The organism is Streptomyces sp. NPDC021622, from assembly GCF_040640795.1.
Classification (GTDB): Bacteria; Actinomycetota; Actinomycetes; order Streptomycetales; family Streptomycetaceae; genus Streptomyces.
On sequence record NZ_JBFACK010000003.1, the window covers coordinates 115,042 to 572,325 of the forward strand.

Below are 457,284 nucleotides of genomic sequence, written 5' to 3' on the forward strand. Positions count from 1 at the left end.
CCGCCGTGGTCGTCGCTGCCGCCGTCGGCGGCTACTTCGCCTTCGCGGGCGGTGACGACGACAAGGGCAACGGCAAGGGCGGCTCATCGGACGTGGCGGACGGCGGTGGGGTCCAGGACGACGGCCCGCACAAGCTGATAACGCCGGCGACGGTCCTCACCGAGTACAAGAAGAACGACGAGGCCGGCAGCGAAGGCGGCATGACCTCCGGTGACGTCGCGGAAGCCGAGAAGCACGGCGTGAAGAACGCCAAGGACGTCGCGGCCCAGTACCAGTCCGGAGACGAGAGCAACCCGCTGTCGCAGAAGATCCTGCAGTTCAACGGCGTCTACGGCGACATCGCGGACCCCGAGAAGGTCGTCGACGCGATGTTCGGCGAGGCGGACAAGAACGCCAAGGAGGGTGACAGCAGCGGCGAGGGGATGACGCTGGTCGGCACCCCCAAGTCGTACAGCCCCGCCGGGCTCGACGGCGCGGTGATGAAGTGCCAGGAGATGAAGTACAAGCTGGGCGGCGGCTCGGCAGGGACCGGCAGCACCGCAGGCCCGAGCGAGATGTCGATGGCGACCTGCATCTGGGGCGACAACAGCACGCTCGGCATCGTGATCACCACGGACATGGCGAGCGCGATGGCCGGCAAGGCCGCCGACCTCGACGAGGCCGCGGAGAAGACGGCCAAGTTCCGCAAGGAAGTCCGCGTCAAGCTCTGATCGGCACCATCGAATTGCGCGGAGGGGAACCCACGTAATGAGCTACAACCAGCCGGGCCCGTACGGCGGTCAGCAGCCGCAGCAGCCAGGGCCGTACGGCCAGCAGCCGCAGGCCCCGCAGCCCGGCTACGGCTACCCCCAGCAGCCCCAGGCCCCGTACGGGCAGCCGCCCCAGGCTCCGTACGGGCAGCAACCTCAGGCCCCGTACGGGCAATTCCCTCAGGGGCCGCCCGCCGGCGGTGGGGGGAAGAAGACCGGGCTCATCATCGGTGCCGTCGTCGCCATCGCCGCGATAGGCGCCGGCGTGTGGTGGTTCACCATGGGCAAGGACAGCGGGTCCGTCGCCGATGACGGCAAGACGTACAAGCTGACGGCGCCCGCCAGTGTCCTCGGCGGCGAGTACAAGAAGTCCGACTCGTCCGCCGGTGGCGGTGGCGGCGGTATGTCGTCGAGCGACATCGAGGACCTGAAGAAGCAGGGCGTCAGCAACCCCAAGGACGTCTTCGCCGCGTACAACTACGGCGAGGGCGCGACCATGAAGTCCCTCAACTTCTCCGGTGTGTACGGCGAGATCGAAGACCCGGAGAAGGTCGTCGACGCCATGTTCGCCGACATGAAGAAGAAGTCCACCGAGGAGCCCGGGAGCCTGAGCCTCATCGGCAGCCCCGAGGAGTTCACGCCGGACGGCTTCGAGAACGGCATCATGAAGTGTCAGGAAGCCGAGTTCAAGATGGGCGAGGTCGGCCCGGACGACGAGGGCGTGCCCAACAGCTTCAAGACGCCGATCTGCATCTGGGGTGACCACAGCACGGTCGCGTACGCCTCGTACTCCGACGCCGCTGTCACCGCGAGCGGCGGGAACATCGAGCTGAAGAACGTCGCCAGCCTCGTGGCCAACCTGCGGGACGACGTCCGCGTCGAGGTCAAGTAGCCGACGGTACAAGGCTGTTCAACGAGAAGGGGCGTCCGGCGATCGAATCGCCGGACGCCCCTTTCACGTACGCCTGGAAACTACGCGGACTTCTGCTCCCCCGCACCCGGACCCCGCGCGTCGCGCGGCACCAGCGTCGGGTTCACGTTCGAGTGGACGACGTCCGCCGTGATGACGACGCGGGCCACGTCCTTGCGGGACGGGACCTCGTACATCACCGACTGGAGGACCTCCTCCATGATGGCGCGCAGGCCTCGCGCGCCGGTCTGGCGCAGGATCGCCTGGTCGGCGATCGCCTCGAGCGCCTCGCGCTCGAAGTCCAGCTCCACGCCGTCGAGTTCGAAGAGGCGCTGGTACTGCTTCACGAGGGCGTTGCGCGGCTCGACCAGGATCTGGAGGAGCGCTTCGCGGTCCAGGTTGTGGACCGAGGTGATCACGGGGAGGCGGCCGATGAACTCGGGGATCATCCCGAACTTCACCAGGTCCTCCGGCATGATGTCCTCGAACCGGTCCTTCTCCTGAAGCTCCCGCTTGGAGTGGATCGTGGCGCCGAAGCCGATGCCCTTCGCGCCCGCGCGGGATTCAATGATCTTCTCCAGGCCCGCGAAGGCACCGCCCACGATGAACAGGACGTTCGTCGTGTCGATCTGGATGAACTCCTGGTGCGGGTGCTTGCGGCCGCCCTGGGGAGGCACGGAAGCCGTCGTGCCTTCCAGGATCTTCAGGAGGGCCTGCTGGACGCCCTCACCGCTGACATCGCGCGTGATCGACGGGTTCTCGCTCTTGCGAGCCACCTTGTCGATCTCGTCGATGTAGATGATGCCGGTCTCGGCCTTCTTGACGTCGTAGTCAGCGGCCTGGATCAGCTTCAGGAGGATGTTCTCCACGTCCTCGCCGACATAGCCCGCCTCCGTCAGCGCCGTCGCGTCGGCGATGGCGAACGGGACGTTCAGCATGCGCGCGAGCGTCTGCGCGAGGAGGGTCTTGCCGGAGCCGGTCGGACCGAGCAACAGGATGTTGGACTTCGCGAGTTCGATCGCGTCGTCACGTCCCTGCGCCCCGCCGGTCTCGCCGGCCTGGACCCGCTTGTAGTGGTTGTACACCGCTACCGAGAGAGCCTTCTTCGCGGGCTCCTGGCCCACGACGTATCCCTCGAGGAATTCGTAGATCTCGCGAGGCTTGGGGAGTTCCTCCCACCGCACCTCGCTCGTCTCCGCGAGCTCTTCCTCGATGATCTCGTTACAGAGATCGATGCACTCATCGCAGATGTACACACCGGGGCCTGCGATGAGCTTCTTGACCTGCTTCTGACTCTTCCCGCAGAACGAGCACTTGAGCAGATCGCCGCCGTCACCGATGCGTGCCACGAGGTGCTTCCCCTTCGCCTGGGAGACGCCACGTTCAGCGGCTCCTGGTGCCTCATATCCGACGGTACCTTGCCGGGCCCCCCGTTCGGGCCCCCCTTGGCACGGTTCGCTTTGACGTGAACCGATCGCGATCGGTTCGCGAACCATGCCAAGGAGCGGCAGATGCTACAGCTCTGCGTCAGACGACCGAGGCGTTGTTCATCTTCCGGGTGGAGATGATCTGGTCGATCAGGCCGTACGACAGCGCGTCCTCGGCAGTGAGGATCTTGTCGCGCTCGATGTCGTCGCGGATCTTCTCGATCGGCGTCGTGGAGTGCTTGGCCAGCATCTCCTCCAGCTGCGCACGCATCCGGAGGATCTCGTTGGCGGCGATCTCCAGGTCGGAGACCTGACCCCGGCCGGTCTCGCTGTACGGCTGGTGGATCAGGACGCGCGCGTTCGGCAGCGCCATGCGCTTGCCCGGCGTACCGGCCGCGAGGAGCACGGCGGCCGCGGAGGCGGCCTGGCCCATGCAGACCGTCTGCACGTCGGGCTTCACGAACTGCATCGTGTCGTAGATGGCCGTGAGCGCCGTGAAGGAGCCGCCGGGGCTGTTGATGTAGACCGAGATGTCGCGGTCCGGGTCCATCGACTCCAGGCACAGGAGCTGCGCCATGACGTCGTTGGCGGACGCGTCGTCGATCTGCACGCCGAGGAAGATCACGCGCTCCTCGAAGAGCTTCGCGTACGGGTCGTACTCACGCACGCCCTGCGAGGTGCGCTCGACGAAGCGCGGGATGACGTAGCGGGATTCGGCGGTGGGGCCGGTGTACTCGGCCTGAGTGCGCTCGTAGAGGCCGCTGCCGGGGTAGTTCTTCATCTCTGTAGGTCTCCTGAGGAGCGTGGGCTGTGTCGGCTTCGGAAGGCTGAGCGGTGAGGCTCAGGCTCCGGTGCCGCCGCCGCCCGGCATGCTGGCCGCGTTGGGCATGATGTCGTCGATGAGGCCGTACGCCTTGGCCTCTTGCGGGTCGAACCAGCGGTCACGGTCCGAGTCGTGCGTGACCTGCTCGACGGTCTGACCCGTGTGGAACGCGGTGAGCTCGGCCATCTTCTTCTTGGTGAGAAGGAGCCGCTCGGCGTGGATCTTGATGTCCGACGCGGAGCCCGCGAGTCCGGCGGAGGGCTGGTGGATCAGGATCTCGGCGTTCGGCAGCGCGAAGCGCTTGCCGGGCGTGCCGGCGCTGAGCAGGAACTGGCCCATCGAGGCGGCCATGCCCATCGCGATCGTCACCACGTCGTTCTGGATGTACTGCATGGTGTCGTAGATCGCCATGCCGGCCGTGATGGATCCACCAGGGCTGTTGATGTAGAGAAAAATGTCCTTGTCCGGCTCTGCGGCAAGGAGCAGCAGCTGCGCGGTGATCTTGTTGGCGATGTCGTCGTCCACGGCCTGGCCGAGGAAGATGATCCGCTCGCCGAGCAGCCGGTTGTAGACCTGGTCGCCGAGGCCACCACCGATGGAGGGGTCGCCGGCGGCGGAGGGCATCAGATTCGTCACGTATCCACCTGCTCGTCTTACGACGGCGCCGGGCCGTCTCACGTCTTCTTCTGAGGCTAGGGACCCCGCGTGCTCGCCGCTCCGGGGCGGCTTCGGGGACTCCCCTGCCCTCGTATTCATGGACCCTAACGCTCAGCCCCGTCCGGGGAATCCCGCAAAGGTGACTGTTCGCTGTGAGCGCAGGTAGCACCCCGCCGGGGGCGCGCCCCGTCAGGGGCGCGGGGAACTGCGCGCTCAGCCCCCGCAGGGCCGCAGTCGCGTCTGCCGCAGCAGGCTCCATGGCGAGTGCGGCTTGTAGTTGGTTGCTCGCGCAGTTCCCCGCGCCCCTGACGGGGCACGACACGGGCCCCCGGGATGAATCCCGGGGGCCCGTGTCACAAGCGGTTCAGAGCGAGGCTGCTCAGGCCTCGGTCTTCTCCTCGGCGGCGGCGTCGTCGCCGTCGGTCGCCTCGGCGACGACCTCGGCGGCCGTCTCCGTCTCGTCCTCGTCGTCCAGGTCGACGACCTCGCCGTTGGTGTCCTTGACCGTGGCGGCCTCGACGACGACCGCGAGGGCCTTGCCGCGGGCGACCTCGCCGACCAGCATCGGGACCTGGCCGCCCTCGACGACGGCCTGGGCGAACTGGTCGGGGGACATGCCGGAGGACTGCGCGCGACGCATGAGGTGCTCGGTGAGCTCCTCCTGGTTCACGTTCAGCTTCTCCTTGTTGACGAGCTCGTCAAGGACGAACTGCGTCTTGATGCCCTTCTCGGCCTGCTGCTTGGTCTCGGCGTCGAACTCTTCCTCGGTCTTGCCCTGGATCTCCAGGTACTTCGCGAGGTCGAGGCCCATCTGGCCGAGCTGGTGGTTCACCAGGTTGTGCTTGCGGGTCTCGATCTCGTCCGCGAGGAGCTTCTCGGGGACCGGGACCTCGACCAGCTCGAGCAGCTTCTCCAGGACACGCTCCTGGGCCTGCGTCGCCTGGTCGTACTGCTTCATGTTCTCGAGGCGCTTGCGGCTGTCGGCCTTGAGCTCGTCCAGGGTGTCGAACTCCGACGCGAGCTGCGCGAAGTCGTCGTCCAGGGACGGCAGTTCACGGGCGGCGACCTGGGTGACCTTGACGGTGACCTCGGACTCCTTGCCGGCTGCCGAGCCGCCCTTGAGCTCGGAGGTGAAGGTGGCCTCGCCACCGGCCTCCAGGCCCTTCACGGCGTCGTCGATGCCCTCGAGGAGCTCGCCGGAGCCGATCGTGTAGGAGACGCCGGACGCGACGCCGTCCTCCAGGACCTCGCCCTCGACCTTGGCCTCCAGGTCGATCGTCACGACGTCGCCGTCCTCGGCGGCACGCTCGACCGGCGAGGTGGACGCGAAGCGCTCACGGAGCTCCTCGACGGCCTTCTCGACGTCCTCGTCGCTGACCTCGACCGCGTCGACCTCGACCTCGATGCCGGAGTAGTCCGGGATCTCGATCGCGGGACGGATGTCGACCTCAGCGGTGAAGTTGAGGGTCTCGTTGTCCTTCAGCTCGGTGATGTCCACCTCGGGCTGGCCCAGGACGTTGAGCTCGGCCTCGTTGACCGCTTCGGTGTAGAACTTCGGGAGCGCGTCGTTGACGGCCTCCTCGAGAACGGCGCCGCGACCGAACCGCTGGTCGATGACGCGGGCCGGGATCTTGCCCTTGCGGAAGCCCTTCACCGTGACCTGCTGGTTGATCTTCTTGTACGCCGCGTCGAGGCTGTCCTTGAGCTCCTCGAAGGGCACCTCAACAGTGAGCCGAACCCGAGTCGGGTTCAGGGTCTCCACGGCGCTCTTCACGGTTCGGTCTCCTTGGGGCTGACTTCTTGGGATTCTGCCCGGCTCAGAGACACACGGGCACACAGCTTGCATAGTAACGGCAAGCGGGAGCCGACCCACAATGCGATCTTGAGAGGCCCGTCGAGCGGCTGATCAGCGGGGTGGCCTTGATCGACTCGATCGATCGGCCTGGTGGTCGGGGTGGCGGGATTTGAACCCACGGCCTTCCGCTCCCAAAGCGGACGCGCTACCAAGCTGCGCCACACCCCGTCGGTGCGACACGTAGGGTACATGCCCGCAGGCCGTGCGACCCCCGCTTAATCGGGAGTACGTACGGGGTGTGCGGGGAGTGCGTCCGACCCGCTACGATGCTTGCCGTGCCGCGGTCGCTGACCAGCGATTCCCGTGGCGCGATCTGTGCGGGCGTAGCTCAATGGTAGAGCCCTAGTCTTCCAAACTAGCTACGCGGGTTCGATTCCCGTCGCCCGCTCTGTCGACCTCAGGCCCGGCTCCTCGGAACCGGGCCTGAGGCGTTTCCGCGAGGAACGCCGGGCCCGCCGGCTCAGAAGCTGATCGAGTTGATGGTCTCCGCCACTTCATTGAGGAAGCGGTTTATGGAGGGTGCCATTCCGGTTGAGGCGAGGAAGAACCCGAAGAGCACCGCGACGATCGCTGGCCCCGCCTTGATCGATCCCCCGCGGATCAGCACCACAAGGATGATCGCCAACAGCAACACCACTGACAGCGAAATGGCCACACTGATCACACCCTAGGTCGGTCTCTCCCCGGCCCGGGGGGTACGACCCCGCACACCCCCGCCAGAACCATCGTGCCACCAACGCGCCATCCGTATGCGGCCGGTGACACATCGTCGGCCAGCGCCGCACGTGCCGGGCGCGACCCCGGCGGCCGGGGGCGGCCCTGGGGCGTATGAACTGGGCGCCCCCACACGGCAATTCGAGCCCCGCGCACGTCCGCTAATTCGGCTTGATCGTTTCCATCGCCACACAAGTTGTTCGCGGGAAATTCGAATTGTCGCCGGGCCCACACCGCGGGCTTCACAAAGAGCCAATCAATCGGACATTTCACCAGAGTCGCCTGCGGGCGTTATGCGGCGTTTAAGCGGGATGAGTTGTGACGTTCTGGACAGTTGAACGGCCTGCGAGCGGCCCGTAAGGAGGTGAATCACCATGTCGACTTTGGTGATTCCCCGGGTACTCGCACCGTATTAGCCAGGTTCCGTCTGTGATTGAGATGACAGCCGTGTTGAGGGTTTTACGAAAACACTCGGGCGACGCTAGGGTGCCTCAGATGTTCCACGCTGCCACCATCCCCGCAAGCGCAGTGCGGTCCCAGATCGTCTCACCGAGCTCATGGTGGGAGGGCCTGTGACGAACTCCGTTCAACCGCACGGCCGCCACCGGGCGCCGCTCCCCCCGGCCCAAGAGTCGGCGGCCGGAGTGCCTACTCCCCGCGCCCCCCAATTCCCCACGGCCGCGACCCCTTCCCCCGCAGCGGCCGGCAACACCGCCCGACCAGGCAAACCAGGTTCCACGGGCCAACCCGCCAAGCAGCGCGACGCGTTCTTCGACAACGCCAAATATCTGGCGATCGTCCTGGTGGCCATGGCTCATTCCTGGGAGCCGCTGACGGATCACAGCCGCGCCGCCGAGGCGCTGTACATGACCGTCTACACCTTCCACATGCCGGCGTTCATCCTGATCTCCGGCTACTTCTCGCGCAGCTTCGACATGCGGGCCGACCGGCTCAAGCGTCTGGTGACCGGTGTCGCCGTGCCGTACGTCATCTTCGAAGTCGCGTACACCTTCTTCAAGCGCTACGCGGACGACGATCCGACCCAGCCGATCAGCCTCCTCGACCCCTGGTACCTCACGTGGTTCCTGGTCGCGCTCTTCGTCTGGCGTCTGACGACCCCGCTGTGGAAGATCGTGCGCTGGCCGGTGCCGCTCGCCATCGCCATCGCCGTACTCGCCACGATCTCGCCGGACATCGGCGACGATCTCGATCTGCAGCGGGTGCTGCAGTTCATGCCGTTCTTCGTGCTCGGCCTGTTCATGAAGCCCGAGTACTTCCAGCTGGTGCGGCGGCGCGAGGTGCGGCTGCTGTCCATCCCCATCTTCGCGAGCGCGGTCCTCATGGCGTACTGGGCCGCTCCGCGGATGAGTTCGGCGTGGTTCTACCGCCGGGACAGCGCGCAGGAGTTGGGCGCGCCGTGGTGGGCCGGTGTCGTGATGACGCTGGCGCTGTTCGGCTGCTCCGCCGTCCTCACCGCGTGCTTCTTCGCGTGGGTGCCGCGTCGGAAGATGTGGTTCACGGTGCTCGGCGCGGGCACGCTGTACGGCTATCTGCTGCACGGCTTCCTCGCCAAGGGCTCGCGCTTCTGGGGCTGGTTCGAGGACTACGAGTGGATGCACAAGCCGGCCGGTGAGGTCGTCGTGACGCTGGTGGCCGCCGCGGTGGTGACCCTGCTCTGTACGCCTCCGGTGCAGCGGATGTTCCGTTTCGCCATGGAGCCGAAGATGGAGTGGGCGTTCAAGCGGGATGCGGCGGCGTTGGCCCGGGAGCGGGCCAAGGCTTCTTCCGGCGCCGGTTAGCCGCTGGTCATGCGCCCAGCAGGGCGCGCATGTGGGCGTACTTCGCTGTGAGGCGGGTGCGGGTCGGCCCGTCTAGCTTCGCTAGGCGGGCCGGGTTCGCGTTGTGGGCCATGTCGGCCTCCTTCACCAGGCGGGCGCCGGGGGTGGCGAGGATGCGGGTCGCGTAGGCCTCGGGGGTTTCTCCCTTGTGCTTGGTGAGGGCGCGGACGATGTCCTTCGTACGTTGGGTGAGGGGCGCGTCCTGCAGCCACTGGTCGCTGAGCGCGTCGTCTTCCACGGCGTCGTGGAGCCAGGCGGCGGCGATCTGGTCCGGGGTGCCGCCGCGGGCCCGGGTGCCTTCGGCCACCGCCTGCAGGTGCTCGGCGTAGGGCCGGCCCGCCTTGTCCTTCTGGGCGGCGTGGGCCTCTCGGGCTATGGCTTCTACCTCGGGGAGGGTTAGGTGGGGGCGGGGGTTGGGGTTGGCGTTGGGGTTGGGGCTCGGGCTCGGGCTCGGGCTAGCGCTGGGGCTGGGGCTGGGGTTCATGCGGGGATTCTTTCCCCAACCCCGCCCCTTCCCGAAAATTTCCGGCTGCGCCGGCCGCTAGGTGGCCGTAGATCACCGGCTTCGCCGAGTTCGTCCTCAAACGCCGGACGGGCTGAAATGCCTGCTGCCGGGCTGGAAGACCTACCGATGGGGGTGGGCGGGCAACTGCCGGCAATCGGGTGGGCGGGCGGGAAAGATCGCCGCGAAGCGGCGGTACGGCGGCGCGTCGGCGGGATGGGGCCGCTGCGGGGCAATCGGGTGGGTGGGCGGGAGAAATCGCCGCGGAGCGGCGGCGGGATGGGGCCGCTGCGGGGCAATCGGGTGGGTGGGCGGGAGAAATCGCCGCGGAGCGGCGGCGGGGGGCGCTGCCGGGCAAACGGGTGGGTGGGTGGGAAAGGATCAGTCCCGTAGTGCCGCCCTCGCCGGGAGCAGGGTCGAGGCCAGGCCCAGGGTCAGGATCGCCGTCGCGAACCCTGCGTACACCGCCGGTGGGATGTACGGGGACTCGCCCGTCAGGCCGTTGGTCATGGGGATCAGCGTTGCCAGGGCTATCGCCGAGCCGATCACTATGCCCGCACACGCGACCAGGAGTGCCTCCCAGCGGACCATCCGCATCACCTGGCGGCGCGTGGAGCCGATCAGCCGCAGGGTGGCCAGCTCGCGGCGCCGGTCGAGGACCGTCATGGCGAGAGTGTTCACCGCGGCTATCGCCGCGAAGCCGCCGAGTACCGCCGCCATCGTCGTGTTCGCCCAGGCGTTGAGCTCGCGGTCCAGGGACTGGGCGGTGGCGTAGCCGTCGCGGTCGCGGAGCTCGCCGAGGGCGGTCAGGGCCTTCGGGGCCTTGCCCGTGGTCCAGATTTCCGTGTCGAAGGGCGATGTCACGTGGCGCTTCACGTCCGTGGCGGGGAGCGTGACCTGGGAGAGGCCGAGGCCCCTGCCGTACGTCGCCACCACCTTCCGCGAGGCCTCCGTGCCGTCCGGCATACGGAGGTTCAGCCTGTCCCCCGTCTTCACGTGCGCGTTGTCCGCCAGCATCGCGTCGACGGCGACCTCCCCCTTGCCGAGAGTGGACAGGGAGCCGGTTTTCACGTCCAGGTCCTGCACCTTGGTGAGGTCGCGCATCGAGCCCGTCACGCCCTGCGCCGACGCCGACTCCAGCCAGCGGTCGCCGCCGGAGCCCGCCGGGACGAGGACGGACGTCTTGAGCAGGCCCACCGCCGAGGTGACCCCCGGCGCCCGCGCGGCCCGCGACACCGCGTCGGGGGCGAGGCCCGTGCCCGACGCCGTCACGATGTGGTCCGCCGTGATGCCATCGCGCTGCTGGTCATGGGCGACCCGGTCCTCGCTGGTGTGCATGAAGACAAGGGTGGAAGAGAACGCCATCGCGAGGACTATGGGGGTGATCGCCGAGGCCAACCGCCTGGCGTTCGTACGGGAGTTGGCGGCCGCGAGCGACGCGGAGGCGCCCGCGCCGCGCAGCGGGAGGCCGAACAGGGCGGCGCACGCGCGGGCGACCAGCGGGCCGAGCAGGGCCACGGCCAGCATGAACAGCATGACCACGCCGAGCGCCGCGTTCGCCGCGTCCGCGCCGCTCGTCGACGAGGCGACGCCCGCGAGCACGCATCCGCCGACCGCTGCCGCGATCCCCAGCGGCGTACGGATCCAGCCGGGTCGCAGGCGCTCCACGGAGGACTCGCTCAGCGCCTGGCCCGGCTTGATGCGGGAGGGGCGGCGGGCCGCCATGTAGCCGGCGGACAGCGCGGTGAGCAGGACGGCGCCCGCGGCGGAGACGAGCGGGATGAAGGAGATGGACAGGTCGACCGCCTCCGGGATGGCGCCCTTCTCCTGCAGCCGGCCGAACCACCAGCTCGCCAGGGCGATCCCTGGCAGGCAGCCGAGCGCGCCCGCGAGCGGCGCGACCAGGAGGGTCTCCGTGGCGATGGTGCGGCGGATCTGCCGCGGGGTGGTGCCGATCGCCCGCAGCAGCGCGTACTCACGGGCCCGCTGGCCGACGGAGAGCGCCACGGTGCCAGCAGCGGTGAACACGGCGACCATGGTGGCGACGCCGCCGAAGGAGCCGCCGAGTCCGGTCAGGAGTTCCTTGGCGTTGTCGAGCGTGGCGTCCCCGGCGCTGCCGCGGTCGTCGCCCGTGTACACCTTGGCCTTGCCGCCGATGGCGTGCGCCACCTGGGACTTGAGGGCGGCGTCCGTGACGCCCGCCTTCGGCAGTACGGCGATGGCGTCGACGCGGCCGGGGTGCCCTGAGATGCGTACGGCGTCGGAGTCGGCGAACCAGGCCGTGGGGGCGCCCTGTTGAGCGGTCAAGCCGGCCACGCGAAACTCCCGCGGGCCGTCCGCCGTGGTGAGCGTGACGCGGTCCCCCACGGACGCCTTGGCTCCGGAGAGGACCACTTCGCCGCTCCGGGGCGCCTTGCCCGACGTGAGTTTCTCGCCGGTGAACGCGGTGGAGCCCCAGCCGTGCGCCGTGACGTCCGCGCCGCGCGACTGCACCGGGAAGGTCACGTCGGCGACGGCCTTACGCACTCCGGGGGCCGAACCCGCCTTGGCCACAAGGGAGTTGTCGAGCCGCGCACGGTCGGGCACCACCGAGGTCGAGTCGCTGTCGCCCACCTTGAAGTGGGCCATCTGGTCGGCGGCGGCCACCACGGGGGCGCCGGCGTAACGGGCGGGCGGCACCGACGCGCGCAGGCCCGTCTCCAGGAGGATGCCGCACGCGGACACGATCGTCGCGGCCATCATCAGCGCGACGAACGTACCGACGAAGGCGGCGGGCTTGAAACGAACCGCGGCACGCGCGAGCCCGTTCGGCATCAACTGCATGACTGTTCTCCGGAGTTGACGGGCCCCGTAAGGGGCGCGGGGAACTGCGCGACCAGCCACATCCGGCCCGCAGAAAAGACTCAGGCCGCGGCAGCCGCGAACGCTGGGGCCGTCAGGGCCGTCATGCGCCCCGCGATCTCCTGGGCGGAGCCCCGCTCCAGCCGATCCACCATCACGCCCCCGGCGAGAAACAGCACCCGGTCCGCATACGCCGCAGCCGCCGGATCATGCGTGACCATGACGACGGTGGCGCCCATGCCGTCGACCGCCGAGCGGAGCAGGCCGAGGATCTCCGCGGCCGTCGTCGTATCGAGCGCGCCCGTCGGCTCATCGGCGAAAACCACATCCGGAGCGGTGACCAACGCGCGGGCGATCGCGACGCGCTGCTGCTGGCCGCCGGAGAGCTCGCCGGGGCGCCGCTTGTGCTTGTCGCCGCCGAGGCCGACGCGGGCAAGCATGGCGGCGGCCGCGCGGCGGTCGGGGCGGCGTCCTGCCAGGCGCATGGGCAGCACCACGTTCTGCTCGACGGTCAGCGAGGGCAGCAGGTTGAAGGCCTGGAAGACGAAGCCGAGGCGGGCCCGGCGCAGCTCGGTGAGCTTGTTCTCGCTCATGCCGGTGATCTCCGTGCCGCCCAGGCGGACCGTGCCCGCGCTCGGCCTGTCGAGCCCGGCGGCGCACTGCAGGAAGGTCGACTTGCCGGATCCGGAGGGGCCCATGACCGCGGTGAAGCTGCCGCGTTCGAGGGCGAGGTCGATGCCGCCGAGGGCGTGCACGGCAGAGGAGCCGCGGCCGTACCGGCGGCGCACGCCGCGCAGTTCGACGGCCCAGTCGGTGCCGGGCGCCGTGACCGGCATCGGCGGCACCTCGGGAATGCCCTCGCCGGTTCGCTTCTTGCGCCGCAGCCCCATGATTCCGTCCGCCTTCCGTCCGTACGTCCTGATCGCCTGGTCGATACCTCGAACGTACGGATTCGGGGGTGCTGTGGACCATGAGGGCGCCCGGCGGATCGGGGGTGGGGGTAACCCCAGGAAGGGTCGGATGTACGCCCTACACAGTTGCCACCTAAATCGTTTGGTAAGCTAACTATTGACGCGTTCTTGACGCTCTCTTTGCCATTGGTGCGCCGACTCGCACGGCTCGGGGGCGTCGCCGACTACCAGGAGGAACGGGCCCATCGGACACGCAGACACCCTGATAGCCATGGGCGGCGCCTTTCTCGCCGCCGCCGTGCTCGCCCGCGTGGGCGGCCGCATCGGACTCCCCACCATCCCCCTCTTCATCCTGGCCGGGATCCTCCTCGGCCCGCACACCCCCGGCGTGGTCCTGGTCTCCGACCCCCACGACCTGGAGATGCTCTCGGCGCTCGGCCTGGTCCTGCTGCTCTTCTATCTGGGCCTCGAGTTCCACATGGACGACCTCAAGACCGGCGGCCGCAAGATGGCCATCGCCGGCGGGACGTATCTCGCGCTGAACGTCGGCGCGGGCCTGGGCTTCGGATTCGCGCTCGGCTGGGGCACATCCGAAGCGCTGGTCCTCGCCGGAGTACTCGGCATCTCCTCGTCGGCGATCGTCACCAAGGTGCTCGTCGACACCGGGCGGCTCGGGAACCCCGAGACCAAGCCGATCCTCGGCATCATCGTCGTCGAGGACATCTTCCTCGCCCTCTATCTGGCCGCCCTGCAGCCCATCCTGTCCGGCGCCGACAGCCTCTCGGCGGCCGTCATGGACGGCGGCAAGGCCTTCGGCTTCCTGCTGCTCCTCGCGCTCGCGGCCCGCTTCGGCACGAAGGCCGTCGGGCGGCTCATGGACACCAAGGACGACGAGCTGCTCGTCATCTCCTTCCTCGGGGCGGCCGTCTTCGTCGCCGGGGTCTCCGAGTGGTTCGGGGTCGCGGACGCGATCGGCGCGTTCATGGTGGGCCTGATGCTGGGCAGCACCGCGTCGGGCGAGCGCATCCGCAAGCTGGTGCATCCGCTGCGGGACGCGTTCGGGGCGATCTTCTTCTTCGCGTTCGGGCTCTCCATCGATCCGGGCGACCTGCCCGTGGTGGTCTGGCCGGTGCTCGCCGCCGTGGCCCTGACGCTCCTCATGAACGTCCTCGCGGGTCTCGGTGCGGCGCGTGTGTACGGCTTCGGGGCGGGCCCCGCGGCGAACATCTCCACCACGCTCCTCGCCCGCGGCGAGTTCGCCCTGATCCTCGCGACGATGGCCGCCACCGCGGGCCTCGACGAACGCCTCTCCCCCTTCATCGCGGGGTACGTGCTCGTCCTTGCGGTGCTCGGACCGCTGGCAGCGGGCCGGTCGACGTGGCTGGCCAGGATTCTGCCGGGCAACGGCGAACGGCAGGACGCGCCCGAACTGTCAGGCGCCCGCTGACGCCTCGCGGCAGATCAGAAGCAGCGCACGGTCGTCGTTGACGTCCTTGGCGACGGCCTCGATCAGATGCCAGGCGGCGCCGTGGAAGCCACCCGCGACATAGCGGTCGGCTTCCCCGGTGAGGCGGTCGATGCCCTCGCTGATGTCCCGGTCGGACGCCTCGACGATGCCGTCGGTGAACAGCATCAGGACGTCACCGGGGCGCAGGGAGCCCTTCACCGGGTCGAACTGCGCCCCGTCGTAGACCCCGAGGAGCGGGCCGTCGGCGACCTTCTCCTCCCAGCGGCCGTTGCCCGCGCTGAGCTGCAGGCCAGGCGGGTGGCCCGCCGAGAAGAGTTCGTAGTCGCCCGTCTCCAGGTCGAGGACCAGGTGGATCGAGGTCGCGAAGCCCTCGTCCCAGTCCTGGCGCAGGAGATAGCCGTTGGCGGCCGGCAGGAACGCGTGCGGCGGCAGCGAGCCGAGCAGCCCGCCGAAGGCGCCCGACAGGAGCAGGGCGCGCGAGCCCGCGTCCATGCCCTTGCCCGACACGTCGGTGAGGACGGCCTCCAGGGTGCGCCCGCCGTTCGTACGCGCCGCGACGACGAAGTCGCCGGAGAAGGACTGGCCGCCGGCAGGACGCAGCGCCATCTCGCGGTGCCAGCCGCGCGGCAGCTTCGGCAGCTTGCTCTGTACGCGGATACGTTCGCGCAGGTCGAAGAGCATCGTTCCACCGCCGCGCCAGGGCACCCCGACGCGGGTGCGGAACTGCGCGATGAGCAGCCCGAAGAAACCGCAGGCCGCGACGACAAGGACCACACCGGGGGTGACCCGTGACGGCCCTTCCGCGTACGGGCCGAGCTGGACGGACTCCACGATCAGGGCGGCCGCCGACGCCGCGTACAGGCCGAGCAGGCTGGAAGGGCGCAGGAGCAGGCCGCCGGCCACGATGGGCAGGACCAGGGCGGCGGGCGAGCACCAGACGTTGTTGATGATCGTGAAGACGGTGATCACCGGGATGGTGAGCAGCAGTCCCGCCAGGGCGATCCAGTCCGAGCCGTCGCCTCTGAAGTAGTCGACACCGGATTTGCGCAGCCCTATCCGAGCCCGGTGGATCCGCTTCTTCATCCGGGCTGTAAACGTCTCTGCTTCCGCTCGCCTGCCTGCCATTGCTCCCGGACCTTATCTACCGGGCCAGACACTTCGCACGGGAGGTGCCCGTTGTCCCCCGTCAGGGGCACGCCGTCAGTGCGCGTAAATCCTGTCGCTTCGCCCGCTTCCCCCTGGTAGGCATGGCATATGACGACGGAATTGCGGGAGTTGCGGCCTGAGGACTGGGACAAGTACTACGGAACGCTGGAGCTCGCCTTCGGCGGAGTCGCCGAGGCACCCGAGGAGCACGAGCTCTGGAACGCGCTGACCGAGTTCGACCGCTTCTTCGGGACGTGGGACGGCGACAGCTGCGTCGGCACGACGGGAGCGTTCAGTTTCCGCCTGTCCGTGCCGGGCGGCGCCCTGGTGGACGCGGCGGGCGTGACGATGGTGAGCGTCGCTGCGACGCACCGCAGGCGCGGCATCCTGACGTCGATGATGCGCCGCCAGCTGGACGACGTACGCGCGAAGGGTGAGTGCCTGGCGGTGCTCACGGCCTCCGAGCCCGTCATCTACGGCCGGTTCGGGTACGGCGCCGCGACGCAGCAGCTGAAGGCCGAGATCGACACGACGCGGGTCCGGCTCTCGGTGCCGCCCGGCACCGATGACGTACGGCTTCGGTACGCCGAGCCCGCCGACGTCCACGCGGCGTGCGAGGAGCTCTACGCGCGCCGGGTGGGCGAGCGTCCGGGCATGCTGGCCCGGCAGCCCGGCTGGGAGCGGCTCGGTCTGCTCGACCCGGAGAGCGAGCGGCACGGCGCGTCACCGCTGCAGTGCGTGCTCGCCGAGCGGGACGGGGAGCTTGTCGGGTACGCGCGCTTCCGGATCAAGCCCGAAGGCGGCTTCTCCGGCATGGACAGCACAGTGAAGCTGAGCGATCTCGAAGCCCTCGATCCGGCGGCGTACGCGGCGCTGTGGCGGTTCCTCTTCGACATCGACCTGACGTCGAAGGTCACGGCGTACAACCGCCCGACGGACGACGCGGCGCTGCAGCTCGTATCAGACGTGCGGCGCTGCGACATCCGGGTGCGGGACTCCCTGTACGTACGCCTGGTGGAGGTGGGCGCGGCGCTGGAGTCGCGCACCTACCGGGCCCCCGTGAACCTGGTGTTCGACGTCGAGGACGCCTTCTGCCCCTGGAACCAAGGGCGTTGGCGGCTCACCGGCGATGTGAAGGGCGCGACCTGCGAGCGCACCGACGACGACGCCGATCTCGCCCTGTCCGTACGGGAGTTGGGCGCGGCCTATCTCGGCGGTCACTCCCTGATGTCGCTCGCGGCGGCCGGCCGAGTGCGGGAGCTGCGGCCCGGCGCGCTCGCGGAAGCGGCACTGGCCTTCGGGTCGGATGTCGCGCCGTGGCTGCCGCACGGGTTCTAGCCGGGGGCTTCAGAGGGTCTGGGGCATCGGGGTGGTCTTCGGCGTGCGGGTCGCCAGGTAGAGGGCGACCAGCCAGCCGATGATCGAGGCGCCGAGGGCGATGTTGATGACGAGGACCACCCAACGGAGCTCGGCGTCCCGGTTGAAGGCGATGAGGGACGGCAGCAGGTAGACGGCGACGAACAGCACGCCGACCGCGATGGCGATCGGCCCGTCCACCCAGCTGACTTCGAACGTGAACATGGGACCCCCGTTGAACTGGTGTTTCGGTTGAACTGGTGTTTCGGTCGAGTGATGATCTTATGCGAGCCGCCCGTGGGGGTTCAGGACGCCGTCCGCTGGCACTTCGGGCACCAGAACAGATTGCGGGCGGCGAGATCGGCGGTGCGGATCTCGCCGCCACAGATGTGGCAGGGCATGGTGGCCCTGCGGTACACGTACACCTCGCCGCCGTGGTCGTCGACGCGCGGCGGGCGGCCCATCGCCTCCGGCGTGTGCTCGGGCCTGACGGTGTCGATGCGGTTGAGGCGTACGCCCTCGCGCATCAGGTCCACCAGGTCCTGCCAGATCGCCTGCCACTGGGCGGCGGTGATGTCCTTGCCCGGTGTGTACGGGTCGATGCCGTGGCGGAAGAGGACCTCGGCGCGGTAGACGTTGCCGACGCCCGCGATGACCTTCTGGTCCATGAGGAGGGCGGCGATGGTCGTGCGGCTGCGCGAGACGCGGCGGTACGCCCGCTCGGGGTCGTCGGCTTCCCGGAGCGGGTCCGGGCCGAGGCGGTCGTGTATCGCCGCCTTCTCCTCGTCCGTGATGAGGGCGCAGGTGGTCGGACCCCGGAGATCCATGTACGCGTCCTCGGTGGCCAGGCGGAGGCGGACGGTGTCCGTGGGCGGGTTCGCGCGTGCCGTCCCGCCGAAGTTGACCTTGCCGAAGAGGCCGAGGTGGATGTGGACCCAGCCGGTCTCGGCGAAGCCGAGGAAGAGGTGCTTGCCGTGGGCCTCGGCGGTGTCCATCTCCTGCCCGTCGAGCAGGGCGGCGCTGTCGGAGAACTTGCCCTGGGGGCTGGCGACGCGGAGAGGGCCGCGCCCTTCGAAGCGGGCGCGGTGATCCTCCGCGAGCCGGTGGATGGTGTGCCCCTCCGGCACGGGTCCCTCCGGGGGTGGGTGCGGGTGAAATCGCCTTAAGGGCTCGTCCTCAAACGCCGGACGGGCTGAAAGAACTGCGGCCGGGCAGCTCCGGGGCAATCGGGAAGGGGGTCCCCCTGCTCATTAAGAGCTTGGGGGAGGGCGGGAAAAGATCCGCCGCGGAGCGGCGGTCTTGACTGCTAGCCCTGCGGGTGGTGCGCCGGGATGGCGGGCAGCTCGCCCGTCGTCTCGTAAGTCGAGAGCATCTCGATGCGGCGGGTGTGGCGGGCCTCGTCCGAATACGGGGTTGCCAGGAAGATCTCGACGAACTTCGTCGCCTCCTCCTGCGTGTGCATCCGGCCGCCGATCGAGATCACGTTGGCGTTGTTGTGCTCACGACCCAGCGCAGCGGTCTGCTCACTCCAGGCGAGGGCCGCACGGACGCCCTTGACCTTGTTCGCCGCGATCTGCTCCCCGTTGCCGGAGCCGCCGATCACGATGCCGAGGGACTCCGGGTCCGCCGCCGTCTTCTCCGCGGCACGGAGGCAGAAGGGGGGGTAGTCGTCCTGGGCGTCATAGATGTGGGGCCCGCAGTCGACGGGCTCGTGGCCGTGGCTCTTGAGCCATTCGACCAGGTGGTTCTTGAGTTCGTAGCCGGCATGATCCGAGCCGAGGTACACGCGCATGGGTCCGAGTGTGGCACGTCGCGGGGCGGGGGGCCGCGACCGGGCCGGGACCTTGGTCACCAAGGTCTGGGCCATTGGGCCGGAATATCACGATCCGGAGTCAGGACTTCCGTCACAGGCACCCCTGCGTTTGAATGCGTGGGCTCGTGACCCGAGAACTTAAGGATTCGTCCATGACCTCGCAACCCTCCCTTGCGAAGGCAGACCGCAACCCCAACGAACCTGGGGATCCGCAGTCTGGTGACACCGGTGACGGCCTCAAGGCCGGGCTGAAAAATCGCCATCTGTCCATGATCGCCATCGGTGGTGTCATCGGCGCCGGCCTCTTCGTCGGCTCCAGCTCCGGCATCGCCGCCGCAGGGCCCGCCATCCTCGTCTCGTACGCCCTCGTCGGCACGATGGTCGTTCTCGTGATGCGGATGCTCGGAGAGATGGCCGCCGCACGGCCGACCTCCGGCTCCTTCTCCACCTACGCGGACCAGGCGCTCGGCCGCTGGGCCGGCTTCTCCATCGGCTGGCTGTACTGGTTCTTCTGGGTCGTCGTGCTCGCGGTGGAGGCCACCGCCGGTGCCGTCATCCTCAACGGCTGGATACCCGCCGTACCGCAGTGGGGCTGGGCGCTCATCGTGATGGTGGTGCTCACCCTGACGAACCTCGTCTCGGTCGGCTCCTACGGTGAGTTCGAGTTCTGGTTCGCCGGGATCAAGGTCGTCGCCATCGGCGGCTTCGTGGTCATCGGCCTGCTCGCCGTCTTCGGCGTGCTGCCCGGCTCCGACAACCCCGGCGCCGGATTCGCGCACCTCACCGACGCGGGCGGGTTCATGCCCAACGGCGCGGGCGCCATCCTCACGGGTGTGCTCATGGTCGTCTTCTCGTTCATGGGCTCCGAGATCGTCACGCTGGCCGCCGGTGAGTCCGAGGACCCGCAGCGCGCCGTCACCAAGGCCACGAACAGCGTCATCTGGCGTATCGGCGTCTTCTACCTGGGCTCGATCTTCGTCGTCGTCACGCTGCTTCCGTGGGACGACAAGTCGATCGTCGAGCACGGTTCGTACGTCGCCGCGCTCAACTCGATCGGCATCCCGCACGCCGGTCAGGTCATGAACGTCATCGTCCTTACGGCCGTTCTCTCCTGCCTCAACTCCGGGCTCTACACCGCTTCCCGCATGGCCTTCTCGCTCGGCCAGCGCGGTGACGCGCCGAAGTCCTTCGCGCGCACCAACTCCCGCGGTGTGCCGCAGGCCGCGATCCTCGGCTCGGTCGTCTTCGGCTTCGTCGCCGTCTGGTTCAACTACCAGTGGAAGGACACCGTCTTCGACTTCCTGCTGAACTCGTCGGGCGCGGTGGCCCTCTTCGTCTGGCTGATGATCTGCTTCACGCAGCTGCGGATGCGCGGCATCATCCTGCGCGAGCAGCCCGAGAAGCTCGTCGTGAAGATGTGGCTCTTCCCGTATCTGACGTGGGTCACCATCGCGATGATCTCGTTCGTCCTCGTCTACATGCTGACCGACGAGGCGGGCCGCAAGCAGGTGCTGCTCTCGCTGCTCGCCGCGGCGTTCGTGGTGGTCTTCTCGGTCGTACGGGAGAAGGTGCGGCCCCGCGTCGACACCGACGCCGTGACCGACGGCGACGCCGTGACCGACAGCGACACGGTCGACGTCGACGCCTAACCGGAGCCGGAGCCGCCGGACGGTGGCGTGGTCGACGTACCCGCCACCGTCGGTGGCCGTGAGCCCGGTCCGGGCGGTGGATCGCCGCCGCCCGGATCGCGCGCGGTGAAGAACATGACGGCCGCCACGGCGGCCGTGACCAGCAGGACCAGGGCGGTCAGGACGCGCGGATGCCAGTCGGTGCCCGCCGCCTCGGGTGGCCGCTCCTGCGGAGCCATCAGCGCCGCCCGCAGAGCCGCCTCCGTCGCGTCGAGGCCCGGCCGCCCCGCCGGCTCCTTGGCCAGGAGCGCCGCGAGCAGGGGACGTAACCCGCTTGGTTCCGGCGGCAGTTCAGGCTCCTCGTGCAGGACCGCCACGAGCGTCGTCAGCGCCGATTCACGGGCGAAGGGCGAGCTGCCGCGCAGCGCCGCGCAGAGTGTCGCGCCGAGGGACCAGAGGTCGGACGGCGGGCCCTGCGGCGCCCCGGAGACCCGCTCGGGCGCCATGTACTCGGGCGAACCCACCAGCAGGCCCGCCTGCGTCAGACGGCCCGTGTCCTGGATCGCGGCGATGCCGAAATCGGTGAGGACGACCCGGCCACCGGGGCCGATGAGCACGTTCTCCGGCTTGATGTCCCGGTGCAGCACACCCGCCGCGTGCACCCGCCGCAGCGCCGCCACCAGGGCGAGGCCGACGCGCGCCGCCTCGCGCTCGCCCAGCGGCCCCTCGTCGTCGACGTACCGGGCGAGGGACCGGGCGTCGACCAGCTCCATGACGATCCACAGGCGGCCGTCCTCCTCGGCGACGTCATAGACGCGTACGACACCGGGGTGGTCGATCCGCGCGCTGGCCCGCGCCTCGCGCAGCGCGCGCTCCCTGCGTACGCGGGCGTCCTCCGGGCCCAGGCCGCCGTCGCCCACGTCGATCCGCATCTCCTTCACGGCGACAGCGCGGTCGAGCAGCTCGTCGGCCGCGCGCCACACGCGGCCCATGCCGCCGCGGCCGATGACTTCGAGCAGGTGGTAGCGGCCCGCCACCCGACGCTCCGGCATGGGCGTCACCCCCAACTCTCCTTTCATGACAGCACAGTTCACGAAGATCGGAAAAGACCGGAAAACTTGACGGCGGGTGTCAGGTTTTCCGTGGAGGCTCTGTCTCGTCGGACAGCGCTTCTTGGAGGATCACCGTGGACTTCACCGCACAGCGACTCGTGTTCCGGGCCGGGGACGAGGGGTACGAGGAGGAGATCGCCGGCTTCCAGACCGGCTTCACCCAGCGGCCGGAGATCGTGTTCGGGGCGTCGAGCGCCGATGACGTCGTCGCCGCCGTCTCGTATGCCGCCGACGCGGGGCTGCCCGTGGGCGTACAGGCCACCGGGCACGGGCTTCCGGGGGCCGCGGAGGGCGGTGTGCTGATCAGCACCCGGCGGATGGACTCCGTCCGCGTCGACGCCGCCGCGCGCACCGTCACCGTGGGCGCGGGCGTCCGCTGGGGCCAGGTCGTCGAGGCCGCTGCGGAGCACGGGCTCGCCCCGCTGAACGGGTCGGCGCCGAGCGTGGGCGCCGTGTCGTACACGCTGGGCGGCGGACTCGGCGTCCTGGCAAGGGAGTTCGGGTACGCGGCCGACCACGTCCGGTGGCTCGATGTCGTCACGGCGGACGGCGCGCTGCGGCACGTCACCGCGGAGAGCGAGCCCGAGCTGTTCTGGGGGCTGCTCGGCGGGGGCGCGAACCTCGGGGTCGTGACGGCCCTGGAGATCGGATTGGTGCCGGTGGCGCGGGTGTACGGCGGGGCGATCGAGTTCGACGGGCGCGAGGTGGACCCGGCGGCCGTGCTGCGGGCGTACGAGGCGTGGACGCGGACCGTGCCGGACGAGGTGACTTCATCGGTGGCGGCCCTTGTCTACCCGGACCTGCCGCAGCTTCCGCCGCATCTGCGGGGGCGCTATCTCGTGACGGTCCGGGTCGCCTACACCGGCTCCGAGGCGGCGGGCGAGCGTCTGGTGGCACCGCTGCGGGAGATCGGGCCCATGGTGTCGGACTCGCTGCGGGAGATGCCGTACATCGAAAGCCACACGATCCACAGCGACCCGGACTTCCCGCACTCCTACTACGGGGACAGCGTGGTCGTGCGCGAGCTGGACGTCGCGGCGGCGAGCGAGCTGTTCGCGCTGACCGGTCCCGCCGCCGAGAAGATGCACGTCGTCCAGATCAACCAGCTGGGCGGGGCGCTGGCGAAGCCCGCGGGGAACGCTGTGCCCTACCGGGACGCGGGGTGGCTGGTGCGGGTCCTTTCGCCGTTGGACGGCACGGACCTCGATGCGGTGCGGGCCGTGCAGGCGCGGGCCTTCGGACTTTTCGCGGGCGAGGGGCGGCTGCTCAACTTCGCCTTCGCTGCCGGGGATCGGACCGACGGCCTGTACGACCCGGAAACGCGGAAGAGGCTCGCCGAGCTGAAGGTCACGTACGACCCGGCGAACCTCTTCAGGCGGAACTACGGCGTGACCGCTACCGGTTGAGGAACTTCCACGCCGTGGGCAGCGCGCCCATCGCGAGCGCGGCCTTGACCGCGTCGCCGATCAGGAAGGGCGTGAGCCCGGCGGCGACGGCCTGGGTCAGCGACATGCCGGTCGCGGCGGCCAGGTACGGGACGCCGACCGCGTAGATGATCGCCGAGCCGAGCACCATCGTGCCCGCGGTGCGCAGCACGGAACGGTCGCCGCCGCGGCGGGCGAGGGCGCCGACCACGGTGGCGGCGAGCAGCATGCCGAGGACGTAGCCGAGGGACGGCGCCGCGACGCCGGAGCCCGCCTCGGCGAACCACGGCATGCCGGCCATGCCGACGAGGGCGTACACCGCGAGGGAGAGGAAGCCGCGGCGGGCGCCGAGGGCGGTGCCGACGAGGAGCGCGGCGAAGGTCTGTCCCGTCACCGGCACGGGGGAGCCCGGTACGGGCACGGCGATCTGGGCCGCGATGCCGGTGAGGGCGGCGCCGCCGATGACGAAGGCCGCGTCCTTCGCGCGGGACGCGGGGAGCAGGTCCGCGAGGACCTGGCCGGGACGGGAAGAGACGGCGGCGATGCTCATCGGGACTCCGCGGGTTCTGGGACGTTCTGGGACGGGGAGGTGGGACCCCGCGACGCTATCCCAGGCGGGGGCGTCGGATCACCGGCGGTGGGCGACAAGGTGCCGGGTGCCCCGGTGGTGGGCTCTGCACAAAGTGCGGGGTGTACCCCTGCGGGGGGCGTGATGCTTGTCACCTCGGTGGGTGGTGCCAGGGGCCCGTTTTGCGTACGGGGATGCCGCCCAGGGAGACTGTAGGTTCCCGCCAATTTCTTTGTGAGCCCGAGAGCAGCGCTTAGCACCATGCACGACGCACCCCCCGATCAGTCGGCACCCGGCAGTGGGGGTTGTGCCCACCCGTTCCGCCGTGCGGAACGCCTGCCCACAACCAGGGCGACCGACTTGGAATCCGAGCCGCTGGGCGGGGGACTTAAGCAACGGCATCTCGCCATGCTTGGGCTCGGTGGGGTCATCGGGGCCGGGCTTTTCGTCGGGTCCGGGGCCGGGATTGCCGTTGCCGGGCCCGGGATCGTCGTCTCGTATCTGATCGCGGGGGCGCTCGCGATGTGTGTGATGCGGATGCTCGGTGAGATGTCGGCCGCGATGCCCGCGTCGGGGTCCTTCTCCGTGCACGCCGAGCGTGCCCTCGGGCGCTGGGCGGGGTTCAGCGTCGGGTGGCTCTACTGGTTCCTGCTCGTCGTCGTGCTCGCCGTGGAGGCGACCGGGGCCGCGCAGATCGCCAACAGCTGGGCGCCGGGCGTACCGCAGTGGGCCTGGGTCCTCTTCTTCATGCTGGTGTTCACGGGCGCCAACCTCGCCGCCGTGAAGAACTTCGGCGAGTTCGAGTTCTGGTTCGCCGCCCTGAAGGTCTTCGCGATCGTCGCCTTCCTGGTGCTCGGGCTGCTCGCGGTCTTCGGGGTGCTGCCCGACACCGATCCCGTCGGCCTCACCAACCTCACCGGGCACGGCGGGTTTCTGCCCAACGGCTGGGACGGCGTGGTCTCCGGCGTGCTCGCCGTCGTCTTCGCCTTCGGCGGGCTCGAGGTCGTGACGATCGCGGCCGCCGAGTCCGACGACCCGGTGCGCTCCGTCGCCCGCGCCGTGCGCAGCGCCGTCTACCGCATCCTCTTCTTCTACGTCGGTTCGATGCTGGTCATCGTGACGGTGCTGCCCTGGACGGCGGAAAAGGCGGGCGTCAGTCCGTATGTGACGGTCCTCGACTCGATCGGGGTGCCGTCCGCGGGCACGATCATGAACATCGTGGTGTTCGTGGCGCTGCTCTCGGCGCTCAACGCCAACCTCTACGGCTCGTCCCGGATGATCTTCTCGCTCGCCGAGCGGGGCGAGGCTCCGAAGGCGCTGTTGAAGGTGTCGGGCGGCGGCGTCCCGCGGCGTGCGGTGCTCGCGTCCGTCGCCTTCGGCTTCGTATCCGTCGTACTCAATCTGGAGTGGCCGGACTCGGTCTTCCTCTACATGCTCAACTCGGTCGGCGCGGTGCTGCTCTTCGTGTGGGCGCTGATCGCGGTGTCGCAGCTGCGGCTTCGGCGGCGCATCGAGCGCGAGGCGCCGGAGCGGCTCGTGCTGCGCATGTGGGCCTTCCCCTATCTGACGTGGGCGGCGCTCGCGGCGATGGCCGCCGTGCTCGGGCTGATGCTGACGGACGACGGGGCGCGGCCGCAGCTGCTGTGGTCGGCGGGCGCGACGGGGCTCGTCCTTGCGGTGGCCGGGCTGCGGGAGTGGCGCGAGGCACGCATGAGTCGCACGTAAAGTGGATGTGAACATTTCGTGGCCATACCTTCACAACGTGTGAGCGTCGTGTCCGTATAGCGGTCAGGTGTTCCCTGTCAGCGGTACCGGACTTCAGACTGTGGGCCGCTCGCTCCCCCGTCTCAGCTACTGAACAGGGCTCGCCCATGTCTCGGACGTCCACCTCCAAGGACGCAGCAACCGACGCGGCCCCCGAGGCCCCCAAGGTCGATTCGCCGCTGGTCCACGGCCTCAAGCAGCGGCATCTCTCGATGATCGCCCTCGGTGGCGTCATCGGCGCCGGCCTCTTCGTGGGCTCCGGAGCCGGTATCGCCGCGGCCGGGCCGTCGATCGTGCTCGCCTATGCGATATCCGGCGCGCTGGTCATGCTCGTGATGCGCATGCTCGGCGAGATGTCGGCCGCGAACCCGGCCTCCGGTTCCTTCTCGGTCCACGCCGAGCGCGCGATCGGACCCTGGGCGGGCTTCACCGCCGGCTGGGGCTTCTGGTTCCTGCTCTGCGTCGCCGTCGGCCTCGAAGGCATCGGCGCCGCGAAGATCATGGTGGGCTGGTTCCCCGACAGCCCCGAGTGGGCCTGGGTCGCGCTCTTCATGCTGGTGTTCTGCGGCGCCAACCTGACGGCCGTGAAGAACTTCGGCGAGTTCGAGTTCTGGTTCGCCGCCCTGAAGGTCGGCGCGATCGCGCTCTTCCTCGGCATCGGCGTCCTGGCGATCCTCGGCATCCTGCCCGGCTCGGACGCACCCGCCCCCGGCACCGCGAACCTCACCGGTGAGGGCGGGTTCATGCCGAACGGCACGGACGGCCTGATCATCGGCCTCCTCGCATCCGTCTTCGCGTACGGCGGTCTGGAGACCGTCACGATCGCGGCAGCGGAGTCCGAGAACCCTGTCCAGTCCGTCGCCAAGGCCGTGCGCACCGCGATGTGGCGCATCGCCCTCTTCTACGTCGGCTCGATGATGGTCGTCGTCACGCTGCTGCCGTGGGACAACAAGGAGGTCGCGACGAAGGGCCCGTACGTCGCCACGCTCGACCACCTGGGCATCCCCGGCGCCGGCCAGATCATGAACGTCATCGTCCTGATCGCCCTGCTCTCCGCGATGAACGCCAACATCTACGGCGCCTCGCGCATGTCGTACTCGCTGATCCGGCGCGGCCAGGGCCCCAAGGTGCTCGGCCGTGTCCACAGCGGCGTCCCGCGCCTCGCGGTCCTCGCATCCTCGGTCTTCGGCTTCGTCTGCGTCCTGCTCAGCTACTGGCGCCCGGACGACGTCTTCCCCTGGCTGCTCAACATGATCGGCGCGATGATCCTGGTCGTCTGGATCTTCATCGCCGCTTCGCAGCTGATCCTGCGCCGCAGGACGGAGCGCGACGAGCCGGAGAAGCTGGTCGTGAAGATGTGGGCCTACCCGTTCCTGACCTGGGTCGCCCTGGCCGCGATGGCGTACATCTTCTACCTGATGACGGAGCAGCCGGACACCCGCAAGCAGCTCCTGGCCACGGGCGCGCTGACGCTGGTGCTCGCGGCGATCGGGTTCGCGCGGCAGAAGGCGGCGGAGAAGCGGGCGGCGCTGTCGGCCGCCGAGTAACCCTCACCTCTTCCAGAGGGCCCCGAGTCTTTCGGCTCGGGGCCCTCTGGCGTGTTCGGACCTAGGACGAAGGACTGATCGACTCCGACTCAACTCCGCCCCACTCCTGCTGCTAGCCTGCACTTGCACATTGATTGCAATAAGCCTTGCACCACAGCAGAGCACAGCAGAGCAGCAGTCGGAGGGCTCGGACCATGGCCATTTACACGCTTCCTGAACTTCCGTACGACTACGCGGCGCTCGAACCGGTCATCAACCCGCAGATCATCGAGCTGCACCACGACAAGCACCACGCGGCGTACGTGAAGGGCGCGAACGACACCCTCGAGCAACTGGAGGAGGCGCGCGACAAGGAGACGTGGGGCGCCATCAACGGCCTGGAGAAGAACCTGGCCTTCCACCTCTCCGGCCACATCCTGCACAGCATTTACTGGCACAACATGAACGGCCCGAAGGACGGTGGCGGCGGCGAGCCGCTGGCCGTGGACGGCGTCGGCGACCTCGCGGACGCGATCGCCGAGTCCTTCGGCTCCTTCGCCAAGTTCAAGGCCCAGCTGACCAAGGCCTCGGCGACGACGCAGGGTTCGGGCTGGGGCGTGCTCGCCTACGAGCCGCTCAGCAACCGCCTCATCGTCGAGCAGGTCTACGACCACCAGGGCAACGTCGGCCAGGGCTCGACGCCGATCCTGGTCTTCGACGCCTGGGAGCACGCCTTCTACCTGCAGTACAAGAACCAGAAGGTCGACTTCATCGAGGCCATGTGGCAGGTCGTCAACTGGCAGGACGTGGCGAAGCGCTACGAGGCCGCCAAGCAGCGCGTGAACAGCCTGCTGCTGGCCCCGTAACGCCCTGAAACGCCCCGCCTCGTGATCGTCTTCTCAACCTTCGCGCGGGCGGGCGGAAGAAGGACAGGCCCCCGTGAGGACGTGACTCACGGGGGCCTGTCGGTATCCGGGGTTCCGGTGGACCGTGTCGACATGCCGACACCACGGAAGATGTACTGCAGCACCTGCAAGCGGGACGAGCCGCACCACCCGCTGAGCAAAGGCGAGCAGCAGCAGCTCAAGGACGACTCCGGCCTGAAGTACACCGGCGACTACTGGGCCTGCGACGCGCCAGGCTGCGGAACCCTGCGTACAGCCTTCGACAAGTCGCCCTTCTATCTGCCCCGCAAGCTCAAATAGCGGGGCTCAGTCGAAGATCGGACCCTGCGTCCGCGTCCGCTTGATCTCGTAGAAGCCGGGGACCGAGGCCACCATGAGCGTGCCGTCCCAGAGCTTGGCCGCCTCCTCGCCCTTGGGGGCGGGGGTCACCACGGGGCCGAAGAAGGCGATCTGTTCGCCGTCCGCGCCGGGGACGGCGATGACCGGGGTGCCCACGTCCTGGCCGACCTTGTCTATGCCCTCCTTGTGGGAGGCGCGCAGTTCGGTGTCGTACGTGTCCTTCTTGGCGTACGCGATGAGGTCGGCCGGCAGGCCCGCGTCGGCGAGGGCTCCGGCGATGCTCTCGTCGGTCACGCCCTGGCCCTTGTTGTGAATGCGCGTGCCGAGCGCGGTGTACAGCTTCCCGAGCACCTCGTCGCCGTGCAGCTGCTGCGCGGCGATCGCGACGCGGACCGGGCCCCAGGACTTGCCGCCGGGGCGCATGTTCTCGGCGTACTCCTCCGGGATCTCGTCGAGCTTGTCCTCGTTCAGGACGGCGAGGCTCATCACGTGCCAGCGGACCTCGATGTCGCGGACCTTCTCGACCTCGAGGACCCAACGGGACGTCATCCAGGCCCAGGGGCACAACGGGTCGAACCAGAAGTCGACGGGGGTCTTGGTGCCGTTCTCGGACATGTCTCTCCCTAAGGAATCCGTTCGCATCTGGCGGGGGAAACGTCGGTGACGCACCAGGGCATTCCCGGATACCGGGCGCCGACCACACATGCGAGGATCGTGACGTTCGTACGAGACCTGCGTACGAGTCGTGCGATCCACGGCTTCAGACATGCGAGTCACAAGGGAGTGCCGCCCGTGCCCGGTGAGAATCTGTCCCGCGACGAGGCCCAGGAAAGGGCCGCGCTGTTGTCCGTCGACGGGTACGAGGTCTTTCTCGACCTGCGCTCCGCGATCGGCGAGAGCGACCAGGAGCCGCGCACCTTCCGCTCCGTCACCACGATCCGCTTCCGCTCGGCGGAGCCCGGTGCCACGAGCTTCGCCGATCTGATCGCCCCGAGCGTCACGGCCGTTTCCCTCAACGGCAAGGACCTCGACCCCTCCGAGGTCTTCGACGGCTCGCGGATCACCCTGGAGGACCTGGCCGCGGAGAACGAGCTGGTGGTGGACGCCCAGTGCGCCTACAGCCGCACCGGCGAGGGCATGCACCGCTTCGTCGACCCGGAGGACGGCGAGGTCTATCTCTATACGCAGTACGAGCCCGCCGACTCGCGCCGGGTCTTCTCCAACTTCGAGCAGCCCGACCTGAAGGCGCCCTTCCGGTTCGAGGTGCAGGCCCCGGAGGGCTGGACGGCGTGGTCCAACGGCACCGGTGAACTGGCCGACGGCGTATGGAAGTTCGCCGAGACCAAGCCGATCTCGACGTACATCACGGCCGTGGTCGCCGGCCCGTACCACTACGTGACGGACTCCTACAGCCGCACCTTCGACGACGGCACGACCCTGGAGATCCCGCTCGGCGCGCTCTGCCGCAAGGGCCTCGCCAAGCACTTCGACGCCGACGACGTCTTCCTGGTCACGAAGCAGGGCCTCGACTTCTTCCACGACAACTTCGACTACCCCTACCCGTTCGGGAAGTACGACCAGGCCTTCGTGCCGGAGTACAACCTGGGCGCGATGGAGAACCCGGGCTGTGTGACCTTCCGCGAGGAGTTCATCTTCCGCGGCAAGGTGACCCAGGCGTCCTACGAGCGCCGGGCCAATGTGATCCTGCACGAGATGGCGCACATGTGGTTCGGCGACCTCGTCACCATGCGCTGGTGGGACGACCTGTGGCTCAAGGAGTCCTTCGCCGACTTCATGGGTTCCTTCTCCATGGTCGAGGCGACCCGCTTCACCAACGGCTGGATCACCTTCGCCAACAACCGCAAGGCGTGGGCGTACCGCGCGGATCAGCTCCCCTCAACCCACCCGGTCACGGCCGACATCCACGACCTGCAGGCCGCCAAGCTCAACTTCGACGGGATCACGTACGCGAAGGGCGCTTCGGTACTGAAGCAGCTGGTGGCGTACGTCGGGCGTGACGCGTTCCTCGAAGGCGCGCGGCGCTACTTCAAGCGGCACGCGTACGGCAACACCCGCCTCGGCGACCTCCTTTCGGTCCTGGAGGAGACGTCCGGGCGCGACATGGCGTCCTGGTCGCGGTCCTGGCTGCAGACGGCAGGGGTCAACTCCCTGACCCCGCAGGTGATTCTGAACGCGGAGGGCCGGATCACGGAGCTCTCCATTGTCCAGGAGGCGCCCGAGTCCCACCCCGAACTGCGGCCGCACCGCGTGGCGGTGGGCCTGTACCGCCGCACCGTCGAGGGCGAGCTGACGCGGTACGCACGCGCGGAACTTGACGTCGACGGGCCGCGCACGGTCGTCACCGAGCTGGCCGGCGAGGAGGCTCCCGAGCTGGTCCTGGTCAACGACGACGACCTGACGTACTGCAAGATCCGCTTCGACGAGAACTCTCTCGTCACGCTGCGGGAGCACCTCGGCGACATCACCGATCCCCTGGCCCGTGCCCTGTGCTGGTCGGCGCTGTGGAGCCTGACGCGGGACGGGCTCATGCCCGCGCGGGACTTCATCGGGCTCGTGCTGCGGTTCGCGGGGCGCGAGAGCGACATCGGGGTGCTGCAGATGCTGCACGCGTGGGCGGACTCCGCGCTCACGCACTACGCGGCGCCCGCGTGGCGCGAGGAGGGCGGACGTGCGCTCGCCGAGGGTGCGCTGCGGGAGCTGCGGCTCGCGGCGCCGGGCAGCCAGCACCAGTTGACGTGGGCGCGGTTCTTCGCGGCGGTGGCCTCTTCGGACGCCGATCTGCAGTTGCTGCAGGGGCTTCTGGACGGCACGGCGAAGATCGACGGGCTCGATGTCGACCAGGAGCTGCGGTGGGCCTTCCTCGGCCCGCTGGCCGCGCACGGGGTCGCCGACGAGAAGATCCTCGGGGCGGAGCTGGCGCGGGACGACACGGCTTCGGGCAAGCGGCATCAGGTGCGGTGCCTGGCCTCGCGGCCTTCCGCGGCGGTCAAGGCGCAGGCGTGGGCCGCCGTGGTGGAGTCCGACGCGCTGTCCAACGCGCTGGTCGGGGCGACCATCGCGGGGTTCTCCCAGGCCTCCCAGAGGGAGTTGACCGCGCCGTACGCGGAGAAGTACTTCGCTGCGATCGAGCGGGTGTGGGAGGAGCGGTCCATCCAGATCGGGATGGACGTCGTCAAGGGGCTGTTCCCTCATCTGCAGGACCATCAGGGGACGGTGGACGCGGCGGACGCGTGGCTCGCGGCGCATGCGGGTTCCGCTCCTGCGCTGCGGCGGCTTGTCGTCGAGGCTCGGGATGACCTCGCACGGTCCCTGCGGGCGCAGGCTTGCGATTCGGCTGCCGCCGCCGCTTCGTAGGTCGACTTGGGTGGGCGCCTCGTTCATCGGTGCTCGGCAGCGTGGCGTTGTGCCCACCCGTTCCGCCGTGCGGAACGCCTGCCCACAACGGGGGGGCGGGGTGGGGTGGGGCCCCGCCGCGTGGAACGCCTGGCCACAGTGGGGGCGAGTGGGGCGTTGGGATTCGGGGTGCGGAACGTCTGTCCGCGACGCAGGCAGGCGAATCAAGCGACGGCCCGTGGAACGTACCGCGTGCAAACGGGCCTTTTCGGCAGTCGAACGTCTGAACTTTAGTGCGGGGTTGTCCGGTTATGTCGACGGGCGTGTAACAGCGGTTAGGGGGGCGAGTGGGGGCGGGGATAGCCCGGTCATGAACCACAACACCCCGCTCTCCCCCCGCCCCCAGCAGCGCCTCGCCGACGTCCAGCGCCGCGTCATGAGCACCGCCCAGCTGCGCGCCCACGGCATCTCCGCCGCCGACACGGCCGCCCACTGCCGCCCGGAAGGGCCCTGGCAGCAGCTGCTCCCGGGGGTGTGCCTGCTGCACCCGGGGCCACCGACCCCTGAAGAGCGGCTGCACGGCGCCCTGTTGTACGCGGGCCGGCCGCCGGCCAAGGCGGCGAAGACCGTGCCCGCGCAGCCCGGCCCGGGCGAGGCCCACGCCCCGTACGCCGACGCGCTGATCACCGGCCTCGCGGCGCTCGCCCTGCACCGCTTCTCGTCCGCTCCCCCGCTGCTCTCGCTCGACCGCATCGACATCCTGGTGCCCCGCACCCGGCGGCTGCGGTCCACCGGATTCGCGCGCCTGGTGCGAACCCCGGCGCTGCCGACCGCCGTACAGATCACGGGAGTTCCGGTGGCGCCGGTGCCGCGCGCGCTCGCCGACGCGGTGGCGGGGCTCTCCGAGGCCGCCGCGGTGCGCAGGCTGCTCACCGAGGCGGTGCGCGGCGGGCACTGCGAACCGGCGGCCATCGTGCGGGAGCTGAACCAGGCGCGGCTGCTCGCCCGCCCCCATGTGGTGAACGCCGTCGACTCGCTGATCGCCGAGGGGCGGGCGATCGCCGAGGACAGGCTCTACCAGATGGTCGCCGAGCACGGTCTTCCCGATCCGCTGTGGAACGTCGATCTGCGATTGCCCGGCGGCCCGCATCTGGGGGGCGTCGACGCGTACTGGCCCGATCTGGCCGTCGCGGTCGAGCTCGACACCCGGGCGCCGCGCCACGGCTTCCGTCAGGAGGACGACGCCCTGTGGTCCGAGTACGCCCGTAAGCGCGAGCACTTGGAGCGGCTCGGCATCACCGTCGTCCATCTGACGCCCAAGAAGCTGCGGGATTCGCTCGAACAGCAGGCGACCGTCGTACGGACCGCGCTGATGGCCGCGACCGACCGTGACCCCGCGGCGTATGTGGTGGTGCTGCCCAGGTGACGCGGGGCGGCGCTGTCCGATAGGAGGGGAGCGAAAGGGGGGCGGGACCCGGACGGCGGGACCCGCCCCCTTTCACGTACGCACGACAGCGCTACGGCGTTACGGGTCTACTTGCCGCAGAACTCCGCCTCCATGATCGAAGGGCCGTCCCCCGCGGGCCCGTTGAAGTTCAGCGCCAGCGCATGGCCGCCGCCCGCCGTCACACCCGCCATCGACGACGAGCCGTGGATGTCGCCGCCGTGGCCCCAGACGACCTTGCCGCAGGACATCTTGAGGCTCTCCAGGCCGAGTCCGTACCGGCTGGCGGGCCGGTCCTCGCCCCTCGGGACGGTCGTCTTCATCTCGGCGAGCTGCTTCTTCGGCAGCAGCTTGCCGCGCAGGAGTGCGGTGTAGAAGCGGTTCAGGTCGGCCGAGTCGGAGATCATCGAGCCCGCCGCGCCCGCCACGGACGGGTTGAACTCCGTCACGTCGTGGTTCTTGGCGTCCGGGGCGTCGGACAGCTTTGTGTACGCGCGTGAACTGGGCTCCGGCATCGACGCGTCCGTGCCGGGCACGGTGGTGTGGTGCAGGCCGAGCGGTTCGATGATCCGCCGTCGGATCTCGTCCGCGTACGGCGCGCCCGTCACCTTCTCGATGATCATTCCGGCCAGGACGTAGTTGGTGTTGGAGTACTTCCAGCCCTTGCCGGGCTTGAAGTCCGGCTTGTGGCGCATGGCGATGGCGACCTCCTCTTCGGGGGTCCAGGTGTCATAGCGGTGATCGAGGAACTTCTCCGTGAACACCTTCTCCTGGAAGCCTTCGTCCGACGACACGTCGAAGACGCCGCTGGTGTGGTTGAGGAGCCGGCGCACCGTGATCCTGTCGCCGTCGTGGCCGTTGCCCTCGACGACGCCCGGCAGCCACCGCCCGACCTTGTCGTCCAGGTCGAGCTCCCCCTCGGCCTCCAGCTGGAGCAGCACGGTGGCGACGAAGGTCTTGGTGATGCTGCCGACGCGGTAGTGGTCGTGGGCCCCGCGCGGGCTCTGGTCGTGGAGGTTCCCGACGCCGGCGGAGGAGTTCCAGGCCCCGCGCCGGTCCCTGGCCTGGACGGTCACACCGGGGGCGTCCTCGTTGACGGCGGCCTCCATCGCCTTCTGGGTCGCCCGGTGCCGGTCCCCGTGCCCGTGCCCGGGCGCCGAGGCGAGCGCGGGCGCCGCGAACGCACCCGCCGCCAGTGTCGCGGCCACGACCGCCGCCACCCCCGTGATCCCCGTACGCATCGACATCCGCTGTCCCTTCGTCATCGAACGTGGTCGACCCAGGGGACTCGCGGCGCGGGCGCGAAGGTTGACAGAACCGCGCGGGTTGAGCCGGATTTAGCCCTTCCCGAGGATCAGCTCCGTGTTCCGGTCGCCCGGCTCGCCGCCCAGCGTGGGCTTCGCGCCCGGGGCGTTGAAGGAGAGCTCGCGGTAGAGCGCGGCGAGGCCGGTCTGCGAGAGGTCGGCGTAGTCCGTGCGGTGCGGGGCCGACGACTCGATCAGGGTGGTGAACAGGGAGATGGTGCCGTCGTGGTTGTCGGTCAGCTCCACGACACGGGCCAGCTGCGGGAAGTCGATGTGCGAGGCCGTGGAGACCTCCCAGAAGGAGCCCTGCGGGGTCTGGTGCGCGGTGATGTCGTTCTTGTGGCTGTGGCCGTTGACCCAGGCGAGGACGGAGCGGTGGCGGCCGAGCAGGGCGACGATCTCGTCACCGCCGTGCCGGGCCTCGCGCGGGCGGTGCGGGTCCTGGCGGAGGTTCCGCATGGTCTTGCTGGTGTGGTGGCTGAAGACGACGACGTGGGAGCCGCCGCCGTCCTTCTTTTCGATGGCCTTCAACTCCCGCTCCAGCCACTTCAGTTGGGCGGTGCCGATGGAGCCTTCGTAGTGGCCTGCGGGGTCCGTCGTGTCCAGGCTGATGCCGAGTACGTCGTCGCTGATGCGGAACGAGTAGTACTGGGTGCCCGCGTCGAGGTTCTCCTGCGTGTAGCCGTGGCCGACCGGGCCGTGGCCCTTGTACGCCGGGTCCAGGTGCGCATGGACGTACTCGGCGGGGGTGAAGGGCGCCCGGCTCTCGTCCGGGGTGACCGAGCGCATCCGCCGTGACTCGCTCTTCAGGAGCTCCTTGAAGTGGGCGCCCTTGGGGTCGCGCCCCTTCTTGACGGCCTTCCACAGGGCGGCGCCGCGCGACTCGTCCAGGGACATCAACTTCCGCCCGCCGACGGCGAATTCGGTGAAGTACGAGTCTCCGGGGCCCCAGCAGCCGCCGGGCAGCGCGTCGTGGTTGCCGACGGTCGAGTACCAAGGGAGCCCGAGGCCGGGGCTGTTGACCTCGCGGAGGGCGGCGTCGAGGAAGCCGTCGACCCGCGGGAAGCCCAGGGCCGTGTCGGCGTCGCGGAGGTCGCCGTCCGGATGCCAGTAGAGCTTGAGCCCGCTGTCCTGCACGCCTTCGTAGCGGCGCGGGTCACCGGTGTTGGGGGTGATGCGGCCGCCGCTCATCGCCTTGAGGAACCAGTCGAGTTCGGAGCGGGAGTTGTTGTCGGTGTTGTCGCCGGTCGTCACCACGCAGTGCAGCGGCGATCCGGTGGCGGGAGCGCCGCGCAGCGCGTTCACCTGCTCGACGAGCGCGACCGCACCCGCCACCGACAGGGCCTCCTGCGGGCGCCAGGCGCTCGCGGTCTGGGCGCGCAGATACTCGTACCGAAGCGGATGCTGTACGTCGACCAGATGCAGGTCGGTGAACTGGACGAACGCGGCGAGCGCGGTACGCCGCCCCTCGCGCCCCGGCTTGGCGGCGGCCAGGTCACCGCGGACCACCCGCTCCCAGGCGGGCCCGTCACCCAGCCGCCGGTATCCGGAGCCGCCGCGCGGGGCGGCGACAGTGGCCAGGGTGGTGCCGCCCCGGTACGGCATCAGGGGCGCCGCGGGCGCGGGCCGGGAGAGCGCGACGGGGGCGGGGCCGCCCGCGGCGGCATGGCTGCTGCCCGGCCGGAGGGCGTAGCCGATGCCCGCGGAGAGGGAGACCGCTCCGGTGGCCGCGAGGAAGGCCCGGCGGTCCACTGCCGATGCGGCGGAGGCGACGGAGTGGGTAGCGGTCTTGGCGGCGGTGGCGACAGAGCGTATGCGCGGCATGGCGCGGTCTCCCCGATTGCGAACGCGTCGGCAGTGGTCGCGGGGAGTCCGGCGTACTGCACCGACCGAACTTCCCGCTCGTACTGGATCGTTGGCATCCGGGATGACCTGCACGTTAACGAGACCGCAACGGGCAGCGCCGATCACCGTACGTGGATCATCGGGCACCCTGCGCGGCCATCAACCCCTCTCCGGCCGGAGAGGAGGCGGTCACTCCATGTTCACCTTTCGGGGAAGGGAAGGGGAACTGGAGCCTCAGGTCGCCAGGTGGCCGTCGGCGGGACGCTCCCGCCAGAGGCCGAGGCCGATGTCGACGAGCGCGACCCGGTCGAGGTCGGGGACGGCGTCCAGCGGGTGCCATGCCGCGAGGTCGGTCGAGCCGCCGGTCTCGTGGCGCAGCTCGCCGCCGGTGATCCCGGCCTCGTAGATGATGCGCAGGCCGTGGAAGTCGGCGACGGCGCCGAGCCTGCGGGGGTAGCGGCGGCGCAGGGAGTCCATGCCGAGCAGCGTGAGCGGCTCTATGACGTAGCCCGTCTCCTCGTCCGCCTCGCGGATCACCGTGTCGTACGGATCCTCCCCGTGGTCCATGCCGCCGCCGGGCAGCGTCCAGCGTTTGCTGCCGTCTCCCGCCACCCAGCGGGCCAGCAACACCTGCCCGTCGCGTACGCATACGGCGTAGGCCGCCACCCGGAGCTCTTTGTGCACAGGCTGACGCTAGACCTAATAGGGCCCCTATACGGCCCTTCCTTCTACGATCGTCCTATCGCGGGTTCGCCGGTGAGTATTCGGGCGGCGACCACGCATAGGGGCTCGCTCCCAGGGTTTCCGCGGTCCTTTCGACGGTGAAGCGGACCGTGCGGGAACCGTCCGCCGCGTACTCCGTGCGGGCCGTGCCGGAGAGCTGGAGGGTGGTGCCGGTCGCCCAGTCGAGGAAGAGGAGCCCGGCGCGGGGGTCGGCGGCGAGGTTGCCGAGGGTCAGGAACATCGAGTTGCCCGGGTAGTCCCGCCAGACCAGTTCGTAGGGGGACGGCACCTCGACGAATCCCGGGTCGCCGCCCCGGTGGCTGGCGTCGGCGCCGTGCTCGTGGACGGTGGCGAGGAAGAAGGTGTCGGCGGCGGCGATGAACGCGCGCTGGTCGCCGGTGAGTTTCACTCCGTGGCGGGGCGAGGCGGGGCGGCCCGGCGCCTTCCCCTCCAGGAGGTCCCGCTTCTGCAGATACTTGGGGCAGTTCGAGAAGACCTGCTCGGCCTCGATCGCCAGGCCGCGCGGGGTGGGCCGCGCCCTGCCGTTGAGGCGCATACGGCGCCGGGTGCGGGGGTCAAGGGCGATGGTGCCCACAGGAGTGCCTTCGCGGGCGAGGCTCCGGGCAAGCGGATCTCCGGCGTGCACGCCTCCCCGGACCGATATCTGCTGCGGCCCCGTGGCCCGCACGAACCCAGGGGCGCCGGTGAGCAGCGAGGCCCAGACGGCGCCCTCGGTGTCCGCGCCGCCGAGCACCAGCATGGGCTGGAGTTCGAGGAAGGCGGCGGCCACCGGGCGGATGCCCTGGCCTATGGAGCGGCCCACGTGATCGGCGAGGTCGCGTACGCCGACGCGTTCTTGGACGGTGCGGGAGCCGTGGTGGTAGGGCCCTTGGGGTGCGTGCGAGGCCATGGGTTCATCGCGTCCTTCCGGGATTGCGGGCTTACGGCCTACGGGTCTACGGGGCTACGGGGCTACGGGCCTAGAAGAAGCCGCAGGTGGGTGCCGACTCCACGGGTGCGGTGGCCGCCTCGGCGCCGGCCGGGGAGTAGATCTCCAGACGGGTGCCGTCCGGGTCGTGGAAGAAGATGCCGCCGGACGCGGCGCCCTCGCCGTGCGGGACGACGCCGTCGTAGGCGAACTCCACACCGTATGCGCGCAGGGCGCTTTCGTACGTGCGGACCTGCTCGATGGTGTCGACCTCGATCGCCAGGTGGTGCAGGCCGGCGTTTCCGGCGGCGTACGCGGTGTCGGCCTGCTGCCAGAGCGTGAGGACGGGGCGTGTGCCCTCCCCCAGGAAGGCGAACCTGCGGCCCTCCTCCTTGCCCTCGCCGATCACGCCGTAGCCGATGACGTCCCGGTAGAAGGCGAGCGAACGGTCCAGATCGGTGACGTTCAGGCCGATGTGGCCGGTGCGGAGTGCGCTCGGCGTGCTGGTCGCGGTCATGACTCTCCCCTTGTCAGCGGCGGCGGCCCGCCTGACGCGGGCTAACCGTTCACATTCAGGTTAGAGGTTAGACATGGCGAGCGTCAACCGGTCACGTACTCTTTACTGGTTAGCCGCGAAGGGAGCCACCATGTCCGCCGATGCCGCTCGCGATCCTCGCCCTCTCCTCGGCGAGCCGCTCTCCCTCGACCTGCTCAACACCCGGTGGATGCTGGACGGCGTACGCCAGGATCTGCTGACCGATGTCGAGGGCCTCGGCGTCTGGCTCGCCGCCAACGGCATCGCGGACCGCTTCGAGGCGGACGGGCGGACGCTGGAGCATGTCCTGCTGGCCCGCGACGCGATCGCCTCGGTGGTGGACGCGCCGGGCGAGCCCGCGGGGGTCGCCCGCGTGAACAAGATCCTCGGGCACGGGCGCATCCGGGCGACGCTGAGCGAGCAAGGGCCGGGCGAGGAGCCCGAGTTCAAGGATCCGACATGGGGCGCGGCGTGGCTTGCGGCGCGGAACTACCTGGAGCTGCTCGCCACGGCACCCGACCGGATCCGGCGATGCGCCCACGAGGCGTGCGTCCTGCACTTCTTCGATACGTCGCGGAACGGGACCCGGCGGTGGTGCTCGATGGCAATCTGCGGCAACAGGGCGAAGGCGTCGCGCCATTACGCCAAGTCCCGCGAGGGCCAGGGGGACGAGATTTAGCCCGTCCGGCGATTGAGGACGAACTCGCCGGAGGCGGTGACAGGGCGGCGCCCGTAGCCCCGGGGGGCGAATAGTCCGCTATGCCGCCGGTGGCACATGGCGGGATTACGCCATGCCTCGATCCGCCCCGGACAACTCTCCCCAAACAGCAGTCACTTACGTGAAGCTAAGCGGTCATCCGGTACCGAATTCCGGACCCTTTCGACCTTACGTACAGGGATGCTGATGACCCCCGAAGCCACACCCTCCACACCCATATCGCAGGCGAGACGTCCAAGACGGGCGGCCCGTCTCGCGATAGCCGTCGGTCTGACCGCCGCGCTCTCCGCCGCCGGGCCCATACCCATGGCCTTCGCGGCCGACGACGACCCCGGCGCCCCTGCCGCCCCCGCCCCCAAGGACGCCGCCGGCAAGCTCGGTTCGGCCGACGCCGACCTGCTCGCGGAGGCCAAGGCGGACGGTGAGAAGACCGTCACGATGATGGTCGCCACCGCGCCCGGCGCCACCGAGAAGGTCGCCGGCCAGCTCGACGCCGTCAAGGGCGGCTCCGTCGGCCGCACCGACGACAAGCTCGGCTACGTCCGCGCCTCCGTGCCCACCGCGAAGGCCGACGCCGCGATCGAGGCCGCCGGGAAGCTGTCCTCCGTGCACGGCATCGATCTGCGGCACGAGATCGAGCTTGACGATCCGACGCCCGCCGCCGACCACGCCAAGGGCGCGGACGTGGCGGCGCAGGGGATGTACGCCGGGCCGGACAAGAACACCCCGGCGAAGAACCCGTACAACCCCTCCTTCGAGACCGGCGCCGTCGACTTCGTGAAGAAGAACCCGAAGGCGGACGGCCGCGGCACCACCATCGGCATCCTCGACTCCGGCATCGACCTGGGTCACCCCGCGCTGCAGAAGACCACCACGGGCGAGCGGAAGATCACCGACTGGGTGACCGCGACCGACCCGATCGTGGACGCCGACGCGACCTGGCGGCGGATGACCAACCCCGTCACAGGGCCCGTCTTCACCTGGGACGGCCAGACTTGGAAGTCCCCGGCGGGCTCGTTCCAGATCAGCCGGTTCAGCGAGAAGGCCACCACCGGCGGCGACGCCAAGGGCGACCTGAACCGCGACGGCGACACCACCGACACCTGGGGCGTGCTCTACGACCCGGCAGCCGGGACGGTGCACGTCGACCTGAACGACAACAAGGACTTCACCGACGACGACTCGATGAAGCCGTACAAGGACGGCCACCAGGTCGCCTACTTCGGCAAGGACGACCCGGCGACCGACGTCGTCGAGCGCGTCCCGTTCGTCGTCGAGATCCGCAAGGACGTGCCGACCGACCCGTACGGCGGCGACTGGGTCGGCAAGAAGGCCGACTTCGTCAACATCGGCCTCATCGAGTCCGAGCACGGCACGCACGTCGCGGGCATCACCGCGGCCAACGGCCTGTTCGGCGGCAAGATGAACGGCGCCGCGCCCGGCGCCAAGCTGGTCTCGTCCCGCGCCTGCACCTGGACCGGCGGCTGCACCAACGTCGCGCTCACCGAGGGCATGATCGACCTCGTGACGAAGCGCGGCGTCGACATCGTCAACATGTCGATCGGCGGCCTCCCGGCCCTCAACGACGGCAACAACGCGCGCGCCGAGCTCTACAAGCGGCTCATCGACGAGTACGGCGTGCAGCTGGTGATCTCGGCCGGTAACTCGGGCCCCGGCGCCAACACCATCGGCGACCCGAGCCTCGCCGACAAGGTCATCTCCGTCGGCGCGTCCATCTCCAAGGACACCTGGGCCGCCAACTACGGCTCCGTCGTGCGGAAGCCGTACGCGATGATGAACTTCTCCTCGCGCGGCCCGCGTGAGGACGGCGGCTTCGCGCCGATCATCTCCGCGCCGGGCTCGGCCATCAACACCACGCAGACCTGGCTGCCGGGCGCCCCTGTCGCCGAGGCTGGCTACAAACTCCCCGCCGGCTACTCGATGTTGCAGGGTACGTCGATGGCGTCCCCGCAGGCGGCGGGCGCATCCGCGCTGCTCCTCTCCGCCGCCAAGCAGAAGAACATCGCGCTGCCCCCGGCCAAGCTGCGCACCGCGCTCACGTCGACCGCGGACCGCATCCGCGGCGAGCAGGCGTACGCGCAGGGCACCGGCCTGATCGACATCGTGGGCGCCTGGGATGCCATCAAGTCCGGTGCGAGCGCGCACGGTTACACGGTGAAGGCGCCGGTCGACACCGCCCTGGAGCAGGAGCTGAAGAAGCCCGGCACGGGCATCTACGACCGTGAGGGCGGCCTGAAGGTCGGCCAGAAGCGGACGTACGAGGTCACCATCACGCGGACGTCGGGTCCGGACCGCGCCGTGCGCCACGAGCTGGACTTCGAGAACAACCACGGCGGTACGTTCCGGCTGCTCGGCAACGACGAGATCTCGCTGCCGCTGAACAAGCCGGTGACGGTCAAGGTCCAGGCGAAGGCCGGGTCCGCCGGGCTGCACAGCGCGGTCCTCACCGTGGACGACGAGCGCACCAAGGGCGTCGACCAGCAGATCATGTCGACGGCTCTCGTCTCGGCGCCGCTCGCCAAGCCGTCGTACACCTTCTCGGCGTCCGACTCGGTGCAGCGCAACAGCACCAAGTCGTACTTCGTGACGGTGCCCAAGGGCGCCAAGTCCCTCGAGGTGGCCCTCGGCGGCTTGAAGGGCAAGAGCCAGACGCGGTTCATCGCGGTGCACCCGTACGGCGTCCCGGTCGACTCGACCTCGTCGCTCGTCTGCTACCCGAACTACGAGAACCCGGCCAACACCTGCCGTCCCGACCTGCGTTCGTACGCGGACCCGCAGCCGGGCGTCTGGGAGATCGAGATCGAGTCGCGCCGGACGTCGCCGCTGCTCGACAACCCGTACAAGCTGGACGTCGCCGCACTGGGCGTCGCCTTCGACCCCGCCGTGCAGAAGGTCCCGGAGGCCAAGGTCGGCACGCCGGCGCCGGTCTCCTGGAAGGTCACGAACAACTTCGCCGCGGTCGACGGCAAGCTGAAGGGCGGCCCGCTGGGGTCGTCGAAGGCCGCGCGGCCCTCGATCAAGCAGGGCGAGACGCAGACCACGACCGTGGTCGTGCCGGAGGGCGCCGAGCGGCTCGACGTCGCGATCGGCTCGACGTCCGACGTGGCGGCCGACCTCGACCTCTCGGTCCTGAAGGACGGCAAGGTCGTCGGTTCGTCGGCGGACGGCGACTCCGAGGAGTCGGTCAGCCTGCCGAAGCCCGCGGCCGGTACGTACGAGATCGAGGTCGACGGATACTCGATTCCCGCCGGGAGCACCGAGTACGACTACCTGGACGTGTTCTTCTCGGCGGCGCTCGGCGCGGTCACGGTCGACGAGTCGGCGCCGGTGAAGCTGGCCAACGGCGCTTCGGCCGACGTCAAGGCCGAGGTCGTGGCGAAGGCCCCGGCCGCGGACGGCCGTGCGCTGTTCGGCGAGGTGTCGCTCCTGAACGCGGGCGGCACGGTCGCCGGCAACGGCAGCGTGTCGATCGAGAAGGTCACCCCGTAGCGGCCTTTCCTTGAGGCCTCTCCTTTTTGAGGCCTCTCCTGGGGGCCTCTCTTTGAGGCCGCCATTCCCCGATTCCGGCCGGGCTGGATTGCTCCAGCCCGGCCGGCGTCTTGCTCCGCCGGCTACCCGGGAGCACCCCCGGCCACCTCGACCGTCACCTCGTGCACCGCGTTGCGCGCCCCTTCCAACGGCTGCACCCGGCCCGCCCGGTCCGTCGCACGGCAGCGGATGCGGTGCGCGCCCGGCGTCAACTCCCGGACCAGGGCGAAGCGTTGCCAGGTGGGCCCGGCGCCCGGCGCGTCCACCGCCGCGGACTCCCAGGGGCCACCGTCGACCGAGATGCCGACCGCCACGATCTCCGTCGTGCTCCAGGCCCGCCCCGAAAGATCGACGCCGCCGGCCGCGACGCGCGCGCCGTCCCGTGGCGCGAACAGCTTGCTGCTGACGTCCACTTCACGCACCGGGGTCGCCTCCGTGTCACCCGGCAGGACACGGTTGTAGAACCGCGTGGTGAACATGTTGTCCGCCCTGCGGTCGGCCAGCACGATCCGGGTCAGCCACTTCACCGAGTTCGTGCCGAACATCCGGGGCACCACCGCCCTCAGCGGATATCCGTGCTCGGCACGCAGCGGCTCGCCGTTCATCCGGTGGGCGAGGAAGACGTCACGGCGGGCCACGTCCAGGGGCAGGTCCTTCATGTACGTCAGGCCGTCCTCCCCGTGGAAGGACCCCGTGTCCGCGCCCTCGAACCAGACGTGCCGGGCCGCCGCGCGAGGCACCGCCCGGTCGAGCAACACGGCCAGCGGCACCCCCGCCCACTCCACCTGCGCCACCGCCCGCGTCGGCACGTCCGGCGCGAAGGGACTCCCGAAGCACTCGTGGAAGGCGGGGAGCCGCTCGGCCCCGAGCGCAAGCACGGCGGCCATGTCAAGGCGCAGGGGACGCTCGACAAGGCCCTCCACGGTCAGGGCCCAGTCGGCGACGTCGATGTCCGGCACGCCCAGGTGCTTTCTGACGAAGACATCGTCCAGCGGGGTGAAGTCGGGCTCAGGCAGGGGCACTTGGCTCATCATGTAGCAACCATAGGGGCCATTCGGTCCTTACGCGCGGAGGTCGTGCCAGCAGTTTCCGACAGCAGCCGACCCCTAACAGCTGAGGCCCTCCGCCCCGGGCAGCGCCCGCTCGATCCACGCCCGCTCCTTGGCGATGGCCGCATCGCCCGTGGACCAGATGTCCGGCGACACCCCGCCCCGCGGGATGCCGATCAGCGTCCGGTCGCCAGGGCGCAGCCGCGGGTCCACGTCCACGTTCATCACGAACGTGATCCGCTTCTTGCCGCTGTCCGGCTTGTAGTAGCGGGAGACGTCCAGGACGATCCGGTCCTGCTCGGCGCCGGGAATCGCCTCGACCCGGCGCACCGTCCCCTCCACGATGAGCCGCGCGCACGCCACGTACCCCTCGTCCGTGAGGTCCTCGGCAGCCCCGTCGTTCGCCTTGCCGTCGTCCGCCGTGCCGTCCTGCGCCTTGCCGTCCCCCGGCGCCGCTCCCTTCGCCGAGTCGGCGTCACTCTGGGTGATGCCGCCACCACTGTCCACCGCGAGCCAGCCGAGCCCGCCGATCAGTGCGGCGGCCGCCGTGGCGGCGGCCAGGGCGAGCGCCGGCGCGCGGCGGCGCCGCACCCCGGCGGGGCGCACGGCGACCGCGGGCCCCGGTGCCGGTGCCGGCCCCGGAGCGGCGAGCGCGTCACCCGCCGCGGTGAGCCGCTCCCGCAGCAGTGCGACATCCGCGACGGCCGCCGCATGCTCGGCGAGGAACTCGGGATCATCGCGCGCGTCGTCCGGCACGGGGTCGCCCGTGACCGCAAGCATCAACGCCTCGTAGCCCTCGTCGTACGTCCCAGGCACCGTCACACCACCTCGCCCTCGTGCAGCCGCGTCCGCAGCACCCGTACCGCCGAGTGCAGCCTGCTCTTGACCGTGCCCTCCGGGATGCCCAGCTCGTCGGCGATGGCCCGGACCGGCAGATCCGCGTAGAACCGCAGGACCACGACCTGCCGCTGGGCGTCCGGCAGCTCGCCGAGCCCCTGCGTCACGGCGAGGGACAGCGCCCGCGACTCCGCCCCGTCCTCGTCGGTGGTCTCCCGCCACAGCACGGCAAGCCGCTCCCCAAGACGCTCCTGCCTGCGGCGTGCCCGGTGCCAGTCCATGGCGAGGTTCGACGCGACCACCGCCGCCCACGCGGACACGTCACGCGGCGCCTCGCGCCCGTCCGCGGCCCGCTCCAGAAGCTTCAGCCTGACCTGCTGGACGCCGTCGGACAGATCGGCCTGCGGCACCCCGCCGAGCGCGAGCACCGCCCGCACCCGGTCCTCCTGGGCCGCGTCGAGCGGATCCGCCTTCTCGTGCCGCTCGGCGGCCCGTCGCGTTTTCCTCCGCAGCAAGGCACCCCTCCCATCCCCACGTTTCCCCTAGGACGCCGGGACGGCCCGAAACGTTCGCCGACGGCCACCGGGATGTGACATCCGGTACTCGGGGATGTGACATCCCGTACTTCGGACAATGGATTGGACAAGGCGACGGTGGACAGACGCATCATGGAACGCACCCCGAGCGCCAGGTCAGCGGGCCACGCGCATGCACATACGGAGGACATCCCTGTGAAGGTCGGAATCGTCGGAGCCACCGGTCAGGTCGGCACGGTCATGCGCAAGATCCTCGCCGAGCGGAAGTTCCCGCTGGACGAGCTGCGTCTGTTCGCCTCGGCCCGCAGCGCAGGGACCGTCCTGGACGGCGTGGCGGTGGAGGACGCCTCCACGGCCGACTACACGGGCCTGGACATCGTGCTCTTCTCCGCCGGTGGCGCCACCTCCAAGGCCCTCGCCGAGAAGGTCGCATCGCAGGGCGCCGTGGTGATCGACAACTCCTCGGCCTGGCGCCGCGACCCCGACGTACCGCTGGTCGTCTCCGAGGTGAACCCGCACGCGATCGCCGACCGTCCCAAGGGCATCATCGCCAACCCGAACTGCACGACGATGGCCGCGATGCCGGTCCTGAAGCCGCTGCACCAGGAGGCCGGCCTCACCGCGCTGGTCGTGGCGACGTACCAGGCCGTCTCCGGCTCCGGCCTCGCCGGCGTCGATGAGCTCTTCGAGCAGGTCAAGAAGGTCGGCGAGGACGCCCCGAAGCTCACGCACGACGGCTCGGACGCCGAGTTCCCCGAGCCGGACAAGTACGTCGCGCCGATCGCGTACAACGTGCTTCCGCTCGCGGGCTCCATCGTCGACGACGGCCTGAACGAGACCGACGAGGAGCAGAAGCTCCGCCACGAGTCGCGGAAGATCCTGGAGATCCCGGGCCTGAAGGTCTCCGGCACCTGCGTGCGCGTGCCCGTCTTCACGGGGCACTCGCTCCAGGTCAACGCCCGCTTCGAGCGTCCGCTGAGCCCCGAGCGCGCCACCGAGATCCTCGCATCGGCCGAGGGCGTCGTCCTCACCGACGTGCCGACCCCGCTGGTCGCGGCGGGCAAGGACGACGCCTTCGTGGGTCGGATCCGGGGCGACGAGACGGTGGAGAACGGCCTGGCCTTCTTCATCTCCGACGACAACCTCCGCAAGGGCGCGGCGCTGAACGCCGTGCAGATCGCGGAGCTGGTGGCGGCCGAGCTCAAGGGCTGACGACGTCCTGCTTCTCCGTACGGTCCTCCATACGGTCCTCCGTACGCTTTTCCGTACGCCGTCGGGGGCGGGCACCGCTGTGCGGTGACCGCCCCTTTCGCGTGCCCGCGACCGCCACCACGAGCAGCGCGAGCACCGCGAGGCCGCCGCCCAGCCACAACACATCCGTCACCCCGCGGCTGTCCGCGACCAGGCCGCCGGTCAGCGCGCCCAGGGCGATCGCCGCGTTGAACACCCCGGCGAAGAGCGCCGACGCCGCCTCGCGGGCCCCCGGCGCCGCGGCCATCACCCACTGCTGGGTGGAGACCGAGACCCCGCCGTACGTCAGTCCCCAGGCGATGAGCAGCGCCACCGACGCGAGCAGCGAACCGCCCGCGGGCCCCATGAGGAGCACCACGGCGCCGAGCCCGGCGCTGATCGCGAGCAGCGCACGGCGCGGGTCGCGGGCCGCGAAGGCGCCGCCCACGAAGTTCCCCGCGATGCCCGCGACGCCGTACGCGAGAAGCAGCCCGCTGATCAGCCCGGCGCCGAGATCCGGCACCCGCTCCAGGACCGGGCGCACGTAGGTGTACGCGGCGAAGTGTCCTGTCACCAGGAGCAGCACCACCAGGAGCGCGGCCCGCAGCGGCGCCGTCCGCAGCAGCCCCGGGAACGCGCCGAGCCGCACCGCCTCGGACGACGGCAGCTTGGGCAGGACCGCGGCGAGCAGTCCCGCGACGGCGCTGGCGAAGACGCCCATGGCCACGAACGCCCAGCGCCAGCCCGCCAGTTCACCCAGGAACGTACCGGCGGGGACGCCGAGCACGGACGCCACCGCGATCCCGCTGAAGATCACCGTGGTCGCCCGCCCGGCCGCCTCCTCGCGCACGAGGCGTACGCCGATACCGGCCGCGATCGCCCACACGCCCCCGATGCAGACGCCCACCACGACCCGCGCGGCGAGCAGCACGCCGAAGGAGGGCGCGAGCGCGGAGAGCAGATTCGCGGCGGCGAGCAGCGCGGTGAGCGTGCAGAGCACCGTCCGCCGGTCGGCGCTGCGCACGGCGACCGGCAGCAGCAGGGCCGCGAGCGCCGCGACCACGCCGGGCAGCGTGACGGTCAGGCCCGCGGTGCCGTCGGAGACGCCGAGGCCGGAGGAGAGGGAGGTGAGGAGTCCGACGGGCAGCATCTCCGTGGTGACGACGGAGAAGGTGGTGGCGGCGACGGCGAGTACGGAGAGGGGCAGGGCGGTGTTGTTCTTCATGGACTCCAGCCTTCGTGGGGCGCCCGCCGGGAACAACGCCGAAGATCTCATCCTTGAATGAGCGAGGCTCATGGATGAGGCGTGGCTCATGGATGAGGCGAGGCTCATGGATGAGCGGATGAAAGGCGGACCGGGTGAGCGGGCTTGAGATACGGGAGCTCGAGTGCTTCATCGCGCTCGCCGACGAGCTGCACTTCGGCCGCGCGGGCGAGCGGCTGTACGTCTCGCAGAGCCGGGTCAGCCAATTGCTGCGGGATCTGGAGCGGCGGATCGGCGCCCGGCTCGTCGAACGGTCGAGCCGCCGGGTGCGGCTGACCCCGTCGGGTGAGCGTTTCCTTGCCGAACTGCGCCCGGCGTACGAGGCGTTGAGCGCCACGGTGGACTCGGCGCGGGAGGCGGCGCGGGGGGTCTCTGGGCGGCTGCGGATCGGTTTCCAGGGGACGGCGGACGCGCGGTTGATGGAGGCGATCACGGACTTCCAGGAACAGCATCCGGCGTGCGTGACGGAGATCGTGGAGATCCCCTTCGCGGACCCCTTCGGTGCGGTGCGGCACGGCGCGGTGGACACCGCGATCGTGCTCCTTCCGGTGGCGGAACCGGACCTGGTCCTCGGCCCGCTCTTCTCCCGCCAGCCGCAGAACGTCGCCGTGTCGGTACGCCACCCCTTCGCGGGCCGGGAGTTGCTGAGCGCGGCCGAGCTGACGGACACTCCGCTGATCGCGGCGGCGGCTCCGGCGCCGGCGTACTGGCGCGAGGCGCACGCCCCTTCCGCCGCGCCCGCGCCGGAGGTGCGCACCCTCCAGGAAGGGCTGACGCTGGTCGCGGCGGGGCGGGGCGCGATGCTGCTGTGCAGTCCCACGGCGGAGTATCACGGCCGCCGTGACGTCACGTTCGTGCCGGTGGAGGGGCTGCCGGACTCGGTGCTCGGGATGGTGTGGCACCGGGACGCGGAGACGGAGCGGGTGCGGGCGTTCGCACGGGCGGTCGCCGCGTCGAGCGTCAGGGCCGCCGCACCTCGAAGTGGAAGCAGCCGTACTCGACGGCCCTGACGTGTACGAGGGCGACCTCGGGGTCGGCGAAGGCCTCCGCGAAGGCGGTGTCGAAGCCGCCGGTGGTGTCCTCGGGGATCTCGAAGAGGCGGCCGCCGATGATGCGGCCTTCGGCGTTGTAGCGGCGCAGGGTGCGGAGGGCTCCCGGGCGGGCGAAGGGGTAACCCTCCCCGGCGGGTCCCGCGCAGTCCTCCGCGTGGATGAAGACGGGCCCCTGCTCGTCGTAGGCACCGGGGGTGGCGCCGGTGTCCGCGGCCCAGCGCCGCAGCGGCGCGTACGAGACGAGGGCGACGCGCTCGCCGGGGGCGATGGGCCGCAGACAGCAGCGGAGGGGGTCGCCGCCGGTGCTGTCCGTGTAGGGCGCGCAGGGCCGCCCCGCGTCGTCGGTCTCACGGAGCTGTTTGAGGGCGAGGGGGTCGATGGGGCGGGGAGTGTATGAGGTGGTGGCCATGGGTCGAGGGTCGCGCGTGCGGGTGGGTGGGGGCTGGCGGATTTCAGACGTGAACTTTCCCCAACCCCGCCCCTTCCCGGCTGTGACATTTGCGGCTCCGCCGAGTTCGTCCTCAAACGCCGGACGGGCTGGATGGGTGGGCAGCTGCGGGGCAATCGGGTGGGTGGGCGGGAAAAGATCCGCCGCGAAGCGGCGGTTCAGACCACCCCTACCAAGCCCCCCGCATCCGCCGATACCCCTCCCCCAGCTCCGCCAGCTCCCCCTCCGTCAGCACGTCCTCCACCCGCACAAATCCCTCCGGCGCCCGCTCCGCAACCGTCCGGAGGACCGTGTCCGCCGGCATCGCCCGGTTCGCCAGGACCACCGCGTTCGCGGACGCCCACCGCTCGGCCTCGTAGGCCCGCAGTCCCCCCACCCGGTCCGGCCCGGCAAAGGCCAGGCAGCGGGCGAGGACCCGTGCGTCGAGCACCGCCTCGGAGCCCCCGCTCGACCCCACGGGGTACATCGGATGCGCCGCGTCCCCGAGGAGCGTCACGGGACCCTGCCCCCACCACGGCAGCGGATCCCGGTCCACCATCGGGTACTCCAGGATCCGCCCCGTCGAGGCAAGCAGCGCCGGCACGTCGAGATCGCCGATGCGCCACCCGGCGAAGTGCGGAAGCACGTCGGAAAGCCGCCCCGAGCGGTTCCAGTCGACGGGCCCCGCCACCCCGTGGTGGTGGACGGGAAACCGCACCTCGGCCACCCAGTTGAGCAGCGCCCGCCCCCGCGTCTCCGCCTCCCGGGAGATCGGGTAGACGACCAGCTTCACGCTCGCGTTGCTGCCCGCGATGGCCATGGTGCGCCCGCCGAGCACCGGCTCCCACTCGGTGACGCCCCGCCACATCCGGATGCCGTTCCACAGCGGCGGCCCCTCCCCGGGGTGCAGCCGCGCCCGCACCGCCGAGTAGAGCCCGTCGGCGCCGATCAGGGCCCGCGCGGGCACCGCGTACTCCCGCCCGCGCGCCACGTCCCGCAGCGTGACGAGCACCGACCGGGACCCCTCGGTCTCGGCGTACCGCACGAACGCCGTGCCCGTGCGCACGGCGTGCTCGCCGAGCCGGTCGCGCACGGCGTCGAGCAGGAGCATCTGCAGGGCGCCCCGGTGCAGCGAGTACTGCGGCCAGTGGTGGCCGCGCGCGACGCCCCGCGGCTCGCTCCAGATGTGGTTGCCGTGCCGGTCGAAGTGGATCATCTCGGCGGTCGGCACGGCCGTGGCGGCCAGCTCGGCGCCGAGGCCGAGTTCCGTCAACTCCCGTACCGCGTGCGGAAGTAGGTTGATGCCGACGCCGACGGGGCGCAGCGCGTCCGCCGCGTCCACGACCCGCACCTCGATGCCCGCGGCGTGCAGACCGAGGGCGGTGGTCAGTCCGCCGATCCCGGCTCCCGCGACGAGTACGTCGATCATGGCTGCGGCACCGCCCGCCCCGCGCCGCGTAATCGTGGCCGTAATCGTGAACGTGAACGTGCCATGAGCGCTCCCCCCGGGGCGTTCCTCGCCGCGCGGATGCTAGCGGCACGACGGGCGGCGAACAATGCCGCATGTCGGCCACCGGACAATGCCCCGGCACGCTCCCGCGGCCTCGTGGAAGGATGACCGGAAACGCCACAAGTCGTACCTGACGTACCTGAGGAGATGACCGCGTGCCCGGCACCAATCTGACCCGCGAAGAGGCGCAGCAGCGGGCGAAGCTGCTCACCGTTGATTCGTACGAGATCGATCTCGACCTCTCCGGCGCGCAAGAGGGCGGCACCTACCGGTCCGTGACCACGGTGCGCTTCGACTCCGCGGAGGCGAACGCCGAGACCTTCATCGACCTGGTGGCCCCCGCGGTCCACGAGGTGGTCCTGAACGGCCACTCGCTGGACGTCGCGGCGGTCTTCCGTGACGCGCGCATCGCGCTCAAGCACCTCGAGGCCGGGCCGAACGAGCTGAAGGTCGTCGCCGACTGCGACTACACCAACACCGGCGAGGGCCTGCACCGCTTCGTCGACCCGGTCGACCAACAGGCCTATCTCTACACGCAGTTCGAGGTCCCCGACGCGCGCCGCGTCTTCGCGTCGTTCGAACAGCCCGACCTCAAGGCGACGTTCCAGTTCACCGTGAAGGCGCCGACGGGCTGGACGGTGGTCTCCAACTCCCCGACTCCCGAGCCGAGCGGTGACGTCTGGGTCTTCGATCCGACGCCGCGCATGTCGACGTACATCACGGCGCTCATCGTCGGTCCGTATCACTCGGTCCACAGTTCGTACGAGGGTCCTGGCGGCCAGTCGGTTCCGCTCGGCATCTACTGCCGGCCCTCGCTGGCCGAGTTCCTCGACTCGGACGCGATCTTCGAGGTGACGCGGCAGGGCTTCGACTGGTTCCAGGAGAAGTTCGACTACGCGTACCCCTTCGCCAAGTACGACCAGCTCTTCGTGCCGGAGTTCAACGCGGGCGCGATGGAGAACGCGGGCGCGGTGACCATCCGCGACCAGTACGTGTTCCGTTCGAAGGTGACGGACGCGGCGTACGAGACGCGCGCGGAAACCATCCTCCACGAGCTGGCCCACATGTGGTTCGGCGACCTGGTGACGATGGAGTGGTGGAACGACCTGTGGCTGAACGAGTCGTTCGCCACGTACACGTCGATCGCCTGCCAGGCGTACGCGGAGAACTCGCGCTGGCCGCACTCCTGGACGACGTTCGCCAACTCCATGAAGACGTGGGCGTACCGCCAGGACCAGCTGCCCTCCACGCACCCGATCATGGCGGACATCCGCGACCTCGACGACGTCCTGGTCAACTTCGACGGCATCACGTACGCCAAGGGCGCGAGCGTGCTCAAGCAGCTCGTCGCGTACGTCGGCATGGACGAGTTCTTCCGCGGCGTGCAGGCGTACTTCAAGGCGCACGCGTTCGGCAACACGCGCCTTTCCGATCTGCTCGGCGCCCTTGAGGAGACGAGCGGACGCGACCTCAAGACGTGGTCGAAGAAGTGGCTTGAAACGGCGGGCATCAACGTCCTGCGTCCGGTCGTCGACGTCGACACGTCGGGCAAGATCACCTCATTCGCGGTCAAGCAGGAGGCGCCGGCGCTCCCGGCGGGCGCGAAGGGCGAGCCGACACTGCGCCCGCACCGGATCGCGATCGGCCTGTACGACATGGACGACGCATCCGGCAAGCTGCTGCGCACGGACCGCGTGGAACTGGACGTGGACGGCGAACTGACCGCGGTGGACGAGCTGGTGGGCCGCGTGCGCCCGGCCGTGATCCTGCTCAACGACGACGACCTCTCCTACGCGAAGGTCCGCCTGGACGCGGAGTCGCTCGCGTATGTGACGGACCACATCGGTTACTTCGAGGCCTCGCTGCCGCGGGCGCTGTCGTGGGCGTCGGCGTGGGACATGACGCGGGACGCGGAGCTGCCGACGCGGGACTATCTCGCGCTGGTCCTCTCCGGCATCGCGAAGGAGTCGGACATCGGGGTCGTGCAGTCCCTGCACCGTCAGGTGAAGCTGGCGCTCGACCTGTACGCGGCGCCGTCCGGACGCGAGGAGGCGCTGGCCCGCTGGACCGAGGCGACGCTCTCGCACCTGCGCTCGGCGGAGCCGGGCAGCGACCACCAGCTGGCGTGGGCGCGGGCGTTCGCGGCGACGGCGCGTACGGAGCAGCAGCTGACGCTCCTGGAGGAACTCCTCTCCGCCAAGCAGTCGGTCGAGGGCCTGGCCGTCGACACGGAGCTGCGCTGGGCGTTCGTGCACCGGCTCGCGGCGACGGGCCGGCTCGACGAGGCCGGAATCGCGGCGGAGCTGGAGCGCGACAAGACGGCGGCGGGCGAGCGGCACGCGGCGTCGGCGCGGGCTGCGCGGCCGACGGCTGCCGCGAAGGCCGAGGCATGGGCCTCGGTCGTCGAGTCGGACAAGCTCCCGAACGCGATCCAGGAGGCGGTGATCGGCGGCTTCGTCCAGACGGACCAGCGCGAACTTCTGGCCCCCTACACGGAGAAGTTCTTCGCGGCGGTCAAGGACGCGTGGGACTCCCGTTCGCACGAGATGGCACAGCAGATCGCGGTGGGCCTGTACCCGTCGCTCCAGGTCTCCCAGGCGACCCTGGACGCCACGGACGCATGGCTCTCCTCGGCCTCCCCCTCGGCGGCCCTGCGCCGCCTGATCACGGAGTCCCGCGCGGGCGTGGAGCGCGCCCTGCGGGCCCAGTCGGCCGACGCGTAGCCCTCTGACTGGTGTCCCGGCGTCGAGTTGGCGCCGGGGCCGCCCGGTTGTCCTGAGGTTGGCGGTTCCGGGCCGGGAGTCAAGGGCGCTCCTTCGTCGCGTCGGCTGCGCCGATTCCGCTTCGCTCCACCCTTGACACCCACCCCTCCACCGCGAGAAGGAAGACGACCGGGCGGCCACGAAGCGGGGCTCACGGGGACGGATCCTTGGGGCGTCCCGCTTTCCTGCCGGGTGCAGACCAGTTCGTAGCAGCGCAGCCAAGTGGGAGGGGTGGAAGGGCTGCGCGGCCGGCTCGGGGATGGGTCCCGGCTTCGTCAAGCGTCTGCCGCCCGGATCTCCCGGCCCGGCCAGGAGAGAGGGAGCAGGAGAGAGGGAGAGAGAGGGAGAGAGAGGGGGTGGGGGACCTACTTTGGGAAAGTTGCGTTTCGCAGTGCCGCGCGCCCCCCTTGTGTCAGAACACTACTTTTCCAAAGTAGGTCCCCCACCCCCCAGCCTCTGATGCGTGACGGTCACCCCGGAAGATCCGGTCGCCAGACGCTTGACGAGACCAGCACCCATCCCCGGACCGGCCGCGCACCCCTCCACCTCACGGCACGCTGCGACGAACCAGTCCGCACCCGGCAGACAAGCCGGATGACCCATCCCCGCAGTCCCGAGAGCCCCCTTTCGTGGCCGCCCGGTCAATTCGCTTCTTGCGGTGGAGGGTTGGGTGTCAAGGGTGGAGCGCAGCGGAATCGGCGCAGCCGACGCGTAGCGCAGCGGAGCGCCCTTGACTCCCGGCCCGGAACCGCCAACCTCGGGACAACCGGGCGGCCCCGGCGCCAATCAAGCACCGGGTCACCGAAGCCCCCGCTCCGGGACCGCCTCGCGGAGGGCCGTGAGGACTCGGGCGACGGCGGCTCCCGCTGAGGCGCCCCGGCGCACCGCCGCCACCACGTGGCGGCGAGGCCGGTCGGCGGAGAGTTCCCGCATCGTCACGCCGTCACGGCTGGCCGCCGCCATCCTCGGGACCAGCGCCACCCCCATCCCCGCCTCCACCATGGCGAGGATCGCCGTCCAGCCGGACGCGGAGTGCGCCTGTTCCGGCGAGAAGCCCGCCCCCTCGCACGCCGCCCGCGTGATCTCGGACCACGGCCCGCTTCCCCCGAAGATCCACGGCTCGCCCGCGAGATCGGCGAGCCGCAGCCCCTCCGCCGACGCAAGCGGATGATCCCCCGGCAGCGCCACGTCCAACGGGTCGGCAAGCAGCGACTCCCGCGTGAAGCGCGTGTCCGCGTCGGGCGATGCCGGCGCCTGGACCGCGAGGGACAGCGCCACGTCCACCTCCCCCGCCGCGAGGAGCTCGTACGCCTCCGCCGCCTCCGTCTCGCGCACCCGTACGGAGATGCCGGGCGCCGCCGCCCGCAGCGCCCGCACCGCCGGCACGACGAGCGCGGGCACGGCGGTCGAGAACGCCCCGACCCGCACCTCCCCGGCCTCCCCGTGCGCATACGCCGCCAACTCGGCGTCCGCACGCTCCAGTTGCGCGAAGACCGCCTCCGCGTGCCGCAGGACGAGGTGCGCCGCGTCCGTCAGGCGCACCCGGCGGCCGTGCGCCTCGAGCAGCGGCACCCCCAGCTGCTTGGCGAGGTTGGACAGTTGCTGCGACACCGCCGACGGCGTCATCCGCAGCGCCTGCGCCGTCGCGGTCACCGTGCCCCGCTCGCTCAACGTACGCAGGATCTGCAGTTTCTTGATGTCCCACTCGCTCATGGAAGCCAACGTACCCACCGGGCCGCGCCCGTCAGCCCGCAGCATCGCCCCGCACCCCCGCGCGGCGCCGCGTCACTTCGCCCTGCCGGCGGAGCCGAGCACGACCCCGCCCAGGATCAGCCCCATGCACATGACCTGCAGCCACCCCATCGCCTCGCCGAGCACCGCGAAGGACAGCAGGGCCACGCACACCGGCTGGAGGTAGTAGACGACTCCGGCACGGGCCGCGCCGATGATCGAGATCGCCTTGTTCCAGGCGAAGAAGGCGACCGCCGAGGACACCACGCCGACGTAGAGGAGCGGGGAGACCGTGCCGACCGTCGGCTCGAAGCCGCCCTGGATGACATGGCTCGCCACGAACACCGGAAGCAGCATCAGCGCACCCAGCACGAACGCCGCGAAGAGGAACGGCAGTCCGCCGATCTCGGCGGGCTTGCGCTTGAGCAGCGCGCTGTACGAGCCGAACGAGATCGCCCCCGCGATCACCCACAGGTCACCGACCGCGAAGTCCATGGAGAGGGAGCCCCCGGAGACAAGGATCAGCACGCCCGCGCAGGCGATCAGCATGCCCGTCACGCGGCGCGCCCCGAGCCGGGTACCGCCGACGCGTTCGTACACCGCCATCAGGACCGGTGAAGCGGCCATGATCATGCCCATGTTGCCCGCGGTGGTGGTCATCGCCGCCTGGTTCACCAGGGTGTTGTAGACCGTGATGCCCAGGAAGGACGCCAGGAGCAGGAAGCGGAAGTGCCTGCGGAGCAGGGCCCGTTGCCGCCAGGTCTGCCGTGCCGCGAACGGCGCGACGGCCACGATGGCGATGATCCACCGCCAGAACGCGTGCTGGATGGGCGGCACGCTGTCGTGCAGGGCCCGGGAGGTGACGAAGCTGCCCGACCAGACGACCGTGGCGAGCGCCGCGAGGGCGAGGCCGACGCCGATCGGGCGGGCGGCGCGCGGCGCCCGCTCCGGCTCGCTCGTCGTCGCGGTCGACGCGGTGGTGAGGGGGGTCCGGTCCAGGACAGTCACGTTGTATCCCTTGTCTTTCTCCCGGGCGGCCCGGGGGTTGGCTGGTTGCCGGACTACTGTCGCCCCTCCCAACCAGTCATGTCTATCGAAACTTTTCGACTATTTCATTAAGGGATAGCGAATGGTGCTAGTTGGTTCCCCATTCCGCGAGCGCCGCCCCCACAGCCCCCGCGTCCGCTTCCTCCGCCGCCCACGCGACGTACCCGTCGGGGCGGACCAGGACCGTCGTACGCCGGTCGCCGGCCCAGTGCGCCACCACGGTCCGGCCGTGCGAGGCCGGCTCGTGCTCCGCACCCTCCGGGCGGATCAGTACGAACTCGCCCTCGCGCAGCGCCTCGTAGAGCCGCCCCTCCCGGAGCGCGACATCCGGGGCCCTGCGACCCGCGAGGTCATGGGCGTCCTTGGGGGCCGGGTAGGCGTAACCGACGCCCGTGATCTGGCCGAGCACCTTGGCGCGGACCCGCGGGGCGCGGTTGACGAAGGCGGCGACCGCGGCGCGGGCGGCCAGCGTCCACGGGCGCTTGGCCATCGCGAGCCTGACCATGCCGCCGCTGCTGCGCAGGACCATCTTGCCGACGGGGTGCCGCTCGGCCTGGTAGCTGTCCAACAGCCCTTCCGGGGCGCGGCCTTCGACCGCCGCGGCCAGCTTCCAGCTGAGGTTCGCGGCGTCCTGGAGACCGGTGTTCATGCCCTGCCCGCCCGCCGGGCTGTGGACGTGCGCGGCGTCACCGGCGAGGAAGACCCGGCCGACGCGGTAGGCGGGCGCCTGCCGCTCGTCACTGTGGAAGCGGGACATCCAGCGGGCGTCGTACATGCCGTAGTCGCGGCCGAGCGCGCTGCGGGTGATCTCCTTGACCTCGTCGAGGTCGAGCGGCTCGCTGTCGGGGACGTTGCGGGCGCGGTTCCAGCCGATGACGCGGTAGTAGCCGTCCGCGAAGGGCGCGATGAAGGCGAAGGCATCACCGGCGGCGTTCACCGTGAGCATCGAGGCGGGCTTCTCGGCGAGCCTGACGTCGGCGAGGACGAGCGAGCGGATCACGGACCTGCCGGGGAAGGGCAGGCCGACCGCCTCGCGCACCGCACTGTGCAGCCCGTCCGCGCCGACCACATAGGCGGCCCTGCGGGTGCCCGACTCCCCGCCGGGGCCGCGGACTTCGAGGCGCACCCCGTCCGCGTCCTGCGTCAGGCCGGTGACCTCGGTGTCGTACTCGAAGCGCACCCCGGCGTCGTCCGCACGCCGCTTCAGGACCTTCTCCACCTCGTACTGCGGCAGGACGAGGAGGTGACGGAAGCGGGAGGGCAGCTCTTCGAGGTCGAAGGAGAGGTGCCGGAAGATGCGCAGCGCGCCGAGCGCCTCCCCCTTGGCCTCGACCTCGTCGGCGAGCCCCCGGGCGTCGAACTGCTCCAGGGTGCGGGCGTGCAGGACCATGGCGCGCGACAGATTGCTGATCCCGGGTGCGCGCCTCTCGATGACCGTGACCGGTACGCCCGCGACGGCGAGGTCGCCCGCGAGCAGCAGACCGGTGGGGCCGGAACCGACGACGATGACAGTGGTGTCGTTCATGGCTGCCTCCTTATGCCAACGCTTGTTGGTCAACACGTGTTGGTCAACGCTTGTTGGCTAACGTAGAGCCGGCACCCTGGACTGTCAACAGGTGTTGGCCTACGCTTGTTGGCATGACATCGACGCCCCCGGTCGCACGCCGTTCCGACAGCACTCGCGCCGCCATCGTCGCCGCGGCCCGCGAGCGGTTCGCCGCCGACGGGTACGAGCGCGCGACCATCCGCGCCATCGCCAAGGACGCGAAGATCGACCCGTCGATGGTGATGCGCTACTTCGGCAGCAAGGAAGGCCTCTTCGAGGCGGCCATGACCGTCGACCTGCGCCTTCCGGACCTCGCGCACACACCGCGCGAGGACATCGGGCGGGTGCTTGTCACGCACTTCATCGACATCTGGGACGAGGCCGACGTGCTCACCGCGCTGCTCCGCGCCGGGATCACCAACACGGCGGGGGCCGAGCGCACGCAGGCCATCTTCCGGCAGCAGCTCCTGCCGGTGGCCCTGAGCGTCTGCCCCGAACCCGCCGCCGCCCGGACCCGGGCCGGGCTCGTCGCCTCACAGATCCTCGGCATGGCCCTGACCCGGTACGTGCTGCGGTTCCCGCCGACCGTCGAGCTGACCCGCGAGGAGATCGCGGACTGGCTCGGCCCCACGGTTCAGCGCTATCTGACGGCGGAGCAGCCCTGAAAACGCGTAGGGGGCGCTCTTGATCAACGTACGTCGATCAAGAGCGCCCCCTACGGAGAGCTCAGGAAGTACTCAAGAAGTACTCAGTAAGTGAAGTGCGGCGTCAGCCCTGCTTCTCCTGCTTGCGGGTCTTGTCACCGACCATCACGAGGCCCGCGATCACCAGGAACAGCACGATGGGCGCCACGACATAGAGGCCGAGCGTGTCGATCACGCTCAGGCCCGGACCCGGGTCGTCGCCGTCGTCGCGCGTGAGCGCGAGCGCGGGGGACGACATGAGCAGCATCATCAGCGTCGTACCGGAAGCCAGGGCGCCGGCGCGCAGGGCGTTCTTCTTGTCCACGGTGCCAACGTAGCGAACAGCTAAACGGGGCGCGCGCCCGGGGGTGCCGTACGAGTGCGACCGCGGCCCTGGCCGCGGCCGCGGAACACGTCCATGAACGCGTGCAGACGGGGTGACGCGGCCAGTTCCTCCAGGGTGACGGGGCGGCCTTCGGCGTCCGCGATCGGCAGCCGCCAGTTCGGATACTCGCCCAGGGTGCCCGGCAGGTTCTGCGGGCGCCGGTCGCCGACCGCGTCCGGCAGCCAGACGCCCACCATGCGGGCCGGCGTCGCGAGCAGGAAGCGGTGTACGGCGCGGATCTCGTCCTCCTCGTGACCGCCGCCGCCCGGCAGCATGCCGAGCCGGGCCAGGAGTCCGAGCCACTCCCGTACGTCGGCCGCGGCCGCGGCGCCCTCCACCTCCGCCGGGCGGGTCAACAGGCCCAGGCGGTGCCGGAGTTGGACGTGCTCGCCGGTGATGCGGGCCGCGGTGGACGGCAGGTCGTGCGTGGTGGCGGTGGCCAGGCAGTCGGCGCGCCACCGCTCGGGCGGCAGCGGCCGGCCCGTGCCCTCCCAGTCCCGCTCGAACCAGAGCACGGAGGTGCCGAGCACGCCGTGCCCGCGCAGGGTCTCGCGGACGCCGGGCGCCACGGTGCCGAGGTCCTCGCCGATGACGAGGGCGCCCGCGCGGTGCGCCTCCAGGCAGAGGATCGCGAGCATCGCCTCCGCGTCGTAGTGGACGTACGTCCCGTCCGTGGGCGCGCGGCCCTCGGGGACCCACCAGAGGCGGAAGAGCCCCATCACGTGGTCGACGCGCAGTGCGCCCGCGTGCCGGAGCAGTCCGCGCAACAGGGCGCGGTAGGGGGCGTACCCGGACTCGGCGAGGCGGTCGGGGCGCCAGGGCGGCAGGCCCCAGTCCTGGCCGCGCGCGTTGAACGCGTCCGGCGGGGCGCCCACCGACATGCGGGCGGCGAAGTGCCGCTGCTGTGCCCACGCGTCGGCGCCGCCCGGGTGCACGCCGACCGCGAGGTCGTGGACGAGGCCGATGCCCATGCCCGCGTCGCGCGCGGTGCGCTGCGCGGCGGCGAGCTGGGCGTCGGTGAGCCAGGCGAGGCGGCTGTGGAAGTCGACGCGGTCCATCGCGTCGCGGCGGGCGCGGGCGGTCGGGGACGAGACCGGGTCCCGCAGCGGGGCGGGCCAGGCGTGCCAGTCGGGGCCGTGCAGCTCGGCGAGCGCGCACCAGGTGGCGTGGTCCTCGAGCGCCTCGCCGTGCTCGGCGATGAACTCGTTGTACGCGGCTCTCCGGCCGGGGCCGAGCGGGACCCGCGCGATCAGTTCGAGGGCTTCGAGCTTGAGCGCCCAGACCGCGTCACGGTCGATCAACTCGCCCTCGTGGAGGACCGATTCACGCAGGCGTGCGGCGTTGCGGGAGAGCGCGTCGACCCGGTCGCGGGCCTCGCCCCGCAGGTACGCGTACTCGGGGATCTCCTCGATGCGCAGATGTACGGGATCGGGGAAGCGGCGTGACGAGGGGCGGTACGGGGAGGGGTCCGACGGCCCGCCCTGCGGTTTGGGGACCGCGGCGTGCAAGGGATTGACCTGTACGAACCCCGCGCCGACGGCCCGCCCCGACCAGGCCACGAGCTCGGCCAGGTCGCCGAGGTCGCCCATGCCCCAGGAACGGGCGGAGAGCAGTGAGTAGAGCTGGACCAGCAGGCCGTGGGTCCGCTCGGGCGGGGGCGGGAGGCGGTAGGGGGCGACGATGAGATGCGCGCCCGCGCTCTGCCCGCCGGGGACGGTGGCCCGCATCCGGTGCACGCCGTGCGGCAGCGGTCGCGGAGGCTCGGCCGGCGTCTCCCACTCCAGGCGCTCTCCCCGCTCGGTGCGGACCGCCATGCGCGTACCGCCCGGCAGGCCTGCCCAGGGCTCGGCCTGCTCGGGCCCGCCCTGCCACACCACCACCGTCGGCGGCAGCAGCCGTGCCCGCCGCCCGGTCTCGTACGCCGTGAGGGCATCCCGGATCGCCTCGGGTGTGCTCGCGTCCACGTCGAGGGCGGCCAGGGCCGCGACGACGGCGGCGTCCGCGGCCGGGACCGTGCGGTCCGGGGACGGGGAGTAAGAAGTCGCCACGCCGTGACAGGCGGCGAGGCGTGAAAGCCCGGAAGGTTCGCCGGCGGCAGCTCCGGGTGGGGCCATCTAGACCCCCATGTAGTCCAGGCCCGAGGCCGTGCCGGTGGAGGTCGGCTCGCTGGTCAGCGGCGCGGCGTCGGCGAGCGGCGGCTCGCTGGTGAGGGGGGCGGCGTCCGCGAGCGGGGGCTCACTGGTCAGGGGCGGTTCGAGGCAGCCGCAGGAGCAGGAGCCATCGAGTCCCGAGTCGGGGTCCGAGACCTGTTTGGAGAGGGCGGAGAGGAGGAGATTCGCCGAAGCGGCCACGTGGGAGCTCCTTTTCAGGGGGCAGGTCATCGCAGCCCTACCCAGTGCGCGGGTTCGCAGACATATCCGTTGTATGAACGTGCGCGTGCTCACATTCGTTTCCCAAAGGGCACGCTCCCCGCAAGATCTTCCTTTCCGGGGCTCGGCCCGCAGCTGCGGGCCGGAGAAGGGAGAAACCCCCCACAACCCCCACCGCCGTTGACACCCCCGCCACCCGAGTGGTGGGCTCAGTGACACCCTGAGACAACAGACGCACCACACGTGATCATCAGCACAAGGGACAACAAGGAGAGGGCCGTGCAGCTGCGGCGCAGGAAGGGCGCGGCCGCCATCGCCGTCGCCGTCATCGCAGGCGCACTCAGCGGCGCCCCCGGCGCCGTCGCAGCCCCGGGCATCCCCGGACAGCCCGGCGCCCCCGCCACCACCCCGGACGACGACCGGGAGTCCGACGCCCTCCCCCCGGTCTGGCCCCGACCCCAGTCGATGACCGCCGCCGGAGCACCGGTCACCGTCACCGACGAGGTCGTCCTGGTCACGGCGGCGACCGGCGGCCGCGCCCCGGACCCGTACGCCATGGAAGCGCTCCGCACCCTCCTGCGGGACGCGGGCGCCCGCGAGATCACCGAGGTGCAGGACGGGGAGCGGCTCCCCGCCGGCGGCAGCCGTCTGATCGTCCGCGTCGACGGCACCGGCGCCGACCAGGCCCTGCGCGCCCTCCGCGCCCGCGACCGCAGGGACCTCCCGTCCGGCGGCTACCGCCTCGCGGTGGGCCGCGTCGCCGGGCAGGAGACCATCGCCCTCTCCGGAGCCGGCGACGACGGCCTCTTCCACGGCGTGCAGACCCTGAAGCAGCTGCGCTCCGGGAAGACCGTCCCCGGCGTGAACATCCGCGACTGGCCAGGCACCGCGGTGCGCGGCATGACGGAGGGCTTCTACGGCACCCCCTGGACCCGCGAACAGCGCCTGGACCAGCTGGATTTCATGGGCCGCACCAAGCAGAACCGGTACCTCTACGCGCCCGGCGACGACCTCTACCGCCAGGCCCGCTGGCGCGAGCCGTACCCCGCCGACCAGCGCGCCGACTTCCGCGCCCTCGCCGACCGCGCCAAGCGCAATCACGTGACGCTCGCCTGGGCCGTCGCCCCCGGCCAGGCCATGTGCATGTCGTCGGACAAGGACGTCAGGGCCCTCAACCGCAAGATCGACGCGATGTGGGCGCTTGGCGTGCGCGCCTTCCAGCTGCAGTTCCAGGACGTCAGCTACAGCGAATGGCACTGCGACCAGGACGCCGAGACCTTCGGGTCGGGGCCCGAGGCCGCCGCGAAGGCGCAGGCCCGGGTCGCCAACGCCGTTGCCGCGCACCTCGCCGAGCGCCACCCGGACGCGAAGCCGCTCTCCCTCATGCCGACCGAGTACTTCCAGGACGGCTCGACCGCGTACCGCGACGCCGTCGCGGCGGAACTGGACCGTGGCATCGAGGTCGCCTGGACCGGTGTCGGTGTCGTCCCCAAGACCATCACCGGGCGCGAACTGGCGGGCGCCCGCGAGGCGTTCGGCTCGCACCCGCTGGTGACGATGGACAACTACCCGGTCAACGACTTCGCACAGGACCGGATCTTCCTCGGCCCCTACACGGGCCGTGAGCCCGCCGTGGCCACCGGCTCCGCGGCGCTGCTCGGCAACGCGATGGAGCAGCCGTCGGCGTCCCGCATCCCGCTGTTCACCGCCGCCGACTACGCGTGGAACCCCCGCGCCTACCGCCCGCACGAGTCCTGGCTCGCCGCGATCGACGACCTCTCGGGCGGCGACGCGAAGGCGCGGGGCGCCCTGCGCGCCCTCGCGGGCAATGACGCGTCGTCCGTCCTCGGCGCGGACGAGTCGGCGTATCTGCGGCCGCTCATGGACGGCCTCTGGCGCGCCCGTACGACGGCCGACAAGGCCCGCATCGAGAAGTCGGGGCAGGCGCTGCGCGACGCGTTCACCGTCATGAAGGAGGCGCCGCGGCGGCTCGCCGACAGCGATCTGGACGCCGAAGTCGGGCCCTGGATCCAGCAGTTGGCCCGCTATGGCGAGGCCGGCGAGACGGCGGTCGACATGCTGCGCGCACAGTCCAAGGGGGACGGCGCCGCCGCCTGGCGCGCCTCGCGCACCCTGGCCGGACTCCAGAAGGAGCTGAAGGCCGCACAGGTGACGGTCGGCAAGGGCGTCCTCGACCCCTTCCTGGCCCGGGCGCAGAAGGCGTACGGCACCTGGGTGGGGCTCGACAGCGACCAGGCGTCGGACCGCGCGACGGTCCGCGTGCCCCGGGCCCGCCCCCTCGCCGCGGTGACGGCGCTGACCGACCCCGGCACGAAGGGCAGCGTCGAGGCGCACGTCCCCGGTGAGGGCTGGCGTCGCATCGGCGCCCTGTCCGGCAGCGGTTTCACGGAGGCCGAGGCCAAGGACGAGCGCGCCGACGCGGTGCGGGTCACCGTCACCGAGGGCACCGTCCGCCATGTCGTGCCCTGGTACGCCGACGCCCCCGCCGCCAAGTTCTCGCTGGCCCGCACGGAGGCCGACGCGGAGATCGGCGGCGGCCCGCAGCGCGTCACGGCCAGGCTGCTCTCGCTGCGGCCCGGGGACGTGCGGGGCGAGGTCACGGCCAAGGCCCCCAAGGGCATCGAGGTCCGCACCCCGGAGAGGTCCACGCTGCCGCGCGGCACCGAGGTGGACGTCCCGGTGGATGTGACCGTCCCCGCGGGCACGCGCTCGGGAACGTACGAGATTCCCGTCACGTTCGACGGCCAGACCAAGACCGTCTCGATCCGCGCCTTCCCGCGCACCGAAGGCCGCGATCTGGCGCGCGGCGCGAAGGCGTCGTCGTCCGGCGACGAGACGAAGGACTTCCCGGCGTCCGGCGCCAACGACGGCGACCCGAAGACCCGCTGGTCGTCCCCGGCAAACGACAACGCCTGGTGGCAGCTGGAGCTGGCCGAGCCGGTCAGGCTCGGCCAGGTGGTCCTTCGCTGGCAGGACGCGTACGCGGCGGGCTACCGCGTGCAGACGTCGGCCGACGGCAGGACGTGGCGCACGGCGGCGACGGTGAAGGACGGCAAGGGCGGCCGCGAGGCGGTCCGCATGGACGCGCGTGACACCCGCTACATCCGCATACAGGGCGACAAGCGGGCGACGCGCTTCGGTTACTCGCTGTGGTCGGTGGAGGCGTACGCGGTCGCCGACGACTGACGACCGCGTACACACTCGCGTCGTACGCGTTCACGCGTTCACGCGTTCACGTACAACAAAGGCCCGGATCGTTTGCTAGGCAGAAATGCCGTCGATCCGAGCCATCGCGTCGTCCGCGCCGAACGGCTGCAAGTACGGCAGCCAGCGCGGATCCCTATGCCCGGTCCCGATGATGCGCCACGCGAGCCCCGAGGGCGGCGCGGGCTTGTGACGCAGGCGCCATCCCAGCTCCAGGAGGTGCCGGTCGGCCTTGACGTGATTGCAGCGGCGGCAGGAAGCCACCACATTTTCCCAGGCGTGCTGACCGCCACGGCTCTTCGGAATGACGTGGTCGACGCTGGTTGCGACGCCACCGCAGTACATGCACCGACCGCCGTCGCGGGCGAAGAGCGCCCGCCTGGTCAGAGGAACGGGCCCCCTGTAAGGGACCCGGACGAACCGCTTGAGGCGGACCACGCTGGGTGCGGGGACAGTGCGCGTTGCGCTGTGCATGAAGGCGCCGGATTCCTCGAGGCAGAGAGCCTTGTTCTCCAGGACGAGGACGAGCGCGCGGCGGAGCGGTACGACACCCAGTGGCTCGTACGACGCATTGAGGACCAGGACGTGCGGCACGGATGCCTCCTTGTACGCCGGCGGCGCGTGGCTCGCGCCGGGACGATCTGTAGCCAGTCTCCCCTCATGCCTGGTCCAAGCGCCACCATGTCCTGGTAACGGGCTCGGAGTGTTTTCGACCACACCTGTACGTCACCCTCATCTTCCCCAGGTGAACACCGTCTCTCCCTCGAACATGACAACGATCCACACACAATGCCCCGTTAGTGTGGTGTCTCTGCCCGGCGCATCTTCTGGGCAGACCGCTATGCCTGGAGGTACCTGCCGTGCTCTTGTCCGTCCTGTCGGCGGCCGGATCGGACCCGGACGACAAGTCGACGAAGCCCCCGACCCTGGAAGACGCCCAGGAGAGCGCGACGAACGCCGCGAGCTGGGTGGAGCAGAACTGGTCGACCTGGCTCAGCATCGGGCTCCGCATCCTGCTGATCGTCGCCATAGCGGTCGTCCTGCGGGTCCTGATCCGGCGCGCCATCACCAAGCTGATAGACCGCATGAACCGCACGGCGCAGGCCGTCGACGGCACGGCGCTCGGTGGGCTTCTGGTGAACGTGGAGCGCCGCCGCCAGCGTTCGCAGGCGATCGGCTCGGTCCTCCGTTCGGTGGCGTCGTTCGTGATCCTCGGCACGGCGGCGCTGATGATCCTCGGCACGTTCCAGATCAACCTGGCCCCGCTGCTCGCGTCCGCCGGTGTGGCGGGCGTGGCGATCGGCTTCGGTGCGAGGAACTTGGTGACCGACTTCCTCTCCGGCGTTTTCATGATCCTGGAGGACCAGTACGGCGTGGGCGACTCGATCGACGCGGGCGTCGCGTCGGGCGAGGTGATCGAGGTGGGCCTGCGTGTGACGAAGCTGCGCGGCGACAACGGCGAGATCTGGTACGTCCGCAACGGCGAGGTCAAGCGCATCGGCAACCTCAGCCAGGGCTGGTCGACGGCGGGCGTGGACGTGACGGTCCGTCCGGACGAGGACCTGGAGAAGGTGAAGGCCACGCTGACGGAGGTCGGCGAGACCATGGCGAAGGACGAGCCGTGGAACGAGCGGCTGTGGGGGCCGGTGGAGGTTCTGGGCCTGGACAGTGTGCTCCTGGATCAGATGGTGGTGCGCGTCTCCGCCAAGACGATGCCGGGGAAGGCGTTGGGTGTGGAGCGGGAGCTGCGCTGGCGCATCAAGCGGGCGTTCGACGCGGCGGGGATCCGCATCGTGGGCGGACTGCCCCTGCAGGCGGCGGAGGAGACGGCGCCCGATCCCTCGGCGGGAGTTGCGGCCCCTTCCGCGTACGCGTCTTCTACTTCGCCCCAGTCGCTGGCGGCTTCGCCGATTGCGCCGCCGCCGAATCTTTCGAAGTAGCGGGGGCCTTTGGTGGGCCTGTGGCTTTGATGGGTGCCGGGGCCGCCCGGTTGTCCTGAGGTTGGCGGTTCCGGGCCGGGTGTAAAGGGCGCTCCCTTCGGTCGCGTCGGCTGCGCCGATTCCGCTGCGCTTCACCCTTGACACCCAACCCTCCACCGCGAGAAGCGAATTGACCGGGCGGCCACGAAGCGGGGCTCACGGGGACGAGTCCTTGGGGCGTCCGGCTTCGCGGCCGGGTGCGGACTAGTTCGTCGCAGCGTGCCGTGAGGCTGGAGGGGTGCGCGGCCGGTCCGGGGAGCGGTGCCGGTCTCGTCAAGCGTCTGACGACCGGATCTTCCGGGGTGGCCGGGAGAGGGGGGTGGGGAACCTACTTTGGGAAAGTTGCGTTTGCCCATCGCGCGCGCCCCCCTTGTGCACCCAGGTAACGACTTGGTTGCCGCCCTCACCCCCGCTCTTGACGCCCCCGCCACGCCGGAATTACCTTCCTCACACCCAATAGGAAAGTTTCCTAACAGTGTGGCGCCGGTACGGTCCGTACAGGCACGTTCCGTACTGACGCAGGGGCGAGGAGCAGCTCATGGGTGGCCCGACCGAGAGTTCGGCCCGCGGCGCGACCGGCGGCGGGTCCACGCCCGGCACCCCGCGGGTCCTGCGCGCGATGAACGACCGCGCCGCCCTCGATCTGCTGCTCGCGCACGGCCCCCTGTCGCGAACGAAGATCGGGAAGCTCACCGGGCTCTCCAAGCCCACGGCTTCCCAGCTCCTCGCCCGCCTCGAAGCGGCGGGTCTGGTGAAGGCCACCGGGACGACCGAGGGCCGGCCCGGGCCCAACGCCCAGTTGTACGGCGTCAATCCGACCGCCGCCTACGCCGCCGGACTCGACGTCAACCCCGACCGCATCCGCGCCGCCGTCGCCGACGTCACGGGCAAGACCGTCGGCGAGTTCCGGCTCCCGACGCCCGGCCGCCGCGCCGAACCCGTCGTACGCCAGGTGACCGAGGCACTCGACGGTGCGGTGAAGGCCGCCGGGCTCGCCCGTTCCGATGTGCACCGGCTCGTCATCGGCACCCCCGGCGCCTTCGACCCCAACACCGGCCGCCTCCGGTACGCCTCGCACCTGCCCGGCTGGCACTTCGCCACCCTCCTCGACGAGCTCGCGGCCGCGCTGCCGATGCCCGTCGAGTACGAGAACGACGTAAACCTCGCCGCGATCGCCGAGCAGCGGCTCGGCGCGGCGAGAGAGCATGAAGACTTCGTGTTGCTGTGGAATCAGGAAGGGCTCGGCGCCGCCCTTGTGATCGGGGGGCGGCTGCACCGCGGCTGGACCGGCGGCGCGGGCGAGATCGGGTTCCTGCCCGTCCCCGGCGCCCCTCTCGTACGCCAGGTCACCAAGGCCAACAGCGGTGGCTATCAAGAGCTTGCCGGGTCGCAGGTCATCCCGAAGCTCGCGCGCGATCTCGGGATCTCGCCCATCCCCCACGGGCCGTACGCCGATGTCGCCGCCGCCCTCCTCGCGCAGGCCGCCGCCGTCGACGACGGGCCCCACCGGCAGCTCCTGGAGACGTACGCGACCGGCCTCGCCACCGGTCTCGCCTCGCTCATCGCCGTATTCGACCCCGAACTCGTCGTGCTCAGCGGCTCGTTGCACACCGCGGGCGGCGAGCCGCTGCGTCAGCTGATCCAGGCCGAGCTCGACGAGCTGGCCGTCTCACGTCCCCGTCTCGTCGTCGGGGAAGTCGCCGAACACCCCGTGCTGCGCGGCGCGTTGGAGAGCGCGCTGGCCGCCACCCGTGACGAGGTCTTCGACACCTCGCGCTGATCCCCTCCCCGCACCCCCTGACGTAACCCCTCGTCCGAGCCCGTCCTGCCCAGGGAGTACTCCGTCATGCCCGAAAACCGCCGCGCGACCGCCGTCGCGCTCGCCGTGACCGCCTCCATAGCCCTGCTCGCGACCACCGCCTGTACGGGGCAGAGCAGTTCGGGTGCGGACGACGACGCGTCCAAAGAGACGACGATCAACTTCTGGCACGGCTGGAGCGCGCCGTCCGAGGTGAAGGCCGTCCAGGCGAATGTCGACGCCTTCGAGAAGGCGCACCCCAACATTCACGTCAAGGTCGTCGGGAACATGAACGACGACAAGATCAATCAGGCGTTGCGTGCGGGTGGTTCGAAGGCCCCGGACGTCATCTCCTCCTTCACCACAAACAACGTCGGCAAGTTCTGTTCATCGGGTGCTTGGGTCGATCTCGATCCCTTCTTCAAGAAGGATGAGATCGATCCGGAGAAGACATTTCCGAAGACCATGAACGAGTACACGCAGTTCGAGGGCAACCGCTGCGCCGCCCCGCTCCTCGGCGACGCGTACGGCCTCTACTACAACAAGGACGAGTTCAAGAAGGCCGGCATCAAGAGCCCGCCGAAGACCTGGTCCGAATTCACCTCCGTCGCCAAGAAGTTGACCAAGACGAAGGGTGACTCCTACGAGCAGCTCGGGTTCATGCCGAACTATCACGGCTATGAGACCACCACCGAGCACTACTTCGCGCAGTGGTCCCCCACGTACTTCGACAAGGACGGCAAGTCGAACGTCGCCAAGGATCCGGCCTTCGCCGATGGATTCACGTATCAGAAGAAGCTTGTCGATGAACTCGGCGGCTATCAGAAGCTGGAGAAGTACCGGTCAAGTTTTGGTGACGAGTGGGGGGCCAAGCATCCCTTCCACACCGGGCAGGTGGCCATGCAGATGGACGGTGAGTGGCGGCTCGGGATGGCGAAGGAGGCAAAGGTCGGATTCGACATCGGCGTCGCCCCGCTGCCCGTTCCCGACGACCAGAAGGAGACGTACGGCAAGGGCTACGTCATCGGAACCATCGCCGGTATCGCCGCCACCAGCAAGAAGCAGAACGCCTCGTGGGAGCTGGTCAAATACATGACCACGAACACGGACGCCGTCGTGGACTTCGCCAATGCCATCCACAATGTGCCGTCCACGCACGCAGCCCTGAAGTCGCCGAAGCTGAAGTACGACCCGCGCTTCAAGACGTTCCTGGACATCGCCGAGAACCCGGACTCGACGACCACTCCCGCCTCGATCAACGGGGGCCCCTACCTCGTCTCCGTCCAGAACCTCGGCTTCGACTTCGAGAAGGGCAAGCAGAAGGATCTGAAGGCCGGTCTGAAGAAGACCGCCGACGAGATCGACACGGACATCGAGCAGGCGAAGTAGCCGTCGTCCGATGAGTACGTATACGTTGCGCTCGAAGCGGCGGCGTTCGGCGCTGCGGACCGCCGCCTTCATGTCGCCCTGGTTGATCGGCTTCGCGGTCTTCTTCGCCTATCCGCTGATCTCGACCGTCTATTTCTCGTTCATGCAGTACGACGGCTTCAAGCCGCCGACCTGGACGGGGACGGACAACTGGTCCTATGTCTTCGCGGACTACCCGCTCTTCTGGCCCGCGCTGCGCAACACGCTGTGGCTGGTCGTCGTCATGGTGTCCTGCCGGGTCGTCTTCGGCATCGGGATCGGGCTCCTCATCACCAAGATCAAGACCGGTGCGGGAGTCTTCCGGACTCTCTTCTATCTGCCCTATCTCGCGCCGCCGGTCGCCGCCACCATGGCGTTCGCGTTTCTGCTCAACCCCGGTACGGGGCCGGTCAATTCGCTGCTCGGTGATCTCGGCCTTCCCGCCCCGGGCTGGTTCAACGACGCCGCCTGGTCCAAGCCCGCCCTGACGATGCTCGCCCTGTGGGGCATCGGTGACCTCATGGTCATCTTCATGGCCGCGCTGCTCGACGTGCCGAAGGAGCAGTACGAGGCCGCCGAGCTGGACGGCGCGTCCTCGTGGCAGCGGTTCCGCTTCGTGACGCTGCCGAACATCTCGCCGATCGTGATGTTCGCGGTGGTCACGGGCGTGATCCAGACCATGCAGTACTACACGCAGCCCCTGGTCGCGGGGAAGGTCGCGTCCGGCGTGATCGGCGGCTCCGGGCAGCAGTTCGAGCCCGGCTACCCGGACAAGTCGACGCTGACCCTCCCGCAGCTCGTCTACAACCTCGGCTTCCAGCGCTTCGACTACGGCTCCGCCTGTGTGATCGCGCTCGTGCTCTTCGCCCTGGCCATGGCGTTCACCGCGCTTCTGATGCGGCGGCGCGGCGGCCTCATCCAGGCAGGTGACTGACCATCATGGTCCAACTACTCGAACGTACGTCTGAGTTGAGCGGGGGCGTCACCACTCCCGCTGCCCGCACCGCACGCCGCAAGGCGTTCCTGCACTGGATCGCCGTGCACACGCTCGGCGTCACGGTGGCGCTGTTCTTCCTGCTGCCGTTCGTCTTCCTCTTCCTCACCTCGCTGATGAACGACCAGCAGACGCTCACCCGCGATCTGATCCCGGACACCTGGGAGTGGTCGAACTACAGCAAGGTCTTCGACACCCCGGGCTTTCTGACCTGGTGGCGAAACACCTTGCTGTACGCGGGACTTGGCACCCTCCTGACGGTCGTGTCCTCGCTGCCCGTGGCGTACGCGCTCGCCAAGTTCCGCTTCAGGGGCCGCAATCTCTCCCTGATGCTGGTCATCTCGATGATGATGCTGCCGCCGCAGGTGATCATCATCCCGATGTATCTGTTCTGGGCGAAGCAGCTCGATCTGTCCGGCACGCTGTGGCCGCTGATCATCCCGATGGCGTTCGGCGACGCGTTCTCCATCTTCCTGCTGCGGCAGTTCCTGATGACCATCCCGAACGAGTACGTCGACGCCGCGAAGGTCGACGGCTGCGGAGAGTTCAGGACGCTCATCAGGGTCGTGCTCCCGATGGCCAAGCCCGGCGTCGCCGCCGTCGCCCTGTTCCAGTTCTTCTACGCCTGGAACGACTACTTCGGGCCGCAGATCTACGCGTCCGAGAACCCGGGCGCCTGGACCCTTTCGTACGGCCTGGAATCGTTCAAGGGCGCGCACCACACCGACTGGAATCTGACCATGGCCGCGACCCTGCTGGTCATGGCCCCTGTGATCCTCGTGTTCTTCTTCGCACAGAAGGCGTTCGTCGAGGGTGTCACGCTGACCGGAGTGAAGGGCTGACCATGAAACTCGCCGTGGTGGGCGGAGGATCCACCTACACCCCCGAACTCATCGACGGATTCGCCCGGTTGCGGGACACCCTCCCCATCGAGGAGCTGGTGCTCGTCGACCCGGCGGCCGACCGCCTCGACCTCGTCGGCGGCCTGGCCCGGCGGATCTTCGCCAAGCAGGGCCACCCGGGCCGGATCGTCACCACCGCCGACCTGGACGCCGGTGTGGAGGGCGCCGACGCCGTGCTGCTCCAGCTGCGCGTCGGCGGTCAGGCCGCGCGCAACCAGGACGAGACGTGGCCGCTGGAGTGCGGCTGCGTCGGCCAGGAGACGACGGGCGCGGGCGGCCTGGCGAAGGCGCTGCGGACGGTGCCGGTGGTCCTGGACATCGCCGAGCGCGTACGGCGTACGAATCCGAACGCCTGGATAATCGACTTCACCAACCCGGTGGGCATCGTCACGCGAGCCCTTCTCCAGGCCGGGCACAAGGCGGTCGGCCTGTGCAACGTGGCGATCGGCTTCCAGCGGAAGTTCGCGAAGCTCCTCGACGTGACCCCCGGTGACGTCCATCTGGAGCACGTGGGCCTGAACCACCTCACCTGGGAGACGGCGGTGCGCCTCGGCGGCCCCGAGGGCGAGAACGTGCTCCCCAGGCTGCTCGCCCAGCACGGCGACGCGATCGCGGCGGACCTGCGCCTGCCGCGCCAGATCCTCGACCGGCTCGGCGTCGTCCCCTCCTACTACCTGCGCTACTTCTACGCCCACGACGCGGTCGTACGCGAACTGCGCACCAAGCCGTCGCGGGCCTCCGAAGTCGCCGCGATGGAGAGTGAATTGCTGAAGATGTACGGCGACCCGGCCCTCGACGAGAAGCCGGAGCTGCTCGCCAAGCGGGGCGGGGCCTTCTATTCGGAGGCCGCGGTGGACCTGGCGGCGGCGCTGCTCGCCGGCGGCGGCAGCCCTTACCAGGTGGTGAACACCTACAACCGCGGCACGCTGCCGTTCCTGCCGGACGACGCGGTCATCGAGGTGCAGGCGGCGGTCGGCACGAAGGGCGCCAGGCCGCTCGCCGTGCCCGAACTCGACCCGCTGTACGCGGGGTTGACCGCCAACGTCACCGCGTACGAGGACCTGGCCCTGGAGGCGGCGCTGCGGGGCGGCCGCGACCGTGTCTACCGCGCGCTGCTCGCCCATCCGCTGATCGGCCAGTTCGAGTACGCCGAGCAGCTCACCGATCAGCTGATCGCGCACAACCGGGAGCACCTCGCGTGGGCATGAGCGGTTCCGTATCCGGGTCGGTTCTCGCGATCGACGCGGGCAACAGCAAGACCGACGTCGCGTTGGTCGCCGCGGACGGCACGGTCGTCGCGGCGGCGCGCGGCGGCGGGTTCCAGCCGCCGGCGGTGGGCGTCGAGACGGCCGTGGACGTCCTGGAGTCGGCGGTGCGCGAGGTGTTCGCGGCCGCAGGGGCCGCCGGGGCGGCAGGGGCCTTCGGCGCCGACCATGTCTCGGCGTGCCTGGCCAACGCCGATCTCCCGGTGGAGGAGCAGCAGTTGGCGGCTGCGCTGAACGCGCGCGGCTGGGGCGCGAGCGTGACGGTGCGCAACGACACCTTCGCGATCCTGCGGGCGGGGGTCGCCGAGCCGCGCGGGGTCGCCGTGGTGTGCGGGGCGGGCATCAACTGCGTGGGGATGCGCCCGGACGGCCGGACAGCCCGCTTCCCCGCGATCGGGCGGATCTCCGGTGACTGGGGCGGCGGCTGGGGCCTAGCGGAGGAGGCCCTGTGGCACGCGGCCCGCGCGGAGGACGGGCGCGGCGGCCCCACGTCTCTTGCGCGCACTCTTCCGGCGCACTTCGGACTGCCGTCCATGTACGCGTTGATCGAGGCGCTGCATCTGTCCCGGATCGACGAGCTGCGGCGGCATGAACTGACGCCGGTCCTCTTCGCCACGGCGGCGGAGGGGGACGCGGTGGCGCGGGCCATCGTGGACCGGCTGGCGGAGGAGGTGGTGGCGATGGCGAGCGTCGCCCTGACCCGCCTTGACCTCCTGGAGGAGGAGACGCCGGTCCTGCTCGGCGGCAGCGTGCTGGCCGCGGGCCACCCTCAACTGGACGACGCCGTGCGCGCGTTGCTGGCCACACGCGCCCCGAAGGCGGTCCCTCGAGTGGTGTCCGTACGCCCCGTGCTGGGGGCGGCGCTGCTGGGGCTTGACCATGTGGGGGCTTCGGCGGGGGCGTTGGAGCGGGTACGGGGTTACTACGAGGGTTCTTCTTCCCCAACCCCGCCCCTTCCCGAATCCCCCGGCTCCGCCGGCCACGTGGCTCGGTAAATCACCGGCTCCGCCGAGTTCGTCCTCAAACGCCGGACGGGCTGAAAGGGTGGGCGGGCAGCTGCGGGCAATCGGGTGGGTGGGCGGGAAAGGATCCGCCGTGAAGCGGCGGGCTCGAGCGGGGTCTGGGGCGCAGCCCCGGTACAGAGCCACATGCAGGGTCCGGGGCGGAGCCCCGCTTTCAGGAAGGGGCGGGGTTGGGGAAGAAACCCCGGGGGAACGAATCACCGCCCCGGCTCCTCTGCAGGGTGTCCGTCACTCATGACGCACCGCCCACCCCCGCAGGAGGCCCCCATGCCACGCCACCCCGCAGCCACCCTCATCGCCGCCGTCCTCACCGCCGACGCCCTCCTCCACCTCTACTGGGCCACCGGCCAGACCTGGCCTGCGGCAAGCGAGCAGTCACTGTCGTACGCGGTGCTCGGCGCCGACGTCCCCTTCACCCCGCCCGTCCTGATCCCCCTCGCCACCCTCCTGCTCACCGCCTCGGCCCTCGTCCTGGCGGGAAGCCGCCTCGGCACCCTCGCCGTCGCCGCGGGGCTCTCCCTGCGGACGCTCGCAGGCGTGTACTGGCTCTTCGCCAAGGAGACGGACACCGCCTTCTACTGGCTGAACCTGGGCCTCTACACACCGCTCTGCGCCATCCTGTGCGCGGCGGCCATGCGCGTCGCCCGCAGGGAGGAAGCCGTACGTGTCCGATGAGGAGACAGCCCGCCTGGTCCGCGCGGCGCAACGCGGCGACACCCTCGCCATGGCGAGTCTGCTCGACCAACTCACCCCCTACGTAGGCCGCATCTGCGGCCCCATCGCCCTGGAGCAGAGCCCGGACGCCGCCCAGGAGGCCTTGGTCGCCGTGTTCCGCGCCCTGCGCACCCTGAAGGAGCCGGCCGCCCTGCACGGCTGGGTGCGGGCCATCGCCGTACGCGAGGCGGTCCGCCTGGCCAAGCGGGCGGCCCGCGCCGTACCCGCCGACCTCAGCACGCTCCCCGCACGCGGTGACCCCCAACTCGCCGCCGACATACGGGACGTACTGGACCGGCTCTCCCCCGAGCACCGCGCGGTGCTCGTCCTGCGCGACGTGGAGGGCCTGGACGAACGCGCCGCCGCCGAGCTGCTCGGCATCCGCGTCGGCACCGTCAAGTCCCGGTTGCACCGGGCGCGCGACACCTTCCGGAAGGCGTGGACTTCATGACGAACCATCAGCCGGACCGAGGTTGGCCCGCCGCCGACCTGGACAACGTACGCAGCCTGCACGTCCTCGCCGCCGGCATCCGCAACGCCCACGTCACCGAGGGGTACCTCGATGTCCCGTACGACCGGATTCAGGCCCATCTCGCCGACCTGGAAGGCGATTTCGGCCGGATCGTCCCGGACATGCGGCAGCTGCGCGTCCTGCGTGCGGACGGTGAGCACATCGAGGCCCTGGCCCGCAGCCGCTACGGCATGCGCGCCCTGCTGCGCGGCGTGCGCCGCCCCGGCTGGTGCTGGCTGCAGAGCCGGTTCCTGCTGATCGGTGTGGCGGCGGCGCCCGAAGGGGCGGGCACGCGGGTCGCGTTCACGGGCGGCGTACGGATTCCGGGGCGCGCCGCGCTCGTGCCCATCGGGGTGCGGCGCGAGGGACGTGGGAGCCTGGAGCGGCTGAGCACATTGGCAGGGCCGGGAACCGAACTGTTCTGAATCGCGTATTCAAGGGCAGGGGTGGTGCGCGATCTTCGCGTTGTTCAAGGGGCGGTCGTCCGGGCAGGCTGATCCGCACAAGATCCAGTCAAGGCCTGTGCGGATGTCAGTCCCTGCGGCAATACTTGCGGCCGTGCACTTCCTCCCGCGCCGCGCACGGCGGGCGGAGGTGACCGTCCGATGACCGAGGGGGAGGTCGAGGTCAAGGTGACATACCCGCCGAACGGCAGCGCCGCGCCGCCAGGACAGGCAGCGCCGACGATGCCCGCCGTCCCGCCTCAAGCGGGCTCCGCGCAAGCTGTGCCTGCCGCGCAGACGACGGCTCCCGCGCCCCCGCGCAGGCCCGCGTGGGTCGAGGGCCGGGACCGGCTGCGCGCCGCCGCGACGACGGAGCCCGGCAAGCTGCGCATCATCGGCGCCGTGCTCGCGCTGCTCGTCGTGGCGTTCGGCGCGGTCACCACCTGGCAGATGACCAGCCGTTCGGACGCCGCGAACAGCGTGCTCAACCGCAGCCAGCCGCTGAGCGCCGACGCCGCCGCCATCTACCGCTCCCTCGCGGACGCCAACACGGCGGCCTCCAGCGGCTTCCTGGCGGGCGGCCAGGAGCCGGCCGACGTCCGCGACCGGTACAACCGCGACATCAAGAGCGCCTCCGAGAAGCTGGCGACCGCCGCGTCGAACGCGGGCGCCGGCTCATCGGCGGCGACTTCGGTGAGCGAGCTGAACAAGCTGCTCCCGGAGTACACCGGCCTGATCGAGCGCGCCCGCGCGAGCAACCGCCAGGGCCTCCCGCTCGGCGGCGCCTACCTGCGGTACGCGAACGACAAGATGCAGAAGCAGATGCTCCCGGCCGCGGAGAAGCTCTACACCGCGGAGAACCAGCGGCTGAGCGCCGACTACGACGACGCGAAGCCCTACCCCTGGTTCGCCATCGCCCTCGGTCTGCTCGCGCTCGCCGCACTCGTCTGGGCCCAGCGGCGCAACTATCAGCGGACGAACAGGGTGTTCAACCACGGCCTGGTCGCCGCGACGGCCGCATCCGCTGTCGTGCTGCTCTGGCTCGTCGCCGGGCACACCTTCGCGCGGTCGGGGCTCAGCGATTCGTACGACCACGGCGTGAAGTCCCTGAACGTCCTGAACGACGCCCGCATCGACTCGCTCAAGGCCCGCGGCAACGAAAACCTGACGCTGGTCAGCCGGGGCGCCGAGACCGTCGAGGTCGGCACGGGCGACGACGCGGAGATCAAGGACAAGTTCGACGTCGACTACCAGGCGTCGATGAAGCGGCTCGGCAGCGCCGAGACCGGCCTGCTCGGCAAGGCCGTGGCCATCGCCGACGACGACGCGGGCAAGAACCCCGTCAAGGACGCCGCGAAGAACGTGTCGGTCTGGAAGGACCGCCACAAGACCGCGCGGGACATCGACGACGCGGGCAACTACAAGGGCGCGCTCGACAAGATCGTCGGCGACAAGAAGGACGAGCCGACGGGCGAGTGCTTCGACAACGTCGACGACGCGCTCGAGGTCGCGCTCGCGCACGAGCAGCGCGAGTTCAAGCAGGCGGCCGATGACGGCAAGAGCGCGATGGCGGGCCTTCCGGTGGGTGCCGCCGTGCTCGCGGTGCTCGCGGCGGCCGGTGCCGTCCTCGGCATCGGGCGCAGGCTGTCGGAGTACCGGTGAGAGGGGGCGAGCGGACGATGCGTACGCGAGGACTTGCGAGGCTGCGCGGCTGGGGCGGAGCTGCCGCCATGGCGGTGGCCTGTGCCCTCACGGGCTCCCTCGTCCTTGTGCTGCCCGAGGCGGGCGGCGCGGCCGGGGACGGCGACGACGGTGCGGGCCGCGCGGGCCAGGGCTCGTCGGCGGCCGCTCCCGCGCGTGCCGAGGAGTGCGAGAAGCCGGAGGCCAGCCTGTCGCCGGACGACAAGGACGGCCCGACGATCGACGCGATCCGGGCCCGCAAGGTCAAGAAACTGATCATCGGCGTCGACCAGAACAGCTACCGCTGGGGCTATCGCGACCCGAACAAGAAGACGGCGACGCTCGAAGGCTTCGACATCGACCTGGCGCACAAGATCGCCGAGGAGATCCTCGGCGACCGCGACGCCGTCCTGTTCCGCGCCATCCCGACCAACCAGCGTGTCAAGGCGATCCAGAGCGGCCAGGTCGACATGGTCGTACGGACGATGACGATCACCTGCGAGCGCGAGAAGGAAGTGGCGTTCTCCACCGCCTACTTCAAGACCGGCCAGCAGGTCCTCGCCCCCAAGTCCTCGGACATCACCGGGTTCGACGACTCGCTGGACGGCAAGAGGGTCTGCTCCGCGAAGGGTTCCACGGCGCTCACCAAGCTGGAGGAGCTCAAGAAGAAGGGCCTCGATGCCGACATCGGGACTACGGTTCCCAACCAACTCGACTGTCTGGTACGGCTCCAGCTCGGTGAGGTGGACGCCGTCGTGACGGACAGCGCGCTCGCCGCGAGCCAGGCCGCCCAGGACCCGACGGTCGAGCTGAAGGGCGACGCGCCGCTCAACACGGAGTACTACGGCGTGGCGATGAAGAAGCCGGAGAAGGGCGCGGACGACTTGGTGCGGAGGGTCAACCAGATCCTGGTGGACTACCGCAAGAGCGGCTGGCAGAAGTCGTACGACAACTGGCTCAAGCCGGCGCTCGGCGAATCGGCGGGACCGCCCGCACCGACGTACACCGACTGACCCCCAAGTGCACGGCAACGCAGAGCGGAGAGGTGATCGATGAGCGTCGCGGGACCCCCCGGTCCTGTGATGGACCGGGACGAGGTGGACCGTGCGCTGGCGCGGCTCGACGCCGAGCACGAGGCGATCGAGACCTCGCTCCTCGCCCTGCAGGATCACGCGGGCCGCCGCCTCCTGGAGGGTGCGGGCCTGACCGGCACCACCCAGGAGCGCTGGACGGCCACAGAGCGGCAGATCACCCTGCTCTGGGCGTACTTCGACGCGTACGCGGGTGCGCTGCGCACCGCCCGCGACATCCGGGCCCGCAGACGCTGGCCCAACCGTGACGACCTGACGGAGCTCACCGAGCTGCTGCGCGGGGAGAGCGTCACGGTCGCCGGCGGCGCCGCCCCCGCGCCGTCGTCGATCACCGGGCCCGCCAAACTGACCGAACGTTTCACGCTCAGCGACCTGGTCGCCCGGATGAACGACCTGTACGCGCACTCGCTCGACATGGTCGTCGCCGCCGACGCGGTGTGGTCCGCGCTGCCCGCCCGGATCGACCTCCTGGCGGCGGAGCTGCAGCGCACCCGCCAGCTCGCGCACTCCGTGGGCGTACGGCCCGGCGAGCATCCCGCGGGCGACGACCTGGAGCGGATCACCGCCGAGCTGACGCTTCTTCGCGAGCAGGTGGTGACCGATCCGCTGGCCTTCTGGCAGCCCGCGACGGGCAGTTCGGCCCCCGGCGGCGGCCGCCCGCACACCGAGCGGTACGACCGCGAGGCGCGCGCCCTGGAGGACGTACGCCGGGAGATCGACGCGGTGCTCACCGTCCGGCAGGACGCGGAGCTGCGGCTCGGCAGGCTGCGCGACGTGCTCTCCCGCGCGGACCGCACGCTCGCCGAGGCCCGGTCCGCGCGCGGGGAGGTCCTCGCCAAGATCGCCGCCTCCGAAGTGCCCGCCGTGAGCGGCCCGCCGACGGTGCTGCAGGAGCAGCTGGCCATGGCGTCCGACTACCGCAGGCACGCCCAGTGGCACCGGCTCTCCCCGCTCCTGGAATCCCTTGAGCAGAAGGCCGAGGACGAACTGCTGCGCGCCCGCGAGTCGTTGACGGCCGTCACCCAGCCCCTCGCGGTCCGCGCCGAGCTGCGCGGCCGCCTCGACGCCTACAAGGCGAAGGTCGCCCGGCTCGGCCACGCGGAGGACCCGCTGCTCGTCGAGCGGTACGACGCGGCGCGCCGGATGCTGTGGAGCGCGCCCTGTGATCTGCGCGTGGCCGAGCAGGCGGTCCTGCGCTATCAGCAGGCGGCCGCCGAAGTCCTTGCACCGAGGGTCCCGCAACAGGGCGGTCCCACCGACCGGAGGGGGGAAGCATGAGTGAGCAGCGGAAGTGCCAGCGACCCGGATGCACAGGGTCGTACGAGGACGTGGGCGGCGGCGAGCTGTACTGCGACACCTGTGGCCTGGCCCCGGTCGTCTCGCCGACCGGCATGGTGTCGTCGCCCCCGACCGGCATCACGGGCGGCGGCAAGGGCTCCAACAGCAGTAGTTCCAGGTCGAGTTCGCGTGCCTCGTCACGTGCCTCGTCGCGCTCCCAGTCCTCGCGCCGTTCGGTTTCGGGGCGGCTCTCGCGCTCCCTGTCCGGCAGTACGGCGTCGTCGCGTTCGGTCTCGGTGCGCAGCTCGGGATCGGCGGCCGGTTCGTCCGGGCGCAGCAGGCTGGGCGTCGGCCTGGTGCAGGTGCCGGAGGTGCCGCGCCCCGACCCGCGCCAGGCGGTGCAGGAGAACCCCGAGGTGCCCGAGCGGAAGCGGTTCTGCTCGCGCTCGGACTGCGGGGCGCCGGTGGGCCGCGCCCGTGGTGACCGGCCGGGCCGCACGGAGGGGTTCTGCACCAAGTGCGGCCACCCGTACTCGTTCGTGCCGAAGCTGAACCAGGGCGACATCGTGCACGGTCAGTACGAGGTCGTGGGCTGTCTGGCGCACGGCGGCCTCGGCTGGGTCTATCTCGCCATCGACCGCGCGGTCTCCGACCGCTGGGTGGTCCTCAAGGGCCTGCTCGACACGGGCGACCAGGACGCGATGGCCGCCGCGATCTCCGAGCGCCGCTTCCTCGCCGAGATCGAGCACAGCAACATCGTCCGCATCTACAACTTCGTCGAGCACCTCGACCAGCGCACGGGCTCCATGGACGGCTACATCGTCATGGAGTACGTCGGCGGAAAGTCCCTGAAGGAGATCGCCAACGGCCGCCGCACGGCGGACGGGAAGCGCGATCCGCTGCCGGTGGAGCAGGCCTGCGCGTTCGGCATCGAGGCTCTCGAGGCGCTCGGGCATCTGCACAGCCGCAATCTTCTGTACTGCGACTTCAAGGTCGACAACGCGATCCAGACCGAGGACCAGCTCAAGCTGATCGACATGGGCGCGGTCCGCCGGATGGACGACGAGGAATCGGCTATCTACGGCACGGTCGGCTATCAGGGCCCCGAAGTCGCGGAGGCGGGGCCCTCGGTGGCCTCGGACCTCTACACGGTGGCGCGCACCCTCGCGGTACTCACCTTCGACTTCCAGGGCTATACGAACGTGTTCGTCGACTCCCTGCCGGACCCCGACAACATCGAGGTCTTCCGCAAGTACGAGTCCTTCTACCGGCTGTTGGTGCGCGCCACCGACCCCGACCCGGCCCGCAGGTTCGCCTCCGCGCAGGAGATGGCGGAGCAGCTCACGGGCGTCCTGCGGGAGGTCGTCGCGCTGCAGACGGGGCGGCCCAGGCCCGCGCTCTCCACGCTGTTCGGGCCCGAAGTCAAGGTCACGGACACGGAGTTGTTCGCCGAGCTCACCGGGGACGTGTCGAGCCTGGGGGCGCGTGCGCTGCCCACCGGGCGCCGCGAGCTCACCGCCGGCAACGGCGGTCCGCCGCCGGTCCCGTCCGCGCCGCCCGCCCGCATCGTCCGCCACCTCGACGCGCCCGCGACGTCGCTCGCCCTTCCGGTGCCCCGCGTCGACCCGAACGACCCGAACGCCGGCTTCCTCGCCGGGCTCATGGCCTCCGCGCCCGCCGAGCTGATCACCGCGCTGCGTGCGGCGCCCGCCGACTCGGTGGAGCTGCGGCTGCGCGGCCTGCGCGCCCGGCTCTCCATGGGTGAACCGGACTCGGCCGCCCAGGCGTTGGCGGAGCTCGAGGTGCAGCATCCGGACGACTGGCGGGTGGTCTGGTACCGGGGCATCGCCGCACTGACGACCGGTGACCACGAGACGGCGGCGCTGTCCTTCGACGCCGTGTACGACGCGTTCCCCGGCGAGCCCGCGCCCAAGCTGGCCCTGGGCGTCTGCGCGGAGGTCCTTGGCCAGCTGGACAACGCGGCCGAGTACTACCGCCTGGTGTGGACCACCGACCCGAGCTATGTCAGCGCGGCGTTCGGCCTGGCCCGCGTGCAGCTCGCGGCGGGCGACCGGCGGGGCGCCGTGAGCACCCTGGAGTCGGTGCCGGAGGCCTCGATCCACTACACGGCGGCCCGGGTGGCCGCGGTCAGGGCGCGGCTGCGGCAGCGTCTCGCGCAGGACACCGCGCCGCCGCCCGGCGGCGCCCTGCTCGACTTCCTTGACGACCTGACGGCGGCCGCGGGGCAGGTGGAGGCCCTTGCGGGCTTCGGCCTCGACGCGGTGCGCAGGGAGCGTCTGTCGACCGAGGTCCTCGGCACGGCGCTGGACTGGGTACTCTCCGGTAGTCACTCTGGTCACGCCGCGCCGCCAACGGCGTCGTCGGGCTCGCGGACCGTGCTCCTTGGCAGCGACCTGGACGAGCGCGGACTCCGCTTCGGCCTCGAGCGCTCGTACCGAACGCTTGCCCGGCTCGCCCAGGGTGGCGAGGAGAGGATCGAACTGGTGGAACGGGCCAACCGATTCCGCCCCCGGACGTGGGTGTGAAGATGTCGCAGATGCACCAGCAGACTGCCGGGGCCGCCGGTTCCACGTGCCCCGGCTGCGAAGAACCGCTGGAGGCGGGTGACCTCTTCTGCGGCGCCTGCGGGTACGACCTGTCGGCGCAGCCGGTGGGCGCGGCCGACGGCGGCGACCATCCCACGATCGCGATCAACGGCGCGGCGCCAGAAGCACCGCCGGCACCCCGGGCGTCCGACGCCTCGTCCGCGGACTGGCCCGTCGCCCCGGACGTGGACAGCTCCGACATGCCGGTGCCCGCGCACCTGCCGACCGATCTGCCGGGCACGGACTCGGCGGGTGCGGAGCTCTCGGTGGACGCGCAGGTCGCCCGCGCCGAGCGCCCCGCCGAGCCGGACGAGTACCCGCTGCCCGCGCCGGGAGCCCGCCCGGAGCCGGAGCCCGCCGATCCCCGTACGGCGCTGCCGGAGCCGACGCCGCCGGCCGGCACCAAGCTCTGCGTGGCCTGCCGTTCGGGCCGCGTCGACCCGGACGGCTACTGCGAGAACTGCGGGCACGCCCAGCCCCGCGAGCGCGACCACATGGAGCAGGAGCTGGGCGCGGTCGCCGCGGTCAGCGACCGCGGTCTGCGCCACCACCGCAACGAGGACGCGTTCGCGATCTCGTCGGCCGCGCTGCCGGACGGTTCGCCCGCCGTCGTCGCGATCGTCTGCGACGGCGTCTCATCGGCGACCCGCCCCGACGAGGCCTCGCTCGCCGCGTCGCGCGCGGCCAACGAGTCGCTGCTCGACGCGCTGCCGCGCGGCACGCATCCGCAGCAGGCCATGCACGACGCGATCCTCTCGGCGTCCGACGCGGTCAACGCCCTTGCGGCGGAGCCCACTCAGGCCAGGGAGCACGCCCCGCACCAGAACGCGCCCGCGTGCACCCTCGTCGGCTCGATCGTCGCCGGCGGCCTGCTGGTCGTCGGCTGGGTCGGCGACAGCCGTGCCTACTGGGTCCCCGACGACCGCAGCGGCCCGACCGTCCGCCTCACCGAGGACGACTCGTGGGCCGCGCAGATGGTGGCCGCGGGTCTGATGAACGAGGCGGAGGCGTACGCCGACGAGCGCGCGCACGCCATCACGGGCTGGCTCGGCGCCGATGCGTACGAACTGGAGCCGCACACCGCTTCCTTCAAGCCGGACCGTGCGGGTGTAGTGGTGGTGTGCACGGACGGACTGTGGAACTACGCGGAGGGTGTGGAGGAGATGGCACGTGCCGTACCCGCCGATTCCGCCGAACGGCCGCTGCACAGCGCCCAGGTCCTGGTCGGTCACGCACTGGACGGCGGGGGCCACGACAACGTAACAGTGGCCATTCTGCCGTTCCGTGTCATGCCGCAAGGGGCAGGATCGGCCTAGAGGAGGCCCCTGCAACGGGCCTCGGGGCACACGCACTTGTCACCCACCGGCTTGGGGAAGCGGGTGGGACGTCTAGGGGGAGCAGGGATCCATGGCCAACTTCTCGAAGTCGAACGTGCCGCAGTTCTCGGTCGACGTGTATCAGAACGAGTACCTGCCGGAGGGCGGCCGCGAGGTCAACGCGATCGCCACGGTGACCTCGACGGGCGGTGGCACGGTCGGTTCCGCGGTCAGCGCCCCGCACCTGTACTCGGCGGGGCAGACCCCGGACGCGGCCGTGGCGATCATGGTCGACTGTTCAGGGTCGATGGACTATCCGCCGACGAAGATGCGCGGCGCCCGGGACGCCACGTCCGCCGCGATCGACGCCGTACGTGACGGAGTCCACTTCGCGGTGATCGGCGGCACGCATGTCGCCAAGGAGGTCTACCCGGGAGACGGCCGGCTCGCGGTCGCCGACGCGCGGACGCGGGGCGAGGCCAAGCAGGCCCTTCGCAAGCTCAGCGCGGGCGGCGGCACGGCGATCGGCACCTGGCTGCGCCTTGCCGACCGGCTGCTCGCCTCGGCCGACGTATCGATCCGGCACGGAATCCTGCTGACCGACGGCCGCAATGAACACGAGTCACCCGGGGACCTGAAGGCCGCGCTCGACTCCTGCGCGGGCCGCTTCACCTGCGACGCCCGCGGCGTCGGCACGGACTGGGAGGTGAAGGAGGTCACGGGCATCGCCTCCGCGCTGCTCGGCACGGCCGACATCGTCGCCGACCCCTCGGGCCTGTCCGCCGACTTCACGCAGATGATGGAGGCGGCGATGGGCAAGGAGGTCGCCGACGTCAGTCTGCGGCTGTGGACGCCGGTGGGCGTGGAGATCAAGTTCGTCAAGCAAGTGGCGCCCACGGTCGAGGAGTTGACCGACCGCCGCACGGAGGCGGGACCGCGCGCCGGGGACTATCCCACCGGGTCTTGGGGCGACGAGTCCCGCGACTACCACATCTGTGTCGAGGTGCCGAACGCCGAGCTCGGCCAGGAGATGCTCGCGGCCCGCGTCTCGCTGATCGTGCCGCAGCCGGACGGCAGCGCCCAGACGCTGTCGCAGGGCCTGGTGCGGGCGGTGTGGACGGACGACATGGCGGCGTCGACGTCGATCAATCCGCAGGTGGCGCACTACACGGGCCAGGCGGAACTGGCACAAGTGATCCAGCAGGGCCTCGATGCGCGCAAATCGGGAGATGTCGACGGAGCAACGGCCAAACTGGGCCGCGCCGTTCAGCTCGCGAGCGCATCGGGGAACACGGACACCGCCAAGCTGCTTTCGAAGGTGGTCGACGTGGTGGATGCCGTGGCAGGTACTGTTCGATTGAAGGCGAGGGTCGCCGAGGCCGACGAGATGACTCTCGAGACGCGGTCCACGAAGACCGTTCGCGTGAAGAAGTAGCAGCATCAGCTCTTAGCCATCAGCCCCACCAAACAGCACGTACGGCCCTCGGGCCGGAGAAGGAGAGGGGGAAGCGCCGACATGCCGACCTGCCCGAACGGACACCAGTCGGGTTCCGACGACTGGTGCGAGGTCTGCGGTCACCGCATGGCCGGTGCCGTGCCGCCGCCTCCCCCGCCGCCGCCCCCGGGAGCTCCCGGCTACGGCTATCCGCCGCCGGGCCCCGGCCAGGACCCCGGCTTCCCGCAGCCCGGCCCCGGACGCCCGCATCTGGCCGCCGTGCCGGACCAGGGTGGCGAGGCCGAGCTGTGCCCGCAGTGCCGCACGCCCCGCGAGGCGATGGCGCCGTTCTGCGAGGAGTGCCGCTGGAACTTCCTGACGAACACGGCGACCTCGTACACCCCGGCCGCCCCGCACCCGCCGGTGAACCCGGCCCAGCAGTTCCAGCAGCAGGGCCCGCCGGCGCCCCCCGCGGGCGCCCAGCCGGGTCAGGACCCCTTCGGGTACCAGGGCTCGCGGCCCTCGCAGATGAACCGCCCCGCCGAGCCGATCCCGCCGTTCGGCAACGGCGGCAACGGCTCGGGGCAGGTCCCCCCGCCGTACGGCGGCGAGGCGCCCGTACCGCCGCCCTTCAACGGCGGCGACCCCTCGGGTCAGCCCCCGCAGCCGTTCCAGCAGCAGGGTCCGCCCGCGCCGCCCGCGTTCCCGCAGGAGACCGGCACCCCGCCGCCTCCGCCGGGACCCGGTGCTCCCGGCCCGTCGTTCGGCGACGACTGGGTGCTCTCGCCGCCCTCGTCGGCGGCCCCCGGCCCCGGCGCTCCGGCGGCCCCGCAGGCTCCCGAGCAGGGCGACTGGGGCCAGCAGGCTCCCCAGACGCAGGCGCCGCAGCCGCCGCAGGGTTTCCAGTCGGTTCCCGGGCCCGGTGTCGGCACCGTCTCCTGGACGGCGACGATCGGCCCCGACCGCGAGTACTTCATGGCGATGATGCACCGCAGCGGCCCCGAGGCATCGGGCCTGAACCTGCCCGCGTACTCGCCCGAGCAGCAGCGTCCGCTGGTCGGCAACCAGATCACGATCGGCCGCCGCCGCCACTCCACGGGCGACACCCCGGACATCGACCTGTCGGTGCCGCCGGAGGACCCGGGGGTTTCGCACCAGCACGCGGTCCTGGTCCAGCAGCCGGACGGCACCTGGGCGGTCGTCGACCAGAACTCGACCAACGGCACGACGGTCAACAACGGCGAGGAGCCCATCCAGCCGTTCGTCCCCGTGCCGCTCCAGGACGGCGACCAGGTGCATGTGGGCGCCTGGACGACGATCACGATCAGGCACGGCTAGGCACAGGATCAGAGTGGCCAGGCGTACGGCCCTTCGGGATCGTCCAGCCAGGCCCACTCGTGCGGACCGCTCACGCTGACGCCGTACCGCTCGCGCACCGGCCGGCCCTCGCGCTGCCACAGGGCGAGCGCCTCGTAAGGGTCGAGGGTGCCCGCGGTCAGCTCGAGCAAGAAGCGGAACAGCTCGTTCTGCAGGGCCCTGCGGGGCAGCCCGCCCAGCGGCTGCTCCTGCGGGGCCCTTGTGCTGCCGCCCCGCAGTGGCACGAAGTACGCGGGAGTGTGCAGGAAGCGCCCCTCGGCGTGCTCGGCGTCCCGCACCGTCAGCGTGATCAGACCGGTCGCAAGCGGCGCGAGGACGCGGGCGCCCGGCCTGCACTGGGCCAGCCAGGCGCGCGGCACCGAGCTCAGGGTGCAGGTCGCGATGATCCGGTCGTACGGGGCGCGCTCGGGGCAGCCCGCGGCGCCGTCGCCGGTGACCACGGCCGGGTGGTAGCCGGCGGCCGCCAGATGCCGCCGTGCGGACTCGGTGATCTCCGGGTCGAGATCGACGGTGGTGATGTGCTCGTCGCCGAGCCGGTGGGCGAGCAGGGCGGCGTTGTAGCCGGTGCCCGCGCCGATCTCCAGGACGTCGCAGCCGTCCGGCGGCAGCGCGAGCTCCTCCAGCATCTTCGCCATCAGGGAGGGCTGGCTGCTGGACGAGAGCAGCTCTCCGTCGCGTACGCGGGTGGCGAGCGGGGTGTCCGCGTACGCACCGTCCAGCCAGCGCGCCCTGCGCAGGGGGTCGGGGTCCTCGCCCCAGAGGCGTTCATAGCCGCCGCCCTGCGCCGCCACGTAGTAGTACGGCACGAACAGATGGCGCGGGACCTGCGTGAACGCCGTCAGCAGCGCCGGATCCCCGGCACAGGCACCGCTCGCCTCGATCTCGCGCACCAGGGCGACCCTGGCCCGCGCGGCGAGCGGGGTTTCGGCTTCGGATGCCATACAGCAACTGTGCTGCCGTACGGCCCGCGATGCGAGCGGCAGGCACCCTCCGCGATGGTCAGGGCCTAAGTCTTCCGTACTCGGCCGCCCCGTCTGAGAGCATGGACCATGTGAATGAGATCCCGCGCGGCACGCTTCAGGAGCAGACCTTCTACGAACAGGTCGGCGGCGAGGAGACCTTCAGGCGCCTGGTGCACCTCTTCTACCAGGGGGTTTCGGAGGACCCGCTGCTGCGGCCGATGTACCCGGAGGAGGATCTGGGCCCGGCCGAGGAGCGTCTCGCGCTGTTCCTGATGCAGTACTGGGGCGGCCCGCGCACCTACAGCGACAACCGCGGCCACCCCCGGCTGCGCATGCGGCACGCCCCGTTCACCGTCGACCGGGCCGCGCACGACGCCTGGCTGAAGCACATGCGAACCGCCGTCGAGGAGCTGAAGCTCTCCGAGGAGCACGAGCGGACGCTGTGGAACTACCTGACGTACGCGGCGGCGTCCATGGTCAACTCCGAGGGCTGAGCCCCGGCCTGCATCCGGCGGTCTGACTGGATCCGGCCCCCTCTGACCCCTTCCGCAACTGCCTGCCCTCTGGAAACCGGGGATGTACGGCGTAAGGCGCGGTGCGGGCACGAGGGGGGGCGACCGGGTGTGACGGGGTTCATATTTCTGCGCGTGCGCGCACACCGGCTGCTGCTGGCCGCCGCGCTGCTCGCCGTGCTCCTCACCACAGCGGTCCTCGCCACGCTCACCGCGTTCTCCGGCTCGATCGGCGACGCGGCGCTGCGGCACAGTCTCCGCACCCGCTCCGCCGCGCAGGCCCGCTGGCCCGCTGGCCCGTTCGGGGGCCGTACGCGCTGCCGGGCGCGCGGCAGGGCGGCGAGCCCGACCTCACGCACTTCGCGGCGCTCGACCGCTCCAGGATCCGTCTGACGAAGGGGAGTTGGCCCTCCTCGTACGCAAAGGGCGGCCCGGTCGAGGTCGCGCTCCCCGAGGCCGCAGCCGCCCGGCTCAAGCTCGGCCCCGGCTCCCTGCCCGCCGCGGTGCTCGCGCCGCTGCTGGCAGGCCCGCTGACCGGGCTGCTCGCGGGGCACGGCGTACTGGCAGCTGTCCGCGTTGTGGGCAGGCGTTCCGCACGGCGAGTGGGGTCTCCCCTGCTCGAGCGAAGACGAGAGCTTGGGGAAGGGTGGGCAGCAACGCCCCACTGCCGAGCACCGCTCAAGCAAGAGGCCCAGCAACGCCCTACACCGGCGAGACGGAAAGCCCCCCGACACCGGCCCGCCGCACAGCAACAGACCCATAAGACGTACGCAACCGAAGCCACGCCCCGCTGGACAGCAGGTCCAGCGACTCCCCCCGCAAAAAGCCCAAGGCCTGCGCGGCATGCGCGGCCCGCACAGGAAGCCCCGTATCCCCAATGGACCGGGACCAGATCTCCCGCCCCACCTGATCCAGCTCGGCCCGAACCCGCCGCTCCGCCGGCAACTCCTCCACCCGAGCCTTGAATTCAGCGACGGCGGCAGCAACAAGGCCCCGCAGCTCACCCATCCCCGGCAGCCCCGCCTCCGACCGCCAGCCCCCGCGAGGCGGAAGCACCCCGGCCCACGGCGGCCCCGTGACGGCCTCCGGCACACCCGCGGAACCCGCGGGATCCACGGACTCCAGCAGCTCACCCGCGGAGACAGTGACATCCATCGAGGTGTCGAGCCCGTACTCGTACGGCTTGGCAAGCCGCGCCGTACGAATCGCGAGCACCTCGAACGACGGCGGCCGCCCGAACACGGCGAGGGTCTCCCTCGCCGCCTGCAGCCGCACCGCCGCGGCCTTGTCGTAGTGGATCAGCCGCGCCAGAAAGGCGGCGAGGTCCGCCGCCTCCCCGGCATCGGCGAAGTGCAGCTGCGCCGTCATGCGACGAGCGCCTCCGCACCACCGGCGCTGTCGTCCATGTACCCCTCGAGCACCGCACGCTCCTCGGCGGTGATCCGCCGGGGCCGCTGCGCCTCCAGGTTGAACGGGACGACGATCGTCGAGGCCCGCACATACACCTGGTCGGGGTCCTTGACCTCGTACGCGATGGTGAGCGAGGCAGCGCCTATCTTCGTCACCCACGACTCGATGGTCACCGGCGCGTGCCGGTGGACCAACGGCCGTACGTAGTCGATCTCATGACGGGCCACGACGGACCCGCCCGAGAACGACGGGCTGCCGTCCCCCGGTGCGAGCCGGAACATGAAGTCGATCCGCGCCTCTTCCAAGTACCGCAGGAAGACAGCGTTGTTGACGTGCCCGAAGGCATCCATGTCCGACCACCGGAGGGGGCAGCTGTAGATATGCCGACTCATGTCAGTCTCAGCCTCAGTCTCAGCCTCGGGTGAGCTTCTTGTAGGTGGCACGGTGCGGACGCACGGCGTCGGCACCCAGGCGGTCGATCTTGTTCTTCTCGTACGACTCGAAGTTGCCCTCGAACCAGTACCACTTGGAGTCACCCTCGTAAGCGAGGATGTGCGTGGCGACCCTGTCGAGGAACCACCGGTCGTGGGAGATGACCACAGCCGCACCCGGGAACTCCAGGAGCGCGTTCTCGAGCGACGACAGAGTCTCGACGTCGAGGTCGTTCGTCGGCTCGTCGAGGAGGAGCAGGTTGCCGCCCTCCTTGAGGGTCAGCGCCAGGTTGAGACGGTTGCGCTCACCACCGGAGAGCACACCGGCAGGCTTCTGCTGGTCAGGCCCCTTGAACCCGAACGCGCTCACATACGCCCGCGAGGGCATCTCGACCTGCCCGACATTGATGTAGTCGAGCTCGTCGCTCACGACGGCCCAGAGCGTCTTCTTCGGGTCGATGTTGGCGCGGCCCTGGTCGACGTACGAGACCTTGACCGTGTCGCCGACCTTGATGCTGCCGGAGTCCGGCGTCTCCAGGCCCTGGATCATCTTGAACAGCGTGGTCTTGCCCGCACCGTTCGGACCGATGATGCCGACGATGCCGTTGCGAGGCAGCGAGAAGCTCAGATCATCGACGAGCACCTTGTCGCCAAAGGCCTTCGACAGATTCTCGACCTCGACGACAATCGATCCCAGCCGCGGACCCGGCGGAATCTGGATCTCCTCGAAGTCCAGCTTCCGCATCTTGTCCGCCTCGGCGGCCATCTCCTCGTAGCGCGCCAGACGCGCCTTGGACTTGGCCTGACGCCCCTTGGCGTTGGACCGCACCCACTCGAGCTCTTCCTTGAGCCGCTTGGCGCGCTTGGCGTCCTTCTGCCCCTCGACCTTGAGACGGGCGGCCTTCTTCTCCAGGTACGTGGAGTAGTTGCCCTCGTAGGGGTGGGCGCGGCCGCGGTCGAGCTCGAGGATCCACTCGGCGACGTTGTCCAGGAAGTACCGGTCGTGGGTGACCGCGACAACGGCGCCGGCGTACTTGGAGAGGTGCTGCTCCAGCCAGTTCACCGACTCGGCGTCGAGGTGGTTGGTGGGCTCGTCGAGGAGGAGCAGGTCGGGCGCCTCGATGAGGAGCTTGCAGAGCGCGACGCGGCGCTTCTCACCACCGGAGAGGTTGGTGACGGGCCAGTCGCCGGGCGGGCAGCCGAGCGCGTCCATGGCCTGCTCGAGCTGGGCATCGAGATCCCACGCGTTGGCGTGATCGAGATCCTCCTGAAGCTTGCCCATCTCTTCCATGAGCGCGTCGGAGTAGTCGGTGGCCATGAGCTCGGCGACCTCGTTGAAGCGCTTGAGCTTGCCCATGATCTCGGCGGCGCCGTCCTGGACGTTCTCAAGAACGGTCTTCGACTCGTCGAGGTGCGGCTCCTGCATGAGGATGCCGACGCTGTAACCGGGCGAGAGGAAGGCGTCACCGTTGGACGGCTGCTCAAGACCGGCCATGATCTTCAGCACCGTGGACTTACCGGCGCCGTTGGGGCCCACGACACCGATCTTCGCGCCAGGAAGGAAGCTCAAGGTGACGTCATCGAGGATCACCTTGTCGCCGTGCGCCTTGCGCGTCTTGCGCATGGTGTAGATGTACTCAGCCAAGAGAAACCGTCCGGCAATCAGTGAGTGGGCAGATACACCCCATCTTGCCTGACGGCTACCTCCCGGAGGAAACCAGTATGGTCCGGGGCCCGTGACCTGGACGTTCACTGACCGCTTGGGTAGTCGACCTGCCACCGACTGTCATCACCGGTCAGCCGGATCCCTCTACAAGCGCTGCCGCAATGGATACGTTCACCGGGTGGACTGGGCTGCACCTGTGAGTGCACTGATCGGCGGAGGCATCGCCGTCGCTTCCGGCTGGACCGTGGAGCGAGGCCGCTGGAGGCGTGAAGAGCACCGCCACGAGAGAGATCGACGCACAGCTCTCTACGCCGACTACCTCGCCGCTGTCCTCTCTGCTCGCGAGCAGATATGGCATGCGAGCCGGTGGCGTGAACTGCCGAGAGACGAGCGCATCGCCATGGCGCGGGACGCCCTCCGGGATTCCCAGGTCTACCCCATCCAGCATCGGGTCTCCTTGGTAGGGCCACCGGAGATAGAGGAGCTGTCCAACCAGGTCGCCAGTCGCTTGACCGCATACAGGGACGCCGTGATCGAAGCAGCGAACGAGAGTGAAGAAGCGAACGAGAGTGATGTGGCGATCCGACCTGTGTGGGATGCCCTCACCGAGGCGCGCCAGGCACTGAGGACCAGAATGAGAGCCGACCTGGACGCCCTGCGCTAGACCGTCGAGCTGACGGCTATCGGTCGACGCCGGGCCACCTTGGGCAGCCCATGGACGGCCGGGGTGGGCCCGGCCGTCCAGTCCGGGCCGGAGGGTTCCGGCCCGCCCGTTCCCGTCACGCGGCGTCGATGGCTGCCGTGATCTTGCGGGTCATGTCGGTCATGGTGGGGCTGGGGCCGCCCTTGCGGGCCTGGGCGGCCGTTTCGAGGGCGATGGTGATGATGCCGCGGAAGTTGTCGGCCTCTGCCGGGTCCTGCTTCTTGAGGAGGGTCGTGGCTGCCGTCAGGGCGGGCAGGACCGTGTCGGCGAGTTCGGCCACCGACTTGCCGCCGAGGTCGCCGACCTTGGAGTTCTCGGCGAGGACGTAGCCGACGGGGCCCGTCGCTGAGGCCAGGGCTATGGAGCCCTGGGTGGCGATCTTGTGGGGGGAGCCGGCCGCGTCGGCGGCGGCCAGGAGCGAGATGGCTCCGTAGGCGGCGGTGCGGAGGGTGAGCTTGTCCTGGTCGGTCAGGGTGATGGCGGGCATGGTGGTGTGCTCCTTCAATCAATTTTTGGGCGGACCCTGTTGGGGCTTCCCGGCGGGGGCTTGCTTTGTTGATGAGCAAGACTCTGCCGGGGGGTCCTGACACCACGCCCACAGCGCACTGACAGCGGCTGACAGCGGCTGACAGCGGCTGACAGGGGGAATCCGCCGCTGTCAGCAGGCAACGCAAAGGGCGCGCCGCCATGCTTGCGACGCGCCCCAACTGCCCTGCGTTTACTGCTCGTCGGTCGGCGCCTGTGCCGGGTCCTTCTTCTTGCGCAGGAGGAACATCGCCGCGCCGCCCAGCACCACCATGACCACCGCTATCCCGGCGATCATCGGCGTCGCGCTGGAGCCGCCGGTCGCCGCGAGGTCGTTGCCGCCCGTGCTGCCGCCCGCCGACGCGGGGCTCGGGTCGGGGAGGGGCTGGGTCTTGTTGCCGATCGTGCTGCCCTCGGTGCGGCAGTCGAGTACGCCCTTGAAGCGCTTCTCGAAGCCGTTCGGCCCCTTGATCGTGAAGTCGTAGGGCTGGTCCTCCTGCAGCGGGATCGTCACCGTCCGCGACGTACCCGCCTCGATGGTGTGCTTGAAGCCCATGAGGCGGAAGGTGAACGGCTGGTCGCCCTTGTTGCTCGCCGTGATGTCCACGCCGCTCTTGGCGCAGTTCTTCTCCGCCGACAGGGCGGGTATCGCGCCCTTCTTCGCCCAGGACGCGCTCGCCGTCGCGGAGACCGTGGACTCACTGGAGCCCGCCAGGATCTGCGTCTGGCTCCTTGTCTCGGAGGCGAAGGCCCTGCCGACCGGCACCGTGGTCGTCGCCTGGACGGTGAGCGCCGCCGAGCCGTCCGGGGTGTCCTTGGGGACGTCGAAGAACAACTGGCTGCCGTTGGCCGCAGACGTGACGGGCTTGCCGTTCTTGCCGACGATCTTGACGCCGCTGACCGCGGAGTCGGCGGGCGGCGTCACGGACACGGCGTCCGCGTCGGTGCGCACGGTGACCGGACCGAGCCGCTCCCCCGCGCGACCGGAGACCGCGGGCGGGTCGAGCGTCAGGGACGCCTTGGGCTCCGTCGTGGCGCGGGCGCTCTTGTAGAGGTAGTCCGCGAGCTTCTCGGCCTGCGGGTCGACCGCGTCCACGTCGGCGCCGTCCGAGTAGCGCCAGATCGCCACCTGGGTGCCGGCCGCCGCCGACTGCTCGGTGAGCGTCCGCGCGCCGGCCTTTCGCGCGAGCGCGGCGAGGTCGTTCACCTGCGGGTAGGAGTTCTGCAGGATCCAGCGGATGCGGCCCGCGTCCTTGTTGCCGTTCAGCGAAGTGCCGCTCCAGGGGGTCTCCTGGTACTTGGCGTCCTTCTGCGTCGGGTTGTGGATGTCGATGCAGTAGCTCTGCAGGGTGCCGCCGCCGTCCACCGACATCTCGAAGAGTCCGGCGGGGACCTGCTGGCTCGTGCCGCCGTCACGGATGACGGCCTGGTCGTACGTCTGAAGCCCGCCCAGCGTCGCGGTGGCGCCCCCCTGGTGCTGAGGGACCTCGTCCGCCGCGGCCGCACCCGCGCCGGCTATCGCGCCCGCCGCCAGGAGCCCGGTCGCCAAGGTCAGCGCGGCGACGCGGGACGTGCCCCGTCTGCGCGACGGCTCGGTGCACGCGGAGCCCGCAGAGAAAACAGAACGCGCAAAAGACACAGAATTCCCCTCCGGACGGGACCCGTTCACATCGAGGGGGGTGGTCCCGCCAGCCGGTTGAAAGGGGCAGAATCACCTGCCACCTGCGTGGCATCCACTGCCAACTGCCCCGTGAGCTACGTCCGGCATCCTAGATACGCGGCAGACCACGATCCCCAGTAGTGCCATTCGATAACCGATCCGAATCGGAATCGTTATCGCCAACACGCCTGCTGGGCTGGGCTTATCGACAAATCAACGGCACCCATTCGCCGATAAGCCGCACATCGGTCGCCCACCTCGACCCCGGCACTGACGGACCATCACCCCACCGGTTCGGGCTCCGCCTCGCGCGCCGACGCCGGATCCGTGAGCGCCGGGTTCGCCTTGAGCACGCGCCGGAACGCCGCCGTGCCGCGCGAGAGATCGTGGCCGACCGTCGTCGCGTCGATGTCCGCCGACGTCCAGTGCTGACCACCCCGCTCCTCGTCGCGCACCTTCAACCTCCCCTGCACGACGACCGGTTCACCGATCGTCAGGGACGCCTGCACATTCGTCCCGAGCGATCGCCTGGCCCACACCGTGAAGAAGTTGGTGTGCCCGTCGGCCCAGACTTTCTGCACGGCGTCGTAGTGCCGCGAGGTCACCGCGAGCCGGAACCGTGACACCGGTCCGGAGGCCAGTTCCCGGAACACGGGCGTCGTCGCGACATTCCCCACCACCGTCACCAAGGTCTCGTTCATGATCCGAACCCCTCCCTCGTCCACTCCACTCCAGTCCGCCTGCGCGGCTGTGATCTCAGAGTGCACGCGTCGGGAGCAGCCCGCTGAGCCCTGTGGTCTACCGGCCGGTTGTGGATAACTCCCTCACCCGACCGAGGGCCAACCAGGGCCCAGCCGCCCTCCGTTCACCCCACGCCCGCCCCCGTCACCCGCACGTACTGCTCCCGCACCTCCAGGTACCGCAGCAGCTCCGCCGCCACCGGATCGAGCACCCGCGCGCGCCCGCACCCGGCGGCCGCCTCCCGCAGTCTTCGTTCCGCGTCCAGGCCGTAGCGCCGCGCCGGCCCCCGCGCCGCCATCCGGCTCGCCCACTCCACGCCCGGACCACCCACGATGCCCGCCAGCATCAGCAGCACCGGCACCCCCAGATTCGGTGAGGCGACGCCGATGATCTGCGCCACCAGCCAGAGCCCGCCGAGGACTTGGAGCAGCGTCATCGCAGCCTGCGCGAACACCGCGACCGGCCACCAGCCGGGCCGCGGCGGCCGCCCCTTCGGCACCCCGGCCTTCGCGGTCAGCTCGTCCAGCGCCTCCGGCAGCCCCTCCGCCCCGCGCACGGCCGCCTCCCGCACGGCCTGCCCCCAGGGCGTGGGCAGCCCCGACGCCGCCTCGTCGGCCACCATACGTACGGCGTTCTCGACCCGCTGGCGGGCCGTGACCTCCTCGTCCGGCGGGGGGTCCGGCACCGGCCAGCCGACGTACCGAGGCGAGCGGTGCGCCTCGTACCAACGCCAAATGCGCAGCCACGGCGTGCCGCACGCCTTGCCCGCGTTGCGCAGCCAGGCCCGTTCCGCCGCCTGCCCGGCGGCCGCCGCGCCCACCGCGTCCGCGAGCCGGTCGGCGAACTCGTCGCGCGCCTCCTCGCTGAGCCCGATGCGCCGCGTGCCCCGCCCACCGTAAGGACCGGCCGCGTACACCGTCCACAACCGGTCGGCCGCGGCGTCCAGATCGGCCTCGATCCGCCGGGCTGCGGCCCTGCGCTCCTGGGTGAACTGGCCGAGGGACTCGCGCAGTTCACCGATCCCCTCGCCGGTCAGGGCGGACAGCGCGAGCACGGTGGCACCGGGTTCGCCGTGCTCGCCCAGTGCGATGCCGTCCTCGTCGAGCAGCCGCCGCAGATCGTCGAGCACCAGGTCGGCGGCCTCACCCGGCAGCCGGTCCACCTGGTTGAGCACGACGAAGGTGACCTCGGCGTGGCCCGCCATGGGCCGCAGATAGCGCTCGTGCAGCATGGCGTCGGCGTACTTCTCGGGGTCGACGACCCAGATGACCGCGTCGACGAGCCCGAGGATCCGGTCCACGTGCTCGCGGTGCTCGGCGACCGCCGAGTCGTGGTCCGGCAGGTCGATCAGGACGAGCCCCTGCAGCGTCTTCGCGTCGGGCCCCTGGAGCGGACGTCTGCGCAGCCGCCCGGGGATGCCGAGCCGGTCGAGGAGGGGCGCCGCGCCGTCGGTCCAGCTGCAGCCGATGGGCGCCGCGGTGGTCGGTCTGCGCACCCCGGCCTCCGAGATCGTCACCCCGGCAAGGGCGTTGAACAGCGTCGACTTGCCGCTGCCGGTGGCGCCCGCGACGGCGACTACGGTGTGCCGGTCGGAGAGCCTGCGCCGGGCGGCCGCCTCGTCGAGCACCCGGCCCGCCTCGGCGAGGGTGGCGCTGTCGAGGCGGGTGCGGGAGAGCCCGACGAGTTCCCGCAGGGCGTCGAGCCGGGCGCGCAGGGGCCCGTCGTACGCGGTCGACGTGCCGGACGTCTGAGCGGCGGACGATCTGGTTCCGGAAGACCCCGTGTCCGTCGGGACGTACCCCTCGGTGGCGCTGTCCGCCCCCCGTTCGGGGCCGCGGCGGGCGATGAGCCCGTCGTCCCACACGCTTTCGGAGCCGCGGCCCGCGTCCCCCGAGGCCCCCGTCTCCGCGGCCCCTTCGGAACGCTCGTCGTGCTCGTGCTCGTGCTCGCGCTCATGCTCGTGCTCGTGCTCGGTGTGATCCGTGACGGCAGTCACCGCGGTCACCTCTCCTTCTGCAGTACGGACAGCGCGGCGATCAGTTCGGCCTGGGGTTCGGGGTTCACGTCGAGGGCGTCGAGGGGGGCGAGGCGTCGCTCCCGTTCCGCGCCGAGGACGGTGTCGAGGTAGCTGGTCAGCAGGCGCCCGCCCCGGTCCCGCAGCCGGAGCGCGCCTTGGGCGCCGATCCGTTCGGCGAGCGTCTCGCCCGCCGAACGGCCGCGGCGCCCGCCGAGCAGGGCGGTGGCGAGCAGGGCGGCCACCGACTCGGGGTCGGGGACGAGGTTCTTCTCCAGCCTGTCGAGCCCTCGGACCTCGTCCTCGGCGTACTCCTCAAGGACGCGCCGCCAGCGCCGCACCGCCATGCCGATGCGGTCCTCCGCACTCTCGGGGACACGGACGCGGTCCATGAGCCCGGGGGCGCCGGCGGCCGGCTCGCGCCGCCACGCGTCGTCGATCCGCTCGTCGGCAGCGGTCACCGCGCACAGCAGCAGCGCCTCCAGACTCTCGCCGACGGCGTCGAGCAGCTCCCCGGCACCGCAGTCCAGGGGGTAGCTGCGCCAGCACTTCAGGGCGCCTCCGGCGAGCACCGCCCCGTCCTGCAACCGCCCCCGCACGCGCGCGTGCTCGCTCTCGTACGCCTCGTCGACGGCGGAGGTGAGCCGCAGGGCGGCCGCGTACTGCGCGGCGACGGCTCCGGCGAGCTCCGGCAGCCGTACGTCGAGGGACTGGATGACGCCGCGCGCGGTCCGTGCGATCGCATGCAAACGGGCCCTGGGCTCCTGTGACCGGTGGGTGAGCCAGGCGCGCAGGGACGCGACGGCGGTGACCGGAAGCAACCCTCCGCTGCCGGCGGACTCGGGCAGCTCGGGCACGGTGAACAGCGGCACGTCGCCCAGGCCCGCCTTGGTGAGCAGCGCCGCGTACTGCCGCGAGACCTCGGTCACCAGCTGGTGCGGCACCCGGTCGAGGACGGTGACGAGCGTCGCGTCATGCTCCTTGGCGGTACGCAGCAGATGCCAGGGCACCGCGTCGGCGTACCGGGACGCGGTCGTCACCATGACCCAGACATCGGCCGCGGAGATCAGCTCGGCGGCGAGGATGCGGTTCTCGGAGATGAGCGAGTCGATGTCGGGCGCGTCGAGGAGCGCGAGCCCCTTGGGCAGGGTCTCCACGGTCTCGATGCGCAGCGCGCGCTCACCGTCCGCCCCGAGCGGCGCGAGGAGATCGTCGGCGTCGCCGTCGGCCTCCTCCCCTCCGTCGGCGGGTTCCGGCCGGGGCACCCACACGCGCGTGAGGTCGGGCAGTACGCGCATCCCGGCGAACCAGTGATGGTCCTCCGGATGGCATACGAGGACGGGCGTACGGGTGGTCGGCCGCAGCACCCCGGCCTGGCTGACCTGCCGCCCGACCAGAGAGTTCAGGAGCGTCGATTTTCCCGCTCCGGTGGACCCCCCGATCACCGCGAGCAGCGGCGCTTCGGGGGCCCGCAACCGGGGCACCAAGTAGTCGTCGAGCTGCGCGAGTAGCTCGTCGCGGTTGGCACGCGCGCGTGGCGCCCCCGCGAGGGGGAGCGGAAAGCGTGCGGCGGCGACACGCTCGCGCAGGGCGGAGAGTGCGTCGAGCAGTTGAGGCGGTACGTCCAAGGTCACCACATGCGAAGAATGCCCAATTTTGGCAGCTTTCTGAAGCATATGGACGTCCCTGCGCGCCGATCGGACACAGGGGACGGAAGGGGCGACTGGGGCGCAGGCATAACGAGTGCACAACACCCGGGGCGCGAGACGCCAAAAGCGATGCAGGATTCGTACCTGCCTGCGATTATCAGGACCGCTTCACCGAACCTCCACATAGTGCCGCGGAGGCGAAGCACCAGGGACAAGGACCCCGGAGCCCTATCCTTGTCCCCGGCAAGGTCACGGCTCGTCCCACCCGGGCTCCAGGCCACCGGCCACCACCCGGCCCCCGTAGCTCAGTGGATAGAGCAGGCGCCTTCTAAGCGCTTGGCCGCAGGTTCGAGTCCTGCCGGGGGCGCTTTTGCGCGAAGGCGCCCTGACGGTTCTCGATGCCGCCCCCGGGTCAGGCCTCGATGCCCCCCCAGGTCAGCCCACGAAGGACTCGGGGCCGAAGCGGCCCCAGGCCACGAAAGCGGCCAGGGCCACATAGATCAGGTCCACCGCCACCAGCTTGTTCTCGTGGCGGCGGATGCGGACTGTCGCCGCCCCGATCATCAGCAGCACCAGGCCGACAGCCGCCAGCGGGACCAGGATCGGGGCGATGTCCAGTACCGCGGGCAGGATCAGGCCCACTGCGGCCAGGACCTCTACGGCCCCGATGGCCTTGACGCCGCCTTCGCTGAAATCTTCGACCCACCTCGCGCTGGCCCCAGTGGCGGCTATCTTCTCCTTCGGCGTGATCACCTTGAAGCCGCCGCCGAGCAGGTAGGCGACGGCGAGCAGTCCGGTAACGATCCACAGGGCGAGGTTCATGGCTTTGTCCTTGCAGGGTTGTCGGGCCGGTTGTTCGCTGTTGCTCCTCTAAGACAGGGCACCCCGGCAAGCTGTGACGGTGGGGGGTGTGATGTGCGTCTCACTGAGGAGGGTTGGGGGCCGTGCCGGGATCAACGGATGTGATGGATGGGGCGGGCGTGATGGATGGGGCCGACGCGGGTGGCTATCGGGCGTTGATGTTCTCCATCGCCTACGGGATGACCGGGTCGGTGGGCGACGCCGAGGACATCGTGCAGGATGCCTTCCTCGGGCTGACCCGGGCGCATCAGGCAGGTACCGCGATCGCCGCCCCGAAGGCGTACTTGACCACCGCGGTGACGCGGCTCGGGATCAACTACCTGAGTTCGGCGCGGGTGCGGCGCGAGACCTACGTGGGGAACTGGCTGCCCGAGCCGGTCGTCGTGACCGCCGAGCAGCCCGGTCCTGCCGAGCACGCCGAGCTGGCCGACTCGCTGTCCATGGCGTTCCTCGTGCTCCTTGAGACCCTCTCCCCCGTGGAGCGCGCGGTGTTCATGCTGCGCGAGGTGTTCGGGTACGGCTATCCGGACGTGGCGAGCAGCACCGGCAAGTCCGAGGCGAACTGCCGGCAGATATTCGCCCGGGCGAGGAAGCGCATCGCCGCCGGGGCGCCGGATGCCGGCAGCGCGCCGGCCCCGGCGCGGCGGGCGGAGGGTGAGGAGCTCGCCCGTAGGTTCTTCGCGGCCGCCGAGAGCGGTGACCTGGACGCGCTGCTCAGCATGCTCGCGCCTGAAGTGGTGTTCCACGGGGACGGCGGCGGCAAGGCGCGGGCGACCAGGAACCCGGTGACCGAGCCGCGGCGCGTCGGACAGCTGTTCGTCGGCGGGGTCCGCCGGGTCAGGAAGCTCGGCGCCGCCCTCCGGCCGGCCCGGGTCAACGGGCGACCGGGCGCGGTGACGTACGACGCCGAAGGGCTCGTCGCCAGTGTGGTCGAACTCGACATCTCCGACGGCGTGGTCCGGGCGATCCACTCCGTTTCGAACCCCGACAAGATCGGCCATCTCGGGCCGGTGTCCGGGATCGGGCGACTGCCGGTGGAGTAGCCTCTCGCCGGGACTCGCCACGAACTGGGCGTCGTCAGCCCGGCGGTCACCCCTTGACGTACCCGGCCAGCAGGTCCGCCAGTTCCTTCGGCCTGCTGAGCGCGACGCAGTGACCGCCGCCGATCTCGTCGGGCGTGATGCCGAGGCGCGCTCGTGCGAGGTCGCGGAAGAACTCGGGCGGGAAGAAGTGGTCGTCCTTGCAGATGATGAACTTCGTGGGTACGTCCGGCCAGGCCGGGAGCGGCCAGGGCTCGCTGCCCGCCCGGGAGGATTCCCCCCGCTCCCTGCGCATGGACTCCTCGGCCAAGCCGCGCGGAACGTCGTGGTAGAAGCTCTCGAAAGGGTCCTCGATGGCCGCCAGGCCCGCCGTTTCACGGGCCTCGTTGCAGCCTGTCGACTCCCACCAGTCGTCCGGACGTTCGCCCGGCGCCGGGATCATTCCGGCCAGCAGGACCAGCACGCCGGCCCGGAGCCGCTCGGCCACCAGCGGCGCGGTGAAGGCCCCGTAGGAATGCCCGACGACGACCACGGGATTCTGCCTCTCGCCGACGGCCTCACCGACGGTCTCACCGACGGCCTCGACGACCGCATCGGCGTAATCGCCGAGCCCCGCCGACGGCTGGTCCGACGGCAGGTCCGGGGCGACGGTCTCGTGGCCCCGGGCGCGCAGTTCGGCTTCGAGGAGATGCCAGGCCCAGCCGCTGTCGCCGCCGCCGTGGATGAGTACGAAGGTTGCCATTCCCCATGTATAGCTCGGGAGTTGGGCCGTTTCGGCCCGTTCGTCAGGACGCCTCGCCGAAAGCCGCCTGTTGAGTCTTCTGGAGCCAGCCGCGGAACAGCAGGGCCACCGGTGGGGCGGGGACTCCGCCCTTGTCTTCGGGGCCCGCCACCGAGGCCAGCCAGGCCGGCATGAAGCGCAGGGTCCAGCCCGGTGCCGTCTTGCGCATGTGTGTTCCGTACTGCTTCCAGAGGCGGTCGCCCAGGGCCGGGGCCAGGCGGCCAAGCAGTTCCTGCTCCTCGTCCGCCGTGTGGCGGGAGAGGTGATCGCGCACCTCCGCCGTGCGCTTGGCCACTTCCGCCGCCGCCTCGGAGTCCGTGTCCAGGCGTTCGCAGGCACGGTGCCAGGCGTGCAGCACCTCGGACAGTTCCTCGTGCTCGGTGACCATCAGGGCCAGCGCCGACTCGTCCGCGCCGAGTTCGCGCAGGCGGGGCCAGAGGAAGGTGTCCTCGCCCTCGTGGTGGTGCTCGATCACTTGGTAGATCTTGTCGCTGTAGTCCCGCAGGGCCGCGGCGCGCGCGGGGTCCGCCGACCGGGTCAGGCCGTCCGCCGAGCTCGCGATGCGGTCCAGGTCCCGCACCATGGCCCGGTGCGCGAGCACCATGGTCTGGTGCCCCTTGGGCAGGGAGGCGATGGGCTGGTTCGTCATTCGAATCCTCTGGGGGGGGATGGGTGGAGGATGGGGTGGAGGATGGGGTGGAGGATGGGGTGGAGGATGGGGTGAGGGATGGAGTGGGGTGGGCGGAGGAAGCCATCCTGCCTTGGTATCAGGGGACTTGTGGGGAATCGGCAGATCTCGGTGACGGTCGGCGCCGCCCCGCCCGCCGGCGCAGTCCGCCCCTCAGTGCCGCAGCACCTCCCTCAGTGCCGCAGCACCTCCGTCATCGCCGTCGTCAGGCGTTCGACGTCCGCCCTCGTCCCCACGGAGATGCGCAGCTTCCCGGGCAGGCCGAACGCCGTCAGATCCCGGACGAGGATGCGGTGTTCCGTCGCGAGGCGGGCCGCCAGGTCCGGGTGGTCCTCCGGCGTCGTCAGGAAGACGAAGTTGGTGACCGAAGGGACGTACTCCACGCCGAGGGACTCCAGGGACTTGCAGAGCAGGTCGCGGGCCTCGCGGTTGGCTTCGCGTACCCGGTCCACGTATGCGGGGCGTGCCAGGGCGCTCAGGACCGCCCGCTGTGCCGACCGCGTGACGTTGAACGGCAGTGCGGAACCTGTCTCCTTGATGCGGGACACCAGGTCCCGCGGGCCCATCACGACTCCCACGCGCACCGATGCCAGACCCCACGCCTTGGAGAACGTCCGGGTCACCAGGACCCTGCGGCCCGAACGGACCGCGGCCAGGGCGACGTCGTGCTCCGGGCCCGCGAAGTCCATGTACGCCTCGTCCAGGACGAGTACGGCTCCCGTCTCCTCCGCCGTGTCCATGAGGAGCTCGATGTCTGTCGCGGAGAGGGCCGTGCCCGTCGGGTTGAGCGGGTTGCAGACCCAGGCCAGGTCCACGCCGTCGCGCAGTGCCGCGGCGATCCCGTCGGCCGGCACCGCCGCGTCCCGCAGGGGCACGGTGCGCGGTTCGGCGCCCACCGACCTCGCCGAGAGGAGATAGCCGGGGAAGGTCGTTTCGGTGATGGCCACCGAGGAGTCGGGCGAGCGCAGGAACGTCATGGAGGTCAGCAGGACCAGTTCGTCGGTGCCGTTGCCCACCGTGATCATGTCTGCGGGTACGTCGAAGTGGGTCGCCAGTGCCGCCAGCAGCTCGCGGCACTCGCTGTCGGGGTAGCAGTTGAGGTGGTTGTCCGCCTCGCTGTGCACCGCGGCTATGGCGCCGGGCGGCGCGCCGTACGGGTTCTCGTTGAGGTGCAGCCGCAGATGGTCCTCGCGGCCGATGACCTCCGTGTCGGAGAAGTAGTCCGTGGGCAGCAACTGTGCCTGGCTCATGGGTGGTTCATTCCTTCCTTGTCCCGGCAGGCGGTGCGTCAGCCGAGCCGTACGCGGGAGATGATCTTGAGGCTTGAGGTGTCCCGTGTGAGCATCGAGCGGCAGCGGAAACGCTGGATCTTGCCGCTGGGCGTCCTGGGCAGGCAGCCGCGCTCGACGAAGACGCATTCGGACAGCGCGATCCCGGACTTCTCCCTGGCCAGTTCGGCGGCCCGGTCCGCGATCAGCTGGAAGTCGTCGCTCTTGCGGGCCGGTTCGAGGAGGAGGACCAGCTCGGAGGGGCTCCCGCCCGACATGCCCGCTCCCCCACCCGCACCCGCGCCCGCCACGTCCACCAGCGCCGAGCAGCCCTTGCGTACGGGGCCGAGCGCCTCGACCGCCGCCTCGATCTCGCTCGTGTAGACATTGCGGCCGCCGACGGATACGAGGTCGTCGGCCCGGCCCACGAAGTACACCTCTCCGTCGCGGACGAACCCGTGGTCCCCGGTGCGCAGCACTCCGTCACGGAAGCGCTCCGCGGTCCGCTCCGGGTCCGCGTGGTAGCCGGTGGCCAGGCTGGGCGATGTGACCAGGAGCTGCGAGACCTCATCGGGGTGCTCCATGGTCACGCCGACGCCGGGCAGCGGCGCCCCGTTGGAGACCAGGCGGACCGCCCCGGGGTCGTCCTCGGCCAGGTCGACGATCTTGCCCTCGATGAGGGCGGACGCGTCGAAGCCGCGTACGCGGGGTGCGTCGGCCCACCCGGTCGCGCTGACGGCGAGTGTCGCCTCCGCCATGCCGTAGGCGGGCATGAAGGCGGACGGGGTGAGGCCGGACGCGGCGAAGGTGTCGCTCACGCCGGCAAGCACCTCCGCGTCGACGCGCTCCGCGCCCACCACGCAGACCCGCAGGGCGAGTTCGCGGGCCAGGGCCGAGCGTCCCTGTGCCCGGGACGCGAGGTACAGCGCCGTGGTGGTGCCCCCGGTCATGGTCGCCCCGAACTCCGACATGTCCCGGAACCACGAGCGGGGGGCCATGCCGAAGCGCTCCGGCGTCGACATGACGAAGTCGTAGTCGAAGGCCCAGGAGTAGAGCATCAGGCCGAAGACGCCCATGTCGTGCGAGAGCGGCATCCAGGAGGCGATGACCTCGGCGCCGGGCCTGCCCCCCGTCATGTCGAGGATCAGGCCCAGCTGGGCGGCGATGGCGCGCGGAGTGAGCGTGCAGCCCTTCGCCCCGCCGGTGCTGCCCGACGAGTACTGGATGTACGCGACGTCGTCGAGACCCGGCGGGCTCGGCTCGATGCGGCCCGGGCCGTGCAGGGCGGACCAGCTCAGTACGGGCAGGTCGGCGCGGAGTCCCTCGGGGACGAGGGGCTCGAGCTGCGCGTCCACCAGGACCAGCGTCGGGTCGAGGCGCGCGGTGAGGGATTCGAGCAGGCTGCCGTACTCCTCCAGGGTCTGGCCACGGGAGGGGAGGGGGAGTGAGGCGACGGCGCCCCCTGCGAGCCAGACGGCGAGCAATCCCCGTACGCAGTCGGCGGAGTTGGTCAGGACGGTGGCGACGCGGGTGCCCGGGCCCACGCCGGCCGCCCGCAGTGTCGCGGCCATGCCGTGCGCGTCGGCGACGACCTCGCGCCAGGTGGTGCGGGCGTAGCGGTCGCCGTCCCAGTGGTACAGCGCGCCGTGCGTCGATCCGTGGATCAGGGAGTCCCAGAGACCTATGTGAGTGCGTATCCGAGTGTCGGTGTTGCCCATGGCCGTGATCACTCCACATCCACGAGAGAGAGGTCGCCGGTGCCTCCCGGGCGTTCCGCCAGGGGCACGATCTTCTGCTGTCCTGCCAGGAGTTCCTGTTCGCCGACGGTGCTGCCGCTGACCCGGCTGATCCCGGCCTCCCGCATCGTCATCCGCTCGGGGTCGATGCGGATGACCTTCCAGGCGAGGCCGGTCTTCTCCAGGCCCCAGATGAAGACGGCGCTGAGGTCGGCCTCGTACCACTTCATGCCGTGCCGTGCCGAGCGGGGGAAGGCATGGTGATTGTTGTGCCAGGCCTCGCCGAAGGACGGCAGGGCGAGCCAGGCGACGTTGCGGGACTCGTCGGTCGTGGAGAAGCGCCGGCGGCCGAAGTAGTGGCCGATCGAATTGACCGCGTACGTCACGTGGTTGATGAGGAAGATGCGGACGAGCCCGCCCCAGAGCATGCCGGTGAGGAACGCCTCGAAGGAGCCGCCGGACAGGGCGAAGGACAGCAGGCCCGCCAGGACGACGCCCGCCGCGACCACCGCGGCGAAGTGCTCGCTGAGCCAGCGCAGGGGCTTCTCGCGGACCAGGTCGGGGCAGTAGCGCATGGGGTCGGACGCGAGGTTCTCGTCGAAGAGCCAGCCCAGGTGCGCGTGCCACATGCCGGCGATGGCGCCCTTGAAGCCCGGTTCGAAGTCCAGGTGCGGGCTGTGCGGGTCGCCCTCCTTGTCGGCGACCCGGTGGTGCTTGCGGTGGTGGGATGCCCAGATGATCGGCGGGCCCTGCCCGGCGAGGACGCCCGCGGTGGCCAGGGCGACCCGGATCGGCCCGCGCGTCTCGAACGCGCGGTGGGTGAGCAGCCGGTGGTAGCCGACGGATATCCCGAGGCCCGATACGGCGTACATGACCACGAGGACGACCAGATCGGTCCAGCCGAAGACGCTGTTCCACAGCAGGACCATGGCGGCGGGCAGCGCGAGCAGCGGAATGACGGATGCCGCGAGCACGAACCAGCGGTGTTCTTTGCCGTTCATTTCTCCTCTTCCCTGTTTCCCGCGGCGACTTCCTTCTTTCCCGCGGCGACTTCCCTCTTTCCCGCGGCGACTTCCCTTTTCCCCGCGGCGACGGCCCGGTTGAGCCGGTCCATCCGGGTGGCGAGCGTCATCCGTCCTTCGAGCCGGAAGGTCGGCGGCCGCCGCCCGTCGATGTCGCTGAAGCCGTACTCGGCGGCGAGGTCACCGGTGGAGACGATCTGCCCGGAGCGCTCCAACACCTGTGGATCGGCGGCCAGTTCGACGACCGCACGGCCCACGTACTCCGGCGAGTGGACCACCGCGGCGGGCCCGGAGCCGAGTGCCTCCCAGGCGGCCTCGACGCGCTCGGTGCGGACGAAGCCGGGGTGCAGGGAGAGCGCGGCGACGGCGTGCTTGCGCAGGTCGGCGGCGAAGGCCCGGCTGAGCCGGTCGGACGCCGACTTGAAGACGTCGTACGCCGCCTGGCCCAGGTAGATGTCGCCGTCGGTGAATCCGATGCCGACGATCAGCCCCGCGCGCTGCGGAAGCATCAGGCCGGCCAGGACCCGCGTGACGTCGTACTGGGCGCGCAGGGAGCCCTCGCACAGGTCGTAGCGCCACATGGGCTGGTCCCAGAACGGGGCGTCGAAGCGGACCTCGCCAGACCGTTCGTAGCCGCCCCAGGCGTTGTTGACAAGGAGGTCGATGCGTCCGTGGCGGTCCCTGATCAGGTCGGCGAGCGCCTGGTTGTCCGCCGGTGACGTGTGGTCGCAGCGCACCGCGATGCCGGTGCCCGAGCGTGCGGTGACCTCGTCCGCCGTGTCGTCGACGGTGCCGGGCAGGTCTTCGGTGCGGCCTTCGGAGCGGGTGCTGCGGCCGGTGACGTAGACCGTCGCGCCCGCGCTGCCCAGGGCGAGCGCGATGCCGCGGCCCACTCCCCTGCTTGCGCCGGTGACCACCGCGATCTTCCCGTCGAGCCGGGGCGGCTTCCAGTCCTCGTTCACGTCCAGGTTCACTCTGCTGTCCTTTCGGGACTACGGGACTAACCGAGGTGGGTGGATGCGTACTCGAGCGTCCGCCGGTACGCGTCGGTGTCGGCGACGGGGGCGAGGCCGTGGCGTTCGCTCAGCTCGGGCAGCGAAGTCGGCAGCACGCCGCCGCTGCACCGCGTCGTCTCGCTGACGTCGCGCAGGACCGTCAGATACGACTGTGCGAGCGGCGGCAGTTCGCGCAGCCGGTCCGGGTCGATGCCGTCCGGGTCGACGACCGGCGGCGGGGTCAGGGCCCGGCCGAGGTTCGCGGCGTGCTTGGCGCACACCTCGAGCGCCGCGGTCATGTCCATGGCCTGTTCGCCGTACGTGACCCAGAACTCGCCCTGGTCATCACCTAGTTGGACGGCTCCGAGCACCGCCTTGGCGAGCAGGTCCTGCGGTACGACGTCGATGCGGTTGCCTTCGTGCACGGGGATGAAGGGCGCACGCCCGCGGCAGATCCAGTCCGACATCAGCTGCACGATCTGGCCGCGCGATGTCCAGCCGGTCAGCGAGTCGCCGACGAGGTTCGTGGGGCGGAACACGGTGTGCGGGAGACCGCTGTCGCGCAGGAGTTGTTCCGCGCGCAGCTTGGAGCGGACGTAGTTCGCCGTCACGTTGCCCGCGCCGAGCCGGTGCGGGGCGTTCACCGCGAGTGCCGCGACGAACGCCGTGCTCATGAAGTGGACGGTCGCCCCGGCGCGGCGGGCGAAGTCGGCGACCTGCCGGGTGCCTTCTACGTTGACCGGCAGATAGCGGTCGGCCGGCAGGCCCCATTCGGTGAGCCCCGCCGAGTGGATGACGGTGTCCACCTCGCGGGCCAGCGCGGCGTGGCTCTCCTCGTCGAGGCCGAAGCGGTCCCGGGAGATGTCGCCGTGCACCACGGCGTCGGCTCCCTCGGGCACCGCGGCGGACGTGCCCCGGCACAGGGCGATGATCCGGACGGCGCCGCTGCGCGCCTCCCGCAGGACGGCCTGGCCCACCACCCCGGAGGCTCCGGTCAGCAGCACGGTTCGGCGCACGCTCATGCTCTCGACTCCTTCCACTGCAAAAGGCGGGTGGTGGCGCGGGCGCCCGCGTAGAGCAGCGGCTCGGGCGGGTAGGTGCGCTGCCCGCGCCGTGCGTCGTCCACGTACAGGAGCCGGGTCCAGTCGGTGTCCTTGCCGAGCACCAGGTCCCGCAGGACCTTGCCGCCGGTGTGCGTTGCGGCGATGCCGTTGCCGCAGAAGCCGTATCCGTAAAGGATGTTGCCGCCGGGCAGCGAGCCGAAGTGCGGGGCGTAGTCGCGGGTCATGTCGATGACGCCGCCGTAGGCGTAGCGGAAGCCGACGTCGTGCCACATCGGGAAGAACCGGCGGAACTCCCGCAGCAGTTCGCGGTAGACGCGCGGCTCGTACATACGGCGCTCGCCCATGTCGCGGCCGTAGAAGTACAGCGGGGTGCCGCCGGCCCACAGCAGCCGGTTGTCGGCGGTGAACCGGGCGCAGGTGAGCATGGTCTTCGCCTCGACCAGGCCCTCGCGTCCCGCCCAGTCGATGCGGCCCAGCTGGGCGTCGGTGAGCGGATCGCTCACCATCGCGTAGCTCCACACGGGCACGGTCCTGCCGCGGAACTGCCGGAAGGTGAACTGCCGTGCGTTGGCGGCGACCACCACCTTGTCCGCGGTGATCCTGCCGCCGGGGGTGACGACGGTGGGGCGGACGCCGGGTTCGACCCGCAGGGCCGGGGTGCCGTCGTGGATCGTGATGCCCCGCTCCTTGGCGACGCGCGCCAGGCCGCGGGCCAGCTTGAAGGGGTTGACCTGGGCTCCGCCGGTCCGCAGGGCGCCCTGGATCGCGGGTGAGCCGATGACCTCGCGCGCCTGGGCCGCGGTCATGATCTCGGGCTGTGCGCGGCCCGCGATCTCGGCGGCGAGGTCACGGTCCTCGCGCAGCCGCTTGAGCTGACCGGGGTCGGTGGCGACCATCAGGTAGTCGTTGGCCTCGTACTCGGCGTCGATCTTGTTGCGCCGGGTGAAGCGGCCGATCTCCAGGATCGACCTGCCGACGGCCTGCGAGGCCTCGAGGGTGCGCCGGGTGCCGAACTCCTTGACCAGGGCGCGGATGTCCTTGCCGACGGTCGGCGTGACAAAGCCGTCCGCCCGGCCCGAAGCGCCGTGTCCGGAGTGCTCGGCCTCGACGATACGGATGTCGAGCGCGGGCTCGGCCTCCTGGAGGAAGAGCGCCGTCCACAGGCCGGTGTAGCCGCCGCCGATGATGCAGACGTCGCATTCGGCGTCCTGCCGCAACGGCGGTTCGGGCGTGACCTGTTCGGTCTCGTGCCAGTAGACGACGTGCTTCGGGGTGCCGGGCAGCTGCTTTGGAGGGGTGCTCATCTAACGCCCCTTTTCGAGGATGATCCGTGCGAGCCCCAGGTGGCGATTGCTGAAGTGCCTGACGCTCGCGCCCAGATACCGCTCGTAGTTCGCGACGTGCTCCTCGCCCGCGCTGCGCACGGCCTGCTCCCGGTTCTCGGTGAGCCGCCGCAGCCATTCCGCGCACGTACGGCTGTAGTGGTCCGGGTCGTTGCGCAGGGAGACGACGTCGAAGAGCTTCTCGCCGGCCTCGATCACCTCGGAGAGCGCCGGTATCTCGGACTCCGGGAAGATCGTCTCGATGATGAACATCAGCTCACGCACGGTGGCCTTGTCCATCACGGTGTTGTTGCCCTTGATGTTGGTCTGCAGCGCGATCCGGCCGCGGGGCGGCAGCCAGGCGTAGCAGCGCTCGAAGAATTCGCGGTAGGCGGCGACGCGGGCGGCCCTGGAGAGCCCGGTCTTCGCGAAGTGCTCGAACGCGCCGATGGAGATGATCGCGTCGTAGCCGCCGTCCGGCTGGTGGTCGAGCCAGTTCTCCACCCGCAGCTCGGTGTTGGGCAGTCCGGCCGCGCGGATCAGATCGGCCTGGCTGTCGCTGAGGGTGAGACCCACGGCGTGCTCCACGCCGTAGATCTGCACAAGGCGCTTCAGCAGGCTTCCCCAGCCGCAGCCCACATCGAGCACGCGGCGTGCGCCCGCGGCACGCGCCCCTTCGATGAGGTGGTCGAGCTTGCGGGCCTGGGCGCCTTCCAGGGTCTCGCGCTCGCCGCCGGACCCACCGGTGCCGGCGTCGTCCCACAACGCACAGGTGTACGTGAGGGAGTCGTCGAGCCACAGACCGTAGAAGTCGTTCGAGATGTCGTAGTGATGCCTGATGGCCTCGGCGGTGGCCCCTGGATTCATGGCGCTCAGGCCTCGGCGCGGGCGGACCGGGCAGCCGTGACGAGTTCCACCAGGTCCCCGACGGTCTTTACGTTGGCGGCGTCGGCGGAGTCGAGTTCGATGCCCGCGTCGTCCTCGATCGTGTAGACGATGTCGGCGATCTGCAGGCTCGAAAGACCCACGGAGTCGAAGACCGTGTCCGCGTCGAGCGTCAGCGCCGCGGCCTTGCTTCCCAGCTTCTTCTCGATGAGCCGGCACACCGTGTCAACTGTGATCACGGGAATTCCCTTCTCTGGTGGGCTTCCTGGGCCTCGTGACTGAGACACCTCCTCATCCAAGGCACCGGCGGTGCGCGGCGCATGACAGCCCGCCTGGCACGTTCCTGCCACGGCTCCCGACAGGCCCCTCTGGCAGAGACATGTCTCTGGCCCGCCCACTGCGTACGACCGTCAAATGGCGGCACGGCGGCGCTACTTAAGGAGGGGCGACCATGAACGGCACTTACCGCGTGGTCGACTTCATCGTGGACTTCCTGGTCCATCACGAAGTCCGGCACGTCTTCGGGGTCGACGGCGCCAACATCGAGGATCTGTACGACGCGATCAACGACTCGGGCACCGCGGTGCGCGGCGTGGTCGCCAAGCACGAGTTCTCCGCGGCGACCATGGCCGACGGCTACCACCGCTCGTCGCAGCGGATCGCCGCGGTCGCCACCACCTCCGGCGCGGGCGCCATGAACCTGGTGCCCGGCCTTGCCGAGCTGAGGGCCTCGTACGTACCGGCTCTCGTGCTCATCGGGCAGCCGCCGGCCGCGCTCGACGGGCAGGGCTCGTTCCAGGAGACCAGCGGCCGGGCCGCGACGATCGACGCGGTACGTCTCTTCTCCGAGCTCGGCGTCTTCTGCGCCCGGGTCGACGACCCCGCGGCCATCACCGAACTGCTGCCCCGCGCCCTGGCCGCGGCGACCGACGCCGCGGCTCCCGGGCCCGCGGTGCTGCTGCTCCCCAAAGATGTGCAGCAGGCCACGCTGTCCCGCACGGACCTTTCGGCACCGGCCGTTTCAGCGACGTACGAAAAGCCGGCATCGTCAGCCGAACTCGCCCGTGCCGCCGAGCTGTTGCGCTCGGCGGCCGAACGGGACGGGGTCGTGATCGTCGCGGGTGAGGGCGTGGCCCGTGCCGACGCCCGGGACGGCCTGGCGCGGCTCGCCGATGTGCTCGGCGCGCCGGTCGCGGTGGCCCCGGACGCCAGGGACGTGTTCGACGAGACCGGTCCGCTGGGCCTGGGGGTGGTCGGACCGCTGGGCCGCCCTGAGGTCAGGGAGCGGGTGGAGCGGGCATCGGCGGTCGTCCTGGCCGGCACCCGGCTGCCGCAGATGGCGGGGGGCGGTCTTCGGGACCATCTGAAGAGCGTCCCGGCGATCGTCCTCGACGGCCGTGAGCCGTTCCTGCACGAGAGCGGGGAGCTGCTGCGGCTCACCGGGCCGCTGCACGCCGAACTGGCGGCGCTGATCGCGATGTTGGAAGCCGCGGCCGCCGAGGCGCCCGCACTGTCATCAGCGGACACCGGGACCCTGGGGACCGAACCGACCGCGCTCGACGCGCTGTTGGAGTCCCCTGGGGTTCCCCCGACGGGCATCGGAACGGGCCGCGCGCCCGAGCCGTCCGCCGCCGGTGCGACCGACCCCCTGACCATGCAGGACGTCTCACTGACCGTCGCCTCCGTGCTGCCCGAAGGCGCCACCGTGGTGTCCGACGCGGGCAACACCGGGACCTCCGTCCTGAACACCATCGCCACCCCCGCCGGCGGCCGGTACATCCTGGCGCTCGGCATGGGGGGCATGGGGCACAGCTTCGGCGCCGGGATCGGGGCGGCGTTCGCCACCGGGCGGCGCAGCTACGTCCTGGCCGGTGACGGCGCGTTCCTGATGCACGGCATGGAGGTCCACACGGCGGTCGAGCACGATCTGCCGGTCACCTTCGTGATCTACAACAACAACGCCCACGGCGCCTGCTACGTACGCGAACTCCTCTTCTACTCCGGGGAGTACACCTACAACGCCTTCCGTCCCGCACGGATCGCCGAGGGCGTCGCCGCGATGTTCCCCGGCCTCGACGCGGTGAGCGCGTCCGACACCCAAGAGCTGCGCGCGGCCCTGCTGCGCGCCCGTGACACCGGGTCGCCGTCGCTGATCTGCGTCGACGTCCCGCTCTCCGAAATACCGCAGTACCAGCCCTTCCAGGACCGCATCCGGGCCCGCGCGAAGGAACTCAACGCCAACGAAATCGCCAACGAAGACGACAACAAGAACGTCAACGAAGGAGTCGCATCATGACCACGTCCGCCTATGTCCCGCCGCCCGCCATCCCGCCGGCCATCGCGGACGTCCCCGGCCTGCTGCGCTGGGAGACGAACTCCCGCGAGGAGGCCTTCGCGCTCGCCGAGGAGATCACCAAGGAGTCGTACACGTACGACGAGGTGTACGGGGACTACTGCACGGTGCACCAGTACATCGACGCCCCGCCGCGCGCCGTCTACGACTACCTCACCGATGTGCGCAGCCTCAACGAATACACGTACAGCACAAGGGACTTCGCCCCGACGGACACGCCAGGCCTCTACGTCGGCCGGGACACCCTCCTGGACGACGAGACCAAGATCTATCTGCGGATCGACGGCGACCCCAAGGCGCTCACCGTCGACATGCGCGCCGCCTGGGACCAGGGCCAGGAGCTGTGGATGAACTATCTGCACCGCATCGTTCCCGCGGAGCCCGTCCTCGGGAAGTCCGGCACGGTCCTGATCTGGACCAACTGCCGTCACCCGTACTACGACAAGAACCCGAACCCGGAGCTGGCCTCCACCCCGGAGCGCCCGTGGGTGGGCGACCTGTGGGGTCTCTTCTACGCCGGGCACAAGCTGGAGGCGGACAACCTGAAGAAGATCCTGGAGCACCGCTACGGAGGTTCCGCGTGAGGACGGTCAGCCTGCTCGACCTCGCCTCCTATCTGCCCGGAGAGCCGGTGGAGACGGACTACTTCCTGGAGGTCCAGGACGGTACGTCGCACCAGTGGGGCCACCCGATGTTCAAGGCCCCGCGCCACCGGCACCACGTCTCGCGGGACGAGACGCCCGCGGACATGATCGAGAAGGCGGGGCGCACCCTGCTCGACCGCATCGGACCCGACGAGGCCCGCGGCATCGACGTGGTGATCACGAATGTGCTGCTTCCCGAGGTGTTCTTCAGCGGCGCGGGCGCGGAGGTCGCCCACCGGCTCGGGATCAAGGCCGACTGGGTGATCGACGCGCACAACGGAGGCTGCGCGTCGTTCGTCCACATGCTGCGGATCGCCCGGGCCCTGATCGGGTCCGGGCAGGCACGCTCGGCGCTGCTGTGCAATGTGCAGAACTGTGCGGGCACCATCATGACCCAGCCCGACGTGCGCCGGCTCCCGGAGTCGGTCGTGCCGGGCGACGGCTGCGCGGTGGCCTATGTGGCGGCGTCCGAGGAGTCGCCGATCCTCGGCGTCGAGACCCTCAACAACGGCCAGTACACCGCCGATTGCACGCTGACGCTCGACGACGGGCGCAAGTACTGGGAGCCGGGGACGAGCCAGGTGCACACGGGGTTCACCCCCGGCCGGATCGCCGACATCCTGGAGCGCGGCAACCGCCTTGTCCCGGAAGCCGTCGGCAAGGTCTGCGACAGCCTCGGGCTCAAGACCTCCGAGCTGGATCTGCTGATCACCAATCAGCCGAACCGGGTCTTCCTCAAGCAGTGGCAGGAGCGGCTCTCCATCGACGCGGAGCGGCACCTGGACACCTTCGACCGGTTCGGCAACCTCTTCGGTGCCGCCGTGCCGATCACGCTCGACCACGCCGTCCGTGAGGGCCGCGTCAAGGACGGCAGCCTGCTGATGCTGGCGGGCTTCGCGCACGCCGGCGACTTCGCGGGAGCGGCGGCGGTCAGGTGGCGTGCCAAGGGCGCGTCGCTGAACTAGCCGTCCCGTCACCAAAGCCCTCCGCCCCGGCTCTATGAGCCGGGGCGGAGGGCTTTGGTGCGGTCGACGGGTCAATCCCACTGGACGGGCAGCTGCAGCGGACCGTGGAACGAGGCGTTGGGCGGGTACGTGAAGGTGGTCCCCGGGGCGAGCCGGAGACCCGGGAGGCGCCGGGTCAGCTCCTCCAGGATGATCCGCATCTCCAGGCGCGCAAGCGGTGCGCCGAGGCACGCGTGGCTGCCGATGCCGAAGCTCAGGTGCCGCTTGGCGTTGGGGCGGTGGATGTCGAAGCGCTCCGGGTCCGGGAAGACGTCCGCGTCGTGGTTGCCGGATCCGATCATGAGCAGGACCGGGCTCTGTGCGGGGATGTCCACGCCGCCGAGCGTGACGGCGGTGTTCGTGCGCCGGCGCCAGCACAGGACCGATGTCGAGTGGCGCAGGGACTCCTCTACCGCGTTGGGCACGGCCGAGGGGTCGGCGCACAGCGCGGCCCACGCGTCGCGCTGGGTCAGCAGGCACTTCAGGGCGTTGGCGGTGGCGTTGGTGGTGGTCTCGTGCGCGGCGACGAGGCCGCTCATCATCATGTTCTGCAGCTGGTTGTCGCTGATGACGTCCGGGTGTTCGCGCTGCATCTCGATGGCGTGCGGGATCCACCCCGTGCCCTTCTCGCGCCGCAGCAGGTCCACGAGTTCACCGGAGAGGGTCCACCAGCGGCCCACCTGGTCGGCGATCTCCCTCTGGTGCTCGCCGGTGGGGCGCCCCCAGGTGAACAGGCCCATCTTCACGGCGTAGCCGCGGGCCTGTGCCACGTACTCATCGGGGACACCGGCGACCAGCAGACCGACGACCGCCGGGACCTCCCACACCAGGTCCTGGATCAGATCGGCGCGCCCGCGGTCGGCGAACGCGTCGATGTATCCGGTGACCAGGTCCCGGATCCGGCCTTCGAGCGGCTCGATCTCGGGGGCGGCGAGCGGCGGGGCGAGCAGTTTCCGGCGCGGCAGGTGCCGGGGCGGGTCCTCGTTGACCAGGACGGGCCCCGGGGCGAAGCCGTAGCCGTTCAGGACTTCGCGGGCCTCGGCGCCGAGCGGGGTGATCGGATCCAGCGCGTTGGCCGCGGAGAAGCGGCGGCTGTCGTGCAGCGCCGCCTTGATGTCGTGGTAGCGGGTCACCACCCACATGTCCAACAGCGGGGAGTGGAAGACGGGTTGGTGACGGCGGGCCTCGGCGAGCGCGGCCGGCGGGTCCTGCTGGTAGGCGTCGCCGAACGGGTCGAACCGCTCGGCGACGCCCGCCCCCGTCCCTCCTGCCATGCCCGTGACAGGGCAGCGGCCGCCGCTCACAGGACCACGGGCAGCGCGGTGCGGCCCGCCCGGCGTGCGGGCACGGTCGCGGCGACCGGGTCACGCTCGATCGGGGAGTAGTCGTAGCGGTCCAGCGGATCGCGCTTGACGTCCACGATGCGGGAGTTGGCCTCCCGGATGCGTCCGCGTACGTCGTCGCTGACCAGGTGGAGCGCGATGCTGTCGACGAAGGGGGCGCCGCGGTCGGTGGCCCGGATCACCCGGCCGTCGAGTTCCAGGAGTCCGCGGTCGAGGAACGGGGCGAGGTCGGCACGGAAGCGTTCGAGGGGGTCGGCGCCGAAGCGTGCGGCGTAGGCGTCGCGGTCCACTCCGCCGGAGCGCAGCGAGAACATCAGGGTGCGGCGCATCCGCTCCTCCTCCGGAAGGCGCGAGCCGCGCCAGACGGGGAGCTTTCCGCTCTCGACGGATGCCATGTAGCCGTCGAGCGAGCAGTCGTTGTAGTACTGCACCTGGTCGACATATCCAAATCCGGAAACACCGAAGGGCAGCAGGTTGATGTCCTCGATGGAGTCGTACTTGTCCTCCTGCTGCTGGGAATGCGTGTCGGCACGCGCGTAGTAGAAGAGGGGCCCGCGCCGGAATCCGAGACGCTTCATGATCGCCTCGGTGGCGAAGTGCATGAGGAGCCGCCCGCGGGCGTCGGGGAAGATCTCGGGGTTCTTGCGGTAGTGCGCGGAAATGGGGTCGGCCTGCTTGAACATGAGGGGGAAGATGTTGAACTTCTCCACGCCGCATTCCACCAAGGACCGTATGGAGGAGTACCAGTTCTCCATCGTCTGGTAGGGAAGGCCGAAGATCAGGTCCACCGACACGTTCGTCGCGTCGCGGTCGTCCAGCATCTTCAGCAGGCGCTGGACGTCGGCCGCGGTGTGGCCGCGGTTGAGCTTGGCGAGGATGCGGTCGTCCATCGACTGGACGCCGAAGACCCAGCGGTTCACGCCGGCGGCCGCAAGGGCGTCGAGGCGCTCCTCGTAGTCGGGGGCGTCGATGACCGAAGGGTGCAGCTCATAGGTGATCTCGGCGTCCGGCGCGATGTCGATGGTCTCGCGCAGCGAGCCGAAGACCCGGCGGATCTGGTCCGCGGAGAGGTAGGAGGGCGTGCCGCCGCCGAAGTACACGGTGCGCGCGGTCGGGCGTCCGATGTGCCCGCGGGCGATCTCCATCTCCTTGACGAGGGCCTGCAGATAGCGCTCGACGCGGGTCTGCTGCGGCAGGATCTCCTTCGCGAAGTGGCAGAAGGTGCAGCGCTGTTCGCAGAACGGGATGTGGAGGTAGACGCTGCAGTTCCGGCCGACCCCGGAGAGGAAGTCCTCGCCGCGTATCTCTTCCATCGCCTTGAGCGGAGGGTACGTTCCGATGAGGTAGTAGTTCTCGACGGGCTGGAGAATTCCGGCGGTGGAGAGATCGGCCAGATCCAGTTCCCGCAGGGCCGCCTCCGCTTCCGCGGCCACCTCTTGGAATTCCGGGAAGGGTATGTTTTCGTGCATGCCCGCGTGGCTCCTTTCGGGTGTACGCGCAGAACGGATTGCGCGCGGAACGAGGACCTTTGGAAATCTGCCAGCCGGCCGTTACGGGGGATATAGCAGCCGGTCTGGCAATTGCCTGTCAGTCGCCGGAGAGCCCGGACACGTGCGGCCCGCCCTCAGGGGGGGGTGCTCAGCCCGCGAGCAGTTCCGCCGAGAGATGCACCGTCACCGGGCCCACGGCGCCGACAGGCCTGGCCAGTGCCGCCAGGCAGCCGCGGGGCGCCGCGACGTCCCGCACGACCCAGTACGTCCGTTCGTCCGGGGCCCGGTGGGCGACCACCGCGAGTTCACGGTCCGGGCGTACGTCCACACGGGCGAGGTCGGTCCCCAGGCCCAGGCCCCAGGACTTGACCACGGCCTCCTTCCGTACCCAGCAGCGCATCAGCGCCTCCTGGCGTGCCTCGCTGTCCTCTCCGTACGACGCCACATGTGCCTGCTCCGCCTCGGTGAGGCAGCGGCGGAACACGGCTTCGGCCTCATGGCCCTGGCGGCGTTCGATGTCCACACCGACCGGGTCGCCCTTGGAGAGTGCGAGCATCCACCACTCCTCGCAGCGCGACATGCTCACCTCCCAGTCGGCGTCGGGCCGCCGGACGTAGGGCGGGCCGTGCTGGTCGCTGCCGCAGCCGGGGCAGCGCCGGGTCCCCCAGCCGACGTCGCCCGGCTCGACCCCGAGGCTGGCGCCCACGATCCGCCGGAACGCGGCGTGCGCGCCCGCGTACCAGGCGCGGCGGCACGCGTCGGTGAAGCGTTCCATCCGGCGCCGCTCGCCCGGGTCGAGCAGCGCGAGGTCGCCGGGCGTGGCTTCGTCACCTGTCCTGCCGATCCAGATGTGGGCGCCCGAGGGTCCGGGGCCGTCCACGGCGGGGGCGCCTGATGAGGGCATGGCGGCCTACCCCATGGCTCGCGCGACGTGGACCCGGGACGTGCAGTCGAGCTTCTGCATCACCACGCGCAGGTGATTGATCACCGTCCACTCCGATATCTGGAGCCTGCGCGCTATTTGACGGTTGGTCAGCCCTTCCGCGACGAGGAGGGCGATCTGGTGCTGCCGGGCGGTGAGACCGCCCGGCGCGGCTGCCGGTGCGGGGCCGGTGTCCTGCCCTTCCGCGGGGTCGCCGCACTCGGGCCGCGGCGCGAAAAGCCCGGCGATCAGGGCGTCCCGCAGCGATATCTGGTGGGCGCTCAGGCGCAGTTGGTGCAGCTCGGCCGCGTCGAGGGCCTCCCGCAGGCGGCCGCCGACGGCCTCCAGGGCGGCGTCGTCGTCCGGGACGAGGCCATGGCGCCTGCGCAGGGCCTGGGCGTCGGCGAGCACCCGGGCGACGGCATGCCGCTCCTCGGCGGTGGCCGATCCCGCGACGGTGGCCACGGTCTCCAGGACCTCGGCCACCTCGCCGGGCCCGCCCGCGCCGAGCAGAAGCCGCATCGCGTCGCGGCTCGCCTCGTACGCCTGTGGCGCTCGGCCGAGGATCCGGCGGACCCTGGCCAGGGCGGTGAGCAGCGAGGCCTGCACGGCGCTCACGGATTCGGGGACCGCCCAGAGCGACGGCACCGCTTCCGGCACCGTGCGCAGGTCCTCCAGGGCGCGGAGGATGGGCGTTTCGGCGTCCGGGTCGCCCTGTGCGGCGCGGAGCAGGGACTGGGTGCGGCGGGCCGTCGCGGCGCCGTACAGGTCGCCCGCGGCGTCGAGCTCGTCGAGTGCGGACTCCAGGAGGGCGGCTGCGGCGGTCATCTCGCCGCGGCGGCGCAGGAGTTCACCGGTGAGGGCCTTCACCCGCGCCCGGATTCCGGGCAGTTCGGCGGCGGCCGATGCCGCACGCCGGAGCACCGCGTCGGCGCGCCCGGTGTCGCCACGGCCCAGCGCCCAGCGGGCGACGGACAGGAGCGCCTCGGTGACCAGGAAGGGGTCGTCGTCCGCGGCCCACGGCTGGGTGGCGCACTCCTCGATGTCGTCGGCGACGTCCGGGGCGAGCCCGTGCACGAGCAGCGGCTCCTCCAGGTGGACGAGCAGGCCGAGGGCGCGGGTGTGGTCGCCGCGCGAGCGCAGCCGGGCGACGGCCGCGCGCAGGTCGGGGAGGCGCTCGCCGGCCTCCGCAACGAGCTGGGCCCTGCCCTCGCCGGCCCGCAGCCGGGCGGCGGTCGTCGCGGCGAAGTCGAGGCAGCCGCGGATCAGTCCTTCGTACGCCTGCTCGTACTCCCCCGCGTTCCGGGCGAGTTCGGCGCGGTAGTGGGCCCGCGCGATGTGCGGCAGCCGGAACCTGGGTGTGCCGTCGTCGCTGACGACGCTCATCAACAGGCTTTTGTGGACGAGCGATTCGACGCCGCCGACCGCTTCCTGGGGGCCGAGTCCGCCCGCGCACCGCACGGCGGCCATGTCGAAGACCCCCTCGAAGACGGAGAGCCCGCACAGCAGCCTGCGGTCGTCGGCGGTCAGCGTCTCCTCGGCCCAGGACAGGGCGCTCTCGACGCTGCGGTGCCGGGCGGGCGCGTCCCGCAGCCGGTGGGTGCCGCTGTGCCGGCCCTGGCGCAGCCCGTCGAGTATGGCGTCGGGGCTCTGGGTGCCGACGGCCTCCGCGGCGATGGCGATGGACAGCGGGATCCCGTCGAGCTCCGCGCAGATGTCGGCGACGGTGCGCCGGCCGTGAGCGCCGGTGAGACCGGCGAGGTAGTAGGGGCGTACGAGGTCGCTGAAGAGCTGCACGGCCGGGGAGCCCGCTCCGGTGGGCAGGGGCGCCACCGGGACGATCCGCTCGGCCCGGATGTCGAGCGACATCCGGCTGGTGACCAGGACTTTCAGCTGGGGACAGGTGCGCAGCAGCGAGGAGATGCCGAGGGCGATGTGCTCGGCGACGCGGTCGCAGTTGTCCAGGACGAGCAGCAGGTCGCGGTCCCCGATGCAGTCGTGGCCCGGCTCGGTGCCCGCGGCGGCCCACACGCTCGCCTCGTCACGGGCGTCGGCGAGGTCGACGACCACGGTCGCGTCGGCCGGGCGCGCGGCGGCGTTCAGCGCCGTGTGCGCCAGGTGGCTCTTGCCGACGCCGACGGGCCCGGTCAGGGTGATGAGCCGCTCCTCCGGGTCGGCCAAAAGCCGGGCAAGCAGGGCCAGTTCGGCCTCCCTGCCGCGGAGCCTTCCGAAGCAGACGGGGTGCGCCGCGTCGGGCGGTGGTGCGGATGGTCCTGCCGGTTTCGCGCCAGGCAGGGCGACTGCCTCTTCCACTCGTGCTGTCATCTCTTTCCCCCATGTCTTTCGGCGCTCGTACGCGCCGCAACGAAGCCAGGCGTCAGGCTGCCCCAGCGCGCTGCAGTACCGCTGCACTCCCCTCTGAGCCCGGCCGCAGTCCTCCTTGACCGGGGTGTCGCACAGTGCCGTACGGGCGCGCGAGGACGCCCGTACGGCACTGTGGTCGGCTGTCTTGCTCACACCCGCGACGGCTCCTCGGGCACCCGCGGCTCGGCGACGGCCCGCGGCTTCGCCTCGGACTCCGCCGCCTCCATGCGGTCGAGCCGCAGCGCGTGGTGCAGCTTCCGCAGCGGGCCGGGGGCCCACCAGTTGGCCCTGCCGAGCAGCGCCATCAGCGCGGGCACCAGGAGTGCCCGGACGATGGTGGCGTCCGCGAGCACGGCGAAGGCGGTGCCGAGGCCCAGCTCCTGGACGAAGACGAGCCGGGTGAAGGCCAGCGCTCCGACCGCGACGCAGAAGAGCAGCGCGGCCGATGTGACGGTGCGGCCGGTGAGGGCCAGGCCCTCGGCGATCGCGGTCCGGTCGTCGGCTCCCTTGGCGCGGACCTCCTTGATCCGGCCGAGCAGGAACACGTTGTAGTCCGTGGAGAGTCCGAAGGCCAGCGCGAAGACGAGTACGGGCGTGGTGGTCTCGATCCCGCTGTGCGCCGCGTAGCCCAGGTTGCCGTCCTGGAAGACCCACACCAGGAAGCCCAGGGCCGCCGCGGTGGACAGGGTGTTCAGGAGCAGGGCCTTGAACGGCAGGATCAGCGAGCCGGTGAAGGCGAAGAGCAGCAGCAGGGTCACGATCGCGAGCACACCGATGGCCAGCGGCAGCCGGTCGCGGATCCCGTCCTTCTGGGAGAGGAAGTCCGCGGTGACGCCGGTGAAGCGGGCACGTGCGGGCGCGTCCAGCTGTCGTACGCGATCCGCGGTGTCCTTGGCGGCGGTGTCCATGGGCGCTCCGCCGAGCACCGCGTCGATCTCCCAGTGGGCGCTGTCGAGCCTGACGGGTTCGGCGACCGCCTTGACGCCCTCCACGTCCTTGAGCCGGCCGACGTACTCGTCCAGGGCCGCGCCGCCTTCGGCGGTGTCGAGCACGATGCGCATCGGGGCCGTGGTGGGCTTCTCGAAGTCCTTCTCCAGGCTCTCCGCGACCTTGCCCGCGCTGATGCTGGTGGGCAGCGCCGACGCGTCGGAGCCGGTGAAGCGGATGCCGAGGATCGGCGAGGCGATCACCAGGAGGATGGCGACGGCCCCGACGGCGACCACGACGGGCCTGCGCATCACCCCGTCGGCGATCTTGCGCCAGCGGCGTACGGCCGAGTCACCTTCCGTCGCCTTGCGCTGCCAGCGGCGCGGGGCGAGCGCGTTGATGCGCCGGCCGAGCAGGGCGAGCAGCACCGGCAGGCCGAGCAGGGCGAAGACGACGGCGGAGATCGCGGTGATCACGCCCGCGTAGCCCATGGAGCGTACGTACGGCTGTGGGAAGACGAGCAGCGCGGCCAGCGCCGCGGCGACGGTGAGCCCGCTGAACAGCACGGTCCTGCCCGCGGTCGCCATGGTGCGGCGCAGCGCGACGGCGCCTTCCGGGTGCACGTCGAGCTCGTCGCGGTAGCGGGAGACGATCAGCAGACCGAAGTCGACCGCGAGGCCCAGGGCCAGGGCGAAGGCCAGGTTGAGGGCGCCGGTGGAGACGTCGTCGAAGAACATGACGGTCCGCAGTCCCGCCATGGTGAACAGCAGGGTGAAGACGGCGCCGACGACCGGTACAAGGGCGGCGACGCCGCCGCGGAAGATGAAGAACAGCAGCACGAGGATGACCGGCAGCGCGAGCCCCTCGGCCATCGAGAGGTCCTTGGTGGTCACCTCGCCGACCTGGACCATGCTGATCGTGGAGCCGCCGAGGTCGACCCGGCCGCGCAGCGCGGGATCGGCGTCGACGGCGTCCTGGAGCTCCTTCTCCGCGGTCTTCGACTCGGCCTCCGTCATGGGGCGCAGGGCGCCCACGAGCACGGTCGACCGGGAGTCCTTGGAGATCAGCGCGGGGTCGCCCGCGCTCTTGTAGTCGACGACCTGCTTGACCTCGGGGCGGTCGTCGAGCAGTTCGACGGCAGCGGCGACCGCGCGGGGCCGCTCGCCCTCGGGGGCGATCCGGCCGTCCGTCCGCACCACGAGGGCATAGCCCTGCTGCGGGTCGATCCCGGTGGCCTTCTCGATCACTTCGCGGGCGGCGGCGTGCTGCCCGGTGGGGTCGTCGTAGTCGGAGAGGCCATTGGTCAGTTTGCTCTGGACGGCGGAGCCGAGCACCGCCGCGAGTACGGCGGCGAGTACGGCCAGGAGGAGGCCGACCCGGCGCCGGGCATGGAGAACGGAGCCGAGAGCGGAGAACATGGATCGTCACCTTCCGTCGGAGCAAGGAGTGTCGTCGTCCCCGCTTGAGCCGCGGTACGGCGGCGGTCGAGTCGCGGCGCGCGCGAGGGCGGAGGCCGGGGCGGGGGGACGCCCGGCCTCCGCCGGTCCAGGGGGCAGCGGCAGCGGGCCGCGGCAGGCTCCGTTCGCGGGACGTCAGGACAGCTGACGTATCGCGGTGGCGTGGTCGTAGTAGATCGTCTCGTCGAGCAGGACGTCGCCGTCGAAGTGGAAGAAGACCGCGACGGGCAGCGACATCCGCTTGCCCTTGTTGGGGATGCCGCGCCAGTCGGCGACCTGCGTGCCGTTGATCTGCGCCTCCATGACGATCGCGTCGGCCGTGTGGGAGACGGAGAAGACGTCGTGGTCCAGGTCGGGGAACGAGGTGCGCATGTCGGCGAAGTAGCCCTTGATCGCCTCCTCGCCGACGAGGGGCGCCTCCTCGAAGGGGATGATCTTGTAGACGCCGCCCCGCGGGAAGGTGGCGAGGACGCCGTCGATGTCCCAGGCCACCTCGGCGATGGTGTGCTCGATCACGACGGCCTCGCGCTTCTTGCGCAGGTCCTCGTCGGGCAACGGGCGGGACGTGCCGGGCAGTTCGAATCCGCCGTGCTGGTCGTTGCTCATGCCACTGTCCTCCAGATCCGGGCCGGCGATCCGGCCTGCCGCAAGGACGGTAGGGAGCGCGCCTCGCGCCCAACTCAAGGGCGGACACACTTCCGGTCAAGGGGGTTATGCGACAGATGGCGGTCCAGCGCGCCCCTTGCGCCCGTCCGTCGCGGCCCGAGCCCAGCTCGATGTCCCTCTGTTCGACTGACGGGTGCCGCACGCGTGTACGGCGACCGTCAGTCGAGAGGTTCTGTCCATGGAGTTCCGCATCATCGGACCGATAGAGCTGTGGGCCGACGGCGTACGCATCGACATCGGCCCTCCGCGCCAACGCGGCGTCCTGGGCGCCCTGTTGATCGAACCCGAACGCCCGGTACCGCTGGAGTCCCTGGTCAACAGGGTCTGGGGGGACGCTCCGCCGACGGGCGTACGCAATGTCGTGCACACCTACATCACCCGCCTCCGCAGGGCCCTGGCGCAGCAGCAGGGCAGCCGCTCCGAGCCCGTCCGGCTGATCCGGCTGCCCGGCGGCTACCGCGTGGAGACCGACCCCGGGCAGGTGGACCTGGTGCGGTTCCGCAGGCTGCTCGCCGAGGCGCGCCATCCCACGCTCAGCGCGTCGCGCCGCAGCGCGCTGCTCCGGCAGGCGCTCGCCGCCTGGCACGGCGACCCGCTGTCCGATCTGCACAGCGAGTGGGCCACCGGCGTACGGCAGAACCTGCGCCAGCTGCACCACGAGGCACTGGCCCAACTCGCCGACACCGAGATGTACTTGGGCCGCCCCGCGGGGGTCCTGCCGGACCTGCGCACGGCGCTGCTCGCCGACCCGCTGGCGGAACAGCTCGGCGAACGGCTGATGCGCGCGCTGCATCTGGACGGGCGCAGCGTGGGAGCCCTGGAGTACTACCAGGAGCTGCGCCGGCTGATCGCCGAAGAGCTGGGCGCCGATCCCTCCCAGCGCGTCCAGGATCTGTACGAGGCGATCCTGCGGGGCGAGCCGGTGAAGGCACCGCAGACGGCGGGGGGACAGCCGCTGCTCGCCGCATCCGAGGACAGGGGCGGCACGACCCCCCGGATGCTGCCCATGGACATCCCGGACTTCACCGGACGCAGACGCGAACTCGCCCTGTCCCAGCGGCTGCTGAGCGCCGAGTCCACTCCCCTGCCGCACTCCCTGCTCATCGTCGGCGGCGGCGGTACGGGCAAGACCACCCTGGCGCTGCATGTGGCGCACCGCCTCTCGGCGGCCTTCCCCGGCGGGCAGCTCTTCGCCGGGCTGCGGGGCAGCGGCCTGCATCCCGCCGACCCGTTCGCGGTGCTCGGGCGGCTGCTGCGGGCCCTCGGCCTGGAGCGCGAGCGGATTCCAGACGACCTGGACGAGCGGGTCGAGCTCTACCGTTCCCGTCTCGCCGGGCGGCGCGCCCTGGTCATCCTGGACGACGCGGCCGACGACGCCCAGGCGCAGCCGCTGCTGCCCGGCGCACCGGACTGTGCGGTCCTCGTGACCAGCAGACAGCGGCTCGGCCAGCCGCTGGGGGCCACAGTGGTGCCACTGCGGGAGCTGTCCATGGCGGAGGGTGGACAGCTCCTTGAGAAGATCATCGGGGCCGAACGGACCGGGGCCGAACCGGAGTTCGCCAAGGAGCTTGTCCGGCTCTGCGGCAGGCTGCCGCTGGCGATCCGGGCCGCCGCCGCGCGCCTGACGTCCCGCCCGCACTGGACCCTTGCGGGGTTCGTGGAGCGGATGCGGGACGAGTCACGGCGCCTGGACGAGCTGGCCCACGGCTCGCTGGATGTGCGGGCCAGCCTCACCACGTCGTACAACTCGCTGCCCAGCGACACCCGTGAGGTGCTGCGGAGCCTGGCCGAGCTGCCGGTGGCGGAGTTCGACGCCTCGGTGGCCTGCCCGGTCCTCGGCAGGGACTTCGCCGTGGTGGAGGAGGCATGCGAGCAGCTGGTCGAGGCGAACCTGTTGCATGTCGCCGAGGGTGGTTCGGCGGGGGCCCGCACGCGGTACCGCCTTCAGGACCTGCAGCGGATCTATGCCTTGAGCCTGCGGGCGGACCCCGCGGCGCACTAGGGCTCTGCCGGACATGCGGTTCGTCTGCCGCGGGTCGGTGGGGGCTGGTCGCGCAGTTCCCCGCGCCCCTTACGGGGCGCTCACCTGGCCGTCCAGCGTTTCTCAAGAACGGTTCCAGCTTTCCGACCACTCGGGTGTTCGAGAGTCGACGTCGAGAGAAGAACCGACGGAGAGGGACCACGATGGCTCCATCACCTGCGCGCCAGGACGTGCTGCCCGACCTGGCGGAATTGGCCGCGGAGACGGCGGGCGAGACTCCGCCGGTGGCCGCGACCATGGCCTCGCTCACGGAGGAGCTGCACGCCCGCCGTGCCGCCGCCCACTTCGGCAGCGACCCGGACGCGGAACGGCGGCACCTCGCCAAGGGCAAGCTCCTCGCCCGGCAGCGCATCGAACAGCTCCTGGACCCGGGGACGTTCACCGAACTGGGAGTCTTCGCGGAGCACCGCGCGTCCGGCTTCGGCATGGAGGACTCGCACCCGGCGGGCGACGGCGTGGTCACCGGCTGGGGCGAGATCGAGGGCCGCAAGGTCTTCGTCTTCGCCCATGACGCCAGGGTCCGCGGCGGCGCGCTCGGCGCGGCCTTCGCCGGCAAGATCCACCAGCTCCTCGACTTCGCGGACTCCGTGGGAGCCCCGGTCGTCGGCCTCAACGACGGTGGCGGGGCCCGTATCCAGGAGGGCATCGACGCCCTCGCCGGATTCGGCAGGCTCTTCGCCCGCAACGTCCGCTCCTCCGGCGTGGTCCCGCAGATCAGCGTGATCCTGGGCTCCTGCGCGGGCGGCGCGGTCTACTCGCCGGCGCTGACCGACTTCACGTTCATGGTCGAGGGCATGGCCAACATGTTCATCACCGGCCCCGACGTGGTGCAGGCGGTGACCGGCGAGAAGGTCAGCCACGAGGAGCTCGGCGGCAGCCGGACCCACGGCGGGCGCACCGGCGTGGCCAGCTTCGTCTCCCCCGACGAGGAGACCTGCTTCGAGTCGGTACGGGAACTCCTCTCGTACCTCCCCGCGAACAACCATGAACTGCCGCCGTCCACCGAGCCGTTCGACGACCCCGACCGCAGCTGCGAGGAGCTCCTCAAGCTGGTCCCGGTGGACGACCGCACGCCCTACGACATCCGCTCGGTGATCGGCGAGATCGTCGACGACGGCGACTTCCTGGAGATCCAGGAGAGCTGGGCGCCCAACATCGTCTGCGCCCTGGCCCGCCTCGACGGCAACCCCGTCGGCATCGTCGGCAATCAGCCCGCGGTCCTGGCCGGGGTGCTCGACATCGACTCCTCCGAGAAGGCCGCCCGTTTCGTCCGCACCTGCGACGCCTTCGGCATCCCCCTGGTCACCCTGGTGGACGTACCGGGGTTCATGCCGGGCACAGAGCAGGAGCACAACGCGATCATCCGGCGCGGCGCCAAGCTTCTTTACGCGTACTGCGAGGCGACGGTGCCCCGGGTGCAGATCATCATGCGCAAGGCGTTCGGCGGGGCGTACATCGTGATGGACTCCAAGTCGATCGGCGCGGACCTGTCCTTCGCCTGGCCCTCCAACCAGACGGCCGTGATGGGTGCGGACGGCGCCGCCAACATCATCTTCCGCAAGCAGCTCAAGGCGTCACCGGAGCCGGAGGCGTTGCGCGAGACGCTCGTCGCCGACTACACCGATCAGCTCCTCAATCCCTATGTCGCGGCCCGGCGCGGCCATGTCGACGACGTCATCGACCCCGCCGACACCCGCCGCGTGCTCATCAAGTCCCTGGAGATGCTGCGCTCCAAGCGGCCCGTCCAGCCCGTACGCAAGCACGGGAACGAGCCGCTGTGAGCGCCCCGACGACCGGGTTCTCCGTGGTGCGCGGCGCCCCGACGCCCGAGGAACTCGCCGCCGTCCTGACCGTGCTCGCCGCGGTCCGGCGCGCCCAGTGCGCCGCCCAGGAGTCCGACCCGGCACCGCGACGCCCGGACGGCGGCCGCTGGTCGGGACGTACCGCCTGGCACCGCCCGGCCTCCCCGGCCGTGATGGCGTACGCGGCCGGCTGGGAGTCCGTGTCCAGGACCGCACCTCCGAACGGATCGAACGGACCGAACGGACCGAACGGAAAGGAACGCCGATGACCGGCGAGAGCAGCCGGACCGCGCTGACCGGATGCCTGGGCATGTTCCCCGGCCAGGGCTCCCAGCGTCCGGGCATGGCGCAGTACCTCCTTGACGAGTACCCGGTGGCCCGGGAGCTCTTCGACCGGGCCGACGACGTCCTGGGCATCCCGCTCTCCCACATCTGCACGGACGGCGACCGCTCCCAGCTCGCCGCCACCGAGGTCGCGCAGCCCGCGATCACCGCGACCAGCCTCGCCGTCTGGCAGATCCTCCGCGACGCCGGCTACCAGCCGGGAGCGGTCGCCGGGCACAGCCTGGGCGAGTACCCGGCGCTCGTCGCGGCCGGCGTCCTCAGTTACGAATCCGCCCTCGTCCTTGTCCAGTTGCGCGGGCAGCTGATGGCCCAGGCGGCCGCCCAGGTGCCCGGCGCGATGGCCGCGGTCATGGGCATCCCGGCCGACGGCGTCAGCGCGGCCTGCCAGGCGGCCTCGGTCGTCGGGGTCGTCGAGGTCGCCAACTGGAACGAGCCCCTGCAGACGGTGATGTCGGGCGAGACCGAGGCCGTCGACGAGGCGGGACGGGTGGCGCTCGCCGCCGGCGCGGAGCGCGTGGTGCGCCTCGATGTCAGCGCACCCTTCCACTGCTCCCTGATGAACGGCGTACAGGAGGAGTTCACCGCGGAACTCGCGCTGCACGACTTCGCCGATCCGCGGCTTCCGCTGATCAGCTCCGTCACCGGTGACTACGTACACGGCGGCGAGCAGGCGCGCGAGCTCCTGGCGCTGCAGATCACCCGGCCCGTGCGGTGGGTCGAGGTGCTGCGGCGGGCGGCGGAGCACCCCGTGACCGCGTTCACCGAGATCGGTCCGGGCCGGGTCCTCAGCGGGCTCGCCCGGCGCACCCTCACCGAGGCCTCCACCCGCTCCACCGGAGACCCCCGGCGGCTGACAGCCCTGCACTCGGCTCTGCAGCCGGCCTGACCCCCACAGAGAAGCCACACCGCGCAATCCACACCGAGAAATCCACACCTGAAATCCGCGAGCACACGACAAAGGGAAGGCACCACACATGCCGTACAACGGACAGGATCTGAGCATCATCGTGCGCGATGCCGTCGCCGAAGCGCTGGGTCTCGACGTCGAGGAGGTCGTCCCGGAAGCCACCCTGCTGGGCGACCTCGACGCCGAATCGATAGACCTGCTCGACATCCTCTTCCGCATCGAGCGCGCCTCCGACGTGAAGATCAAGGTCGCGGACATCTCCGAGCTGCTCCAGGGCGGCATCCCCGACGAGGAGTTCGCCGACGAGGACGACATCATCAACGAGACCGGCCTGGCCCAGCTGAAGCGGTCCCTGCCGCAGATCGACGTCGAGGAGCTGCGGGGGAAGCTCACCGCCGACGAGGTGCTCACCCTTTTCACCGTGGGCAACCTGACGGATCTGGTGAGCGAGCGTGCCTCCCTCGCCGTCTCCGCTGCCTGAGCAGCGGGCGGGGCGGTCCATGGGCCGCCCCGCCCTGCCGAGGGTCCGGATCGGTACGGACCTTGCCGAGGTGGAGCGCGTCGAGGAACTGATGCTCTCCCAACCCGGCCTCAAAGAAACCGTGTTCACCGCCCGGGAGCTGGCGTACTGCCACCGCCGACGGCGGGCCGGCGAGCATCTGGCGGCCCGCTGGGCCGCCAAGGAAGCCGTGCTCAAGTCGCTCGGCACCGGGATGGGTCCACGGATGGAGTGGACCGACATCGAGATCCTCAACGAGCGCGGCGGTCGGCCCCGGGTGCGGCTCTACGGCGAGGTGGATGCCGTGGCGCAGCAGCTCGGCATCCACCACATCGAGGTCTCGCTCACCCACAACGCCGGGCTCGCCGTCGCACACGCCGTCCTGGTGTGCCACGCGGAACAGACGGAACCGGCGGACCAGGCAGACCAGGCAGAAGGAGAAGAGGAGAGATGACGTTTGAGGGCCGGACCGCCCTGGTCACCGGGGGCTCCCGGGGCATCGGACGGTCCATCGCGATCCGGCTTGCCGCCGAGGGGGCCGCCGTCGCGGTCAACTACCGCGCCCGGGAGGCGGAGGCGGCCGAGGTGGTGGACCAGATCACGGCCGCGGGAGGGCGCGCCGTCGCCGTCCAGGCGGACGTGTCGGACCCCAAGGAGGCCGAGCAGCTCGTCGCCCGGACGCTCGAGGAGCTGGGCGGGCTGCACGTCCTGATCAACAACGCGGGCGTGGCGGGCGACGGTCTCGTCTACGACCAGGACCCCGACGCCTGGTGGCGGGTGCTCAACGTCAACGTGGGCAGCGTCTACCACTGCACCCGTGCGGTGGCCGGGCACTTCATGGCCCAGCGCGACGGCAGCATCGTCAGCCTGTCGTCGATCGCCGGGGTGCGCGGCTGGATGGGCCAGTCCGCGTACGCCGCGTCCAAGGGCGCGGTCAACTCCTTCACCCGGGCCGCATCCGTGGAGTTCGCGCGCTTCGGCGTACGCGTCAACGCGGTGCTCGCCGGGTTCGCGCCCACCGAACTGCTCGGCGGGCTGCTCGACAAGGACAACGGGCGCGGCATCAAACGGCAGGTGCCGCTGCGCGATCTGGCCACCGTGGAGCAGATATCGGCCGCGGTCGCCTTCCTGGCCGGCGAGGAGTCCTCGTACATCACCGGCGAGCTGCTCCACGTAGACGGCGGCTGGTCTGCCCAGCTCGGCCTCGGCCGGGCGTGAGCGCGGGCCCTGCGCCGACCCCTGACTAGGAGAGCGACGATGCGATTCCATTTGATCGACCGGATCAGCGACTGGGAGCCGGATGTCCGGCTGACCGGCCGCAAGGTCACCTCGCCCGACGAGACGTACTGGAAGCAGACGCCCGCGGGCCCCGTGATGCCCGGCAATCTCGTCCTTGAAGCGCTGGCGCAGGCCGGCACCTGGCTGTTCCTGCTCAGCTCCGGCTACCGCAAGCGGGCCGCCCTCGCGACCGTGACCGAGGCCACCTGGCACGGCGACGCGGTGCCCGGCGACGCGCTCGACCTGGAGGTACGGATCCGGTCGACGTCCGACACCGCGGCCGTGCTCGACGGCACCGTGCGGGTCGAAGGGCGCACCGTCCTCGAGGTCGAAGGGCTGATGTGCGCGCTGATCGACGCCGACCGCCTCGAAGACCCGGCGGACACCGAGCGCATGGGCCGCCAGCTCCTCGGACAGGAGGCCCTGCGGTGAAGCGCGTGGTGATCACCGGTGTCGGTGCGGTCACTCCGCTCGGCAACGACGCCCCCACCACCTGGGAGGGCCTTGCGAGCGGACGCAGCGGCGTCGGCGAGCTGACCACCTTCGACGCCACCGGCTTCCCGGTGCGCATCGCGGGCCAGGTCAAGGACTTCCGGCTGAAGGACCGGGTCCCGCGGAAGGTGGGGCTGCGGCATCTGTCGCGGCCGGGCGAGTTCGGGCTCGCGGCCGCGTACGAAGCCCTTGCCGACGCGGGTCTGGAGAAAGGGAGTTACGACGGCGGCGACGTCGGCGTGGCGATGGGCGCCAGCGTGGGCCGGCCCGATCTGCAGTGGATGCTGGACATCGGCGAGCTGCGCCGCACCACGGGCCGCGACGACGCGTTCATCCCCTACGCGCCCGGCGACACCCTCGCCTACAACCAGAACATCCCGGCGGCCGCGATGGCCCGCCTGATGGACGCGACCGGCCCCATGTACGGGATCAGCACGGCCTGTTCGGGCTCCGCCCACGCGATCGGCGAGGCGTTCCGTGCCGTGCAGGAGGGCGACGCGACGCTGATGCTCGCGGGCGGCTACGACTCGCTGACGACCTGGATGGACGTCCTCGGCTTCAGCCTGCTCGGCGCGCTCACCCAGGAGTTCAACGACGACCCGCAGCGGGCGAGCCGCCCCTTCGACGCCGACCGTTCGGGCTTTGTGCTCGGCGAGGGCGCCGTGGTGTTCGCCCTGGAGGAGCTTGAGGCCGCCCGCGACCGCGGCGCGACCATCCTCGCGGAGGTGCTCGGGTACGGATCGACGCTCAACGCCTGGCGGGTGACGGACTCCCCGCCGGACGGCACCGGTGCCATCCAGGCGATGGAGGCGGCGATCAGCGACGCGTCCATTGCGCCGGAGTCGGTCGACTACGTCGTCGCCCACGGCACGAGCACCGAAGGCAACGACCAGTCGGAGACAGTGGCCCTGAAGAAGGTGTTCGGCGACCACGCCGAGCGGCTGATGATCAGTTCGCCCAAGTCGATGGCGGGCCATCTCACCTCCGCGGGCGCGGCGTTGAGCCTGCTCGCAGCGGTCGGCGCGATCCGCAACTCGCTGGTGCCGCCGACGCTCAACCTGGACACGCCGGACCGCCGGCTCGGCCTCGACTACGTACCGAACACCGCGCGCAGCGCCGATGTGTCGCACGCCGTGATCAACGCCTTCGCCTTCGGTGGCACCAACGTCGCCCTGGTCGTGGGGAGTTACGAGGAGCAGCCGTCATGACGCCGACCACCGCGGCCCCGGCCGCCCCCGCCGTGGACCGGTACGTTCCGGCGCCGCCCGCCCATCTGCTCGACATCGACGCGGTGACGGGCGTGCACGCCGCGGCGACCCGGAACATCCCGGGCACCCTGCCGTTCTTCGCCACGCACTTCCCGCGTCAGCCCATCCTGCCCGGCGTGATGCTGCTCGGGACCGCCGAGGAGGTGGCCGCGCTCGCCTGCCCGCCCACCGCCGGCGGCTGGCGGCTGCGGTCGGCCGTGCGGGCGCGCTGGAAGCATCCGGTGCTCCCCGGCGACCAGGTGCGCGTCCGTGCCGAGGTCACGGGCGCGGGCGACGACGCCGTGCAGTTCAAGGTCGCCATCACCGTCAAGGATCAACTCGTCGCTGACGTACGGAAGTTGATCCTCGTCCCGCGCGCGCCGTTCACGGCCGCCGTCCATCCGGAGGAGGACCGATGACCGGCACCGAACGCCAGGTCGTGGTGAGCGGCATCGGGCTGCTCACGGCGCTGGGCGAGGGCCCGGACGCCAACTGGAAGGCGATGGTCGAGGGCCGTTCCGGCGTCGGGCCGATCAGTGCCTACGACCCATCGCCGCTGCAGACCCGCATCGGCGCGGAGATCGGCGGCTTCGACGTGGCGCGCTTCGCGTCCCGCCGCCAGCAGCGCACCCTGAACCGGGGCGACGCACTGGCCCTCGCGGCGGCGCGGCTCGCCCTCGCCGACGCCGGTGTGGACACGTCGGACGGTGAACTGGGCGGCACGACCGGCCTGTTCCTCGGCAGCAACAAGGAGATCGGGCGGCTCGAAGATCTCATCGGCGCGCTGGGGTCCGTACGCAAGGAGGACGGCACCGGGGACATGCGCAAGCTCGGCGAGCACGGGGGAAGCGTCATGGCGCCCCTGTTCTTCGTCGAGGGCCTGCAGCCGGGCGCCGTCTTCCATGTCTCGCAGACCTTCGGCATCCGCGGCCCCAACGCCTTCTTCGCCGGTACGGCCGACTCGGGCGCCGTCGCCATCGGAGCGGCGATGCGCGCGATCCGGCGCGGCGACGCCCAGATGGCCGTCGCCGGCGGCTACGAGGACGCCACCAGCTGGTGGCAGATGTCGAAGCTGGACCGGGTCGGCGTCCTGACCACCCGCAACGACCTCGGCGACACCGCGTTCCGTCCCTACGACCGCAGCCGCAGCGGTGCGGTGCTCGGCGAGGGCGCGGCGCTCCTGGTCCTGGAGGAGAAGGAGTCCGCGCTGCGCCGCGGCGCCCGCATCTACGCCGAGGTGAGCGGCTTCGGCTCCGGTCACGAGGCCGGCACCCCGCCGACCCCGCACCCCGAGGGCCGCGGCCTGGCCCGCGCGGTGCGGCGCGCCCTCGACGACGCCCGCATCAACCCGTCCGAGCTCGGCTATGTGGCATCGCACGGCTCGGCCACCCGCAGCGGGGACGTCAGCGAGACCGCCGCGCTGCACGCCGCTCTGGGCGAGGCGGCGCGTTCCGTACCGATCAGCACCGTGAAGCCCCAGACAGGCCATCTGATCGGCGGTGCGGGGGCGTTGAACGCCACCGTCGCCGCCCTGTCCCTGCACCATGGCGCCGTCCCCGCGACGGTGAACCTCACCGACCTCGACCCCGCGTGCGACCTGGACTTCGTCCACGGCAGCGCCCGCGACCTGGCACCCGCCCACGCGCTGGCGCTCGCCCGTGGCCTGGAGGGCCAGGCAGTGGCGCTCGCCTTCAACCGGCCCGGCCGGTGAGCCGGTGATCCCCGGGCCCGACCCCCGCACTGCCCCAGCACCTCGGAAAGGACAGATACATGAATGACGTTCCTGAAGACGTCGTTCCCGTGATGGTCGTCGGTGTAGGTGCCATCACGTCGCAGGGCGGCACCGCGCAGGCGCTGTGGGAGGGCGTCCGCACCGGACATGTCGCGATCGGGCCCGTGCGCGCACTGCCCATGGACGGCTACCAGACCCGGATCGGCGGTGAGGTGACCGACGTCCCCGAACCCGCCCACCGCTACACACCCGAGCCCGCCGACAGCAAGGACCGCGAGCCGTCGATCGACTTCGCCCTCGTCGCGGCCGCCGAGGCGATGGCCGCGTCCGGCCTCGTGGTCGGCCGGGACGTCCCCGCCGAGCGCTGGGGCGTCGCGTACGGCACCTGCAACGGCGGCTGGCGCAGCGCCGAACTGATCCTGCGCGACGAGGAGTCGGGGCAGACTCCCGACTGGCACCGCTACACGCTCGTACCGCCGCAGGCCGCGGCGGAGACGCTGAGCGCGGCGCACGGCCTGCGCGGCCCGGTGCTCTCGGTGAACACCGCCTGCGCGTCCAGCGCGCACGCCATCGGCCACGCCCTGGAGATCCTGCGGTCCGGGCGTGCGGACGCGATGCTGGTGGGCGGCAGCGACGCGTTCACGGAGACCGCGTTCGCCGGCTTCAGCAGCCTGGAGTCGCTGTCGCCGGAACCGGCGGCGCCCTACTCCAAGGACCGCTCCGGGCTCTCGCTCGGCGAGGGCAGCGGAATGTTCGTCCTGGTGACCGACGAGGTGGCGCGCCGCGCCGGGGTCCCGGTCATCGCCGAGGTGCTCGGCTACGGCCTCTCGGCGGACGGTTACCACGTGACGGCTCCGCACCCCGAGGGCGCGGGCGCGGCCCGTGCCATCCGGCAGGCGCTGACCACATCCGCCCTGGCGCCGGACGACGTGCGGTACATCAACGGGCACGGCACCGGCACCCCCAAGAACGACTCGGCCGAGAGCAACGCGGTCCGTGCCGCCCTGGGCGAGGCCGCCGAGAAGACCGCGCTGAGCAGCACGAAGTCGATGGTCGGCCATCTGCTCGGCGCCGCGGGCGCGGTGGAGGGCATCGTCACGATCATGGCGCTGCGGGACCAGATCGCCCCGCCCACCGCCTCGTTCGGCGAGGTCGACCCGCAGTGCGGGCTCGACGCCGTGCCGGACAGCGGACGGGTGATGGCACTGGACGCGGCCCTTTCCAACAACTTCGCCTTCGCCGGCGCCAATGCCTCGGTCGCCTTCCGGCGTCCGGGCGCCACGGCAGGCACTCCGGTGCTCCCGCTCGCCGACGACGTGGTGGTCACCGGCTTCAGCGCCCTCTCGGCGGCGGGCGAAGGGGTCGAGGCCCTCTGGGAGGCGTTCCGTGCCGGGGCCCGCCCGGGTGCCGTCGAGGACGGACTGCGGGTGGCGCGCGCCGAGTTCGACCGGTCGGCGGCCGGTACGCCCAAGCAGCGGCGCCGGATGGACCGGCTCTCGCAGCTGGCCGTGGCCGCCTGCCGGGCGGCGCTCGATGACGCGGGTCTGAGCGGCGAGGAGGAGCTCGACGCGACGGGTGTGGTCCTCGGCACCGGCGTCGGACCCGTGGCGAGCAACGAGGACTTCACCGTCCCGGTGCTCACCGAAGGCCCCAAGGTCGCCAACCCCGGGATCTTCCCCAACACGGTGTACAACAGCGCGGCCGGGCAGGTGTCGATGGCCCTGGGCACCAGGGGGCCGACGTCCACCCTGACCTCGGCGCACGCCGCGGGCGCCGCGGCGCTCGGCGTCGCGTTCGACCTGCTGCGCAGCGGCCGCGCCGAGCGGATCGTGGTTCCCGCGGTGGAGGTCCTCTCGCCGCGCACCCTTGACGCCTACCGCCGCATCCCGCTGTTCGGCCCGGCGGCCGGACGCCGCTACACCCTCGCGGAGGGCGGCTTCGCGCTCGTCCTGGAGCGGGGGCGTTCGGCGCGCGAGCGCGGTGCCCGGATCCACGCGACCCTCTCCGGTCACGCCACCACGTCCGACGGCCTCGGCATCGGCCGCTGGGACCCGTCCGGTGACGGCGTGGAGCGGGCCATGCGCGGCGCCCTGGAGTCCGCCGGTGTCGACGCCGCCGCACTGTCCGCGGTGTGGGCCAACGCCGCGGGAATCGGCTCGGCCGACCGGCCCGAACTCAGCGCCATCGACCGGGTGTCGGAGGGCTCCGGGCTCCGGGTCGAGACGCCGAAGCGGCAGCTGGGCGAGCCCGTGGGAGCGGGCGCCCATCTGTCGGCGGTGCTCGCCCTGAGCGGGTGGCGCGACGCCCCGGCCGACGGGCCCGTACTGATCAACAGCTCCTCCCTCGGAGGCACGCACACCTCCCTCGTCCTCGCTCCCGCCCCGACCGCTTCCGCCCCGACCCTGGATTCGGAGTCCGCACGATGAGCGACACCCACCTCGTCAAGATCCTCTCCACCGGGGCGTATCTGCCCGGTGATCCGCTGGACAACGCCGCCCTGGAGAAGCTGGGCGGGCCGCTGCCCGACGACGTACTTGCGGGCATCCAGGTCAAGACGCGGCACTGGATGGTCGATCCGGCCACCGGCGAGCATCTGACCACCACGAGCCGGATGGCGGAGAGCGCCGCCCGGCAGGCCCTTGACCGGGCCGGCCTCGAGCCCGGCGACGTCGACCTCCTGGTCGTCTCGACGGCGAGCCCGGAGCATCTGCTGCCGAACGTGGCCACCACGGTGCAGCACTACCTGGGGCTCGAACGCTGCGCGGCCATCGAGGTACGGGCGGGCTGCGCGGGGGCGGTGCAGGCCCTGGACATCGCCCGCAGGCAGCTCGCCGACGGCACCGCGCGCACGGCCCTGGTGATCGGCAGCGAGTCGATCTCCCCGCTGCTCGCGCCGATCTACCTGGGCAAGGACCCGCAGAGCGTACGGATGCGCGACCGGCTCACGCTGTACACGTTCGGCGACGGCGCGGGCGCCGTGCTGCTGCGCGCCGAGCCGACCGGTGAAGCGGCGGGCGTCCAGGGCGAGTTCGCCTTCGTCAACGACTGCATGGGCGGTCTGCGCAAGCCGGGCATGCAGATCATCGGCGGCGGCACTGATGTCGCGCAGGCCGAACAGCACCGCCGCAAGCGGCTGTTGGAGATGAAGATCGACGTGCCCGGCACCTCGACCTTCGGGCCGAAGGTCTTCGTCACGGCCATCCACGACCTGCTGCGGCGCTCCGGCTGGTCGCTCGACGAGGTGGACGCGCTCGTCCTGCCGGAGGGCAACGCGGAGTACTTCTCCAGCGAGTTCGAGGAGGCGGGACTCTCGGCCGCTGACTACGAGACGCTGCAGGGCCGGATCGTGGAGAACCTCACCGAGGTGGGCGCGACCGGGTCCGCGGCCGTGCCGCTCTCGCTGGACGCGGGCTGGGTGTCGGGCCGGATCCGGCCCGGACAGCGCCTGTTCCTGCTCGGCATCGAGGCGAGCCGCTACGTCTACACCGGGCTTTCGGTGACCTGGCACGCACAAGCTCCGCGGGCGGCCTGACGTTGCCCGCGGTCACCGGGGAGCGTCCCCCGCGCCCCGTCGTCTCAGACGTGGGGGACGCTCCTGGCCACGAAGCTGTCCACGAGGGCGGCAAGGCGTTCGTCCGCGAGGCCGGGCCGCAGCCGCTCGCCCCAGGTGAGGCTGGCAAGGCCGTGGCAGGCGCACCACAGGACCTCGGTCTGCAGCTCGGCGTCGCCGTCCCCCACCAGGGGCCGGACCGCCGACATGATCTCCGCGAAGGCGTCGATCATCTGCTGCGGAGTCTCTTCCTGGGCGAACTCGAGACCTACGGAGAGCGTGAACATCGCCTGGTAGAGCATCGGGTTGGCGGCCGCGAAGTCCAGATAGGCGCGGGCGGCGCGGCGCAGGGCCTCCTCGGGGCCCTCGCCCGCGAGACGGGCCTCGCGCAGTCCGGCGGCGAGTTCGCCGAAGCCGTCGAGGGCCACCGCGTGAACGATCGCGTCCTTGTTCTTGAAGTGCTGGTAGAGGACGGGCTGGCTGTACTCGATGTGATCGGCGAGACGCCGGGTGGTCACCGCGTCCCATCCCTCGGCCTCGGCGAGTTCCCGGGCCGTGGTCAGGATCAGCTGCCGGCGTTCCGCCTGTTCACGCAGTCGACGCTCTCTGGGAGTCATGCGATCGACGTTAGCATATATAGCGTCGATAGATTAGTTATCAATGCTAGAGTTCAAGCCATCGATCCACGCCAGACGCTCTGGAGGCGCAGCAATGGAACAGCGGACACTCGGCAAGGCCGGCCTGCGGGTCCCCGCCCAAGGCCTCGGCTGCATGGGCATGACCTTCGGATACGGCACTTCGGACGAGGCGGAGGCGGTCAGGACCGTCCACCGGGCGCTCGACCTCGGCGTGAACCTCCTCGACACCGCGGACATGTACGGCCCGCACACCAACGAGGAGCTGCTCGGCCGCGCCCTGGAGGGACGCCGTGACGAGGTGGTGCTCTCCTCCAAGGTCGGCAACGAGATCGACGTACTGGGCCAGTTGACCGGCCGGCTCAACGGCCGCCCGGAGTACATCCGCAAGGCCGTCGACGCCAGCCTCAGCCGGCTGCGCACCGACCGGCTCGACCTCTACTACCTGCACCGGGTCGACCCCGACGTGCCGGTCGAGGAGAGCTTCGGCGCACTCGGCGAGCTGGTCGATGCGGGCAAGGTACGCCACTTGGGGATCTCCGAGGCCTCCGCCGACACCATCCGCCGGGCGCACGCGGTCCACCCGCTGACCGCGGTCCAGACCGAGTACTCGCTCTTCACCCGCGACGTCGAGGTCAACGGCGTCCTCGCCACGTGCAGGGAGCTCGGCATCGGCTTCGTCTCCTACAGCCCGCTCGGCCGCGGCTTCCTGACCGGCGCGATCCGCAGCGCCGGCGACCTGCCCTCCGGTCCTGACTTCCGGCGGATCGCCCCGCGGTTCGAGGAGGACAACCTGCGCGCGAACCTGACCGTGGTGGACAAGCTCGCCGAGGTGGCGGCCGACGAGCAGGTCTCGGTCACCCGCCTCGCCCTTGCCTGGGTGCTCCACCAGGGCCAGGACATCGTCCCCATCCCCGGCACCCGGCGCGTGAAGAACCTCCAGGAGAACGTCGCCGCGGCGTCCATCCAGCTGTCCGACGACGCCCTGAAGCGGATCGACGCCATCGCCCCGTACGGCATCACGGCCGGCGAACGCTACCCGGCGCCCGCCATGGCACAGCTCAACGGCTGACAAACCCAACGGACTTCGGACTTCGGACTCCGGACTTCAGACGTCAGACTTCGGACTTCTAGGAGCGGAACGTGTCCTCACCCCATATACGCCGCGTCCTCATCGCCGGCGGCGGCATCGGCGGCATCGCCGCCGCCGTGGCCCTGCAGCAGCAGGGCATCGAATCGCTGGTCTTCGAGCGGGCGCCCCAACTGCGGGACGGCGGCGCCGGACTGCACCTGTGGACCAACGGCATGCTCGCCCTCGACCACATGGGCCTCGCCGACCGGGTGCGCGAGATCGCGCCGGCCCAGGAGACCTGCCACTTCGCCACCTCCAGCGGGCGGCTGATCGGCGACTGGCCCGTCGGCCAGTTCACCACCCGCTACGGCCAGCCCACCGTGGCCATCGGACGGTCCGATCTGCACGCCGTCCTGCGCGACAGCCTCGAAACGCCCGTCAGGACCGGCGCCGAGGTCAGCGGCTACACCGAGCACGCGGACGGGGTCACCGTCCGGTTCACCGACGGGACCGAGGAGACCGGCGATCTGCTGATCGGCGCCGACGGCGTGCACTCCGCCGTCCGGCGCGGACTGCTCGGCCCCGAACCGCCCGACTACACCGGCTACATCGCCTGGCGCGGCCACGGCAGCGTGGACCCCGCCGTCGTCGCTCCGGGCACCTTCCGGGCGCTGTTCGGTCCCGGCACCCGCTTCACGTACTACGACATCGCCCCCGGCGTCGTGCACTGGATGAGCGTCGCCAACGGGCCCGCGGGCGGCCGCGATCAGGGCACCCCCGAGCAGACGCTCGCCATGCTCCGCGACCGGCACCGCGGCTGGACGGGCCCCGTCGACGAGGTGCTCGCCGCCACCGACCCCGCTTCGGTGATCCGCAGCGACGTGGTGGACCGCAGCCCCGACCCCGTGTGGGGCCGCGGCCGGGTCACGCTGCTCGGCGACGCCGCGCACGCCATCAGCTTCAACATCGGGCAGGGCGCCTGCCAGGCCATCGAGGACGCCCTCGTCCTCGCGCAGCGGCTCGCCGCGGTGGACTCCGCGTCCGCCGGTCAACTCCAGGCCGCGCTGCGGGCGTACGAGAGCGAGCGCCAGGAGCGTACGGCGCCGATGCAGAAGCTCGCCCGGCGCATCGGACGCATGGGCGCCATGGAGAACCGGATGGGCGTCTGGGCCCGCGACCGGCTCCTTCGGTACGCCTGGCCGCAGGCCTTCCGTGCGGCCGAGCGGGATCACGTCGCGTACGGAACCCGGTGGGCCGCGTCGGTCAGCGCCTGACCGGTTCCAACAGAACGGAACGTCCGAAGAGCACCAGAACACCGGAACAACACCGGAGCACCACGAGAGGAGCGGGACCATCGTGCCCACCCAACTGACCGCGCCCGCACAACCGTCCACAGAGCCGGAGACCCTCCCGTCCGTCGCCCACAACAGGGCCGTCATCCGGCGGGTCTTCGAGGAGTTCGTCAACCGGGGCGACTTCTCCGTCGTGGACGAGGTCTACCGCGAGGACATGATCGACCACGAGCCGATGCCCGGCGCTCCCGAGGGCCGGATCGGCGTGAAGTACACCATCGCCGGACTCCGCGAGGCCTTCCCCGACCTCAAGGTCACCATCGAGGACATGAGCGCCGAGGGCGACTTCGTCGTCATCCACAACACCTGGCGCGGCACGCATCTGGGGACGCTGCTCGGCCTGGAGGCCACCGGCCGCGCCATCGAGTCACGGGGCATCGTGATCTGGCGCTTCCAGGACGGTCTGATCGCCGAGCGCTGGGCGCACGGAGTGGCCTCCAACATGCTCGCCGAACTGGGCATGAAGATGCCCGGCGCCCGCAAGAAGGGGCGTCAGCGGCAGGGCGCGCAGCCGGTCGTGCGCACCGTACCGATCAGGAACGGCAAGCCGTGGGCCTGGCACCGGCTGACCGCGGAGCTCCAGGGGCCGCGGCTGCGGGAGTACGAGGCATCGCGGCGCCGCCTCGGCATCACCCACGAGACGCTGCGCCTTGACCCGCGCCCCGACCGGGACCACGTCATCGTCACCTTCGAGACGGCCGACGCGGACCGCACCGCCAAGCGCTGGGCGTCCTCCGAGGATCCCTTCGACCTGTGGCTGCGCGACCAGGTGCTCGACATCCACGGCGAGGACCCGTGGGCGGCGCCGGGCTCGGCACCGGGCTCATCGCCCGGTCTGACCTGGACGGCTCCGCCGCCGGCCGCGCCGAGGACGTGACCTGAGCGCCGTAGCCGGCCCCTCTGGGGCCTCATCACGCCACCGGGGTGGGCCGTTGCAGTGTCGGTGGGGCCGGATACCGTGCGCGGCATGAAGATCGAATCCCTTCTCGACGACCTCCGTACGCTGCGCGACCGCGGCGCCTTGGGCACCGTGGACGCGCGGGAGGACCTCGGCGGTCCGAGTGCCCTCGGCGGTCTGGGTGACCTTGATGGTCTCCGTGACCTCGGGGATGTGACCGGCGCCGACGGTGACGAGCGGGCCCGGGCCGAGGCCGTCCTCGCGCTGCTCACGGAGCGGGCCGACGACGTGGTGCCCGCGCTGCTGGCCGGCGTCGCCGACGCCAATTCGACCGCCACGCTCCGGCCCGTCATACGGATCCTGGCCCTGATCGGGCCGCCCGCCTTCGACGCCGTGCTCGAGGCCTGGCGGCGCGGCAACGTGAAGGACTGGGCGGCGGGCCGGTTGCTCGGGTCGTTCGACGAGCGGTGCGCCGACCGGTACGCGGAGCTGGCCACCGATTCCGCTCGCGGCGCGTCGGGCAACGGGTTCGCGGGGCTCGTCCGGCTGCGGACGGACTCCGATGCCGGGCTGCGCGCCCTGGTGGAGTGCTACGCGGGCCGCCGCCCCGCCCCGTACGAGGCCGACGACTACGCCCTCCTGACGCACGAGGCGTACCGCACCAGGCTGCGCGCGCTGCGCCGGGACCCGGCCGCCTCGCCGCGGACCCGGCGTGGCGCGATGGCCGCGCTCGTCGCGGGCGGCGGCGCCGACGGGCTCGACGCCCGCGACCGTGCGGCGATCGAGCGCCTGATCCGGGTGAAGATCGCGGGCGAGACGCCGAGCGCACCCTCGCACCAGCTCTCCGGCTGGTGGCTGGCCGTACCGGGAGCCTCGTACGAAGGGCTCTTCGACGCCCTGGACCTGCACCACCGGCGACCCATCACAAGCGCCACGGGCGTCGCGGCGGCGGGCCAGGACGTCCAAGTGCCCGTCCCCGGCGGTGACGGCGCCGTCCAGACCGTGGGCCGCGTCTTCGTCACCCCGGAACTGGACGGCTGGCGCCTCGTCTTCGGCCCGTACGACCTCCTCATCGGGGACGGCTGGGACTACATGGTCGAGACCGTCGAGCGCGTCAGCCGGCACTGCGCCAAGGCGCAGCTCTTCTTCGTCGACGACGCGGGCGGCTCCGACGTGTGGTTCGTTGCCGAGGAGGGCTGCGTGATCCGGCAGTACGCCGCCGAGAGCGGCCCCGAATGGGAGGGCGACCCGCTCCCCTGGGAGACCCTCGCGGTCGACGACCCCGACTTCGACCCGGAGTACGACGACGCCCCGCCCGACGCGGGAACCGCCGGCGCGCGCACCGCCTGCGGCCACCTCTCGGTCGACCCGGACATGGTCGGCTCAGGCACCGAAACCCGCGGCCACGGCTGGCTCGCCCTCACCTCCCCGCACGCCGGCCACGGCGCCTTCCCCGGCATCCTCCCCCTCTGAGTAGCGCCGCACCGCCCTCCGGGCAAGCCGTGTTCGAGCATCATTCGAGTCCCTTTCGGCACGATGCAGAAGTCATCGCCCATAGAGAGGGCCTCACAGATGCAGCGGCGGACTCCCACGGAGGAACTACTCGACCTCGCGGCGGACGTGCTCGCCGACGACCGCCACGCGATTCGGACCGCGGCCAAGGGCGCGCCGTTCATCTCGCTCGGCGGCGGTCTGCCCGAGGCGGTGCGGCTGCTCGCGACGGCCGACGACCAGTTCGGCATGCTGGTGGACCTGGCGGGGCTGCTCGGGCCCGCACCCCTGGAGGAAGTGCTCTCCCTGGCGGTGCCGGCGCCCGCGCCCGCCCGGCGCGGCGGTCCTGGACGCTCCGTGCGCGAGCCGCTGCCTGAGCAGGGCGCACTCCTCGCCACCGAGGAGTTCACCGGCAGCGGGACCGTGCACCAGATGTCCAGCGCGGAGCTGACGGGGCCGCTCGACCGGTCGGCGCTGCGCACCGCGCTGCGGGCGCTCGTCGCCCGGCACGAGGGGCTGCGCACGGTCTTCTCGTGGTCCCCCAAGGGGCCGGTGCGCCGCGTTCCGGTGCACGGCGAGGCGCAGTTGGTGGTGCGGGACGAGGACACGCCCGCACCCGGCCACGACGCGGTCGAGTCCGTGCACGCCGCGATGCGTGCGACCGCCGGCCTGCTCGGCGGCCACACGGACCGGCCGCCCGCCGTATTCACGCTCACCCGGTACTCCGACGAGCACCACGTCCTGACCTTCGTGCACCATCTGGCGGTCGCGGACACCTGGTCGGTCGGTCTGATCTGGCGGGAGCTGTTCGAGGACTACGAACGGGCGGCGGCCGGGAAGCCGGTCCCGCAGAGCCCCGCGCCGAGCCCGGACGCCGCGCTGGAACGCGCCGGCGAACTGGCCGCGTCCGGTGTCGTGCACTCCCTGACGTCCCGCCGCATCGCCCAGCTCGCGGACTTCCCGACCACGGTCGAGCTGCCGGGCACCGACGGCAGGCCCGCGACCTTCGACTTCGTGGGCGACCAACTCCTGTTCCCCGTACCGCCGGAGGTCCGCGAACGCTGCGACCTCGTCGTACGCCGGGCGGGCGTCAGCCGCACCGCGGTGCTGCTCGGCGCGTGGGCCCTGACCGTCGGCCGCCTCGCGGGAACCGACCGGGTCCTGATCGGCACCCGGATCCCCCGGCGCCCGACGAGCGGCCTGATGCGCACGGTGGCTCCCTGCACCCCCACCGTGCCCGTGCGCTGTGAACTCCAGGGCACGGTCGACTACTTCCTGCGGGGCATCGCCTGCGCGTTCAGCGAGGGGATCGAGTTCGCCGACGTACCGCTGAAGTCGCTCTCGCGGGGCCTTGGCGTGACACCCGACCGCAGCCGCACGCCCCTGGTGCAGATCGGCTTCTCCTCGCAGGAGGATCTGCTGCCCGCCCTGACGGGCGTCGCGGGGCTCGGGGTGCGGCTGAGTTCGGGGCACTTCGGCGGCGCGTCGGCCGATGCCGAACTGACCGTGGCGCGCTGGGGAGACGATCCACTGCTCGCCCTCTCGTACGCCACGTCCGTGCTCGGCGGGGACGACGCCGCCGCACTGGCAGAGGCCGTCTCCGGAACACTTCGGGAACTGGTCACACAGCCGGAGGACGCCCCGCTGGACCGGGTGGCCGCGACCGAAGCGGTGCAGTACGCCGGCTGACCACCGGCCCCCAAGACCGACGCCCGCTCCGGCCTTCCCCCGACGGAGCGGGCGTCGACATGTCTGCCCGTGTGGCCCGCGTCAGTCGCGGCCGGCGCCCGCCAGCGCTTCGAGCCGGGCCACCAGACCCTGCGCGCCGGGCAGTTGAGAGATCTCCTGGCTGAGGCGGGACGCCGCGGGCAGTGCGCGGCCGCCGTGTACCAGTTCCGCGATGTGGAAGCGCAGCCGCAGACCGCTGGTCTGGCGGTCCGGCTCGGCGGCGTACAGGCAGCGGCCGACGCCCGCCGACTCCAGCAGCGCACCGGACCGACGCTCCTCGGGGTAGCCCGAGTTGAGGGCCAGCTGCGGGACTCCGTGCAGGGCGGCCGCGTACACCGCGCCCGCGTCTCCCTGGTGCACGACGGCCGCGCAGCCCGGCAGCAGCCGGGACCAGGGCTGGTCGTGGCCGTAGCGGATCAGCACGTCCAGGTCGAGGGCGCTCGCGCCCTCAACGGAGCGGTGGAAGAGGTCCGACTGACGGCCGCCGTAGCCGCCGGGTTCCGGGCTGCCGCCGACGATCAGGACCCGGGGGCGGGAGGACCGGGCGGCCGGCCAGAGCGGGTCGTCGCCGGCAGGTTCGTACGCCTCGCAGCACACGGACCAGGCACCCGGCACACCGTCGGCGCGCAGGGCAGGCGGGCAGGGGTCCACCCACACGTCGGGGGTCAGGTCCGTCCCGGACGGCGGATACGCGGGCCGGTAGGGGAGGTAGCAGACCACCGGAACGCCGGACATGGCCCCGGCGTCCATGCCGCCGAGGCCTGTCGGTTCGCCGACCAGGAGGTCGGGCCGCCAGAGCGTGGCCGTCGCGGTGGGGTCTCCCAGTACGGGGACAAGTCCCGCACGGGCCACCGCGTCACAGCTCTGCGCCCGGCACCACACGCGCACCCGATGCCCGCCGCGCACCAGCGCTCGGGCCAGCGGCAGCATGTGCAGCAGACCGGACGGCGAACGGCCTGCTACGAAAAGGACACGCACCACTCCTCCTTCCAGGTCCTTCCAGGCGCAATCTCCGCCCAGCCCCCTTGTGCTCGTTCCCCCTCGTGCGGCCTACCCGGCGAACAGGTCGAGCACCCGGCCGGTGTCGCCGTCGGTCTGCAGGCTGGGGTCGCCCGAGAGCACCGCGCTCTGCAGCCGCTTGAGCCGGTCCGACGGTTCGATGCCCAACTCCGAGACCAGATTGGTGCGCAGGGTCTGGTAGACGTCAAGCGCGGAGGACGGACGCCCGGCGCGGTAGAAGGCCACCATCGACTGGGCGTGCAGCCCTTCGTTCAGGGGCTGCCGTGCGGTGAGCGCGGTCAGCTCGGTCAGCAGCTCGGTGTGCCGGCCGAGACGGAGCTCGACGTCGATCCGCCGCTCAAGGAGGCCCAGGCGGCTCTCCTCGAGCCGCATCATCTCGATGGAGAGAAGAGGACCGGTGCGTACGTCCACCAGTGCGGGCCCCCGCCACAGGGCGAGCGCCTGGCCGAATTTCCGGGACGCCACCAGGTCGTCGCGTCGCTCCGCGGCCTGCTGACCCTCCGCCATCAGCAGGTCGTACTGGTGCAGATCGATGCTGCCCGGCTCGGCCTGGAGCAGATAGCCGCCGTGCCGGGTCAGCAGCATGTCCTTCGAACCGCCGGGGGACGAACCCGCGAGCGCGGTCTCCATGCAGCGCCTGAGCTGCAGGATGTAGGTCTGCAGGGTGGTGAGCGCACTGCGCGGTGGCTCCGCTGTCCAGATCTCCTCCATGAGCGCGGAGACCGGCAGGACCTGATTGCTGTAAAGAGCCAGCAGCGCGAGGATCTGCCGCGGCTTGCTGGCGGTCGGGAGCATCGAGACACCGTTCAGCTCCGCCTCGAACGACCCCAGGACACGAATCTCCATTCGAACCCTCCAGTCTTTCTGTAGGTATCGGAGCGTCTCACTCGAGTCCCGGCTTGAAACAGTGCTCAAGTACCGGACCGGATGTGGGTTCTTATGGGGGCTGACCATGACGAATTCACACCCGCCGACGCGCACGACGGCTCGTGGGCCCAGGCAGCGGTACCTGGACCCACGAGCCGTCGGAGCGATCAATTCCGGTCAGCCGGCGTAGGTGGAGAGTCCTGCGGCGACCTCCTCGGGCGAGGGCATCGCGGCGATCTCGTCGGCGACGCGGCGCGCCGCCTGCCGGTAGGAGTCGTCTGACAGCAGGGCCTTCACCTTCAACGTGACGGCCTCCGCGGCGAGTTCACCGTGGCCGAGGACCTCGCCCGCGCCGAGCGCGCGGACCGCTTCGGCGTTGGTGGGCTGGTCCGAGCCCTGCGGCAGGAACAGCTGGGGCAGCCCGGCGGCCAGCGCCGCGAGCATGGTGCCGCTGCCGCCGTGCTGGACGACGACCGAGGCGTGGCGCAGCACTTCGGCCTGGGACACCCACGGCACGGCGACCGTGTGGGCGGGCAGCTCGCCGAGCTCCTCGACGCCGACCGTCGGGCCCGTCGCCACCAGGACGCGTACGTCGAGGGGCGCAAGCCCCGCGATCGCGGTGCGCAGCACGGCCGCAGAACCGAGGGCCGTGCCGAGGCTGAGGTAGACCAGCGGGCGGTCGCTGCCGGCCAGGGCGGCGGGCAGCTCGCCCGGCTCGTCGAAGGGCACGGGGCGCTGCGCGATGCGGGGGTATCCGGAGGCGAGGAAGTCGGCGTCCTGCAGCGAGGGCGGGCAGACGTCGACGTACGGGTGGCCGAGCAGCCGCACCTGGTCGTCGGCGACCAGGACGCCCAACTCTGCGGCGGTGACGCGCAGTTCCTCCTGGATCAGCGCCTCCTCGCCCACCGAGACCAGGCGTCCCACGCCGTGCGACAGGGCCGGGATCCCGGCGAGCCTGGCCGCGAACCCGGCGCCCGGGTTCATCACTTCATGGATGACGAGGTCGGGCCGGAAGCTCTCGAAGACGGCGACGAGGTCCGCGGCGATGGAGCGGGGCAGGACCGAGCCGAACGCCTTCACGCCCAGGGCGGTGAGCACCTCGGGGGGCAGCTCGCTCGGGTGTACGTCGCCGCCCTGCGACTCAAGGAAGGCTTGACCGCCGGCTGCTTCGATGAACGCGTCGGGGACGGAACGACCTGCCGTCACCGGCTCCAGGCCCACGGCGCTCAGGATCGGATGGAACTGCTCGCCCGTGGCGAACCGGACCTCGTGTCCGGCCGACCGCGCGGCCAGTGCCAGGGGAAGGAGGGGGTGCACGTGACCGAAGTTGCCGACGCTGGCGAAGAGGATTCTCATACCGGTCGACCATAGGGCTACCGCCGACCGAATGTCTAGTACTGCTAGAAAATCTAGTACCGATAAGCATGGTCGTTAACATGGCAGTTAGCGGCCACGGCGGCCGGACGGACCGATCACTTGGAGTGAATACGGCATGGGAACCGTGGAACTGGCGCGCCTTCAGTTCGCGTTAACGGTCGGCGTGCACTACCTGCTCGTCGCGCTGACGCTCGGGCTCGTGGTCATGGTCGCGATCAGCCACACCCGCTGGGTGCGCACCGGCGACCCGGCACTGAAACAGGCGACGAAGTACTGGGGCACGCTCTACGTCATCAACTACGCGGTCGGCATCGCCGCGGGCATCGCCATGGAGTACCAGCTCAGCGCCAACTGGTCGGGCCTGGAGAACATGGCGGCCAGCGTCTTCGGCGCCCCGCTCGCCGTGGAGACCGTGGTCGCCTTCTTCGTCGAGTCGACCTTCCTCGCCCTGTGGATCTTCGGCTGGCAGCGGCTTCCCGCCAAGGCCCATCTGGCCTGCATCTGGATCGTCGCGGCGGCCGCCTACATGTCGGCGATCTGGGCGCTGCTCGCCAACGGCTTCATGCAGAACCCGGTCGCGTACGAGATGCGGGGCGGCGAGCTCCATCTGGACGACCCGCTGGCCCTGTTCACCAACGCCAACGCCTGGATCGCCGTACTGCACGTCATCGGCGGAGCCATCGGCGTCGGCGGCTTCTTCATGCTCGGCGTCTCGGTGCTCCTGCGCCGCCGCGGCCGGGCCTCCGACGCATTCCTGCGGCACTCGATGCGCATGGGCGCGCACGCCGCGCTCTGGGGGACCGTCCTGGTCGGCGCCAGCGGTGCGCTCCAGATGGAGCGCGTCAAGGTGGAACAGCCCATCAAGCAGGCACTCGTCGACGGCAAGGACGCCGAACTCGCCGATTTCCAGCAGGCCTTGGTGAAGCGCTTCGGCGACGGCGTCGAGCTGCCGTCCGGGCCACTGGTCCAGATCAGCGCCTTCTCGATGATCATCATCGGGCTCGTCCTGCTGGCCGTCGCCATCTGGACGCTGATCTCCCTGCGCGGCGACCGGATGCCGACCGGGCGGGGGCTTCAGCGGACCCTGGTGATCGTCATGGCGCTGCCCTTCGTCGCCAACATCGCGGGCTGGGTGCTGCGCGAGTACGGCAGGCAGCCCTTCGTCATCGACGACATCCTCACCACCGAGCAGGCCCTGACCCCGTCGCTCACCACGACCCAGCTGACCGTCTCCCTGGTGGTGCTCGGCCTGCTCGTCACGGCGCTGCTCGCCCTCGACTGGTGGCTGCTCGGCAAGACGGCGATGCGCGGCCCGCAGCGGGCCGATCTCTGGGAGCAGGCGCCGGAAGAGGCCGGGTACGAGGACGGCGGGTCCGGCGGCGACAGCGGGTCCGACGACGAGAAACGCGACGGCGTACTGATCTAGTGGCAGGACCCGGACCCGGACCCGAAGACTTTTTCACCCAGACAAGGAGCACCTGGCCATGAGTTACCCGACCCTGTGGACGATCGGGTTCATCGCCCTGTTCACCGGCTATCTGATGCTCGCCGGCGCCAATTACGGGGTGGGGTCGACCCTTCTGGTCACCGCCCGCACCGACCGGGAACGCAGGACCGTGCTCGGCGGACTCGGCCCCTTCTTACTCGGCAACGAGGCCTGGCTGCTGGTCTCCGTCGGCATCCTGGTGGGCACACTTCCCGGCCTGAAGACCCAACTCCTGGTCGGCGCAGCCCCGTTCGCGCTGACCGCGCTGAGCGGCGCGCTGGTCCTCACCAGCGCCGTCATGCTGCGCAGCAGGCATCCCGACCTGGCGGTGCGGCGCCGCTGGGACGTGGCGATCTGCGTCGCCGGCATCGCCGCCGCCTTCGGCTGGGGAGGGTTCCTGACCGCCGTTGCCGGCGGACTCGACATCGACGGCGAGGGTCATGTGACCGGCAGCGGGGCCTCGTTGAGCCCTGTGTCGCTGCTCGGCGGGCTCACCGCGGTGGCGCTTTTCGCCGCGCACGGCGCTGCCTTCACCGCCGCCCGCACCACCGGGGAGAGCGCGGCCCGCGCGGCGCGGATCACCGGGCCGCTGGGGGCCGCCGGCGGAGCGCTGGCCGCCGTCACCGTCATCGCGGGCCTGGCGGGCGGGCACTTCGACGGCGACGCGCTGCGCAGGCCCTGGATCGCCGTGTTCCTGATCGCCGCCGCCGGGGTGGCCCTGTTCGCCGCCCACCGCCGGATGTCCGGCGGCAGCCCCTGGCAGTCGTTCGCGGCCACCGCCACGACCGTGGGGCTGCTTCCGGTGGCGGTCTTCGCCGCCAAGTACCCCTATCTGGTGACCCCTTCGGACTCCGGCGGGACCGCGGCCACGGCGGTCCAGGACCTCGCCGCGGACAGCACATCGCTGGCCCTGATCACCTGGACCGCCGGGCCGGTGCTCCTGCTTGTGATCGCCGTGCAGATCCGGATGTGGTGGCTGTTCCGCACCACCGAGGAGCGGGCGGCCGCGCCCGCATTCCACTGAGGCGGGGCGGTCGTGTGAAGGACGGTACGCAGAGGGGCCGGGGCGGCGGGCGCGCTGGGCAGAGGAGCCGGGGCGGCGGGCCGCTCGATCCGGAGCTGGTCCGCGTCCACCCCGGCATCAGGCGGTATCTGGCCGTGTGCACGGTCTCCGCGGCGCTGGCCACGCTCCTGACCGTCGCTCAGGCGCTGCTCCTGGCCCAGCTGCTCGCGGACCTCTTCGCCGTCGGCGCCCGCCGGGCGCTCGCGTCGTTCCCGCTGCCCCTGGCGGCCGGGGTGGTCGTCGGCCGGTGCGCGCTCGCCTGGTGGGAACGCTGGTATCCGGCGACGGTGGCCGCCGAGGTGAAGCGCACCCTGCGGGCCGGCCTCACCGAGGCAGCGGGCCGCGGCCGGATCCGTGGCACCGGGCCGCCCACGGCCGACGTGGTGGCGCTCCTTACCCGGGGCGGCGACGCGCTCGACGGCTATGTCGCCGGCACGGTGTCCGTGCTGCCGCACGCCGTGCTTGCGCCGCCCGCCATCGTGGGCACGCTGCTGTTCCTTGACGTGCCGTCCGGGCTCACCGTCCTTGCCACCCTGCCGTTCGTGCCGCTGCTCCTCGCCCTGGTCGGGATGCACACCAAGGCGCGTACGGAACGGCAGTGGGCCCTGCTCCTTCGGCTCGGCGGGCACTTCCTGCAGGCGGTCTCCGGTCTCGCCACCCTGCGCGTGTTCGGACGGCAGGACGACGCGGCCCGGCGGATCCGCTCGGTCTCCGCCGAGCACCGGGTGGTCACCATGGCCACCCTGCGCCAGGCGTTCCTCTCCTCGTTCGTCCTGGAGACGATGACCACCCTGGCGGTCGCACTGATCGCGGTACCCGTCGGATTCCGCCTCTTGTCCGGCAGCATGGAACTCTCGGCAGGGCTCGCGGTCCTCCTCCTCACCCCGGAGGCGTACCGGCCGCTGCGCACCCTCTCCACCCGCTTCCACGCGAGCCAGGACGGCAAGACCGTGCTGGCGCAGGCCCGCCGGATCCGGGAGGCGTCACCTGCCCCCGCCGAGCCGTCGTCCCCGCGCCTCCCCGGCGCCCCCGACCCGGCCGGCGTTCCGATCGTCCTGGACCGGCTGACGGTGGGCTTCTCCGCGGCGGCCCCGGCGCTCAGCGAGCTCTCCCTGGTGCTCGAACCGGGGCGCTGCCACGCGCTGACCGGCCCGAGCGGCGCGGGCAAGACGACTCTCCTTCGCACCATCGCCGGGTTGCTCCCGCCGCTCGGCGGCCAGATCCGGGTCGGGGGAACCCCCCTGTCCCCTGTGCCGGGCGACGCGTGGACGGCACACCTCGGGGTGGTGCCGCAGCGCCCGCACCTCTTCGCCACGTCGCTCGCCGACAACGTACGGCTCGGCCGCCCGGACGCGACCGACGCCGAGGTGGAGCGGGCGCTGGAGGAGGCGGGCGCAACCGGTTTCGTCCACGCGCTCCCGGAAGGCACGGCAACGAGACTCGGCGACGGCGGCCTCCAACTGTCCGCGGGCGAACGCCAACGCGTAGCGCTCGCACGGGCGTTGCTCCGCCGCCCGGCCCTGCTGCTGCTCGACGAACCGACCGCACGCCTGGACGGCGAGACGGAACACCAGATCCTCGCCGCCCTGCACGCCCTGCCGGACACAACGGCGGTGGTGGTCACCCACCGCCCTCGCGTCATGGAGTACGCCGACACAGTGATCCGCATCGGCGACACCACCCCTGAACCCCTCACCGCCTTGGAAGGACGGTCCGTACGGTGAGCGCCTCCGATCCTGGGTGCGGTCTGGCGGGGCCAGTGCTGCGACCCGACGAACCGTCCACACGCCTCGACGGCAAGACGGAACACCAGATACCCGACGCCCTGCACGCGCTGCCGGACACAACGGCGGTGGTGGTCACCCACCGCCCTCGCGTCATGGAGTACGCAGACACCGTGATCCGCATCGGCGACACCACCCCTGAACCCCTCACCGCCTTGGAAGGACGGTCCGTACGGTGAGCGCCTCCGATCCTGGGTGCGGTCTGGCGGGGCCGGTGCCGCGACACCACGCCACAGCCCCGCCCCGCTTTGGAAGGACGGTTCGTACGGTGACAGCATCCGTTCCCCGCAACGGCCTGGCGGGGCCTCCCGCGCCGCCACTCGACGAACCGAAGAACCGCCCCGACGGCGAGACAGCACACCAGGTCCTCACCGCCACGGAAGGACGGTTCACGCGGTGAAAGCATCCGCTCCCCGCAGCGGCCTCACGGGGCCCGTGCTGCGGCTCGCCCTCGCCGCCGGCGCCACCGCGCTGTGCGAGGCCGCCGCGGTCGCGCTGACCGCCACCGCGGCCTGGCTCATCTGCCGTGCTTCGGAACAACCCCCGCTCGCCACACTCTCGTTGGCGGTGGTGGCGGTGCGCGCCCTCGCCATCGCGCGGGGCGCGCTGCGCTACACCGAGCGGCTCGCCGGGCACGACGCCGCGCTGCGGATCATGGACAGGGTGCGCGGCCGCTTCTTCGACGTCCTGGAGCCGCTGGCCCCCGCCGGGCTTCCCGCGTTCCGCAGGGGCGATCTGCTGACCCGGATGGTCGCGGACGTGGAGGCGGTGCAGGACGCCACGGTGCGGGTGGCGCTTCCGGCGCTCGCCGCGCTCGTGGTCGGCGGCGGCGTCACCGCATGGGCGTCGCTTCAGCTTCCCGAGGCCGGACTCGCCCTGGGTGTCGGCCTGTTCATGGGTGTCATGGTCCTTCCCCTCCTCACGGCCCTGACCCTCGACCGGGTGCGGACCCGGCTCGTGGCCGCCCGCGCGGAGCTCGCCGTGCGCGGCGTGGACGCCATCGAGGGGCGCGAGGACCTCGCGGTGTGCGGGGCGGCCGCGGCAGCCGGGGCCGAGCGGCGGGAGCAGGACTCGGCCCGCGGCGTCGCCCGCCTCGAACGCTCCGCGGCACGCCGCGGGGCCACCGTCACCGCGGCGGGGCTGCTGACCCAGCTGGCGACCACGGCCGCGGTCGCGGTGCTCGCGGCGCGGGCCCAGGCCGAAGGCCGCCTCGGTCCGGTCGCCGCCGCCGTCCTCACCCTGGCCGCGCTCACGGCCCTGGAGACGGCCGTGCCCGTACAGGCGGCCGCCGAGAAGTTCGGCGAACTCGGCAGCGCGTTGCGGCGGTTGAGGGCAGTGCTGCGGGCCAGGCCCGCCGTGCCCGAGCCTGATGATCCGCTGCCGGTGCCGGAAGGCCCCCTCACCCTGGAGTTCACCGGCGTCACCGTGGTCCACCCGGGGGCGGTCAGGCCCGCCCTGAGCGACTTCGGGCTCACGCTCCCCGCCGGGCGCCGGGTCGCCCTGGTCGGACCGAGCGGTTCGGGCAAGAGCACGGCGCTCGCCGTCGCGCTTGGCTTCGTCCCGGCATCGGCCGGACACGTACGCCTCAACGGGGTCCCGGTGGACCGGATCCCCGGACGGGAGCTGCGGCCGCGCCTCGTCTCCGGACTCACCCAGGACCACTACGTCTTCGCCGGCACCGTCCGCGCACATCTGCTCCTCGGCCGCCCGGACGCGGACGATGCGCGGCTGTGGGACGCACTTGAGCGGGCGGGCGCCGCCGCGTGGGTTCGGGCGCTGCCCGCCGGGCTGGACACCGAAGTACGGGACGACGCCGCCCAGTTGGCGGGCGGCCAGCGTCAGCGCCTGGCCCTGGCCGCCGCGCTGCTCGCCGACCCCGCCGTGCTGGTCCTCGACGAACCCACGGAGTCGCTCGACCCGGCGGCCGCGGGCGCCGTGCTCGCCGACGCCCTCGCCGCGGCCGGCCACCGCTCGCTGCTCCTGGTGAGCCACCGCATTCTGGGGCTCGAGGATGCGGACGAGATCGTGGTGCTCCGCGACGGCCGCATCGCGCAACGCGGCACCCACCGCGAACTCCTGCAGCGGCCGGGCTACTACCGCGAGCAGTACGCGGCGGAGTCCGCCGCGGCAAAGCACGGCCCCCGCCCCGCGCACCTCACCGAGACCGCCGCACCGGCACGCTGAGCGCGTATCCCAGCACGGCCGAAGGCCGCGGCCGGGCCCACCACATCGGGGGGACCGACCGCGGCCTTCGCCTGCGAGCGGGAGCCCGCCGGTCAGCCCACGGGGCCACCGCACACCGACCACGAACCCTGCACAGCCGCCCGCCCACCCGAATCGGCGCGGCCGGCCGTAGCGTTCGCCCGCCGACGAGCCCGCCCGTCAGCCCCACGGCAACACCCCACGGTGCGACCCCCACACCGACCACGAACCCTGCAACAGTCGTACGCCACGGCCGCCCCCGCCGCATCGGGTGGGACCGGCCGTGCCCTTCCCCGGCGCACGAGCCCTCAGCCATCCGCCAGAACCACATCGCCCCGGACCCGCACGTCGGGCGGCCCCTCGGCAACACCCCACGGGCGACCGCTCCGTCGCAAAGCCGGCCACGAACCCCGCACAGCCGTACGCCGCGGCCGGTCCCACCCGATTCGGGTGGGACCGGCCGGGGTGCTCCCCTGCGAACGAGCGTCGCTCAACCGTCCGCCAGGACCGCGTCGCCCTGCGTCTTCGCGGCCGGTCCCCCGGCCGCCTGCGGCTGGGGTGTGGCCGCGCCCTTCGGGGTGAACAGCATGGCCACCGCGGCCAGCGCCAGCGCCGCCGATGCCACCCACAGGGCCGGGATCAGTCCGTCCACGAAGTGCTGCCGGGAGGCGTAGCCGCCGTTGGCGCTGAACACGGAGGCGAGGAGTGCCACGCCAAGGGCCGCGCCGACCTCCCGGGTCGCCGCCGTGGCGCCGGAGGCGATGCCGTGTTCCTCGACCCGCACCGTACTCATCGTGAGGTTCATCAGCGGGGCATAGAAGCAGGCCATCCCCGCGCCGCAGAGCATGAACGCGGGGAGCTGGGCGGCGAAGCCGGTGTCCGGTTCCAGGAGCAACGCGAACCAGGCGAGGCCGATCGTCATCAGGATCAGGCCGAGCACCACCACCGGCCTGCCGCCCGTGCGGTCGGAGACGATGCCCGCGAAGGGCGCCACCAGGACGGGCATGGCCGTCCAGGCGAGCATCCGCACCCCCGCCTCCAGCGGCCCGAATCCCTGCACGTTCTGCATGAACTGGGTGACCAGGAAGATCGTGCCGAACATGCCGACGGCCATCAGGATGCCGCCCGCGTTGATCGCGCTGAACGCACGGTTGCGGAACATGCCCATCGGCAGCATCGGCTCCCGCGAGCGCAGCTCCCAGACGACGAAGCCGACGAGCACCGCCGCGCCGCCGACGAGACCGCCGAGCACCAGCGGTGAGGTCCAGCCGGAGGAGTTGCCCTCGACCAGGCCGAGGACGATGCCGAACAGGGCGACGCTCACCAGGACCGTGCCGGTCACGTCGAGCCGCGCCGCAGGACCCCTGCTCTCGGCGAGCTTGCGCAGCGCGAACGGGGCGAAGACCAGACCGACCGGCACATTGACCCAGAAGATCCACTGCCACGACAGGTGCTCGACGATGAGTCCGCCCGCCAACGGGCCACCCGCGATGGAGAGTCCGTTGATCGCGCCGTAGATGCCGAGCATGGCGCCACGCTTCTCGGCCGGCACGGCGGCGGTCAGCAGCGTGAGGGACAGCGGCATGATCAGTGCGGCGCCCGCGCCCTGCACGGCCCGGGCGGCGACGAGTTCATTGATGCCGGGCGCGACGGCCGCGGCGGCCGACGCCCCGGTGAAGAGCAGCAGCCCCACGACGAAGATCTTGCGCCGCCCGAACCGGTCGCCGACGGCGGCACCGAGCATCATCAGGACGGCGAAGGAGAGCGTGTAGGCGTTGACCGTCCACTCCAGGTCCTGGAGGCTGCCGCCCAGCTCCTCCCGGATGGTGGGCAGTGCGGTGACGATCACCAGGTTGTCGAGTCCGGCCATGAAGGAGGCGACGCCGGTGACAAGAACGGCCCACCCGACTGTCCCCTTTGTTCCCTTCCCGGCGGAACGGTCCTCGGGCGGTGCGCTGTCAGGTGTCATCCTGGCTTCCTTTCTGAATCGTTCGCGGAGGTGGCCGGGCCGTTCGCGGGTGCCGCACCGCGCCCGTAGAGGCCGAGGCAGTACTCGTAGGCCGGCAGGATGCCCTTGGCCGCCGCTTCCTCCGCGGTCGGAGCGGCCAGGTCGGTCCCGGACATCACCGGGTCCCCGGTGAGGCCCCAGGGCAGGGCGAGCGCCGGGTCGAGCGCGTGGACGGTGTAGACGGCGTCGGCGACGTACGGCTTCGAGCAGTGGTAGTTCATGACCGTGCCTTCCTCCAGGGCGAGGAAGGAGTGGCCGAGCCCTTCGGAGATGAACAGGCTCGTGGCCGAGTTCTGCTCCAGGTGGAAGGCCTGGTGCCGGCCGAACGTCGGTGAGCCGACGCGGAGATCGACCACGATGTCGATCGCCGAGCCCCGTGCGCAGCTGACGAGCTTCGCCTGGCTCATCGGGCCGACGACGCCGTGGATGCCGCGCAGCACCCCCTTGTGCGACACCGACAGGTTGCTCTGCTCGATGACGAACGGCCTGCCGATCGCCTCCTCCAGGTAGTCCTTGCGGAACGACTCGTGGAAGACACCCCTGTTGTCGGGGAACGCCCTGGGCGTCACCACGTACACGTCGGGAAGGTCCTGTTCGCGGATTTCCAAGCTTCGGGTGGCCATGCGCGCACGCTAGGGAAGGCCGCTCGAGCCCCCCTCGACCCGGGAGCGATCGGCATCGGGCACTGTCGGGGCCGTTGTGAACCCGAGAAGGAGCGAGCCGGTGACTTTGACCTCCGTTGCCCCAGGCGGCAACGTAACGGGCGTCGAAGGACGCTTCGCGCGCTCGGCCAGGACCACTGACAGCCCGGTGACGCCGAACGCGGCGTTCCGGGAGTGGTTCGCGGCCCAGCGCCGCACCAACCGCTACGAGGTGAACCGCATCCCCTTCCGGGAGTTGGTCGGCTGGGAGTTCCAGGAACGGACCGGGAACCTGGTCCACCACAGCGGCCGGTTCTTCGCGGTGGAGGGCCTGCGGGTCCGCACCGGCTGGGACGGCCACGAGTCCGAGTGGACCCAGCCCATCCTCAACCAGCCGGAAGTCGGCGTACTCGGCATCGTCGTCAAGGAGTTCGACGGCGTCCTGCACTTCCTGATGCAGGCGAAGATGGAGCCGGGCAACCTGGACACGGTGCAGCTCTCGCCGACCGTGCAGGCCACCCGCAGCAACTACACGGGCGTGCACCGGGGTTCGCGGGTGCGGTACATCGACTACTTCACCCCGCCGCGCCGCAGCATCGTGCTCTTCGACTCCCTCCAGTCCGAACAGGGCTCCTGGTTCCTGCGCAAGCGCAACCGGAACATGGTGGTCGAGGCGATCGGCGACGTGCCCGCGCACGACGACTTCCGCTGGCTGACCCTCGGGCAGATCAACCGGCTGCTCCTGGAGGACAACGTGATCAACATGGATGCGCGGACCGTGCTCTCCGCCATCCCCTACCTCGGCGGACCCGACCGCGCGCACCTCACAATGGACGGGATCCTGGGCCGGCTGACCGAGATCAAGGCCCGCCGCGACCTGGTGCAGCGCTCCATACCGCTGAACGACGTGACCCAGTGGCACCGCGACGAGAACACCATCCGGCACGAGTCGGGACGGCACTTCACCGTGATCGCCGCCGAGGTGAGCGCCGTGGGACGTGAAGTGACCGCCTGGACCCAGCCGTTGATCGCTCCGGCCGAGCAGGGGGTCTCCGCCTTCCTGTGGCGCGAGATCGACGGCGTACCCCATGTCCTGGCCCACGCGAGGAGCGAGGCGGGCGTCCTGGACGTGGCCGAGCTCGGCCCGACGGTGCAGTGCCAGCCGCAGCGGGTCCTCAGGCTTCCCGACGAGCTGCGGCCGCGCTATCTCGATCTGGTGCTCTCGGCGGACCGGGACCGGGTGCTCTACGACACCGTGCAGTCGGAGGAGGGCGGCCGCTTCCACCACGCGGACAACCGCTATCTGATCGTCAAGGCGCCCGACGGCTTCCCCGTCGACGTGCCCGACGACTACCTGTGGCTGACGGTCCGCCAGCTCGGCGCGCTGTTGCGCCACAGCAACTACGTGAACATAGAGGCGCGCACGCTGCTCACCGGATTGCGCGGGATATGGGCGGCGGACGGTGCGTACGACAGCGGGGAGGGCTGAGATGGCCGCCGTCCAGCGCTACGACACGGATCGCGTCCTGCGCATCGGCGTCCTGGGCTGCGCGGGCATCGCGGAGCGCCGGATGCTGCCCTCGCTCGCGGCCCAGCCGCTGGTGCGGGTCACGGCCGTGGCCAGCCGCAGGGAGGAGCGGGCGCGGTCCTTCGCGCAACGGTTCGGCGGCGTCCCCGTCTTCGACGGTACGGACGCGGACGGTGCGGAGGCGGCGCAGGACCCGGCCGCCGCACCGGCCGCCTACCAACAGCTGCTGGAACGCGACGACGTCGACGCGGTCTACATCCCGCTGCCGCCCGCCCTGCACCACGAGTGGACGCTGCGGGCGCTGCGCGCGGGCAAGCACGTGCTGTGCGAGAAGCCCTTCGCGCAGACCCTGGAGCAGGCGCGGCAGGCCGTGGCGGTGGCGCGGGAGCGCGGTCTGGTGGTGATGGAGAGCTTCATGTTCCTGCACCACTCCCAGCACACGAGCGTACGCAAGCTGGTCGCCGACGGCCGGATCGGTGAACTCCGACTGTTCGAGAGCGAGTTCGGGATCCCGGCAACGCCGGACGCGACCGCTCCCCGGGGCGTGCGGCACGCCAGCACGCTGCCGGAGGTGGCGGTGTACCCGATCCGTGCCGCGCAGTTCTTCCTCGGCTCGCGGCTGAGCGTGCTCGGCGCCATCCGGCGGGCGTCGTGCGACGGTGAGCCGGACTCGTCGGGGGCGGCGCTGCTCGCCTCGGCCGACGGCGTGCCCGCGGAGCTCGCCTACGGCCTTGAGCACGGCTACCGCAGCGGCTACACGCTCTGGGGCAGCGAGGGTTCGCTCCGCCTCGACCGGGCGTTCAGCACTCCGGACGACCATGTCCCGGTGGCCCGCGTCGAACGCGGCGGCACCGTGACGGACGTGCCCCTCGCCCCCGACCGCCAGTTCACCAACATCGCCGGCGTCTTCGCCCGCACGGTGCTCGACGCCCAGGACCCGACCCCGCACGCGGACGACATCCTGCACCACGCGGAACTGCTCGCCGAACTCGACGCTGCGGCGGCGGGCCGCTGATCGGCGGTGGGTGGCGCGGGCATGGGCGGCCGGCATCGGGGGTGTCGCCAACGCCCCACCGGGCCGCGCGCCACACCGCCACGAGGTCGGCCCCATGCTCACGGGGCGGCCGACTTCATGGTCCGCGGCCCAGTGCCCTGGACCCCCGATCGTCCGCGGCGGCCCACCCCCGAGCCGCCGCGGATCCCGGTGCCCGCAAACACCGGGAGGCCCCGGAACTCCGGCCCGGCGAAGCCATCAGCGCTTCACCGGCCGGAGGTCCGGGGCCGTAGCCGTAGCCGTTGCCGGAAACCAAGAACGCTTCGTACGCCAATAGCCCTTCGTACGCCGCAGACGCTCCGTACCCTCAGCCGATCTCCACCACGATCTTGCCCCTGGCGTGCCCCGCCTGGCTCAGTTCATGGGCCAGGGCCGCCTTCTCCAGCGGGAACACCTCCGCGATCGGCACCGTCAGGGCGCCGCTCTCCACCAGCTCCGTCAGCGCGGCGAAGTCCGCGGCGTCGGGGCGGGCGAAGACATAGGAGCCGCCGCGCGCGACGACCGTGTGGTCGACCACGGACACCAGGCGTCCGCCGTCCTTCAGGAGGCCCTTGGACGTGCGCAGCGCCTGCTTGCCCACCGGGTCGACGATCACGTCGACGCCGTCCGGGGCCAGCGCGCGGACCCGCTCGTCGAGCCCCTTGCCGTACACCACCGGATCGGCGCCGAGCTCCCGCAGGAACACGTGGTTCGGCTCGGACGCCGTGCCGATCACCCGCGCGCCGAGCGCCCCGGCGATCTGCACCGCGAGCGAGCCCACGCCGCCGGCCGCCGCGTGCACGAGCACCGTCTCGCCGGGTGCGGTGTGAGCTGCCCGCACCAGCGACTGGTACGCCGCGAGCCCGGCCAGCGGCAGACCCGCGGCCTGCGCCCACGAGAGCCCGGCCGGCTTGCGGGCCAGGCAGCGCACCGGCGCCGCGACCAGCTCGGCGAAGGTGCCGCGGGAGAGCATGTCCTCGCGTACGTAGCCGATGACCTCGTCGCCCGGTGCGTACTCGGTGACCGCGATGCCGGCCTGCTCGACGACGCCGGCCATGTCCCAGCCGGGGACGACCGGGAAGACCGGGTCGATCAGGGTGCCGAGGTAGCCCTCCCTGGCCTTCCAGTCCACCGGGTTGACCGCGGCGGCCTTCACCCGCACCAGAACGGAGTCGGGGCCGAGTCTCGGGTCGGGCAGCTCCCCGTACTCCAGGACGTCGGCCCCTCCGAAGGCGCGGTACGAGACGGCTTTCACTGGGCCATCGCCGCCATGTCCACACCCAGCTGGCGGAAGATGTCCCCCATGTCGAGCTGGTCCCAGTGCTCGGCGAGCAGGCCGTCCTGCACCCGCCAGATGTCGATGGACTGGAAGGTGACCGGCTTTCCGGTCGCCGGTATGCCGAGGAACTCGCCCTGGTGGGTGCCCGAGTAGATGATGCGGGCGGCCACCCGGTCGCCCTCCGCCACCTGGTCCTGGACGTCGGCCGTCATGTCGGGGAAGCCGGTGAACACCGCGGCCCAGAACGCCCGGTTGGGCTCGATGCCGTCGTCGACCACCGGGTTGTGGTCGATGTGGTCGGGGTGGGTGTGGCTCTCCATGGTGCTCACGTCATGGGTGTTGATCATGTCCACGAAGTGCTGCAGGAGTTCACTGTGTTTCTGCGTCAGGTTCTGCGGCAGGTTCTGCGACATCCAGGGCCTCTCTCTCGCGAAAGCCGGACGCGCGGCAGCGGACCGCGCCGCGCCCGACCGAAGATGGCAGCGTCCGGTAGAGCCGCGATGGAGAACGGGCCTCGCCCCGGCGCGGCCCGTCCGGGCCCCCACCGGCGCTTGAGCCGGGGACCCTAGCGTCCGGTCCATGAAGGCTCTCGTACTGTCCGGCGGGGCCGGCACCCGCCTGCGGCCCATCACCCACACCTACGCCAAGCAACTCGTCCCCGTCGCCAACAAACCCGTGCTGTTCTACGGGTTGGAGGCGATCGCGGAGGCGGGCATCACCGAGGTCGGCATCATCGTCGGCGACACCGCCGCCGAGATCGAGGAAGCCGTCGGCGACGGCTCCGAGTTCGGCCTCGACATCACCTACATCCCCCAGTCGGCACCGCTGGGTCTGGCGCACGCCGTCCTGATCGCCCGGGAGTTCCTCGGCGACGAGGACTTCGTGATGTATCTCGGCGACAACTTCATCGTCGGCGGCATCGCGGACCTGGTCGGCTCGTTCCGCGAGAACCGGCCCGACGCGCAGATCCTGCTCACCAAGGTCTCCGATCCGACCGCCTTCGGCGTCGCCGAACTCGACGCGTCGGGCAAGGTGGTGGGTCTGGAGGAGAAGCCCGCGCAGCCGCGCAGCGACCTGGCGCTCGTGGGCGTCTATCTCTTCACTCCCGCCATCCACGAAGCCGTACGCTCCATCGAGCCGTCCTGGCGCGGCGAGCTGGAGATCACCCATGCCATCCAGTGGCTCATCGACAACCGCGGCGGCGTCCGCTCGACGACGATCTCCGGTTACTGGAAGGACACCGGGAACGTCGTCGACATGCTGGAGGTCAACCGCTCCGTACTCGAGGCCGCCGACGGCGGCATCGACGGATCGGTCGACGAGGCCTCCGAGATCGTGGGCAAGGTCAAGGTCGAGGCGGGCGCGAAGATCGCCGGCTCGCGGATCGTGGGGCCTGCCGTGATCGGCGCCGGATCGGTGATCACCGATTCGTACATCGGCCCTTCCACCTCCATCGCGGAGGGCTGCCGGATCACCGACAGCGAGATCGAGTTCTCCATCATGCTCAGCGGCTCGTCGGTCGACGGCGTCCGCAGGATAGAGAGTTCCCTGATCGGCCGGAGCGTGGAAGTGACCCCCGCGTCGCGGGTTCCCGCGGCCCACCGGCTCGTCCTCGGCGACCACAGCAAGGTGCAGATCGCGTCATGACCCCACCACAGACACCGCAGACGCCGCAGACGCCGCAGACGCCGCAGACAGCGGCCAAGGGTCCCACGAAGATCCTGGTCACCGGCGGCGCCGGCTTCATCGGCTCGCACTACGTCCGCACCCTGCTCGGCCCCGAAGGACCGGGCGGCGTACGGATCACCGTCCTCGACAAGCTCACCTACGCGGGCAACCCCGCCAACCTCGACCCGGTGCGCGAGCACCCCGGGTTCTCCTTCGTCCAGGGCGACATCTGCGACGCCGAACTGGTGGACACGCTGGTCGCCGAGCACGAGCAGATCGTGCACTTCGCCGCGGAGTCGCACGTCGACCGCTCGATCCTGGGCGCGACCGAGTTCGTACGGACGAACGTCGCGGGAACCCAGACCCTGCTCGACGCGGCGCTGCGCCACCATGCCGGGGACGAGGGCGTGTTCGTCCACGTCTCGACCGACGAGGTGTACGGCTCGATCGACCACGGCTCCTGGCCCGAGTCCCATCCGCTGGCGCCCAACTCCCCCTACTCCGCGTCCAAGGCGTCCAGCGATCTGCTCGCTCTCTCTTACCACCACACCCACGGCCTCGACGTCCGCGTGACGCGCTGCTCCAACAACTACGGGCACCACCACTTCCCGGAGAAGCTCATCCCGCTGTTCATCACCCGGCTGATGCAGGGACAGGACGTGCCGCTGTACGGCGACGGGCTCAACGTCAGGGACTGGCTGCACATCGACGACCACGTCCAGGGCATCGACCTGGTCCGCACCCGGGGCCGCGCGGGACACGTCTACAACATCGGCGGCGGCACCGAGCTGACCAACAAGGAGCTGGTCTCCCTGCTCCTTGAGGCGTGCGGGGCGGGCTGGGAGTCGGTGACGTACGTCGAGGACCGCAAGGGTCACGACCGGCGCTACTCCGTCGACTGCACCAAGATCACTGAGGAGTTGGGCTACCGGCCCCGCAAGGACTTCGCCACGGGACTCGCCGAGACCGTCGCGTGGTACCGCGAGAACCGCGCCTGGTGGGAACCGCTCCAGCAGCGGGCGGCCCTGTGAGCGGCGGCTGGGTGGTCACCGGAGCGGGCGGGATGCTGGGCCAGGACGTGGTGGCCCGGCTCTCGGCCGCCGGGGTGAAGACGACCGCCCTGGACCGCGGCGCTCTCGACATCCGCGACGGCGCGGCCGTGCGGGACACCGTCGCCGGGCTGCGGCCCTCGGTCCTGGTGAACTGCGCGGCCTGGACCGCGGTCGACGACGCGGAGGCCCAGGAGAACGAAGCGCTGCGGCTCAACGGCGACGGACCCCGCCAACTCGCCCTGGCCTGCCGGGATTCGGGCACCCGGCTGCTCCATGTCTCCACGGACTACGTCTTCGCCGGGGACGCCTCGTCCCCGTATCCGGAGGACGCGGCGCCCGCGCCCCGCACGGCGTACGGCAGGACGAAGCTGGCGGGCGAGCGGGCGGTGCTCGACATCCTGCCTGAGGCCGGTCACGTGGTGCGCACGGCCTGGCTCTACGGCGTCGGCGGGCCGAGTTTCGTGGCGACCATGATTCGTCTGGAGCGTGAGCGGGACACCCTGGAGGTGGTCGACGACCAGCGGGGCCAGCCGACTTGGACGGTGGATCTCGCGGACCGTCTGGTGCGCCTGGGCCGTGCGGCCGTCGAAGGGACGGCGCCGCCCGGCATCTACCACGGCACGAGCGGCGGAGACTGCACCTGGTTCGAGCTGGCCAGGGAGATCTTCCGGCTCCTCGGCGCGGATCCGGAGCGGGTGCGTCCGACCACCAGCGCCGCGTACGTCCGCCCCGCCCCCAGACCCGCCTACAGCGTCCTTGGCCACGGCCGCTGGGCCGGGGCCGGGATCGAGCCAATCCAGGACTGGCGAGCCGCGCTCGCCGGAGCATTTCCCGTATTGCGCGCGGCAGTTACCGGAGGACCATGAAAAGCTCACCCGCGACAAGTGACCCGGCCACTGCCCTATCCCTCGTGGCGGAACAAATATAGGGAGCGCACAGAGGAATCCACTCCGTAGCGCTGAAGAAGGGCAATCAAGCCATGGACAAGATCATCGCATCGGCTGCTCGCGTTCCCGCCACGACTCCGAGTGCCGTCCTGCCGAACCTCGTCGTGGAGCGGCTCGACGCCCACGGTGGCTCATCGGATGCCCCGTTCACCTTCACGAACGCCGCTTTCACGTTCACCAACGCGGCGTTCACCTTCACCAACTCCTCCCAGCAGCACACCATGGGAGCCCAGGGCATAGCCGAGCTGTCACGGGCATGACCGTGGCCGGGGGGCACGAGAGAACCACGACGATCACGGACACGACCGTGCGGGTGGAGTTCAAGAGTCACCTCCACCCCGCGGTCGTCCCCGGCGAAGCGGCCTACTTGGTGTCCCACCTCGGGATCACCGCACTGCACGGCCCGCACGCCGAGATCCTTGTCCCGCTTCTCGACGGCACCAGGACACCGGAGGCCATCGCCCGTGCGGCCCACCCGGCGCTGACCGGCGACGAGGTCTCCTCCGCACTGCGGCTGCTCACCGATGCCGGCCTGCTGCGCTTCCGGCCTTCGGACCGCCGCACCACCCACTCCGAGCGGGTCAGCGAGGCCTACTGGGACGTCGCGGGCCTCGACGGGGCCCACGCCGCCGACGAGGTGGCGCGGGCGACCGTGCGGATCAGCGCACTGGACGCGACGGCGCTGCGGCCCGTGCGGCAGGCGTGCCTGGACACGGGCCTGCACGTCACGGAGGTGGAGAGCGCCGCGGACTTCACCATCGTCCTGGTGGACGACTACCTCGATCCGGCGCTGCGCGAGGTGGACGCCCTCCACCGCGCCGCGCGGCGCCCCTGGATGCCGGCCCGGCTGCGCGGTCCCGAACCATGGATCGGCCCGATCTTCCGCCCGTCGGAAGGACCTTGCTGGAACTGCGTGGCGACGCGGCTGCGCGGCCACCGCACGACGGAGCTGCCGGTCCAGCGCGCCCTCGGGCTTGACCGCCCGCTCACCAGGCCGGACGCCTCGCTGGCCGCGGGGCGGGCGCTGGCCGCGCACACCGCCGTACTGGAGACGGTCAAGTGGCTCGCCGGGGCGCGGCGTCCCGAGCAGAGCTCCATCCTGACGCTCGACACCCTGACGTTCCAGAGCACCTGGCACCCCACGACGCGGCAGCCCCAGTGCGCCGTGTGCGGAAACCCCCAGATCGTCGGCGAGCGGGGCTGGTCCCCTTTCGTGCCGCGGAGCCGCCCCAAGGCGGCCGACGGCACCGGCGGCGGCCATCGGGCGCTCACCGCACAGCAGATGCTGGAGCGGCACGGCTCGCTGATCGGTCCGGTCACCGGAATCGTCAAAGAGGTCCGCCGCGCCGAGGGCACCCCCTCGTTCGCCGAGGCGTACGTGTCCGGTCAGAACCTCGCCATGGAGTCGGGGAGCCTCGCCCAGATGCGGGCCGGGCTGCGCTCGCTCAGCGGTGGCAAGGGTCTTACGGCGACCGAGGCCAAGGTGAGCGCCCTGTGCGAGGCGGTCGAGCGGTACAGCGGGACCCGGCGCGGCGACGAGCCGGTGGTGCGCGACAGCTACCGCTCGCTGGGCCCTCAGGCGCTGCATCCCAACGCCTGCCAGCTGTACCACGACCGGCAGTTCCGGGACCGCGACCGCTGGAACGCCGAGTGCTCGCCGTTCAGTTACGTACCGGAGCGCTTCGACGAGACGTGCCCGGTGGGCTGGACACCGGTGTGGTCCCTCGCGTCGGGAACCCACCGGCTGCTGCCGACCAGCATGCTCTACTTCTCCCCCGACCGGCTCCCCGCCCATGAGCCCACCGCCGACTCCAACGGCAACGCCGCCGGATCCAGCACCGAGGACGCCGTGCTCCAGGGCTTCCTCGAACTGGTGGAGCGCGATGCGGTGGCCCTGTGGTGGTACAACCGCACCCGTCAGCCTGCCGTCGACCTGGACTCCTTCGACGAGCCGTACATCGAACGGCTCCGCTCCGGCTACCGCAGGCTCGGCCGCGAGATCTGGGCGCTCGACCTCACCACGGATCTCGGCATCCCGGCGATCGTCGCCCTTTCCCGGCGCACCGACGGGCCGACCGAGGACATCGTGTTCGGCTTCGGGGCCCACTTCGACCCGGGCGTCGCGCTGCGCAGGGCGCTCACGGAGATGGGCCAGCTGCTGCCGTCGGTCCACGGGACACACGGCGGCCCCGGCGTGTACGGGACCGACCACCCCGGGGCGGTGGCCTGGTGGCGCTCCGCGACGGTCGGGAACCAGCACTACCTGCGGGGCGCCGACGACGTCGCGCCGTGCACACCGCGGTCCTGGGTCTACACCCACCGCACGGATCTGCGCGACGACCTCACCGCCGTCACCGAACTCCTCACCGGGCGCGGCCTCGACCTCCTGGTGCTCGACCAGACCCAGCCGGACATCGAACTCCCGGTGGTCAAGGTGCTGGTCCCCGGCCTTCGGCACTTCTGGGCGCGCTATGCGCCGGGCCGGCTCTTCGACGTCCCCGTCGCGCTGGGAAGGCTCGCGGAACCGACGCCGTACGACGAACTCAACCCCGTCCCGCTCTTCGTCTGAATGCCTCCCCGAATTGCATCTCCCTTTCAACTACCGGTCAGGACCTGACAGTTACGGCATCCGAATTGAATGTGCATATCACCTCTCCTGCTTAGGATGAGCGGCTCAGGGCCACTCCCCCCAGGTTGCTTAGGAGCACTGCGAGGATGCGCGAGACCCGTCTCGACCAGTCCGATCCGTCAAAGATACGAATCAACAGTGGTCCCGCCCCGCAACTGGCACGGACCATCCTGCTGGCGACGCTGACGTGTTACTTGATCATCACGGTGATCAACCTCTTGAGTGCGGACCCGACAGCGGCCACTTTGGTGACGGGCCTTGTCACCATCTCGGCGGCGTTCGCACTGCAGTTGAACCACTCCAGGCGAGGGGCGGACCGCGCTCCCTTACGGCGCAGGCTGCTGACGCTCGGCGCTCAGTCCGTCGTCACCTATCTGCCCCTCGTCTACTTCGGGGTCGCCTGGGGCGGGATGGCGGGATTCTTCGCAGGATCGCTTCTCCTCCTGCTGCCCACCCGGGTGGCCTGGCCGCTCTTCGCGGCGACCGGCCTGAGCCTGCTCGTCCCCGGCATCCTCAACGATCTCTCGGTCGTCGACATCGTCTACATGTGCCAGAGCACACTGCTCTCCGGGCTCGTGGTGTATGGCCTCTCCCGGCTCTCGGCGATCGTGGAGGAGGTGCACGCCGCCCGCGCCGAGATCGCCAGAATGGCCGTGGTCAACGAACGCCTGCGCCTCTCCCAGGACTTGCACGACCTGCTCGGCTACAGCCTCTCCGCCATCGTGCTCAAGAGCGAGCTGATCCACCGTCTCCTGGGCGTCCAGCACGAGCGTACGGAGCAGGAGGTGACCGAAGTCCTCTCCATCTCCCGGCAGGCGCTCGCCGACGTGCGCAGGGTGGCCAGCGGCTACCGGGAGATGTCGCTGCTCACGGAGGTGTCGTCCGCGCAGTCGGTGCTCGTGTCGGCGGAGGTGGACGTCACCGTCGACATCGCCCCCGCCCTCAAGGACGTCAACGCGCTGGCCGGCACCGTCCTTGCGACCGTCCTGCGCGAGGCGGTCACCAATCTGCTGCGGCACAGCAAGGCGAGCCGGTGCGCCATCACCGCCTCGATCGACGACGGGACGGCCCGCCTGACGATCGTCAACGACGGCCTGGTGCGCGACCACCGCCCGCCGGCCCCGCACAGCGGCAACGGTCTGGGCAATCTGGAGCAGCGGCTGTGCGCGATCGGCGGCACGCTGACCATCGACCGGCCGCAGGGCGAACCGGACGACGGGGCTCCAACGGGGCTGTTCCGCCTGATCGCCGAAGCTCCGGTCAAAGCAGTCACCGTTACGGCGGTGACGGCGGAGCCGCAGATGAAGGAAATGGCGAACCCCGAACCGTAACTGTCCAACTACGCGACTGGAGTTGGCTGATATTGTCACCCCGGATTCTCTGGCTGTGCCTGCACAGATCGACATCCTGGGGGGACTGTGCTCCGCGTACTTCTGGCCGAGGACATGCACATGGTGAGAGGCGCGCTGGTGGCCTTACTGAGTCTCGAGAGGGATCTGAATGTCGTGGCAAGCGTGGAACGCGGGGATGAAATCCTGCCCGCGGCGCTCGCGGAGAAGCCGGACGTGGCCATCATCGACATCGATCTTCCGGGGCTCGACGGGCTGAGCGCGGCGTCCCTGCTGCATGAGCGGCTGCCCGACTGCAAGACCCTGATCCTCACCAGCCTGGACCGCCCCGGCACCCTCAGGCGTGCGATGGCCGCCCAGGTCTCCGGGTACCTCCTCAAGGACGCCCCGCCGCAGAAGCTCGCCCAGGCGGTGCGGAAAGTGGCCGGCGGCCAGCGTGTGATCGACTCCGAGCTGGCCCTTGCCGCCTGGGGAGGCGCGGACAGCCCGCTGACGGCCCGCGAGACCGAGGTGCTCCAACTGGCCGCGGGGGGTTACGAGGTCGTCGAGATAGCGACACAGCTGCGGCTCTCGGTCGGCACCGTACGGAACTATCTGACGACGGTCGTGACCAAGCTCAACGCACGCAATCGCGTCGACGCCATCCGCATCGCCCGTGAGGCCGGCTGGCTGCTGTGAGCGGGCCGGAGCACGGCGCTCAGTCCGCGGGATCCCCGTCCGGGACGACCATCCCCGCGACCGCGAGATAGTCCAGGATGGCGTCCGTGACCTCGGCGGGCAGCGGCAGCGCGTCGCTCACCACGGCGGGCGTGACCGGCCAGCCGAGCAGCCCCACCACCCAGATCGGCTCGGGCCGGTGGATGAGCACGTGGTGCGGCGACGAGGCGGTCTGTAACCGCACCGAGGACTCGCCGAAGGCCATGGAGAGGCCGACGGCCGTCCGCAGCGCACGGCCGTCCCGCCGCCCCGCGAGGACCAGTTGGGCACCTTCCGCGACCGGGACCACCGACAGGAGCGGCCCTCTCAGGTCGTCGACGCCGAGGGTGCGGACGATCAGATGGGAGAGCCGCTCGAAGACCGGCAGGAGGACCTCATAGGGGTCCGGGTCCTCAGGACCCGTCGGCGCGGGCCACGCGTTGTCGAGCACGACGGGGCCGAGTTCCATCCGGCTGAGCACGTTGCGGACCAGTGGTGTCGGATCGCCGATCCACTCGGTGCCGGAGTTCCACTTGAGGGACAGGTGCTCGGCGCCGTCACTGGCCGCGACTTCCACGTCCTCCCGGAGCGACCACAGCTGGATGAGCTGACCGGCGAACGGCTCCGCCGACTCCGGAGACTGCGCCATAGAACCTCCTCATGCCATTGGAAGCCACCCTGTTCCAAGGGCCGCCGGCGCGGCAGTCCTGAAATCATGCCGAGCACATGAATCGCTCATACCCGGGGTCGCGACCGCCGCCGGGCACCGGGCGCTCAGCGGTTCACATGGCCGCCGGCAGCCGGCAAGCCTCGCTGCGGCCGGGGGTCGCTGCGGGGCCGCCCTTGGCGACCGTCACGTCCTTCTTCTTCTCGGACAGCATCACGTAGATCGCCACCGAGAGAAGCGCGCAGATCACGGCGCTCGCCCACAGCACCACCTGCCAGGCGCCGGTGAAGCCCTCGCTCACGAAGTCGAAGAAGCTGGGCTGCACCTTCTCCGGCAGCTTCTCCAACGGCCCGGCGAGATCATCGGAGTTGACACAGATGTCGCTGACCACCGCGCTGACCAGCGAGGCCACCGTGAACAGCACCGCACCGACGGCGAACACGCGCCGCCGCCCGAGCAGGTCGGCCAGCGCGCCGCACGCCAGCATGAAGCTCGCGAAGGTCAAGTTGTAGGCGTGCACCACCCATTGCAGGGCATCAAGGGACGCGTCCGTGTCCAGGCCGATGTGTGGCAGGGCCACGCCCGACCCGGTGACCGAGGTCGGCAGGATCAGCAGGGTCAACAGGACGGCGATCAAAGTGACTTGGGGGTTCGATCCCCGGGTTCGCCCACCTGAACGGGAAGACAACTCTTGCGCTCCTTGGTGCGAGTGCGAGTGCTTGTGTGCCGCGGGCGCCGGTCACGCAGGGATGGAGTTGGCGACGCCGCCGTCGACGAGGAGGTCGACTCCGTTGACGTACGACGCGTCGTGCGACGCGAGGAAGGCGACGGCGGACGCGACCTCCTCCGGGGTGCCGATGCGCTTGAGGACCACGCCCTGGCGGCTCGCCTCGCGGGCCTCGTCGGTCGGCACCGACTCACGGAACATGTCGGTGTCGATGTAGCCGGGGCTGACGGCGTTGACCCGGATGCCGCGGTCGGAGAGGTCGCTGGCGAGGGTCTTGGCGAGGTTGGCCGCGGCCGCCTTGCTCGCGGCGTACAGGGAGCCGATGACCAGGCCCTTGTGGTGGGTCCACGAGGCGTTGATCACGATCGAGCTGCCGTCCTTGAGCAGCGGGAGCGCGTGCTTGACGGTGAAGAAGACACCCTTGAAGTTGGCGTCCACCACGCCGTCGAAGTCCTCCTCGGTGAACTCCTCGATCCGCTTGAAGACACCGACACCGGCGTTGGCGAACACCACGTCCAGGTGGCCGAAGCGCTCCCGCACCTCTCCCCTAACGCGGTCGAGGTCGGCCGGCTTGGAGACGTCGGCGGGCACCGCGAGCAGCCGGTCGCCCGCGTCCAGGCGCTCGGCGGCGCGCTTGAGGCGGTCCTCGCTGCGGCCGGTGATGACGACCTCGGCGCCCTCGTCGAGCAGGCGCCGCGCGGTCGCCAGACCCATTCCGGTCGCGCCGCCGGTGATCAGGGCGACCTTGCCGTCGAAACGGGCACCGCAGGACGTGCTCTGCATGGTGAAATCCCCAGCCTTTGAATGGATATGAGCTGGAGCAGCCTCGCCGCTACTGGCGAGACCTGAGTAGAGCCAACCTATGGTGGTGTTATCACCACCACCCACACCACAGCCGTCCGCTCGCCGGCATCGGGGTTTCCGCGCGACGGCGAGGCGCGTCAATTGCCGCCACCCAGCGGCAGGAGGAGAGCCCCCGTCGCCTCAGTCCCCGTAGAGCGCCTCGATCTCGTCCGCGTACGCCGTCGCCACCGCGTGCCGTTTGATCTTCAGGGATGGCGTGAGCAGCCCGTTGTCCTCGGTGAACTCGCCCTCGACGATGACGAACCTGCGGACGGACTCGGCGCGCGAGACCGCCGAGTTGGCGTAGTCCACGGCCTTCTGGACCTCGGCGATCATCTTCGGGTCCCGGCAGAGTTCGGCGAGCGGGGTGTCCTTGGGGCGTTTGCGCACGGAGAGCCAGTGCTCGACGGCCTCCGGGTCCAGCGTGATGACCGCGGCGACGTAGGAGCGGTTGTCGCCGACGACGATGCACTGGCCGACCGGCGCCCGGCTGCGCAGCCGGTCCTCCAGGATCGCCGGGGAGACGTTCTTGCCGCCGGAGGTGACGATGAGGTCCTTCTTGCGCCCGGTGATCGTGAGGTAGCCGTCGTCGTCGAGCGCCCCGAGGTCTCCGGTGGCGAACCACTCGCCTTGCAGCACGGCGTCCGTGGCGGCCGGGTTGTTCCAGTACGAGCCGAAGACGATGCCGCCCTTGATGAGCACCTCCCCGTCGTCCGCGATGCGGATCGCGGTGCCGGGCACCGGCAGGCCCACCGTGCCGGGGCGGGGCTTCAGCGGCGGGGTGATGGTCGCGGCGGCGGTGGTCTCCGTCAGGCCGTACCCCTCGTAGATGACGATCCCGGCGGCGTAGAAGAAGAGGTTGAGGCGGCGGTCGAGGGGGGAGCCGCCGCTGATGGCGTAGCGCAGCCTGCCGCCGACCTCCTTGCGGATGCGCCGGTAGACGAGCAGCTCGTAGAGCGCCCAGCCCAGATAGAGCCCGATCGAGGGTCCGGGCCCGCGCTTGTCCAGGAACTTGTTCAGGTACGCCTCGCCGAACCGCACCGCGATCCCCTCGGCCCGGTCGAAGGACGCGCCGCGCCCGATCTTCTCGGCGGTCGCGCGCCCCGTGTCGTGGATCTTCTCGAAGAGATACGGGACGCCGACGACGAACGTGGGCCTGAATGAACGGAGTTCGGGGCGCAGCTCGTCCGGTTTGATGCTCGGGCAGTGGCCGAGTTCGATGCGGGCGAGCATGCAGGCGATCTGGATGGTGCGGCCCAGGATGTGGGCGAGCGGCAGGAAGAGGAGCGTCGAAGCGACCTGGCCGGTGATCTCCTTGAAGACGGGGTGGAGGAGGTCGACCGTGTTCGCGGCCTCGGCGTGCAGATTGCCGTGGGTGAGGACGCAGCCCTTGGGCTTGCCCGTGGTGCCCGAGGTGTAGCAGATGGTGGCGATGGAGTCCGGGGTGAGCGCGGACCGCCGCTTGGTCACTTCCTCGTCGGACAACTCCCGGCCGCCCTGCACCAGTTGGAGCACGGCCCCGTCGTCGATGCACAGGACGCGCGGCGGTTCGGCGAGGTCCGCGACGGCCGCCTCGGCCGTCGCCACGTTCTCCGGGTTCTCCGCGATCAGGAACCCCGCGCCGGAGTCCCGCACGATCCACTCGATCTGCTCGGCCGCCGATGTCGCGTACACGGGCACACTCTGCCCGCCCGCCGCCCAGATCGCGAAGTCGAGGACGGCCCACTCGTACCGGGTACGGGACATCAGCGCGACACGGCCGCCCGGTTCCAGCCCCGCGGCGATCAACCCCTTGGCGACGGCGGTGACTTCCCGTGCGAAGGCCGCCGCGGTGACCGGCCGCCACTGGTCGCCCTGCTTGCGGCGCAGGACGACGGCGTCGGGCGCCTCGGCGGCGTTGGTGAAGGGGATGTCGGCGGTGCTGCCCGCGGTGGCCGTCGCCGCGAGCGGGGCGACACTCGCCTCGCGCACGACCCCGTGCCCGTCCCGGACGATCTCGACGGTGGTGCGCTCCGCCAGCTCGCTGTGGCGTTGTGCCCTTTTCAGATCCTTGCGTACGCCCATGACGGCTCCCGGCTCCGGCGACCAGCTGACGTGCAGAGGTGATGCGGTGCGTTGCGTACTTACTGGGAGGTCAACTTACTCAAGCGTAGGGAAAGTTCAATGGTGCGGACAGCGAAGAACTCGGCGAAGCACCGGGGGCTCACTCCCGCGCCGGCACCCAGACCTCCCCCTCCAGGACCCGGCCCATCCCGACCCACACCATGTTCATCAGCCGCAGCGTGACCCCCTCCGGGGACTGGTCCGGGTGGCTGCCCATCCAGTCGGTCAGCGAGTCCGCCGCGCCGACCAGCGCATGGGCGACGAAGTCCGCGTCTTCGTGGGAGAGTTGAGCCGGGGGCGAGCCGCCGCCGCTCTCCGTGATGCCGTCCCAGACCAGGCCGGCGACCTGCGCCATCACCGCCCGGCGGGCGTCGGCGACGGCGGCCGCGATCGTCTCGCTCAGCTCCGACGCCTGACGGTGCAGGACGACCCAGCTGTCTCGGTGCTCGGCGACAAAGGCGAAGAACGCCGAAAGGCCCGCGTGCAGCCGCAGTTCGGGCGCCGCGCCTCCGGCCCGCGCGGCCCCCTGGAACGCGGCGACGAGCCGGTCGGCCTCACGGCTCAGGCAGGCGAGGAAGAGGCCTTCCTTGGAGTCGAGGTAGAGATACACCATCGGCTTGGAGATTCCGGCGAGTTCGGCAATCTCGTCCACGGACGCGGCGTGATAGCCACGCTTGGCGAAGACCCGCACCGCCACATCGATGATCTGCTGCTCGCGCTCCTTGCGCGGAACGCGCCGCCGGCGCCCCTCGGAACTCCTGTTCACCGTCACCCTTGCCACCCTCTCAGGTCGGGCCTATCTTACCCAACAGTAAGTTTACTAAAGAGTAAGGAGATGGCCATGGCGGACAACGGCACCGGCGGTATCGGCGGCGCGGAGGGCATCGCCGGTCTGGACTTCGCGAGCGTCACCCCCGAGGAGTTCGCGAAGATCGTGAAGGGCCTGTCCGGCAAGGAGATCACCGAGATCGCCCAGGACGGCGAGCTGCGCGCCCGCGTCCTCGCGGAGGTCTTCGCCCGCATGGAGCGGCAGTTCAAGCCGGACGCGGCGGGCTCGCTCACGGCACTGATCCGCTGGAAGATCACGGGCGTCGACGAGGTCGTGTACGAGACGGAGATCGCGGAGGGCAGCTGCACCGTCCGCGAGGGCCGCTCGGACGCCGAGCCGCGCGTCACGCTCATCATGTCCGACGCCGAGTTCCTCAAGCTGGTCTCCGGCAACGCGAGCCCCGTGACGATGTTCATGATGCGCAAGGTCAAGATCGCCGGCGATGTGGCGCTCGCCGCCGGCCTGACCCGCTACTTCGACATCCCGAAGGCGTGAGGTGACCCTGCGATGCCCTTCTCCTTCGAACTGACCGAAGAACAGCGGGACTTGCGCGACTGGGTGCACGGCTTCGCGGCCGGCGTCGTGCGTCCGGCGGCCGCCGAGTGGGACGAGCGCGAGGAGACGCCCTGGCCCGTCATCCAGGAGGCCGCGAAGATCGGCCTCTACGGCTTCGAGTCCCTGGCCGACCTCTTCGGCGACCCCTCGGGGCTCTCCCTCCAGATCGCCAACGAGGAGCTCTTCTGGGGCGACGCGGGCATCGGCATGGCCCTCTTCGGCACGTCCCTCGCGGTGGCCGGGATCTTCTCCGCGGGCACACCCGACCAGCTGGCCGAGTGGGTGCCGCAGTGCTTCGGCGACGAGGACGACCCCAAGGTCGCGGCGTTCTGCGTCTCGGAGCCCGAAGCGGGCTCGGACGTCTCGGCGATGCGCACGCGCGCGACGTACGACGCAGCACGCGACGAGTGGACCCTGAGCGGCCAGAAGGCGTGGATCACCAACGGCGGCATTGCGAACGTGCACGTCGTGGTCGCGTCCGTCGACCCCGCCCTCGGGTCGCGCGGGCAGGCGGCGTTCATCGTGCCGCCGGGCACGCGGGGTCTCGAAGGCGCCCGGAAGATCAAGAAGCTGGGGCTGCGGGCCTCGCACACGGCGGACGTCTTCCTGGACGACGTACGCGTGCCGGGGCACTGTCTCCTCGGCGGCAAGGAGCGCCTTGACGCGCGGCTCGCCCGGGTCCGTGGGGGTGGCGGCGGCAAGGGCCAGGCGGCGATGGCGACGTTCGAGGTGAGCAGGCCGACGGTGGGCGCGCAGGCGCTGGGCATCGCGCGGGCGGCGTACGAGTACGCGCTCGACTACGCGGGCTCACGGGTCGCCTTCGGCCGCCCCATCATCGAGAACCAGTCCATCGCCTTCGCCCTCGCCGATCTGCGGACCGAGATCGAGGCGGTGCGGCTGCTGATCTGGCAGGCGGCCTGGATGGCACGCAACGACAAGCAGTTCGACGCGGGCCAGGGCTCGATGTCCAAGCTGCGGGCCGGCGAACTGGCCGTCGCGGCGACGGAGAAGGCGGTGCAGGTGCTCGGCGGCGCCGGGTACAGCAGGGAGCATCCGGTGGAGCGGATGTACCGGGACGCGAAGATCTACACGATCTTCGAGGGGACGAGTGAGATCCAGCGGCTCGTGATCGCGAGGGCCATCTCGGGGCGGCAGATTCGCTGAGCCGGTTCCGGACGTCCGGCCGTTGAGACGATACTCGGCCGGAATCTCAGCCCGTCCGGCGTTTGAGGACGAACTCGGCGAAGCCGGTGATCGACGGTAAGAACATGACGCCGACGCACTCCTACGCCCGTGAGCCGGACGCCGCCCTGGGGCTGCTCAACAGCAACCGCGGCGGCCCCCTCACCACCCCGCGACCCCACGTACGCGTGACCCTCTGTCTGCTCCCCGCCCTGCTCATCGCGGTCGCCGGGTTCCGGCGGCGCTGGATGTCCGACGACGGGCACATCTACGTCCGCACGGCCCGTCAGATCCTGGCGGGCAACGGCCCCGTCTTCAACGCGGGCGAACGCGCCGAGTCCTCCACCGGCACCCTCTGGCAGTGGCTGCTCGCGCTCGCGGGGCTGCCCGGCATCGACATCGCGACGGCGGCGATGTACGGCGGGCTGCTGCTGACCGCCGCCGGGTTCGCGTTCGCCTCGCTCGGCGCGATGCGGCTGTACTCGACGGCCCGTTTCCTCCCCCTCGGCTGCCTCGTGCTCCTCGCCCTGCCGCCCGTCTGGGACTTCGCCACCTCGGGCCTGGAGACCGGCCTGGCCACCTGCTGGCTCGCGGGGGCCTGGCTGCTGCTCGTCGCGCAGCCGTATTCGGTCGTCACCAGCGTGGTGCTCGGCCTCGGCCCGCTCGTCAGACCGGACCTTGCGCTGGTCTCCGCCGTGTTCCTCGGCGCGCAGTGGCTGATGGTGCGCCCTTCGCGGTGGGTGGCGCTCGGCGGTCTCGGCGCGGCGGTGGCGCTGCCTCTCGCGTACGAGATCTTCCGGGTCGGCTACTACGGGCAGTTGATGCCGCTGCCGGGCGTGACCAAGGAGGCCTCGCAGAGCCTGTGGGTACGCGGACTGTTCTACCTCATGGACTTCGCCGGGCCCTATCTGCTGTGGATGCCCGCCCTGCTGATCGTGGTCGCGGTCCTCCCGTCGGGCCGCGGGCGGACCGTCCTGCCGCCGCTGGTCCCCGCGTTCGCCCCCGTCGTCGCCGGGCTGCTCTGCTGGGCCTACGTCATCAAGGTGGGCGGCGACTTCATGCACGGCCGGATGTTCCTGCCGGGCCTGCTGCTCATGCTCCTGCCCGTCTTCCTGGTGCCCCTCACACGCGCCTGGGCCATCGCGACGCTCGGCGTCGCCCTGTGGGCCGTGCTCTGCGCGGGCTGGCTGCGCGTTCCGTACGCGGGTCTGATCGGGCCCGGCGGTGTGGCGGACGAGCGCGGTGTGTACGTACGCCAGAACGCCGCCCCGCACCCCCTCCACCACGGCTTCGCGGGCTACGGCGCCAACGCCGACTACGCCCGTCTCGTCCGCGACGCCGCCCGCTCCGGCACCCCCACGCTGCTCCTCGCCAGGACCCCCGTGACGGCCAACTCCCCCACCGTCACCGGCGTCTACAACACCCTCGGCTTCAGCGGCACGGTCGTCCCGCTGAACGGGGCGGCGCTCGACCCGATCGGGCTCGCCTACCCCCTGGCGGCCCACTCGGAGCGAATCCCCGGCCGGGTGGGCCACGACAAGCGGCTGCCCGACACCTGGATCTTCGCCGACCGGGGCGACGGGGAACTGCCCGCCGGCCTCGACCCGGCGGGCGTCGCCGCGGCCCGCCGCGCCCTTGGCTGCGGTCAGCTCGCCGAGCTGCGGGCGGCGACGAGGGACCCGATGACACCCGCCAGGTTCTGGCGCAACATCACCGGCTCCTGGGAACGCACGTCCTTCCGCTTCCCGAACGATCCGGTGCTGGCCGAGAAGAGGCTGTGCGGGGGCTGAGCGGAGGGGCCGCCGCACTCACTCCCACATCTCGCCGCCACCTCCCCCTCCGTGTCCGTCTCCCATGAGGCGGTCGGCCTGGCGGACGGCGCTGACGAGCCCGAGCACGGCCTTGCTGTCCCCACTCGTGGGCAAATCCTCGGCGTGCCGGGCCAGTTCGGAGAGAGCGGGGGCACCGGGAAGGGGCTGCCAGGTGCCGGATTCGGAGGTGTACGCCGGCTCGGGGGCGGCGGTCGTCGTGGAGGCGTCGGGCCGCACGGCGGGGTCGCCCGGCTCGCTCGCCCCCGAGGTCCCGCGCCGCAGCGCGTCCGAGAAGTACGCGGCGACGGCAGCGGTCCGCAGCCCGCCGTCCGCATCCCACAACTCACCGTCCAGATCCCCCGTCTCGATCTGATTCGACTCCTCGTGCGGGGCACGGCTGTCGGGGTCGAGCCAGCGGACGTTGGCGGTCGCCACGTGCCCGCTCGCGCCGGGCTTCATCTGTACGGCGTACAGCGCGGTCACGGTGTGTCCGGGCCCGACCTCGCCGCCGTCCACGCTGTCGTCGCGGAAGTCGTCGTCGGCGACCTTGCGGTTGTCGTACCCGATGAGCTTGAACCGCTCGACCGTCTCGGGATCGAAGGCGACCTGCGCCTTGGCGTCGCGGGCACGCAGCTCGATGTTGGCCGGCAGCTGCTCGCAGAAGACCTTCTCGGCCTCCTCGCTGTCCGATACGTAGGTGGTGTGCCCGTCCCCCTTGTCGGCGAGGCGTTCCATCAGGGCGTCCCCGTAGTCACTGCCGACGCCCACCCCGAAGAGAGTGATGCCATGCTCGCGACGGGCATCGGATATCCGCTCCAGGATGCCGTCGGCGCTGGTCTCACCGGTGTTGGCAAGGGCGTCGGAGAGCAGCACGACACGGTTGGTGGCACCTTCGCGCTGCCCGCGCACGGCGGTGTCGTACCCCGTCCGGATGCCCGCCTCGAGATTGGTGGACTGCGTGGGCTCCATCGCGTCGACGGCCGAGTGCACCTTGCCGCGATGGCCCCCGAGACGGGTCATCGGCAGGACGGTCTCCGCGCTGTCGCTGAAGGTGACGAGCGCGACGGAGTCGTCGTCGCGGAGCTGGTCGGTCATGATGCCGAGCGACTCCTTGACGAGGTCGAGCCGCCCCGGCTCGGCCATGGAACCAGAGACATCGATCACGAAGGTAAGGGCGGCGGGCGGCCGTTCGCCCTGCGACTCCCCGGCGCCGGTCGCGAGCCCCACCCGCATCATCGACCACCCATCCGCGTCAGTACGGGCCCCATCCACATTCACGGAGAACCCGTCGCCCTCGGGCCGGGGATAGTCCTGCCGGAAGCTGTTCACGAACTCCTCCGGCCGCACGGTCGACGGGTCCGGGAGCCTGCCCTCCGCGAGGGTGCGGCGCGCGAAGCCGTAGGAGGCGGTGTCGACATCGAGGGCGAAGGTGGAGAGATAGTCGGGCGGCGGCGCGAAGTCCCGCTCCGCACCGTCCTCCTGCCGCTTGTCGCCGTCCGGCGCGGAGGGCATGGCGGGCGCGGGCATCGGCCCCGTGGCGCCGCCGCTGCCGCGGCTCTTGTCCGCGTGGTCGGAGGCACGCTCGCCCCCGCCGCCGCCACTGCATCCGGTGATCAGCAACCCACCGGCCACGGCAGCGGCAACCAACGCCTGCCGTATCTTCCAGGTCCGCATGGTGGTCCCCCTTGCTTCGTCAGCACTCGTGACTGTGACGCCGGGGGCGGGCGGCGGGATCGCCCGGGGATGTTGCGGAAGCGTCTCGATGTGGCTACGGCGGGATGCTCCCCTAGGTTTACCGGGCCTGTGGCTTTGATTGGCGCCGGGGCCGCCCGGTTGTCCCGAGGTTGGCGGTTCCGGGCCGGGCGTAAAGGGCGCTCCTTCGTCGCGTCGGCTGCGCCGATTCCGCTGCGCTCCACCCTTGACACCCAACCCTCCACCGCGAGAAGCGAATTGACCGGGCGGCCACGAAAGGGGGCTCTCGGGACTGCGGGGATGGGTCATCCGGCTTTCCTGCCGGGTGCGGACCAGTTCGTCGCAGCGTGCCGTGAGGCTGGAGGGGTGCGCGACCGGTCCGGGGATGGATGCCGGTCTCGTCAAGCGTCTACCGACCGGATCTTCCGGGGTGGCCGTCGCTTGCGAGGTGACCATCGCCCGTCTCGGGTGGGGGTGGGGGACCTACTTTGGAAAAGTAGTGTTCTGGCACAAGGGGGGCGCGCGGCACTGCGAAACGCAACTTTGCCGAAGTAGGTTCCCCACACCCCTCTCTCGCCCTCTCTCCCGGTCGGGGCCGGGAGATCCGGTCGGCAGACGCTTGACGAAACCGGCACCCATCCCCGAGCGGACCGCGCACCCCTCCCGCCCCTTCAGCCGGCGGCACGCTGCGACGAACTAGTCCGCACCCGGCAGTGAAGCCGGATGAACCATCCCCGCAGTCCCGAGAGCCCCGCTTCGTGGCCGCCCGGTCGTCTTCCTTCTCGCGGTGGAGGGACGGGTGTCAAGGGTGAAGCGAAGCGCAATCGGCGCAGCCGACGCGCAGCGCAGCGGAGCGCCCTTTACACCCGGCCCGGAACCGCCAACCTCGGGACAACCGGGCGGCCCCGGCAAGAACACCACCACAGGCCCAGCAAAGCCCCCCGGCAGGGAGCCTCAGCTGACCACGTCCTTCCGCGCGAACCCCCGGAACGCCAACGCGAACAACACCACCGCGTACGTCACCGAGACCGCCGCCCCCTGAACCATCCCGCCCCACTCCGGCCGCGGCTGAATCGCGTCCGCCCACGCGAACTGCCAGTGCGCCGGCAGGAAGTCCCGCCAGCTGCCCAACGCCGTCACCGCGTCCAGGACGTTGCCCACGATCGTCAGGCCGACCGCCCCGCCGACCGCGCCCAGCGGCGCGTCCGTCTTCGTCGACAGCCAGAACGCGAGCCCGGCAGTCACCAGTTGGGACACGAAGACGTACGCCACGACGATCACGAGGCGCTGCGCCGCCGTGCCCGCCGGCAGCGTGCCCCCGGTCGGAATCTCCAGCGGGCCCCAGCCGTACGCCGCCGTACCGACCGCGAAGGCGATCAGGGGGAGCAGGATCATGGCCGCCGCGCTCAGGCCCAGTGCCACGGCCAGCTTGGACCAGAGGAGGCGGGCCCGCGGCACGGGGGCCGCGAGCAAATACCGCAGGGACGACCAGCTCGCCTCGGAGGCGATGGTGTCGCCGCAGAACAGCGCGACGGGGATGACGAGCAGGAAGCCCGCCGACACGAACAGACACGTCGCCGCGAAGTTCGCGCCGGACGCGGTGGCCGTGTCCATCAGCGTCACCCGGCCGTTCTCCGCCCCCGGCGACCCCGCGACGGCGAAGGCGATGAGCAGGATGAACGGCAGCAGGCCCATCACCGCGCCCATCACCAGCGTGCGGCGCCGCTTCAGCTGGCGCACCGCCTCGACCCGCAGCGGCAGCGTCCGCCCCGGGCGGTAGCCGGGCGCGGTCTCGACGAGCCTGGGCCCGGCCGTGGGCACGGACTCTTGCTCAGTGATGGCGCTCACGCGGAGTCCCCTCCGATCAGGGTCAAGAAGGCGTCCTCAAGGCGGCGGTGCGGGCCGAGGGCGTCCACGGGCAGCTCCAGGCGCACCAGTTCGGGCAGCAGCCGCGCGGCGCTCGCGCCGTCGGTGCCGTCGAGCCGAACCAGGAGTCCGCCGTCCGCGCGGACCGCCGAAGCCACGCCGGGCAACGCGGCGACCTTGTCGACCAGGGGTTCCGAGATGTCCGCGGCAAGCCCCACGAGCAGGGTGTCGCCGGAACCGACGATCTCGGACACCGGGCCCGCCTGGACGAGACGGCCGCGGTCCATGACCACCAGGTGGGTGCAGGACTGTTCGACCTCCGCCAGGAGATGGCTGGAGACGATGACCGTGCGGCCGCCCTCGGCGTACCGGATCATCACCTCGCGCATCTCGCGGATCTGCGGCGGGTCGAGGCCGTTGGTCGGTTCGTCGAGGATCAGCAGGTCCGGCAGGCCGAGCATCGCCTGGGCGATGGCGAGCCGCTGCCGCATGCCCTGGGAGTAGGTCCGCACCGCGCGGGCAAGGGCATCGCCTAGCCCCGCGATCTCCAGCGCCTCGTCCAAGTGGGCGTCCCCGGCGGGGCGTCCGGTGGCCTTCCAGTACAGCTCCAGGTTCTCCCGGCCGGAGAGGTGCGGGAGGAATCCCGCGCCCTCGACGAAGGCGCCGACCCGGGAGAGGACGGGGGCGCCCGCCCGGATCGCCTGCCCGAAGACGCGGATCTCGCCCGCGTCGGGCCGGATCAGGCCCATCAGCATGCGCAGGGTCGTCGTCTTGCCCGCGCCGTTCGGACCCAGGAGGCCGAGGACCTGGCCCCGCTCCACGCGGAAGGACACGTCACGGACCGCGTACCGGTCCGTCGACTTCGCGTACCGCTTGCTCAAGTCCGTGATCTGCAGCGGGACTTCGGCGAGCTCCGGGTCGGCGGCGGGTGCCGTCGTCCGGCGCCGCGCGGTCAGCAGGAGCCCGAGGGCGACGACCGCTCCGGCGAGCGGCAGCCACCACACCCAGGAGGGCAGCGGCGCGGCCGCCGTCTTCACGCCGGGCGCGGTCGGGACCGACAGGTCGCTCTTGAGGGACACCGTGTACGTGGTGGGCTCCGCCGGAGAGGCGTAGCCCAGGTCCGTCGAGGAGAGGACGAGGCGGAGGCGGTGGCCCTTCTGCAGGTCGTGGTCGACGGCGGGCAGGGTCAGGTCGACGTCCTTGCCGCCCTTGGCGCCCGCGTTCTCCACCCTTACCGGCGCGACCAGTTGCGCGGGCAGCACCGGCTGCTCGTCGCCCGGACCCACGTCGTACACCTTCCCGAAGAGCACCGCGTCGTCGCTCTCGGACTTCACGTGCACCCGCACGGTCGGCGATCCGGTGAGCCGCACGTCGTCCTTGAGCGGCGCCGACTCGAACGCGGCGTACTGCCCGGGGAAGTCGAGGGAGACGCCGACGCCGAGCGAGGACAGCTGGGAGAGGCCGCCGCCGACGCCCGGCAGCGCGGAGATCGCGGGCGGCGCGGCCCCCGCCGGATTCTCGAAGCTCTGCTCGCGCCCGGCGACCGCACGGCGGTCCTCGCTTCCGGCGGCGCCCTGCCCGAACGCGCCCCCGGCCGCGATTGCGGGTGCGCTGCCGGTCAGCGGCACCTTGCGGAGGCCGCTCTCCAGGCCCGGATACCGGTCCGCGCTCGCGCCGCGCAACGTGGCGGCGCCATCGGTGGAGTCGATGCCTCCGGTGCGCGTGACCCGGAACGCCGGTCCCGTGTCCGCGTTCTTGTCGTCCTTCAGATAGCGGTCGAACCACGAACCGATGCGGGCGTTCACCCGCCCCGTCTCGCGGTCCCCGCCGTCATGGCCGCCGGAGATCCAGTCGACGGACACGGGGGCGTGGTTGCCGCGGATCGCCTTGGCCATCGCGTCGGCCTGGCCCAGCGGGAAGAGGGAGTCGGACTGGCCCTGCACGATCAGGGCGGGCACCTTGATGCGGTCGCCGACGGCGGACGGGCTGCGGTCCGCGAGGAGCTCGCGGGCCCGGTCGTCCGGCTTCCCGGAAACGGCGACCCGGTCGTACATCTCGCAGAGCTGCTTCTCGAACCGGTCGCAGCCGCCGCCCGTGCTGATGAAGAGGCCCGCCCAGAGCTTCTTGAATACGCCGTGGGGGAAGAGCGCGTCGCTCAGGTTCCAGTACGTGATCTGGGGCGCGATGGCGTCCACACGCTGGTCGTATCCGGCGGAGAGGAGGGAGACCGCGCCCCCGTACGAGGCACCGGTGACGCCGACGCGCGGGTCGCCGTCCTTGTCCAGCTCCACCTCGGGGCGGTCGGCGAGCCAGTCGATCAGACGGGAGACGTCGGCGACCTCGCCCTTCGGGTCGTTCAGGCCGATCTTGCCGGTGGACCTGCCGAAGCCGCGGGCGGACCAGGTGAGCACCGCGTACCCCTCACGGGCGAGGTCCTCCGCCTGGTCGCGCACGTCTTCCTTGCTGCCGCCGAAGCCGTGGCCGATGAGGACGGCGGGGCGCTTGGCCGATGGATCACCCGCGGTGAAGTACGACGTGTCGATCTCCGCGCCACCCGCGCCCTTCATCTCCATCACGCGGTCCGAGCGGTGAACGGCGGGGGCGTCGTCCGATGCCACCGCCGTCCAGGTGCCCGCGCCCACAAGCACCGCGAGGGCGGCGCCGGCGGCGAGCAGTCCGCGCTTGGGCACTCCACGCTTGGGCAGTCGTAGATCCATGCGTCAACCGTACGGGCGGGCGCCGACATCCGAGGCAGCCGCCGGGGTGAACCCGCTTACCTCCCTGGGGAGTAGGCGCGGGCTCCCATGTACGACGGTTGCGGTACCCGGACCCCGCTCCTCAGACGCCGGACGGGCTGGATTTCCAGCCCGTCCGGCGTCTGAGGACGAACTCGGCGAAGCCGGTGATGAACGCGGCGCACCGCCCGGCGCGCAGCCGCTAGTGGTTGCGCGGGAATCCCAGGTCGACGCCCGCCGGGGCGTCCGACGGGTCCGGCCAGCGCGTGGTGATCACCTTGCCGCGCGTGTAGAAGTGCGTGCCGTCGTTGCCGTAGATGTGGTGGTCGCCGAAGAGGGAGTCCTTCCAGCCACCGAAGGAGTGGTAGCCCACCGGCACGGGGATCGGCACGTTCACGCCGACCATGCCCGCCTCGATCTCCAGCTGGAAGCGGCGCGCGGCGCCCCCGTCACGGGTGAAGATCGCGGTGCCGTTGCCGAACGGCGAGGCGTTCATCAGCGCCACGCCCTCCTCGTATGTGTCCACGCGGAGCACGCAGAGGACCGGGCCGAAGATCTCGTCCTTGTACGCGGCGGCCGTGACCGGCACCCGGTCGAGCAGCGAGAGGCCGATCCAGTGGCCGTCCTCGTGGCCCTCGACGGTGTAGCCCGTGCCGTCGAGCACGACCTCGCAGCCCTCGGCCTTCGCGCCCGTCACGTACGAGGCGACCTTGTCGCGGTGCGCGGCCGTGATGAGCGGGCCCATCTCGGACGTCGGGTCGTTGCCGGGACCGATCTTGATCTTCTCGGCGCGCTCCTTGATCTTCGCGACCAGGGCGTCACCGACGGAGCCGACCGCGACCACGGCCGAGATGGCCATGCAGCGCTCGCCCGCCGAGCCGTACGCCGCGGAGACCGCGGCGTCCGCGGCCGCGTCCAGGTCTGCGTCCGGCAGGACCAGCATGTGGTTCTTGGCACCGCCGAGCGCCTGCACGCGCTTGCCGTTGGCGGACGCGGTGGTGTGGATGTAGCGGGCGATGGGCGTCGAGCCGACGAAGGAGACGGCGGCCACATCCGGGTGCTCCAGGAGCGCGTCCACGGCCACCTTGTCACCGTGTACGACGTTGAAGACGCCGTCCGGCAGACCGGCCTCGCTCAGCAGCTCGGCGATCTTCATCGACGCCGACGGGTCCTTCTCCGACGGCTTCAGGACGAAGGTGTTGCCGCACGCGATGGCCAGCGGGAACATCCACATCGGCACCATGGCCGGGAAGTTGAACGGCGTGATGCCGGCGACGACGCCGAGCGGCTGGCGGATGGACGACACGTCCACGCGCGATGCCACCTCCGTCGACAGCTCGCCCTTCAGCTGCACGGTGATCCCGCACGCCAGGTCGACGATCTCCAGGCCACGGGCGACCTCGCCGAGCGCGTCGGAGTGCACCTTGCCGTGCTCGGCGGTGATCAGCTCGGCGATCGCGTCACGGTTGGCGTCGAGCAGCGCGCGGAAGGCGAAGAGCACCGAGGTGCGCTTGGCCAGGGACGACTTGCCCCACGTCTCGTACGCGGCCTTCGCGGAGGCGACGGCGGCGTCCACCTCGTCCACGGAGGCGAAGGCGACCTGCGTGGTGACGGCGCCGGTCGCCGGGTCGGTCACCGGACCGTACGTACCCGACGCACCCTCGACGGTCTTCCCACCGATCCAGTGATTGACGGTCTTCGTCATGATCAAGCATCCCTACTCTCAGCTGGCGGCGGCACTCGCACAGGTCTCACAGGTCTCACAGATGGCGGCGTCGGGCTGTGACGTGCCGGTCGTACTCTTCTCTGGCCTTGACCGCCGACGGTCGGGTCGCTGTCTCGGCCACGGGCACATCCCACCATGCCTGCGCGGGAGGCGGGCCCGACACTGTGTCTGCCGTTTCCGTCTCGATGTAGACACATGTGGGCCGGTCGGCCGAGCGCGCATCGGCGAGGGCATCGCGCAGGTCACCGACGGTTTTGGCGCGGATCACCCGCATCCCGAGCGAGGCCGCGTTGGCCGCGAGATCAACGGGCAGCGGGGCATCCGTGTACGTCCCGTCCGGCGCCCGGAAGCGGTAGGCGGTGCCGAAGCGCTCGCCGCCCACGGACTCGGAGAGGCCGCCGATGGACGCGTACCCGTGGTTCTGCAGGATCACGATCTTGACCGGAATGTTCTCCTGGACGGCCGTGACGATTTCGGTGGGCATCATGAGATATGTCCCGTCGCCGACCAGCGCCCAGACGTGGTGGTCCGGGGCGGCCATCGCGACGCCGATCGACGCGGGGATCTCGTATCCCATGCAGGAGTAGCCGTACTCGACGTGGTACTGGCGCGGCGAGCGGGCCCGCCACAGCTTGTGCAGATCGCCGGGGAGCGACCCGGCGGCATTGATGATCACGTCCTGCTCCGTGACCAACTCGTCGAGCAGCCCGAGGACTTGGGCCTGTGTGGGCCGTACGTCGGGTTCGTCGGCCGCGTACGCCGCGTCGACGCGCTGCTCCCAGCGCACCTTGTCGTCGGTGTACTCGGCGGCGTAGGCGTCCGTGACGCGGTACCCGTCGAGCGCCCCGGTCAGCGCCCGCAGCCCGGCGCGCGCGTCGGCGATCAGCGGGGTGCCCGCCATCTTGTGACCGTCGAAGGACGTGATGTTGAGGTTGAGGAAGCGGACGTCCGGCGCGGCGAAGAGCGTCCCGGAGGCGGTCGTGAAGTCGCTGTAGCGGGTGCCGACGCCGATCACCAGGTCGGCGGTGCAGGCCAGTTCATCGGCGGTCGCGGTGCCGGTGTGCCCGATGCCGCCGACGTCCGCCGGGTGATCGAAGCGCAGGGACCCCTTGCCGGCCTGCGTGGAGGCGACCGGGATCCCGGTGGCGTCGGCAAGCTCCCGCAGCGCGTCCTCGGCGGCACTGTGGTGCACCCCGCCGCCCGCGACGATCAGCGGGCGCAGGGAGTCCCGTACGAGCCGTGCGGCGGCGGCGAGCTCCTGCGGGTCGGGCGCCTGGCGGCGTACGACCCAGGTCCGTTCCGCGAAGAAATCCGCCGGCCAGTCGTACGCCTCCGCCTGCACGTCCTGCGGCAGGGCGAGCGTGACGGCGCCGGTGGCGGCCGGGTCGGTGAGCACCCGCATCGCGGCGAGCGCGGCCGGGATCAGGGCCTCGGGCCGGGTGATCCGGTCGAAGTACTTCGAAACCGGCCGCAGACAGTCGTTGACCGACACATCGCCCGCGTACGGGACTTCGAGCTGCTGGAGCACCGGGTCGGCGGGCCGGGTGGCGAAGGTGTCGCCGGGCAGCAGCAGGACCGGGAGGTGGTTGACGGTCGCGAGCGCCGCGCCGGTGACGAGGTTGGTCGCACCGGGCCCGATGGAGGTGGTGACGGCGTGCGTGGAAAGGCGGCCGGACTGGCGGGCGTACCCGACGGCGGCGTGCACCATGGCTTGTTCGTTGCGCCCCTGGTGGTAGGGCATCTCATCGGCGTACTCGACGAGCGCCTGGCCGATCCCCGCCACGTTCCCGTGCCCGAAGATGCCCCAGGTGGCGCCGATGAGCCGCTGCCGACGGCCGTCCCGCTCGGTGAACTGCCGGGACAGGAAGCGGACGAGCGCCTGCGCGGTGGTGAGCCTCACCGTGTTCGTCGCGGTCATCGGTATCCCTCCGTGTGATCGGGGTGGAAGCAGATCCGCCACTCCCGCTCGGGCCCCGGTCCCGCCATCACGTTCAGGTAGTACATGGCGTGCCCCGGCTGGGCGATGGAAGGCCCGTGCCAGCCGTCGGGGACGAGCACGGCGTCGCCGGTCCGCACCTCGGCGAGCACGTCGGTGCCGCCGCTCCTGGACGGAAAGACCCGCTGATATCCGAACCCTTCGCTCCCTCCCCGGCCCTCCTCGATCTCGAAGTAGTAGATCTCTTCGAGCTCGGTCTCCAGGCCGGGGCGGTTCTCGTCGTGCTTGTGCGGCGGATACGAGGACCAGTTGCCGCCCGGCGTGATCACCTCGACGGCGATGAGACGGTCGCAGTCGAAGGCGTCGGCGGACGCGAAGTTGCGGACCTCGCGGGCGCAGTTGCCGCTGCCGCGTCGTTCGACGGAGACCTCCGGCGCGGAGCCGTAGCGGGCGGGGAGTCGACGCTCGCACTTCGCTCCTGCCAGGGCGAAGCGGCCTCCCGCGCCGGAGGCGATCTGGATGTGGGCGTCACGGGGCACATAGGCGAAGTCGCTGACTCCGCTGAACACGCCGTCCCGGCCCAGCAGTTCGATGATCTCGCCTTCCGCCTGCACCGTACAGCCGCCGGTCAGCGGGAGCACGATCCATTCACTCTCTCCGGTGGCGAAGGAGTGCGTGGTGCCGGGCTCCAGTTCGATCACCCGTAGCTCGGAATGGCTGAGTCCGGTCCGCTTGTGACCGAGCTCGAGGACGTACGGCCCCTCGGCCGCGCTGCCCTTCGGTACGTACGTCATGTGGCCCTCCTACAGCAGTCCGACGGCGGTGTCGACCGCGCCCGCCACGTCCCCGTCCGCCGGGTACAGCAGCGTGCGCCCCGCGACGAGCCCCTGGACGGTGGGCAGTTGCAGGGCGCCGCGCCACTTCTCGTACGCGGCGTCACTGTCGTCGCCGAGATCACCGCCGAGCAGCACGGCGGGCAGTGTGCTGGTCTCCATGACCCGCTCCATGTCGTCCGGATTCTCGGTGACGGGAACCTTCAGCCAGGTGTACGCCGATGTCCCGGCGAGGCCGGAGGCTATGGCGATGGACGTGGTGACGGCGTCGGCGCTCAGATCGTTGCGCGGCGGTCCGCCGTCCGCCGGGCGGCGGCAGAGGAACGGCTCCACGAAGACGGGCAGCCTGCGGGCGGCCATCGCGTCGACGGCCCGTGCGGCGGCGTCCATGGTGGCGAGCGATCCGGGGTCGTCGTAGTCGACCCGCAGCAACAGCTTCCCCGCGTCGAACCCGAGCCGCTCCAGATCCTCTGCGCGATACCCGGTGAACCGGTCGTCCAGCTCGAACGAGGCCCCGGCGAGTCCACCCCTGTTCATGGACCCCATGACGACCTTCCCGTCGAGGGCGCCGAGCAGCAGGAGATCCTCCAGGATGTCGGCGGTGGCGAGCACGCCGTCCACGCGGGGGCGCGAGAGCGCGAGACAGAGCCGTTCGAGGAGGTCCCCGCGGTTGGCCATGGCAAACGGACGTCCTCCTACGGAGAGGGCGCCGCGTGCGGGGTGATCGGCAGCGATGATCATCAGCCGCCCACTGCCGCCGAGGAGGGGCCGCCGGGTGCGCCGGGAAGCGGCCTCAGCGATGGCTTCTGGGCGGGAGGCCCTGATGCGGGTGAGCCCGGCGATATCAGTCACCGTCGATCACCGGCTTCGCCGAGTTCGTCCTCAAACGCCGGACAGGCTGAAATTTCCCCCGCCGCAACCGCCGCCTCGACCTCGTCAGGGAACGGCATGGCAGATGAGCACTCCAGCCGCGAAGCGACAATCGCCCCCGCCGCATTGGCGTACCGCATGGTCCGCTCAAGCCCCCACCCTCCGAGCAACCCATGGCACAAGGCGCCGCCGAACGCGTCCCCCGCCCCAAGACCGTTCAGGACACTCACAGGCAGGGGCGGCACCTCCGCGGCCTCCCCGGAGCGGCTGACGGCGAGCACACCCTTCGGCCCTTGCTTCACCACGGCCAGCTCAACTCCCGCCGCCAGCAGGGCCCGAGCGGCGGCGTACGGCTCCCGCTCCCCCGTCGCCACCTCGACCTCGTCGAGATTTCCTACGGCGACGGTCGCGTGCCGCAGGGCTTCGGCGTAGAAGGGCCTGGCCTCCTGCGGGTCGCTCCAGAACATCGGCCGCCAGTCCAGGTCGAAGACCGTGACCTCGCGCCGCCCCCTGGCCGCGAGCGCCGCCAGCGTCGCCGAGCGGCTGGGCTCCGCGCTCAGCCCCGTACCCGTCATCCAGAACACCCGCGCGGCGGCGATCGCGCCGAGGTCGAGTTCGCTCTCGTACATCTCGAGGTCGGGCGCCTTCGGCTGCCGGTAGAAGTAGAGCGGGAAGTCGTCGGGCGGGAAGACCTCGCAGAAGGTGACCGGCGTGGGGAGTCCGGCGACCCCCGTCACCCACCGGTCGTCGACCCCGAACTCCCGCAGCGCCCGGTGCAGATAATCCCCGAAGGGGTCCTCGCCCGTACGCGTGAGGAGCGCCACCCGGCGGCCGAGGCGTGCCGCCGCCACCGCGACGTTCGACGCGGAGCCGCCGAGGAACTTGCCGAAGGTGGTGACATCGGCGAGCGGCACCCCGGCCTGCAGGGGATAGAGGTCCACCCCGATCCGCCCCATGGTGATGACGTCAAACGGATCGGCATACGGATCGGCATACGGATCAGTCACCGTCACCCTGCACTCCCTCTCGGCGTCGCCCACCCCTAGGTCTAATCCCGCCCCACGAACCCTGTCAACACATTGTCCTTACATTCGGACGACTCCTTGACACTCTTCTCCGCCGCCCTGAAAGCTGGCTGCCATGACGACGCTGTCACGCATCCGCATCGGCTCGGCGCCCGACTCGTGGGGCGTGTGGTTCCCCGAGGATCCCGGGCAGGTCCCCTGGAGCCGCTTCCTCGACGAGGTGGCGGACTCCGGATACGAGTGGATCGAGCTCGGTCCGTACGGCTATCTGCCCACCGATCCCGCCGAACTGACCGCCGAGACACAGCGGCGCGGCCTGAAGGTCTCCGCGGGGACGGTCTTCACCGGCCTGCACCACGGGCCCTCCGTCTGGGAGAAGACCTGGGAACATGTGGCCGGAATCGCCGCCCTCACCCAGGCGATGGGCGCCCGGCATCTGGTCGTCATCCCCTCCTTCTGGCGCGACGACAAGACCGGCGAGGTCCTGGAGGACCGCACGCTCACGCCGGAGCAGTGGCGCCAGCTCACGCTGCAGACGGAGCGCCTGGCGTACCGGGTGCGCGAGCGGTACGGCCTGCGGGTCGTCGTCCATCCGCACGCGGACACGCACATCGACACCGAGGAGAACGTGACGCGTTTCCTCGACGCGACGGACTCCGACCTCGTCTCGCTCTGCCTGGACACCGGGCACTACGCCTACTGCGGCGGCGACAGCGTCAAGCTGATCGAGACGTACGGCGAGCGCATCGGCTATCTGCACCTCAAGCAGGTCGACCCGGCGGTGCTCGCCGAGGTGCGGGCGCAGGAGATGCCGTTCGGTCCCGCCGTGGCGCGCGGCGTGATGTGCGAGCCGCCGTCGGGGGTGCCCGCCCTGGAGCCGGTGCTCGCGGCGGCGCAGAAACTGGACGTGGACCTGTTCGCCATCGTCGAGCAGGACATGTATCCGTGCCCGCCGGACAAGCCGGGGCCCATCGCCCGCCGCACCCGCTCGTTCCTGCGTTCCTGCGGCGCCTAGGGGGCGGCCCCGATGGCTCCGGGCGCCCGGTACGCGCGCTGCCCGCTGGGCAGTTGGGAGGTGGCGCTCGCCGCCCCGCACCCCCGGCTGCGGCCGGGGGTCATCAGCTACCGGGGGATCCGGCTCGCGCTCGGCAGGCCGCGGCGCAGGCTCGAGGTGCCGATCGGCGCGGTGACGCTGATGCTCGGCTTCGAGCGTCCGGTGCGGATCTCCGCGCTCACGGGCGGCGGCGGTGCGGAGCCGGAGAGCGTTTCGCTGGTCTCCGTGCTCTCCGGGCTCGGCACGACGCCGGTGATCGGCGAGCACGACGGGCATCTCGCGGGCATCGAGGTGCTGCTCACGCCATGGGCCGCGTTCACCCTCTTCGGGACCGCCCTGCACGAGGTGGCCGACCGCAACCTCGACCCGGACACGCTGGGCGTGCGGCCCGGCCCCGGCCGCTGGCGCTCGGTCGCCGAACTCGCCGCGGCGCTGGGCTCCCTGCCCTCCTGGAGCGCCCGTTTCGCCCTCCTGGACGACGCCTTCGCCCGCTGGTCCGCCGCGGGGCCGCCGGCCGGCGCGCGGACGGTGCGGGCGTGGGGCGAGCTGGTGCGCACCGGGGGCGCCGCGCCGGTCGGATACATCGCCGATGAAGTCGGCTGGAGCATACGGCAGTTGGAGAGCCGCTTCCGGGAGCGGATCGGCATCGGACCCAAGGCCGCGGGCCGGGTGCTTCGGCTGCAGCGGGCACGGCGGATGCTCGCGGCGGGGCGCAGCCAGGCGGAGACGGCGGCGGTCTGCGGCTATTACGACCAGTCGCATCTGAGCGGCGAGTTCAAGGCGATGACGGGCTGTACGCCGCGTGAGTTCACAGCGGGGCGGCGCACGCCCCGGCCGCTCGAAGGACCACCGGCGGCCGACCGCCTCGCGGACGAACCGACGAGCCTGGTCCTTCTCTAGGGCTGCGGTTTTTTCCAAGACCGGCGGGACGCGCCGACGGCAGGCTGTTGCCTTCGAGCCACCTGGCGAGGGGGACCCCTTCGGTGCCGGAACGGCACAGGGGTTGCGGGGAAGCCGGTGGACCGGGCCTGGCGCAGCAGGCCCGGTCCACCTCGCTTCGAACCGGCCCCTCGCTTCGAACCGGCCCCTCACTTCGGACCGGCCCGCTCGCGCTCCGTATCCGTGCGCCCGTTACGCGCCACGCAGACGCGCCCCCTTGACGCATCACACGCGTCACAAAGAACCTCCCCCTGTCACACATGTCCCGTATACGCGGGCCTTCCGTCACAGGCAGTCGACAGCCGCCCCCCTGCGCTCACTCCGCGTCGTTCACCGGGCACAAGGCTGAGTGATCGCCAGCGTCGTGCCGCAGCTCCCCCGACGGCTCCCCCCGAGCCGCCCCTGCGGCACCCGCAGGGAGGTGCCACTGATGACCGACCGAAGGCTCTGGTCGTACAAGGACATCGCCGCACACATCCGGGTGCAGCCCGACACCGTGCGCTCCTACCGCAAGCACGGCCTGCTCCCCGAACCCGACCACGTGGAGAGCGGCAAGCCCTACTGGTACGCGGACACGATCCGCGCCTGGGTCGCGGCGCGGCCCGGCAACCGGGGGCGCAAGGACTGACCCTCCGAGCGGGCCACGCACCGCGCCCCCCTCGTTGAGAAGTACCCCCTAGGGGTATAGTGTGGTGAGTGTCGGGAGGCCCCCGGGAACTCCGGGACCCCTCCTGCACATTACGTCGCATACGCACATACGCCGCACCCTCACCGAGGAGAACGACATGAGCGCCCAGACCGAGCTCCAGCAGGCCGAGACCGAGACCGCCGGCTCCTGCTGCTCCCCCAGTGGTTCCTGCCACTCGGGCGGCGCCGCCGAGACGCCGCAGGGCGCCGTGACCACCGTGTACGAGGTGACCGGCATGACCTGTGGCCACTGCGAGGGCGCCGTCGCCGGCGAGATCTCGGAGCTCGCGGGCGTCAGCTCGGTCAAGGCGGTGGCCTCCACGGGCCAGGTGACCGTGGTCTCCGACGCCCCGCTCGACGAGGCCGCGGTGCGCGCCGCGGTCGACGAGGCGGGCTACGAGCTGACCGGCGTCAAGGCCTGACCCACCGCCTGCCGGGTACCCCGGGCCCTGTGGCACCGTCACAGGGCCCGCGGCCACACCACCCAGTAGTCACGAGAGAACCATGAACGAAGTCGAACTCGCCGTCGGCGGTATGACCTGCGCCTCCTGCTCCGCCCGTATCGAGAAGAAGCTGAACCGCATGGAGGGCGTGACCGCCTCGGTCAACCTCGCCACGGAGAAGGCGAAGGTCTCGTACGCCGAAGGGACCGAGGTCGCGCAGCTGGTCGCCACGGTCGAGAAGCTCGGCTACACGGCGAAGGAGATCGTCCCCGAGCCCGCCGAACCCGAGGCCGGGGCCGACGCCGGGGACCATCCCACCACCGCCGACATCACCGAGCCCGACACCCTGCGCCAGCGGCTCATCGTCTCCGCGCTGCTCTCGCTGCCCGTCGTGCTGCTCGCCATGGTCCCTTCGCTGCAGTTCGACAGCTGGCAGTGGCTCTCGCTGACCCTTGCCGCGCCCGTCGTCGTCTGGGGCGGGCTGCCCTTCCACCGGGCGGCGTTCACGAATCTGCGGCACGGCGCCGCCACGATGGACACCCTGGTATCCGTGGGCACGCTCGCCGCCTTCGGCTGGTCGCTGTGGGCGCTGTTCCTCGGCGACGCGGGCATGCCGGGCATGCGGCACCCCTTCGAGTTCACGGTGTCGCGCGCCGACGCCGCCTCGACCATCTATCTCGAAGTCGCCTCGGGCGTCATCACGTTCATCCTGCTCGGCCGCTGGCTGGAGGCCCGCTCCAAGCGGCGGGCGGGCGCGGCGCTGCGGGCGCTGCTCGAACTGGGCGCCAAGGACGCGGCCGTGCTGCGGGACGGCAGGGAGGTGCGGGTTCCGGTCGACCGGCTGGTCGTCGGCGACCGTTTCGCCGTACGCCCCGGGGAGACCGTAGCGACCGACGGCACCGTCGTGGAGGGCGCGTCCGCGGTCGACGTGTCGATGCTGACCGGCGAGTCCGTGCCGGTGGACGTGGCGGTGGGCGACGCGGTGACCGGGGCGACCACGAACGTCTCGGGGCGGCTCGTCGTCGAGGCCACCCGTGTCGGCGCCGACACCCAACTGGCCAGGATGGCGCGGCTCGTCGAGGAAGCGCAGGCCGGCAAGGCCCAGGTGCAGCGGCTCGCCGACCGGATCTCCGGGGTCTTCGTGCCGGTGGTCCTGGTGATCGCGGCCGGCACGCTCGGCGCCTGGCTCGGCCTCACCGGCGACGCGACCGCGGCCTTCACCGCGGCCGTCGCCGTCCTGATCATCGCCTGCCCGTGCGCGCTCGGCCTCGCGACGCCGACGGCCCTGATGGTCGGCACGGGACGCGGCGCGCAGCTCGGCATCCTCATCAAGGGCCCCGAGGTCTTGGAGTCCACGCGGCGCATCGACACGGTCGTCCTGGACAAGACCGGGACGGTGACGACGGGTCGTATGACACTGCGCGAGGTGTACGTCGCCGAAGGCACCGACGAGAAGCAACTGCTGCGGCTCGCGGGCGCCCTGGAGCACGCTTCCGAGCACCCCGTGGCACGGGCGGTGGCCGCGGGCGCGGCCGAGCGCCTGGGGATCGGCACCGATGAGCTGCCGCCCGCCGAGGAGTTCGAGAACGTCGCCGGGCTCGGGGTGCGCGGCAGGGTGGACGGGCACAGGGTGCTCGTCGGCCGGGACGGCCTCGTCGACGAGGTGGCGGTCCCCGACGAACTCGCCCGTGCGCGGGCCGCGGCCGAGACCGAGGGGCACACCGCCGTCCTGGTCGCCTGGGGCGGCACGGCGCGCGGTGTCCTCGGCGTCGCCGACACCGTCAAGGACACCAGCGCCGAAGCGGTGCGCGAACTGCGCGCGCTCGGTCTGACGCCGGTGCTCCTGACGGGCGACAACAGGGCCGTCGCCGAAGCGGTCGCGCAGGCCGTCGGCATCGACCCGGACGCCGTGTACGCCGAGGTCCTGCCCGAGGACAAGGTCGATGTCGTACGACGGCTGCGGGGCGAGGGCAAGGTCGTGGCGATGGTCGGGGACGGGGTCAACGACGCGGCCGCGCTCGCCACCGCCGATCTGGGCCTGGCGATGGGCACCGGCACGGACGCGGCGATCGAGGCGAGCGATCTGACGCTGGTGCGCGGGGACTTGCGCGGCGCGGCCGACGCCATCAGGCTCTCCCGCAGGACCCTCGCCACCATCAAGGGCAATCTCTTCTGGGCCTTCGGCTACAACGTGGCCGCGCTGCCGCTCGCCGCGGCCGGCCTGCTCAACCCGATGATCGCGGGCGCCGCGATGGCGTTCTCATCGGTCTTCGTGGTGAGCAACAGCCTCCGCCTGAGGGCCTTTACGTAGTCTTGGGGCCCCTTACATAGCCTCTTCACACAATGGTCGCAGTATTCTCACCCCTGAGCCCCAATCGGCATATCGGGGCTCTTGCGCCCGTTCGGGACATATGCAAGAGACGCAGATCACAATGATCCGAACGTAACCATTGAGGGGGCTCGCGAGTCTAAGAGTGCGATGCCAGAGACGTCTTGGGGGACGTCTCTAGACATCGGGGACATCTTGGGGGATGTTCCTGGAGTGCGTTGGCCGGGGCACGTGCACCGGGGAGCTTGAGCGGCCCTCCCGGTTGGTACGCGTCCCGGCAGATCGCAGCACGGCGCACCACCGCAGACGCCCGGCCGGATCCCGTGGGGGGAATCCGAACCGGGAAAAAGGAAAGCGCCCCGACCGTCGACCCGTGGGGGGATCGGCGGCGGGGCGCTTTTCGCTAAGACTGGCGCCCCGAAGGGGCGCGGGGAACTGCGCGACCAGCCACAGCCGGTCTGCAGTCGCCCTGAAGGTCAGCGACCCTCGACCGGGACGAAGTCCCGAAGAACTTCACCGGTGTAGATCTGACGCGGGCGACCGATACGGGAGCCCGGCTCCTTGATCATCTCGTGCCACTGGGCGATCCAGCCCGGCAGGCGGCCAAGCGCGAACAGCACGGTGAACATCTCGGTCGGGAAGCCCATGGCCCGGTAGATGAGACCGGTGTAGAAGTCCACGTTCGGGTAGAGCTTGCGCTCGACGAAGTAGTCGTCGGCCAGCGCGTGCTCCTCGAGCTTCAGCGCGATGTCGAGCAGCTCGTCATCCTTGCCGAGGGCCGAGAGGACGTCGTGCGCCGCCGCCTTGATGATCTTCGCCCGGGGGTCGAAGTTCTTGTAGACGCGGTGCCCGAAGCCCATGAGCTTCACGCCGTCTTCCTTGTTCTTCACCTTGCGGATGAAGGTGTCGACGTCGCCGCCGTCCTGCTTGATGCCCTCGAGCATCTCCAGGACGGACTGGTTGGCGCCACCGTGCAGCGGACCCCAGAGGGCCGAGATGCCGGCGGAGATCGAGGCGAACATGTTCGCCTGCGACGAGCCCACCAGACGCACGGTGGAGGTCGAACAGTTCTGCTCGTGGTCCGCGTGCAGGATCAGAAGCTTGTCGAGCGCGGAGACGACGACCGGGTCGAGTTCGTAGTCCGCGGCCGGCACGGAGAACGTCATGCGCAGGAAGTTCTCGACGTAGCCGAGGTTGTTGCTCGGGTAGACGACCGGGTGGCCCACGGACTTCTTGTAGGCGTACGCCGCGATCGTCGGAAGCTTGGCGAGAAGGCGGATCGTCGAGAGGTGACGCTGCTTCTCGTCGAACGGGTTGTGGCTGTCCTGGTAGAACGTCGACAGCGCGCTGACCACGGACGACAGCATCGCCATCGGGTGGGCGTCGCGCGGGAAGCCGTCGTAGAACCGCTTGACGTCCTCGTGCAGCAGCGTGTGCTGCGTGACCTCGTTGCGGAAGGCGGAGAGCTCGTCCACCTTCGGCAGCTCGCCGTTGATCAGCAGGTACGCCACCTCGAGGAAGGTGGAGCGCTCGGCCAGCTGCTCGATCGGATAGCCGCGGTACCGGAGGATGCCCTGTTCGCCGTCGAGGTAGGTGATGGCGGATTTATAGGCGGCGGTGTTGCCATAGCCGCTGTCCAGGGTCACCAGACCGGTCTGGGCGCGGAGCTTCCCGATGTCGAAGCCCTTGTCGCCGACGGTCGAATCGATCACCGGGTAGGTGTACTCGCCATCGCCGTACCGCAGTACTACAGAGTTGTCGCTCACGTCATCCCTCACCGACGTTGTGCCTCTTCTTCGAGGTGCCCTGACTGTCTCTACCATCCCCCATTTGGCCCTGGAGAGTGCACTCGGGGTCGACCATTGGGCCTAATGGCGGCACTCAGTGCCGCCAACCTGCTCATCCTGCCCCGTTCGCCCGGGTTCCGGAAGTGCTCTGTGACCTTTCCTACTCGAATGATCGATCAAAATTTCCGGAGGGCGATCCGGAGGGGGATCCGGAGGGGCTTCGAGAGGTACTTGCCCGGCCGCCCGCGAGCCGAAAATCCAGGGCTGTACAGCGCCTGCCCGCCGAGACCGTGCGTACCGCTTGACCCAGAGCCTTGCGCGATCCGACCAGAACAACCAGCTTCTTGGCGCGCGTCACCGCCGTATAGAGCAAGTTCCGTTGCAGCATCATCCATGCCCCCGTGGTCACGGGGATCACCACCGCCGGATACTCGCTGCCCTGGGAGCGATGGATGGTGACGGCGTACGCGTGCGCGAGCTCGTCCAGCTCATCGAACTCGTACGGAATCTCCTCGTCCTCGTCCGTCAGGACCGTGAGCCGCTGCTCGTCCGTGTCGAGGGCCGTGACCACGCCGACCGTGCCGTTGAAGACGCCGTTCTGCCCCTTCTCGTAGTTGTTGCGGATCTGGGTGACCTTGTCGCCGACGCGGAACACCCGGCCGCCGAACCGCTTCTCCGGTACGTCCGGTCTGCTGGGCGTGATGGCCTGCTGGAGCAGCCCGTTCAGGTTGCCTGCACCCGCCGGGCCGCGGTGCATGGGCGCGAGCACCTGGACGTCGCGGCGCGGGTCGAGGCCGAACTTCGCCGGGATGCGGCGGGCGGCCACGTCCACCGTGAGGCGGCCCGCGTCCTCGGTCTCGTCCTCCACGAAGAGAAAGAAGTCGCTGAGGCCCTGAGTGACGGGCGGAAGGCCGGAGTTGATCCGGTGCGCGTTGGTGACGACCCCGGACTGCTGGGCCTGCCGGAAGATACGGGTCAGCCGGACGGCAGGGACGGGGCTCTCGTCGGCGAGCATGTCCCGAAGCACCTCGCCGGCGCCGACGCTGGGCAGCTGGTCCACATCGCCCACGAAGAGCAGATGGGCACCCGGCGGAACAGCCTTCACCAGCTTGTTGGCGAGCAGCAGGTCCAGCATGGACGCCTCGTCGACCACGACGAGGTCGGCGTCGAGCGGCCGCTCCTTGTCGTACGCGGCGTCTCCCCCCGGCTTCAGTTCGAGGAGCCGGTGCACGGTGGAGGCCTCCGCGCCCGTCAGTTCGGCGAGGCGCTTGGCGGCGCGGCCCGTGGGGGCGGCGAGGACGACCTTCGCCTTCTTGGCGCGGGCCAGCTCCACGATCGACCGGACGGTGAAGGACTTTCCGCAGCCGGGGCCGCCGGTCAGGACGGCGACCTTGCGGGTCAGGGCGAGCCTGACGGCGTCCTGCTGCTCCGGGGCGAGCTCGGCGCCGGTGCGGCCGGCCAGCCAGGACAGGGCCTTGTCCCAGTCCACGTCGCGGAAGCCGGGCATACGGTCTTCCGTCGTCCTGAGGAGGCGCAGGAGCTGGGCGGAGAGGGAGAGTTCGGCGCGGTGGAAGGGGACGAGATAGACGGCGGTGACGTCCTGCTCCCCATCCGGGCCGGGCACTTGCTCCCGTACGACCCCTTCCTCCTCGCCCGCGAGTTCCGCGAGGCAGTCGATGACGAGCCCCGTGTCGACCTGGAGCAGCTTCACCGCGTCGGCGATGAGCCGCTCCTCCGGGAGGTAGCAGTTTCCCTGGTCGGTGGATTGCGACAGTGCGTACTGCAGTCCTGCCTTGACGCGTTCCGGGCTGTCGTGCGGGATGCCGACGGACTGGGCGATGCGGTCGGCGGTGAGGAAACCGATCCCCCAGACGTCGGCTGCCAGCCGGTAGGGCTCGTTCTTGACGACGGAGATGGATGAGTCGCCGTACTTCTTATAGATCCGAACAGCGATGGAGGTGGAAACACCGACCCCCTGGAGAAAGACCATGACCTCCTTGATGGCCTTCTGCTCCTCCCAGGCGGCGGCGATCATCTTGGTCCGCTTGGGGCCGAGGCCGGGCACTTCCACGAGCCGCTTGGGCTCGGTCTCGATGATGTCGAGGGTGTCGGCGCCGAAGTGGGTGGTGATGCGGTCGGCCATGACGGGGCCGATGCCTTTGATGAGGCCGGAGCCGAGGTAACGGCGGATGCCCTGGACGGTGGCGGGCAGCACCGTCGTGTAGTTCTCCACGGTGAACTGCTTGCCGTACTGGGGGTGGGAGCCCCAGCGCCCCTCCATCCGCAGCGATTCCCCCACCTGCGCACCGAGCAGCGAACCGACGACGGTGAGCAGATCGCCGCCGCCGCGGCCGGTGTCCACGCGGGCGACCGTGTACCCGTTCTCCTCGTTGGCGTACGTGATCCGCTCCAGGACACCCTCGACGACCGCGGCACGGGCCGCGGGCACCGATCCCGTCGTCACTCCCACTGAACTCGACATGATCCGACGCTACCGCCGGGGACTGACAGCGCGGGCGCCCTGTGGACAACTCCGGCCTTACAGACCCGTGGGGGCCCGGTCTTCTCCCGACCGGGCCCCCACGGGTCTCCCCTCCCCTGCCGGTCCTCCGCGAATCCCCCCGGATCCCCCCTGCGGAAGCCCTGACGCAAAGTACGACCCGCGTCGGGCGGTAAGGGTTGTACGGCCGGACCCAAGACTTTCCACGCCCCCTGCGCGGCCGCCAGGCGTGTCCCATTCCGCCGTTTTCGCGATTCCTGCGCCACCGCTTCGCGGCGGATCTTTCCCACCCACCCACCCGATCACCCCGGGGCAATCGGGTGGGCGGGTGGGAAAAGCCTGTTCGGCGAGGCAGGGACGCGGGGTGATCGGGTGGGTGGGTGGGTGAGGGCCGGGCGGAGGGGCGGAGTGATTCGTTGCGGGACAGGCCTGTTCGCCGATCGAAGCCACGGGGCGCACCCAGCGGACAAGGCCGGCCGGGGCCGCACGTGTACCCGCGGAAAGGCCGGACGAAGCCGCGGGGCGCGGCCCGTGGTGCAAGGCCCCGGGGCCAGGTCAGGCGTAGGCCACGTACCGCGTGGCCGTTTCCGAGAGGAGTTCTCTGCCCTCCCTGGACCACAGGGTCTCGCTGAAGAGCTCGACCTCGATCGGGCCCGCGTACCCCGCCCGCTCCACGTACCCCCGCCACTCCCGCATGTCGATCGCGCCGTCCCCCAGCTGCCCGCGGCCGTTCAGGACGCCCTCGGGCAATGGCGTCACCCAGTCCGCCAGTTGGAAGGCGTGCAGGCGGCCCGCCGCGCCCGCGCGGGCGATTCCGGCGGGGGCCTCGTCGTCCCACCAGACGTGGTACGTGTCCACGCACACCCCCACCTGCGACGCGGGAAACCGCTCCGCCAGTTCCAGCGCCTGGGCCAGCGTGGACACCACACAGCGGTCGGACGCGAACATCGGGTGGAGTGGCTCGATCGCCAGGCGGACGCCCCGCACCGCCGCATACGGGGCGAGTTCCCCCAGCGCGTCGGCGATGCGTTCGCGTGCCCCTCGCAGGTCCCTCGAGTCCGGCGGCAGGCCGCCGGAGACCAGGACCAGCGTCCGCGTACCCAGCGTCGCCGCCTCGTCGATCGCCGCCTTGTTGTCCTCGATGGCCGCCACGCGCGCGTGCGGGTCGATCGCGGTGAGGAAGCCGCCCCGGCAGAGCGTCGTCACGGACAGGCCCGCGTCACGCATCAGCTTGGCGGTCCGCTCCAGGCCGTGGGCCGCAACCGGTTCGCGCCAGAGGCCGACCCCGGGGATTCCCAACTCCCCGCACGCGGCCACCAGTTCCGGCAACGACAGCTGCTTTACCGTCATCTGGTTGATGGAGAAGCGCGCGAGTTCCTCGCTCACCGCAGGCGTTACTGGCATGGGGCGACTCCGTACACCGTCAGCAGGGATTTCATCCGGGACTCGGCGACCGCCGGGTCCGGGAACAGGCCCAGGCCGTCCGCCAGTTCGTAGGCGCGGGCCAGATGCGGCAGCGAGCGCGCCGACTGCAGGCCGCCCACCATCGTGAAGTGCTCCTGGTGGCCGGCCAGCCATGCCAGGAACACCACTCCCGTCTTGTAGAAGCGGGTGGGCGCCGCGAAGAGGTGGCGGGAGAGTTCGACCGTGGGGTCGAGCTGGGCGCGGAAGGCCAAGGCGTCGCCCGTGTCCAGCGCGCGCACCGCCTGCGCCGCCAGCGGTGCCAGCGGGTCGAAGATGCCGAGCAGGGCGTGGCTGAACCCGTGGTCGTCGCCCGCGATCAGTTCGGGGTAGTTGAAGTCGTCGCCCGTGTAGCAGCGGACGCCGTTCGGGAGGCGGCGGCGCAGCGCGATCTCGCGCCCCGGGTCCAGGAGGGAGATCTTGATGCCGTCGACCTTGTCGGGGTACGCGGCGATGACCTCCAGGAAGGTGTCGGTCGCCGCGTCCAGGTCCTCGCTGCCCCAGTAGCCGCTCAGCGCCGGGTCGAACATCGGGCCGAGCCAGTGCAGGATCACCGGCTCGCTCGCCTGGCGCAGGAGGTGGCCGTACGTCTCGACATAGTCGTCGGGCGACTTCGCGGCCGCGGCCAGCGCCCGCGAGGCCATCAGGATCACCTGTGCGCCGGTCGACTCGACCAGGGCCAGCTGCTCCTCGTACGCGGAACGGACCGTCAACAGGTCTGCGGGATCAGTCAGTTGGTCCGTCCCCGCGCCGCAGGCGATGGCGCCGCCCACCGACTTCGCCTCCGCCGCCGAGCGTCTGATCAGTTCCGCCGCGCCCGTCCAGTCAAGGCCCATGCCGCGCTGTGCGGTGTCCATCGCCTCGGCCACCCCGAGGCCCTGCGCCCACAGGTGGCGGCGGAAGGCCAGGGTGGCGTCCCAGTCGACGGCCGCCGGGGAGTCAGGGGAGACGTCGGCGTACGGGTCCGCCACCACATGGGCCGCCGAGAAGACCGTGCGGGAGGTGAGGGGCGGGCCGCCGGGCGCCAGGGACAGGGGGGCGCCAAAGGGCTCGTACGCGTACGTGGTGCCGTCCGCGCGCGGCAGCAGGAGCGTCACTGGGCGATCTCCGGTACGTCGATGCGGCGGCCCTCCGCGGAGGACTTCAGGCCCAGTTCGGCGAGCTGCACGCCGCGTGCGCCCGCGTGCAGGTCCCAGTGGTAGGGCGCGTCGGCGTACACGTGCTTCAGGAACAGCTCCCACTGCGCCTTGAATCCGTTGTCGTATCCGTCGGGCCCTTGGTTGTCGGGGACCTCCTGCCACTCGTCGCGGAAGGAGTGGGTCACGGGCAGGTCCGGGTTCCAGACCGGCTTGGGTGTCGAACCACGGTGCTGTACGCGGCAGTTGCGCAGGCCCGCGACGGCCGAGCCCTCCGTGCCGTCGACCTGGAACTCGACGAGTTCGTCGCGGTTGACGCGGACCGCCCAGGAGGAGTTGATCTGCGCGATCGCGCCGCCTTCGAGTTCGAAGATGCCGTACGCCGAGTCGTCCGCCGTGGCGTCGTAGGGCTTGCCCCGCTCGTCCCAGCGCTGCGGGATGTGGGTGGCGGTCAGCGCCTGGACGCTGCGCACCCGGCCGAACAGCTCGTGCAGGACGTACTCCCAGTGCGGGAACATGTCGACGACGATGCCGCCGCCGTCCTCGGCGCGGTAGTTCCAGGACGGGCGCTGGGCGCTCTGCCAGTCGCCCTCGAAGACCCAGTAGCCGAACTCACCCCTGATCGACAGGATCCGGCCGAAGAAGCCGCCGTCGATCAGCCGCTTCAGCTTCAGCAGGCCCGGCAGAAAGAGCTTGTCCTGTACGACGCCGTGCTTGATGCCGGCGGCCTTGGCGAGGGCGGCGAGTTCGAGGGCGCCGGACAGGCCCGTGGCGCTCGGCTTCTCCGTGTAGACGTGCTTCCCGGCGGCGATCGCCCGCTTGATGGCGGTCTCGCGCGCCGAGGTGACCTGCGCGTCGAAGTAGATGTCGACGGTGGGGTCGGCGAGGACCGCTTCCAGGTCCGTCGAGACGTTCGCCCCGGCGTCAAGTCCGTGCCGCTCGGCGATCTCCCGCAGTGCGTGCTCTCTGCGTCCCACGAGGACGGGCTCGGGCCACAGCACCGTGCCATCGGCGTCACCCAGGGCGAGTCCGCCCTGCTCACGCAGGGCCAGGAGCGAGCGGACCAGGTGCTGGCGGTAGCCCATGCGTCCCGTCACACCGTTCATGGCGATGCGCACCGTCTTACGAGTCACAGCAGTCCCTCCGTACGCACGTAGGCGCATAGCAAGCGCTTTCTACACAAGGAGAAGCTAGCCTGCCGCACAAGGTTCGGACAAGTGCTCCGGACCAGAGCCGCGACGGAGGACGACGAGATGACCGTGACCCTGGCGGACGTGGCGGCCCGCGCCCAGGTCTCCCCCGCTACCGTCTCCCGCGTGCTGAACGGCAACTATCCGGTGGCCGCGGCCACCCGGGAGCGTGTCCTGCGCGCCGTGGACGACCTCGACTACGTCCTCAACGGACCGGCAAGCTCGCTCGCCGCGGCCACGTCCGACCTGGTCGGCATCCTGGTGAACGACATCGCCGACCCCTTCTTCGGGATCATGGCGGGCGCGGTCCAGTCCGAGATCGGCGGTCCCGGCGGGCGCGCGGGCGGCGAGCGGATGGCGGTGGTCTGCAACACGGGCGGCTCCCCCGAGCGCGAGCTCACCTACCTCACCCTGCTGCAGCGACAGCGCGCCGCCGCGGTCGTGCTGACCGGCGGCGCGCTCGAAGACCCCGACCACGCGGCGGCGGTCTCCGCGAAGCTGGCGCGCCTGGCGGACGCGGGCACCCGGATCGTGCTGTGCGGACGGCCGCCGCTCGGGGACACCGACGCGGTGACCGCCACCCTCACCTTCGACAACCGCAACGGCGGCCGGCGGCTCACCGAGCACCTGCTGACCCTGGGACACGTCAGGATCGGATACGTGGCGGGCCCCATGGAGCGCACCACGACCCGACACCGCCTGGAGGGCCACAGGGAGGCGCTTGCGGCGTCCACCGCGGACCACGGCGACCAGGACGAGCTGACCGTCCACGGCCCCTACACCCGCCGGTCGGGCTACGAGGCCACCCTCGAACTCCTGCGCCGTGCCCCGGACTTGACCGCCATCGTGGCCGCCAACGACACGGTCGCCCTGGGCGCGTCGGCCGCCCTGCGCGACCGCGGACTGCGCATCCCGCAGGACATCTCGGTGGCGGGCTTCGACGACCTGCCCTTCTCGATCGACGCCGTCCCCGCCCTGACGACCGTACGACTGCCGCTGCACGAGGCGGGCGCACGCGCGGGCCGCCTGGCCACGGGCGCGGAGGAGCCGCCACCGGGGGGCGTGGCGACGATCGGGGCGGAGCTGATGGTGCGGGGGTCCACGGCGCCGCCGTGTCGGTGAGGCCTCGATGTCGCTGACCCGCTCTACGTGATCATCGATCCCTGGGGCGGCGTCTGCACCGTCCACCGCCGCCCGACCAGGAATCGGGAGCTACGGAGTCCGCATCCGTATGCGGTGATGCGGCGCCCGGCCCATGGCTCATTCGGCCTCTATGCAGGCAGACGGCACGATCGTGAGACTGATTCCCCCTGCGTCAGCGAGCAACGGAGGAAGACCCATGCCGTACCACGGCGGTTCGCGAGGCGAGGACGTGGCCCGCGACTACTACGAGACCGGCGACGTCGACGCGTTCTACGCCTATGTCTGGGGTGGTGAAGACATCCACACCGGCATCTACACGCAGCCGGGCGAGGCGGTCGCGGACGCCTCTCGCCGCACGGTGGAGCGGGTGGCCGACAAGGTGGCCGACCTCCTCACGCCCGAGGCCGCCGTGCTGGACATGGGGTCCGGTTACGGCGGTCCCGCCCGCCACCTGGCCGCCACCTTCGGCTGCCGGATCACCGCCCTGAACATCAGCGAGACGCAGAACCGACGCCACCGCGCCGTCAACACCGAGCGTGGTCTTGACGGCCTCATCGAGGTGGTCACGGAATCGTTCCAGGACATCCCCTACGAGGACGGCCGCTTCGATGTCGTCTGGTCCCAGGAAGCCTTCTGTCACAGCCCGGACCGCACACGCACCCTGGCTGAGGCCGTGCGTGTCCTCAAGCCCAAAGGAGCCCTGGTCTTCACCGACCTGATGGCCGACGAGGGCACCTCGGCCCGGACGCTGCGCCCCGTCGTGTCCCGGCTGAGGGTTGATGAGTTGGCCACGCCGGATTTCTACCGGCGTTCACTCGGCGGGCTCGGCATGTCGCAGGTCGACTTCGACGATCTCAGCGAGCAGATGGGCAACCACTATGACCGCCTCATCGAGGAGACCCACAAACGCGAACAGGAATTGCGCACCGTCATCAGCCCCGACTACGTCGACACACTGCTGAACAGTCTGTCCCTGTGGGCGGACGCGTCACACCGAGGGCAGCTGCGCTGGGGCATCTTCCACTGCCGCCGCCTCTGAGCCGGACGGCCTGCTGGAGGCATGGCGGTCATGGGCGACGCGGCGTACCGTTGACTCAGTCAAAGGTGACCCGTCCCGATGACCCGGAGTGAACCGCGATGGCCCACGCCTCCGATACGCCCATCCATGAGATCCGTGCCTTCAACCGCTTCTACACGAATCTGATCGGCGCTCTCGACTACAGCCGTCAGCTCTACGTCCCGTACACCCTCACCGAGGCCCGCGTCCTCTACGAGCTGGCCCATGCCTCCCATCTCGACGCGGCCGACCTGCGCTCCGAACTCTCCCTTGACGCCGGGTACTTGAGCCGTCTGCTCGGCAAGCTGGAGAAGGACGGGATCGTCGAGCGCGCGCCCTCTGTACGTGATCCGCGGCGGCAGCGCATCACGCTCACCGCGCGGGGGCGCGAGACCGCAGGGCTCCTCGACGAGCGGTCCACGGAGGCCATCGGCTCGCTGCTCTCGGGCGTCCCGGCCGCCGAGCGGCCCCGCCTCGCCACCGCGATGCGCACCGTGCGGGAGATCCTGAGCAAGGGAGAGGTTGGCGTTGCGGTCTCGCGTCCGTTGCTCCGTGAGCCCGGGCCCGGTGATCTCGGGTGGATCGTGCAGCGCAACGCCGCCCTGTACGCCGCCGAGTTCGGCTGGAACACCGACTACGAAGGCCTGGTCGCGCGGATCGTCGCCGACTTCGCGGAGGATCACGATCCGCACCTGGAGCGGGTATGGATCGCCGAGCTCGACGGGCGGCCCGTGGGCAGTGTGATGTGCGTACGCGACGAGGCGCCGGGTACCGCGCGGCTGCGCCTGCTGCTCGTCGAGCCGGACGCGCGGGGGCGCGGCATCGGGGATCAACTCGTGGGTGCGTGCGTCGAGTTCGCCCGCGGGGTCGGCTATCGCGAGATGACCCTGTGGACCAATGACGTCCTGCGCGCCGCCCGCGCCATCTACCGGCGGCACGGCTTCGTCCTCGTCGAGGAGAAGCCCCACCGCTCGTTCGGTGCCGATCTCATGGGGCAGGACTGGCACCTGCATCTAGGGTCTGCGTCATGAAACTCGCCTTCTCCACCCTCGGCGTGCCCGGACTCCCCCTCGCCGACGTGCTGCGTCTGGCCACCGCCCACGGCTTCCACGGCGTCGAGCTGCGCGCGCATCCCGAAGAGCCGGTCCATCCGGGGATCGGGCTCACCGAACGCGCCGACGCGGCCGCCCGGTTCAAGGACGCCGGCGTGGAGATCGTCACCATCGCCGGGTACGCGCGCGTGGCCGCGCCCGGCGAGGACGGTCCCGTGCTGGACGAGATACGTTCGCTGCTCACCCTCGCCCGCGACCTGGGCGCCCCCTTCATCCGCGTCTTCCCCGGCGGCGGCACCGAGCAGAGCGCCGAGGAGGCCGACGCGACGGCCGCCCGGCGGCTCGGCACCGCGGCCGAGTACGCCGCGGACTTCGGCGTACGCATCCTCCTGGAGACCCACGACTCGCACCGCACGGGAGCCGCGGCGACCCGCGTCCTCGGCGCCGTCGGGCATCGCAACGCGGGCGCCCTGTGGGACCTGATGCACACCTGGCTCGGCGGCGAGTCCCCCGCCGACAGCTACGCGGCGCTCTCCCCGTTCCTCGGCTACGTACAGGTGAAGGACATCGCGTCCGCGCAGGACACGACGCCGCTCGCGCTCGGCGACGGCGTGCTGCCGCTCGCCGAGTGCGTGGACGTGCTACTCAGCGGGGAGCACCGGGACGGGTGGCTGTGCTGGGAGTACGAGAAGCGGTGGTACGAGGCAGCGGCTCCGCTGCCCGAACTACTCGGTCCTGGACGGGAGTTCCTGTCCCGGCTCCTGAACCGCGCGGCCTGACTTCCGCTCCTGAACCGCGCGGCCTGACTTCCGCTCCTGAACCGCGCGGCCTGACCCCGGCGAAGGACGTCAGGGCGACCCCGCACACGAGCAGCGCCGCCGCGCACCACCCGAGTCCGCTCACCGACTCGCCGAGTACCAGCGCGGCCGCTGACATGCCGAACACCGGGACCAGGAGGGAGAAGGGCGCCACGGTGGAGGCCGGGTGGCGGCGCAGCAGGTAGCCCCAGGCGCCGAAGCCGAAGACCGTGGTGATCCAGGCGACGTAGACGATGATCCCGGCGCCCTGCCAGTCGAGGGAGCCGAGGGCTTCGAGGTCCCGCGAAGGGCCCTCGAAGAGGAGGGAGAGGCCGAGCAGCGGCAGTACCGGGACCGTGCTCACCCACACCATGAAGTTGAGGGCGTCGGGCGGGGACGCCTTGCGGGTCAGGACATTGGAGGCGCCCCAGCAGGCCGCCGCCGCGATGAGCAGTGCGAAGGCCGACAGCGTGCCGGAACCGCCCTCGTCGACGGCCGCGACACCGATGCCCGCCAGGGCGACGATCATCCCCAACAGGCGTATGCCGCCCGGCCGTTCGCCGAGCACCGCGAAGGCGAAGACGGCCGTGAACACCGCCTGGATCTGCAGCACGAGGGACGACATGCCGGCCGGCATCCCCGCGTCCATGCCGATGAAGAGCAGACCGAACTTGGCGACCCCGAGGACAAGGCCCACTCCGACGATCCACTTCCAGGCGACCTTGGGCGGGCCCACGAAGAAGACGGCGGGCAGCGCCGCCACCAGGAAGCGCAGGGCGGAGAAGAGCAGCGGCGGGAAGTGGTCGAGCCCCACCTCGATGACGACGAAATTGACGCCCCATACGGCGGCGACGAGAACGGCCAGGCAGACATGTACGGGTCGCATGCGTCGAGGATCACCCGGCATGACCATGTAGGACCAGCGCGGATATCTGCATGATGGGATGAAGCAACGCTACCGAATCATGTCCCGCATGGATGGATGGAGTGGGTCCCTCGTGCTCGATCTCGCCCGGCTGCGCGCCCTGCACGCCGTCTCGGTGCACGGCACCGTCGGCGCCGCGGCCACCGCGCTCGGCTACACCCCGTCCGCCGTCTCCCAGCAGATCGCCAAGCTGGAGCGGGAGACCCGCACCACCCTCCTCGAACGGCGGGGCAGGGGCGTCGCGCTCACCGAGGAGGCACGCCATCTCGCCGCCACCGCACAGCAGTTGATGGCGATCGTGGAGCGCGCGGAGACCGAGCTGGAGGAGCGGCGCGGGCTGCCCGCGGGGCGGCTCACCATCGCCGCGTTCGCATCGGCGGCGCGCGGCCTGCTGCCCGGGGTGCTCGCGGATCTCGCCCTGCGGCATCCCGCGCTCGACGCCCGGATGTCGGAGATCGACCCGCATCTCTCCATCGACCTGGTGGCCAAGGGCGCGGTGGACCTGGCCATCGTGCACGACTGGGACATCGCGCCGCTGCCGACGCCTCCCGGCGTCGAACAGGCCGTCATCGGCGACGACCTCTGCGACCTGGTCGTGCCCGCCGGGCACCGGCTCGCGGGGCGGGCGTCCGTGCGCCGCGAGGAGCTGAAGGACGAGCGGTGGATCACCCAGCCGCCGGGCCTGGTCTGCCACGAGTGGCTCATCCGCACCCTGCGCGACGCGGGCTGCGAGCCGGACATCGCGCACATGGCGGAGGAGAACCCCACCCTGGTGGCGCTGGTCGCCGCGGGGCTCGGCGTCGCGCTGATCCCCCGCCTGGGCCGCGGCCCGGTCCCCGAAGGTGCGGTCACGGTGCGGCTCGATCCGGTGCCGGTGCGGCGGCTCTACGCCCTGTGGCGGGCCGGGGCGTCCCGGCGCCCCGCGATCGCCGAGACGGTCAGGACGCTGCAGGCGCACTGGCCCGAAGCAGCACCCGAAGCAACACCCGAAGCGGCCCGGGAAGCCGTCCCGGAAGCGGCTCACTGAGCCTCAGCTCTCACGGACGTACCACTTTCCGGAAATACTCCCCCGGCCGGGAACCCATGCGAAGGGGGCGGCGTCCAACGGGCGTGCTGCCGGGTGAGTCTCCGCAAGGCGGTGTCGGCATCGCTGCTGGCTGCGAACGCTGACCACCCTCTCCGCCGCCTGCGGCCGGCAGCATGCCGTCACCGGTGCGCCCCCCTCCAACAGCACCGGTGACGGCCCCTCACTCCTCCACAGTGGCCGCCGGATCCCTTGACCGGCAGAAATCTTCGGGATATCCGTGACTCGGGAAAGTTTCCTTCAGCCGGTTCCCCCAGCCCGGCTGCCGCCAGGCCCCGGCCCGGCTCCGGTCCGGCATCCTCCCCGAAGGAGCGCACATGTCGTCCCACCGCAATACCTCCAGACGCACCCTGCTCGCCGCCACCGCCGTCGCCGCGACGGCCCTTGCCGCCCCGTCCGTGCATGCGGCGGGCAGCGGCGACCGCGACCGCGACCGGAGGCTCCGGGAGCGCATCTCCCGCATGAGCCTGGAGGAGAAGGTCGGCCAGCTCTTCGTGATGCATGTGTACGGCCACTCCGCCACCGAGCCCGACCAGGCGGACATCGACGCCAACCTCAAGGAACTGGGCGTACGCACCGCCGCCGAGGCCGTCGCCAAGTACCACCTCGGCGGCATCATCTACTTCGGCTGGGCCCACAACACCCGTGCCCCGCACCAGATCGCCGCCCTCTCGAACGGCATCCAGCGCGCCGCCCTCACCCCGGAGACCCCGGAGCAGTCCCCCACCTCCGGCATCCCGCTGCTCATCTCCACCGACCAGGAGCACGGCGCCGTGGCCCGCGTCGGCATCCCCGCCACGCTGCTGCCCGGCGCGATGGCACTCGGCGCCGCGGGCTCGAACTCCACCGCCCGCAAGGCGGCCCGCATCGCCGGCGCCGAACTGCGCGCGCTCGGCATCCGGCAGAACTACGCCCCGGTCGCGGACGTGAACGTCAACCCGGCCAACCCCGTCATCGGCGTACGCTCCTTCGGCTCGGACCCCGAAGCGGTCGCCGGCCTGGTCGCCGCGCAGGTCAAGGGCTACCAGGGCACGGACATCGCGTCGACGTCCAAGCACTTCCCCGGGCACGGCGACACCAAGGACGACAGCCACTCCAAGCTGCCGTACATCCACCACACCCGTGAGCAGTGGGAGACCCTGGACGCCCCGCCGTTCCGCGCTGCGGTGGCCGCGGGCATCGACTCGATCATGACCGCGCACATCGTGGTCCCCGCCCTCGATCCAGCCGAGGACCCGGCCACCCTCTCCCGCCCCATCCTCACCGGCATCCTGCGCGAGGAACTCGGCTACGACGGGGTCGTGGTGACGGACTCGCTCGGCATGCAGGGCGTCCGCACGAAGTACGGCGACGACCGTGTCCCGGTGCTCGCCCTGAAGGCGGGCGTGGACCAGCTCCTGAACCCGCCGAAGCCGGAGATCGCATGGAACGCGGTGCTCCAGGCGGTCAGGGAAGGCGAGTTGACCCAGGCGCGCCTTGACGAGTCGCTGCTGAGGATCCTGCGCCTGAAGGCGAAACTGGACCTGTTCTCCGACCCGTACGTCACCTCGCGCGGCGTCGACAAGGCGGTCGGCACCCGTGCGCATCTCGCGGCCGCCGACCGGATCGCGGAGGAGACGACGACGCTGCTCCTGAACGGGGGCGGGCTGCTTCCCCTTTCACGCCGTACGCACCAGGAGATCCTGGTGGTGGGCGCCGACCCGGCGTCGCCATCGGGCACCACGGGCCCGCCGACGGCCGTCATGGGGCGGGAGTTGACGGAGCTCGGCTTCACCGCGACGGTCCTTCCGACGGGCACGGCACCCTCGACCACGAAGATCGCGGAGGCGGTCGCGGCGGCCGCGGGTAAGGACGCGGTGGTCGTCGGCACGTACAACGTGGGGGCGGGGAGCGCCCAGATCGCCCTCGTGGAGGCCCTGGTCGCGACCGGCGTCCCGGTCGTCGCCGTGGCGATCCGCAATCCGTACGACGTGGCGCGGCTCGGCTCCGTGGGCGCCTCGCTCGCCGCCTATTGCTGGACGGACGTCGAACTGCGCGCCGCCGTAAGGGTGATCGCGGGTCGCGCCGAGCCGACGGGGCGGCTGCCGGTGCCGGTGCAGCGGGCGGACGATCCGGCGCAGGTGCTGTACCCCGTGGGCTACGGCCTGACGTACTGACCGTACGCCGCACAACCGGCGCACCACCGCCAACTGACCCAAAGCACCCCGTGCACCTGGCGTGCGCCCGCCCCGGCGGGTCACGCTGGGTGCACATATCGGGGGGTTTGCCATGCTGGCCATGCCTGGCTGGAACACGGCACGGCGCGTGGGGGCGAGGTGGGTGCCGGTCCTTGCGGTGCTCGCTGTGCTCGTCGGCGCGGCCGGCTGCCAGAAGTCCGCGGATCCGGGGGCGGGTTCGTCGGGCCGGCTCGACGACGACCGGCCGTCCGCTGCGGTGTCATCCGGATACGGTGCGGTCTTCCTCGCCGTGGACGAGTGCAGTTCGCGGGGGCGCGAGACGTTCACGGAGGTGTCGTGCACGAGTGAACGCGCGGCGGCGCGGGTGACCGCACGCTACGACGGAAAGGTGGCGGAGGGCCCGTCGTGCCCCGCCCGCACCGACTTCGTCCTGCACATCAGCGAGGACAGGCCCGCGGTGGACGAGGACGGGAACGGGGCGGTGCCGCGGGGGTACGCGTGCATGCGGAACCTGGAGGCGCCGCATCCCGGTGACCCCGGGGGCGGGGGCGGCCCCCTCACGGTCGTCGGGGACTGCGTCTACAGCGCGGGACGGGACGAGGTCCGCGAAACGGCCTGCGACGGCTCCGGCACGAAGCCCCCCGAATACCGGGTGACGAACTCGGTCTCGGACCGCTCCCAGTGCCCGCCTGCGACGGAGCTTTACGTGTCGCTGGGGGGCGGGAAGCCGGTGGGGTGTGCGGTGCGGGTGTGAACGTGGCCTCAAACGCCGGCCGGGCTGGAACTGATCAGCCCGTCCGGCGCTTGAGGACGAACTCGCCGAAGGCGGTGATCTACGGCCGCAGCATCTGCTTCCGGTCAGCGTCCTTGCGGTCCAGCTTCGCGTCGTACGGAGCCAGCGGCTTCGCCGTGGCCGAGGACGTCGAGACGCCGGCCCAGGCCTGGATCCGCTCCGTCGCCTTCGCCTTCTCGTCCGCGACGAGGCCCGCCACGTTCGCACCGTGGTTCCCGCCGGGCGCAGTGAAGACGTACGAGTCGTGCTTGCCGCCCGTCGCGGGGTGGAACGGCTCCGCACCCCACGGGTCGTTCTCCCCGTAGACGTACATCATCCGCTGCGAGTTGCGCTTCACCCAGCTGTCCACATCCCGCATCACACCCGGCTGGAACTTCATCGGGATCGAGCGCGGGACGAAGTTCCGCGGCGGCTGGTAGCCGTAGCGGCTCAGGTCGCCGAGCCAGGGCTGGGCGATGTCGGGCGAGCCCAGCTGCGTACCGGCCTGGTAGTAGTACGGCGTGTACGGGGTCAGACCCTGGTCCGTGTAGGAGGACCAGCCGCCCACCTCGTCGACGTAGTCGAAGATCGCCTGGTCGGAGGCGGACTTGGCGTCGGGGACCTTCGCGCACGCGGCCTCCGGCTGGTACTGCCAGAAGCCCCACACCAGGTCGAGGACGACCGCCTCGTACGCCTTGTCGAGGTTCCCGACGGTCTTGAAGGTGTAGCCGCCCGCCTCGGCGAACGCGGCGTACTTCTTCTCCAGCGGCTCACGCCGCACGAGGGCCTCGCGCTGCACGGCCTCGAGCGCGGCCCGGCACTCCTTCGTCCCGACCGTCTCGAAGAACTCGTCGTAGGCCGAGTCCTCCTTGTTCACGACGTCGTTCGGGGCGACGTACGCGACGACGCCGTCCATGTCCTTGGGGTAGAAGCGCTCGTAGTACGTCGCCGTCATGCCGCCCTTCGAACCGCCGGTCGCCACCCACTTCTTGTCGTAGATGGGCTTGAGCGCCTTGAAGATGCGGTGCTGGTCGCTCGCGGCCTGCCAGATGTCGAGCTTGGACCAGTCGGCGGGCTCGGGGCGGGACGGCGTGAAGAAGCGGTACTCCATGGAGACCTGGTTGCCGTCGATGATCCGCGTCGGCTCGCTGCGGCTCGGGTTGGTCGAGACTCCGTAGCCGCTGGTGAAGAAGGCGGTGGGGCGGGCGGTGTCCTTGTGCAGCACCGTCAGGCGCTGCTTGAAGGTGCCCTTGGAGGGGTGCCGGTGGTCAATCGGCTGGGTGTAGTTGAGGACGAAGTAGCGGTAGCCGGTGTACGGCTTCTCCTCGATCAGGCTCATGCCCGGTATCGCGAGGAGCCGGTCCTTTATGTCCGTGGCCGAAGCGTCGGCCGTCGTGTCGTTGGCCCGCGGCTCGGCGGCGGTGGCCGCCCCTGCCGCGCCCACTGTGCCGACGGTGCCTATGAGCACCACTAGCGACAGCAGCCATCTGAGCGCCTTGCGCATGCACTCTCCCCTAAGTTCGCGATTGCGTCCGCCGGAACTTATCGGAGCAACTCGCTCACTACTAGGGGCTCTTGCGTCACACCCGGACGCAGTACGTCACAAAGAGGGCACTCCGCCCGGAACTGCTCTCAGCACAGGATTCAGTACAGGATTCAGCACAGGATCCAGCCGGAGCTGGTGCTCCCCGAGCCCACCGTCCCCTTCACCCACACGCACCTGCGTCCCGCGTGCACCGTCACCGGGCCCGCGTGATGGGTGTACTGCCCCGCGTCCTTGGCGGGGCGGTTGCCGCGGGCCTGGACGCTGACGGACATGGTCTTGCGGGCGCCGGGGCGCTTGGCGATGGTGAGGGCGCAGACGTATCCGCGCTTCTTGTAGATCTCGACCTTGCCGGTGCTGAAGGCGAGGGTGCGCACCTTGTGGCCGGCGCAGCGGGCCGCCGAGACCTGCGCCTGCGCCGTGCCGGCGCCGATGAGCCCGACCAGGACGGACGCCGCAAGGACGGCGGCACCGAGCGCGAGACGCCGCCGTATTCGACCGTTGCCCACCGGGTTCCCCTCCCGCCACTTCCGCATCAGCGTACTGATGTACGGACGCGTCCCGTAGGGGGCGCGGTTGCGCAGCGGTCCCGATTCTTCGCGGCGATCATGCAGCCGAGGGCTCCGCCTCCCCCACGAAGGTGCGCCACAGCCGCGCGTAACGCCCGTCGAGCGCGAGCAGCTCGTCATGGGTGCCGTCCTCGGCGACCCGGCCGTGGTCCATCACGATCACGCGGTCCGCGCGGGCGGCGGTGGTGAGGCGGTGGGCGACGACCAGGGTGGTGCGCCTGCCCGCGATGCGGTCGGTGGCCTGGTTGACCTGCGCCTCGGTGGCGAGGTCGAGGGCGGCGGTCGCCTCGTCGAGGAGCAGGATGTCCGGGTCGACGAGCTCGGCGCGGGCCAGGGCGATCAGCTGGCGCTGTCCCGCGGAGAGGTTGCGGCCGCGCTCGGAGACCTCGTGGAGGTAGCCGCCGTCCAGGGTGGCGATCATGTCGTGGGCGCCGACCGCGCGGGCCGCGGCCTCGACCTCGGCGTCCGTGGCGTCGGGGCGGCCGTAGGCGATCGCGTCGCGCACCGTGCCCGCGAAGAGGTAGGCCTCCTGCGGGACGACACCGAGGCGGTGGCGGTACGAGGTCAGATCGAGGGACCGCAGGTCCGTGCCGTCCACCGTCACGCGGCCGCCGGTCGGGTCGTAGAACCGGGCGACCAGTTTGACCAGGGTCGACTTGCCCGCGCCGGTCTCGCCGACGAAGGCGACGGTCTGGCCGGCCGGGATCCGCAGGCGGACGTCGCTGAGAGCGTCCTCCTCATCCCCGTACGCGAAGTCCACGTCCTCGAAGGCGATCTCGCCGCGCAGGGACAGCACGTCGAGCGGCTCGTCGGCGGCCTTGGTCGAGGTCGGCTCCTGGAGGAGTTCCTGGATGCGGCCGAGCGAGACGGTGGCCTGCTGGTAGCCGTCGAAGACCTGGGAGAGCTGCTGGACGGGTGCGAAGAACAGGTCGATGTAGAGGAGATAGGCGACGAGCGCGCCCGTCGTCAGGGTGCCCGCCTCCACGCGGCCCGCGCCGACCATGAGGACCGCCGCCGCCGCGACCGCCGAGAGCAGCTGCACGAACGGGAAGTAGACGGAGATCAGCCACTGCCCGCGGATACGCGCGCTGCGGTAGTCGGCGCTGGCGTCGGCGAACTTCTTGCCGCCGGAGCGCTCGCGCCGGAAGGCCTGCACGATGCGCAGGCCCGCGACGGACTCCTGGAGGTCGGCGTTGACCACGGACACCCGCTCACGGGCGAGTTCGTACGCCTTGACGCTGGAGCGGCGGAAGAAGAACGTACCGATGATCAGCGGCGGCAGCGTCGCGAAGACGACGAGCGCGAGCTCCACGTCGATGACGACGAGCGCGACCATGATGCCGAAGAAGGTGACGACGGAGACGAAGGCGGTGACCAGACCGGTCTGCAGGAAGGTGGAAAGGGCGTCCACGTCCGTCGTCATCCGGGTCATGATGCGCCCGGTCAACTCCCGCTCGTAGTAGTCGAGTCCGAGCCGCTGGAGCTGGGCGAAGATCTTCAGACGGAGGGAGTAGAGCACCCGCTCGCCCGTCCGTCCGGTCATCCGCGTCTCGCCGATCTGCGCCGTCCACTGCACGACCACGGTGAGCAGCGCGAGCCCGGACGCCGCCCACACCGCGCCGAGCGCGAGCTGCGAGACGCCCTCGTCGATGCCGTGCCGGATAAGGACGGGGAGGAGCAGGCCCATGCCCGCGTCGACGGCGACGAGGAGGAGGGCGAGCAGCAGGGGCTTACCGAACCCCGCGAGGAGGCGGCGCAGTCCGTAGGACTCCTCGGGGGTGACGGCCCGCGCCTCGTCGATGCCGGGGGTGTCGGTCGCCGGGGGCAACGCGTCGACCTGGGCGAGGAGTTCGGGCGTCGCGGGCATCCCGGAGAGCGCGGTGTCCTTCGGCTCGCGGTCGCCGACCCAGAGCTGCGGGGTGATGCCGCGCTCGGCGTCGAACTCGGCGTCGAGCTCCGCGCGCAGGGAGGTGTCCTCGGGGATCTCGACCGGGACCGCGTGGCCGGGCGATACGCCGCCGAGCTCGTCGGGATCGGTCAGCAGACGCCGGTAGAGCGTGGAGTTCTCGGTCAGCTCCTCGTGCGTGCCGATGGCGGCGAGGCGTCCGTCTTCGAGTACGGCGATGCGGTCGGCGAGATTGAGGGTGGACCGGCGGTGGGCGATGAGGAGAGTCGTACGCCCGGCCATGACGCCGCGCAGGGCTTCGTGGATCTCGTGCTCGACCTGCGCGTCCACCGCGGACGTGGCGTCGTCGAGGACGAGAAGGCGGGGGTCGGTGAGGATGGCGCGGGCGAGCGCGATGCGCTGGCGCTGACCGCCGGAGAGGGTGAGCCCGTGCTCGCCGACGGTGGTGTCGTATCCGTCGGGCAGCTCGGATATGAAGCGGTCGGCCTGTGCGGCGCGGGCCGCGGTCTCTATCTCCTCCTGGCCGGCGTCGGGCTTCCCGTACGCGATATTCGCCCGCACGGTGTCGGAGAAGAGGAAGGAGTCCTCGGGCACGAGCCCGATGGCGGCCCGCAGCGAGTCGGCCGTCAGCTCGCGCACGTCGTGCCCGCCGATGAGGACGGCGCCGTGCGTCACGTCGTAGAAGCGGGGAAGCAGCAGCGAGACGGTGGACTTTCCGCTGCCGGACGAGCCGACGACGGCGAGGGTCTCGCCGGGCCTGATCTCGAAGGAGAGCCCGTCGAGGACGGGGCGGCTGTCCTCGTACGCGAAGGACACGTCGTCGAACTCGACGGTCGCCGGAGCGTCGGCGGGCAGCTCCTTCTTGCCGTCCTCCATCGTCGGCTCGGTGTCGATGAGTTCGAGCACGCGCTCGGCGCCGGCCCGTGCCTGCTGCCCGACGGTGAGGACCATGGCGAGCATCCGCACCGGGCCGACGAGCTGGGCGAGATAGCTGGAGAAGGCGACGAACGTACCGAGCGTGATCTGCCCGCGCACCGCGAGCCAGCCGCCGAGGGCCAGCATCGCGACCTGCCCGAGCGCGGGCACGGCCTGCAGGGCGGGGGTGTATTTCGAGTTCAGCCGGATGGTCCTGAGCCGCCCCGCGAAGAGCTTGCGCCCGACCTCCCTGAGCTTCCCGGTCTCCTGCTCCTCCTGACCGAAGCCCTTCACGACGCGTACGCCGGAGACGGAGCCGTCGACGACTCCGGCGACGGCGGCGGCCTGGGCCTGCGCGTACCAGGTCGAGGGGTGCAGTCGGTTGCGGCTGCGCTTGGCGATGAACCACAGGGCGGGGGCGACGGCGAGCGCGACGAGGGTGAGGGGCAGCGACAGCCACGCCATGATCACGAGGGAGATCACGAAGAGCAGGATGTTGCCGATGGTCATCGGCAACATGAAGAGCAGGCCCTGGATCAGCTGAAGGTCGCTCGTCGCCCGCCCGACGACCTGCCCGGTGGACAGCTCGTCCTGCCGCCGGCCGTCGAGCCGGGTGATCGTGTCGTACATCTCGGTACGGAGATCGTGCTGGACGTCGAGGGCCAGGCGGCCACCGTAGTAGCGGCGGATGTAGGTGAGGACGTAGACGACGACGGCGGCGCCGATGAGGGCTCCCGCCCAGGGGAGCATGGACCGGGTCTGGTCCTCGACGACGTCATCGATGATCACCTTGGTGATCAGCGGGACGAGCGCCATGACGGCCATGCCGCCGAGCGAGGCCCCGAGCGCGAGCACGACGTCCTTCGGGTACCGCCACGCGTACCCGGTCAGCCTTCCCCAAGGTCTCGGCTCCGCTCGAGCAGGGGAGACCCCATCCGCCCAGCCGGATTTCCCCTGCTGGACCCCACCCCGTTGCTCCGCCACCAGATGCCTCCCGTCGACCTGACCTGCCGAGAGGCACAACCTGGGGGGACGCGGATTTCATCCCGTTGCAACAAATACGGGCCTCAGGACCTAGGACTCCCTGGGTGCGGACGTTCCCCGGACTAGAAGGGACCGGGGAGGGTCACGGAGATGCGGTTACCGGTGTCGGTGACCACGACATTGCTCCAGACCAGGGTCATCGGCGGGCTGCACTTCGGCTTGAATGTGGCTGTGACCGTCACGGTGAAGTTGGCCTTGCCGTTCTGGACCGGGCTGATCGCTTCGCCGCTGGTGGACTGCTTGTTCGCGGCCGACGGATCGTTGCCGCCGCGGTTGACGCACTGGGCGTCGGCGGTGACGGAGATTCTGACGGTCTGCTGGTTGCCGAGGCCGGCTTCCTTGCCCTTGACGGTCAGGCTGCTGCCGGAGGAGGTCGCCGTGGGCGTGCCGACGAAATGGGCACTGACAGCCCCGGCGGCGGGGGCGAGGAACCCCAGGATGCCGACTGCCACTCCTGCGGGCAGCAGAAGGATGGAACGACTGCGATGTGTCATGAGGTTCACCCCATCGGGGAGCCACGACACAGAATTACCGTGCGTGACTAATGAAGGCCGCGCAGCCGTTTTAAAGCCGCACATACCAATAGAATATGCCGAATTGGGAAGTCATACAAGGAAAGAAGGCCACGCACAGTCACCATCAGGTGATCCGTGCGTGGCCTTCTTCCCGTTGCCCGCGCTCAGAGATGCGTCGGCTCGAACATCCGCAGTAGTGCCGGAAGCACGACGACCGACGGACCGGGGGCCGCCAGTGCCTTCGCCAGGTCGTCCCTCAGCGTCTCCGGAGTCGTACGGATACCCGGCACCCCGAAGGACTCCGCGAGCGCGACGAAGTCGGGCCGCGACAGTTCCGTCGCCGTGGGTTCGCCGAAGGCGTCCGCCATGTACTCGCGCAGGATGCCGTAGCCCCCGTCGTCCACGATCAGCCAGGTGACCGGCAGGTCGTGCTGCTTGGCCGAGGCCAGTTCGGCGATGGAGTACATCGCGCCGCCGTCGCCCGAGACGGCGAGGACCGGCTTCGAGGGGTCCGCGGCGGCCGCGCCGATGGCGGCGGGGAAGCCGTAGCCGAGGCCGCCCGCGCCCTGCGCGGAGTGCATCGTGTTCGGGTGACGGGCGTCGAACGCCGACCAGGCCCAGTACGCCAGGATCGTCATGTCCCAGAAGGACGGTGACGTGTCCGGAAGGGCCGCGCGCACCGACGCGAGGACCTGCTGCTCCAGGGTGAGGTCCTGGGCGGCGATCCGCTCCCGGACCTTGGCGAGGACCGCCGCGACCCGCTCAGGGGCCGAGGGGTCCTCCCGGGGGGCGTCGATCGTCTCCAGGAGCGCGGAGAGCGCGATGCGCGCGTCCGCGTGGATGCCGAGCGCCGGGTGGTTGGACTCCAGCTTCCCCGCGTCCGCCTCGATCTGGATGACCCGGCCGCGCGGCTTGAACGTGTGGTAGTTCGAGGAGAGCTCGCCCAGACCGGAGCCGACCACCAGGAGGACGTCCGCGTCCTCCAGGAAGTCCGTCGTGTACCGGTCCTCCAGCCACGACTGGAGCGAGAGCGGGTGCTCCCAGGGGAACGCGCCCTTGCCGCCGAAGGTCGTGACGACCGGGGCGTTCACCAGCTCGGCGAGCGCGAGCAGCTTGCCGCTCGCGTCCGAACGTACGACTCCGCCGCCCGCGATGACCGCCGGGCGCTCGGCCCGGGACAGCAGGTCGGCCGCCACCGCGGTCAGCTCGGGGCGCGGCACGACCTCGTCCGGGGTCGCGTCCATGGCCGTGACGACGGGCAGCGTCGTCTCCGCGAGCAGCACGTCCTGCGGGATCTCCACCCACACCGGGCCGTGCGGTGCGGTCAGCGCCGACTCCCAGGCCGCGGCGATCGCGGAGGGGATCTGCGAGGCCGTGCGGACCGTGTGGACGGACTTGACCACATCCCTGAACGAGGCCTGCTGGTCGCGCAGTTCGTGCAGATAGCCGTGCCGGCCGCCGCCGAGGCCCGCCACCGGGACCTGGCTGCCGATCGCAAGGACGGGTGACGACCCGGCCGCCGCCTCCTGGAGCGCGGCGAGCGAAGTCAGCGCGCCGGGGCCGGTGGACAGGAGCAGCGGGGCGACCTCGCCGGTGATCCGGCCGTACGCGTCCGCCGCGAAGCCCGTGTTGTTCTCCACGCGCAGTCCGACGTACGAGAGGGACGAGCGGCGCAGGGCGTCGAACATGCCGAGCGCATGCTGTCCGGGGAGGCCGAAGACGGTCGTCGCGCCGAGGCCCTGCAGGGTCTCGACGACGAGGTCGCCGCCGTTGCGCCCGGCGGGCGGGTTGAGGGCGGCCTCAGTCTGACGCGGCGTGGGGCGCAGCACCATGTCGTGGTCGTGGGTCATGCGACGTCTTCTCCTTCTCGCCCGGACTGCGGCCCCGGGCGGGCGCTGCGGCCGCCGGGCCGCGCACGGCGGCCCGGCGTGTCCTGGTGTCCTACAGCCTTGCGGCCGTGGTCACTTCGCGTTCTGGTCCGCACCGGCGGCGCGGCCTGCGGCGATCTGGCTGCTCATGATCGTCGTCAGCTCGTACGCGGTGTGCGAGGCGGCGACGGCCGTGATCTCCGCGTGGTCGTAGGCGGGGGCGACCTCGACGACGTCCGCCGATACGAGGTTGCAGGAGGAGAGCCCCCGCAGGATCTCCAGGAGCTCGCGCGACGTCATGCCGCCCGCCTCCGGGGTGCCGGTGCCGGGCGCGTGCGCCGGGTCGAGGCAGTCGATGTCGATGGAGATGTACAGCGGGCGGTCGCCGATGCGCTGGCGCAGCTGGTCGGCGACCTCGTCGGCGCCGCGGCGGTAGATGTCCGCCGAGGTGACGATGCCGAAGCCCATCTTCTCGTCGTCCGTGAGGTCCTGCTTGCCGTACAGCGGGCCGCGCGTGCCGACGTGGGAGAGCGCCTCGGTGTCGAGGATGCCCTCCTCCACCGCGCGGCGGAACGGCGTGCCGTGCGTGTACTCGGCGCCGAAGTACGTGTCCCAGGTGTCCAGGTGGGCGTCGAAGTGCAGCAGGGCGACCGGGCCGTGCTTCTTGGCGACGGAACGAAGCAGCGGCAGGGCAATGGTGTGGTCGCCGCCAAGGGTCATCATGCGGGCGCCCGAGCCGAGCAGGTCGTCCGCGGCGGCCTCGATGGTCTCGACGGCCTCGTTGATGTTGAACGGGTTGGCGGCGATGTCGCCCGCGTCCGCGACCTGCGCGAGCGCGAAGGGCGAGGCGTCCTGCGCCGGGTTGTACGGACGCAGGAGGCGCGAGGCCTCGCGGATCGCGTTGCCGCCGAAGCGGGCGCCCGGGCGGTACGAGACACCCGAGTCGAAGGGCACGCCGACCACGGCGATGTCGGTCTTGCCGCCGACCTCGTCGAGACGGGGCAGCCGTGCGTACGTCGCCGGGCCCGCGTACCGGGGAATGCGGGAGGAGTCGACGGGGCCGCGGGGGGTCGGGGTCTCGGCGCTGGTCATGGTCGGTTTCCTCCTGCTGATGCGAGTGCTGCGTTATCAAGTGTCGCGCGGCCCACTGACAGTGAGCACCGGCAGTGGGCGGCGCGCTGAGCTAGACGGTGGTCGTTACTGGTTCTGCCGTCTCCTGCGTTCCCCGGCCGGCGAGCCGCTCGCGCCACGCGACGAGCACCGCCGCGTCGGTCGGCTTCGTGGCGAGGGAGACGACGACGTACACGGCAAGGGACGTCAGGAGGCCGTAGTAGATGGGCTCGTTGGCGAGGATTCCGTAGCCCCACATGAGCCCGATGACCGAGAGGCCACCCGCGGCGACGGCCGCGAGGGCGCCGTTCGCGGTGCCGCGCCGCCACAGAAGCCCGCCGAGGATCGGCACGAGGAGGCCGGCGACGAGAAGGTTGTAGGCGACGGTCAGCGCCTGGACGACGTCGTTGAGCGCGATGGCGATGCAGACGACGGCGATGCCCATGATCAGGATGAAGAGGCGGTTGCCCTTCACCTCGTCGTGCGGCTCGTCGTTCGCTGCGTCGGCCTTGACGACGCCCCGCAGCCGCGACCAGATGTCGTTGTTGGCCACGGTCGCGCAGGCGATCAGCGCGCCGGACGAGGTGGACATCACCGCGGCGAGCGCGGCCGCGAGGACCAACCCCCGTACGCCCATGGGCAGTTCGTCCCGCACGATGGTGGCGAAGGCCGCGTCCGCGCTCGGCAGCTTCGGGTACATGACCTTGGCCGCCGTGCCGATGACGGCGCCCGCGATCGCGTAGACCAGGCAGTACGTACCGGCGACGGTGCCTCCGTAGCGGGCGACCTTGTCGCTGCGCGCGGTGAAGACGCGCTGCCAGATGTCCTGCCCGATGAGCATGCCGAACGTATAGATCAGGACGTACGTGAAGATCGTCTCGCCGCCTATGCCCAGCGGGTCGAAGTACTCGGTGGGCAGCTTGGCCTTCATCTCGCTGAAGCCGCCGGCCTTGACGACCGCGATGGGCAGCAGCAGGAGCAGTACACCGATCGTCTTGACCACGAACTGCACCATGTCGGTGAGCGTGATCGACCACATGCCGCCGAGCGTCGAGTACGCGACGACGATGGAGCCGCCGAGGATGATCGCGAGCGTGCGGTTCATGTCGAAGATGACGTCGAAGATCGTGGCGTACGCGATGGTCGACGTGACCGCGAGCATCAGCGTGTACGCCCACATGACGACTCCGGAGATGACGCCCGCGCGGCCGCCGTAGCGCAGGTCGAGCATCTCGGAGACGGTGTAGACCTTCAGGCGGGCGATGCGCGCCGAGAAGAAGACGCTCAGCGCGAGCAGGCCGAGGCCGATGGTGACGACCATCCAGGCGCCGGAGAGCCCGTACTGGTAACCGAGGCCGACGCCGCCGATGGTGGACGCGCCGCCGAGGACGATGGCGGCCATGGTCCCGGAGTACATCCACGGCCCGAGGCGGCGTCCCGCGACCAGGAACTCGCTCTTGGACTTGGCGCGGCGCATGCCCCACCAGCCCATGGCGAGCATCCCGACGAGATAGACGACGATCACTGTGTAGTCGACGGCCATAAAGGGGGCCTCCTTCGCGCACCTCGGTGGCGTGTCGTGCAGATGGGGGTGATGACCGGCCGTGGGGACATCCGCCCGTACCCGCGGCCTGCGGTCGGCACGACCTTAGGTGGCCGGAAAGCAACGCTGAAGTGTACGTTTCATCCACTCCCAGCAACCAAGATGGATGGAACATCCACCGTGCCGGACCCTGCCGCATCACCTGCCTCACCTTCATCCCCTGGCTCACCTGGCTCAGCTGGCTCACCCGGCTCACCTGCCTCTTCCATCGCTCCCCCGACCCCGCCCGTCCCGCTGACCGCCCTCCTGGCCCGGGAGGACCTGGGCCTGCGCCAGATCGCGGGCCCCGACGCCACCGACTCCGGGGCGGCCATCCACTGGGTGCACACCTCGGAGATGGCGGATCCGTATCCGTATCTCCTGGGCGGCGAGATGCTGTTGACGGCGGGCGTGCACATCACGGACCCGGCGGGCGCGGGCGTCTACCTCGACGACTACGTGGCGCGCATCGTGGAGGCGGGCGGCGCTGCGCTCGGCTTCGGAGTGGCGCCGGTGCACGACACGGTGCCGCGCGCCCTGGTGACGGCCTGCGACCGCTATGGGCTGCCCCTACTGGAGGTGCCGCCGCGTACGACGTTCAGCGGGGTCGCCCGCGCGGTGTGGCAGCTCGTGGCGGAGGCCAGGCACGCGGAGCTGCGCCGGGTGACGGAGGCCCAGCAGGGGCTCGCCACGGCGGCGGCACGGCCGGACCCCGTCCCCGCGGTGCTGCGCCAGCTGGCGGCGCGCCTGGGCGGCTGGACGGTCCTGTACGCGCCGGACGGAGCGGTGCTGCACACGGCGGGGACAGCGCCGGAGCCGGGGGCTCGCAACGCGTTGTGCGACCTCGCCGGGGTAGTGCGCCCCGGCGGCAGGACCGGCCCGAGCCCCGCGTCCGCCACCGACTCCGTGGGCGGCACCCAGCTCGCCGCGTACGCGCTCGGCGGCGGTCAGGGCTTCGCGCTCGGTGTCGCCGCCGAGCAGCGCGAACCCGGGGACCACACCATCACCGGCGTCGCGGTCGTCCTCCTCTCCCTCCTCACCGGCAGGCACCAGGGGGCCGCCGAGTCCACGCGCTCGGCGGCGCTCGTGCGGCTGCTGCTCGGGGCGACGGCCGGCGATGTCACACCGCTCCTGGGGGCCGGGCGCTGGACCGTGGTGCACGCGCGCGGGGACGCGGACGCCGATCCGGTGGCCCGTGCCATGGCCGCGTCCGCGCTCGCGGCGGCGCTGGACTGCGGCCTGGTGGACGCGGGCGAGGGCGTCGCCCGGCTGCTGCTCCCCGCCGACCGCGAGATCGCCGAGCAGCCCGGCTGGACGCTCGGGGCGTCCGCACCCGCCGCCACCGGCGACCTGCCCGCCGCCGACGCCCAGGCGGCCCGCGCCCTGCGCCGCGCGGAAGCGACCCGCACGCCGCTGGTCCGGCACCGCGAGGCGGGCATCGCCGCGCTGGTCGCGCCCGCCGAGGCCGACGCCCACGCGCGCGTGCTGCTCGCCCCGCTGGGCGGCAGCCAGGCCCTCACGGAGACCCTGCGCACCTGGCTCTCCCTGCACGGCAGTTGGGACCGCACGGCAACGGCACTGGGGGTGCACCGCAATACGGTGCGGCAACGGGTCGCGCGGTGCGCGGCACTACTGGACGCGGACTTGGACGATCCCGATGTCCGCATGGAGCTGTGGTTCGCGCTGAAGCGAGCCTCTTAAGAGGCGCCGGGGGGCGCCCCGTAAGGGGCGCGGGGCTGTGACATCTGCGGCTCCGCCGCGTGGGCGCGACAAGCCACATGCGGCCCGCAGACGAAAGGCAGATCACACAGCCCAGGCTTCAAGACGCCCCGGCCCCGCGGCCCAAGCAACGGCACAATGGATCCCATGCCGATACCCAGCCGAGCCGCGCTCGTCGACCACCTCGTACGCTCCCGCATCGCGGGCGACGTCGCCACCCCCCGCGAGAACAACCTCAGCCACTACAGGAAGCTCGCGAACGGCGACCGTCACTACTGGCTCGGCCTGGAGCTCGGCGACCGCTGGAGCGACGAGCAGGACGTCCTCGCGGTGATGGCCGAGCGGTGCGGTGTCATCGACGACGCGGAGTACCGGCAGGGGCAGGACACCATCGACCCGGAGCTGACGGTCGACGCCCTGGAGCGGATGGCCGCACGTCTTCGGAAGGCAGCCGCCGGCAAGGAGCGGGTCCTTTTCGCGACCGGCCACCCCGGGGGCCTGCTCGACGTGCACCGCGCGACGGCGGCCGCCCTGCGCACGGCGGGCTGCGAGATCGTCGTCATTCCGGAGGGCCTCACCGCCGACGAGGGCATGGTGTTCCAGTTCGCCGACGTGGCGATGCTGGAGCGTGGCGCGACGCTGTGGCACACGCACTCCCCGGAGCCGATGAACGCGATCCTGGACGGCCTGGAGCGCGAGGGCCGCCCGCAGCCGAACCTGGTCGTCGCCGACCACGGCTGGGCGGGACGGGCGGGCCAGCGCGGCATCGACTCCGTCGGCTACGCGGACTGCAACGACCCGGCGCTGTTCATCGGTGAGGCCGAAGGCACCCTCCAGGTGACGGTCCCTCTGGACGACCACGTCACGAGCCCGCGCTTCTACGACCCGATGACGGCGTACCTCCTGGACGCGGCGGGACTCACTCCGGAGGCCTGAGTCACGGCCACCGGACTCACGGCCACCGGACTCACGGCCACGGGACTCACGGCCACGGGTTGAGGCCCTCCTCGCGCCGCTGCGTGAATCCCGGCGTCGGGTCCAGGTAGACACGGCGTACGGCGGGGAACCGCTCACGCAGCCGCCGCTCGGCCTGCTCACAGGCCCACTCGACCTGCGCGGCCGTGGAGGTGTCGCGGAAGTCGACCTTGGCGGCGACGAGCGCCTCGCGCGGCCCCTGCAGCAGGGTGGTCAGTTCGAGGACGGCCTCGACGTGCTCGGAGGCGAGGAGTTCCTCGCGGATGCGCTGCCGCGTCTCCCTGGGCAGCGGACGTCCGATGAGCAGCTCGGAGTTGGCGTGCCCGAGGACCCAGGCGACGTATACGAGCAGCACGCCGATGCACAGCGACGCGACGCCGTCCCACACGCCGGACCCGGTGAGCTGCCCGCCGAGCAGACCGGCCGCGGCGAGCGCGAGGCCGGTGAGCGCCGCGGAGTCCTCGAGGACCACGGCCTTCACCGCGGTGTCGGGGGTGTGCCGCAGATAGCGCCTGAGCTTCACCCCGAAGCGGTCCGCCTCGCCGCGCGCCTGCTTGAGGCCGGTGCGCAGCGAGTAGCTCTCCAGGACGCAGGCGACGCCGAGCACGATGTACGAGATGAGCGGGTCGCCCGGGTCCTCGCCGTGCGTGAGGGTGTGGATGCCGTCGTAGACGGCGAAGACCCCGCCGCCGACGAAGGTGGCGACCGATGCGAGGAGCGCCCAGACGTAGCGGGCGCCTCCGTAGCCGAGCGGGTGATCCTCGTCCGGGGGCCGCTCGCTGCTCTTGAGGGAGACGAGCAGCATCAGTTCGGTGACGGTGTCGGCCACCGAGTGGGCCGCCTCGGAGAGCATCGCGCTGGATCCGCTGATGATGCCGGCGACGGCCTTGGCGAGCGCGATCCCGAGGTTGGCGACGGCGGCGACGATGACGGTGAAGGCGCTCTCGCCGCCGGACCCGGACGATTGCTCGCTCATGTATCGGACGGTATGTCCGATCGGCGGCGGCCGCGAAACCGGGCCGCCCGATGGGGCCCCTAGCGGGGGACGCGGACCACGCCCTCCTGGATCACCGTCACCGCGAGCTGTCCGTCCTGCGTCCAGATGCGTGCCTGGCCCAGGCCCCGCCCGCCGGACGCCGACGGCGACTCCTGGTCGTACAGGAGCCATTCGTCCGCTCTGAAGGGGCGGTGGAACCACATCGCGTGGTCGAGCGACGCTCCGACGACGTCGCCGACCGCCCAGCCGCCCCGGCCGTGCGCGAGCAGCACCGAGTCGAGCAGCGTCATGTCGGAGACGTACGTGGCGAGGCAGACGTGCAACAAGGGGTGGTCGGCCAGCTTGCCGTTGGTGCGGAACCACACCTGGGAGCGCGGCTCCCGCGGCTGCCCGACCGTGCCCCAGGGCGGCACGTCCGCATAGCGCAGATCGACGGCCGCGCGGGCCTCGACAAGGCGCTCGGCGACATCGGCCGGCAGATGGCGCGGCAGCATCTCGGCGGCGGTCGGCAGCGTCTCCGGGTCCGGCGCCGACGGCATCCCGGTCTGGTGCTCCAGGCCTTCCTCGTACGTCTGGAAGGACGCGGAGAGATGGAAGATCGGCTGCCCGTGCTGGACGGCGACGACCCGCCGTGTGGTGAAGGAGCGGCCGTCGCGGATCCGGTCGACGGTGTAGACGATCGGCGCTCCCGGGTCCCCGGCGCGCAGGAAGTACGCGTGCAGGGAGTGGGCGGGCCGGTCGGCGGGGACGGTGCGTCCGGCGGCGACCAGGGCCTGTGCGGCGACCTGTCCGCCGAAGACGCGGGGCACGAGAGCCGAGCGGCTCATGCCCCGGAAGATGTCCTCCTCGATCTGCTCCAGGTCGAGCAGATCGAGGAGGGACTCAAGTGCCTGGTTCATGAATGCAGTTCTACAGGGCGATCTTTACCGGCCGATGTCCTGCTTCACAGGCCCATGTCCTTGGCGATGATCATCTTCATGACCTCGCTGGTGCCGCCGTAGATGCGGTTGACGCGGTTGTCGGCGTACAGGCGGGCGATCGGGTACTCGTTCATGAAGCCGTAGCCGCCGTGCAGCTGAAGGCACTTGTCGATGACGCGGTGCGCGACCTCGGTGTTGAACAGCTTCGCGGACGCGGCCTCGGCGGCGGTCAGCTCACCGGCGTCCAGGGCCTCCAGGGCGCGGTCGGCGACGGCCTCCGCGGCGTCCACCTCGGCCTGGCAGGCGGCCAGCTCGAACTTGGTGTTCTGGAAGGAGGCGACCGGCTTGCCGAAGACGGTGCGCTCCTGCACGTACTGCTTGGCGAACCGGACGGCGGCCTTGGCCTGCGCGTACGCGCCGTAGGCGATGCCCCAGCGCTCGGAGGGCAGGTTGCTGCCGAGGTAGTAGAAGCCCTTGTTCTCCTCGCCGAGGAGGTCCTCGACGGGGACCTTGACGTCGACGAACGCCAGCTCGGCGGTGTCGGAGGTCTTCAGGCCGAGCTTGTCGAGCTTGCGGCCTATGGAGTAGCCCTCGGACTTGGTGTCGACGGCGAACAGGGAGATGCCGAAGCGGCGGTCGTCCTCGCGCGGCGCGGAGGTGCGGGCGCAGACGATCACGCGGTCGGCGTGCACGCCGCCGGTGATGAAGGTCTTGGAGCCGTTGAGGACGTAGTGCGTGCCGTCCTCGGAGAGCTTGGCGGTGGTCTTCATGCCCGCGACGTCGGAGCCGGTGCCGGGCTCGGTCATCGCGAGGGCCCACATCTCCTCGGCGGAGACGAACTTCTCCAGGTAGCGCTTCTTCTGCTCGTCGGTGGCGAGCATCTTGATGTACGGCAGGGCGAGCAGCACATGCACGCCGGAACCGCCGAAGGTGACGCCCGCGCGGGAGGTCTCCTCGTACTGGATGGCCTCGAACTTGTGCGAGTCCATGCCGGCGCCGCCGAACTCCTCCGGGACGTTGATGCCGAAGAGGCCGAGCTCGGCGAGCTTGTAGTAGAACTCGCGCGGCACCTCACCGGCGGCGAACCACTCGTCGTGGACCGGGACGACCTCGGCCTCGATGAAGGCGCGCAGGGTCTCCCGGAACGCCTCGTGGTCCTCATTGAAAACGGTACGGCGCACGGAAAACTCCCTCTGCTACGACGGCCCCAGCGGCTGCGCGACTGTGGTCCAAGAACGGACTAAGCGCTTGCTCAGAGCAACGTTACCCGCCGGTCACGGGGCCGTCCAGAGAGAGCGTCTGTCGCTCCCGTCACGCCGTGGGCGCCACCGCCGAGGCGAACGCCCCGCGCGCGAGACGGTGCAGCAGCTCCGCCATCGCGGTGCGGCTGGGCAGCGCGTCTCGGCGGCTCAGGTGCGGCGTGGAGTTGAGCAGGCCGAAGACCGCGTGCACGGCGACCCGCGCCGCGTTCTCGGCGAGGTCCGGGTAGACCTTGCGCACGACGTCGACCCAGATCTCCACGTACTGCCGCTGGAGCTGGCGGACCAGCTTGCGGTCGCTGTCCCGCAGGCGGTCGAGCTCGCGGTCGTGCAGGGTGATCAGGGAGCGGTCGTCGAGCGCGAAGTCGATGTGCCCCTCGATGAGCGAGTCGAGGACCCGCTCCGGCGAGCCGTCCGTGCCGGCCACGCACCGCTTGCCGCCCGTCAGGAGCTGGCCGCTGATGCCGACGAGGAGCTCGGCGAGCATCGCGTCCTTGCCCGCGAAGTGCCGGTAGAGGCCGGGCCCGCTGATACCGACGGCGGCTCCTATCTCGTCCACGCCGACACCGTGGAAACCCCGCTCGGCGAAGAGCCGCGCGGCCTCTCTGAGGATCTGCTCGCGGCGGGTGGGGGCATCGGTTCTGGTGGCCATGAAATTAATTCTAGACAGGTCGGTTAGCGCTCGTTAACCTGGAGGAAACGCGTTAACGCTCATTAACCGAGCAAGGGGGCTCGACGGATGCAGCAGGCACCAGTCCTTGGGAGCGCGGCTGATCCCGCGTCCGAGGCATGGCGGACGAACGAGGCGGCGCACACCGCCCTCGTCGAAGGCCTGCGGGCCAAGCTCGCGGCGGCCAGGCTCGGCGGCGGCGAGCGGGCGCGCGCCCGCCATGTCGCGCGCGGCAAGCTGCTGCCCCGCGACCGCGTGGACGCACTGCTCGACCCCGGCTCGCCCTTCCTGGAGCTGGCACCGCTGGCGGCGGACGGTCTGTACGGCGGGGACGCTCCGGCCGCCGGTGTCATCGCAGGGATCGGCCGGGTCTCCAGGCGCACCTGCGTGATCGTCGCCAATGACGCCACCGTCAAGGGCGGGACGTACTACCCGATGACGGTGAAGAAGCACCTGCGGGCCCAGGAGGTGGCCCTGGAGAACCGCCTCCCCTGTCTCTACTTGGTGGATTCGGGCGGCGCCTTCCTGCCCATGCAGGATGACGTCTTCCCGGACCGCGAGCACTTCGGGCGGATCTTCTACAACCAGGCGCGGATGTCCGGCGCGGGCGTCCCGCAGATCGCGGCCGTCCTCGGCTCGTGCACGGCGGGCGGGGCGTATGTCCCCGCGATGAGCGACGAGGCGGTGATCGTCCGCAATCAGGGCACGATCTTCCTCGGCGGCCCGCCCCTGGTGAAGGCCGCGACCGGCGAGGTCGTGACGGCCGAGGAGCTGGGCGGCGGCGAGGTCCACTCCCGCGTCTCCGGAGTGACCGACCACCTCGCGGAGGACGACGCGCACGCGCTGCGGATCGTCCGCACGATCGTCTCCACGCTCCCCGAGCGCGGCGAACTGCCGTGGTCCGTAAGGGCGGTCGAGGAGCCCAAGGTCGACCCCATGGGGCTCTACGGCGCGGTGCCGACGGACTCCCGCACCCCTTATGACATCCGGGAAGTCATCGCGCGCGTGGTCGACGGCTCGCGCTTCGCCGAGTTCAAGGCGGAGTACGGCCAGACGCTGGTGACGGGCTTCGCCCACATCCACGGCCACCCGGTCGGCATCATCGCCAACAACGGCATCCTGTTCTCCGAATCCGCCCAGAAGGGCGCCCACTTCATCGAGCTGTGCGACCAGCGCGGCATCCCGCTGGTCTTCCTGCAGAACATCTCGGGCTTCATGGTCGGCAGGGACTATGAGGCGGGCGGCATCGCGAAGCACGGCGCGAAGATGGTGACCGCCGTGGCCTGCACGCGCGTGCCGAAGCTGACGGTGGTGATCGGCGGTTCGTACGGCGCGGGGAACTACTCGATGTGCGGCCGTGCCTACTCCCCCCGCTTCCTGTGGATGTGGCCGAACGCCAAGATCTCCGTGATGGGCGGCGAGCAGGCAGCGTCGGTCCTCGCGACCGTCAAGCGCGACCAGTTGGAGGGGCGCGGCGAGGAGTGGTCGGCAGCCGACGAGGAGGCCTTCAAGGACCCGGTCCGCGCCCAGTACGAACAGCAGGGGAATGCCTACTACGCGACGGCACGCCTGTGGGACGACGGCGTGATCGACCCCATGGAGACCCGGCAGGTCCTCGGCCTCGCCCTGACCGCCTGCGCCGAGGCCCCGCTGGGCGAGCCCGGCTTCGGCGTCTTCCGGATGTGAGGGGCGGACGATGAGCGGCTTCCACCAGAGGACCACACCGGGAAGAGGGACGATGTTCGACACCGTGCTGGTCGCCAACCGAGGCGAGATCGCGGTCCGCGTCATCCGTACGCTGCGGGCGCTCGGCGTCCGCTCGGTCGCCGTGTTCAGCGACGCGGACGCGGACGCGCGGCATGTGCGCGAGGCGGACACGGCCGTACGGATCGGCCCCGCACCGGCGGCCGAGAGCTATCTGTCCGTGGAGCGCCTCCTTGAGGCCGCGGCCCGGACGGGCGCCCAGGCGGTGCACCCCGGCTATGGATTCCTCGCGGAGAACGCGGAGTTCGCGCGGGCCTGCGCGGCCGCCGGGCTCACCTTCATCGGCCCGCCCGCCGAGGCCATCTCCCTGATGGGCGACAAGATCCGCGCCAAGGAGACGGTCAAGGCGGCCGGCGTCCCGGTCGTGCCCGGCTCTTCCGGCAGCGGCCTGACCGATGCCCAACTGGCCGAAGCGGCACGGGAGATCGGCACCCCTGTCCTGCTCAAGCCCTCCGCGGGCGGCGGCGGCAAGGGCATGCGCCTGGTGCGGGACGCCGCGCTCCTCGCGGACGAGATCGCGGCCGCCCGGCGCGAGGCGCGCGCCTCCTTCGGCGACGACACGCTGCTCGTGGAGCGGTGGATCGACCGCCCCCGGCACATCGAGATCCAGGTCCTCGCGGACGGCCACGGCAATGTGATCCACCTCGGCGAGCGCGAATGCTCCCTGCAGCGCCGCCACCAGAAGATCATCGAGGAGGCGCCGAGCGTCCTCCTGGACGAGGCCACGCGCGCCGCGATGGGCGAGGCGGCGGTCCAGGCGGCCCGCTCCTGCGGGTACGCGGGCGCGGGCACGGTGGAGTTCATCGTGCCGGGCAAGGATCCGTCGTCGTACTACTTCATGGAGATGAACACCCGGCTCCAGGTGGAGCACCCGGTGACCGAGCTGATCACGGGCCTCGACCTGGTGGAGTGGCAGCTGCGGGTGGCGGCCGGGGAGGAACTCCCGTACGCACAGCAGGACATCACCCTCACGGGCCACGCGATCGAGGCCCGCATCTGCGCCGAGGACCCTTCGCGCGGCTTCCTGCCCTCCGGCGGCACGGTCCTCGCGCTGCACGAGCCGCAGGGCGACGGCGTGCGGACCGACTCGGGGCTGAGCGAGGGCACGGAGGTCGGGAGTCTGTACGACCCGATGCTGTCGAAGGTCATCGCGTACGGCCCCGACCGCGCGACGGCGCTGCGGAAGCTGCGGGCCGCGCTCGCCCGGACGGTGACGCTGGGGGTGCCGACGAACGCGGGCTTCCTGCGGCGGCTCCTCGCCCACCCGGCGGTGGTCGCCGGGGACTTGGACACGGGACTCGTCGAGCGGGAAGCGGACGACCTGGTGCCCGATGGAGTGCCCGACGAGGTGTACGAAGCCGCCGCAGCGGTCCGCGCCACCGCCCTGGAACCCACCGGTGACGGCTGGCGCGACCCCTTCTCGGTGCCGGCGGGCTGGCGGCTCGGCGGCACCCCGGCGCCGCTGACGCACTGGCTGCGCGTACCGGGACACGACCCCGTCGCGCACATCGCCGCCGAGGGTCCGCGCACCGTGGAGCCCCGCAGCGTCACGGTCCATCTGGAGGGCCTCACCCACACCTTCCACCGGGCCGGCGACTGGCTGGGCCGGGACGGCGACGCCTGGCACGTCCAGGACCACGACCCCGTGGCGGCGAACCTGAGCGGCGCCGCCCACAGCGGGGCCGACGCCCTCACCGCCCCCATGCCCGGCACGGTCACCGTCGTCAAGGTCTCCACCGGCGATCACGTGACCGCGGGCCAGAGCCTCCTTGTCGTGGAGGCCATGAAGATGGAGCACGTCATCTCCGCCCCGCACGCGGGCACCGTCGCCGAACTGGACGTCACGCCGGGCTCGACCGTCGCCATGGACCAGGTCCTGGCCGTGGTGCTCCCCGACGAGCCGGAGGAGGACAAGAAATGACCACCCCAGCCAAGCCCGGCCTCCCCATGGTCGTCCCCACCCAGGATCTGCCGCCCCGCGTCCGTATCTACGAGGTGGGCGCACGCGACGGCCTGCAGAACGAGAAATCGGTCGTCCCCACGGAGATCAAGGCGGAGTTCATCCACCGCCTCGCGGACGCGGGACTCACGACCGTCGAGGCGACCAGCTTCGTGCACCCCAAGTGGGTGCCCCAACTGGCCGACGCGGAGCAGCTGTTCCCCCTCCTGGGGGACGTGGACGCCAAGCTCCCGGTCCTCGTGCCCAACGGCCGGGGCCTCGACCGGGCCCTGGCCCTCGGCGCCCGCAGTGTCGCCGTCTTCGTCAGCGCCACCGAGTCCTTCGCCAAGGCCAACCTCAATCGCACGATGGACGAGGCGCTGGCGATGTCCGAGCCGGTGGTGGCCCGCGCGCGCGAGCAGAAGGTGCACGTCCGGGGCTATCTCTCCATGTGCTTCGGCGACCCCTGGGAAGGCCCGGTGCCCATCGCCCAGGTCGTCCGCACCGCGAAGGCACTGATCGACATGGGCTGTGAGGAGCTCAGCCTCGGCGACACGATCGGTGTGGCGACGCCGGGCCATGTCCTGGCTCTGCTCTCCGAGCTGAACGAGGAGGGCGTGCCCACCGACCGCATCGGCGTGCACTTCCACGACACGTACGGCCAGGCGCTGTCCAACACCCTGGCCGCCCTGCAGCACGGGGTGCGCACGGTGGACGCGTCGGCCGGCGGCCTCGGCGGCTGCCCGTACGCGAAGAGCGCCACCGGCAATCTCGCCACCGAAGACCTCGTATGGATGCTCGACGGCCTCGGTATCGAGACCGGCGTCGATCTCGGCCGTCTCACCGCCACCAGCGCGTGGATGGCCGGACAACTGGGCCGACCCAGCCCCTCCCGCACCGTCCGTGCCCTGACGGGCGCCTCCCACCAGGAGCAGTGAAGAACGATGGACCACCGTCTGTCCCCCGAGCACGAGGAACTCCGCCGCACCGTCGAGGAGTTCGCGCACGATGTCGTCGCCCCGAAGATCGGCGACCTCTACGAACGCCATGAGTTCCCGTACGAGATCGTCCGCGAGATGGGCCGCATGGGCCTGTTCGGACTCCCCTTCCCCGAGGAGTACGGCGGGATGGGCGGCGACTATCTCGCCCTCGGCATCGCGCTCGAAGAGCTGGCGCGGGTCGACTCCTCCGTGGCGATCACCCTGGAGGCGGGTGTCTCGCTTGGCGCGATGCCGATCCATCTCTTCGGTACGGAGGAGCAGAAGCGCGAGTGGCTGCCCCGGCTCTGTTCCGGTGAACTGCTCGGCGCCTTCGGCCTGACCGAGCCGGACGGCGGCTCGGACGCGGGCGGCACGCGGACCACCGCGGTGCGCGAGGGCGACGAGTGGGTGATCAACGGCTCCAAGTGCTTCATCACCAACTCCGGTACGGACATCACGGGTCTGGTCACGGTCACCGCCGTCACCGGCCGCAAGCCGGACGGCCGCCCGCTGATCTCCGCGATCATCGTGCCGTCCGGGACGCCCGGCTTCACGGTGGCCGCCCCGTACTCGAAGGTGGGGTGGAACGCCTCGGACACCCGCGAGTTGGCCTTCTCCGACGTCCGGGTCCCCGCGGCGAACCTGCTCGGCGAGGAGGGCCGCGGCTACGCCCAGTTCCTGCGGATCCTGGACGAGGGCCGGATCGCGATCTCCGCGCTCGCCACGGGCCTGGCGCAGGGCTGTGTCGACGAGTCCGTGAAGTACGCCAAGGAGCGGCACGCCTTCGGGAAGCCGATCGGGGCGAACCAGGCGATCCAGTTCAAGATCGCCGACATGGAGACGCGGGCGCACATGGCGCGGGTCGGCTGGCGGGACGCGGCGTCGCGCCTTGTGAGCGGGGAGCCGTTCAAGAAGGAGGCGGCGATCGCGAAGCTGTACTCGTCGACGGTCGCCGTCGACAACGCGCGTGAGGCCACGCAGATTCATGGCGGCTACGGCTTCATGAATGAGTACCCGGTGGCCCGAATGTGGCGGGACTCCAAGATCCTGGAGATCGGGGAGGGGACCAGCGAGGTGCAGCGGATGCTGATCGCCCGGGAGTTGGGCTTCACCTCCTAGGACCCGACCGGGACCGGCTGGAACCGAGTAGGACCGGGCCTCCGAGGGCAGGCGCCAGGGGCCACTGGACATCGCGTTAGGTTAGGTTAACCTAAGCGCCAGTTCCGGCCAGTGGCCCGCCGCCGTCCTCACGAAAGCAGAGACCCTTATGTCCCACGCCCACCTCCCTCAGCCCTCCCGTCGCGGCATACTCGCCGCCGGCGGCGCCCTTGGCCTCACGGCCCTGCTGGCAGCCTGCGGCGATGACAAAAAGGGTGGTTCGGACAAGGCGGACGGCTCGGACTCCGGGCCCTGGAGCTTCAAGGACGACCGCGGCACGACCGCCAAGAGCAAGTCCACGCCGAAGAACATCGTCGCCTTCACCGGCGTCGCCGCCGCCCTCTTCGACTACGGCATCGAGGTCAAGGGCGTCTTCGGCCCGACGAAGACCAAGGACGGCAAGCCCGACGTCCAGGCCGGCGACATGGACATCAGCAAGCTGACGATCCTCGGCAACGAGTGGGGCAAGTTCAACATCGAGAAGTACGCGGGCCTCGCCCCCGACCTCCTCGTCTCCACGATGTTCGACGACGCGGGCACCCTCTGGTCCGTCCCCGAGGAGAGCAAGGACAAGATCCTCAAGCTCGCCCCGAGCGCCGGCATCAGCGTCTTCGACCGCAAGATGACCGAGCCCCTGCAGCGCCTGCTCGCGCTCGCCGAGTCGCTGGGCGCCGACGTGAAGGCCGACAAGGTCGTCAAGGCGAAGAAGCGCTTCGAGGCCGCGGCCGAGCGGCTGCGCAAGGTCGCCAAGGCAAACAAGGACATCAAGGTCCTTGTCGGCTCGGCCAGTCAGGACATCTTCTACGTCTCCGGCACGAACCTCTCCGCCGACCTGGAGTACTTCAAGTCCCTCGGCGTGAACTTCGTCGAGCCGTCCGAGAGCGCCAAGAAGGCGAGCGGCGGCTGGTTCGAGAACCTCAGCTGGGAGAACGTCAACAAGCACGCCGCGGACGTGATCATGATGGACAACCGCACCGCCACCATCCAGCCCGCCGACCTGGACAAGCCGACCTGGGCGAAGCTGCCCGCGGTCAAGGCCGGGCAGGTCATCCCGCGCGTCACCGAGCCCATTTACTCGTACGACAAGTGCGCCCCGATCCTCGAGGACCTCGCCGACGCGATCGAGAAGGCCAAGAAGGTCAGCTGAATCTGACGTTCCGCCCCCAAGACTCCACGGACGCCCCCCAACAGAGCTGCCCTCTCCACGCATCACGGAGGGGGCAGCTCCGTTTTTCTGCCTCCAAGTGACTGGAGATACCCCCTGGGTTCAACGAGACAGGAAGTTAGGTTAGGCTTACCTCACTTCCCTAAATCACCTCACCCAGAGGACCGTTCATGCGCTCGCACCTGCTCAACGACACCACCGCGGAGCGTTACCGCAGCTCCGTGACCGAAGGAGTCGAGCGGGTGGCGGCCAGAATCGCCACCACCTCCCGCCCGTTCACCGGGATCTCCGTCGACGCGCTCGCTCCCCGTATCGAGGCCGTCGACCTGGACGAGCCCCTGCACGACACGATCGCCGCCCTGGACGAGCTCGACGAGCTCTACCTGCGCGACGCCGTGTACTTCCACCACCCGCGCTATCTCGCCCACCTCAACTGCCCGGTCGTCATCCCCGCCGTCCTGGGCGAGGCCGTGCTCTCCGCGGTCAACTCCTCGCTCGACACCTGGGACCAGTCCGCGGGCGGCACGCTCATCGAGCGCCGCCTCATCGACTGGACCGCGGAGCGCATCGGGCTCGGCCCGGCCGCCGACGGCGTGTTCACCAGCGGCGGCACCCAGTCCAATCTGCAGGCCCTGCTGCTCGCCCGCGAAGAGGCGGCCAAGGCAGGAAAGCCCATCGACCGCCTGCGCATCTTCGCCTCCGAGGTCGGCCACTTCAGCGTCCAGAAGGCCGCCACGCTGCTCGGCCTCGGCCAGGACGCGGTCGTCTCCATCCCCACCGACCAGAACAAGCGCATGCAGACCGTGGCCCTCGCCCGCGAGCTGGAGCGCTGCCGCCGCGACGACCTCTCCCCCATGGCGGTCGTCGCCACCGCCGGCACCACCGACTTCGGTTCCATCGACCCGCTGCCCGAGATCGCCGGGCTCTGCGAGCAGTACGGGACCTGGCTGCACGTCGACGCGGCGTACGGCTGCGGTCTGCTCGCCTCGCGCAAGAACCGGTATCTGATCGACGGCATCGAGCGCGCCGACTCCGTCACCGTCGACTACCACAAGTCCTTCTTCCAGCCGGTGAGTTCATCCGCCGTCCTGGTGCGGGACGGCGCGACGCTGAGCCACGCGACGTACCACGCCGAATACCTCAACCCGCGCCGCATGGTGCAGGAGCGCATCCCCAACCAGGTGGACAAGTCCCTGCAGACGACGCGCCGCTTCGACGCCCTGAAGCTGTGGATGACGCTGCGCGTGATGGGCGCGGACGCGATCGGCGACCTCTTCGACGAGGTCTGCGCCCTCGCCGAGCACGGCTGGAAGATGCTGGCCGCCGACCCCCGCTACGACGTGGTCGTCGAGCCCCAGCTCTCCACGCTCGTCTTCCGCTACATCCCCGGGTCGATCTGCGACCCGTCGGCCATCGACCGGGCCAATCTGTACGCCCGCAAGGCCCTGTTCGCCTCCGGTGACGCCGTCGTGGCGGGCACCAAGGTGGGCGACCGCCAGTACCTCAAGTTCACCCTGCTCAACCCCGAGACCACGGCCGACGACATCGCGGCCGTCCTCGATCTGATCGCCGGCCACGCCGAGCAGTACCTGGGAGAGACCCTTGACCGCGCTTCCTGAAAACGCGCTTCCTGATCACCGAGAAGCCCTGGACTTCATCGGCATCGGGCTCGGCCCCTTCAACCTCGGCCTCGCCTGTCTGACCGAGCCCGTCGACGAGCTGAACGGCCTGTTCCTGGAGTCCAAGCCGAACTTCGAGTGGCACTCGGGCATGTTCCTGGACGGCGCCCACCTCCAGACGCCGTTCATGTCCGATCTGGTCACCCTCGCGGACCCCACGTCCCCCTACTCCTTCCTCAACTACCTGAAGGAATCGGGGCGGTTGTACTCCTTCTACATCCGCGAGAACTTCTATCCGCTGCGGACCGAGTACAACGACTACTGCCGCTGGGCGGCCGCGAAACTCTCGTCGATCCGTTTCAACACGACGGTGACCGAGGTGACGTACGAGGACGAGAACGATCTGTACGTCGTCCGTACCGAAACCGGCGACACCTTCCGGGCCCGCCACCTCGTCCTCGGCACCGGCACCCCGCCGCACATCCCCGAGCCCTGCCGGGACCTCGGCGGTGACTTCATCCACAACTCCCGCTATCTGCAGGCCAAGCAGGAGCTGCAGCGGAAGAAGTCGATCACGCTCGTCGGCAGCGGCCAGTCCGCCGCCGAGATCTACCAGGACCTCCTGAGCGAGATCGACGTACACGGCTACCAGCTCAACTGGGTCACCCGCTCCCCGCGCTTCTTCCCGCTCGAGTACACGAAGCTGACGCTGGAGATGACGTCTCCGGAGTACGTCGACTACTTCCACGCGCTGCCGGAAGAGACCCGCTACCGCCTCCAGGACCAGCAGAAGACCCTCTTCAAGGGCATCGACGGCGACCTCATCAACGAGATCTTCGACCTGCTCTACCAGAAGAACATCGGCGGCCCGGTCCCCACCCGCCTGCTCTCCAACTCGGCGCTGCACAGCGCCCGTTACGAGAACGGCACCTACACCCTGGGCCTGCGCCAGGAGGAGCAGGGCAAGGACTTCGAGCTGAGCTCGGAGGGCCTGATCCTCGCCACCGGCTATCAGTACGTCATGCCGGACTTCCTTGAGCCGGTGCGCGACCGGATCCGCTGGGACGGCCGAGGCCGCTACGAGGTCGCCCGCAACTACTCCATCGACACCACGGGGCGCGGCATCTTCCTGCAGAACGGCGCCGTGCACGCCCACTCGCTGACCAGCCCCGACCTGGGCATGGGCCCCTACCGCAACGCCTACATCATCGGCGAGCTGCTCGGCTGCGAGTACTACCCCGTCGAGAAGTCCATCGCCTTCCAGGAGTTCGCCGTATGAGCGCCACCACAGGAGAGCTGACCCTCCGCCCCCTCGACCCACTGAAGGACTCCGAGCTCCTGCACGGCTGGGTCACCCACCCCAAGGCCGCGTTCTGGATGATGCAGGACGCCAAGCTCCCGGACGTCGAGCGCGAGTACATGGCGATCGCGGCCGCCGAGCACCACGACGCGTTCCTCGGCCTGCACGACGGTGTCCCCGCGTTCCTGATGGAGCGCTACGACCCCGCGCACGTCGAACTCGTGGGTCTTTACGAGCCCCAAGCCGGCGACGTGGGCATGCACTTCCTCACCGCACCGTCCGACGTCCGGGTGCCCGGCTTCACCCGCGCCGTGATCACCAAGGTGATGGAGACGCTCTTCGCCGACCCCGCGACCCGGCGCGTCGTGGTCGAACCCGACGTACGCAACAAGGCGGTGCACGCCCTCAACGAAGCCGTCGGGTTCACTCCCGCGCACATCATCCAGAAGCCGGAGAAGGAAGCCCTGCTGAGCTTCTGCACCCGCGAGCAGTTCGAAGCAGCAGTAACTGAAAGGGAGTTGGCGATATGACCCTGTCCGACGCCGTGGCGCACCTGACCCCCGAGCGCTGGGAGCAGGCCAACCGCCTCCTCATCCGCAAGGCCATCGCCGAGTTCTCCCACGAGCGGCTTTTCACCCCGGAGCCGCTGGGCGACGACACATTCGTCATCCGCAGCGACGACGCCCTGACCCGCTACCGGTTCAGCGCCCGCCGCCTGCGGCTCGACCACTGGCACATCGACGCCGACTCGATCACCCGCCACCGTGACGGCACCGAACTCCCCCTGGACGCCCTGGAGTTCTTCGTCGAGCTGCGCACCGCGCTCGGCCTGAGCGACGAGATCCTGCCGGTCTACCTGGAGGAGATCTCCTCCACCCTCTCCGGCACCTGCTACAAACTGACCAAGCCCGCGATCCCGGCCGCCGAGCTCTCCCGCTCCGGCTTCCAGGAGATCGAGACGGGCATGACCGAGGGCCACCCCTGCTTCGTCGCGAACAACGGCCGGCTCGGCTTCGGCGTGCACGAGTACCTCTCGTACGCTCCCGAGACCGCGAGCCCCGTGCGTCTGGTGTGGCTGGCGGCGAGCAAAGAGCGGGCGGCGTTCACGGCGGGCGCGGGCCTTGAGTACGAGTCGTTCCTGCGGGCCGAGCTGGGCCAGGAGACCCTGGACCGCTTCGACCGGAAACTCCGCGACCAGGGCCTGGACCCCGACGACTACCTCCTCATCCCGGCCCACCCCTGGCAGTGGTGGAACAAACTGTCGGTGACCTTCGCGGCCGAGGTCGCCCAGCGGCGCCTGGTGTGCCTGGGCGAGGGCGGCGACGAGTATCTGGCCCAGCAGTCGATCCGTACCTTCTTCAACTCCACCGAACCCGCCAAGCACTATGTGAAGACGGCGCTCTCCGTCATCAACATGGGCTTCATGCGCGGCCTTTCGGCGGCGTACATGGAGGCGACCCCGGCGATCAACGACTGGCTCGCGAACCTCATCGACACCGACGAGACGCTGAAGTCCACCGGCCTCACGATCATCCGCGAGCGCGCCGCCGTCGGCTATCGCCACCTGGAGTACGAGGCCGCGACCGACCGCTACTCCCCCTACCGCAAGATGCTCGCCGCCCTGTGGCGCGAGAGCCCCGTGCCGTCGCTCGCCGAGGGCGAGCAACTGGCCACCATGGCCTCGCTGTTGCACACCGACCGGGACGGCGCGTCCTTCGCGGGCGCCCTCATCGAGCGCTCCGGCCTGACCCCGGCCGAGTGGCTGCGCGGCTATCTGCACGCCTATCTGACGCCGCTGCTTCACAGCTTCTACGCGTACGACCTCGTCTTCATGCCGCACGGCGAGAACGTGATCCTGGTCCTGAAGGACGGCGTCGTACAGCGGGCGATCTTCAAGGACATCGCCGAGGAGATCGCGGTCATGGACCCGGACGCGGTGCTTCCGCCGACGGTCGAGCGGCTGCGCGTCGAGGTCCCCGAGGACCAGAAACTCCTGTCGATCTTCACGGACGTCTTCGACTGCTTCTTCCGCTTCCTGTCGGCGAACCTCGTCACGGAGGGCCTTGTCGACGAGGAGGGCTTCTGGGCCGCGGTCGCCGAGTGCGTCACCACCTACCAGGAGGCGACGCCCCAACTGGCCGACAAGTTCAAGCAGTACGACCTGTTCGCCCCCGAGTTCGCCCGGTCCTGCCTGAACCGGCTGCAGCTGCGGGACAACGAGCAGATGGTCGACCTCGCCGACCCGGCGGGCGCGCTGCAGCTGATCGGGACGCTGAAGAACCCGCTCGCGTAAGCGGTCGTCGCTCATAAGCCGAGTGGGGCTCCCGGGACGGTCCCCGGGAGCCCCACTCATATACGTACGCAGATGGCTACTTGGACGGCCAAGGCACCTGAGGCGACTTGTAGTAGTCCATGCCCATCGCGTCCCAGCGCGGCCCCTGTCCGGCGAGCCGCACCTTGTACTTGTCCCAGTCGTGCGTCGACGCGGGCGACCAGCCGAGCTCGGCGATGCCGGGAAGGCGCGGGAACGCCATGTACTCGATGTGCTTCGACTCCCAGATCGTCTCCGACCACAGCGGCGCCTCGACACCCTGGATCGAGTCCGCGGGCGCGCCCGTCAGATACGTGCCCGGGTCCCAGTCGTAGCTGCGCTGCACCTCGACGTAGCCCGCCCAGGCCAGGCCGAGCGGCGTGTCCTTGTTGTACTTCATGTCCATGTAGGCGCGGTCGGCCGGCGAGAGGACCAGCTTGGTGCCGTTCTTCGCCGCGTTCGCGACCTGCTCACGCTCGGCGGCACTGGTCGCGTCGTAACCCCAGTACTGCGCGAGCGCGCCCTTCGCGGGAGTCGCGCCGGTCAGCTGGTGCCAGCCGATCACGGTCTTCCCGTACTTGGCGACCACCGGCTGGACCTTGTTCATGAACGCCACGTAGTCCTCGTGGCTGGTGGAGTGCGCCTCGTCGCCGCCGATGTGGATGTACTTGCCGGGCGTCATGGCGGCGAGCTCGCGGATCACGTCGTCCACGAAGTCGTACGTCACGTCCTTCTTCACGCACAGCGAGCTGAAGCCGACCTCGGTGCCGGTGTAGAGCGGGGGCGCGACGCCGTTGCAGTTCAGTTCGGCGTACGAGGCGAGCGCGGCGTTCGTGTGGCCCGGCATGTCGATCTCGGGGATCACTTCGAGCTGACGCGATGAGGCGTACTCGATGATCTCCTTGTACTGGGCCTTGGTGTAGTAGCCGCCCTTGCCGCCGCCGACCTGTGTGGAGCCGCCGTACTCGGCGAGCTTGGGCCAGGAGTCGATGGCGATGCGCCAGCCCTGGTCGTCGCTCAGGTGCAGATGCAGCTTGTTGACCTTGTAGAGCGACATCTGGTCGATGTAGCGCTTGACCTTGTCCACCGAGAAGAAGTGCCGCGACACGTCGAGCATCGCGCCGCGGTACTCGTAGCGCGGCTTGTCCTCGATGGTGCCGCCGGCGACCAGCCAGGGTCCCGCCTGCTTCGTCTTCTTCTCGGCGGCCGCGGGAAGCTGCTGGCGCACGGTCTGTACGCCGTAGAAGAGCCCGGCGGCCTTGCGGGCCGTGATGGTGACGGAACCGCGCCTGGATTCGAGGCGGTAGCCCTCGTCACCAAGGGACTTGTCCTTGGCGGAGAGCCGCAGGCGGATGCCGTCGCGGCCTTCGTCGTCGGTGACCTTGAGCGCGTAGCCGGTGGAGGGGCGCAGGACGTCCGCCAGATAGCCGCCGATCCGCCGCGCGTCACGCGAGTCGTCGACCCGGATGCGGGTCTTGGAGTTGATCTCGTACGCCGATCCGCCGGGGACGGCCGACGCGGGCGCCGGGATCACCTGGCCGAGCGGGGTCGGGGCGGGGGTCGTGGCTGCCTCCTGACCGGACGGCACGGCGGCCACCGACGAGAGTCCGGCCGCGGCGACGAGCAGCAGCGAGCCGAACAGGCGGGTCGATCTGTGGTGCTCTCTCACAAGCGGGTCCCTTCGACGGGCCATCCCTGTGGTGCATCGCAACCGAACGGTCACCATGGGTACCTTGCGCCCCGTGGCGGGTCAAGGGTGTAGACCACTTCTCCCGCCCGCCGATGGAAGAATCGTCGCATGGCGGAAATCATCCAGCGCGACGGGACCTGGACCTTCGACGGAGAGACGCTGCGCCTTGTGCCGGGACGCGACAAGAACGTGTCGCTGCTCCGCAAGTCGCTGGGGGAACTGGCCGTCCCCTTGGCCGCGTTGGCGGGAATCGCCTTCGAGCACGGCAAGAAGTCGGGCCGGCTGAGGCTGCGCCTGCGGGACGGCGCGGACCCGCTCCTGCTGGCCACCGGCGGCAAGCTCTCGGACTCGGCGGACCCCTATCAGCTGACGGTGGAGCCGGACCGGTACGGGGTCGCGGAGTACGTCGTGGACGAGGTGCGCAACGCACTGCTTCTCGAACAGGTGCCGGCCGCGTCCTGCGAGAGCTATCTGCTGCCGGGGCCTTCCGTGCCGCTGTCGGTCTCCGCGGGTGACGGCACCGCCAGCTTCGACGGTGAGCACATCCGCCTGGAGTGGAACTGGAAGACGGAGGAGGCGAAGTCGGCATCGGGCACGCGCTCGCTGGCGCTCGCCGATGTGGCCGCGGTCGAGTGGCAGCCGGCGGTCGGCCTGGAGAACGGATACCTCCGCTTCACCGTGCGGCACTCCCCCACCAAGGCTCCGCCGAAGTACGACCCGAACTCGGTCGAGCTGTGGGGCTTCAAGAAGGATCCGCTGATGGCGCTGGTCGCCGCGGCCGTGCAGGTGCGTCTGCCGCATCCCTCCGGGCCCGCCCCGGGCGAGGTTCAGGCCGCGCCCGCGTTGGCGGCGGCCGCGCCGGCGACGCCCCCGGAACCGTCCGGAGAGGATCATGACGCGCTGCTGCGGCGGCTCCGCGAGCTGGGGGAGCTTCATCAGTCCGGGATACTCACGGACGACGAGTTCTCCCTCGCCAAGCAGGCCGTCCTGAAGCGGATGTAAGCCGTCTGTAAGCCCTCGGGGCCGGATTTCGCCACGACCCTGCCCGGAATCGGGCAGGATTGTTGCGTCCGGAGGGCTATTCCTCCAGGATCAACGAATGCACGACGACCTGGTGGACCACCTGACCCGCAGCACCCCGCTCCAGCGGGGCGAAGCCCTGCGGGTCATCCAGGACGTGCTCGCCTACTTCGACGAGACGACCGAAGAGTTCGTCCGTCGCCGCCACCGCGAACTGCAAGGTCAGGGCCTGCTGAACGCGGCGATCTTCGAGCAGATCTCGGCGGACCTCGAATACCGCGCGGTCGCGCCGCCCGAGCTCAGCCTCAGACAGCTGCGCCGCATGATCTACGGCTGAGAAGCACCCAACCCTCTACGGCTAGGACACCCTCTATGTGTGGAATCGTCGGTTATATCGGCAAGCGTGACGTGGCCCCCCTTCTCCTCGAAGGCCTGCAGCGCCTGGAGTACCGCGGCTACGACTCCGCCGGCGTCGTCATCACGGGCCCCAAGGCCAGCGGCCTGAAGATGGTCAAGGCCAAGGGCCGCGTCCGCGACCTGGAGGCCAAGGTCCCGGCCCGCTTCAAGGGCACGACCGGCATCGCCCACACCCGCTGGGCCACCCACGGCGCCCCGTCCGACGAGAACGCCCACCCGCACATGTCGGGCGACAACAAGGTCGCCGTCGTCCACAACGGCATCATCGACAACGCCTCCGAACTGCGCGCCAAGCTCACCGCGGACGGCGTCGAGTTCCTCTCCGAGACGGACACCGAGGTCCTCACCCACCTCATCGCCCGCGCCCAGGCGGACAAGCTGGAGGACAAGGTCCGCGAGGCCCTGCGGCACGTCGAGGGCACGTACGGCATCGCCGTCCTGCACGCCGACTTCAACGACCGCATCGTCGTCGCCCGCAACGGCTCGCCCGTCGTCCTCGGCATCGGCGAGAAGGAGATGTTCGTCGCCTCGGACGTCGCCGCCCTCGTCTCGCACACCCGCCAGGTCGTCACCCTCGACGACGGCGAGATGGCCACCATCAAGGCCGACGACTACCGCACCTACACCACCGAGGGCTCGCGCACGACCGCCTCGCCGACCACCGTGGAGTGGGAGGCCGAGTCGTACGACATGGGCGGCCACGACACGTACATGCACAAGGAGATCTTCGAGCAGCCCGACGCGGTCGACCGCGTCCTGCGCGGCCGCATCGACGACCGTTTCTCCACCGTGCACCTCGGCGGCCTGAACCTGGACGCGCACGACGCCCGCAAGGTGCGCCGCGTCAAGATCCTCGGCTGCGGCACCTCGTACCACGCGGGCATGATCGGCGCCCAGATGATCGAGGAGCTGGCCCGCATCCCCGCCGACGCCGAGCCGGCCTCCGAGTTCCGCTACCGCAACGCGGTCGTGGACCCCGACACCCTCTACATCGCCGTCTCCCAGTCCGGTGAGACGTACGACGTGCTCGCCGCCGTCCAGGAGCTGAAGCGCAAGGGCGCCCGCGTCCTGGGCGTCGTGAACGTCGTCGGCTCGGCGATCGCCCGTGAGGCCGACGCGGGCGTGTACGTCCACGCGGGCCCGGAGGTCTGCGTCGTATCGACCAAGTGCTTCACGAACACCACGGTCGCCTTCGCCCTGCTCGCGCTGCACCTGGGCCGCATCCGCGACCTGTCGGTCTCCGACGGCAAGCGGATCATCGAGGGCCTGCGCAAGCTGCCCGGCCAGATCTCGGAGATCCTCAAGCAGGAGGAAGAGATCAAGAAGATCGCGAAGGACTACGCGGACGCCCGCTCGATGCTCTTCATCGGTCGTGTACGCGGCTACCCCGTCGCCCGCGAGGCCTCCCTGAAGCTCAAGGAGGTCTCGTACATCCACGCCGAGGCCTACCCGGCCTCGGAGCTGAAGCACGGCCCGCTCGCCCTCATCGAGCCCGCGCTCCCCACGGTCGCGATCGTCCCGAACGACGACCTCCTAGAGAAGAACCGCGCCGCCCTGGAGGAGATCAAGGCCCGCAGCGGCAAGATCCTCGCGGTCGCGCACCAGGAGCAGGAGAAGGCCGACCAGACGATCATCGTCCCGAAGAACGAGGACGAGCTCGACCCGATCCTGATGGGCATCCCGCTCCAACTCCTCGCCTACCACACGGCGTTGGCGCTCGGCCGCGACATCGACAAGCCGCGCAACCTCGCGAAGTCGGTCACCGTCGAGTAGTCCCGCACCGCAGAAGTGAACGACCCCCCATGCGTGCCACCAAGCGCATGGGGGGTCGTTCTTTCAGGGGCCAGGGGCGCCCATTCCCCCGACCCGCGCCTGCATCAGCCGGTAGCCGTCACTCCACGGCCTGCAGGACGCCCGGGGAGAGCCGTGGGCCAGTGGGCCAGGGCCGCCGTCGCGCCGTACCAGGCGAGCAGGCCACCGACCGCGGCGAACCAGCCGCCCGCCTTCGCGAGTCCCGCGCTGTCGCCGAACCGCGCCACCGCGATCAGCACGAGGGCCACGAAGAGCAGCCCGTACGTCCCCCGCGCGAGCGCCGCGCCACCGGGTGCCCCCAGGGTCAGGCTGAGCGTGACCAGCGCGAAGAGCAGCAGGAAGAGGCCCGCGGCGTTGGCGGAGGCCTTGACCTCCGCCGTGAGGCCCCAGGTGAACCAGAGCGCGCCGAGCGCGGCGAAGGCCGTACCGGTGAACGCGTCGCTGTCACGGAACGCGAACAGGCCGGCGACGAAGAGCGCGACGCCGCCTACGAACGTCGCGAGGACGGCGGCGTCCAGCGCCGTCACCCCGTCGATCACTTCGGTGTGACCGATCCCGAAGGCCAACAGCGTGAGCCCCAGGGCGAGATGGCCGAGAGTCGAGGTGGTACTTCCCGCAGAGACGTCTTTGTCCACGGCGGGCTCCCTTCAGGTGCGGTGTGCAGTTGTTGTGCCACCTGTACGTACCCTTCACAAGGGCACAAACCACCTCTACGCACGAGTAGATTTATCTACAAGGGAGGGAAAGGGGAAGGAAGTTGACGCCCCATCGCTCTCATCTCACCTGGGACGACGAGACGTTACGGAATGACAACGACGGGTCGTTGCGCGCGGCGCGCGAGCCGGCCCGCGACCGAACCGAAGATGCGCCCCACGATGCCGTGCGTCGATCCGACGACGATCGCGTCCGCGGAGTATTCGCGGCCCACCTCTTCGAGTTCGTGACAGATGTCGCCGCCCCGCTCGACGAGGATCCAGGGCACCTCGGCCAGATAGTCCGCACAGGCCAGCTCGAGCCCGAGCACTTCCGTGCGGTGGTCCGGCACATCGACGAAGACCGGCGGCTCACAGCCCGCCCACACCGTGGTGGGCAGCCGGTTGGCGACGTGCACGATGATCAGGCCCGAGCCGGAGCGATGGGCCATCCCGATCGCGTACGAGAGCGCCCGCTCACTGGAGGTCGAGCCGTCGAAACCGACGACGACCCCGTGCCGGAAGGCTGGATCGCAGGAGTGACGTGGTTCTTCCGCCGCCTGGGGGGTCGCTGTCGGATCGGCGACCTGCCGCTTGCGGTCCGCGGGTTCGGAGAATTCGTGACCGGCCATGGGTGTCTCGGCGAAGGAGTCCTCTGTGGGAGGGTCGGCTTTGTTCGGGTCGTACGGCGCAGTATGGAACAAGATGGAACAAGTTCGGGCGGGGACGGGCGGTGAGCTGCGACGAGCACCGGAGCTGTGTCCGGGAATCATCTTCCCAACCCCATACCCCTAAGGGTACGGCGACACTCCTCTCCTGCCCAGAGCCTTCGACAGGCCCTGCGGGAGCCTCACGGCGTTCACCGGAGCATGCATGAGCGGCGCCCGTATGGCAATGGTTGCTGCCTCGTACAGGCGGTTTGGGCACCCGCCCGCGTGGGCTGTCATCGGCCACAAGGTTCACGCCAGTGACCGGCCGCGCGGCCACGCGTTGAACCTCTGAACGCCACCGCCACAGGGAGCACGCCGTGCCACGACCGCCGATCGCGTCCTCACCCGTCGCACAGAGCCGCCGCCGCACGCCCGAGGGGGCGCGCGAGCGCCGACGGGGCGGCGCGCCGGCGCCGCGCACCCAGGAGACGCCGTCCGCTCCGGCGCAGGACTCGGCGAGCGATGTCGTCCGCTGGGCCGCGTTCAGCTGCGTCCTGGTGCCCGTCGTCCTTGTGGGGTACGGGACGTCGCTGGCCGGGGCGGCCGGGTCTGCCATCGGACTCGCCGCCGTGACGGGGGTCTGCCGGGTGCTCCTGCGGCAGTCCGAGCGAGGGGCGGCGCGACTGATCGCCGAGCAGGGATGTGCCCACCGGGGGCGGCACGGGCGGACGGGCGCGGGGGCGCACAGGGGCGGTCGGCATGCTGGTGGGTCCACGCCGGGGGACTGACCGATTCGCGCACACGCGCCCGTAGCTTTTCAGCCAACTTCCGGCGGACGCGCATTCCTTGGCCGAACGGGTACTCAACCCCGGTCCCACCAGGGCTGAAAGGTGTGAAAAAGGCGCTGGCACCCTACGGGGACCGGCCACGGAGCCGAGGCGCACTTCCCTGCAACGCCCGTGAGTGCAACGCTTCGTGATCGAATGCTTCACGCCAAGTTGCCATGTCGACATAGTGCCGGGTCCTTAACTGGTCACCCCGGCACCACGGGACGCAGTAGATTCGATCATGACTGTATTACGGCGGGGGACTGGTGGAGGACCGAGGGGAAACGTGCAGGAGCGACAGGTCCGACAAGAGCGCCGAGAACACAGAACACGCAGAGCGCGCCAAGAACAGGGAGCCGCGACGACCGAGGGGGGCTTAGCGCCATGAGCCACGACTCCACTGCCGTGCAAGAAGCCGCGGCTCGGAAACTCTCCGGGCGGCGCCGCCGGGAGATCGTCGCGGTGCTGCTGTTCAGCGGGGGCCCCATTTTCGAGAGCTCGATACCGCTCTCCGTGTTCGGCATCGACCGGCAGGACGCCGGGGTTCCGCGGTATCGGCTGCTGGTCTGCGCCGGTGAAGAGGGACCGCTGCGCACGACCGGCGGTCTCGAACTCACCGCACCGCATGGCCTGGAAGCGATCGGGCGGGCAGGCACCGTCGTCGTACCGGCCTGGCGGTCGATCACATCGCCGCCGCCGCCGGAGGCGCTCGACGCGCTGCGCCGCGCGCACGAAGAGGGCGCACGCATAGTGGGCCTGTGCACCGGTGCGTTCGTGCTCGCCGCGGCGGGACTGCTCGACGGCCGCCCGGCGACCACGCACTGGATGTACGCGCCGACGCTGGCCAAGCGATATCCGTCCGTCCATGTGGACCCGCGTGAACTCTTCGTCGACGACGGAGACGTACTGACCAGCGCGGGAACCGCGGCCGGCATCGATCTGTGCCTGCACATCGTGCGCACCGACCACGGCAACGAGGCGGCGGGCGCGCTCGCCCGCAGGCTCGTCGTGCCACCGCGCAGGGCCGGCGGTCAGGAGCGTTACCTCGACCGGTCGCTGCCCGAGGAGATCGGTGCGGATCCGCTGGCCGAGGTCGTCGCCTGGGCGCTTGAGCATTTACACGAACAGTTCGACGTGGAGACCCTGGCCGCGCGTGCGTACATGAGCAGGCGGACCTTCGACCGCAGGTTCCGCTCGCTCACCGGGAGCGCTCCCCTGCAGTGGCTGATCACTCAGCGCGTACTGCAGGCACAGCGGCTGCTCGAGACCTCCGACTACTCCGTCGACGAGGTCGCGGGCCGCTGCGGCTTCCGTTCGCCGGTGGCACTGCGGGGTCACTTCCGGCGCCAGCTGGGCTCGTCCCCCGCCGCCTACCGGGCCGCCTACCGCGCCCGCAGGCCGCAGGGCGAGCGATCCCTGGAGGCTGCCGCGGCCGCGGCGAGCGCGCAGGCGGTGCCCGCCGCTGTCGTCGAGAGCGGTCCCGTACCGTCGCAGACACGGCGTACGGCGGCGGCGAGCGCCCTGGGACCGACGGCCTCGCTGTCGGCGGATCCGGGAAAGCCGAGCTCAGATGTGTACGCGCCAGGCCGTCCGCCACTGCCCGGGCAGAGGAGTGCGCCGTAGGGTAAGACGCATGAACGATCGCATGGTGTGGATCGACTGCGAGATGACCGGGCTCTCGCTGACGGATGACGCACTTATTGAGGTGGCCGCACTGGTCACCGACTCGGAACTGAACGTGCTCGGCGAAGGTGTGGACATCGTGATCCGCCCGCCGGACGCGGCGCTGGAGACCATGCCCGAGGTGGTGCGCAAAATGCACACCGCCTCGGGGCTCCTCGACGAACTGGCCGGCGGCACCACGCTGGCCGACGCCGAGGAGCAGGTCCTGGCGTACGTACGTGAGCACGTAAAGGAGCCGCGCAAGGCTCCGCTCTGCGGAAACTCGGTCGGTACCGACCGCGGCTTCCTTCTCCGCGACATGCAGACACTGGAGGAGTTCCTCCACTACCGCATCGTCGACGTCTCCTCGATCAAGGAACTCGCCCGGCGCTGGTACCCCCGGGCGTACTTCAACAGCCCGGACAAGAACGGCAACCACCGGGCACTCGCCGACATCCGCGAGTCCATCGCCGAGCTGCGCTACTACCGCGAGGCGATCTTCGTGCCCCAGCCCGGCCCGGACTCGGACACCGCGAAGACGATCGCGGCCAAGCACGTCCTGCCCGCGGAGTAACCTCCGCGGCAGCCTTGTGTACGGGGTCCGCGCTGCATCTCCCGGGGGGGGCGACCCCCGGACCCCCAGCCATGGGACAGTCGCGCGGAAGCCGACAATGCTCCGGGGACAACCGCACGGGACTCCGTGTTCCGCCCACCTCGAGAGCCCCCCTCGTACGGGGTCCGCAAAACGCGTGCGCGAGCACCCCTTCGGACCCTGTACACTTTTTCTCGGCCGGTCGGAAGAACGACAAAAGACCGGACATGGTGGGTGTAGCTCAGTTGGTAGAGCACCTGGTTGTGGTCCAGGTGGCCGCGGGTTCAAGTCCCGTCACTCACCCTGAATGATCAAGGCCCGACCTGCGAAAGCAGGTCGGGCCTTCTTCATGTCCGGACGCGTGGCCAAACCGTGGCCACACAGGACCCCCGAAATGGCCCTATCGTCCCTTCATGGCGAGCATCAGGAAGCGCGAGAAGAAAGACGGCTCCGCGACCTATCAAGTCCGCTGGATCCAGGGCGGACGCGGGGGGTCATGGGAGGACGAGAAGTTCGGGGACGAAGACAGCGCCGCGGCGTTCCGGAAACTCGTCGAGGCGCACGGTAACCAGTGGCCACACGGCTGGGTGCAGGGCCGCGGGTTCGTCGAGCCGGACGAGGTTGATGGCGACGAGCCGATCCTCCCCTGGGCACACCGCTACGTCGACCGGCTGACGGGAGTCGACGCGCGCACCAAGAGGGACTACCACCGCGACATCGACAACCACTTCGGCGGCATCTCGTACACCGGGGCGGACGGGGTGGAGCAGCGCCTCGGCGGCCTCGTGCACACACTGCGGGACGGCACCGTGCGGCCGGCCACGGTGTGCACCGTGACGCAGGACGATGTGACGGACTGGGTGACCAAGCAGGAGAAGCCCGTCAAGGACCCTGAGGACGGCACGAAGATCCTTCGGCGCAAGGCGAGCCCCAAGAGCATCGCCAACCGGCACGGTCTGCTGTTCTGCATCTTCCAGGCCGCGATCACCTGCGAGCCCTCGTTGCGCACGACGAACCCGTGCGCCGGCACCCGGCTCCCCCGCCAGGACGATGGCACCGAAGAAGAGATGACGTTCCTCGAGCACAACGAGTACGCGCACATCAGTGCCGAGCTGCGCGCCATCGACCCGGCCGCGGCCGACCTCGCCGACTTCCTTGTTGGGACGGGCCTTCGCTGGGGAGAGGCCTCGGCACTTCAGACGCGTGACGTGAACTTCAACCAGTCGACGATCAACGTGCAGCGGGCGTGGAAGCGGCAGGAGGACAACTCGTTCGAGCTTGGCCCGCCGAAGACGAAGAAGGCCCGCCGCGCCCTCGCGTTGACCGTCGACCAGATGGACATGGTGCGTCGGCTGACGACCGGTCGCGGGCCCGAGGACTGGGTGTTCCGAGGCGGGTGGGGCAAGGCGTGGCGGCACTCGAACTTCTACCACCGCAAGTGGGAGCGGGCAGTGAAGGCTGCCGTCGAGAAGGGGCTGACGAAGAAGCCTCGCCTCCACGACCTGCGGCATACCCACGTGGCGTGGCTGATCGCGAAGAACATCCCCCTGCCCGCGATTCAGCTCCGCCTGGGCCACGAGTCCATCACGACGACCGTGGACCGGTACGGGCACCTGGTGCGGGCTCTCGATGGTGAGATCACTGCGGCCGTGGAGGCAGCCATGCCGCCTCCCCCACGGGCGGAGCTGTGCTCCGTCAAGTCCGTCTAGGAAGGCGAGTCCTGGGGCGGCTTGCCGTCCCAGTTCTGCTGCCACATGCCGGTGCTGACGATGTGCTTGAGGTACTGCCGCATTTCGAGACTCGACCATGATTCGTCCACTGCTCCTCATTGACGTTGACGGCCCGCTCAACCCCTGGAACGCCAAGCCTTCTCGCCGCCCCGACGGCTACCAGACCCACCGCCTCCGCCCCACCGGCTGGCGCGAGCACGAGCGCCGCAAGCCGCTGCGCGTGTGGCTCAACCCCAGCCACGGACCCGCGTTGCTCACCCTGCCCTTCGAACTCGTCTGGTGCACCACGTGGGCGCACGAGGCGAACGAGATGATCGCGCCCGCCATCGGTCTCCCCGAACTGCCCGTCATCGAGTGGCCGACGACGCGCAGCGCCCCCGTATCGGACACCCCGACGGCACGTTCTGGAAGACCGAGCACGTCGTCAACTGGGTCCAAGGCAGGCCGTTCACGTGGATCGACGACGACATAGGCGCCCTCGACACCGATTACGTCCGTGCGCACCACGACGGCCCCGCCCTGCTCCATTACGTGAGCCCGCGGGCCGGCCTCCTGGAGCACGACTTCGACGCCCTCGCCGAATGGGCTCACAGCCTCGACGAGGAGCAGCCGTGATTCGCGTCGTCGCGTACGTCGTCCTCGTCGTGGCGACCGCCGGCCTTCCCCTCGCCCACTGGACCCAACTGCCCTGGAGACGCTCGTGACCCGCCTCGCCCGCGCACTGTGCAGCCTCCACGGCGCCGCACTCCTGTGGCTGGCCTACTGCGCCGTGCAGTCCGCCCGCAACGGCGCCACCTGGGCCGTCCTGCTGTTCGCCGCCGCCTCCGCCATGACCGTGATCGCCGTCATCCGCGAGACCGAGCTAGCTGACGAGCAGCGTGCCGCCGCGGTTCGTGCCGAGCGCCTGGCCCGCCTCCGCGCCCACGCCGACGAGCTCAACACCGCGTGCTGCGAACACTGGTGGACCGCCCTCGGCACCGACCACGACCCAACCTGCCCCAACCAACGTCGAAGGCACACCGCCTGAGACACGACGAAGGGGCGCCCTCACAGTCTCCCCAGACCAGGACGCCCCCTAGGTGCTGATCACCGTACCGCCCCAGACACAACAGGAGCAGCGATGACCACCACCGCCACCAACCTCCGCACCATCGCCCTGCACTGGGCAGACCTCCACGAAGCCGTAGGCGCCCCCGCCACCGTCGGCGCCTTCGGGGTCGGCCTCCGCGGATACCTCGCCGCGCTCGACCAACTCGACGCCGAACAGCTCGAGTACGACCGCCACCAGGCCGCACACCTCCGCTCCCTGGAACGCTCCACCGACCAACTCGGCGAACGCCCCGCACCCGTACGCCTCGCCATCCTCGACACCATGCGCGCCGTCGAGGCCGCCCTCGTCGACTGCGCCGACCAGACCGCCGCCGAAGTCCAGCGCTCCCCGATGGCGTACGCCCCGCGGTCGTGGCCGCCGGCCGACCGCGAGCGCCGTGATCAGCTCGCCCGCGCGGACGCGCTCGACGCCCGCCGGTGGCGCTACCGCGGACACCGCACAACCCCGCACGCCGCGCTGTGGCTCCTCGCCCGCGTCGAGCGCGCGACCGGCCCGTTCACGGTGCTCACGGATGGACAGCGGACCCGCATCGGCACCGTCGCGGAGGGCGCGGCCAGGCGAGTGGAGCGGGCCCTCGACATTGCCGCGCAGCGCCGCACTCTGGCCCAACGCCATGACTGCGGCGGCGCAATTGACGTCCACGGCGGCGAAGGACGGACCCCGCTCGCGCGCTGCACGGGGTGCGGGCGGATCTGGACGGAGGCTGGACTCGTAGCGACATCGACATACGCCCCTGATTGATCTTTGACATCACAGGTTGCCTCGATTTCAGGCCTGAGATCAGAAGGTTATGAAGGTGTAGCGCTGAGATTTGAGGAAGATCTGAGGCGGAATTATGGCTTCCACCACAGCTTGCCCCTTCTGTGCATGATGGAGTCGATCTTGACCGCAAGGCCCGGCTAACACCTCTCGCCCCTACAAGGGTTGAGGTGCGAGCAATGCCTGAAAAGCACGTTCAAAGGAGTACGGCGCGTGCAGAACAGCACTCACCGTCGCCAGTTCAGCAGGCTCTCCATAGCTGCTGTATCCGCCACTGCTGGGGCAGCGCTCTTCGCCTCCGCAATTCCGGCCAACGCCGACACCGCCACCCCGCACCGGGCAGGCGCGGCGCAGGCGGCCGCTGTCGTGGAAACCGCCACGGGAACGGCCGACATCGCTGCATCCACAGCAGCCCCGGGTACGCCGGCGAAGGCGATTACCGCTATGGACAGCGCTGCACTCACGGTCACCGCGCCGGACAAGGCGAATGGCGCCATCCACGCCGCTGACGACAGCGGCTCTTCGTTCGGCCTCACCCTGCCAGGCGCCCAGGCCGTGGATGGCGTCAAGGCTGGCGCGGGCACCGTGGTCTACCCCAACGCCGCTGCCGCCACCGACATCGCCGTGCAGCCGACCAAGGACGGCGGCGCCCGCACCCTGGTCACCCTCAAGGACAGCAAGGCCCCTGAGACTCACCGCTTCCGGCTCAACATCCCGGAGGGCGCGGACATCATCGAAGACGGACAGGGCGGCTTCGAGATCACCCGTGAGGTCGGCGAAGGCGTTCACCTCCCCGTCGCCACTATCGACGCCCCGTGGGCCAAGGACGCCAACGGTGAGGCCGTGCCCACCAGTTACAAGCTCGACGGCAACGACATCGTTCAGACCGTAGAGACCAACGACAACACGGCGTTCCCGGTAGTCGCGGACCCCAAGTTCACTTGGGGCATCGTCACCGGCACCGCCTACTTCAAGAAGAGCGAAACGAAGAAGATCGCGAACAATGGCGCGCTCGTGGCGATGGGCGGCTGGGCCCTGCCCCCGGGGCTGAACGGCTACGTGAGCGCGCACGCCGCGGCCATCACCAAGGTGGCGATGAGCGCCAAGAACAACAAGCGCTGCATCAAGATCAAGTTTGCCGCGGGGCTCTTCCTGCCGGGTGAGTATTCTGGCGGCTACTGCAAGTAGAAGCTGGGGTTCTTGATCATGTGGGTTCTGTACAGCGCCTGTATCGCCGTCGTCCTGTCCATCGCGATCCGGCTTATCGCGGGACGGAATTCGGTCGTGCCGCCGTGGCGTGATGTGACCTCGATCGCATCTGGCGTCCTCGTCGGAGCCGCCGTCTACATAGCAGCGACTGCCGCAGCGCATGTTGAGAGCCAGATTGCCGTCAGCTCGGCCCTGTTGTGGTTCACCGCCGCGATCAGCAGTGTCCACGCCATCAGGGAATCACGACGCTCCCACGGCTGAAAGGTCGCCGTACGACTGCCCGCGCCTCGTTGGGTTGGGCGCGGGCAGTCGTACGTATCGGGGCCAGGCATGGAGCCGGACCGTCGAGCAGATTCTCAGCGTCCGGCAGCCCGGCCCGGCGCAGGAACTCGATCACGTCCGCACCCGAGGGCGCGAGGCCGAGGATCTCCCCACGCACCGTCACCCGCCGGCCTCCCGTAGGGGACGGCACTGAACCCAGGGTGGGTGGGGTGCGCAGCGACGAACGCGGCGATGTCGTCGGTCATGCCTTCATCGTGCCGGTGCAGGGCGGCGATGGTGAGGGGTTTCCGGGATCAGGAAACAGGTGGGGCAGACCTGCAGTGCTCGCCAGGGCACCGTGCATCTCCCGCTCCGTTGTGAAGGATTGACGATAGCGGCCCTGCGTTGCCGCAACCGACATGTGGCGCGCGGTGAACGCCGACATCATGAGTGTTATGGGTGAGCTGCAACCGCGTAGTGGGCCGTCGGCAGATAACTCATCTGGCTCCGCAGCGGAAGATCTTCGGCTGCCGTGGAGCACGAAGCTGGGCATCGTGGCGGTCTACATCGGCGTTCTTGCCGCCTCCTACCCATGGGTGATTGGTGGGCCTGCTTGGCTGCGGATCCTGGCGGGTGTGATGATCTCGCTTGGCGTCGGCCTGCTGTACCGCGTCTTGGGTATGGACTGGGTGGTCGCCTCATTTGTAGCGATCGCCGTCTTCTACGTGCTGGCGCGATGCGCTTTGTGGGGCGCTGAGAGCGTGTTGTCTGACTGGCAGGAGCGACGCCTTGGGCCAGATAGTGCGCCTGAGGCTGTTGTTGCCATTGTGAGCCTCGGAACGATGATCGGTTTGCTCGCGAAGGCGATCCTCAGCGGGATAGCCGTATTGGTGCAATCGAAAGGAACGGCCGAAGCCGACAAGATGCGGGCACAGGCTCAATTGCGCTTGGCGGACGCGGAATACCTGCGGGCGCAGAAGGGCCTGCCGCCTGGCAGTTCGACCACGGGCACGGAAGGCGGGCCCGTACCTGCTCCCGCCGAGCCGGAGGGGGCGGGAGCGACCGACGCATAGGCGCCACGCGACGTATTGGATCTTGGTGGAGGGTGAGCCGTACAAATGGGGCCCCGTCGCCATGAGCACGCCTGTCACTGAAGAGGTCGCCTACGAACCCCCACTCCAGGGGGGCAGGCCCGTGCGCCAACGCAAAGTGCGAGCGGCAGGCGCAAAAGTACGGGCCCTCCAACGGCGGGCGCCCGTCGAGTCCGCTGTGCAACGTGTGCTTGGCGAAGGTCGAGGTCGCCCGGAAGTGCGTGGCAGGCACATAGGTCAGCTGAGAGCCCGAGCGGCGTCGCGCAGCGCAGTGTGAGCGTCTCGACTCCGCTCCCGACCCGCGGCAAGAGCACCTTCGATGTCGTCGCCGAACCGCCCGTCACGTACGTCTCCCAGCGGAATGTCACCCAGGTCGATGGCCGACCACGCGACCTCAACCGCGATGGCGGTCAGGTCAGAGTCGGCCGCAGTGAGCGCCATGCGGTCGAAAGCTTGCGTGACGGCCGAACGGGCTCGATACAGCTCGACCCGCGCTTCTCTACCCAGGGGCACGCCGTCACGCAGGTCGGCAACCTGAATCCAGTACTGCTGGCGGTACTCCAGGGCCGCGGCGAGCAGTTGCGCGGTGGCATCCAAGACCCGCTGGCGGTACTCGGCGTCGCGGGCGCGGCGGTCCGTCCAGTGCGCAGTGAGGCTGGCCAGGGCGGCGCCGGCGAGTGTTCCAAGCACGGCGATCAGAGTGGACCACATCGGAACCTCTCCTCTGGGGCAGATTCAGGCCCTGCCGACGGGAATGCGCGGCAGGGCTCTACGAGCTGATCAACCACCGCTACGCCTCCGGGTCCGCCTTCTTCAAGTCCGTGCGCTGCCCCTGCCTCGACTTCCTGTTGGCGAAGTAAGGGCGAGCCGCCCGGTAGTCGACCACGCTCGACCGGCCGACCGGCACGACCGGCGGAAAGTCCGCGTCTTCGCGCGCAAGCTGTGAGATCCGCTGGTGCGTGATCCGCTCGACGATGCCGTCACTGACCAGCCGTCGGGCCAACTCCCGGAACGACACCATGTCTGGCCCTCCTTCTTCGTTGGCCATGGGGCACCATCCTCCCGACTTCATTGCCATACGGCAAGGAAGTCGCTAGCGTCGTACGCGGTAACGGGAAAACCCCTCGGCCCATGTGGCGTGGGAGCGCCGGATCGAGGGGTGGACCTCTCTGACTGCGACGAAAGAGCAGGTCCGCCATGGAGCGTACCCAGCCGCCCGACCCCGCAGTAGCGGTACGTGCCGCCGGAGGGGCCCGGTGAAGACACGCACTGTCCGCCGGACACGACTCGTCCCGCACACCGTGAACGGCATCACCGAGATGGTGCTCGACCGGTACGAAGTCGAGGTGCCCGTGCCGCCCCGCGACTGGGACCGCACCATCCTGAACGCGGTGACCGCTGCGGCCGGCCTCCTCGTCGCCGTCGCTGTCGTCTGGTCCACCGCTTCGATCGGCGATCTCCTCGCCCGCGTCACCGTCGCCCCTGCCGCGTACGCGGCCGCTGTCGCCTTCGACCTCGCGTGGATCCTGTGCATGGCCGTCGAGTGGCTCGCCCGCTACGACCCCGCCCGCGCCGAGCAGCCCCGCAACATGGGGCACGGCGCCCTCGCCGTGGCGATGGTCGCGGTCGGCGCGCACGGCTGGCTCGCCGGACAGGAAGCGATCGGCATCATCGGCGCCGTCGTCTCAGGCATCGTCAAGACGCTGTGGACCATCGTCCTGCGCCACCACGCCAAGCCACTGGACGACAAGACGCAGCAGTGGGTGGACAAGCAGCGTGCGGAGGCCGGCGGAGAGCTCGCCATGGTCGCGATCAACCGTGAACTGACCCGCGCGCGGGGCATGGTGGCCGCCGAGGAGCAGGTGCTCCGGACCGATCCGGACGCCGATCCGCGCGAATCCGGGCAAGACCCGGACAACGGATTCGGCAGCCCAGGGCCCAACTCCACGGGCCCGATGACCGTGAAGGACGCGGTCCGGACCGCCAAGGCCGCCGGGATCACCGATCCGGACAAGGTCCTGAAGTACGTCCACCAGGTCGCCGACGCCAACGCGAAGGCGGAGACCGTCAACCGCTACTTGCGGATGGGGGTCGCGTGCTGATCCTCGGTCTCCTCGTCTTCCCGCTGCTCGCGATCCTCGCCCTGCTCGGCCTCCTCGCCTGTGCCCCCGAACACGCCCTCGGCCGCTACGTCCTGCCCGCAGTGCGCACCGCCGCCGTCCTCACCGTCGCCACGGCGTTCGTCACGGTCGTCTGGAGCCACTGACCCGTGACCTACGTAACCCTCGGCGGTGTCACCGTCGGCATCTGCATCCTCGTCGCCACCCTCGTGCAATGGTGGCCCGGCTCCAAGACCCTCAGGAACGACCCTCTCCGCCAGGCCGGCGGACTCCTGCCGTTCCTCATGGCCTGGACGTACGGCGTTCTGGTCACCCTCGGCGTCGGGGGCCTCATCGGCTGGTTCGCCGACACCACCCTGTGGATCACGAACTGGCTCGGTGACGTGGCGTTGATCTGGGGCGTGGGAGGTCAGTCCGGCCAACGCTCGTCCGGGGCCGGGTACATCCCTCTCACGCAGACTGGCGGCGGCATCGTCCTTATCCTCACCGTCGCCGTGATCGTCGCCGTCAAGAAGTCGAGCCGGTACGGCCGCGGCCTGAAGATGGGTGCCTGGTGCGGCATCTGCCTCGGTACGAGCGCGGGCGTAGCCGGGCTCGCGGCCGTGCCGATTGCGCAGGCCGCGAACTGGCTCGGCGACACGGTGTACGGGGCCGTGGCATGAGCGAGGAGACTCCTGTCGAGGAGACCGAGCCGGATGAGCCGCCAAGCCGGATCGCAGGCGCGTTCGCGGTCCTGGTCCTCGGGGGCGCCGCGGTCCTCGTGGTGCGCCTGGTCGTGACTCGCGTGCCCTACATCGCGTACTTCGTCGCTGGGGTCATCGCGTGCGTCGTGTGGCAGCGGGCCCGCGCGTGGCTCACGAAGCGACGCGGCGGCGATGCCGAGGAGTCCGAGGAGCAGGAGCCGCCGGACGTCGGCGAGGCGCTCCGCGCGCTCGGCAAGGGCGGCAACCACGTGCTGCTGACCGCGCTCCGGAAGGAGCTCGGCGTGGACGACACGAAGGCCGTGCGCGCGCTACTGAAGACGGAGAAGATCCGCGTCCGCTCGGGTGTGCGCACCCCCAAGGGCAACGGTCCGGGCGTGCATCACGAGGACATCCCGCCCGCTCCCCCCGAGTCGAACCAGGCGCACGGTGACGGTTGTTGTTGCAGGTCAGCCAACAACACCAACAACGTCGACGAGGGCCCGTCTCAGAAGGGGTTGCGTGCAGAGCCCATCGGACAGGCCGGGACGCTCGTCCACGACCCGGCCGAGGAGATCCGTCACCACGAGGTGCGCGGCCAGTAGACCCCGGGGCGGCCGATCGCTGCCAGGTATCCCGACCGCCCCGGTTCCCCATCCCGATCACACGAGACAGGAGCACCACCATGCCGCGCTCACTCCGACGGCTCGTCGCCCGTATCGCTCCCACGTACTGCGGACAGTGCGGTTGGTGGGTCGACTGCCCACACCAATGAGTGCCGGCCGCACTGACCGCTATGCGTCGGGTAACGCCCGGTATCGCCCCACCGCGCATGCACCATCGCGGCGGCGCCATCATCGTGAGTCACGAAGCGCTGTAAAGTTGTTCGTGTTGGGATGTGGAAATTACACCTCCCTCCGCACGACAGAAGGGCCCGGCTCCTGCCAGAGCCAGACCCTTCCGCGTAGTTCACGAGCCCGGTCGCCTATCAGCAGACCGGGCTCGCTGCGTATGCAGCCCCGGTCGCGACCGTCTCATGCGTGGGCGCCCTAGCGGACGAACTGCCCCACTGTGGCGATGACCGCCACGAGCACCCCCAACAGTCCGACGCCAACCTGCCACCTCTCGGGGCCGGTCCACTTCCTGTCGGGCTTACTCATGTTCAGCATCGCCCCACCACCTTTCTCCTCTGTTCGCCCCTGACCGTCAGGGGCCGCGCCGAACTTGCAGCCATGTTCGGCGAGTTGCGGGGAGGAGCAGATGACGCAGTAGCAGCTTACTGGGTGACCACAGGAACACCTTCTGTGTTCCGCGCTCAATGCTGCCATGCAGGCCGAACACCAAACCGGGGGCGAAGTCGATAAGTCGCTTCGTGCTCGTGCCGCCCATCTCGGTCAGATTCATGATCACCGGAGTGCCCTCGCGGGAGTGTTCGCCGATGGTACGGGCCTCACTGCGCGCCTGCGGGTGCAACGAGGCGATGCCGCAGGACTCCTGCCCAGACGCAACCTTGGGCATGATCGCCGGTGCGTTCTTCTCCAGGCTCTGGTGTTCAGGTGTGATGGACACCACGGGGGCAATATGCCCCCCCTTGATGACCCTGCCTTCTTCTTCACCCGACAGAATTCACTACACCCGTAGTTGCTTTCCGCGCGATCATGTCGCACACTGAGCCGCAGATCCGGCACGCCCGGAAACAACAGGCCCGCCTCGTGCGGGCCTCTGTCGTTCCAGTCGCCGGAGCTCACCGAGCGTGCCACGATGTCGGCAAGAGCAACTGGGGCCATGCCATGATCAAAGTGAGCGGCAAGGGCGGACAGATCGAGTTCGACGGTGAGTACGTCACCATCACCCGCAAGGGTTTCCTCACCCGCGGGGGCGTAGGCAAGGGCCACAAACGGCTTCACGTCTCGCAGATCGCTGCCGTCCAGTGGAAGCCAGCGGGCCCCCTCGTGAATGGGTTCATCCAGTTCACCGTGCCCGGCGGGATCGAGCGACGCTCACAGTTCGGAAACCAAAGCCTGCGAGCGGCCCAGGATGAAAACTCCGTCATGTTCACGAAGAAACAGCAGCCGGAGTTTGAAGAGCTGCGCGTGGCGCTGGATGAGGCGATCGCAACTCAGCACGGAACACATTCGGTGCCCGCTACGCCTGCCTCAATCGCTGACGAACTCAGCAAGCTGGCGCAGCTTCGAGAGCAAGGCGTCCTGAGCCCCGAGGAGTTCGAGGCGCAGAAGGCGAAACTCCTCGGCCAGTAGCTCACCCCTCACTGCCCGACCACGCCCCCCGTGGTCGGGCTTTCGCATGCTCGGAGGTGTCCATGCCCAACCAGTACGGCAACCCGGTCACCGACGAGGACCGCGAGGCAGTCCGCCGTCTCCACGCACAAGGTCTCGGCCGCAACGCCATCGCCCGCGAGATCGGCCGCGCCACACGCACCGTGAGCGTCCTTGCCGCCGAGCTGCACCTCACCTTCAACACCACGCTGACCGAGGACGCCACCCGCGCCCGCATTGCCCAACTCGCCGAGAAGCGCGTCATCCTCGCCGACGCCCTCACCGACGATGCCCTCCGCCTCACCGCGCAACTCTGGATGCCCTCCGTCGTGTTCAGCTTCGGCGGCAAGGACAACACCTACGCCGAACGCCACGTCGACGAGCCGCCGGCGCACGACAAGAAGGCACTCATGTCCGCCGCGGCCACCGCCGCCGCCCAGTCGCTGCGCCTCGTGCCGCCGATGGATGACTCCGGTGCGGATGACGCCCGCTCGATGCTCGGGAAGCTGTTCCAGGGGCTCGCGGAGGTCGTCAAGGAGGGCGAGGCGGAGCAGCGCGAGGAGGCGGAAGGTGAGTCTCCTTGATGCGCTGCCGCTGTCCCGCAAGCAGATCGTTTCCATCGTCCAGGCCGAGGCGCGCATCAACGTGTGGGAGGGCTCGGTCCGCTCCGGCAAGACCATCGCGTCTCTGCTGCGCTGGCTGATCTACGTAGCGGACGCGCCCCCCTGCGGATCCGCTCCACCGGCACGGTGGCCGAGTGGTACCTCCAGCAGCAGAACAACGGGGCCCGCATCCTGGGCCGCAACGACGACGGCGGTACAGTCGTCTCCCCGTGGACGGCACCCGCGGCATCATCACCCTCGCCGCCGCCCCCTCGACGCTGCGCTTCCAGACGCTCGGCATCGGCGACAAGATCCGCATCACCGACCTGCCGCCGTGGCTGCCGCCCGGACCGGTCGACCGGCCGATCGGAGACTGCGAGGTCCGGGTGCGGATGGCGGTCTCGCAGGTCGCCACGGGCGCCTCCATGGTGCCCGCGGTCCTGCTGCGCTACGCCGACCAGAGCACCTACTACCGGGCGCGGATCCACTTCGCCACCGGCGGCGGCATGTTCGCCTCCATCACCCGCGACACCACCCAGATCGGCGGCACACCCCAACTTCCGTACAGCTACACGGCCGGCGCCCAGTTCGAGCTGCGCGTGAAGCTGACCGGGCAGCTGATCCAGATGCGGGTGTGGCCCACCGGCACGGCCGAGCCGACCGTGTGGCACCACGCGGAGACCATCGTCACCAACCCGATCGCCTCGGGTGCGGTGGGCCTGTCCGCGTCGGCGTTCGCGGGCATGACCAACGTCAACCCCCAGCTGCTCTACGACGAGTTCGCCCTCGTCACCCCGCAGCGCTTCACCCTCGACCGCAGCGTCAACGGCATCGTCAAGGCCCACACCGCGGGCACCGATCTCCGGCTCGCGCAGCCCACGATCGTCGCACTCTGAAGGAGGCAGCATGGCGTACGCCCTGTGGCAGCCCGGCCAGCGCATCACCGCCGCACGGCTCAACGCCATGGCCGGCCTCTGGCAGCCCTACACCCCCGTGTGGTCGGCCGATTCGGGCACGACGACGCTCGGCGACGGCACGCTCCTGGGCCGCTATCAGGTCGTGGGCCCCACGGTGAACATCGCGATGCGCTTCACGTGGGGTGCCACCTCGACGCAGTCCGTCACCGACGCCAACTGGTCGTTCTCCCTGCCGGTTGCTCCGTACACCGCCGACGGCAACACCTGGCAGCCACTGGAAGCCTGGATCTTCGACACCTCCGCCTCGGCACGCTGGCAGGCCTCGGCCTACGTCAACGCCAGCACGCAGACCCTGACCGCGATCGTCGTCAACGGCGACGGCGGGTTCATGGACAGCCAGGAGATGCCCTCACAGACCGCCAGCAGCACGACCACCGTGCAGCCCGGCAATACCGCGTGGGCCGTCGGCGACCGCCTCAACATCTGGGGCTCCTACGAAGCCGCGTCCTAGACGCAGCCGGGCTCCCACGAACGGACGGCTCGGTTACCGCAGACGGCCCATGATCGCTTTATCCGAATGTCGGACTGGTGAGGCCTGGTACCCGGAAGACCCGTTCCCTCACCAGGAGGTACCCCATGCGCATGCGCACGATCTTCGCCACAGCCGCCCTCGCCACGGCCACCGTCATCGGCGGAGCCGGCGCGGCCGCCGCCGATCCCTTCCCCGGCGCCCAGGCCGTTGGCGCCACGCAGTACTCACCCGGCCGCGTCAGCGGCAACGTCCAGGTGCCCATCAACCCGGGTGCCAATGCGTGTGGGAACACAGTCAGCGCTATCGGACTGTTCGAACCTGGATCTGACCGCTTCTGCTTCAACAAGTGAAACGCCCCGCCAGGACACTCCTTCTGTCCTCATAACCAGACCGTTCCGCCTCACCGCCGAACGGCTCCCCGCCCCCGTCGCGTGCCGGATGCGACGGGGTTTCCTCATGTCTGGAGACCCCATGGCCCCACCACTGTCCGCAGGATCGTTCCTCGACGCGCTCCGCGACGAGGGCGTCACCGTCGTCGAGGTCGGCGCCTGGGAACACCGCAACCGCAACCACAAGGGCCCATGGGGACCCGTGCACGGCGTGATGATCCACCACACCGTCACGAAGGGCAGCGCGGCCACGGTGAAGATCTGCCGCGACGGACACGCCTCCCTGCCCGGCCCGCTGTGCCACGGCGTCATCACCAAGGACGGCCGCGTCCACCTCGTCGGATACGGCCGCGCCAACCACGCCGGCCTCGGCGACGACGACGTGCTCCGCGCCGTCATCGCCGAACGCGCGCTGCCTGCGGACAACGAGGCGAACACCGACGGGAACCGGCACTTCTACGGCTACGAGTGCGAGAACCTCGGCGACGGCAAAGGCCCGTGGCCCGCCGCGCAGGTCGAGGCGATCGTGCGGGCCTCGGCCGCGATCTGCCGCCGCCACGGCTGGACGGCCGCGTCCGTGATCCGCCACCTCGACTGGCAACCCGGCAAGGTCGACCCCCGCGGCGTCGACTGGGCCAACATCCACAAGCGCGTCGCCGAGCGGCTCAAGCACCCCGCGAGCTGGTCGCCGGGCGGCACCTCGACGTACACCGTCCGCAAGGGCGACACCCTCCGGTCCATCGCCGCGGCAAAGCTCGGCGACGGCAAGCGCGCGCAGGAGATCGCCAAGCTCAACAGCCTCCGTGACGCCGACGCGATCACGCCCGGCCAGACCCTCAAGCTTCCCAAGAAGTGAGGTAGACCACGATGACTTCCGCCTTCTGGAAGGCCACCACCGAGCGCGTCGTGCGGACCTTCGCACAGTCCCTCGCCGCCGTACTCACCGCGGGCGCAACGGACCTCCTGACCGAGACAGTAAGGACACAGGAGTGACGGCGCCCGGTGACGGCGTCTACATCAGCTCGGCACAGATGTACGGAGAGATGAGATCCCTGCACGACGCCGTGACACGGGTCGACGCCAAGCTCGACGGCCTATCAAGGGCAGGCCGCCTCTATCCAGGACCACGAGACCCGCATCCGGGCCCTGGAGCGGGGCCGGTGGCCGCTGCCGACGATCGCCACCCTCGCGGGCGTGGCCGGCGCAGCGACGGGTGCGGTCTCGCTATTCGCCCGCTGACGCGTGCTCCACCGGGTCCGTCGGCCAAGCGCTGCTCGGACGGTCTGAGCAGACCGCCTCAGGGCACAGGGGGCACCCGTCGACGTCGTGGCGCAGGATTGGGGAGTGCAGCCAATACGCGCCAAGTAGCTGCGCCTCCGGCTGGAGAGTGGCTGTAGCGACTTGATCCATGCATTCCTCAACGAAGCGTGGTGCACAGCGAGTTGAGGCAAACCTCCCCATCACGCGATGGTGGGGCATTCGCCTCAGACGGGTTTGACCTGAACTCCCCACAGTTCACCACCTTCAAGGCAGTAGAGGCCATCTACCGCAAGCAGGAGGAAACTGACAGCAGGAACGGCCGCGACGAGCTCCCTTGGACACGGCCGTTCCGCCTCAACCTTGAAGGTCGACGATGCGGGAGTGCGCCTACCTTCATGGGAGCTCCAGGCCGGTGACATCGTCGGCGATGAACCAGGCGGCCCGATGTCACCGGCTCTCTACGCGCCTGCCCGCGGCACTACCGCTGACACAAGTTGAAACGTGAACACCCCCTCTCGCCTTCGGGTGGGAGGGGGCCTTCGTCATGCCCGAGGCCCTCTTGCGCCCGGCCGCGGGGTAGCTACGGTCGATCGACCACACACCCGGAAAGGGACGCTCATGACGCGACGCCTGTGGAAAGTGGGCACGAACAGCGGTAACAACGGATGCCCCACTCTGTACGAGATCCCTGGCACTGACCAATACGTCGTCCAGGGCAACCGCGTGACGGATTCAGCCGAGCTCGACCAGCTCGATAACCTCACGGTCGACGAGGGCGCCGTCACGGTGCCTCGCGAATTGCTCGCCAACTTCGGCCCCAAGGAGCCCGAGTACGTGCCCCAGTTCATTACCTTCGACGAGTTCGACGGCATGTTCACCAGCTTCAAGCACTCCGCGTGGAGGCTGGAGACCCGCCGCCGGTACGCATCGGACGAGGTCACCGAGACGTACGCGCAGTTTGTGCGCGGCGAGCCCGTCGACTGGGACCTCGACGATCCGTGGTGCGTCGAGCGACGCGAACAGACCGCTCTCGGCAAGCGGTTCGAGCGTGTGCGCGTTCTCGATGAGCCGCCCACGGAGGGGCAGCGGTACCTCCTCGGCAACGCCCGCCGCAACACGGCCGCGGGCGAGCGCATCCATGTCCTCTCGCGCGGCAAGGCTGAGGAACTCCAGCTCCCTGAACTGGACTTCTGGATCTTTGATTCGCGGGTTGTGGCACTGCTTCACTTCGACGCCGCCGACAGCATGACTGGCGTCGAGCTGGTCACCGACCCAGTGGAAGTCGTCCGATACGCGCAGGTCCGCGAGGCCGCTGAGCACCACGCCATGCCGTACGACCAGGTGTAGCCGGTACGTTCGCCATGTGAGTACCGACTACCAGCAAGGACGAGCGACCCTCGGCGCCCGGCTCCGTGAGCTCCGCGCCGGGGTCTCACAACGCGTCCTCGCTGACCGGCTCAACTGGCCACAGTCCAAGGTCAGCAAGCTGGAAGCCGGTCGACAGACTCCGAGCCTTGAAGATCTCGCAGCTTGGGCGCACGCAACCGGGCAGCCCGCCGCAGCTGAGGAACTCGCCGCACGACTACAAGGGCTTGAGTCGCATTCCCGGTCATGGAATCGCCAACTCCGCGCAGGGCACAAGCCAGTCCAGGACGCGCTCACTGTCGAGTACGAACGCTCCACGGTGCTCCGCGCCTGGGAGAGCGCCATGGTCGTAGGCATGCTCCAGACCCCGCAGTATGCCCGCCACATCTTCGCGCGATACACCAAGTTGCACCGCTCTCCAAGAGACCTCGACGCGGCCGTACGCGCCCGCATGCAGCGGCAAGAGCTGCTCTACCAGCCCGGCCGCGTCTTCCACATCGTCATGTGGGAGGCCGCACTCCACGCCGGTGTCGCGCCGTCGCACGTACGCACAGCCCAACTCGATCGTCTGGTCGGGGCCATCGGCCTGGACACCGTAAAGCTGGGCATCGTCCCGCTCGGGGCCGACGTCGACGTGCCACCTGCCAACGGGTTCTGGCTGTACGACGACCGACTAACGATCGTCGAGGACTGGCACGCGGAGCTGTGGCTCGACGACGCCCCGAGCCTGACCTTGTACCGGCGCGTCTGGGACTCTCTCTCACAGTCCGCGGTGTACGGATCCCACGCGCATATGTTGCTTGCCCGAGCGCGGGCGCACCTCGACATGGCGTGAGAATTCCGGAGAATCACACTGCGGACCCCGCGAATATCCGAGAATCAACGACTGCCGTGATTCTCGGGATTCCCTAACGTCCTGGTCATGGCCGCAAGCACTAGGAAAACCGCGGAGCCCGAGCCGGGTGACACCTGGCTCGCGAACTGCGCCCGGCGCCCTCAACTCGCGTACGAGGTCTGGGAGATGGGTGGGCTCGCGCCGATCCATTGCACGCGGTGGCTGGCTGCCGAGACACAGCTCGTGACCGCTCTCCAGGCCGTCCGGCGCCTGCCCACCCGCGAGAGCGGCCCCCTCCTCATGGACTTCGGACTCGACACCGCATGGTGGCTGGTCCCCCTCGATGCCGCCGAGCAGCTGGCGGACGTCCGGCTCATCACCCTGCGCCCTCACGGCTGGCCGCTGCACTGCCCTCCCACGCACCGCGCTGCCGCCGGCCGAGTCTGGCTGGAGGCGCCGGACGGATCCGGACGCGTCATCGATCCCGTATACCTCGCTGCCGTACTCGGCCCCGGCGGCGGCCCTCGACTGCCCGCGGAGGCATTCGGATGAACCAGGTGGCAGAGAGAGCCGCGTTCGATTGGCTGGCGCGCGCACAGACCGCCCCGGAGCAGGCGCACCGTGAGTGGACGGATCAGAAGGTGGCGTTACTTCCGCTCGGCGAGCGGTTCTGCGCCATCCGTCTGCCCACCGCGCTCGTTCACGGGGCGTTCGCGTCCGACGACGTGGAAGCGATGGCCGCGCCTCTGACCGACCTGCTCAACGGCCCACTGATCCGCGACCACTTCGGCCAGTATTACTACTCCTTGATCGAGCCCACGCCCAAGGAGCGGTGGGCGTACAACAACGTGGCCCCGCTCCTGGGGGCGGGCACGTACTTGGGTGTCCCGGCCGCTTCCCGCCGGGAGGCGCCCGGCATCTACTGGGTTGTGCCGCCGCGCTTCGCCGATGATCTGTGCGCGCCCAAGTCCGTCGCCGCACTGATCGCCATCGGCCGCAACCTGTCGGGCGAGGACGAGCAATGAGCACGCAGCCTCTGCCTGCCTCCAAGCGTGCCGTCGAACAGGCCTACGGCCGCTACCTCCAGCACCTCTGGGGCTGCCACCGATGCCGCCGCGAAGCACCCTGCCAGAAGGGAGCCCGGAGGCGCCACATATGGCGAGCAGCACGCCGAGACTCCGCGACCACCCCTGTCGCCGGGCCGGCCGCGGGAAGGAGGGCGGCCGCTCTGATCTGAGCGCGGGAGCGGCCGCCTACCCCCTGTCATCGAGTGGAGACCCATGACCACCTCAGCGGGCCCTATGCCGATGGTTGCCCAGACCGCTCCGTGCCCCGAGCCGTTGCCCGTACCGTGCGGGCCGTGCCTGCGGCAGTTACTCACCGCGGACCTGGCCGACCCACATCACTGCACCCTCGGCACCGCGCTGGGCATCGACGGTGACCGGCTCGTCCTGGTACGCGAGGACGGGTGCCCGTGCCCGTGCCAGGAACAAGAGGAGAGCGACGCACTACGGAACGCACGTGCCGCGGCCCGCGCCACAAGCCCGGAGTGAGCCCGCTCGCACGAGTCGACCATCCTCGTCCGCGTGAGATCAGGTTGTCGTCGTTGAAACCGACCGCGAGGTCTGGTGAGTCTGTGTAGGTGCCTCTGGCACATCCACAAACGGCCCTCTCTGGTCAGCCCTCCAGGCCCCGGAGAGGGACCGCGACGCCCCTGCCCCTACGGGGCGGGGGCGTTGTCGTGCGGCTGCGTACCGCGGTAAGGGGCGTCTGCACTCACCGCGGAGGGGGACTGCCGCTCGACGTCGCGCACGTTTGGCCGTGGCCAAACCGTCCGGTGGATACCGTGATCAGCTGGCATCCAGTGGCATCGAAGTGAGCAGGTACGGGCCGATTTCCGGCATCGTCGCAGGTCACAGTACGGTCAATTATCTGGTTCAAGTCCCGTCACTCACCCTGAATGATCAAGGCCCGATCCGCGAAAGCGGGTCGGGCCTTCTTCATGTCCTGATCTCTGGGAACAGAACGGGAACCCCAACGGCTATCCCTCCGCCGCCTTCGCGTACTCCTGTGCCATGCCTCCCGCGAAGTCGTAGACGACGGCTGGTTCATCGCCCACGACCCATGCGTCGTGTCCGGGCGGGACCACGAAGACATCGCCCGGTCCGACTTCGGCCTCGCCTCCGTCGTCCATGCGGACGTGCATCCGCCCTTCGACGACATAGCCGTTGTGGTGGATCTCGCAGCTCTTGGTCCCCGCGATCGGCGCCACGGACTCGGACCAGCGCCAGCCGGGCTCAAATGTACCCACGGCGAAGTCGAGCCCTGTGAGATGGACGGCTTCGAGGTGGCCGCGGGGGAAATCACGCCGCTCGTCCGGCTTCTCGACCGCCTTGACCTCGATCATGACGAATGCCTCCATTCGGGCCGTGCCCACACTCCCCCTTCATTCCATGGTCTGCCTGTCAACCGGGGGACGCCACTTGGGGGACCGCTGTGGGGCGGTGACGTCTTCACGTGATCATCGTTGTCAGCCCATGAAGAAGATCACTGCGATCGCTGTGCTCAGCATCGCCACCCTGGCCTTTGCCTCCCCCGCCCACGCCGACAGCGGCGACAACTTCGGAAGAGGCTTGAACCCCGCGAACATCTGGAACCTCACCGCCGCCGCCGTCTGCTTGCAGGAGGTGGCCATCGTGCCGGTCCTGGGCGACCACGCCGACAACTGCTTCAACGGCAACGTGATCCACCACGCGGGGAAGGCCCTGGCGCCCCTCCGCTGAGCTCCCCTCCAGCTGCCCCGCACCCGATCAGGTGCGGGGCTTCGTCACTTCGGAGGGGCCGTCTAGTCGCCGTCGCCGCCGGACGACGACCGGCTCGAACTCCCGCTCTTCCCGGCGTGGCTCACCAGCTCGCCCGCGAAGCGCGTCACCGCGGCCACTCCGCGGACCCAGCGGGGCCCGCCGCGCTCCGCCCACACCACACAGACGCATCCACCGACGGCCAGCGCCAGGATTCCGAGCAACACCACATTGACCATGGTCCCCATCCCCGTATTCGTATGCGTACGTATGCGTAAAGGCCTCAGGACGAGGCGCGTGGCACCAGTTCCGTGGGCAGGACGATCTGCGGGCGGTCCAGGCGGCGGGAGGCCGCGGGGCGGCGGTCGGATATCTCCGCGAGGAGTACGTCCGTCATCGTGCGGCCCATCTCCGCGATCGGCTGGCGCACGCTCGTCAGGGGCGGGTCCATATGGCGGGCGATCGCCGAGTCGTCGAAGCCGACCAGGGCCACGTCCTCCGGTATGCGGCGGCCGGCGGTGCGCAGGATCTGGCGGGCGCCCGCCGCCATCACGTCGGAGCCTGCGAAGACCGCGTCCAGGTCCGGCCTGCGGTCCAGCAGCTCGGTCATCGCGCGGCGGCCGCCCTCCTCGGTGAAGTCGGCGGGGGCGATCAGGTCCTCGTCGGGCGGCGTGCCCGCCTCCGTCAGGGCGTCGCGGTAGCCGTCGAGGCGGCGCTGGGCGCCGTACACGTCGAGGCGGCCGGTGATCGTCGCGATAGTGCGGCGACCTCGGGAGAGCAGGTGCTGCACCGCTTCGCGGGCGCCCGCGAAGTTGTCGGAGTCGACCGAGGCGAGCGTCTCGTCGGCGGACCTGCGGCCGCTGATCACGGCCGGGATCTCCAGCTGTTCCAGGAGGTCCGGCAGCGGGTCGTCCGCGTGGACCGAGACGAGGAGTACGCCGTCAACGCGGTGCGCGGCCAAGTACTGGGCCAGGCGTCTGCGCTCCCGGTCGCCGCCCGCGAAGGTCAGCAGGAGCTGCATCTCCGTGTCGGCGAGGGCCGCGCCCACGCCGTGGATGATGTCGGAGAAGTACGGCTCGGCGAAGAAGCGCGACTCCGGCTCGGGGACGACCACCGCGATCGAGTCCGTGCGGTTGGCGGCCAGTGCGCGGGCCGCCGTGTTCGGTACGTAGCCGAGCTCGGCCACCGCCTCCTCGACGGCGACGCGGGTGTGCTCGCTGACCCGTGGCGAGCCGTTGATCACGCGGGACACGGTGCCGCGGCCGACACCGGCACGCGCGGCCACCTCTTCGAGTGTCGGACGTCCCCCGCTGCGGCTCTTGGGCTGACGACTCCCCATCAATGCCTCCCCACCTCGCGCAATCTAACAGCCGGCCATGGTTGCAGGTCGCACACATCTACGACTTCCGCCACGGAAGGACCAACTCCCGCCGTCGGGTGCCTTGACACCCCCGGGCCGAGCCGCGACTCTTCAAGACATCACACATGGGAGCGCTCCCACCGTACCTGGCTCTTACACGACCCGCACGTACCCTGCCCCGATTCACACTCCACGCACCGCAGTTGACCAAGGGCGGCCGGCACGTCGGAGCACGAGGAGGACGCAATGCGCTTTTCACCTCGCACGTCCCGCAAGGCGGTGGTCCTCGCGGCCGTCGCCGCACTGGGCGCCGGGCTGCTTGCCGGCTGCGCCGAGGACAAGGAGGAGCCCGGCGGCTCCTCGGGCGGAGGCGGCGGAGGCGGCGAGGGCAAGACCACGCTGACCGTCGGAGTCTTCGGGGCTTTCGGTCTCGAGGAGGCCGGGCTTTACAAGGAGTACGAGAAACTCCACCCGGATATCAAGATCAAGCAGAACTCCGTGCAGCGCAACGAGAACTACTGGCCCGCGCTGCTCACCCATCTCAGCAGCGGCAGCGGCCTCTCCGACATCCAGGCCGTCGAGGTCGGCAACATCGCCGAGCTGACCGGGACCCACTCCGACAAGCTGATGGACCTCGGCAAGGTCGCCGGAGTGGACGAGAACGACTTCCTGGACTGGAAATGGCAGCAGGGCACCACCGACGACGGCAAGACGATCGGCCTCGGCACCGACGTCGGACCGACCGGTATCTGCTACCGCAAGGACCTCTTCGAGAAGGCCGGCCTTCCCAGCGACCGCGAGGACGTGGCCAAGCTGTGGGCGGGTGACTGGAACAAGTACCTCGACGTCGGCAAGCGGTACCAGAAGAAGGCCCCCAAGGGCACCTCCTTCGTGGACGGGGCGACCGGCGTGATGGCCGCCGTGCACGCCTCCGGCAAGGAGAAGTTCTACGACAAGGACGGCGAGCTGATCTACAAGGACAGCGCCACGGTGAAGGAGGGCTGGGACATCGCCGCCCAGTTCGCCGAGGCGGGCCTCACCAGCAAGCTCCAGCAGTTCCAGCCCAGTTGGGACCAGGCGATCTCCAACGGCGCCTTCGCCACCATCACTTGCCCGCCCTGGATGCTCGGCTACATCAAGGACAAGGCCGGCGACAAGGGCGAGGACAAGTGGGACGTCGCCGCCTCGCCCAGGCCCGGCAACTGGGGCGGCTCCTTCCTCGCCGTACCCGAAGCGGGCAAGAACAAGGAGGAGGCGGCCAAGCTCGCGGCCTGGCTGACCGAGCCCAAGCAGCTCGCCAAGCTCTTCGACGAGCGGGCCAGCTTCCCCAGCGCCGACGCCGCATACGCCCTGCCCGAGGTGAAGGACGCCAAGAACCCCTACTTCGGCAACGCGCCCGTGGGCCAGATCTTCTCCAAGGCCGCCGAGGGCGTGCCGGTCCAGCCCATCGGCCCCAAGGACGGAATCATCTCCCAGTACCTGGCCGACACCGGAATGCTCGGCATCGACCAGAAGGGAACCGCCCCCGACAAGGCCTGGGACAAAGCCGTGAAGACGATCGACAACGCACTGGACCAGTGAGCCGGAATGACCAGTGACGCACACGCCGCCGCGCCCTCCGAGCGGGAGGAGGGCGCGGCCCCCCGCGCACGGGCCGCCGCCCTGACCGATCCCGCCGACGAGCGCCGCAGGGAACGGCAGAGGGAACGCCGCAGCCGCCGCTACCGCTGGGACGTCAAATGGAGTCCCTACGCGCTGATCGCGCCGTTCTTCCTCTTCTTCATCGCCTTCGGGCTCTTTCCGCTGCTCTATACGGGGTGGGCCTCGCTGCACCGCGTGGAGCTGGGGACGCCCACCGACATGGAATGGGTGGGGCTGCGCAACTTCTCGCGCCTCATCGACGACGAGTTCTTCTGGAACGCGCTGCGCAACACCTTCGCCATCGGCCTCATCTCGACCGTGCCGCAGCTGCTCATGGCACTGGGCCTCGCGCACCTCCTCAACTACCGCCTGCGCGGCTCGATGTTCTTCCGCGTCGCGATCCTCACCCCGTACGCCACATCGGTGGCCGCCGCGACGCTGGTCTTCGTCCTGATGTTCAGCCGCACCGACCACGGCATGATCAACTGGGCGCTAGGGCTGGTCGGGGTCGACGCGGTCGACTGGCAGAACGGCGACTGGACCGCCCAGTTGGCGGTCTCCTCCATCGTCATCTGGCGCTGGACGGGCTACAACGCGCTGATCTATCTCGCCGCGATGCAGGCCATCCCGAACGATCTGTACGAGTCGGCCGCGCTGGACGGTGCGAGCCGCTGGCAGCAGTTCCTGCACGTCACGATCCCTTCGCTGCGGCCGACGATCCTGTTCACCTGTGTCGTCTCGACCATCGGGGCGACCCAGCTCTTCGGTGAGCCGCTGCTGTTCAGCCAGGGCGCGAGCCCCACCGGCGGCTCCGACCACCAGTTCCAGACCCTTGGCCTCTATCTCTACGAGCAGGGCTGGTTCAACCAGCACCTGGGCCGTTCGTCGGCCATCGCCTGGACGATGTTCCTGATTCTCGTGCTGATCGGCCTCGTCAACTGGGCCATCAGCCGCCGGATCCGCAAGAGCGCGTGAGGGGATGACGTGACGACCACTCTGTCGAAAAGCGCGAAGAAGCGGGGCGCCGGGCGCCATCTGCACGGCGGGAAGCTGACGTACGCCGTGCTGATCGTCTTCACCATCGGCTCGCTCTTCCCGCTGGTGTGGACCGCGATCGCCGCATCGCGCAACAACACCCGGCTCGCCGAGACTCCCCCTCCCTTCTGGTTCGGCGGCAATCTCTTCAAGAATCTGGAGATCGCCTGGACCGACGCCAATATGGGCACGGCCCTGCTCAACACTCTGGTGGTGGCCGGCACCATCACCGTCGGCACGGTGCTGTTCGCCACCCTCGCGGGCTTCGCCTTCGCCAAGCTCCGCTTCCGGTTCCGCAACACTCTGCTGCTCCTGGTGATCGGCACGATGATGGTGCCGCCCCAGCTCAGCGTCGTCCCCCTCTTCATGGTCGTGGCGGACCTCGGCTGGACCGACCAGCTGCAGTCCGTCATCCTGCCCACCCTGGTCAGCGCCTTCGGCGTGTTCTTCATGCGGCAGTACCTCAAGGAGGCGCTGCCCACCGAACTCCTCGAGGCCGCACGGGTGGACGGGGCGAGCAGTCTGCGGGTGATCTGGCACGTGGTCTTCCCGGCCGCGCGCCCGGCGATGGCGGTCCTGGGCATGCTGACGTTCGTCATGGCCTGGAACGACTTCTTCTGGCCGATCATCGCCCTGACCCAGGAGGGCCAGCCCACCGTGCAGGTCGCCCTGGCCGGCCTGGGCCGCGGGCAGATCCCGGACCAGTCCGTGATCATGGCGGGCGCGCTGCTCGGCACGCTGCCGCTGCTTATCGCCTTCGTGCTGTTCGGCAAGCAGATCGTGGGCGGGATCATGCAGGGCGCGGTAAAGGGCTGACCAGGCCGCCGCCCGCGCCCTCTCCTCGCTTCTCCTTTCAACTCCCCCTTTCCGTACGAACCTTGGGAGCGCTCCTATGGCACGTGAGAACCTGCGCTTTCCGCCCGGCTTCCTGTGGGGCGCCGCGACCGCCGCGTACCAGATCGAGGGGGCCGCGCGGGAGGACGGCCGCACCCCCTCCATCTGGGACACCTTCAGCCATACGCCGGGCAAGGTGCTCGGCGGGGACACCGGGGACGTCGCCGTCGACCACTACCACCGGTGGCGCGACGACGTACGCCTGATGGCGGACCTGGGCCTGACCTCGTACCGCTTCTCGGTCTCCTGGCCGCGGGTGCAGCCCACCGGGCGCGGGCCCGCCGTCCAGCGCGGACTCGACTTCTATCGCGGACTCGTGGACGAACTGCTCGCCCACGGCATCCAGCCGATGGTGACCCTCTACCACTGGGACCTCCCCCAGGAGCTGGAGGACGCCTTCCCCAGCGGATCCGCGGCGGGCGGCGGCTGGCCTGAGCGCGACACCGCGTACCGCTTCGCCGAGTACGCCGGGATCGTGGGCGAGGCGCTCGGTGACCGCGTGGAGATGTGGTCGACGCTCAACGAGCCCTGGTGCAGCGCCTTCCTCGGCTATGGCTCGGGGGTGCACGCCCCGGGCCGCACCGACCCCGTGGCCGCCCTGCGCGCGGCTCACCATCTCAACCTCGCGCACGGTCTCGGCGCCCAGGCGCTGCGCGAGCAGCTGCCGGCCCGCGCCCGCATCGGCGTCAGTCTCAACCCGAGCGCGGTGCGCCCGCTCACCGCGTCGGCCGGCGATCTCGACGCGCGGCGCCGGATCGACGCGCTGGCCAACCGCGTCTTCACCGGGCCCATGCTCCGTGGAACGTACGACGACGATCTGGTCGCCGACACCGCACGCCTCACCGACTGGTCCTTCGTCCAGGACGACGATCTGCGCATCACCCGGCACCCCCTCGACTTTCTCGGCATCAACTACTACTCGCCCGCCGTCGTCTCGGCCGCCACCGGAGAAGACGCCGCCACCGGCCCGCGCAAGGACGGCCACGGGGCAAGCGAGCACTCCCCCTGGCCGGGCGCCGACGAGCATGTCTCCTTCCACCGGGCGCCCGGTGAGCTCACCGCGATGGACTGGCCGGTGGATCCGACCGGCCTCACGGACCTTCTGCTTGAGTACACCGCTCAGGCTCCCGGGGTTCCGCTTTACGTGACGGAAAACGGCGCCGCGTACGACGACAAGCCCGGCGAGGACGGCCAGGTCCACGACCCCGACCGGGTCCGCTATCTGCACTCCCACATCGCGGCCGTGCACCACGCGATCCTCGCCGGCGCGGACGTACGCGGCTACTTCCTCTGGTCGCTGCTCGACAACTTCGAGTGGGCGTACGGCTACAGCAAGCGGTTCGGCGCGGTCCACGTCGACTACGAGACGCAGGCCCGCACCCCGAAGTCGAGCGCCCACTGGTACGCGAAGCTCGCCGCGAGCGGCGAGCTGCCACGGGAGTACGTCGCCGACTGACCGGACGCAAAAGTGCGCCTCGACCGGGTGGGGGGATGCCGGTCGAGGCGCCGTTGGGGGGTGGTTGCTCAGGTGCGGACTCTGTGGACTCTGTGGACTCTGCGGGCTTTCCTCGTTACTTGTTGTACGCGCCGAACGCCTTCGTGAAGGCGAGCGGCTCCTGCTCGATCGATGAACAGGTCGGCTGCGCACCGTTGTTGGCGCCGCCCTCGCACGCCTTGTCGCGGGTCGACGACCACATGGCCAGCCAGCCGATGCCCTTCTCCTCGGCGAACTTCACCAGCTGCGTGGCGTCCTCCACCTTGAAGATCTCGGTGGTGACGTCGTTGACGCCGATCATCGGGGTGACCGCGACCGCCTTCCAGGCCTCGGCGTCGGACAGGCCGAGGGCGCCCTTGATCTGCTTCTGCGTGGCGGTGGCGGCGTCGATGGCGTACTGGCCCATGTCGCCGCTGTAGGACGGCCCGTAGTCCATCGCCATGATGTTGACCGCGGATACCTTCACGCCGTTCTTCTTGGCGTCGGCGACGAGGTCGACGCCCGGCTGGGTCAGCCCCTCGGGCATCACGGGCAGCGTGAACGAGACGTCCAGGCCCTCGTGTTCCTTCTGCAACTGCGCTATGGCCTGTGCGCGGCGGGTGTTGGCGGCGGTGTCGGGCAGGGCGGCGCCCTCGATGTCGAAGTCGACCTTCGTCAGCTTGTACTTGTCGATGACCTTGCCGTACGCCTTGGCCAGCGCGTCGGCGGTGTCGCACTTGAGGCCGAGCTCGGATCCCGCGGCGCCGCCGAAGGAGACGCGTACGTCACCGCCCTTGTCCCGCAGGGCTCCGATCTGCGAGGCGACCTTGTCGTCGTCGAGGCCGGTGGTGCCGCCCCACAGGGGCTCGCAGCCGCCGCCGGAGGTGATGAAGGCGAGGTTGAACTCCTTCACGCCGGTCTTGGTCGCCGTGTCGACGAGGTCGTACGCGGGGGCGAGTGAAGTGTCCACGAACGGGGCGAAGTTCGCCTGGGCGGCGGCCTTGGCGGTGCCCTCGGCCTGGGCGGTGTTCTCAGCGGGGGCCTTGGTCGCCTGGGCCGTTGCGGAGAAGGCGAAGGCTCCGCCGCCGACGAGGGCTGCTGCCGCGAGGCCGCCCATGACCTTGGCCTTGGTGCTTACCGTGCGCCGGTGCGTTGTGCTCATCGCTTGCCTGCCTTGGGGGTGCGGGGGGTGGGTGCGTGCAGCACGTTAACCCCGCGGGGGCGCGGCATTTGGGGCATAGCGGGTGGAGGGCTGGATCTTAGGGTGGGCTTAAGGGAGCGATCGGGGGTGGTTAATTGTTCGCTGTCTAGTGCGGGCCGTGGGTGGATTTCCGCGCTCCGCGCGGGGTTTCCCCAGCCACCCGCCCATTACCCCGAAGCGGGTAGGTGAATTTCCGCGCCCCGTGGGCGGGACCTACCCCGCAGTGGCCCGCCCTCCGCGACGACCGTGGGCGGGACCTACCCCGCAGTGGCCCGCCCTCCGCGACGACCGCGGGCGGGACCTACCCCGCAGTGGCCCGCCTTCGGCGGCGTACCGAACCCCGGTGGCCCCGGCCCCCGGGCACGGGCCTGCGGCCGTCCAGTTGGATCCAGATGCGGACCTCGGTTCCGCCGAGGACGGACCGGCCGATGCGGACGTCGCCGCCCGTCGACTCCGCCAACTGCCGCACGATGTCCAGGCCGAGCCCCGTCGACCCGTCCTCCCCGGAGCCGCCGCCCCGCGTCAGGGCAGCCTGCGGATCGGCGATGCCGCCGCCCGCGTCCGAGACCAGGACGATCACCGCGTCCTCGGCGCTGTGCACGTCCACCGCGAACGCCGCGCCCTCCCGCGTGTGCCGGAAGACATTGCCCAGCAACGCGTCGAGCGCGGCGACCAGTTCGGGGCGCGCCACCGGTATCCACACCGGCAGGTCCACCCCCGCCACCCGCACCTCGCGCCCCTCGTCCTCGGCGAGCGCCGACCAGAAGGCCATCCGCTCCTGGATCACTTCGGAGGCGTCGCAGCCCGCGCCGGGCCCGACCGTGGCGGTCTGCGGCTTCGCGTCCCGCGCCGTGCGGATGATCGTGTCGACCTCGCGCTCCAGCTTCTCCACGGCCATGCGGGTCTGTTCCGCCACCGGACCGTCCCCCAGCGAGGCCGCGTTGAGCCGCAGCACCGTGAGCGGGGTACGCAGGCGGTGCGAGAGGTCGGCCGCCAACTCGCGTTCGTTTGCGAGGAGTTGGACGACCTGGTCGGCCATGGAGTTGAACGCCACCGCCGCCAGGCGCAGTTCGGTCGGGCCCTCCTCCACCACCCTCGCCCCCAGCTTCCCCTCGCCGAGGTCGTGCGCGGCGCCCACCAGGCGCTTGGCGGGCTGGACCATGCGTACGCCGAGCCGGTCCGCGACCGCCACGGACCCGATGACCAGCGCGATGCCGACGCCCGCGAGCACCAGCCACGTCGTGGTGACACCGTTGCTGACCGCGTCCTCGGGCACGAAGATCTCGACGACCGCGATCTTGCCGGAGCTGAGCGCCGTCGGCTGGAGCAGTGCGAAGCCGCCGTCGACCGTCGCCGTCCGCGCCCGGCCCTCCTTGCGCGTGGTCTCCACCGCCGCCGCCTCGGCGCGCCCGTCGCCGATCTCCAGGGCGGGCGTCTTGTCGATCGCCGGTACGTAGACGGCCATCCGCCCCTCGCCGCCCGCCTCGGACGTGGCGACGGCCCGCATCAGTTGATCGCGGTCGGTGGTGATGGAGAGCGTGGGGCCCATGCCGGCCGCGTGCCGCTCCGCGTTCGAGAAGGCCCGGTCCCGCGCCATCTCCTGGATGACGAGCCCGAGCGGTACCGCGAAGGCCACCACGACCATCGTCGTGACGGCCAGGCAGACCTTGACCAGGGCCCATCTCACAGCGGTGGCTCCGTCAGCGGTGGCTCCAGCTTGACGCCGACCCCCCGCAGCGTGTGCAGATAGCGCGGCCGCGCCGCCGTCTCGCCCAACTTCCGCCGCAGCCACGACAGATGGACGTCGATGGTCTGGTCGTCGCCGTAACTCTGCTGCCACACCTCGGCGAGGAGTTCCTTGCGCGGTACGACGACTCCGGGCCGCCCCGCGAGGAAGGCGAGCAGATCGAACTCGCGCCGGGTCAGATCGAGCCGCGCCCCGTCAAGCTCCGCCTGGCGCCGCAGCGGATCGATGGCGAGCCCGCCCACCCGGATCTCCTCCCGGCCGGCCGGCGCCTCGCCCGCCGTCGCGCGCGAGCGGCGAAGGACGGCGGCCATCCGGGCCGACAGGTGCTCGACGGAGAACGGCTTGGTCAGATAGTCGTCGGCGCCGTCGTTCAGGAGCCGTACGATCTCGGTCTCGTCGTCCCGCGCGGTCGCGATGATCACGGGTACGTCGGTGATCCCGCGCAGCATCTTCAATGCCTCGGAACCGTCCAGATCGGGCAGACCGAGGTCAAGAATCACCACGTCAAAGCGGAAATGGGCGACCTCGCGCAGCGCCTCGAGGGCCGTGCCGACGCTGCGCACGGTGTGCGATGCCTCGGTCAGATGCCGGATGAGGGCGGAGCGTACGAACTGGTCATCCTCGACGACGAGCACACTTGCCATGGGCGGCACCGTACGCCATACGGACGACACCGGTCCTCCTGGGACGCCTGTGCGGTGCGTGGTGCAGTATGGCTGGCGATGCGCAGAGGACTCGTACACGCAATGGCTTGGTCGCTCGCCACCGGCGCCGCGGTCACGCTGTCCTGGTGGGGTGTCCACACGGTGATGGCGGGCACGGCGTACGACCCGCCGCGGGCCGTCCCGCTCTCCGCCGACGGCGGCGACGCCGAGCCGCTCTCCTCCTCGACGCACCGCCCCGATCCGACGCCGACCACCGGCGCCACGCACTCCTCGAAGCCCTCAAAGCCGTCGAAGTCGCAGAAACCGTCCAGGTCCCCCGAGAAGGATCCGCCGAAGCCCCCGCCGAGCGGTTCCTCCGCCCCCGCCGCCACGGCGGGCAACGTGAAGAGCTACTCGACCGACGGCGGCCGGGTCGTCTTCGACCTCGGCAAGGACTCGGCGACGCTGGTCTCGGCGACCCCGGCGGCGGGCTGGTCGGTCCAGGTGTGGAAGCAGGACACCTGGATCAGGGTGGAGTTCACGTCGGGCGCCGACCGGGTCTCCGCGTTCTGTACCTGGCACGACCACGCCCCGGCGGTCGAGATCAACAAGTACTGAGGCCTGGCCGGTTCAGCGGAAGACCGACGGCGGCGGCGCGGGCGACGCGACCGCCCCGGCGTCCGTGACGGCGGCCGCTCCCCCGCTGAAATCGGCGAGCGCCCTGCCGTGCTCGACCCGCGCCGGATGCGAGTCCCCCGCGCTGCGCCGGGTCAGCTCGGCGATCGGCAGCGGCTGATCGCGGCCGACGAGCACCGCGTTGCCGAACCGCTTGCCGCGCAGCACGGCGGGGTCGGCGATGAGCGCGAGCTCCGGGAAGACGGCGGCGGCGGTGGAGAGCTGGCCGCGCAGATGCGCGAGCGGCGGCCCGTCGGCGAGGTTGGCCGCGTAGTACCCGCCGGGCTTCAGGACCCTGCGTACGTCGGTGAGGAATTCCGTGCTGGTGAGGTGTGCGGGCGTCCTTGCCCCGCTGAAGACATCGGCGATGACGAGGTCCGCCCAGCCGTCCGCGATCTTGGCGAGGCCTTCGCGGGCGTCGGCGCCGCGCACCCGTACCCGGGCCTGGGGGTCCAACGGCAGTTCGCGGCGGACGAGTTGGATGAGCGCCGTGTCGCGCTCGATGACCTGCTGGGTGGAGCGGGGGCGGGTCGCGGCTATGTAGCGGGCCATGGTGAAGGCGCCGCCCCCGAGGTGCAGGGCGTGGACCGGCTTTCCGGCGGGCGCCACGAGATCGGCCACGTGTCCGAGCCTGCGCTGGTACTCGAAGTCGAGATACGCCGGGTCGTCGAGGTCTACGTGGGACTGCGGGGCACCGTCGACGAGCAGCGTCCAGGCACGCGGCCGGTCCCGGTCCGGCATCAGCTCGGCGAGCCCGCCGTCCACTTCCTCGACAACGGCCTCGGCCGCTTCCCGCCCCCGCCTGTTTCTTGCCATCAGCCCATTATCCGCGCAGAACAGCACCCCTGCCCGCGCTGCCGTGGGCAGGGCCTCAGCGACAGCTGTCCGCGGCCTCGATGGTCCGGGCGGCCTGCCCCAGCGCGGCCCGCAGCACAGCGGGATCAGTCACCGGATCGGCCTCGCCGGACGGCGGAAGCAGCCACCCCGTCCCGGCAACAGGCGGCGCAGGCACCGGCTCCGGCTCGGCGCCGTACACACTCACCCCGTGCCCGAAGGTCTGCGTACAGGCGCTCCCCGGCAGATCCCAGCCGTCCGCGGTCCCCGGCGGCACCAGAAAGCCCAGGGTGTCGCAGCTCCCGTCGTGCAGCACGGGCCCGACCCCGTCGCCCTCGCCCGCGGCCCGGCGCAGGATGTCGACGGCCTCGAGGCCCTGCCGGGCGGGCACCGTCACCAGGTCGCAGCAGTCCGCAGGCCCCGGCGGCGAGGCGGGCGCCGCACTGTGGTCCTGGCTCGGCAGATGGGCAGCCGTCGTCGACGATGCCCGCGAAACAGCGTTCTCCGTGCCGATCTCCAACATGGGGACCCCTCCTCGCAAGGGTGGAAGCCGCGTCGCTCCCTCTCCGCATGGTTCAACGCGAGGCGGCGTCAACGGCTACGGCGGCACGCCGCCGCAAAGGATGGCAGTTCATGGCAGATCGTGGGTGAGATATCCCGTTTGTAGCCAAACTCCGCGTGGCGCCCCGGTCACAGCCGGTACGTTCGTGCTCCGCCGGAACAGGGGCAGCACCGCCAGATCCACGAGATGCGGCACACTCCGGCACGATCCGCACGAGAGGGTCAGGCCATGGCGTCGTCACCGATGACATCGTCAACTCAGTCTCCACGACGGAATCTTCTCTTCCGGCAGCTGCGCGGGCAGCGCTCGCCGGGTGAGTTCGCCGCCGCGGTCCGCCGGGCCGCTCGTGAGATCGGCGAGCGCGTCAGCTGCGACGCCCGTTACATCGGGCGCGTGGAGGCGGGCGAGATCCGCTGCCCCAACTACGCGTACGAGCGGGTGTTCCTGCACATGTTTCCCGGCCGGACGCTGACGGACCTGGGGTTCACCCCCCGCTCGGCGGTGCGCGGGCGGGGGGCGCGCAACGAGTCCGAAGCGCCCGCACCACACACCACGATCCAGCTGTATGAGTCCCCTCCGTCCGGGCCGCCCGGCTCCGAGTCCCACGAGTGCGACCCGTACGAGATCCAGAGTCACGAGGAGAGCGACGTGCTGCGTCGCGCATTCATGAGCGGCACGGCCACCGTGGCCGCCGCCTCTTTGGGCCCCTTCGGGCTCGCCGCCCAGGACCCGGCCGAAGCCGCCGCACAGCGCGGCAGCCGCGTGGGCGAAGCGGAGGTGAGCGCGGTCGAGGAGGCCGTGCGGAAGATCCGGCTGCTCGACGACCGGCACGGCGCCGACGGGCTCTACCGAAGGGCCTCCGCCCCGCTGAAGACGGCCTACGCCCTGCTCGACGCCGGAACCACCCGGCAGTCGACGGCGGACCGGCTGCACACCGGCGCCGGTGAACTGGCCATCTCCGTGGGCTGGTTGGCGCATGACTCGGGGCGCTTCGACGACGCGCGCTCGCACTACGCCGAGGCCCTCGCGACCGCCCGGATGGCCGGCGACCCGGCCCTGGAGGCGCATGCCTTCTGCAATACGGCCTTCCTGGCGCGCGACGCGGGCCGGCCCCGGGAGGCGGTGCGTGCGGCGCAGGCGGCGGCGCGTGCCGCCCGGCACCTCTCGTCGCCCCGGCTGGTCTCGCTGATCGCGCTGCGCGAGGCCGGGGGCTGGGCGGGGCTCGGCGACCGTGCGGGCTGCGAGCGGTCGCTGGCCCGTGCGCACGCGCTCTTCGACCGGGGCCCTTCGGACGCCGACCCGGAGTGGATGAGCTTCTACGGGGAGGCCGAACTCGACGGGCTCGAGGCGCAGTGCTGGTCGGCGCTCGGCGACTGGGAGCGGGCGGCCCGGCACGCCCGGCGCGCTGCGGGCGTGGCATCGGCGCAGACCCCGCAGTTCACCCGGAACATCGCCCTCTACACCGCCGAGCTCGCCGACGACCTGGCCCGGGCCGGCCGCCCCGACGAGGCGGCGACCGCGGGCCTGCGCGTGCTCACGCTCCTGGACGAGGTGCAGTCGTCCCGTATCCAGTCGATGCTCGCGACGACGGCGCGGGTGCTGCTGCCGCACCGGCGGGCTTCGGGGGTCGGCGGCTTCCTGGAGCGGCACGCATCGCTGCCGCGGGCCGTGTAGCCGCGGCCGCTTTCGGCCTTCTGTGCCAGGTGCCCGGTTCTATGTCAGGTGCCCGCTTCTACGCCAGGTGCCCGGTCTCGTTCCACGACTCGATGGCCGGTTCGCCATAGGCCCAGCCGAGGGTCGAGATCGAGGTCGGGTTGAGCCGGATGCGGGCGGCGAAGTCGATGCCGAGGCCAAGCCAGCGTGCGCCGATGGACCGCAGGATGTGTCCGTGCGCGAAGACCAGGACGTCGCGGTCGGCCTCGCGCGCCCAGGCCACCACCTCGTCCGCGCGGGCGGTGATCTGCTCCAGGGTCTCTCCCCTGGGGACGCCGTCGCGCCAGATGAACCAGCCGGGGCGGACCGCCTGGATGTCGGCCGGGGTCATTCCTTCGTAGGAGCCGTAGTCCCACTCCATGAGCGTGTCCCAGGTGGTGGCCCGGTCCCCGAAGCCGGCGATCTCGCAGGTCTCCCGCGCGCGGGAGAGGGGGCTCGTGCGCACCTCGACGTCCGGGAGGCCGTCGTAGGGAGCGCGGTGCAGTCGCTCGCCCAGGAGCTTCGCGCCGCGGCGGCCCTCTTCCAGAAGCGGGACATCCGTCCTGCCGGTGTGCTTTCCGGACAGGGACCACTCGGTCTGTCCGTGCCGGGCCAGCAGGATGCGCGGTGCCATGACGAGCCTTTCCGAGTCGGCGGCCATCGGCCGCCAAAGGACGAATTCTGCGGACAGATGGCTGTCCGTACCCTCCATCATCACCCACGCGCGAGGCCCCGATCACTCGTGCCCACAAGGAGCAACCCGTCCGACGATCTCAGCGTCTAAGTCCACTGGAGGTCGCCTCCGGGGGGTATTCGCGTACGCCGTAAAGTGAGTCGGCCAGTACTGGAGTACGAACGCGGAACGACCACTGGGCGACCGCAAGACAATGGATGGGGGACCGGCCGGATGCCGCAGACCGACGCTCCGGGCATCGGGGGGAGCAGCGGGCAACGGCTTCGCTGGTGGACCGAGTTGCCGTTGATAGCCCTGGTGTACGCCGCGTACTCGGCGGGCCGGCTGCTCGCGCGCGGCGATGTGTCGACCGCCGTCGACCACGGTCTGGCGCTGCTGCGTGCCGAGAAGTTCCTGCACATCAACGCCGAGAGCCCGCTGAACCGTCTCTTCACCGCGAACTCCTGGATAGGCGTCCCGGCCGACTTCTGGTACGCCTCGCTGCACTATCTGGTGACCCCGGCGGTCCTCATATGGCTCTTCCGCAGCCGCGCGGTCCACTACCGCGCGGCACGCGCGTGGCTGATGATCTCCACCCTGATCGGCCTGGTCGGCTTCACCCTCCTTCCGACGTGCCCGCCCCGCCTGTTGGCCGAGGGCCACGGCTTCGTCGACACCATGGCGCAGTACAGCGACTTCGGCTGGTGGGGCGGCGAGGCGAGCGCGCCGCGCGGCCTCGGCGGCATGACCAACCAGTACGCGGCGATGCCGAGCCTGCACGTGGGGTGGGCGCTGTGGTGCGGGGTGCTGCTGTGGCGCCACGGACGCACTCCGCTGACCAGGGCCGTCGCGGTCGCCTACCCGCTGCTCACCACGATCGTCGTGATGGGCACCGCGAACCACTACCTCCTCGACGCGGTCGCGGGGATCGCCGTGATGGGCGTGGGCCTGCTGCTCGTACGGCCGGTGCTCGGGCTCGCGGACCGGGCGCGGGAGCGGTTCGGGCTTGCGCCGGTGGGGGCGTGGCAGCCGTCGGCCGTGGTCACATCGCACTCCGGCTCGGCCGCGGCGGGGGCATCGGGCACGGGGACATCGGGGGTCGGGGCATCGGGAGCGGGGGCGCTCAGTGGCTCGTCCACCGCGCGGCGCGGTGCCTCGCACGCCCCAGAATCCTCAATTGTCAGTGGCGAGTGCCAGACTTCGACAGGTGAGCGAATTCCCCGACCGCGCAAGCGGCCTGCCGAGTCAGGAGCCGAGCCGGGTGCCCAGTCCGCCGACGCGGGGGACAGCACTGCGACAGCGGCTCGCTGAGCTGCGGGGACCTGACGTCCCCGCGAAGCCGCTCGACGCCCGTGCGCTCGCCGCCCTCGCCGCGAATCCGGGATGCCAGAGGCGAGCGCTGCTCGACGGTGCGGGGGTGGACAAGGCGACGCTGGCGCAGTCGCTCGGCTCTCCCGGCTCCTTCGGGCAGTCCCAGTTCGCGTTCATGCGGGGCAATGCCTTCGAGGCGCGGGTCAAGGCGGACGGCGGCGCGGAGCTGCTTCGCCTCGCGCATGCGCGGCTCGGGGGCGGTCCTGAGCCGGTGCCGGGCGAGTCGTCGGTCCCCGACCTCGCCGCGGTGGGCCCCGAGGGACGGGCCGCGCGTACGTCACTTGCCCTGCGCGAGGCGACGTCGGCGGAGGGCTGGACGCTCCTGGACCACCCCATGCTGGCGCTGGACGTCGCGGGGACACCGGCGTTCCTGGAGCCGGACGCGGTGGTGATCCATCCGGACGGCACCTGGACGGTCGTCGAGATCAAGTCCTTCCCGATGATCGACGGTTCGGCGGACGCGTCGAAGGTGGGCGCGGCCGCACGCCAGTCGGCGGTGTACGCACTTGCGCTCGAGCGCGTGGCGGCCCGCATGGAGCCCGCGCCCCGGGTCCGGCATCACGTCCTGCTCGTCTGCCCCAAGGACTTCTCGAACCTCCCCGCGGCGTCGGCCATCGACGTCCGCAAGCAACTCTCGGTGACCAGACGCCAGTTGGCGCGCCTCACCCGTATCGAGGACATCGCGGCAGCGCTGCCGCCGGGCACGACGTTCGACGTCAACGGCCCTGCCGAAGCCCTGACGGCCGCGGTCGAATCCGTCCCCGCGACGTACGCCCCCGAGTGCCTGGCCGCCTGCGAACTGGCCTTCCACTGCCGCGAACGCTCCCGCGAGGAAGGCGCCGTCACGTCCCTGGGCCGGGCGGTTCGCGGGGAGCTGGGCGGCCTGACGACGGTGGAGGGAGTCCTCTCGGCGGCACACGGCGTGACGGGCGATCCGACGGACCCGGCGGTGGCGGCGCTGCGGAGGGCGGCGGCGCTGCGGGCCGAGGCGCTTGCTGGCGTGGGCGCCTTGGCTGGCGGGGGCGCCTTGGGCGGTCCTGCCGGGGGTGGGGAATGCTGACCCCCCTCGCTGCGCGGCCCGCCGACTGCTCTCCCACCCACCCGCCCGTTTACCCGGCAGCGACCGTCGGCGGCCCCCTCACCCTGCCGCGCCTATCCCCTGCCGCAGCCAACCGCTCTCCCATCCACCCGCCCGATTGCCCGGCAGCGGTTGGTTGGCTGCGGGTGGGCAATCCGCCGCGGAGCGGCGAGGGCGGCGGGCGCGGTCCGCAGCTGGAGGAGGCTCCCGTCTCCCTGATCGACGGCCTCAGCCGCCCTCGCCGTCGGTCGGCGGCGAGCGTCCGATGCCGGGTGAACGGGTGGGTGGGCGGGGAGGATCCGCCGCGGAGCGGCGGCGTTGGCCACCGCGGTCCGCAGGCGAAAGAGGAGGCCCCGTGTCACTGATCGACAACCTCGCCCGTCTGGAGGCGGTGACTACCGGGCGCGCACAGCCGCGGGCGACCGTGAGACACCGGCACCTCTCCCAGCGCCCCCTGGTCCTCGTCCCCCTCACCACCGCCGGTGAAGCCGGTGCCCCCCTGGGCGCCCTCGTCGGCACGGAGCGCACCGCGCCCCGCCTCATCGCCGTACCCCAGCCCCGCGACCGCGACCTCCGGTTCACCTTCCTCTCCCAACTCGCGGACACCGTCCTGGAGTACGTCGATTCGTACGCCGAAGAGGTCGAGGCGGCGGAGCGCAGCGAGACGGATCCGGAGACCGGCAAGCGGGTGAAGGTGGAGGTCGAACTCTGCGCGGATGCCCCGCAGTTGATCGTCCCGAGCCGGGCCGGCATCGACTTCGTACGGCTCATCGGCCGTTCGACCCGCTTCCGCCGCACCGCCGAGCAGGACCCGGACGCGCCCTACCCCGCGCCGCCCCGCGTCCCCCTCCTCGGCCGCTGGCTGACGCACTTCGGGGAGCGTGCCCGTGTCCCGGGGTCCTCGCTCCTGACCGCCATGACCGATCTGCTCTCACGCCACTGGGCCACCGGCCAGAGCAGCCTGGAGGACCAGCACCTGGGCGCCCTCCTCGCCTGGATCGAGGCCCCGGACGGCACCTCCGGAGCCGACGCCGCGCTCCGCGCGGAGCTGGCGCGGGACAAGGACGGCCAGCTGCTCTGCCCGCCCGCGGGCCCCGCCACGGACCCCGCGTTCGACAACCGCCTGCTCGCCCCGGCCATCGAGCGCTACGACCGCGCACGCGGCGTCCTCGCCACCGCCGAGGACGGTGTCGAGGCAGACGCCCGACTCGCCGAACTGGCCGCCGCCGAGCGGGAGATCCGCGCCCTGATCGACAGCAGGACCCGTCCCACCTGGGACGCGGTGTGGCGCGGCCTTGACGCGCTGTGCACGCTCCCCGAGGCGCCGCACGCGGCGGACCGCTGGACCCGTGACCGCTGGTCGTTCACCGGCCACCGGGACCGCGTGACCGCGGGCGAACCCCCGCAGCCCCGCGTCGACGACGCGGTCACGGCGGCCAACAAGCTGGCCACCCGCGAGCGCGAACAGGCCAGGCTGGAGGCCCAGGAGGCGCTCGACGACCCCCTGGTGATGGCGGGCCGCCGGCTCGCCGGAGAGGCCTTCACCGGTGAGGTGACGGAGGTGGTCATGGCGTACAGCGAGAGCAAGAACCCGAGGCCGCGCCCCCTGGTCACGATCCGGACGGACGACCACCCGCACCTGGCCGAGCGCGCGAAGGTGTACCGCTCGCTCCAAGGCAAGCCGCAGACCGCCGAGTTCGTCGCGTACGAAGGTGGAGGCGCCGTCATCCTCCGCGTCACCGACAAGATGGGGCGCGGCAAGGAGCCCGACGCGGGCTCGGTGCCGGAGAAGGGCGACCGGATCTGCTGGACGCTCTTCGAGCACGAGCAGCGCGGCGGGCCGAAGCTGCCCGACCCCGAGGAAACCCCCTGGACGCATGGCGGCCCGCCGGGCGACGCCGCCGAGAGCCCCGATCCCGTGACTCCGGAGGACACCCTGTGAGTCCCGTAGCAGCCCCCTTCGACCCCGGCGCGGCAGCGGCCAGGGCCACGGACGCGATCCTGCACGACACGTTGCACGGCGCGCACCGGGGTGTCGTGGTCGACTCACCGCCGGGCGCGGGCAAGTCGACCCTCGTGGTCCGCGCGGCCCGCGAACTGGCCGCCGCGGGGCGCCCGTTGATGGTCATCGCGCAGACGAACGCGCAGGTCGACGACCTGGTCCTGCGGCTCGCCGAGAAGGACCCCGAGCTCCCGGTCGGCCGGCTGCACAGCAGCGATCCGGACGCGTACGACAAGGCACTGGACGATGTGCCGTCCGTGCGGACGTCCACGAAGGCCGCCGATCTTGCCGGGCTCGACGTGGTCATCTCGACCGCGGCGAAGTGGGCGCACGTCGAGGTCGCCAAGCTCGACGGCCCCTGGGGGCACGCCATCGTGGACGAGGCGTACCAAATGCGCTCGGACGCGCTGCTCGCCGTGGCCGGGCTCTTCGAGCGTGCACTGTTCGTGGGCGACCCGGGTCAGCTCGACCCGTTCTCGATCGTCGGCGCCGAGCAGTGGGCGGGCCTCGCGTACGACCCGTCGGCGTCCGCGGTGACGACGCTGCTCGCACACAATCCGGGGCTGCCGCAGCACCGCCTGCCGGTGTCCTGGCGCCTCCCGGCGTCGGCGGCGCCCCTCGTGTCGGCGGCCTTCTACCCGTACACGCCGTTCCGCAGCGGCACGGACCACGGCGAGCGGAGGCTCGACTTCGGGGTGCCGTCGGACGGTTCAGGGCCCGACCGGGTGATCGACGAGGCGGCGGAGTCGGGCTGGGGCCTGCTCGAGCTGCCCGCGCGGAACACGCCGCGTACGGACCCGGAGGCCGTACGGGCGGTGGCCCAGGTCGTCCGCCGCCTCCTGGACCGGGGCGGCGCGGCCACCTCGGAGCGCGGCCCGGACCCCACGCCGCTGACCGCCGACCGCATCGCCGTCGGCACCGCGCACCGCGACCAGGCGGCGGCGGTGCGCGCGGCCCTCGCGGACCTGGGGGTCGCGGACGTCACGGTGGACACGGCGAACCGGCTGCAGGGCCGCGAATTCGACGTGACGGTGGTCCTGCACCCGCTCTCCGGCCGCCCGGACGCCACCGCCTTCCACCTGGAGACGGGCCGCCTCTGCGTCCTGGCATCCCGCCACCGCCACGCCTGCATCGTGATCTGCCGCGCGGGCGTCAGCGAACTCCTGGACGACCACCCGTCGACGGAACCGGTCCAACTGGGCGTGACGGTGAAGTTCCCGGACGGCTGGGAGGCGAACCACGCCGTGCTCGCCCGGCTCGCGGAGCACCGGGTGGCGTGGCGACCGTGACCGGCACTTGGGCGCCCGCCCACCCGGCACCGACACATCCCGCCGCCCACGCCGGACGGAGTCCGGCACGCCGCCGGAGGCGGCCAATGAATACAGCCCGGACGGCTGGGAAGCGAACCACGCAGTCCTGGCCCGCCTGGCGGAGCACCGGGTGGCCTGGCGGCCATGACCAGCGCCCCGAAGGGGCGCGAGGAACTGCGCGACCAGCCACAAAGTACCCGCACACGAATCCGCACAGCCCGCGGAGCGAAAGGCCCTCTTGCGCGGCACGAGACAATGGAAGACGGCCCCATGGCCGGAAACCGTACGAGGAGGAAGAACCATGGCGGAGCCCGAGCGGCCCCGGTCCGAACAGCGTCTGCGACCCGCGCCCCTGCTCTTCGAGCCCACGGAGGCGGCCGCCGACCCGGAGCACTTCTTCGACCTGGAGTCGATGGAGGACCCCCGTGAGCTGCTCGACCGCGCCACCGAGCTGACCCACGCCTTCCGTGCCGCGACGGACCGGTCGATCGAGTTCCAGGCCATCGCGGCCGCCCAGCTCGCCGACCCGCGCCGCTTCGACCGCCTCACGCACGCGGCGATCGCCGAGCGCGCGCAGTGGACCGAGGACTACGCGAAGAAGATGGTCGAGTTCGGCCGGGACCTGCTGCGCGGGACCGGCGCGAGGGACGCCTGATCCGACGCCTCTCCCGCCAACAAGATCACGGGGCATATGCCAAGGGGGCAAGATACTCCCCTCGCCCCCCTCTTGTCCCGATTTCCCATAACTCTCAGAAATGGAACGCCCACTACCGGTAGATGTATCTGCCATGAGCAGCACGCATCTCCACCCGGCCCCCGTCAGCGACGTCACCACCGAGGGAGCTGCCTGGCTCGCCTCTACGGAAACGTATCCGCACAGCACGCTCATCCACTGGCGCGCCCGCCCCACCGCCCCGGCCGTACTCCCCTGCGGCACCGTTTTCGACGTGGTGAGCGTCCCCGCGGTCTTCGGGCGCCGCATGCTCGACCGCTTATGGGACGAGGGCCCCGGCTCGGGCCCGGTCGCCGAGCACCGCGGCCGCATGCTGCTCTTCGCCTCCCCCGGCACCGCCCACCGGCTGCCCTCGCTGCTCGAGTGGGAGGAGTGGGGCCGCGCCGTCCCCTCGGCGCTCTGCCACGGCACGGGCGACGCGGTGACGGTGCCGCCGCTCACCGCAGGACAGTGCGGTACGCCCACCGCGGGACGCCTCGATTCCCGCTGGCTCGTCGCCCCCGACACCCGGCATCCCTGGCTTCCGGGACCCGAGGTGATGCTCTGGGCCTGCGTCCGCGCGGCCCGCGCCACGGCGGGCTCCGCGGTCCGTATATCGATTTTTCCTGGCGGCGATCAGGATGCTAAGGTCTACGACGTCAGCAGGCGCCGCTAGCTCAGTTGGTTAGAGCAGCTGACTCTTAATCAGCGGGTCCGGGGTTCGAGTCCCTGGCGGCGCACAGACGGTGAGAAGCCCCTCGCGGAAGCGAGGGGCTTCTTGCGTGTCGGCGGACCGTGATTCACCGGACCGTGATCACAGGACCGTGATCACCGGGCCATGCTCACCGGGCCGAGATCTTCACCGTCCAGGCCCCCGTGGCCGTCCGCCCCTCGACCTCGATCCGCACGTCGGCGTCCGGCACCGTGAAGCTCTCCCCCACCCCCACCGGCGCGTCCGCGAGCGGCGGATACACCGAGTCGCCCCAGCAGGCCTCCGTGTCCGGGTGGGCGTCGACGACCTCGACCGGGCCGCCGCCGGACGGCGCCTCGTTGCGTACGTGATAGACGAGCACGCCCTCGCTGCAGGTCGCGTGGTCGTTGCCCTCGGCGCCCCGGGCCTCGATCGCGATCGCGCTGTCGCGGCCCGTGCGGACCACCGCCAGCTTGGTGCCGCCGACGCCACCGCGCGCCGGCCTGACCGACAGCGGCTCCAGGGTCAGCCGCCGCTCCCCGCCCGACACGCACACCACCTGCCGCGGGTCCAGCCAGCCGAGCTTCCACTTGTGCCAGCCGAAGAGGTCGGGGGAGAGCCCGAACTGGCTGCCCATGACGTCCCAGTCGCCGACGTACGTGTCCCAGTCGCCCTTGCCGTCGGTCGGCCGGTGGTAGAGATCGGGCAGGTCGAAGACGTGGCCCGTCTCATGGGCCAGGACGTTGCGGTCCGGCGGGTGCCGCTCGAAGACCGTCACGATGCGCTTGATGTCGGAGCCGTCGGCCCGCATCGGACGGTCGAAGTTGACGACCTTCGTCGCGTCCGAGTCGACGCCGGGCGCGTCCGGGTCGGCGACGAGGTAGACGACGTCGTAGCGGGAGAAGTCGACGCCCGGGTCGGCCGCGGCCACCGCGTCGCGCAGATAGGCGCTGCGCCGCGACGCGTTCCAGTCGCGCTCTATGGCGTACGAGGTGGAGTCCTCCGGCATCTCGACCCACTCGCGCCGCGGATGCGGGCGCAGCGCGAACTTGCCGTACGAGGCGCGGTCGAAGAAGTCGCTGGTGGCGGGGAAGTAGTCGGCCGCGAGCTCATCGGGCTCGGTCAGTGGCGGGGAGTCGGGGAAGGAGAGGAAGATCATCACCGCGTGGAGGGTCCGGTCCGGGCGGGGATAGGCGCCGTTCCAGCTGTCGAGGCCCTCCGAGTGGTGGGCCGATGTGCGCTGCAGGGCGCACGGACCCGCCGTGGTCTTGGCGGTGGCGGGCCCCGCGACCAGACCGGTGGCGGCAAGAGCGGTCAGGGACGTGAGGGCGGCGGCCGTGCTGCGCAGCCGGGGTCTCTCCCCTCCACGGGTGAGTCCCCAGGGGGGTAGCTGACGCGGCACGTCGACCTCCGGGTGCGGAATACGGGGCATCCCACCTACCCTGAGGTGCTTTAATCACATTCGCCCTGTTTGCCTGGACCAGCCGGGTGAGGAGTACGTCCGAGCGCTCACGGAACGTCACAAGTTGTCGTCGCGCGAAGGAAGCGACGCAGGGGCGAGCAGAAACGATCTGTCGCCCGGCGCGCCCCGGTACCGGCCCGGCGCTCGCACCGGCTCCGCGCACCCCACGGCCGCCACGCGACGCCATGCTGCGGCTGGAAGCGCCCGCTGGCCTGCCCCTATGATCGGCACTCTTTCCCGCGCGGGCCAGGCCTCGCCGACCCTGCGCGTGCCCGGCCTCGCCGAACAACTGCACTGCGGGAGCAAGCGGTGAACGGAACGTCTAAAGGCCCCCTGTCCACAGCGGTCACAGCAGTCACAGCGCCCGGCCTCGCCCGGGCGCCCCTCACGGAGCGTGGCCGCCGCGAGCCGGCCGATCACCGGGCCGCCTTCGCCGCCGCCCCGCTCGCCCTCGCCGTGGTCGACGCCGAAGGCCTCGTCATGGACGCCAACGACGCGCTCGCCGAACTGCTCGGCGAGTCCCCGGACGAGCTGAGCGGCCGCCTCGCAGCCGATCTGGTGGATCTGGCGTCGGACGCCCGCACCTGGCACGCGTACCGCGAAGTGCTCCGCGGCCGCCAGGCGAAGCTGCGCTGCACCCGGCGCCTGAAGCACCCCGACGGGCACTCCCTGTGGGTGCAGCTCACCGTCTCCCCCATGCCCGGCGGCCGCACGGTGCTGCTCGCCGCCACGGACATCAGCGCGCGCCGCGAGCTCCAGGCGCGGCTCCGCCACCTCCAGATGCACGACCCGGTGACCCGGCTGCCCAACCGCAGCCTGTTCTTCGAGCGGCTCGCCGGGGCGCTGGAAGCGGGTGCGTACGACGACACGGGCACCGGACGGGTCGGCCTGTGCTACCTCGACCTCGACGGGTTCAAGGCGGTCAACGACACCCTCGGCCACCGGGTCGGCGACCGGCTCCTCGCTGCGGTCGCCGAGCGGCTCACGCGGTGCGCCGACGACGCCGGGTACGGCAGGACCGCGGCGCCGCTGGTGGCGCGGCTCGGCGGCGACGAGTTCGCGCTGCTGGTGGAGGACTCCACGGGCACCGACCAGTTGGCGGATCTCGCCGACACGGCGCTCAAGGCGCTCCAGGCCCCATTCGACCTGTCGGGCCAGCGGCTGTCCGTGTCGGCGTCCATCGGCGTCGTGGAGCGGCGGGCCACCGGGACCACGGCCACCTGCCTGATGCAGGCTGCCGACACGACGCTGTACTGGGCGAAGGCCGACGGCAAGGCCCGCTGGACGCTCTTCGACCCCGAGCGCAACGCCCACCGCATGACCCGCCAGGCGCTTGCCAGTTCACTGCGTCCCGCCGTCGACCGGGGCGAGTTCGTCCTGGACTACCAGCCGCTGGTGGGCCTCGACGACGGCCGGCTGCACGGGGTGGAAGCGCTCGTGCGGTGGCAGCATCCGCAGTTCGGACTGCTCACGCCGAATCGGTTCATCGGATTGGCGGAGGAAGACGGTTCGATCGTCCAACTGGGCCGCTGGGTACTGCGTACGGCGTGCCGCCAGGCCCGGCAGTGGCAGCTGGACCACCCGGAGCGGCCGCCGGTCTTCGTGAGCGTCAATGTCGCCGTGCGCCAGGTGTGGGACTCCGACCTGGTCGCCGACGTCGCGGAGATCCTCGCCGAGACGGGGCTCGCCCCCGAACTCGTACAACTGGAGCTCACCGAGTCCGCCGTGATGGGCTCGGCGGGGCGGCCGCTTCAGGCGCTGCAGTCGCTCAGCGACATGGGAGTGCGCATCGCCATCGACGACTTCGGCACGGGGTACTCGAACCTGGCGTATCTGAGCCGGCTCCCGGTGTCCGTCCTGAAGCTGGACGGATCTTTCGTACGGGGTTTCCAGTACGACGCGGAAGCCGGCGAGGCGCACATCAACCCCGCCGACGAGATCATCGTGGAGGCCCTGGTGCAGCTCGCGCACCGGCTCGGGCTCACGGTGACCGCGGAGTGCGTGGAGACCGCGTCCCAGGCCTCGCGGCTGCGGGGGATCGGGTGCGACACGGGTCAGGGGTGGCTGTACTCCCGGCCCGTGGCGCCGGATCGTATCTCCGCGTTGCTCGCCGGGACGTGACGGCTATCCCTTGGGCAGTCCGTACTCGTCCGCGATGAGTTCGTAGCTGCGCAGGCGGAGTTCGCCGCTGTGCGCGTTGGCCGTGATCATCAGCTCGTCGGCGCCGGTGCGCTTGGCGAGGTCGTCGAGGCCGGTGCGGACCTGGTCGGCGGTGCCGTGGATGACGTTGGAGTTCCAGCTCCTGACGAAATCCCGCTCCATCTCCGTGAACTCGTGCGTCTCGGCCTCCTCGGGGGTGGGGACGAGGCCGGGGCGGCCGGTGCGCAGCCGGACCATGTTCAGGGCGGCGGCCATGATCTGGCGGCGGGCCTCCTGCTCGTCGTCCGTGGCGAGGGCGGATACGCCGATGAGGGCGTACGGGGCGTCGAGGACCGCGGAGGGCTTGAACGACTCGCGGTAGAGGTCGAGCGCCGGGACCGTGTTCTGCGCGGAGAAGTGGTGCGCGAAGGCGAAGGGCAGGCCGAGCGCTCCGGCGAGGCGGGCGCTGAAGCCGGAGGAACCGAGCAGCCAGATCGGCGGGCGGTTCGGGGACTGGACGCCGCCGGGCGAGGTGGCCTGAACGGGGCCGGGTACGGCGTGGATGCGGGCGTAGGGATGCCCGTCGGGGAAGTCGTCGTCGAGGAAGCGGGTGAGCTCGGCGAGCTGCTCGGGGAAGTCGTCCGCGCCTTCGTTCAGGCGGTCCGTCCTGCGGAGCGCGGCCGCGGTGGCGCCGTCCGTGCCGGGGGCGCGGCCGAGGCCCAGGTCGACGCGGCCCGGGGCCATCGCCTCCAGGGTGCCGAACTGCTCCGCGATGACCAGGGGGGCGTGGTTGGGGAGCATGACGCCGCCGGAGCCCAGGCGGACGCGGGTCGTGTGGGCCGCCAGATGGGCGAGGATCACCGCGGGCGACGAGGAGGCGACTCCCGGCATGGAGTGGTGCTCGGCCACCCAGTAGCGGTGGTAGCCGCGGGTCTCCGCGAGGCGGGCGATGTCCACGCTGGTCCGCAGCGCCTGGGTGGCCGTGCGGCCGGCGCCCACGGTCACCAGGTCCAGGACGGACAGCGGAACGGGGGCGGTTCCCTGCCGGGTGCCTCGGATGTCGTCGGTCGGGTCCACGGTCACGGTGCCCTGCCTCCTGCTGGGGTGAGTTCTTGCTCCGCAGGGTGCGAACAGGAGGGTGGCTCCGGTTTATTCCTTCGGCTTTCCGTGGGTGGGGCGGAAAGATTTTCCCGCCCACCCACCCGATTGCCCCGCAGGGAGAGCGGGGAGAGCTAGCCCTTCACCTGGACCAGCGGCTCCTTCGTGAACAAGGCCCCCAGCGTGGGCGCGTTCACCCTTCGCGTCGCCAGGCGCAGGGCCTCCCAGACCGTCACCTGGTTGGCCGTCAGGACCGGCTTTCCGATTTCCTTCTCCAGGTCACGGACGTACGCCGCCGTGTGCAGTGCCGTGTCCGGGAGCAGCACCGCCTCCGCATCGGGGTGGTCGCCCGCCAGGGCCATCGCCTTGACCTCCTCCCAGCCCCACGTGCCGACCTCCGCCGCCGTGATGATGCCGCTCCCGCGCGTCGAGACGACCTCGATCTTCGCCGCCTTCAGGAACGCGGCGAAGTGCCCCGCCACGTCCTCCGGATACGTCGCCGCGATCGCGACCCGGGTCGCGCCCACCTCACGTACCGCATGGGCGAAGGCGAACGACGTGCTGGACGCCGGGAGACCCGCCGCCCGGGCGAGCGCGCGGACCTGGTCGTGCGCGCCCTCCCAGCCGAAGACGAAGCTCGCGCTGGTGCACGCCCACACCACCGCCTCCGCGCCGGACAGGCGCAGCTCCTCGACGCCCGCAGCGAGCCGCTTCGGCGAGCCCATCTCCAGGAGCGCGTCGACCCGGTGCGCGTCCTCTCCGATGTCCGTGTGGACGACCTGCAGACGGATGTCACTGCCCAGCATCTGCTCCATGCGGGGGTAGTCGTCCTCAGCCGAGTGACCCGGGTAGAGGAAACCAAGTGCGGTCACTTCCAGCCTCCTTCAAGGCAGCGGTGGTGGTCCTTCGGGCAGCCCCTGGGGCGGGTCGAGCGGCATGGCGTCCGGCACCGCGCCGGGACCGGGGACGGTGCCCGCGCCCGGCCTCGCGCTCGGGGTGATCAGCGCCTGGTAGGGCCCTACCGCATGCGTACCCAGCCGGCGGAGGGCGGACCACATCGTCACCTGGTTCGCGGAGATGACCGGAACCCGCAGCTCGGCCTCCAGCTGCGGGATGACGTCGTACGTGGGGAGGTTGGTGCAGCTGATGAACAGCGCGTCGACGCCGCCCTGCACCGCACGCCGCGCCATGTCGGCCACGTCCCGGTAGGGCACCTTCCAGATGTGCCTGGTCAGGCCCAGATAGGCGCGGCCGATGACGGTCACCCCGGCCTCGGCCAGATAGTCCTCGAGGGACTGGGTGACCGACCAGGTGTAGGGCGTGACGAGGGCGATGCGCCGCGCCCCCAGGTCGTCGAGCGCTTCGAGCAGCGCGCCCGACGTCGTGACGGAGGTGACCGCGCCTTCGCGGGTCATCGCCTCGCACATCGCCCGCTCACCGGCGATGCCGCCGACGAAACTGCCCGACGTACAGGCGTACGCCAGGACTTCCGGCTCGGCGGCGCTCAGCGCGCGGACCGCCTCGCCGAGCGTCTCGTGCTCGCTGACCAGGCGCGCCAGGTCGAGGCTGACCTCGACGGGCACGTACGGAGTGCGTGTCAGATGGAGGGAGACCTCGTCGGGAACCCAGCGCCAGAGTTCCCGGTCGAGGGCGAAGTCGAAAGGGGCGACGACACCTACACCGCGCTGAGGGTGTGGTCCGCCGAGGAAGGAGACGTCCATGAGCAGGCCCCAAGTTCGTGCGTGCGTGCATTGGAGGGACCGGCCGGGGGCCGGGAGATGATGCGGAACCGGCGACGCGCCGGGACGTCGGGACGGGGCAAGATGCGCCGAGAAAGCGCTACAGAGAGTGCTACGACCTCGTACGGAGAGTACTCAGTAATGGGGTGCTTGTGATAGAGCACCTCTGTTGACGAAGGTAGTTTCAGGTGCGAGCGTGGTCAATCCGCGCATCTCAGACGGCCCTGGCCGACACGTATCTCAGGGAAGCGGACTCTCATTGCGAAACGGTTTCTCCCGGATGTCCGATTCGACACCCGATGCGGCGGCTGATGCCGCGGCCGCCACTGTCCTCGTCCTCGACGCCCCCTCCCCCGCCCCGCCGCCCCGCCTCGGCAGCCTCACCGGGCGCGCCCGGATCCTGCACGCGGACGCGGACACCCTCGCGGAGCAACTTCCGCTCGCCGATGTGCTGCTGGTGTGGGACTTCCTCTCGGACGCGGTGCGCGACGCCTGGCCCGGCGAGGGCCCAAGACCCCGCTGGGTGCACACCGCGAGCGCGGGCGTGGACCGCCTCATGTGCCCCGAACTGGCCGCATCCGACACCGTGGTCACCAACGCCAGGGGCGTCTTCGACCAGCCGATCGCCGAGTACGTGGCCGCGCTCGTCCTGGCGATGGCCAAGGACCTGCCGCACACCCTCCGGCTCCAGGGCGAGCGGACCTGGCGGCACCGCGAGTCCCAGCGGGTGGCCCGCACGCGCGCGTGCGTGGTGGGTTCGGGCCCGATCGGGCATGCGATCGTCCGTACGCTGAAGGCGCTGGGGATCATCACGGCGCTGGTGGGCCGCAAGGCGCAGCACGGCGTGCACGGCGCCGAGGAGCTGGACCGGCTCATGGCGCGCGCCGACTGGGTGATCTGCGCGGCGCCGCTGACGGACGCCACGCGCGGCATGTTCGACGGGCGGCGGTTCGGCATGATGCAGCCCTCCGCGCGCTTCATCAACATCGGGCGCGGCGCGCTCGTCGTCGAGGACGATCTCGCGGCGGCCCTGGCGAACCGGTGGATCGCGGGCGCGGCGCTCGACGTCTTCGAGCACGAGCCGCTGCCCGCGGACAGCCCGCTGTGGACGGCACCGGGGCTCATCGTGTCGCCGCACATGAGCGGGGACACGGTGGGCTGGCGCGATGAACTGGGCGCGCAGTTCGTCGAGTTGTACGAGGAGTGGGCGGCCGGGCGGCCCCTGTCGAACGTGGTCGACAAGAAACGTGGGTATGTACCCGGGCATTGATCCACGGCCCCATCCCCTCTGCACCGAGGAGCGTGCATGACCGAGCTCACGGATCTCTCCGCCGGGCAACTCGTCGACGGCTATCGCAAGGGTGAATTCAGTCCGGTCGACGCGACACGGGCCGCGCTGCGCAGGGCCGAGGAGGTGCAGCCCGCCGTGAACGCGTTCGTGCGCATCGACGCCGACGAGGCGATCGCGGCGGCCGACGCAAGTGCGGAGCGGTGGCGGCGGGGCGAGCCGCGGGGTCTGGTCGACGGGGTTCCTGTCTCCGTCAAGGACCTCCTGCTGCAGCGCGGCGGGCCCACGCTGCGGGGCTCCAAGACCGTGCGCATGGAAGGAAGTTGGGACGAGGACGCGCCTTCGGTGGCCCGGCTTCGGGAGCACGGCGCGGTGTTCATCGGCAAGACGACGACGCCCGAGTTCGGCTGGAAGGGCGTCACGGACAGCCCGCGGAACGGGGTCACGCGCAATCCGTACGATCACTCGCGCACCGCCGGCGGATCGAGCGGCGGCAGCGCGGCCGCCGTGGCGTACGGCGCCGCGCCGGTGTCCCTGGGCACGGACGGCGGCGGCTCGGTGCGTATCCCCGGCGCGTTCTGCGGGATCTTCGCGCTGAAGCCGACGTACGGAAGGGTGCCGCTGTATCCCGCTTCGGCGTTCGGCACCCTCGCGCACGTCGGGCCGATGACTCGGGACGCGGCGGACGCGGCGCTCCTGATGGATGTGATCAGCGGCCCCGACTGGCGGGACTGGTCGCAGCTGGGCCCGGTCGCCGGCAGCTTCCGGGCGGGCATCGAAGGCGGCGTACGCGGTCTGCGCATCGCCTACTCGCCCTCGCTCGGCGGCCAGGTGGCGGTGCGGCCGGCGGTCGCGTCGGCGGTGCGGCGCGCGGTGGAGTCGCTGGCCGCGCAGGGTGCGTACGTCGAGGAGACCGACCCCGATTTCTCGGACCCGGTGGAGGCTTTCCACACCCTGTGGTTCAGCGGCGCGGCGCGGGTGACGCAGCATCTGTCGCCCGCACAGCGGGAGTTGCTCGACCCGGGGCTGCGGGAGATCTGTGCGCGGGGCGCGCGCTACAGCGCGCTCGAGTATCTGGCGGCGGTCGACGTACGGATGGAGCTCGGCCGCCGGATGGGCCGTTTCCACTCGACGTACGACCTGCTCGTCACTCCCACGCTGCCGATCACCGCGTTCGAGGCGGGAGCGGAGGTACCGAAGGGTTCCGGCCATCGGCGGTGGACGGGGTGGACGCCGTTCACCTACCCCTTCAACATGACGCAGCAGCCGGCGGCAACGGTGCCCTGCGGGGTGGACGGCGAGGGTCTGCCGGTCGGGGTGCAGATCGTGGCGGCGCGGCATGCGGACGCGCTGGTCCTGCGGGCCGCGCATGCGCTGTACGAGGCGGGCAGCGCGGGAATCGCGCCGCCCGCGGTGAGCTGACCTTCAGGCGCGGCCTTCAGGCGCGGCCTTCAGACCCGGCCTTCAGACCCGGCCTTTCAGGCCCTGCGGAAGTTCAGCGTCTCCCCCTGCGCGCCCCCGCGCCACAGGTCGTTGCAGGCCTCGGCCATCTGGTCGAGGCCTTCGACGACCTGGCCCCAGACGATGCCGGGGACCCAGCCGACGTCGCCGTTGAGGAGCAGGTTGTTGCGCTCGTAGAAGAGGGCGAGGTCGACGACGGTCGCCCCTGCCTTGACGTCGGCGGCCGGTTCGTACCCATAGGCCTGGGTACCCAGCTGCGTACCGTTGAAGGAGAAATAACAGAGGTCTCCGGGGATGGGCGTGACGGTCGGGTTCTCCAGGGGCGGCTCGCGGTCCGCGAAGGCCGGAAAGAGGGCGTAGATCTCATTGCGGGCGTACTTCGCGTGATAGACGTCCTCGCCCAAAGGGAGTGCGTCCCACACCGCCGCGCAGGTGATCGGCGCCCGGTCGTCGAGCAGCTTTGCCGTGCACTGAACTCCCCGCTTGGCGAGGGAGACTTCGATGTATCGGTCTGCCATGTGTCCCATGCTCCTCCCAGGGTCAAGAGGACAACGATTGCATCAGGGGCCGAAATTGGCCCGCATATCTCGTGTCGAGTCGGGTAGCCGCGCGCCCATGGCTCCACCACTTTGGAACGACGCAGAGAGCAATGAGACAGAGGGCGCCCGGACACACGGCACGGGAGCGAGTGCGGTACCCAAGAACGCCGGGGTCCGACGGCGATCGCTGCTGTTCGGAGCGGCTGCGGTCGGCGCGGTGGGCGCGCTCGGCGCCGCGGGCTGCAGCAAGGTGCCCACGGGCGACACGCTGGCGCGCCTGAAGTCCCAGGGCACGGTGCGCCTCGGTATCGCGGGTGAGGCACCTTACGGGTACATCGACGAGGACGGTGCGTTCACGGGGGAGGCGGTGGAACTCGCCAAGTTGATCTTCAAGCGCCTCGGGATCGACAGTGTGCAGCCCGTGGCGACCGAGTTCGGCTCGCTCATCCCGGGCCTGACCACGCAGCAGTTCGATGTCGTCTCGGCGGGGATGTACATCAACAAGGAGCGGTGCCAGCAGGTCATCTTCTCGGACCCCGAGTATCAGATGCTGGACTCGTTCATCGTCCCCAAGGGCAACCCGAAGAAGCTCTTCAACTACCAGGACGCCTTCAAGGCCAAGGCGAAGATGGGCACGGGACCCGCGTACGCGGAGATCGAGTACGGAGTCGCCGCGGGCTACAAGCGGGACGACATCTCCATCTACCCGGACCCGGTCGCCGGCATGAACGCCGTCGAGGCCGGCCGCATCGACTTCTTCGCGGGCACCGCGCTGACCGGCCGTGGCGTGGTCCGCAAGAGCAAGAAGGCAGAGGCCACCGAGGCGTTCGCGCCGATCGTCGACGGCGAGAAGCAGATCGACGGCGGCGGCTTCACCTTCCGGCCCACCGACACGGAACTGCGCGACGCCTTCAACGTGGAGATCCACAAGATGAAGAAGAGCGGCGAGCTCTTCCGCATCCTGAAGCCGTTCGGCTTCACCAAGGACGAGATGACCACGCTGACCGCAGAGGAGCTGTGCAAATGACAGCGGGACTGTGGGAACACTGGGTTCTGCCCGGTATCTGGATCACCATCCAGCTGACGATCTACAGCGCGGCACTCGCGACGGCCGTCGCCTTCGGCGTCGGCATGGCGCGCACCCACCGGCTGCGCACGGTGCGCTTCCTGGCCGGTTTCTACACCGAGGTCTTCCGCGGCACCTCTTCCCTGGTGCTGATGTTCTGGATCTTCTTCGTCCTGCCGCAGCTGATCGGCTGGGCGCTGGTCCCGATGTGGGCGGCCGTGCTCGCGCTCGGACTCTCCTACGGTGCGTACGGCGCCGAGATCGTGCGCGGCTCGCTCAACTCGGTGGCACCGGCCCAGCGCGAGGCGGGGGTCGCGCTGAGCTTCTCCCCGTGGCAGCGGATGCGGCTGATCCTGCTGCCGCAGGCCATCCCGGAGATGATCCCGCCGTTCTCGAACCTGCTTGTCGAGCTGCTCAAGGGCACCGCCCTGGTGTCGCTGCTCGGCATCGGTGACGTGTCCTTCGCCGCGAACCTGGTGCGCCTTGCGACCACCGAGAGCCTGGAGATCTACTCGATCACCCTGGTCATCTACTTCGTGATCGCGTTCGTGCTGACCCGCGGGATGCGCTCTCTGGAGCGCAAGACCAAGGCGGGGATAGGGCAGAAGCCCGAGTCCCGGGGCCTGATGTCCAAGCTCAACTGGCGTCAGGAGATGCAAGTTTCACAGATCCCGAAGGGCGGGGGAACGGGCGCATGAACAACGGTACTGACAAGTGGGACTGGGATGCGGTCGCCGACTTCATGCCGCACTTCTGGGACGGCCTGCTCACCACCCTGCAGATCCTCGCCCTCGGCTCGCTGATCTCCTTCTCGGTCGGCCTGGTGTGGGCGCTCGCGTTCCGCGCGCCCAGCCGCTTCGTGCGCTGGCCGGTCGGCATCATCACCGAGTTCATCCGCAACACTCCGCTGCTCGTGCAGCTGTTCTTCCTGTTCTTCGTGCTGCCGGAGTGGGACATCCAGTTCTCCGCGCTGACGACCGGCATCATCGCGATCGGCCTGCACTACTCGACGTACACCGCGCAGGTCTACCGCGCGGGCATCGAGGCCGTGCCCGCCGGGCAGTGGGAGGCGGCCACCGCGCTGAGCCTGCCCTACCGCCACACGTGGACCGCGGTGATCCTGCCGCAGGCCATCCGCCGCGTGGTCCCAGCGCTCGGCAACTACGTCATCGCGATGCTGAAGGACACCCCGCTGATCGCCAGCATCGGCGTCCTGGAGCTGCTGCAGCGCTCGCGCCTGCAGGCCGCGGAGACCTTCCAGTACACCGAGCCGCTGACCGTCATCGGCATCGCCTTCATCCTCATCGCCTATCCCGCCTCCCTCCTCATCCGAGCCCTGGAGCGTCGTCTTGTCGTCTGAGAACACCACCAACAAGGAATCGGCCAACCCGGCGGTGGACGGCAGCGAGCTGATCCGCTTCGACAAGGTCACCAAGAGGTTCGGTTCGAACACCGTCCTGGACGAGCTCGACTTCTCGGTGGACTCGGGCAAGCACGTCACGCTGATCGGCCCCTCCGGATCCGGCAAGACCACGATCCTGCGGCTGCTCATGACCCTGATGAAGCCCGAGGAGGGCACGATCAAGGTCGGCGGGCGTTATCTCACCCACGAGGAGAAGAACGGCAAGCTCGTCCCGGCGAGCGAGAAGTACGTCCGCGAGGTCCGCAAGAACATCGGGATGGTCTTCCAGCAGTTCAACCTCTTCCCGAACATGAAGGTGCTGCGCAACATCACGGAGGCCCCGGTCACCGTGCTCGGCCTGTCCAAGGACGAGGCCGAGGAGCGGGCGCGCGGGCTCCTGGAGCTGGTCGGGCTCACCGAGCACATCGACAAGTACCCGAACCAGCTCTCCGGCGGCCAGCAGCAGCGCGTGGCCATCGCGCGCGCTCTCGCGATGCGCCCGCAGGTGCTGCTCCTGGACGAGGTCACGTCCGCGCTCGACCCGGAGCTGGTGGCCGGTGTCCTCGACGTCCTCAGGGACATCGCGCACACCACGGACATCACGATGCTCTGCGTGACCCACGAGATGAACTTCGCCCGTGACATTTCGGACCAGGTCCTGATGTTCGACTCGGGCCGGGTCATCGAATCCGGGACGCCGGAGAAGATCTTCACCGAACCCGAGCACGAGCGGACCCGGGAGTTCCTGAGCGCAGTCCTGTGACTCCCCGCCGTAATCGCCCAGGCTATGGCCTTGGGTGGTGACTCTGGCATATGTCAGGGTGGCGCGTTCCTGCTGAGAGGGCCGGAACGCGCCACCAATCTTCCCAACAGCCGCTCCTTATCGGCCTCTTGGCGGCTATCGTGGGACGGAGCCCAGCTGTCCGGAACCGTTCCACGCAGGGGGAAGCCGTGGCGCTGAAGCATGAGCCGACCACGCCGCAGCGCTCGGTGCAGAGCGCACTCCGAGTGCTTGAGATCGTCGCCCGGCGGGGAGCCGGAGTGACCGACACCGAGCTCGCCCGCCAGACCGGCCTTCCCGCACCGCAGCTGACCACCCTGCTGCGGATGCTGCGCCGCGAGGGTTACGTCGAGCAGATCACCGACGGTGCGTACGTCACCGGAGAATCCCTCAACCGCCTCGGCTCGGCCCACCGCCGTGACCAGGCACTGCGCCAGAAGCTCAAGGAGACCCTGGACGGCCTCCGTGACTCGATCGGCGCCGCCGTCTACATCAGCCGGTACGAGGACGGCGAAATCAAGATCACCGACTTCGCGGACGGCCCCGGCACGCCCAAGGTCAACGAGTGGGTGGACTTCCGGTCCTCCGCGCACGCCAGCGCGGTCGGCAAGAGCCTGCTGACCCAGCTCGACCTGAACGGCCGGCGCGATCATCTCTCCCGCCACAAGATGGCCCGCCTCACCTCGCGGACGATCACCAACGAGCGGGTCCTGCTCAACCACCTCGCCGCCCAGCCCGCCACGGTCCCCGTCCTCGACCTCCAGGAGTACGCGGTCGGCACGGTCTGCGCCGCCGTCCCCATCACCGCGGGCTCCGCGGTCGGCTGCCTCGCCCTCTCCCTGCCGGTGGAGCACGCGCACCGGCTGCGGGAGGCCGCGGACACGCTGAATCGCGGGGCGGCGCCGGTGCTGCTCTCGCTTGCGATCTAGGGGCGGCGCCGGAGCCGCCACCGGGGACCGTCCGGCGCGGTCCGGAGCACCCTCCGGGACCAGGTATTATTTTTGAGTCAGCAGGCGCCGCTAGCTCAGTTGGTTAGAGCAGCTGACTCTTAATCAGCGGGTCCGGGGTTCGAGTCCCTGGCGGCGCACAGACGGTGAGAAGCCCCTCGCGGAAGCGGGGGGCTTCTCGCGTATATCCCTCGCATATCCCTCGCACCGGTGAGGACAGCTCCCGGCGGGCGTCGCGATACTGGCACGGCCTCCTGCCCCGAGGAGTCCGTCATGCCGAGCTTCAAGGCTCAGTGGTCCGCTCGTCCGTACGTCGTCGACACCGCGCTCGCCGCCCTCGTGCTCTGCGCCGTCTCGCTGCAGTTCCTCTTCCCCGAGGAGGGCGGCGACGAGCTGACCTGGGGCGGGTTCGCGCTCGGTGCGGGGACCGCGGTGCCGCTGGTGTGGCGGCGGCGCGCCCCCTTCGGCTGCGCCGCCGTGATCGCCTTCTTCACGCCCGCCATGGCGCTCCACCACCGGCCGCCGCCCGACGTCTGCTTCGGCGGAATGGTCGCCCTCTACACCGTGGCCGCCATCGGCTCGCCCTGGAAACGGCGCGTCATGCTCGCCGGCTGGCTGACGGGGGCCGCCGTCACCATGGCCTTCAAAGAGCACGCCGAGCCGTACGAGTACCCCTTCCACCTGCTCACCCTCATCAGTGCGTACGCCCTCGGAGCCTTCGCCCGCGTCCAGCGCGCCTACACCGCCGCGATCGAGGACCGGGCCCGGCGGCTCGAACGGGAGCGGGCCGGCGAGACGGCGCGGGCGGTCACCCAGGAGCGGGCCAGGATCGCGCGCGACATGCACGACATCCTCGCCCATGCGGTGAGCCTGATGGTCGTCCAGGCGGAGGCGGGGCCCGTCGTCGTCCGCAGCGATCCGGCCCGCGCGGAGGGGGCGTTCGACGCGATCGCGGGGGCGGGGCGCGACGCGATGGTGCAGTTGCGGCGCATTCTGGGGGTGCTGCGGGAGCCTTCCGTTCCCGGCGGGCTCGGGCCGCAGCCTACGCTCGCCGCGTTGCCGGAGCTGGCGGTGGTGGTCGAACAGGCGGGCGTGCAGGTCGAGTTGGGGACGAGCGGGGCTCCTCGGCCGTTGCCACCGGACGTCGAGGTGGCCGCGTACCGCATCGTCCAGGAAGCGCTGACCAACTGCGTCAAGCATGCGGCGGCCCAAGAGGTTCGTGTCCAACTGGGGTGGGGGGATGAGGAGTTGGTGATCACGGTCGTCGACGACGGGACAGGAACTGCCGCCGCCGACGGCCGGTCCGGGGCGGGGCACGGGCTCATCGGGATCCATGAACGCGCCGCCGCCTGCGGAGGCACCGCCGAAGCCGGGGACGGACCCGACGGCGGATTCCGTGTCGCCGCGCGGCTGCCCACGGCATCCTTGGGGGATGAGCATCCGGGTGGTGGTCGCCGACGACCAGGAGCTGGTGCGCAGCGGCTTCTCGATGATCCTCGAGGCACAGCCCGACATCGAGGTGGTGGCGGAGGCGGGTGACGGCGCGGAGGCGGTGGCCGCGGTGCGCCAACACGCCCCGGACGTGCTGCTGTTGGACATCCGGATGCCGGGCACCGACGGCATCGAGGCGGCCCGTCAGGTGTGCGCGCGGACCAGCTGCCGGGTCGTCATGCTGACCACCTTCGACCTTGATGAGTATGTGTACGAGGCGCTGTACGCGGGAGCGAGCGGCTTCCTGCTCAAGGATGTCCGCAGGGACGATCTGGTGCACGCGGTGCGGGTGGTGGCCGCGGGGGACTCGCTCCTTGCCCCCTCGGTGACGCGGCGCCTGGTGGCGGACGTGGTCCAGCGGCGGCGGGCCGCGCTCGGCGCCGCGCCCGTGTCGCCGTCCGAACGCCTCGCGGTCCTCACCGCGAGGGAGGAGGAGACGCTGCGGTTGCTGGCCCGTGGGCTCTCCAATGCGGAGATAGCGGCGGCTTTCGTGGTGAGCGAGCACACCGTGAAGACGCACGTCAGCAATGTCCTGTCCAAGCTGGTGCTGCGGGATCGGGTGCAGGCTGTCATTTGCGCGTACGAGGTGGGGCTGGTGGTGCCGGGGGAGGGCTAGCCGCGGCCGTGGCTCGGCACCAGGGCTCCGCCTCGGATCCCGCTCAAAACCGCCGCTTCGCGGCGGATCTTTCCCGCCCACCCACTCGATTGCCCCGCAGCGGCCCGGTCTGCCCACGCGCCGTCGTCGGCTGCGCCGCCGTACCGCCGCTTCGCGGCGAAAGCTTTCCCGCCCGCCCACCCTTTCAGCCCGTCCGGCGTTTGAGGACGAACTCGCCGAAGGCGGTGATCTACGGCCACCTCGCGGAACGCTCCTCCCCCGCCCGACCGACACCTAGCCCCCGCGAGGGACCCCGCAAGACCACCCCCCGCGGCGATCCCCCGCCGCGTCGGCGCCGCGACTCTGAGGGACGGTAACCCGGACCGCCCCAAGGAGAGGCCATGCTCGCCACCCTCGCCCGCACAGCCACCCGCCGCCCCCGCACAGTGATCCTCACCTGGCTGCTCCTCCTCGTCCTGGGCCTCGGCTTCGGGACCCGGGTCTTCGGCGATCTCACGTCGACCGTCGAGGACGTCCCCGGCAGTGAATCCGTCGTGGCGGACGAACTGCTCGGCAGGCTCACCCCGGACGGCGACTCCATCAACGCCGTTCTCTCCGGAGCCGACGTCGAGTCCACGGGGGTCCGCGCGCAGGTCGCGGACGCCGTCACCGACGTACGGAAGCAGCCCGGCATCGCCCGGGTGCCGGACCCCTACGCCGCCCGCGGCCTCGTCGCCGAGGACGGCAGGGCGCTCCTGATCCCCGTCACCCTCAAGGGCGGCCTCGACGACGACGCCGAGGAGGAGGCGGTCGGCGACGCGGCCGACCGGATCCGTGAGATCGGCGCCGCCGATGTCGCCGTCAGCGGCGGCCCGCTGCTCGGCGAGCAACTCGGCGGCCGGGCCCAAGAGGACGTCGCACGGGCCGAGTTGATCACCCTGCCCGCCGTCCTCATCGTCCTGCTGCTGATCTTCGGCGGGCTGCGGGCCGCCGGACTTCCGCTCCTGGTGACCGTCAGCGGCGTCGCCGGCGCCTTCCTGACCCTCTACGGGTTCAGCCAGTTCACCGAGATCTCCGTCTACGCCATCCAGATCGTCACGATGCTCGGGCTCGGACTCGCCGTCGACTACGCCCTGTTGATGGTGATGCGGTTCCGTGAGGAGCGCGGGAAGACCGACGATGTGGCGCGGGCCGTGCACGCGACCGTCGCCCGCGCCGGACGCACCGTCCTGTTCTCCGGGCTCACCGTCGCCATCAGCCTCTCCGGGCTCGTCTGGTTCGCCAGCCCGTTCCTGCGCAGCATGGGTCTCGCCGCCGGCGCGGTGGTCGTCGTCGACATGCTGGCCGCGCTGACCCTGCTGCCCGCGCTGCTCGCCCTGTTCGGCGGCAAGATCGCACGGCAGAAGGGCAAGCCGGCCGCCGGGTCCAGTGCCTTCTTCGCCCGTGTCGCGCTCTTCTCCGCGCGCCGTCCCGTGGCCGTCGGCACCGCCGTGATCGCCGTCCTCGCCGTTCTCGCGCTGCCCGCCTTCGGGATGCGGATCAACATCGGCGACGCGCGGCAGCTGCCGGAGAGCACCGAGGCGCGGCAGTTGTACGACACCGTGCGCGAGCACTATCCGGCGGGGACGGACACCGATCCGGTGCAGGTGCTCATCAGGCCGGGGGCGGAATCCGGCTACGACGGCGCGATCCGGGCCCTGCCCGGCATCGCCGCGGCCGAGAGCGAGCGGCTCCCCGACGGGACCACGCTGCTCGAACTCACCCCTGCCGGCTCCGTCGACGGGCCCACCGCCACCCGCCTCGTGGAGGACATCCGCGACCTGCGCGGCGCCGATCCCGTCGAGGTCACCGGGAACGCCGCGAGCCTCGTCGACTTCCGCTCGATGCTCGCCGAGCGCGCGCCCTGGGCCGTACTCACCGTCCTGACCGGCCTGTTCGCCCTGCTCTTCGCCTTCACCGGGTCACTGCTGATTCCACTTCGTACGCTCCTGACCACCCTGCTCAGCCTGGGCGCGGCGCTCGGCGTCGTGGTGTGGGTGTTCCAGGACGGGCATCTGGCGGGGGTGCTCGGCGGTGAAGGGCTCGGTGCCCTTAGCCTGACCGCGCCGCCGCTGATCATCGCGATCGCGTTCGGACTCGCCATGGACTACGAGCTGTTCATCCTGTCCCGGATGCGGGAGAGCCGCCTGGAGACGGGGGACGACCGCGCCGCCGTCGTCGAAGGGCTGCGCCGCTCGGGGCGCGTCGTCAGCTGTGCGGCGCTGCTGCTCGCGATCGTCTTCGGCGGCTTCATGACCGGCGGGTTCTCACCGATCCTGCAGATCGGCCTCGGTCTGACGCTCGCGGTCCTCATCGACGCCACGGTCGTCCGGATGCTGCTCGTACCGGCGACGATGACGCTGCTCGGGCGCCGCGCCTGGTGGGCGCCGCCGTCGCTGCGGCGCATCCATCGGCGGTACGGGCTCCGCGAGGCGCCGCCCGCCGGCGAGGTGCCGGTCAGGCAAGCACCACCCAGTCCATGACGAGCGCCGCCACCAGGCCGACGGCGAGCAGATAGCTGCCGAGCCGGGTCCTGCCCCGCCTGCTGAGTTCGATCACCAGGCCGCAGAGGACGAGCAGCAGCCCGTACACCCCCACGACCAGGACGGACGAGCGGCTCGCCAGGCGTAGGGCGAGCACCACGGCCGCCGCGGCCATCAGTACCGAGGCCGCGGCGATCCGTATGCGCCGGGCCTGGCTCGGGGTGAGACCTGCCCTCATCTGGTCTGACGTGCTCATGGTTATGGATCGTAATCGACCATGCCGGTGGCCACTGCAAGGATCTGGACAGTGATGCCCTCGGACTACGCCCGCAAGTACGCAAGGACCGCAAGGACCCGGCGATGCGTTCCTTCCCCCGGCGGCAGCCCCAGCTTGCCGAGGATGTTGCCGATGTGCTTGCCCACCGCCGCCTCGCTGACGACGAGTTCGGCGGCGATCGCCCCGTTCGACCTGCCCTCGGCGACCAGGCCGAGCACCTCGCGCTCGCGCGGCGTGAGCTGCTCCAGCGGGTCGCGGCGGCGGCGCAGCAACTGCCGTACGACTTCCGGGTCCACGACCGTTCCGCCGTCCGCGACCCGCTCGACCGCATCGGCGAACTGCTCGACCTGGCCCACGCGGTCCTTGAGCAGATAGCCGACGCCGGTGCCGTCGCCGGTGTCCAAGAGTTCGGCGGCGTACGAACGCTGGACGTACTGGCTGAGCACGAGCACCGGGAGCTTCGGCCGCTCGGCCCGCAGGGCGACGGCGGCGCGCAGGCCCTCGTCCCGGAAGCCGGGGGGCATGCGTACGTCGGTGAGGACGAGGTCCGGGTCGTGCCGCTCGACGGCGGCGCGGAGTTCATCGGCGTCGCCGAGCGCGGCAGGGACCTCGTGGCCGAAGCGGGTGAGCAGTCCGATCAGGCCCTCGCGCAGCAGCACGCTGTCCTCGGCGAGGACGATCTTCAGTCGGCGGCTGCTGGTGCTTGCGCTGGCTGCGGCTGGGCTCGGCACGGGATCTCCATGGACAGTACGGTCGGCCCGCCGGGCGGACTGGTGACCGTCAGTGTGCCATCGAGCACCGCGATGCGGTCCGCAAGGCCGGTCAGGCCGGTGCCGCGGCCGGGGTCCGCGCCGCCCTTGCCTTCATCGCGTACGTCGATGCGGAGGACGCCCAGCTCGTGGCGTGCCCTGATGTGCGCGCGGGGCGCCTCGCTGTGGCGGGCGATGTTGGTGAGGGCCTCGCGGGTGGTGAAGTACCCGGCGGACTCTACGGGTTCGGGGAGGCGGGGCAGCTCCAGGTCGGTGTCCACGGGGATCGGTGAGCGGTCGGCGGCGTCCTCGATGGCTGCGGCGAGGCCGTAGTCGGCGAGGACTTGGGGATGGATGCCGCGGATGAGCTCACGCAGTTCCGTGAGGACGTTCCCGGCCTCGTCGTGGGCCGTGGAGAGCCGGGCCGCCAGGGGGCTGCCGGGGGTGGCGTCGAGCCTGGCGAGGCCGAGGGCCATGGTGAGAGCGACGAGCCGCTGCTGGGCCCCGTCATGCAAGTCCCTTTCAACGCGCCGCCGTTCGGCCTCGAAGGCGTCCACCAGACGGGCCCTTGAACGGGTCACTTCGGCGAGCCTGCTGCTGAGCTCGGCCTCGCGGGGCGCGAGGAGGAGGCGGGCGAGGGCGGCGCGGGCGGCGGCGTAACCGCCGAGGGGGTAGAGGAGCGGGGCGAGCAGGGCGAGGCCGAGCAGGGCGGCGGCGAAGGCGCTCGGGTAGTCGCCGATCAGCCAGAGCTTGGCGGCACGGATCTCGCCGCCGTCCAGGGCGAGTTGGGCGGGGGCCGCGATGAGCAGGGCGGGGACGCCGGCGGTGCAGGCCAGGACGAGCAGGTCAAGGGGCCAGAGCACGAGGGCGAGCAGCGCGGTGTAGGCGAGCTCCCGCCAGGTCGCCTGCTCCTTGAGCCGCAGCGTGAACCAGGCGGGGATGCCGGGGGCTTCGGGGGTGCGGTGGGGAGTGGGCGCGGGGCCGGGATCCACGGGGCGGAGGCGGCGGCGCTCCAGGGCGGCGACGGGGATGCCGGTGAAGGCGAGCAGGGCGAGGAGGGGAAGGCCGATGAGTACGAGGCTGAGCGCGACGCCGGCGAGGGCCGCGGCAAGACCACCGACGAGCACGACCACTCCGAGGACGACACCGCCCCCGAGGTAGCCGAGGGCCCGCCACGGAGCACTGCTCGCCAGGTACCCCCGCCGCCGCAGCGCGGTCCACACGCTCTCCTGGGCCATGGGGGCAGAGTATGGGAGCCCTCCCTGCGGAGGGACGAGGCAGCTATGACTCCGGGTCCCGCACGGGACTTGCTCCCCTGCACCCCGGGTCTGCGACTCCGGTCCCGCACGGGGCTTGCTCCCCTGCACCCCGGGGCTGCGACTCCGGGTCCCCGCGCGGGGGCTTGCTCTCCTTGCCCACCAGACCGCGACTCCGGGTCCCATCGCCCAACCTGCTCTGTCCCGCCGCTTCGCGGCGGATCTTTCCCACCCACCCACCCGATCACCCTGCGGGGCAATCGGGCGGGTGGGCGGGAAAGGCCTGTTCGGTGAGCCGGGGCTGCGGGGCAATCGGGCGGGCGGGCGGGAGAGGCCTGTTCGGTGAGCCGGGGCTGCGGGGCAATCGGGCGGGCGGGTGGGAAAGGTCTGTTCGGTGAGCGGGGGCTGCGGGGTGGTCGGGTGGGTGGGTGGGAGAGGGGTGTTCGGGGCCCGCGGCCGTGCGGGGCCGTTCAGCCGGGCGGCAGCAGGCCCTCGCGTGCGTGGGCGCGGTACTCGGCGAGGAGTGCGGCGACGTCCGAGGGCGCCAGCGGGCGGTAGGCGGCCGAACCCGGGGGGCGCCACCAGACCGGGTCGGGGCAACGGAAGCCCGCCTTCCGCAAAGCGCTCCGTGCAACCTTGTTCGTCGCCGTCACCGGCATCCGCCGGACCACCCGCACAAAACGGGGCGCCATCTTCGTCCCCAGGTCCGGCTGAGAGAGGAGAAACTCGGCAAAGGCGAGGGGATCGAAGTCCGCCCCGGGGCGGGGCGCGACCGCCGCCATCACCTGATCCCCGGCCACCGGATCCGGCACCGCGTACACCGCCACGGCCGCCGCCCCGGCATACCGCGCCAGGATGTTCTCGATCACCGCCGCCGCCAGGTTCTCGCTGTCCACCCGGAGCCGGTCGTCCGTGCGCCCCGCGAAGTAGAGGAAGCCCTCCGCGTCGCGGTAGAAGAGGTCCCCCGTCCAGTACCACCCGCCCCGCAGCCGCGCCGCATCCGCCTCCGCATTGCGCCAGTACCCCTCGAAGGGACTGCGCCCCTTGTTCACCAACTCCCCTATCGCCGCATCCCCGTTGAGCAGCCGCCCGTCCGAGGCGAAGACCGCGGGAGGACACTCCAGAAACGTGCCGGGGTCCACCACCGCGAGCTCGTCCCCCGGCGCCGCCCTGCCGATCGCCGCGGCCGGCGTCCCCGGCGTCCGCTGGATCGCCGCGCCGCCCTCGGACGACCCGTACCCCTCCACGAGCCGCACCCCGAACCGCTCCTCGAACCGCGCCGCGTCCACCGCCCCGGCCTCCGTGCCGAAGCCCATGCGGAGGGGGTTCCGGGCGTCGTCGGCCCGCTCCGGCGTCGCCAGGAGGTACTGGACCGCGCGGCCCACGTAGGTGAAGTACGTCGCCCCGTACGCGCGTACGTCGTCCAGGAACGCCGAGGCCGAGAAGCGCCGCCGCAGCGCAACCCCCGCCCCGGCCGCGAGCGCCGGCGCCCAGTCCGCGATCACCGCGTTGCCGTGGAACATGGGCATGCAGATGTAGTGGACGTCGGACGAATCGACCCCGAAGTGCGTGACCAGCGACTGCCCCGCCGCGGCAAGGCGGCCCTGGCTGCAGATCGCCGCCTTGGGCGCGCCCGTCGAACCCGAGGTGAAGTAGAGGAGCATCCGGGCGGCGGGCGTCGCGGCAGCGGATATCTCCGGGGTCGCGTCGGCGTAGGAGGAGAGGAGTTCGCCGTACGCGTCCGAATCCGTCACCAGGACGCGTACGTCCGGGAGTTGGAGGCCGTCGAGGAGCGGGAGGTGGGAGCGTTCGGTGATCAGGACCCTGCAGTCCGTGTGGACGATGTCACGGGCCAGCTCGGCGCCCCTGCGGGTGGGGTTGATGCCCGCGACCGCCGCGCCCGCGAGCGCCGCCGCGCTCAGCCACAGGGGGTACTCGGGGGTGTTGTCGAGCAGCACGCCGATGTGCGGCTCGACTCCCCTCGGCAGGAGGTCCGCGAGGAGCGCGGCTCTGGCCGCCGCGCCCGCCGCGATCTGATGGTGCGTCAATTTCTCGTGCTCGAAGTGCAGTCCGGGGCGGTGGTCACCCCAGCGCGCCCGCACGAGCTCCGCGACCGTGCTCCCCGTGCTCCCCGTGCTCTTCATGGCCATGGCCGCGCACCATAATTGATGCTCCGTCAGATGAGGAGAGGGTCACGGAAGGTCTGACGCGAACAGGTCGTTCGCCGTCACCATGAAGAAGACACAGAAGGCGAGCATGACGCCGAAGAAGCAGAGCAGGCCTATCGTCCCCGCCGCCATCTTGACGGGGCTCGGCGCGTGCGCCGTCGCCTTCTCGGGGCGGTCGGCCGTGTAGTGCACGGTGACGAAGTCACCCTCGACGGTCGTCGCCGGGCCGTTCTCCTCCTCGAAGCGGACCGCCCGGCCGCCGGATGGCGTGAACTCGTAGACGTGGTGGAGCGTGGTGGTGATGTGGCCGCTGTCGCCGCCGCGGCGGCTCGTCGTCGTGTACGTCCGCAGGCAGCGCGCCTCCGCCGTGAGGCCGCTCGACCAGGCCTGCCCGAGCTCCAGGGAGCGCTTGACCACCTTGACCGCCATGGCGATCACCACCGCCGCGATCAGGGTCGGTACGACGTAGAACATGAACTCCATGGCTGTCCCCCGATAGTTGATGCAAGTCGCACCAGCTGATGGTGCTGTTCCGCGCACGCCGTCCCGGTCATGGACGGCGTGCGCAGAACCTACCCGTGGGGAAAGCCGCAGGTCCTCAAGCCAAGCTCAGAATTTGACGTCCGAGCAGGCATAGAAGGCGTTCGACGTGTCGTGGACCGTCCACACCGCGACGATCACGTGGTGCCCGCTCCTGCCGCCGGGGATCGTCCCAGCGTGCGAGAGCGTGGCGGGCGGCTGCTGTCCGCCGTAGGGGACGTCGAGGAACGGGGTGGTGTCGAGCGCCGCCCGGGTCAGCGGCTTGCTCTCGTCCCAGCCCTGCTTGGTGATGTAGTACTTGAAGTCCGTGGTGCTGTGCCGTGCCGTGAACTGCCAGCGGAAGGTGTAGCTCTGCCCGCCGCTGACGCTGGTCGCGGGCCAGGCGCCGCCGCCCGGCGCGGTCGGCTGGTTGAGCGAGTCGAAGCCGCCGATGCCCGCCGAGCAGATCTTGCCGTCGGCGGGACCCGCCGCCGGGAAGCCCTTGGGGCCCTCGACGCTCTGGGGTTCGTACTGGATGGAACCGCAGCCGCTCACCGTGCCGTTGGCACAGTTGATCTGGCGGCTGGCCGGCAGGTCCGTGTAGCCGTGGCTGCTCGCGCCGCCGGACGAGAGCGCGAGGGCCCCGACCGTGGTGACGCCGAGCAGGGCCGCGTACGTCTTCTTGTTTCGCATGCTGCCGCTCCAGGGGGAAACGTGGGGGGAGTTCCGTGAGCTGTGCGCGCGCTGCGGGGCGAGTTCTGCGGTCTAGACCAAGTCCAGATTATGGCCGGTAGTTGAACATGTCCATACCAAGTGTGGAGAGGGTTCGGTCGCAGCGGTGGCGCGACCTCTCGACCAGGTCGCCGTTCGGGTCGTCGTTCGTCTCCACCCACGCACGGGCCTCGTCGGACGTCCGCCCGCCCGCCAACTGCCGCTCGAGCAGCCTTGGTTGACGCACCTCTCCCGGCGTCTGCACATACCAGCACTCCCCCATGAGCTCCCGGGCCGTACGCCAGCCGGGCAGATCGCAGGCGAGATAGTTCCCCTCGGTGACGACGAGCCGGGCGGCCGGCGGGACACGGTGCCGGGCGGCCACCGGCTCGTGGAGGGTGCGGTCGTAATCGGGTACGTAGATGTCCGCGCCGGTGTCATCGAGGACCCGGCCGAGCAGCTCGACGTATCCCCGGACGTCGAAGCTCGGCTCCGAACCCTTGCGGGAGGTGAGGGAGAGGCGCTCCAACTGGGCGTTCGACAGATGGAATCCGTCGAGCGGCAGATAGGCGGCGCCCTCACCGATCGCCGCCACAAGCGCCCGCGCCAGCGTCGACTTGCCGGCGCCGGGCGGCCCCGCGATCCCCAGGAGGGTGCGGGGCCGGCCTGCGGTCAGCCGCCAGGCGTCCTTGGCGAGGGCGGTCAGTTCGGGCGTGGCGGGGTCAGCGGTCTCCATGCCCCGTATAGAACGCCACCGTCAGGTCCTTGACCAAGGCCTTGCGCTCGTAGTCGTCGAGCTCGACCAGGCCCCGGGTGGTCAGCCGGGTCACCGTGTCCTCGACGGAGTCCACCACCGAGGTGAGCACGGTGTCGCGGTGCCGGGCGTCCAGGGCTTCGACCCGGCGGCGGTGTATGGCCTCCGCGACCTCGGGGGCGTACTCGATCCGGGTCGGCTGGGCCGAGAAGATCTCGATGCCGACCGGCTCGGCCTCCGCGGCGAGCATCCGGGTCAGCGCGTCGCCGACGGCGTCCGCGTCGCGCAGGGTCGGGGTGTCGTCATGGAAGGCGTCGGCGGGCAGCCGGGAGAGCACACGGGCCGTCGCCGCCTCGACGCACTCGCGCAGATACTCCTGGTGGTCGGCGACGCCGAGGGTCGCCCGCGCCGCGTCCTTGACCCGCCACACGACGAGCACGACGACCCGCAGCGCGACCCCGCCCCGGTCCACGGCCGGCATCGGTTCACTGCGCCAGTGCCTCAGGCGTACGTCGACGCGGCGGCGCAGCAGGAGCGGGTTCACCCACATCAGACCGGTGCGGCGGACACTGCCCCGGTAGCGCCCGAAGAGGGTGAGCACCCACGCCTTGCCGACCCGGCCCCTGGCCAGGCCCCCGAACCCGAACAGGGCGAGCGCCCCGGACCCCGCGAGCGATGCCCACTGCGCGAGGCCGATCCCGCTGTACTCCGCGGCCGCCGGCAGCCCCGCCGCCCCGGCCAGCGGCTCGGGCAGCACCCCGGCCCAGCACAGCGCGGCCGCACACCCGGCGGCACCCGCGGCCCCGCCGAGCACGCCGACCCCGCCGGGCAGCACCCGCGCGGGCCGCTCGGCGATGGCGGGGTCGAGGGCGGGCACGGGACGCGCCGCCGCGGGCCGCGGCGCCGGCCGCCGGGCTGTGGCGCGCGGCTGCTCGCCCGTGCCCTGCCGCCGCCGCACGACCGCGGGCGTCAGCGGGACCCCGGGATCGGCCGGGTCGTCCCGGAAGAGCAGATGCAGGGGGATCTCGGTGGTGGCCTCGCTGTGGATGAGCCGCTGCGAGCGGGCGGCGGGGTCCGGCTGCCCGTCGGGGTGGGATGGCTGCGGGGTCTGTGGCTCTGATGCCGCCGTCGCACTCATCCTTGCCTCCACTTCATTCGTACCTCGATCTCATACGTAACCGAGTCACCTTCGTGCCCGCATCTCATCCGAGCCCTCTCACGAGAACAGCCGCCGCCACGTCTCGGGCCCCGGATAGCCGTCCGCCGCGGCGCCCCGCCAGCCCTGGGCGCGCTGGAACGCCTCGACGTTGCGGCGGTCGCTCTCGCTCCAGCGCGGGCCCGGGCCCTTGGCGTAGTGCTTGCCGAAGCCCTTCTTCACCAGCTGTCTGCCGAGCTTCTCGATGGACGGGCTCGACTGGCCGGGGCGGAACACTCCCCTGCCGGGGTACGCGGGGACCTTGCCGTGGGCGCCGCCGGCCCCCGCCCCCGCCGTGGGGATGTCGCGCCCCTTGCCCTTCATCAGGTACGACCACGTCGTCGGCCCCGGCAGTCCGTCCGCGTCCGCGCCGCTCCAGCCCTGCGCCCGCTGGAACGCCTGCGTGGCCCTGCGGTCCGCGTCGCCCCAGCGCGGCCCCGGCCCCGTGCGGTAGAAGCGGCCGCCGCCCCGGCCGACCAGCGCCTTGCCGAGCCGCGTGACGTACTTGTTGTCCGCACCGGGGCCGAACGACCCCGCTCCCGGGTAGCGCGTTGCCGCGCTCGGGCCCGAGTCGCCCGGAACGCCGTCCGTCACGCCCTTGTAGCGGTAGGCCTGATAGCGGCCCGCATTGCTCCAATAGGCATAAGGAGTTGTCCGCTTCCGGGCGTACGGGCGGGCCTGTTCGTACGCCGTGTACCGCGTGCGCGACGCGTTCGTCCAGCCGCCGAAAATCGTCACGTGCGAGCCCTTCTCGGGGTTCGCCGGATTGTGGAAGAGAAGGATGTCCCCGGGCTTCAGCTGGGCCTTCGTAATACGGACCGCGTACGCCGCAAGGCTTCCCGTCCATTCATTGCCGCCGAGATTCCAGGCCATCGAGACAAAGCCCGAGCAGTCCTGCCGGTATCCGTCGGACCAGAAGGCGTTCATGCTGTACGGCACCTTCGCGGCGACCCACTCCCTGGCCCGCTGCAGGATCTCGGCCCGCGTCGTCGCCGGTACCGCCGAGCCCGCCGCCGGGCCCGGAGCGCCCAGTGCGCCCGGCGCTCCGTGCAGCGCGCTGGTGCCGCCCTGCGGGCCAGGACCGTCATCTCCGGGGACGGCGGGACCTGCCGGTGTCCGCGGCACCTCCGGCGCCGCCACCGCCGGCAGCGCCTGTCCGCCGCCGAGCACCGTGCCCGCCGCCGTGGCGAGCACGAGGGCCCGGCGAGCCCCGTGCGCCGCGGGGTGGCCACCAAGACGTACGGGAAGTCCGCGGGCCAGGTCCCTTCGCCGGTGAATGCATCCGGGGCAGTCACAGTCGCCATCGGGCTCGAATTCCTCGAATACCGGAGCACCGTCCATGCGATTCCCCTCACACTCCGGATGAGAATGTCCGCGTCGCATCTGCACGATCGTCAGTTTCTCAACTGTCCGGCGATATCGCATGTTGACGGTCCGAAAGGTGGATCCGCCCCGCATTCACTCCCCCCACCGCCCGCGGACCGGCCCCGAGGAAAGCGCGCTCGAAGCTCAGCCCAATGCCACCCCGAGCACCCGCAAGCTCCCGGATGGTCCGGAGCACCCGTCGGCATCCGGTAGAGTTCTCCAGGTCAGCACGCGCCGCTAGCTCAGTTGGTTAGAGCAGCTGACTCTTAATCAGCGGGTCCGGGGTTCGAGTCCCTGGCGGCGCACAGACTGCGAAAGCCCTCCGTTCACGCGGGGGGCTTTTGTCATGCCACCACTGGCACGGGTGCCGCTACCGTTGCGCCATGGCGCGCGACATCCAGGAGCGGATCAAGAAGCTCATCATCGACCAGCGGCTGCCCTCCGGCGCCTCCCTGCCCACCGAACCGGAGCTGATGGAGCGCCTCGGCGTCAGCCGGAACTCCGTACGGGAGGCGCTCAAGGCTCTCCAGGCGATGGGGATAGTGGAGATCCGTCATGGTTTCGGCACCTATGTCGGACCCATGTCGATGGCACCCATGATCGAGGGCCTCGCCTTCCGCACGGTGGCCGGCCACTATCGGGGCGAGGACAGCCTGCTCCAGCTCCTGGAGCTGAGGGAGGCCGTGGAGACCGGGCTCATCGCGCGCCTCGCGGGCGCCATCCCGGCCGCCGACCTTGCCGAACTGGACGCCCTCGTGGATCAGATGGAGGCCGAGGCGACGGCGCAGGGCACGCGGAACGGCCGGGACGCCACCGTCCACGCCGAGACCGACCGCGCATTTCACGCCACTCTCTACCGGTGTCTGCGCAATCCGCTGCTCGGCGAGGTCCTGGAGGCGTTCTGGGACGCCTTCCATCGGGTGCGCACCGACCTGGTGGACGTGCCGCACGATCCCAAGGTCACCTGCCGCCAGCACCGCGACATCCTCGACGCGGTCCGCTCCGGGGACGCCGTCCGAGCCGAGCGGGCAATACGGGAACACTTCGGTAATATTCGAACGCGATTGAGCTCTCCCGTCTCAGAGGTTTCCCCAAATCGCTCGTATGACCGGTAAACACCTTGTTTCGCTCTTGCGATCATGGCTAGGGGAAGTAGAACCTTGTGCTGGAGCCACTGGCTCTCATGAGGCAGGCGGTACGGGGCAGTTGGGGGGCCTCACCACCTACCGGAAAGAGCCACGGGGCGGGGGTCCCGTTCGATAACGGATGCCTAGGGGGGCATCATGCAACCGGAAGGTTGTCGTCCCCGTCTAAGGGGACGGTGGCCTGCCACTGATGCGTCCGTGAAGGTCGAGGGGGACCAGACCGGGCGGAAGGACCAACGAACACGCGGGTGACCGCGTGCGGGGGGATGACTCATGACGTCGACGCCGACGGGCGCGCGGCCGGACGACCCGTCACAGACGACCCAACTGCGGGTGCCATCGCACCGGACGGGCGGGTTCCGGCGTATCAAAAAGGCGCTGCCGAGATACGACTACGAGCATTACAGCCGTCTCGCGGGGCCGCTCACGCAGCCCGATCCGAACAAGCCGTACAAGGTGCAGTACCGCTCCCTGCTCTCGCAGGAGCCGCACCGGATCCGGGCCGCCCTGATGCTGGGCGCCGCGCCGCTGCTCTCGCTCGTGCTGCTCGCCTGGCTGCTCCAGCCGACGCACTGGACCGAGCGCGACTACGTGGCCAACGACTGGCTGCCCGTGCTCGACATAGTCATGCTCATATCGATCGGCCTGATCGAGTTCTTCCGCTGCATGAACGTGCTGTCGAACGCGCACGCCACGCTCGTCGCCCGTGACCCGATCCCCGTCGTGCCGGAGACCGGCACCAGAGTCGCCTTCCTCACCTCCTTCGTGCCCGGCAAGGAGCCGCTGGAGATGGTGACGAAGACCCTGGAGGCCGCGGTCAAGATCCGGCACCGCGGCCTGATGCACGTCTGGCTCCTCGACGAGGGCGACGACCCCGCGGTGAAGGAGGTCTGCGCCAGGCTCGGCGTGCACCACTTCTCCCGCAAGGGCGTCGCCAAGTGGAACCTGGCGAAGGGCCCGCACCGCGCCAAGACCAAGCACGGCAACTACAACGCCTGGCTGGACGCGCACGGCGACGACTACGACTACTTCGCGTCGGTCGACACCGACCACGTCCCGATGCCGAACTACCTGGAGCGGATGCTCGGCTTCTTCCGCGACGAGAACGTCGGCTTCGTCATCGGCCCGCAGGTCTACGGCAACTACGACAACTTCATCACGAAGGCCGCCGAGTCCCAGCAGTTCCTCTTCCACGCCCTCATCCAGCGTGCGGGCAACGCCTACGGCGCCCCGATGTTCGTCGGTACGAGCAACGCCGTACGCATCAAGGCGCTGAAGCAGATCGGCGGTCTGTACGACTCGATCACCGAGGACATGGCGACGGGCTTCGAGATCCACCGGGCCACGAACCCGAAGACCGGCAAGAAGTGGAAGTCGGTCTACACCCCGGACGTGCTCGCGGTCGGCGAGGGCCCCAACGCCTGGACGGACTTCTTCACGCAGCAGCTGCGGTGGTCGCGCGGTACGTACGAGACCATCCTCAAGCAGTTCTGGAAGGCGCCGTTCTCGCTGCCGCCGGGGCGGCTCTTCAACTACACGATGATGGTCATCTTCTACCCGATGTCCGCCATGAACTGGATCCTGGCCGCGCTCAGTTGCGCGCTGTTCCTGGGCATGGGCGCATCGGGCGTGAACATCGACCCGACGATCTGGCTGATGCTGTACGGCAACGCGTCGGCGCTGCAGATCGGCCTCTACATCTGGAACCGTCGCCACAACGTCTCGCCGCACGAGCCCGAGGGCTCCGGCGGTGTGGCCGGCATGGTCATGTCCGCGCTCTCCGCGCCGGTGTACGCGCGCTCGCTCCTGGACACCGTGCTGCGCCGCAAGAGCAAGTTCGTGGTGACCCCCAAGGGCGATTCGGCCAGCCCGGACACACTGTTCGGCACGTTCCGCATCCACCTGTTCTTCATCCTGGTCTTCGGCGGTTCGATGGCCGCCGCGTTCGTGTACGACCACGCCCACCCGGCAATGATCATCTGGGCCACGTTCGCCCTGCTGATCACGGCCGCGCCGATCTTCGCGTGGCGCTGGGGCATGCGGCAGGAGAAGAAGAAGCGCAAGTCGCGGCATGGGGCAGGACCTTCGGGGCCGCCGTCCGGCGGGGACCCGATGGTGCCGCAGCAGCTCGACGCCACGGCACAGCTGCCGCAGGCGCCGCACGCAGTACAGGCACCACAGACGCCACAGGCACCGCACGCGCCGCAGCAGAAGCCCAGCTGGGCGGCGACCGACCAGACCATGCAGATTTCCCTTGGGGGACGTAAGAAATGAAAGACCGTTCCAGCCGCCGCCGCGCCCGCCGCATCGCGATAGGCGCGGCGGTGGTCATAGCGCTGGCCGGGATGAACGGCCCGTGGCTGTGGCGCGTGGGTTCGGAGAAGTACCACGACTACAAGATCAACAAGCCGGAGTACAAGGCCGACAACGGCCACTGGCAGGTCGTGAACTTCCCCGAGGAGTACCGCCAGAACACCATCCACGCGGCGCTCCTGCACACCGGCAAGATCCTCCTGGTCGCCGGCTCCGGCAACAACCAGAAGAACTTCGACGCCAAGAAGTTCGACACGCGCCTGTGGGACCCGGTCAAGAACACGATCAAGAAGATCAAGACGCCCGTCGACCTCTTCTGCACCGGCCACACCCAGCTGGCCAACGGCAATCTCCTCATAGCCGGCGGCACCCAGCGCTACGAGAAGCTCAAGGGCGACATCACCAAGGCCGGCGGCCTGATGGTGGTGCACAACGAAGACCCGGACAAGCCGATCACGCTGCCGCCCGGCACGAAGTTCACCGGCAAGAAGAACGGCAAGACGTTCGTCTCCAAGGACCCGGTCGTCGTCGAGCGCGCCAAGAAGGTCTTCGACAAGGCGACCGGCAAGTTCCTGCGCAACGAGCCGGGCCTGGGCCGGGTGTACGTCGAGGCGCAGAAGAGCGGCTCGAAGTACGAGACGGGCACGCAGGACAACTACCGCGTGCAGGGCCTCAAGGGCGCCGCGACCCGTAACACGTACGGCATCGCGCAGAAGCTCGCCCTGGACAAGAAGGACTTCCAGGGGATCAAGGACTCCTTCGAGTTCGACCCGGTCGCCGAGAAGTACATCAAGGTCGACCCGATGAACGAGGCGCGCTGGTACCCCACGCTGACCACGCTCTCGGACGGCAAGGTGCTGAGCCTCTCCGGCCTCGACGAGATCGGCCAGCTGGTCCCGGGCAAGAACGAGATCTACGACCCGAAGACCAAGAAGTGGACGTACACCAAGCAGGTCCGCCAGTTCCCGACCTACCCTGCGGTCTTCCAGCTGGAGAGCGGCAGGCTCTTCTACTCGGGGTCGAACGCGGGCTACGGCCCTGACGACGTCGGCCGCAAGCCCGGCACCTGGGACCTGGAGAAGAAGGGCAGCTGGAAGACGATTCCGGGGATGAGCGACCCGGACCTCCTGGAGACCTCCAACACGGTGGAGCTGCCGCCCGCGCAGGACCAGAAGTACATGGTCGTCGGCGGCGGCGGTGTCGGCGAGTCCAAGAAGTCCAGCAAGAAGACCCGCATCGTCGACCTCCTGGACGACAACCCGAAGTTCGTCGACGGGCCCGAGCTGGAGAAGGGCACCCGCTACCCGCAGGCCTCGACGCTGCCCGACGACTCGGTCCTCATATCCGGCGGCTCCGAGGACTACCGCGGCCGCAGCGACTCGAACATCAAGCAGGCGCGGATCTACGACGCCAAGACCGGCAAGATGCGCCGCGTCGCCGACCCGGAGGTCGGCCGCAACTACCACTCGGGCTCGCTCCTGCTGCCCGACGGCCGCGTGATGTTCTTCGGCTCCGACTCGCTCTACGCCGACAAGGCCAACACCAAGCCCGGCACCTTCGAGCAGCGCATCGAGATCTACACGCCGCCGTACCTGTACCACGGCTCGCAGCCGACGCTGAGCGGTGGCCCGGAGGAGATCAGGCGGGGCGGGTCCGGCACGTTCAAGTCGAAGCATGCCTCGTCCATCAAGACGGCCCGCCTTATTCGGCCGAGCGCGTCGACGCACGTGACGGATATCGACCAGACGTCGGTGGCCCTGGACTTGAAGAAGTCCGCGGACGGCGTCACGGTGACGATCCCGAAGGAGCGGAGCCTGGTGGAGTCGGGCTGGTACATGCTCTTCGTCACGGATGATCAGGGCACGCCGAGCAAGGCCCAGTGGGTCCACGTGCCGTAAGCAGCGCCCCGTAGGGGGCGCGGGGAACTGCGCGAGCAACCAGCGAAAAACCGCAGTCGCGTCTGCCAGGTATCTCGGCAGACGCGACTGCGGCTTTTATGTGGCTGGTCGCGCAGTTCCCCGCGCCCCTAACGGGCCGCCTTCGCCAGGCCCAGTGCGTACTCGGGCCACCACTCTCCGGCCTTGGGGCCACCCCGGCACGTGCCGTCCGACTCGCCGGGCCGCTTGACCCACAGGTACGCGTCGACCAGCGGGTCACTCGTCTTGGTGGACGGAGCCTCGCCGAGCGCGCGGCCAGGCGGATTGCACCAGGAGTCCTTGCCCTTGGTGTACGCGCCGTTGCCGTTGCGCGCGGTGTCGATGACGAACGGCTTGTTGCCGATCTTCGCCGACAGCTTCTTGCCGAACTCCGTACTGGCCTCGGTGGTCTGGAAGTTGGAGACGTTCACCGAGAAGCCGTCGGCCTGCTCGACGCCGGACCACTTCAGGGGCTCCCAGAGCGAGTCCGGGTTCTTCCAGCCCGCGTTGCCCGCGTCCAGGTACACCTTGGTGTTCTTCAGGGACTTGAGCTTCTCGATAGCGCCCTTGAGCAGGTCGTAACGCTCCTCGTGGAACTCCTCCGGCGTGCAGTTGTCGACCATGTGGAGCACCGCGTCGGGCTCCAGGATGACCGTGGTCTTGCGGTCGCCGATGCCCTTGGCGACCTGGTCGATGAACTTCCTGTACTCGTTGCCGTCGGCCGCGCCGCCGCCCGAGTACTGACCGCAGTCGCGGTGCGGGATGTTGTAGAGGACCAACAGGGCGTCCCGGTCGGCCTTCTCCGCGGCCTCGGTGAAGCCGCGGGCCTGCTCCTCCGCGTTCTCCGGGACGATCCATTCGGCGACCGGCTGCTCGGCGATCTGCCGGATCAGCTCCGCGTCGTCCTTCTTGCCGTCCTTCTCGTACGAGGCGACCTGCTTGGCCGCGTTGCCGTCCGGGTTGACCCAGTACGGGTCGGTGCCCTTGGGCTGCTGCTTCACCGGCTGTCCCGACGACTCGTTGTCCTTGCCGGAGTCATCGGAGGAGCACCCCGACAGCAGCAGCGCAGCCCCCGCAAGCGCCGCCGCAGCCTTCACCCCCCTGGCCGCGAATCCGTGTCCGCGGCCGGTGCCTTTGTGGTACATCCACTCCCCCTTGGGTGCACTGTCCGATTCTCAATCCTGACATACGCACTCCCTGCCCACGAGGCCCGCCCGTCCGCTGCCGGGAGCTGTTGGAGACCTGTTACAGCGCGGCGCCAGAGGGTAGGCGCAGGCTGCGGGGTGCCCCTCTGGGAGGAGATCATGCGGGACCACACCTCTGAACTACGGCTGGCTGAAGTCCTGGTGGAAGCCTCGGACACACTCGCCGACGACTTCGATCCCGAGCTCTACCTCAGCCGTGTCGCAGGCCACTGCGTCGAGTTGCTCGAAGCGACCGCGGCCGGGGTGCTGGTCGACGGCGACCACCTGCCCGCCCTCGTCGCGAGCGGTCACCCCCGGCCGCTCGCCCTCGACCTGCTCAAGACCCAGCAGGGCGGCGGCCCGTGCGTGGACAGCCTCGGCACGGGGCGGGCCGTGCCGCCCGTCCGGCTCACCACCGCCGAATCGGCACGCCGCTGGCCCGAGTTCACGGCGCAGGCCCGGGCGCACGGCATCGGGGCGACCTACGCGGTTCCGCTGCGGCGGCGCGAGACGACACTGGGCGCGCTCAACCTCTTTGTGGCCGACGCGTCCCACGGTGGTGCCGCGGACGGTGAGTTGCGCCTTGCTCAGGCGATCGCCGACATGGCCGCGGTCGGCCTGCGCAACCACCGCACTTACACGGAGTATCGAACGCTCACCTCCCAGCTCCAATCGGCCCTGACCAGCCGTATTCGAATCGAACAGGCCAAAGGCATACTCGCCGAGCGCTGGCATACCTCAGTGGACGAGGCCTTTGCCGCTTTGCGACGGTACGCACGTCGAGAACGGCTGGTCATAGCGGTGGTCGCCACTTCGGTGATCGAAGGCTCGCTCGACGACGCAGCGCTGCGCGACGGCTGGTCCGAACCTTCCGGGGAAGCGCCCTGACATCCACCGCCACCTGCGATGATCACAGAGGGGAAGCGGATCACAACATGGCGTCAATCGACCTCTAGGCTCCCGGGCTCATCCGTTCTAAAGTCATCTCCAACGGCCCAAGCCCCCGGCCGGACCGAACCGTTCCGCACAGTCGGAACGGCCTCCGAACCTCCCGCGCCGGCGCCGGGTTACTCCCGCAGCTCGTGCGCGCGCGGTCGAGGACCAGCCCGGTCGACGGCTCCGGGGGGAGCGGGCCGCCGACCGGGCCAGGTTGTTCACGTACGCATGATCTGGCTATGACCTGGTGCCGGTGAGGTAGGCGGACACCACCACATTCGCCGAGTACGTCTTGGTCGCCCGGTCGAAGGTGCCGCCACAGGTGATGAGCCTGAGCTCGGCGCGGCCGTCCTCGTGGGGGCCGTACGCCTTCTTCGCGTCGAAGCGGTCGCGGCCGAGCACCTGGACGTCGTCCACGGTGAACTCGGCGACCGAGCCGTCGTCGCGGGTCACCCGGATCTTCTCGCCGGGGTGCATGGCGCTGAGGTCGTAGAAGACCGCGGGGCGCGTCTCGGTGTCGACGTGGCCGACGAACAGGGAGGTGCCCGCCGCACCGGGGCGCGTGCCGCCGCCGTACCAGCCGACCGTGCCCGACTGTTCGAAGGGCGGCGGGTCGATCGCACCGTCCCGGTCGAGGCCGCGGGCCACCACGGGCGCGCGCACGCCGAGCGAGGGCACATCGACGCGCTGCGGTTTCGCGGGGGCCAACGGCTTGTGCGCGTCCGGGAGTTCGACACCGATGGGGCGGCCCACCGCCGCGACGTCGCCGGTCGTGGGGCCCGAGTGGCCGCCGCTTCCGTCCGTGATCCCGCTGCCCCACAGCCAGAGCCCGACGAGCAGCATCGCCCAGGCGAGGCCGGTGAGGAGCCCGCTGGTGCCGGACGGACGTTCACCGCCGGACATGGCGTTCGGCGCCGTCACTCGGAGCGGCGCCGGCGGACGCTGCGGATCGCCACCGCCACGGCCGCGACCCCGGCGAGGACCAGGCCGATCACCGCGTGCAGGGTGCCGGGCCCCTCCTCCTCGGCGGTGACGGCCAGCTGCGCGGCGCCGCCGCCGCCCGCGCGGACCGGCGCCACGGGGGCCTGGTCGTGCTGCCCGACCTGCACGGTGCCGGCGCCCTGGTGGGGGTGGCCGTCGCAGATGACGGTGACGTCGTACGTACCGCCGATATCGTGCTTGATCATGGCCGAGCCGTTGAGGGAGTACTTGTCGCCGTCACGCCCGGTGAGCTTGGCCTCCCCCGTGAAGGCTCCGGAACTGGCGGCCCCCGTCGTCCCCTCACAGCCCGTGACGCTGACCTCCACCCGGCTGCCGGGCTCGGCGCTTGACGGCGTGATCGTGGCGTGCACTTTGCCCTGGTCATGGGCGTAAGCGGGGGCCGCGGCGGCGACGAGGGCGACCGCCACGGCTATGCCACGCAAGGTGAACAAGCCTCTACGCATCGTAAACCTCCTCATAAGAGGTTCACGCGCAGAGCCCCACGTCGCATCTTGATGCGGGGCAAACGGGTGGGCGGGCGGGAAAAATTCGCCGCGAAGCGGCGCTAGATCCGCTCAACAAGATCAGCGATGGAATCGACAACATTAGAGGGCTGAAACGGATGCCGATCAATATCGGCCCGGGACGTAAGTCCCGTAAGAACCAGAAACGTCTCCATCCCCGCTTCCAGTCCGGCAAGGACATCCGTGTCCATGCGGTCACCGATCATCGCGCTGGTCTCCGAGTGCGCACCGATCGCATTCAACCCGGTCCGCATCATCAACGGATTCGGCTTCCCCGCGAAGTACGGGTTCTTCCCCGTCGCCTTGGTGATCAGCGCCGCGACGGCCCCGGTCGCCGGCAGCGGCCCCTCCGTGGAGGGCCCGGTCTCGTCGGGGTTGGTGCAGATGAACCGCGCCCCGCCGTTGATGAGGCGTACGGCCTTGGTCATGGCCTCGAAGGAGTACGTGCGGGTCTCGCCGAGCACCACGTAGTCCGGGTCGTGGTCGGTCAGGACGTACCCGATGTCGTGCAGCGCGGTGGTGAGCCCCGCCTCGCCGATGACGTACGCCGTGCCGCCGGGCCGCTGGTCCTCCAGGAACTTGGCGGTGGCGAGCGCGGAGGTCCAGATGTTCTCGACCGGGACCTCGAGGCCCATCCGGGTCAGCCGGGCCTGGAGGTCGCGCGCGGTGTAGATGGAGTTGTTCGTGAGGACGAGGAAGGGCTTGCCCGACTCCCGGAGCTTCTTGATGAACGCGTCGGCGCCAGGGATCGGAACGCCCTCGTGGATGAGCACGCCGTCCATGTCGGTGAGCCACGATTCGATGGGCTTGCGCTCTGCCATGGGGTGCACTCCTGCGGTGTACGGGTTGGCTGGGGCGCCGGGACAGCTCTGTGCCGACGCCCCCAGCCTAATCAGGAAGCCTTGATCTTGACCCCGTCGATCACCCAGTACCAGTTGTTGCCCCCTGTGTAGCGGAAGCGGACCTGGGCCTTGCTCGCGCCCGCGGGCACATCGAGCCGGACGCTCTCGACGACGGAGGGCGTGTCCGCCGTGTACGTCTTCACCGCGACCGGGGCGCCGCCGTCGTACGAGACCAGGACCTCGCCCTTCTGCGGGGCCTCCTGGCGGTAGTACGTCGTGTACGTGAGCGTGGCGGTGCGGCCGCCCGTCACGTCGTACGCGGGGCTGATCAGCGTCGAGTCGAAGGTGCCCGAGAAGGTCTTGTCGGACCACTCGTCGCCGTCGGCGACCGCGAAGACGTTGCGGGCCCGGATGTTGTTCTCGCGCTGCTGGTCGCGCTCGGTCTTCGTCCAGAATTCATCTGTCGTGAAGGACCAGCCGCGCCACTCGGTGATGCCGCCGGTGCCCATCCTGGAGTTGTCGACGCTCCAGCCGCTCGGCGGCGTGTGCGTGAAGCCGATGACGCCGGAGCCGATGCCGCCTTCGTCGACCGGGCCCGTCAGCTTGGCCCGCAGGGCGTCGAAGTCGTCCGGCGTGGGCTGCTGGATCGGACGGCCGTCCAGGCCCCAGGCCGGGTCGATCGCCACTCCCAGGTGAGCGAGCGCGCTCGCGGCGATGTCCGGCATGCGTACGTCGTGGCGAACCGAACCCGCGGCGACCGTGGAGCCGGTGGCGATCAGGAACGTCTGGCGCTCGGGCCAGCTGGAGCCGCCGTGGCCGCCCGGGTCGGTGTGCCCGTGGTCGGCGGTGATCATGATGAGCCAGTCCTCGTCGCCGTACGTGGCGCGGGACTTGACGGCGTCGAGGATCTGGCCGACCTGGGTGTCGGAACCATGGATCGCGTCGAGGTAGGCCTGGCTGGCGGCGCCGCTGTCGTGGCCCGCGTGGTCGATGTTGTCGAGCTGGACGAAGACGGCGTCGGGGTTGCCGTTCTTGACCTCGGCGACGGCGCGGCTCGTGGTGCCCGCGTCGTACTCGGCGGACGGTGTGGAGACGCGGGCGTCCACCTTCGCGGAGAAGATGATGTCGGTGATCGGGGCCCAGGACGAGACGGCGTACGTCCGCAGCGCGGGCTTCGCGGCCTCGATCCGGGTCATGAAGTCCGGGTACTTGGCGAGCTGGTGGCCGGTGAAGTCGTTGTTCAGCACCTTGTGCTTGTCGGGCCAGACGCCGGTGATGAGTGTCGACCAGCCGGGGCCCGACGAGGTGGGGGCGAGCGGGTTGGCGTAGATGGCGCTGGGGGCGGTGAGGCCGGCCGACATCAGCGCCTTGAGGGCGGGCGCGTCGGCGTCCTTGATGCGGTTGAGCAGGGCGCCGTCCAGGCCTATGACCAGGACCTTCGGGGTTTTGGCCGCCGCGTCGGCGACGGCGGCCAGGGGGCCTGCGGCAGCGGCGAGTGCGGCGGTGGAGACGAGGAACGAGCGGCGGGACATACGGGGCGACACGTGGTCCTCCAGTCGGAAGGGGGCGGGAGCGCAGACCAACGCCCCTGGAGAACCAGGGGCGTTGGGTCCATACCCGTTATCTTTTCGCTACCGAACGGCCGGGAACAGAGGCTCGGCGGTGAACTCTCGTGATTCCAGGTGAACTTGAGGTCAGCTGCCGGTGGCCGACTTCCAGTCCTCCACGTACGTCTGGAGGTTCTCGGAGATGTCCGCCCAGTCCGGCTCGAAGACCTCGACACCCTCGACGATCTTGTCGAGCGCGACCGCGTTGGCGTCGGTGGCCTTGATGTCCTTGCGCGCCGCGAAGCCGCCGCCGATCTCGCTGACCTGCTGCTGCGCCTTCTGGCTGAGGAGGTAGTCGAGGAACTTCTTCGCGTTGGCGCTGTGCGGGGCCTTGCTGACGAGGCCGGCCGCGTAGGGCAGAGCAAAGGTGGTGCGCTTGCCGCCCTCCTTGGCCGGGAACCAGATGCCCAGGTTCGGCATGTCCTTGGACTGCGCGTAGTTCATCTGGACGTCGCCGTTGGCGGCGAGCAGCTCGCCCTTGTCGACCTTCGGCGCGAGCTTGCCGGTGGAGGCGGAAGGACCGACGTTGTTCGTCTGGAGCTTCTTCAGATAGTCCATGGCGGGCTTCTTGCCGCCGAAGTCGTGCATCGCCTTGATGAGCACGGCGGTGCCGTCGCCCGCGACGCCGGGCGTGGAGTACTGGACCTTGTCCTTGTACGAGGAGTCGGTGAGGTCCTCCCAGGTCTTGGGCGCCTTGCCGCCGCCGAGCTCCTTCTTGTTGTAGATGAAGCCGAAGTAGTTGTTCACGACGGAGGTCCACTTGCCGTCGGCGGCCTTGTCGGCGCCGTCGACCTCCTCCGAACCCTTGGGCTTGTAGGCCTGCAACAGGCCCTTCTCGTCTGCCTGCTGGATGAACGGCGGCAGCGTGATGATGACGTCGGCCTGCGTGTTGGACTTCTCGCGGACGGCACGCTGCACCATCTCGCCGGAGCCGCCCTCGACGTAGTTCACCTTGATGCCGGTCTTCTTCTCGAAGTCCTTGAAGACCTGGTCGTACCAGCCGTCGCCGTTCTCGCCCTTGAGGCCGTCGGCGCTGTAGACGGTGACTTCCTTGGCGTCGGACGCGGAGGAGTCCCCGCCGCACGCGGTGAGCGATCCGGCGAGTACGAGGCTGCCGGAGACGGCGGCGAACGTTCTGATGCGCGTGGTGTGACGGGACATGACGTTTCCTACTCCTTGAAGAACCAGAAGAACCTTGAAGAACCTTGCGGGGACGGACAGTTCGGGGACGGACGGTTCAGCGATAGGAGGCGCGGGTGCGGATGCGTGAGACGGCGAAGAGCACGAGCAGCGTCGCCGCCATCAGGACCACCGCGACGGCCGCTCCGGTGAACAGGGAGCCGCGGTCGGTGGCCGCGTAGATCTGCACGGGGAGCGGCATCCAGTCCGGCGGGTAGAGCATCATCGTGGCGCTCAACTCGCCCATGGAGAGCGCGAAGCAGAGCCCGGCGGCCGCGTTCAGGGACGGCAGCAGGAGGGGCAGCTTCACCTTCCACAGGACGTACGAGGGCCGGGCACCGAGCGATGCGGCGGCCTGTTCGTACGCCGGGTCGAGACGCACGATGGCAGCCGCAACCGACTGGTAGGCGAACGCCGTGACAAGAATCGTGTGCGCGAGGATCACGATCCAGCGTGTGCCGTTGAGGATCATCGGCGGCTTGCTGAACGCGACGAGGATCGCGAGACCGACGACGACGGACGGCACGGCGACGGGCAGCACGAAGAGCGTGTCGAGCCCCCTCTTGCCGCCCTTCTTCAGCGAGGCGGCGGCGAGCGCGGCCCATGCCCCGACGGTCAGCGCGAGCAGGCTCGCGCCGACGGCGGTGACCAGGCTGGTGGTGAGCGCCTCGAGGGATTCCCCGCGGGTGGCCGACTCGTAGTGCTCGGCCGTGAAGCCGGACGGGAAGGCCCCCGACCAGTGCGAGGAGAACGACGCGGCGAGGATGACGAGCAGCGGCAACGCGAAGAGCGGCAGAAAGAAGACGAAGAAAAGAACCCAGGTGGCCCATTTCCCCTTGCGGCTATGCACCAACACGACGGCTCACCACCCGGTAGAGGCTGTAAAGGCCCACGGAGATCGCGATGTTGACCACGGCGACGACACAGGCCGCCGGATAGTCGGATTCGAGAATGGCCTTGCTGTAGACGAGCATCGGCAGGGTCGTCACACCCTTCGCCCCGGTGAAGAGGACGATCCCGAACTCGTTCAGACACATGACGAGTACGAGGCTGCCGCCGGCGGCGAGGGCGGGCAGCGCCTCGGGCAGGATGACCCGCCGGACGATACGGGCGGGCTTGGCGCCCAGGCTGGACGCGACCTCGATCTGCGCGGTGTCGATCTGCGAGAACGCGGCGAGCAGCGGGCGCATCACGAAGGGCGTGAAGTAGGTGATCTCGGCGAGGAGAACACCCCAGGGCGTGGTGAGGAACTGAAAGGGCCCGTCCGCAGCCCCTGTCGCATCCGTCCATATCCCGTTGGCCATGCCCTTGGTGCCGTAGATGAACAGCAGGGCGAGGGTGATGAGGAAGGACGGAAAGGAGAGGAAGACGTCGATGAACTTCGCGACGGCCTTTCCTCCCGGGAACGGCACGAAAGCAATAACGAGCGCGAGCGCGAACCCGAGCACCAGACACCCCACGGTCGACCCCACGGCCAGCCACACGGTGGTCCCGAGCGCTTCCCGAAACGCCTCCGATGCGAACACATCGGAGTACGGCTGAAGGGACGTCCCCCCGGTGTCGGGCTGCACGGACTGCTGGACGACGAGGGCGATGGGGTAGAGAAAGAAGACCCCGAGCAAGGCGACGGGGGGAAGGGCCCAGACGAAACGCGGCACCCCACGCCGCTCCCGCTGTCCCGGCTGTGGGCAGGCGTTCCGCAGGGCGGAACGGGTGGGCACAGCCTTCACTGCCGGGCCGCCGGAAACGAGGCGTCCACCAGAGCTACCCATGGGCCACCCCTGCACCGATCAGCACCGCGTCTTCCGGCGCGAAGTGCAGCGTGACCGAGTCACCGATACCAGGCGGGTCCCGAAGCTCCCGGACGTCCGCCTTCACCCGCCGGCCATCCACATCCACGTACAACCGATGAGTCGCCCCCCGCCACTGCACCTCGGCAACACTGCCCGTCAGGGCGTTGGGCCCATCCCCCAGCCCGACCAGATGCGGCCGCACGCACAGCGTGGCAGCCGCCCCCGCCACCGCCTCCCCCGTATCGACCTTCAGCGACGCCCCCGCAAAGGAGACGCCCCCGTCGGCAACCCGCACCGGCAGCAGATTCGCATTCCCCACAAAGGACGCGGTGAACTCGCTCCGCGGCGCCCGGTAAAGCTCCTGCGGAGTCCCGCAGTCCTGCAACCGCGCCCGGTCCATGACGGCAATCCGATCGGCCAGCGTCAAGGCCTCCACCTGGTCATGGGTGACGTACAGAATGGAGACGTCGGGCAACTCCCGGTGCAACCGGGCGAGTTCCGCCAGCATCCCCGACCGCAACTGCGCATCAAGCGCGGAAAGCGGCTCGTCGAGCAACAGCACCCCCGGCCGAATGGCCAACGCCCGCGCGATGGCGACCCGCTGCTGCTGCCCTCCGGACAGCTCGCGCGGAAACCGTTTCGCGTACGCCCCCATGCCCGTCATTTCCAGCGCCTCGGCGACCCGCCCGGGAATCTCGGACTTGGCCACCTTCTGCGCCTTCATGCCGAAGGCGACGTTGTCCGCGACCCGCATGTGCGGGAAGAGCGCGTACTGCTGGACGACCATTCCGATCCCCCGCTGGTGCGGCGGAAGACCGGTGACATCGCGCTCGCCGATGAACACCCGCCCGGAGGCGGGCCGCACGAATCCGGCGACGGCCCGCAGCGCGGTCGTCTTCCCGGAGCCGGAGGGCCCGAGCAGGGCCATGACCTCGCCCGGCTCGACGGTCAGGTCGAGCGCGTCGAGGACGACGTTCTTGCCGTAGGCGACCGAGACGCGCTCGAAGCGAATCCCGCTCCGCGCGGGTGCGGGGGTGCTGTCACTCATGCGTCAACACCCCTGATTATCCCGGGGAGTTCGGTGACGGACCCGAGCACATGAGTGGCCCCGGCGCCCCGCAGCGCGGCAGCGTCGTGCGCCCCGGTGAGCACACCGGCGACCACGCCGGCGCCGGCGCGCACCCCGCTCTTCATGTCGTACGCCGTGTCGCCAGCGACGGCGATCTGCTGGACGCCGTCCACCGCCCCCGTCCGCAGGAACGCGCTCAGGACCATGCCCGGATAAGGCCGCCCGCGACCGCCCGCGTCGGCGGGGCACAGGGTCAGCTCGACCAGGTCCCGCCAGCCGAGCGCGTCGAGGATGGCGTCCTGGGTGACGCGGGCGAAGCCGGTGGTCAGGACGACGGTCCGCCCCTCCCCTTTCAGCTCCTCGATGGCTTCCCTGGCCCCGGCGATCGGCGCGATGTGCCCGCCGTCCACCAGTTCCCCGTACGCCTTCTCGAAGGCCACGTTGGCCCGCTGGGCGAGGGCTTCCGCACCGAACAGGTGCCGGAAGACGGAGATCTTGGACTCGCCCATGGTGGCGCGCACATAGTCGAGCTTCGCGGTGTGGTCGGCCGATCCCGGCTGCACGCCGAGCTCCTGCGCGGCGGCGGCGAAGGCCTGCTCGACCAGGCCGCCGTCGGCGACGGTGGTCCCGGCCATGTCGAGCACGACCAGACCCATGCTCTTCGCGGTCAATTCACTCACCATCCCAGCTCGTCGGCGGTCTTCTCGGCGATCGCGGGCGAGCAGGTCATGCCGCGCCCGCCGGGCCCGGTGACCAGCCACACGCCGTCGCGCACCTGCTGGCGGTGGACGACACGGCTCGTGTCGACGCACTGCGCGTACACCCCGGCCCAGCGCCGCTTGATCTTCGGCAGCGGCCGCCCGAGGAAGCCCTCGACGACCTCGGTGAGGTGGTCGTAGGGGTCTTCGAGGGTGTCGAAGGCGAAGGGGTGCTCGTACTCGTGGGTGTCGCCGATGGTCAGGCCGCCGTCCGCGCGCTGCACCATGAGCAACTGCATCTTGTGCGCGGCGGCGGTCGGGGCCTGCGCCTGCCCGGCGTTGAGCGCGTCGAGGGCGTCCGACTTGTACGCCGGGTAGTAGCGGAAGCTGTCCGCGTCGGCGACGGACGTGGTGAGCGCCTCGCCGAGGGGCTCGGTCTGCATCATCTGCAGGCGCACGCGGCGCACGGGCAGATCCGGCCCCGCCAGCTCGCGCACGAGCCCGCCGAGCCAGGCGCCGGTGGCGAGCACGACGACATCGCCGGTGTGTACGTCACCGTGGTCGTCCCGCACGGCGCTCTCGCCGACGACCTCGCGGACCTCGCGCCCCGGCAGGAAGGTGTAACGCGGGTTCGCCAACAGGGCTTCCCGCAACCGGAGTTGAGCGGTACGCGGCTCCACGGCGGCGTCCCGCTCGCACCACAGGGCGGAGCTGAACTCGCCGCGCAGGGCGGGGTTGAGGTCGCGCGCCTCGTCGGCGGTCAGCAGCTTGTAGCCGCGCTCGGCCGCGTCGGGACGGGCCAGCGCGGCCTGGGCGACCGCGTGCTCGCGTTCGTTGCGTACGAGGGTGAGGGAGCCGTTGGCCCGGAAGCCGAGGCCCGGCACGCGCTCGCCGATGCCCTGCCACAACTCACGTGCCCGCAGCGCCGTTTCGAGCTCCTCGCCGCCGGCGCGGCCGCTCACCCATATCTGCCCGAAGTTGCGCAGCGAGGCTCCTCGGGCCTCGGTCTCTCGCTCGATCTGTACGACCTCGTGGCCGCGTTCCACTGCGTGCCAGGCGTGCATGGTTCCCACCACGCCGGCTCCTACGACGATGACTCTCACGACGGCAACGCTCCTGGGGACGGGTGACCCGCACGGGGATGGACGGCAACGGGACGGTGAACGGCCACCCAAGGTTGGCCTAGACCCGTTACGTTCTCGTTATCGTCGTGGATCGATCGCGGTTCGGGAGAGGGGAGGTTCAGCCGTTGTCGCTGTCGTTGTCGCTCTCGCTGTCGCCGCGGCCGCCCAGGTGGGTGGTGAAGGAGAAGCGGTCGCCCCGGTAGAGCGTGCGCACCCGCTCCAGCGGATGACCGGAGGTGTCCCGTGACACGCGGTGGATCAGCAGCATCGGGAGTGCGGGCGGCGTACCGATGAGCAGCGCCTCGCGAGGTGTGGCAAGCACCGTCTCGATGCGCTCGTCGGCGTCCCCGAAGGAGATGCCGAGCCGGTCGCGCAGATAGGCGTAGAAGGAGGAGTCGGGTTCGAAGTCACGGTCGATGTCGGGGACGCGGGCCACGGACACATACGTGCTCTCGAGCCCGACCCGTTCATCGTCGGCGAGCAGCACCCGCTCCATGTGCCACACGGGCTCCCCCTGCTTCACCCCGATTTCTGCGGCGAGGGGCCCGGGGGCGGGGAAACGGTCGAGTGAGATGAGATTTCGCCCAGGTGTACGCCCCTGCCTGCGCACCCCTTCGGTGTAGCTGGCCAGGGAGAGCGGCTGCTCCAGCTTGGGCCCGGCGACGACGGTGCCCCTCCCCTGCCTGCGCAGCCGCCCTTCGAGCAGCAGCTCACGCAGCGCCTGGCGCACGGTCTCCCGGGCGACTTCGTACCGCACGGCCAGATCCCGCTCGGTCGGCAGCGTCTGCCCGTCCCCCAACTCCTCTATCAGGGCGGCGATCCTGGCCTTGACGGCGTAGTACTTCGGGATGCGCCCGTGCTCGGGGATACCGGAGCGGATGGGCGCGCCGGGAGCCTGATCGAGCAGGTGGGCGGGCGGGTGCGGGGAGTTCGGGTTGTTCACGGAGGGATGTTCGCAGACGTCGGTGAACTGGGGGGTGAACGGCGGGTGCCGCCGGGCCCCGTCAGGGGCGCGGGGTGTCGGTCGGTGCCCCGTCAGGGACGCGGGGCGCCGACCGGCCCCGTAAGGGGCGCGGGGCTGTGACATGTGCGGCTCCGCCGCGTGGGCGCGACCAGCCACGGACGGCCTCATGACGACAAGCAGGCCCCAGTCACCAGGACGGTCGAACCACCCGTCAACGCCTCCTACCGGCGAGGAACCGCCGCGCCCCCACCGTCAAGCCCCAGCCGCAGGCGAACAGCACCGCGGCAACGGCACCGACACGGAGCAGCGTGCCCGGCCCGGTGGCGGCAAGCTCATCCGCGTACGAGAACCCGTCACCGGCGGACGCCTCGCCCTCACGACCACCGCCATCGCCACCCGCGGTGGTGTCGCCGCCGCCCTCGTCCCGACCCCCTTCACCGGCCTCCTCCTCGCTGATGGCGAACGCGTAGTCCCGCGACTCCCCCACCCAGTCACCGTCATCGTCCCGCCGCTGAACAATCGCGGCGGAGGCCACGGCGCGCTCGGAGCGGGCGTCGGACGTGAAGGAGAGCCGCACCTTGACGCTGAGTCGCTTTCCCGCGCCGACCGTGAATCCGGCGAAGCCACCCTTGCCTCCGTCACCGAAGACGCCGACGTTCTCGTCCCGGTCGGTCCGCTCGAACCGCACCGGCCGCCACCGTGCGCCGTCGTGGAACTCCAGCTGAATCTGCCGGGGCCGCAGCTGACGCTCCTGGTCGACGATGACGACTACGGGGTGGATGTTGCCGCAGGCACCGCGCGTGGTGTTGGCCAGTTCAACGGTGAAGCCGCGGAAGCCGCCGCCGGATTCATAGGCGCCGGGGCCACCCCCGATCTGCGTACCGATGGGAAATTCCCCGTGGACGGCGGAGGCGCAGGTGGGCCGCGGAACCTGGCCCTGAGGTCTCCCCGCCGCCTCCACGCCTGCTGCCGCCCCCGCCACCAACGCGGCGGCAGCGGCTGCGGTGACGCCGGATGCGAGATGGCGGCGGAGTCGCATAGGGGCCTTTGCTGAACACGGATCGGGCGGGTGGAAGCCACTGGCCATGGGCCGAAACCCTGCCACGCGGGCCCGTCCGCCCCCGCCCCCGCCACAGCCCCATGCGCCCGAGTGGCGGCGCCAACTCCCCTGATTCAGCGGATCTTAGGTCAAGTCGGATTGGCGCCCCGCAGGGGCGCGGGGCTGTGACATGTGCGGCTCCGCCGCGAAGGGGGTCCCCCCTGTTCGAGCGAAGCCGAGAACTTGGGGGAGCGACCAGCCACGACGCACCGACGGACAAGCACGGACCGAGGACCAGCCCGTCCGGCGCTTGAGGACGAACGCGGCGAAGCCGGTGATCCCCCGGTTCAGCAAAGCCCCCGCTCAAGCAAGGCGCAGCTACCCGCCCCGCCCGAACACCGGCGCAAGCACCAGCTGTGCCGCCCCCTCCGCCACCCCACGCTCCCCGCCCGAAGCCACCGCCACCGGAACCTCCGTATCGCCGCCGCCCCGTCGCACGCGCTCGGTGACGACCTCGCCCACTCCACGTACGAAGGACTCCGCGGCCGCGAAGACGGCCCGCCCGCCCAGCAGCACGCGGTCGATGTCCAGCAGGCCGACCAGGTTCGCGGCGCCGACGCCAAGCACGCGGGCGGCCTCGGCGGTGTCGCCGCGGGCCACCGCCGCGAGGCACAGTGCCTCGATGCAGCCGCGGTCGCCGCAGCCGCAGCGCGGGCCGTCCAGCTGGATCACCTGGTGGCCGAATTCGCCGGCGCCGGTCCGCGCGCCGCGGTAGAGGCCGCCGGAGAGGACGAGCCCCGCGCCGAGTCCCGTACCCAGGTGCAGATACGCGAAGGAATCCGCCACACCGCCGAGGGCCAGGCCGAGCGCGGCCGCGTTCGTGTCCTTGTCGACGACGACCGGCAGCCCCAGCCGCCCGGCGAACGCTTCCCGCAGCGGAAACCCGTCCCACGCGGGGAACCCGGTCACCCGGTGCAGCACGCCGTCCGTGTGGTCAAGGGGCCCCGGCAGCGCGATGCCGACGCCGAGCAGCCGCCCCGGATCCCCTGGGGGGCAGACCAGTTCCCGCACCACACCCACCGCCGCGTCGACCACCGCGTCCGCGCCCGCCCCGAAGTCCAGCGGAGCCCGCCGTTCCGCGACCACCCGTCCCGTCAGGTCCGCGAGCACCGCGGTCAGTTCGTCGCGGTCCAGGTGGAGGCCGACCGCGTGTCCTGCCTCGGGGGCGAGGCGCAGAAGCGTCCGCGGTTTGCCCCCGGTCGACGCGCGGCGGCCCGCCTCCGCCGCGAGTCCCTCCGTACGCAGCCGTGCGGTGATCTTGCTGACGGCCTGCGGGGTGAGCCCCGTGCGCTCGGCGATCTCCAGGCGGCTTATGCCGTCCGCGTCCGCCGTGCGCAGCAGGTCTAGCACGAGGGCGGCGTTGTGCCCGCGCAGCGCAAGGAGGTTCACCCCTGCGCCGCTCCCCCTGCCGCCGCCGACCACCCTCGCACCATCAGTCCTGTTCACACCCCCATTGTCGCCCGCGCTTGCGCTTTGGCAACAGCGTTGCTTAAGTGGAACGCATGACTGGTACAGGCTCCCCTCTGCGCGTGGCCCTCATCGGATACGGCCTCGCGGGCTCCGTCTTCCACGCCCCGCTGATCGCCGCCACCGAGGGCCTGGCCCTCGACACGGTCGTCACGTCGAACCCCGAGCGCCAGGCACAGGCCCGCGCCGAGTTCGGCGACGAGCTGCGGTTCGCCGCGACGGCCGACGAGCTGTGGGACCGCGCGGACGAGCTCGACCTGGTCGTGATCGCGTCCCCGAACAAGACGCACGTCGCGCTCGCGCACGCCGCCCTCAAGGCCGGCCTCCCCGTGGTCGTCGACAAGCCGATCGCCGGCACCGCCGCCGAGGCCCGCGAGCTCGCCGCCCTCGCCGACGACCGCGGACTGCTCCTGTCCGTCTTCCAGAACCGCCGCTGGGACAACGACTTCCGTACGCTCCAGAAGCTCGTGGCCGACGGCGAGCTCGGCGACGTATGGCGCTTCGAGTCCCGCTTCGAGCGCTGGCGTCCGCAGCCCAAGGGCGGCTGGCGCGAGTCCGGTGACCCCGAAGAGATCGGAGGTCTGCTCTACGACCTCGGGTCCCACGTGGTCGACCAGGCCCTGGTCCTCTTCGGCCCGGCGATGTCCGTATACGCCGAGTCCGACATCCGCCGCCCCGGCGCGGCGGCCGACGACGACACGTTCATCGCGATCACGCACGCGAGCGGCGTCCGCTCACATCTGTACGTGAGCGCCACCACCGCCCAACTGGGCCCGCGTTTCCGCGCGTTGGGTTCGAAGGCGGGCTACGTCAAGTACGGCCTCGACCCGCAGGAAACGGCTCTGCGCGAGGGCGGGCGCCCCACGGGCGAGGGCGAGGGCGCGGGCAACTGGGGCGTCGAGCCCGAGTCGCTGTGGGGCCGCGTCGGCTCCGGCGAGTCCCCGCTGACCGGCGGCGGCACCCCGGTCCGGACGCTGCCGGGCGACTACCCCGCGTACTACGCCGCCGTGGCCGCCGCGCTCCGCGGCACCGGCACCAACCCGGTCTCCGCGTACGAGGCGGCCGCGGCCCTCGACGTCCTGGAGGCGGCCCGCCGCTCGGCGCGCGACAGCGTGACGGTGATCGTATGACGACGCCCGCCGCACCGACGGTGGACGAGCTGGAGTCCCAGGAACTCCGCCTGGTCCTCCCCCAGTTCACGTACGAAGACGCCTGGGCGCTCGGCAGCCTCCTGGTCGACCTGGCCCGCGGGCGCGGCGCCCCGGTGGCGATCGACATCACCCGCGGCGGCCAGCAGCTGTTCCACGCGGCCCTGCCGGGTTCGACCCCGGACAACGACGCCTGGATCGCCCGCAAGCGCCGCGTCGTCGAACGCTACGGCTGCTCGTCCCTCCTGGTCGGCACGCGATTCCGCGCCAAGGGCACGACGTTCGAGGAGTCCTCACGCCTGGACCCGGACGCGTACGCGGCACACGGCGGCGCGTTCCCGATCGCGGTGAGGGGCGCGGGGGTCATCGGCACGGTGGTGGTGTCGGGCCTGCCGCAGATCGAGGACCACGCGCTGGTGGTGGAGGCGCTGGAACGGCACCTCACGGGCTGACAGCGCCTTGTTGGCGGATTATTGGCGGGAGTTCCTAAGCTCCTTCGCAGCCGGATCTCACCGGCAACGAAGGAGACCAGTACATGAAGAAGACGCGCATGAGCAGGATCGGAACCGTCACCGCGGTGGCCGCCGCCCTGTTCGCGGGGGCCGTCACCGTCGCACCGTCGGCAGGCGCGGTGGGCAGCGCCGCCTGCGCCAAGAACTTCAAGAACCACTACCGCCACATCGAGTGGTTCAACTACACGCAACCCTCCACCTGGCTGCGCAGCGGCCCCGGCACCACCTACAAGGCCAAGAAGGGCCTCCACTACCAGGACTACTACGTGGCCTACTGCGGTGGCTACAGCTCGCACGGCAAGTGGTGGGACTACGTGAAGATGCCCAACGGCCAGAAGGGCTGGGTCTACCGCGCCGCGTCCGCCAAGGGCCGCGGCTTCTAGCCGAAGGACACCACGGGGGGCCAGGGAGCAGCACGGCGAGAGGCCCGGCGAACAAGCACAGGGAGAGGCCGGGGCGTGACGGCGAACAGCCGTCACGCCCCGGCCTCAACAGCTATGCCCTCAGGCCGACTTCAGCTCCTGCCGCTGCCGCCCCAACCCCTCGATCTCCAGCTCCACGACATCCCCGGCCCGCAGATAAGGCTTGGGCTCGGGCTGCCCCATGGCCACACCCGCCGGCGTACCCGTGTTGATGACATCCCCCGGGTACAGGGTCATGAACTGGCTTACGTAGCACACCACTTCAGCCACGGGGAAGATCTGCTGCGACGTGGAGCCGTCCTGCTTCAGCTCGCCGTTGACCCAGAGCTTCAGGGACAGGTTCTGCGGGTCGGCGACCTCGTCCGCCGTCACGAGCCACGGGCCCAGCGGGTTGAACGTCTCGCAGTTCTTGCCCTTGTCCCAGGTGCCGCCGCGCTCGATCTGGAACTCCCGCTCCGACACGTCGTGCGCCACCGCGTACCCGGCGACATGCGCGAGCGCCTCCTCGTCGGACTCCAGGTAGCGCGCGGTGCGCCCGATGACGACCGCGAGCTCGACCTCCCAGTCGGTCTTGACCGACTTGCGCGGCACCAGGACGGTGTCGTCAGGACCGACGACCGTGTCCGCGGCCTTGAAGAAGACGACGGGCTCGGCGGGCGTCGCGGCCCCGGTCTCGGCCGCGTGATCGTGATAGTTCAGCCCGATGCACACGACCTTGCCGATCCGGCCCACCGGCGGCCCGACCCGCAGCCCCGCCGCGTCGAGCACGGGCAGCTCGCCCGACTCGGCGGCGGCCCGGATCCGGTCGAGCGCGGCGTCGTCGGCAAGCAGCGCGCCGTCGATGTCCGTGACGGTCCCTGACAGATCCCGCAGGGTGCCTTCGGCATCGAGCAGCGCCGGGCGCTCGGACCCCGCCGTACCGACTCGGAGCAGCTTCATGGTCAATCTCCCTTGGTCGAGCGCGCCCAGTACTCCCTGGCTGTCCGCGTGGCCCGGAATGGGGTCTCCCCTGCTCGAACGAAGTTGAGAGCTTGGGGAAGGGTTGCGGCCATCGGAGGTTTGGCCGATCCTCCAAGGTCAGGTGTCCACTCCGCAAGACCCTGTTCACAGGCCGGACCGTTACCCGGCAGTAGCAGCCAGCGCCCCGGCCCCGTACGGCATGTCCCGATAGAGCACGGCCCGCTCGACCGCGCTCCAGGTGGTGCTGGTGACGACGTACAGCGCGGCGGCCAGCGGCACGAAGGCGACGGTGAAGAGCGTCATGAAGGACATGAGGGGCATGACCTTGGTCATCGCGGCCATCGCACCCATACCGGGAATCTGCTGCCCCGCGTCACCACCGGGCGTGGCCGCCGCGCTCGCCGCCATCTGCTTCTTCGTACGCAGGAAATTGAAGGTGGCGACGGCAGCGACGATCGCGAAGAGCCCGAGATAGACGAGCCCCTGCGCCCCGAAGACCCCGCCGTCGCCGAGAGCGTCGGCCCACCGCCCGCCGAGGGGCGCGGCGAAGAGCTTGTGATCGAGCAGCGCGTTGGCCTCGCCGCCGATGCTCGTGCTGGAGAACAGGTGGTAGAGCAGAAAGAACGCCGGGAGCTGGAAGAGGCTGGGCAGACACCCGGAGAGCGGGGAAACCTTCTCCTTGCGGTGCAGCTCAAGGACCGCCTTCTGCAGCTTCTCGGGGTTCTTGGCGTGCTTCTTGCGCAACTCCGCGATCTGCGGCGACAGCTTGGCGCGCGCCTTCTGACCGCGGGCCGAGGCCCGCGACAAGGGGTGGACGAGGAGACGTACACACGCGGTGAAGAGCACGATGGCGGCGGCCATCGCGGAGCCGTGGAAGACCGGCTGGAGCAGATCGGCGATGGAGCCGACCAGGTCGGCGAAGAGGGACATAAAGGCGGACATGGAGGAACCCTCCGGGGGTCTCGTCGTACCGGGGAAGACATACGTTTCCGGCGTGACGGCCCACGTGAGAGGGGCACTGCTGAATGGTGGCTGTGCGCCCTACGCGGCCGTCGGGACGAGACGTCCCGGTGCTCGAGGACGCCTGCGCCCGGAGGCGTCGGGATCGCGCTGGGGCAGGAACGCGGTGCGCTGCTCGCGGTCGCGGATGGCCGTACGCACCCGGGTCGGGGGCACGGCGGGCGCGCAGCGCGCGGCGATCAGGGAGCAGAGGGCGAGCGCGGACCCGGCTGCGGCGGTCGCGGCGAGCGCGACGGCGGCGCTGAGGCTGCCGGCATCGAGGAGTACGACTTCGACGAGAAGGAAGAGCAGCAGCCCGGTGGGCCGAAGGGCGCCCTTCCACTTACGGAGTACGTCCTGCACTACGGGCCCCCTCTCCAGCTACTCACTCGCTCGCTCGCCGATACGACATATCGCGTACAGCCGTTATATCAGGGAGGTCACCTGGGCCGCATCGACTGCAGCTTCCCCCACACGATGAGCCGGTACTTGGAGGTGTACTCCGGGGTGCAGGTGGTGAGGGTGATGTAGTACCCGGGCGAGCTGTACCCGTGGCCGGGCTTGACGCGGCTGTGGGGCACGGGAGCGATGACGCCGCTGTCACCGGCGGAGGTCTGGGCGAGGGTCTTGTCGACGACGTACGTGTAAACGGCCCCCTTGGTCTCGACGACCAGCTCATCCCCACCCCTCAGCCGATCGATCCGCCGGAACGGCTCACCGTGGGTGTTCCGATGCCCCGCGAGGGCGAAGTTCCCGCCTTGGCCGGGCTGGGCGGTGCGCCCGTAATGCCCGACGTACCCCTTGTTGAGTACGCCGCTCTTGCTGACCCCTTCCGCGACGGGGACCCGGATCCCGATCCGGGGAATGCGGAGGACGGCGTAGGCCTGGTCCCAGCGGGGGGCGGGGGCCGGGGCCGGGGCGGCCTGTTGCTGCCGCCGGGGTGAGGGCGCCGGTTCGGGACCGGCAGCGGCGCTCGGCGGGCCCCCGGAGGGATCACTCTCTTCCCCCTCTTCCCCCTCTTCCCCCTCTTCCCCCGTGACGGAATCCCCGGAGTCATCCCCCGAGCCATCCCTCCCCCACTCCTCCTCAAGGGCATGAACTTGGCGCTCGGCGGCTTCCCGGGCCTGCCGGTTGGTCCACCACAGCTGGTGGGCGACGAGAAGAAGGAGTACGACGCCGAGGGTGACGGCGACTTCGGCAACGTTCCACAGCGCGCGGGCGGAGGAGCCCCTCCGCCGCCCCTGCACAACAACAGGAACCCGCTCCCGCACGCGCACCCTCCTCTTCAGGCCGCCCGCACGATAAGGCCAACGCGCCGAACAAGCCATGCCCACGAACCATGCCCCCGAGCCATGCCCCGAGCCATGCCCCCGAGCCGACGCCGATCGCCACGGCAACCCTCCTGCAATCCACCCCCTCGGCAGTACGGTGTCCCGTATGCGCCCCGACACGCCTGCCGACCACATCGCCGAAGCCGAGCGCCTTGAGCGCACGGCCGGCCTGTACCCCGAGGACGCCGAGCAGCTCCTGCTCCAGGCCGCGGCCCACCTGGAGCTGGCCGGCGAACGCGACCGAGCAACGACGCTCTACGACCGTCTCCTGTCCCCGGAGGCCGCCAGTCCGGCCTCGGCCCCGCTCCTCATCCGCGCCCTGAAGGCCTCAAACCTCTGGGAGTACGGCCACGAGGCGGAGGCACGGGCGATCATCGACGGAGTCCGGGCGGCGGCTCCGCGGGACCCGGCCCCGTGGGTGATCGTGGCGGAGTCCCTCGAATCCCACGACGAACTGACCCAGGCGCAGGAGACTTTCACCGAGGCGGTGGAACTGCTCCTGAGGGAGACGGACGTCAACGACCCGTCGTACGAGAAGCGCCCCCTGCTCTTCGGCCGCCACCGCGTACGCCGCCTGCTGGGCGCGGAGCACGACTCCTGGGACGCCCTGGCGGACGAGATCTCGACGTCCCCCGTCCCCCTGGACGAACTCCACGACCCCAAGCGCATCTGGTCCCTGGGCTCACAGGACCCCGCGGAACTGCGCGCGGAAATCTCCCGAATCCAGGCGGAGTTGGGCTCGTACAGGGAGGCGCTGTCCCGCCCGTTCCCGGTGGCGATCCTGCACTGGCCCGCAACGGAACTGGAAGAACTCCTGACGGCGTACCCGTCACTGGAATCGGAATACCCGTCCCACGAGGCGCACTTGTCGACCATAGAGTCGTCACTACGCGAATTGGCCGCTTCCGGCACCCCAAACCTGGGCATCGTGACGGGAACGGTCCCGTCGTACGAGGCGTTCGCGGCATCGGAGGGATCTGATCCGACGGATGTATCGCTGCTGCCGCAGTACGCGACGACGCTGGCGGCACGGGGGCGGGCCGTGGGGTGGCCGCCTCGGGGGGATGAGGGGTGTTGGTGTGGGTCGGGGCGGGTCTACGGCGAGTGCCATGGGGCGACGCAAGCCTAGGGCGATAGGTCGGTCGTAAGTAGGACACTGGGGGCATGCGCGCAGCACCCCCCTCCAGCCCCGACGTCTCGGCCCGGATGAGCCGGCAGAGCAACCGGGACACCACTGCCGAACGGGCAGTACGGAAGCTCCTCCACGCCTCCGGATACCGCTATCGGATCCACTATCCGGTGCCGGGCATGCACAGGCGAAAGATCGACATCGCATTCACACGTGCCAGGGTGGCCGTTCTCATCGACGGCTGCTTCTGGCACGGCTGCCCGGAGCACGCCACCAGCCCCAAGGCGAATGCGGAATGGTGGCGCCATAAACTCGATCGCAACATCGAGCGGGACCAGGAGACGAACGAACAGCTTCGGTCCGAGGGCTGGAAGGTTCTGCGTTTCTGGGAACACGAATCACCGGACGCCGTCATGCGTCGGGTGGCCGCAGCTGTCGACCTGGAAAGGGCAGTCAGGCGGAAACAACGGCAGAAGGGCGGGGGCCGATGAACAAACTACGATTCGTCGACGTGTGCGCGGGGGCGGGCGGGCTGGCCCTGGGGCTGGAACACGCCGGCTTCGAACCCGTACTGCTCCTGGACAAAAAATCAGTGGCTTGCGAAACACTGCGCATGAACCGACCGGCGTGGCAGGTACTGGAAACGGATCTGCTGGAATTCGCCCCTTCGCAGCACCAGGAGACCTACGACGTCGATCTCCTGTCTGCCGGGCTGCCCCGCGTGAAATCCAGCGCGACCGTCGCGCGGACCGAGACCGAGGCCGAGCTGCGCTTGCTGGAGGCGACCGTCTATCTGGCGCACGCCGTCCAGCCCCGGGCGTTGCTCATCGAGAACGTACCGGGGCTGGTGGGCGCACCCGACTTCGAGCCGATACGCGACTTCATCCGCAAGGAACTCGATCATCTCGGCTATCGCTTCCGGTGGTTCGTCCTGAACGCAGCCGACTTCGATGTGCCACAGGACCGGAAGCAAGGGCTTCTCGTCGCGCTGAGGAAGCAGTACTTTGACGCGTTCCGTCCACCGGAGCCGACAGTGCGCGAGCATCGGGCCGTCGGTCGGGCTCTACGCCGGTCCATGGCCATGGGCGGTTGGCGCGACGCCGACCGGTGGGCAGCCCAGGCTCTCAGCGTGGCCCCGACGCTGGTGGGTGGGTCGGACAGACGGGGAGGCGCGGATCTCGGTCCGACCGGGACGAAAAAGGCCTGGGCCCGGATGGGAGTCGATGGCGGCACCGTGGCCGACGACGTTCCTGGACCGGACTTCGCCTGGACTCCTGAGACAGGGCGCCACGGGATGGTCAGGATCACGGCGGACCAGGCCGCGCTCCTGCAGGGCTTCCCGCCCGATTGGAGATTCGCCGGGAAGAAGACGGCCCGTTATCGCCAGATCGGGCACGCCTCACCGCCGCCCGTCGGCAGGGCGCTCGGGCTGGCGATCCAAGCCGCATTGGGGGCACCCACAGCCTCCGTCGCCGGCTACACTTCAACCCCATGAACAGCCCAGAAACACAGGTTCACCATCTCGACGGTGTCCGGATCTTGGACCTCTTCGCAGGTCCTGGCGGCCTTGACGTAGCAGCGCACTTTCTGGGCTTCAAGAGCATCGGGATCGAGTGGGACCGGAACGCGTGCGAGACGCGCTACGCGGCAGGTCTCCCGACGATCCACGCCGATGTGAGCGTCATGCGCGAGACCCGCTTCGACGAGATCCCGAGATCGGTCGACGTACTCGCCGGGGGGCCGCCCTGCCAGTCCTTCTCCGTCGCGGGAAACGGCGCTGGGCGGCGAGCGCTGGACACGGTGAAGGAGTTCATCCACCGCCTGGTGGACGGGGAGGACGAAGCAAGGATCGACAAGGATCTGCATGCCCTCGGTGACTCACGCACCGCCTTGGTCCTGGAGCCGCTCCGCTGGCTCCTCAAGGCGATCGAAACAGAGGGCCGCGACCCGTACAAGGTGATCGTTCTCGAGCAGGTGCCTGCGGTCCTGCCCCTCTGGGAGGTCTACGCGAAGCTTCTGAGCGGCGGCGAAGGGAGACTCAAGGGCGTCAAGTACGAAGCGGATTTCTGGGAGTTGAAGACCGAGCAATTCGGGGTGCCGCAGACGCGCACACGCGCCGTACTCGTCGCTCGGCTCCCGGGGCATGGAGCCGTCGAACCGCTCGAAGCCACTCACCTGCCCTTCGAACTGCATCGAGGCAAGCGCAACGCTGCTCAGGCGGACATGCTCCCGACCGATTCGGCGATTCCCGAGACCAAGCAGCGCTGGATCTCCATGGCGGAGGCCCTCGACGCGGCGAGCAAGCTCCAAGGCTCCCCCGTGGACGTGGCCCGGCTCCGGACGGGAGACAAGATGAAGTTCTTCGTCGTCTCCAACTACGGCTCCGGAGGCGACCCGAAGAACCGCGGCAGGCGCCTGTCCTCCGAGCCGGCCTTCACGGTCACCGGGAAGATCTCTCGGAACAAGGTCTACAAGAGCATCGCGGAGTACGAGGCCGGCCGGTCCGACCGCTTCACCATCCCTGAATCCGGAGTTCTCCAGACTTTCCCGCACAACTTTCCCTGGTCCGGAAAGGACCAAGCACAGCAGGTCGGCAATGCCGTGCCCCCTCGGCTGGGCATGCACGTACTCGGCAGGGCGTTGCGCGGGAACGCCCCCTCCGACAAGGAATTGGCAGCCGCGAGCATTTGGCCGAGCGTGTCCCGGACCACCACGGAGGACCTGCGTCGCCTCGGGTGTGGTGATCAGAGCCAATGTCCTCCGGAATCGCACAAGGTCATTGGCTCTCGTCGGAAGTCCGCCCCCTGACCTGAGCGTCCACGAACAGTTCCTCGAAGTGACCGACCAGGCTCTCGACCGCCTCCTCGGGAGCCCTCTCCTCCTCCGGGCCTTCGGGTAGATGTTCTCTGGGCGACGGTAGGGATGATTCGGCAGCCGAGATCCAGTCGCGTAGCGGCTCCCCGTCACGTTCCACGTCCGGAGCGATGACGTCGTACATAAGGGTCGCCGCGGCAGCGTTGATCGCCGTTGTCAGGGCGTTCACCTCTCGACCGGTGCGCACGGTTCCTCGCTCCATCAGCCTGACGAGAGCCAGAGCGGTGGGACGATGATCGATAACATCCAACCGGAGGGCGGAGTTGAGCATGTCCTGGTTGCCACAGGCCACCACGGCAGTGCGGTAGTCCGAGCCGTCGCGGAAGAGTTCCGCCGCCCACCAGAGCCGGGCGAACGTCTGCTTGCGGTGCGGGCCGACGAACTTGTCGCGAGCCACGCTCCCGTGCGAACCGTCCGCCTTCGGTTCGGAAAGATGCCGCCACACCACGTAGTCCGGCGCCACGCCAAGGGCCAGATACGTCCAGAACCGCTTCTCGGCCGCTTCCCGTCGGGTCAGTCGAAGAGTCTCGTGCAGACGCGGTGCCAGCCAAGCGTCCGCAGCCGTGGGGCGCTCGTCCCGGAACCTGTCCAAAGCGTGGTCGATCAGATCCCGGACACGATGCAGTCGCATGCGCGCGTCGTCACCCGGAAGCGGCTCGGCGACCTTGTTCAGCGCGATGGAGGGGACGTCCTCTCGCCCCTCGAGCAGTCCGGCGGAGATGTACTCGGCGGCCTGCACATCCGAGATCAGAGCAAGCCGTTCCGGCAGATGCTCGGGGCGGGAAGTCACGCGTTGGTCTCCTGGTCGAGTCGTTCAATGTCACGGACTGTGGCGGCCAGCGCTTGGGGAACCGAGGCGCGGCGGCCGGCCGCGTACTGGATCCGCGGCTGAAGATCAGCCCAACTCCCCTCGCCCATACGCCGATTGTGCACATCTCGGAGAGCGTCGTCCTCAGACCGCCCGGGGACGATGTCCGGGAGCATCTCCCGGAGCACTGCACCTCGCCAGTCGGGAGGAAAGAGCGGAGTCCCGTCGTCCTCGATCTCCAGGTCGCCGATAGCGGTGTGAAAGACCGCAGTCCACACATCGGCGCACATCTGGGCGAGCAACATCTCGCCCACCACACCCTCCACCTTCGAACCCCGCCCGCTCACGAGCGGTACGAGGCCCTCGAAATCCGAGTTCAGGCGTACGGTGGGCATCCGCCCCGAGGTGTCCACGATCCAGGGCGCCTCCCGGAAGCTCCGCAGCCACTCCGCGCCTCGGGCGAAACTGACCGTGCTGACCTCGAGTTCACGATCTCTGAGGGGGGCGTCGGCCGTCACATCGATCAACCACTCCTGATCGGTGGAGGCAATGATCCGGCCCGATGTCCCCCCGACTGTTGCCACCACGTGCACAGCGAGGGACGCGCGGTCCAGGTGGTCATCCCGGTCGAGCTCGATCTCTCCACTCCAGTCCCTGCCACCGTCCGCCGAGGGTGCCAGCCTTGCGACAGTGCGCAGGTTGGTGGCCCCCTCCGTCAGAACGGCGACAACCGTGATGTCGGACCAGTGGCCCTTCGTCTCTATCTCACGAACCGGTACGTTCGCCTTCAGGGTGAGCCGTGCGGTCTGCCAGTCGTCGCGTTCGGCCCTGCCGAGTGCCACGACCTGCTCGACAACCGAATAGGCCGTGGTGTCCAGCTGCTCACGGATGTCACCGTGGCCACGAAGCCGCACGGCCGTGACCCGCGCTGTCACCGCGCCGGTCAGTCGGGGGTACGGGTAGACCCTCACGCCAAGCCCCCCTTGCTCTCGTGGAGTTCGACGACGAGACCTGTCAGCGCGGCCCTCACCGGATGCGTGGCCACATCGGTGACACCTCGAAAGACTGCGCGGCGAGTTCCAGGCGCGAAATGCAGTACCCCGTCGGACAGTTCGCAGTTGCTGACAGCGGCCAGCTCCGCCCACTTCACCACCGGGCGAGTACCGGAGCGAACCTCCAGCTTCGCCACAGGACTCATTCGCCAGGGCTCTTCCCCAGGCGTCACCTTGACCTCGGCGGTGATCTGCCACGCACCGGAGGGGTCGATCACGGCCTGCAAATCGTCCAGTTTCGGAGGTGTCGCAGTCCCCCTGACCTTCGAGGTGGGCTTGCCCGAGAGCTTGAGCCGCTTGCTGACCTTGCTCGTTCCGCTGGCCTTCTTCGCTTTGGGCACTGCCACAAGTTCGTGCACGGCCCTGTTGGTCTCCGACGTCAATGCCTGAATCCGTCGATAGGCCGAAGGCGAGTAGCGCATCCTCAACTCCTCGGTCTGAGCCCACTTGTTGTGCTCGGGTGGCTCGGAGAATCGGAGGAAATCCTCAGCCTCGGCTGCGAACGGCGCATCGGCTCCGGCCGCCCGGCCCGCAAGAAGGACCGCCTGGAACGGGTTGGTCCCCACAGGGAGACCGGGCACCCAGCTGGTCTTGACCGTCATGCGATTGCCACGCATCTGAGTCACCCGATTGATCGGCCCGTCGTCATCCGTGGCGTCGGTGACGAGGAGCACTGCCCGGTGCTCACCCGCTGTACCAGCAAGGCCATCCCTCTCCGGAACCTTCAACGGCACTGTTGTGAGGGCAACTTGGCCGGGCTCGGTGAGGCGCTCCACGGTGGTGCCGCTCAGGAAGGCCCGCAGAGCACGCGAGCGCGCGGGTTGATGAACATGTGGCTCGACCCGCTCCTGGGCAATGCATTCCACTCCATTGCGCAGAGTCCGTACCGATGCCTCCAACAGTGGCCGGCGGTCAGTTCCCGCTGTCATCGCGGCCCAGAAGTTGCGCCCGAGCGCCTGGACCAACCTCTGGTGCATGCGCTCCAGGCTGTCCTCGTCGTCGCCAACATCGCCTTCCTGGTCCTGCCCAGTACCGACGAGGCTGGCCACATCATGCGCTCCGACAATCAAGAAGGATGTGCCAGGATCATCCCCCTCGCGGGTCAAATGAAGATTTTCGACCGTCTCTTCATCAGCCCACCAGGAGCGGACCACTTCCCCGTTGGCCGCCTCGGTATCCGGCCGGCCCAGCCAAGCGGGACCGGCGAATCTCCTGCCGTCCACCTCCCGCCAGGGCAGATCGAGACGTCCGATCAGTCGTCGTCGGCTGTGTCCATGATGCGGTTCGGAGAGCGTGGAGTTCATGAGGACCAGTCCCAGTCGGCTGGTCGCCCAGAGCGTGGCCTTTCCGAGGCCGTATGAACCACCGGCCGCCGCATCCGACTTGCGGCTCTCCAGCTGACGCCGCACCACTGCGGCGAATCGACCGTCCTCGTAGTCGTCACCGGTGAGTCCGTTGGCGTTGTAGTCGTCTACACGAAGAAGGACCAGCCGATCCCGCTCCAGCATCTCCCGAAGACCGGCACTGATGACCCGTCCGACCTTCTGGTCCTGCGCGGCGGCCGCCTCATAGTGGGGATGGAGGTCGTGCCAGCGGATCGCGGTGCGGAACCGGGCCAGGGCGTAACCGGTCAGTTCGTGCAGGGTGTAACAGACCTTGACCGGACGGTCGTTCCTCCTGTCGCGTTCGTCGAGGCTGTTCTGGGTCGCCTCACGGGCCAGGACCTCCAGGTCGGCCTCGAAGGCGAACGCCGCCGCGTTGCCGAACTCCCGCCCGCCGTCGTCGTGCCCCGGACGGTGGTACCACACGACCGCAGCCGCCGATTCGTCCTGCTGATCCAGACCGAGCTCGGTCTCCTGCTGGGTTCCCTCCTCGGCTCCAAGGACGTCCTGCACCCTGGCCAAAAGGTCCGGGTGCGGCACAGAACGGTCGCCGAGCCAGGCTTCGACCAACGCCCGCGTCACTCCCAGGCGGTGCGCCAGTTCATTTTCGTCCGTCCCGTTTCCTTGCATCCGCTCGGCCAGCCACCGACCGAACTCCCTCTCCTGCGAGGCCACCGTTCCCTCATTCCCGTCGGAACTGTTCTCTGTCTCCGGTGCGCCGGCACCGCTGTGCGCCAGCGACTCTCCGGCCCCCGGCTCCTCCCACTCCTCCGGGACTCTGCGGAGTTCGGCTCTCTCAGCGGCTTCCCGAGCGATCTCTCGAGCGGCCTTCAGACGGCGGCGTTCCGCGTCGGGATCATCGGGCTCCAATCCCATTTGGATCCTCAGGTCCTTCAGCGCACGCTTCTCTATCTGCCGAATACGTTCGCGCGTTACTCCAAATTCCTTACCAATTTCATCCAACGTCCAAGATGTGCCATCGAAAAATCCATGCCGCAGCCGAAGGATCTTCCTGACCCTGTCCGTGAACACGCAAGCATCGAACAGCTGATAGAGCTCCTCGCGCTCAAATTTGGACCGCAGTTCCTGCTCCGGACCTGACATCGGCCGAACCGCGTCGACGACCATTTCTCCGAGAGTCGCGTTCTCGCCGATGGGTTGCGCGAGCGACAGAACCGCCCGACGCCCCAACCGCCGATAGACCTCAACCTTGGCGGGGCTGAGCCCACACGCCAGAGCAAGATCATCGGTATTGGGAATGCTGCCCTGCTCGAGAAATTCCCGCTCCCTCTTCCGAACCTTCTCCACATTGGTCCAGATATGCACAGGGAGCCGAATTGCCGCCTCTTCGTTGATCACGGCCCGAATGATGCGTTGCCGAATCCACCACGTGGCATAGGTGGAAAACTTGCATCCCACGCCGATGTCGAACTTCTCCACGGCGCGAATGAGTCCGAGCATGCCGTGCTGCGCAAGGTCGTCGTACATGGGATTGCCCTGGTTTCGCCCCAATCCACGCAGGATCTTACGAACGAGCAGTTCATTGTGGAGAACCATTGCGGATAACGCCCTGTGCGCCTCGCTGTCTTGCGCAAGTGTCGCCAGGTACCCATCGGGCAACGACTCCGATGGGCTTCTGTCGCCTCGGAACAAGAGGCAGAGCCCCACTTCCTCCTCGGCGCTCAGTAGGCGACGTTGCGGGTTCGCTCGCCTCCGATCGGAATCGAGCAGCTCCCGAGCGGCACGACGGGCGGCGTCCATGTCGTCGATACGCACCGTCCCGCGCAACGACTCGATGTCCGGGACTTCCTCTTCCTCCTCGGGGGAATCCAGGTCGTCGAGAACCTCGTCGAGGCCGGCCTCGCGGTCGGCAGTCGCGCGCTGCGCGAAGTCCGACTCTTCCTCGCTGTCCTCGTCTTCGACCGCCGCCGCCACCACAGCCTCGTACAACGCCTCGGTCTGCTGCGCGTCGAGGCGCGCGGCCTTCATCACCTGCTCCAGAGCTGTACGGCGGTCGAGTCCTTCGGCCGTGAATCGACGTATGAGTCCGACGAGCCGATCCCAGCCGGCGTCAGCCATCTGCCTGCTGGATCCGCCCCGCTCCGTGGTCATCACTCCCCCGCACCCTCGTTCCGTCGCTGCCCCCTCGTAGTCCATCATTCATCGGGCCGCCGCTGCCAGCACTTCTGGCCAGAGCCCGTGCCTTGAGGATGTGCCACTCGGTAGTTTGAGGGCGTCCTGGCTTAACCATGGGGAGAGTTGATGCGGATCATTCCGAGCGAGATCTCGAGCAGCACCACGAGCCGGGGCGAACGCAGCGTGTTCGCGGCGCTCAAGGCGATTCCCGATGACCAGAGCGTCGCGCTGCACGCGGTCCATCTCCCCCAGCACCACAAGAAGCGTGTCGGCGAGATCGACTTCGTCGTCATCATGCCCGACATGCTGCTCTTCATCGAGGTCAAGGGCGGTCAGGTCCGACAACGCGACGGGAAGTGGTACTACGGCCCGCCCGGTCGCGAGGAGGGCCCCAAGGAGAGCCCCTTCACTCAGGCCAGCGGGGGCATGCACGAACTCGACCGGGAAATCGGCGCCCTGGTCGGGAACTTGAGAGACCACGGCATCCCCAGCGGATACCTCGTGGTCACCACGGACATCGACCTCCAACGCACGACCGAGTTCGAGCCGCAACAGTATCTGGGCACCACCGCGTACGACGGCGGACGCGGTCTGGCACAGGGCATCGAACGAGCGACCCGCTTCTGGCTGGAGCGGAACAAGTGGGCACGCACCCCCGTCTCCGCCGCCCTGCGCAAACGGATACTCGATGCCATCCGTCCGAATTTCGACCTCGTACCCAATCTGCAATCCCGGCTGACGCATCTCGATGTCGCCTTCGAACGTCTCACCAACGAACAGCTCGACAGGCTGGACGAGTTGGAGTCCCACCGCCGCCTCATCTGGACCGGTGGCGCAGGCACCGGCAAGACGTTCCTCGCCGCCGAGGCAGCTCGTCGCAAGTCCGCCACCAGTAGCGTCCTGTTCACCTGCGCGAGTACCACGCTGGCTACCCACATGGACCGGATCCTGTCCGACGACGCGATCACCGTCCTGCCGTTCGACCGTCTCGACGAGGTGGAGGGACGCGCCTTCGACCAACTGATCGTCGACGAGGCGCAGGACTTGATGACCCTCGAGTGTCTCGACACCCTGGAGAAGCTGGTCTCGGGTGGTCTCTCCGAGGGGCGATGGCTCTTCATGCTCGACCAGAACAACCAGGTCCTGACCCCCGACGCCTACGACCCCGACGCCTGGGAGTACCTGCAGCCCCTGGGCTTCCCGTATGGGCCCATGAAGCGCAACTGCCGCAACACTGTGCAGATCGTCAAGCAGGTCCGCTCCTACACGGGAGCCAACCTCGGCGTCGCCTCCGCGGGTGAGGGGGAGCCTGCCCGCTTCACCGACGTGCACGATGCACAGGACGAGGCCACCGCCCTCGATGCCTACGTCAACGAACTTGTGCGGGACGGAGTCTCCCCGAGGGACATCACGCTGCTGTCCGCTTCCGGGGACTGGGGAACGAGCTCGGCTCGTCTGTCACAGCGAGCGTCCAAGATCGAGCGATTTGCCGACGTGGTCGGGACCGATCGGACGAAGCACCGTCTCACCTGGTCCTCCATCGTCGACTTCAAGGGCCACGAGAACCATGTCGTCTGTCTGATCGACCTCGAACCCGAACACCTCGAAGGGCGCCTCGACGCACTCTACGTCGCCTGGACCAGGGCTCGCGCCCAGCTCTGGATCGCCTGTCGTCCCGGCACCCGCCAGAAACTGAGGGACCTGGGTATGGCCGTACTGGCCCGGGAGGGGCACCTCAAGTGAACGACTCCGAATCGCGGCTCTCCGATCACCGCGCCGACTTCGTGGCGTACCTCCGCCGGCAGTTGGTCGGTCCGCCCGCCACCGAGGTCGAGACCCTCGTCGACCCTCCTGACCGGCGCTATCTGATGGGCACGTTGTATCCGCGTGGAGCTTCCTTGTCGGAGCACTCGCAGGAGGACGGCGAGCAGAATTTCAACGAAACAGAGGCTGGAACCGGCGAAGAGGACTGCTTTGCCGACGATCCGGTGGCGGAGGCGAATGCGTGGCTTCCGTCGTCTCTCGGTTTCTCCTTCTTCACCAACGCTCATCAGATCAAGGTGACTTGTGAGGCCTCTCGCTACTTGACGTCCCGTGAAGGCGGACGCCGCAGCTGGCAGAGACAACCGCGACTCTCCACAACGGAGACTGTCACTCCGGAGCAGAAGCTCCCCATCCGTGTCCTGGACGGTCACGGACGCCTCCATGTCCGGTGGCGCCCATTTGGTATCGGGCATCTCGTCACCTGCGTGCTGGCGAACGCCCACGACGAGGAGGAGAGCACCTACAAGGACCGCGATCTGATGCTCTTCCAGGCAGAGTTGGCGGCGACGACACTCGGCGGGACGATCCTCGAGTACCCGAGCACCCGACTCAACAGTCGCGACGAGGAGGAGCAAGAGCTTCGCGTCCAGTACAGGCACATCGTGAACCGGGCCGTGGGGCACGGATGTGCCGTGGAGTGGGACGCCGTATCCGACCACGTAACGACCGTACGAGCGCAGGTCATGCCTCAGCAGGTGGTCGAGCACATCAAACCCGATGGGCCGAAGGATCTGCCGGTACTCAACCTCGCGCACCTGTCCCGTCCCGGGCTCGAAGTGGACGATCTCCGGGCCGAACTGCACTCCTTCGTCCTGGGCTATCGCAAGTGGTTCGACACCCAACGGTCGGAGGCGGATTCCTTGCGGCCGTGGGCCGCAGCGCCCGCCCGACGCATCCTCGACCGTATCGAGGCCGCGCTCGACCGCATGTCGGCCGGGGTGGAGGCACTCACCGCGTCGACCCCGTCGGGAATCAAGGCACGCGAGGCATTTCGCCTGGCCAACCGGGCCATGGCGCTCCAGATGCTCCACAGTCGGCCGGAACTGGCTGGCAGCCGCCGCCGCAGAAACAGCGAGGTCGTCGAACTCACCGAGCCCAGTGACGACTATGCCTGGCACCCGTTCCAACTCGCCTACTTCCTGCTCGTGGTCGAGGGCCTGATGAAGCCCGAACACGAGGACCGCAAGACGGTGGACCTCATCTGGTTTCCCACTGGCGGAGGCAAGACGGAGGCGTATCTCCTCACCGCCTGCTTCGAGATTCTCTGGCGCCGGCTGCGGTTCAAGGCGGCCGGGGGCGGCACGGCCGTTCTGAGCCGATACACGCTGAGTCTGCTCACCACACAGCAGTTCCAGCGCACGGCAACGGCCATCTGCGCCCTGGAGTACATCAGGCGGGGAGACGACGGCCCGCAGCCCCATGATCTGGGGAAGGAGCCGATCTCCATCGGACTCTGGGTGGGCCAGGAGACGACGCCGAACAAGATCTCCGCTGCACAGGACGAGCTCGATTCCCTGAAGCAGATGAACGAACCCGACGACCGCTTTCTGTTGGAACGCTGCCCCTGGTGCGGCACCGAGATCGTTCCGGAACGGCACGGACAGGACCGGGACTTCGGTATCCGGGCAGACGGGGTCACCACCTCGTTCTTCTGTCCGCGCGACACCTGCGACTTCCACAAGTTGCTACCGGTTGCCGTCGTGGACGAACAGATCTACAAAGAACCTCCGACCTTCGTGCTCGGCACCGTGGACAAGTTCGCGCGGCTGGCATGGGAACCAGAGGCGGGGAACCTCTTCGGCCTGGACGGCAAGCGCGCGCCCTCACTGGTGATCCAGGACGAATTGCACCTGCTGGCCGGACCACTGGGAACAACAGTCGGGCTGTACGAATCAGCCATTCTCGAACTGTGCGCCTGGCGCGGCACCACGCCGAAGGTCATCGCGTCGACGGCGACGATCCGCCGCTCGCAGGAGCAGATCCGCAGCCTCTATGGTCGCCCCGCACAGCTCTTCCCTCCGGCGGGGATCGAAGCCGGTCACTCCTACTTCGCCTCGCCCGACAGGGACAAGCCCGGACGCCTGTACGTGGGCGTGATGGCACAGGGACACACTGCCTCGACCTCTACCGTCCACGTGGGTGCCGCAACGTTGCAGGCCCCGAAGGAGATCTGCGACGACGACACTCTCCGCGACGCGTATTGGACCGCGGTCGCCTATCACAACAGCCTGCGAGAACTCGGAAGAACCGTCACGATCGCGAGAGACGACATCCCCGCGCGTCTGGAGCATCTGACGAACGACGACACCCTGCGGCGCGAGTTGAACGACGACTCGGTCGTCGAGCTCACCAGCAATATCCCTCGCGCGGCTCAACCACGGCTCCTTGAACGCCTGGGCAAGAGCTTCAAGGAACGCGGCAGCGTCTCCTTCCTCGCCACGACCAACATGCTCTCCGTGGGCGTCGACGTTCCACGGCTCGGTCTCATGCTGATGAACGGGCAACCCAAGACGACATCGGAGTACATCCAGGCCACCAGCCGCGTCGGCCGTCGTCATGTACCCGGACTGATCGTCACGCTCTTCCGCTCGACCAAACCACGCGACCGGTCCCACTACGAGTCGTTCGGTGTCTATCACCGCTCGCTGTATCGGCACGTCGAACCGACCAGCGTCACGCCGTGGTCCATGCCGTCGCGCAACCGCGCGCTGCACGCGGTGCTCACCATCCTTGTGCGACACGGAATCGGCCTGAGCGCAGAGCGCAAAGCCGGGGACATCGTCGACCACATGACCGAGGTCGCACGAGTCCGCGACCTCGTGATGGATCACGTCCGACAGGCCGATCCGCACGAGGCCGACGACGCGGCCGAACGGTTGGACTCCCTGATCGCAGAGTGGGAACAGGAGGCGAACACCGCGCGTGGCGAAGGACGACCTCTCTTCTACCGATCTCAGGGGCGACCGCACACGTCGCTTCTCACCGACTTCGGAAAGCAAGGCGGAGTGTGGGAGACGGCTCAATCGATGCGCAACGTCGACCGTGAGTGCCTCGTCGCCGTAAGGGGAACGTGACAGCAGTGAAAGACATTCGACGCAAAGTCCGAAGGGCTCAGACCATCGTCCCCTTCGGCGTCGGCGGGATCGTCGACCTCCGAGGGGAATCGTTCGTGGCCGCCGATATCCGGAGTTGGCCGGCCAACGCCGAGGGGGTGGAATCACCACGACTCGCAAGGAAATTGGGAGTCGAGGCCTTCCGTGCGGCCCCGGTCATCCCTTCCGGGAGGAAAGCCTCCTTCGCGTACCGAAAAGGACCCTCGTATGTACGATTTCCCAAGTGGTTGTTCTGCCCTCAGTGCAGGGAAATGGTGCTCTGGCACACGGGTCGTGAAGTGAGGGACAAGCAACCCACGTGCAAGCAGTGCACGGCAAAGTCGCAGCTGGCCCCGATGCGTTTCATCCAGGTATGCAGGGCCGGCCATATGGCCGATATCGACTGGCGCCGATGGGCTCACTCCAAGGGCGAAGGGCATGATCAGCGTCAATGCCAGGTCCACCGACTGCGATTCGTCGCCACTCCCGAATCCTCCGGGCTCGAGGCCCTGCGCGTCGCCTGTGTCGCCTGTCGGGCCGCACGCAGCCTGGAAGGAATCAGCCAGAAGAACATCCTCAAACAGACGGCCCCACGATGCCCGGGAACCCACCCCTGGCAGGACGAGACCGACGAGGCGGATCCCTGCGAGGAAACACCACAGGCAGTACAGCGTGGCGCCTCCAACGTGTACTTCCCGATCACGCATTCGGCGATCGACATCCCTGCGCCCTCGGGCCTGTCCGAGGATGATGAATCGGCCCAGAAGGTCATCATTGATCCACTTTGGCTGGATCTCATCAGCGCGGATGACGGCCCGATCTCCGGTGCCCTCGTAACTCTGATAGCCAACCGATGCGATGTTTCCGAGGAATTTGTGGAAACTATGCGACGCCGCCATGCCTGCCAGGCCGCGTCGACGCCGCCACAGGCTGATTCGGACGATGACCTCAGCATCGCTGAATGGGCTGCCTTTTCTGTCCCGGAATCCGTAGCCGATTCCAAGACCTTCTCCGTGCGCCGGACCCACCTCGGAATCGGAGACGACGATCCTGCATCCATGCAGGAGCTGGCTGCGGGTATCTCTGCGGTCGTCGTAGCGGACCGAGTACGCGAAGTCCGTGCACTCGAAGGCTTCTCGCGGTACGAGCCCAGCTCCGGCGACAGCGAAGAGGACGAGGGCGGGCGCTTCGTGTCGGTCAACACGAAAAACCGTGCCAGGTGGCTGCCCGCCGTGGAAACCTACGGCGAAGGAATCTTCATCGCCGTCGACGAGCGCCGCCTGAGTACCTGGGAGAAGCTTTCGCCGGTACGGGACTGGACACGACGGATCGAGCGCAACCTGGACGCCTCCTTCAAGGTCGACCGGCTGAGAGGCAAATCGGGTCCGGAACTCCTCCCCCGATTCGTGATGCTGCACACTCTGGCCCATCACTTCATCCGCCAACTCTCTTATGACAGCGGATACAACTCTGCCTCGCTACGGGAACGCGTCTACGCCCGGAGCCATTCACCGGGCAGTGAACATCCGTCCCAGGCAGGCGTGTTCATATACACAGCCGCCGGAGACGCAGAGGGCACGTTGGGCGGGCTCGTCCGTCAGGGGCAACCACCGAACCTCGCCGAGACTTTGATCCGACTGCTCGAATCGGCCCAATGGTGCTCGCAGGACCCACTGTGCGCCGACTCGACCGGAAGGTCTCTGGCCAACCTCAACCGCGCCGCCTGCCACGCGTGCACGCTCCTTCCCGAGACATGCTGCGAGATCGACAACTCCCTTTTGGACAGGACACTGTTGATCGGCGACGGTGAGGTCCCGGGATTCTTTCGGGGGGTCGTCCAGGCAGCGCTGGAGGAATCGGCCGCGGCCATCGATCTGCCATGAAGATTCCTTCCCTCCTCGACCTCGAGATCGAGCAGCAGGTAGTCATCGACCTCCCGTTCCATGGAAGTCACGTCATCACGGGAGAAGCCGGCGCCGGCAAGACCGTGATGGCCGTCTATCGCGCGTGGGCGCTGGCAACCGCCGGGCGCGATGTCGCCCTCTTCACACGTTCCAATCTGCTGCATCAGTACCTCGTCCAATTGGCGCCGGACCTGACGGAAGCTCTCAACGTCACCTCGTACCATCGGTGGATCAAAGCTGTCTGGCGCAGGCGCTTCCAGACCGATCCCCCAAAAGTCGACGAGGACGGGTGGATCTACGACTGGACCGAGATGCAGCGGAACTGCATCCTGCAGGAGGTCACGCTGGCCACGCATCTGGTGATCGACGAGGGGCAGAATCTTCCCCTCGGCTTCTACCAGTTGTGCCGCATCCTCGGTGTCGGCGTCACCGTATTCGCGGACGAGCACGAGCGGATCGACGACGAGCAGAGCACTCTGTCCGAGATATGCCGCGCCCTCACCGTGCAGGGCGATCCGCTCGTGCTGCGCGAGAACCGCAGGAACAGTCGAGAGATCGCCATGCTGGCGTACGAGTTCTGCGAGAGGGCCGCGGGTGAGATTCCTCTACCCTCACAGGTCGGCCGCAGACCGACGATCCTGAGGGTGCCCTCCCTGGGGTATCTCCTCACCGGCGTTTCCCAGTACTTCAGCGCTCATCCGGATCGAAGCATCGGAATCATCTGCAGGTCGACCAATTTACTGCGGAACATCCAGAGCGAGCTCACGAACCTGGGGCTTGCGAAGCACACCCAGGCGTACGTGCACAACGATCGATACCGGGACGCCATCGACTTCTCCACGAAACCCATCCGGCTTGTCACCACTGCCAGCATGAAGGGCTTGGAGTTCGACAGCGTCTTCGTTCCGGACCTGGACGCGTACACAGAGGACCCGACCAGCGTGGACGCGCGTCTTCTCCTGTTCGTTCTGTGTACGCGTGCCCGCGAGGATCTCCACTTCGCCCACCGCGGCCCCCAAGAGCCCGCCATCCTGTCGAGCATCCCGGAGTCCCTGTTGGTCCGGCAAGCTGGTTGAGCCAACTAGCAACGTCTCAACGCGCCTCCGTAGCTTCGGCTTCGAAGTGCACCTGCGCGCGCTCCAAGGCCTCGTCCGGGTCACAGCCATGCGCCTGCAACCAATGCAGAAGGTCCGCAATTGCATCGATCGCGACTTTCTCCGCCATGGCGACGCCCAAACCCGAGCGAACCTCACTCCGCGGGTCAGCTCTCTCTCCGTAAAGACCGATCAGAGCCTCGGCACGATCAACGCGCAGTCCGCCTGTGTGCCCGGTCGGCGATCCGAGCCCCGTGGCCAGTTCGTCGGAAGTGCGGGAGAGGTGCGCGGCCGGTCCGGGGATGGGTGCCGGTCTCGTCAAGCGGCCGGCGGCCGGATCTTCCGGGGCGGCGGGAGGCGGAACGCCGGCCGTGGCCCGTCGGCACGGCTGGCGTTGTGGGCTGCTAGTCCCAGTACGTGACCCCGTCGCCGCCCTCGGGGTTCGCCGTCGAGAGCATGAACTCTGCCTTGTTGTTCGAGCCGTCCACGTAGTCGCCGATGTTCTTGAAGGTCAGGCAGCCGCCGTTGCTCCTCTTCGACGAGACCTTGCGGGACTCGGTCTTGTCGTACTCCCACAGGGCATACGTGTACGTGTCCGACGTGGGGTCGACGCATGCCATGAAGCTGCCACCGCCGGAGTGGACGTAGCTCCTGAACCAGAGGTGGAGTTCCACGTCGCGGTTCTTGAACGTGCTGGCGCCCCTGTAGTCCCAGCCCGACGAGGCATGTGCGAAGCCTGAACCGGTTGCTACCAGTGCAGAGGCGAAGAGTGTTACGCCGATCGCCTTGAGCTTCTTCATGTCAGTGCTTACCTGTGTTGCTGGTATTGCTGGTGTTGCGACGGGGGGGCGCGCGGGTGAGCCTGCGCCTTTGCCCGACATATACGAGCGTTTCATGAGAGGTCAACGTCTCCCCAACACGGCCTCAGCCTCAGAGGAGTTGCCTTGTCCCGCACCACCCCACCGCCCCTCCTCGACGTAGAGGCCCTCTTCCCCGCCATCGCGCCCCTCCGTCGCGAGGCCGTGCGGCTGCATCCTCGGCGCGGGCAGCCCGGGCCGGGGGACAGTTCCGTGGGTGGGGCGCTGGCGTGGCCGGCCGCCGAGGCCTGGCCGCACTGTGGGGACTCGCATCCGCGGACACGGTTCGCACCCACCGACGACGGAATTGCGCAGCCCATGGTTCCGGTGCTTCAGCTGTACGCGCGTGACGTTCCCGAACTGCCCTTCCCCGAGGGCACCGACGTACTGCAAGTCCTGTGGTGTCCCTTCGATCACGAGGCCGGGTATGTGCCTCGGCCCGAGATCTTCTGGCGGGACAGCGCGCGGTGTGGGCCGCTCGTCGAGGAGCCGCCGCGGCCCGTCGGTGCACGTGACGACTATCTGCCGGATCCCTGCGTGCTGCACCCCGAGCGTGTCGTCGAGTATCCGAGCTGGGATCTCGATGACGAGGTCGCGGAGGAGCTAGAGGAGGCGTTCGAGGAGATGGAGGATCGTGCCGAGGAGGACGGGAGTCCCTGCGCCTACTGGTCGCATCTCAGCGTTGCTCCCGGCATCAAGGCCGGCGGCTATCCGAGTTGGACCCAGGATCCCTACTGGCCCACCTGTCCAGGTGAGTGCGGGCAGCGTATGCGGCATCTCGTGACCATCAAGAGTGCCGAGTTCGACGGGGCCTCATGGCGGCGGTGGGTGCCTGTCGAGGACAGGTCCGGCGCGGGTGACGACGGGTGGAGCGTGTTTGCGCTTCCCTACGAGGAGCGGAACGCCCTGCAGTGCGCGCCCGGCATCATGCTCGGCGACATGGGTGGCATGTATCTCTTCGTCTGCGGGCACGGCTGTCCCGGCATGCCCTTCCGGTACCACTCCGACTGCGGGCTCTCCCCATGCGCTGCCCTCAGGATGAGGCGCCGTAGCGGGTCGCCATCGCTGCCGCCCGGTTGCGCAAGGCCGTGCGCAGCGACCGCGGCGTCAGGGCCTCCGCATCCGTGCCGAGTTGCCACAGCGCCCACTCGGCGTGACGGGGGTCCTGGAAGGTCACCTCCAGGCGCAGCCACCCCTCTGCGTCGGGGGCGGGTTCTTCCGCGCGGACTGCCAGGGCCATGTCCAGCAGCTCCTCGCGTCGTGTCGGGTTCACGCGTATCAGCACGGTGATGTGGTCGCTGTCGGAGAGGAAGCGCGCGGAGCGTTCCCGCCAGATCCGGTCCAGATCTACGCGGGTCGGTCGCTGTGCCGGTTCGGGGAGTTCCTCGGCGGCCAGCAACCGCGACAGGCGGTACGTACGGTCCGCGCCGGATCTCGTGGCCAGCAAGTAGCCCCGGTCTCGTACGGTGACCAGGCCGATCGGGTCCACCGTGCGCCACTGTGGCGGCCGGCCCGTGGCCGCGTAGTGGATGCGCAGTTTGTGGCCGGCTAGTACAGCGCGCCGGACCTCGACCATGGTGGTGGTGTCGGGTGCCTCCTCGGTGGCCGACCGGCGTGAGAGCAGGTCTGTCTCCGGGTCTACGAGGAATCGCTGGACCGCGTCGCTCGCGGTGGCCCGGTGGCCTTCGGGCAGCGCGTCAACCACTTTCCGCATGGCCGAAGCGAGTGCCGAGCCGAGGCCGAACGTCTGCTCCCCGCGGCCCGATCCGGCGGTCAGCAGGGCGAGGGCCTCGTCGTGATTGAGACCGGTGAGCTCGGTCCGGAAACCGGGCGACAACGCGAAACCGCCGTACCGCCCGCGTTCGGCGTAGACCGGGACGCCGGCCGCGGACAGCGCCTCGATGTCGCGCAGCACGGTGCGGGTGGATACCTCCAGCTCGCGGGCCAGCGTGTCCGCAGTCAGCCGGCCGCGCTGGCGCAGGAGTAACACCAGTGAGACCAACCGGTCGGCGCGCATGCGGGAACTTTAGCGAGATACGTGACCAAGGATGTCGTGATTAGTTGCGAGGCTCGTTGACGCGACAACACGGCGTCGAAGTACGGCGTCGAAATTTGGCGTCGAAATTTGGCGGCTACCGAGCCGATCGACGTGCGTACGTGCGTACGTACGCACTCCTCATGAACCGAAGAAGCGAATGGAGCTGACGTGACAACTGACGTGACAGTGGAGCGAACTGCGGTCAACCCGGTTACCTGGTCTGCGGAGTTGGGGTTCAACCAGGGTGAGGTCGTCTCCGGGCACACCCGGACCCTCTACGTCTCGGGGCAGACCGCGATGAGCGATGACGGCAAACCCCAGCACGACGGGGACATGGCGGCGCAGTTGGCGCTGAGCATCGACAACCTGGAGGCCGTGCTCGCCGAGGCCGGCATGTCTCTCGCCAACCTCGTCCGGCTCAACGTCTACACGACCGACGTCGAGCTGCTCTTCCCGCACTACGGCGTTCTGGCAGGGCGGTTGGGCGCCGCAGGCGTGGCGCCGACCAGCACGATGCTCGGGGTGACCCGACTTGCGGTCCCCGGCCAGATGGTCGAGCTGGAGGGCACCGCCGTCGCGTGATGCCCCCCCCGACGACGACTCCGGGGGCCGGGCCGCCCTAGTCCACCCGCTCATCCCAGTCGATCCGGTGGTCGAACTGCCACGTCCCCCATACCGAACCGGCTCCCACCTTCGTCGCCACCGGAAGCACCGCGTCCCGGAGCGCGCGGGTCAGGGGACCCGCCGGCTTCGGGGACGCCGTGCGGGCCGCGGCCGAGGTGGATGTCGGGGTGGACGTGGCGTGCTTGAGGATGCGGGACACCCGGGGGCGGCGCAGGGACTCGTACGCCCTGAAGGCCTTGGAAGGGGGCAAGTCCCGTAGGCAGCGGGCCAGTTGGACTGCGCTCTCCGAGGCGAGGGATGCGCCTTGGCCCGACGCGGGGGGTGTTGCGTGCGCCGCGTCGCCTATCAGGGTCATGCGGCCTCGGCTCCAGGTGCCGAGCGGGGGCATGTTCTCCGTGGGGCCCGTGATGAGGAGGGCGGGGGCCGGGGTGGAGTCGAGGAGTTCCGTTGCCGCCGTGCGGTCGTCCGTGAACGCCTCCGTCAGGCGGTTCAGCCACGCCGCCGGGCCGACCGAGCGTGCCTCCGCCGTCGTCATGGGTTCGCGGTGGGGCAGGGTCACGGACCATACCGCCGAGCCGTCGTCGAAGATCTGGTACGTCATGTACGCCCGCTTGCCGAGGCATTGGTGCAATACGCCGGAGGTGGAGGGGAGTTCGGTCTCCGTCACCCTCGCGGTGAAGGTAAGTGTCCCGCCGTAGTGGGGAGTTGGGGCCGAGGGGTCGATCAGGGGGCGGACCGTCGAGCGCAGGCCGTCCGCGCCGATCAGGATGTCCGCCCTCGCCAGCGAGCCGTCCGCGAAGCGGGCCGTGACGCCCGCGCCGGTGTCCGTCGCGTCCAGCAGGCGCTTGCCCCGGTGGATGGGGATCTCGCGGCGTGCCGCCTCCTCGTCGATCGCCTCGTGGAGGTCCGCGCGCCAGACGAAGCGGGTCGGCGGGAGGTCGGGGGGCGGGGTCAGGCCGGCGAGGTGCCTGCCTGTCCAGCTGCGCAAGGACGTTGACGTCACCGGGGTGCCGATCTCGCTCACCATGTCCGCCGCGTCGATCGCGGACAGGGCCTGCTGGCCGTTGGGGGCGATCGTCATGCCGGGGCTCGGGCCCACGCGCTTCGTGGCGTCGTACGCCTCGTACACCGTTGCCTCGATGCCCGCCTTGTGCAGCGCCATCGCCGCTACCGGGCCTGCGATGCCGCCCCCGATGACCAGGGCGGTACGGGCGCGGGTGGGGGTTCGCGCGGTCATTTCTGGTATCGGTCCCTCGTCGGGTGCGGTGTACCACCAAACCTATGCGGGACGGGGCCCCTCGCCGCAAGGCCTTCCAGGCGGCGCGTTAGCCTCGGCCGCAGACGTATTGAGGACGTATCGGCCGGAAGCAACGGACAACGGAAGCGAGGCAGGCATGGCGAAGGTACCGGCGGCAGCAGTGGCCGCCACGGGGCTTGTCGGAGGGTTCGCCGTCGCCCGGTGGACCAAGAAGCGGCCGCTCGGTGGCGTCGTGCTCGCCGCCGCGGGCGCCGTCGCCGCGAAGGAGTGGCAGGCCAAGGCGGGCGGCAGGACCGCCGCCGCGCTCAGCACCGCGTACGTCGCCGCCTTCGCGGGGTCGCACCCGCTGGCCAAGAAGGTCGGGGCGTGGCCCGCGGTCTTCGGGGTCGCCGGGGGCGTGGGGCTTGCCAGTTGGGCGCTTGTGGACCGGCGAGGCTGAACTGGGCTGGGGCGGCGACGGGTTCAGGCCTCGCCGCCGCCGCTGAGCGGGCAGGTCACGCTTCGCCGCCCCTGAGCGGGGCTCACGCCTCGCTGTCCCTCAGCGCGCAGATCACGCCCCGCTGCCCCTGAGCGGGCAGGTCACGCCTCGCCACCCCCGAGCCTCGCCACCCCCGAGCAGGCAGTTCACGCCCCGCTGTCCCTCAGCGGGCAGCTCACGCCCCGCTGTCCCTGAACAGGCAGATCACGCCCCGCCGCCCCCGAGCGGACAGCTCACCCCTCGCTGTCCCTGAACAACCGCGCGAAGCCCGCCACCGCCAAGACCCCCGCCCCCATCACCAGCGTGAAGAACGCCCACGCCACCGGCCACACCGCCGCGTCCGGCTCCGGGTGGCTGTCGAAGGACACGTACATCAAGGCCGCCGGCGGTCCGGCCACCAGGAGCAGCGCCAAGACGAGGCGGTCCCGGAAGCCGAAGTAGGCCGCGAGGGCCAGCATCGACACCGCCAGGAAGATCACTCCCGGCGCCGACACCGGTGACGTCTCGTTGATCGCGCCCGGCGTCTCGGGGCGATTGCGCAGGTCCCAGGGGAGACAGACGAGGTACGCCGCGGCCGCAAGCGCCGCCCCCGCGGCGCGGGTCGCCCAGCGCTCCAGCAGGGGGCGCTTCGGCAACTGGCTCAGCAGGTTCAGCCAGTTCAGCCGGCTCAGCCGGTCCAGCCGGTTCGCCGCGCCGTGCGGTATCGCGCGCATCGCGCTCATGTGCATCGACTTTGCCGTCATGCGTACGAGGCTGCCGGGCGGGGCGGCGGGGCCGACAGAGTACGCGTACTCAGATCGCCGGCGGGGCCGGCGGCGACCCGGCCCCCTTACGCGCCCCGCGTTCCCCTGAACGTCATCCGGTACGCGCCCGGCGACACCCCGAGCCCCGCCTGGAAGTGCTGCCTCAGCGACGCCGCCGTGCCGAAGCCCGCGTCCGCCGCGATGCGGTCGACCGTGTGGTCCGTCTCCTCCAGGAGCGCCCTCGCCCGGTCGATCCGGCGCTGGGTCAGCCACTGCATCGGGGTCAGGCCGGTCTCCTCGCGGAAGCGGCGGCTGAAGGTGCGTACGCTCATCGACTCCCGGTCGGCCATCTCTCGGAGCGTCAGCGGCTCGCCAAGGCGCGTCAGGGCCCATCCGCGGGCCCGGCCCGTCGACGCCGTGCGGGGTTCCGCCACCGGGCGGCGGATGTACTGGGCCTGGCCGCCCTCGCGATGTGGGGGTACGACGGTGCGGCGGGCCACGTCCGCCGCCACCGCCGCTCCGTGGTCGCGGCGGATCATGTGCAGGCAGAGGTCGATGCCGGCCGCCTCGCCCGCCGAGGTGAGGACCTCGCCCTCGTCCACGTACAGGACGTCCGGGTCGACCGTCACGGTCGGGAAGGTGCGGGCGAACAGGTCCGTGGAGAGCCAGTGCGTCGTCGCCCTGCGGCCGTCCAGGAGGCCGGCTGCCGCGAGGACGAAGGCGCCGGTGCAGATGGAGGCGATGCGGGCGCGGGCGCCGGCGCCTGTGGCGGACTTGAGCGTTGCGGCGAGGGCCGGTGGCAGGGCGCCCGGCAGGAGCGACTCGTCCTCCTCGTGCGAGGCGGGGACGATGACCGTGTCGGCGGTCGTGATGGCCTCGGGGCCGTGTTCCGCGTAGATGGGGAAGTCGGCGTCCGTGCGGATGCGGCCGGGGGTCAGGGCGCAGGTCAGGGGCTTGTAGAGGGGTTCTCCGGAGGGGGAGCGGGCGTTGCCGAAGAGCTGGTGGATCAGGCCCAGCTCCATGGGGAGTACGCCGTGTCTTACGAGGACTGCGAGCTTGTGGGGGCTGGTGTTGGTGGGCAGCTCGGCGCTCATGGGGTGATCCTCACAGCAACTTCCTTTCCCCAACCCCGCCCCTTCCCGAAAACCCGCTGGCGCGGGGGCCTTGCGCGCCGTCATCACCGGCTTCGCCGAGTTCGTCCTCAAACTCCCCCAAGCTCTTAAAGAGCAGGGGGGACCCCCTCGACGGGCTGGACTTATCGCCGGACGGGCTGGAAAGCCAAGGCAGGGCACGCCTGGCGAAACAGCAGCCCTCACGCCCCCACCCCCCGCGAAACCGTATAGATCACCAACCCCGCCAACGACCCCACCACCGTGCCGTTGATCCGAATGAACTGCAGGTCACGCCCAATATGCGCCTCGATCTTCTTCGACGTGTGCTCCGCGTCCCAGCCCGCCACCGTGTCCGTGATCAGGGACGTGATCTCGTTCTGGTACGTCGTGACGACGTACACCGCCGCGCCCTCGACCCAGCCGTCGACCTTCTCCTGGAGTCGCGCGTCCGTCGACATCCGCGCGCCCAGCGACAGGAGGGCCGCCCGCACCCGCAGGCGCAGCTCGCTGCGTTCGTCCTCCGCCGCGGCCACGATCATCTGGCGTACCGCGGCCCAGGCCGACGCGATCAGGTCCTGTACCTCGCCGCGGCCGAGCACCTCCCGCTTGAGGCGTTCGACGCGTTCGCGGGTGTCGGAGTCGGACTGGAGGTCGGCGGCGAAGTCGGCGAGGAAGCGGTCCACGGCGCCGCGCGCCGGGTGCTCCGGCATGTCCCGCATCTCGGCGAGGAAGCGGAGCAGTTCCTTGTAGACGCGCTCGCCGACCTTCTTGTCGACGAACCGCGGGGTCCAGCCGGGGGCGCCGCCCTGCACGGCGTCCATGACCGACTCGTCGTGCTCCACCAGCCAGTCGTGGGCGCGTACGCAGACCAGGTCCACGACGCGTTTGTGGCCGCCGTCCGCAACCACCTTCTCCAGCATCTTGCCGATGCCCGGCGCGATCTCCTGGGCGTCGGCACGGCGCGTGATGGCCTCGCCGACGACCGCCTGGACGTCGGAGTCGCGCAGGACCGTCAACGCTCCGCGCAGCGCCGTCGCCAGTTCGGCCGTCACCCGGTCGGCGTGCGCGGGCTCGGCAAGCCAGCTGCCGAGGCGGCCGCCGATGCCGACGGCGCGCAGCCGGTCGCGTACGACATCGGACGAGAGGAAGTTCTCGCCCACGAAGTCGCCCAGCGATGCGCCCAGTTGGTCCTTCTTGTTGGGGATGATGGCCGTGTGCGGAATGGGCAGGCCCAGCGGGTGGCGGAAGAGCGCGGTCACGGCGAACCAGTCGGCGAGCGCGCCGACCATGCCCGCCTCTGCGGCCGCGGCGACATAGCCCGCCCAGGCTCCGGCACCCGAGTTCTGCGCCCATTTCGCCAGGACGTAGACGAGTGCGACGAAGACGAGGAGGCCCGTCGCTGTGATCTTCATCCGGCGGACGCCACGCCGCTTCTCCTCGTCGGCGGGGCTGTATATGAAGCCGCCGCCGCGCGCCGGGCCGTCCGCGGCGCGTGAAGGGCGCGGCCCGCGGGCATGCTGCCCAGTGTCCGCTTCAGCCGACGGTGCCGCTTCAGCCGACCGTGCCGCTTCCGACACCTGCGCCGCCTGCCCCACCTGCGCAGCCCGTGCCGCCTCTGCCGCATCCTCCGGATTTGATGGTTCCGTACGATCCACTCAATCCACCTGGCCCGTTCGCGTCGTCCTCATCCGCATTGTCCCCATCTCCGCGCGTCCCTTCCTGGCGAGCGCGTCCCTTCCTGACGACTCCTGGAACGGACGACAAGTTCCCGGCGTCTCATTGGTCGGAGGGGGGCAGTGTCGGCCGCCTCACGGCCCATGACGCATCATGGGGTGATCACATCGGAGCCTCGGGCTCCCCCTGCTCGAGGAGACACAGCCCGCATGACCAAGCGTCACGGTTATGCCCTGCTAGCCGCGGTCCTCGCGGTGATAGTGGTGATTTCTGCCGCCATATACGTCGGTGTGTCGCGCACCGACGACGGTTCGCAGGACACCATCAGCGCGGGTCCGCGCTCTCCGCGCAACTCCGCGGCGCCTGCCTCCGCGGGCACCTGGGTCGGCACCTGGGCGGCGTCACCCGCGGCCGCCGAACCGAACACGCATCAGCGCGGCTTCGCGGGCCGCACGATCCGCAACGTCGTGCACACCAGCGTCGGCGGCGACAGCGCCCGCATCACTCTGTCGAACCTGTACGGCCGGCAGCCGCTGAGCATCACGCACGCCTCGATCGCCGTCGCCGCCGGGTCGAACAACCCGGCCGTGGCGCCGGACACACTGCGCCGCCTGAACTTCAACGGCAACACGTCGGTGGTGATCCCCGCGGGTGAGCAGGTGATGAGCGACGCGGTCCGGCTGCGGGTGCCGCACGACGGTGATCTGCTGGTCACGACGTTCTCGCCGACCCCGTCGGGCCCGGTCACCTTCCACCCGCACGCCCGCCAGGTCAGCTTCGTCGCCGACGGCGACCGTACGGAGGACCCGAACGGCCAGGCGTTCGCCCAGCAGAGCACGTCGTGGCGCTATCTGTCGGCCGTGGACGTCCTGAGCAACGAGTCGGACGGCACCGTCGTCGTCTTCGGCGACTCGCTCACCGACGGCATCTCCTCCACCATGGGCGCCAACGCCCGCTGGACCGACGCGCTCGCCGACCGGCTGCGCGACGAGTCGGGCGCCCCGCGCTACGGCGTCGTGAACGAGGGCATCAGCGGCAACCGCATCCTCTCGGACGGCAACGGCACCCCCGCCGACAACCCGAGCGGCCTCTCCCGCTTCGACCGGGACGTACTGAACCGAACGGGTGTCAAGGCCGTCGTGATCGCGCTCGGCGTCAACGACATCCTGCGCAACCCGCACCAGAACGACCCCGACCGGATCGTCGAGGGCCTGCGCGAGCTCACCCGGCAGGCGCACACCCGCGGCCTGCGGGTCGTCGGGGCCACGCTCATGCCGTTCGGCGGGCACCGGGGGTACGAGACGGAGCTGGAGAACGTGCGGCAGGCCGTGAACAAGGAGATCCGGGAGGGCAAGGTCTTCGACGAGGTCGTCGACTTCGACAAGGCCCTGCGGGATCCGTACGACCCCCGCAAGCTGCGCGGCCAGTACGACTCGGGCGATCACCTGCACCCCAGCGACGCCGGCTACCGCAAGATGGCCGAGACGTTCAACCTGGTGCACCTGAAGGGGTCCGCGGCCGCCGAGCTGTAGGCATGCCAGCCGGGGGTCCATCTGGCCCCCGGCACCCCCGGACGCTCACTCCAGCTCCCGGCCCGGCGCTCATCGCGCCTGCGCCGGTGCTACTCGCCGCCTCCGCCGCCGTAGTCCCCAGGCGACGGGTGCGATGAATCGCCCTTCCGGTGACGCTGCTCGATCCCTTGGCGCTTCCGCTCCGCCCGGTCCGCGTGCATCGCGCGCCACTCGTCGCGGCGCTCCAGGCGCTCACGGCGCCGCCGCTCCTTCATCCGCAGCTTCTCTTCCTTGAGCCGCAGCTTCTCCTGCCTGCGCACCTTGCGGTCCACGCCGACGCCGCCCATCAGGGCGAAGCCCTTGACGACCACACGCGGGGAGTCGGGGGTGCCCACGCCCGTCGCGTTGTCGTCGAAGCCGCCCATGATGCCGAAGCCCTTGACGACGACGTTCATCTCCGGCGGCACGACGACCTGCAGGCCGCCCATGATCGTGTAGCAGCGGATCTCGACGTCGCGCGTCGCGAACCGCGCCTCGCGCAGGTCGATCTCGCCGCCGCCCCACATCGCGAACGCGGTGAACGTCCGCCCGACCGTCCAGCCGCCCTTGCGGGTGAAGCCGCTCCAGAAGGCGAAGCCCCCGGTCGACGTGGCCTCGCCGCCCATCCGCTCGGCCCAGTCGATGGCGTCGGGGTCGTCGCTCACCGGCCGCTTCACCATGGACACCCGGCCGGGGTGCGAGGGGAGATCGCGGGTGATGGGCGCCAACTCACCGTACGTACGCGCTTTGTACGTCGCGTCGAGGCGCTCCTCGAACTCCGTCATGTCGAGGCGGCCCTCGGCCATCGCGTCCCGGAGTTGTTCGGCGACCCGCTCGCGGTCGGCGTCGGAGGCCCGGAGTTCGGGGAGTTCTTCACTCATGCGGAGCAGCCTACGAGACTCATGAAGGACAGCCTACGAAGTCACCTTCTCCGCGTACATCTTGGCGATGACCGCCTCGATGTCGGGCTCCCTGACCGAGAGGTCGGCCATCGGATACTCGGCCGCGATCCGCGCGACAAGCGGAGCCGCCGACTCCGCCGCCGGGAAGGCGAGCCACTGCCGCGGCCCCTCCACCTTCACCACACGCGCCCCGTCGACCTCGATGGGCAAAAGCTCCCGCTCCAGATCCACCACCAGGGTGCGCTCACTCTCCCCCACCTCGTGAAGACCCGCGAGGGCACCGTCGTACATCAGACGCCCGTGGTCGATGACCATCACACGCTTGCAGAGCTGCTCGATGTCGGTCAGGTCGTGCGTGGTCAGCAGGACCGTCGTGCCCGACTCGGCGTTCAAGTCCCGCAGGAACTCCCTGACTTTGGCCTTGCTGATGACGTCCAGGCCGATCGTCGGCTCGTCCAGGTACAGGACCTCAGGATCGTGAAGGAGCGCCGCAGCGATGTCACCGCGCATCCGCTGCCCGAGCGAGAGCTGCCGCACCGGGACGTCCAACAGGGCGTCGAGTTCGAGGAGTTCGACACACCGGCCCAGGTTTTCCTTGTAACGGGCGTCCGGGATCCGGTACATCCGGTGCATCAGACGGTACGAGTCGATCAGCGGCAGGTCCCACCACAGCGTCGTACGCTGCCCGAAGACCACGCCGATGCGCTGGGCCAGGCGGGTCCGCTCCCGGGACGGGTCGATGCCCGCGACGCGCAGCCGACCGCCGCTCGGCGTCAGAATCCCCGTGAGCATCTTGATCGTCGTCGACTTGCCCGCGCCGTTCGGCCCGATGTAGCCGACCATCTCGCCGCGCGGCACGGTGAAGGAGATGCCGTCCACGGCACGCACCTCGTGGTTCGCCCGCCGCAGGAAACCGGTCTTCTTGCGTACGTCGAAGACCTTCTCGACGCCGTCGAGCTCAATGAGGTCTGTTTCCACGGCAGTTCAGCTCCCTGTGCTGCGGTACGAACGAAGGCCCGCGCGCCAGGCGAGACCGGCCAGGGCAAGAGATCCCGCGGCCACCAGCGGCGGCGTGAACGCCACCCACGTCGGCAGGTCCAGCGGATAGGGCCGCCCCAGGACGTACAGCGCGGGCAGCCAGTTCACAAAGGCGAGCGGCAGCACGAAGGTGACGCCCCGCACCAGCTCCTTGGCGAAGACGGTCGGCGGATACTGCAGCAGCGTGGTGCCGCCGTACGTGAAGGCACTCTGCACCTCGGCGGCGTCCTGCGCCACGAACTGGAAGGCCGCACCCGCCACGAACACCGCCGCGAAGATCCCCGCACCGGCCAGCAGCATCATCGGCACCATCAGGACCTTCAGCGCGGTCCAGTCGATGTCCAGCACCACGAGCGCGTACCCGAGGACCAGCGCCCCCTGGGTGACCCGCCCGAGCCGGTGCAGCCCGAAGCGGTCGGCGGCGACCTGCGCTATGACCGGCGCAGGACGCACCAGAAGCGTGTCGAGCGTCCCGTCGCGGACCCGCCTGCCAAGACGGTCCACGGACCCGATCGCGAGATCCGCGAAGCCGAACGCCGTGCACGACGTGCCGTACAGGAAGGCGATCTCGGCGAGCGAGTAGCCGCCGAGCCGGTCCACCTGCGAGAACATCAGCAGGATCGCCACGAAGTCGAACGCGGTCACCGCGAAGTTGCCGAACGCCGTCATCGCGAAGGACATCCGGTACGCCATCAGGGACCGGATCCACATGGCCGAGATCAGCCGGTAGGCCCGCAGCCCGCTGCGCACCTGCGCCAGGTCAGCCACCCTGGACCACCACCCGTCGCGTCGCCACGGCCTGCAGCAGCCGCCCGGCCGTGAGCAGCGCCGCCGCCCAGCCGATCTGGAAGGCGTACGTCGCAAGAAGGTCGACGCCGGTGTGCTTGCCGAGGAACACGTCGGCGGGCACCTGGAGCAGCGCCGACCAGGGCAGTGCGCGGGCGAACTCGCCGAGCGCGCCCGGGAAGACGTTCAGCGGGAGCAGCATCCCCGAGAAGAAGGTGCCCGCGAGCAGCGCCATCTGGGACACGCCCGCGCCGTCCATCAGCCAGAACGCGGAGAGCGCCACCAGGAACCGGATCGCGAAGCTGACCACCATGCCGAGCACGACCGCCACCAGGAACGCAAGCCAGCGCAGGGCGTCCGTGGGCAGCGCAAGGTCGAAGACGAGCGCCCCGACCACCATCGGCACCACCCCGCGCCCGACCAGCTGGAAGAACGCCCGGCCCAAATCGCTCGCCAGCCACCAGGCCTGCAGGTCGGCGGGCCGGTACAGATCGATCGCGATGTCCCCGGTACGGATCCGCTCGATCAGCTCGCCCTCGAAACCGCCGCCCATCAACGCCATCACCGTGAGCATCGCCTGCCCCAGCCACACGAACGTCAGGGCCTGCGACTGGTCGTAGCCGCCGAGCCCCGGCCGTTCATCCCAAAGGGCGATGTAGGTGTACGCGAGGATCAGCCCGAAGACGGTATTCGTGAAGACCCCGGCCAGGGTCGCGATCCGGTAGGTGGCGTACCGCCTGAACCCTCCCCGGGCGACGGCCGCGTACAAGCGGAACCGTCCTGTGCGCACACGCATCCCCTTTAGCGAGAGCCTTGCCCCGTTCCGGGCCAAAGGGTCGGAGCCTAGTGCGGTCGATGGCGCCCGTGCCAGGCAATTTCCACGCCCGGCGCGTGCCTGGCGCGGAACGCGCGAATCGACAGTGTGCAATGGCTCGTACGAGGCGTACGTGACGTACGACGCGAACCGGGAGTTCCACCAGACATGAGCAGCGACGAGCCGCAGCAGCAGGGTGCCCAGGGGCCCAAGGGCTGGGCGCCCCGCGAACCTGTGGACACCCCTGGCGCCTCCGGCACCCCTGAAGGCACGGCGGACGCGCCGGGACCCGAAGGACAGGCAGGACAGGCAGGACAGGCAGGACAGGCAGGCAAGAAGGGCAAGAAGCCCAAGCGCCCCAAGCGCAAGGGCTGGCGGCGGATCTTCCCCACCTGGCGCATGGTCCTCGGCGGCTTCATCCTGATCGTCCTGCTCTGCGTCGGCGGCTTCGTCGCCGGCTACCTCATCGTCGACATCCCCCCGGCCAACGCGGCGGCCACCGCACAGAGCAACGTCTACCTGTACGCCGACGGCACCCAGCTCGCCCGCGACGGCGAGGTCAACCGCGAGAACGTCCCCCTCAGCCAGATCCCCAAGAAGGTCCAGCACGCCGCGCTGGCCGCCGAGGACCGCGACTTCTACAGCGAGTCCGCCATCGACCCCAAGGCGATGATCCGCGCGGCCTGGAACACCGTCACCGGCAAGGGCAAACAGTCCGGCTCCACGATCACCCAGCAGTTCGTCAAGAACTACTACCTGGGCCAGGAGCAGACGGTCACCCGCAAGGTGAAGGAGTTCTTCATCTCGATCAAGCTGGACCGCGAGGTCAGCAAGGACGACATCCTCGCCGGCTACCTCAACACCAGCTACTTCGGACGCAACGCGTACGGCGTACAGGCCGCGGCCCAGGCGTACTTCGGCAAGGACGTCGACGACCTGGACACCGCGCAGGGCGCCTACCTGGCGACGCTCCTCAACTCCCCCAACGCGTACGACGTCGCCACCCACCCCGAGAACAAGCCGCGCGCCGTGGGCCGCTGGAACTACGTCCTCGACGGCATGGTCAAGGAGGGCTGGCTCAGCCCGTCCGACCGGGCGAAGATCAAGTTCCCGACGCCCAAGGAGGCCAAGGGCGCCTCCGGCCTCTCCGGGCAACGCGGCTATCTCGTACAAGCCGTCGAGGACTATCTGACGACCAACAAGATCGTCGACGAGGACACCCTCGCCAGGGGCGGCTACCGCATCACCACCACGCTCCAGAAGGACCGCCAGGACGCCTTCAAGAAGGCCGTCGACGACCAGGTGATGTCCAAGGTCGACAAGGACGCCCGCAAGGTCGACCGGAACGTCCGCGCGGGCGGCGCGTCCATCGACCCCGACACCGGCAAGGTCGTCGCGATGTACGGCGGCATCGACTACACGAAGCAGTACGTCAACAACGCGACCCGCCGCGACTACCAAGTGGGCTCCACCTTCAAGCCGTTCGTCTTCACCTCGGCCGTGGAGAACGGATCGGTCACCCAGGACGGCCGCCTGATCACCCCGAACACGATCTACGACGGCACCAACAGGCGCCCGGTGCAGGGCTGGGACGGCGGGACGTACGCCCCCGAGAACGAGGACAACGTCGACTACGGCAACATCACCGTCCGCGAGGCCACCGACAAGTCCGTCAACTCGGTCTACGCGCAGATGGCCGTCGACGTCGGCTCGGACAAGGTCAAGGACACGGCCGTCGCCCTCGGCGTCCCGGAGTCCACGCCCGACCTGACCGCGTCCCCGTCCATCGCGCTCGGCCCGTCCACCGCCAGCGTCCTGGACATGACGGAGGCGTACGCGACGCTCGCCAACCACGGCAGGCACGGCACGTACACGATGGTCGAGAAGGTCACCAAGGGCGGCCAGGAAGTCGAACTGCCCGAGCAGAACACCGAGCAGGTGGTGAGCCGCGAGGCCGCCGACACCACCACGTCCATCCTGCAGAGCGTCGTCGACGGCGGCACCGGCACGGCCGCACAGGCCGCGGGCCGCCCGGCGGCGGGCAAGACCGGCACCGCCGAGGAGGACAAGGCGGCCTGGTTCGCGGGCTACACCCCGGAGTTGGCCACGGTGGTCGCCGTGATGGGCCAGGACCCGAACACCGGCGCGCACACCCCGCTGTACGGGGCGCTCGGCCAGGCCCGCATCAACGGCGGCGCCTACCCGGCGCAGATCTGGGCGCAGTTCACCAGGGACGCCCTGCAGGGCGAGCCGGTCCAGGACTTCGACCTGCGCCTTGCGGAGGGCGCCGACGTACCGGCGATCCCGGACCCCACGGACATCGGCGAGGACCCGACGCCCGGCGGAGAGACCACCGGCGGGGAGACCCCCGGCCAGGACCAGGGCCAGACGCAGGGGCAGGACCAGGGACAGACGCAAGGCCAGACCCAAGGCCAGGACCAAGGGCAGACCCAGGGCCAGGACCAGGGACAGACCCAGGGCCAGACGGACGGTGGCGCCACCGACGGCGGCGCCACGGACGGCGGGGCGGTCGACGGCGGCCAGACCGACGGCGGCGCGGCCCAGGGCGGCCAGACCGACGGCGGCGCCGCGGACGGCGGCGAGACCGACGGAGGCGCCCTGGGCGGCCTGACGGACGGCTCGACGGCCAGAAGCCGACCCGAGTGACCCCCTGATCCCCTAGTGCCCCGAGGTCGCCTTCAGCCCCACCACAGCGACCAACAACAGAACAACGAAGAAGATCCGGGCGGCGGTCGCCGGCTCACCGAGCACCATCATCCCGACCACCGCCGCACCGGCGGCACCGATGCCGACCCACACGCCGTACGCGGTACCGATGGGCAGCGTCTTGGCGGCGTGCGAAAGCAGCATCATGCTCGCGACGATCCCGAGTCCGGTGAACACGCTCGGCCACAGCCGCGTGAACCCCTCGGTGAACTTCATCCCGATCGACCAGCCCACTTCGAGCAGACCGGCGACGATCAACAGAACCCATGCCACGACGGCACCTCCGGCAACAGGAACGCGGAAACGCGTTCTTCTTTGGGGGTGCGTCGTCTTTGCGGAATCCCGGTACGGCGCGTCTCGTCGGGTAACTCCAAGGTAGCAAAAGACACACAAAAGGGGCTGGTGACGATGGTCACCAGCCCCTTGCCCAAGCTGCCCCAGGCGTCCTACAGATACAGGCCGGTCGAGTCCTCGGACCCCTCGAACCGATCGGCGGCCACGGCATGCAGATCGCGCTCGCGCATCAGCACATACGCCACGCCCCGCACCTCGACCTCGGCCCGGTCCTCGGGGTCGTACAGAACCCGGTCACCCGGCTCCACGGCCCGCACGTTCTGCCCGACGGCGACCACTTCCGCCCAGGCCAGACGCCTGCCGACGGCGGCGGTCGCGGGGATCAGGATGCCGCCGCCCGACTTGCGCTCGCCCTCGGCGGTGTCCTGCCGCACGAGCACACGGTCGTGCAGCATCCGGATGGGCAGCTTGTCGTCGTGGGAACCGCGTCCCTTGCTGTTGGCGCTCACGCCCCGAACCTACCTGCCGTGGGCACGCCCGTACGATCCCGGGTCAACCCTTGCGACGCCGCGAGGACACCGTCAGGACCCCCACGAGCGCCACGGCCACCAGCGCCACCGGCACGATGCGCTCGAGCCGGGGCGCCCCGTCGTCACGGACGAGATGCCCCTTCACATCAGAGACGATCCTGTTCGCCCCCACGTACACCCGCCCGAGGGAGTTGTCCACCTTCGCCGCGACCTTGGCCTTGGCGTCCCCGACGATCGTCTTCGGGTGGACCCGCACCCCGATCTCGTCGAGGGTCTCGGCGAGCGTCTCGCGGCGGCGCTTGATGTCCGCCTCGATCTGCGCCGGGGTCCTGATATCCGACGTGTCCGACACCGCGCTGCCTCCGTGGTCGTGTCCGGCTGTCTGTTCCTGCTGATACGTATCCCCGACAGTCTGTCAGCTCCACCCGCACCGCACCCCACGGCACCCCTATTACGCTCGACTCCATCACCACACGTTGTTACGAGCACCCCGCGCGAGGAGACCGAAGATGAGCGAGCGACTGCAGCCCGGCGACACAGCCCCCGCCTTCACCCTGCCCGACGCCGACGGCAAGGACGTCTCCCTCGCCGCCCACAAGGGCCGCAAGGTCATCGTCTACTTCTACCCGGCCGCGCTGACCCCCGGCTGCACCAAGCAGGCGTGCGACTTCACGGACAACTTGGACGTACTGGCGGCGGCGGGCTACGACGTGATCGGCGTATCCCCCGACAAGCCGGAGAAGCTCGCCAAGTTCCGCGAGAAGGAAAACCTGAAGGTGACGCTGGTGGGCGACCCGTCGAAGTCGGTCCTCGAGGAGTACGGCGCCTTCGGCGAGAAGAAGCTGTACGGCAAGACGGTGACGGGCGTGATCCGCTCGACGATCGTGGTCGACGAGGCGGGCAAGGTGGAACACGCCTTCTACAACGTGAAGGCAACGGGCCACGTAGCCAAGATCATCAGGGACCTGGGCGTCTGAGGCGCCTCCCCCTCCCCTCCGGAACGGCCCGCCCCACTTGCCCGCGCAAGTGAGGCGGGCCGTTCCGCATTCCGGACGTAACAGTCCGACTATCGGTTCGTTAGCCCGTGCGAGGCTGCGAACGCGCGGCCGGATACGGAGGGGAACGATGCCGGTCAGTCCGTACACCAGGGAACGCCTGGTAGTTCGACGCGGCGGTACATCCATGAGCGGATGAAGAAGCTTGGGGTGGATACGTCGCACTTCGAGCGGGAGGGGGCTCGGTGGACGCGGGAAGTGCTTGAGCCTGCGGTGTCGGCGTCCCTGAGCGTGAACGACGTGCTGCGATATCTGGGGATCGAGCTCGTGGGCGGCCATCACACGAACAATCAGCCGCCGCATCAAGGCATACGGCATCGACACGTCACACTTCGCAGCTCCGACGCGCACCGGAGACGCGATGCGTGACATCCGTAGGCGACAAGCACCTTCGGAGATCTTGGTCGGGGGCGCTACCCGCCGCGTGCCCAGCACTCGACTCAAACGAGCCATGGCCGAGCTCGGCGTGGTCGAGCAGTGCGCCATCTGTGGGGTGGAACCCCTGTGGCTAGGACAGCCATTGCCCCTTGAGGTCGATCACCTCGACGGCGACTGGCGCAACAACCGGATCGGGAACCTGCGACTGCTGTGCCCCAACTGCCACTCGACCACGGATACTTACCGCGGTCGCGCAAAGGGGCGGCGGCCGTGACCGAGCCCGTTCGCTACACCCGCGAGTTGCTCGCGAAGGCCGCCGAGAGCTGTTCGACGATCGAGGAGGTCATCGCATTCCTGGGAACACGCCCCTACCGAAATCTGCGCCGCCATCTTTTCAAGCGCTTCGACGACTTCGGGATCGACACCTCACACATGCCGCGTCGCCGTCGAGGCGTCGCGTGCCTCAAGCCCTCCTCCGAACAACTGCAACGGGCGGTAACGGAGAGCTCGTCCATCGCAGGGGCGCTTCGCACCTTGGACCGACCGGTGAGCAGCCGATCACGTTCCCTGTTTTCCCAGTGGGCAGCTGAGGACGGACTGGACGTATCCCATTTTCTCGGTCAGGCCCACCAGCGGGGTCGACGGGGGACAGTGCCTCGGAAGCGACCTGCGGATGTGCTGGTCAAGCATGACGGACAACGTCGCACCAAGACGTCCCACCTGCGCCGGGCACTCCGCGAAGTTGGCGTCCCCGACCAGTGCGACCAGTGCGGCACCCCACCGGAGTGGAACGGGAAGCCCATGACGCTGGAGATCGACCACGTCAACGGCGACTGGAGCGATGACCGGCGCGAGAACCTGCGGCTGTTATGTCCCAACTGCCACGCAATCACCAGCACATGGTGCAGAGGTGGCCGTCGACGTACAAGCAACTTACGCGGCCCAGTAAAGTAGGCGGAGCTGCGGGCCCGTATCCCAGCAGGCTAGAGGATGCCGGTTTAGATCCGGTATGTCGTGGGTTCGAGTCCCACCGGGCCCACCACGAACGAGGGCCCGCCTCGCGCACCCCGCGAGCCGGGCCTTCGTCGTACGTACGTCTCCTCAGCCCAACAACTCCCGAACCACCGGCACCAACGCCCGAAACGCCTTCCCCCGATGGCTGATCGCGTTCTTCTCCTCGGCGGAGAGCTCCGCGCACGTGCGCGTCTCGCCCTCCGGCTGGAGGATCGGGTCGTAGCCGAAGCCGTTCGTGCCGGACGGGGTGTGGCGCAACACCCCCCGCAGCTGGCCCTCCACCACTCGCTCCGTGCCGTCCGGCAGGGCCAGGGCCGCGGCGCAGGCGAAGTGGGCTCCGCGGTGGGTGTCGGTGTCGATGTCGCCGAGTTGGGCCAGCAACAGCTCCAGGTTCGCGCGGTCGTCGCCGTGTTTGCCTGCCCAGCGGGCGGAGAAGATGCCGGGGGCGCCGCCGAGTACGTCGACGCAGAGGCCGGAGTCGTCGGCGACGGCGGGGAGGCCGGTGGCGCGGGCGAGCGCGTGAGCCTTCAGCAGGGCGTTCTCGGCGAAGGTGACGCCGGTTTCCCTGACGTCGGGGATCTCGGGGTAGGCGTCCGCGCCGACGAGGTCGTGAGGCAGACCTGCGTCGGCGAGGATCGACCTGAGTTCCGTGATCTTGCCGGTGTTGCGGGTGGCGAGGATGAGGCGGGTCATGGCCACCAGTATCCGCGCCCGCTTTCCGTTACGGCGTGCAGACCTTGGTCAGTTCGCCGGCCGCGTCCACCACCGGGCCGACGTCCGGTGTCGCGTCGCCGTCCTTGATGGCCTGGCGGACGTTGTCGACAGCCTTGTCGACGTCGTCGACGGCCTTGTTCACGTCGGCGTCGTCGGTCTTGTCGCCGATCTCGTCGAGGTTCTTGCCGATGTCGTCGAGCGCCTTGTCGGCCTTCGTCGGGTCGTTGGCCGCGCCCTCGACGGCCGTCTTCAGGTCGTCGACGCTGTCGGCGATGGAGTCGGCGGTCTGGACGCAGTCGAGCGCCTTGTTGACGGCGTCGCAGCCGACAAGGCCGATGCCTGCCGGCACGGCGATCAGGACGGCGGTGACGGCGGTGGCGATACGTCGGTGGCGCGCGGCCATGGTTCGGTCCCTCCCCAGGGGGTGCGGACGGGCGCACGGCTTGGCCCGTGCGCCCGTACTCGTAAGAACGCCCCTAAGGGGCTTGATGGTTGCTTGCCGGATCGGTGACCCGTGCATTTACTTGATCGCTGCGGGCCCGCGGACGGCCTTGATGACCTTACGGGGTGCAGGCCTTGGTGACCTTGCGGCCCGCGCTCACGACGGGGGTGAGGTCCGGGGTCCTGTCTCCGTCGTCGACCGCTTCCTCGACGTTGTCCACTGCCTTCTTCATCTCGTCGACGGCGTCGCGGATGTCCTGGTCGTCGTTCTTGTCGCGGATTTCGTCGAGGTCCGATGTGATGCTGTCGAAGGATTCGTCGGCCTTCTCCGGGTAGAGGGCCGCCTCCTGGGCGGCCTTGCGCAGGGCGTCGGCGCCGTCGGAGACCGCGTCGGCCGCGCGGGCGCAGTCGACGGCGTCGCCCGGCTCGCAGGCGGCGAGTCCGAGGGCTCCTGGGACGAGCAGCAGGGTCGTGACGGTGGCGACGACGAGACGGCGGTGACGCGCGACCATGGGTGAAGCCCTCCCCGGGACACGGGTGAGCGCGCGGCCTGGCCCGCGCGCCCGTCGTATCCGTGACAACGCCGTCGGGGGTCGGACGGTTGACCGGCCGCCGTCAACCGGCGGCGCGGACAGCGCGATTCAGCCGTTCTGGAGGGTCGCTTCCAGTGCCTGGCGCTGGAGGGCGGCGAGTTCGTCGCAGCCGCCGACGGCGAGGTCGAGGAGCGCGTTGAGCTCCTTGCGGTCGAACGGCTCGGCTTCGGCGGTGCCTTGGACCTCGACGAAGCGGCCGTCGCCGGTGCAGACGACGTTCATGTCGGTGTCGGCCTTGACGTCTTCCTCGTAGCAGAGGTCGAGGAGCGGTACGCCGCCGACGATGCCGACGGAGACGGCGCTGACGGTGTCGGTGAGGGGCTTGCGGCCGTGCTTGATGAGCTTCCTGCCCTGGGCCCAGGCGACGGCGTCGGCGAGGGCGACGTACGCGCCGGTGATGGCGGCGGTGCGGGTGCCGCCGTCGGCCTGGAGGACGTCGCAGTCCAGGACGATGGTGTTCTCGCCGAGTGCCTTGTAGTCGATGACGGCGCGGAGGCTGCGGCCGATGAGCCGGGAGATCTCGTGCGTGCGGCCGCCGATCTTGCCGCGTACGGATTCGCGGTCGCCGCGGGTGTTGGTGGAGCGCGGCAGCATCGAGTATTCGGCGGTGACCCAGCCTTCGCCGCTGCCCTTGCGCCAGCGCGGCACGCCTTCGGTGACGGAGGCGGTGCAGAAGACCTTGGTGTCGCCGAAGGAGATGAGGACGGAGCCCTCGGCGTGCTTGCTCCAGCCGCGCTCGATGGTGATGGGGCGGAGCTGTTCGGGGGTGCGGCCGTCGATGCGGGGCGTTGAGGACATGGGGTTGAGCCTATCCGGACATGGCTGAGGGGCCCTTCCCCGTGGTCGGGTCGTGGTGGGGAAGGGCCCCTCTGCGGTGAGTTCAGTCGCTCACATCATGTCTTCGATGTCCGCGGCGATCGGGTCGGCGTCCGTGCCGATGACGACCTGGATCGCGGTGCCCATCTTGACGACGCCGTGGGCGCCTGCGGCCTTCAGGGCGGCGTCGTCGACCAGGCTCGGGTCGTTGACCTCCGTGCGGAGGCGGGTGATGCAGCCCTCGACCTCTTCGATGTTGTCGATGCCGCCGAGCCCGGCAACGATCTTCTCAGCCTTGCTGGCCATGGTGTTCTCCCTGTTCTTAAGGACGCGGCCTCACCACACCGTAGGTCCGCTTTGTCACGGTAACGCACGGTTGGAGCATCTTCGCGGGCGGATACGGCACTCGTGACCAATGATGACGATCAAGGTGTCGCCCCTCTCGGGATGGCGCCCCCACCCGTTCCGCAACTGGTCTACACCAGTTTTCCACGACCGCCAAACCTGGCTCGCTCCGGGAGGACACCCATGAGCGCGAACGCTGCCGCAGCACCCCGGCCGAGCCCTTGGAGCACCTTCTTCCAGGGGCTCCAGAAGATGGGGCGCAGCCTGCAGTTGCCCATCGCCGTGCTCCCTGCCGCGGGCATCGTCAACCGCCTCGGGCAGCCCGACGTCTTCGGCGAGGACGGCCTCGGCTGGACCGATGTCGCCAAGGTGTTCGCCGGCGCGGGCGGCGCCCTGCTCGACGCCGACCTGGGTCTGCCGCTGCTGTTCTGCATCGGCGTCGCGATCGGCATGGCCAAGAAGGCGGACGGCTCGACGGCGCTCGCGGCGGTGGCCGGCTTCCTCGTCTACCGGGGTGTGCTGCGCCAGTTCCCGGTGGACTGTCCGGGCGGATCGAAGGCGGTGGCGACGGGCTGTCAGGTCACGGACGGGACCGTCACCGCGTTCACCTACCAGAACCCGGGTGTCTTCGGCGGCATCATCATGGGCCTGCTCGCGGCCTTCTTCTGGGTCCGCTTCCACCGCACCCGACTGGTCTCCTGGCTCGGCTTCTTCAACGGCCGCCGGCTCGTCCCGATCATCATGGCGTTCATCGGCATCGTCTTCGCGGTGCTGTGCCTGTGGGTCTGGCCGCCGGTCGGTGACGCCCTGGAGAGCTTCTCCGACTGGCTTGAGGGTCTGGGTGCCTGGGGTTCGGGCATCTTCGGTGTCGCCAACCGCGCCCTGCTCGTGATCGGCCTGCACCAGTTCCTGAACGTCCCGCTGTGGTTCCAGTTCGGCTCGTACACCAAGCCGGACGGCACCACGGTGCACGGTGACATCAACATGTTCCTCAGCGGGGACCCGAGCGCCGGCATCTACCAGACCGGCTTCTTCCCGATCATGATGTTCGCCCTTCCCGCGGCCTGCCTCGCGATGTACCACTGCGCGCGGCCCGAACGGCGCAAGGCGGTCGGCGGCATGATGGTCTCGCTGGCGCTGACCTCGTTCGTCACGGGCATCACCGAGCCGATCGAGTACTCCTTCGTCTTCATCGCGCCCCTCCTGTACGTGGTGCACGCGGTCCTCACCGGCGTCTCGATGGCGGTGACCTGGGGCCTGGGCGTCAAGGACGGCTTCAGCTTCTCCGCGGGCCTCATCGACTACGTGATCAACTGGGGTCTCGCCACCAAGCCATGGATGATCATTCCGATCGGTCTGGGCTTCGCGCTGGTGTACTACGTCATCTTCCGCTTCGCGATCACCAAGTTCGATCTGAAGACCCCGGGCCGCGAGCCGGAGGACGAGGTCGAGGACGTCACCAAGGCCTGACCGCCCACCCTCCACACCCTCCGCGAAGGACCCTCGGATCCACGATCCGGGGGTCTTTTGCCGTTCATTTCGCGTTATGGCCGACCCCACAGAACTCGTGGGTTCCTTACGTCACCTTCACCGTGCTACAACAGGTCTACACCACTTAGTGGTGTAGACCACGCGGCCGTCCCGCCGCGGCCCCCGGAGACGCCGCCGTCCCCCACTTCCTTGTCCCAGGCGGCGCCTTGCCCTCCCCCAGCCTCCGGCCGGGGGTACCCCCTGGAGGAAGTTGTGTCCACGGCCAGTTCCGCTCCCGCGGCCGAGAAGAAGAAGGGCGCCGGCGCGATGGCTGTCATGCAGCGCATCGGCCGCAGCCTGATGCTGCCGGTCGCCGTGCTGCCGGCAGGCGCCCTGCTCGTCCGCCTCGGCAACCCCGACATGCTGGGACGCGAGTCGTTCCCGACCTTCGTCACGAAGATCGCCGGCTTCATGGCCGCGGGCGGCAACGCCATTCTCGACAACATGGCGCTGCTGTTCGCCGTCGGCATCGCGATCGGCTTCGCCAAGAAGTCGGACGGCTCGACCGCGCTCGCCGCCGTCACCGGCTACCTGGTCTTCAAGAACGTGCTCGCCACGTTCACCGACCCTAACCTGGACAAGATCGCCAAGGTCGTCGACGGCAAGATAGTCATGACCGAGGCACCCGTGGACGCCAAGGTCCTCGGCGGCGTCGTGATGGGCATCGTCGTCGCGCTGCTCTACCAGAAGTTCTACCGGACCAAGCTGCCCGACTGGGCCGGCTTCTTCGGCGGCCGCCGCCTCGTCCCGATCCTGTCGGCCTTCGCGGGCCTGCTCCTCGGCATCGTCTTCGGTTACATCTGGCCGGTCCTCGGCACGGGTCTGCACAACTTCGGCGAGTGGCTCGTCGGTTCGGGCGCCGTGGGCGCGGGCATCTTCGGTGTCGCCAACCGCGCGCTGATCCCGGTCGGCATGCACCACCTCCTGAACTCCTTCCCGTGGTTCCAGGCCGGTTCGTACGAGGGCAAGAGCGGCGACATCAACCGCTTCCTGGCCGGTGACCCGACCGCGGGACAGTTCATGACCGGCTTCTTCCCGATCATGATGTTCGCCCTCCCGGCCGCCTGCCTCGCGATCGTCCACTGCGCACGCCCCGAGCGCCGCAAGGTCGTCGGCGGCATGATGTTCTCGCTCGCGCTCACCGCGTTCGTGACCGGTGTGACCGAGCCGATCGAGTTCACGTTCATGTTCATCGCGCCGGTCCTGTACGCGATCCACGCGGTGCTCACCGGTGTCTCCATGGCCCTGACCTGGGCGCTCGGCATGAAGGACGGCTTCGGCTTCTCGGCAGGAGCGGTCGACTTCTTCCTCAACCTCGGCATCGCGAGCAACCCATGGGGCCTGGCCCTTGTCGGCCTCTGCTTCGCCGCGGTCTACTACGTGGTCTTCCGCTTCGCGATCACCAAGTGGAACCTGCCGACGCCGGGCCGCGAGTCCGACGAGGAGCTCGCCGAGCTCCTGAAGGCCGAGTCGAAGTAGCCTCAGCCGCAGTACATGAAGAAGCCCCTCGCCGTTGTCACCGACGGCGAGGGGCTTCTTCGTGTTCTGTGGGCCGCCTAGACCTCGTACGACTAGACCTCGTACGACCTGCCCGGCACCGCGATCTCCGCCGGGCCGCCGTACACCGCACGGGCGTCCGCCAGATTGACCTGCGGGTCCGTCCACGGCGGGATGTGGGTGAGCACGAGCCGCCGTGCGCCGGCCCTGCGGGCGGACTCGCCGGCCTCGCGGCCGTTGAGGTGCAGGTCGGGGATGCTCTCCTTGCCGTGCGTGAAGGCCGCCTCGCAGAGGAACAGATCGGCGTCCGCGGCGAGTTCGTCGAGCGCGTCGCACACACCGGTGTCACCCGAGTACGTGAGTGCCTTGCCGCCGTGCTCGACGCGGATGGCGTACGCCTCCACCGGGTGCCGCATCTTCTCCGTACGGACCGTGAAGGGCCCGATCTCGAAGGTGGCCGGCTTGACCGTGTGGAAGTCGAAGACCTCGCTCATGGAGGAGGCCGACGGCGTGTCCGCGTACGCGGTCGTCAGGCGCTGCTCGGTGCCTTCGGGGCCGTAGACCGGGATGGGGGCGCAGCGGCCGCCGTCGTGCCGGTAGTAGCGCGCCACGAAGTAGGCGCACATGTCGATGCAGTGGTCGGCGTGCAGATGGCTGAGGAAGATCGCGTCGAGGTCGTAGAGACCGACATGGCGCTGCAGCTCGCCCAGGGCGCCATTGCCCATGTCGAGCAGCAGCCGGAAGCCGTCGGCCTCGACGAGGTAGCTCGAGCAGGCCGAGTCCGCGGACGGAAACGACCCCGAGCAGCCGACGACGGTGAGCTTCATGGAGCTGGAACCTCCGGGGGCGAAACGGGGGTTGTGCGAGGGCCTAGCGGGGGCTCGCGAAGAAACCTGCCAGAGGCTCTTCGAGGAGTTCTGCGATCCGTCGAGCGTAAGGCGCAAAAGGGCCGGTCGCTCCTCCGTCGCGGGCCGTTGTGGGGGAACTCACCTGCGCTGTCACCGGTTCGGCTGCCATCTGGGGTCCAGTTGTTCGAGGTCGGGCCCGAGGGCACGTCCAGGGCACAGCACGCCGCGTTCCACCGGACGGCGCAGGGCGGCTCGGCTGCGCTCGCTGTCGCCCATCTGCGGATTTAGCGTCGGAAACCAAAAGCTGTCGCCAACTGTGAATCGAGGGATCCGCACATGGCAGTGCGGGTGGCTGGCAAGTCATCGACGTATGGGAGTCGGAAGACGCGTTCCGGCGCTTCCTGGACGGGACGGTCATCCCGGCGGCGACGGAGCTTGGAGCGCCACCGTTCGACACTGTGGTCGTCGAGCTTCACAACTCCCTGATCCCGACCGCCCCGTAGGTGCCGAGCGCGGGAGCGGGAGCGCGCCGGTACCGTCTGCGGTATGGATACGTCATGGTGGCTCGCCCTTGCCGCTGTGGTGGTGCTCGCCGTGGTCGCCGCGGTGGTGGACGGCCGGGGTCGCGGCAGCCGCGGCCCCCGCGGGCGGACCACCCGGCCGCCGGGCCGGCCGCGCGGGCCTCGGCGCAGGCTGCCCGCGCCGAAGCCGGCGGAGATCTGGTGGGCGAAGGTGCCGTACGAGGACGGGCCCGGGGGCAAGGACCGGCCCTGTCTCGTGCTGTCGGTGCGGGGCGAGAGCGCGGTCGTCGCGAAGATCACCAGCAAGTACCACGACGAGCGGGCCGGGGTGATTCCGCTGCCGCCGGGCTCCGTCGGGGACGCGCACGGCCGGCCCAGCTTCCTGGAGACGGACGAGCTGCGGGACGTACCGGTGTGGGAGTTCCGGAGGCGGGCGGGGATCGTGGACCCGGCGCTCTGGGATCAGGTCCGGCACTTGGCGGGGTAGGACGCACAACGGACGTACAACGGACGTACAACGGCGGACGGGCTGGAAGATCCAGCCCGTCCGCCGTTTGAGGGCAGGTCCCGCGGGGACCTGCCTACGCCCAGAGTTGCCCCTGCAGAGTCTCGATGGCCGCCTCGGTCGTCGGTGCGGTGTAGACGCCCGTCGACAGGTACTTCCAGCCGCCGTCGGCCACGACGAAGACGATGTCGGCGGACTCCCCGGCCGCCACCGCCTTCTTGCCCACGCCGATCGCGGCGTGCAGGGCCGCCCCGGTGGAGACGCCCGCGAAGATGCCCTCCTGCTTGAGCAGCTCCCGCGTGCGCGTCACCGCGTCCGCCGAGCCGACGGAGAAGCGGGACGTCAGGACGGACGCGTCGTACAGCTCGGGGACGAAGCCCTCGTCCAGGTTCCGCAGGCCGTAGACAAGGTCGTCGTAGCGGGGCTCCGCCGCGACGATCTTGATGTCCGGCTTCTGCTCGCGCAGGAAACGGCCGACGCCCATCAGCGTGCCCGTCGTGCCGAGGCCCGCCACGAAGTGGGTGATGGAGGGCAGGTCCGCGAGGATCTCCGGGCCGGTCGTCGCATAGTGCGCGCCCGCGTTGTCCGGGTTCCCGTACTGGTAGAGCATCACCCAGTCCGGGTGCTCCGCCGCCAGCTCCTTGGCGACGCGCACCGCCGTGTTGGAGCCGCCCGCCGCCGGGGAGGAGATGATCTCCGCGCCCCACATGGCGAGGAGGTCACGCCGCTCCTGCGAGGTGTTCTCCGGCATGACGCACACGATGCGGTAGCCCTTGAGCTTGGCCGCCATCGCGAGCGAGATGCCGGTGTTGCCGGACGTCGGCTCCAGGATCGTGCAGCCGGGCGTCAACCGTCCGTCCTTCTCCGCCTGTTCGACCATGTGCAGCGCCGGGCGGTCCTTGATGGAACCGGTCGGGTTCCGGTCCTCCAGCTTCGCCCAGATGCGTACGTCGTCCGTTGGGGACAGGCGCGGCAGACGGACCAGGGGCGTGTTGCCCACGGCCGCCAGCGGGGAGTCGTAGCGAGGCATCCGGGATCAGACCATGCCGCCGGCCACGGCCGGGAGGATCGTGACGTTGTCGCCGTCGGTGAGCTTGGTGGAGATGCCGTCCAGGAAGCGGACGTCCTCGTCGTTCAGGTACACGTTCACGAAGCGGCGCAGCTTGTCGCCTTCGACGATGCGCTCGGCGATGCCCGGGTGCCGCGAGTCGAGGTCGGCGAAGAGCTCGGCGAGGGTGTCCCCACCGCCCTGGACGGCCTTCTCGCCGTCGGTGTAGGTGCGGAGGATGGTCGGGATGCGGACCTCGATGGCCATGGCTGGGGGCTCCTGTCGGGAGAAGTCACGTGGTGGGCGCGCGGCGGCCCGGTCGTGCGGGTGCGTGGTGCTTGATGCGTAATGCGTGGTGCAAGGGCAGGACGCGGTGGTGGCGCCGCGGCTCACGGCCGTACGGCGGCAGCGGTCAGCGCGGACAGATCGCGCTCGAGAGCCTGCACAGATCGACGTGCAGACGCGCAACGAGCAGCATGCCCGGCATCTTGTCGCTCACGTCGTGGGGAACCATGCGGTCATCGTATCGATTCCCGGTCCGGGTTCTGGAATGTGATCTCGCATGGTGGACGGTTTACGTCCATCACGTGGATGGCGGGAGATACGTGACCGTCGGCGCCCCGGTCGCGGGGTGTACCGAGACCTCTGCCGCCACCCCGTACACCTCGGCCAGGAGCTCGCTGGTCAGGACCTCCTTCGGCGGTCCTGACGCGACGAGGCGGCCGGCGTCGAGAACGTACAGACGATCGCAGTAGTACGCCGCGAGATTCAGGTCGTGCAGGGCGAGGAGGTTGGTCGTGCCGAGGGCGCGGACCAGGCCGAGGATCTCCAGCTGGTAGCGGATGTCCAGGTGGTTGGTCGGCTCGTCGAGGATCAGTACGGCGGGCTGCTGCACCAACGCCCTTGCCACCAGGGCGCGTTGGCGCTCGCCGCCGGAGAGCCCGGCGAATGTGCGGTGCGCGAGGGCGGCCGCGCCGACCCGCTCGAGGGCCGCGCGGGCGAGACGCTCGTCCTCGGCCGTGTCCGCCTCCCAGAAGCGTTTGTGCGGGGAGCGGCCCATCGCGACGATCTGCCGGACGGTGAGCTCGAAGCCGCCGTGGCCGTCCTGCGGAACGGTGGCGATGCGGCGGGCGCGGGCCTTGGCCGAGCGCCCCGCCAGGTCGTCGCCGTCCAGGAGGACGCGGCCGCCGGTGGGCGTCAGCGTGCCGTACACACAGCGCAGGAGGGTCGTCTTGCCGCTGCCGTTGGGTCCCACGATGCCGACGGTCTCGCCGTCCGCGGCGTGCAGCGTGACGCCGTCGACGAGGAGACGGCCGCCGGGGGCCCGGTAGGAGAGGTTCTCGGTGCTCAGGGCGGTCATACGGCCGCCTCCCCGCCACGGCTCCTGCGCAGCAGCCACAGGAAGAACGGGCCGCCGGTGAGCGCGGTGAGCACGCCCACCGGGATGTCCTGCGGGGCGGCGACCGTGCGCGCGGCGAGGTCGGCGGCCACCAGGAACACCGCGCCCGCAAGCGCCGCGACCGGAAGGAGCGCGCGGTGCGATGCGCCGACCAGCATCCGGGCGGCGTGCGGCACCATCAGGCCGACGAAGCCGATCGCTCCGCTGTACGCGACGAGTACGCCGGTCAGGAGCGAGGCGAGGACGAAGACGGCGGCACGGAAGCGTGCGGTGTCCAGGCCGAGGACGGTGGCGCCCTCCTCGCCGACGAGGAGCAGGTCCAGGGGGCGGGCCAGGGCGAGCAGGAGCGCCGTGCCGACGATCAGTACGCCGGCGGGCAGGGCCAGCATGCCCCAGCGGGCGCTGCCGAGGCCGCCGAGCGTCCAGTACAGGACCTCCTGCAGGTGGTCCGTGCTGTCCGCGACGACCAGGATCAGGCTGGTCAGGGCGGAGAGGATGTACGAGACGGCCACGCCCGCCAGGATCAGCCGGCCGGTGGCGAAGCCGCCGCCGGCGCTTCTGGCCAGGGTGTAGACGAGGAGCAGGGAGAGGAGTGCCCCCGCGAAGGACGCGGCGGGGATGGTGACTGTGATGGACAGGCCCGCGCCGATGCCGAAGGCGCTGCCGAGGACGATGGCGGCGACCGCGCCGGCCGACGCGCCGGAGGAGACTCCCAGGAGGAAGGGGTCCGCGAGGGGGTTGCGGACCAGGGCCTGGAGGACCGTGCCTATGACGGCGAGGCCCGCGCCGACGGCTGCGCCGAGCAGGACCCTGGGGAGGCGGGCGTCCAGCACGATCGTGCGGAAGGGGGAGGGTTCCGCCCTGCCCGTGAGGATCTCCAGGACGTCGGTCACGGGGATCTTGACCGAGCCGAGGGCGAGGCCTGCGGTTGCCGCTGCGGCGAGGGCCACGAGGAGCCCGGCGATCACGGCTGCGTAGGGCGGCCTTCTTTCCCCGATCCCGCCCCTTCCCGAATGTTCCGGCTTCGCCGGCCGTGTGCTGACCGGAGAGTCACCGGCTTCGCCGAGTTCGTCCTCAAACGCCGGACGGGCTGAGATTTTCACAGCTGCGATGCCAGCTTCCCTACCGCCGCCGGGGCCCTTACCCCCGTCACCACATCCGACAGCGGCAGCACCGCGAACCGCTTGTTCTTGATGGCAGGGACGTCGGCGAGCACCGGGTCCTCCAGGAGGCGGCGCTTCTTCTGGGCGACCGTCGTGCCGCCGTAGTCGAGGATCAGGATCACCTCGGGGCTGCTGTCCACCACCGACTCCCAGGACGCGTCGCCGAAGGACTTGTCCAGGTCGGCGAAGACGTTGCGGCCGCCCGCGCGCTTGATGATGTCGTTCCCGATGCCGCGGCCGCCCGCCGTGAAGGCCGTCTTGTCGCCGCTGTCGTACACGAAGACCGGGAGCGGCTTCCTGTCCTTCAACTGCTTCTCGGTTTCGGCCAGTTGGCGCTCGGCGCCGCTCACCCAGCGGTCCGCCCGTGCCCGTACCCCGAAGGTGGAGCCGACCTCGCGGACCTCCCGGAAGACGTCCTCCATGGTCACCGGGCGCTTCGCGCAGCCCTCCACGTCGAGGCGGGTCCTGATGCCGGACTTCGCGAGCGCCGCGCGGCTGCGGCCCTCGCCCGCGAGGAAGGCGCTGGGGTAACCGCCGTACACGAAGTCGGGGTTGGCGGCGAGCAGCTTCTCGTAGGAGGGGTACTCCTTGGCCAGGACCGGGACGGACGCGTAGGCCTTCTCGTACGACGGAAGGACCTTGTCGTCCAGGAAGGCGGTGCCCGCCATGCGGTCCGCAAGGCCGAGCTCCAGCATCACTTCCGTCGTGTGCTGGTTCATCGTCACGGCGCGCTTCGGGGGCGCATCGTACGTCGTCTTCACGCCGCAGTTGGTGACGGTGTACGGGAACCCGGCGGCCTTCGCCCCCGGCGCGGAATCGGGCTCCGCGGAGCTCGTGCACGCGGCGAGCGGGGCGAGCAGGGCGGCGGCTATGAGTGCGCGCAGGGGGCGGGACATGGCTGGGCTGTGCCTCCTCCAGGGGATTCCGCGTCCCCTGTATCCGTGGGAGAAGGCGGCAGGTCAGTTCCTGACTGCCCCACCCGCGAAGGGTGGGGTCACAGTGGCGGGACCGTGCCGGATTCGCACCGGCTTCCTGGGTCCTGCCGCCTCAAAGGTGAGGCTCAGTATGCCTGGACGACCTTTACCTCTTCCTCGGTGACCTCGCCGTCGACGATCCGGTAGGAGCGGAACTGGAAGTCGCCCGCGCCGTCGGTGTCCGCCGTGGAGACCAGGACGTAGTGCGCGCCGGGCTCGTTCGCGTACGTGATGTCGGTGCGCGAGGGGTACGCCTCGGTCGCCGTGTGCGAGTGGTAGACGATCACCGGCTCCTCGTCGCGGTCGTCCATCTCGCGGTACAGCTTGAGCAGATCGCCCGAGTCGAACTCGTAGAACGTGGGCGAGCGGGCCGCGTTCAGCATCGGGATGAAGCGCTCGGGGCGGCCGGTGCCCGCGGGACCCGCGACCACGCCGCACGCCTCGTCGGGGTGGTCCTGGCGCGCGTGCGCGACGATCTGGTCGTGGAGGGCCTGGGTCAGGGTCAGCATGGGAGCCAGGATAAGCAGAGGGGCCGATCCGTACCGAGGGATGGTACGGATCGGCCCACATGCTGGGATCAGCAGGGATCAGACGGGAGTCAGGACTTGATCGCGTCCTGCGGCTCGGCGTCGCCGCCGCCCGTCGGCTGCGCGTTGCGCTTCTGCATGACCAGGTAGCCGACGCCCAGGATGAGCGCCCACACCGGGGCCGCGTAGAGCGAGATGCGCGCGTCCTTGTCGACGCCCATCATCACGATGACCATGCCGATGAAGAGCAGGGCGAACCAGCTCGTGTACGGCGCGCCCGGAGCCCGGAAGGTGGACTGCGGCAGCTCGCCGCGGTCGGCCTTGCGGCGGTACTTGATCTGGCAGACCAGGATCATGATCCAGGCCCACATGCCGGAGATGGTGGCGAAGGAGACGACGTAGTTGAACGCCTCGCCCGGCCACTGGTAGTTGATCCAGACGCCGACCAGCATCAGGGCCGCGGAGAAGGTGGTGCCGACCAGCGGCAGGCCGTTCTTCGTGAGCTTGGTGAAGAACTTCGGGCCCTGGCCGTTGAGCGCCAGGTCACGCAGCATGCGGCCGGTGGAGTACATGCCGGAGTTGCAGGAGGAGAGCGCGGCCGTCAGGACGACGAAGTTGACGATGGCGGCGCCGACGCCCAGACCCATCTCCTCGAAGGCCTTCACGAACGGCGAGACGCCCGGCTTGAAGGACGTCCACGGCACGACCGAGAGGATCATGATGAGCGCGCCGACGTAGAAGACGGCGATGCGCCACGGCACGGTGTTGATCGCCTTGGGCAGGGTCTTCTCGGGGTCCTTGGACTCGCCCGCGGTGACGCCGACCAGCTCGACGGCGAGGAAGGCGAACATCACGATCTGCAGTGTCATCAGCGTGGAGCCGATGCCGTTGGGGAAGAACCCGCCCTGGTCCCACAGGTGGCTCACGGACGCGGTGTCACCGGCGTCGGAGAAGCCGATGGTGAGGATGCCGGCGCAGATGAGGATCATGCCGATGATCGCGGTGACCTTGACCATCGAGAACCAGAACTCGAGCTCACCGAAGAGCTTCACGGAGATCAGGTTGGCGCCGTACAGGATGACCGTGAAGATCAGCGCGTACGCCCATTGTGGGATGGCGTTGTCTGTCCAGTACTGCATGTACTGGGCCGCGGCCGTGACTTCCGTGATGCCGGTGACGACCCAGAAGAGCCAGTACGTCCAGCCGGTCACGTATCCGAAGAACGGGCCGATGAACTCGCGCGCGTACTCCGAGAAGGAACCGGAGACGGCGCGGTACATGAGCAGCTCGCCCAGGGCCCGCATGATGAAGAAGATGACAAGGCCGGCGATGGCGTACGCCAGGATGAGGCTGGGCCCGGCCTTGTGAATGGCCTTGCCCGCGCCGAGGAACAGGCCGGTGCCGATGGCACCGCCGATCGCGATCATCTGGATCTGTCGGGCCCCGAGCCCGCGCTGATAGCCCTCGCCGGATGAACCGGACGAGCCCTTGGCCTGATCGGCCTCATTGCCGTCGTGATGCTCTTCGACCTGCACTGAGGTCATGGTGACGCCTTTCTCCACGCTGATCCGTGCCCGCAGTCTGCGAATGGCCACGGATCAGGTCCTGATCCCCCCGGATATGGATGGAGTGCTACCGGCGGTCTGCCGGCCCGAGCGCCATCGGTGACATGGGTGGCGTCACCGAGTGGTCGTGAAGATTTATCACGGTCGCAACAGTGATCGGCTCAGCCACGTGTGGCGCAGACCACTGGAAGAAGCGGACAAAATTCCCCCGCGGCGTCATACGGGGGCATTGAAGTGACGCGATCGTTATCCGGATTTGAGGATCCGCTGAGCGAACACCTGTTACAGGTGCCGTCTACATCGACTTTCGGCCCAAGTGAGCCGTTCCACTACACGATCAACGTGCCGACCAGCGTCTCCTGCAGACCGCCCAGCCACAAATAGGCCATCACCATCGGTTTGCGCGGATCCTCGTCCGGCAGCTGGTAGAGGAGGTCCGTGTCCTCCTCGTCAATGACGTCGAGGCGCGCGCCGATCGCGAGCCGGAGGTCGTTGAGGGCGCCGAGCCAGTGCCGGGACTCCTCCGCCGACAGCTTGAGGACGGCGCCGCCGTCGCCGGCCGCCGTCATGGAGTCCAGGCAGCGGATCACCACGAGGGCGTCGTCCCGCTTCTTGGCCCGCAGGTCGTTCTCGGTGAAGCGCCTGAACTCCGCGGAGTACGCCCGCAGTTCGTCGGCATCGGCGGAGCCCTCCTCACTGCCCGGTCCGCCGTACGCGTCGGGAAGCAGCCGCTGGAGCACCGGGTCGGTCGGCGGCTCACTGGGGCCTTCCGCGAACAGCTCGGCGAGCGGGTCGTCGGAGGCGTCCTCTCCCGGTCCGGGGCCGATCAGCTCCAGGAGCTGGACGGCGAGGGAGCGGATGATCGAGATCTCGACCTCGTCGAGCGCGACGGCGGCGCCGCCCCCGGGGATCGCTTCGAATTGTCCTGGCATCAGATGCGTCGCTGCTTCCGGTCCACTGCTGTCGGCCTGCTACTTGCGGTCCTGCTGGAGGGTGGCCCAAAGCCCGTACCCGTGCATGGCCTGGACGTCGCGCTCCATCTCTTCGCGCGTGCCGGTGGAGACCACGGCTCGGCCCTTGTGGTGCACATCCATCATCAGCTTGGTGGCCTTGTGCTTCGAGTACCCGAAGTACGCCTGGAACACGTACGTCACGTAGCTCATCAGGTTGACCGGGTCGTTGTGGACGAGCGTGATCCAGGGGACGTCCGGCTCAGGGACGGCGAACGTCTCTTCGGCCGATTCCGGGCGCGTGATCTCTGCGGGAGCCGTACTCACTTGTCCCATGCTGCCACCCGCAGGGGGCCATCGCACAAATGGACCCGGGAAATCGTCAGAGTGACGAGATGCGGGGTAGCATCCTTCGTATGAACACAGCGGACCTTGGGCTGCCGGTGGATGTTCCGTCGACGGCGCTCTTCACCGATCACTACGAGCTGACGATGCTGCAGGCCGCGCTGAAGGCGGGCACCGCCGACCGGCGCTCCGTCTTCGAGGTCTTCACGCGCAGACTGCCCGAAGGACGGCGCTACGGAGTGGTGGCCGGCACCGGGCGGGTCCTGGACGCCGTGGAGAACTTCCGCTTCGACGCCGACGTCATCGGCTTCCTGCGCGAGCGCCGTGTCGTCGACGAGGAGACCCTGCAGTGGCTCGCCTCGTACCGCTTCCGCGGTGACATCTGGGGCTATCCGGAAGGCGAGGTCTACTTCCCGGGCTCGCCGATCCTGCGCGTCGAGGGCTCCTTCGCGGAGTGCGTCCTCCTGGAGACGGTGATCCTCTCCATCCTCAACCACGACTCGGCGATCGCGGCCGCCGCGTCCCGGATGGCATCGGCCGCCGGGGAGCGCCCGCTGATCGAGATGGGCGCACGGCGCACCCACGAACTGGCGGCCGTCGCCGCATCGCGCGCCGCGTACGTGGGCGGCTTCACCACCACGTCCGACCTGGCGGCGGGCTTCCGCTACGACATCCCCACGGTCGGCACGTCCGCGCACGCCTTCACCCTCCTGCACGACAACGAACGGGACGCCTTCCAGGCCCAGGTCAACTCCCTCGGCCCCGGCACGACGCTCCTGGTCGACACGTACGACGTGACCGAGGCCGTCCGCACGGCCGTCGAGGTCGCCGGGCCCGAGCTCGGCGCCGTACGCATCGACTCCGGCGACCTGCTCCTTGTCGCGCACCGGGTGCGGCAGCAGCTGGACGAGCTCGGCGCGACGAAGACGAAGATCGTCGTGACGTCCGACCTCGACGAGTACGCCATCGCCTCGCTGGCCGCGGCGCCCGTCGACGCGTACGGCGTGGGCACCCAGCTGGTCACCGGGTCCGGGCACCCCACCTGCTCGATGGTCTACAAGCTGGTGGCCCGCGCCCACTCGGCGGACCCTCAAGCTCCGCTGGAGGCGGTGGCGAAGAAGTCCGTGGGCGGGAAGTCGTCCGTCGGCGGCCGCAAGTGGGCCGCCCGGCGGCCCGACGAGCACGGGGTCGCCGAGGCCGAGGTGATCGGCACGGGCCCGGTGCCGGTGGAGCTCGCCGACCACGAACTCCTCGTCGAGCTGATCAAGGGCGGTGAGGTGGTGGCGCGCGAGCCGCTCGACACGGTCCGCGACCGGCACGCCGCGGCACGGGCCCGGCTCCCCCTCTCGGCCACCCAGCTCTCCAAGGGCGAGGCGGTCATTCCCACGGAGTACGCCTGACGCCACGGGACGGCCGGTGGCCGCGCGCCGGGGCAGCCGAACGCCCCCTCCCGCAACGCAACGGAAGTCTCTACGCTCGGTTCATCCGGCCGAGTCCCCCGCACCTACCAGCCAGCCTTGCCGACCGAAGGACACCCGATGCGCCGCGCTCTGATCGTCGTCGATGTGCAGAACGACTTCTGCGAGGGCGGCAGCCTCGCGGTGGCCGGGGGCGCGGACGTGGCCGCCGCCATCACCGAGCTGATCGGCCAGGCCCCGGCGGGCTACCGGCACGTGGTGGCCACCCGGGACCACCACATCGAGCCGGGCGACCACTTCTCCGACCACCCGGACTATGTCCGCTCCTGGCCGCCGCACTGTGTGGCGGGGACCGAGGGGATCGGCTTCCACCCGAACTTCGCGCCGGTGGTCGCTTCGGGGGCGATCGACGCGGTCTTCGACAAGGGGGCCTACTCGGCCGCGTACAGCGGCTTCGAGGGGGTCGACGAGAACGACGTATCCCTCGCGGACTGGCTGCGGGCGCGGCACATCACCGAGGTGGACGTGGTCGGCATCGCCACGGACCACTGCGTACGGGCCACCGCGCTTGACGCCGTGCGGGAAGGATTCAGCACGGTGGTCCTCCTGGACCTGACCGCGGGCGTCGCGGAGGCGACGACGGAGCGGGCCTTGGAGGAGCTGCGGGAGGCGGGCGTGGAACTCACCGGGAAGCCGGTCGTCTAGGCGAGCTCGGGCGCGCCCCGAAGGGGCGCGAGGAACTGCGCGACCAGCCACGACGCACCCGCAGATGACGCACGAACCACTCAAACCCCGGACGACCTGACCCCCGGCCGCTGCCGCATCAGGGCGCGAATCGGATGCCAAAGCTCAGCCGCAGCGTCCGGTGCGGTGCGCCATATGAGGCCGTCGGGATGGTGCAGAACCGCCGTGATCTCATCCGGCGTAGGCGGCTCCGCGTTGCCCCGCAGATACACCGCCCGCAGCCCGAGATTCCGCAGCCGCGTCAGCGCCCTCGCCCGGTTCACCGCGTGGACGATCATCCGGACATTCCCCCCGCACACCGACGGGCTCGGCAGCGTCAGGGCCACCACCACGGTGCCGTTCGGCAGCCTGCTGAAACCTCCTGCGGACATGGTTGGGCACACCCCCGTGAGACATCGCACGAGGCCCCTGGCCGGACCTCGCGTCAATAAGAAATCCTCTGGACGCACCTAAACACGAACGGCCGCCGCCCGCTAGAGGGCGACGGCCGATCATGCTTTGACCTGCGGAAATGCGAATTACTTCACCGAGGGAGCCACCTGGATCGTGATCGACGAGCCATCCTTGGGCTGCTTGACGATCTTGATCTGCGTGTTGGTGTCAGTGACCTTCACGCTTCCCGTGGGGTTCTCCTTGAACCAGTAGGTGCCCTTGCGGTCGTCGAAGACCGGGACGCCCTTCTGGGACTTGATCTTCAGCGCCACGTCCGCGTTGTGGAGCGTGAACGCGTCCGTCCCGTACTTGCTGAACGGCGCGTCGAACGGCTGGATCTTGTTCCGCAGCAACGTGCCGTCCGCCCACTTCAGCGGCTTGGCGTGCGCGTCCACCGGCAGGATCAGACCCTGGCCGGGGTGCTTGCTGACGTTGTTGTCCTTCTGCGAGGTGTCCCACTGCCAGACCATCAGGCCGGTCTGGTACGGGTAGTGCTCGACCCAGTCCGGACGGGACTTGGAGAAGCCGAAGTTGTACGGGCCGACCTTCAGGGTCTTGTCGTACGACACGTACTGGCGGTTCTCCGCGAGGTAGTACTGGTCGTAGTCCTTGGTGAAGGACTCGCCGATGCGCGAAAAGCCCTTGGACGTCCAGCCGTTGTCGTCGCCCTCGGCGCCGTCCTCGAAGAGCTTCGCGCCGTCCGCCGTGACGGCGAGCTTGTCGGCCGCGAAGCCCTTGCCGGCGGTGCCGCCGTCCGTCGCGTACCGGAAACGGAGGTCGATCTTCTTGCCTGCGTACGCGTCGAGCGGGAAGGCGAGCTTCTTGTACGCACCCGAGACACCCGTCAACGCGGGCTTGTCACCGGCGTCGCGCGGGATGGCCTTGCCGTCCGCGGTGCCGTCCACGGGCGTCCAGTTGGCGCCGCCGTCCGTCGACACCTCGGTGTAGAGGTAGTCGTAGTTGGCCTCGATGTCCCACCAACCGTCAAGGGACAGCTCGGCCTTGGACTTGCCGGTCAGGTCGACCGACCGCGTCAGGGTGTTCTTGAGGTCGTCGCCCTGGTCGCTCCACCACTGCTTGGAGCCCTCGGTCGGCTTGACCACCGTGGTGGTGACGGCCTTCTTCGGCAGGTCGACCACGAGGGCCTGCTTGTTCTTGGTGTTGTACTCCGAAACACCCAGCTTGTGCGTCGACTTGGTCGCCGCCTTCGCCTTGGCGTAGTCGAGCCAGCCCAGCTGGAACTTGTCCCAGGCGGTCATGTCGCCCGGCAGGTCGCCGATGGAGTCCTTGCCGGTGCCGAGCCAGGAGCCCGCCGACATCAGCGACCAGAAGCCGACCGAGTTCTCGGCCTTGCCCGTGGTGTCGTACAGGTCGGGCAGACCCAGGTCGTGGCCGTACTCGTGGGCGAAGACGCCGAGGCCGCCGTTCTCCGGCTGCATCGTGTAGTCGCCGACCCAGATGCCCGAGTCGCCGATCTGCGTGCCGCCGGCCTTGTTGTCGGCCGGGCCCGTCTTGCCCGCGTCGTTGCCGTACGCGTACCAGCGGTGCGCCCAGAGGGCGTTGGTGCCCTCGGCGCCGCCGCCGGCCGACTCGTCCTCGCCCGCGTGGACGATCTGGAAGTGGTCGATGTACCCGTCGGGCTCGTTGAAGTTGCCGTCGCCGTCGAAGTCGTAGCGGTCCCACAGGTCGTACTTGGCGAGGTCCGCCTTGATCTGCGCGTCCGTGCGGCCCTGGGCCTTCTGGTCGGCGGTCCAGGCGGTGACGCCGTCCTTCACCGCGTCCCAGACATTGGCGCAGTTGGTGTCGCCGCAGTAATTGGAGCCGTAGCGCGCCTCGTTGTAGTCGACCTTGACCCAGTCGGAGACCTCGCCGTCGACCGAGTAACGGCCGGACGAGGTCTTCTCGTAGTAGGTCTTCAGCGAGTGCTTGGTCTTGCCCTTGGCGTCCTTGCCCTCACCGAAGTAGAGGTCCTGGAAGTGCTTCTGGTTGTAGTCCTTCTGCCAGGCCGTGCTGTTGTCCTTCGCACGGTCCGGCTCGGCTATTTTGTTGTGCGCGGGGCCGGGCTTGCCGCCGTACTTCTTGGCCGGCTTCTCGGGTCCTTCGGGACCGTCGGGGTCGTACATGGTGGTGTCGTCCACCTTGTCCCCGAACTCCACCAGGATCGTGAAGATCTTGTCGGTCCGCTCGCGGCCGAGCTCGACGTACTTCTTGTCGTCGAGCTTCACGACCTGCGAGCCGTCGCGCTTCTGGATCTTCGCGTCGCCCGCGACGACCTGCTCGAGGGCCGACTGGCGCTGCTGGGCCTGCTGCTTGCTGAAGGGGCCTTCGAGGTCGTGGTCGACCTGGGCCTTGGCCCTGCTCGGGTCCTGCCGGTCGATGGCGGGAGCCGCGTCCCCACTGCCTGCCCCGCCGTCCTCGGCCGATGCGGTGGCTGCCGAGAACGTGGCGGCGGCCGCGGCCATCGCCACGGCAGCCGCGGTGGCTCTGAACGTCCGTCTTCTGACTGTCACTTGATGCTGTCCTCCCCCGCGTCCGCGCGGGGGCGGACGAGTCCCGGTCGGAGGAGGTCCGCGCGCGAAACGCGTCACAAGTGACGACATTCGACCGGAGATACAGGAGAAAAGACAGACCTTGACTTGAACAGGCCAAGTGCATTATGCAGTCCCGGAGATCCGCTATCCGGACACGCGCGGGCGGCTGCCGGAACGCGCGTGGGCGTCCGCCGAGAAGGTCAACAGGCGCGTCCGGACGTCCACTTGGTGGACGCCATGAACCCGTGCGCCCCCTGTGCTGCCGCACCGTGGGTTAGGTCACGCTTACCGCCCGTTCCCGTCGGGCATGCAGCGGATTAGAGTCAATCGACGGTGTGCCACAGCGTGCGACGGCACTTCTCAAGTCGCCGTCGCCGGGCACCCTTTGATTCGTGTACAGCACTTCGGATCCACGGTTATACAGCACAACTCATACGGTTCGACACCCCTCCGCATCCGCTGTTTCCGAGGACGGATTACGCCATGCCTCGTCCCATGCCGCTGCCTCGTCCCACACCCGCCCAGCTGACGTACGGAACGGTGACCGTCGTCTTCTCGACGCTCGCCATGCTGCTGCTCTCCCAGACGAGTTCGGGGATCGGGGTGGCGGTCATAGTCTTCGCCGCGCTCGGTCTCGGGTTAATGGTCGCCATGACCGTTCCCCGGCCGAAGCCGGCCGCTCCGGCCGCGCGGGTCGCTTCCGTCGCACGCACCGCCGAGGAGCGCGTGCCGGTTCAGCGGGCCGCCGCCGCGCCTGTGCTCGCCGAGTCCGTACGCGAACCAGCGGGCCCGTGAGGATCACGAGCCCGCTGTTGTCACCGAGGCAGCCGCCGCCGCGTCCCGCTAAGTGGTGCTGACCACCACCGTCTTGGCCGCCTTGTCGTGCAGGCCCTGCTTGTAGGGCTTGTCGAAGAAACTCCAGCCGCCGCAGATGGCCGTCCAGATGCAGGCACAGCAGAACGCGAACGGGATCCAGAGGACGGCCGCGCGGGCGAGCGCGGCCTGCAGGGCGGGCGTCGCCCCGTCGTTGAGGTTCGCCACCCGCATCCCCAGCCACTTCTTGCCGAGGGTCTGGCCCGTCTTGGCGATCAGATAGGTGTCGTACGCGATGTAGAGCACGGCGGCGAGCAGGGACTGGCCGAAGCTCTTGCCGTACTCGACCTTGTCCGGGTCGACGTCGAACTCGTTGGTGTTGAAGAGCCAGGAGAGCAGCCAGACGACCACGCCGACGAGGATCATGTCGATGATGCGGGCGAGGACGCGTTTCCCGCTGTCGGCCAGGGGTGGCATCCCGGCGAGGGGATCCTGCGCGCCGTACCCGCCGCCGCTCCCGTAGGGATCACCGCCGCCTCCTCCGCCGTACGGCGGTGTGGTCGGCGGGGGCTGCTTCCGGAAGGGGTCGTTGTCGTCGTCGGGGGGCGGCGGGTACGGCGGCGGTTCGGTACTCATGGGGCGAGTGGACCCTGAGGGCGCGATGTCCGCATCCGGCGAGCGGCTGTACGGGTTAAGGGGGGCCGCTCAAGACCGCCGCTCCGCGGCGGATCTTTCCCTCCCGCCCACCCGATTGCCCGGCAGCGGCCCCGGTTTACCCACGCGTCGTCGTCGGCTGCGCCGCCGTACCGCCGCTTCGCGGCGAAAGCTTTCCCGCCCACCCACCCGATTGCCCGGCAGTTGCCCGCCCACCCTTTCAGCCCGTCCGGCGATTGAGGACGAACTCGGCGGAGCCGCAAATGTCACAGCCGGGAAGGGGCGGGGTTGGGGAAAGGGAAACGCTAGCCCGCCACGAACGTGCCCGCTGCCTTGTCGTGCCAGCACTGGCGCCACGGGCGGTCGAAGAGGCCCCACAGGACGCCCACGAGTCCGATCACCAGCACGCCCGGCACCGCATACACCAGCCACCGCTTCAACGCCGCCCCGAACGACGGCGCCTCGTGCTCGCCCATGTCCCGCACCTCGAGCCCCAGCACCTTCTTCCCCAGCGTCCGACCCCACTTGGCGGTCGGCAGCGCTTCGTAGAGGACGCCGAAGACGAGCAGGACCGCCAGGACCATGCCCAGGTAGCCCGCGGTGGTGCCGTCCAGGAGCCACACCGTGACCTTCTCGCCGGACATCTTCGCCGCGTCGATCTTGCTGTCGACGTGATCGGCGGCCTTCGTGCCGAGCGGCAGCGCGGCCGCACCGGTGACCACGGCGAGCACGACCGTGTCGATGAGCCGCGCCGCGAACCGCTTGCCCATGCCCGCCGGCCGCGCCGCCGCCTGGGCCTGCGCCGCCGCGAGGAACGGATCGTTGGCGACCGGCTTCCACGGCGCCACCGGCGGCTGCGCCCGGCCGTCGGACTCGGCGAGCTGGTGGACCTGCTGGGCCCACGAGGGCGAACCGCCGCCCGGCCCCGAGGTCACCGGCGACGGCACGCCGCCGTGCGCACCGCCCTGCTGCGGAACGGAAGGCTGCGCGGGCGCCTGGGCAGGGGCCGGTGCGGGCGAGGCCGCGGCCTGCGGAGGAACAGCGGCCTGCGGCGCGCCGCCGGAGGACTTCGGGCGCAGGGCCCTGATCGCCATGGTGCCTTCGGTACCGGCCGAGGGCTGCTCGTTCGCCGCGGCGGGCCGCAACGGCCCACTGGGCCTGCGGAACGTGACGGTGCCGTCGGTCGCCGGCGGCGGCTGCTTGGCGGGCGTACCCGATGCACCCGATGCACCGGACGTACCCGGCTTGATTGCGCGGATCTGCACCGTGCCGGGCCCCTCCTCCCCCGCAGAGGGAGAGGCGGAGGGGGACGGAGAAGGAGAAGGAGAAGAAGGAGAGGGAGATGGGGGCTCCGGCTGGGCCGCCGGGCGTTCGCTCGGTACGCGCGGGTCCCGCGGATCGCCCTGCCCCGCCGCACCCCACGACACCCGCCGGTCCTGCTCGCCGCCGAGTCCCGTCTGCTGCCCCGCGTCCGCCTGCCACGCCGACGCGGGCTCGGGCCTCGCCCCGTGCTGAGCGTCGGCGGCAGCGGAGGCCGCAGCTGAGGTGGCGCCGCCCGTCGCCTCCTGCATCGGCTCCTCGTCGAAGAAGACCGGACCGGTCTCCTCCGCGGCGGGCGCCGCGGGCTCAGCGGGCTCAGCAGGCGGCAGCGATGCCGCGGGAGCCGCCGCCGCACCCGCGCCGGGCGGTGCGGACAGCGTTTCGCCTTCGGACGGGGCGGGACGGCTCGTACCGGGCACCCAGGCCGCGCCGTTCCAGTACCGGACATATCCGGGAATGGACGGATCGGGGTAGTAGCCTTCGCGGGGCCTGTCGTCGCCTGGGGCCGGAGTTGGGGCGCTCATGTCCGTCGTCCCGTATCTGCTCGGGGGTCTTTTTGAGGCTCCACATCTATCAGACCTCCGCCGCCGGCTGTGCGGGTCCTGCTCTTCCGGCCCCCATCGGGGCACAGTTCAGCGGTGCCGAGGACACTCCGCGAACCCTCCGCGCACCTCCGCGAAAAAACTTTCCGGAAGTCGCGTAATGCTCCGGCCACCTCGCGCTCTCTCCTTGCACGGGTCCGCTCCCAGGGCCCCGAACAAGGAAGGAACGCACCGACATGCACACCGTGGTGGAACGCGAGCTTGAGCTCAAACTCGTCCTCTCTCCGGAACGCGCCATCCCCGTCCCGGCCCGCCTCACCTACCGCACCGACGATCCGTACGCCGTCCACATCGCCTTCCACATCGGCTCCGAGCACCCGGTGAACTGGACGTTCGCCCGCGAGCTCCTCGTCGAGGGAGTGTTCAGGCCCTGCGGCCACGGCGACGTCCGGGTCTGGCCGACCAAGGTCGAGGGGCGCAGTGTCGTCCTGATGGCGCTGAGTTCACCCGACGGTGACGCGCTCCTGGAGGCGCCCGCGGCCGCCGTCTCCGCCTGGCTCGAGCGCACGCTGCGGGTGGTCCCTCCGGGCTCTGAGGCCGAGCGGCTCGGCATCGACGACGGCCTCGCCGAGCTGCTCACGCCGACCCCGGCCGACGACCTCTGGCTGCGCGACCCGTGGCCGAGCGACGAGTCCAAGGACGGTGAGTGAGCTCCGCAGCCATGGGGGCGACAGCGGAGCCAGAGCTTTCGAAACCTCAGAAGAGCTTGCCCGGGTTGAGGAGGGACAGCGGATCGAAGGCCGACTTGATGGCACGCTGCATCTCCACGCCCACCGGGCCGACCTCGCGTGCCAGCCACTCCTTCTTCAGGACGCCCACGCCGTGCTCGCCGGTGATCGTGCCGCCGAGTCCCAGGCCGAGGGCCATGATCTCGTCGAAGGACTCGCGGGCGCGGCGGCCCTCGTCGAGGTCTGCCGCGTCGAAGCAGACGGTGGGGTGGGTGTTGCCGTCGCCGGCGTGCGCGCAGACCCCGATCGTGAGGCTGTACTTATCGGCGATGCGGTCGACGCCGGCGAGCATGTCCGCGAGCTTCGAGCGCGGCACGCACACGTCGTCGATCATCGTCGTGCCCTTGACGGCTTCCAGCGCGGTGAGCGACAACCGCCGCGCCTGTAGCAGCAGTTCGGACTCGGCGGCGTCCTCGGCGGGGACCACCTGGGTGGCGCCCGCGGCCTCGCAGAGCGCGCCGACGGCGGCGAGGTCGGCCGCCGGGTCCGGAGTGTCGAAGGCGGCGAGGAGCAGCGCCTCGGTGGTCTCGGGCAGGCCCATGTTGGCCAGCGCGTTCACGGCCCTGATGGTCGTACGGTCCATCAGCTCGAGGAGCGAGGGGACGTGCCCCCCTTCCATGATCTTGCATACGGCGTCGCAGGCGGCATCGGCCGAGCCGAACTCGGCGGCCAGAACCAGCTGTTGGGGCGGCTGCGGCTTCAGGGCGAGGACCGCGCGGACGACGATGCCGAGGCTTCCCTCGGAGCCGACGAAGAGGCGCGTGAGGTCGTAGCCCGCGACGCCCTTGGCCGTACGCCGCCCGGTGCTCATGAGCCGTCCGTCGGCAAGGACGACGTCGAGGCCGAGCACGTACTCCGCCGTCACTCCGTACTTCACACAGCACAGGCCGCCCGAGGCCGTGCCGATGTTCCCGCCGATGGTGCAGGTCTCCCAACTCGACGGGTCCGGCGGGTAGTAGAGCCCGTGTTCGTTGACTGCGCGGGAGAGGTCGGCGTTGACGACGCCCGGTTCGACGACCGCGATGCGGTCGACGGGGCTGATCTCCAGGATGCGGTCCATCTTGACCAGGGACAGCACGATGCAGCCGTCGCTGGCGTTCGCGCCGCCGGACAGGCCCGTGCGGGCGCCCTGCGGGACCACCGGGATGCGGAGCTCGGTCGCCGTGCGCATGACGTGCTGGACCTGCTCGACGGTGCGGGGCAGGACGACGACCGAGGGGGTGCCGGCGTCGCAGAAGCTCGCCATGTCGTTCGCGTACGAGGACGTGATGTCCGGGTCCGTGAGGACGGCGTCGGCGGGGAGGCCCTCGTGAAGGAGTTCGATGAGTGTGCGGCTCATGATCACAGCCTCGCACCCGGGGCCATCGGTGTGAACCCGTGTGCGACGCCGGTCCGCGTGCCGGGATGTGCTCTTCGTATTGACGCACAGTGTGCGTCATGAAGCCTTCGGTGAAGCGCGTACTGATCGCCTCCGTCGCCGGGTGTGCGGTGCTCGGCGGCGTACTCGTGGTGCTGCCCGACGGCGGCGGGAAGGCGGCGCCGCCCGCGCTGGGGCCCGCCGGACGGGCGATGGCCGCGGCGGGTGCCGGGGTGCCGGCCTCGCTGCCGGACCTCGCGGTGCTCATCGGGGAGCGGGAGGCGCATCTGCGGGCGCATCCCGCCGACGACCACTCGTGGGCGGTGCTCGGGGCCGCCTACGTCGAGCGGGGGCGGCGGACCGCGGACACCGCGTACTACCCCAAGGCCGAGCAGGCGTTGCGTACGTCGCTGAAGGCGCGGCCCGCCGGGAACGTGGAGGCGCTGACGGGGCTCGCGGCGCTGGCGAACGCGCGGCACGACTTCCGTGGGGCGCGGAAGTGGGGCGAGAGCGCGGTCAAGGCGTCGCCGAAGCGGTGGACGACGTACCCCGTCCTGATCGACGCGTACAGCGGCCTGGGCAAGGCGAAGGCGGTGGGCAAGGCGCTGGAGACCCTCCAGGAGCTGCGCTCGGGCAGCCCGGTGATGGTGCGGGCCGGGCAGGTGTACCGGGACCGCGGCTGGCGCGAGGACGCGGCGGCGACGCTGGCGGACGCGGCGGCGCTGGCGGAAGGGCCCGCGGAGAAGGCCCTGTGCCTGCACCGGGTGGGCGAGCTGGCGTGGGAGCGGGGTGAGCCGGCGGAGGCCCTGCGCTACTACGAGGCGGCGCTCACCGCGGACCCGGACCACCACCCTTCCCTGGCGGGCAAGGGCCGCGCGCTCGCGGCCCTCGGCCGTACGCCGGAGGCTCTGAACGCGTACCGAAGCGCCCTGACCCGTCAGCCCGCACCTGAATACGCCCTGGCCCTTGGCGAGTTGTACGAGTCGCTCCGCCTGACTCCGGCGGCGCGCGCGCAGTACGAGGTACTGAGGGCCCGGATTGAGCAGGAGGGGGTCAACGGCGTCAACGACGAGCGGATCCTGGGCCTGTTCGAGGCGGACCACGGTGATCCGGAGGAGGCGGTTCGGCGGCTTCGGGCGGAGTTCAAGCGGCATCCGAGCCCGGAGGTGGCGGACGCGCTGGGCTGGGCGCTGCATCGTTCCGGCGATTCCGAACTGGCCCTGAAGTACGCCACGAAGGCAACGGACAAGGGCCCGCGCAGTGCGGCCTTCGCCTACCACCGGGGCGAGATCGAGCGGGAGCTGGGCAGGTACGGCGCGGCTCGCCGCCACATCACCGAGGCCCTCCGCATCAACCCGCACTTCTCCCCACTGCTGACCCCCGCGGCCCAATCGGCCCTGAAATCCCTGGGCGACCCCCCGGAGGGCGGCCCGCCCCAGATGTACGCCCCTGCCCCAAGGCAGGCGGCACCGCCCGCACCGCCCGCACGGGCCACGCCCCAGCCCACCGCCCCATCCCCGAAGCCATCCCGGTCCCCGTCCCCGTCCTCCTCCCGGAAGCCTTCTCCCCTCCAGAGCTGACGCGCGCCGGAGCCGGGGGGCCTTGAGCTGACGCCCGCCTGGCCGACGGGCCTTGAGCTGATGCCCGCCGGGGCCGAGGAGCCTTGAGAGCTGACGCCCGCCTGGCCGACGGGTCCTTCGCCTGCAGGTCCGCACCTACCTGGCCCGCCGCTTCGCGGCGGATTCTTTCCCGCCCACCCACCCGATTCCCCGCAGTGGACGGCGAGGGTGCAGGGGGTGGGTGGGCAGCTACGGGGCAAACGGGCGGGTGGGCGGGAAGTCCCGCGCGAAGCGCCGGATCAGGTAAACGGTCGGCTGGCAGACAAACGGGCCACTGCCACAACGCCGGGCAATCGGGCGGGCGGGTGGGAAATCCCGCGCGAAGCGCCGGGACCACGGGCACGCCGCGAGCCGCCGCCGGCACGGGCAGGAGCAGGCACGCTGCCGGCCGGCAGACACACCCCCGGGCAAGCGGGTGGGCGGGAGATCCCGCCGGGGCCAAGGGGACCCCGCGAGCCACCGCCGGCACGGGCGGGAGCACGCCCGCCCACCGGCCAACGGGAAGCGCGGCGGCGGGCCCGGGCCCCGCTCGCCGCGCCCGGAGGGCGATCCGTACCGCTACAGATTGCCCCGCTTCTCCTGCTCCCGCTCGATCGCCTCGAACAGTGCCTTGAAGTTGCCCTTGCCGAAGCCCATCGAGCCGTGGCGTTCGATCATCTCGAAGAAGACCGTCGGGCGGTCCTGGACCGGCTTGGTGAAGATCTGCAACAAGTAGCCGTCCTCGTCGCGGTCGACGAGAATCTTCAGCTCGCGGAGGGTTTCCACGGGGACGCGGGTCTCGCCCGCCCACTCGCCGAGGGTGTCGTAGTAGGAGTCCGGGGTGTCCAGGAACTTGACGCCCGCCGCGCGCATCGTGCGGACGGACTCCACGATGTCGTTCGTGGCGAGCGCGATGTGCTGGACGCCCGCGCCGCCGTAGAACTCCAGGTACTCGTCGATCTGGGACTTCTTCTTCGCGATGGCGGGCTCATTGATGGGGAACTTCACCTTCAGGGTGCCGTCCGCCACCACCTTCGACATCAGCGCGCTGTACTCCGTCGCGATGTCGTCGCCCACGAACTCCTTCATGTTCGTGAAGCCCATGACCTTGTTGTAGAAGGCGACCCACTCGTTCATCTTGCCGAGCTCGACGTTGCCGACGCAGTGGTCGATCGCCTGGAAGGTCCGCTTGGCCGGCGGCTCGACGATCGGCGAGGCGGGCGAGAAGCCGGGCAGGTAGGGGCCGTCGTAGCCGGTGCGCTCCACCAGCGTGTGGCGGGTCTTGCCGTACGTCGCAATGGCGGCGAGCACCACCGTGCCGTTCTCGTCCTTGAGCTCGTACGGCTCGGTGATCCCGCGCGCCCCGTGCTCGACGGCGTACGCGTACGCCGCCCGCGCGTCCGGCACCTCGATGGCGAGGTCGACGACGCCGTCGCCGTGCTCGGCGACATGGCTCTCCAGGAAGTGGCCCCAGTCCGTCGACGCCTTGATGACGGAGGTGAGGACGAACCGGGCGGCGCCGTTGGTCAGGACGTAGGAGGCGGTCTCGCGGCTGCCCGTCTCCGGGCCGGAGTACGCCACGAGTTTCATGCCGAAGGCCGTCGAGTAGTAGTGGGCCGCCTGCTTGGCGTTGCCCACGGCGAAGACGACCGCGTCCATTCCCTTGACCGGGAAGGGGTCTGCCTCGCGCGCGGTGTTGGGGGTGCCAGAGGTGGCCGACGTGGGCTGGGTGTTCGCGGTAGCTGCCATATCCGCAGGCTCCCGCCGTATCGCAAGGTGCGCAATAGTTCGCGTTTTTGCTGGGCAATCTGACCAGTGACGGGTCAGTATGGCGGGGCTATCTGTACATGATGACCACCACCGCAGGGGAGACAGAGGCGACCATGGCGATCGATCATCTGGACGGCAGGCTCATCGTGCTGCTCGCCCGCGAGCCCCGTATCGGCGTCCTCGAGGCGTCCCGGCGGCTCGGCGTCGCGCGCGGCACCGTACAGGCCCGGATGGACCGCCTTCAGTCGAACGGAGTCATCCGCGGCTTCGGCCCGGACGTCGATCCGGCGGCCCTCGGCTACCCCGTCACGGCCTTCGCCACGCTGGAGATCAAACAGGGTCAGGGGGCAGATGTACGGGCGCATTTGGCGACCGTCGCCGAGGTGCTCGAACTGCACACCATCACCGGTCACGGCGACATGCTCTGCCGTCTCGTCGCCCGGTCGAACGCGGATCTCCAACGTGTGATCGACCGGGTGGTGGGTTTTGATGGCATCGTCCGGGCTTCCACGGCGATCGTCATGGAGAACCCTGTTCCGCTGCGGATCATCCCGCTGGTCGAACAGGCGTCAGGTGATGCCTGACGCGGGTAGGTAGGGATCGAACAGCGAGCGTCGTACGCAGCACGCGGGCGTCGGGAGCCTCCCGGTGCCGTCTGAACCGCGCCTGGGTGAGGTGAGCAGTTCAGTGAACTTCTGGGACTACCTCGGCAACCGCCACCAGCAGTTGCTGACGGACGCGTACCAACACGCGAGCGCGGTATTCCAGTGCATGGTCGTGGCGACCGTCATCGGCGTACTGATCGGCATCGTCACGTACCGCAGCGAGTGGGCGGGCAATCTGGCCACGACCGCCACCTCCGCCCTTCTGACCGTCCCGTCGCTCGCCATGATCGGTCTGCTGATCCCGATCGTCGGGCTCGGTGTCGCGCCCACCGTCATCGCGCTGACCCTGTACGGGCTGCTTCCGATCGTGCGCAACTCCATCGTCGGCCTGCGCGGCGTCGACCCCTCCCTGGTCGATGCCGCGAAGGGCATCGGGATGTCGCGGATCACCCGCCTGGTGCGGGTGGAACTGCCGATCGCCTGGCCGCCGATCCTCACCGGCATCCGGGTGTCGACGCAGATGCTGATGGGCATCGCCGCCATCGCCGCGTACGCGTCGGGCCCCGGCCTCGGCAACGAGATCTTCCGCGGCATCGGCTCGCTGGGCAGCAAGAACGCGCTCAACCAGGTGCTCGCGGGCACGCTCGGGATCATCATCCTGGCCCTGCTCTTCGACGCCGCGTACGTCCTGATCGGCCGGCTGACGATCCCGAGGGGTATCCGTGTCTGAGACCACCGCGACCGCCGAGGACACCGCGGCCCCGGCCGCCACGACCGGCGCGACGATCGATCTTGAGAACCTCACCAAGCGCTATCCGGGCAGCAGCGACCCCGCAGTGGACAGCGTGAGCATGGAGATCAAGGCGGGCGAGATCGTCATCTTCGTCGGCCCGTCGGGCTGCGGTAAGTCGACCACGCTGAAGATGATCAACCGGCTCATCGAGCCGACCAGCGGCCGTATCCGCATCGGCGGCGAGGACGTCACCGACATGGACCCGGTGAAACTGCGCCGCAAGATCGGCTACGCGATCCAGGCGTCCGGGCTCTTTCCGCACATGACGGTGGCTCAGAACATCGCGCTCGTACCGAAGATGATCGGCTGGGGGAAGTCGCGGATCAAGGACCGGATCGAGGAGATGCTCGACCTGGTCGGGCTCGACCCCGTCGAGTTCCACAACCGCTATCCGCGCCAGCTCTCCGGCGGTCAGCAGCAACGCGTGGGGGTGGCAAGGGCGTTGGCGGCCGATCCGCCGGTGCTGCTGATGGACGAGCCGTTCGGCGCGGTCGACCCGATCACCCGCGACCACCTCCAGGACGAGCTGATCCGGCTCCAGCACGAGCTGCACAAGACGATCGTCTTCGTCACCCATGACTTCGACGAGGCGATCAAGCTGGGCGACCGCATCGCGGTGCTTCGGGAGCGCTCGCACATCGCGCAGTTCGACACTCCGGAGGCCATCCTCACCAACCCCGCCGACGACTTCGTGTCGGGTTTCGTCGGCGCGGGCGCGGCTCTGAAGCGGCTCAACCTCACCCGCGTACGCGATGTGGAGATCGCGGACTTCGCGACGGTGACCGTCGACGACCCGCTCCAGGAGATCTTCGACAAGCTGCGGTCCAGCGGCACGAACGAACTGCTGCTGCTCGACAAGCGCCGCCGCCCCTACAAGTGGCTGCGGCGCGGCGACCTGATGCGCGCCAAGGGCTCGCTGGCCCGCGCGGGCACCCTCGTGCACGACACCGTCACCCGTGACGCCACCCTGCGCGACGCGCTCGAAGCGGTGCTCACGGACAACGCGGGGCGGGTCGCGGTCACCGGGCGGCGCGGCGAGTACACCGGTGTGGTGGACATGGAGACCCTGATGAACTCCGTGCACGAAATGCTGGAGGCCGACCGGCTCGACGCCGTGGAGCACCAGCACGAACTGGAGGAACAGCGCGCCCTGTTGACCCACCACGAGCAGGAGGGCGACGGAGGGGCGGCGAAGGCGTGAGCGGCATCCCCGGGAGCAACCCCCGGATCCCCGAGCACAAGCCGTCCCCCGGCAACGGCAACGGCATCGGCAACGGCAACGGCAACGGCGCCGACGACGACCGGCCCGAGGGCGAGCACGACGTCAAGGGTCACCCGTTCCGCGACTCCGGCGAGGGCGAGCCGGAGCCGGGGCCCCCGGCGGACACGGGCAAGGAGCGGCGGATCGGCTGGCTGAAGCTCACCTTCCTGCCCTCGGTGCTCGCGGTGATCCTGCTCCTCACCTGGTGGTGGTTCGAGCAGGCCGAGCTCGACTCGATCGCCACGAACGCCCTGGCGGACGGCAATGTCTGGCTCAGACTCCGCCAGCACATCCAACTGACGGCGATCTCCACCTTCTTCGTGCTGATCATCGCGATCCCGCTGGGCATCCTGCTGACCCGCAAGAAGCTGCGCAAGGCGGCGCCCGTCGCCATGGCCGTCGCCAACGTCGGCCAGGCGACCCCGGCGATCGGTCTCCTGGCCCTGCTCGTGATCTGGATCGGCATCGGCGAGAAGGCGGCCCTGATCGGCATCATCATCTACGCCGTGCTTCCGGTCCTGTCCAACACGATCGCGGGCCTGAACGCCAATGACCCGACCTTGATGGAGGCCGCGCGCGGCATCGGCATGTCGGCGTGGGGGGTCCTCGGCAAGGTCGAACTCCCGCTGGCCGTACCGCTGATCCTCGCGGGTGTGCGCACCGCGCTGGTCCTGAACGTCGGCACGGCGACACTCGCCACGTTCGGCGGTGGCGGCGGTCTCGGCGACCTGATCACCACCGGCATCACCACGCAGCGGATGCCGGTGCTCATGCTCGGCTCGATCCTGACGATCGCGCTCGCGCTCCTTGTGGACTGGCTGGCCTCCCTGGCCGAACTGGTGCTTCGTCCGCGCGGGCTGGAGGCGGGGTCATGAGGGTTACGTTGCGTACGGCGGCGGTCGGCGCCCTTGGCGTGGCCCTGCTCGTGAGCTGCGGGCTCACCAGCGGCAGCCCCATGGTGGACGACGTCAAGCCGGGCACGATCGGCGAGGGGCTTCCCCTGAAGGGCGCCGATCTGACCGTCACCTCCAAGGAGTTCACGGAGCAGCTGATCCTCGGCGCGATCATGGGCATCGCCTTCGAGGCGGCCGGTGCGGATGTCCTCGACCGGACGGGCATCCAGGGCTCGATCGGTGCCCGGGAGGCCGTCAAGAACGGTGACGCGGACGGCATGTACGAGTACACGGGCACCGCTTGGATCACGTACCAGGGCAACTCCGAGCCGATCGACGACCCACAGCAGCAGTGGCAGGCGGTGCGCGACGCGGACCTGAAGAACGGCATCACCTGGCTGGCGCCGTCCACGCTGAACAACACCTACGCCCTGGCCATGAACCAGAAGAACAGGGCCAAGTACAAGACGAAGACCCTGTCCGACGTGGCCGACCTCGCCAAGTCGGACCCGAAGGCGGTCACGCTGTGCGTGGAGAGCGAGTTCGCCTCGCGCGAGGACGGTCTGCCGGGCATGCAGAAGGCGTACGGGATGAGCATCCCGAACTCCAGCATCACCAAGATGGACACCGGGATCATCTACACCCAGGCCGCCAAGGGGACGTGCACGTACGGCGAGGTCTTCACCACCGACGGCCGCATCAAGGCGATGAACCTGACGCCGATGGAGGACGACAGGCACTTCTTCCCCAACTACAACGCGGCTCCGGAGATCAACAGCAAGGCGCTGAAGGAGCACCCCGAGATGGCGGAGGTCCTGGCCCCCATCACGAAGAGGCTGAACAACACGGTGGCGCAGGACCTGAACTCCAAGGTGGATGTGGACGGGCAGGATCCGCATGAGGTGGCCAAGGACTGGCTGATCGAGGAGGGGTTCATCAAGGAGTAGTCCCAACTCCTGGGATCATCAAGGGAGTTGCAAAGACTTCGTTGCAGAGAAACCGTTGCAACGGAGTCTTTGCATGTCTACGCTCACCGATATGACGGAGCACCCCGAGGGCCGGAAGGTCCGTACGCTCGACGCCCGCTCCCTGCGGGGCATCGCGCACCCCTTGCGGATGCGGCTGCTCGGCTCGTTGCGCATCGACGGCCCGGCCACCGCGTCCCAACTCGCCGCCAGATTCGGGGAGTCGAGCGGCGCGACCAGCTATCACCTGCGCCAGCTCGCGGCACACGGCTTCGTCGAGGACGCCCCCGAGCACGGCAAGGGGCGTGAGCGGTGGTGGCGGGCGGCGCACGAAACCACCGTGTTCAACGACAGGCTCGCCCGCGACGCGGACCCGGTGGTGCGCGGGGCGGCGGCGCTCTACATGCAGCACGTCGCGGCCTTTCACGCCGAGGGACTTGCCACCTGGGTCGGCACGAGCCATGAGTGGCCCGAGGAGTGGCAGTCCAGCGCGGACATCAGTGACCACACCCTGCGACTCACCCCGGCGCTGGCGAGCGAGCTGGACGCGAAGGTCCATCAACTGATCGAGAGCTACCGCGAATCGGCCCCCGCCGATGACGACCCGGAGGCCGAACTCGTACGCATCCACACCCACGTCTTCCCGACGCGACGACCCGACTGAGAGGGCTCCGCAAGCGATGCACGCAGACATCCATCTCCTGATGCACCACGCCCGCGCCGCCGAACTCCACAGAGCGGCACCCTTACGGAAGTCCCGACCCCAACTGCGTACTCAACTCGGCTGGCGGATGGTCGAGTTGGGCCTCTGGCTCGTCAACAGCTCGGAACTTTCCCGCCCTTATCAAGGGCCCGCAGGGACTCGATCGTGCCCTCAAGCGTCGTGACCGGAATCAGCTGAAGCCCCTTCGGCTTCTCCGCCTCCGCGTCCGCGCACTCGGCCTTCGGGACCAGGAAGACGGTGGCGCCGTCGCGCCTCGCGGCCTGTGTCTTCATGGAGACACCGCCGACCGGGCCGACCTTGCCGTCGGCGGAGATCGTGCCGGTGCCCGCGATGTCGCGGCCACCGGTGAGGTCGCCGCCGCTGCCGTTGCCGTCGATGAGGTCGATGATGCCGAGGGAGAGGAAGAGGCCCGCGCTGGGGCCGCCGATCTTGCCGAGGTCGACGTCGACCTTCACCTTGTCCGTGCCGTCCACGCCGCTCTCGTCGAGATAGGCGAGCGCGGCCCGCGTGGCGGTGTCCTGCGACTTCTTCATGTCGCCGAGGTTGTGCTTCTCGACTTCCTTCACGTCGTCGCCGGTGGGGTAGACCGAGTCCTTGGGCATCACGGACCGGTCCGTACGGAACCAGCCGTCCACCACGTCGCCGAGGCTGACGTCGGTCTCGGGGCCCGTGGCGACGATCGTCGTCATCCGCAGCTGCCCCTTGGGCTCCCGGGTGGGGGCGCCGGTGATCGTGATGACCCGCTTGCCCTCGCTCTCCCCGAGTACGTTCGCCGTCGACCCCGGCTGGGCCACGGCGAACGGCAGCGGCGCCAGGCCCGCGACGGCGAGCAGGGCGACCACGGGGACGGCGCAGACGCCGAGGGCCTTGGGGCGCGAGAGGCTGGAGAGGGAGAACACGGGATCAATCTAACGTGACGATCCAGGTGCCCAATATTTGAGCCTGTCGAGGGAGTCCCCCTGCTCTTTAAGAGCTTGGGGGAGGCTGAGGACGAACTCGGCGAAGCCGGTGATCGACGGTTCGCCCGCGCGGCCTCAGCGCAAGGCATCCGCCACTTCCCTGGCCGCGTCCACCACCCGCGGCCCCACCCGCTCCGGCACGGAGTCCGCCAGCATGACGACGCCGACGCTCCCCTCTATGCCGGTCACACCCACCAGCGGGGCGGCAGCCCCGCTCGCGCCGGCTTCGAGCTCGCCATGGGTCAGCGCATAGCCCGGATCGGTGCCCGACCCCTGCCGGGCGGCGAGGATGGCCCGCCCCGCGGCCCCGCGGTCGAGGGGGTGCCGGAAGCCCGTCCGGTAGGCCACGTGGTAATCCGTCCAGGTCGGCTCGACCACGGCGACGGCGAGGGCCTCCGTGCCGTCCACCAGCGTCAGGTGCGCGGTGGCACCTATGTCCTCGGCGAGCGAGCGCAACGCGGGCAGCGCGGCCTCCCGCACCAGCGGATGCACCTGGCGGCCCAGCCTGAGCACCCCGAGGCCCACCCTGGCCCGGCCGCCCAGGTCCCTGCGGACCAGCGCGTGCTGCTCCAGGGTGGCGAGCAGCCGGTACACCACGGTGCGGTTCACACCGAGCTTGTTGGACAGCTCGGTGACGGTGAGTCCATGATCGGTATCGGCCAACAACTTGAGGACACGCAGTCCTCGGTCGAGCGTCTGGGAAGTCTCCGCGGTCACGACGCCCACTCCTTAGGTGAGAGTCGACGGCCCCTTTACGCGGCGGTTGCGTCGCCGGTCCCGTGGGCGACGCGCGTCAGAGGCCGCCGGTCGGAACTCCGGCTGCGCTCCGCGGCGGCGCTGCCACGGGGCGTTTACGTTGCGGGGACAGTAGCGAGGCCGTCCCGCTCAGCGGAAGACTCCGTCCAGAATCCGGGCACCGCGATGGGAGCTGCGCCCCTCATTGCCCCATTACGCGGAGCGCGGGCAGTGTGGTGTGCACCACCTCTCCACATGGAACACACCCTTCCGTGGCGGGCCTGCGCAAGGACCTCAGCGAGCTCAGCGCATCCGCGTAGCCCACTCCCCGACCTTCGCGATGCGCTGCCGCAGCTGTCCCGCCGTCGCTTCCGCGCTCGGCGGGCCGCCGCAGGTGCGGCGGAGCTCCGTGTGGATCACGCCGTGCGGCTTGCCGCTCTGATGGACGTACGCGCCGACCATCGTGTTCAGCTGCTTGCGCAGTTCGAGCAGCTCCTTGTGGGAGACCACGGGCCGCCGCTCGGCCGGGAGTTCAAGAAGATCCGCTTCCTCGTCCGGCCGCTTCTTGCTGTGCGCGATCTGCCGGGCCTGCCGCTTCTGGAGCAGCATCTGCACCTGGTCGGGTTCGAGCAGGCCGGGGATGCCGAGATAGTCCTGCTCCTCCTCGCTCCCGGGGTGGGCCTGCATGCCGAATTCGGCGCCGTCGAAAAGCACCCGGTCGAAGACGGCGTCGGACTCGAGCGCCTCGAAGGAGAACTGCTCCTGCTCCCCCGTGTCCTCGTCCTGCTCCTTGTTCGCCTCGTCCATCTCCTTCTCGGACTCGGCGTAGGGGTCCTCTTCCCCCTCCTTCTTCGGCTTGTCGAGCGCATGGTCGCGCTCGACCTCCATCTCGTTGGCGAAGCCGAGCAGGTCGGGGACGGTGGGCAGGAAGACGGACGCCGTCTCGCCGCGCCGCCGTGAGCGCACGAAACGCCCCACGGCCTGCGCGAAGAAGAGCGGAGTGGAGATCGTGGTGGCATACACACCCACCGCGAGACGCGGGACGTCGACGCCTTCGGACACCATCCGGACCGCAACCATCCAGCGGTCGTTCCCGTCGCTGAAGTCGTCGATCCGCTTCGAGGCGCCCGTGTCGTCGGAGAGGACGACCGTCGCCTTCGTCCCGGTGATCTCCCGGATCAGCTTGGCGTAGGACCGCGCGGAGTCCTGGTCGGACGCGATCACGAGCCCGCCCGCGTCCGGGATGGCCTTCCTGACCTCGGTGAGCCGCTGGTCGGCGGCCTTGAGCACGTTCGGCATCCACTCACCGCGCGCGTCGAGGGCCGTCCGCCAGGCCTGCGAGATCGCGTCCTTGGTCATCGGCTCGCCGAGCCGCGCGGCGATTTCGTCTCCCGCCTTCGTCCGCCACCGCATGTTGCCGGAGTAGGAGAGGAAGATGACGGGTCGCACGACCCCGTCGCCGAGGGCACTCCCGTATCCGTACGTGTAATCGGCGGAGGACCGCCGGATGCCGTCGTTCCCTTCCTCGTACGTGACGAAGGGGATCGGGTTGGTGTCGGACCTGAACGGAGTACCGGTCAGCGCCAGGCGCCGCGTGGCGGGCTCGAACGCCTCAAGGCAGGCCTCGCCCCAGGATTTGCTGTCCCCCGCGTGGTGGATCTCGTCGAGGATGACGAGGGTCTTGCGCTGCTCGGCGCGGTTGCGGTGCAGCATGGGCCGCACGCCCACACCCGCGTACGTGACCGCGACGCCGTGGTACTCCTTGCTCAGCGGGCCCGCGCTGTACTCCGGGTCCAGCTTGATGCCGATACGGGCCGCGGCCTCCGCCCACTGCTTCTTCAGGTGCTCGGTCGGCGCGACCACGGTGACCTGCTGCACGACATGGTGGTGAAGCAGCCAGGACGCGAGCGTCAGCGCGAAGGTCGTCTTGCCGGCGCCGGGCGTCGCGACGGCGAGGAAGTCACGCGGCTGCTCCTGCAGATACCGCTCCATCGCACCCTGCTGCCAGGCACGCAGCTTGTTGGCCGTGCCCCACGGGGCCCGGCCGGGGAAGGCGGGAGAGAGGTGGTGGGAGGCGGCGGACGAGGAGGCGGCGGTGGTAGTCACGGTCTCCGTTTTTGACGATCGGGTACGTACGACAACCGGGCCACCTTACCGGTGATGTGTTGACGCGAGGCCGACGACAATGCGGAGTCCGGGCCGGGTGCGACGGGTGTCACATGACCCGCTCAGTCCATACGTTCCTTGAGCCGCGTCCCCACCCACGCCCCCACCAGGGCGACTGCCGCCATCGGCAGGAAGACGGCGACGAAGGCCGCCGGATGGGACCCGCCCGCCTCGCCCACGCCGTGCCCCGCGCCCACCATCCCGCCGCCCAGCGCGGCGAAGGCGGCCCCTCCGGCGGCGAGCAGCAGGGCGTTGGAGAGGCCGTCGGAGATCTGCAGGGCGGCGGAGTTGGCGCCCGCGTCCTGCGGCGCCGAGAGCCTGAGCAGCAGCACGCTGGTCGATGCGATGACCATGCCCATGCCGAAGCAGCCGAAGGCCCAGGCGACGGCGACGATCCACACGGGCACGGCATGGATCAGCACGCTGGGCGCGGCGACGATGGCGGAGGCGACAAGCACCATCCCCACCACCATCAGCTTGCTCCGGTGCGGCTCCATGCGCGGCCGCGACTGTACGTACGACCCGAGCGCCCAGGTGGCGCCGCCCACCGCCAGCGAGAGCCCGGCCATGGTCGGGCTGAGCCCCCGCTCGGTGACCAGCATCAGCGGCACGAAGGACTCGGCGGCGATGAAGGACCCCGCGGCGATGCCGCGCAGCAGCACGACGGAGGGCAGCCCGCGCACAGCCCGATAGGTCCCGCGGGGCAGCAGCCCGAGGACGGCCGGGACGAGTACGGCGGCACCGACCGCCGCAGGGAGCAGCGACAGCCAGCGCAGATCCTGCCCCGCGTACTGCAGGAGCCCGGCCCCCAGCGAGATCCCCAGGGCGAGCCGGATGCGCCGCCGGTCGAAGGCCTCGACGGGGGCGGCGGGGTCGACGGGCCCGGAGGCGGTGCGCCGGATGGCGGGCAGCGCGAGCGCGAGCGGCCCGACAACAAGAACAGGGATCCCGACGAAGACCCAGCGCCACCCCAGGTGCTCGGTGACGGTCCCGGAGACCAGCGGCCCGACGACGGACGGCACGACCCAACTGGCCGCGAACGCAGCGAGGATGGACGCCCGCAGATGCTCCGGATAGGCCCGACTGACAACGACGTACAGCGCAACAATGACAAGCCCGCCCCCGAGCCCCTGCACGGCCCGCCCGAGGATGAACATCCACATGGCCCCGGCGGTCCCGGCGAGCAGCAGCCCCGCGGCGAAGGCGGCGATCCCGCCGGCAAGCGGCCCGAGCGGCCCGCGCCGATCGGCCCACTGCCCGGCAAGCACCATGCCGAAGAGACTGGTGGTGAAGTAGGCGGAGAAGGCGAAGGCATACAGCGACACCCCGTCCAGCTCACGGGCGGCGACCGGCATGGCGGTCCCGACGGCGGTCGCCTCGAAGGCGATGAGCAGAACGACGGAGACGATGCCGAAGCTGAGCGCGCGATAGGGCTTGCGCAGCACTCCTCCACCCTTGGAGCCCTCGGGCGGCGATATCGGTGTCGGTACGTCGGGGGTGACGTCGGTGTCACCGGGTTCCAGGGCGGTCATGCCGGCCAGCGTAAGGGCCGTAGCGACCGGTGACCCCTGTCCGGAGGCGGTGATCCGCTGGTCCGTTGGTCGTACGCCTCCGACTCCCCGCGGATCAGCAAGTGCCGTCGGCGACCTCGGCGCTCACGAGATAGTCCGTGCGCGAGACGTGCATGCAGTAGACGTCCTTGGTGTGGGCGGTGCTGACTTCGTAGCGGTCGTCGGACGCCTCATGCACGCGGAGTCCGATCGCATGGGCCGGCCCCTCACCGGTGGCCTCGATGGCACGTTCTATGCGCCCCGCGTAGCCACTGCCGTAGCCGCTCTCGAGTCCCTCCGGACTGTCGTCGTAAGCGCCGTCGAGCTCGTCGGTGACCGCGTATACGGCATCACGGAGCTCACCCTCGCTCCACCGCGTACTCGCGTAGAAGTAATAGACCCCGCCACCGGCGAGGAGCAGCAGCACCACGATGAGGAACAGCCCCACAGGGCTGTTGGCGTTCAAGACGTACCGGCTCGTGCCCCAGTTGCTGCGGACGAAGACGGGCTCCTGGGCGTCGTTTGGGCTGCTCATGCCAAGAACTTTACGATCCCCCGTTCCCGGATGCGTACGTCATCGAGGCGACCGACGCGCGGGCGGACCGCCACCCGCCGGCCGAACCCCAACCACCCTCCCCAGAGGCCGAGTCGGGCAGAGGGCTGCTCCTGGTCGCGGCACTGTCCGACCGGTGGGGTACGGAACCGGGACCGGCCCCCTGCAAGACAATCTGGGCGGAAATCGGAACCGCCCCGCCCACCCCCCATTCATGAACGCCATATGGCAGTCCCGTTGCAGCCGTGGCTGACCCCTTGAGCGGCACCGACGGCCACGGCTACGTTCGAGGGGTCGAGTCAGCGACTTGGCCGTGTGCCCGAGTGGTTTAGGGACTCGCCTGCAAAGCGAGTTACGTGGGTTCGATTCCCGCCACGGCCTCAAAGAACCGGCCCAAGCCGGAGCGCGTACCGGCGCCTCCGAACGAAGAGGTGACTCCCTTGGAGTCACCTCTTTTTCATTCCCTTTTCCTTGCGCCGGGTTCCCGTGAAGCATCTCTCATTTTCTCCTGGGAACCACACGAACACGTAACTCCAACTACTCGTTCCAGTAACGGAGTTGGGCTGCCCCTCGCATTTCTCCACATATTCCGGAGACAGTTCTGCCACACCGATTGGCACCTCGACTCCAGGGGGAGAATTGCGTATTCACGCGAAGAGAGCGTGCACGGCCGCCATGGCCGCGGCCACCGCCGTTGCCCTCGCCTCGGGCATGACCGGCCCGGCAGCGGCGAAGGCGGATCGCGACCGCGAGCGTGCGGCGACAGCAACGGCAGCACAGGGCGAGGCGCACACGCCCGCCACCGCCAGGCATCGCATCACCCTCATCACCGGCGACCGCGTGAGCGTCGACGCCAAGCGCCGCGTCACCGCGATCGAACCGGCCGAGGGACGCGAGCGCATACCCGTACGGACGCTTCGTACGCCGACGGGCCACACACTGGTGATCCCGGCCGACGCACAGCGTCTGATCACCACTGGCAAGCTCGACCAACGCCTTTTCGACATCACCGAGTTGAGCAAGAAGGACAACCGCAGGGCCCAGCAGAAGGGCCTCAAGCTGATCGTCGACTACAAGGGCGCCGCCGGGTCCCGGTCCGATCTGCGGGCCGCCGGTGACACGACCGTCCGCCGGACCCTGAAGACCCTGAACGCCGACGCCATCACGACCCCGAAGCGGGACGCACCCGACCTGTGGAAGGCCCTCACCGCCGAGCGGGGCGGCTCCACCGCGTCCGGCATCGAGCGGATCTGGCTGGACGGCACCCGCAAGGCGAGCCTCGACAAGAGCGTGCCGCAGATCGGCGCACCCAAGGCGTGGCAGGCCGGCTTAGACGGCAAGGGCGTCAAGATCGCCGTCCTGGACACCGGCGTCGACGCACCCCACCCGGACCTCAAGAACCAGGTCGGCGCCGAGAAGAACTTCACGACCTCGCCCGACACCAAGGACCGCTACGGCCACGGCACGCACGTCGCCTCCATCGCGGCGGGCACGGGCGCCAAGTCCGGCGGCAAGCTCAAGGGCGTGGCACCCGGCGCCACACTCCTGAACGGCAAGGTCCTCGACGACGGCGGCTCCGGTGACGACTCCGGGATCATCGCCGGCATGGAGTGGGCGGCCGACCAGGGCGCCGACATCGTCAACCTCAGCCTCGGCGGCGAGGACGACCCCGATGTCGACCCGCTCGAAGCCACCGTGAACAAGCTCTCCAAGGACAAGGGCATCCTCTTCACGATCGCCGCGGGCAACTACGGGTATCCCGGCAGCGTCGACTCGCCCGCCAGCTCGGACGCGGCCCTCGCCGTCGGCGCGGTCGACGACAACGACAAGCTCGCCGAGTTCTCCAGCCAGGGCCCGCGCGTCGGCGACGGCGCCATCAAGCCCGACGTGACGGCCCCCGGCGTGGACATCACCGCGGCCGCCGCACCCGGCAGCATCATCGAGAAGGAGGTCGGCCAGAAGCCCGAGGGCTACCTGACAATCTCCGGTACGTCGATGGCGACCCCGCACGTGGCAGGGGCGGCCGCCCTGCTGAAGCAGCAGCACCCGGACTGGAAGCACGCCGAACTGAAGGGTGCGCTGACCGCATCCACGAAGGACGGCGGCCACAAGTACACGCCGTACCAGCAGGGTTCGGGACGCATAGCCGTCGACAGGGCCATGAAGCAAACCGTCGTCGCCAAGCCCGTGTCCCTCAACTACGGCACCCAGCAGTGGCCGCACACCGACGACAAGCCGGTCACCAAGAAGGTGACGTACAAGAACACCGGCAGCGAGGCCATCACCCTGGACCTCACCGTGCAGGCCACGAACCCCAAGGGCGATCCGGCCCCGGCGGGCTTCTTCAAGCTGGGCGCGAAGACCGTGAAGGTCCCCGCGGGCGGCACGGCGGCCGTCGACCTGACCGCCGACACGAAGCTCGGCGGCGCGGCCGTCGGGACGTACTCGGCGTACGTCGTGGCGACCGGCGCGGGCCAGACGGTCCGCACGGCGGCCGTGGTCGACCGTGAGATCGAGCGGCACGAAGTGACGATCAAGACGATCGGCCGCGACGGGAAGCCGGCGCCGCACTACGAGCCGCTGCTCACGGCCGTCACCGGAGGCGACAAGAGCCAACACTTCTTCCCGTACGACAAGTCCGGCACGGCCAAGGTGCGGGTGGCGAACGGCAGTTACCTCATGGACTGGTCGGTCTTCGTCGACCCGGACAACACCGCCAAGGGCACAGACTGGCTGGTCCGGCCGAAGCTGACCGTCGACAAGGACATGACGGTGACGCTGGACGCCCGCAAGGCGAAGCCGGTCGACGTCAAACTCGCGGTCCCCGGCGCCAAACAGATCTCCGCCAGCTCCAGCTATAGGTACCAGGACTACAGCGGGATCCCCATGGGCGAATCCGACAAGGGCCTGCGCACCGCGCACCTCGGCCCTGAGGCCCCGGACGGCTTCAACCAGCAGTGGCTCGCGACGTGGACGAAGGGCGCGGACACTCAGTACGACATGTTCTTCGGCGGCGAGGTCAAGAAGCTGGCGACCGGCTACACCAAGCGCCTCGAGCCCGCCGACTTCGCCACGGTGAAGGTCGGCATGGGCGCGTCGTCCCCCGGCCGGAAGGGTTCGGTGTTCCCCTTCGGCCACGTCCCGGGGGCGACCGGCACCGCGCGGATCCTGCCGGAGCAGAAGCTGCCGCGCACCAGGACGCTGCACCTGTCCGCGCTCGACGCGACGAAGTGGCACTTCGAATTCGAGCAGTACGGCGACAAGGACGAGCAAGGCGATCCGATGGTGGAAGGCTTCTGGGCGGCCTTCCCGCCCAAGACCTTCAAGGCGGGCAAGACCTACCGGGAGACCTTCAACACCGGCGTCTTCGGCCCCGCTCTCGGCGCCGGCACGGGCATCTCCCGCAAGGGCGACGAGCTGGGCGCCGACATCCCCCTCATCGCGGACGGCAAGGGCCACCTGGGCTCGTCCGAATACTCGGCAGGGAAGTCGACGCTGTACCGCAACGGCACGAAGATCGCCGAGAACGACGATCCGGTGACCGGCAGCAGGCCCTTCAAGGTCCCCGCGGGTGAGGCGGACTACAGGCTGACGACGTCCATGAAGCGCAGCACGAAGCTGTCGCGGGTGACAACACGCGTGGACGCGAGCTGGACGTTCAGCTCCGCAAGGGCAGAGAACGCACAACTCCCGGCATCCACGGTCCGCTTCACCCCGAAGCTGAGCCTGGCGAGCACGGCCCCGGCAGGCGCGAGGCAGTCGATCCCGCTGAAGGTCCAGGGTCCGGCCGCAGGCCCGGGGAACCTCAAGTCCCTCACGGTGTACGCCTCTTACGACGCCGGCCGGACATGGAAGAAGACCCCGGTCACGGAAGGGAAGATCACCGTCAAGAACCCTGCCGCAGGCAAGTCAATCTCACTCCGCGCAAACCTCACGGACAAGCAGGGCAACAAGTCAACGCTGTCGATCTACGACGCGTACTTCGGCAAGTAGCAAGCAACCAGCCCTAGGCAGGCAGCAGACAGCACGTCAAGCCCGGCGGAGGGCTCCCGGGCGTGACGTGCTGCCGTCAGACGGAACGGACCAATTCCCAAGTATCGGCGGCGAAGTCAAGCCGCATGCCATGCCGCTCGTACAGACCGAGCGCCCCGCTGCTGTTGTCGGTGTCCACGCCGAGGCCGATCCGCTCACGCCCCAACGCGGCGTAGTACCCGAAGGCGTGACGCAGCAGAAAGCTGCCAAGCCCACGCCCCCGGGCCTCGCGCAGAACGCCGAGATGACCGACCCAGGCCATCGACGACCGGTCATTGTGCGTACGCACGACAGCCGCGTCCCCCAGCCCCTCCACATGGGCGATCCAGATCAACGCCCAGTCGACCCGCTCGCCGTCAAGGTCGTCCAGCCACTGTTCATACGTCCGCGCCTGAAAGTCGAAGTGCTCGGCGAAGGACGCCTGGACCAGCGCATGGGCACGGCGCCGGTCGTCCTCGGCCAGGCAGGACCGCAATGTGACACCGGGCGGTGGCGCCACCGGCTGATCGGCCGAGACGGACAGAGGCCGGTCCATCACGTGGTAACGGCGGACCACGCGCCAGCCCCGTCCACGCAGGGCCTGCAGGTCCAGGGTGGGGTTGACGCTGAGGGTCATATGGACCACGGCCTGCTCCGCCCCATTGCCAGCGGCCTGCTCAACGGCCCGCGCCTGCATCAGATCGAGCAGATACAGGGCACTTTGCGGGTGATCAGGCAACGAATAGTGATCGATGTCGACCCGCTCACCACCGGACTCATCCCACATCAGCCCGTACCCGACCAGCCGCTCACCGTCGAACGCCACCCACGAGTCCCGATCCAGATCGGTCTCCGGATGCCTCAAGTCGGCCTGAACATCGACCAGTTCGGTCTCGGCTCGCCCGATTTCCAGCAGATCGATCTCATTGAGCAGCGCGCACACGTTCACCGCATCGTCATACGTGGCCGACCGCACGGTCAGCCCCGGCGGCAGAGCGATGGGGATACTCATGCCCCTCACTCTCCGCCGCCCATCCCCCACCCCGCAACGGACTTTCCCCAGGGTGCGCCTTACGCAACGCGTGCGCCCCCCTTGTGCCAGAGCACGCTGACCCGGCGGTTCATTGGCGCCGGGGCCGCCCGGTTGTCCTGAGGTTGGCGGTTCCGGGCCGGGTGTAAAGGGCGCTCCTTCGTCGCGTCGGCTGCGCCGATTCCGCTTCGCTTCACCCTTGACACCCACCCCTCCACCGCGAGAAGGAAGACGACCGGGCGGCCACGAAGCGGGGCTCACGGGGACCACCCGGCGGGTCATCCGGCTTGTCTGCCGGGTGCGGACTAGTTCGTAGCAGCGCTGCCCGTTGGAGGGGTGGGAGGGGTGCGCGGCCGGTCCGGGGACGGGTCCCGGTCTCGTCAAGCGTCTACCGGCCGATCTTCCGGGGTGGCCGTCGCTTGCGAGGTGACCATCACCCGTCTCGGGTGGGGGTGGGGGACCTACTTTGGAAAAGTAGTGTTCTGGCACAAGGGGGGCGCGCGGCACTGCGAAACGCAACTTTGCCGAAGTAGGTTCCCCACACCCCCCTCTCCCCCGGTCAGGGCCGGGCGATCCGGTCGGCAGACGCTTGACGAAACCGGCACCCATCCCCGAGCGGACCGCGCACCCCTCCCGCCCCTTCAGCCGGCGGCACGCTGCGACGAACTAGTCCGCACCCGGCAGCGAAGCCGGATGACCCATCCCCGCAGTCCCGAGAGCCCCGCTTCGTGGCCGCCCGGTCGTCTTCCTTCTCGCGGTGGAGGGTTGGGTGTCAAGGGTGAAGCGAAGCGGAATCGGCGAAGCCGACGCGACGAAGGAGCGCCCTTGACTCCCGGCCCGGAACCGCCAACCTCAGGACAACCGGGCGGCCCCGGCAAGAACACCACCACCGGCCCAGCAAAGCCCCCGCGGGATGCCCGGCAACAAACCGCCGGGTCACTAAGAGATCCGCGCCTCGTCCAGCCCCGCCAGAACCGCGTCCACGGTCTCGTCCACCGTCAGATCAGAACTGTCCAGCCACAACCCGACCCGCGGGGTCCCACCCCGCAGCCCCGCGTCCAGATCCTCAACCGTCCAGGCCCCGTAACCCGTCTTCCCACGCCCCGCCTCCCGCGCGGCGACCGCATCCGGCCGCGGGGCAAGCACGACAACGTACACAGGACGCGTACGCAACAGCTCCACGTACGCCTTCAACTCCTCGCCCAGAATGACGTCCTGGACGACCGCGACAAAGCCCGCATCCGCGTACGCGTCCGCCGTCGACGCCGACAACCGGTACCGCAACCGGAGTTGAGCCTCCGCCTCGCCCGAGGCGCCAGGCTCGTACTCCTGTCCCCCGGACACGATCATCCGGCGGTACACATCACCCCGCACATGCGCCGCCCGCGGCAACCGCTCAGCCAACGCCTGCGCCACCGTGGACTTACCGGAAGCCATGATCCCGGTAATGACGACGACACCGCCCGCCAAGGAGGAAGACATCACGTAGCCACCGCCGCCTGCGGCCGAATCGGCAGCCGGTTGACGGGACGGCCCGTAGCCGCCCGCACCGCAGAAGCAACCGCCGCCGGCGACGCAACAACCGGCACCGCACTGGCCGCCTTCGCACCGAAGGGAGCGACGACGTCCCGCTCCTCCACCAACTTCACGATGCGAATGTCAGGAATATCCAAGGCAGTCGGCAGCGCATAGCCCGTCAAATCCGGGTGACGAACAAGCCCCCGCGGCGTCCGCAAGTTCTCCGTCAACGCCGCCCCCACCCCCTGCGTAACACCCGCCTCAATACGCGTCTTCAACTGCGCCGGATTCAGAATGCGCCCCACATCCTGAGCCACCGCCAGCTCAACGACCCGCACCGAACCGATCTCTACATCGACATCGACCACCGCACGGATCGCACAGAACGCCATCCCCACAAAGGCATCACCCTGACCGGCAGCATCCAACGGCTCCGTCGGATGCGGCCGGCACTGCGCCGTGGCCCACAACTCCTTGCCGTCCATCGCCTCCGTCACCGTCGTCGACAACACCCCGTCATACGACGTGATCTTGCCGTCGGTGATCTGAAGGAGCTCAGTGGACATACCGAACTTATGGGCAAGAGGCTGCAGCAACTGCGTACGCACCATCTTCGCCGCACGCTCCACCGCACCACCCGAAACCCACGTGTGGCGACCATGGCAACTCGGCCCCGCAGGCGGCTGGTCAGTGTCCACCGGCGCGACCCGCACATCATCGATCCCCAGCGTCTCCTGAACGATCTGACGAGCCAGAGTCGTAAAACCCTGCCCCGTCTCGACCGCCGCACAGATCACCGTGGCGACACCGTCCTGGACCTTCACCGTGGCCGTGGAAACCTCGTCCGCACCCTCGGCGCCCAGGAGTTGAACCATCCCGAGGCCATAGCCGACGCCCCGCCGCACGGCCGCAGGATCCCCCGCACCCTCAGGGCCACCAGGCAGCAGCCACTCGTCCTCGGGCGTGTCCTTCGGCAGCTCGGGAAGCGGGAAGTCCCGTACCGCGGTGAGGAGTTCCGCGACCGGCGCCGGGCACGTCACGGTCTGGCCGGTGGGCAGGATGTCCCCGGTGGCCATCGCGTTGCGCAGCCGCACCTCGGCCGGATCGATGCCCAACTTCTTCGCGATCTTGTCCATCTGGGCTTCGTACGCCGCGCACACCTGCATGGCACCCTCGCCCCGGACATGCCCGGACGGCGGATTGTTCGTACGCACAGCCCAGCCTTCAATAAAGGCGTTCGGCACCACATACGGTCCACACGCAAACGAAACAGCCGCTGCCAACGCATCCGACGACGTGTCCGCGTACGCACCCGCGTCGAGCAGGACCTGCGCCTCCACCTTCACCAACTTGCCCTCGGCGTCCGCGTGATGGCGGTAGCGGAGCAGCGTCGGGTGGCGGTGGGCATGCCCGAGGAAGGACTCCTCGCGCGTCGCGGTCAGCTTCACCGGGCAGCCGGTGGTCAGGGCGAGCAGACCGAGCGGCAGGTGGAAGCTCGCGTCCTCGCGGTCGGCGGTCGCGCCGGGGACACCCGTCACGACGACCTTCACGATGCCGGGGTCGATGCCGTAGCAGGACGCGGCCATGTCGCGGTCGGTGTGCGGGTCGGTGGAGGCGATGTACAGCTCCACTCCCCCGTCGGGGCGCGGCACGGCAAGCCCCGCCTCAGCGCCGATCGGCGCTGGATCCTGACGGCCGATGCGGTACAGACCCTCGACGACGAGCTCGCCCGCAGCCTCCGGGTCGCCGTGCCGCAGCGGGATGTGCCGGATCAAGTTGCCGTCGGGGTGCAGGGGTTCGGCCGCGAAAGCCTTCTCCGGGTCGGTGACCGGCTCGAGCACCTCGTACTCGACGAAGATCGCCGCGGCGGCCATCCGCGCCGTGTCCGGATGATCGGCGGCGACGGCGGCGATGGGCTCGCCGTGGTGGCGTACGACATCGGAGGCGAAGACCGGACGGTCCGGGGTCTTGCGGCCCTGCAGCGCCTCGCCGGGCACGTCCTCGTGCGTGACGACGGACCGCACGCCCGGCATCTCGCGCGCCTGCGACGTGTCGATCGACACGATCCGCGCGTGCGCGTGCGGGGAGCGCAGGACGGCCGCCCAGAGCAGCCCCTCCGCCCACAGGTCGGACGCGTAGGGGAACGTGCCCTCGGTCTTGGCGCGGGACTCGGCGGACGGCAGCGATGCGCCGATGCCGTGCGGCAGGGGTTCCGGGCCGGGCTGCGGCTCCGCTGCGGTCGCGGTGCTCGCGCCCCCCGCGGCTTCGTTGCTCACGCCTGGCCTCCGTCCTGGCCGTATGGTCCCTCGTACGTTCCTGGTCCTTCTCCGGGGCCTTCGTACGCTCCGGGGCCTTCGTACGTTCCGTCGTACGCCGCCGCGTTGACCCCGCCGGCGCCGGGGCCCGCCTGGTGCGGGATGCGCGGGACGTCCGGCGGGTCGTCGGGGCCCGACGGCTCGGCGGCGGCCGCGGACGCCTCGCGCTCGGCCACCACCTCGTGCACGGCGTCGAGCACACCCCGGTAGCCGGAGCAGCGGCAGAGGTTGCCGCACAGGGCGCGGCGGGTCTCCAGGTCGGACGGGGCGGGGTTGCCCTCCAGGAGGTCGTGCAGGGTCATCGCCATGCCCGGTACGCAGAAACCGCACTGGACGGCACCGCAGGCGGCGAGCGCGCGCTGCACGTCGGATGGCTGACCGTCGGCGGCGAGGCCCTCGACGGTGCGCACCTCGCTGCCGGCGGCGGTGGCCGCGGGCACCAGGCAGGAAGCGACGAGGCGCCCGTCCACCTGGACGTTGCAGGCGCCGCACTCGCCCTGCGAGCAGCCGTCCTTGGCGCCCGCGAGGCCGAGGCGCTCGCGCAGCACGTAGAGCAGGGACTCGCCGATCCAGGCGTCGGTGACGGGGCGGTCGGTGCCGTTGACGCGCAGGACGTACGAGCAGAGGGGGTGCTCGTCGCCGAGGTCGGCGGAGGTCGACGGGGGGTCTTCGGGGGCGGCTTCGGCCTCCGCTTCGGCTTCCGCGGCCGGGGCGGCCGGGGCCTCGGGCGACTCCACGGGGGCGTCGTCGGTCACTTCGGCCGCTACGGGCTCGGGCACAGGCTCGGGCTCAGCGACAGGCGCGGGCGCAGGCTGAGGCGCCGGCGCGGGCTCGACCGCGACCTGGGGCTCCACCTCGACCTCGGCGGCGACCTGCGGCTCCGGCTGGGGCTCAGGCTGCGGCTGCGGCTCCGGAGACCACGGCTCACCCGCCCCGGCACCCCCCGTCGCCCACGGAGCGGCCGCCCCGCCCGGCAGCGTCGCGGGCGGCGTACCGCCCCACTGAGCAGCGAGCGAGGACGTCGTGAACTCGCCCGATTCATCCGGAAGATCACCATTGGCGACGGGAATCGACCACTGCCCGGTGACATCGACGGGCGCGGGCGCCGCCGCCTCGGCCTCATGGAAGCTCCACTGCCCGGTGGCCCCATGGTCGTACGCCTGCTCAGGAACGGACGGAGCGGATGAAACGGACGGAGCAGACGGAGCAGACGGAGCGGACGGCTCGGCCGGCACCTCACCGGCAACCGGCCACTGCACGTTCTGCACACCCTGCCCGCCCTGCACACCGGAAGCCGCCCCCGCCCCGGTCACATCAGCCGGCATGACCCAGGTCCCGGTGGCCGCCGGATCCGTCGCGTCGGCGGTCGTCGGCGTGACCGTTATCTGCGGCGGCACATAGCCGTGGCCGGGCGCGGCGAGCGGAGAGCCGTCCAGGAGGCCTTCCGGCAGCTGCACGAAGGCAGTGGCGTCGGAGTCGTACTCGCCCTGCGGGTGCGGCTGCCAGCCCCCGTTGTTGTCCTGGTCGTCACTCACGACAGCGCCCTCCCCAGTGCCCGTCGGGCCAGCGCGGCGACGGTGCGCCGCAGGTGCAGTACGGCGGGCGGATGCGGCTGCGGGGAGCCGTCATCCGCCGGTGGCTGGTCGGGGATGCACGCGGCGGCGACGTACTCGCCGAAGGCCGTCAGCGCCTCCGGCACGATCGCCCGCTCGCCGTCCCAGTCGATCAGCGAGGCGACCCACTGCTCGGCCTCCAGGGGCCGCAGCGGCATCGGTGCGACGGCGCCGACCGCGCAGCGCACCCCGCGCCGCGCGGGGTCGAGCACGAGCGCGACGGACGCGATGGCCCGGCCGGGTCCTGTACGTCCCGTCGCCTTCAGGAAGACCTGCGGCGCGTGCAGCAGCGGAAGGCGTACGAAGCCGATGAGTTCGCCGGGCCGGAGCATGTCCATCCCGGCGAGCAGATGCGAGACGGGCACCTCGCGGCGTGCGCCGCCGGGGCCCGCGATGATCAGTACGGCTTCCAGGGCGGCGAGGACGGGCAGCGTGTCACCGGTCGGGCCCGCGCTTGCGATGTTGCCGCCGAGCGTGCCCGCGTTGCGGATCTGCGGGGGTCCCGCGGCGCGCGCGGCTGCCGCGAGCGCCGGGAACAGGGCCGCGAAGTCGGGCCGCCCCACGCGGGCGTGGGTGAGTCCGGCGCCGAGCAGCGCGTGACCGTCCTGGTACTGCCAGCCGCGGATCTCGCTGATGCGGCCGAGGCCGACGAGCGCGGCGGGACGCAGGAGCCCCGCGTTGACCGAAGCCATGAGATCGGTGCCGCCGGCGACGGGCACGGCGGCGGGCATCGCGGCGAGTGCCTCCACGGCCTCGTCGAGCGTTCCAGGCAGCTTCGCCGTGTGCGCGGTGAGCGCCGCCTGCGGTGCGTGCGTGGTCAAAACCGGCTGCCCCTTCCCGATGCCCGGCGGCTTTCTCGCCGTTCCCACCGTTACGCCTGTTCCGCCGTACGGTACGTGCTCACTGCCCGGACGTGGCAACTCTGGCACATGTTCCCCGGCCCTCGGCGCGGGGGTCCGCTAGGAGACATTCATCCGCAGACCTGGGAGATGTGCCGGTTTCGCACGCCCTCACCGGTCGGGGGGAATTGCCACTCTTCGGTGAACCTTGTACGACTTTCTTCCGGCCGCCCACGGTCCCAGCGCGGGCGGCCCGACACACGCTCTCTGGGGTGCCTCTCACACGTTTGGGGGCGACCCGTCGATCGGGCGTCCGAGCACACCCGGGCGGCGCTGCCACGGCAACGGGCCACCGGGCGGCCGGTAGTCGACGCCGAGGGCATCAAGTCGCATGTAATGAGAGGTCATTCGCCGCTCGAAGTCCGCGAAGTCGCGCTCGGCGGGGTCGGGGAGCGCGCTCCAGGCGACCTCGGCGAAGGCGGCGAGACGCGGGAACACCTGGTAGTCCACGCGTGCGTGGTACTCCATCACTTCCGTCCACACATTGGCCTGCGTACCGAGAACATGCCCGCGCTCGTCCTCGGTGAGCTCCGGTGGCAGCGGCTCGAAGCGATAGACGTCCTCAAGGGTGCGGACGTACCCGATGGGGGCCGGCTCGTCGGCTCCGCCGTGCTGGCGGTGGTCCAAGTACACCTGCTGCTCGGGACACATGACGACGTCGTGCCCGGCCTTGGCCGCCGCGATGCCGCCCCCGTACCCGCGCCAGGACGACACGGTGGCGCCCTCCGCGAGCCCGCCTTCCAGGATCTCGTCCCAGCCGATGAGCCGACGCCCGCGCGCGGACAGCCACTTGTCGAAGTGCCGGATGAACCAGCTCTGAAGCCCGTCCTCGTCACCGACCCCCAACTCCTTGATGCGGGCCTGCGCGGTGGGCGACTGCTTCCACTGGTCCTTGGGGCATTCGTCGCCGCCGACGTGGATGAAGGTGGAGGGGAAGAGTTCGAGCACCTCCTCGAAGACGCCCTCGTAGAAGCGGAGGGTCTCCTCGGTCGGCGCGAGGACGTTGGGGTTGACGCCCCAGGTGTCCCAGACGCCGAGGGAGGAGGTGTCGACGACGTCGGTGTTGCCGAGTTCCGGGTACGCGGCGATCGCGGCCTGCGAATGCCCCGGGATGTCGATCTCGGGTACGACGGCGATGTGCAGGGCATCGGCGTACGCGACGATCTCGCGGATGTCGTCCTGCGTGTAGTGGCCGCCGTGCGGAGTCTCGTTCCACAGCTCGGACGCGCGGTGCCCCCACTTGGAGCGCGGCCGCCAGGACCCGACCTCGCTGAGCTTCGGGTGGCGCTTGATCTCGATGCGCCAGCCCTGGTCGTCGGTGAGGTGGAAGTGGAAGACGTTCAGCTTGTGCGCGGCGAGCAGGTCGAGATAGCGCAGGACGCCGTCCTTGGGCATGAAGTGCCGGGACACGTCGAGCATCATGCCGCGCCAGCGGAAACGCGGGGCGTCCTCGATCACACCCAGGGGCAGGGTCCACTGCCGCCCGGAGCCGATCGGGGCCCGCCGGAACGCCTCGGGGCCGAGCAGCTGGCGCAAGGTCTGCGCTCCCCAGAAGACGCCGGAGGCGGCACCTCCCCGGATCTCCACACCACCCTCGGCGACAGCGAGCCGGTACGCCTCGGGGGCGAGGGCGTCGTCGATGCGCAGCGCGACCGCGCTGCCCTGCACACCGGGGGCGAGCGGAAGCCCTAGTGCGGCGCCGAGGGCCGAGCGCAGCCAGCGCTCGGTGGACTCGGTGCCGGGGGAGGCGTCGAGGAGGGTCGACGCGTCGAGGACGAAGCCTTCGCCGTGCGGGCCGCGGCCCTCGGCGCGTGCGGGCGCCGGGATGAGTTCCTCAAAGGTCATGCGGCGAGACTTCCACGCGATTGCACAACGCAAAAGGGGCGTTGCGGCACACGCAACGCCCCTCCGCACAGCAGGCAGTGGACCAGGTCCGGACGCTACTTCTTGCCGTCCTTGCCGCCCTTGTCCTTGTCGCCACCGGCGCCCATGGACTCGTAGATCTCCTTGCACATGGGGCAGACGGGGTACTTCTTCGGGTCACGGCCCGGCACCCACACCTTGCCGCAGAGCGCCACGACGGGCGTACCGTCGAGCGCGCTCGCCATGATCTTGTCCTTCTGGACGTAGTGCGCGTAGCGCTCGTGGTCGCCGTCACCGTGCGACACCTTCGGCGTCGGCTCTACGAGGGTCCCCGTACCTGCCCCGCGCTCGGGCTCGGGCTCAAGAGTGCTCATGGCATCCAAGGGTACCTACGCCTGCCGGGTCCGGGCATCGGCTGCGCCCGTATCGGGCACGCGCACCGGTCGCGGCGTGCAGCAGCAGCCCCGCCGCCGCCACCGCGGCCGCCGCCCAGGGCAGCCGGTCGGCCGGGAGTCCCGCCGACAGGGCGAGACCGGCCAGAGCGGACCCCACCGCGCTGCCCAGGTACAGCGCGGAGTTGTTGAGGGCCAGGGCCACCGTCCCGCGTTCCGCCCGCAGGGCCAGGAGGCGGTGCTGCTGGGGGACTTGGAGCGCCCAGCCCACCGCGCCCCAGACGACGAGCGCGGGGAAGGCCGCGGCGCCGAGCAGCGGAAGCGTGCCGACGGCGACGACCAGGGCCGCCATCAGACCGCCGACCAGGGCGACCGCCCTTCCCGTACGGTCCACGAGCGGCCCGGCGGCGACGCTGCCGATGACCCCGCCGATGCCCCAGGCCCACAGGTAGGGCGCGACGTCGCCCTCCCCCACGCCGCCCGCAGCGTCGAGGACCGGCGCGAGGTAGGTGTACAGGCCGAGGCTCGCGATCGCCCCGAGGAAGGAGACACCGACGACGGGTACGACACCGCGGTCGGTGAGCGCGGCGAGCCGGGCCCGCACGGGCACCGGCGGGTCGGCGGGCACGGTCGGCAGCCACCCGGCGAGCCCCGTGAGCGCGACCATGCCGAGCACGGTCACGCCCCACATCGTGGCGCGCCACCCGGCGTGTCCGGCGAGCAGCACACCGAGCGGCACCCCGAGCACCGTGCCCGAACTCATCCCGCCCATCACCAGGGCGAGCGCACGGCCACGCCGCTCCCCCGGCACGAGCGCGGCGGCGGCAGCGGTGGACAGCGCGGAGTAGACCCCGGCCCCGACGCCCGCGACGGCACGGGACAGGAGCAGCACCGCGAGCCCCGGCGCGAGGGCGGTCATCGCGTTGCCGAGGGTGAAGACGCCGAGCGCGCCGATGATGAGCACCCGGGGGCGCACGCCCGACGCCATCCCCGCGACGAGCGGCGCGCTCACGGCGTAGGCGAGGGTGAAGACGGTGACCATCTGCCCCGCGAGGGAGACGCTCGTCCCCAGGTCGGCCGCCACCACCGGCAGCAGCCCGGCCATCACATAGGCGTCGAGCCCCAATGTGAAGGCCCCCAGCATCAGCAGCCAGATCTTGCGCACAACACCCCACCCATTCCCTCGTACGAAGCGGCCTGCGAGCCGCGGGAGGGAAACGTAGGCATCGTCGCGACGCCCGCGGAAATGCCCGCGAGCACCGATTTATGCTGGGGAAACATGGATGAGCAGGCACTACGCCCGGACCTGGCCTCGATCGACCTCCGCCACCTCCGCGGCTTCCTCGCGGTGGCCGACGAACTGAACTTCACCCACGCCGCGGCGGCCCTGCGCACCGGCCAGCCCGCCCTCACGCGCACCGTCCGCGCCCTGGAGCAGGCGCTCGGCACCCGCCTGCTCACCCGCACCACGCGCCGCGTGGAACTCACCGAGGCCGGCCAACGCCTGCGCGAGGAGCTCGCCCCGCTCCTGACCCGCCTGGACGCCGTGCTGCGCGCGCCCCTCGCCGAACCGCCCCTGCTCCGGCTCGGCTTCACCTCCGTGCTGCCCGAGGTCTGCGTCGCCCTGAGCTCCGCCTTCAAGGCGGCGACCGGCGCGGGCGTCCGCCTGGTCCGGCGCGACACCCCGCTGGCGGGCCTGGAGTCGGGCGCCTGCGACATCGCGGTCGTACGGGGCGACATCCCGCCCGGCGCGGCCGTCCACACCCGCGCCCTGCTCCACGAGCCGCGCATCGCCGTGGTGGCACGCGGCGCCGCGGAGCTCGCGGGCCGCCGCGTCGTGGACTGGACGGAGCTTGCCGACGTCCCCCTGGTGGTCAACACGGTCACGGGCACCACCCGCCCCGAGCTGTGGCCCGAGGGCCGCCGCCCCCGACTCGCCTGCACCGCCGACAACTTCGACGAGTGGCTGGAGGCGGTGGCGGCAGGTCACGGCGTCGGAGTGGCCCCCGAGCCGGTGGCCCGCCGGCACACCCACCCCGCCCTGCGCCACGTACGCCTGAAGAACGCGCCGCCGGTCGCGGTGCACTTGGCGGTCCCGGCACGGGACGCGCATCCTCTGGCGGCGCGGTTCCTGCTCAACGCGCGGGTCAGCCCAGGAACTTGTACAACGCCGCCCCGATGATGACGAGGATCACGGCCCCTTCCAGCCAGTCGGAGAAGGTGAACCCCTCCGTGAACTTCCCCGACTTCCCGGAGGACTTCGTCCCGTCCTGCTCCTCAGCGCTCAACTTCCACACCCGCTTCGACGACGTCTGACTGTCACGTACGCGTCAGGACGTTATCGGTGCGGCAGACAGTTCCCCGCCGCGGGGCCAGGGGCCAGGGACCAGTGGTCAGTTCAGCGACGGATCGTCCGGATACGTCGCCACCATCGCCAGCTCGCTCCGCTGTCTCCGCAGCACCGACCGCCACAGCCGCTCCGGGTCCGGGGACGAAACGTCCCCCGGCTCCGACTCGACGACGTACCAGGCGCCCTCGACCAGCTCGTCCTCCAGCTGGCCGGGGCCCCAGCCCGCGTAACCGGCGAAGATCCGCAGGGAGCCGAGGGCGGGGGCCAGTAGCTCGGGCGGGGCGTCCAGGTCGACCAGGCCGATCGCGCCGTGCACCCGGCGCCAGGCGATGGGGTCTCCCGCGGTCGAGCGGAGCCGAGAGCTCGGGGAAGGTCCCTCGCCGCCGGGGATCACCGCGATGCCGAGCGCCGAGTCGAGCGAGACCGGGCCGCCCTGGAAGACCACCCCGGGCGAGCCCGCCAGGTCGCCCCAGCCCTCCAAAATGTCCGCGACCTCCACCGGCGTCGGCCGGTTGAGGACCACGCCGAGCGAGCCCTCCTCGTCGTGGTCGAGGAGCAGCACCACCGCGCGGTCGAAGTTCGGGTCCGCCAGGGCAGGCGTGGCCACGAGCAGCCGCCCTGTGAGCGAGGACACCTCGGTCATGAACGACATGATCCCGCATCTTTGCCCCGCGGGGGGAGGCAATGCGCGTACGCGAGTGAATGCAGCTCAGGGCGCAAAGGAGCGCCGCGAGCGCACGCCGGAAACGGTGACCCGGAGTGTCCGGTTCCGAACGGTTCGTGTTGTCACGGACTTCTGACAGGTTTGGCACGCCCTTGGCCTTACGGAAGGGGGGTACACGCCCATTACGCTTGCCCTTTGGTCCACCCGTCCATCTCATCGGAACGCGAGATTCATGACCGTCACCGACGATGTACTGCTTGTCCACGGCGGAACCCCGCTGGAGGGCGAGATCCGTGTCCGCGGCGCGAAGAACCTCGTGCCCAAGGCCATGGTCGCCGCGCTGCTCGGCAGCGCTCCGAGCCGGCTGCGCAATGTCCCAGACATCCGCGACGTACGTGTCGTACGCGGACTCCTGCAGCTGCATGGCGTCACGGTCCGCCCCGGCGAGGAGCCGGGCGAGCTGGTCATGGACCCCTCGCACGTGGAGAGCGCCAACGTCGCGGACATCGACGCCCACGCCGGTTCTTCGCGCATCCCGATCCTCTTCTGCGGCCCGCTCCTGCACCGCCTCGGGCACGCCTTCATCCCCGGCCTCGGCGGCTGCGACATCGGCGGCCGGCCGATCGACTTCCACTTCGAGGTGCTCCGCCAGTTCGGGGCGACCATCGAGAAGCGCGAGGGCGGGCAGTACCTGGAGGCCCCGCAGCGGCTTCGCGGCACCAAGATCCGGCTGCCGTACCCGTCCGTGGGCGCCACCGAGCAGGTCCTCCTGACGGCCGTGCTCGCCGAAGGTGTGACGGAGCTCTCGAACGCCGCCGTCGAGCCCGAGATCGAAGACCTGATCTGCGTCCTGCAGAAAATGGGCGCGATCATCGCCATGGACACCGACCGGACCATAAGGATCACCGGTGTCGACAGCCTGGGCGGCTACAACCACCACGCCCTCTCGGACCGCCTGGAGGCCGCCTCCTGGGCTTCCGCGGCCCTGGCGACCGAAGGCAACATCTACGTCCGCGGCGCCCAGCAGCGCTCGATGATGACGTTCCTGAACACCTACCGGAAGGTGGGCGGTGCCTTCGAGATCGACGACGAGGGCATCCGCTTCTGGCACCCGGGCGGCTCGCTCAACGCGATCGCCCTGGAGACGGACGTACACCCCGGTTTCCAGACCGACTGGCAGCAGCCCCTGGTCGTGGCGCTCACGCAGGCCGCAGGGCTCTCCATCGTCCACGAGACGGTCTACGAGTCCCGTCTCGGCTTCACGTCCGCGCTCAACCAGATGGGCGCTCACATCCAGCTCTACCGCGAGTGCCTCGGCGGCTCCGACTGCCGCTTCGGCCAGCGCAACTTCCTGCACTCCGCGGTCGTCAGCGGCCCGACGAAGCTGCAGGGCGCCGACCTGGTCATCCCCGACCTGCGCGGCGGCTTCTCGTACCTGATCGCGGCGCTCGCGGCGCAGGGCACGTCCCGCGTGCACGGCATCGACCTGATCAACCGCGGCTACGAGAACTTCATGGAGAAGCTCGTGTCACTCGGCGCGAAGGTGGAGCTGCCGGGGCGGGCACAGCTCGGCTGACATCTCGTCACGTACGCATCGTCACGTACGCAGAAGGGGCGGTCACCCAGTGGGTGACCGCCCCTTCTAGCTGCTTGAGGCTACTTGCCCTTCGCGGCTTCCTTGAGCTTGCTGCCCGCGGAAACCTTGACGCTGAAGCCGGCCGGGATGTTGATCGGCTCGCCGGTCTGCGGGTTCCGGGCGGTGCGAGCGGCACGGTGGGTGCGCTCGAAGGTCAGGAAGCCGGGGATGGTGACCTTCTCGTCGCCCTTGGCAACGATCTCGCCGACGGTCTCGGCGAACGCCGCCAGCACGGCGTCGGCGTCCTTGCGGGTCACCTCGGCGCGGTCGGCCAGCGCGGCCACCAGCTCACTGCGGTTCATGTTTGTACTCCCGTGTTCTTCTTGCCGTTGAGGCGTGCCACGCGGCGGGGCCGCATGATGGGCACAGCGAAGCCGATGCTGCCAGGGTCCTCGGTCAGGCCCCGGACCCGGGTCCGTCATCCAGACCCTCGCGCCCAGAAAGGCATCCTGCCCCCACCTGCGGCGGGAAAGCCAATCCGGGGCCCGTGGGGGTCACCGAAAAGCTTCACCGCCCCTGGGAAGGTGGCAGTCGGGGGCGCGCTTCCACGCCACCCTAGAGGGCCTTTGAGGGCCCTGCGTTCCGCGACGCGCCGTACTACTGGGCCGTGGCGCCTGTCACAGCCTCGCCCGCGGCCTTCGCCGCCGCGCGCACGGCATCGGCCACCGCGCCCGCGACCTTGTCGTTGAAGACGCTGGGGATGATGTAGTTCGGGTTGAGCTCGTCCTCGGCGACGACGTCCGCGAGAGCGCCCGCCGCCGCCAGCATCATCTCCGTGTTGACGGTGCGCGACTGGGCGTCGAGCAGACCGCGGAAGACACCGGGGAAGACCAGGACGTTGTTGATCTGGTTCGGGAAGTCCGAGCGTCCGGTGGCCACAACTGCCGCCGTCTGGCGGGCGATTGCGGGCTCGACCTCGGGGTCCGGGTTCGCGAGCGCGAACACGATGGCGTCGTCGGCCATGGCCGCGACGTCGTCGCCGTTCAGGACGTTCGGAGCCGATACGCCGATGAAGACGTCGGCGTCGACGACCGCTTCCTTGAGGGTGCCGCGGGCGCCCTCGGGGTTGGTGTTGTCGGCGATCCAGCGCAGCGGCGAGTCCGGCGCGGCGTCCACGAGGTCCTCGCGGTCGGCGTGCACGACGCCGTGGATGTCGGCGACGACGGCGTGCTTGACGCCCGCCGCGATGAGCAGCTTGAGGATGGCCGTACCGGCCGCGCCCGCGCCGGACATGACGACGCGTACGTCGCCGATTCCCTTGCCGACCACGCGAAGTGCGTTGGTCAGCGCGGCGAGCACGACGATCGCGGTGCCGTGCTGGTCGTCGTGGAAGACGGGGATGTCGAGGGCCTCGCGCAGGCGGGCCTCGATCTCGAAGCAGCGCGGCGCGGAGATGTCCTCGAGGTTGATGCCCGCGAAGCCGGGGGCGATGGCCTTGACGATCTCGACGATGGCGTCGGTGTCCTGGGTGTCCAGGCAGAGCGGCCAGGCGTCGATGCCGGCGAAGCGCTTGAAGAGGGCCGCCTTGCCCTCCATGACGGGGAGCGCGGCTTTCGGGCCGATGTTCCCCAGGCCAAGAACAGCTGAACCGTCCGTTACGACCGCAACGGAGTTGCGCTTGATGGTGAGGCGGCGCGCGTCCTCGGGGTTCTCGGCGATCGCCATGCACACGCGGGCCACGCCCGGCGTATAGATCATGGAGAGGTCGTCACGGTTGCGGATGGGGTGCTTCGACTGCATCTCGATCTTGCCGCCGAGGTGCATCAGGAACGTACGGTCGGAGACCTTGCCGAGGGTGACGCCCTCGATGGTGCGCAGCTGCTCGACGATCTCGTCGGCGTGCGTCGTGGAGGTCGCCGCGATCGTGACGTCGATCCGGAGCGCCTCATGACCGGAGGCCGTGACGTCGAGGCCGGTCACCGAGCCTCCGTGGGACTCGACGGCCGTGGTGATCTGGGAGACCGCGGTGCCGCTCGCGGGCACCTCCAACCGGACCGTGTTCGAGTAGGAGACGCTGGGCGCCGTTGCCATGGCCGACTTCCTCTGCTTTCACCGTGTAGCTCTTGCCGTCCGATCGTCGCACCTACCACTGAGTACGTGGTAGCCGCCCCGGATTGCGAACGTTTCGTTCACGAGGTTTTCGGAAACTTGTTTCCACCATACGAGAAGTTGCGAGGCGTCGGTAGGGGGAAGGAGCAACAGGGTGCGGGAAACGGAAAGAGGTCCTCGTCACTGGGTGACGAGGACCTCTCCTACGTAAATGACACCGACCCGCCATGCTCGCCTCGCGGCAAGTGGTCGCTCGTAGCGACGAAGGTTGGGCCCGGGGGCTTGGATCGGGCCGGTGCCACATCAACGGTAACAAACGATCCCCGTAAGGCAATTCCCGTCCCGACAAGTCCCTGAAGTCATCCTCTGAAGTCAGTCTCGGAGCAGGTCGGGGACCCCGTCCGCGTCCGGCTCGTCGCGCTCGCCCGACAGGACCGTCAGCTGCTGGGTCGCGCGCGTCAGCGCCACGTACAGCACCCGCAGGCCCGCCGGGGACTCGTCCGCGATCTCCGCGGGCGAGACGACGACCGTCGCGTCGTACTCCAGACCTTTGGCCTCCAGGCTGCCGAGCGCGACCACCCGTTCGCCGAGCCCGGCGAGCCAGCGCGCCGCCTGCTCGCGCCGGTTCATCGCCACGACGACGCCCACCGTGCCGTCGACCTGGTCGAGCAGCCGCGCCGCCTCGTCCCGCACGGACCTGCCGAGGTCTTTGTCGCGTACGACGGCGAACCGTGGCTCCACACCGGTGGACCGGACGGCCGAAGGCGACTCGGAGCCCGGCATCGCGAGCGCGAGGACCTTGGCGGCGAGTTCGGCGATCTCGGCGGGGTTGCGGTAGTTGACGGTGAGCGTGAAGCGGCGGCGCGGGCGGGTGCCGAGCGCCTCGTCACGGGCCTCGGCCGCCTCGTCCGGGTCGGACCAGGAGGACTGCGCCGGGTCGCCGACGACCGTCCACGTGGCGTGCCGGCCGCGGCGGCCCACCATCCGCCACTGCATGGGGGTGAGGTCCTGCGCCTCGTCGACGATGACGTGCGCGTACTCGGTGCGCTCGGCCGCGAGCCGCTCGGCGCGCTCCCACTGCGTCTCCTCGCGCTGCGGCATCAGTTCGTCGAGGCCTGTCAGCTGGTCGAGGGGGTCGAGCTCCTTCTTCTTGCGGGGCCTGTGCGGCGTACCGAGAATCGCCTGGAGCTCGTCGAGGAGCGCCACGTCGTGCACCGAGAGCTCGTCGCGCCTGAGGGAGCGGGCGACCTTGCGGACCTCGCCGGGGTTCAGGACGCGGCGGGCCCAGCGGCCGAGGCGCCGCTCGTCGCTCATCGCGGAGAGCACCGCGCGCGGGGTGAGTTCGGGCCACCAGGCGTCCAGGAAGCGGATGAAGTCGTCCTCGGACGTGATGTCGTCGTCGAAGGACGAGCGGAGTTCGGCGGCGAGCTCCGGGTCGCTGTGCCGGCCCGCGGAGCCGGACTGGGACCAGAGGGCGTCCAGGAGGAGTTTTCTCGCGCGGGGGCGGAGGAGGTTGACGGGTGCCGTGCCGCTCAGGGCTGCGCGGCGGATGCGGGTCAGCTGGTCGGCCTGCAGCTCCAGGCGGCGGCCGAAGGCGACCACCCGGAGGCGGGTGGGCGTCTCGGCGGGGGCCCTGCCCCCGGTCTCTTCCTCCTCGCCGAAGGTGAGCTGCTCCGGCTCGGTGGGGGTGTTCGCCGTTCCAGTCTGCTGGTCCGCTTTCTTTGGGTCGGGATCCGCCCCAGCGGAACGACTGCCCACAGCTGGAGCGGCTTGAGGGGAACGCCTGCCCACAGCGGTGGCGGCTGTGCCTTCCAGCGCGCCCCGCGCCGCCCTCCGCAGGACATGCAGCATCCGCGAAGAGCCCTTGACCCTTGCCACCGCCGGGGAGTCGTAGACCGTGGCCTCCGCGCCCGGCTCGTCGGCCAGGGAGCCCACCGCGCGGATCGCGACCTGGCCCTCCTCGCCGAGCGACGGAAGGACTCCCTCCGTGTACGCCACGAGCAGCGGGGTCGGCGAGACGATGAGGATGCCGCCCGCGTACCTGCGGCGGTCCTGGTAGAGGAGGTACGCCGCGCGGTGCAGCGCCACGGCGGTCTTGCCCGTGCCGGGGCCGCCCTCGACGTACGTCACCGATGCGGCGGGCGCGCGGATCACCATGTCCTGCTCGGCCTGGATCGACGCCACGATGTCCCGCATCGTGTGGCTGCGGGCCTGGCCGAGCGCCGCCATCAGGGCGCCGTCGCCGATGACGGGCAGCGTCTCGCCCTTCAGGGTCGCCGTGAGCTCGGGACGCATCAGGTCGTCCTCGACGCCGAGGACCTGGCGGCCCTTGGAGCGGATGACCCGACGGCGTACGACACGGCCCGGGTCGACCGGCGTCGAGCGGTAGAACGGCGCGGCGGCCGGGGCGCGCCAGTCGATGACGAGCGGGGAGTAGTCCGCGTCCAGGACGCCGATGCGGCCGATGTGCAGGGTCTCGGCGATCTCGGCGGTGTTGTCAGCGGAGACCGCGTCCTCGGCCGGCTCGACCGACGTGTAGGCGCCGTCCGGGCCCTTCTTGCCGTCCTTGCCGAGCAGCAGGTCGATGCGCCCGAAGAGGAAGTCCTCGAACTCGTTGTTGAGCCGGTTGAGATGGACGCCCGCGCGGAAGACCTGCGCGTCCCGCTCGGCAAGCGCGCCCGGCGTGCCGACCTGGGAGCGCTTGGCCGCGTCGTTCATCAGGAACTCGGCCTCGTGGATCTTCTCCTCGAGACGCCGGTAGACCTGGTCGAGATGTTCCTGTTCGACGCTGATCTCGCGGTCGCGTACGTCGGCCACCGAGGCCCCTTTCCTGCGTGCAGCTGCCCTACCGAGCAGCCGTCTACCGTACGCGAAAGGGGGCTCCTATGTGCACTTCTCCTGCGCGACGATCACGCGTCGACTACGCGTCCACCTCCACCAGACGCTTGCCGTCGAAGGTGGTCACCTCGAAGTGGTCGATGTCGTTCCGGTCCATCGCGGCGCCCCCGTGGACGTACAGCGGATTGCGCGCCCACTTGTTCGAGCTGTCCTCGATGCCGTAGCCCCACTTCGGGACGGACCAGGTGGTGACCGTCTCCTTCTCGCCGTCCTTGCCGACCGCGATCAGCGAGCACTTGAGCGGGCCCTTCACGTTCTTCAGCTCAAGGACCGTGTGCGTGCCCCAGGCCTTCTTCTCCGTGCCGACGGTGGCGCTGACCTTGGTCGTCGGGTCGGTGGCCTTGATCTTGTCGTCCATGTGGTTGAAGAAGGCGTCCTCGGCGGGGCTCGTGGGGTGCGGATCGCCCGCCACGTCCTTCGTGCCGCCGCCGTCGTCGCTCACCGCGAGGACCGTGAGCGGACCGCCGATGATCAGCGCGGCGGCGGCCGCCACCAGGTAGAAGCCGCGCCTGCGCTTCTGCTCGCGCTTGAGAGCGACCTCGTCCACGAGCCGGTCCGCGAGGCGCGGACTCGGCCGGGCGGCGAGCTGCTCGCCGATCTCCGGTACGGGGCGTACGCCGCGGGCGCCGGGGAAGTCGGCGAGCGCGGCCAGCATCGGCTCCATGCCGGAGAACTCCTCCAGCTGGCGCGCGCAGTACTCGCAGCCCGCGAGATGCGCCTCGAAGGCGGTCGCCTCCGCGTCGTCCAGGATGCCGAGGGCGTAGGCACCGACGGTCTCGTGCACATCGGGAGCGCCGTGCCCGCCTGCCGACTCGTACGGGAACTCGTTCATGCCGTCACCCCCCGCTCCTCCAGCGCAAGCTTCATCGAGCGCAGCGCGTAGAACACCCGCGAACGCACCGTCCCACTGGGTATACCCAGCGTCTCAGCCGCCTCATTGACCGTACGCCCTTTGAAGTAGGTCTCGACAAGTACCTCCCGATGTGCGGGAGTCAGGTCCTCGAGAGCGTCCGAGAGAGTCATCAGCCACAGCGCCTTATCGATCTCGTCCTCCGCGGGGATGACCTCCAGCGGTGAGGGATCGACCTCCTGCGGCCGGGCCTGCCGGCTGCGGTGGCCATCGATGACGATGCGCCGGGCGACCGTCACCAGCCAGGGGCGTACCGAACCGGTCGCTCGGTTGAGCTGACCGGCGTTCTTCCAGGCACGGATGAGCGTTTCCTGTACGACATCTTCGGCGCGCTGCCGGTCTCCCGCCACAAGTCGGAGCACATAGGCGAGAAGAGGACCCGCGTGCTCGCGGTAGAGCGCGCGCATCAACTCCTCGTCGGGTCCACCACGTTGGACCAGGCGATGTCGGTGCGGTCGCCCCTGCGGGCGCTCATCGGCCACGGCGGAATCCTTGCGCACGTCTGCCTCCGGTGTCCGCACTTCGTCGGGCTCGTCTTGACTGGCTCACCCGGGATGTACGTACGGAGTGGTGCGGGTGTTCAACCGCGTGGCGAACTTTTCTGATCACGCCTTCGCGAGGCCTTCGGATCACGGCGTGGACGGAGTTTCGGATCACGCCCTCGCCAGCGCCGCCCTGCGCCGGTGTCTGGCCACCCGCTCGCGGTTGCCGCACACCTCGCTCGAGCACCAGCGGCGGCGCCGCCCGCGTGACGTGTCCAGATACACGATGGGGCAGTTGTCGCCCTCGCACTGGCGGAGGAGGGCGCGCGCCTCGGGGTCGGTGAGCAGGTCGACGGTGTCGCGGGCGACCGCCGCGAGGAGTGCCGCGCAGCCCGGGTCGCCGTTCAGTACGCGGGCGAGGGAGCCGTCGGGGCGCCGGATCGCGCGGGCGGACGGCGGGGCCGCCGCGGCGAACGCGTTGACCCGGGCGAGCGCGCCGTCGGCGGACCGCCCCTCCAGCTCGCCGCGCACCAACTGCCCGATGTGGCCGCGCAGTTCACGGAAGGCGATGAGCCATCCTGGGCCCGCGCCCGGCAGCGCCGTACGCTCCGGGACGAGCCCGGCGCCCGCGAGCCAGGCGCGCAGCCGGTCCACCGAGTCGAGCCGCTCCGTCGGATGGGTCGTCGCCACGAGATCCAGACAGCTCCGCCCGGAGTCGAATCGCAGCTCGTACGTGGCCGGGTCCATGCCCAACGCCATGCGCCTGTCACCGCCTTGTGGGGTTACCGGTGAGTGCTCCCCCTACAGTGCCTCGCCGCGGGCGGGCACGGAACCCGGCGTACCAGGTTGCGCCGCAACAATGCGCGCATGCATACTGCATGCATGGTGGCTCTGCAGATTCGCGACGTGCCGGACGAGGTCCGCGACATACTGGCCGACCGCGCACAGGAGCTGGGGCAGTCGCTCCAGGCGTATCTCCTGTCCCTCGTCACGGACGAGGCGGCGCGGGCGAACAACATCGCCCTGCTCCGCACCTTCGAGAACCGCACCGACGGCGCGGACGGCACCATGGAGCAGACCGTGGCGGAGATCGCCGCCGCCAGGACAGAGCGTGTGTGGTGATCGTCGTCGATGCCTCCACCCTCACGGAGGCGCTGACGGGCGACGGCCCCGCGGGGAAGTCGGCGCGCGCCCGGCTGATGCGTGACAACCACTGGGCGGCCCCGGAGCATCTCGTCGTCGAGACGTTCCACGCGGTGCGCGGGCGCCTCCTGGGCGGGAAGATCACTCAGGAGCGCGCGGACGCGGCGGTGGCCTCCTTGGCGGGGGCCGCCATCGAGACCGTGCAGGTACAGCGACTTCTGCCGCGCATGTGGGAACTGCGGCAGAACGTATCCGGCTATGACGCCGCGTACATCGCGGCGGCCGAGGCCTTCGCCTGCCCCCTCGTCACCGGTGACGCCCGCCTCAGCCGCTGCAAGATCGCGCGTTGCACGATCGAGGTCATCGGCTGACCGCGCCGCCTCAGTCGGCGTACTTGGACCCGGCGGCCGGATCCAGCGCGAGCCGGTAGCCGCGCTTGACGACCGTCTGGACCAGCTTCGGGGCGCCGAGCGCGGTACGCAGCCTGGCCATCGCCGTCTCCACCGCGTGCTCGTCGCGCCCGGCACCGGGCAGCGCCCGAAGCAGTTCGGCGCGGCCGACCACCCACCCCGGGCGGCGGGACAGCGCCCGCAGCAGCGACATGCCGGCCGGCGGCACCGGACGCAGCTCGTCGTCGACCAGGACCGCATGGCCGCGGATCTCTATGCGGTGCCCCGCGATGGGCAACGTACGGGCGCGGGAAGGCAGTTCCTGGCACAGGACCTGTACGAGGGGGCCGAGCCGGAAGCGCTCGGGCTGCACGGTGTCGACTCCGCGCGCCTGCAGCGGCAGTGCGGTGACCGGACCGACGCAGGCGGGCAGCACGTCGTGCTGGAGGGCGGCGAAGAGCTCGATGGACATGCCCCGCTCCTCGGCGCGGGCAAGGAGCGACGCGGCGGCGGGCGCGCTGGTGAAGGTCAGGGCGTCGACGCCGCGGGCGACGGTGGCGTCGAGCAGCCGGTCGACGGGCCCGAGGTCCTCCGGCGGCATCCACCGGTAGACGGGCACCCCGACGACGTCCGCTCCCGCGGCCCGCAGGGACTCCACGAAGCCGGGCAGCGGTTCGCCGTGCAGCTGGAGCGCGATGCGCCGCCCGGCAACGCCCTCCCCGAGCAGCCGGTCGAGCACCTCCGCCATGGACTCGGACGAGGGCGACCACTCCTCCGTGAGCCCGGCGGCGCGGATGGCGCCTTTCACCTTGGGCCCGCGGGCGAGCAGCTCGACCCCGCGCAGACACCGCAGCAGCGCGTCGCCGAAGCCCCACCCGTCGGCGGCCTCGACCCACCCGCGGAACCCGATGGCGGTGGTGGCGACAACGACATCGGGAGCGTGGTCGATCAGCTCCTTGGTGGCGGAGAGCAGCTCGCTGTCGTCGGCGAGCGGGACGATGCGCAGCGCGGGGGCGTGCAGGACGGTGGCGCCGCGCCGCTGGAGCAGCGCGCCGAGCTCGTCGGCGCGCCGGGCGGCGGTGACGCCGACGGTGAATCCGGCGAGGGGGCCGTTCTGCTGGCTCGCGTGCATGGCTGCTCTCGTCCCGCTAGTACTGCATGGTGTGGTGCTCCGTGCTCCGGAGCCGCTTCGCATCCGGTCCGGGGTTGGACGAGCCTGCCAAGGGCCCGTGACAACCCCGGATCACCACGATGTCGTACGTGTTACGCCAGGCTACGACCAAGCTTCGCTCAGACTTCCGCGTACGTGAGCTGGGGCTTTGCCTCGGCGTGCGGCTCGGCCGCCTCGGGGGCCGCGGTGCGGCGAAGGTATACGGCCCACGTGACGCAGAAGCACGCCGCGTAGAAGGCCAGGAAGGCGACGAAGGCGCCGGTCCCCGACCCCACGGTCTGGAAGGACTGCCGGAAGGCGAGGTTGATCCCGAGCCCGCCGAGCGCGCCGACGGCTCCGATGAGCCCCATCGAGGCGCCGGAGAGCCGCCGCCCGTAAGCCGCGGCTGCTTCCCCCTCGAGCCCCTTCTGGAGGGCCTTGGCCTGGAAGATGCCCGGGATCATCTTGTACGTGGACCCGTTCCCGAGCCCCGTGAGCACGAAGAGCGCGATGAACGCGCCGGTGAAGAGGGCGAGGGACTCCTGCATGGAGGCGATGACGATGACGCCGGTGGCCGCGCCCATCCCGACGAAGTTCCACAGGGTGATGCGGGCACCGCCGTACTTGTCGGCGAGCCAGCCGCCCAGCGGCCGGATCAGCGAGCCGAGCAGCGGCCCGATGAAGGTGATGGAGGCGGCCTGCAGCGGCGTACGCCCGAACTGGGTCTGCAGCACCAACCCGAACGCGAAGCTGTACCCGATGAAGGATCCGAAGGTCCCGATGTACAGGAAGGCCATGATCCAGGTGTGCGGATCGCGTACGGCTTCCTTGGCGGCCCCGGTGTCGTTCTTCACGGTCGCGAGGTTGTCCATGAAGAGCGCGGCACAGACGGCGGAGACGAGAATGAAGGGGATGTAGATCCCGAGCAGCACGCGCGGTCCGCCGTTGGCGCCGATGACGGCGAGCGCGGCGAGCTGCACGACGGGCACGCCGATGTTGCCGCCGCCGGCATTGAGCCCGAGCGCCCACCCCTTCTTCCTCAGGGGGAAGAAGGAGTTGATGTTGGTCATGCTGGAGGCGAAGTTGCCGCCGCCGACTCCGGTGAGCAGCGCACACACCATGAAGGTGGTGTAGGAGGTACCGGGCTCCATGACGATGAAGGCGGCTGTCGTCGGGACGAGGAGCGCGCTGGCCGCGATGATCGTCCAGTTGCGCCCGCCGAAGCGGGCGACGGCGAAGGTGTACGGGACGCGGACGACGGCCCCGACGAGGGTCGCCATCGACACCAGGAAGAACTTCCCGGCAGGGTCGATCCCGTACTCGGGCCCCATGAAGAGCACCATCACGGACCACAGGGTCCAGATGGAGAAGCCGATGTGCTCGGAGAGGATCGAGAACACCAGATTCCGCCGGGCGACCCGCTCGCCTTCCTCCTCCCAGAATGTGTCGTCTTCCGGGTCCCACCGCTGAATCCATGACATGACAGGCCTCCGCATCTCCCACACCTAGGGCTGATGGCCTCGAAGGTAGGGAGACCGGGTTTCAGCCCTGTGCCATGCGGTGACCGGCGGGGAACGTTGCTCTCACGTGGCGGTGGGGTGGGCGGTGAGGGGGCTTTCGCGGGGTGCCTGTGTCTGGGTGAGGGGGCTTTCGCGGGGAGCCTGTGTCCGGATGTGAGGCCTGGAGGCCTGGATCAGCCGACCCAGGGCAGGACGTCGGTCCCGCCCTTGTCCCACTTCATCGTCACCTCGTCGTCGGCTTGCGTGAGGTTCGCGGCGATGAACTTGGCGTCGTCGCCGGTGCCGCACTTGAGCGCGATACGGAAACCGGTGCCCTGCGCCTGGCCGAGCCCCATGCACAGACCCTTGCCTCCGGCATCGATGTACGACACCGAGTTCTTGCCCTTGCCCTCGCCGGAGGTGAGCTTGGCGCCGATGGTGAGCGTCTTGTTCTCGTCGTTCTGCCACTGCCCCTCGAAGCCGGTGTCCCCGGCGGGCCGGGTCGGCTCTTCTTCTTCGAGGGGGTCTTCGGTGGCGGGGTCTTCGCTGGGGGCCTCGGTGACGGGGCCCTCCGTGGCCGGGTCCTCGGAGGGCTCCGCCGATTCGGCGGGCGGCTCCGAGGGGCCGGCCGAGACGCTCTTGTCGGCCTTGGGCTTCTGATCGCCGTCGTCGCTGTCACCGCTGGTGGCGAGGAAGATGCCGCCGCCGATGAGGGCGGCGACGACGACTGCGGAGCCGATGACGATGCCGAGCTTCTTCTTGCCGGGGGCGCCGCCGGGCGGAGGGGGCGGCGGGTAGCTGGCGTATTGGGGGTCGGGGCGGCCGTAGGGGGCGCTCTGCGGGGGCTGGCCGTAGGGGCTGGCCTGCGGGGGCTGGCCGTAGGGCGGGTGAGCGGGCGGCGGCGGGGGCGGGGGCGGCGGTGCGCCGTAAGGACCGGTGGGCGGTCCCGGTACGGGCGACTCGGGCTCCTGCGGGGGGCCGAAACCGTCCTGCGGCGGCTGGCCGGGAGGCTGGGTCATATAGGTATGGGTCCCCTCGCTGTCCGGCCCCGGAACAGAGCCCGACGGAGACCCCTGCCCCCGCCCTCCCCCAACATCCACCACGGGCATCGACGGCACAAGCCCGTCCAAGGGGACGGGGAAACATGGAACGGGACAGTCCGCACGCGTATCGTGAAATGGGGCCGATTTAGTTCGGAGGGCGGTGCGCCCAGTGATCGAGCATCGGATATTGGGTCCAGAAGACGGCGAGCTCTATGAACCGGAGCCGGCACGCGGGGACCGTTTCCTGATCAACGGCCGCGATCAGGGCGGCCGCTTCGCACTCGTCGAGCATCGCCTGCCACCAAAGGTCCTCGCGGCCCCGGTGCACAAGCACACCCGCGAGGACGAGTTCAGCTTCATCCTCGAGGGGTCGGTCGGCGCGAGGTTCGGCGACGAGGAAGAAGTCGTGGCAAGTCCCGGCGATCTCGTGTTCAAGCCGCGCGGCGAGTGGCACACGTTCTGGAACGCGGGCGACACCCCGGCCCGGCTGCTGGAGATCATCTCTCCAGGAGGCCTGGAGGAACTGTTCCGGTGGCTCGACCAGCTGACCGAGGAATTGAGCCCGGAGGCTTTGCAGGAGAAGGCGGAGCTCTACGGCGGCTCGACGGACATCGAAGCGACGATGGCCCTGGTCAAGAAGCACGGCCTCATCTTCTAAGGCTCGCAGCCCTTCTAAGGCTCGCAGCCTTCCTAAGGCTTGCAGCCCTTCAGACCCCGCTCTCACGGGGTACGCGCGGACACCCGCACCCCCGGATCAAGACACCACTCCAGGACCGACGGCCAAGCTCCGTACCCCGCGTCCAGATCCAGATGCCCACCACCCGGTACGACATCGGTGTCGAGCCCGAGCGGCACGCCGTACCGCGCGGCGGCACCGCCGGGACAGTAGGGATCGTCATCGGCGGCCACGAGCCGGACCGCACCGGCAGCCCTCGCGACCTGCGCGGCGGTGACCTCGGGCCCGCCGAACCCGGCGACTTCCTCGTACCGCGCAAGCACGTCGCCGGAGGGCGGCGCGACCAACAACACCCGATCAGCCCGGCCCCCGCCACGGGCCACGGCGTGCAACCACAACAGAACGCCAAGACTGTGACAGACGACGACCTGCCCGCCATCGAGAAGCCCCTGAAGCCGCCCCAGCCACACCTCAAGATCCGGCTCATCGGGATCCGGAAGCTGCGGATAGGCCACGCGAGCGCCACAGGCGGCGAGTTCACCCGCCAGCCACCGCTGCCAATGCCCTTCGGGCCGGTGGTTCTGCCACCCGTGGAGGATCAAAAAGGAGGAGTGGGAGGCGGGAGTCACGGAGGCCGGAGTCACGGGGGTCGGAGCCATGACAGCGATCGTCGACGCACCGACCCACCAGGTCCAGTTAATGTTTCTGGATGGAACAGGTAAGCGGCACCTTCACGATAGACCTGCGCCGCCTAAGCGCCCTGCGTGAACTGGACCGCAGGGGCAGCCTGGCGAAAACCGCGGAGGCAATGCACCTGACCCCCTCGGCGGTGTCCCAGCAACTGACCGCGCTCTCCCGCGAATTGGGCGTACCTCTGATCGAGCGCCAGGGCCGCGGCGTCAGACTCACAGGCCAGGCACGGGTGGTACTGCAGCACGCGGACGCAATAGCGGCGCAGCTGGAGCGCGCCCGGGCCGAACTCGCCGCGTGGGGCCAGGGCCGACGGGGCGCCCTGACGATCGGCGCGTTCTCGAGCGCAATCTCAGGCCTGCTGCCGGCAGCGATGACAACCCTGTCCTCAACCCACCCCCACATATCGATCTCAGTCGTAGAAGCCGAACCCCCGGACCTCTTCACGCGCCTGGACGCGGGCGAGATCGACATAGCGGTGGCAGTGGACTTCGCACAAGCACCCCCGTTCACGGACCGCCGCTACACCCGGACCCCCCTCCTGACGGACATCCTGGACATAGCCCTGCCGGCCAAGCACCGCCTGGCGCATCTCCCCCGC

398 protein-coding genes, 9 tRNA genes, 7 pseudogenes and 2 riboswitches (2 of these 416 cut by a window edge) are annotated in these 457,284 nt (G+C 70.1%); of the genes and pseudogenes, 206 read left to right on the forward strand and 208 right to left on the reverse strand.

Features of this window, described 5'->3' with window-relative positions:
• Together AB0G47_RS07975 and AB0G47_RS07980 are read left to right on the forward strand one after the other, a co-directional pair.
• A protein-coding gene (locus AB0G47_RS07975; protein WP_360765378.1) for a hypothetical protein crosses the window boundary here: on the forward strand, positions 1 to 710 show its 3' portion. 280 nt of this gene lie to the left of the window's left edge; only the last 710 of its 990 coding nucleotides appear in the window; its start codon lies off the left edge, out of view; the stop codon is at positions 708 to 710.
• A gap of 37 nt (positions 711 to 747) precedes the next feature.
• Positions 748 to 1,641 (forward strand): hypothetical protein, encoded by an 894-nt coding sequence (locus tag AB0G47_RS07980; RefSeq protein WP_360765381.1) that lies wholly within the window; start codon positions 748 to 750, stop codon positions 1,639 to 1,641.
• Positions 1,642 to 1,721: 80 nt separating this feature from the next.
• On the opposite strand, the gene clpX is transcribed toward AB0G47_RS07980, so the two are convergent.
• The 5 genes from clpX to AB0G47_RS08005 all read right to left on the reverse strand — a co-directional run bounded on the left by clpX (position 1,722) and on the right by AB0G47_RS08005 (position 6,589).
• Positions 1,722 to 3,008, reverse strand: coding sequence for an ATP-dependent Clp protease ATP-binding subunit ClpX (gene clpX / locus AB0G47_RS07985; RefSeq protein ID WP_160505024.1), 1,287 nt, complete (start codon positions 3,006 to 3,008; stop codon positions 1,722 to 1,724).
• Positions 3,009 to 3,186: 178 nt separating this feature from the next.
• Positions 3,187 to 3,867 carry an ATP-dependent Clp protease proteolytic subunit gene (locus AB0G47_RS07990; protein WP_360765385.1) on the reverse strand — a complete coding sequence of 227 codons (681 nt, stop codon included), beginning with the start codon at positions 3,865 to 3,867 and terminating at the stop codon, positions 3,187 to 3,189.
• Positions 3,868 to 3,927: 60 nt separating this feature from the next.
• Entirely contained in the window at positions 3,928 to 4,533 is a 606-nt protein-coding gene (locus AB0G47_RS07995; RefSeq protein WP_266869803.1) for an ATP-dependent Clp protease proteolytic subunit, read from the reverse strand.
• Between the two features lie 412 nt (positions 4,534 to 4,945).
• Positions 4,946 to 6,340 carry a trigger factor gene (gene tig / locus AB0G47_RS08000; RefSeq protein ID WP_360765388.1) on the reverse strand — a complete coding sequence of 465 codons (1,395 nt, stop codon included), beginning with the start codon at positions 6,338 to 6,340 and terminating at the stop codon, positions 4,946 to 4,948.
• A 172-nt stretch (positions 6,341 to 6,512) separates the two neighbouring features.
• Positions 6,513 to 6,589 (reverse strand) — tRNA-Pro (locus AB0G47_RS08005).
• Between the two features lie 149 nt (positions 6,590 to 6,738).
• On the opposite strand from AB0G47_RS08005, the gene AB0G47_RS08010 reads away from it, so the two are divergent.
• Positions 6,739 to 6,809 (forward strand) — tRNA-Gly (locus tag AB0G47_RS08010).
• 72 nt (positions 6,810 to 6,881) lie between these two features.
• On the opposite strand, the gene AB0G47_RS08015 is transcribed toward AB0G47_RS08010, so the two are convergent.
• The gene (locus AB0G47_RS08015; RefSeq protein WP_135335839.1) at positions 6,882 to 7,076 is read right to left on the reverse strand and encodes a hypothetical protein; all 195 of its coding nucleotides are present in this window, start codon (positions 7,074 to 7,076) and stop codon (positions 6,882 to 6,884) included.
• A 631-nt stretch (positions 7,077 to 7,707) separates the two neighbouring features.
• Here AB0G47_RS08015 and AB0G47_RS08020 point away from each other — a divergent pair.
• Positions 7,708 to 8,934, forward strand: a complete 1,227-nt coding sequence (locus AB0G47_RS08020; RefSeq protein WP_360765391.1) for an acyltransferase family protein — start codon at positions 7,708 to 7,710, stop codon at positions 8,932 to 8,934.
• 7 nt (positions 8,935 to 8,941) lie between these two features.
• On the opposite strand, the gene AB0G47_RS08025 is transcribed toward AB0G47_RS08020, so the two are convergent.
• From AB0G47_RS08025 to AB0G47_RS08035, 3 genes are all read right to left on the reverse strand, one after another.
• Positions 8,942 to 9,457, reverse strand: coding sequence for an HD domain-containing protein (locus AB0G47_RS08025; RefSeq protein WP_360765394.1), 516 nt, complete (start codon positions 9,455 to 9,457; stop codon positions 8,942 to 8,944).
• Positions 9,458 to 9,856: 399 nt separating this feature from the next.
• A complete protein-coding gene (locus tag AB0G47_RS08030; RefSeq protein ID WP_360765397.1) occupies positions 9,857 to 12,298 on the reverse strand; it encodes an FtsX-like permease family protein in 2,442 nt (813 codons plus the stop codon).
• Positions 12,299 to 12,378: 80 nt separating this feature from the next.
• A complete protein-coding gene (locus AB0G47_RS08035) occupies positions 12,379 to 13,152 on the reverse strand; it encodes an ABC transporter ATP-binding protein (protein WP_360766525.1) in 774 nt (257 codons plus the stop codon).
• A gap of 346 nt (positions 13,153 to 13,498) precedes the next feature.
• Here AB0G47_RS08035 and AB0G47_RS08040 point away from each other — a divergent pair, with 346 nt between their 5' ends.
• Positions 13,499 to 14,674 carry a cation:proton antiporter gene (locus tag AB0G47_RS08040; RefSeq protein ID WP_360765400.1) on the forward strand — a complete coding sequence of 392 codons (1,176 nt, stop codon included), beginning with the start codon at positions 13,499 to 13,501 and terminating at the stop codon, positions 14,672 to 14,674.
• Here AB0G47_RS08040 and AB0G47_RS08045 read toward each other — a convergent pair.
• Positions 14,660 to 15,820: a PP2C family protein-serine/threonine phosphatase gene (locus AB0G47_RS08045; protein WP_360765403.1), complete on the reverse strand. Its 1,161-nt coding sequence runs from the start codon at positions 15,818 to 15,820 to the stop codon at positions 14,660 to 14,662. The genes AB0G47_RS08040 and AB0G47_RS08045 overlap by 15 nt on opposite strands.
• Positions 15,821 to 15,949: 129 nt before the next feature.
• On the opposite strand from AB0G47_RS08045, the gene AB0G47_RS08050 reads away from it, so the two are divergent.
• Positions 15,950 to 17,179 (forward strand): GNAT family N-acetyltransferase, encoded by a 1,230-nt coding sequence (locus AB0G47_RS08050; RefSeq protein ID WP_360765406.1) that lies wholly within the window; start codon positions 15,950 to 15,952, stop codon positions 17,177 to 17,179.
• 9 nt (positions 17,180 to 17,188) lie between these two features.
• Here AB0G47_RS08050 and AB0G47_RS08055 read toward each other — a convergent pair whose 3' ends face one another.
• From AB0G47_RS08055 to AB0G47_RS08065, 3 genes are all read right to left on the reverse strand, one after another.
• Positions 17,189 to 17,422, reverse strand: coding sequence for a superinfection immunity protein (locus AB0G47_RS08055; protein WP_360765409.1), 234 nt, complete (start codon positions 17,420 to 17,422; stop codon positions 17,189 to 17,191).
• A gap of 80 nt (positions 17,423 to 17,502) precedes the next feature.
• Positions 17,503 to 18,324, reverse strand: coding sequence for a DNA-formamidopyrimidine glycosylase family protein (locus AB0G47_RS08060; protein ID WP_360765412.1), 822 nt, complete (start codon positions 18,322 to 18,324; stop codon positions 17,503 to 17,505).
• 179 nt (positions 18,325 to 18,503) lie between these two features.
• Complete coding sequence (locus tag AB0G47_RS08065; protein ID WP_360765415.1) at positions 18,504 to 18,989, reverse strand: ribose-5-phosphate isomerase; 486 nt, start codon at positions 18,987 to 18,989, stop codon at positions 18,504 to 18,506.
• A gap of 173 nt (positions 18,990 to 19,162) precedes the next feature.
• Here AB0G47_RS08065 and AB0G47_RS08070 point away from each other — a divergent pair, with 173 nt between their 5' ends.
• Positions 19,163 to 20,659, forward strand: a complete 1,497-nt coding sequence (locus tag AB0G47_RS08070; RefSeq protein WP_360765418.1) for an amino acid permease — start codon at positions 19,163 to 19,165, stop codon at positions 20,657 to 20,659.
• A 248-nt stretch (positions 20,660 to 20,907) separates the two neighbouring features.
• On the opposite strand, the pseudogene AB0G47_RS08075 reads toward AB0G47_RS08070, so the two are convergent.
• Positions 20,908 to 21,690, reverse strand: a pseudogene (locus AB0G47_RS08075) (serine/threonine-protein kinase); the annotation flags it as partial.
• A 134-nt stretch (positions 21,691 to 21,824) separates the two neighbouring features.
• Between AB0G47_RS08075 and AB0G47_RS08080 the strand changes: the two are divergent.
• Positions 21,825 to 23,156 (forward strand): FAD-binding oxidoreductase, encoded by a 1,332-nt coding sequence (locus AB0G47_RS08080; protein WP_360765420.1) that lies wholly within the window; start codon positions 21,825 to 21,827, stop codon positions 23,154 to 23,156.
• Here AB0G47_RS08080 and AB0G47_RS08085 read toward each other — a convergent pair.
• Positions 23,146 to 23,724 carry a biotin transporter BioY gene (locus AB0G47_RS08085; RefSeq protein WP_360765423.1) on the reverse strand — a complete coding sequence of 193 codons (579 nt, stop codon included), beginning with the start codon at positions 23,722 to 23,724 and terminating at the stop codon, positions 23,146 to 23,148. The genes AB0G47_RS08080 and AB0G47_RS08085 overlap by 11 nt on opposite strands.
• Before the next feature lie 426 nt (positions 23,725 to 24,150).
• Between AB0G47_RS08085 and AB0G47_RS08090 the strand changes: the two genes are divergently transcribed.
• From AB0G47_RS08090 to AB0G47_RS08105, 4 genes are all read left to right on the forward strand, one after another.
• Positions 24,151 to 25,467: an amino acid permease gene (locus AB0G47_RS08090; protein WP_360765426.1), complete on the forward strand. Its 1,317-nt coding sequence runs from the start codon at positions 24,151 to 24,153 to the stop codon at positions 25,465 to 25,467.
• 146 nt (positions 25,468 to 25,613) lie between these two features.
• Entirely contained in the window at positions 25,614 to 27,053 is a 1,440-nt protein-coding gene (locus tag AB0G47_RS08095) for an amino acid permease (protein ID WP_360765428.1), read from the forward strand.
• A 194-nt stretch (positions 27,054 to 27,247) separates the two neighbouring features.
• Positions 27,248 to 27,898, forward strand: coding sequence for a superoxide dismutase (locus AB0G47_RS08100; protein ID WP_360765431.1), 651 nt, complete (start codon positions 27,248 to 27,250; stop codon positions 27,896 to 27,898).
• A gap of 132 nt (positions 27,899 to 28,030) precedes the next feature.
• Entirely contained in the window at positions 28,031 to 28,237 is a 207-nt protein-coding gene (locus AB0G47_RS08105; protein WP_266866933.1) for a hypothetical protein, read from the forward strand.
• Between the two features lie 6 nt (positions 28,238 to 28,243).
• Here the strand turns inward: AB0G47_RS08105 and AB0G47_RS08110 are convergent, their stop codons facing one another.
• Positions 28,244 to 28,891, reverse strand: a complete 648-nt coding sequence (locus AB0G47_RS08110; RefSeq protein ID WP_360765434.1) for a DsbA family protein — start codon at positions 28,889 to 28,891, stop codon at positions 28,244 to 28,246.
• Between the two features lie 177 nt (positions 28,892 to 29,068).
• Between AB0G47_RS08110 and pepN (AB0G47_RS08115) the strand changes: the two genes are divergently transcribed.
• Both pepN (AB0G47_RS08115) and AB0G47_RS08120 read left to right on the forward strand, forming a co-directional pair.
• Complete coding sequence (gene pepN / locus AB0G47_RS08115) at positions 29,069 to 31,651, forward strand: aminopeptidase N (RefSeq protein WP_360765437.1); 2,583 nt, start codon at positions 29,069 to 29,071, stop codon at positions 31,649 to 31,651.
• Between the two features lie 349 nt (positions 31,652 to 32,000).
• On the forward strand, positions 32,001 to 33,056 hold the full coding sequence (locus AB0G47_RS08120) for a hypothetical protein (protein ID WP_360765439.1): 1,056 nt from the start codon (positions 32,001 to 32,003) through the stop codon (positions 33,054 to 33,056).
• 107 nt (positions 33,057 to 33,163) lie between these two features.
• On the opposite strand, the gene AB0G47_RS08125 is transcribed toward AB0G47_RS08120, so the two are convergent.
• The 5 genes from AB0G47_RS08125 to AB0G47_RS08145 all read right to left on the reverse strand — a co-directional run bounded on the left by AB0G47_RS08125 (position 33,164) and on the right by AB0G47_RS08145 (position 38,391).
• Entirely contained in the window at positions 33,164 to 34,339 is a 1,176-nt protein-coding gene (locus tag AB0G47_RS08125; RefSeq protein ID WP_360765442.1) for a serine hydrolase domain-containing protein, read from the reverse strand.
• A gap of 72 nt (positions 34,340 to 34,411) precedes the next feature.
• Complete coding sequence (locus AB0G47_RS08130) at positions 34,412 to 36,202, reverse strand: TIGR03767 family metallophosphoesterase (RefSeq protein WP_360765445.1); 1,791 nt, start codon at positions 36,200 to 36,202, stop codon at positions 34,412 to 34,414.
• Between the two features lie 255 nt (positions 36,203 to 36,457).
• Complete coding sequence (locus tag AB0G47_RS08135) at positions 36,458 to 36,907, reverse strand: NUDIX hydrolase (protein ID WP_360765447.1); 450 nt, start codon at positions 36,905 to 36,907, stop codon at positions 36,458 to 36,460.
• A 55-nt stretch (positions 36,908 to 36,962) separates the two neighbouring features.
• Positions 36,963 to 37,856 carry a pyridoxamine 5'-phosphate oxidase family protein gene (locus AB0G47_RS08140; protein WP_360765450.1) on the reverse strand — a complete coding sequence of 298 codons (894 nt, stop codon included), beginning with the start codon at positions 37,854 to 37,856 and terminating at the stop codon, positions 36,963 to 36,965.
• A gap of 70 nt (positions 37,857 to 37,926) precedes the next feature.
• Entirely contained in the window at positions 37,927 to 38,391 is a 465-nt protein-coding gene (locus tag AB0G47_RS08145; protein WP_360765452.1) for a VOC family protein, read from the reverse strand.
• Positions 38,392 to 38,521: 130 nt separating this feature from the next.
• Here AB0G47_RS08145 and AB0G47_RS08150 point away from each other — a divergent pair, with 130 nt between their 5' ends.
• Together AB0G47_RS08150 and AB0G47_RS08155 are read left to right on the forward strand one after the other, a co-directional pair.
• Entirely contained in the window at positions 38,522 to 39,088 is a 567-nt protein-coding gene (locus AB0G47_RS08150) for a CGNR zinc finger domain-containing protein (RefSeq protein ID WP_360765455.1), read from the forward strand.
• A 225-nt stretch (positions 39,089 to 39,313) separates the two neighbouring features.
• Entirely contained in the window at positions 39,314 to 42,637 is a 3,324-nt protein-coding gene (locus AB0G47_RS08155; protein ID WP_360765457.1) for a S8 family serine peptidase, read from the forward strand.
• Between the two features lie 122 nt (positions 42,638 to 42,759).
• Here AB0G47_RS08155 and AB0G47_RS08160 read toward each other — a convergent pair whose 3' ends face one another.
• The 3 genes from AB0G47_RS08160 to AB0G47_RS08170 all read right to left on the reverse strand — a co-directional run bounded on the left by AB0G47_RS08160 (position 42,760) and on the right by AB0G47_RS08170 (position 45,077).
• Positions 42,760 to 43,698, reverse strand: coding sequence for a molybdopterin-dependent oxidoreductase (locus tag AB0G47_RS08160; RefSeq protein ID WP_360765460.1), 939 nt, complete (start codon positions 43,696 to 43,698; stop codon positions 42,760 to 42,762).
• An 84-nt stretch (positions 43,699 to 43,782) separates the two neighbouring features.
• Positions 43,783 to 44,541, reverse strand: coding sequence for a hypothetical protein (locus AB0G47_RS08165; RefSeq protein WP_360765462.1), 759 nt, complete (start codon positions 44,539 to 44,541; stop codon positions 43,783 to 43,785).
• 2 nt (positions 44,542 to 44,543) lie between these two features.
• Positions 44,544 to 45,077 (reverse strand): sigma-70 family RNA polymerase sigma factor, encoded by a 534-nt coding sequence (locus tag AB0G47_RS08170; RefSeq protein WP_266866908.1) that lies wholly within the window; start codon positions 45,075 to 45,077, stop codon positions 44,544 to 44,546.
• Between the two features lie 216 nt (positions 45,078 to 45,293).
• Here AB0G47_RS08170 and AB0G47_RS08175 point away from each other — a divergent pair, with 216 nt between their 5' ends.
• A complete protein-coding gene (locus AB0G47_RS08175) occupies positions 45,294 to 46,310 on the forward strand; it encodes an aspartate-semialdehyde dehydrogenase (RefSeq protein ID WP_360765465.1) in 1,017 nt (338 codons plus the stop codon).
• Here the strand turns inward: AB0G47_RS08175 and AB0G47_RS08180 are convergent.
• Positions 46,300 to 47,553, reverse strand: coding sequence for an MFS transporter (locus AB0G47_RS08180; RefSeq protein ID WP_360765468.1), 1,254 nt, complete (start codon positions 47,551 to 47,553; stop codon positions 46,300 to 46,302). The two genes, AB0G47_RS08175 and AB0G47_RS08180, sit on opposite strands and share 11 nt — an antisense overlap.
• A 134-nt stretch (positions 47,554 to 47,687) precedes the next feature.
• Between AB0G47_RS08180 and AB0G47_RS08185 the strand changes: the two genes are divergently transcribed.
• Complete coding sequence (locus AB0G47_RS08185; RefSeq protein WP_360765470.1) at positions 47,688 to 48,602, forward strand: LysR family transcriptional regulator; 915 nt, start codon at positions 47,688 to 47,690, stop codon at positions 48,600 to 48,602.
• Here AB0G47_RS08185 and AB0G47_RS08190 read toward each other — a convergent pair.
• Positions 48,553 to 49,053 carry a DUF1203 domain-containing protein gene (locus tag AB0G47_RS08190; RefSeq protein ID WP_360765473.1) on the reverse strand — a complete coding sequence of 167 codons (501 nt, stop codon included), beginning with the start codon at positions 49,051 to 49,053 and terminating at the stop codon, positions 48,553 to 48,555. The two genes, AB0G47_RS08185 and AB0G47_RS08190, sit on opposite strands and share 50 nt — an antisense overlap.
• A 208-nt stretch (positions 49,054 to 49,261) precedes the next feature.
• The gene (locus AB0G47_RS08195) at positions 49,262 to 50,497 is read right to left on the reverse strand and encodes a flavin-dependent oxidoreductase (RefSeq protein ID WP_360766528.1); all 1,236 of its coding nucleotides are present in this window, start codon (positions 50,495 to 50,497) and stop codon (positions 49,262 to 49,264) included.
• A gap of 239 nt (positions 50,498 to 50,736) precedes the next feature.
• Here AB0G47_RS08195 and pepN (AB0G47_RS08200) point away from each other — a divergent pair, with 239 nt between their 5' ends.
• A complete protein-coding gene (gene pepN / locus AB0G47_RS08200; RefSeq protein WP_360765476.1) occupies positions 50,737 to 53,304 on the forward strand; it encodes an aminopeptidase N in 2,568 nt (855 codons plus the stop codon).
• An 837-nt stretch (positions 53,305 to 54,141) separates the two neighbouring features.
• Here the strand turns inward: pepN (AB0G47_RS08200) and AB0G47_RS08205 are convergent.
• The 3 genes from AB0G47_RS08205 to AB0G47_RS08215 all read right to left on the reverse strand — a co-directional run bounded on the left by AB0G47_RS08205 (position 54,142) and on the right by AB0G47_RS08215 (position 57,646).
• Positions 54,142 to 55,056, reverse strand: coding sequence for a LysR family transcriptional regulator (locus AB0G47_RS08205; protein WP_360765479.1), 915 nt, complete (start codon positions 55,054 to 55,056; stop codon positions 54,142 to 54,144).
• 72 nt (positions 55,057 to 55,128) lie between these two features.
• Positions 55,129 to 55,995 carry a DMT family transporter gene (locus AB0G47_RS08210; protein WP_360766531.1) on the reverse strand — a complete coding sequence of 289 codons (867 nt, stop codon included), beginning with the start codon at positions 55,993 to 55,995 and terminating at the stop codon, positions 55,129 to 55,131.
• Between the two features lie 214 nt (positions 55,996 to 56,209).
• On the reverse strand, positions 56,210 to 57,646 hold the full coding sequence (locus AB0G47_RS08215; protein ID WP_360765481.1) for an FAD-dependent monooxygenase: 1,437 nt from the start codon (positions 57,644 to 57,646) through the stop codon (positions 56,210 to 56,212).
• 113 nt (positions 57,647 to 57,759) lie between these two features.
• On the opposite strand from AB0G47_RS08215, the gene AB0G47_RS08220 reads away from it, so the two are divergent.
• The gene (locus AB0G47_RS08220; protein WP_360765483.1) at positions 57,760 to 58,332 is read left to right on the forward strand and encodes a TetR family transcriptional regulator; all 573 of its coding nucleotides are present in this window, start codon (positions 57,760 to 57,762) and stop codon (positions 58,330 to 58,332) included.
• A gap of 103 nt (positions 58,333 to 58,435) precedes the next feature.
• Here AB0G47_RS08220 and AB0G47_RS08225 read toward each other — a convergent pair whose 3' ends face one another.
• The 3 genes from AB0G47_RS08225 to AB0G47_RS08235 are packed head-to-tail and all read right to left on the reverse strand — an operon-like array spanning position 58,436 to position 61,086.
• Positions 58,436 to 58,675 carry a hypothetical protein gene (locus tag AB0G47_RS08225; RefSeq protein WP_266866897.1) on the reverse strand — a complete coding sequence of 80 codons (240 nt, stop codon included), beginning with the start codon at positions 58,673 to 58,675 and terminating at the stop codon, positions 58,436 to 58,438.
• A gap of 20 nt (positions 58,676 to 58,695) precedes the next feature.
• Positions 58,696 to 60,849, reverse strand: a complete 2,154-nt coding sequence (gene malQ, locus AB0G47_RS08230) for a 4-alpha-glucanotransferase (protein WP_360765486.1) — start codon at positions 60,847 to 60,849, stop codon at positions 58,696 to 58,698.
• A complete protein-coding gene (locus AB0G47_RS08235) occupies positions 60,850 to 61,086 on the reverse strand; it encodes a hypothetical protein (RefSeq protein WP_266866893.1) in 237 nt (78 codons plus the stop codon).
• Between the two features lie 297 nt (positions 61,087 to 61,383).
• On the opposite strand from AB0G47_RS08235, the gene AB0G47_RS08240 reads away from it, so the two are divergent.
• Positions 61,384 to 64,311 carry a beta-N-acetylglucosaminidase domain-containing protein gene (locus tag AB0G47_RS08240; RefSeq protein ID WP_360766535.1) on the forward strand — a complete coding sequence of 976 codons (2,928 nt, stop codon included), beginning with the start codon at positions 61,384 to 61,386 and terminating at the stop codon, positions 64,309 to 64,311.
• A gap of 75 nt (positions 64,312 to 64,386) precedes the next feature.
• On the opposite strand, the gene AB0G47_RS08245 is transcribed toward AB0G47_RS08240, so the two are convergent.
• On the reverse strand, positions 64,387 to 64,923 hold the full coding sequence (locus tag AB0G47_RS08245; RefSeq protein ID WP_360765489.1) for an HNH endonuclease: 537 nt from the start codon (positions 64,921 to 64,923) through the stop codon (positions 64,387 to 64,389).
• Positions 64,924 to 65,189: 266 nt separating this feature from the next.
• Between AB0G47_RS08245 and AB0G47_RS08250 the strand changes: the two genes are divergently transcribed.
• The 17 genes from AB0G47_RS08250 (at position 65,190) to AB0G47_RS08330 (ending at position 86,108) form a co-directional block, all read left to right on the forward strand.
• Entirely contained in the window at positions 65,190 to 66,269 is a 1,080-nt protein-coding gene (locus AB0G47_RS08250; protein WP_360765491.1) for a mechanosensitive ion channel family protein, read from the forward strand.
• 577 nt (positions 66,270 to 66,846) lie between these two features.
• The gene (locus AB0G47_RS08255; protein WP_360765494.1) at positions 66,847 to 68,088 is read left to right on the forward strand and encodes an ROK family transcriptional regulator; all 1,242 of its coding nucleotides are present in this window, start codon (positions 66,847 to 66,849) and stop codon (positions 68,086 to 68,088) included.
• A 66-nt stretch (positions 68,089 to 68,154) separates the two neighbouring features.
• A complete protein-coding gene (locus AB0G47_RS08260; RefSeq protein WP_360765497.1) occupies positions 68,155 to 69,495 on the forward strand; it encodes an ABC transporter substrate-binding protein in 1,341 nt (446 codons plus the stop codon).
• A gap of 10 nt (positions 69,496 to 69,505) precedes the next feature.
• Positions 69,506 to 70,447: a sugar ABC transporter permease gene (locus tag AB0G47_RS08265; protein WP_360765500.1), complete on the forward strand. Its 942-nt coding sequence runs from the start codon at positions 69,506 to 69,508 to the stop codon at positions 70,445 to 70,447.
• A gap of 5 nt (positions 70,448 to 70,452) precedes the next feature.
• On the forward strand, positions 70,453 to 71,349 hold the full coding sequence (locus AB0G47_RS08270; RefSeq protein WP_360765502.1) for a carbohydrate ABC transporter permease: 897 nt from the start codon (positions 70,453 to 70,455) through the stop codon (positions 71,347 to 71,349).
• Positions 71,350 to 71,351: 2 nt separating this feature from the next.
• Positions 71,352 to 72,617, forward strand: a complete 1,266-nt coding sequence (locus AB0G47_RS08275) for a 6-phospho-beta-glucosidase (protein WP_360765505.1) — start codon at positions 71,352 to 71,354, stop codon at positions 72,615 to 72,617.
• On the forward strand, positions 72,614 to 73,669 hold the full coding sequence (locus tag AB0G47_RS08280; RefSeq protein ID WP_360765508.1) for a BadF/BadG/BcrA/BcrD ATPase family protein: 1,056 nt from the start codon (positions 72,614 to 72,616) through the stop codon (positions 73,667 to 73,669). Before AB0G47_RS08275 ends, AB0G47_RS08280 begins: the two co-directional genes overlap by 4 nt.
• A 294-nt stretch (positions 73,670 to 73,963) precedes the next feature.
• Positions 73,964 to 74,371, forward strand: coding sequence for a DUF3995 domain-containing protein (locus tag AB0G47_RS08285; RefSeq protein ID WP_360765510.1), 408 nt, complete (start codon positions 73,964 to 73,966; stop codon positions 74,369 to 74,371).
• Positions 74,372 to 74,420: 49 nt separating this feature from the next.
• Positions 74,421 to 74,861: a sigma-70 family RNA polymerase sigma factor gene (locus tag AB0G47_RS08290; RefSeq protein ID WP_360766537.1), complete on the forward strand. Its 441-nt coding sequence runs from the start codon at positions 74,421 to 74,423 to the stop codon at positions 74,859 to 74,861.
• Positions 74,858 to 75,346: a hypothetical protein gene (locus tag AB0G47_RS08295; RefSeq protein ID WP_360765513.1), complete on the forward strand. Its 489-nt coding sequence runs from the start codon at positions 74,858 to 74,860 to the stop codon at positions 75,344 to 75,346. The genes AB0G47_RS08290 and AB0G47_RS08295 overlap by 4 nt, the downstream gene beginning before the upstream one ends.
• Before the next feature lie 180 nt (positions 75,347 to 75,526).
• Entirely contained in the window at positions 75,527 to 77,026 is a 1,500-nt protein-coding gene (locus AB0G47_RS08300; protein ID WP_360765516.1) for a hypothetical protein, read from the forward strand.
• A 17-nt stretch (positions 77,027 to 77,043) separates the two neighbouring features.
• Positions 77,044 to 78,057, forward strand: a complete 1,014-nt coding sequence (locus AB0G47_RS08305; protein WP_360765519.1) for a glutamate ABC transporter substrate-binding protein — start codon at positions 77,044 to 77,046, stop codon at positions 78,055 to 78,057.
• A gap of 39 nt (positions 78,058 to 78,096) precedes the next feature.
• Complete coding sequence (locus AB0G47_RS08310; protein WP_360765522.1) at positions 78,097 to 79,413, forward strand: hypothetical protein; 1,317 nt, start codon at positions 78,097 to 78,099, stop codon at positions 79,411 to 79,413.
• A complete protein-coding gene (locus tag AB0G47_RS08315) occupies positions 79,410 to 81,959 on the forward strand; it encodes a tetratricopeptide repeat protein (RefSeq protein ID WP_360765524.1) in 2,550 nt (849 codons plus the stop codon). The genes AB0G47_RS08310 and AB0G47_RS08315 overlap by 4 nt, the downstream gene beginning before the upstream one ends.
• A gap of 2 nt (positions 81,960 to 81,961) precedes the next feature.
• A complete protein-coding gene (locus AB0G47_RS08320; protein WP_360765526.1) occupies positions 81,962 to 83,335 on the forward strand; it encodes a protein phosphatase 2C domain-containing protein in 1,374 nt (457 codons plus the stop codon).
• Between the two features lie 91 nt (positions 83,336 to 83,426).
• A complete protein-coding gene (locus AB0G47_RS08325) occupies positions 83,427 to 84,770 on the forward strand; it encodes a VWA domain-containing protein (protein WP_360765529.1) in 1,344 nt (447 codons plus the stop codon).
• Positions 84,771 to 84,851: 81 nt separating this feature from the next.
• Complete coding sequence (locus AB0G47_RS08330) at positions 84,852 to 86,108, forward strand: FHA domain-containing protein (protein ID WP_360765532.1); 1,257 nt, start codon at positions 84,852 to 84,854, stop codon at positions 86,106 to 86,108.
• 8 nt (positions 86,109 to 86,116) lie between these two features.
• Here AB0G47_RS08330 and AB0G47_RS08335 read toward each other — a convergent pair whose 3' ends face one another.
• Complete coding sequence (locus AB0G47_RS08335; protein WP_360765535.1) at positions 86,117 to 87,088, reverse strand: methyltransferase domain-containing protein; 972 nt, start codon at positions 87,086 to 87,088, stop codon at positions 86,117 to 86,119.
• A 101-nt stretch (positions 87,089 to 87,189) separates the two neighbouring features.
• On the opposite strand from AB0G47_RS08335, the gene AB0G47_RS08340 reads away from it, so the two are divergent.
• Together AB0G47_RS08340 and AB0G47_RS08345 are read left to right on the forward strand one after the other, a co-directional pair.
• Positions 87,190 to 87,603 carry a globin gene (locus AB0G47_RS08340; protein WP_360765537.1) on the forward strand — a complete coding sequence of 138 codons (414 nt, stop codon included), beginning with the start codon at positions 87,190 to 87,192 and terminating at the stop codon, positions 87,601 to 87,603.
• Positions 87,604 to 87,732: 129 nt separating this feature from the next.
• A pseudogene (locus AB0G47_RS08345) lies at positions 87,733 to 88,112 on the forward strand (ABC transporter permease); the annotation flags it as partial.
• A gap of 211 nt (positions 88,113 to 88,323) precedes the next feature.
• On the opposite strand, the gene AB0G47_RS08350 reads toward AB0G47_RS08345, so the two are convergent.
• Genes AB0G47_RS08350 through ettA form a run of 3 tightly spaced genes read right to left on the reverse strand, consistent with a single transcriptional unit; the run spans position 88,324 to position 91,107 of the window.
• A complete protein-coding gene (locus AB0G47_RS08350) occupies positions 88,324 to 88,989 on the reverse strand; it encodes a hypothetical protein (protein WP_360765539.1) in 666 nt (221 codons plus the stop codon).
• Complete coding sequence (locus AB0G47_RS08355) at positions 88,986 to 89,423, reverse strand: thioesterase family protein (RefSeq protein WP_360765541.1); 438 nt, start codon at positions 89,421 to 89,423, stop codon at positions 88,986 to 88,988. Before AB0G47_RS08355 ends, AB0G47_RS08350 begins: the two co-directional genes overlap by 4 nt.
• A gap of 19 nt (positions 89,424 to 89,442) precedes the next feature.
• Positions 89,443 to 91,107, reverse strand: a complete 1,665-nt coding sequence (gene ettA, locus AB0G47_RS08360; RefSeq protein ID WP_360765544.1) for an energy-dependent translational throttle protein EttA — start codon at positions 91,105 to 91,107, stop codon at positions 89,443 to 89,445.
• Between the two features lie 217 nt (positions 91,108 to 91,324).
• On the opposite strand from ettA, the gene AB0G47_RS08365 reads away from it, so the two are divergent.
• Positions 91,325 to 91,792 carry a hypothetical protein gene (locus tag AB0G47_RS08365; RefSeq protein ID WP_360765546.1) on the forward strand — a complete coding sequence of 156 codons (468 nt, stop codon included), beginning with the start codon at positions 91,325 to 91,327 and terminating at the stop codon, positions 91,790 to 91,792.
• Between the two features lie 115 nt (positions 91,793 to 91,907).
• On the opposite strand, the gene AB0G47_RS08370 is transcribed toward AB0G47_RS08365, so the two are convergent.
• From AB0G47_RS08370 to AB0G47_RS08390, 5 genes are all read right to left on the reverse strand, one after another.
• The gene (locus AB0G47_RS08370; protein WP_360765549.1) at positions 91,908 to 92,318 is read right to left on the reverse strand and encodes a hypothetical protein; all 411 of its coding nucleotides are present in this window, start codon (positions 92,316 to 92,318) and stop codon (positions 91,908 to 91,910) included.
• A gap of 231 nt (positions 92,319 to 92,549) precedes the next feature.
• A complete protein-coding gene (locus AB0G47_RS08375; RefSeq protein ID WP_360766540.1) occupies positions 92,550 to 93,911 on the reverse strand; it encodes a Cys-Gln thioester bond-forming surface protein in 1,362 nt (453 codons plus the stop codon).
• Between the two features lie 386 nt (positions 93,912 to 94,297).
• Positions 94,298 to 94,717 carry a single-stranded DNA-binding protein gene (locus AB0G47_RS08380; RefSeq protein ID WP_266866842.1) on the reverse strand — a complete coding sequence of 140 codons (420 nt, stop codon included), beginning with the start codon at positions 94,715 to 94,717 and terminating at the stop codon, positions 94,298 to 94,300.
• A gap of 164 nt (positions 94,718 to 94,881) precedes the next feature.
• The gene (locus tag AB0G47_RS08385) at positions 94,882 to 96,753 is read right to left on the reverse strand and encodes a GTPase (protein ID WP_360765552.1); all 1,872 of its coding nucleotides are present in this window, start codon (positions 96,751 to 96,753) and stop codon (positions 94,882 to 94,884) included.
• Positions 96,754 to 96,758: 5 nt separating this feature from the next.
• A complete protein-coding gene (locus AB0G47_RS08390) occupies positions 96,759 to 98,408 on the reverse strand; it encodes a dynamin family protein (protein ID WP_360765555.1) in 1,650 nt (549 codons plus the stop codon).
• Positions 98,409 to 98,714: 306 nt separating this feature from the next.
• Here AB0G47_RS08390 and AB0G47_RS08395 point away from each other — a divergent pair.
• Positions 98,715 to 98,787 (forward strand) — tRNA-Arg (locus tag AB0G47_RS08395).
• A gap of 68 nt (positions 98,788 to 98,855) precedes the next feature.
• On the opposite strand, the gene AB0G47_RS08400 is transcribed toward AB0G47_RS08395, so the two are convergent.
• Positions 98,856 to 99,242, reverse strand: a complete 387-nt coding sequence (locus AB0G47_RS08400; protein WP_360765557.1) for a DoxX family protein — start codon at positions 99,240 to 99,242, stop codon at positions 98,856 to 98,858.
• A gap of 122 nt (positions 99,243 to 99,364) precedes the next feature.
• Here AB0G47_RS08400 and sigJ point away from each other — a divergent pair, with 122 nt between their 5' ends.
• Entirely contained in the window at positions 99,365 to 100,324 is a 960-nt protein-coding gene (sigJ, locus tag AB0G47_RS08405; RefSeq protein ID WP_360765560.1) for an RNA polymerase sigma factor SigJ, read from the forward strand.
• A gap of 46 nt (positions 100,325 to 100,370) precedes the next feature.
• Here the strand turns inward: sigJ and AB0G47_RS08410 are convergent, their stop codons facing one another.
• From AB0G47_RS08410 to AB0G47_RS08455, 10 genes are all read right to left on the reverse strand, one after another.
• Positions 100,371 to 101,063: an alpha/beta hydrolase gene (locus tag AB0G47_RS08410; protein WP_360765563.1), complete on the reverse strand. Its 693-nt coding sequence runs from the start codon at positions 101,061 to 101,063 to the stop codon at positions 100,371 to 100,373.
• A gap of 43 nt (positions 101,064 to 101,106) precedes the next feature.
• Positions 101,107 to 101,751 (reverse strand): hemerythrin domain-containing protein, encoded by a 645-nt coding sequence (locus AB0G47_RS08415; RefSeq protein WP_360765565.1) that lies wholly within the window; start codon positions 101,749 to 101,751, stop codon positions 101,107 to 101,109.
• 212 nt (positions 101,752 to 101,963) lie between these two features.
• Positions 101,964 to 103,040, reverse strand: a complete 1,077-nt coding sequence (locus tag AB0G47_RS08420; protein ID WP_360765568.1) for a histidinol-phosphate transaminase — start codon at positions 103,038 to 103,040, stop codon at positions 101,964 to 101,966.
• Between the two features lie 38 nt (positions 103,041 to 103,078).
• A complete protein-coding gene (locus AB0G47_RS08425; protein WP_360765570.1) occupies positions 103,079 to 104,776 on the reverse strand; it encodes an AMP-binding protein in 1,698 nt (565 codons plus the stop codon).
• 8 nt (positions 104,777 to 104,784) lie between these two features.
• Positions 104,785 to 105,795: an acyl-CoA desaturase gene (locus AB0G47_RS08430; RefSeq protein ID WP_360765572.1), complete on the reverse strand. Its 1,011-nt coding sequence runs from the start codon at positions 105,793 to 105,795 to the stop codon at positions 104,785 to 104,787.
• Positions 105,792 to 106,790, reverse strand: a complete 999-nt coding sequence (locus tag AB0G47_RS08435; protein ID WP_360765575.1) for an SDR family NAD(P)-dependent oxidoreductase — start codon at positions 106,788 to 106,790, stop codon at positions 105,792 to 105,794. Before AB0G47_RS08435 ends, AB0G47_RS08430 begins: the two co-directional genes overlap by 4 nt.
• Positions 106,791 to 106,816: 26 nt before the next feature.
• Positions 106,817 to 107,833: an SDR family oxidoreductase gene (locus AB0G47_RS08440; protein ID WP_360765578.1), complete on the reverse strand. Its 1,017-nt coding sequence runs from the start codon at positions 107,831 to 107,833 to the stop codon at positions 106,817 to 106,819.
• The gene (locus AB0G47_RS08445) at positions 107,830 to 109,179 is read right to left on the reverse strand and encodes an FAD-binding oxidoreductase (protein ID WP_360765581.1); all 1,350 of its coding nucleotides are present in this window, start codon (positions 109,177 to 109,179) and stop codon (positions 107,830 to 107,832) included. Before AB0G47_RS08445 ends, AB0G47_RS08440 begins: the two co-directional genes overlap by 4 nt.
• Entirely contained in the window at positions 109,180 to 110,064 is an 885-nt protein-coding gene (locus tag AB0G47_RS08450) for a cyclopropane-fatty-acyl-phospholipid synthase family protein (protein ID WP_360765585.1), read from the reverse strand.
• Positions 110,065 to 110,069: 5 nt separating this feature from the next.
• A complete protein-coding gene (locus AB0G47_RS08455; protein WP_360765588.1) occupies positions 110,070 to 110,321 on the reverse strand; it encodes an acyl carrier protein in 252 nt (83 codons plus the stop codon).
• A gap of 212 nt (positions 110,322 to 110,533) precedes the next feature.
• On the opposite strand from AB0G47_RS08455, the gene AB0G47_RS08460 reads away from it, so the two are divergent.
• Genes AB0G47_RS08460 through AB0G47_RS08470 form a run of 3 tightly spaced genes read left to right on the forward strand, consistent with a single transcriptional unit; the run spans position 110,534 to position 114,044 of the window.
• Entirely contained in the window at positions 110,534 to 112,378 is a 1,845-nt protein-coding gene (locus tag AB0G47_RS08460; protein WP_360765590.1) for a thiamine pyrophosphate-binding protein, read from the forward strand.
• Complete coding sequence (locus AB0G47_RS08465; RefSeq protein ID WP_360765591.1) at positions 112,375 to 113,019, forward strand: SRPBCC family protein; 645 nt, start codon at positions 112,375 to 112,377, stop codon at positions 113,017 to 113,019. Before AB0G47_RS08460 ends, AB0G47_RS08465 begins: the two co-directional genes overlap by 4 nt.
• Positions 113,016 to 114,044, forward strand: coding sequence for a 3-oxoacyl-[acyl-carrier-protein] synthase III C-terminal domain-containing protein (locus AB0G47_RS08470; RefSeq protein WP_360765593.1), 1,029 nt, complete (start codon positions 113,016 to 113,018; stop codon positions 114,042 to 114,044). The genes AB0G47_RS08465 and AB0G47_RS08470 overlap by 4 nt, the downstream gene beginning before the upstream one ends.
• Positions 114,045 to 114,115: 71 nt before the next feature.
• Here AB0G47_RS08470 and AB0G47_RS08475 read toward each other — a convergent pair whose 3' ends face one another.
• From AB0G47_RS08475 to AB0G47_RS08500, 6 genes are all read right to left on the reverse strand, one after another.
• Positions 114,116 to 115,357 (reverse strand): cytochrome P450, encoded by a 1,242-nt coding sequence (locus AB0G47_RS08475; protein ID WP_360765596.1) that lies wholly within the window; start codon positions 115,355 to 115,357, stop codon positions 114,116 to 114,118.
• Positions 115,358 to 115,383: 26 nt separating this feature from the next.
• Positions 115,384 to 116,895 (reverse strand): coproporphyrinogen-III oxidase family protein, encoded by a 1,512-nt coding sequence (locus AB0G47_RS08480; protein ID WP_360765598.1) that lies wholly within the window; start codon positions 116,893 to 116,895, stop codon positions 115,384 to 115,386.
• A gap of 169 nt (positions 116,896 to 117,064) precedes the next feature.
• Complete coding sequence (locus AB0G47_RS08485; RefSeq protein ID WP_360765601.1) at positions 117,065 to 117,820, reverse strand: 4'-phosphopantetheinyl transferase superfamily protein; 756 nt, start codon at positions 117,818 to 117,820, stop codon at positions 117,065 to 117,067.
• 6 nt (positions 117,821 to 117,826) lie between these two features.
• A complete protein-coding gene (locus AB0G47_RS08490; protein WP_360765604.1) occupies positions 117,827 to 120,163 on the reverse strand; it encodes a LuxR C-terminal-related transcriptional regulator in 2,337 nt (778 codons plus the stop codon).
• Positions 120,164 to 120,351: 188 nt separating this feature from the next.
• Positions 120,352 to 122,547: an MMPL family transporter gene (locus AB0G47_RS08495; RefSeq protein WP_360765607.1), complete on the reverse strand. Its 2,196-nt coding sequence runs from the start codon at positions 122,545 to 122,547 to the stop codon at positions 120,352 to 120,354.
• Between the two features lie 174 nt (positions 122,548 to 122,721).
• The gene (locus tag AB0G47_RS08500) at positions 122,722 to 123,192 is read right to left on the reverse strand and encodes an ester cyclase (RefSeq protein ID WP_360765610.1); all 471 of its coding nucleotides are present in this window, start codon (positions 123,190 to 123,192) and stop codon (positions 122,722 to 122,724) included.
• 238 nt (positions 123,193 to 123,430) lie between these two features.
• On the opposite strand from AB0G47_RS08500, the gene AB0G47_RS08505 reads away from it, so the two are divergent.
• From AB0G47_RS08505 to AB0G47_RS08565, 13 genes are all read left to right on the forward strand, one after another.
• Positions 123,431 to 125,254, forward strand: a complete 1,824-nt coding sequence (locus AB0G47_RS08505) for a BTAD domain-containing putative transcriptional regulator (protein WP_360765612.1) — start codon at positions 123,431 to 123,433, stop codon at positions 125,252 to 125,254.
• 182 nt (positions 125,255 to 125,436) lie between these two features.
• Positions 125,437 to 127,074, forward strand: coding sequence for an acyl-CoA carboxylase subunit beta (locus AB0G47_RS08510; RefSeq protein ID WP_360765615.1), 1,638 nt, complete (start codon positions 125,437 to 125,439; stop codon positions 127,072 to 127,074).
• Complete coding sequence (locus AB0G47_RS08515) at positions 127,071 to 127,364, forward strand: acyl-CoA carboxylase subunit epsilon (RefSeq protein WP_360765618.1); 294 nt, start codon at positions 127,071 to 127,073, stop codon at positions 127,362 to 127,364. The genes AB0G47_RS08510 and AB0G47_RS08515 overlap by 4 nt, the downstream gene beginning before the upstream one ends.
• Positions 127,361 to 128,326 (forward strand): ACP S-malonyltransferase, encoded by a 966-nt coding sequence (gene fabD, locus AB0G47_RS08520; protein WP_360765621.1) that lies wholly within the window; start codon positions 127,361 to 127,363, stop codon positions 128,324 to 128,326. The genes AB0G47_RS08515 and fabD overlap by 4 nt, the downstream gene beginning before the upstream one ends.
• Before the next feature lie 88 nt (positions 128,327 to 128,414).
• Entirely contained in the window at positions 128,415 to 128,828 is a 414-nt protein-coding gene (locus tag AB0G47_RS08525; protein WP_360765623.1) for a phosphopantetheine-binding protein, read from the forward strand.
• A gap of 19 nt (positions 128,829 to 128,847) precedes the next feature.
• Positions 128,848 to 129,300 carry a holo-ACP synthase gene (gene acpS, locus AB0G47_RS08530; RefSeq protein ID WP_360765625.1) on the forward strand — a complete coding sequence of 151 codons (453 nt, stop codon included), beginning with the start codon at positions 128,848 to 128,850 and terminating at the stop codon, positions 129,298 to 129,300.
• Positions 129,297 to 130,064 carry a 3-oxoacyl-ACP reductase family protein gene (locus tag AB0G47_RS08535; protein ID WP_360765628.1) on the forward strand — a complete coding sequence of 256 codons (768 nt, stop codon included), beginning with the start codon at positions 129,297 to 129,299 and terminating at the stop codon, positions 130,062 to 130,064. Before acpS ends, AB0G47_RS08535 begins: the two co-directional genes overlap by 4 nt.
• A 39-nt stretch (positions 130,065 to 130,103) precedes the next feature.
• Positions 130,104 to 130,556, forward strand: coding sequence for a 3-hydroxylacyl-ACP dehydratase (locus tag AB0G47_RS08540; RefSeq protein WP_360765631.1), 453 nt, complete (start codon positions 130,104 to 130,106; stop codon positions 130,554 to 130,556).
• The gene (locus tag AB0G47_RS08545) at positions 130,553 to 131,824 is read left to right on the forward strand and encodes a beta-ketoacyl-[acyl-carrier-protein] synthase family protein (protein WP_360765634.1); all 1,272 of its coding nucleotides are present in this window, start codon (positions 130,553 to 130,555) and stop codon (positions 131,822 to 131,824) included. The genes AB0G47_RS08540 and AB0G47_RS08545 overlap by 4 nt, the downstream gene beginning before the upstream one ends.
• Positions 131,821 to 132,282, forward strand: coding sequence for a hydroxymyristoyl-ACP dehydratase (locus AB0G47_RS08550; RefSeq protein ID WP_360765637.1), 462 nt, complete (start codon positions 131,821 to 131,823; stop codon positions 132,280 to 132,282). The genes AB0G47_RS08545 and AB0G47_RS08550 overlap by 4 nt, the downstream gene beginning before the upstream one ends.
• A complete protein-coding gene (locus tag AB0G47_RS08555) occupies positions 132,279 to 133,574 on the forward strand; it encodes a beta-ketoacyl-[acyl-carrier-protein] synthase family protein (RefSeq protein WP_360765640.1) in 1,296 nt (431 codons plus the stop codon). Before AB0G47_RS08550 ends, AB0G47_RS08555 begins: the two co-directional genes overlap by 4 nt.
• Before the next feature lie 59 nt (positions 133,575 to 133,633).
• Positions 133,634 to 136,021: a beta-ketoacyl-[acyl-carrier-protein] synthase family protein gene (locus tag AB0G47_RS08560; protein ID WP_360765643.1), complete on the forward strand. Its 2,388-nt coding sequence runs from the start codon at positions 133,634 to 133,636 to the stop codon at positions 136,019 to 136,021.
• Entirely contained in the window at positions 136,018 to 137,127 is a 1,110-nt protein-coding gene (locus AB0G47_RS08565) for a 3-oxoacyl-[acyl-carrier-protein] synthase III C-terminal domain-containing protein (protein WP_360765646.1), read from the forward strand. The genes AB0G47_RS08560 and AB0G47_RS08565 overlap by 4 nt, the downstream gene beginning before the upstream one ends.
• A 44-nt stretch (positions 137,128 to 137,171) precedes the next feature.
• Here the strand turns inward: AB0G47_RS08565 and AB0G47_RS08570 are convergent, their stop codons facing one another.
• Entirely contained in the window at positions 137,172 to 137,762 is a 591-nt protein-coding gene (locus AB0G47_RS08570; protein WP_360765648.1) for a TetR/AcrR family transcriptional regulator, read from the reverse strand.
• 94 nt (positions 137,763 to 137,856) lie between these two features.
• Between AB0G47_RS08570 and AB0G47_RS08575 the strand changes: the two genes are divergently transcribed.
• From AB0G47_RS08575 to AB0G47_RS08595, 5 genes are all read left to right on the forward strand, one after another.
• On the forward strand, positions 137,857 to 138,852 hold the full coding sequence (locus AB0G47_RS08575; RefSeq protein ID WP_360765651.1) for an aldo/keto reductase: 996 nt from the start codon (positions 137,857 to 137,859) through the stop codon (positions 138,850 to 138,852).
• 71 nt (positions 138,853 to 138,923) lie between these two features.
• The gene (locus tag AB0G47_RS08580; protein WP_360765654.1) at positions 138,924 to 140,126 is read left to right on the forward strand and encodes an FAD-dependent monooxygenase; all 1,203 of its coding nucleotides are present in this window, start codon (positions 138,924 to 138,926) and stop codon (positions 140,124 to 140,126) included.
• Between the two features lie 82 nt (positions 140,127 to 140,208).
• On the forward strand, positions 140,209 to 141,081 hold the full coding sequence (locus AB0G47_RS08585; RefSeq protein ID WP_360765657.1) for an ester cyclase: 873 nt from the start codon (positions 140,209 to 140,211) through the stop codon (positions 141,079 to 141,081).
• A 90-nt stretch (positions 141,082 to 141,171) separates the two neighbouring features.
• Positions 141,172 to 142,575 carry a hypothetical protein gene (locus tag AB0G47_RS08590; RefSeq protein ID WP_360765660.1) on the forward strand — a complete coding sequence of 468 codons (1,404 nt, stop codon included), beginning with the start codon at positions 141,172 to 141,174 and terminating at the stop codon, positions 142,573 to 142,575.
• 99 nt (positions 142,576 to 142,674) lie between these two features.
• The gene (locus AB0G47_RS08595; protein WP_360765663.1) at positions 142,675 to 144,282 is read left to right on the forward strand and encodes a condensation domain-containing protein; all 1,608 of its coding nucleotides are present in this window, start codon (positions 142,675 to 142,677) and stop codon (positions 144,280 to 144,282) included.
• A gap of 81 nt (positions 144,283 to 144,363) precedes the next feature.
• Here AB0G47_RS08595 and AB0G47_RS08600 read toward each other — a convergent pair whose 3' ends face one another.
• The 3 genes from AB0G47_RS08600 to AB0G47_RS08610 all read right to left on the reverse strand — a co-directional run bounded on the left by AB0G47_RS08600 (position 144,364) and on the right by AB0G47_RS08610 (position 147,564).
• On the reverse strand, positions 144,364 to 145,299 hold the full coding sequence (locus AB0G47_RS08600) for a nucleotide disphospho-sugar-binding domain-containing protein (RefSeq protein ID WP_360765666.1): 936 nt from the start codon (positions 145,297 to 145,299) through the stop codon (positions 144,364 to 144,366).
• A 72-nt stretch (positions 145,300 to 145,371) separates the two neighbouring features.
• On the reverse strand, positions 145,372 to 146,187 hold the full coding sequence (locus tag AB0G47_RS08605) for an AfsR/SARP family transcriptional regulator (RefSeq protein WP_360765669.1): 816 nt from the start codon (positions 146,185 to 146,187) through the stop codon (positions 145,372 to 145,374).
• A 198-nt stretch (positions 146,188 to 146,385) separates the two neighbouring features.
• Positions 146,386 to 147,564, reverse strand: a complete 1,179-nt coding sequence (locus AB0G47_RS08610) for a glycosyltransferase (protein ID WP_360765672.1) — start codon at positions 147,562 to 147,564, stop codon at positions 146,386 to 146,388.
• 136 nt (positions 147,565 to 147,700) lie between these two features.
• Between AB0G47_RS08610 and AB0G47_RS08615 the strand changes: the two genes are divergently transcribed.
• The 6 genes from AB0G47_RS08615 (at position 147,701) to cydC (ending at position 154,102) form a co-directional block, all read left to right on the forward strand.
• Positions 147,701 to 149,011: a cytochrome ubiquinol oxidase subunit I gene (locus tag AB0G47_RS08615; RefSeq protein ID WP_360765674.1), complete on the forward strand. Its 1,311-nt coding sequence runs from the start codon at positions 147,701 to 147,703 to the stop codon at positions 149,009 to 149,011.
• A gap of 58 nt (positions 149,012 to 149,069) precedes the next feature.
• Entirely contained in the window at positions 149,070 to 150,095 is a 1,026-nt protein-coding gene (locus AB0G47_RS08620) for a cytochrome d ubiquinol oxidase subunit II (protein WP_360765677.1), read from the forward strand.
• Between the two features lie 14 nt (positions 150,096 to 150,109).
• Positions 150,110 to 151,858, forward strand: coding sequence for a thiol reductant ABC exporter subunit CydD (cydD, locus tag AB0G47_RS08625; RefSeq protein WP_360765680.1), 1,749 nt, complete (start codon positions 150,110 to 150,112; stop codon positions 151,856 to 151,858).
• A gap of 35 nt (positions 151,859 to 151,893) precedes the next feature.
• Entirely contained in the window at positions 151,894 to 152,097 is a 204-nt protein-coding gene (locus AB0G47_RS08630) for a hypothetical protein (protein WP_360765682.1), read from the forward strand.
• Positions 152,098 to 152,186: 89 nt separating this feature from the next.
• Positions 152,187 to 152,318 carry a hypothetical protein gene (locus tag AB0G47_RS08635; protein ID WP_360765685.1) on the forward strand — a complete coding sequence of 44 codons (132 nt, stop codon included), beginning with the start codon at positions 152,187 to 152,189 and terminating at the stop codon, positions 152,316 to 152,318.
• Positions 152,315 to 154,102, forward strand: a complete 1,788-nt coding sequence (cydC, locus tag AB0G47_RS08640; protein ID WP_360765688.1) for a thiol reductant ABC exporter subunit CydC — start codon at positions 152,315 to 152,317, stop codon at positions 154,100 to 154,102. The genes AB0G47_RS08635 and cydC overlap by 4 nt, the downstream gene beginning before the upstream one ends.
• A gap of 508 nt (positions 154,103 to 154,610) precedes the next feature.
• Here the strand turns inward: cydC and AB0G47_RS08645 are convergent.
• Both AB0G47_RS08645 and AB0G47_RS08650 read right to left on the reverse strand, forming a co-directional pair.
• The gene (locus AB0G47_RS08645; protein WP_360765691.1) at positions 154,611 to 156,089 is read right to left on the reverse strand and encodes a DHA2 family efflux MFS transporter permease subunit; all 1,479 of its coding nucleotides are present in this window, start codon (positions 156,087 to 156,089) and stop codon (positions 154,611 to 154,613) included.
• Positions 156,086 to 156,751, reverse strand: coding sequence for a dTDP-4-dehydrorhamnose 3,5-epimerase family protein (locus AB0G47_RS08650; RefSeq protein ID WP_360765694.1), 666 nt, complete (start codon positions 156,749 to 156,751; stop codon positions 156,086 to 156,088). Before AB0G47_RS08650 ends, AB0G47_RS08645 begins: the two co-directional genes overlap by 4 nt.
• A 100-nt stretch (positions 156,752 to 156,851) precedes the next feature.
• Between AB0G47_RS08650 and AB0G47_RS08655 the strand changes: the two genes are divergently transcribed.
• Together AB0G47_RS08655 and AB0G47_RS08660 are read left to right on the forward strand one after the other, a co-directional pair.
• On the forward strand, positions 156,852 to 158,258 hold the full coding sequence (locus AB0G47_RS08655; protein ID WP_360765696.1) for an NDP-hexose 2,3-dehydratase family protein: 1,407 nt from the start codon (positions 156,852 to 156,854) through the stop codon (positions 158,256 to 158,258).
• Position 158,259: 1 nt separating this feature from the next.
• Complete coding sequence (locus tag AB0G47_RS08660) at positions 158,260 to 159,312, forward strand: Gfo/Idh/MocA family oxidoreductase (RefSeq protein WP_360765699.1); 1,053 nt, start codon at positions 158,260 to 158,262, stop codon at positions 159,310 to 159,312.
• A gap of 346 nt (positions 159,313 to 159,658) precedes the next feature.
• Here the strand turns inward: AB0G47_RS08660 and AB0G47_RS08665 are convergent, their stop codons facing one another.
• Together AB0G47_RS08665 and AB0G47_RS08670 are read right to left on the reverse strand one after the other, a co-directional pair.
• A complete protein-coding gene (locus tag AB0G47_RS08665) occupies positions 159,659 to 160,585 on the reverse strand; it encodes an NADP-dependent oxidoreductase (protein WP_360765704.1) in 927 nt (308 codons plus the stop codon).
• Positions 160,582 to 161,022: an ester cyclase gene (locus AB0G47_RS08670; protein WP_360765706.1), complete on the reverse strand. Its 441-nt coding sequence runs from the start codon at positions 161,020 to 161,022 to the stop codon at positions 160,582 to 160,584. Before AB0G47_RS08670 ends, AB0G47_RS08665 begins: the two co-directional genes overlap by 4 nt.
• Positions 161,023 to 161,188: 166 nt before the next feature.
• On the opposite strand from AB0G47_RS08670, the gene AB0G47_RS08675 reads away from it, so the two are divergent.
• The 7 genes from AB0G47_RS08675 to AB0G47_RS08705 all read left to right on the forward strand — a co-directional run bounded on the left by AB0G47_RS08675 (position 161,189) and on the right by AB0G47_RS08705 (position 168,932).
• A complete protein-coding gene (locus AB0G47_RS08675) occupies positions 161,189 to 162,256 on the forward strand; it encodes a glucose-1-phosphate thymidylyltransferase (RefSeq protein ID WP_360765709.1) in 1,068 nt (355 codons plus the stop codon).
• A complete protein-coding gene (gene rfbB, locus AB0G47_RS08680) occupies positions 162,253 to 163,308 on the forward strand; it encodes a dTDP-glucose 4,6-dehydratase (protein ID WP_360765712.1) in 1,056 nt (351 codons plus the stop codon). Before AB0G47_RS08675 ends, rfbB begins: the two co-directional genes overlap by 4 nt.
• Positions 163,305 to 164,195, forward strand: a complete 891-nt coding sequence (gene rfbD, locus AB0G47_RS08685; RefSeq protein ID WP_360765715.1) for a dTDP-4-dehydrorhamnose reductase — start codon at positions 163,305 to 163,307, stop codon at positions 164,193 to 164,195. Before rfbB ends, rfbD begins: the two co-directional genes overlap by 4 nt.
• Before the next feature lie 113 nt (positions 164,196 to 164,308).
• Positions 164,309 to 164,536, forward strand: coding sequence for a hypothetical protein (locus tag AB0G47_RS08690; protein ID WP_360765717.1), 228 nt, complete (start codon positions 164,309 to 164,311; stop codon positions 164,534 to 164,536).
• Positions 164,533 to 166,845 (forward strand): TOMM precursor leader peptide-binding protein, encoded by a 2,313-nt coding sequence (locus AB0G47_RS08695; protein ID WP_360765720.1) that lies wholly within the window; start codon positions 164,533 to 164,535, stop codon positions 166,843 to 166,845. The genes AB0G47_RS08690 and AB0G47_RS08695 overlap by 4 nt, the downstream gene beginning before the upstream one ends.
• A 146-nt stretch (positions 166,846 to 166,991) precedes the next feature.
• A complete protein-coding gene (locus AB0G47_RS08700) occupies positions 166,992 to 168,236 on the forward strand; it encodes a histidine kinase (RefSeq protein WP_360765722.1) in 1,245 nt (414 codons plus the stop codon).
• 87 nt (positions 168,237 to 168,323) lie between these two features.
• Entirely contained in the window at positions 168,324 to 168,932 is a 609-nt protein-coding gene (locus AB0G47_RS08705) for a response regulator transcription factor (RefSeq protein ID WP_360765725.1), read from the forward strand.
• Positions 168,933 to 168,951: 19 nt separating this feature from the next.
• Here the strand turns inward: AB0G47_RS08705 and AB0G47_RS08710 are convergent, their stop codons facing one another.
• The 5 genes from AB0G47_RS08710 to AB0G47_RS08730 all read right to left on the reverse strand — a co-directional run bounded on the left by AB0G47_RS08710 (position 168,952) and on the right by AB0G47_RS08730 (position 174,062).
• Positions 168,952 to 169,599, reverse strand: a complete 648-nt coding sequence (locus AB0G47_RS08710) for an NADH oxidase (RefSeq protein WP_360765727.1) — start codon at positions 169,597 to 169,599, stop codon at positions 168,952 to 168,954.
• Between the two features lie 133 nt (positions 169,600 to 169,732).
• Positions 169,733 to 170,239: an MFS transporter gene (locus tag AB0G47_RS08715; RefSeq protein ID WP_360765730.1), complete on the reverse strand. Its 507-nt coding sequence runs from the start codon at positions 170,237 to 170,239 to the stop codon at positions 169,733 to 169,735.
• A 117-nt stretch (positions 170,240 to 170,356) separates the two neighbouring features.
• Positions 170,357 to 171,127 (reverse strand): glucose 1-dehydrogenase, encoded by a 771-nt coding sequence (locus tag AB0G47_RS08720; RefSeq protein ID WP_360765732.1) that lies wholly within the window; start codon positions 171,125 to 171,127, stop codon positions 170,357 to 170,359.
• A 201-nt stretch (positions 171,128 to 171,328) separates the two neighbouring features.
• Positions 171,329 to 173,251 (reverse strand): AMP-dependent synthetase/ligase, encoded by a 1,923-nt coding sequence (locus tag AB0G47_RS08725; RefSeq protein WP_360765735.1) that lies wholly within the window; start codon positions 173,249 to 173,251, stop codon positions 171,329 to 171,331.
• 139 nt (positions 173,252 to 173,390) lie between these two features.
• Positions 173,391 to 174,062: a TetR/AcrR family transcriptional regulator gene (locus AB0G47_RS08730; protein WP_360765738.1), complete on the reverse strand. Its 672-nt coding sequence runs from the start codon at positions 174,060 to 174,062 to the stop codon at positions 173,391 to 173,393.
• A gap of 69 nt (positions 174,063 to 174,131) precedes the next feature.
• Here AB0G47_RS08730 and AB0G47_RS08735 point away from each other — a divergent pair, with 69 nt between their 5' ends.
• From AB0G47_RS08735 to AB0G47_RS08745, 3 genes are all read left to right on the forward strand, one after another.
• Positions 174,132 to 174,614 (forward strand): SCP2 sterol-binding domain-containing protein, encoded by a 483-nt coding sequence (locus AB0G47_RS08735; RefSeq protein ID WP_360765741.1) that lies wholly within the window; start codon positions 174,132 to 174,134, stop codon positions 174,612 to 174,614.
• A 12-nt stretch (positions 174,615 to 174,626) separates the two neighbouring features.
• Entirely contained in the window at positions 174,627 to 175,838 is a 1,212-nt protein-coding gene (locus AB0G47_RS08740) for an acyl-CoA dehydrogenase family protein (RefSeq protein WP_360765744.1), read from the forward strand.
• A 104-nt stretch (positions 175,839 to 175,942) separates the two neighbouring features.
• Complete coding sequence (locus AB0G47_RS08745; protein ID WP_360765747.1) at positions 175,943 to 177,646, forward strand: hypothetical protein; 1,704 nt, start codon at positions 175,943 to 175,945, stop codon at positions 177,644 to 177,646.
• An 18-nt stretch (positions 177,647 to 177,664) separates the two neighbouring features.
• Here the strand turns inward: AB0G47_RS08745 and AB0G47_RS08750 are convergent, their stop codons facing one another.
• The 8 genes from AB0G47_RS08750 to iolC form a co-directional block, all read right to left on the reverse strand.
• Entirely contained in the window at positions 177,665 to 179,341 is a 1,677-nt protein-coding gene (locus AB0G47_RS08750; RefSeq protein WP_360765750.1) for a von Willebrand factor type A domain-containing protein, read from the reverse strand.
• A 972-nt stretch (positions 179,342 to 180,313) separates the two neighbouring features.
• A complete protein-coding gene (locus tag AB0G47_RS08755) occupies positions 180,314 to 181,207 on the reverse strand; it encodes an ABC transporter permease (protein WP_360765752.1) in 894 nt (297 codons plus the stop codon).
• Positions 181,204 to 183,942 (reverse strand): alpha/beta fold hydrolase, encoded by a 2,739-nt coding sequence (locus tag AB0G47_RS08760; protein ID WP_360765754.1) that lies wholly within the window; start codon positions 183,940 to 183,942, stop codon positions 181,204 to 181,206. Before AB0G47_RS08760 ends, AB0G47_RS08755 begins: the two co-directional genes overlap by 4 nt.
• Positions 183,943 to 184,162: 220 nt before the next feature.
• Positions 184,163 to 185,665 (reverse strand): CoA-acylating methylmalonate-semialdehyde dehydrogenase, encoded by a 1,503-nt coding sequence (mmsA, locus tag AB0G47_RS08765; RefSeq protein ID WP_360765757.1) that lies wholly within the window; start codon positions 185,663 to 185,665, stop codon positions 184,163 to 184,165.
• Between the two features lie 55 nt (positions 185,666 to 185,720).
• Positions 185,721 to 187,604 carry a 3D-(3,5/4)-trihydroxycyclohexane-1,2-dione acylhydrolase (decyclizing) gene (iolD, locus tag AB0G47_RS08770; protein WP_360765759.1) on the reverse strand — a complete coding sequence of 628 codons (1,884 nt, stop codon included), beginning with the start codon at positions 187,602 to 187,604 and terminating at the stop codon, positions 185,721 to 185,723.
• Positions 187,601 to 188,416, reverse strand: a complete 816-nt coding sequence (iolB, locus tag AB0G47_RS08775; RefSeq protein ID WP_360765762.1) for a 5-deoxy-glucuronate isomerase — start codon at positions 188,414 to 188,416, stop codon at positions 187,601 to 187,603. Before iolB ends, iolD begins: the two co-directional genes overlap by 4 nt.
• Positions 188,417 to 188,425: 9 nt before the next feature.
• A complete protein-coding gene (locus AB0G47_RS08780; RefSeq protein ID WP_360765765.1) occupies positions 188,426 to 189,307 on the reverse strand; it encodes a deoxyribose-phosphate aldolase in 882 nt (293 codons plus the stop codon).
• Positions 189,304 to 190,281 (reverse strand): 5-dehydro-2-deoxygluconokinase, encoded by a 978-nt coding sequence (gene iolC, locus AB0G47_RS08785; protein WP_360766543.1) that lies wholly within the window; start codon positions 190,279 to 190,281, stop codon positions 189,304 to 189,306. Before iolC ends, AB0G47_RS08780 begins: the two co-directional genes overlap by 4 nt.
• A 184-nt stretch (positions 190,282 to 190,465) precedes the next feature.
• On the opposite strand from iolC, the gene AB0G47_RS08790 reads away from it, so the two are divergent.
• The 5 genes from AB0G47_RS08790 to AB0G47_RS08810 all read left to right on the forward strand — a co-directional run bounded on the left by AB0G47_RS08790 (position 190,466) and on the right by AB0G47_RS08810 (position 195,784).
• The gene (locus AB0G47_RS08790; RefSeq protein ID WP_360765768.1) at positions 190,466 to 191,365 is read left to right on the forward strand and encodes a sugar phosphate isomerase/epimerase; all 900 of its coding nucleotides are present in this window, start codon (positions 190,466 to 190,468) and stop codon (positions 191,363 to 191,365) included.
• A 12-nt stretch (positions 191,366 to 191,377) separates the two neighbouring features.
• On the forward strand, positions 191,378 to 192,304 hold the full coding sequence (locus tag AB0G47_RS08795; RefSeq protein WP_360765770.1) for a helix-turn-helix domain-containing protein: 927 nt from the start codon (positions 191,378 to 191,380) through the stop codon (positions 192,302 to 192,304).
• A 469-nt stretch (positions 192,305 to 192,773) separates the two neighbouring features.
• Positions 192,774 to 192,971: a MarR family transcriptional regulator gene (locus AB0G47_RS08800; RefSeq protein ID WP_135331778.1), complete on the forward strand. Its 198-nt coding sequence runs from the start codon at positions 192,774 to 192,776 to the stop codon at positions 192,969 to 192,971.
• A 157-nt stretch (positions 192,972 to 193,128) separates the two neighbouring features.
• On the forward strand, positions 193,129 to 193,452 hold the full coding sequence (locus tag AB0G47_RS08805; RefSeq protein WP_266866770.1) for a heavy-metal-associated domain-containing protein: 324 nt from the start codon (positions 193,129 to 193,131) through the stop codon (positions 193,450 to 193,452).
• An 82-nt stretch (positions 193,453 to 193,534) separates the two neighbouring features.
• Positions 193,535 to 195,784, forward strand: a complete 2,250-nt coding sequence (locus AB0G47_RS08810) for a heavy metal translocating P-type ATPase (RefSeq protein WP_360765774.1) — start codon at positions 193,535 to 193,537, stop codon at positions 195,782 to 195,784.
• Between the two features lie 494 nt (positions 195,785 to 196,278).
• Here the strand turns inward: AB0G47_RS08810 and AB0G47_RS08815 are convergent, their stop codons facing one another.
• The 5 genes from AB0G47_RS08815 to AB0G47_RS08835 all read right to left on the reverse strand — a co-directional run bounded on the left by AB0G47_RS08815 (position 196,279) and on the right by AB0G47_RS08835 (position 203,819).
• Complete coding sequence (locus AB0G47_RS08815; protein ID WP_209446162.1) at positions 196,279 to 197,625, reverse strand: citrate synthase; 1,347 nt, start codon at positions 197,623 to 197,625, stop codon at positions 196,279 to 196,281.
• A gap of 124 nt (positions 197,626 to 197,749) precedes the next feature.
• Positions 197,750 to 200,071: an ATP-dependent RecD-like DNA helicase gene (locus AB0G47_RS08820; protein WP_360765777.1), complete on the reverse strand. Its 2,322-nt coding sequence runs from the start codon at positions 200,069 to 200,071 to the stop codon at positions 197,750 to 197,752.
• 573 nt (positions 200,072 to 200,644) lie between these two features.
• Entirely contained in the window at positions 200,645 to 201,493 is an 849-nt protein-coding gene (locus tag AB0G47_RS08825; protein WP_360765780.1) for a sugar phosphate isomerase/epimerase family protein, read from the reverse strand.
• On the reverse strand, positions 201,484 to 202,647 hold the full coding sequence (locus tag AB0G47_RS08830; protein WP_360765782.1) for a dihydrodipicolinate synthase family protein: 1,164 nt from the start codon (positions 202,645 to 202,647) through the stop codon (positions 201,484 to 201,486). Before AB0G47_RS08830 ends, AB0G47_RS08825 begins: the two co-directional genes overlap by 10 nt.
• A complete protein-coding gene (locus AB0G47_RS08835) occupies positions 202,644 to 203,819 on the reverse strand; it encodes a Gfo/Idh/MocA family oxidoreductase (RefSeq protein WP_360765784.1) in 1,176 nt (391 codons plus the stop codon). Before AB0G47_RS08835 ends, AB0G47_RS08830 begins: the two co-directional genes overlap by 4 nt.
• A gap of 120 nt (positions 203,820 to 203,939) precedes the next feature.
• Here AB0G47_RS08835 and AB0G47_RS08840 point away from each other — a divergent pair, with 120 nt between their 5' ends.
• The 4 genes and pseudogenes from AB0G47_RS08840 to AB0G47_RS08855 form a co-directional block, all read left to right on the forward strand.
• On the forward strand, positions 203,940 to 204,998 hold the full coding sequence (locus AB0G47_RS08840; protein ID WP_360766546.1) for a LacI family DNA-binding transcriptional regulator: 1,059 nt from the start codon (positions 203,940 to 203,942) through the stop codon (positions 204,996 to 204,998).
• 217 nt (positions 204,999 to 205,215) lie between these two features.
• A complete protein-coding gene (locus AB0G47_RS08845; RefSeq protein WP_360765786.1) occupies positions 205,216 to 206,058 on the forward strand; it encodes a methyltransferase domain-containing protein in 843 nt (280 codons plus the stop codon).
• A gap of 98 nt (positions 206,059 to 206,156) precedes the next feature.
• Positions 206,157 to 207,107: a bifunctional helix-turn-helix transcriptional regulator/GNAT family N-acetyltransferase gene (locus tag AB0G47_RS08850; RefSeq protein WP_360765789.1), complete on the forward strand. Its 951-nt coding sequence runs from the start codon at positions 206,157 to 206,159 to the stop codon at positions 207,105 to 207,107.
• A pseudogene (locus AB0G47_RS08855) lies at positions 207,104 to 207,820 on the forward strand (sugar phosphate isomerase/epimerase family protein); the annotation flags it as partial. The gene AB0G47_RS08850 and the pseudogene AB0G47_RS08855, both read left to right, overlap by 4 nt.
• On the opposite strand, the gene AB0G47_RS08860 reads toward AB0G47_RS08855, so the two are convergent.
• Positions 207,774 to 208,811, reverse strand: a complete 1,038-nt coding sequence (locus AB0G47_RS08860; RefSeq protein WP_360765791.1) for an EamA family transporter — start codon at positions 208,809 to 208,811, stop codon at positions 207,774 to 207,776. The pseudogene AB0G47_RS08855 and the gene AB0G47_RS08860 sit on opposite strands and share 47 nt — an antisense overlap.
• A gap of 112 nt (positions 208,812 to 208,923) precedes the next feature.
• Between AB0G47_RS08860 and AB0G47_RS08865 the strand changes: the two genes are divergently transcribed.
• From AB0G47_RS08865 to AB0G47_RS08875, 3 genes are all read left to right on the forward strand, one after another.
• On the forward strand, positions 208,924 to 209,877 hold the full coding sequence (locus AB0G47_RS08865; protein WP_360766549.1) for a LysR family transcriptional regulator: 954 nt from the start codon (positions 208,924 to 208,926) through the stop codon (positions 209,875 to 209,877).
• A 374-nt stretch (positions 209,878 to 210,251) separates the two neighbouring features.
• Positions 210,252 to 212,090, forward strand: a complete 1,839-nt coding sequence (locus AB0G47_RS08870; RefSeq protein ID WP_360765794.1) for a glycoside hydrolase family 3 N-terminal domain-containing protein — start codon at positions 210,252 to 210,254, stop codon at positions 212,088 to 212,090.
• A 112-nt stretch (positions 212,091 to 212,202) separates the two neighbouring features.
• On the forward strand, positions 212,203 to 212,865 hold the full coding sequence (locus tag AB0G47_RS08875; RefSeq protein ID WP_360765796.1) for a hypothetical protein: 663 nt from the start codon (positions 212,203 to 212,205) through the stop codon (positions 212,863 to 212,865).
• A gap of 79 nt (positions 212,866 to 212,944) precedes the next feature.
• On the opposite strand, the gene AB0G47_RS08880 is transcribed toward AB0G47_RS08875, so the two are convergent.
• The 7 genes from AB0G47_RS08880 to AB0G47_RS08910 form a co-directional block, all read right to left on the reverse strand.
• Entirely contained in the window at positions 212,945 to 214,387 is a 1,443-nt protein-coding gene (locus AB0G47_RS08880) for a S28 family serine protease (RefSeq protein ID WP_360765798.1), read from the reverse strand.
• 152 nt (positions 214,388 to 214,539) lie between these two features.
• A complete protein-coding gene (locus AB0G47_RS08885; protein WP_360766552.1) occupies positions 214,540 to 214,935 on the reverse strand; it encodes a hypothetical protein in 396 nt (131 codons plus the stop codon).
• Positions 214,936 to 215,032: 97 nt separating this feature from the next.
• Positions 215,033 to 218,671, reverse strand: a complete 3,639-nt coding sequence (locus AB0G47_RS08890) for an ABC transporter ATP-binding protein (protein WP_360765801.1) — start codon at positions 218,669 to 218,671, stop codon at positions 215,033 to 215,035.
• Between the two features lie 251 nt (positions 218,672 to 218,922).
• On the reverse strand, positions 218,923 to 219,354 hold the full coding sequence (locus tag AB0G47_RS08895) for a hypothetical protein (protein ID WP_360765803.1): 432 nt from the start codon (positions 219,352 to 219,354) through the stop codon (positions 218,923 to 218,925).
• Positions 219,355 to 219,539: 185 nt separating this feature from the next.
• Entirely contained in the window at positions 219,540 to 221,225 is a 1,686-nt protein-coding gene (locus AB0G47_RS08900; RefSeq protein WP_360765806.1) for a thiamine pyrophosphate-binding protein, read from the reverse strand.
• A 111-nt stretch (positions 221,226 to 221,336) separates the two neighbouring features.
• The gene (gene speB, locus AB0G47_RS08905) at positions 221,337 to 222,335 is read right to left on the reverse strand and encodes an agmatinase (RefSeq protein WP_360765808.1); all 999 of its coding nucleotides are present in this window, start codon (positions 222,333 to 222,335) and stop codon (positions 221,337 to 221,339) included.
• Between the two features lie 91 nt (positions 222,336 to 222,426).
• Positions 222,427 to 223,896: a sodium:solute symporter gene (locus tag AB0G47_RS08910; RefSeq protein WP_360765811.1), complete on the reverse strand. Its 1,470-nt coding sequence runs from the start codon at positions 223,894 to 223,896 to the stop codon at positions 222,427 to 222,429.
• Between the two features lie 162 nt (positions 223,897 to 224,058).
• On the opposite strand from AB0G47_RS08910, the gene AB0G47_RS08915 reads away from it, so the two are divergent.
• Together AB0G47_RS08915 and AB0G47_RS08920 are read left to right on the forward strand one after the other, a co-directional pair.
• The gene (locus AB0G47_RS08915) at positions 224,059 to 225,636 is read left to right on the forward strand and encodes a PucR family transcriptional regulator (protein ID WP_360765813.1); all 1,578 of its coding nucleotides are present in this window, start codon (positions 224,059 to 224,061) and stop codon (positions 225,634 to 225,636) included.
• A gap of 165 nt (positions 225,637 to 225,801) precedes the next feature.
• Positions 225,802 to 226,590 carry a phosphatase gene (locus AB0G47_RS08920; RefSeq protein WP_360765815.1) on the forward strand — a complete coding sequence of 263 codons (789 nt, stop codon included), beginning with the start codon at positions 225,802 to 225,804 and terminating at the stop codon, positions 226,588 to 226,590.
• A gap of 46 nt (positions 226,591 to 226,636) precedes the next feature.
• On the opposite strand, the gene AB0G47_RS08925 is transcribed toward AB0G47_RS08920, so the two are convergent.
• From AB0G47_RS08925 to AB0G47_RS08940, 4 genes are all read right to left on the reverse strand, one after another.
• Positions 226,637 to 227,605, reverse strand: a complete 969-nt coding sequence (locus AB0G47_RS08925; protein WP_360765818.1) for a cation diffusion facilitator family transporter — start codon at positions 227,603 to 227,605, stop codon at positions 226,637 to 226,639.
• A gap of 59 nt (positions 227,606 to 227,664) precedes the next feature.
• Positions 227,665 to 228,525 carry an acyl-CoA thioesterase II gene (locus tag AB0G47_RS08930; protein WP_360765821.1) on the reverse strand — a complete coding sequence of 287 codons (861 nt, stop codon included), beginning with the start codon at positions 228,523 to 228,525 and terminating at the stop codon, positions 227,665 to 227,667.
• 44 nt (positions 228,526 to 228,569) lie between these two features.
• Positions 228,570 to 229,727: an acyl-CoA dehydrogenase family protein gene (locus tag AB0G47_RS08935; protein ID WP_360765824.1), complete on the reverse strand. Its 1,158-nt coding sequence runs from the start codon at positions 229,725 to 229,727 to the stop codon at positions 228,570 to 228,572.
• A gap of 130 nt (positions 229,728 to 229,857) precedes the next feature.
• Positions 229,858 to 230,457: a TetR/AcrR family transcriptional regulator gene (locus tag AB0G47_RS08940; RefSeq protein ID WP_360765827.1), complete on the reverse strand. Its 600-nt coding sequence runs from the start codon at positions 230,455 to 230,457 to the stop codon at positions 229,858 to 229,860.
• An 87-nt stretch (positions 230,458 to 230,544) separates the two neighbouring features.
• Here AB0G47_RS08940 and AB0G47_RS08945 point away from each other — a divergent pair, with 87 nt between their 5' ends.
• The 9 genes from AB0G47_RS08945 (at position 230,545) to AB0G47_RS08985 (ending at position 242,693) form a co-directional block, all read left to right on the forward strand.
• Positions 230,545 to 232,161: a carboxyl transferase domain-containing protein gene (locus AB0G47_RS08945; protein ID WP_360765830.1), complete on the forward strand. Its 1,617-nt coding sequence runs from the start codon at positions 230,545 to 230,547 to the stop codon at positions 232,159 to 232,161.
• A gap of 52 nt (positions 232,162 to 232,213) precedes the next feature.
• Positions 232,214 to 234,160 carry an acetyl-CoA carboxylase biotin carboxylase subunit gene (locus AB0G47_RS08950; RefSeq protein WP_360765832.1) on the forward strand — a complete coding sequence of 649 codons (1,947 nt, stop codon included), beginning with the start codon at positions 232,214 to 232,216 and terminating at the stop codon, positions 234,158 to 234,160.
• A complete protein-coding gene (locus AB0G47_RS08955; RefSeq protein WP_360765835.1) occupies positions 234,157 to 235,116 on the forward strand; it encodes a hydroxymethylglutaryl-CoA lyase in 960 nt (319 codons plus the stop codon). The genes AB0G47_RS08950 and AB0G47_RS08955 overlap by 4 nt, the downstream gene beginning before the upstream one ends.
• A gap of 6 nt (positions 235,117 to 235,122) precedes the next feature.
• A complete protein-coding gene (locus tag AB0G47_RS08960) occupies positions 235,123 to 236,277 on the forward strand; it encodes an acyl-CoA dehydrogenase family protein (RefSeq protein ID WP_360765837.1) in 1,155 nt (384 codons plus the stop codon).
• Between the two features lie 148 nt (positions 236,278 to 236,425).
• Positions 236,426 to 237,463, forward strand: coding sequence for an ABC transporter substrate-binding protein (locus tag AB0G47_RS08965; RefSeq protein WP_360765840.1), 1,038 nt, complete (start codon positions 236,426 to 236,428; stop codon positions 237,461 to 237,463).
• 188 nt (positions 237,464 to 237,651) lie between these two features.
• Complete coding sequence (locus AB0G47_RS08970) at positions 237,652 to 239,100, forward strand: aspartate aminotransferase family protein (RefSeq protein ID WP_360765845.1); 1,449 nt, start codon at positions 237,652 to 237,654, stop codon at positions 239,098 to 239,100.
• Entirely contained in the window at positions 239,084 to 240,379 is a 1,296-nt protein-coding gene (locus AB0G47_RS08975; RefSeq protein WP_360765848.1) for a lysine N(6)-hydroxylase/L-ornithine N(5)-oxygenase family protein, read from the forward strand. Before AB0G47_RS08970 ends, AB0G47_RS08975 begins: the two co-directional genes overlap by 17 nt.
• Positions 240,376 to 240,930 carry a GNAT family N-acetyltransferase gene (locus AB0G47_RS08980; protein ID WP_360765851.1) on the forward strand — a complete coding sequence of 185 codons (555 nt, stop codon included), beginning with the start codon at positions 240,376 to 240,378 and terminating at the stop codon, positions 240,928 to 240,930. Before AB0G47_RS08975 ends, AB0G47_RS08980 begins: the two co-directional genes overlap by 4 nt.
• Positions 240,927 to 242,693 carry an IucA/IucC family siderophore biosynthesis protein gene (locus AB0G47_RS08985; RefSeq protein WP_360765854.1) on the forward strand — a complete coding sequence of 589 codons (1,767 nt, stop codon included), beginning with the start codon at positions 240,927 to 240,929 and terminating at the stop codon, positions 242,691 to 242,693. Before AB0G47_RS08980 ends, AB0G47_RS08985 begins: the two co-directional genes overlap by 4 nt.
• A gap of 76 nt (positions 242,694 to 242,769) precedes the next feature.
• Here the strand turns inward: AB0G47_RS08985 and AB0G47_RS08990 are convergent, their stop codons facing one another.
• On the reverse strand, positions 242,770 to 244,380 hold the full coding sequence (locus tag AB0G47_RS08990; protein WP_360765855.1) for a beta-N-acetylhexosaminidase: 1,611 nt from the start codon (positions 244,378 to 244,380) through the stop codon (positions 242,770 to 242,772).
• Between the two features lie 129 nt (positions 244,381 to 244,509).
• Between AB0G47_RS08990 and AB0G47_RS08995 the strand changes: the two genes are divergently transcribed.
• From AB0G47_RS08995 to glmS, 3 genes are all read left to right on the forward strand, one after another.
• A complete protein-coding gene (locus AB0G47_RS08995; RefSeq protein WP_360765858.1) occupies positions 244,510 to 245,403 on the forward strand; it encodes a DUF4429 domain-containing protein in 894 nt (297 codons plus the stop codon).
• A 97-nt stretch (positions 245,404 to 245,500) separates the two neighbouring features.
• Complete coding sequence (locus tag AB0G47_RS09000) at positions 245,501 to 245,758, forward strand: hypothetical protein (protein ID WP_266866703.1); 258 nt, start codon at positions 245,501 to 245,503, stop codon at positions 245,756 to 245,758.
• 35 nt (positions 245,759 to 245,793) lie between these two features.
• Positions 245,794 to 247,611 carry a glutamine--fructose-6-phosphate transaminase (isomerizing) gene (gene glmS, locus AB0G47_RS09005; RefSeq protein ID WP_360765862.1) on the forward strand — a complete coding sequence of 606 codons (1,818 nt, stop codon included), beginning with the start codon at positions 245,794 to 245,796 and terminating at the stop codon, positions 247,609 to 247,611.
• Between the two features lie 104 nt (positions 247,612 to 247,715).
• Here glmS and AB0G47_RS09010 read toward each other — a convergent pair whose 3' ends face one another.
• Positions 247,716 to 248,285, reverse strand: coding sequence for a GPR1/FUN34/YaaH family transporter (locus tag AB0G47_RS09010; protein ID WP_360765865.1), 570 nt, complete (start codon positions 248,283 to 248,285; stop codon positions 247,716 to 247,718).
• Between the two features lie 164 nt (positions 248,286 to 248,449).
• Positions 248,450 to 248,974, reverse strand: coding sequence for a universal stress protein (locus AB0G47_RS09015; RefSeq protein ID WP_135333169.1), 525 nt, complete (start codon positions 248,972 to 248,974; stop codon positions 248,450 to 248,452).
• A 572-nt stretch (positions 248,975 to 249,546) separates the two neighbouring features.
• Here AB0G47_RS09015 and AB0G47_RS09020 point away from each other — a divergent pair.
• The 9 genes and pseudogenes from AB0G47_RS09020 (at position 249,547) to AB0G47_RS09060 (ending at position 256,861) form a co-directional block, all read left to right on the forward strand.
• The gene (locus tag AB0G47_RS09020) at positions 249,547 to 249,780 is read left to right on the forward strand and encodes a hypothetical protein (RefSeq protein ID WP_360766555.1); all 234 of its coding nucleotides are present in this window, start codon (positions 249,547 to 249,549) and stop codon (positions 249,778 to 249,780) included.
• A 423-nt stretch (positions 249,781 to 250,203) separates the two neighbouring features.
• The gene (locus AB0G47_RS09025) at positions 250,204 to 251,442 is read left to right on the forward strand and encodes a helix-turn-helix domain-containing protein (protein ID WP_266866697.1); all 1,239 of its coding nucleotides are present in this window, start codon (positions 250,204 to 250,206) and stop codon (positions 251,440 to 251,442) included.
• A gap of 10 nt (positions 251,443 to 251,452) precedes the next feature.
• Positions 251,453 to 252,055 (forward strand): oligoribonuclease, encoded by a 603-nt coding sequence (gene orn / locus AB0G47_RS09030; RefSeq protein WP_360765869.1) that lies wholly within the window; start codon positions 251,453 to 251,455, stop codon positions 252,053 to 252,055.
• Between the two features lie 248 nt (positions 252,056 to 252,303).
• Positions 252,304 to 252,376, forward strand: a tRNA-His gene (locus AB0G47_RS09035).
• Positions 252,377 to 252,486: 110 nt separating this feature from the next.
• A complete protein-coding gene (locus AB0G47_RS09040; protein ID WP_360765872.1) occupies positions 252,487 to 253,782 on the forward strand; it encodes a site-specific integrase in 1,296 nt (431 codons plus the stop codon).
• A 97-nt stretch (positions 253,783 to 253,879) separates the two neighbouring features.
• Positions 253,880 to 254,418: pseudogene (locus AB0G47_RS09045) on the forward strand (hypothetical protein).
• 85 nt (positions 254,419 to 254,503) lie between these two features.
• Positions 254,504 to 254,830, forward strand: a complete 327-nt coding sequence (locus AB0G47_RS09050; protein WP_360765874.1) for a hypothetical protein — start codon at positions 254,504 to 254,506, stop codon at positions 254,828 to 254,830.
• A 93-nt stretch (positions 254,831 to 254,923) separates the two neighbouring features.
• Entirely contained in the window at positions 254,924 to 255,655 is a 732-nt protein-coding gene (locus AB0G47_RS09055) for a hypothetical protein (RefSeq protein ID WP_360765877.1), read from the forward strand.
• Positions 255,656 to 255,886: 231 nt separating this feature from the next.
• Positions 255,887 to 256,861 carry a hypothetical protein gene (locus AB0G47_RS09060; RefSeq protein ID WP_360765879.1) on the forward strand — a complete coding sequence of 325 codons (975 nt, stop codon included), beginning with the start codon at positions 255,887 to 255,889 and terminating at the stop codon, positions 256,859 to 256,861.
• Positions 256,862 to 257,114: 253 nt separating this feature from the next.
• Here the strand turns inward: AB0G47_RS09060 and AB0G47_RS09065 are convergent, their stop codons facing one another.
• A complete protein-coding gene (locus tag AB0G47_RS09065; protein ID WP_360766558.1) occupies positions 257,115 to 257,363 on the reverse strand; it encodes a hypothetical protein in 249 nt (82 codons plus the stop codon).
• A 211-nt stretch (positions 257,364 to 257,574) separates the two neighbouring features.
• Between AB0G47_RS09065 and AB0G47_RS09070 the strand changes: the two genes are divergently transcribed.
• A complete protein-coding gene (locus tag AB0G47_RS09070; protein WP_360765882.1) occupies positions 257,575 to 258,216 on the forward strand; it encodes a hypothetical protein in 642 nt (213 codons plus the stop codon).
• Positions 258,217 to 258,471: 255 nt separating this feature from the next.
• On the opposite strand, the gene AB0G47_RS09075 is transcribed toward AB0G47_RS09070, so the two are convergent.
• Together AB0G47_RS09075 and AB0G47_RS09080 are read right to left on the reverse strand one after the other, a co-directional pair.
• A complete protein-coding gene (locus tag AB0G47_RS09075; RefSeq protein ID WP_360765885.1) occupies positions 258,472 to 258,945 on the reverse strand; it encodes a hypothetical protein in 474 nt (157 codons plus the stop codon).
• A 79-nt stretch (positions 258,946 to 259,024) separates the two neighbouring features.
• Positions 259,025 to 259,282, reverse strand: a complete 258-nt coding sequence (locus AB0G47_RS09080) for a hypothetical protein (protein WP_360765888.1) — start codon at positions 259,280 to 259,282, stop codon at positions 259,025 to 259,027.
• A gap of 208 nt (positions 259,283 to 259,490) precedes the next feature.
• Between AB0G47_RS09080 and AB0G47_RS09085 the strand changes: the two genes are divergently transcribed.
• Genes AB0G47_RS09085 through AB0G47_RS09100 form a run of 4 tightly spaced genes read left to right on the forward strand, consistent with a single transcriptional unit; the run spans position 259,491 to position 261,639 of the window.
• Positions 259,491 to 260,336: a protein transporter Sec31 gene (locus tag AB0G47_RS09085; RefSeq protein ID WP_360765891.1), complete on the forward strand. Its 846-nt coding sequence runs from the start codon at positions 259,491 to 259,493 to the stop codon at positions 260,334 to 260,336.
• Positions 260,330 to 260,500, forward strand: a complete 171-nt coding sequence (locus AB0G47_RS09090; RefSeq protein ID WP_360765894.1) for a hypothetical protein — start codon at positions 260,330 to 260,332, stop codon at positions 260,498 to 260,500. The genes AB0G47_RS09085 and AB0G47_RS09090 overlap by 7 nt, the downstream gene beginning before the upstream one ends.
• Positions 260,501 to 260,503: 3 nt before the next feature.
• On the forward strand, positions 260,504 to 261,016 hold the full coding sequence (locus tag AB0G47_RS09095; protein ID WP_360765897.1) for a hypothetical protein: 513 nt from the start codon (positions 260,504 to 260,506) through the stop codon (positions 261,014 to 261,016).
• On the forward strand, positions 261,013 to 261,639 hold the full coding sequence (locus AB0G47_RS09100; RefSeq protein WP_360765900.1) for a hypothetical protein: 627 nt from the start codon (positions 261,013 to 261,015) through the stop codon (positions 261,637 to 261,639). The genes AB0G47_RS09095 and AB0G47_RS09100 overlap by 4 nt, the downstream gene beginning before the upstream one ends.
• 673 nt (positions 261,640 to 262,312) lie before the next feature.
• Here the strand turns inward: AB0G47_RS09100 and sepF are convergent.
• Positions 262,313 to 262,615: pseudogene (sepF, locus tag AB0G47_RS09105) on the reverse strand (cell division protein SepF); the annotation flags it as partial.
• A 77-nt stretch (positions 262,616 to 262,692) separates the two neighbouring features.
• Between sepF and AB0G47_RS09110 the strand changes: the two are divergent.
• The 11 genes from AB0G47_RS09110 (at position 262,693) to AB0G47_RS09160 (ending at position 270,235) form a co-directional block, all read left to right on the forward strand.
• A complete protein-coding gene (locus AB0G47_RS09110; RefSeq protein ID WP_360765903.1) occupies positions 262,693 to 263,292 on the forward strand; it encodes a DUF4429 domain-containing protein in 600 nt (199 codons plus the stop codon).
• 62 nt (positions 263,293 to 263,354) lie between these two features.
• Entirely contained in the window at positions 263,355 to 263,894 is a 540-nt protein-coding gene (locus AB0G47_RS09115) for a helix-turn-helix domain-containing protein (protein WP_360765906.1), read from the forward strand.
• A 248-nt stretch (positions 263,895 to 264,142) separates the two neighbouring features.
• Positions 264,143 to 264,808: a hypothetical protein gene (locus AB0G47_RS09120; RefSeq protein ID WP_360765909.1), complete on the forward strand. Its 666-nt coding sequence runs from the start codon at positions 264,143 to 264,145 to the stop codon at positions 264,806 to 264,808.
• 10 nt (positions 264,809 to 264,818) lie between these two features.
• Positions 264,819 to 265,340 (forward strand): hypothetical protein, encoded by a 522-nt coding sequence (locus AB0G47_RS09125; protein WP_360765911.1) that lies wholly within the window; start codon positions 264,819 to 264,821, stop codon positions 265,338 to 265,340.
• A 131-nt stretch (positions 265,341 to 265,471) separates the two neighbouring features.
• Positions 265,472 to 265,711, forward strand: a complete 240-nt coding sequence (locus AB0G47_RS09130; RefSeq protein WP_360766561.1) for a chaplin — start codon at positions 265,472 to 265,474, stop codon at positions 265,709 to 265,711.
• Between the two features lie 121 nt (positions 265,712 to 265,832).
• Positions 265,833 to 266,606 carry an N-acetylmuramoyl-L-alanine amidase gene (locus AB0G47_RS09135; protein ID WP_360765914.1) on the forward strand — a complete coding sequence of 258 codons (774 nt, stop codon included), beginning with the start codon at positions 265,833 to 265,835 and terminating at the stop codon, positions 266,604 to 266,606.
• An 11-nt stretch (positions 266,607 to 266,617) separates the two neighbouring features.
• Positions 266,618 to 266,743 (forward strand): holin, encoded by a 126-nt coding sequence (locus tag AB0G47_RS09140; RefSeq protein ID WP_360765916.1) that lies wholly within the window; start codon positions 266,618 to 266,620, stop codon positions 266,741 to 266,743.
• Between the two features lie 885 nt (positions 266,744 to 267,628).
• Positions 267,629 to 268,357 (forward strand): DUF6879 family protein, encoded by a 729-nt coding sequence (locus tag AB0G47_RS09145; RefSeq protein ID WP_360765919.1) that lies wholly within the window; start codon positions 267,629 to 267,631, stop codon positions 268,355 to 268,357.
• Positions 268,358 to 268,373: 16 nt separating this feature from the next.
• Complete coding sequence (locus AB0G47_RS09150; protein ID WP_360765922.1) at positions 268,374 to 269,210, forward strand: helix-turn-helix transcriptional regulator; 837 nt, start codon at positions 268,374 to 268,376, stop codon at positions 269,208 to 269,210.
• 87 nt (positions 269,211 to 269,297) lie between these two features.
• A complete protein-coding gene (locus tag AB0G47_RS09155; RefSeq protein WP_360765925.1) occupies positions 269,298 to 269,762 on the forward strand; it encodes a hypothetical protein in 465 nt (154 codons plus the stop codon).
• Entirely contained in the window at positions 269,759 to 270,235 is a 477-nt protein-coding gene (locus AB0G47_RS09160; protein ID WP_360765928.1) for a hypothetical protein, read from the forward strand. Before AB0G47_RS09155 ends, AB0G47_RS09160 begins: the two co-directional genes overlap by 4 nt.
• A gap of 1,016 nt (positions 270,236 to 271,251) precedes the next feature.
• Here AB0G47_RS09160 and AB0G47_RS09165 read toward each other — a convergent pair.
• Positions 271,252 to 271,617, reverse strand: coding sequence for a cupin domain-containing protein (locus AB0G47_RS09165; RefSeq protein ID WP_360765930.1), 366 nt, complete (start codon positions 271,615 to 271,617; stop codon positions 271,252 to 271,254).
• Between the two features lie 130 nt (positions 271,618 to 271,747).
• Here AB0G47_RS09165 and AB0G47_RS09170 point away from each other — a divergent pair, with 130 nt between their 5' ends.
• Positions 271,748 to 271,993: a hypothetical protein gene (locus AB0G47_RS09170; RefSeq protein WP_360765933.1), complete on the forward strand. Its 246-nt coding sequence runs from the start codon at positions 271,748 to 271,750 to the stop codon at positions 271,991 to 271,993.
• 62 nt (positions 271,994 to 272,055) lie between these two features.
• Here AB0G47_RS09170 and AB0G47_RS09175 read toward each other — a convergent pair whose 3' ends face one another.
• Together AB0G47_RS09175 and AB0G47_RS09180 are read right to left on the reverse strand one after the other, a co-directional pair.
• Positions 272,056 to 272,250, reverse strand: a complete 195-nt coding sequence (locus AB0G47_RS09175; protein WP_360766564.1) for a hypothetical protein — start codon at positions 272,248 to 272,250, stop codon at positions 272,056 to 272,058.
• A 44-nt stretch (positions 272,251 to 272,294) separates the two neighbouring features.
• Entirely contained in the window at positions 272,295 to 273,350 is a 1,056-nt protein-coding gene (locus tag AB0G47_RS09180) for a LacI family DNA-binding transcriptional regulator (protein ID WP_360765937.1), read from the reverse strand.
• Positions 273,351 to 273,617: 267 nt separating this feature from the next.
• Between AB0G47_RS09180 and AB0G47_RS09185 the strand changes: the two genes are divergently transcribed.
• The 4 genes from AB0G47_RS09185 to AB0G47_RS09200 all read left to right on the forward strand — a co-directional run bounded on the left by AB0G47_RS09185 (position 273,618) and on the right by AB0G47_RS09200 (position 278,397).
• Complete coding sequence (locus AB0G47_RS09185) at positions 273,618 to 274,952, forward strand: ABC transporter substrate-binding protein (protein WP_360765940.1); 1,335 nt, start codon at positions 273,618 to 273,620, stop codon at positions 274,950 to 274,952.
• A gap of 6 nt (positions 274,953 to 274,958) precedes the next feature.
• Positions 274,959 to 275,987, forward strand: coding sequence for a sugar ABC transporter permease (locus tag AB0G47_RS09190; RefSeq protein WP_360765943.1), 1,029 nt, complete (start codon positions 274,959 to 274,961; stop codon positions 275,985 to 275,987).
• 9 nt (positions 275,988 to 275,996) lie between these two features.
• A complete protein-coding gene (locus AB0G47_RS09195) occupies positions 275,997 to 276,863 on the forward strand; it encodes a carbohydrate ABC transporter permease (RefSeq protein WP_360765946.1) in 867 nt (288 codons plus the stop codon).
• 76 nt (positions 276,864 to 276,939) lie between these two features.
• The gene (locus AB0G47_RS09200) at positions 276,940 to 278,397 is read left to right on the forward strand and encodes a GH1 family beta-glucosidase (RefSeq protein WP_360765949.1); all 1,458 of its coding nucleotides are present in this window, start codon (positions 276,940 to 276,942) and stop codon (positions 278,395 to 278,397) included.
• A gap of 115 nt (positions 278,398 to 278,512) precedes the next feature.
• Here AB0G47_RS09200 and AB0G47_RS09205 read toward each other — a convergent pair.
• The 3 genes and pseudogenes from AB0G47_RS09205 to AB0G47_RS09215 form a co-directional block, all read right to left on the reverse strand.
• Positions 278,513 to 279,409, reverse strand: a pseudogene (locus AB0G47_RS09205) (chitinase); the annotation flags it as partial.
• Positions 279,410 to 279,917: 508 nt separating this feature from the next.
• Complete coding sequence (locus AB0G47_RS09210) at positions 279,918 to 281,303, reverse strand: HAMP domain-containing sensor histidine kinase (RefSeq protein ID WP_360765951.1); 1,386 nt, start codon at positions 281,301 to 281,303, stop codon at positions 279,918 to 279,920.
• Entirely contained in the window at positions 281,300 to 282,007 is a 708-nt protein-coding gene (locus AB0G47_RS09215; protein WP_360765954.1) for a response regulator transcription factor, read from the reverse strand. Before AB0G47_RS09215 ends, AB0G47_RS09210 begins: the two co-directional genes overlap by 4 nt.
• Positions 282,008 to 282,085: 78 nt before the next feature.
• Between AB0G47_RS09215 and AB0G47_RS09220 the strand changes: the two genes are divergently transcribed.
• Positions 282,086 to 282,625: a hypothetical protein gene (locus tag AB0G47_RS09220; RefSeq protein ID WP_360765957.1), complete on the forward strand. Its 540-nt coding sequence runs from the start codon at positions 282,086 to 282,088 to the stop codon at positions 282,623 to 282,625.
• Positions 282,626 to 282,637: 12 nt separating this feature from the next.
• On the opposite strand, the gene AB0G47_RS09225 is transcribed toward AB0G47_RS09220, so the two are convergent.
• Both AB0G47_RS09225 and AB0G47_RS09230 read right to left on the reverse strand, forming a co-directional pair.
• Positions 282,638 to 283,498 carry a fused MFS/spermidine synthase gene (locus AB0G47_RS09225; RefSeq protein WP_360765960.1) on the reverse strand — a complete coding sequence of 287 codons (861 nt, stop codon included), beginning with the start codon at positions 283,496 to 283,498 and terminating at the stop codon, positions 282,638 to 282,640.
• Between the two features lie 55 nt (positions 283,499 to 283,553).
• Positions 283,554 to 284,039 carry a hypothetical protein gene (locus AB0G47_RS09230; RefSeq protein ID WP_360765962.1) on the reverse strand — a complete coding sequence of 162 codons (486 nt, stop codon included), beginning with the start codon at positions 284,037 to 284,039 and terminating at the stop codon, positions 283,554 to 283,556.
• A gap of 267 nt (positions 284,040 to 284,306) precedes the next feature.
• On the opposite strand from AB0G47_RS09230, the gene AB0G47_RS09235 reads away from it, so the two are divergent.
• A complete protein-coding gene (locus tag AB0G47_RS09235) occupies positions 284,307 to 285,752 on the forward strand; it encodes a tetratricopeptide repeat protein (RefSeq protein ID WP_360765964.1) in 1,446 nt (481 codons plus the stop codon).
• 58 nt (positions 285,753 to 285,810) lie between these two features.
• Here AB0G47_RS09235 and AB0G47_RS09240 read toward each other — a convergent pair whose 3' ends face one another.
• Positions 285,811 to 286,404 (reverse strand): histidine phosphatase family protein, encoded by a 594-nt coding sequence (locus tag AB0G47_RS09240; RefSeq protein WP_360765966.1) that lies wholly within the window; start codon positions 286,402 to 286,404, stop codon positions 285,811 to 285,813.
• Positions 286,405 to 286,677: 273 nt separating this feature from the next.
• On the opposite strand from AB0G47_RS09240, the gene AB0G47_RS09245 reads away from it, so the two are divergent.
• The 7 genes from AB0G47_RS09245 to AB0G47_RS09275 all read left to right on the forward strand — a co-directional run bounded on the left by AB0G47_RS09245 (position 286,678) and on the right by AB0G47_RS09275 (position 293,656).
• Positions 286,678 to 287,754 (forward strand): phosphatase PAP2 family protein, encoded by a 1,077-nt coding sequence (locus AB0G47_RS09245; RefSeq protein WP_360765968.1) that lies wholly within the window; start codon positions 286,678 to 286,680, stop codon positions 287,752 to 287,754.
• Positions 287,705 to 288,874 carry a hypothetical protein gene (locus AB0G47_RS09250; RefSeq protein WP_360765970.1) on the forward strand — a complete coding sequence of 390 codons (1,170 nt, stop codon included), beginning with the start codon at positions 287,705 to 287,707 and terminating at the stop codon, positions 288,872 to 288,874. Before AB0G47_RS09245 ends, AB0G47_RS09250 begins: the two co-directional genes overlap by 50 nt.
• 373 nt (positions 288,875 to 289,247) lie before the next feature.
• On the forward strand, positions 289,248 to 290,834 hold the full coding sequence (locus AB0G47_RS09255; protein WP_360765972.1) for a hypothetical protein: 1,587 nt from the start codon (positions 289,248 to 289,250) through the stop codon (positions 290,832 to 290,834).
• Positions 290,831 to 292,183 (forward strand): AAA domain-containing protein, encoded by a 1,353-nt coding sequence (locus tag AB0G47_RS09260; RefSeq protein ID WP_360765974.1) that lies wholly within the window; start codon positions 290,831 to 290,833, stop codon positions 292,181 to 292,183. Before AB0G47_RS09255 ends, AB0G47_RS09260 begins: the two co-directional genes overlap by 4 nt.
• Positions 292,184 to 292,505: 322 nt before the next feature.
• Positions 292,506 to 292,859, forward strand: a complete 354-nt coding sequence (locus AB0G47_RS09265) for a hypothetical protein (RefSeq protein ID WP_360765977.1) — start codon at positions 292,506 to 292,508, stop codon at positions 292,857 to 292,859.
• Between the two features lie 133 nt (positions 292,860 to 292,992).
• Positions 292,993 to 293,592: a hypothetical protein gene (locus AB0G47_RS09270; RefSeq protein WP_360765980.1), complete on the forward strand. Its 600-nt coding sequence runs from the start codon at positions 292,993 to 292,995 to the stop codon at positions 293,590 to 293,592.
• Positions 293,583 to 293,656 (forward strand) — tRNA-Lys (locus AB0G47_RS09275). Before AB0G47_RS09270 ends, AB0G47_RS09275 begins: the two co-directional genes overlap by 10 nt.
• A gap of 102 nt (positions 293,657 to 293,758) precedes the next feature.
• On the opposite strand, the gene AB0G47_RS09280 is transcribed toward AB0G47_RS09275, so the two are convergent.
• Positions 293,759 to 295,039, reverse strand: coding sequence for a M6 family metalloprotease domain-containing protein (locus AB0G47_RS09280; protein WP_360765983.1), 1,281 nt, complete (start codon positions 295,037 to 295,039; stop codon positions 293,759 to 293,761).
• Between the two features lie 339 nt (positions 295,040 to 295,378).
• Here AB0G47_RS09280 and AB0G47_RS09285 point away from each other — a divergent pair, with 339 nt between their 5' ends.
• A complete protein-coding gene (locus tag AB0G47_RS09285) occupies positions 295,379 to 297,190 on the forward strand; it encodes an EAL domain-containing protein (RefSeq protein WP_360765985.1) in 1,812 nt (603 codons plus the stop codon).
• A 3-nt stretch (positions 297,191 to 297,193) separates the two neighbouring features.
• Here the strand turns inward: AB0G47_RS09285 and AB0G47_RS09290 are convergent, their stop codons facing one another.
• The 3 genes from AB0G47_RS09290 to AB0G47_RS09300 form a co-directional block, all read right to left on the reverse strand.
• Complete coding sequence (locus AB0G47_RS09290) at positions 297,194 to 298,285, reverse strand: LLM class flavin-dependent oxidoreductase (RefSeq protein ID WP_360766567.1); 1,092 nt, start codon at positions 298,283 to 298,285, stop codon at positions 297,194 to 297,196.
• Positions 298,286 to 298,440: 155 nt separating this feature from the next.
• A complete protein-coding gene (locus tag AB0G47_RS09295; RefSeq protein ID WP_360765988.1) occupies positions 298,441 to 299,178 on the reverse strand; it encodes a decarboxylase in 738 nt (245 codons plus the stop codon).
• Between the two features lie 12 nt (positions 299,179 to 299,190).
• Positions 299,191 to 300,027 (reverse strand): decarboxylase, encoded by an 837-nt coding sequence (locus AB0G47_RS09300; protein ID WP_360765991.1) that lies wholly within the window; start codon positions 300,025 to 300,027, stop codon positions 299,191 to 299,193.
• Positions 300,028 to 300,325: 298 nt separating this feature from the next.
• Between AB0G47_RS09300 and AB0G47_RS09305 the strand changes: the two genes are divergently transcribed.
• Both AB0G47_RS09305 and AB0G47_RS09310 read left to right on the forward strand, forming a co-directional pair.
• Positions 300,326 to 301,315: a D-2-hydroxyacid dehydrogenase gene (locus AB0G47_RS09305; RefSeq protein ID WP_360765994.1), complete on the forward strand. Its 990-nt coding sequence runs from the start codon at positions 300,326 to 300,328 to the stop codon at positions 301,313 to 301,315.
• Between the two features lie 36 nt (positions 301,316 to 301,351).
• On the forward strand, positions 301,352 to 302,755 hold the full coding sequence (locus AB0G47_RS09310) for an amidase (RefSeq protein ID WP_360765997.1): 1,404 nt from the start codon (positions 301,352 to 301,354) through the stop codon (positions 302,753 to 302,755).
• A 56-nt stretch (positions 302,756 to 302,811) separates the two neighbouring features.
• Here the strand turns inward: AB0G47_RS09310 and AB0G47_RS09315 are convergent, their stop codons facing one another.
• Positions 302,812 to 303,312, reverse strand: coding sequence for a DUF3830 family protein (locus AB0G47_RS09315; protein ID WP_360766000.1), 501 nt, complete (start codon positions 303,310 to 303,312; stop codon positions 302,812 to 302,814).
• Positions 303,313 to 303,409: 97 nt separating this feature from the next.
• On the opposite strand from AB0G47_RS09315, the gene ehuB reads away from it, so the two are divergent.
• The 9 genes from ehuB to AB0G47_RS09360 all read left to right on the forward strand — a co-directional run bounded on the left by ehuB (position 303,410) and on the right by AB0G47_RS09360 (position 312,137).
• Entirely contained in the window at positions 303,410 to 304,360 is a 951-nt protein-coding gene (gene ehuB, locus AB0G47_RS09320) for an ectoine/hydroxyectoine ABC transporter substrate-binding protein EhuB (protein ID WP_360766003.1), read from the forward strand.
• The gene (gene ehuC / locus AB0G47_RS09325) at positions 304,357 to 305,097 is read left to right on the forward strand and encodes an ectoine/hydroxyectoine ABC transporter permease subunit EhuC (RefSeq protein WP_360766006.1); all 741 of its coding nucleotides are present in this window, start codon (positions 304,357 to 304,359) and stop codon (positions 305,095 to 305,097) included. Before ehuB ends, ehuC begins: the two co-directional genes overlap by 4 nt.
• Positions 305,094 to 305,759 (forward strand): ectoine/hydroxyectoine ABC transporter permease subunit EhuD, encoded by a 666-nt coding sequence (gene ehuD / locus AB0G47_RS09330; protein ID WP_360766008.1) that lies wholly within the window; start codon positions 305,094 to 305,096, stop codon positions 305,757 to 305,759. Before ehuC ends, ehuD begins: the two co-directional genes overlap by 4 nt.
• Positions 305,749 to 306,564: an ectoine/hydroxyectoine ABC transporter ATP-binding protein EhuA gene (ehuA, locus tag AB0G47_RS09335; RefSeq protein WP_360766011.1), complete on the forward strand. Its 816-nt coding sequence runs from the start codon at positions 305,749 to 305,751 to the stop codon at positions 306,562 to 306,564. Before ehuD ends, ehuA begins: the two co-directional genes overlap by 11 nt.
• A gap of 188 nt (positions 306,565 to 306,752) precedes the next feature.
• On the forward strand, positions 306,753 to 307,511 hold the full coding sequence (locus AB0G47_RS09340; protein ID WP_360766014.1) for an IclR family transcriptional regulator C-terminal domain-containing protein: 759 nt from the start codon (positions 306,753 to 306,755) through the stop codon (positions 307,509 to 307,511).
• 84 nt (positions 307,512 to 307,595) lie between these two features.
• Positions 307,596 to 307,669, forward strand: a tRNA-Lys gene (locus AB0G47_RS09345).
• Between the two features lie 133 nt (positions 307,670 to 307,802).
• Positions 307,803 to 309,068, forward strand: coding sequence for a sensor histidine kinase (locus AB0G47_RS09350; RefSeq protein WP_360766017.1), 1,266 nt, complete (start codon positions 307,803 to 307,805; stop codon positions 309,066 to 309,068).
• Complete coding sequence (locus AB0G47_RS09355; RefSeq protein ID WP_360766019.1) at positions 308,962 to 309,636, forward strand: response regulator transcription factor; 675 nt, start codon at positions 308,962 to 308,964, stop codon at positions 309,634 to 309,636. Before AB0G47_RS09350 ends, AB0G47_RS09355 begins: the two co-directional genes overlap by 107 nt.
• Positions 309,637 to 310,016: 380 nt before the next feature.
• Positions 310,017 to 312,137 (forward strand): MMPL family transporter, encoded by a 2,121-nt coding sequence (locus AB0G47_RS09360; protein WP_360766022.1) that lies wholly within the window; start codon positions 310,017 to 310,019, stop codon positions 312,135 to 312,137.
• Here AB0G47_RS09360 and AB0G47_RS09365 read toward each other — a convergent pair.
• The 9 genes from AB0G47_RS09365 to AB0G47_RS09405 all read right to left on the reverse strand — a co-directional run bounded on the left by AB0G47_RS09365 (position 312,112) and on the right by AB0G47_RS09405 (position 321,107).
• Entirely contained in the window at positions 312,112 to 312,393 is a 282-nt protein-coding gene (locus AB0G47_RS09365) for a hypothetical protein (protein ID WP_360766024.1), read from the reverse strand. The genes AB0G47_RS09360 and AB0G47_RS09365 overlap by 26 nt on opposite strands.
• Before the next feature lie 65 nt (positions 312,394 to 312,458).
• Positions 312,459 to 313,145 carry a response regulator transcription factor gene (locus tag AB0G47_RS09370; protein ID WP_360766027.1) on the reverse strand — a complete coding sequence of 229 codons (687 nt, stop codon included), beginning with the start codon at positions 313,143 to 313,145 and terminating at the stop codon, positions 312,459 to 312,461.
• Positions 313,097 to 314,401 carry a sensor domain-containing protein gene (locus AB0G47_RS09375; RefSeq protein ID WP_360766029.1) on the reverse strand — a complete coding sequence of 435 codons (1,305 nt, stop codon included), beginning with the start codon at positions 314,399 to 314,401 and terminating at the stop codon, positions 313,097 to 313,099. The genes AB0G47_RS09370 and AB0G47_RS09375 overlap by 49 nt, the downstream gene beginning before the upstream one ends.
• A gap of 488 nt (positions 314,402 to 314,889) precedes the next feature.
• The gene (locus AB0G47_RS09380) at positions 314,890 to 316,563 is read right to left on the reverse strand and encodes an AMP-binding protein (RefSeq protein ID WP_360766570.1); all 1,674 of its coding nucleotides are present in this window, start codon (positions 316,561 to 316,563) and stop codon (positions 314,890 to 314,892) included.
• A 48-nt stretch (positions 316,564 to 316,611) separates the two neighbouring features.
• Complete coding sequence (locus tag AB0G47_RS09385) at positions 316,612 to 317,070, reverse strand: DUF3592 domain-containing protein (RefSeq protein ID WP_360766032.1); 459 nt, start codon at positions 317,068 to 317,070, stop codon at positions 316,612 to 316,614.
• A 126-nt stretch (positions 317,071 to 317,196) separates the two neighbouring features.
• Entirely contained in the window at positions 317,197 to 317,799 is a 603-nt protein-coding gene (locus tag AB0G47_RS09390) for a lytic polysaccharide monooxygenase (RefSeq protein ID WP_266866628.1), read from the reverse strand.
• Between the two features lie 88 nt (positions 317,800 to 317,887).
• Entirely contained in the window at positions 317,888 to 318,553 is a 666-nt protein-coding gene (locus tag AB0G47_RS09395) for a nucleoside/nucleotide kinase family protein (RefSeq protein WP_360766035.1), read from the reverse strand.
• Positions 318,540 to 319,709: an SPFH domain-containing protein gene (locus AB0G47_RS09400; protein WP_360766038.1), complete on the reverse strand. Its 1,170-nt coding sequence runs from the start codon at positions 319,707 to 319,709 to the stop codon at positions 318,540 to 318,542. Before AB0G47_RS09400 ends, AB0G47_RS09395 begins: the two co-directional genes overlap by 14 nt.
• A 78-nt stretch (positions 319,710 to 319,787) precedes the next feature.
• Positions 319,788 to 321,107, reverse strand: coding sequence for a peptidoglycan-binding protein (locus tag AB0G47_RS09405; RefSeq protein ID WP_360766041.1), 1,320 nt, complete (start codon positions 321,105 to 321,107; stop codon positions 319,788 to 319,790).
• A gap of 255 nt (positions 321,108 to 321,362) precedes the next feature.
• On the opposite strand from AB0G47_RS09405, the gene AB0G47_RS09410 reads away from it, so the two are divergent.
• The 4 genes from AB0G47_RS09410 to AB0G47_RS09425 all read left to right on the forward strand — a co-directional run bounded on the left by AB0G47_RS09410 (position 321,363) and on the right by AB0G47_RS09425 (position 326,487).
• Positions 321,363 to 321,436, forward strand: a tRNA-Lys gene (locus AB0G47_RS09410).
• 78 nt (positions 321,437 to 321,514) lie between these two features.
• Positions 321,515 to 322,246, forward strand: coding sequence for a FadR/GntR family transcriptional regulator (locus AB0G47_RS09415; RefSeq protein ID WP_360766043.1), 732 nt, complete (start codon positions 321,515 to 321,517; stop codon positions 322,244 to 322,246).
• Positions 322,247 to 322,549: 303 nt separating this feature from the next.
• The gene (locus tag AB0G47_RS09420; RefSeq protein ID WP_360766046.1) at positions 322,550 to 324,550 is read left to right on the forward strand and encodes a glycosyltransferase family 2 protein; all 2,001 of its coding nucleotides are present in this window, start codon (positions 322,550 to 322,552) and stop codon (positions 324,548 to 324,550) included.
• Positions 324,547 to 326,487: a kelch motif-containing protein gene (locus AB0G47_RS09425; protein ID WP_360766048.1), complete on the forward strand. Its 1,941-nt coding sequence runs from the start codon at positions 324,547 to 324,549 to the stop codon at positions 326,485 to 326,487. The genes AB0G47_RS09420 and AB0G47_RS09425 overlap by 4 nt, the downstream gene beginning before the upstream one ends.
• 128 nt (positions 326,488 to 326,615) lie before the next feature.
• On the opposite strand, the gene AB0G47_RS09430 is transcribed toward AB0G47_RS09425, so the two are convergent.
• Entirely contained in the window at positions 326,616 to 327,650 is a 1,035-nt protein-coding gene (locus AB0G47_RS09430) for a glycoside hydrolase family 6 protein (RefSeq protein WP_360766051.1), read from the reverse strand.
• Positions 327,651 to 327,809: 159 nt separating this feature from the next.
• Between AB0G47_RS09430 and AB0G47_RS09435 the strand changes: the two genes are divergently transcribed.
• Entirely contained in the window at positions 327,810 to 328,577 is a 768-nt protein-coding gene (locus AB0G47_RS09435) for a GAF and ANTAR domain-containing protein (protein ID WP_360766053.1), read from the forward strand.
• Between the two features lie 285 nt (positions 328,578 to 328,862).
• On the opposite strand, the gene AB0G47_RS09440 is transcribed toward AB0G47_RS09435, so the two are convergent.
• The 13 genes from AB0G47_RS09440 to AB0G47_RS09500 all read right to left on the reverse strand — a co-directional run bounded on the left by AB0G47_RS09440 (position 328,863) and on the right by AB0G47_RS09500 (position 341,951).
• Positions 328,863 to 329,528, reverse strand: coding sequence for a class F sortase (locus tag AB0G47_RS09440; protein WP_360766055.1), 666 nt, complete (start codon positions 329,526 to 329,528; stop codon positions 328,863 to 328,865).
• A gap of 14 nt (positions 329,529 to 329,542) precedes the next feature.
• Positions 329,543 to 330,070, reverse strand: coding sequence for a hypothetical protein (locus tag AB0G47_RS09445; protein ID WP_360766058.1), 528 nt, complete (start codon positions 330,068 to 330,070; stop codon positions 329,543 to 329,545).
• A 101-nt stretch (positions 330,071 to 330,171) separates the two neighbouring features.
• The gene (locus AB0G47_RS09450) at positions 330,172 to 330,951 is read right to left on the reverse strand and encodes an HAD-IIA family hydrolase (RefSeq protein WP_266866608.1); all 780 of its coding nucleotides are present in this window, start codon (positions 330,949 to 330,951) and stop codon (positions 330,172 to 330,174) included.
• A 71-nt stretch (positions 330,952 to 331,022) separates the two neighbouring features.
• Positions 331,023 to 332,504 (reverse strand): alkaline phosphatase family protein, encoded by a 1,482-nt coding sequence (locus tag AB0G47_RS09455; RefSeq protein ID WP_360766573.1) that lies wholly within the window; start codon positions 332,502 to 332,504, stop codon positions 331,023 to 331,025.
• 162 nt (positions 332,505 to 332,666) lie between these two features.
• Positions 332,667 to 333,740 carry a 2-aminoethylphosphonate ABC transporter substrate-binding protein gene (locus AB0G47_RS09460; RefSeq protein ID WP_360766060.1) on the reverse strand — a complete coding sequence of 358 codons (1,074 nt, stop codon included), beginning with the start codon at positions 333,738 to 333,740 and terminating at the stop codon, positions 332,667 to 332,669.
• Positions 333,741 to 333,816: 76 nt separating this feature from the next.
• Positions 333,817 to 334,614, reverse strand: a complete 798-nt coding sequence (locus tag AB0G47_RS09465; RefSeq protein WP_360766062.1) for an ABC transporter permease subunit — start codon at positions 334,612 to 334,614, stop codon at positions 333,817 to 333,819.
• On the reverse strand, positions 334,601 to 335,530 hold the full coding sequence (locus AB0G47_RS09470; RefSeq protein WP_360766065.1) for a 2-aminoethylphosphonate ABC transporter permease subunit: 930 nt from the start codon (positions 335,528 to 335,530) through the stop codon (positions 334,601 to 334,603). The genes AB0G47_RS09465 and AB0G47_RS09470 overlap by 14 nt, the downstream gene beginning before the upstream one ends.
• Positions 335,523 to 336,599, reverse strand: coding sequence for an ABC transporter ATP-binding protein (locus AB0G47_RS09475; RefSeq protein ID WP_360766068.1), 1,077 nt, complete (start codon positions 336,597 to 336,599; stop codon positions 335,523 to 335,525). The genes AB0G47_RS09470 and AB0G47_RS09475 overlap by 8 nt, the downstream gene beginning before the upstream one ends.
• A complete protein-coding gene (locus AB0G47_RS09480; RefSeq protein WP_360766576.1) occupies positions 336,596 to 337,276 on the reverse strand; it encodes an HAD family hydrolase in 681 nt (226 codons plus the stop codon). The genes AB0G47_RS09475 and AB0G47_RS09480 overlap by 4 nt, the downstream gene beginning before the upstream one ends.
• A 20-nt stretch (positions 337,277 to 337,296) precedes the next feature.
• Positions 337,297 to 338,421 carry a TIGR03364 family FAD-dependent oxidoreductase gene (locus AB0G47_RS09485; protein ID WP_360766071.1) on the reverse strand — a complete coding sequence of 375 codons (1,125 nt, stop codon included), beginning with the start codon at positions 338,419 to 338,421 and terminating at the stop codon, positions 337,297 to 337,299.
• A gap of 139 nt (positions 338,422 to 338,560) precedes the next feature.
• Positions 338,561 to 339,385 (reverse strand): GntR family transcriptional regulator, encoded by an 825-nt coding sequence (locus tag AB0G47_RS09490; RefSeq protein ID WP_360766074.1) that lies wholly within the window; start codon positions 339,383 to 339,385, stop codon positions 338,561 to 338,563.
• A gap of 232 nt (positions 339,386 to 339,617) precedes the next feature.
• Positions 339,618 to 340,445 carry a hypothetical protein gene (locus AB0G47_RS09495; protein WP_360766077.1) on the reverse strand — a complete coding sequence of 276 codons (828 nt, stop codon included), beginning with the start codon at positions 340,443 to 340,445 and terminating at the stop codon, positions 339,618 to 339,620.
• A 378-nt stretch (positions 340,446 to 340,823) separates the two neighbouring features.
• Complete coding sequence (locus tag AB0G47_RS09500; protein WP_360766080.1) at positions 340,824 to 341,951, reverse strand: ROK family transcriptional regulator; 1,128 nt, start codon at positions 341,949 to 341,951, stop codon at positions 340,824 to 340,826.
• Positions 341,952 to 342,007: 56 nt separating this feature from the next.
• Here AB0G47_RS09500 and AB0G47_RS09505 point away from each other — a divergent pair, with 56 nt between their 5' ends.
• The 3 genes from AB0G47_RS09505 to AB0G47_RS09515 all read left to right on the forward strand — a co-directional run bounded on the left by AB0G47_RS09505 (position 342,008) and on the right by AB0G47_RS09515 (position 344,015).
• The gene (locus AB0G47_RS09505; protein WP_360766083.1) at positions 342,008 to 343,102 is read left to right on the forward strand and encodes a Gfo/Idh/MocA family oxidoreductase; all 1,095 of its coding nucleotides are present in this window, start codon (positions 342,008 to 342,010) and stop codon (positions 343,100 to 343,102) included.
• The gene (locus AB0G47_RS09510; protein ID WP_360766086.1) at positions 343,099 to 343,572 is read left to right on the forward strand and encodes a heme-degrading domain-containing protein; all 474 of its coding nucleotides are present in this window, start codon (positions 343,099 to 343,101) and stop codon (positions 343,570 to 343,572) included. The genes AB0G47_RS09505 and AB0G47_RS09510 overlap by 4 nt, the downstream gene beginning before the upstream one ends.
• 98 nt (positions 343,573 to 343,670) lie before the next feature.
• On the forward strand, positions 343,671 to 344,015 hold the full coding sequence (locus AB0G47_RS09515; protein WP_360766089.1) for a hypothetical protein: 345 nt from the start codon (positions 343,671 to 343,673) through the stop codon (positions 344,013 to 344,015).
• A gap of 120 nt (positions 344,016 to 344,135) precedes the next feature.
• Here the strand turns inward: AB0G47_RS09515 and AB0G47_RS09520 are convergent, their stop codons facing one another.
• From AB0G47_RS09520 to AB0G47_RS09535, 4 genes are all read right to left on the reverse strand, one after another.
• Positions 344,136 to 344,993, reverse strand: a complete 858-nt coding sequence (locus tag AB0G47_RS09520; protein ID WP_360766091.1) for a fumarylacetoacetate hydrolase family protein — start codon at positions 344,991 to 344,993, stop codon at positions 344,136 to 344,138.
• A 180-nt stretch (positions 344,994 to 345,173) separates the two neighbouring features.
• Positions 345,174 to 345,956 (reverse strand): YidC/Oxa1 family membrane protein insertase, encoded by a 783-nt coding sequence (locus tag AB0G47_RS09525; RefSeq protein ID WP_360766093.1) that lies wholly within the window; start codon positions 345,954 to 345,956, stop codon positions 345,174 to 345,176.
• A 99-nt stretch (positions 345,957 to 346,055) separates the two neighbouring features.
• A complete protein-coding gene (locus tag AB0G47_RS09530) occupies positions 346,056 to 346,376 on the reverse strand; it encodes a DUF6412 domain-containing protein (protein WP_360766095.1) in 321 nt (106 codons plus the stop codon).
• Between the two features lie 77 nt (positions 346,377 to 346,453).
• Positions 346,454 to 347,284 carry a class E sortase gene (locus tag AB0G47_RS09535; protein ID WP_360766098.1) on the reverse strand — a complete coding sequence of 277 codons (831 nt, stop codon included), beginning with the start codon at positions 347,282 to 347,284 and terminating at the stop codon, positions 346,454 to 346,456.
• 166 nt (positions 347,285 to 347,450) lie between these two features.
• On the opposite strand from AB0G47_RS09535, the gene AB0G47_RS09540 reads away from it, so the two are divergent.
• The 4 genes from AB0G47_RS09540 to AB0G47_RS09555 are packed head-to-tail and all read left to right on the forward strand — an operon-like array spanning position 347,451 to position 351,281.
• Complete coding sequence (locus tag AB0G47_RS09540) at positions 347,451 to 348,473, forward strand: SEC-C domain-containing protein (protein WP_360766101.1); 1,023 nt, start codon at positions 347,451 to 347,453, stop codon at positions 348,471 to 348,473.
• A gap of 35 nt (positions 348,474 to 348,508) precedes the next feature.
• Positions 348,509 to 348,964, forward strand: a complete 456-nt coding sequence (locus AB0G47_RS09545; RefSeq protein ID WP_360766104.1) for a very short patch repair endonuclease — start codon at positions 348,509 to 348,511, stop codon at positions 348,962 to 348,964.
• Positions 348,961 to 349,968: a DNA cytosine methyltransferase gene (locus tag AB0G47_RS09550; protein ID WP_360766107.1), complete on the forward strand. Its 1,008-nt coding sequence runs from the start codon at positions 348,961 to 348,963 to the stop codon at positions 349,966 to 349,968. The genes AB0G47_RS09545 and AB0G47_RS09550 overlap by 4 nt, the downstream gene beginning before the upstream one ends.
• On the forward strand, positions 349,965 to 351,281 hold the full coding sequence (locus AB0G47_RS09555; protein ID WP_360766110.1) for a DNA cytosine methyltransferase: 1,317 nt from the start codon (positions 349,965 to 349,967) through the stop codon (positions 351,279 to 351,281). The genes AB0G47_RS09550 and AB0G47_RS09555 overlap by 4 nt, the downstream gene beginning before the upstream one ends.
• On the opposite strand, the gene AB0G47_RS09560 is transcribed toward AB0G47_RS09555, so the two are convergent.
• From AB0G47_RS09560 to AB0G47_RS09570, 3 genes are read right to left on the reverse strand one after another with little or no spacing between them, the layout of a single operon-like run.
• Positions 351,250 to 352,137, reverse strand: coding sequence for a DUF6339 family protein (locus AB0G47_RS09560; RefSeq protein WP_360766112.1), 888 nt, complete (start codon positions 352,135 to 352,137; stop codon positions 351,250 to 351,252). The genes AB0G47_RS09555 and AB0G47_RS09560 overlap by 32 nt on opposite strands.
• Positions 352,134 to 353,126: a hypothetical protein gene (locus tag AB0G47_RS09565; RefSeq protein WP_360766115.1), complete on the reverse strand. Its 993-nt coding sequence runs from the start codon at positions 353,124 to 353,126 to the stop codon at positions 352,134 to 352,136. The genes AB0G47_RS09560 and AB0G47_RS09565 overlap by 4 nt, the downstream gene beginning before the upstream one ends.
• Positions 353,123 to 356,701 (reverse strand): sigma-70 family RNA polymerase sigma factor, encoded by a 3,579-nt coding sequence (locus tag AB0G47_RS09570; protein ID WP_360766118.1) that lies wholly within the window; start codon positions 356,699 to 356,701, stop codon positions 353,123 to 353,125. The genes AB0G47_RS09565 and AB0G47_RS09570 overlap by 4 nt, the downstream gene beginning before the upstream one ends.
• 150 nt (positions 356,702 to 356,851) lie before the next feature.
• Here AB0G47_RS09570 and AB0G47_RS09575 point away from each other — a divergent pair, with 150 nt between their 5' ends.
• The 4 genes from AB0G47_RS09575 to AB0G47_RS09590 are packed head-to-tail and all read left to right on the forward strand — an operon-like array spanning position 356,852 to position 364,621.
• On the forward strand, positions 356,852 to 358,468 hold the full coding sequence (locus AB0G47_RS09575; RefSeq protein WP_360766121.1) for an NERD domain-containing protein: 1,617 nt from the start codon (positions 356,852 to 356,854) through the stop codon (positions 358,466 to 358,468).
• Entirely contained in the window at positions 358,465 to 361,623 is a 3,159-nt protein-coding gene (locus AB0G47_RS09580; RefSeq protein WP_360766124.1) for a helicase-related protein, read from the forward strand. The genes AB0G47_RS09575 and AB0G47_RS09580 overlap by 4 nt, the downstream gene beginning before the upstream one ends.
• Before the next feature lie 5 nt (positions 361,624 to 361,628).
• Entirely contained in the window at positions 361,629 to 363,524 is a 1,896-nt protein-coding gene (locus tag AB0G47_RS09585; RefSeq protein WP_360766579.1) for a DUF1998 domain-containing protein, read from the forward strand.
• Positions 363,521 to 364,621, forward strand: a complete 1,101-nt coding sequence (locus AB0G47_RS09590) for a hypothetical protein (RefSeq protein ID WP_360766127.1) — start codon at positions 363,521 to 363,523, stop codon at positions 364,619 to 364,621. The genes AB0G47_RS09585 and AB0G47_RS09590 overlap by 4 nt, the downstream gene beginning before the upstream one ends.
• Before the next feature lie 422 nt (positions 364,622 to 365,043).
• Here the strand turns inward: AB0G47_RS09590 and AB0G47_RS09595 are convergent, their stop codons facing one another.
• Both AB0G47_RS09595 and AB0G47_RS09600 read right to left on the reverse strand, forming a co-directional pair.
• Positions 365,044 to 365,439: a hypothetical protein gene (locus AB0G47_RS09595; protein WP_360766130.1), complete on the reverse strand. Its 396-nt coding sequence runs from the start codon at positions 365,437 to 365,439 to the stop codon at positions 365,044 to 365,046.
• Positions 365,440 to 366,529: 1,090 nt separating this feature from the next.
• The gene (locus tag AB0G47_RS09600; RefSeq protein WP_360766133.1) at positions 366,530 to 367,513 is read right to left on the reverse strand and encodes a WYL domain-containing protein; all 984 of its coding nucleotides are present in this window, start codon (positions 367,511 to 367,513) and stop codon (positions 366,530 to 366,532) included.
• A gap of 207 nt (positions 367,514 to 367,720) precedes the next feature.
• Between AB0G47_RS09600 and AB0G47_RS09605 the strand changes: the two genes are divergently transcribed.
• Entirely contained in the window at positions 367,721 to 368,116 is a 396-nt protein-coding gene (locus AB0G47_RS09605; protein WP_360766582.1) for a RidA family protein, read from the forward strand.
• 37 nt (positions 368,117 to 368,153) lie between these two features.
• Here AB0G47_RS09605 and AB0G47_RS09610 read toward each other — a convergent pair whose 3' ends face one another.
• Complete coding sequence (locus AB0G47_RS09610) at positions 368,154 to 369,395, reverse strand: NAD(P)/FAD-dependent oxidoreductase (RefSeq protein WP_360766136.1); 1,242 nt, start codon at positions 369,393 to 369,395, stop codon at positions 368,154 to 368,156.
• Between the two features lie 157 nt (positions 369,396 to 369,552).
• Here AB0G47_RS09610 and AB0G47_RS09615 point away from each other — a divergent pair, with 157 nt between their 5' ends.
• Positions 369,553 to 369,855 carry a hypothetical protein gene (locus tag AB0G47_RS09615; RefSeq protein WP_266866565.1) on the forward strand — a complete coding sequence of 101 codons (303 nt, stop codon included), beginning with the start codon at positions 369,553 to 369,555 and terminating at the stop codon, positions 369,853 to 369,855.
• 272 nt (positions 369,856 to 370,127) lie between these two features.
• Here AB0G47_RS09615 and AB0G47_RS09620 read toward each other — a convergent pair whose 3' ends face one another.
• The 3 genes from AB0G47_RS09620 to AB0G47_RS09630 all read right to left on the reverse strand — a co-directional run bounded on the left by AB0G47_RS09620 (position 370,128) and on the right by AB0G47_RS09630 (position 373,161).
• Positions 370,128 to 370,637: a hypothetical protein gene (locus AB0G47_RS09620; RefSeq protein WP_360766139.1), complete on the reverse strand. Its 510-nt coding sequence runs from the start codon at positions 370,635 to 370,637 to the stop codon at positions 370,128 to 370,130.
• Positions 370,638 to 370,723: 86 nt separating this feature from the next.
• Positions 370,724 to 371,731 (reverse strand): helix-turn-helix domain-containing protein, encoded by a 1,008-nt coding sequence (locus AB0G47_RS09625; RefSeq protein WP_360766142.1) that lies wholly within the window; start codon positions 371,729 to 371,731, stop codon positions 370,724 to 370,726.
• Between the two features lie 218 nt (positions 371,732 to 371,949).
• Positions 371,950 to 373,161: a DUF445 domain-containing protein gene (locus AB0G47_RS09630; protein ID WP_360766145.1), complete on the reverse strand. Its 1,212-nt coding sequence runs from the start codon at positions 373,159 to 373,161 to the stop codon at positions 371,950 to 371,952.
• Positions 373,162 to 373,632: 471 nt separating this feature from the next.
• Between AB0G47_RS09630 and AB0G47_RS09635 the strand changes: the two genes are divergently transcribed.
• Positions 373,633 to 374,955 (forward strand): SGNH/GDSL hydrolase family protein, encoded by a 1,323-nt coding sequence (locus AB0G47_RS09635; protein ID WP_360766147.1) that lies wholly within the window; start codon positions 373,633 to 373,635, stop codon positions 374,953 to 374,955.
• Between the two features lie 89 nt (positions 374,956 to 375,044).
• Here AB0G47_RS09635 and AB0G47_RS09640 read toward each other — a convergent pair whose 3' ends face one another.
• From AB0G47_RS09640 to AB0G47_RS09655, 4 genes are read right to left on the reverse strand one after another with little or no spacing between them, the layout of a single operon-like run.
• Complete coding sequence (locus AB0G47_RS09640; protein ID WP_360766150.1) at positions 375,045 to 375,854, reverse strand: DUF1707 domain-containing protein; 810 nt, start codon at positions 375,852 to 375,854, stop codon at positions 375,045 to 375,047.
• A 33-nt stretch (positions 375,855 to 375,887) separates the two neighbouring features.
• Complete coding sequence (locus tag AB0G47_RS09645) at positions 375,888 to 376,853, reverse strand: ATP-binding cassette domain-containing protein (protein WP_360766153.1); 966 nt, start codon at positions 376,851 to 376,853, stop codon at positions 375,888 to 375,890.
• Positions 376,854 to 376,859: 6 nt separating this feature from the next.
• The gene (locus AB0G47_RS09650) at positions 376,860 to 377,624 is read right to left on the reverse strand and encodes an ABC transporter permease (RefSeq protein WP_360766585.1); all 765 of its coding nucleotides are present in this window, start codon (positions 377,622 to 377,624) and stop codon (positions 376,860 to 376,862) included.
• A 49-nt stretch (positions 377,625 to 377,673) separates the two neighbouring features.
• Positions 377,674 to 378,495 (reverse strand): ABC-2 family transporter protein, encoded by an 822-nt coding sequence (locus AB0G47_RS09655; RefSeq protein ID WP_360766156.1) that lies wholly within the window; start codon positions 378,493 to 378,495, stop codon positions 377,674 to 377,676.
• 186 nt (positions 378,496 to 378,681) lie between these two features.
• Between AB0G47_RS09655 and AB0G47_RS09660 the strand changes: the two genes are divergently transcribed.
• Positions 378,682 to 381,180, forward strand: coding sequence for a transglycosylase domain-containing protein (locus tag AB0G47_RS09660; protein ID WP_360766159.1), 2,499 nt, complete (start codon positions 378,682 to 378,684; stop codon positions 381,178 to 381,180).
• A gap of 12 nt (positions 381,181 to 381,192) precedes the next feature.
• Here AB0G47_RS09660 and AB0G47_RS09665 read toward each other — a convergent pair whose 3' ends face one another.
• The 3 genes from AB0G47_RS09665 to AB0G47_RS09675 all read right to left on the reverse strand — a co-directional run bounded on the left by AB0G47_RS09665 (position 381,193) and on the right by AB0G47_RS09675 (position 382,416).
• Complete coding sequence (locus AB0G47_RS09665) at positions 381,193 to 381,513, reverse strand: SMR family transporter (protein ID WP_160505255.1); 321 nt, start codon at positions 381,511 to 381,513, stop codon at positions 381,193 to 381,195.
• A 47-nt stretch (positions 381,514 to 381,560) separates the two neighbouring features.
• Positions 381,561 to 381,625: riboswitch (guanidine-III (ykkC-III) riboswitch) on the reverse strand.
• A 61-nt stretch (positions 381,626 to 381,686) separates the two neighbouring features.
• Entirely contained in the window at positions 381,687 to 381,989 is a 303-nt protein-coding gene (locus AB0G47_RS09670) for a co-chaperone GroES (protein WP_190080540.1), read from the reverse strand.
• Between the two features lie 97 nt (positions 381,990 to 382,086).
• The gene (locus AB0G47_RS09675; RefSeq protein ID WP_360766162.1) at positions 382,087 to 382,416 is read right to left on the reverse strand and encodes a DUF3618 domain-containing protein; all 330 of its coding nucleotides are present in this window, start codon (positions 382,414 to 382,416) and stop codon (positions 382,087 to 382,089) included.
• A 157-nt stretch (positions 382,417 to 382,573) separates the two neighbouring features.
• On the opposite strand from AB0G47_RS09675, the gene bcp reads away from it, so the two are divergent.
• The 4 genes and pseudogenes from bcp to AB0G47_RS09695 all read left to right on the forward strand — a co-directional run bounded on the left by bcp (position 382,574) and on the right by AB0G47_RS09695 (position 384,539).
• Positions 382,574 to 383,041, forward strand: a complete 468-nt coding sequence (gene bcp / locus AB0G47_RS09680; RefSeq protein WP_360766165.1) for a thioredoxin-dependent thiol peroxidase — start codon at positions 382,574 to 382,576, stop codon at positions 383,039 to 383,041.
• A gap of 177 nt (positions 383,042 to 383,218) precedes the next feature.
• Positions 383,219 to 383,771: pseudogene (locus tag AB0G47_RS09685) on the forward strand (HNH endonuclease signature motif containing protein); the annotation flags it as partial.
• Positions 383,768 to 384,451 carry an HNH endonuclease signature motif containing protein gene (locus AB0G47_RS09690; RefSeq protein WP_360766167.1) on the forward strand — a complete coding sequence of 228 codons (684 nt, stop codon included), beginning with the start codon at positions 383,768 to 383,770 and terminating at the stop codon, positions 384,449 to 384,451. The pseudogene AB0G47_RS09685 and the gene AB0G47_RS09690, both read left to right, overlap by 4 nt.
• 10 nt (positions 384,452 to 384,461) lie before the next feature.
• Positions 384,462 to 384,539, forward strand: a tRNA-Leu gene (locus AB0G47_RS09695).
• Positions 384,540 to 384,598: 59 nt separating this feature from the next.
• On the opposite strand, the gene rdgB is transcribed toward AB0G47_RS09695, so the two are convergent.
• The 5 genes from rdgB to AB0G47_RS09720 form a co-directional block, all read right to left on the reverse strand.
• The gene (gene rdgB, locus AB0G47_RS09700) at positions 384,599 to 385,204 is read right to left on the reverse strand and encodes an RdgB/HAM1 family non-canonical purine NTP pyrophosphatase (protein ID WP_360766170.1); all 606 of its coding nucleotides are present in this window, start codon (positions 385,202 to 385,204) and stop codon (positions 384,599 to 384,601) included.
• A 28-nt stretch (positions 385,205 to 385,232) separates the two neighbouring features.
• A complete protein-coding gene (locus AB0G47_RS09705) occupies positions 385,233 to 385,628 on the reverse strand; it encodes a hypothetical protein (protein WP_360766173.1) in 396 nt (131 codons plus the stop codon).
• Between the two features lie 157 nt (positions 385,629 to 385,785).
• Positions 385,786 to 386,178 carry a hypothetical protein gene (locus AB0G47_RS09710; RefSeq protein ID WP_360766174.1) on the reverse strand — a complete coding sequence of 131 codons (393 nt, stop codon included), beginning with the start codon at positions 386,176 to 386,178 and terminating at the stop codon, positions 385,786 to 385,788.
• A gap of 129 nt (positions 386,179 to 386,307) precedes the next feature.
• The gene (gene rph / locus AB0G47_RS09715; protein WP_360766177.1) at positions 386,308 to 387,057 is read right to left on the reverse strand and encodes a ribonuclease PH; all 750 of its coding nucleotides are present in this window, start codon (positions 387,055 to 387,057) and stop codon (positions 386,308 to 386,310) included.
• 90 nt (positions 387,058 to 387,147) lie between these two features.
• The gene (locus AB0G47_RS09720) at positions 387,148 to 387,381 is read right to left on the reverse strand and encodes a PTS glucose/sucrose transporter subunit IIB (protein WP_160505264.1); all 234 of its coding nucleotides are present in this window, start codon (positions 387,379 to 387,381) and stop codon (positions 387,148 to 387,150) included.
• Positions 387,382 to 387,603: 222 nt separating this feature from the next.
• Here AB0G47_RS09720 and AB0G47_RS09725 point away from each other — a divergent pair, with 222 nt between their 5' ends.
• Together AB0G47_RS09725 and AB0G47_RS09730 are read left to right on the forward strand one after the other, a co-directional pair.
• Positions 387,604 to 388,890 carry a PTS transporter subunit EIIC gene (locus tag AB0G47_RS09725; RefSeq protein ID WP_360766180.1) on the forward strand — a complete coding sequence of 429 codons (1,287 nt, stop codon included), beginning with the start codon at positions 387,604 to 387,606 and terminating at the stop codon, positions 388,888 to 388,890.
• A gap of 273 nt (positions 388,891 to 389,163) precedes the next feature.
• Positions 389,164 to 390,429 (forward strand): PTS transporter subunit EIIC, encoded by a 1,266-nt coding sequence (locus tag AB0G47_RS09730; RefSeq protein WP_266866529.1) that lies wholly within the window; start codon positions 389,164 to 389,166, stop codon positions 390,427 to 390,429.
• A 92-nt stretch (positions 390,430 to 390,521) separates the two neighbouring features.
• On the opposite strand, the gene AB0G47_RS09735 is transcribed toward AB0G47_RS09730, so the two are convergent.
• Entirely contained in the window at positions 390,522 to 391,274 is a 753-nt protein-coding gene (locus AB0G47_RS09735; RefSeq protein WP_360766183.1) for an MBL fold metallo-hydrolase, read from the reverse strand.
• Positions 391,275 to 391,841: 567 nt separating this feature from the next.
• Between AB0G47_RS09735 and AB0G47_RS09740 the strand changes: the two genes are divergently transcribed.
• Positions 391,842 to 392,303, forward strand: a complete 462-nt coding sequence (locus AB0G47_RS09740) for a type II toxin-antitoxin system PemK/MazF family toxin (protein WP_266866524.1) — start codon at positions 391,842 to 391,844, stop codon at positions 392,301 to 392,303.
• A gap of 94 nt (positions 392,304 to 392,397) precedes the next feature.
• On the opposite strand, the gene AB0G47_RS09745 is transcribed toward AB0G47_RS09740, so the two are convergent.
• The 10 genes from AB0G47_RS09745 to clpS form a co-directional block, all read right to left on the reverse strand.
• The gene (locus tag AB0G47_RS09745) at positions 392,398 to 393,351 is read right to left on the reverse strand and encodes a cysteine synthase (RefSeq protein WP_360766187.1); all 954 of its coding nucleotides are present in this window, start codon (positions 393,349 to 393,351) and stop codon (positions 392,398 to 392,400) included.
• Positions 393,352 to 393,357: 6 nt separating this feature from the next.
• Positions 393,358 to 393,636, reverse strand: coding sequence for a MoaD/ThiS family protein (locus AB0G47_RS09750; RefSeq protein ID WP_360766190.1), 279 nt, complete (start codon positions 393,634 to 393,636; stop codon positions 393,358 to 393,360).
• Between the two features lie 145 nt (positions 393,637 to 393,781).
• Positions 393,782 to 393,883: a putative leader peptide gene (locus AB0G47_RS09755; protein ID WP_323178622.1), complete on the reverse strand. Its 102-nt coding sequence runs from the start codon at positions 393,881 to 393,883 to the stop codon at positions 393,782 to 393,784.
• A 69-nt stretch (positions 393,884 to 393,952) separates the two neighbouring features.
• On the reverse strand, positions 393,953 to 394,729 hold the full coding sequence (locus tag AB0G47_RS09760; protein ID WP_360766193.1) for an ABC transporter ATP-binding protein: 777 nt from the start codon (positions 394,727 to 394,729) through the stop codon (positions 393,953 to 393,955).
• The gene (locus AB0G47_RS09765; protein ID WP_360766588.1) at positions 394,726 to 395,733 is read right to left on the reverse strand and encodes an iron ABC transporter permease; all 1,008 of its coding nucleotides are present in this window, start codon (positions 395,731 to 395,733) and stop codon (positions 394,726 to 394,728) included. Before AB0G47_RS09765 ends, AB0G47_RS09760 begins: the two co-directional genes overlap by 4 nt.
• 134 nt (positions 395,734 to 395,867) lie before the next feature.
• On the reverse strand, positions 395,868 to 396,827 hold the full coding sequence (locus AB0G47_RS09770) for an ABC transporter substrate-binding protein (protein ID WP_360766196.1): 960 nt from the start codon (positions 396,825 to 396,827) through the stop codon (positions 395,868 to 395,870).
• Between the two features lie 43 nt (positions 396,828 to 396,870).
• Positions 396,871 to 397,019: riboswitch (cobalamin riboswitch) on the reverse strand.
• The gene (locus AB0G47_RS09775) at positions 396,992 to 397,414 is read right to left on the reverse strand and encodes a M67 family metallopeptidase (RefSeq protein ID WP_266866516.1); all 423 of its coding nucleotides are present in this window, start codon (positions 397,412 to 397,414) and stop codon (positions 396,992 to 396,994) included. (Overlaps the previous riboswitch by 28 nt.)
• Positions 397,415 to 397,503: 89 nt before the next feature.
• Entirely contained in the window at positions 397,504 to 398,976 is a 1,473-nt protein-coding gene (locus tag AB0G47_RS09780; RefSeq protein ID WP_360766199.1) for an amino acid permease, read from the reverse strand.
• A 350-nt stretch (positions 398,977 to 399,326) separates the two neighbouring features.
• A complete protein-coding gene (locus tag AB0G47_RS09785) occupies positions 399,327 to 399,929 on the reverse strand; it encodes a DUF2017 domain-containing protein (protein ID WP_360766202.1) in 603 nt (200 codons plus the stop codon).
• A 39-nt stretch (positions 399,930 to 399,968) separates the two neighbouring features.
• Complete coding sequence (gene clpS / locus AB0G47_RS09790; RefSeq protein WP_266866510.1) at positions 399,969 to 400,283, reverse strand: ATP-dependent Clp protease adapter ClpS; 315 nt, start codon at positions 400,281 to 400,283, stop codon at positions 399,969 to 399,971.
• 80 nt (positions 400,284 to 400,363) lie between these two features.
• Here clpS and AB0G47_RS09795 point away from each other — a divergent pair, with 80 nt between their 5' ends.
• The gene (locus tag AB0G47_RS09795) at positions 400,364 to 401,692 is read left to right on the forward strand and encodes a nicotinate phosphoribosyltransferase (RefSeq protein ID WP_266866508.1); all 1,329 of its coding nucleotides are present in this window, start codon (positions 400,364 to 400,366) and stop codon (positions 401,690 to 401,692) included.
• A gap of 138 nt (positions 401,693 to 401,830) precedes the next feature.
• Positions 401,831 to 402,415 (forward strand): isochorismatase family protein, encoded by a 585-nt coding sequence (locus AB0G47_RS09800; RefSeq protein ID WP_360766205.1) that lies wholly within the window; start codon positions 401,831 to 401,833, stop codon positions 402,413 to 402,415.
• 80 nt (positions 402,416 to 402,495) lie between these two features.
• Here the strand turns inward: AB0G47_RS09800 and AB0G47_RS09805 are convergent, their stop codons facing one another.
• The gene (locus tag AB0G47_RS09805; RefSeq protein WP_360766207.1) at positions 402,496 to 402,825 is read right to left on the reverse strand and encodes a hypothetical protein; all 330 of its coding nucleotides are present in this window, start codon (positions 402,823 to 402,825) and stop codon (positions 402,496 to 402,498) included.
• Positions 402,826 to 402,972: 147 nt separating this feature from the next.
• Positions 402,973 to 405,396 carry an immune inhibitor A domain-containing protein gene (locus tag AB0G47_RS09810; protein WP_360766210.1) on the reverse strand — a complete coding sequence of 808 codons (2,424 nt, stop codon included), beginning with the start codon at positions 405,394 to 405,396 and terminating at the stop codon, positions 402,973 to 402,975.
• Positions 405,397 to 405,918: 522 nt separating this feature from the next.
• Here AB0G47_RS09810 and AB0G47_RS09815 point away from each other — a divergent pair.
• Positions 405,919 to 406,212, forward strand: a complete 294-nt coding sequence (locus AB0G47_RS09815; RefSeq protein WP_360766591.1) for a hypothetical protein — start codon at positions 405,919 to 405,921, stop codon at positions 406,210 to 406,212.
• A 48-nt stretch (positions 406,213 to 406,260) separates the two neighbouring features.
• Here the strand turns inward: AB0G47_RS09815 and AB0G47_RS09820 are convergent, their stop codons facing one another.
• Both AB0G47_RS09820 and AB0G47_RS09825 read right to left on the reverse strand, forming a co-directional pair.
• Positions 406,261 to 406,866 carry an RDD family protein gene (locus AB0G47_RS09820; protein ID WP_360766213.1) on the reverse strand — a complete coding sequence of 202 codons (606 nt, stop codon included), beginning with the start codon at positions 406,864 to 406,866 and terminating at the stop codon, positions 406,261 to 406,263.
• Positions 406,867 to 407,189: 323 nt separating this feature from the next.
• Positions 407,190 to 408,728, reverse strand: coding sequence for an RDD family protein (locus tag AB0G47_RS09825; RefSeq protein ID WP_360766216.1), 1,539 nt, complete (start codon positions 408,726 to 408,728; stop codon positions 407,190 to 407,192).
• A 254-nt stretch (positions 408,729 to 408,982) separates the two neighbouring features.
• On the opposite strand from AB0G47_RS09825, the gene AB0G47_RS09830 reads away from it, so the two are divergent.
• Positions 408,983 to 409,456, forward strand: coding sequence for an SsgA family sporulation/cell division regulator (locus AB0G47_RS09830; protein WP_360766218.1), 474 nt, complete (start codon positions 408,983 to 408,985; stop codon positions 409,454 to 409,456).
• Between the two features lie 46 nt (positions 409,457 to 409,502).
• Here the strand turns inward: AB0G47_RS09830 and AB0G47_RS09835 are convergent, their stop codons facing one another.
• A complete protein-coding gene (locus tag AB0G47_RS09835) occupies positions 409,503 to 410,873 on the reverse strand; it encodes an FAD-linked oxidase C-terminal domain-containing protein (protein WP_360766220.1) in 1,371 nt (456 codons plus the stop codon).
• Positions 410,874 to 410,971: 98 nt separating this feature from the next.
• On the opposite strand from AB0G47_RS09835, the gene AB0G47_RS09840 reads away from it, so the two are divergent.
• On the forward strand, positions 410,972 to 412,471 hold the full coding sequence (locus AB0G47_RS09840) for a tetratricopeptide repeat protein (protein ID WP_360766223.1): 1,500 nt from the start codon (positions 410,972 to 410,974) through the stop codon (positions 412,469 to 412,471).
• Positions 412,472 to 413,068: 597 nt separating this feature from the next.
• Here AB0G47_RS09840 and hppD read toward each other — a convergent pair.
• Positions 413,069 to 414,238, reverse strand: coding sequence for a 4-hydroxyphenylpyruvate dioxygenase (hppD, locus tag AB0G47_RS09845; RefSeq protein ID WP_360766225.1), 1,170 nt, complete (start codon positions 414,236 to 414,238; stop codon positions 413,069 to 413,071).
• 134 nt (positions 414,239 to 414,372) lie between these two features.
• On the opposite strand from hppD, the gene AB0G47_RS09850 reads away from it, so the two are divergent.
• The 6 genes from AB0G47_RS09850 (at position 414,373) to AB0G47_RS09875 (ending at position 419,440) form a co-directional block, all read left to right on the forward strand.
• A complete protein-coding gene (locus tag AB0G47_RS09850) occupies positions 414,373 to 414,843 on the forward strand; it encodes an Lrp/AsnC family transcriptional regulator (protein WP_266869774.1) in 471 nt (156 codons plus the stop codon).
• 103 nt (positions 414,844 to 414,946) lie between these two features.
• Entirely contained in the window at positions 414,947 to 415,594 is a 648-nt protein-coding gene (locus AB0G47_RS09855; RefSeq protein ID WP_360766595.1) for an ABC transporter permease, read from the forward strand.
• Positions 415,587 to 416,858 (forward strand): betaine/proline/choline family ABC transporter ATP-binding protein, encoded by a 1,272-nt coding sequence (locus tag AB0G47_RS09860; RefSeq protein ID WP_360766228.1) that lies wholly within the window; start codon positions 415,587 to 415,589, stop codon positions 416,856 to 416,858. The genes AB0G47_RS09855 and AB0G47_RS09860 overlap by 8 nt, the downstream gene beginning before the upstream one ends.
• Before the next feature lie 65 nt (positions 416,859 to 416,923).
• Positions 416,924 to 417,793 (forward strand): ABC transporter permease, encoded by an 870-nt coding sequence (locus AB0G47_RS09865; protein ID WP_360766598.1) that lies wholly within the window; start codon positions 416,924 to 416,926, stop codon positions 417,791 to 417,793.
• Complete coding sequence (locus AB0G47_RS09870; RefSeq protein WP_360766230.1) at positions 417,790 to 418,758, forward strand: glycine betaine ABC transporter substrate-binding protein; 969 nt, start codon at positions 417,790 to 417,792, stop codon at positions 418,756 to 418,758. The genes AB0G47_RS09865 and AB0G47_RS09870 overlap by 4 nt, the downstream gene beginning before the upstream one ends.
• Before the next feature lie 91 nt (positions 418,759 to 418,849).
• On the forward strand, positions 418,850 to 419,440 hold the full coding sequence (locus tag AB0G47_RS09875; RefSeq protein ID WP_360766231.1) for a helix-turn-helix domain-containing protein: 591 nt from the start codon (positions 418,850 to 418,852) through the stop codon (positions 419,438 to 419,440).
• A 152-nt stretch (positions 419,441 to 419,592) separates the two neighbouring features.
• On the opposite strand, the gene AB0G47_RS09880 is transcribed toward AB0G47_RS09875, so the two are convergent.
• From AB0G47_RS09880 to AB0G47_RS09900, 5 genes are all read right to left on the reverse strand, one after another.
• Positions 419,593 to 420,399 carry a S16 family serine protease gene (locus tag AB0G47_RS09880; protein WP_360766234.1) on the reverse strand — a complete coding sequence of 269 codons (807 nt, stop codon included), beginning with the start codon at positions 420,397 to 420,399 and terminating at the stop codon, positions 419,593 to 419,595.
• 135 nt (positions 420,400 to 420,534) lie between these two features.
• On the reverse strand, positions 420,535 to 421,176 hold the full coding sequence (locus AB0G47_RS09885; protein WP_135330836.1) for a helix-turn-helix domain-containing protein: 642 nt from the start codon (positions 421,174 to 421,176) through the stop codon (positions 420,535 to 420,537).
• 321 nt (positions 421,177 to 421,497) lie between these two features.
• On the reverse strand, positions 421,498 to 423,300 hold the full coding sequence (locus AB0G47_RS09890; RefSeq protein ID WP_360766237.1) for a DEAD/DEAH box helicase: 1,803 nt from the start codon (positions 423,298 to 423,300) through the stop codon (positions 421,498 to 421,500).
• Positions 423,301 to 423,422: 122 nt separating this feature from the next.
• Positions 423,423 to 424,892 (reverse strand): MFS transporter, encoded by a 1,470-nt coding sequence (locus tag AB0G47_RS09895; protein ID WP_360766240.1) that lies wholly within the window; start codon positions 424,890 to 424,892, stop codon positions 423,423 to 423,425.
• 94 nt (positions 424,893 to 424,986) lie between these two features.
• A complete protein-coding gene (locus AB0G47_RS09900; RefSeq protein ID WP_360766242.1) occupies positions 424,987 to 425,445 on the reverse strand; it encodes a hypothetical protein in 459 nt (152 codons plus the stop codon).
• 327 nt (positions 425,446 to 425,772) lie between these two features.
• On the opposite strand from AB0G47_RS09900, the gene AB0G47_RS09905 reads away from it, so the two are divergent.
• Both AB0G47_RS09905 and AB0G47_RS09910 read left to right on the forward strand, forming a co-directional pair.
• A tRNA-Cys gene (locus AB0G47_RS09905) sits at positions 425,773 to 425,844 on the forward strand.
• Between the two features lie 294 nt (positions 425,845 to 426,138).
• Positions 426,139 to 429,456, forward strand: a complete 3,318-nt coding sequence (locus AB0G47_RS09910) for a S8 family serine peptidase (RefSeq protein ID WP_360766245.1) — start codon at positions 426,139 to 426,141, stop codon at positions 429,454 to 429,456.
• Between the two features lie 76 nt (positions 429,457 to 429,532).
• Here the strand turns inward: AB0G47_RS09910 and AB0G47_RS09915 are convergent, their stop codons facing one another.
• The 8 genes from AB0G47_RS09915 to AB0G47_RS09950 form a co-directional block, all read right to left on the reverse strand.
• Positions 429,533 to 430,486, reverse strand: coding sequence for a GNAT family N-acetyltransferase (locus tag AB0G47_RS09915; RefSeq protein ID WP_360766248.1), 954 nt, complete (start codon positions 430,484 to 430,486; stop codon positions 429,533 to 429,535).
• A 957-nt stretch (positions 430,487 to 431,443) separates the two neighbouring features.
• Positions 431,444 to 431,986: an AAA family ATPase gene (locus tag AB0G47_RS09920; RefSeq protein WP_360766250.1), complete on the reverse strand. Its 543-nt coding sequence runs from the start codon at positions 431,984 to 431,986 to the stop codon at positions 431,444 to 431,446.
• Complete coding sequence (locus AB0G47_RS09925) at positions 431,986 to 434,298, reverse strand: molybdopterin cofactor-binding domain-containing protein (protein WP_266866461.1); 2,313 nt, start codon at positions 434,296 to 434,298, stop codon at positions 431,986 to 431,988. Before AB0G47_RS09925 ends, AB0G47_RS09920 begins: the two co-directional genes overlap by 1 nt.
• A complete protein-coding gene (locus AB0G47_RS09930; protein WP_360766253.1) occupies positions 434,295 to 435,872 on the reverse strand; it encodes a (2Fe-2S)-binding protein in 1,578 nt (525 codons plus the stop codon). Before AB0G47_RS09930 ends, AB0G47_RS09925 begins: the two co-directional genes overlap by 4 nt.
• Positions 435,869 to 436,771, reverse strand: coding sequence for an FAD binding domain-containing protein (locus AB0G47_RS09935; RefSeq protein WP_266866457.1), 903 nt, complete (start codon positions 436,769 to 436,771; stop codon positions 435,869 to 435,871). Before AB0G47_RS09935 ends, AB0G47_RS09930 begins: the two co-directional genes overlap by 4 nt.
• A gap of 297 nt (positions 436,772 to 437,068) precedes the next feature.
• Positions 437,069 to 438,694, reverse strand: a complete 1,626-nt coding sequence (locus AB0G47_RS09940) for a beta-N-acetylhexosaminidase (protein ID WP_360766256.1) — start codon at positions 438,692 to 438,694, stop codon at positions 437,069 to 437,071.
• A gap of 95 nt (positions 438,695 to 438,789) precedes the next feature.
• Positions 438,790 to 439,086: a DUF3039 domain-containing protein gene (locus tag AB0G47_RS09945; RefSeq protein ID WP_135336496.1), complete on the reverse strand. Its 297-nt coding sequence runs from the start codon at positions 439,084 to 439,086 to the stop codon at positions 438,790 to 438,792.
• Positions 439,073 to 440,269: an MFS transporter gene (locus AB0G47_RS09950; protein ID WP_360766260.1), complete on the reverse strand. Its 1,197-nt coding sequence runs from the start codon at positions 440,267 to 440,269 to the stop codon at positions 439,073 to 439,075. The genes AB0G47_RS09945 and AB0G47_RS09950 overlap by 14 nt, the downstream gene beginning before the upstream one ends.
• 114 nt (positions 440,270 to 440,383) lie before the next feature.
• Between AB0G47_RS09950 and AB0G47_RS09955 the strand changes: the two genes are divergently transcribed.
• A complete protein-coding gene (locus AB0G47_RS09955; RefSeq protein WP_360766262.1) occupies positions 440,384 to 441,286 on the forward strand; it encodes a LysR family transcriptional regulator in 903 nt (300 codons plus the stop codon).
• A complete protein-coding gene (locus AB0G47_RS09960) occupies positions 441,283 to 441,420 on the forward strand; it encodes a hypothetical protein (RefSeq protein WP_360766265.1) in 138 nt (45 codons plus the stop codon). Before AB0G47_RS09955 ends, AB0G47_RS09960 begins: the two co-directional genes overlap by 4 nt.
• A gap of 77 nt (positions 441,421 to 441,497) precedes the next feature.
• On the opposite strand, the gene AB0G47_RS09965 is transcribed toward AB0G47_RS09960, so the two are convergent.
• Positions 441,498 to 442,106 (reverse strand): YqgE/AlgH family protein, encoded by a 609-nt coding sequence (locus AB0G47_RS09965; protein ID WP_360766268.1) that lies wholly within the window; start codon positions 442,104 to 442,106, stop codon positions 441,498 to 441,500.
• A 244-nt stretch (positions 442,107 to 442,350) separates the two neighbouring features.
• Between AB0G47_RS09965 and murA the strand changes: the two genes are divergently transcribed.
• On the forward strand, positions 442,351 to 443,694 hold the full coding sequence (gene murA / locus AB0G47_RS09970; protein WP_360766271.1) for a UDP-N-acetylglucosamine 1-carboxyvinyltransferase: 1,344 nt from the start codon (positions 442,351 to 442,353) through the stop codon (positions 443,692 to 443,694).
• A gap of 80 nt (positions 443,695 to 443,774) precedes the next feature.
• Here murA and AB0G47_RS09975 read toward each other — a convergent pair whose 3' ends face one another.
• The 6 genes from AB0G47_RS09975 to AB0G47_RS10000 form a co-directional block, all read right to left on the reverse strand.
• The gene (locus AB0G47_RS09975; protein WP_030680681.1) at positions 443,775 to 444,056 is read right to left on the reverse strand and encodes an HU family DNA-binding protein; all 282 of its coding nucleotides are present in this window, start codon (positions 444,054 to 444,056) and stop codon (positions 443,775 to 443,777) included.
• Between the two features lie 295 nt (positions 444,057 to 444,351).
• Positions 444,352 to 445,785: an NAD-dependent malic enzyme gene (locus AB0G47_RS09980; protein WP_360766275.1), complete on the reverse strand. Its 1,434-nt coding sequence runs from the start codon at positions 445,783 to 445,785 to the stop codon at positions 444,352 to 444,354.
• A gap of 390 nt (positions 445,786 to 446,175) precedes the next feature.
• The gene (locus tag AB0G47_RS09985; protein WP_360766278.1) at positions 446,176 to 448,620 is read right to left on the reverse strand and encodes a UvrD-helicase domain-containing protein; all 2,445 of its coding nucleotides are present in this window, start codon (positions 448,618 to 448,620) and stop codon (positions 446,176 to 446,178) included.
• A 103-nt stretch (positions 448,621 to 448,723) separates the two neighbouring features.
• On the reverse strand, positions 448,724 to 449,533 hold the full coding sequence (locus tag AB0G47_RS09990; protein ID WP_360766279.1) for a zf-HC2 domain-containing protein: 810 nt from the start codon (positions 449,531 to 449,533) through the stop codon (positions 448,724 to 448,726).
• Entirely contained in the window at positions 449,530 to 450,111 is a 582-nt protein-coding gene (locus AB0G47_RS09995; protein WP_135334888.1) for a sigma-70 family RNA polymerase sigma factor, read from the reverse strand. Before AB0G47_RS09995 ends, AB0G47_RS09990 begins: the two co-directional genes overlap by 4 nt.
• A gap of 153 nt (positions 450,112 to 450,264) precedes the next feature.
• Positions 450,265 to 450,852, reverse strand: coding sequence for a CGNR zinc finger domain-containing protein (locus AB0G47_RS10000; RefSeq protein ID WP_360766283.1), 588 nt, complete (start codon positions 450,850 to 450,852; stop codon positions 450,265 to 450,267).
• 123 nt (positions 450,853 to 450,975) lie between these two features.
• On the opposite strand from AB0G47_RS10000, the gene AB0G47_RS10005 reads away from it, so the two are divergent.
• Together AB0G47_RS10005 and AB0G47_RS10010 are read left to right on the forward strand one after the other, a co-directional pair.
• Positions 450,976 to 451,215: a hypothetical protein gene (locus tag AB0G47_RS10005; protein ID WP_360766286.1), complete on the forward strand. Its 240-nt coding sequence runs from the start codon at positions 450,976 to 450,978 to the stop codon at positions 451,213 to 451,215.
• Positions 451,209 to 451,607 (forward strand): type II toxin-antitoxin system VapC family toxin, encoded by a 399-nt coding sequence (locus AB0G47_RS10010; protein ID WP_360766289.1) that lies wholly within the window; start codon positions 451,209 to 451,211, stop codon positions 451,605 to 451,607. The genes AB0G47_RS10005 and AB0G47_RS10010 overlap by 7 nt, the downstream gene beginning before the upstream one ends.
• Positions 451,608 to 451,617: 10 nt before the next feature.
• On the opposite strand, the gene AB0G47_RS10015 is transcribed toward AB0G47_RS10010, so the two are convergent.
• The 3 genes from AB0G47_RS10015 to AB0G47_RS10025 all read right to left on the reverse strand — a co-directional run bounded on the left by AB0G47_RS10015 (position 451,618) and on the right by AB0G47_RS10025 (position 455,293).
• The gene (locus tag AB0G47_RS10015; RefSeq protein ID WP_360766292.1) at positions 451,618 to 452,757 is read right to left on the reverse strand and encodes a uroporphyrinogen-III synthase; all 1,140 of its coding nucleotides are present in this window, start codon (positions 452,755 to 452,757) and stop codon (positions 451,618 to 451,620) included.
• Between the two features lie 158 nt (positions 452,758 to 452,915).
• On the reverse strand, positions 452,916 to 454,256 hold the full coding sequence (locus tag AB0G47_RS10020) for a nitrate/nitrite transporter (protein WP_360766296.1): 1,341 nt from the start codon (positions 454,254 to 454,256) through the stop codon (positions 452,916 to 452,918).
• 212 nt (positions 454,257 to 454,468) lie between these two features.
• Positions 454,469 to 455,293, reverse strand: coding sequence for a hypothetical protein (locus AB0G47_RS10025; RefSeq protein ID WP_360766299.1), 825 nt, complete (start codon positions 455,291 to 455,293; stop codon positions 454,469 to 454,471).
• A 211-nt stretch (positions 455,294 to 455,504) separates the two neighbouring features.
• Here AB0G47_RS10025 and AB0G47_RS10030 point away from each other — a divergent pair, with 211 nt between their 5' ends.
• Positions 455,505 to 455,975 (forward strand): cupin domain-containing protein, encoded by a 471-nt coding sequence (locus AB0G47_RS10030; protein WP_360766303.1) that lies wholly within the window; start codon positions 455,505 to 455,507, stop codon positions 455,973 to 455,975.
• A gap of 62 nt (positions 455,976 to 456,037) precedes the next feature.
• Here the strand turns inward: AB0G47_RS10030 and AB0G47_RS10035 are convergent, their stop codons facing one another.
• On the reverse strand, positions 456,038 to 456,652 hold the full coding sequence (locus AB0G47_RS10035; protein WP_360766306.1) for an alpha/beta hydrolase: 615 nt from the start codon (positions 456,650 to 456,652) through the stop codon (positions 456,038 to 456,040).
• Positions 456,653 to 456,702: 50 nt separating this feature from the next.
• On the opposite strand from AB0G47_RS10035, the gene AB0G47_RS10040 reads away from it, so the two are divergent.
• Positions 456,703 to 457,284 carry the 5' portion of a LysR family transcriptional regulator gene (locus AB0G47_RS10040; protein WP_360766309.1) on the forward strand. 420 nt of this gene lie beyond the right edge of the window, so only the first 582 of its 1,002 coding nucleotides appear in the window; it begins with the start codon at positions 456,703 to 456,705; the stop codon falls past the right edge of the window.

Bases quoted from the DNA above. Each gene is read 5' to 3' on its own strand.
- AB0G47_RS07980 (WP_360765381.1), top strand. From the start codon at position 748: ATGAGCTACAACCAGCCGGGCCCGTACGGCGGTCAGCAGCCGCAGCAG.
- AB0G47_RS07990 (WP_360765385.1), bottom strand. From the start codon at position 3,867: ATGAAGAACTACCCCGGCAGCGGCCTCTACGAGCGCACTCAGGCCGAG.
- AB0G47_RS07995 (WP_266869803.1), bottom strand. From the start codon at position 4,533: ATGCCCTCCGCCGCCGGCGACCCCTCCATCGGTGGTGGCCTCGGCGAC.
- AB0G47_RS08025 (WP_360765394.1), bottom strand. From the start codon at position 9,457: ATGAACCCCAGCCCCAGCCCCAGCGCTAGCCCGAGCCCGAGCCCGAGC.
- AB0G47_RS08030 (WP_360765397.1), bottom strand. From the start codon at position 12,298: ATGCAGTTGATGCCGAACGGGCTCGCGCGTGCCGCGGTTCGTTTCAAG.
- AB0G47_RS08035 (WP_360766525.1), bottom strand. From the start codon at position 13,152: ATGCCGGTCACGGCGCCCGGCACCGACTGGGCCGTCGAACTGCGCGGC.
- AB0G47_RS08040 (WP_360765400.1), top strand. From the start codon at position 13,499: ATGGGCGGCGCCTTTCTCGCCGCCGCCGTGCTCGCCCGCGTGGGCGGC.
- AB0G47_RS08045 (WP_360765403.1), bottom strand. From the start codon at position 15,820: ATGGCAGGCAGGCGAGCGGAAGCAGAGACGTTTACAGCCCGGATGAAG.
- AB0G47_RS08050 (WP_360765406.1), top strand. From the start codon at position 15,950: ATGACGACGGAATTGCGGGAGTTGCGGCCTGAGGACTGGGACAAGTAC.
- AB0G47_RS08055 (WP_360765409.1), bottom strand. From the start codon at position 17,422: ATGTTCACGTTCGAAGTCAGCTGGGTGGACGGGCCGATCGCCATCGCG.
- AB0G47_RS08065 (WP_360765415.1), bottom strand. From the start codon at position 18,989: ATGCGCGTGTACCTCGGCTCGGATCATGCCGGCTACGAACTCAAGAAC.
- AB0G47_RS08070 (WP_360765418.1), top strand. From the start codon at position 19,163: ATGACCTCGCAACCCTCCCTTGCGAAGGCAGACCGCAACCCCAACGAA.
- AB0G47_RS08085 (WP_360765423.1), bottom strand. From the start codon at position 23,724: ATGAGCATCGCCGCCGTCTCTTCCCGTCCCGGCCAGGTCCTCGCGGAC.
- AB0G47_RS08090 (WP_360765426.1), top strand. From the start codon at position 24,151: ATGCTTGGGCTCGGTGGGGTCATCGGGGCCGGGCTTTTCGTCGGGTCC.
- AB0G47_RS08095 (WP_360765428.1), top strand. From the start codon at position 25,614: ATGTCTCGGACGTCCACCTCCAAGGACGCAGCAACCGACGCGGCCCCC.
- AB0G47_RS08100 (WP_360765431.1), top strand. From the start codon at position 27,248: ATGGCCATTTACACGCTTCCTGAACTTCCGTACGACTACGCGGCGCTC.
- AB0G47_RS08105 (WP_266866933.1), top strand. From the start codon at position 28,031: ATGCCGACACCACGGAAGATGTACTGCAGCACCTGCAAGCGGGACGAG.
- AB0G47_RS08110 (WP_360765434.1), bottom strand. From the start codon at position 28,891: ATGTCCGAGAACGGCACCAAGACCCCCGTCGACTTCTGGTTCGACCCG.
- AB0G47_RS08120 (WP_360765439.1), top strand. From the start codon at position 32,001: ATGAACCACAACACCCCGCTCTCCCCCCGCCCCCAGCAGCGCCTCGCC.
- AB0G47_RS08125 (WP_360765442.1), bottom strand. From the start codon at position 34,339: ATGACGAAGGGACAGCGGATGTCGATGCGTACGGGGATCACGGGGGTG.
- AB0G47_RS08130 (WP_360765445.1), bottom strand. From the start codon at position 36,202: ATGCCGCGCATACGCTCTGTCGCCACCGCCGCCAAGACCGCTACCCAC.
- AB0G47_RS08140 (WP_360765450.1), bottom strand. From the start codon at position 37,856: ATGGCCTCGCACGCACCCCAAGGGCCCTACCACCACGGCTCCCGCACC.
- AB0G47_RS08145 (WP_360765452.1), bottom strand. From the start codon at position 38,391: ATGACCGCGACCAGCACGCCGAGCGCACTCCGCACCGGCCACATCGGC.
- AB0G47_RS08150 (WP_360765455.1), top strand. From the start codon at position 38,522: ATGTCCGCCGATGCCGCTCGCGATCCTCGCCCTCTCCTCGGCGAGCCG.
- AB0G47_RS08155 (WP_360765457.1), top strand. From the start codon at position 39,314: ATGACCCCCGAAGCCACACCCTCCACACCCATATCGCAGGCGAGACGT.
- AB0G47_RS08180 (WP_360765468.1), bottom strand. From the start codon at position 47,553: ATGAAGAACAACACCGCCCTGCCCCTCTCCGTACTCGCCGTCGCCGCC.
- AB0G47_RS08190 (WP_360765473.1), bottom strand. From the start codon at position 49,053: ATGGCCACCACCTCATACACTCCCCGCCCCATCGACCCCCTCGCCCTC.
- AB0G47_RS08205 (WP_360765479.1), bottom strand. From the start codon at position 55,056: ATGAGCGAGTGGGACATCAAGAAACTGCAGATCCTGCGTACGTTGAGC.
- AB0G47_RS08215 (WP_360765481.1), bottom strand. From the start codon at position 57,646: ATGAACGACACCACTGTCATCGTCGTCGGTTCCGGCCCCACCGGTCTG.
- AB0G47_RS08220 (WP_360765483.1), top strand. From the start codon at position 57,760: ATGACATCGACGCCCCCGGTCGCACGCCGTTCCGACAGCACTCGCGCC.
- malQ (WP_360765486.1), bottom strand. From the start codon at position 60,849: ATGGCCCCACCCGGAGCTGCCGCCGGCGAACCTTCCGGGCTTTCACGC.
- AB0G47_RS08255 (WP_360765494.1), top strand. From the start codon at position 66,847: ATGGGTGGCCCGACCGAGAGTTCGGCCCGCGGCGCGACCGGCGGCGGG.
- AB0G47_RS08260 (WP_360765497.1), top strand. From the start codon at position 68,155: ATGCCCGAAAACCGCCGCGCGACCGCCGTCGCGCTCGCCGTGACCGCC.
- AB0G47_RS08265 (WP_360765500.1), top strand. From the start codon at position 69,506: ATGAGTACGTATACGTTGCGCTCGAAGCGGCGGCGTTCGGCGCTGCGG.
- AB0G47_RS08270 (WP_360765502.1), top strand. From the start codon at position 70,453: ATGGTCCAACTACTCGAACGTACGTCTGAGTTGAGCGGGGGCGTCACC.
- AB0G47_RS08275 (WP_360765505.1), top strand. From the start codon at position 71,352: ATGAAACTCGCCGTGGTGGGCGGAGGATCCACCTACACCCCCGAACTC.
- AB0G47_RS08280 (WP_360765508.1), top strand. From the start codon at position 72,614: ATGAGCGGTTCCGTATCCGGGTCGGTTCTCGCGATCGACGCGGGCAAC.
- AB0G47_RS08285 (WP_360765510.1), top strand. From the start codon at position 73,964: ATGCCACGCCACCCCGCAGCCACCCTCATCGCCGCCGTCCTCACCGCC.
- AB0G47_RS08290 (WP_360766537.1), top strand. From the start codon at position 74,421: ATGGCGAGTCTGCTCGACCAACTCACCCCCTACGTAGGCCGCATCTGC.
- AB0G47_RS08295 (WP_360765513.1), top strand. From the start codon at position 74,858: ATGACGAACCATCAGCCGGACCGAGGTTGGCCCGCCGCCGACCTGGAC.
- AB0G47_RS08300 (WP_360765516.1), top strand. From the start codon at position 75,527: ATGACCGAGGGGGAGGTCGAGGTCAAGGTGACATACCCGCCGAACGGC.
- AB0G47_RS08305 (WP_360765519.1), top strand. From the start codon at position 77,044: ATGCGTACGCGAGGACTTGCGAGGCTGCGCGGCTGGGGCGGAGCTGCC.
- AB0G47_RS08310 (WP_360765522.1), top strand. From the start codon at position 78,097: ATGAGCGTCGCGGGACCCCCCGGTCCTGTGATGGACCGGGACGAGGTG.
- AB0G47_RS08315 (WP_360765524.1), top strand. From the start codon at position 79,410: ATGAGTGAGCAGCGGAAGTGCCAGCGACCCGGATGCACAGGGTCGTAC.
- AB0G47_RS08320 (WP_360765526.1), top strand. From the start codon at position 81,962: ATGTCGCAGATGCACCAGCAGACTGCCGGGGCCGCCGGTTCCACGTGC.
- AB0G47_RS08325 (WP_360765529.1), top strand. From the start codon at position 83,427: ATGGCCAACTTCTCGAAGTCGAACGTGCCGCAGTTCTCGGTCGACGTG.
- AB0G47_RS08330 (WP_360765532.1), top strand. From the start codon at position 84,852: ATGCCGACCTGCCCGAACGGACACCAGTCGGGTTCCGACGACTGGTGC.
- AB0G47_RS08335 (WP_360765535.1), bottom strand. From the start codon at position 87,088: ATGGCATCCGAAGCCGAAACCCCGCTCGCCGCGCGGGCCAGGGTCGCC.
- AB0G47_RS08340 (WP_360765537.1), top strand. From the start codon at position 87,190: ATGGACCATGTGAATGAGATCCCGCGCGGCACGCTTCAGGAGCAGACC.
- AB0G47_RS08350 (WP_360765539.1), bottom strand. From the start codon at position 88,989: ATGACGGCGCAGCTGCACTTCGCCGATGCCGGGGAGGCGGCGGACCTC.
- AB0G47_RS08355 (WP_360765541.1), bottom strand. From the start codon at position 89,423: ATGAGTCGGCATATCTACAGCTGCCCCCTCCGGTGGTCGGACATGGAT.
- AB0G47_RS08370 (WP_360765549.1), bottom strand. From the start codon at position 92,318: ATGCCCGCCATCACCCTGACCGACCAGGACAAGCTCACCCTCCGCACC.
- AB0G47_RS08380 (WP_266866842.1), bottom strand. From the start codon at position 94,717: ATGAACGAGACCTTGGTGACGGTGGTGGGGAATGTCGCGACGACGCCC.
- AB0G47_RS08400 (WP_360765557.1), bottom strand. From the start codon at position 99,242: ATGAACCTCGCCCTGTGGATCGTTACCGGACTGCTCGCCGTCGCCTAC.
- AB0G47_RS08410 (WP_360765563.1), bottom strand. From the start codon at position 101,063: ATGGCAACCTTCGTACTCATCCACGGCGGCGGCGACAGCGGCTGGGCC.
- AB0G47_RS08415 (WP_360765565.1), bottom strand. From the start codon at position 101,751: ATGACGAACCAGCCCATCGCCTCCCTGCCCAAGGGGCACCAGACCATG.
- AB0G47_RS08420 (WP_360765568.1), bottom strand. From the start codon at position 103,040: ATGAGCCAGGCACAGTTGCTGCCCACGGACTACTTCTCCGACACGGAG.
- AB0G47_RS08425 (WP_360765570.1), bottom strand. From the start codon at position 104,776: ATGGGCAACACCGACACTCGGATACGCACTCACATAGGTCTCTGGGAC.
- AB0G47_RS08430 (WP_360765572.1), bottom strand. From the start codon at position 105,795: ATGAACGGCAAAGAACACCGCTGGTTCGTGCTCGCGGCATCCGTCATT.
- AB0G47_RS08440 (WP_360765578.1), bottom strand. From the start codon at position 107,833: ATGAGCGTGCGCCGAACCGTGCTGCTGACCGGAGCCTCCGGGGTGGTG.
- AB0G47_RS08445 (WP_360765581.1), bottom strand. From the start codon at position 109,179: ATGAGCACCCCTCCAAAGCAGCTGCCCGGCACCCCGAAGCACGTCGTC.
- AB0G47_RS08450 (WP_360765585.1), bottom strand. From the start codon at position 110,064: ATGAATCCAGGGGCCACCGCCGAGGCCATCAGGCATCACTACGACATC.
- AB0G47_RS08460 (WP_360765590.1), top strand. From the start codon at position 110,534: ATGAACGGCACTTACCGCGTGGTCGACTTCATCGTGGACTTCCTGGTC.
- AB0G47_RS08465 (WP_360765591.1), top strand. From the start codon at position 112,375: ATGACCACGTCCGCCTATGTCCCGCCGCCCGCCATCCCGCCGGCCATC.
- AB0G47_RS08475 (WP_360765596.1), bottom strand. From the start codon at position 115,357: ATGGCAGGAGGGACGGGGGCGGGCGTCGCCGAGCGGTTCGACCCGTTC.
- AB0G47_RS08480 (WP_360765598.1), bottom strand. From the start codon at position 116,895: ATGCACGAAAACATACCCTTCCCGGAATTCCAAGAGGTGGCCGCGGAA.
- AB0G47_RS08485 (WP_360765601.1), bottom strand. From the start codon at position 117,820: ATGCCCTCATCAGGCGCCCCCGCCGTGGACGGCCCCGGACCCTCGGGC.
- AB0G47_RS08490 (WP_360765604.1), bottom strand. From the start codon at position 120,163: ATGACAGCACGAGTGGAAGAGGCAGTCGCCCTGCCTGGCGCGAAACCG.
- AB0G47_RS08495 (WP_360765607.1), bottom strand. From the start codon at position 122,547: ATGTTCTCCGCTCTCGGCTCCGTTCTCCATGCCCGGCGCCGGGTCGGC.
- AB0G47_RS08500 (WP_360765610.1), bottom strand. From the start codon at position 123,192: ATGAGCAACGACCAGCACGGCGGATTCGAACTGCCCGGCACGTCCCGC.
- AB0G47_RS08505 (WP_360765612.1), top strand. From the start codon at position 123,431: ATGGAGTTCCGCATCATCGGACCGATAGAGCTGTGGGCCGACGGCGTA.
- AB0G47_RS08510 (WP_360765615.1), top strand. From the start codon at position 125,437: ATGGCTCCATCACCTGCGCGCCAGGACGTGCTGCCCGACCTGGCGGAA.
- fabD (WP_360765621.1), top strand. From the start codon at position 127,361: ATGACCGGCGAGAGCAGCCGGACCGCGCTGACCGGATGCCTGGGCATG.
- AB0G47_RS08525 (WP_360765623.1), top strand. From the start codon at position 128,415: ATGCCGTACAACGGACAGGATCTGAGCATCATCGTGCGCGATGCCGTC.
- acpS (WP_360765625.1), top strand. From the start codon at position 128,848: ATGGGCCGCCCCGCCCTGCCGAGGGTCCGGATCGGTACGGACCTTGCC.
- AB0G47_RS08535 (WP_360765628.1), top strand. From the start codon at position 129,297: ATGACGTTTGAGGGCCGGACCGCCCTGGTCACCGGGGGCTCCCGGGGC.
- AB0G47_RS08540 (WP_360765631.1), top strand. From the start codon at position 130,104: ATGCGATTCCATTTGATCGACCGGATCAGCGACTGGGAGCCGGATGTC.
- AB0G47_RS08550 (WP_360765637.1), top strand. From the start codon at position 131,821: ATGACGCCGACCACCGCGGCCCCGGCCGCCCCCGCCGTGGACCGGTAC.
- AB0G47_RS08555 (WP_360765640.1), top strand. From the start codon at position 132,279: ATGACCGGCACCGAACGCCAGGTCGTGGTGAGCGGCATCGGGCTGCTC.
- AB0G47_RS08560 (WP_360765643.1), top strand. From the start codon at position 133,634: ATGAATGACGTTCCTGAAGACGTCGTTCCCGTGATGGTCGTCGGTGTA.
- AB0G47_RS08565 (WP_360765646.1), top strand. From the start codon at position 136,018: ATGAGCGACACCCACCTCGTCAAGATCCTCTCCACCGGGGCGTATCTG.
- AB0G47_RS08570 (WP_360765648.1), bottom strand. From the start codon at position 137,762: ATGACTCCCAGAGAGCGTCGACTGCGTGAACAGGCGGAACGCCGGCAG.
- AB0G47_RS08575 (WP_360765651.1), top strand. From the start codon at position 137,857: ATGGAACAGCGGACACTCGGCAAGGCCGGCCTGCGGGTCCCCGCCCAA.
- AB0G47_RS08590 (WP_360765660.1), top strand. From the start codon at position 141,172: ATGAAGATCGAATCCCTTCTCGACGACCTCCGTACGCTGCGCGACCGC.
- AB0G47_RS08595 (WP_360765663.1), top strand. From the start codon at position 142,675: ATGCAGCGGCGGACTCCCACGGAGGAACTACTCGACCTCGCGGCGGAC.
- AB0G47_RS08605 (WP_360765669.1), bottom strand. From the start codon at position 146,187: ATGGAGATTCGTGTCCTGGGGTCGTTCGAGGCGGAGCTGAACGGTGTC.
- AB0G47_RS08610 (WP_360765672.1), bottom strand. From the start codon at position 147,564: ATGAGAATCCTCTTCGCCAGCGTCGGCAACTTCGGTCACGTGCACCCC.
- AB0G47_RS08615 (WP_360765674.1), top strand. From the start codon at position 147,701: ATGGGAACCGTGGAACTGGCGCGCCTTCAGTTCGCGTTAACGGTCGGC.
- AB0G47_RS08620 (WP_360765677.1), top strand. From the start codon at position 149,070: ATGAGTTACCCGACCCTGTGGACGATCGGGTTCATCGCCCTGTTCACC.
- AB0G47_RS08645 (WP_360765691.1), bottom strand. From the start codon at position 156,089: ATGACACCTGACAGCGCACCGCCCGAGGACCGTTCCGCCGGGAAGGGA.
- AB0G47_RS08650 (WP_360765694.1), bottom strand. From the start codon at position 156,751: ATGGCCACCCGAAGCTTGGAAATCCGCGAACAGGACCTTCCCGACGTG.
- AB0G47_RS08660 (WP_360765699.1), top strand. From the start codon at position 158,260: ATGGCCGCCGTCCAGCGCTACGACACGGATCGCGTCCTGCGCATCGGC.
- AB0G47_RS08670 (WP_360765706.1), bottom strand. From the start codon at position 161,022: ATGTCGCAGAACCTGCCGCAGAACCTGACGCAGAAACACAGTGAACTC.
- AB0G47_RS08675 (WP_360765709.1), top strand. From the start codon at position 161,189: ATGAAGGCTCTCGTACTGTCCGGCGGGGCCGGCACCCGCCTGCGGCCC.
- rfbB (WP_360765712.1), top strand. From the start codon at position 162,253: ATGACCCCACCACAGACACCGCAGACGCCGCAGACGCCGCAGACGCCG.
- AB0G47_RS08690 (WP_360765717.1), top strand. From the start codon at position 164,309: ATGGACAAGATCATCGCATCGGCTGCTCGCGTTCCCGCCACGACTCCG.
- AB0G47_RS08695 (WP_360765720.1), top strand. From the start codon at position 164,533: ATGACCGTGGCCGGGGGGCACGAGAGAACCACGACGATCACGGACACG.
- AB0G47_RS08700 (WP_360765722.1), top strand. From the start codon at position 166,992: ATGCGCGAGACCCGTCTCGACCAGTCCGATCCGTCAAAGATACGAATC.
- AB0G47_RS08710 (WP_360765727.1), bottom strand. From the start codon at position 169,599: ATGGCGCAGTCTCCGGAGTCGGCGGAGCCGTTCGCCGGTCAGCTCATC.
- AB0G47_RS08720 (WP_360765732.1), bottom strand. From the start codon at position 171,127: ATGCAGAGCACGTCCTGCGGTGCCCGTTTCGACGGCAAGGTCGCCCTG.
- AB0G47_RS08725 (WP_360765735.1), bottom strand. From the start codon at position 173,251: ATGGGCGTACGCAAGGATCTGAAAAGGGCACAACGCCACAGCGAGCTG.
- AB0G47_RS08735 (WP_360765741.1), top strand. From the start codon at position 174,132: ATGGCGGACAACGGCACCGGCGGTATCGGCGGCGCGGAGGGCATCGCC.
- AB0G47_RS08740 (WP_360765744.1), top strand. From the start codon at position 174,627: ATGCCCTTCTCCTTCGAACTGACCGAAGAACAGCGGGACTTGCGCGAC.
- AB0G47_RS08745 (WP_360765747.1), top strand. From the start codon at position 175,943: ATGACGCCGACGCACTCCTACGCCCGTGAGCCGGACGCCGCCCTGGGG.
- AB0G47_RS08750 (WP_360765750.1), bottom strand. From the start codon at position 179,341: ATGCGGACCTGGAAGATACGGCAGGCGTTGGTTGCCGCTGCCGTGGCC.
- AB0G47_RS08760 (WP_360765754.1), bottom strand. From the start codon at position 183,942: ATGGATCTACGACTGCCCAAGCGTGGAGTGCCCAAGCGCGGACTGCTC.
- mmsA (WP_360765757.1), bottom strand. From the start codon at position 185,665: ATGACGAAGACCGTCAATCACTGGATCGGTGGGAAGACCGTCGAGGGT.
- iolD (WP_360765759.1), bottom strand. From the start codon at position 187,604: ATGACCGCGACGAACACGGTGAGGCTCACCACCGCGCAGGCGCTCGTC.
- iolB (WP_360765762.1), bottom strand. From the start codon at position 188,416: ATGACGTACGTACCGAAGGGCAGCGCGGCCGAGGGGCCGTACGTCCTC.
- iolC (WP_360766543.1), bottom strand. From the start codon at position 190,281: ATGGGGCGGATCGGGGTGGACCTCTATCCCCTGCAGGCCGGGGTGCCG.
- AB0G47_RS08790 (WP_360765768.1), top strand. From the start codon at position 190,466: ATGACGACGCTGTCACGCATCCGCATCGGCTCGGCGCCCGACTCGTGG.
- AB0G47_RS08795 (WP_360765770.1), top strand. From the start codon at position 191,378: ATGGCTCCGGGCGCCCGGTACGCGCGCTGCCCGCTGGGCAGTTGGGAG.
- AB0G47_RS08800 (WP_135331778.1), top strand. From the start codon at position 192,774: ATGACCGACCGAAGGCTCTGGTCGTACAAGGACATCGCCGCACACATC.
- AB0G47_RS08805 (WP_266866770.1), top strand. From the start codon at position 193,129: ATGAGCGCCCAGACCGAGCTCCAGCAGGCCGAGACCGAGACCGCCGGC.
- AB0G47_RS08810 (WP_360765774.1), top strand. From the start codon at position 193,535: ATGAACGAAGTCGAACTCGCCGTCGGCGGTATGACCTGCGCCTCCTGC.
- AB0G47_RS08815 (WP_209446162.1), bottom strand. From the start codon at position 197,625: ATGGTAGAGACAGTCAGGGCACCTCGAAGAAGAGGCACAACGTCGGTG.
- AB0G47_RS08820 (WP_360765777.1), bottom strand. From the start codon at position 200,071: ATGTCGAGTTCAGTGGGAGTGACGACGGGATCGGTGCCCGCGGCCCGT.
- AB0G47_RS08825 (WP_360765780.1), bottom strand. From the start codon at position 201,493: ATGCCAGTAACGCCTGCGGTGAGCGAGGAACTCGCGCGCTTCTCCATC.
- AB0G47_RS08840 (WP_360766546.1), top strand. From the start codon at position 203,940: ATGACCGTGACCCTGGCGGACGTGGCGGCCCGCGCCCAGGTCTCCCCC.
- AB0G47_RS08845 (WP_360765786.1), top strand. From the start codon at position 205,216: ATGCCGTACCACGGCGGTTCGCGAGGCGAGGACGTGGCCCGCGACTAC.
- AB0G47_RS08850 (WP_360765789.1), top strand. From the start codon at position 206,157: ATGGCCCACGCCTCCGATACGCCCATCCATGAGATCCGTGCCTTCAAC.
- AB0G47_RS08860 (WP_360765791.1), bottom strand. From the start codon at position 208,811: ATGCGACCCGTACATGTCTGCCTGGCCGTTCTCGTCGCCGCCGTATGG.
- AB0G47_RS08870 (WP_360765794.1), top strand. From the start codon at position 210,252: ATGTCGTCCCACCGCAATACCTCCAGACGCACCCTGCTCGCCGCCACC.
- AB0G47_RS08875 (WP_360765796.1), top strand. From the start codon at position 212,203: ATGCTGGCCATGCCTGGCTGGAACACGGCACGGCGCGTGGGGGCGAGG.
- AB0G47_RS08880 (WP_360765798.1), bottom strand. From the start codon at position 214,387: ATGCGCAAGGCGCTCAGATGGCTGCTGTCGCTAGTGGTGCTCATAGGC.
- AB0G47_RS08895 (WP_360765803.1), bottom strand. From the start codon at position 219,354: ATGACACATCGCAGTCGTTCCATCCTTCTGCTGCCCGCAGGAGTGGCA.
- AB0G47_RS08900 (WP_360765806.1), bottom strand. From the start codon at position 221,225: ATGACCCACGACCACGACATGGTGCTGCGCCCCACGCCGCGTCAGACT.
- speB (WP_360765808.1), bottom strand. From the start codon at position 222,335: ATGACCAGCGCCGAGACCCCGACCCCCCGCGGCCCCGTCGACTCCTCC.
- AB0G47_RS08910 (WP_360765811.1), bottom strand. From the start codon at position 223,896: ATGGCCGTCGACTACACAGTGATCGTCGTCTATCTCGTCGGGATGCTC.
- AB0G47_RS08915 (WP_360765813.1), top strand. From the start codon at position 224,059: ATGGATGGAACATCCACCGTGCCGGACCCTGCCGCATCACCTGCCTCA.
- AB0G47_RS08920 (WP_360765815.1), top strand. From the start codon at position 225,802: ATGCCGATACCCAGCCGAGCCGCGCTCGTCGACCACCTCGTACGCTCC.
- AB0G47_RS08925 (WP_360765818.1), bottom strand. From the start codon at position 227,605: ATGAGCGAGCAATCGTCCGGGTCCGGCGGCGAGAGCGCCTTCACCGTC.
- AB0G47_RS08930 (WP_360765821.1), bottom strand. From the start codon at position 228,525: ATGAACCAGGCACTTGAGTCCCTCCTCGATCTGCTCGACCTGGAGCAG.
- AB0G47_RS08940 (WP_360765827.1), bottom strand. From the start codon at position 230,457: ATGGCCACCAGAACCGATGCCCCCACCCGCCGCGAGCAGATCCTCAGA.
- AB0G47_RS08945 (WP_360765830.1), top strand. From the start codon at position 230,545: ATGCAGCAGGCACCAGTCCTTGGGAGCGCGGCTGATCCCGCGTCCGAG.
- AB0G47_RS08950 (WP_360765832.1), top strand. From the start codon at position 232,214: ATGTTCGACACCGTGCTGGTCGCCAACCGAGGCGAGATCGCGGTCCGC.
- AB0G47_RS08955 (WP_360765835.1), top strand. From the start codon at position 234,157: ATGACCACCCCAGCCAAGCCCGGCCTCCCCATGGTCGTCCCCACCCAG.
- AB0G47_RS08960 (WP_360765837.1), top strand. From the start codon at position 235,123: ATGGACCACCGTCTGTCCCCCGAGCACGAGGAACTCCGCCGCACCGTC.
- AB0G47_RS08965 (WP_360765840.1), top strand. From the start codon at position 236,426: ATGTCCCACGCCCACCTCCCTCAGCCCTCCCGTCGCGGCATACTCGCC.
- AB0G47_RS08970 (WP_360765845.1), top strand. From the start codon at position 237,652: ATGCGCTCGCACCTGCTCAACGACACCACCGCGGAGCGTTACCGCAGC.
- AB0G47_RS08980 (WP_360765851.1), top strand. From the start codon at position 240,376: ATGAGCGCCACCACAGGAGAGCTGACCCTCCGCCCCCTCGACCCACTG.
- AB0G47_RS08985 (WP_360765854.1), top strand. From the start codon at position 240,927: ATGACCCTGTCCGACGCCGTGGCGCACCTGACCCCCGAGCGCTGGGAG.
- AB0G47_RS08995 (WP_360765858.1), top strand. From the start codon at position 244,510: ATGGCGGAAATCATCCAGCGCGACGGGACCTGGACCTTCGACGGAGAG.
- AB0G47_RS09000 (WP_266866703.1), top strand. From the start codon at position 245,501: ATGCACGACGACCTGGTGGACCACCTGACCCGCAGCACCCCGCTCCAG.
- glmS (WP_360765862.1), top strand. From the start codon at position 245,794: ATGTGTGGAATCGTCGGTTATATCGGCAAGCGTGACGTGGCCCCCCTT.
- AB0G47_RS09015 (WP_135333169.1), bottom strand. From the start codon at position 248,974: ATGGCCGGTCACGAATTCTCCGAACCCGCGGACCGCAAGCGGCAGGTC.
- AB0G47_RS09025 (WP_266866697.1), top strand. From the start codon at position 250,204: ATGAGCCACGACTCCACTGCCGTGCAAGAAGCCGCGGCTCGGAAACTC.
- orn (WP_360765869.1), top strand. From the start codon at position 251,453: ATGAACGATCGCATGGTGTGGATCGACTGCGAGATGACCGGGCTCTCG.
- AB0G47_RS09040 (WP_360765872.1), top strand. From the start codon at position 252,487: ATGGCGAGCATCAGGAAGCGCGAGAAGAAAGACGGCTCCGCGACCTAT.
- AB0G47_RS09055 (WP_360765877.1), top strand. From the start codon at position 254,924: ATGACCACCACCGCCACCAACCTCCGCACCATCGCCCTGCACTGGGCA.
- AB0G47_RS09075 (WP_360765885.1), bottom strand. From the start codon at position 258,945: ATGTGGTCCACTCTGATCGCCGTGCTTGGAACACTCGCCGGCGCCGCC.
- AB0G47_RS09080 (WP_360765888.1), bottom strand. From the start codon at position 259,282: ATGGCCAACGAAGAAGGAGGGCCAGACATGGTGTCGTTCCGGGAGTTG.
- AB0G47_RS09100 (WP_360765900.1), top strand. From the start codon at position 261,013: ATGAGCGAGGAGACTCCTGTCGAGGAGACCGAGCCGGATGAGCCGCCA.
- AB0G47_RS09110 (WP_360765903.1), top strand. From the start codon at position 262,693: ATGTCGCACACTGAGCCGCAGATCCGGCACGCCCGGAAACAACAGGCC.
- AB0G47_RS09115 (WP_360765906.1), top strand. From the start codon at position 263,355: ATGCCCAACCAGTACGGCAACCCGGTCACCGACGAGGACCGCGAGGCA.
- AB0G47_RS09125 (WP_360765911.1), top strand. From the start codon at position 264,819: ATGGCGTACGCCCTGTGGCAGCCCGGCCAGCGCATCACCGCCGCACGG.
- AB0G47_RS09130 (WP_360766561.1), top strand. From the start codon at position 265,472: ATGCGCACGATCTTCGCCACAGCCGCCCTCGCCACGGCCACCGTCATC.
- AB0G47_RS09135 (WP_360765914.1), top strand. From the start codon at position 265,833: ATGGCCCCACCACTGTCCGCAGGATCGTTCCTCGACGCGCTCCGCGAC.
- AB0G47_RS09140 (WP_360765916.1), top strand. From the start codon at position 266,618: ATGACTTCCGCCTTCTGGAAGGCCACCACCGAGCGCGTCGTGCGGACC.
- AB0G47_RS09145 (WP_360765919.1), top strand. From the start codon at position 267,629: ATGACGCGACGCCTGTGGAAAGTGGGCACGAACAGCGGTAACAACGGA.
- AB0G47_RS09155 (WP_360765925.1), top strand. From the start codon at position 269,298: ATGGCCGCAAGCACTAGGAAAACCGCGGAGCCCGAGCCGGGTGACACC.
- AB0G47_RS09160 (WP_360765928.1), top strand. From the start codon at position 269,759: ATGAACCAGGTGGCAGAGAGAGCCGCGTTCGATTGGCTGGCGCGCGCA.
- AB0G47_RS09165 (WP_360765930.1), bottom strand. From the start codon at position 271,617: ATGATCGAGGTCAAGGCGGTCGAGAAGCCGGACGAGCGGCGTGATTTC.
- AB0G47_RS09170 (WP_360765933.1), top strand. From the start codon at position 271,748: ATGAAGAAGATCACTGCGATCGCTGTGCTCAGCATCGCCACCCTGGCC.
- AB0G47_RS09175 (WP_360766564.1), bottom strand. From the start codon at position 272,250: ATGGTCAATGTGGTGTTGCTCGGAATCCTGGCGCTGGCCGTCGGTGGA.
- AB0G47_RS09180 (WP_360765937.1), bottom strand. From the start codon at position 273,350: ATGGGGAGTCGTCAGCCCAAGAGCCGCAGCGGGGGACGTCCGACACTC.
- AB0G47_RS09185 (WP_360765940.1), top strand. From the start codon at position 273,618: ATGCGCTTTTCACCTCGCACGTCCCGCAAGGCGGTGGTCCTCGCGGCC.
- AB0G47_RS09190 (WP_360765943.1), top strand. From the start codon at position 274,959: ATGACCAGTGACGCACACGCCGCCGCGCCCTCCGAGCGGGAGGAGGGC.
- AB0G47_RS09200 (WP_360765949.1), top strand. From the start codon at position 276,940: ATGGCACGTGAGAACCTGCGCTTTCCGCCCGGCTTCCTGTGGGGCGCC.
- AB0G47_RS09215 (WP_360765954.1), bottom strand. From the start codon at position 282,007: ATGGCAAGTGTGCTCGTCGTCGAGGATGACCAGTTCGTACGCTCCGCC.
- AB0G47_RS09220 (WP_360765957.1), top strand. From the start codon at position 282,086: ATGCGCAGAGGACTCGTACACGCAATGGCTTGGTCGCTCGCCACCGGC.
- AB0G47_RS09225 (WP_360765960.1), bottom strand. From the start codon at position 283,498: ATGGCAAGAAACAGGCGGGGGCGGGAAGCGGCCGAGGCCGTTGTCGAG.
- AB0G47_RS09230 (WP_360765962.1), bottom strand. From the start codon at position 284,039: ATGTTGGAGATCGGCACGGAGAACGCTGTTTCGCGGGCATCGTCGACG.
- AB0G47_RS09235 (WP_360765964.1), top strand. From the start codon at position 284,307: ATGGCGTCGTCACCGATGACATCGTCAACTCAGTCTCCACGACGGAAT.
- AB0G47_RS09240 (WP_360765966.1), bottom strand. From the start codon at position 286,404: ATGGCACCGCGCATCCTGCTGGCCCGGCACGGACAGACCGAGTGGTCC.
- AB0G47_RS09245 (WP_360765968.1), top strand. From the start codon at position 286,678: ATGCCGCAGACCGACGCTCCGGGCATCGGGGGGAGCAGCGGGCAACGG.
- AB0G47_RS09265 (WP_360765977.1), top strand. From the start codon at position 292,506: ATGGCGGAGCCCGAGCGGCCCCGGTCCGAACAGCGTCTGCGACCCGCG.
- AB0G47_RS09270 (WP_360765980.1), top strand. From the start codon at position 292,993: ATGAGCAGCACGCATCTCCACCCGGCCCCCGTCAGCGACGTCACCACC.
- AB0G47_RS09280 (WP_360765983.1), bottom strand. From the start codon at position 295,039: ATGCCCCGTATTCCGCACCCGGAGGTCGACGTGCCGCGTCAGCTACCC.
- AB0G47_RS09300 (WP_360765991.1), bottom strand. From the start codon at position 300,027: ATGGACGTCTCCTTCCTCGGCGGACCACACCCTCAGCGCGGTGTAGGT.
- AB0G47_RS09305 (WP_360765994.1), top strand. From the start codon at position 300,326: ATGTCCGATTCGACACCCGATGCGGCGGCTGATGCCGCGGCCGCCACT.
- AB0G47_RS09310 (WP_360765997.1), top strand. From the start codon at position 301,352: ATGACCGAGCTCACGGATCTCTCCGCCGGGCAACTCGTCGACGGCTAT.
- AB0G47_RS09315 (WP_360766000.1), bottom strand. From the start codon at position 303,312: ATGGCAGACCGATACATCGAAGTCTCCCTCGCCAAGCGGGGAGTTCAG.
- ehuB (WP_360766003.1), top strand. From the start codon at position 303,410: ATGGCTCCACCACTTTGGAACGACGCAGAGAGCAATGAGACAGAGGGC.
- ehuC (WP_360766006.1), top strand. From the start codon at position 304,357: ATGACAGCGGGACTGTGGGAACACTGGGTTCTGCCCGGTATCTGGATC.
- ehuD (WP_360766008.1), top strand. From the start codon at position 305,094: ATGAACAACGGTACTGACAAGTGGGACTGGGATGCGGTCGCCGACTTC.
- AB0G47_RS09350 (WP_360766017.1), top strand. From the start codon at position 307,803: ATGCCGAGCTTCAAGGCTCAGTGGTCCGCTCGTCCGTACGTCGTCGAC.
- AB0G47_RS09355 (WP_360766019.1), top strand. From the start codon at position 308,962: ATGAGCATCCGGGTGGTGGTCGCCGACGACCAGGAGCTGGTGCGCAGC.
- AB0G47_RS09360 (WP_360766022.1), top strand. From the start codon at position 310,017: ATGCTCGCCACCCTCGCCCGCACAGCCACCCGCCGCCCCCGCACAGTG.
- AB0G47_RS09365 (WP_360766024.1), bottom strand. From the start codon at position 312,393: ATGAGCACGTCAGACCAGATGAGGGCAGGTCTCACCCCGAGCCAGGCC.
- AB0G47_RS09375 (WP_360766029.1), bottom strand. From the start codon at position 314,401: ATGGCCCAGGAGAGCGTGTGGACCGCGCTGCGGCGGCGGGGGTACCTG.
- AB0G47_RS09380 (WP_360766570.1), bottom strand. From the start codon at position 316,563: ATGAAGAGCACGGGGAGCACGGGGAGCACGGTCGCGGAGCTCGTGCGG.
- AB0G47_RS09385 (WP_360766032.1), bottom strand. From the start codon at position 317,070: ATGGAGTTCATGTTCTACGTCGTACCGACCCTGATCGCGGCGGTGGTG.
- AB0G47_RS09390 (WP_266866628.1), bottom strand. From the start codon at position 317,799: ATGCGAAACAAGAAGACGTACGCGGCCCTGCTCGGCGTCACCACGGTC.
- AB0G47_RS09395 (WP_360766035.1), bottom strand. From the start codon at position 318,553: ATGGAGACCGCTGACCCCGCCACGCCCGAACTGACCGCCCTCGCCAAG.
- AB0G47_RS09400 (WP_360766038.1), bottom strand. From the start codon at position 319,709: ATGAGTGCGACGGCGGCATCAGAGCCACAGACCCCGCAGCCATCCCAC.
- AB0G47_RS09405 (WP_360766041.1), bottom strand. From the start codon at position 321,107: ATGGACGGTGCTCCGGTATTCGAGGAATTCGAGCCCGATGGCGACTGT.
- AB0G47_RS09415 (WP_360766043.1), top strand. From the start codon at position 321,515: ATGGCGCGCGACATCCAGGAGCGGATCAAGAAGCTCATCATCGACCAG.
- AB0G47_RS09420 (WP_360766046.1), top strand. From the start codon at position 322,550: ATGACGTCGACGCCGACGGGCGCGCGGCCGGACGACCCGTCACAGACG.
- AB0G47_RS09425 (WP_360766048.1), top strand. From the start codon at position 324,547: ATGAAAGACCGTTCCAGCCGCCGCCGCGCCCGCCGCATCGCGATAGGC.
- AB0G47_RS09430 (WP_360766051.1), bottom strand. From the start codon at position 327,650: ATGTACCACAAAGGCACCGGCCGCGGACACGGATTCGCGGCCAGGGGG.
- AB0G47_RS09435 (WP_360766053.1), top strand. From the start codon at position 327,810: ATGCGGGACCACACCTCTGAACTACGGCTGGCTGAAGTCCTGGTGGAA.
- AB0G47_RS09440 (WP_360766055.1), bottom strand. From the start codon at position 329,528: ATGTCCGGCGGTGAACGTCCGTCCGGCACCAGCGGGCTCCTCACCGGC.
- AB0G47_RS09445 (WP_360766058.1), bottom strand. From the start codon at position 330,070: ATGCGTAGAGGCTTGTTCACCTTGCGTGGCATAGCCGTGGCGGTCGCC.
- AB0G47_RS09450 (WP_266866608.1), bottom strand. From the start codon at position 330,951: ATGGCAGAGCGCAAGCCCATCGAATCGTGGCTCACCGACATGGACGGC.
- AB0G47_RS09455 (WP_360766573.1), bottom strand. From the start codon at position 332,504: ATGTCCCGCCGCTCGTTCCTCGTCTCCACCGCCGCACTCGCCGCTGCC.
- AB0G47_RS09460 (WP_360766060.1), bottom strand. From the start codon at position 333,740: ATGTCCCGTCACACCACGCGCATCAGAACGTTCGCCGCCGTCTCCGGC.
- AB0G47_RS09470 (WP_360766065.1), bottom strand. From the start codon at position 335,530: ATGGGTAGCTCTGGTGGACGCCTCGTTTCCGGCGGCCCGGCAGTGAAG.
- AB0G47_RS09475 (WP_360766068.1), bottom strand. From the start codon at position 336,599: ATGAGTGACAGCACCCCCGCACCCGCGCGGAGCGGGATTCGCTTCGAG.
- AB0G47_RS09480 (WP_360766576.1), bottom strand. From the start codon at position 337,276: ATGGGTCTGGTCGTGCTCGACATGGCCGGGACCACCGTCGCCGACGGC.
- AB0G47_RS09495 (WP_360766077.1), bottom strand. From the start codon at position 340,445: ATGCGACTCCGCCGCCATCTCGCATCCGGCGTCACCGCAGCCGCTGCC.
- AB0G47_RS09505 (WP_360766083.1), top strand. From the start codon at position 342,008: ATGACTGGTACAGGCTCCCCTCTGCGCGTGGCCCTCATCGGATACGGC.
- AB0G47_RS09510 (WP_360766086.1), top strand. From the start codon at position 343,099: ATGACGACGCCCGCCGCACCGACGGTGGACGAGCTGGAGTCCCAGGAA.
- AB0G47_RS09515 (WP_360766089.1), top strand. From the start codon at position 343,671: ATGAGCAGGATCGGAACCGTCACCGCGGTGGCCGCCGCCCTGTTCGCG.
- AB0G47_RS09520 (WP_360766091.1), bottom strand. From the start codon at position 344,993: ATGAAGCTGCTCCGAGTCGGTACGGCGGGGTCCGAGCGCCCGGCGCTG.
- AB0G47_RS09525 (WP_360766093.1), bottom strand. From the start codon at position 345,956: ATGTCCGCCTTTATGTCCCTCTTCGCCGACCTGGTCGGCTCCATCGCC.
- AB0G47_RS09540 (WP_360766101.1), top strand. From the start codon at position 347,451: ATGCGCCCCGACACGCCTGCCGACCACATCGCCGAAGCCGAGCGCCTT.
- AB0G47_RS09545 (WP_360766104.1), top strand. From the start codon at position 348,509: ATGCGCGCAGCACCCCCCTCCAGCCCCGACGTCTCGGCCCGGATGAGC.
- AB0G47_RS09550 (WP_360766107.1), top strand. From the start codon at position 348,961: ATGAACAAACTACGATTCGTCGACGTGTGCGCGGGGGCGGGCGGGCTG.
- AB0G47_RS09555 (WP_360766110.1), top strand. From the start codon at position 349,965: ATGAACAGCCCAGAAACACAGGTTCACCATCTCGACGGTGTCCGGATC.
- AB0G47_RS09570 (WP_360766118.1), bottom strand. From the start codon at position 356,701: ATGACCACGGAGCGGGGCGGATCCAGCAGGCAGATGGCTGACGCCGGC.
- AB0G47_RS09575 (WP_360766121.1), top strand. From the start codon at position 356,852: ATGCGGATCATTCCGAGCGAGATCTCGAGCAGCACCACGAGCCGGGGC.
- AB0G47_RS09590 (WP_360766127.1), top strand. From the start codon at position 363,521: ATGAAGATTCCTTCCCTCCTCGACCTCGAGATCGAGCAGCAGGTAGTC.
- AB0G47_RS09595 (WP_360766130.1), bottom strand. From the start codon at position 365,439: ATGAAGAAGCTCAAGGCGATCGGCGTAACACTCTTCGCCTCTGCACTG.
- AB0G47_RS09600 (WP_360766133.1), bottom strand. From the start codon at position 367,513: ATGCGCGCCGACCGGTTGGTCTCACTGGTGTTACTCCTGCGCCAGCGC.
- AB0G47_RS09610 (WP_360766136.1), bottom strand. From the start codon at position 369,395: ATGACCGCGCGAACCCCCACCCGCGCCCGTACCGCCCTGGTCATCGGG.
- AB0G47_RS09615 (WP_266866565.1), top strand. From the start codon at position 369,553: ATGGCGAAGGTACCGGCGGCAGCAGTGGCCGCCACGGGGCTTGTCGGA.
- AB0G47_RS09620 (WP_360766139.1), bottom strand. From the start codon at position 370,637: ATGACGGCAAAGTCGATGCACATGAGCGCGATGCGCGCGATACCGCAC.
- AB0G47_RS09625 (WP_360766142.1), bottom strand. From the start codon at position 371,731: ATGAGCGCCGAGCTGCCCACCAACACCAGCCCCCACAAGCTCGCAGTC.
- AB0G47_RS09630 (WP_360766145.1), bottom strand. From the start codon at position 373,161: ATGAAGATCACAGCGACGGGCCTCCTCGTCTTCGTCGCACTCGTCTAC.
- AB0G47_RS09635 (WP_360766147.1), top strand. From the start codon at position 373,633: ATGACCAAGCGTCACGGTTATGCCCTGCTAGCCGCGGTCCTCGCGGTG.
- AB0G47_RS09640 (WP_360766150.1), bottom strand. From the start codon at position 375,854: ATGAGTGAAGAACTCCCCGAACTCCGGGCCTCCGACGCCGACCGCGAG.
- AB0G47_RS09650 (WP_360766585.1), bottom strand. From the start codon at position 377,624: ATGTGGATCCGGTCCCTGATGGCGTACCGGATGTCCTTCGCGATGACG.
- AB0G47_RS09655 (WP_360766156.1), bottom strand. From the start codon at position 378,495: ATGCGTGTGCGCACAGGACGGTTCCGCTTGTACGCGGCCGTCGCCCGG.
- AB0G47_RS09660 (WP_360766159.1), top strand. From the start codon at position 378,682: ATGAGCAGCGACGAGCCGCAGCAGCAGGGTGCCCAGGGGCCCAAGGGC.
- AB0G47_RS09670 (WP_190080540.1), bottom strand. From the start codon at position 381,989: ATGCTGCACGACCGTGTGCTCGTGCGGCAGGACACCGCCGAGGGCGAG.
- bcp (WP_360766165.1), top strand. From the start codon at position 382,574: ATGAGCGAGCGACTGCAGCCCGGCGACACAGCCCCCGCCTTCACCCTG.
- rdgB (WP_360766170.1), bottom strand. From the start codon at position 385,204: ATGACCCGCCTCATCCTCGCCACCCGCAACACCGGCAAGATCACGGAA.
- AB0G47_RS09705 (WP_360766173.1), bottom strand. From the start codon at position 385,628: ATGGCCGCGCGCCACCGACGTATCGCCACCGCCGTCACCGCCGTCCTG.
- AB0G47_RS09710 (WP_360766174.1), bottom strand. From the start codon at position 386,178: ATGGTCGCGCGTCACCGCCGTCTCGTCGTCGCCACCGTCACGACCCTG.
- rph (WP_360766177.1), bottom strand. From the start codon at position 387,057: ATGTCCTCAACGCCCCGCATCGACGGCCGCACCCCCGAACAGCTCCGC.
- AB0G47_RS09720 (WP_160505264.1), bottom strand. From the start codon at position 387,381: ATGGCCAGCAAGGCTGAGAAGATCGTTGCCGGGCTCGGCGGCATCGAC.
- AB0G47_RS09725 (WP_360766180.1), top strand. From the start codon at position 387,604: ATGAGCGCGAACGCTGCCGCAGCACCCCGGCCGAGCCCTTGGAGCACC.
- AB0G47_RS09735 (WP_360766183.1), bottom strand. From the start codon at position 391,274: ATGAAGCTCACCGTCGTCGGCTGCTCGGGGTCGTTTCCGTCCGCGGAC.
- AB0G47_RS09740 (WP_266866524.1), top strand. From the start codon at position 391,842: ATGGATACGTCATGGTGGCTCGCCCTTGCCGCTGTGGTGGTGCTCGCC.
- AB0G47_RS09745 (WP_360766187.1), bottom strand. From the start codon at position 393,351: ATGCCTCGCTACGACTCCCCGCTGGCGGCCGTGGGCAACACGCCCCTG.
- AB0G47_RS09750 (WP_360766190.1), bottom strand. From the start codon at position 393,636: ATGGCCATCGAGGTCCGCATCCCGACCATCCTCCGCACCTACACCGAC.
- AB0G47_RS09755 (WP_323178622.1), bottom strand. From the start codon at position 393,883: ATGGTTCCCCACGACGTGAGCGACAAGATGCCGGGCATGCTGCTCGTT.
- AB0G47_RS09760 (WP_360766193.1), bottom strand. From the start codon at position 394,729: ATGACCGCCCTGAGCACCGAGAACCTCTCCTACCGGGCCCCCGGCGGC.
- AB0G47_RS09770 (WP_360766196.1), bottom strand. From the start codon at position 396,827: ATGTCCCGCCCCCTGCGCGCACTCATAGCCGCCGCCCTGCTCGCCCCG.
- AB0G47_RS09775 (WP_266866516.1), bottom strand. From the start codon at position 397,414: ATGCTGACCCTGACCCAGGCCCTCCACGACCAGATCGTCGCGCACGCG.
- AB0G47_RS09780 (WP_360766199.1), bottom strand. From the start codon at position 398,976: ATGACCTCAGTGCAGGTCGAAGAGCATCACGACGGCAATGAGGCCGAT.
- AB0G47_RS09785 (WP_360766202.1), bottom strand. From the start codon at position 399,929: ATGCCAGGACAATTCGAAGCGATCCCCGGGGGCGGCGCCGCCGTCGCG.
- clpS (WP_266866510.1), bottom strand. From the start codon at position 400,283: ATGGGACAAGTGAGTACGGCTCCCGCAGAGATCACGCGCCCGGAATCG.
- AB0G47_RS09795 (WP_266866508.1), top strand. From the start codon at position 400,364: ATGAACACAGCGGACCTTGGGCTGCCGGTGGATGTTCCGTCGACGGCG.
- AB0G47_RS09800 (WP_360766205.1), top strand. From the start codon at position 401,831: ATGCGCCGCGCTCTGATCGTCGTCGATGTGCAGAACGACTTCTGCGAG.
- AB0G47_RS09805 (WP_360766207.1), bottom strand. From the start codon at position 402,825: ATGTCCGCAGGAGGTTTCAGCAGGCTGCCGAACGGCACCGTGGTGGTG.
- AB0G47_RS09820 (WP_360766213.1), bottom strand. From the start codon at position 406,866: ATGAGTACCGAACCGCCGCCGTACCCGCCGCCCCCCGACGACGACAAC.
- AB0G47_RS09825 (WP_360766216.1), bottom strand. From the start codon at position 408,728: ATGAGCGCCCCAACTCCGGCCCCAGGCGACGACAGGCCCCGCGAAGGC.
- AB0G47_RS09830 (WP_360766218.1), top strand. From the start codon at position 408,983: ATGCACACCGTGGTGGAACGCGAGCTTGAGCTCAAACTCGTCCTCTCT.
- AB0G47_RS09835 (WP_360766220.1), bottom strand. From the start codon at position 410,873: ATGAGCCGCACACTCATCGAACTCCTTCACGAGGGCCTCCCCGCCGAC.
- AB0G47_RS09840 (WP_360766223.1), top strand. From the start codon at position 410,972: ATGAAGCCTTCGGTGAAGCGCGTACTGATCGCCTCCGTCGCCGGGTGT.
- hppD (WP_360766225.1), bottom strand. From the start codon at position 414,238: ATGGCAGCTACCGCGAACACCCAGCCCACGTCGGCCACCTCTGGCACC.
- AB0G47_RS09850 (WP_266869774.1), top strand. From the start codon at position 414,373: ATGGCGATCGATCATCTGGACGGCAGGCTCATCGTGCTGCTCGCCCGC.
- AB0G47_RS09870 (WP_360766230.1), top strand. From the start codon at position 417,790: ATGAGGGTTACGTTGCGTACGGCGGCGGTCGGCGCCCTTGGCGTGGCC.
- AB0G47_RS09875 (WP_360766231.1), top strand. From the start codon at position 418,850: ATGACGGAGCACCCCGAGGGCCGGAAGGTCCGTACGCTCGACGCCCGC.
- AB0G47_RS09895 (WP_360766240.1), bottom strand. From the start codon at position 424,892: ATGACCGCCCTGGAACCCGGTGACACCGACGTCACCCCCGACGTACCG.
- AB0G47_RS09900 (WP_360766242.1), bottom strand. From the start codon at position 425,445: ATGAGCAGCCCAAACGACGCCCAGGAGCCCGTCTTCGTCCGCAGCAAC.
- AB0G47_RS09910 (WP_360766245.1), top strand. From the start codon at position 426,139: ATGGCCGCGGCCACCGCCGTTGCCCTCGCCTCGGGCATGACCGGCCCG.
- AB0G47_RS09915 (WP_360766248.1), bottom strand. From the start codon at position 430,486: ATGAGTATCCCCATCGCTCTGCCGCCGGGGCTGACCGTGCGGTCGGCC.
- AB0G47_RS09920 (WP_360766250.1), bottom strand. From the start codon at position 431,986: ATGTCTTCCTCCTTGGCGGGCGGTGTCGTCGTCATTACCGGGATCATG.
- AB0G47_RS09940 (WP_360766256.1), bottom strand. From the start codon at position 438,694: ATGACCTTTGAGGAACTCATCCCGGCGCCCGCACGCGCCGAGGGCCGC.
- AB0G47_RS09945 (WP_135336496.1), bottom strand. From the start codon at position 439,086: ATGAGCACTCTTGAGCCCGAGCCCGAGCGCGGGGCAGGTACGGGGACC.
- AB0G47_RS09955 (WP_360766262.1), top strand. From the start codon at position 440,384: ATGGATGAGCAGGCACTACGCCCGGACCTGGCCTCGATCGACCTCCGC.
- AB0G47_RS09960 (WP_360766265.1), top strand. From the start codon at position 441,283: ATGATGACGAGGATCACGGCCCCTTCCAGCCAGTCGGAGAAGGTGAAC.
- AB0G47_RS09965 (WP_360766268.1), bottom strand. From the start codon at position 442,106: ATGTCGTTCATGACCGAGGTGTCCTCGCTCACAGGGCGGCTGCTCGTG.
- murA (WP_360766271.1), top strand. From the start codon at position 442,351: ATGACCGTCACCGACGATGTACTGCTTGTCCACGGCGGAACCCCGCTG.
- AB0G47_RS09975 (WP_030680681.1), bottom strand. From the start codon at position 444,056: ATGAACCGCAGTGAGCTGGTGGCCGCGCTGGCCGACCGCGCCGAGGTG.
- AB0G47_RS09980 (WP_360766275.1), bottom strand. From the start codon at position 445,785: ATGGCAACGGCGCCCAGCGTCTCCTACTCGAACACGGTCCGGTTGGAG.
- AB0G47_RS09990 (WP_360766279.1), bottom strand. From the start codon at position 449,533: ATGAACGAGTTCCCGTACGAGTCGGCAGGCGGGCACGGCGCTCCCGAT.
- AB0G47_RS10000 (WP_360766283.1), bottom strand. From the start codon at position 450,852: ATGGCGTTGGGCATGGACCCGGCCACGTACGAGCTGCGATTCGACTCC.
- AB0G47_RS10005 (WP_360766286.1), top strand. From the start codon at position 450,976: ATGGTGGCTCTGCAGATTCGCGACGTGCCGGACGAGGTCCGCGACATA.
- AB0G47_RS10015 (WP_360766292.1), bottom strand. From the start codon at position 452,757: ATGCACGCGAGCCAGCAGAACGGCCCCCTCGCCGGATTCACCGTCGGC.
- AB0G47_RS10020 (WP_360766296.1), bottom strand. From the start codon at position 454,256: ATGTCATGGATTCAGCGGTGGGACCCGGAAGACGACACATTCTGGGAG.
- AB0G47_RS10025 (WP_360766299.1), bottom strand. From the start codon at position 455,293: ATGACCCAGCCTCCCGGCCAGCCGCCGCAGGACGGTTTCGGCCCCCCG.
- AB0G47_RS10035 (WP_360766306.1), bottom strand. From the start codon at position 456,652: ATGGCTCCGACCCCCGTGACTCCGGCCTCCGTGACTCCCGCCTCCCAC.